Source organism: Stenotrophomonas sp. YJH_SMC_29, assembly GCF_059371235.1.
Map to the genome: position 1 here is coordinate 113,900 of NZ_JCAFUK010000001.1, position 448,139 is coordinate 562,038.

Annotated in this window: 423 protein-coding genes, 10 tRNA genes and 1 pseudogene (2 of these 434 running past the window's edge); 193 read left to right on the forward strand and 241 right to left on the reverse strand. The window is 67.5% G+C overall.

Going from position 1 to position 448,139, the window contains the following annotated elements; translation table 11 throughout:
• A protein-coding gene (locus tag AC5P9I_RS00525) for an NAD-glutamate dehydrogenase (protein ID WP_049465822.1) crosses the window boundary here: on the reverse strand, nt 1-2,410 show its 5' end (the start). The gene continues 2,567 nt to the left of window position 1, outside the view; 2,410 of the gene's 4,977 nt are visible here — the first part of the coding sequence; it begins with the start codon at nt 2,408-2,410; its stop codon lies off the left edge, out of view.
• Between the two features lie 250 nt (nt 2,411-2,660).
• Here AC5P9I_RS00525 and AC5P9I_RS00530 point away from each other — a divergent pair, with 250 nt between their 5' ends.
• From AC5P9I_RS00530 to AC5P9I_RS00540, 3 genes are read left to right on the forward strand one after another with little or no spacing between them, the layout of a single operon-like run.
• Entirely contained in the window at nt 2,661-3,317 is a 657-nt protein-coding gene (locus AC5P9I_RS00530; protein ID WP_049465820.1) for a TetR/AcrR family transcriptional regulator, read from the forward strand.
• The gene (locus AC5P9I_RS00535) at nt 3,317-4,591 is read left to right on the forward strand and encodes an efflux RND transporter periplasmic adaptor subunit (protein ID WP_049465818.1); all 1,275 of its coding nucleotides are present in this window, start codon (nt 3,317-3,319) and stop codon (nt 4,589-4,591) included. Before AC5P9I_RS00530 ends, AC5P9I_RS00535 begins: the two co-directional genes overlap by 1 nt.
• A gap of 15 nt (nt 4,592-4,606) precedes the next feature.
• Nucleotides 4,607-7,780, forward strand: coding sequence for a multidrug efflux RND transporter permease subunit (locus tag AC5P9I_RS00540; protein WP_053504758.1), 3,174 nt, complete (start codon nt 4,607-4,609; stop codon nt 7,778-7,780).
• A gap of 108 nt (nt 7,781-7,888) precedes the next feature.
• On the opposite strand, the gene AC5P9I_RS00545 is transcribed toward AC5P9I_RS00540, so the two are convergent.
• Both AC5P9I_RS00545 and AC5P9I_RS00550 read right to left on the reverse strand, forming a co-directional pair.
• Nucleotides 7,889-8,176 (reverse strand): hypothetical protein, encoded by a 288-nt coding sequence (locus AC5P9I_RS00545; RefSeq protein WP_049465816.1) that lies wholly within the window; start codon nt 8,174-8,176, stop codon nt 7,889-7,891.
• A gap of 130 nt (nt 8,177-8,306) precedes the next feature.
• The gene (locus AC5P9I_RS00550; RefSeq protein ID WP_049465813.1) at nt 8,307-9,455 is read right to left on the reverse strand and encodes an acyl-CoA dehydrogenase family protein; all 1,149 of its coding nucleotides are present in this window, start codon (nt 9,453-9,455) and stop codon (nt 8,307-8,309) included.
• 153 nt (nt 9,456-9,608) lie between these two features.
• Between AC5P9I_RS00550 and AC5P9I_RS00555 the strand changes: the two genes are divergently transcribed.
• From AC5P9I_RS00555 to AC5P9I_RS00570, 4 genes are all read left to right on the forward strand, one after another.
• On the forward strand, nt 9,609-10,538 hold the full coding sequence (locus tag AC5P9I_RS00555; RefSeq protein WP_049465810.1) for an ArsR/SmtB family transcription factor: 930 nt from the start codon (nt 9,609-9,611) through the stop codon (nt 10,536-10,538).
• Between the two features lie 13 nt (nt 10,539-10,551).
• Complete coding sequence (locus AC5P9I_RS00560; RefSeq protein WP_130767892.1) at nt 10,552-11,646, forward strand: homocysteine S-methyltransferase family protein; 1,095 nt, start codon at nt 10,552-10,554, stop codon at nt 11,644-11,646.
• On the forward strand, nt 11,643-14,327 hold the full coding sequence (metH, locus tag AC5P9I_RS00565) for a methionine synthase (RefSeq protein WP_130767891.1): 2,685 nt from the start codon (nt 11,643-11,645) through the stop codon (nt 14,325-14,327). The genes AC5P9I_RS00560 and metH overlap by 4 nt, the downstream gene beginning before the upstream one ends.
• A gap of 85 nt (nt 14,328-14,412) precedes the next feature.
• Nucleotides 14,413-15,597, forward strand: a complete 1,185-nt coding sequence (locus AC5P9I_RS00570) for an MFS transporter (protein ID WP_057495270.1) — start codon at nt 14,413-14,415, stop codon at nt 15,595-15,597.
• 12 nt (nt 15,598-15,609) lie between these two features.
• On the opposite strand, the gene AC5P9I_RS00575 is transcribed toward AC5P9I_RS00570, so the two are convergent.
• The 6 genes from AC5P9I_RS00575 to AC5P9I_RS00600 all read right to left on the reverse strand — a co-directional run bounded on the left by AC5P9I_RS00575 (nt 15,610) and on the right by AC5P9I_RS00600 (nt 21,685).
• Nucleotides 15,610-17,682 (reverse strand): acyltransferase family protein, encoded by a 2,073-nt coding sequence (locus tag AC5P9I_RS00575; protein WP_130767890.1) that lies wholly within the window; start codon nt 17,680-17,682, stop codon nt 15,610-15,612.
• A 48-nt stretch (nt 17,683-17,730) separates the two neighbouring features.
• The gene (locus AC5P9I_RS00580) at nt 17,731-18,405 is read right to left on the reverse strand and encodes a DUF2058 domain-containing protein (RefSeq protein ID WP_130767889.1); all 675 of its coding nucleotides are present in this window, start codon (nt 18,403-18,405) and stop codon (nt 17,731-17,733) included.
• Nucleotides 18,406-18,415: 10 nt separating this feature from the next.
• Nucleotides 18,416-18,658: a SlyX family protein gene (locus tag AC5P9I_RS00585; protein WP_005410256.1), complete on the reverse strand. Its 243-nt coding sequence runs from the start codon at nt 18,656-18,658 to the stop codon at nt 18,416-18,418.
• Nucleotides 18,651-20,000 carry a UDP-glucose dehydrogenase family protein gene (locus tag AC5P9I_RS00590; RefSeq protein ID WP_187756684.1) on the reverse strand — a complete coding sequence of 450 codons (1,350 nt, stop codon included), beginning with the start codon at nt 19,998-20,000 and terminating at the stop codon, nt 18,651-18,653. Before AC5P9I_RS00590 ends, AC5P9I_RS00585 begins: the two co-directional genes overlap by 8 nt.
• Nucleotides 20,001-20,023: 23 nt before the next feature.
• On the reverse strand, nt 20,024-21,001 hold the full coding sequence (locus tag AC5P9I_RS00595; protein WP_032962085.1) for an FKBP-type peptidyl-prolyl cis-trans isomerase: 978 nt from the start codon (nt 20,999-21,001) through the stop codon (nt 20,024-20,026).
• A gap of 96 nt (nt 21,002-21,097) precedes the next feature.
• Nucleotides 21,098-21,685 (reverse strand): glutathione peroxidase, encoded by a 588-nt coding sequence (locus AC5P9I_RS00600; protein WP_049464346.1) that lies wholly within the window; start codon nt 21,683-21,685, stop codon nt 21,098-21,100.
• 365 nt (nt 21,686-22,050) lie between these two features.
• Here AC5P9I_RS00600 and AC5P9I_RS00605 point away from each other — a divergent pair, with 365 nt between their 5' ends.
• The 7 genes from AC5P9I_RS00605 to AC5P9I_RS00635 all read left to right on the forward strand — a co-directional run bounded on the left by AC5P9I_RS00605 (nt 22,051) and on the right by AC5P9I_RS00635 (nt 26,628).
• Complete coding sequence (locus AC5P9I_RS00605) at nt 22,051-22,287, forward strand: hypothetical protein (RefSeq protein WP_074724860.1); 237 nt, start codon at nt 22,051-22,053, stop codon at nt 22,285-22,287.
• 2 nt (nt 22,288-22,289) lie between these two features.
• On the forward strand, nt 22,290-22,649 hold the full coding sequence (locus AC5P9I_RS00610) for a GntR family transcriptional regulator (protein ID WP_006453095.1): 360 nt from the start codon (nt 22,290-22,292) through the stop codon (nt 22,647-22,649).
• Nucleotides 22,649-23,524, forward strand: a complete 876-nt coding sequence (locus AC5P9I_RS00615) for an ABC transporter ATP-binding protein (RefSeq protein ID WP_064238853.1) — start codon at nt 22,649-22,651, stop codon at nt 23,522-23,524. Before AC5P9I_RS00610 ends, AC5P9I_RS00615 begins: the two co-directional genes overlap by 1 nt.
• Nucleotides 23,521-24,549, forward strand: a complete 1,029-nt coding sequence (locus AC5P9I_RS00620; RefSeq protein WP_057495303.1) for an ABC-2 transporter permease — start codon at nt 23,521-23,523, stop codon at nt 24,547-24,549. Before AC5P9I_RS00615 ends, AC5P9I_RS00620 begins: the two co-directional genes overlap by 4 nt.
• 24 nt (nt 24,550-24,573) lie before the next feature.
• Nucleotides 24,574-25,461, forward strand: a complete 888-nt coding sequence (locus tag AC5P9I_RS00625; RefSeq protein WP_130767887.1) for a DUF4097 family beta strand repeat-containing protein — start codon at nt 24,574-24,576, stop codon at nt 25,459-25,461.
• A gap of 29 nt (nt 25,462-25,490) precedes the next feature.
• Nucleotides 25,491-26,096 carry a YggN family protein gene (locus tag AC5P9I_RS00630; protein WP_130767886.1) on the forward strand — a complete coding sequence of 202 codons (606 nt, stop codon included), beginning with the start codon at nt 25,491-25,493 and terminating at the stop codon, nt 26,094-26,096.
• 106 nt (nt 26,097-26,202) lie between these two features.
• Nucleotides 26,203-26,628: a hypothetical protein gene (locus AC5P9I_RS00635; protein ID WP_032953534.1), complete on the forward strand. Its 426-nt coding sequence runs from the start codon at nt 26,203-26,205 to the stop codon at nt 26,626-26,628.
• Between the two features lie 71 nt (nt 26,629-26,699).
• Here AC5P9I_RS00635 and AC5P9I_RS00640 read toward each other — a convergent pair whose 3' ends face one another.
• Nucleotides 26,700-28,139, reverse strand: a complete 1,440-nt coding sequence (locus tag AC5P9I_RS00640) for a class II fumarate hydratase (protein ID WP_130767885.1) — start codon at nt 28,137-28,139, stop codon at nt 26,700-26,702.
• A 293-nt stretch (nt 28,140-28,432) separates the two neighbouring features.
• Between AC5P9I_RS00640 and purB the strand changes: the two genes are divergently transcribed.
• The 6 genes from purB (at nt 28,433) to lpdA (ending at nt 38,533) form a co-directional block, all read left to right on the forward strand.
• Nucleotides 28,433-29,800: an adenylosuccinate lyase gene (purB, locus tag AC5P9I_RS00645; protein ID WP_049464844.1), complete on the forward strand. Its 1,368-nt coding sequence runs from the start codon at nt 28,433-28,435 to the stop codon at nt 29,798-29,800.
• A 650-nt stretch (nt 29,801-30,450) separates the two neighbouring features.
• The gene (locus tag AC5P9I_RS00650) at nt 30,451-31,866 is read left to right on the forward strand and encodes a ribosomal protein uL16 3-hydroxylase (protein WP_049467630.1); all 1,416 of its coding nucleotides are present in this window, start codon (nt 30,451-30,453) and stop codon (nt 31,864-31,866) included.
• A 9-nt stretch (nt 31,867-31,875) separates the two neighbouring features.
• Nucleotides 31,876-32,772 carry a GNAT family N-acetyltransferase gene (locus tag AC5P9I_RS00655; protein WP_049467628.1) on the forward strand — a complete coding sequence of 299 codons (897 nt, stop codon included), beginning with the start codon at nt 31,876-31,878 and terminating at the stop codon, nt 32,770-32,772.
• Between the two features lie 186 nt (nt 32,773-32,958).
• Nucleotides 32,959-35,790 (forward strand): 2-oxoglutarate dehydrogenase E1 component, encoded by a 2,832-nt coding sequence (locus tag AC5P9I_RS00660; protein WP_049467626.1) that lies wholly within the window; start codon nt 32,959-32,961, stop codon nt 35,788-35,790.
• 40 nt (nt 35,791-35,830) lie between these two features.
• Nucleotides 35,831-37,033: a dihydrolipoyllysine-residue succinyltransferase gene (sucB, locus tag AC5P9I_RS00665; protein WP_049467624.1), complete on the forward strand. Its 1,203-nt coding sequence runs from the start codon at nt 35,831-35,833 to the stop codon at nt 37,031-37,033.
• A 63-nt stretch (nt 37,034-37,096) separates the two neighbouring features.
• Nucleotides 37,097-38,533 (forward strand): dihydrolipoyl dehydrogenase, encoded by a 1,437-nt coding sequence (gene lpdA / locus AC5P9I_RS00670; RefSeq protein ID WP_049467622.1) that lies wholly within the window; start codon nt 37,097-37,099, stop codon nt 38,531-38,533.
• A 109-nt stretch (nt 38,534-38,642) separates the two neighbouring features.
• Here the strand turns inward: lpdA and AC5P9I_RS00675 are convergent, their stop codons facing one another.
• The 11 genes from AC5P9I_RS00675 to AC5P9I_RS00725 form a co-directional block, all read right to left on the reverse strand.
• Nucleotides 38,643-38,900: a hypothetical protein gene (locus AC5P9I_RS00675; RefSeq protein WP_082591249.1), complete on the reverse strand. Its 258-nt coding sequence runs from the start codon at nt 38,898-38,900 to the stop codon at nt 38,643-38,645.
• Nucleotides 38,897-39,109 carry a hypothetical protein gene (locus AC5P9I_RS00680; protein WP_014647705.1) on the reverse strand — a complete coding sequence of 71 codons (213 nt, stop codon included), beginning with the start codon at nt 39,107-39,109 and terminating at the stop codon, nt 38,897-38,899. Before AC5P9I_RS00680 ends, AC5P9I_RS00675 begins: the two co-directional genes overlap by 4 nt.
• A 168-nt stretch (nt 39,110-39,277) precedes the next feature.
• Nucleotides 39,278-40,867 carry an alkaline phosphatase D family protein gene (locus tag AC5P9I_RS00685; RefSeq protein WP_049467621.1) on the reverse strand — a complete coding sequence of 530 codons (1,590 nt, stop codon included), beginning with the start codon at nt 40,865-40,867 and terminating at the stop codon, nt 39,278-39,280.
• The gene (locus tag AC5P9I_RS00690) at nt 40,867-43,110 is read right to left on the reverse strand and encodes a TonB-dependent receptor (RefSeq protein ID WP_130767884.1); all 2,244 of its coding nucleotides are present in this window, start codon (nt 43,108-43,110) and stop codon (nt 40,867-40,869) included. The genes AC5P9I_RS00685 and AC5P9I_RS00690 overlap by 1 nt, the downstream gene beginning before the upstream one ends.
• A 173-nt stretch (nt 43,111-43,283) precedes the next feature.
• Entirely contained in the window at nt 43,284-44,714 is a 1,431-nt protein-coding gene (locus AC5P9I_RS00695; RefSeq protein ID WP_014647708.1) for a replicative DNA helicase, read from the reverse strand.
• Between the two features lie 268 nt (nt 44,715-44,982).
• A complete protein-coding gene (locus tag AC5P9I_RS00700) occupies nt 44,983-45,543 on the reverse strand; it encodes an NADPH-dependent FMN reductase (protein ID WP_049467617.1) in 561 nt (186 codons plus the stop codon).
• Nucleotides 45,544-45,609: 66 nt separating this feature from the next.
• Entirely contained in the window at nt 45,610-47,553 is a 1,944-nt protein-coding gene (gene asnB / locus AC5P9I_RS00705) for an asparagine synthase (glutamine-hydrolyzing) (protein ID WP_088476394.1), read from the reverse strand.
• 3 nt (nt 47,554-47,556) lie between these two features.
• Entirely contained in the window at nt 47,557-49,836 is a 2,280-nt protein-coding gene (locus AC5P9I_RS00710; RefSeq protein ID WP_049467613.1) for a thiamine pyrophosphate-dependent enzyme, read from the reverse strand.
• Nucleotides 49,837-49,897: 61 nt separating this feature from the next.
• Nucleotides 49,898-50,554: a glutathione S-transferase family protein gene (locus AC5P9I_RS00715; RefSeq protein WP_049467611.1), complete on the reverse strand. Its 657-nt coding sequence runs from the start codon at nt 50,552-50,554 to the stop codon at nt 49,898-49,900.
• Nucleotides 50,555-50,768: 214 nt separating this feature from the next.
• Nucleotides 50,769-51,311 (reverse strand): GNAT family N-acetyltransferase, encoded by a 543-nt coding sequence (locus AC5P9I_RS00720; RefSeq protein ID WP_049466673.1) that lies wholly within the window; start codon nt 51,309-51,311, stop codon nt 50,769-50,771.
• Between the two features lie 124 nt (nt 51,312-51,435).
• Nucleotides 51,436-52,281, reverse strand: coding sequence for a glycine zipper 2TM domain-containing protein (locus AC5P9I_RS00725; protein ID WP_049466688.1), 846 nt, complete (start codon nt 52,279-52,281; stop codon nt 51,436-51,438).
• Between the two features lie 163 nt (nt 52,282-52,444).
• Between AC5P9I_RS00725 and AC5P9I_RS00730 the strand changes: the two genes are divergently transcribed.
• Nucleotides 52,445-52,660 carry a DUF6116 family protein gene (locus tag AC5P9I_RS00730; protein ID WP_049466674.1) on the forward strand — a complete coding sequence of 72 codons (216 nt, stop codon included), beginning with the start codon at nt 52,445-52,447 and terminating at the stop codon, nt 52,658-52,660.
• Complete coding sequence (locus tag AC5P9I_RS00735; RefSeq protein ID WP_049466676.1) at nt 52,657-53,430, forward strand: TatD family hydrolase; 774 nt, start codon at nt 52,657-52,659, stop codon at nt 53,428-53,430. The genes AC5P9I_RS00730 and AC5P9I_RS00735 overlap by 4 nt, the downstream gene beginning before the upstream one ends.
• A 77-nt stretch (nt 53,431-53,507) precedes the next feature.
• Here AC5P9I_RS00735 and AC5P9I_RS00740 read toward each other — a convergent pair whose 3' ends face one another.
• Entirely contained in the window at nt 53,508-54,335 is an 828-nt protein-coding gene (locus AC5P9I_RS00740; RefSeq protein WP_049466679.1) for a tRNA threonylcarbamoyladenosine dehydratase, read from the reverse strand.
• A gap of 78 nt (nt 54,336-54,413) precedes the next feature.
• Between AC5P9I_RS00740 and AC5P9I_RS00745 the strand changes: the two genes are divergently transcribed.
• Together AC5P9I_RS00745 and AC5P9I_RS00750 are read left to right on the forward strand one after the other, a co-directional pair.
• A complete protein-coding gene (locus tag AC5P9I_RS00745; protein ID WP_049466681.1) occupies nt 54,414-54,848 on the forward strand; it encodes a cytochrome c in 435 nt (144 codons plus the stop codon).
• A gap of 136 nt (nt 54,849-54,984) precedes the next feature.
• Nucleotides 54,985-55,479 (forward strand): glycine zipper 2TM domain-containing protein, encoded by a 495-nt coding sequence (locus AC5P9I_RS00750; protein WP_005417545.1) that lies wholly within the window; start codon nt 54,985-54,987, stop codon nt 55,477-55,479.
• A gap of 72 nt (nt 55,480-55,551) precedes the next feature.
• Here AC5P9I_RS00750 and AC5P9I_RS00755 read toward each other — a convergent pair whose 3' ends face one another.
• A complete protein-coding gene (locus AC5P9I_RS00755) occupies nt 55,552-55,761 on the reverse strand; it encodes a cold-shock protein (RefSeq protein ID WP_014647720.1) in 210 nt (69 codons plus the stop codon).
• A gap of 235 nt (nt 55,762-55,996) precedes the next feature.
• Between AC5P9I_RS00755 and AC5P9I_RS00760 the strand changes: the two genes are divergently transcribed.
• The 3 genes from AC5P9I_RS00760 (at nt 55,997) to arsC (ending at nt 58,096) form a co-directional block, all read left to right on the forward strand.
• Nucleotides 55,997-56,482, forward strand: coding sequence for a DUF456 domain-containing protein (locus AC5P9I_RS00760; RefSeq protein WP_049466682.1), 486 nt, complete (start codon nt 55,997-55,999; stop codon nt 56,480-56,482).
• A 118-nt stretch (nt 56,483-56,600) separates the two neighbouring features.
• On the forward strand, nt 56,601-57,755 hold the full coding sequence (locus AC5P9I_RS00765; RefSeq protein WP_049466684.1) for a phospholipase A: 1,155 nt from the start codon (nt 56,601-56,603) through the stop codon (nt 57,753-57,755).
• Nucleotides 57,755-58,096, forward strand: a complete 342-nt coding sequence (gene arsC / locus AC5P9I_RS00770) for an arsenate reductase (glutaredoxin) (protein ID WP_049466686.1) — start codon at nt 57,755-57,757, stop codon at nt 58,094-58,096. The genes AC5P9I_RS00765 and arsC overlap by 1 nt, the downstream gene beginning before the upstream one ends.
• Before the next feature lie 71 nt (nt 58,097-58,167).
• Here the strand turns inward: arsC and AC5P9I_RS00775 are convergent, their stop codons facing one another.
• The 3 genes from AC5P9I_RS00775 to AC5P9I_RS00785 all read right to left on the reverse strand — a co-directional run bounded on the left by AC5P9I_RS00775 (nt 58,168) and on the right by AC5P9I_RS00785 (nt 60,841).
• Nucleotides 58,168-58,803 (reverse strand): glutathione S-transferase family protein, encoded by a 636-nt coding sequence (locus AC5P9I_RS00775; RefSeq protein ID WP_049466795.1) that lies wholly within the window; start codon nt 58,801-58,803, stop codon nt 58,168-58,170.
• Between the two features lie 57 nt (nt 58,804-58,860).
• Nucleotides 58,861-59,199, reverse strand: a complete 339-nt coding sequence (locus tag AC5P9I_RS00780; RefSeq protein ID WP_049466798.1) for a hypothetical protein — start codon at nt 59,197-59,199, stop codon at nt 58,861-58,863.
• A gap of 124 nt (nt 59,200-59,323) precedes the next feature.
• Nucleotides 59,324-60,841 carry a fumarate hydratase gene (locus tag AC5P9I_RS00785; RefSeq protein ID WP_049466799.1) on the reverse strand — a complete coding sequence of 506 codons (1,518 nt, stop codon included), beginning with the start codon at nt 60,839-60,841 and terminating at the stop codon, nt 59,324-59,326.
• A 146-nt stretch (nt 60,842-60,987) separates the two neighbouring features.
• Between AC5P9I_RS00785 and AC5P9I_RS00790 the strand changes: the two genes are divergently transcribed.
• The 4 genes from AC5P9I_RS00790 (at nt 60,988) to AC5P9I_RS00805 (ending at nt 65,316) form a co-directional block, all read left to right on the forward strand.
• A complete protein-coding gene (locus tag AC5P9I_RS00790) occupies nt 60,988-61,887 on the forward strand; it encodes an RNA polymerase sigma-70 factor (protein WP_049466801.1) in 900 nt (299 codons plus the stop codon).
• A gap of 33 nt (nt 61,888-61,920) precedes the next feature.
• Nucleotides 61,921-62,370 carry a carboxymuconolactone decarboxylase family protein gene (locus tag AC5P9I_RS00795; RefSeq protein ID WP_049466804.1) on the forward strand — a complete coding sequence of 150 codons (450 nt, stop codon included), beginning with the start codon at nt 61,921-61,923 and terminating at the stop codon, nt 62,368-62,370.
• 215 nt (nt 62,371-62,585) lie between these two features.
• Entirely contained in the window at nt 62,586-64,457 is a 1,872-nt protein-coding gene (locus AC5P9I_RS00800) for an ABC transporter ATP-binding protein (RefSeq protein WP_130767883.1), read from the forward strand.
• Nucleotides 64,458-64,536: 79 nt separating this feature from the next.
• Nucleotides 64,537-65,316 carry a ferredoxin--NADP reductase gene (locus tag AC5P9I_RS00805; protein ID WP_049466808.1) on the forward strand — a complete coding sequence of 260 codons (780 nt, stop codon included), beginning with the start codon at nt 64,537-64,539 and terminating at the stop codon, nt 65,314-65,316.
• Between the two features lie 75 nt (nt 65,317-65,391).
• Here AC5P9I_RS00805 and AC5P9I_RS00810 read toward each other — a convergent pair whose 3' ends face one another.
• On the reverse strand, nt 65,392-65,871 hold the full coding sequence (locus tag AC5P9I_RS00810) for a glutathione peroxidase (RefSeq protein WP_049466810.1): 480 nt from the start codon (nt 65,869-65,871) through the stop codon (nt 65,392-65,394).
• Nucleotides 65,872-66,001: 130 nt separating this feature from the next.
• Here AC5P9I_RS00810 and AC5P9I_RS00815 point away from each other — a divergent pair, with 130 nt between their 5' ends.
• Entirely contained in the window at nt 66,002-68,170 is a 2,169-nt protein-coding gene (locus AC5P9I_RS00815) for a M3 family metallopeptidase (protein WP_049466812.1), read from the forward strand.
• Nucleotides 68,171-68,298: 128 nt separating this feature from the next.
• On the opposite strand, the gene cfa is transcribed toward AC5P9I_RS00815, so the two are convergent.
• Genes cfa through AC5P9I_RS00830 form a run of 3 tightly spaced genes read right to left on the reverse strand, consistent with a single transcriptional unit; the run spans nt 68,299 to nt 70,655 of the window.
• Nucleotides 68,299-69,414, reverse strand: a complete 1,116-nt coding sequence (gene cfa, locus AC5P9I_RS00820; protein WP_053460857.1) for a cyclopropane fatty acyl phospholipid synthase — start codon at nt 69,412-69,414, stop codon at nt 68,299-68,301.
• A 19-nt stretch (nt 69,415-69,433) separates the two neighbouring features.
• The gene (locus AC5P9I_RS00825) at nt 69,434-70,315 is read right to left on the reverse strand and encodes a DUF3298 and DUF4163 domain-containing protein (RefSeq protein ID WP_049466838.1); all 882 of its coding nucleotides are present in this window, start codon (nt 70,313-70,315) and stop codon (nt 69,434-69,436) included.
• 37 nt (nt 70,316-70,352) lie between these two features.
• Nucleotides 70,353-70,655 carry a GNAT family N-acetyltransferase gene (locus tag AC5P9I_RS00830; RefSeq protein WP_019660442.1) on the reverse strand — a complete coding sequence of 101 codons (303 nt, stop codon included), beginning with the start codon at nt 70,653-70,655 and terminating at the stop codon, nt 70,353-70,355.
• Between the two features lie 209 nt (nt 70,656-70,864).
• Between AC5P9I_RS00830 and AC5P9I_RS00835 the strand changes: the two genes are divergently transcribed.
• Nucleotides 70,865-71,026, forward strand: a complete 162-nt coding sequence (locus tag AC5P9I_RS00835) for a hypothetical protein (protein ID WP_164687841.1) — start codon at nt 70,865-70,867, stop codon at nt 71,024-71,026.
• Nucleotides 71,027-71,084: 58 nt separating this feature from the next.
• On the opposite strand, the gene AC5P9I_RS00840 is transcribed toward AC5P9I_RS00835, so the two are convergent.
• Together AC5P9I_RS00840 and AC5P9I_RS00845 are read right to left on the reverse strand one after the other, a co-directional pair.
• Nucleotides 71,085-71,711 carry a rhomboid family intramembrane serine protease gene (locus AC5P9I_RS00840; RefSeq protein WP_014037807.1) on the reverse strand — a complete coding sequence of 209 codons (627 nt, stop codon included), beginning with the start codon at nt 71,709-71,711 and terminating at the stop codon, nt 71,085-71,087.
• A gap of 7 nt (nt 71,712-71,718) precedes the next feature.
• Nucleotides 71,719-73,284, reverse strand: coding sequence for a POT-type proton-dependent oligopeptide transporter (locus AC5P9I_RS00845; RefSeq protein ID WP_049466817.1), 1,566 nt, complete (start codon nt 73,282-73,284; stop codon nt 71,719-71,721).
• A 162-nt stretch (nt 73,285-73,446) separates the two neighbouring features.
• On the opposite strand from AC5P9I_RS00845, the gene AC5P9I_RS00850 reads away from it, so the two are divergent.
• Nucleotides 73,447-74,295, forward strand: a complete 849-nt coding sequence (locus AC5P9I_RS00850) for an endonuclease/exonuclease/phosphatase family protein (RefSeq protein ID WP_049466818.1) — start codon at nt 73,447-73,449, stop codon at nt 74,293-74,295.
• Nucleotides 74,296-74,427: 132 nt separating this feature from the next.
• Here AC5P9I_RS00850 and AC5P9I_RS00855 read toward each other — a convergent pair whose 3' ends face one another.
• Complete coding sequence (locus AC5P9I_RS00855) at nt 74,428-75,039, reverse strand: superoxide dismutase (RefSeq protein WP_088476395.1); 612 nt, start codon at nt 75,037-75,039, stop codon at nt 74,428-74,430.
• 218 nt (nt 75,040-75,257) lie between these two features.
• Here AC5P9I_RS00855 and AC5P9I_RS00860 point away from each other — a divergent pair, with 218 nt between their 5' ends.
• Together AC5P9I_RS00860 and AC5P9I_RS00865 are read left to right on the forward strand one after the other, a co-directional pair.
• Nucleotides 75,258-75,710: a guanyl-specific ribonuclease gene (locus tag AC5P9I_RS00860; RefSeq protein ID WP_049466823.1), complete on the forward strand. Its 453-nt coding sequence runs from the start codon at nt 75,258-75,260 to the stop codon at nt 75,708-75,710.
• Nucleotides 75,710-76,123, forward strand: coding sequence for a barstar family protein (locus AC5P9I_RS00865; protein ID WP_049466827.1), 414 nt, complete (start codon nt 75,710-75,712; stop codon nt 76,121-76,123). Before AC5P9I_RS00860 ends, AC5P9I_RS00865 begins: the two co-directional genes overlap by 1 nt.
• Before the next feature lie 131 nt (nt 76,124-76,254).
• On the opposite strand, the gene AC5P9I_RS00870 is transcribed toward AC5P9I_RS00865, so the two are convergent.
• Nucleotides 76,255-78,015: a hypothetical protein gene (locus AC5P9I_RS00870; protein WP_049466829.1), complete on the reverse strand. Its 1,761-nt coding sequence runs from the start codon at nt 78,013-78,015 to the stop codon at nt 76,255-76,257.
• Nucleotides 78,016-78,025: 10 nt separating this feature from the next.
• Entirely contained in the window at nt 78,026-78,625 is a 600-nt protein-coding gene (locus AC5P9I_RS00875; protein WP_049466831.1) for an NfuA family Fe-S biogenesis protein, read from the reverse strand.
• Between the two features lie 90 nt (nt 78,626-78,715).
• On the opposite strand from AC5P9I_RS00875, the gene AC5P9I_RS00880 reads away from it, so the two are divergent.
• From AC5P9I_RS00880 to zupT, 3 genes are all read left to right on the forward strand, one after another.
• Entirely contained in the window at nt 78,716-79,066 is a 351-nt protein-coding gene (locus AC5P9I_RS00880) for a 4a-hydroxytetrahydrobiopterin dehydratase (RefSeq protein WP_049466833.1), read from the forward strand.
• Entirely contained in the window at nt 79,063-79,479 is a 417-nt protein-coding gene (locus AC5P9I_RS00885) for an energy transducer TonB (protein WP_049466835.1), read from the forward strand. Before AC5P9I_RS00880 ends, AC5P9I_RS00885 begins: the two co-directional genes overlap by 4 nt.
• A gap of 97 nt (nt 79,480-79,576) precedes the next feature.
• Complete coding sequence (gene zupT, locus AC5P9I_RS00890) at nt 79,577-80,386, forward strand: zinc transporter ZupT (RefSeq protein WP_049466837.1); 810 nt, start codon at nt 79,577-79,579, stop codon at nt 80,384-80,386.
• A gap of 87 nt (nt 80,387-80,473) precedes the next feature.
• Here the strand turns inward: zupT and AC5P9I_RS00895 are convergent, their stop codons facing one another.
• Complete coding sequence (locus tag AC5P9I_RS00895) at nt 80,474-81,448, reverse strand: RluA family pseudouridine synthase (protein WP_031269982.1); 975 nt, start codon at nt 81,446-81,448, stop codon at nt 80,474-80,476.
• A 407-nt stretch (nt 81,449-81,855) separates the two neighbouring features.
• Here AC5P9I_RS00895 and rne point away from each other — a divergent pair, with 407 nt between their 5' ends.
• Nucleotides 81,856-85,077 carry a ribonuclease E gene (rne, locus tag AC5P9I_RS00900; RefSeq protein ID WP_088476397.1) on the forward strand — a complete coding sequence of 1,074 codons (3,222 nt, stop codon included), beginning with the start codon at nt 81,856-81,858 and terminating at the stop codon, nt 85,075-85,077.
• Between the two features lie 116 nt (nt 85,078-85,193).
• On the opposite strand, the gene AC5P9I_RS00905 is transcribed toward rne, so the two are convergent.
• The 10 genes from AC5P9I_RS00905 to AC5P9I_RS00950 form a co-directional block, all read right to left on the reverse strand.
• Complete coding sequence (locus AC5P9I_RS00905) at nt 85,194-86,078, reverse strand: endonuclease/exonuclease/phosphatase family protein (protein WP_049465035.1); 885 nt, start codon at nt 86,076-86,078, stop codon at nt 85,194-85,196.
• Nucleotides 86,079-86,080: 2 nt separating this feature from the next.
• Nucleotides 86,081-89,248, reverse strand: a complete 3,168-nt coding sequence (locus AC5P9I_RS00910) for a discoidin domain-containing protein (RefSeq protein WP_049465033.1) — start codon at nt 89,246-89,248, stop codon at nt 86,081-86,083.
• Nucleotides 89,245-90,081 carry a carbohydrate ABC transporter permease gene (locus AC5P9I_RS00915; protein ID WP_049465031.1) on the reverse strand — a complete coding sequence of 279 codons (837 nt, stop codon included), beginning with the start codon at nt 90,079-90,081 and terminating at the stop codon, nt 89,245-89,247. The genes AC5P9I_RS00910 and AC5P9I_RS00915 overlap by 4 nt, the downstream gene beginning before the upstream one ends.
• Nucleotides 90,078-90,959 (reverse strand): carbohydrate ABC transporter permease, encoded by an 882-nt coding sequence (locus AC5P9I_RS00920; protein ID WP_005410323.1) that lies wholly within the window; start codon nt 90,957-90,959, stop codon nt 90,078-90,080. The genes AC5P9I_RS00915 and AC5P9I_RS00920 overlap by 4 nt, the downstream gene beginning before the upstream one ends.
• Entirely contained in the window at nt 90,956-92,296 is a 1,341-nt protein-coding gene (locus tag AC5P9I_RS00925) for a sugar ABC transporter substrate-binding protein (RefSeq protein ID WP_049465030.1), read from the reverse strand. The genes AC5P9I_RS00920 and AC5P9I_RS00925 overlap by 4 nt, the downstream gene beginning before the upstream one ends.
• 4 nt (nt 92,297-92,300) lie before the next feature.
• Nucleotides 92,301-93,905 carry a glucoamylase family protein gene (locus AC5P9I_RS00930; protein ID WP_049465028.1) on the reverse strand — a complete coding sequence of 535 codons (1,605 nt, stop codon included), beginning with the start codon at nt 93,903-93,905 and terminating at the stop codon, nt 92,301-92,303.
• Between the two features lie 251 nt (nt 93,906-94,156).
• Nucleotides 94,157-97,210, reverse strand: coding sequence for a TonB-dependent receptor domain-containing protein (locus tag AC5P9I_RS00935; protein WP_049465026.1), 3,054 nt, complete (start codon nt 97,208-97,210; stop codon nt 94,157-94,159).
• A gap of 78 nt (nt 97,211-97,288) precedes the next feature.
• A complete protein-coding gene (locus AC5P9I_RS00940) occupies nt 97,289-98,326 on the reverse strand; it encodes a LacI family DNA-binding transcriptional regulator (protein WP_049465024.1) in 1,038 nt (345 codons plus the stop codon).
• A 148-nt stretch (nt 98,327-98,474) separates the two neighbouring features.
• Nucleotides 98,475-98,750, reverse strand: coding sequence for a BolA family protein (locus AC5P9I_RS00945; RefSeq protein ID WP_049465022.1), 276 nt, complete (start codon nt 98,748-98,750; stop codon nt 98,475-98,477).
• Entirely contained in the window at nt 98,747-99,046 is a 300-nt protein-coding gene (locus tag AC5P9I_RS00950; RefSeq protein ID WP_014037825.1) for a YciI family protein, read from the reverse strand. Before AC5P9I_RS00950 ends, AC5P9I_RS00945 begins: the two co-directional genes overlap by 4 nt.
• Nucleotides 99,047-99,421: 375 nt before the next feature.
• Between AC5P9I_RS00950 and AC5P9I_RS00955 the strand changes: the two genes are divergently transcribed.
• The 4 genes from AC5P9I_RS00955 to AC5P9I_RS00970 all read left to right on the forward strand — a co-directional run bounded on the left by AC5P9I_RS00955 (nt 99,422) and on the right by AC5P9I_RS00970 (nt 103,296).
• Nucleotides 99,422-100,327: a segregation and condensation protein A gene (locus AC5P9I_RS00955; RefSeq protein ID WP_005417635.1), complete on the forward strand. Its 906-nt coding sequence runs from the start codon at nt 99,422-99,424 to the stop codon at nt 100,325-100,327.
• A 13-nt stretch (nt 100,328-100,340) separates the two neighbouring features.
• The gene (gene scpB / locus AC5P9I_RS00960) at nt 100,341-101,210 is read left to right on the forward strand and encodes an SMC-Scp complex subunit ScpB (RefSeq protein WP_049465020.1); all 870 of its coding nucleotides are present in this window, start codon (nt 100,341-100,343) and stop codon (nt 101,208-101,210) included.
• Nucleotides 101,203-102,837 (forward strand): pseudouridine synthase, encoded by a 1,635-nt coding sequence (locus AC5P9I_RS00965; protein ID WP_049465018.1) that lies wholly within the window; start codon nt 101,203-101,205, stop codon nt 102,835-102,837. Before scpB ends, AC5P9I_RS00965 begins: the two co-directional genes overlap by 8 nt.
• A gap of 213 nt (nt 102,838-103,050) precedes the next feature.
• Nucleotides 103,051-103,296 (forward strand): hypothetical protein, encoded by a 246-nt coding sequence (locus AC5P9I_RS00970; protein ID WP_053091662.1) that lies wholly within the window; start codon nt 103,051-103,053, stop codon nt 103,294-103,296.
• Nucleotides 103,297-103,394: 98 nt separating this feature from the next.
• Here the strand turns inward: AC5P9I_RS00970 and AC5P9I_RS00975 are convergent, their stop codons facing one another.
• From AC5P9I_RS00975 to AC5P9I_RS00985, 3 genes are all read right to left on the reverse strand, one after another.
• Nucleotides 103,395-103,829, reverse strand: a complete 435-nt coding sequence (locus AC5P9I_RS00975) for a hypothetical protein (protein WP_005417639.1) — start codon at nt 103,827-103,829, stop codon at nt 103,395-103,397.
• 110 nt (nt 103,830-103,939) lie between these two features.
• Nucleotides 103,940-104,746, reverse strand: coding sequence for an amidohydrolase (locus tag AC5P9I_RS00980; protein ID WP_049465016.1), 807 nt, complete (start codon nt 104,744-104,746; stop codon nt 103,940-103,942).
• Nucleotides 104,747-104,760: 14 nt separating this feature from the next.
• On the reverse strand, nt 104,761-105,909 hold the full coding sequence (locus AC5P9I_RS00985) for a pyridoxal phosphate-dependent aminotransferase (RefSeq protein ID WP_049465014.1): 1,149 nt from the start codon (nt 105,907-105,909) through the stop codon (nt 104,761-104,763).
• Nucleotides 105,910-106,147: 238 nt separating this feature from the next.
• Here AC5P9I_RS00985 and ccmA point away from each other — a divergent pair, with 238 nt between their 5' ends.
• The 11 genes from ccmA to AC5P9I_RS01040 all read left to right on the forward strand — a co-directional run bounded on the left by ccmA (nt 106,148) and on the right by AC5P9I_RS01040 (nt 114,452).
• A complete protein-coding gene (ccmA, locus tag AC5P9I_RS00990) occupies nt 106,148-106,717 on the forward strand; it encodes a heme ABC exporter ATP-binding protein CcmA (RefSeq protein WP_425513135.1) in 570 nt (189 codons plus the stop codon).
• Entirely contained in the window at nt 106,714-107,409 is a 696-nt protein-coding gene (ccmB, locus tag AC5P9I_RS00995) for a heme exporter protein CcmB (RefSeq protein ID WP_006456616.1), read from the forward strand. The genes ccmA and ccmB overlap by 4 nt, the downstream gene beginning before the upstream one ends.
• Before the next feature lie 43 nt (nt 107,410-107,452).
• Nucleotides 107,453-108,223, forward strand: a complete 771-nt coding sequence (gene ccmC / locus AC5P9I_RS01000) for a heme ABC transporter permease CcmC (protein WP_049465009.1) — start codon at nt 107,453-107,455, stop codon at nt 108,221-108,223.
• Entirely contained in the window at nt 108,220-108,408 is a 189-nt protein-coding gene (gene ccmD, locus AC5P9I_RS01005) for a heme exporter protein CcmD (protein WP_057493567.1), read from the forward strand. Before ccmC ends, ccmD begins: the two co-directional genes overlap by 4 nt.
• A complete protein-coding gene (ccmE, locus tag AC5P9I_RS01010) occupies nt 108,405-108,866 on the forward strand; it encodes a cytochrome c maturation protein CcmE (protein WP_014647764.1) in 462 nt (153 codons plus the stop codon). Before ccmD ends, ccmE begins: the two co-directional genes overlap by 4 nt.
• A complete protein-coding gene (locus tag AC5P9I_RS01015; protein ID WP_130767879.1) occupies nt 108,867-110,786 on the forward strand; it encodes a heme lyase CcmF/NrfE family subunit in 1,920 nt (639 codons plus the stop codon).
• An 8-nt stretch (nt 110,787-110,794) separates the two neighbouring features.
• Complete coding sequence (locus tag AC5P9I_RS01020; protein WP_049465004.1) at nt 110,795-111,412, forward strand: DsbE family thiol:disulfide interchange protein; 618 nt, start codon at nt 110,795-110,797, stop codon at nt 111,410-111,412.
• A gap of 4 nt (nt 111,413-111,416) precedes the next feature.
• Nucleotides 111,417-111,866, forward strand: coding sequence for a cytochrome c-type biogenesis protein (locus AC5P9I_RS01025; RefSeq protein WP_049465002.1), 450 nt, complete (start codon nt 111,417-111,419; stop codon nt 111,864-111,866).
• A complete protein-coding gene (locus tag AC5P9I_RS01030; protein ID WP_049465000.1) occupies nt 111,860-112,846 on the forward strand; it encodes a tetratricopeptide repeat protein in 987 nt (328 codons plus the stop codon). The genes AC5P9I_RS01025 and AC5P9I_RS01030 overlap by 7 nt, the downstream gene beginning before the upstream one ends.
• Nucleotides 112,847-112,994: 148 nt before the next feature.
• Nucleotides 112,995-114,107, forward strand: a complete 1,113-nt coding sequence (gene metX, locus AC5P9I_RS01035) for a homoserine O-acetyltransferase MetX (protein WP_049464998.1) — start codon at nt 112,995-112,997, stop codon at nt 114,105-114,107.
• Nucleotides 114,108-114,452 carry a DUF1294 domain-containing protein gene (locus AC5P9I_RS01040; RefSeq protein WP_049464997.1) on the forward strand — a complete coding sequence of 115 codons (345 nt, stop codon included), beginning with the start codon at nt 114,108-114,110 and terminating at the stop codon, nt 114,450-114,452. It begins immediately after the preceding gene.
• 91 nt (nt 114,453-114,543) lie between these two features.
• On the opposite strand, the gene cydC is transcribed toward AC5P9I_RS01040, so the two are convergent.
• Together cydC and cydD are read right to left on the reverse strand one after the other, a co-directional pair.
• Entirely contained in the window at nt 114,544-116,217 is a 1,674-nt protein-coding gene (gene cydC / locus AC5P9I_RS01045) for a thiol reductant ABC exporter subunit CydC (protein ID WP_049464994.1), read from the reverse strand.
• On the reverse strand, nt 116,214-117,959 hold the full coding sequence (cydD, locus tag AC5P9I_RS01050; protein WP_049464992.1) for a thiol reductant ABC exporter subunit CydD: 1,746 nt from the start codon (nt 117,957-117,959) through the stop codon (nt 116,214-116,216). Before cydD ends, cydC begins: the two co-directional genes overlap by 4 nt.
• A gap of 228 nt (nt 117,960-118,187) precedes the next feature.
• Here cydD and AC5P9I_RS01055 point away from each other — a divergent pair, with 228 nt between their 5' ends.
• The 10 genes from AC5P9I_RS01055 (at nt 118,188) to pgaD (ending at nt 128,874) form a co-directional block, all read left to right on the forward strand.
• Nucleotides 118,188-119,777: a cytochrome ubiquinol oxidase subunit I gene (locus AC5P9I_RS01055; protein WP_049464990.1), complete on the forward strand. Its 1,590-nt coding sequence runs from the start codon at nt 118,188-118,190 to the stop codon at nt 119,775-119,777.
• A gap of 15 nt (nt 119,778-119,792) precedes the next feature.
• A complete protein-coding gene (gene cydB / locus AC5P9I_RS01060) occupies nt 119,793-120,944 on the forward strand; it encodes a cytochrome d ubiquinol oxidase subunit II (protein ID WP_049464989.1) in 1,152 nt (383 codons plus the stop codon).
• Nucleotides 120,945-120,997: 53 nt separating this feature from the next.
• Nucleotides 120,998-121,114 (forward strand): cytochrome bd-I oxidase subunit CydX, encoded by a 117-nt coding sequence (gene cydX / locus AC5P9I_RS01065; RefSeq protein WP_005410354.1) that lies wholly within the window; start codon nt 120,998-121,000, stop codon nt 121,112-121,114.
• A gap of 55 nt (nt 121,115-121,169) precedes the next feature.
• Nucleotides 121,170-121,246 (forward strand) — tRNA-Pro (locus AC5P9I_RS01070).
• Between the two features lie 139 nt (nt 121,247-121,385).
• A tRNA-Pro gene (locus AC5P9I_RS01075) sits at nt 121,386-121,462 on the forward strand.
• Nucleotides 121,463-121,683: 221 nt separating this feature from the next.
• On the forward strand, nt 121,684-122,889 hold the full coding sequence (locus tag AC5P9I_RS01080) for a CynX/NimT family MFS transporter (protein ID WP_049468153.1): 1,206 nt from the start codon (nt 121,684-121,686) through the stop codon (nt 122,887-122,889).
• A 341-nt stretch (nt 122,890-123,230) separates the two neighbouring features.
• Nucleotides 123,231-125,261, forward strand: a complete 2,031-nt coding sequence (pgaA, locus tag AC5P9I_RS01085) for a poly-beta-1,6 N-acetyl-D-glucosamine export porin PgaA (RefSeq protein WP_049468151.1) — start codon at nt 123,231-123,233, stop codon at nt 125,259-125,261.
• 1 nt (nt 125,262) lies between these two features.
• Nucleotides 125,263-127,149, forward strand: coding sequence for a poly-beta-1,6-N-acetyl-D-glucosamine N-deacetylase PgaB (gene pgaB, locus AC5P9I_RS01090; protein WP_049468148.1), 1,887 nt, complete (start codon nt 125,263-125,265; stop codon nt 127,147-127,149).
• Nucleotides 127,150-127,156: 7 nt separating this feature from the next.
• On the forward strand, nt 127,157-128,407 hold the full coding sequence (pgaC, locus tag AC5P9I_RS01095; RefSeq protein WP_176422008.1) for a poly-beta-1,6-N-acetyl-D-glucosamine synthase: 1,251 nt from the start codon (nt 127,157-127,159) through the stop codon (nt 128,405-128,407).
• Complete coding sequence (gene pgaD, locus AC5P9I_RS01100; protein WP_049468144.1) at nt 128,404-128,874, forward strand: poly-beta-1,6-N-acetyl-D-glucosamine biosynthesis protein PgaD; 471 nt, start codon at nt 128,404-128,406, stop codon at nt 128,872-128,874. Before pgaC ends, pgaD begins: the two co-directional genes overlap by 4 nt.
• Nucleotides 128,875-128,985: 111 nt before the next feature.
• Here the strand turns inward: pgaD and AC5P9I_RS01105 are convergent, their stop codons facing one another.
• The 11 genes from AC5P9I_RS01105 to AC5P9I_RS01155 all read right to left on the reverse strand — a co-directional run bounded on the left by AC5P9I_RS01105 (nt 128,986) and on the right by AC5P9I_RS01155 (nt 140,411).
• Nucleotides 128,986-130,257 (reverse strand): glutamate-5-semialdehyde dehydrogenase, encoded by a 1,272-nt coding sequence (locus tag AC5P9I_RS01105; protein ID WP_130767877.1) that lies wholly within the window; start codon nt 130,255-130,257, stop codon nt 128,986-128,988.
• A complete protein-coding gene (proB, locus tag AC5P9I_RS01110) occupies nt 130,254-131,411 on the reverse strand; it encodes a glutamate 5-kinase (RefSeq protein WP_130767876.1) in 1,158 nt (385 codons plus the stop codon). Before proB ends, AC5P9I_RS01105 begins: the two co-directional genes overlap by 4 nt.
• Nucleotides 131,412-131,422: 11 nt before the next feature.
• Nucleotides 131,423-131,686, reverse strand: a complete 264-nt coding sequence (locus AC5P9I_RS01115; protein ID WP_130767875.1) for a YciI family protein — start codon at nt 131,684-131,686, stop codon at nt 131,423-131,425.
• Nucleotides 131,686-132,981, reverse strand: a complete 1,296-nt coding sequence (argH, locus tag AC5P9I_RS01120; protein ID WP_057493579.1) for an argininosuccinate lyase — start codon at nt 132,979-132,981, stop codon at nt 131,686-131,688. The genes AC5P9I_RS01115 and argH overlap by 1 nt, the downstream gene beginning before the upstream one ends.
• Before the next feature lie 20 nt (nt 132,982-133,001).
• Nucleotides 133,002-133,955 (reverse strand): N-acetyl-gamma-glutamyl-phosphate reductase, encoded by a 954-nt coding sequence (gene argC / locus AC5P9I_RS01125; protein WP_057493580.1) that lies wholly within the window; start codon nt 133,953-133,955, stop codon nt 133,002-133,004.
• Nucleotides 133,952-134,554: a GNAT family N-acetyltransferase gene (locus AC5P9I_RS01130; RefSeq protein ID WP_130767874.1), complete on the reverse strand. Its 603-nt coding sequence runs from the start codon at nt 134,552-134,554 to the stop codon at nt 133,952-133,954. The genes argC and AC5P9I_RS01130 overlap by 4 nt, the downstream gene beginning before the upstream one ends.
• Nucleotides 134,555-134,557: 3 nt before the next feature.
• A complete protein-coding gene (locus tag AC5P9I_RS01135; RefSeq protein ID WP_049468132.1) occupies nt 134,558-135,886 on the reverse strand; it encodes an acetylglutamate kinase in 1,329 nt (442 codons plus the stop codon).
• Nucleotides 135,887-135,961: 75 nt separating this feature from the next.
• Nucleotides 135,962-137,050, reverse strand: a complete 1,089-nt coding sequence (locus AC5P9I_RS01140; RefSeq protein WP_053460902.1) for an acetylornithine deacetylase — start codon at nt 137,048-137,050, stop codon at nt 135,962-135,964.
• Between the two features lie 151 nt (nt 137,051-137,201).
• Nucleotides 137,202-138,398, reverse strand: coding sequence for an argininosuccinate synthase (locus tag AC5P9I_RS01145; protein ID WP_049468128.1), 1,197 nt, complete (start codon nt 138,396-138,398; stop codon nt 137,202-137,204).
• Between the two features lie 119 nt (nt 138,399-138,517).
• A complete protein-coding gene (locus AC5P9I_RS01150) occupies nt 138,518-139,528 on the reverse strand; it encodes an N-acetylornithine carbamoyltransferase (protein WP_057493584.1) in 1,011 nt (336 codons plus the stop codon).
• Nucleotides 139,529-139,847: 319 nt separating this feature from the next.
• The gene (locus AC5P9I_RS01155; protein ID WP_053460905.1) at nt 139,848-140,411 is read right to left on the reverse strand and encodes a glycine zipper 2TM domain-containing protein; all 564 of its coding nucleotides are present in this window, start codon (nt 140,409-140,411) and stop codon (nt 139,848-139,850) included.
• A 187-nt stretch (nt 140,412-140,598) separates the two neighbouring features.
• Between AC5P9I_RS01155 and cysS the strand changes: the two genes are divergently transcribed.
• Genes cysS through AC5P9I_RS01170 form a run of 3 tightly spaced genes read left to right on the forward strand, consistent with a single transcriptional unit; the run spans nt 140,599 to nt 143,728 of the window.
• Nucleotides 140,599-141,975, forward strand: a complete 1,377-nt coding sequence (gene cysS, locus AC5P9I_RS01160) for a cysteine--tRNA ligase (protein WP_130767873.1) — start codon at nt 140,599-140,601, stop codon at nt 141,973-141,975.
• Nucleotides 141,976-142,031: 56 nt separating this feature from the next.
• Nucleotides 142,032-142,484, forward strand: a complete 453-nt coding sequence (locus tag AC5P9I_RS01165) for a SufE family protein (RefSeq protein ID WP_049468120.1) — start codon at nt 142,032-142,034, stop codon at nt 142,482-142,484.
• Nucleotides 142,481-143,728 carry an MFS transporter gene (locus AC5P9I_RS01170; RefSeq protein WP_053505941.1) on the forward strand — a complete coding sequence of 416 codons (1,248 nt, stop codon included), beginning with the start codon at nt 142,481-142,483 and terminating at the stop codon, nt 143,726-143,728. The genes AC5P9I_RS01165 and AC5P9I_RS01170 overlap by 4 nt, the downstream gene beginning before the upstream one ends.
• A 383-nt stretch (nt 143,729-144,111) precedes the next feature.
• Here AC5P9I_RS01170 and dksA read toward each other — a convergent pair whose 3' ends face one another.
• Nucleotides 144,112-145,341 carry an RNA polymerase-binding protein DksA gene (gene dksA / locus AC5P9I_RS01175; protein ID WP_088475973.1) on the reverse strand — a complete coding sequence of 410 codons (1,230 nt, stop codon included), beginning with the start codon at nt 145,339-145,341 and terminating at the stop codon, nt 144,112-144,114.
• Nucleotides 145,342-145,670: 329 nt separating this feature from the next.
• Between dksA and yidD the strand changes: the two genes are divergently transcribed.
• From yidD to AC5P9I_RS01190, 3 genes are read left to right on the forward strand one after another with little or no spacing between them, the layout of a single operon-like run.
• Entirely contained in the window at nt 145,671-145,868 is a 198-nt protein-coding gene (gene yidD, locus AC5P9I_RS01180) for a membrane protein insertion efficiency factor YidD (RefSeq protein WP_229302008.1), read from the forward strand.
• Nucleotide 145,869: 1 nt separating this feature from the next.
• Entirely contained in the window at nt 145,870-147,216 is a 1,347-nt protein-coding gene (locus AC5P9I_RS01185) for a dihydroorotase (RefSeq protein ID WP_130767871.1), read from the forward strand.
• Nucleotides 147,216-148,061, forward strand: coding sequence for a M23 family metallopeptidase (locus AC5P9I_RS01190; RefSeq protein WP_049468112.1), 846 nt, complete (start codon nt 147,216-147,218; stop codon nt 148,059-148,061). Before AC5P9I_RS01185 ends, AC5P9I_RS01190 begins: the two co-directional genes overlap by 1 nt.
• Before the next feature lie 89 nt (nt 148,062-148,150).
• On the opposite strand, the gene AC5P9I_RS01195 is transcribed toward AC5P9I_RS01190, so the two are convergent.
• The 5 genes from AC5P9I_RS01195 to efp form a co-directional block, all read right to left on the reverse strand.
• Nucleotides 148,151-148,855: an isoprenoid biosynthesis enzyme family protein gene (locus tag AC5P9I_RS01195; RefSeq protein ID WP_049468111.1), complete on the reverse strand. Its 705-nt coding sequence runs from the start codon at nt 148,853-148,855 to the stop codon at nt 148,151-148,153.
• Nucleotides 148,856-148,866: 11 nt separating this feature from the next.
• A complete protein-coding gene (locus AC5P9I_RS01200) occupies nt 148,867-149,562 on the reverse strand; it encodes a phosphoglycolate phosphatase (RefSeq protein WP_130767869.1) in 696 nt (231 codons plus the stop codon).
• Entirely contained in the window at nt 149,559-150,275 is a 717-nt protein-coding gene (ubiG, locus tag AC5P9I_RS01205; protein WP_032956138.1) for a bifunctional 2-polyprenyl-6-hydroxyphenol methylase/3-demethylubiquinol 3-O-methyltransferase UbiG, read from the reverse strand. Before ubiG ends, AC5P9I_RS01200 begins: the two co-directional genes overlap by 4 nt.
• A gap of 26 nt (nt 150,276-150,301) precedes the next feature.
• Nucleotides 150,302-151,645, reverse strand: coding sequence for a TRZ/ATZ family hydrolase (locus AC5P9I_RS01210; RefSeq protein WP_130767868.1), 1,344 nt, complete (start codon nt 151,643-151,645; stop codon nt 150,302-150,304).
• 205 nt (nt 151,646-151,850) lie between these two features.
• On the reverse strand, nt 151,851-152,417 hold the full coding sequence (efp, locus tag AC5P9I_RS01215; protein WP_005410381.1) for an elongation factor P: 567 nt from the start codon (nt 152,415-152,417) through the stop codon (nt 151,851-151,853).
• Between the two features lie 120 nt (nt 152,418-152,537).
• Between efp and epmB the strand changes: the two genes are divergently transcribed.
• Entirely contained in the window at nt 152,538-153,554 is a 1,017-nt protein-coding gene (gene epmB / locus AC5P9I_RS01220; protein ID WP_187756666.1) for an EF-P beta-lysylation protein EpmB, read from the forward strand.
• Nucleotides 153,555-153,620: 66 nt separating this feature from the next.
• Here epmB and AC5P9I_RS01225 read toward each other — a convergent pair whose 3' ends face one another.
• The 3 genes from AC5P9I_RS01225 to AC5P9I_RS01235 all read right to left on the reverse strand — a co-directional run bounded on the left by AC5P9I_RS01225 (nt 153,621) and on the right by AC5P9I_RS01235 (nt 157,493).
• Nucleotides 153,621-155,747 carry a putative bifunctional diguanylate cyclase/phosphodiesterase gene (locus tag AC5P9I_RS01225; protein WP_049468098.1) on the reverse strand — a complete coding sequence of 709 codons (2,127 nt, stop codon included), beginning with the start codon at nt 155,745-155,747 and terminating at the stop codon, nt 153,621-153,623.
• Nucleotides 155,744-156,619: a phosphate/phosphite/phosphonate ABC transporter substrate-binding protein gene (locus AC5P9I_RS01230; protein WP_049468096.1), complete on the reverse strand. Its 876-nt coding sequence runs from the start codon at nt 156,617-156,619 to the stop codon at nt 155,744-155,746. The genes AC5P9I_RS01225 and AC5P9I_RS01230 overlap by 4 nt, the downstream gene beginning before the upstream one ends.
• A gap of 103 nt (nt 156,620-156,722) precedes the next feature.
• The gene (locus AC5P9I_RS01235; RefSeq protein WP_049468094.1) at nt 156,723-157,493 is read right to left on the reverse strand and encodes an RNA methyltransferase; all 771 of its coding nucleotides are present in this window, start codon (nt 157,491-157,493) and stop codon (nt 156,723-156,725) included.
• 120 nt (nt 157,494-157,613) lie between these two features.
• On the opposite strand from AC5P9I_RS01235, the gene AC5P9I_RS01240 reads away from it, so the two are divergent.
• The gene (locus AC5P9I_RS01240) at nt 157,614-158,441 is read left to right on the forward strand and encodes an inositol monophosphatase family protein (RefSeq protein ID WP_049468091.1); all 828 of its coding nucleotides are present in this window, start codon (nt 157,614-157,616) and stop codon (nt 158,439-158,441) included.
• A 671-nt stretch (nt 158,442-159,112) separates the two neighbouring features.
• Here the strand turns inward: AC5P9I_RS01240 and htpX are convergent.
• Nucleotides 159,113-159,979, reverse strand: coding sequence for a protease HtpX (gene htpX / locus AC5P9I_RS01245; RefSeq protein WP_049466767.1), 867 nt, complete (start codon nt 159,977-159,979; stop codon nt 159,113-159,115).
• Nucleotides 159,980-160,072: 93 nt separating this feature from the next.
• Between htpX and gluQRS the strand changes: the two genes are divergently transcribed.
• The 3 genes from gluQRS (at nt 160,073) to phaR (ending at nt 162,478) form a co-directional block, all read left to right on the forward strand.
• Complete coding sequence (gluQRS, locus tag AC5P9I_RS01250; protein WP_049466765.1) at nt 160,073-161,008, forward strand: tRNA glutamyl-Q(34) synthetase GluQRS; 936 nt, start codon at nt 160,073-160,075, stop codon at nt 161,006-161,008.
• A 17-nt stretch (nt 161,009-161,025) separates the two neighbouring features.
• Nucleotides 161,026-161,766, forward strand: coding sequence for a beta-ketoacyl-ACP reductase (locus AC5P9I_RS01255; protein ID WP_049466763.1), 741 nt, complete (start codon nt 161,026-161,028; stop codon nt 161,764-161,766).
• A gap of 184 nt (nt 161,767-161,950) precedes the next feature.
• Nucleotides 161,951-162,478 carry a polyhydroxyalkanoate synthesis repressor PhaR gene (gene phaR, locus AC5P9I_RS01260; protein WP_049466761.1) on the forward strand — a complete coding sequence of 176 codons (528 nt, stop codon included), beginning with the start codon at nt 161,951-161,953 and terminating at the stop codon, nt 162,476-162,478.
• 74 nt (nt 162,479-162,552) lie between these two features.
• On the opposite strand, the gene AC5P9I_RS01265 is transcribed toward phaR, so the two are convergent.
• The 6 genes from AC5P9I_RS01265 to AC5P9I_RS01290 all read right to left on the reverse strand — a co-directional run bounded on the left by AC5P9I_RS01265 (nt 162,553) and on the right by AC5P9I_RS01290 (nt 170,153).
• Nucleotides 162,553-163,515, reverse strand: coding sequence for a TraB/GumN family protein (locus AC5P9I_RS01265; protein WP_049466760.1), 963 nt, complete (start codon nt 163,513-163,515; stop codon nt 162,553-162,555).
• Nucleotides 163,516-163,517: 2 nt separating this feature from the next.
• A complete protein-coding gene (locus AC5P9I_RS01270) occupies nt 163,518-164,447 on the reverse strand; it encodes a DUF1684 domain-containing protein (protein WP_049466758.1) in 930 nt (309 codons plus the stop codon).
• Nucleotides 164,448-164,458: 11 nt separating this feature from the next.
• On the reverse strand, nt 164,459-166,372 hold the full coding sequence (mutL, locus tag AC5P9I_RS01275) for a DNA mismatch repair endonuclease MutL (RefSeq protein ID WP_049466756.1): 1,914 nt from the start codon (nt 166,370-166,372) through the stop codon (nt 164,459-164,461).
• Nucleotides 166,373-166,523: 151 nt separating this feature from the next.
• Entirely contained in the window at nt 166,524-168,107 is a 1,584-nt protein-coding gene (locus AC5P9I_RS01280) for an N-acetylmuramoyl-L-alanine amidase (protein WP_049466754.1), read from the reverse strand.
• 82 nt (nt 168,108-168,189) lie between these two features.
• Nucleotides 168,190-168,672, reverse strand: a complete 483-nt coding sequence (tsaE, locus tag AC5P9I_RS01285; protein WP_049466752.1) for a tRNA (adenosine(37)-N6)-threonylcarbamoyltransferase complex ATPase subunit type 1 TsaE — start codon at nt 168,670-168,672, stop codon at nt 168,190-168,192.
• On the reverse strand, nt 168,669-170,153 hold the full coding sequence (locus AC5P9I_RS01290) for an NAD(P)H-hydrate dehydratase (protein ID WP_130767866.1): 1,485 nt from the start codon (nt 170,151-170,153) through the stop codon (nt 168,669-168,671). The genes tsaE and AC5P9I_RS01290 overlap by 4 nt, the downstream gene beginning before the upstream one ends.
• Before the next feature lie 23 nt (nt 170,154-170,176).
• Here AC5P9I_RS01290 and queG point away from each other — a divergent pair, with 23 nt between their 5' ends.
• Together queG and xseA are read left to right on the forward strand one after the other, a co-directional pair.
• Nucleotides 170,177-171,247, forward strand: coding sequence for a tRNA epoxyqueuosine(34) reductase QueG (queG, locus tag AC5P9I_RS01295; protein ID WP_049466748.1), 1,071 nt, complete (start codon nt 170,177-170,179; stop codon nt 171,245-171,247).
• 44 nt (nt 171,248-171,291) lie between these two features.
• Entirely contained in the window at nt 171,292-172,623 is a 1,332-nt protein-coding gene (xseA, locus tag AC5P9I_RS01300; protein WP_049466769.1) for an exodeoxyribonuclease VII large subunit, read from the forward strand.
• Between the two features lie 313 nt (nt 172,624-172,936).
• On the opposite strand, the gene AC5P9I_RS01305 is transcribed toward xseA, so the two are convergent.
• Complete coding sequence (locus AC5P9I_RS01305; protein ID WP_049466747.1) at nt 172,937-173,833, reverse strand: M48 family metallopeptidase; 897 nt, start codon at nt 173,831-173,833, stop codon at nt 172,937-172,939.
• Between the two features lie 88 nt (nt 173,834-173,921).
• Entirely contained in the window at nt 173,922-175,814 is a 1,893-nt protein-coding gene (locus AC5P9I_RS01310; protein WP_130767865.1) for a formylglycine-generating enzyme family protein, read from the reverse strand.
• Nucleotides 175,815-175,898: 84 nt separating this feature from the next.
• Between AC5P9I_RS01310 and rnd the strand changes: the two genes are divergently transcribed.
• Nucleotides 175,899-176,978 (forward strand): ribonuclease D, encoded by a 1,080-nt coding sequence (rnd, locus tag AC5P9I_RS01315; protein ID WP_049466743.1) that lies wholly within the window; start codon nt 175,899-175,901, stop codon nt 176,976-176,978.
• A gap of 131 nt (nt 176,979-177,109) precedes the next feature.
• Here rnd and AC5P9I_RS01320 read toward each other — a convergent pair whose 3' ends face one another.
• Nucleotides 177,110-179,440, reverse strand: a complete 2,331-nt coding sequence (locus AC5P9I_RS01320) for a TonB-dependent receptor (RefSeq protein WP_049466742.1) — start codon at nt 179,438-179,440, stop codon at nt 177,110-177,112.
• A 232-nt stretch (nt 179,441-179,672) separates the two neighbouring features.
• Between AC5P9I_RS01320 and AC5P9I_RS01325 the strand changes: the two genes are divergently transcribed.
• Nucleotides 179,673-179,748: transfer RNA gene (locus tag AC5P9I_RS01325), tRNA-Ala, on the forward strand.
• A gap of 60 nt (nt 179,749-179,808) precedes the next feature.
• Here the strand turns inward: AC5P9I_RS01325 and AC5P9I_RS01330 are convergent.
• On the reverse strand, nt 179,809-179,979 hold the full coding sequence (locus AC5P9I_RS01330) for a hypothetical protein (RefSeq protein ID WP_176422007.1): 171 nt from the start codon (nt 179,977-179,979) through the stop codon (nt 179,809-179,811).
• A gap of 158 nt (nt 179,980-180,137) precedes the next feature.
• Between AC5P9I_RS01330 and AC5P9I_RS01335 the strand changes: the two genes are divergently transcribed.
• Complete coding sequence (locus AC5P9I_RS01335) at nt 180,138-180,623, forward strand: hypothetical protein (protein ID WP_049466740.1); 486 nt, start codon at nt 180,138-180,140, stop codon at nt 180,621-180,623.
• A gap of 6 nt (nt 180,624-180,629) precedes the next feature.
• On the opposite strand, the gene AC5P9I_RS01340 is transcribed toward AC5P9I_RS01335, so the two are convergent.
• Nucleotides 180,630-181,391, reverse strand: coding sequence for an SDR family oxidoreductase (locus AC5P9I_RS01340; protein WP_049466738.1), 762 nt, complete (start codon nt 181,389-181,391; stop codon nt 180,630-180,632).
• 132 nt (nt 181,392-181,523) lie between these two features.
• On the opposite strand from AC5P9I_RS01340, the gene AC5P9I_RS01345 reads away from it, so the two are divergent.
• Nucleotides 181,524-182,366: a bifunctional transcriptional activator/DNA repair enzyme AdaA gene (locus tag AC5P9I_RS01345; protein ID WP_064238917.1), complete on the forward strand. Its 843-nt coding sequence runs from the start codon at nt 181,524-181,526 to the stop codon at nt 182,364-182,366.
• Nucleotides 182,367-182,411: 45 nt separating this feature from the next.
• Here the strand turns inward: AC5P9I_RS01345 and curA are convergent, their stop codons facing one another.
• Complete coding sequence (gene curA, locus AC5P9I_RS01350; RefSeq protein ID WP_049466733.1) at nt 182,412-183,437, reverse strand: NADPH-dependent curcumin/dihydrocurcumin reductase; 1,026 nt, start codon at nt 183,435-183,437, stop codon at nt 182,412-182,414.
• A gap of 367 nt (nt 183,438-183,804) precedes the next feature.
• Here curA and AC5P9I_RS01355 point away from each other — a divergent pair.
• From AC5P9I_RS01355 to dxs, 7 genes are all read left to right on the forward strand, one after another.
• Nucleotides 183,805-183,880 (forward strand) — tRNA-Phe (locus AC5P9I_RS01355).
• Between the two features lie 68 nt (nt 183,881-183,948).
• Nucleotides 183,949-184,024 (forward strand) — tRNA-Phe (locus tag AC5P9I_RS01360).
• Nucleotides 184,025-184,148: 124 nt separating this feature from the next.
• Complete coding sequence (locus tag AC5P9I_RS01365; RefSeq protein ID WP_187756664.1) at nt 184,149-184,700, forward strand: lipocalin family protein; 552 nt, start codon at nt 184,149-184,151, stop codon at nt 184,698-184,700.
• Nucleotides 184,701-184,864: 164 nt separating this feature from the next.
• Nucleotides 184,865-185,341, forward strand: a complete 477-nt coding sequence (locus tag AC5P9I_RS01370) for an LEA/WHy family protein (RefSeq protein ID WP_049466943.1) — start codon at nt 184,865-184,867, stop codon at nt 185,339-185,341.
• Between the two features lie 64 nt (nt 185,342-185,405).
• The gene (locus tag AC5P9I_RS01375) at nt 185,406-187,196 is read left to right on the forward strand and encodes an acyl-CoA dehydrogenase C-terminal domain-containing protein (RefSeq protein ID WP_049466945.1); all 1,791 of its coding nucleotides are present in this window, start codon (nt 185,406-185,408) and stop codon (nt 187,194-187,196) included.
• A gap of 333 nt (nt 187,197-187,529) precedes the next feature.
• A complete protein-coding gene (locus tag AC5P9I_RS01380; RefSeq protein WP_495217317.1) occupies nt 187,530-188,195 on the forward strand; it encodes an HNH endonuclease in 666 nt (221 codons plus the stop codon).
• Nucleotides 188,196-188,300: 105 nt separating this feature from the next.
• On the forward strand, nt 188,301-190,208 hold the full coding sequence (dxs, locus tag AC5P9I_RS01385; protein WP_130767982.1) for a 1-deoxy-D-xylulose-5-phosphate synthase: 1,908 nt from the start codon (nt 188,301-188,303) through the stop codon (nt 190,206-190,208).
• A 133-nt stretch (nt 190,209-190,341) separates the two neighbouring features.
• Here the strand turns inward: dxs and AC5P9I_RS01390 are convergent, their stop codons facing one another.
• From AC5P9I_RS01390 to AC5P9I_RS01400, 3 genes are all read right to left on the reverse strand, one after another.
• Nucleotides 190,342-190,545: a hypothetical protein gene (locus AC5P9I_RS01390; RefSeq protein WP_005417823.1), complete on the reverse strand. Its 204-nt coding sequence runs from the start codon at nt 190,543-190,545 to the stop codon at nt 190,342-190,344.
• A 185-nt stretch (nt 190,546-190,730) separates the two neighbouring features.
• Nucleotides 190,731-191,294, reverse strand: coding sequence for a DUF3011 domain-containing protein (locus tag AC5P9I_RS01395; RefSeq protein ID WP_049466947.1), 564 nt, complete (start codon nt 191,292-191,294; stop codon nt 190,731-190,733).
• A gap of 131 nt (nt 191,295-191,425) precedes the next feature.
• A complete protein-coding gene (locus AC5P9I_RS01400) occupies nt 191,426-191,632 on the reverse strand; it encodes a hypothetical protein (protein ID WP_049466948.1) in 207 nt (68 codons plus the stop codon).
• A gap of 402 nt (nt 191,633-192,034) precedes the next feature.
• On the opposite strand from AC5P9I_RS01400, the gene AC5P9I_RS01405 reads away from it, so the two are divergent.
• From AC5P9I_RS01405 to AC5P9I_RS01415, 3 genes are read left to right on the forward strand one after another with little or no spacing between them, the layout of a single operon-like run.
• A complete protein-coding gene (locus tag AC5P9I_RS01405; RefSeq protein WP_049466949.1) occupies nt 192,035-192,319 on the forward strand; it encodes a hypothetical protein in 285 nt (94 codons plus the stop codon).
• 12 nt (nt 192,320-192,331) lie between these two features.
• Nucleotides 192,332-192,565 (forward strand): DUF1653 domain-containing protein, encoded by a 234-nt coding sequence (locus AC5P9I_RS01410; protein WP_049466950.1) that lies wholly within the window; start codon nt 192,332-192,334, stop codon nt 192,563-192,565.
• A gap of 33 nt (nt 192,566-192,598) precedes the next feature.
• Complete coding sequence (locus AC5P9I_RS01415; RefSeq protein WP_057493607.1) at nt 192,599-192,931, forward strand: SMR family transporter; 333 nt, start codon at nt 192,599-192,601, stop codon at nt 192,929-192,931.
• Nucleotides 192,932-192,955: 24 nt separating this feature from the next.
• Here the strand turns inward: AC5P9I_RS01415 and AC5P9I_RS01420 are convergent, their stop codons facing one another.
• Both AC5P9I_RS01420 and AC5P9I_RS01425 read right to left on the reverse strand, forming a co-directional pair.
• Nucleotides 192,956-193,129, reverse strand: a complete 174-nt coding sequence (locus tag AC5P9I_RS01420) for a DUF1328 domain-containing protein (RefSeq protein ID WP_049466953.1) — start codon at nt 193,127-193,129, stop codon at nt 192,956-192,958.
• A gap of 94 nt (nt 193,130-193,223) precedes the next feature.
• Entirely contained in the window at nt 193,224-193,865 is a 642-nt protein-coding gene (locus AC5P9I_RS01425; RefSeq protein WP_049466973.1) for a LysE family translocator, read from the reverse strand.
• A 161-nt stretch (nt 193,866-194,026) separates the two neighbouring features.
• Between AC5P9I_RS01425 and AC5P9I_RS01430 the strand changes: the two genes are divergently transcribed.
• A complete protein-coding gene (locus tag AC5P9I_RS01430; protein ID WP_130767864.1) occupies nt 194,027-194,719 on the forward strand; it encodes an aspartate/glutamate racemase family protein in 693 nt (230 codons plus the stop codon).
• Nucleotides 194,720-194,728: 9 nt separating this feature from the next.
• Here the strand turns inward: AC5P9I_RS01430 and AC5P9I_RS01435 are convergent, their stop codons facing one another.
• Nucleotides 194,729-195,124, reverse strand: a complete 396-nt coding sequence (locus tag AC5P9I_RS01435) for a hypothetical protein (protein ID WP_053460937.1) — start codon at nt 195,122-195,124, stop codon at nt 194,729-194,731.
• Nucleotides 195,125-195,364: 240 nt separating this feature from the next.
• Here AC5P9I_RS01435 and AC5P9I_RS01440 point away from each other — a divergent pair, with 240 nt between their 5' ends.
• On the forward strand, nt 195,365-195,880 hold the full coding sequence (locus AC5P9I_RS01440) for a DUF3011 domain-containing protein (RefSeq protein WP_053460938.1): 516 nt from the start codon (nt 195,365-195,367) through the stop codon (nt 195,878-195,880).
• A 134-nt stretch (nt 195,881-196,014) separates the two neighbouring features.
• Entirely contained in the window at nt 196,015-196,416 is a 402-nt protein-coding gene (locus AC5P9I_RS01445) for a GNAT family N-acetyltransferase (RefSeq protein WP_130767981.1), read from the forward strand.
• Between the two features lie 243 nt (nt 196,417-196,659).
• On the opposite strand, the gene AC5P9I_RS01450 is transcribed toward AC5P9I_RS01445, so the two are convergent.
• The 31 genes from AC5P9I_RS01450 to AC5P9I_RS01600 all read right to left on the reverse strand — a co-directional run bounded on the left by AC5P9I_RS01450 (nt 196,660) and on the right by AC5P9I_RS01600 (nt 225,757).
• Nucleotides 196,660-197,163, reverse strand: a complete 504-nt coding sequence (locus AC5P9I_RS01450) for a hypothetical protein (RefSeq protein WP_414608203.1) — start codon at nt 197,161-197,163, stop codon at nt 196,660-196,662.
• A 96-nt stretch (nt 197,164-197,259) separates the two neighbouring features.
• Complete coding sequence (locus AC5P9I_RS01455; protein WP_414608576.1) at nt 197,260-198,666, reverse strand: SPRY domain-containing protein; 1,407 nt, start codon at nt 198,664-198,666, stop codon at nt 197,260-197,262.
• Nucleotides 198,666-200,195, reverse strand: a complete 1,530-nt coding sequence (locus tag AC5P9I_RS01460; RefSeq protein ID WP_414608577.1) for a hypothetical protein — start codon at nt 200,193-200,195, stop codon at nt 198,666-198,668. Before AC5P9I_RS01460 ends, AC5P9I_RS01455 begins: the two co-directional genes overlap by 1 nt.
• A gap of 168 nt (nt 200,196-200,363) precedes the next feature.
• Complete coding sequence (locus AC5P9I_RS01465) at nt 200,364-200,756, reverse strand: hypothetical protein (RefSeq protein WP_100450368.1); 393 nt, start codon at nt 200,754-200,756, stop codon at nt 200,364-200,366.
• Entirely contained in the window at nt 200,756-201,298 is a 543-nt protein-coding gene (locus AC5P9I_RS01470) for a lysozyme (RefSeq protein ID WP_414608578.1), read from the reverse strand. Before AC5P9I_RS01470 ends, AC5P9I_RS01465 begins: the two co-directional genes overlap by 1 nt.
• Nucleotides 201,291-201,539 carry a hypothetical protein gene (locus AC5P9I_RS01475; RefSeq protein ID WP_111188062.1) on the reverse strand — a complete coding sequence of 83 codons (249 nt, stop codon included), beginning with the start codon at nt 201,537-201,539 and terminating at the stop codon, nt 201,291-201,293. The genes AC5P9I_RS01470 and AC5P9I_RS01475 overlap by 8 nt, the downstream gene beginning before the upstream one ends.
• Before the next feature lie 23 nt (nt 201,540-201,562).
• The gene (gene terL / locus AC5P9I_RS01480) at nt 201,563-203,206 is read right to left on the reverse strand and encodes a phage terminase large subunit (protein ID WP_414608579.1); all 1,644 of its coding nucleotides are present in this window, start codon (nt 203,204-203,206) and stop codon (nt 201,563-201,565) included.
• Nucleotides 203,193-203,615: a hypothetical protein gene (locus AC5P9I_RS01485; protein ID WP_414608580.1), complete on the reverse strand. Its 423-nt coding sequence runs from the start codon at nt 203,613-203,615 to the stop codon at nt 203,193-203,195. Before AC5P9I_RS01485 ends, terL begins: the two co-directional genes overlap by 14 nt.
• 303 nt (nt 203,616-203,918) lie before the next feature.
• A complete protein-coding gene (locus AC5P9I_RS01490) occupies nt 203,919-206,369 on the reverse strand; it encodes a hypothetical protein (protein ID WP_414608581.1) in 2,451 nt (816 codons plus the stop codon).
• Nucleotides 206,369-209,257, reverse strand: coding sequence for a zeta toxin family protein (locus tag AC5P9I_RS01495; RefSeq protein WP_414608582.1), 2,889 nt, complete (start codon nt 209,255-209,257; stop codon nt 206,369-206,371). The genes AC5P9I_RS01490 and AC5P9I_RS01495 overlap by 1 nt, the downstream gene beginning before the upstream one ends.
• Nucleotides 209,254-211,332: a hypothetical protein gene (locus tag AC5P9I_RS01500; RefSeq protein ID WP_414608583.1), complete on the reverse strand. Its 2,079-nt coding sequence runs from the start codon at nt 211,330-211,332 to the stop codon at nt 209,254-209,256. The genes AC5P9I_RS01495 and AC5P9I_RS01500 overlap by 4 nt, the downstream gene beginning before the upstream one ends.
• A 1-nt stretch (nt 211,333) precedes the next feature.
• A complete protein-coding gene (locus tag AC5P9I_RS01505; protein WP_414608584.1) occupies nt 211,334-211,816 on the reverse strand; it encodes a hypothetical protein in 483 nt (160 codons plus the stop codon).
• A gap of 3 nt (nt 211,817-211,819) precedes the next feature.
• Entirely contained in the window at nt 211,820-212,266 is a 447-nt protein-coding gene (locus AC5P9I_RS01510) for a GNAT family N-acetyltransferase (protein ID WP_414608585.1), read from the reverse strand.
• Nucleotides 212,263-214,470, reverse strand: coding sequence for a phage tail protein (locus AC5P9I_RS01515; RefSeq protein ID WP_414608586.1), 2,208 nt, complete (start codon nt 214,468-214,470; stop codon nt 212,263-212,265). The genes AC5P9I_RS01510 and AC5P9I_RS01515 overlap by 4 nt, the downstream gene beginning before the upstream one ends.
• A gap of 2 nt (nt 214,471-214,472) precedes the next feature.
• Entirely contained in the window at nt 214,473-215,063 is a 591-nt protein-coding gene (locus tag AC5P9I_RS01520; RefSeq protein ID WP_032957636.1) for a phage connector family protein, read from the reverse strand.
• 80 nt (nt 215,064-215,143) lie between these two features.
• Nucleotides 215,144-215,662 (reverse strand): hypothetical protein, encoded by a 519-nt coding sequence (locus tag AC5P9I_RS01525; RefSeq protein ID WP_414608587.1) that lies wholly within the window; start codon nt 215,660-215,662, stop codon nt 215,144-215,146.
• A gap of 64 nt (nt 215,663-215,726) precedes the next feature.
• Nucleotides 215,727-216,590 (reverse strand): phage capsid protein, encoded by an 864-nt coding sequence (locus AC5P9I_RS01530; RefSeq protein ID WP_165710852.1) that lies wholly within the window; start codon nt 216,588-216,590, stop codon nt 215,727-215,729.
• A gap of 221 nt (nt 216,591-216,811) precedes the next feature.
• Nucleotides 216,812-217,693, reverse strand: a complete 882-nt coding sequence (locus AC5P9I_RS01535; RefSeq protein WP_414608588.1) for a hypothetical protein — start codon at nt 217,691-217,693, stop codon at nt 216,812-216,814.
• Entirely contained in the window at nt 217,677-217,925 is a 249-nt protein-coding gene (locus AC5P9I_RS01540) for a Bbp19 family protein (RefSeq protein WP_414608589.1), read from the reverse strand. The genes AC5P9I_RS01535 and AC5P9I_RS01540 overlap by 17 nt, the downstream gene beginning before the upstream one ends.
• Entirely contained in the window at nt 217,922-219,520 is a 1,599-nt protein-coding gene (locus AC5P9I_RS01545) for a portal protein (RefSeq protein WP_414608590.1), read from the reverse strand. Before AC5P9I_RS01545 ends, AC5P9I_RS01540 begins: the two co-directional genes overlap by 4 nt.
• Nucleotides 219,520-219,750: a hypothetical protein gene (locus AC5P9I_RS01550; protein ID WP_032962287.1), complete on the reverse strand. Its 231-nt coding sequence runs from the start codon at nt 219,748-219,750 to the stop codon at nt 219,520-219,522. The genes AC5P9I_RS01545 and AC5P9I_RS01550 overlap by 1 nt, the downstream gene beginning before the upstream one ends.
• Nucleotides 219,751-219,754: 4 nt before the next feature.
• On the reverse strand, nt 219,755-220,069 hold the full coding sequence (locus AC5P9I_RS01555) for a hypothetical protein (protein WP_032962289.1): 315 nt from the start codon (nt 220,067-220,069) through the stop codon (nt 219,755-219,757).
• 3 nt (nt 220,070-220,072) lie between these two features.
• Nucleotides 220,073-220,585, reverse strand: coding sequence for a hypothetical protein (locus AC5P9I_RS01560; protein ID WP_414608591.1), 513 nt, complete (start codon nt 220,583-220,585; stop codon nt 220,073-220,075).
• 72 nt (nt 220,586-220,657) lie between these two features.
• Entirely contained in the window at nt 220,658-220,894 is a 237-nt protein-coding gene (locus AC5P9I_RS01565) for a hypothetical protein (protein WP_414608592.1), read from the reverse strand.
• A 2-nt stretch (nt 220,895-220,896) separates the two neighbouring features.
• Nucleotides 220,897-221,469, reverse strand: a complete 573-nt coding sequence (locus tag AC5P9I_RS01570; RefSeq protein WP_414608593.1) for a RuvC family protein — start codon at nt 221,467-221,469, stop codon at nt 220,897-220,899.
• Nucleotides 221,466-221,894 carry a hypothetical protein gene (locus AC5P9I_RS01575; RefSeq protein WP_414608594.1) on the reverse strand — a complete coding sequence of 143 codons (429 nt, stop codon included), beginning with the start codon at nt 221,892-221,894 and terminating at the stop codon, nt 221,466-221,468. The genes AC5P9I_RS01570 and AC5P9I_RS01575 overlap by 4 nt, the downstream gene beginning before the upstream one ends.
• 70 nt (nt 221,895-221,964) lie before the next feature.
• Nucleotides 221,965-222,432, reverse strand: a complete 468-nt coding sequence (locus AC5P9I_RS01580; protein ID WP_180895305.1) for a recombination protein NinB — start codon at nt 222,430-222,432, stop codon at nt 221,965-221,967.
• 2 nt (nt 222,433-222,434) lie between these two features.
• On the reverse strand, nt 222,435-223,880 hold the full coding sequence (dnaB, locus tag AC5P9I_RS01585; RefSeq protein ID WP_414608595.1) for a replicative DNA helicase: 1,446 nt from the start codon (nt 223,878-223,880) through the stop codon (nt 222,435-222,437).
• Nucleotides 223,877-224,842, reverse strand: coding sequence for a hypothetical protein (locus tag AC5P9I_RS01590; protein WP_414608596.1), 966 nt, complete (start codon nt 224,840-224,842; stop codon nt 223,877-223,879). The genes dnaB and AC5P9I_RS01590 overlap by 4 nt, the downstream gene beginning before the upstream one ends.
• Nucleotides 224,843-224,924: 82 nt before the next feature.
• On the reverse strand, nt 224,925-225,287 hold the full coding sequence (locus AC5P9I_RS01595; RefSeq protein ID WP_100450392.1) for a helix-turn-helix domain-containing protein: 363 nt from the start codon (nt 225,285-225,287) through the stop codon (nt 224,925-224,927).
• 263 nt (nt 225,288-225,550) lie between these two features.
• Nucleotides 225,551-225,757 (reverse strand): hypothetical protein, encoded by a 207-nt coding sequence (locus tag AC5P9I_RS01600; RefSeq protein WP_197619462.1) that lies wholly within the window; start codon nt 225,755-225,757, stop codon nt 225,551-225,553.
• Nucleotides 225,758-225,828: 71 nt separating this feature from the next.
• Between AC5P9I_RS01600 and AC5P9I_RS01605 the strand changes: the two genes are divergently transcribed.
• The 21 genes from AC5P9I_RS01605 (at nt 225,829) to AC5P9I_RS01705 (ending at nt 234,153) form a co-directional block, all read left to right on the forward strand.
• The gene (locus AC5P9I_RS01605) at nt 225,829-226,317 is read left to right on the forward strand and encodes a helix-turn-helix domain-containing protein (protein WP_414608597.1); all 489 of its coding nucleotides are present in this window, start codon (nt 225,829-225,831) and stop codon (nt 226,315-226,317) included.
• A gap of 142 nt (nt 226,318-226,459) precedes the next feature.
• On the forward strand, nt 226,460-226,624 hold the full coding sequence (locus AC5P9I_RS01610) for a hypothetical protein (RefSeq protein WP_414607124.1): 165 nt from the start codon (nt 226,460-226,462) through the stop codon (nt 226,622-226,624).
• Between the two features lie 135 nt (nt 226,625-226,759).
• The gene (locus AC5P9I_RS01615; RefSeq protein ID WP_414608598.1) at nt 226,760-227,224 is read left to right on the forward strand and encodes a DnaJ-like cysteine-rich domain-containing protein; all 465 of its coding nucleotides are present in this window, start codon (nt 226,760-226,762) and stop codon (nt 227,222-227,224) included.
• The gene (locus AC5P9I_RS01620; RefSeq protein ID WP_414608599.1) at nt 227,221-227,487 is read left to right on the forward strand and encodes a hypothetical protein; all 267 of its coding nucleotides are present in this window, start codon (nt 227,221-227,223) and stop codon (nt 227,485-227,487) included. Before AC5P9I_RS01615 ends, AC5P9I_RS01620 begins: the two co-directional genes overlap by 4 nt.
• A 109-nt stretch (nt 227,488-227,596) precedes the next feature.
• Nucleotides 227,597-227,893, forward strand: a complete 297-nt coding sequence (locus AC5P9I_RS01625; RefSeq protein WP_414608600.1) for a hypothetical protein — start codon at nt 227,597-227,599, stop codon at nt 227,891-227,893.
• Nucleotides 227,883-228,113 (forward strand): hypothetical protein, encoded by a 231-nt coding sequence (locus AC5P9I_RS01630; RefSeq protein ID WP_414608601.1) that lies wholly within the window; start codon nt 227,883-227,885, stop codon nt 228,111-228,113. The genes AC5P9I_RS01625 and AC5P9I_RS01630 overlap by 11 nt, the downstream gene beginning before the upstream one ends.
• Complete coding sequence (locus tag AC5P9I_RS01635; protein WP_414608602.1) at nt 228,113-228,238, forward strand: hypothetical protein; 126 nt, start codon at nt 228,113-228,115, stop codon at nt 228,236-228,238. The genes AC5P9I_RS01630 and AC5P9I_RS01635 overlap by 1 nt, the downstream gene beginning before the upstream one ends.
• A gap of 41 nt (nt 228,239-228,279) precedes the next feature.
• A complete protein-coding gene (locus tag AC5P9I_RS01640) occupies nt 228,280-228,807 on the forward strand; it encodes a hypothetical protein (protein WP_495217409.1) in 528 nt (175 codons plus the stop codon).
• A 74-nt stretch (nt 228,808-228,881) separates the two neighbouring features.
• The gene (locus AC5P9I_RS01645; RefSeq protein WP_414608604.1) at nt 228,882-229,631 is read left to right on the forward strand and encodes an ERF family protein; all 750 of its coding nucleotides are present in this window, start codon (nt 228,882-228,884) and stop codon (nt 229,629-229,631) included.
• Between the two features lie 3 nt (nt 229,632-229,634).
• Nucleotides 229,635-230,252, forward strand: coding sequence for a lambda exonuclease family protein (locus AC5P9I_RS01650; protein WP_262093488.1), 618 nt, complete (start codon nt 229,635-229,637; stop codon nt 230,250-230,252).
• A complete protein-coding gene (locus tag AC5P9I_RS01655; RefSeq protein WP_065197419.1) occupies nt 230,249-230,464 on the forward strand; it encodes a hypothetical protein in 216 nt (71 codons plus the stop codon). The genes AC5P9I_RS01650 and AC5P9I_RS01655 overlap by 4 nt, the downstream gene beginning before the upstream one ends.
• A complete protein-coding gene (locus AC5P9I_RS01660; protein ID WP_032962321.1) occupies nt 230,461-230,682 on the forward strand; it encodes a hypothetical protein in 222 nt (73 codons plus the stop codon). The genes AC5P9I_RS01655 and AC5P9I_RS01660 overlap by 4 nt, the downstream gene beginning before the upstream one ends.
• Nucleotides 230,679-231,077: a hypothetical protein gene (locus AC5P9I_RS01665; RefSeq protein ID WP_235651358.1), complete on the forward strand. Its 399-nt coding sequence runs from the start codon at nt 230,679-230,681 to the stop codon at nt 231,075-231,077. Before AC5P9I_RS01660 ends, AC5P9I_RS01665 begins: the two co-directional genes overlap by 4 nt.
• Nucleotides 231,074-231,364 (forward strand): hypothetical protein, encoded by a 291-nt coding sequence (locus AC5P9I_RS01670; protein ID WP_165710893.1) that lies wholly within the window; start codon nt 231,074-231,076, stop codon nt 231,362-231,364. Before AC5P9I_RS01665 ends, AC5P9I_RS01670 begins: the two co-directional genes overlap by 4 nt.
• Nucleotides 231,361-231,957, forward strand: coding sequence for a hypothetical protein (locus AC5P9I_RS01675; protein ID WP_235651357.1), 597 nt, complete (start codon nt 231,361-231,363; stop codon nt 231,955-231,957). Before AC5P9I_RS01670 ends, AC5P9I_RS01675 begins: the two co-directional genes overlap by 4 nt.
• Nucleotides 231,950-232,228 (forward strand): hypothetical protein, encoded by a 279-nt coding sequence (locus AC5P9I_RS01680; RefSeq protein WP_235651356.1) that lies wholly within the window; start codon nt 231,950-231,952, stop codon nt 232,226-232,228. Before AC5P9I_RS01675 ends, AC5P9I_RS01680 begins: the two co-directional genes overlap by 8 nt.
• Nucleotides 232,221-232,373 carry a hypothetical protein gene (locus AC5P9I_RS01685; protein WP_167796789.1) on the forward strand — a complete coding sequence of 51 codons (153 nt, stop codon included), beginning with the start codon at nt 232,221-232,223 and terminating at the stop codon, nt 232,371-232,373. The genes AC5P9I_RS01680 and AC5P9I_RS01685 overlap by 8 nt, the downstream gene beginning before the upstream one ends.
• A 4-nt stretch (nt 232,374-232,377) precedes the next feature.
• Nucleotides 232,378-232,662, forward strand: coding sequence for a hypothetical protein (locus AC5P9I_RS01690; protein WP_235644477.1), 285 nt, complete (start codon nt 232,378-232,380; stop codon nt 232,660-232,662).
• Complete coding sequence (locus tag AC5P9I_RS01695; protein ID WP_235644479.1) at nt 232,655-232,837, forward strand: hypothetical protein; 183 nt, start codon at nt 232,655-232,657, stop codon at nt 232,835-232,837. Before AC5P9I_RS01690 ends, AC5P9I_RS01695 begins: the two co-directional genes overlap by 8 nt.
• 11 nt (nt 232,838-232,848) lie before the next feature.
• Nucleotides 232,849-233,049, forward strand: a complete 201-nt coding sequence (locus tag AC5P9I_RS01700) for a helix-turn-helix domain-containing protein (RefSeq protein ID WP_111172936.1) — start codon at nt 232,849-232,851, stop codon at nt 233,047-233,049.
• 6 nt (nt 233,050-233,055) lie between these two features.
• Nucleotides 233,056-234,153: a tyrosine-type recombinase/integrase gene (locus AC5P9I_RS01705; protein ID WP_235651355.1), complete on the forward strand. Its 1,098-nt coding sequence runs from the start codon at nt 233,056-233,058 to the stop codon at nt 234,151-234,153.
• A gap of 82 nt (nt 234,154-234,235) precedes the next feature.
• Here AC5P9I_RS01705 and AC5P9I_RS01710 read toward each other — a convergent pair.
• From AC5P9I_RS01710 to thrS, 9 genes are all read right to left on the reverse strand, one after another.
• A tRNA-Pro gene (locus AC5P9I_RS01710) sits at nt 234,236-234,312 on the reverse strand.
• Between the two features lie 68 nt (nt 234,313-234,380).
• Nucleotides 234,381-234,737 (reverse strand): MerR family transcriptional regulator, encoded by a 357-nt coding sequence (locus AC5P9I_RS01715; protein WP_005410431.1) that lies wholly within the window; start codon nt 234,735-234,737, stop codon nt 234,381-234,383.
• A complete protein-coding gene (locus AC5P9I_RS01720) occupies nt 234,718-235,017 on the reverse strand; it encodes an integration host factor subunit alpha (RefSeq protein WP_005410432.1) in 300 nt (99 codons plus the stop codon). Before AC5P9I_RS01720 ends, AC5P9I_RS01715 begins: the two co-directional genes overlap by 20 nt.
• A gap of 27 nt (nt 235,018-235,044) precedes the next feature.
• Entirely contained in the window at nt 235,045-237,441 is a 2,397-nt protein-coding gene (gene pheT, locus AC5P9I_RS01725; protein WP_197585530.1) for a phenylalanine--tRNA ligase subunit beta, read from the reverse strand.
• A 101-nt stretch (nt 237,442-237,542) separates the two neighbouring features.
• Nucleotides 237,543-238,538, reverse strand: a complete 996-nt coding sequence (locus AC5P9I_RS01730; RefSeq protein ID WP_049466965.1) for a phenylalanine--tRNA ligase subunit alpha — start codon at nt 238,536-238,538, stop codon at nt 237,543-237,545.
• Nucleotides 238,539-238,731: 193 nt separating this feature from the next.
• Nucleotides 238,732-239,091, reverse strand: coding sequence for a 50S ribosomal protein L20 (gene rplT / locus AC5P9I_RS01735; RefSeq protein ID WP_005410435.1), 360 nt, complete (start codon nt 239,089-239,091; stop codon nt 238,732-238,734).
• 11 nt (nt 239,092-239,102) lie between these two features.
• A complete protein-coding gene (gene rpmI, locus AC5P9I_RS01740; protein ID WP_005410436.1) occupies nt 239,103-239,300 on the reverse strand; it encodes a 50S ribosomal protein L35 in 198 nt (65 codons plus the stop codon).
• A 265-nt stretch (nt 239,301-239,565) separates the two neighbouring features.
• Nucleotides 239,566-240,108, reverse strand: coding sequence for a translation initiation factor IF-3 (gene infC / locus AC5P9I_RS01745; RefSeq protein WP_005410437.1), 543 nt, complete (start codon nt 240,106-240,108; stop codon nt 239,566-239,568).
• Nucleotides 240,109-240,156: 48 nt separating this feature from the next.
• Nucleotides 240,157-242,058 carry a threonine--tRNA ligase gene (gene thrS / locus AC5P9I_RS01750; protein WP_049466967.1) on the reverse strand — a complete coding sequence of 634 codons (1,902 nt, stop codon included), beginning with the start codon at nt 242,056-242,058 and terminating at the stop codon, nt 240,157-240,159.
• Between the two features lie 428 nt (nt 242,059-242,486).
• Between thrS and AC5P9I_RS01755 the strand changes: the two genes are divergently transcribed.
• From AC5P9I_RS01755 to AC5P9I_RS01765, 3 genes are read left to right on the forward strand one after another with little or no spacing between them, the layout of a single operon-like run.
• Entirely contained in the window at nt 242,487-242,783 is a 297-nt protein-coding gene (locus AC5P9I_RS01755; protein WP_088475979.1) for a hypothetical protein, read from the forward strand.
• Nucleotides 242,783-243,046 (forward strand): hypothetical protein, encoded by a 264-nt coding sequence (locus AC5P9I_RS01760; protein WP_049469462.1) that lies wholly within the window; start codon nt 242,783-242,785, stop codon nt 243,044-243,046. Before AC5P9I_RS01755 ends, AC5P9I_RS01760 begins: the two co-directional genes overlap by 1 nt.
• Before the next feature lie 10 nt (nt 243,047-243,056).
• On the forward strand, nt 243,057-244,616 hold the full coding sequence (locus tag AC5P9I_RS01765) for a PepSY-associated TM helix domain-containing protein (protein WP_049469459.1): 1,560 nt from the start codon (nt 243,057-243,059) through the stop codon (nt 244,614-244,616).
• Between the two features lie 24 nt (nt 244,617-244,640).
• On the opposite strand, the gene AC5P9I_RS01770 is transcribed toward AC5P9I_RS01765, so the two are convergent.
• The 29 genes from AC5P9I_RS01770 to AC5P9I_RS01910 all read right to left on the reverse strand — a co-directional run bounded on the left by AC5P9I_RS01770 (nt 244,641) and on the right by AC5P9I_RS01910 (nt 274,154).
• Nucleotides 244,641-245,045 carry a VOC family protein gene (locus tag AC5P9I_RS01770; protein ID WP_049469454.1) on the reverse strand — a complete coding sequence of 135 codons (405 nt, stop codon included), beginning with the start codon at nt 245,043-245,045 and terminating at the stop codon, nt 244,641-244,643.
• Nucleotides 245,046-245,139: 94 nt separating this feature from the next.
• Entirely contained in the window at nt 245,140-246,330 is a 1,191-nt protein-coding gene (locus AC5P9I_RS01775) for a glycoside hydrolase family 18 protein (RefSeq protein WP_049469450.1), read from the reverse strand.
• A 287-nt stretch (nt 246,331-246,617) separates the two neighbouring features.
• Entirely contained in the window at nt 246,618-248,726 is a 2,109-nt protein-coding gene (gene pnp, locus AC5P9I_RS01780) for a polyribonucleotide nucleotidyltransferase (RefSeq protein ID WP_049469447.1), read from the reverse strand.
• Nucleotides 248,727-248,877: 151 nt separating this feature from the next.
• Complete coding sequence (rpsO, locus tag AC5P9I_RS01785; RefSeq protein ID WP_005417886.1) at nt 248,878-249,138, reverse strand: 30S ribosomal protein S15; 261 nt, start codon at nt 249,136-249,138, stop codon at nt 248,878-248,880.
• Nucleotides 249,139-249,312: 174 nt separating this feature from the next.
• Nucleotides 249,313-250,221 carry a tRNA pseudouridine(55) synthase TruB gene (truB, locus tag AC5P9I_RS01790; protein WP_049469444.1) on the reverse strand — a complete coding sequence of 303 codons (909 nt, stop codon included), beginning with the start codon at nt 250,219-250,221 and terminating at the stop codon, nt 249,313-249,315.
• A gap of 91 nt (nt 250,222-250,312) precedes the next feature.
• Nucleotides 250,313-250,696, reverse strand: coding sequence for a 30S ribosome-binding factor RbfA (gene rbfA / locus AC5P9I_RS01795; protein WP_049469441.1), 384 nt, complete (start codon nt 250,694-250,696; stop codon nt 250,313-250,315).
• A 202-nt stretch (nt 250,697-250,898) separates the two neighbouring features.
• On the reverse strand, nt 250,899-253,544 hold the full coding sequence (infB, locus tag AC5P9I_RS01800) for a translation initiation factor IF-2 (RefSeq protein ID WP_049469438.1): 2,646 nt from the start codon (nt 253,542-253,544) through the stop codon (nt 250,899-250,901).
• Between the two features lie 92 nt (nt 253,545-253,636).
• Nucleotides 253,637-255,148: a transcription termination factor NusA gene (nusA, locus tag AC5P9I_RS01805; RefSeq protein WP_014647859.1), complete on the reverse strand. Its 1,512-nt coding sequence runs from the start codon at nt 255,146-255,148 to the stop codon at nt 253,637-253,639.
• Nucleotides 255,149-255,152: 4 nt separating this feature from the next.
• On the reverse strand, nt 255,153-255,743 hold the full coding sequence (rimP, locus tag AC5P9I_RS01810; protein ID WP_019660578.1) for a ribosome maturation factor RimP: 591 nt from the start codon (nt 255,741-255,743) through the stop codon (nt 255,153-255,155).
• A 367-nt stretch (nt 255,744-256,110) separates the two neighbouring features.
• Nucleotides 256,111-256,187 (reverse strand) — tRNA-Met (locus tag AC5P9I_RS01815).
• 82 nt (nt 256,188-256,269) lie between these two features.
• A tRNA-Met gene (locus tag AC5P9I_RS01820) sits at nt 256,270-256,346 on the reverse strand.
• A gap of 127 nt (nt 256,347-256,473) precedes the next feature.
• Nucleotides 256,474-257,934, reverse strand: a complete 1,461-nt coding sequence (gene nuoN, locus AC5P9I_RS01825) for an NADH-quinone oxidoreductase subunit NuoN (RefSeq protein ID WP_032957446.1) — start codon at nt 257,932-257,934, stop codon at nt 256,474-256,476.
• A 15-nt stretch (nt 257,935-257,949) separates the two neighbouring features.
• A complete protein-coding gene (locus AC5P9I_RS01830) occupies nt 257,950-259,458 on the reverse strand; it encodes an NADH-quinone oxidoreductase subunit M (protein ID WP_019660580.1) in 1,509 nt (502 codons plus the stop codon).
• Between the two features lie 23 nt (nt 259,459-259,481).
• Nucleotides 259,482-261,650, reverse strand: coding sequence for an NADH-quinone oxidoreductase subunit L (nuoL, locus tag AC5P9I_RS01835; RefSeq protein WP_032957444.1), 2,169 nt, complete (start codon nt 261,648-261,650; stop codon nt 259,482-259,484).
• 7 nt (nt 261,651-261,657) lie between these two features.
• Complete coding sequence (nuoK, locus tag AC5P9I_RS01840; protein ID WP_005417921.1) at nt 261,658-261,963, reverse strand: NADH-quinone oxidoreductase subunit NuoK; 306 nt, start codon at nt 261,961-261,963, stop codon at nt 261,658-261,660.
• Nucleotides 261,960-262,616, reverse strand: a complete 657-nt coding sequence (locus tag AC5P9I_RS01845) for an NADH-quinone oxidoreductase subunit J (protein ID WP_049470676.1) — start codon at nt 262,614-262,616, stop codon at nt 261,960-261,962. Before AC5P9I_RS01845 ends, nuoK begins: the two co-directional genes overlap by 4 nt.
• Before the next feature lie 9 nt (nt 262,617-262,625).
• Entirely contained in the window at nt 262,626-263,114 is a 489-nt protein-coding gene (gene nuoI, locus AC5P9I_RS01850) for an NADH-quinone oxidoreductase subunit NuoI (RefSeq protein WP_005417924.1), read from the reverse strand.
• Nucleotides 263,115-263,118: 4 nt separating this feature from the next.
• Nucleotides 263,119-264,213: an NADH-quinone oxidoreductase subunit NuoH gene (nuoH, locus tag AC5P9I_RS01855; RefSeq protein WP_014037948.1), complete on the reverse strand. Its 1,095-nt coding sequence runs from the start codon at nt 264,211-264,213 to the stop codon at nt 263,119-263,121.
• On the reverse strand, nt 264,210-266,444 hold the full coding sequence (nuoG, locus tag AC5P9I_RS01860) for an NADH-quinone oxidoreductase subunit NuoG (protein ID WP_187756787.1): 2,235 nt from the start codon (nt 266,442-266,444) through the stop codon (nt 264,210-264,212). The genes nuoH and nuoG overlap by 4 nt, the downstream gene beginning before the upstream one ends.
• Nucleotides 266,441-267,781 (reverse strand): NADH-quinone oxidoreductase subunit NuoF, encoded by a 1,341-nt coding sequence (nuoF, locus tag AC5P9I_RS01865; protein ID WP_005417934.1) that lies wholly within the window; start codon nt 267,779-267,781, stop codon nt 266,441-266,443. Before nuoF ends, nuoG begins: the two co-directional genes overlap by 4 nt.
• Nucleotides 267,782-267,785: 4 nt before the next feature.
• Entirely contained in the window at nt 267,786-268,313 is a 528-nt protein-coding gene (gene nuoE, locus AC5P9I_RS01870) for an NADH-quinone oxidoreductase subunit NuoE (RefSeq protein WP_014647867.1), read from the reverse strand.
• A gap of 97 nt (nt 268,314-268,410) precedes the next feature.
• Complete coding sequence (locus tag AC5P9I_RS01875) at nt 268,411-269,718, reverse strand: NADH-quinone oxidoreductase subunit D (RefSeq protein WP_049470672.1); 1,308 nt, start codon at nt 269,716-269,718, stop codon at nt 268,411-268,413.
• A complete protein-coding gene (locus AC5P9I_RS01880; protein WP_014647869.1) occupies nt 269,715-270,464 on the reverse strand; it encodes an NADH-quinone oxidoreductase subunit C in 750 nt (249 codons plus the stop codon). The genes AC5P9I_RS01875 and AC5P9I_RS01880 overlap by 4 nt, the downstream gene beginning before the upstream one ends.
• 33 nt (nt 270,465-270,497) lie before the next feature.
• Nucleotides 270,498-271,052, reverse strand: coding sequence for a NuoB/complex I 20 kDa subunit family protein (locus AC5P9I_RS01885; protein ID WP_005417936.1), 555 nt, complete (start codon nt 271,050-271,052; stop codon nt 270,498-270,500).
• A complete protein-coding gene (locus tag AC5P9I_RS01890) occupies nt 271,043-271,399 on the reverse strand; it encodes an NADH-quinone oxidoreductase subunit A (RefSeq protein ID WP_005417937.1) in 357 nt (118 codons plus the stop codon). Before AC5P9I_RS01890 ends, AC5P9I_RS01885 begins: the two co-directional genes overlap by 10 nt.
• Nucleotides 271,400-271,510: 111 nt before the next feature.
• A tRNA-Leu gene (locus AC5P9I_RS01895) sits at nt 271,511-271,595 on the reverse strand.
• Nucleotides 271,596-271,646: 51 nt separating this feature from the next.
• Nucleotides 271,647-272,084, reverse strand: a complete 438-nt coding sequence (gene secG, locus AC5P9I_RS01900; protein ID WP_014647871.1) for a preprotein translocase subunit SecG — start codon at nt 272,082-272,084, stop codon at nt 271,647-271,649.
• A gap of 31 nt (nt 272,085-272,115) precedes the next feature.
• Nucleotides 272,116-272,871: a triose-phosphate isomerase gene (tpiA, locus tag AC5P9I_RS01905; RefSeq protein ID WP_049470670.1), complete on the reverse strand. Its 756-nt coding sequence runs from the start codon at nt 272,869-272,871 to the stop codon at nt 272,116-272,118.
• Between the two features lie 305 nt (nt 272,872-273,176).
• Entirely contained in the window at nt 273,177-274,154 is a 978-nt protein-coding gene (locus tag AC5P9I_RS01910) for an isopenicillin N synthase family dioxygenase (RefSeq protein ID WP_049470666.1), read from the reverse strand.
• A 153-nt stretch (nt 274,155-274,307) separates the two neighbouring features.
• On the opposite strand from AC5P9I_RS01910, the gene AC5P9I_RS01915 reads away from it, so the two are divergent.
• Genes AC5P9I_RS01915 through AC5P9I_RS01925 form a run of 3 tightly spaced genes read left to right on the forward strand, consistent with a single transcriptional unit; the run spans nt 274,308 to nt 278,201 of the window.
• Nucleotides 274,308-276,185 carry a DUF3413 domain-containing protein gene (locus AC5P9I_RS01915; protein WP_049470663.1) on the forward strand — a complete coding sequence of 626 codons (1,878 nt, stop codon included), beginning with the start codon at nt 274,308-274,310 and terminating at the stop codon, nt 276,183-276,185.
• A gap of 20 nt (nt 276,186-276,205) precedes the next feature.
• On the forward strand, nt 276,206-277,351 hold the full coding sequence (locus AC5P9I_RS01920; RefSeq protein ID WP_049470661.1) for a glycosyltransferase family 4 protein: 1,146 nt from the start codon (nt 276,206-276,208) through the stop codon (nt 277,349-277,351).
• Nucleotides 277,344-278,201, forward strand: coding sequence for a polysaccharide deacetylase family protein (locus AC5P9I_RS01925; RefSeq protein WP_049470659.1), 858 nt, complete (start codon nt 277,344-277,346; stop codon nt 278,199-278,201). Before AC5P9I_RS01920 ends, AC5P9I_RS01925 begins: the two co-directional genes overlap by 8 nt.
• A gap of 80 nt (nt 278,202-278,281) precedes the next feature.
• Here the strand turns inward: AC5P9I_RS01925 and glmM are convergent, their stop codons facing one another.
• The 5 genes from glmM to trpB all read right to left on the reverse strand — a co-directional run bounded on the left by glmM (nt 278,282) and on the right by trpB (nt 283,484).
• The gene (glmM, locus tag AC5P9I_RS01930; RefSeq protein ID WP_049470657.1) at nt 278,282-279,643 is read right to left on the reverse strand and encodes a phosphoglucosamine mutase; all 1,362 of its coding nucleotides are present in this window, start codon (nt 279,641-279,643) and stop codon (nt 278,282-278,284) included.
• A complete protein-coding gene (accD, locus tag AC5P9I_RS01935; protein ID WP_005410473.1) occupies nt 279,643-280,518 on the reverse strand; it encodes an acetyl-CoA carboxylase, carboxyltransferase subunit beta in 876 nt (291 codons plus the stop codon). Before accD ends, glmM begins: the two co-directional genes overlap by 1 nt.
• A 260-nt stretch (nt 280,519-280,778) precedes the next feature.
• Nucleotides 280,779-281,588: a tryptophan synthase subunit alpha gene (gene trpA, locus AC5P9I_RS01940; protein WP_495217270.1), complete on the reverse strand. Its 810-nt coding sequence runs from the start codon at nt 281,586-281,588 to the stop codon at nt 280,779-280,781.
• A gap of 1 nt (nt 281,589) precedes the next feature.
• Nucleotides 281,590-282,270 carry a hypothetical protein gene (locus AC5P9I_RS01945; RefSeq protein ID WP_049470653.1) on the reverse strand — a complete coding sequence of 227 codons (681 nt, stop codon included), beginning with the start codon at nt 282,268-282,270 and terminating at the stop codon, nt 281,590-281,592.
• Nucleotides 282,267-283,484: a tryptophan synthase subunit beta gene (gene trpB / locus AC5P9I_RS01950; RefSeq protein WP_032957499.1), complete on the reverse strand. Its 1,218-nt coding sequence runs from the start codon at nt 283,482-283,484 to the stop codon at nt 282,267-282,269. The genes AC5P9I_RS01945 and trpB overlap by 4 nt, the downstream gene beginning before the upstream one ends.
• Before the next feature lie 97 nt (nt 283,485-283,581).
• Between trpB and AC5P9I_RS01955 the strand changes: the two genes are divergently transcribed.
• Nucleotides 283,582-284,469 carry a LysR family transcriptional regulator gene (locus tag AC5P9I_RS01955; RefSeq protein ID WP_049470650.1) on the forward strand — a complete coding sequence of 296 codons (888 nt, stop codon included), beginning with the start codon at nt 283,582-283,584 and terminating at the stop codon, nt 284,467-284,469.
• A 408-nt stretch (nt 284,470-284,877) separates the two neighbouring features.
• Here AC5P9I_RS01955 and AC5P9I_RS01960 read toward each other — a convergent pair whose 3' ends face one another.
• The 8 genes from AC5P9I_RS01960 to prmB form a co-directional block, all read right to left on the reverse strand.
• The gene (locus AC5P9I_RS01960; protein ID WP_049414718.1) at nt 284,878-285,534 is read right to left on the reverse strand and encodes a phosphoribosylanthranilate isomerase; all 657 of its coding nucleotides are present in this window, start codon (nt 285,532-285,534) and stop codon (nt 284,878-284,880) included.
• Entirely contained in the window at nt 285,531-286,301 is a 771-nt protein-coding gene (truA, locus tag AC5P9I_RS01965) for a tRNA pseudouridine(38-40) synthase TruA (protein WP_049470647.1), read from the reverse strand. The genes AC5P9I_RS01960 and truA overlap by 4 nt, the downstream gene beginning before the upstream one ends.
• A 32-nt stretch (nt 286,302-286,333) precedes the next feature.
• Entirely contained in the window at nt 286,334-286,696 is a 363-nt protein-coding gene (locus tag AC5P9I_RS01970; RefSeq protein WP_049470645.1) for a VOC family protein, read from the reverse strand.
• A 26-nt stretch (nt 286,697-286,722) separates the two neighbouring features.
• A complete protein-coding gene (locus AC5P9I_RS01975; protein ID WP_049470643.1) occupies nt 286,723-288,747 on the reverse strand; it encodes a FimV/HubP family polar landmark protein in 2,025 nt (674 codons plus the stop codon).
• 147 nt (nt 288,748-288,894) lie between these two features.
• Nucleotides 288,895-289,923, reverse strand: coding sequence for an aspartate-semialdehyde dehydrogenase (locus AC5P9I_RS01980; protein ID WP_049470641.1), 1,029 nt, complete (start codon nt 289,921-289,923; stop codon nt 288,895-288,897).
• A 90-nt stretch (nt 289,924-290,013) separates the two neighbouring features.
• Nucleotides 290,014-291,051, reverse strand: coding sequence for a 2-hydroxyacid dehydrogenase (locus AC5P9I_RS01985; protein ID WP_049470639.1), 1,038 nt, complete (start codon nt 291,049-291,051; stop codon nt 290,014-290,016).
• Entirely contained in the window at nt 291,044-292,147 is a 1,104-nt protein-coding gene (aroC, locus tag AC5P9I_RS01990; RefSeq protein ID WP_049470638.1) for a chorismate synthase, read from the reverse strand. Before aroC ends, AC5P9I_RS01985 begins: the two co-directional genes overlap by 8 nt.
• Nucleotides 292,144-293,073, reverse strand: coding sequence for a 50S ribosomal protein L3 N(5)-glutamine methyltransferase (gene prmB / locus AC5P9I_RS01995; protein ID WP_049470635.1), 930 nt, complete (start codon nt 293,071-293,073; stop codon nt 292,144-292,146). The genes aroC and prmB overlap by 4 nt, the downstream gene beginning before the upstream one ends.
• Nucleotides 293,074-293,195: 122 nt before the next feature.
• Between prmB and AC5P9I_RS02000 the strand changes: the two genes are divergently transcribed.
• Together AC5P9I_RS02000 and asd are read left to right on the forward strand one after the other, a co-directional pair.
• Nucleotides 293,196-293,846 (forward strand): SCO family protein, encoded by a 651-nt coding sequence (locus AC5P9I_RS02000; RefSeq protein ID WP_049470633.1) that lies wholly within the window; start codon nt 293,196-293,198, stop codon nt 293,844-293,846.
• Nucleotides 293,843-294,685 carry an archaetidylserine decarboxylase gene (gene asd / locus AC5P9I_RS02005; RefSeq protein WP_049470630.1) on the forward strand — a complete coding sequence of 281 codons (843 nt, stop codon included), beginning with the start codon at nt 293,843-293,845 and terminating at the stop codon, nt 294,683-294,685. Before AC5P9I_RS02000 ends, asd begins: the two co-directional genes overlap by 4 nt.
• A 91-nt stretch (nt 294,686-294,776) precedes the next feature.
• On the opposite strand, the gene AC5P9I_RS02010 is transcribed toward asd, so the two are convergent.
• On the reverse strand, nt 294,777-295,124 hold the full coding sequence (locus tag AC5P9I_RS02010; protein WP_049470627.1) for a ribonuclease E inhibitor RraB: 348 nt from the start codon (nt 295,122-295,124) through the stop codon (nt 294,777-294,779).
• Between the two features lie 23 nt (nt 295,125-295,147).
• Complete coding sequence (locus AC5P9I_RS02015) at nt 295,148-296,758, reverse strand: transglycosylase SLT domain-containing protein (protein ID WP_235644518.1); 1,611 nt, start codon at nt 296,756-296,758, stop codon at nt 295,148-295,150.
• Nucleotides 296,759-296,880: 122 nt separating this feature from the next.
• Between AC5P9I_RS02015 and AC5P9I_RS02020 the strand changes: the two genes are divergently transcribed.
• Both AC5P9I_RS02020 and greB read left to right on the forward strand, forming a co-directional pair.
• Entirely contained in the window at nt 296,881-298,386 is a 1,506-nt protein-coding gene (locus tag AC5P9I_RS02020; protein ID WP_235644521.1) for a helicase HerA-like domain-containing protein, read from the forward strand.
• An 88-nt stretch (nt 298,387-298,474) separates the two neighbouring features.
• On the forward strand, nt 298,475-298,981 hold the full coding sequence (greB, locus tag AC5P9I_RS02025) for a transcription elongation factor GreB (protein WP_049470619.1): 507 nt from the start codon (nt 298,475-298,477) through the stop codon (nt 298,979-298,981).
• Between the two features lie 157 nt (nt 298,982-299,138).
• On the opposite strand, the gene AC5P9I_RS02030 is transcribed toward greB, so the two are convergent.
• Both AC5P9I_RS02030 and rimO read right to left on the reverse strand, forming a co-directional pair.
• Complete coding sequence (locus AC5P9I_RS02030; RefSeq protein WP_049470616.1) at nt 299,139-299,975, reverse strand: DUF3025 domain-containing protein; 837 nt, start codon at nt 299,973-299,975, stop codon at nt 299,139-299,141.
• The gene (rimO, locus tag AC5P9I_RS02035; RefSeq protein WP_049470615.1) at nt 299,972-301,333 is read right to left on the reverse strand and encodes a 30S ribosomal protein S12 methylthiotransferase RimO; all 1,362 of its coding nucleotides are present in this window, start codon (nt 301,331-301,333) and stop codon (nt 299,972-299,974) included. The genes AC5P9I_RS02030 and rimO overlap by 4 nt, the downstream gene beginning before the upstream one ends.
• Before the next feature lie 204 nt (nt 301,334-301,537).
• On the opposite strand from rimO, the gene AC5P9I_RS02040 reads away from it, so the two are divergent.
• From AC5P9I_RS02040 to AC5P9I_RS02050, 3 genes are read left to right on the forward strand one after another with little or no spacing between them, the layout of a single operon-like run.
• Nucleotides 301,538-302,209: a dienelactone hydrolase family protein gene (locus AC5P9I_RS02040; RefSeq protein WP_130767860.1), complete on the forward strand. Its 672-nt coding sequence runs from the start codon at nt 301,538-301,540 to the stop codon at nt 302,207-302,209.
• Entirely contained in the window at nt 302,206-302,628 is a 423-nt protein-coding gene (locus AC5P9I_RS02045) for an HIT domain-containing protein (RefSeq protein ID WP_014037994.1), read from the forward strand. Before AC5P9I_RS02040 ends, AC5P9I_RS02045 begins: the two co-directional genes overlap by 4 nt.
• A 15-nt stretch (nt 302,629-302,643) precedes the next feature.
• A complete protein-coding gene (locus AC5P9I_RS02050; RefSeq protein WP_005418011.1) occupies nt 302,644-302,811 on the forward strand; it encodes a LiaI-LiaF-like domain-containing protein in 168 nt (55 codons plus the stop codon).
• A 68-nt stretch (nt 302,812-302,879) separates the two neighbouring features.
• Here AC5P9I_RS02050 and dcd read toward each other — a convergent pair whose 3' ends face one another.
• On the reverse strand, nt 302,880-303,452 hold the full coding sequence (gene dcd / locus AC5P9I_RS02055) for a dCTP deaminase (RefSeq protein ID WP_014037995.1): 573 nt from the start codon (nt 303,450-303,452) through the stop codon (nt 302,880-302,882).
• A gap of 78 nt (nt 303,453-303,530) precedes the next feature.
• Complete coding sequence (apbC, locus tag AC5P9I_RS02060) at nt 303,531-304,385, reverse strand: iron-sulfur cluster carrier protein ApbC (RefSeq protein WP_049470685.1); 855 nt, start codon at nt 304,383-304,385, stop codon at nt 303,531-303,533.
• Nucleotides 304,386-304,599: 214 nt separating this feature from the next.
• Between apbC and AC5P9I_RS02065 the strand changes: the two genes are divergently transcribed.
• The 8 genes from AC5P9I_RS02065 (at nt 304,600) to AC5P9I_RS02100 (ending at nt 320,591) form a co-directional block, all read left to right on the forward strand.
• Nucleotides 304,600-307,389: a TonB-dependent receptor plug domain-containing protein gene (locus AC5P9I_RS02065; protein WP_049470610.1), complete on the forward strand. Its 2,790-nt coding sequence runs from the start codon at nt 304,600-304,602 to the stop codon at nt 307,387-307,389.
• 401 nt (nt 307,390-307,790) lie between these two features.
• Nucleotides 307,791-310,697, forward strand: a complete 2,907-nt coding sequence (locus AC5P9I_RS02070) for a TonB-dependent receptor domain-containing protein (RefSeq protein ID WP_049470608.1) — start codon at nt 307,791-307,793, stop codon at nt 310,695-310,697.
• A 107-nt stretch (nt 310,698-310,804) separates the two neighbouring features.
• A complete protein-coding gene (locus AC5P9I_RS02075; RefSeq protein ID WP_064238945.1) occupies nt 310,805-312,799 on the forward strand; it encodes an alpha/beta hydrolase family protein in 1,995 nt (664 codons plus the stop codon).
• 129 nt (nt 312,800-312,928) lie between these two features.
• Nucleotides 312,929-313,756, forward strand: coding sequence for an SEL1-like repeat protein (locus tag AC5P9I_RS02080; RefSeq protein WP_130767859.1), 828 nt, complete (start codon nt 312,929-312,931; stop codon nt 313,754-313,756).
• 188 nt (nt 313,757-313,944) lie between these two features.
• Nucleotides 313,945-316,047 (forward strand): M13 family metallopeptidase, encoded by a 2,103-nt coding sequence (locus AC5P9I_RS02085; protein WP_049470601.1) that lies wholly within the window; start codon nt 313,945-313,947, stop codon nt 316,045-316,047.
• Nucleotides 316,048-316,302: 255 nt separating this feature from the next.
• Entirely contained in the window at nt 316,303-318,312 is a 2,010-nt protein-coding gene (locus tag AC5P9I_RS02090; RefSeq protein ID WP_049470597.1) for a M13 family metallopeptidase, read from the forward strand.
• 125 nt (nt 318,313-318,437) lie between these two features.
• A complete protein-coding gene (locus AC5P9I_RS02095; RefSeq protein ID WP_064238948.1) occupies nt 318,438-318,932 on the forward strand; it encodes a VOC family protein in 495 nt (164 codons plus the stop codon).
• Between the two features lie 75 nt (nt 318,933-319,007).
• Nucleotides 319,008-320,591 carry a phytoene desaturase family protein gene (locus tag AC5P9I_RS02100; RefSeq protein WP_049470679.1) on the forward strand — a complete coding sequence of 528 codons (1,584 nt, stop codon included), beginning with the start codon at nt 319,008-319,010 and terminating at the stop codon, nt 320,589-320,591.
• Between the two features lie 130 nt (nt 320,592-320,721).
• On the opposite strand, the gene AC5P9I_RS02105 is transcribed toward AC5P9I_RS02100, so the two are convergent.
• From AC5P9I_RS02105 to AC5P9I_RS02135, 7 genes and pseudogenes are all read right to left on the reverse strand, one after another.
• Nucleotides 320,722-321,393 (reverse strand): rhomboid family intramembrane serine protease, encoded by a 672-nt coding sequence (locus AC5P9I_RS02105; protein WP_049466863.1) that lies wholly within the window; start codon nt 321,391-321,393, stop codon nt 320,722-320,724.
• Between the two features lie 94 nt (nt 321,394-321,487).
• Complete coding sequence (locus AC5P9I_RS02110) at nt 321,488-321,916, reverse strand: MGMT family protein (RefSeq protein WP_223224825.1); 429 nt, start codon at nt 321,914-321,916, stop codon at nt 321,488-321,490.
• Nucleotides 321,823-322,743 carry a DMT family transporter gene (locus tag AC5P9I_RS02115; protein ID WP_019660628.1) on the reverse strand — a complete coding sequence of 307 codons (921 nt, stop codon included), beginning with the start codon at nt 322,741-322,743 and terminating at the stop codon, nt 321,823-321,825. Before AC5P9I_RS02115 ends, AC5P9I_RS02110 begins: the two co-directional genes overlap by 94 nt.
• A 100-nt stretch (nt 322,744-322,843) precedes the next feature.
• Nucleotides 322,844-324,202 (reverse strand): glutathione-disulfide reductase, encoded by a 1,359-nt coding sequence (gene gorA, locus AC5P9I_RS02120; protein WP_049466873.1) that lies wholly within the window; start codon nt 324,200-324,202, stop codon nt 322,844-322,846.
• A pseudogene (locus AC5P9I_RS02125) lies at nt 324,199-324,347 on the reverse strand (amino acid dehydrogenase); the annotation flags it as partial. The pseudogene AC5P9I_RS02125 and the gene gorA, both read right to left, overlap by 4 nt.
• A 38-nt stretch (nt 324,348-324,385) precedes the next feature.
• Complete coding sequence (locus AC5P9I_RS02130) at nt 324,386-325,630, reverse strand: DUF418 domain-containing protein (protein ID WP_049466868.1); 1,245 nt, start codon at nt 325,628-325,630, stop codon at nt 324,386-324,388.
• A gap of 99 nt (nt 325,631-325,729) precedes the next feature.
• The gene (locus AC5P9I_RS02135) at nt 325,730-326,212 is read right to left on the reverse strand and encodes an FKBP-type peptidyl-prolyl cis-trans isomerase (RefSeq protein WP_014647924.1); all 483 of its coding nucleotides are present in this window, start codon (nt 326,210-326,212) and stop codon (nt 325,730-325,732) included.
• 111 nt (nt 326,213-326,323) lie between these two features.
• On the opposite strand from AC5P9I_RS02135, the gene AC5P9I_RS02140 reads away from it, so the two are divergent.
• Entirely contained in the window at nt 326,324-326,863 is a 540-nt protein-coding gene (locus AC5P9I_RS02140) for a C40 family peptidase (RefSeq protein WP_014038010.1), read from the forward strand.
• A 131-nt stretch (nt 326,864-326,994) separates the two neighbouring features.
• The gene (locus AC5P9I_RS02145; protein WP_053091670.1) at nt 326,995-327,768 is read left to right on the forward strand and encodes a C40 family peptidase; all 774 of its coding nucleotides are present in this window, start codon (nt 326,995-326,997) and stop codon (nt 327,766-327,768) included.
• A 306-nt stretch (nt 327,769-328,074) separates the two neighbouring features.
• Here the strand turns inward: AC5P9I_RS02145 and AC5P9I_RS02150 are convergent, their stop codons facing one another.
• Entirely contained in the window at nt 328,075-329,409 is a 1,335-nt protein-coding gene (locus tag AC5P9I_RS02150; protein ID WP_005410518.1) for a dicarboxylate/amino acid:cation symporter, read from the reverse strand.
• 153 nt (nt 329,410-329,562) lie between these two features.
• On the opposite strand from AC5P9I_RS02150, the gene AC5P9I_RS02155 reads away from it, so the two are divergent.
• The 5 genes from AC5P9I_RS02155 to AC5P9I_RS02175 all read left to right on the forward strand — a co-directional run bounded on the left by AC5P9I_RS02155 (nt 329,563) and on the right by AC5P9I_RS02175 (nt 334,814).
• On the forward strand, nt 329,563-331,269 hold the full coding sequence (locus AC5P9I_RS02155; protein WP_049466870.1) for an alkaline phosphatase: 1,707 nt from the start codon (nt 329,563-329,565) through the stop codon (nt 331,267-331,269).
• Nucleotides 331,266-331,811, forward strand: a complete 546-nt coding sequence (locus tag AC5P9I_RS02160; protein WP_049466871.1) for a WG repeat-containing protein — start codon at nt 331,266-331,268, stop codon at nt 331,809-331,811. Before AC5P9I_RS02155 ends, AC5P9I_RS02160 begins: the two co-directional genes overlap by 4 nt.
• Nucleotides 331,812-332,362: 551 nt before the next feature.
• Nucleotides 332,363-333,649 carry a tRNA lysidine(34) synthetase TilS gene (gene tilS / locus AC5P9I_RS02165; protein WP_049467828.1) on the forward strand — a complete coding sequence of 429 codons (1,287 nt, stop codon included), beginning with the start codon at nt 332,363-332,365 and terminating at the stop codon, nt 333,647-333,649.
• 36 nt (nt 333,650-333,685) lie between these two features.
• On the forward strand, nt 333,686-333,946 hold the full coding sequence (locus tag AC5P9I_RS02170) for an exodeoxyribonuclease VII small subunit (protein WP_005410522.1): 261 nt from the start codon (nt 333,686-333,688) through the stop codon (nt 333,944-333,946).
• Entirely contained in the window at nt 333,936-334,814 is an 879-nt protein-coding gene (locus AC5P9I_RS02175; protein ID WP_088475947.1) for a polyprenyl synthetase family protein, read from the forward strand. The genes AC5P9I_RS02170 and AC5P9I_RS02175 overlap by 11 nt, the downstream gene beginning before the upstream one ends.
• A gap of 89 nt (nt 334,815-334,903) precedes the next feature.
• Here the strand turns inward: AC5P9I_RS02175 and AC5P9I_RS02180 are convergent, their stop codons facing one another.
• Complete coding sequence (locus AC5P9I_RS02180; protein WP_049467833.1) at nt 334,904-335,275, reverse strand: DUF4870 domain-containing protein; 372 nt, start codon at nt 335,273-335,275, stop codon at nt 334,904-334,906.
• An 87-nt stretch (nt 335,276-335,362) separates the two neighbouring features.
• Nucleotides 335,363-336,730, reverse strand: a complete 1,368-nt coding sequence (pmbA, locus tag AC5P9I_RS02185) for a metalloprotease PmbA (protein ID WP_049467836.1) — start codon at nt 336,728-336,730, stop codon at nt 335,363-335,365.
• A 68-nt stretch (nt 336,731-336,798) separates the two neighbouring features.
• On the opposite strand from pmbA, the gene yjgA reads away from it, so the two are divergent.
• Entirely contained in the window at nt 336,799-337,386 is a 588-nt protein-coding gene (gene yjgA, locus AC5P9I_RS02190; protein ID WP_049467839.1) for a ribosome biogenesis factor YjgA, read from the forward strand.
• Nucleotides 337,387-337,427: 41 nt separating this feature from the next.
• Here yjgA and tldD read toward each other — a convergent pair whose 3' ends face one another.
• Genes tldD through AC5P9I_RS02210 form a run of 4 tightly spaced genes read right to left on the reverse strand, consistent with a single transcriptional unit; the run spans nt 337,428 to nt 344,908 of the window.
• Nucleotides 337,428-338,873 carry a metalloprotease TldD gene (gene tldD / locus AC5P9I_RS02195; RefSeq protein WP_049467842.1) on the reverse strand — a complete coding sequence of 482 codons (1,446 nt, stop codon included), beginning with the start codon at nt 338,871-338,873 and terminating at the stop codon, nt 337,428-337,430.
• A gap of 58 nt (nt 338,874-338,931) precedes the next feature.
• The gene (locus AC5P9I_RS02200) at nt 338,932-342,789 is read right to left on the reverse strand and encodes a YhdP family protein (protein WP_088475948.1); all 3,858 of its coding nucleotides are present in this window, start codon (nt 342,787-342,789) and stop codon (nt 338,932-338,934) included.
• A 30-nt stretch (nt 342,790-342,819) separates the two neighbouring features.
• Complete coding sequence (rng, locus tag AC5P9I_RS02205; RefSeq protein ID WP_019662105.1) at nt 342,820-344,307, reverse strand: ribonuclease G; 1,488 nt, start codon at nt 344,305-344,307, stop codon at nt 342,820-342,822.
• Nucleotides 344,300-344,908, reverse strand: a complete 609-nt coding sequence (locus AC5P9I_RS02210) for a Maf family nucleotide pyrophosphatase (RefSeq protein WP_049467849.1) — start codon at nt 344,906-344,908, stop codon at nt 344,300-344,302. Before AC5P9I_RS02210 ends, rng begins: the two co-directional genes overlap by 8 nt.
• Nucleotides 344,909-345,038: 130 nt before the next feature.
• Between AC5P9I_RS02210 and AC5P9I_RS02215 the strand changes: the two genes are divergently transcribed.
• The 4 genes from AC5P9I_RS02215 to arcD all read left to right on the forward strand — a co-directional run bounded on the left by AC5P9I_RS02215 (nt 345,039) and on the right by arcD (nt 351,217).
• Nucleotides 345,039-345,776, forward strand: a complete 738-nt coding sequence (locus AC5P9I_RS02215; protein ID WP_049412455.1) for an SIMPL domain-containing protein — start codon at nt 345,039-345,041, stop codon at nt 345,774-345,776.
• 215 nt (nt 345,777-345,991) lie between these two features.
• Nucleotides 345,992-346,642: an energy transducer TonB gene (locus tag AC5P9I_RS02220; RefSeq protein ID WP_049467851.1), complete on the forward strand. Its 651-nt coding sequence runs from the start codon at nt 345,992-345,994 to the stop codon at nt 346,640-346,642.
• Between the two features lie 200 nt (nt 346,643-346,842).
• The gene (locus AC5P9I_RS02225; RefSeq protein ID WP_049467853.1) at nt 346,843-349,638 is read left to right on the forward strand and encodes a TonB-dependent receptor; all 2,796 of its coding nucleotides are present in this window, start codon (nt 346,843-346,845) and stop codon (nt 349,636-349,638) included.
• Nucleotides 349,639-349,795: 157 nt separating this feature from the next.
• Nucleotides 349,796-351,217: an arginine-ornithine antiporter gene (arcD, locus tag AC5P9I_RS02230; RefSeq protein WP_049467854.1), complete on the forward strand. Its 1,422-nt coding sequence runs from the start codon at nt 349,796-349,798 to the stop codon at nt 351,215-351,217.
• A gap of 49 nt (nt 351,218-351,266) precedes the next feature.
• On the opposite strand, the gene AC5P9I_RS02235 is transcribed toward arcD, so the two are convergent.
• The 9 genes from AC5P9I_RS02235 to AC5P9I_RS02275 all read right to left on the reverse strand — a co-directional run bounded on the left by AC5P9I_RS02235 (nt 351,267) and on the right by AC5P9I_RS02275 (nt 359,259).
• Nucleotides 351,267-352,193, reverse strand: coding sequence for an alpha/beta hydrolase (locus AC5P9I_RS02235; protein ID WP_407617847.1), 927 nt, complete (start codon nt 352,191-352,193; stop codon nt 351,267-351,269).
• A gap of 175 nt (nt 352,194-352,368) precedes the next feature.
• Nucleotides 352,369-352,445 (reverse strand) — tRNA-Asn (locus tag AC5P9I_RS02240).
• 22 nt (nt 352,446-352,467) lie between these two features.
• Nucleotides 352,468-352,938 carry a 23S rRNA (pseudouridine(1915)-N(3))-methyltransferase RlmH gene (rlmH, locus tag AC5P9I_RS02245; RefSeq protein WP_014647944.1) on the reverse strand — a complete coding sequence of 157 codons (471 nt, stop codon included), beginning with the start codon at nt 352,936-352,938 and terminating at the stop codon, nt 352,468-352,470.
• Between the two features lie 64 nt (nt 352,939-353,002).
• A complete protein-coding gene (rsfS, locus tag AC5P9I_RS02250; RefSeq protein ID WP_005410536.1) occupies nt 353,003-353,413 on the reverse strand; it encodes a ribosome silencing factor in 411 nt (136 codons plus the stop codon).
• 58 nt (nt 353,414-353,471) lie between these two features.
• Complete coding sequence (nadD, locus tag AC5P9I_RS02255) at nt 353,472-354,137, reverse strand: nicotinate-nucleotide adenylyltransferase (protein ID WP_049468604.1); 666 nt, start codon at nt 354,135-354,137, stop codon at nt 353,472-353,474.
• Nucleotides 354,138-354,140: 3 nt separating this feature from the next.
• On the reverse strand, nt 354,141-355,178 hold the full coding sequence (holA, locus tag AC5P9I_RS02260; protein ID WP_049468603.1) for a DNA polymerase III subunit delta: 1,038 nt from the start codon (nt 355,176-355,178) through the stop codon (nt 354,141-354,143).
• Nucleotides 355,179-355,190: 12 nt separating this feature from the next.
• Nucleotides 355,191-355,775 (reverse strand): LPS-assembly lipoprotein LptE, encoded by a 585-nt coding sequence (locus AC5P9I_RS02265; protein ID WP_053460994.1) that lies wholly within the window; start codon nt 355,773-355,775, stop codon nt 355,191-355,193.
• Nucleotides 355,776-355,911: 136 nt separating this feature from the next.
• Nucleotides 355,912-358,554: a leucine--tRNA ligase gene (gene leuS, locus AC5P9I_RS02270; protein ID WP_049468606.1), complete on the reverse strand. Its 2,643-nt coding sequence runs from the start codon at nt 358,552-358,554 to the stop codon at nt 355,912-355,914.
• A gap of 105 nt (nt 358,555-358,659) precedes the next feature.
• Complete coding sequence (locus AC5P9I_RS02275) at nt 358,660-359,259, reverse strand: DUF998 domain-containing protein (RefSeq protein WP_049468599.1); 600 nt, start codon at nt 359,257-359,259, stop codon at nt 358,660-358,662.
• A gap of 251 nt (nt 359,260-359,510) precedes the next feature.
• On the opposite strand from AC5P9I_RS02275, the gene trxA reads away from it, so the two are divergent.
• From trxA to AC5P9I_RS02300, 5 genes are all read left to right on the forward strand, one after another.
• Complete coding sequence (gene trxA / locus AC5P9I_RS02280; protein WP_130767858.1) at nt 359,511-360,368, forward strand: thioredoxin; 858 nt, start codon at nt 359,511-359,513, stop codon at nt 360,366-360,368.
• A 107-nt stretch (nt 360,369-360,475) separates the two neighbouring features.
• Nucleotides 360,476-362,176 (forward strand): FecR family protein, encoded by a 1,701-nt coding sequence (locus tag AC5P9I_RS02285; protein ID WP_049468596.1) that lies wholly within the window; start codon nt 360,476-360,478, stop codon nt 362,174-362,176.
• Entirely contained in the window at nt 362,173-363,798 is a 1,626-nt protein-coding gene (locus tag AC5P9I_RS02290) for a CHASE2 domain-containing protein (protein ID WP_049468592.1), read from the forward strand. Before AC5P9I_RS02285 ends, AC5P9I_RS02290 begins: the two co-directional genes overlap by 4 nt.
• A 74-nt stretch (nt 363,799-363,872) precedes the next feature.
• On the forward strand, nt 363,873-364,325 hold the full coding sequence (locus AC5P9I_RS02295; protein ID WP_049468590.1) for a DUF4442 domain-containing protein: 453 nt from the start codon (nt 363,873-363,875) through the stop codon (nt 364,323-364,325).
• Nucleotides 364,326-364,372: 47 nt separating this feature from the next.
• Nucleotides 364,373-365,089: a hypothetical protein gene (locus AC5P9I_RS02300; RefSeq protein WP_049468588.1), complete on the forward strand. Its 717-nt coding sequence runs from the start codon at nt 364,373-364,375 to the stop codon at nt 365,087-365,089.
• A gap of 8 nt (nt 365,090-365,097) precedes the next feature.
• Here AC5P9I_RS02300 and AC5P9I_RS02305 read toward each other — a convergent pair whose 3' ends face one another.
• The gene (locus AC5P9I_RS02305) at nt 365,098-366,414 is read right to left on the reverse strand and encodes a hypothetical protein (protein WP_049468586.1); all 1,317 of its coding nucleotides are present in this window, start codon (nt 366,412-366,414) and stop codon (nt 365,098-365,100) included.
• Between the two features lie 76 nt (nt 366,415-366,490).
• On the opposite strand from AC5P9I_RS02305, the gene AC5P9I_RS02310 reads away from it, so the two are divergent.
• From AC5P9I_RS02310 to rnfB, 9 genes are all read left to right on the forward strand, one after another.
• Nucleotides 366,491-367,174 carry a DUF502 domain-containing protein gene (locus AC5P9I_RS02310; RefSeq protein ID WP_049427719.1) on the forward strand — a complete coding sequence of 228 codons (684 nt, stop codon included), beginning with the start codon at nt 366,491-366,493 and terminating at the stop codon, nt 367,172-367,174.
• Complete coding sequence (locus tag AC5P9I_RS02315) at nt 367,171-367,956, forward strand: queuosine precursor transporter (protein WP_049468584.1); 786 nt, start codon at nt 367,171-367,173, stop codon at nt 367,954-367,956. Before AC5P9I_RS02310 ends, AC5P9I_RS02315 begins: the two co-directional genes overlap by 4 nt.
• A gap of 94 nt (nt 367,957-368,050) precedes the next feature.
• On the forward strand, nt 368,051-369,991 hold the full coding sequence (locus AC5P9I_RS02320) for a DUF885 domain-containing protein (protein WP_130767856.1): 1,941 nt from the start codon (nt 368,051-368,053) through the stop codon (nt 369,989-369,991).
• A 16-nt stretch (nt 369,992-370,007) separates the two neighbouring features.
• The gene (locus AC5P9I_RS02325) at nt 370,008-371,078 is read left to right on the forward strand and encodes a serine hydrolase domain-containing protein (protein ID WP_088476423.1); all 1,071 of its coding nucleotides are present in this window, start codon (nt 370,008-370,010) and stop codon (nt 371,076-371,078) included.
• Nucleotides 371,079-371,086: 8 nt separating this feature from the next.
• Complete coding sequence (gene gloA2, locus AC5P9I_RS02330) at nt 371,087-371,491, forward strand: SMU1112c/YaeR family gloxylase I-like metalloprotein (RefSeq protein WP_049466327.1); 405 nt, start codon at nt 371,087-371,089, stop codon at nt 371,489-371,491.
• 451 nt (nt 371,492-371,942) lie between these two features.
• Nucleotides 371,943-372,386 (forward strand): DUF2147 domain-containing protein, encoded by a 444-nt coding sequence (locus AC5P9I_RS02335; RefSeq protein WP_049465074.1) that lies wholly within the window; start codon nt 371,943-371,945, stop codon nt 372,384-372,386.
• 100 nt (nt 372,387-372,486) lie between these two features.
• Complete coding sequence (gene metG, locus AC5P9I_RS02340) at nt 372,487-374,568, forward strand: methionine--tRNA ligase (protein ID WP_049465075.1); 2,082 nt, start codon at nt 372,487-372,489, stop codon at nt 374,566-374,568.
• Nucleotides 374,569-374,646: 78 nt separating this feature from the next.
• On the forward strand, nt 374,647-375,237 hold the full coding sequence (locus tag AC5P9I_RS02345; RefSeq protein ID WP_049465076.1) for an HAD family hydrolase: 591 nt from the start codon (nt 374,647-374,649) through the stop codon (nt 375,235-375,237).
• 26 nt (nt 375,238-375,263) lie between these two features.
• Nucleotides 375,264-375,677 (forward strand): Rnf electron transport complex subunit RnfB, encoded by a 414-nt coding sequence (rnfB, locus tag AC5P9I_RS02350; protein WP_049465097.1) that lies wholly within the window; start codon nt 375,264-375,266, stop codon nt 375,675-375,677.
• A gap of 50 nt (nt 375,678-375,727) precedes the next feature.
• Here rnfB and AC5P9I_RS02355 read toward each other — a convergent pair whose 3' ends face one another.
• Nucleotides 375,728-376,075, reverse strand: coding sequence for a RidA family protein (locus tag AC5P9I_RS02355; protein ID WP_049465077.1), 348 nt, complete (start codon nt 376,073-376,075; stop codon nt 375,728-375,730).
• Between the two features lie 194 nt (nt 376,076-376,269).
• Here AC5P9I_RS02355 and mprF point away from each other — a divergent pair, with 194 nt between their 5' ends.
• On the forward strand, nt 376,270-378,834 hold the full coding sequence (mprF, locus tag AC5P9I_RS02360; RefSeq protein WP_049465078.1) for a bifunctional lysylphosphatidylglycerol flippase/synthetase MprF: 2,565 nt from the start codon (nt 376,270-376,272) through the stop codon (nt 378,832-378,834).
• Between the two features lie 96 nt (nt 378,835-378,930).
• Here mprF and AC5P9I_RS02365 read toward each other — a convergent pair whose 3' ends face one another.
• The 4 genes from AC5P9I_RS02365 to AC5P9I_RS02380 all read right to left on the reverse strand — a co-directional run bounded on the left by AC5P9I_RS02365 (nt 378,931) and on the right by AC5P9I_RS02380 (nt 381,793).
• Nucleotides 378,931-380,277 (reverse strand): virulence factor family protein, encoded by a 1,347-nt coding sequence (locus AC5P9I_RS02365; protein ID WP_276515155.1) that lies wholly within the window; start codon nt 380,275-380,277, stop codon nt 378,931-378,933.
• A gap of 78 nt (nt 380,278-380,355) precedes the next feature.
• Nucleotides 380,356-380,973, reverse strand: coding sequence for a DUF998 domain-containing protein (locus tag AC5P9I_RS02370; protein WP_049465081.1), 618 nt, complete (start codon nt 380,971-380,973; stop codon nt 380,356-380,358).
• A complete protein-coding gene (locus AC5P9I_RS02375; protein ID WP_074724965.1) occupies nt 380,970-381,143 on the reverse strand; it encodes an oxidoreductase-like domain-containing protein in 174 nt (57 codons plus the stop codon). The genes AC5P9I_RS02370 and AC5P9I_RS02375 overlap by 4 nt, the downstream gene beginning before the upstream one ends.
• Before the next feature lie 47 nt (nt 381,144-381,190).
• On the reverse strand, nt 381,191-381,793 hold the full coding sequence (locus AC5P9I_RS02380) for an HD domain-containing protein (RefSeq protein WP_049465083.1): 603 nt from the start codon (nt 381,791-381,793) through the stop codon (nt 381,191-381,193).
• 230 nt (nt 381,794-382,023) lie between these two features.
• Between AC5P9I_RS02380 and AC5P9I_RS02385 the strand changes: the two genes are divergently transcribed.
• The gene (locus tag AC5P9I_RS02385) at nt 382,024-383,175 is read left to right on the forward strand and encodes a transglutaminase-like domain-containing protein (protein ID WP_049465085.1); all 1,152 of its coding nucleotides are present in this window, start codon (nt 382,024-382,026) and stop codon (nt 383,173-383,175) included.
• Between the two features lie 7 nt (nt 383,176-383,182).
• On the opposite strand, the gene AC5P9I_RS02390 is transcribed toward AC5P9I_RS02385, so the two are convergent.
• Entirely contained in the window at nt 383,183-383,518 is a 336-nt protein-coding gene (locus tag AC5P9I_RS02390; protein WP_010482882.1) for a zinc ribbon domain-containing protein YjdM, read from the reverse strand.
• 174 nt (nt 383,519-383,692) lie between these two features.
• Here AC5P9I_RS02390 and AC5P9I_RS02395 point away from each other — a divergent pair, with 174 nt between their 5' ends.
• The 3 genes from AC5P9I_RS02395 to AC5P9I_RS02405 all read left to right on the forward strand — a co-directional run bounded on the left by AC5P9I_RS02395 (nt 383,693) and on the right by AC5P9I_RS02405 (nt 385,772).
• The gene (locus AC5P9I_RS02395; protein WP_235644533.1) at nt 383,693-385,054 is read left to right on the forward strand and encodes an Hsp70 family protein; all 1,362 of its coding nucleotides are present in this window, start codon (nt 383,693-383,695) and stop codon (nt 385,052-385,054) included.
• Nucleotides 385,055-385,284: 230 nt separating this feature from the next.
• Nucleotides 385,285-385,578, forward strand: a complete 294-nt coding sequence (locus AC5P9I_RS02400) for a YkgJ family cysteine cluster protein (protein WP_053462562.1) — start codon at nt 385,285-385,287, stop codon at nt 385,576-385,578.
• Between the two features lie 11 nt (nt 385,579-385,589).
• Nucleotides 385,590-385,772 (forward strand): hypothetical protein, encoded by a 183-nt coding sequence (locus AC5P9I_RS02405; protein WP_005410566.1) that lies wholly within the window; start codon nt 385,590-385,592, stop codon nt 385,770-385,772.
• Between the two features lie 49 nt (nt 385,773-385,821).
• Here AC5P9I_RS02405 and AC5P9I_RS02410 read toward each other — a convergent pair whose 3' ends face one another.
• Genes AC5P9I_RS02410 through AC5P9I_RS02420 form a run of 3 tightly spaced genes read right to left on the reverse strand, consistent with a single transcriptional unit; the run spans nt 385,822 to nt 387,822 of the window.
• Nucleotides 385,822-386,703, reverse strand: coding sequence for a DUF4097 family beta strand repeat-containing protein (locus AC5P9I_RS02410; RefSeq protein WP_049465089.1), 882 nt, complete (start codon nt 386,701-386,703; stop codon nt 385,822-385,824).
• A gap of 10 nt (nt 386,704-386,713) precedes the next feature.
• Entirely contained in the window at nt 386,714-387,247 is a 534-nt protein-coding gene (locus tag AC5P9I_RS02415) for a hypothetical protein (RefSeq protein ID WP_049465091.1), read from the reverse strand.
• Nucleotides 387,244-387,822 (reverse strand): RNA polymerase sigma factor, encoded by a 579-nt coding sequence (locus AC5P9I_RS02420; RefSeq protein WP_049465092.1) that lies wholly within the window; start codon nt 387,820-387,822, stop codon nt 387,244-387,246. The genes AC5P9I_RS02415 and AC5P9I_RS02420 overlap by 4 nt, the downstream gene beginning before the upstream one ends.
• Before the next feature lie 126 nt (nt 387,823-387,948).
• Between AC5P9I_RS02420 and AC5P9I_RS02425 the strand changes: the two genes are divergently transcribed.
• Complete coding sequence (locus tag AC5P9I_RS02425; RefSeq protein WP_049465095.1) at nt 387,949-388,128, forward strand: hypothetical protein; 180 nt, start codon at nt 387,949-387,951, stop codon at nt 388,126-388,128.
• A 34-nt stretch (nt 388,129-388,162) separates the two neighbouring features.
• Nucleotides 388,163-388,756, forward strand: coding sequence for a mechanosensitive ion channel family protein (locus tag AC5P9I_RS02430; RefSeq protein ID WP_187756695.1), 594 nt, complete (start codon nt 388,163-388,165; stop codon nt 388,754-388,756).
• A gap of 516 nt (nt 388,757-389,272) precedes the next feature.
• Here the strand turns inward: AC5P9I_RS02430 and AC5P9I_RS02435 are convergent.
• Together AC5P9I_RS02435 and AC5P9I_RS02440 are read right to left on the reverse strand one after the other, a co-directional pair.
• Complete coding sequence (locus AC5P9I_RS02435; protein WP_049467919.1) at nt 389,273-389,539, reverse strand: DksA/TraR family C4-type zinc finger protein; 267 nt, start codon at nt 389,537-389,539, stop codon at nt 389,273-389,275.
• A 169-nt stretch (nt 389,540-389,708) separates the two neighbouring features.
• The gene (locus tag AC5P9I_RS02440) at nt 389,709-390,266 is read right to left on the reverse strand and encodes a DUF2058 domain-containing protein (protein WP_130767853.1); all 558 of its coding nucleotides are present in this window, start codon (nt 390,264-390,266) and stop codon (nt 389,709-389,711) included.
• Between the two features lie 62 nt (nt 390,267-390,328).
• Between AC5P9I_RS02440 and AC5P9I_RS02445 the strand changes: the two genes are divergently transcribed.
• From AC5P9I_RS02445 to AC5P9I_RS02455, 3 genes are all read left to right on the forward strand, one after another.
• On the forward strand, nt 390,329-390,829 hold the full coding sequence (locus tag AC5P9I_RS02445; protein ID WP_495217240.1) for a M48 metallopeptidase family protein: 501 nt from the start codon (nt 390,329-390,331) through the stop codon (nt 390,827-390,829).
• A 47-nt stretch (nt 390,830-390,876) separates the two neighbouring features.
• Complete coding sequence (locus tag AC5P9I_RS02450; protein ID WP_049467915.1) at nt 390,877-391,575, forward strand: RNA pseudouridine synthase; 699 nt, start codon at nt 390,877-390,879, stop codon at nt 391,573-391,575.
• Nucleotides 391,576-391,727: 152 nt separating this feature from the next.
• Nucleotides 391,728-393,296, forward strand: coding sequence for a phospholipase D family protein (locus AC5P9I_RS02455; RefSeq protein ID WP_049467913.1), 1,569 nt, complete (start codon nt 391,728-391,730; stop codon nt 393,294-393,296).
• 3 nt (nt 393,297-393,299) lie between these two features.
• Here the strand turns inward: AC5P9I_RS02455 and AC5P9I_RS02460 are convergent, their stop codons facing one another.
• On the reverse strand, nt 393,300-394,376 hold the full coding sequence (locus AC5P9I_RS02460; protein ID WP_049467910.1) for an HDOD domain-containing protein: 1,077 nt from the start codon (nt 394,374-394,376) through the stop codon (nt 393,300-393,302).
• A 277-nt stretch (nt 394,377-394,653) separates the two neighbouring features.
• Here AC5P9I_RS02460 and AC5P9I_RS02465 point away from each other — a divergent pair, with 277 nt between their 5' ends.
• Nucleotides 394,654-395,751: a Glu/Leu/Phe/Val dehydrogenase dimerization domain-containing protein gene (locus AC5P9I_RS02465; protein ID WP_049467908.1), complete on the forward strand. Its 1,098-nt coding sequence runs from the start codon at nt 394,654-394,656 to the stop codon at nt 395,749-395,751.
• A gap of 47 nt (nt 395,752-395,798) precedes the next feature.
• Here the strand turns inward: AC5P9I_RS02465 and AC5P9I_RS02470 are convergent, their stop codons facing one another.
• On the reverse strand, nt 395,799-398,642 hold the full coding sequence (locus tag AC5P9I_RS02470; RefSeq protein ID WP_049467907.1) for an autotransporter serine protease: 2,844 nt from the start codon (nt 398,640-398,642) through the stop codon (nt 395,799-395,801).
• A gap of 182 nt (nt 398,643-398,824) precedes the next feature.
• On the opposite strand from AC5P9I_RS02470, the gene AC5P9I_RS02475 reads away from it, so the two are divergent.
• The 3 genes from AC5P9I_RS02475 (at nt 398,825) to AC5P9I_RS02485 (ending at nt 401,032) form a co-directional block, all read left to right on the forward strand.
• Complete coding sequence (locus AC5P9I_RS02475) at nt 398,825-400,000, forward strand: thiolase family protein (protein WP_049467905.1); 1,176 nt, start codon at nt 398,825-398,827, stop codon at nt 399,998-400,000.
• 122 nt (nt 400,001-400,122) lie between these two features.
• Nucleotides 400,123-400,464 carry a hypothetical protein gene (locus AC5P9I_RS02480; RefSeq protein ID WP_049467903.1) on the forward strand — a complete coding sequence of 114 codons (342 nt, stop codon included), beginning with the start codon at nt 400,123-400,125 and terminating at the stop codon, nt 400,462-400,464.
• Nucleotides 400,465-400,621: 157 nt separating this feature from the next.
• Complete coding sequence (locus AC5P9I_RS02485) at nt 400,622-401,032, forward strand: hypothetical protein (RefSeq protein WP_049467900.1); 411 nt, start codon at nt 400,622-400,624, stop codon at nt 401,030-401,032.
• Between the two features lie 168 nt (nt 401,033-401,200).
• Here AC5P9I_RS02485 and AC5P9I_RS02490 read toward each other — a convergent pair whose 3' ends face one another.
• On the reverse strand, nt 401,201-402,838 hold the full coding sequence (locus tag AC5P9I_RS02490; RefSeq protein ID WP_049467897.1) for an acyl-CoA dehydrogenase family protein: 1,638 nt from the start codon (nt 402,836-402,838) through the stop codon (nt 401,201-401,203).
• A gap of 113 nt (nt 402,839-402,951) precedes the next feature.
• Here AC5P9I_RS02490 and AC5P9I_RS02495 point away from each other — a divergent pair, with 113 nt between their 5' ends.
• Genes AC5P9I_RS02495 through pdeM form a run of 4 tightly spaced genes read left to right on the forward strand, consistent with a single transcriptional unit; the run spans nt 402,952 to nt 408,641 of the window.
• Nucleotides 402,952-403,950: a ligase-associated DNA damage response exonuclease gene (locus AC5P9I_RS02495; RefSeq protein ID WP_049467895.1), complete on the forward strand. Its 999-nt coding sequence runs from the start codon at nt 402,952-402,954 to the stop codon at nt 403,948-403,950.
• Nucleotides 403,947-405,554, forward strand: a complete 1,608-nt coding sequence (locus tag AC5P9I_RS02500; protein WP_049467893.1) for an ATP-dependent DNA ligase — start codon at nt 403,947-403,949, stop codon at nt 405,552-405,554. The genes AC5P9I_RS02495 and AC5P9I_RS02500 overlap by 4 nt, the downstream gene beginning before the upstream one ends.
• Nucleotides 405,551-408,010, forward strand: coding sequence for a ligase-associated DNA damage response DEXH box helicase (locus AC5P9I_RS02505; RefSeq protein WP_049467891.1), 2,460 nt, complete (start codon nt 405,551-405,553; stop codon nt 408,008-408,010). Before AC5P9I_RS02500 ends, AC5P9I_RS02505 begins: the two co-directional genes overlap by 4 nt.
• Nucleotides 408,000-408,641, forward strand: coding sequence for a ligase-associated DNA damage response endonuclease PdeM (pdeM, locus tag AC5P9I_RS02510; protein ID WP_049467890.1), 642 nt, complete (start codon nt 408,000-408,002; stop codon nt 408,639-408,641). Before AC5P9I_RS02505 ends, pdeM begins: the two co-directional genes overlap by 11 nt.
• Nucleotide 408,642: 1 nt before the next feature.
• Here the strand turns inward: pdeM and AC5P9I_RS02515 are convergent, their stop codons facing one another.
• From AC5P9I_RS02515 to rlmD, 9 genes are all read right to left on the reverse strand, one after another.
• A complete protein-coding gene (locus AC5P9I_RS02515; protein WP_049467888.1) occupies nt 408,643-408,912 on the reverse strand; it encodes a hypothetical protein in 270 nt (89 codons plus the stop codon).
• A gap of 180 nt (nt 408,913-409,092) precedes the next feature.
• The gene (locus AC5P9I_RS02520; RefSeq protein ID WP_074724977.1) at nt 409,093-410,361 is read right to left on the reverse strand and encodes an FAD-dependent oxidoreductase; all 1,269 of its coding nucleotides are present in this window, start codon (nt 410,359-410,361) and stop codon (nt 409,093-409,095) included.
• A 101-nt stretch (nt 410,362-410,462) separates the two neighbouring features.
• Entirely contained in the window at nt 410,463-410,669 is a 207-nt protein-coding gene (locus AC5P9I_RS02525) for a cold-shock protein (RefSeq protein ID WP_005410590.1), read from the reverse strand.
• An 88-nt stretch (nt 410,670-410,757) separates the two neighbouring features.
• A complete protein-coding gene (locus AC5P9I_RS02530) occupies nt 410,758-411,504 on the reverse strand; it encodes an S-methyl-5'-thioinosine phosphorylase (RefSeq protein WP_049467884.1) in 747 nt (248 codons plus the stop codon).
• Between the two features lie 82 nt (nt 411,505-411,586).
• Nucleotides 411,587-412,141: a hypoxanthine-guanine phosphoribosyltransferase gene (locus AC5P9I_RS02535; protein ID WP_005418223.1), complete on the reverse strand. Its 555-nt coding sequence runs from the start codon at nt 412,139-412,141 to the stop codon at nt 411,587-411,589.
• Complete coding sequence (gene nagZ, locus AC5P9I_RS02540) at nt 412,141-413,148, reverse strand: beta-N-acetylhexosaminidase (protein WP_049467882.1); 1,008 nt, start codon at nt 413,146-413,148, stop codon at nt 412,141-412,143. The genes AC5P9I_RS02535 and nagZ overlap by 1 nt, the downstream gene beginning before the upstream one ends.
• A gap of 164 nt (nt 413,149-413,312) precedes the next feature.
• Nucleotides 413,313-414,008, reverse strand: coding sequence for a DsbA family oxidoreductase (locus tag AC5P9I_RS02545; protein WP_049467880.1), 696 nt, complete (start codon nt 414,006-414,008; stop codon nt 413,313-413,315).
• Between the two features lie 113 nt (nt 414,009-414,121).
• Nucleotides 414,122-414,607 (reverse strand): CYTH domain-containing protein, encoded by a 486-nt coding sequence (locus tag AC5P9I_RS02550; protein ID WP_049467878.1) that lies wholly within the window; start codon nt 414,605-414,607, stop codon nt 414,122-414,124.
• Nucleotides 414,608-414,641: 34 nt separating this feature from the next.
• Nucleotides 414,642-415,976, reverse strand: a complete 1,335-nt coding sequence (gene rlmD, locus AC5P9I_RS02555) for a 23S rRNA (uracil(1939)-C(5))-methyltransferase RlmD (RefSeq protein ID WP_049467876.1) — start codon at nt 415,974-415,976, stop codon at nt 414,642-414,644.
• 127 nt (nt 415,977-416,103) lie between these two features.
• Here rlmD and AC5P9I_RS02560 point away from each other — a divergent pair, with 127 nt between their 5' ends.
• Nucleotides 416,104-416,832 (forward strand): response regulator, encoded by a 729-nt coding sequence (locus AC5P9I_RS02560; RefSeq protein WP_049467921.1) that lies wholly within the window; start codon nt 416,104-416,106, stop codon nt 416,830-416,832.
• 556 nt (nt 416,833-417,388) lie between these two features.
• On the opposite strand, the gene recO is transcribed toward AC5P9I_RS02560, so the two are convergent.
• The 9 genes from recO to rpoE all read right to left on the reverse strand — a co-directional run bounded on the left by recO (nt 417,389) and on the right by rpoE (nt 426,037).
• Nucleotides 417,389-418,108, reverse strand: a complete 720-nt coding sequence (gene recO / locus AC5P9I_RS02565) for a DNA repair protein RecO (protein WP_049464361.1) — start codon at nt 418,106-418,108, stop codon at nt 417,389-417,391.
• An 18-nt stretch (nt 418,109-418,126) separates the two neighbouring features.
• Nucleotides 418,127-419,023 carry a GTPase Era gene (gene era / locus AC5P9I_RS02570; RefSeq protein WP_005410599.1) on the reverse strand — a complete coding sequence of 299 codons (897 nt, stop codon included), beginning with the start codon at nt 419,021-419,023 and terminating at the stop codon, nt 418,127-418,129.
• A complete protein-coding gene (gene rnc, locus AC5P9I_RS02575) occupies nt 419,020-419,700 on the reverse strand; it encodes a ribonuclease III (protein ID WP_187756700.1) in 681 nt (226 codons plus the stop codon). Before rnc ends, era begins: the two co-directional genes overlap by 4 nt.
• A complete protein-coding gene (locus AC5P9I_RS02580) occupies nt 419,690-420,073 on the reverse strand; it encodes a DUF4845 domain-containing protein (protein ID WP_049464366.1) in 384 nt (127 codons plus the stop codon). Before AC5P9I_RS02580 ends, rnc begins: the two co-directional genes overlap by 11 nt.
• A gap of 37 nt (nt 420,074-420,110) precedes the next feature.
• Nucleotides 420,111-420,905 (reverse strand): signal peptidase I, encoded by a 795-nt coding sequence (gene lepB, locus AC5P9I_RS02585; RefSeq protein WP_049464368.1) that lies wholly within the window; start codon nt 420,903-420,905, stop codon nt 420,111-420,113.
• A 55-nt stretch (nt 420,906-420,960) separates the two neighbouring features.
• A complete protein-coding gene (gene lepA, locus AC5P9I_RS02590; protein ID WP_049435304.1) occupies nt 420,961-422,754 on the reverse strand; it encodes a translation elongation factor 4 in 1,794 nt (597 codons plus the stop codon).
• A 179-nt stretch (nt 422,755-422,933) separates the two neighbouring features.
• Nucleotides 422,934-424,466 (reverse strand): DegQ family serine endoprotease, encoded by a 1,533-nt coding sequence (locus AC5P9I_RS02595; RefSeq protein ID WP_088476006.1) that lies wholly within the window; start codon nt 424,464-424,466, stop codon nt 422,934-422,936.
• Nucleotides 424,467-424,538: 72 nt separating this feature from the next.
• Entirely contained in the window at nt 424,539-425,420 is an 882-nt protein-coding gene (locus AC5P9I_RS02600; protein WP_057493447.1) for a sigma-E factor negative regulatory protein, read from the reverse strand.
• Nucleotides 425,417-426,037, reverse strand: coding sequence for an RNA polymerase sigma factor RpoE (rpoE, locus tag AC5P9I_RS02605; RefSeq protein WP_014038091.1), 621 nt, complete (start codon nt 426,035-426,037; stop codon nt 425,417-425,419). Before rpoE ends, AC5P9I_RS02600 begins: the two co-directional genes overlap by 4 nt.
• A 235-nt stretch (nt 426,038-426,272) precedes the next feature.
• Here rpoE and AC5P9I_RS02610 point away from each other — a divergent pair, with 235 nt between their 5' ends.
• From AC5P9I_RS02610 to AC5P9I_RS02625, 4 genes are all read left to right on the forward strand, one after another.
• Complete coding sequence (locus AC5P9I_RS02610; protein ID WP_049466844.1) at nt 426,273-428,336, forward strand: 3-hydroxyacyl-CoA dehydrogenase NAD-binding domain-containing protein; 2,064 nt, start codon at nt 426,273-426,275, stop codon at nt 428,334-428,336.
• A gap of 648 nt (nt 428,337-428,984) precedes the next feature.
• Nucleotides 428,985-429,848 (forward strand): pirin family protein, encoded by an 864-nt coding sequence (locus tag AC5P9I_RS02615; protein ID WP_049427674.1) that lies wholly within the window; start codon nt 428,985-428,987, stop codon nt 429,846-429,848.
• A 121-nt stretch (nt 429,849-429,969) separates the two neighbouring features.
• Nucleotides 429,970-430,689 carry an aquaporin Z gene (gene aqpZ / locus AC5P9I_RS02620; protein WP_057493448.1) on the forward strand — a complete coding sequence of 240 codons (720 nt, stop codon included), beginning with the start codon at nt 429,970-429,972 and terminating at the stop codon, nt 430,687-430,689.
• A 196-nt stretch (nt 430,690-430,885) separates the two neighbouring features.
• On the forward strand, nt 430,886-431,344 hold the full coding sequence (locus tag AC5P9I_RS02625; RefSeq protein ID WP_049467474.1) for a hypothetical protein: 459 nt from the start codon (nt 430,886-430,888) through the stop codon (nt 431,342-431,344).
• Nucleotides 431,345-431,472: 128 nt separating this feature from the next.
• Here the strand turns inward: AC5P9I_RS02625 and AC5P9I_RS02630 are convergent, their stop codons facing one another.
• Nucleotides 431,473-432,324 (reverse strand): pirin family protein, encoded by an 852-nt coding sequence (locus AC5P9I_RS02630; protein WP_049467476.1) that lies wholly within the window; start codon nt 432,322-432,324, stop codon nt 431,473-431,475.
• A 215-nt stretch (nt 432,325-432,539) separates the two neighbouring features.
• Here AC5P9I_RS02630 and AC5P9I_RS02635 point away from each other — a divergent pair, with 215 nt between their 5' ends.
• Both AC5P9I_RS02635 and AC5P9I_RS02640 read left to right on the forward strand, forming a co-directional pair.
• Nucleotides 432,540-434,621, forward strand: coding sequence for a carbon starvation CstA family protein (locus tag AC5P9I_RS02635; RefSeq protein ID WP_053461042.1), 2,082 nt, complete (start codon nt 432,540-432,542; stop codon nt 434,619-434,621).
• On the forward strand, nt 434,621-434,845 hold the full coding sequence (locus tag AC5P9I_RS02640) for a YbdD/YjiX family protein (RefSeq protein ID WP_049467479.1): 225 nt from the start codon (nt 434,621-434,623) through the stop codon (nt 434,843-434,845). The genes AC5P9I_RS02635 and AC5P9I_RS02640 overlap by 1 nt, the downstream gene beginning before the upstream one ends.
• Nucleotides 434,846-435,048: 203 nt before the next feature.
• Here the strand turns inward: AC5P9I_RS02640 and AC5P9I_RS02645 are convergent, their stop codons facing one another.
• The 3 genes from AC5P9I_RS02645 to AC5P9I_RS02655 all read right to left on the reverse strand — a co-directional run bounded on the left by AC5P9I_RS02645 (nt 435,049) and on the right by AC5P9I_RS02655 (nt 438,404).
• Nucleotides 435,049-436,299, reverse strand: a complete 1,251-nt coding sequence (locus AC5P9I_RS02645) for a DUF819 family protein (protein WP_130767849.1) — start codon at nt 436,297-436,299, stop codon at nt 435,049-435,051.
• A 118-nt stretch (nt 436,300-436,417) separates the two neighbouring features.
• Complete coding sequence (locus AC5P9I_RS02650; RefSeq protein WP_049467484.1) at nt 436,418-437,704, reverse strand: sensor histidine kinase; 1,287 nt, start codon at nt 437,702-437,704, stop codon at nt 436,418-436,420.
• Nucleotides 437,691-438,404, reverse strand: a complete 714-nt coding sequence (locus tag AC5P9I_RS02655) for a response regulator transcription factor (protein ID WP_049467486.1) — start codon at nt 438,402-438,404, stop codon at nt 437,691-437,693. Before AC5P9I_RS02655 ends, AC5P9I_RS02650 begins: the two co-directional genes overlap by 14 nt.
• Before the next feature lie 131 nt (nt 438,405-438,535).
• Here AC5P9I_RS02655 and AC5P9I_RS02660 point away from each other — a divergent pair, with 131 nt between their 5' ends.
• From AC5P9I_RS02660 to AC5P9I_RS02675, 4 genes are all read left to right on the forward strand, one after another.
• Complete coding sequence (locus tag AC5P9I_RS02660) at nt 438,536-440,239, forward strand: glycosyltransferase family 39 protein (RefSeq protein WP_495229809.1); 1,704 nt, start codon at nt 438,536-438,538, stop codon at nt 440,237-440,239.
• A 111-nt stretch (nt 440,240-440,350) separates the two neighbouring features.
• A complete protein-coding gene (locus AC5P9I_RS02665) occupies nt 440,351-441,118 on the forward strand; it encodes a phosphatase PAP2 family protein (protein ID WP_049467489.1) in 768 nt (255 codons plus the stop codon).
• Nucleotides 441,115-442,764 carry a phosphoethanolamine transferase gene (locus AC5P9I_RS02670; RefSeq protein ID WP_235644546.1) on the forward strand — a complete coding sequence of 550 codons (1,650 nt, stop codon included), beginning with the start codon at nt 441,115-441,117 and terminating at the stop codon, nt 442,762-442,764. Before AC5P9I_RS02665 ends, AC5P9I_RS02670 begins: the two co-directional genes overlap by 4 nt.
• Nucleotides 442,765-443,452: 688 nt before the next feature.
• Nucleotides 443,453-445,417: a M2 family metallopeptidase gene (locus AC5P9I_RS02675; protein ID WP_049466912.1), complete on the forward strand. Its 1,965-nt coding sequence runs from the start codon at nt 443,453-443,455 to the stop codon at nt 445,415-445,417.
• A gap of 471 nt (nt 445,418-445,888) precedes the next feature.
• On the opposite strand, the gene AC5P9I_RS02680 is transcribed toward AC5P9I_RS02675, so the two are convergent.
• The 3 genes from AC5P9I_RS02680 to AC5P9I_RS02690 all read right to left on the reverse strand — a co-directional run.
• Nucleotides 445,889-446,281, reverse strand: a complete 393-nt coding sequence (locus tag AC5P9I_RS02680) for a hypothetical protein (protein ID WP_057493454.1) — start codon at nt 446,279-446,281, stop codon at nt 445,889-445,891.
• Nucleotides 446,282-446,363: 82 nt separating this feature from the next.
• Nucleotides 446,364-447,260, reverse strand: coding sequence for a siderophore-interacting protein (locus tag AC5P9I_RS02685; RefSeq protein ID WP_049468831.1), 897 nt, complete (start codon nt 447,258-447,260; stop codon nt 446,364-446,366).
• A 141-nt stretch (nt 447,261-447,401) separates the two neighbouring features.
• On the reverse strand, nt 447,402-448,139 hold the 3' portion of the coding sequence (locus AC5P9I_RS02690; protein WP_049468834.1) for a multidrug effflux MFS transporter. Its footprint extends 489 nt past the window's final position; 738 of the gene's 1,227 nt are visible here — the last part of the coding sequence; its start codon lies off the right edge, out of view; its stop codon occupies nt 447,402-447,404.

The window sequence follows — 448,139 nt, forward strand, 5'->3', positions numbered from 1 at the left end:
GCAGGGTCGCGTCGATCACGCCCATGAACGAGCGCAGGATGCGGTCCTCGTCCAGGCTGGACACGCGGTCCATCAGCTTCAGCAGCGCATCGCGCGCGGCCTGCATCTGCGCGTCGCGGTCACCCTTGCGGGCATCGACCACGCTCTTGAGCACCTTCAGCGTGGCGTCGTCGCCGGCGGCCAGCACATCGAAGTGGGCCTTCAGCTGGGCCTGGCCGGCGGCGATGTCATCCTTGCTCTCGTGGCCGGTGGCCGGATCGAAGCGGGCTTCGAACAGTTCCACCAGCAGGCGTGCCAGCAGCGGGTAGCGCGCGAAGGTGCCTTCCACGTACGCCTGCGAGAACGGCACGCCGGTCTGCAGCAGGTACTTGCAGTAGCCACGCAGCATGGCGACCTGGCGCCAGTGCAGGCCGGCAGCCAGCACCAGCCGGTTGAAACCGTCGTTCTCGGCGTCGCCATGCCAGACGCGGGCGAAGGTCTCGCCGAAAGCCTCGTCGACGCTGGCGGCATCGATCGCGCCGGCGGTCGACTCGACCTCGAAGTCCTGCACGTACACCGGGGCGTTGTCGACCGTCAGGCGGTACGGGCGCTCGGCGATCACGCGCAGGCCCATGTTCTCCATCATCGGCAGCGCGTCCGACAGCGGAATGTCGTCCAGCTGGCGGTACAGCTTCAGGCGCAGGCCATCGCCGCCTTCGCGCGGCACGGCCTGCAGGCTCAGGCGCAGGTCGTCCGGGCCGGTCAGCGCATCGAGCTGGCTGACATCGTTGGCGGCAACCGCGGTGCTGTTGTCTTCGATGTAGCCGGCCGGCAGTGCCTTGCCGATGCGGGCGGCGATGCGCAGGCCTTCGGTCTCGCCGTGGCGGGCCACCAGCGCTTCGCGCAGGTCGTCCTGCCAGTTGCGCAGCACCTGGGCCAGCTTCTGCTCCAGGTCGGCGGTATCGACGTCGAGCATCTCACCCGGCTTCGGGCGCACGATCAGGTGCACCTGCGCCAGCGGCGATTCGCCCAGCACCACCGAGCTGTCGACGTACTCACCGTGCAGTGCGTCCTTCAGCATCGCTTCGATGCGCAGGCGCACGTCGGTGTTGAAGCGCTCGCGCGGCAGGTAGACCAGCGCGGAGATGAAACGGCTGTACTTGTCGCGGCGCAGGAACAGGCGGCTGCGCACGCGCTCCTGCAGGCCCAGCACGCCCATCGCGGTGCGGAACAGTTCGTCCTCGCTGGACTGGAACAGCTCTTCGCGCGGCAGGGTTTCCAGGATATGGCGCAGGGCCTTGCCGCTGTGGCTGGCCGGGGCCAGGCCCGACTGCTTCATCACGTGCTCGTGGCGCTGGCGCACCAGCGGGATTTCCCACGGGCGGCGGTTGTAGGCGCTGGAGGTGAACAGGCCGAGGAAGCGCTGCTCGCCGATGATCTTGCCCTTGGCGTCGAATTCCAGCACGCCGATGTAGTCCATGTAACCGGCGCGATGCACGCGCGAACGGGCGTTGGTCTTGGTCAGGATCAGCGCGTCCTTCAACCCGGACGTGGTGTTCAGACCCTGCGCGGCCAGAGTCTTGACCGGACGGGCGGCGGACTTGTCCTTGCCGCGCATCAGGCCCAGGCCGGTGTCGTTCAGCGGCGCCAGCACCTCTTCCTTGCCCTGCTTCTCGACGCGGTACTCGCGGTAGCCGAAGAAGGTGAAGTGGTTGTCGGCAGCCCAGCGCAGGAACTCCTGCGCCTCCTTGCGCGACGCCGCGTCGACCGGCAGCTGGCGGCTGCCCAGGTCGTCGGCCAGCGCCAGCGCCTTGTCCTTCATCGGCTGCCAGTCGCGCACGATCGCACGTACTTCGTCCAGCGCCTTGTTGATGGCCTGTTCGATGGCGGCCATGGCGTCGGCCGGCTGGCGGTCGATCTCCAGCAGCATCACCGACTCGGCATCGCCCTCGCCGACCTTGACCAGCTTGCCGGCCTTGTCGCGGGTGAAGCGCAGCACCGGGTGGCCCAGCACGTGGACGCCCACGCCCTGCTCGGCCAGCGACATGGTGACCGTATCGACGAGGAACGGCATGTCATCGTTGACGATCTGCAGCACGGTGTGCGGCGATTCCCAACCGTTGGCCTTCGCGGTCGGATTGAACACGCGGACGTTGGCCTTGCCGGCCTTGCGGGCACGGGCGAATTCCAGCGTCTCAGCCGCGAGAGCGGCCCACTCTTCAGCGCTGTGGTGCGGGAACTCGTCCGACTCCATGCGCTTGTAGAAGTCAGTGGCAAAGGCCACTGCTTCGGCCTGTGCGGCCGCGGGGTAGCGCTTGCGCAAGGCCGTGTACACCGGCTCCAGGGAGAAACCAGCGGTCACTGCGACCTCCGACTCTGCTGGTTTCGTCTTGTTTTTCACGGTCTTGGCTGCGGTTTTTTGCGGTTTCATGGCAGAGCGATGCGCTTGCTCAGTTGGGAAAATGAAATTGTAGCCCTACGGCGCGAAAAGGCCTTGCTGCAGGACGGAATAAGCAGATTCGGGTTTGCTGCGGTTTAGACGCCTATTCAGTTCGCACCGGTATGGGCGTGGCGACCATTTCGGCACTGCCGGCAGGATCGGCAAAACGTGTTACCGGAAGACACACGCGGCGACGCGGATTGCATTCCACAATCCTGAACTGGACGGTATAGTCCACCGCGTGAACCCGGCCTACCTCCCCGTTGCCCTCGACGCGCGTGACCAGCGCGTGTTCGATGCCGTGCGCGACCTGCTCGCCCGGCAGGGCATGCAGATGAGCATGGAGGCGGTCGCCCAGCAGGCCGGCTGTTCCAAGCAGACCCTGTATTCGCGCTATGGCAGCAAGCAGGAACTGCTGCGCCGGGTGATGCAGCGCCATGTCGGCCACGCCACCGGGGCCATGCTTCGTGCACTCCGCGGTGACGACCTGCGTGCCAGCCTGCTCCAGTTCGCCACCGACTTCCTGGAGCATTTCAACCAACCGCACGTGGGCCAGGCCTGCCGGCTGATCGCCGCCGAGGCGTCCCAGTTTCCCGAAGAGGCGCGTACGCTTTACCGGCATGGTGCCGGCGCGCTGACGCTTCATCTTGCTGAATGGATTGAAACCGTTTGCATGCAAGGCCAGCTCCGGCATGACGACCCGCACTTCATGGCCGAACTGCTGCTGAGCATGATCGCCGGTCAGGATTTCGACAAACAGCGCTTCCATACGCCCCATCGTGATGACGCACTGCTGCGTCGGCGCTGGGCAGAGTTCTCCGTCGACAGCTTCCTGCGCGCGTTCGCGCCACAGCCGTCGCCGGCCCCGTCTACAAACCAACCCCGGAGTTCCTCCTGATGACCGCCCCACTCCGCACCCTTGCCTTGACGTGCGCCGTTGCTGTCGCGCTGGCTGCCTGCAAGAAGCCGGAACAGCAGACGCCCCCGCCGCCGGAGGTGGGCGTGATCGACGCCAAGCCGCAGACCCTGCCCCTGCAGCGTGAGCTGGTCGGCCGCCTGTCGCCGTTCCGCAGCGCCGACGTGCGCGCGCGCGTGCCGGGCGTGCTGCTCAAGCGCGTCTACCAGGAAGGCTCGCAGGTCAAGCAGGGCCAGACCCTGTTCCTGATCGACCCGGCGCCGCTGCGTGCTTCGCTCAACGCCTCCGAGGCCCAGCTGGCCTCGGCCCGCGCCACCTACGCCAACGCCAAGGTCGCCGCCGATCGCGCGCGCTCGCTGGCCCCGCAGCAGTTCGTCTCCAAGTCCGACCTGGACAACGCTGAATCGGCCGAGCGCACCGCCCTGGCCGCCGTCAAGCAGGCCGAAGCGGCGGTGACCTCCTCGCGGATCAACCTGGGCTACGCCGAAGTGACCGCGCCGATCAGTGGCGTGGCCAACAAGCAGCAGGTCACCGAGGGCGCGCTGGTCGGCCAGGGCGATGTGACCCTGCTGACCACCGTCGACCAGCTCGACCCGCTGTATGTGAACTTCTCGCTCAGCGTGGATGAGCTGACCCAGCTGCGTGCGCAGCAGGCCAAGGGCGCGCTGGCGCTGTCCGGCGACGGCAAGGCCACGGTGGCCGTGAAGCTGGCCGATGGCAGCACCTACAGCGAGCCGGGCACGCTGGACTTCTCTTCGACCACGGTCGATCCGGCCACCGGCGCGGTGTCGCTGCGTGCGCTGCTGCCGAACCCGCAGCAGATCCTGCTGCCGGGTGCCTTCGTCAGCTTCCAGGCCAACCTGGGCGAGCGCAACAACGCCTATCTGGTGCCGCAGCAGGCCCTGCTGCGTGATACCAACGGCGGCTACGTGATGGTGGTCGGCGCCGACGGCAAGGTCGTGCGCAAGAACGTGAAGACCGATGGCGCGCAGAACGGCAACTGGCTGGTCAGCGACGGCCTGGCCGCCGGTGACAAGGTGATCGTGGCCGGCGTGCAGAAGGTCAAGGAAGGTGCACCGGCCGTGGCCAAGCCGTGGACCCCGGGCCAGGACGCCAGCGGCAAGCCGGCCGCAGGCGGCGCTGCACCGGCCGCGGCTGCGGCAGCGCCGGCCGCGGGCCAGGCACCGGCCGACGCGGCCAAGCCCGAGCAGGCCGATGCGGCCAAGCCGGCCGCCACCGATTCGAACAAGCAGTAACGGGAACCTTCCGTCATGCCTAAATTTTTCATCGAGCATCCAGTCTTCGCCTGGGTGGTAGCGATCCTGATCTCGCTCAGCGGCGTGATCGCGATCCTCAACCTGGGCGTGGAGTCCTATCCCAACATCGCCCCGCCGCAGGTCACCGTCTCGGCGACCTACCCGGGCGCCAGCGCCGATACCACGGAAAAGTCGGTCACCCAGGTGATCGAGCAGCAGCTGACCGGCATCGATCATCTGCTGTACTTCAGTTCCTCGTCCGCCTCCAACGGACGTGCGCAGATCACCCTGACCTTCGAGACCGGTACCGATCCCGACATCGCCCAGGTGCAGGTGCAGAACAAGGTCTCGCTGGCCACGCCGCGCCTGCCTTCGGAAGTCACCCAGCAGGGCGTGGTGGTGGCCAAGGCCAACGCCGGCTTCCTGATGGTGGTGGCGCTGCAGTCCGATACCCCGACCATCAACCGTGACGCGCTGAACGACATCGTCGGCTCGCGCGTGCTCGACCAGGTCTCGCGTATCCCCGGCGTCGGCAGCACCCAGCAGTTCGGTTCCGAGTACGCCATGAACATCTGGCTGAACCCGGAGAAGATGCAGGGCTATGGCCTGTCGGCCAGCCAGGTACTGGCCGCGGTACGTGCGCAGAACGTGCAGTTCGCCGCCGGTGCGCTGGGTTCGGACCCGTCGCCGGAAGGCCAGCATTTCACCGCCACGGTCTCCGCCGAAGGCCGCTTCAGCTCGCCGCAGGAATTCGAGAACATCATCCTGCGCGCCAACGCTGACGGCTCGCGCGTGCTGTTGAAGGACATCGCCCGCGTCGCCTTCGGTGCCAACAACTACGGCTTCGACACCCAGTACAACGGCAAGCCGACCGGCGCCTTCGCCATCCAGCTGCTGCCGGGCGCCAACGCCCTGAACGTGGCCGAAGCGGTGCGCGCCAAGATGGACGAGCTGCAGCCCAGCTTCCCGTCCGGGGTGACCTGGTTCTCGCCGTACGACAGCACCACGTTCGTCAAGATCTCGATCCAGGAAGTGGTCAAGACCCTGTTTGAAGCGGTCTTGCTGGTGTTCCTGGTGATGCTGATCTTCCTGCAGAACTTCCGCGCCACCCTGATCCCGACCCTGGTCATCCCCGTCGCCCTGCTTGGTACCTTCCTGGGCATGTGGATGATCGGCTTCACGATCAACCAGCTGACCCTGTTCGCGATGGTGCTGGCGATCGGCATCGTGGTCGACGACGCGATCGTGGTGATCGAGAACGTCGAACGCATCATGAGCGAGGAAGGCCTGGCGCCGAAGCCGGCCACGCAGAAGGCGATGACCCAGATCACCGGCGCGGTGGTGGCAATCACCGTCGTGCTGGCCGCGGTGTTCATTCCGTCCGCCCTGCAGGGCGGTGCCGCCGGCGAGATCTACAAGCAGTTCGCGCTGACCATCGCCATCTCGATGGCGTTCTCGGCGTTCCTGGCGCTGGGCTTCACCCCGGCGCTGTGCGCGACCTTCCTCAAGCCGACGCACAACGACAACCCGAACATCGTCTACCGCACCTTCAACAAGTACTACGACAAGATCAGCCACACCTACGTGGGGCACATCACCTCGGCGGTGCGCCATGCCCCGCGCTGGATGATCCTGTTCGTGGTGCTGACCGCGCTGTGCGGCTTCCTGTTCACCCGCATGCCGGGCAGCTTCCTGCCGGAAGAAGACCAGGGCTATGCGCTGGCGATCGTGCAGCTGCCCCCGGGCTCGACCAAGGGCCAGACCAACGAAGTGTTCGCGCAGATGCGCGGCATCCTGGAAAAGCAGGATGGCTATGAAGGCATGCTGCAGGTGGCCGGCTTCAGCTTCGTCGGTTCCGGCGAGAACGTGGGCATGGGCTTCATCCGCCTGAAGCCGTGGGAGGAACGCAAGTTCACCGCGCCGGAGTTCATCCAGAACATGAACGGCGCGTTCTACGGCATCAAGGAAGCGCAGATCTTCGTGGTCAACCTGCCTACCGTGCAGGGCCTTGGCCAGTTCGGCGGCTTCGACATGTGGCTGCAGGACCGCAGCGGTGCCGGCTACGAGCAGCTGACCCAGGCGCGCAACATCCTGCTGGGCAAGGCCGCGCAGAAGCCTGAAGCCCTGGTCGGCGTGCGCCCGAACGGGCTGGAGAACGCCCCGCAGCTGCAGCTGCACGTGGACCGCGTGCAGGCGCAGTCGATGGGCATGTCGGTGTCGGACGTGTACAGCACCATCCAGCTGATGCTGGCTCCGGTGTACGTCAATGACTTCTTCTACGAAGGCCGCATCAAGCGCGTGACCATGCAGGCCGATGGCCCGTACCGCACCGGCCAGGAGTCGCTGAAGAGCTTCTACAGCCCCTCCACCCTGACCCAGAACGCCGATGGCACCAATGCGATGATCCCGCTCAACACGGTGGTCAAGTCCGAATGGGTGTCGGCACCGCCGTCGCTGAGCCGCTACAACGGCTACTCGGCGATCAACATCGTCGGCTCGCAGGCCCCGGGCACCAGCTCGGGCGAAGCGATGCAGACCATGGAGAGCATCGTCAACGACGACCTGCCGGCCGGCTTCGGCTACGACTGGTCCGGCATGTCCTACCAGGAAATCCTGGCCGGCAATGCCGCCACGCTGCTGCTGGTGCTGTCGATCGTGGTGGTGTTCCTGTGCCTGGCCGCCCTGTATGAAAGCTGGTCGATCCCGGTGGCGGTGCTGCTGGTCGTGCCGCTGGGCGTGCTGGGTGCCCTCGGCCTGTCGATGCTGCGCGGCCTGCCCAACGATCTGTTCTTCAAGATCGGCCTGATCACCGTGATCGGCCTGGCGGCAAAGAACGCGATCCTGATCGTGGAGTTCGCGGTGGAGCAGCGCGCAGCAGGCAAGAACCTGCGCGATGCCACCATCGAGGCGGCCCGCCTGCGTTTCCGCCCGATCCTGATGACCTCGTTCGCGTTCATCATGGGCGTGATCCCGATGGCGATCTCCACCGGCGCCGGCGCCAACTCCCGCCACGCCATCGGTACCGGCGTGATCGGCGGCATGCTGTTCGCCACCCTGCTCGGCCTGCTGATGATCCCGGTGTTCTTCGTGGTCGTGCGCCGCATGCTGGGCGACAAGCTGGATGAACCGTCGAAGGAGTTCATGGAACGCCAGCGCGACGCCGAGTCCGCCCACCGCCCGGATCGTTGATCCGGCGGTGCGCTGAAACGAAAAGGCCCCGGAGCGATCCGGGGCCTTTTTTGTTGCCGCTGCTCTCGAATGCATGCCAACCTTGGCCGGCGCGCTTCGGGCAACGCCTCAGCGCAGCAGCGCGACCATCGCGCACACCGCCACCAGAGCCAGCGCGGCCCACTGCATCGGTACGAAGAAGAAATGATGGGGCGCGACTTCACCCTTCTGCCGGGGGGCACGGTTGAGCCACAGGCCCAGCAGCACGTTCACCGCCGCGCCAATTCCGGCACCCAGCAACACCTGCGGGAGCGGGATGTTGCCCTTGGGGCCTGCGTGCGGGAAGAAATACGCCAGCAGCAGGATCGCTGCGATCGGCGTGACCAGTGTCAGGATTCCCCAACCACGATAGATCATCTGTGCAGACCGTATGGAAACGGCCTGCATTGGAACAGATCCGGCATCGTTCGGCCAAGAGCACGGCGCATCCACGCGTGGCGCTGATCTACTGGCCGCGCCGCCATTGCAGCGGCGCGGCCGTTGCGTCTCAGCGCAGCCCGGTTTCGTTGCGGGCGATGACCAGTCGCTGGATTTCCGAGGTGCCTTCGTAGATCTCGGTGATCTTGGCATCACGGAAGTAACGCTCCAGCGGCATCTCCTTCGAGTACCCCATGCCGCCGTGGATCTGCACCGCCTGGTGGGTGATCCACATCGCCGCTTCCGAGGCGGTCAGCTTGGCCACGGCCGCTTCCGTGCTGAAGCGCTTGCCCTGGCCCTTCACCCATGCCGCACGCAGGGTCAGCAGCAGCGCTGCATCCAGCTTGCACTTCATGTCGGCAATCTTGGCCTGGGTCATCTGGAAGGTACCGATCGGCGCCCCGAACGCCTTGCGCTCCTTCACGTAGTCCAGGGTCGCTTCATAGGCGGCACGGGCGATGCCGATGGCCTGCGAAGCGATACCGATGCGGCCGGCATCGAGCACGCCCATCGCGATCTTGAAGCCCTCGCCTTCCTGGCCCAGCACGTCTTCGGGCTGCGCCACGTAATCGTTGAACTCGATCTCGCAGGTGGCCGAGGCGCGGATGCCCAGCTTCGGCTCGGTCTTGCCGCGACCGAAACCGGCCTTGTCGGTATCGATGAGGAAGGCGGTGATGCCACGCGCTCCCTTGTCCGGCTCGCTCATCGCGAACAGCACGATGTACTTGGCCACCGGGCCGGAGGTGATCCAGCTCTTCTTGCCGTTGATGACGAAGGTGCCGTCGGCCTGCTTCACCGCGCGGCAGCGCATGGCGGTGGCATCGGAGCCGGACTGCGGCTCGGTCAGCGCGAACGCGCCGATGGCCGTGCCTTCGGCGATCGCACGCACATAGGTCTGCTTCTGCTGTTCGCTGCCATGGGTGAGGATGCCGTTGCAGAACAGCGAGTTGTTGACCGACATGATGGTCGAGTGGGCGGCGTCGGCGGCGGCGACCTCCACCATCGCCAGCACGTACGCAACCGGGTCCATGCCCGCACCGCCGTATTCGGTCGGCACTTCGATGCCCATCAGGCCGTTCTCGCCCAGCAGGCGGATGTTGTCCAGCGGGAACTCGCCGGTGCGGTCGTGATGCTCCGCGCTGGGGGCGATCTTCTCCTGCGCGATGCGCCGCGCCACGTCCTGCAGCATCAACTGCTCTTCGGTAAAGCTGAAATCCACAACACCCTCCCGGGTACATGAAGTTATGGGCCGCATACGGCGCGCCCAGGTGCCCCGATTGTACCGGGGCCCGGCAGTTTCCGTACGCTGGCGACTTGACCGCGGCAGGCCTTCTCGGCGAATATATCTCTATATCGCGATAGGTAGATATTTATGGATCTGGAAGACTGGTCGACCCGCCTGAAGGTGTTCGCCGATGCGACCCGCGTGCGCCTGCTGGCGCTGCTGGAGCAGGAGGAACTCACCGTGGCCGAACTGTCGGCGATCACCCGGCTCGCGCAGCCGCGCGTGTCCACCCACCTGGCGCGCCTGAAGGAAGCCGGCCTGGTCCGCGACCGCCGTGCCGGCGTGTCGGCCTACTACCGTTTCGACGAGGCCCAGCTGGACCCGGCGCAGCGCGCATTGTGGCATGCCCTGAGCAACGGAAGCGACGACCCGTTGCTGCGGCAGGACGCCGAGCGCGTTGCCGCCGTGCTGGCCCACCGCGCCTCGGACCAGAACTGGGCCGACAGCGTGGCCGGCGACATGGAGCGCCACTACTCGCCGGGCCGCACCTGGGAGGCCCTGGCGCGCACCGCGTTGCCGCTGCTGGAAACCGGCGACGTGCTGGACATCGCCTCCGGTGACGGCGTGCTGGCCGAACTGGTCGCCCCCCATGCCAAGCGCTACATCTGCATTGATACCAGCGCGCGCGTGGTCGCCGCCGCCAGCGAGCGCCTGCGCCGCCTGCCCAATGTGGAAGTGCGCGAAGGCGACATGCACGCGCTGCCGTTCAAGGACAGCAGCTTCGACCTGGTGGTGCTGATGCACGCGTTGACCTACGCCAGCAAGCCGGCGCAGGCGGTGACCGAAGCCGCGCGCGTGCTGCGCCCGGGTGGCCGCCTGCTGCTGTGCAGCCTGGCCCGCCACGAACACAAGGCCGCGGTGGAAGCCTACGGCCACGTCAACCTTGGCTTCAGCGACAAGGAACTGCGCAGGTTCGTCGACAAGGCCGGCCTGCAGGTGTCCAGCCTGGAGACGGTCACCCGCGAAAAGCGTCCGCCGCACTTCGAAGTGATTTCGCTGATCGCCAACAAGCCCTGAGCCCGAGACTGCCATGCCTGCCCTGCCCTGGTTGCATCCTGATCGTGCCAACGCCCTGCTCGACGCCCTGCGCGAGCGGATCCTGATCATCGACGGCGCGATGGGCACGATGATCCAGCGCCATGGCCTGCAGGAAGACGACTATCGGGGCGAGCGCTTCGCCGGTGGCTATGACCATGCACATGGCCCCGGCTGCGACCACGGCACCCCCGAGGGCCATGATCTGAAGGGCAACAATGATCTGCTGCTGCTGACCCGTCCGCAGATCATCGCCGACATCCACACCGCCTACCTGGAAGCAGGCGCGGATCTGGTCGAGACCAACACCTTCAACGCCACCTCGGTCAGCCAGGCCGACTACCACCTCGAGCACCTGGTGTACGAGTTGAACAAGGCCGGGGCGGCGGTTGCACGCGCCTGCTGCGATGCGGTGGCTGCAACCTCGCCCGGCAAGCCACGCTTCGTGATCGGCGTGATCGGCCCGACCAGCCGCACCGCCTCGATCAGTCCCGACGTGAATGATCCGGGCTTCCGCAACACCAGCTTCGACGAGCTGCGCGACACCTACCGGGAAGCCATCGAAGGGCTGATCGACGGGGGCGCCGACACCCTCATGGTCGAGACCATCTTCGACACGCTCAATGCCAAGGCGGCGCTGTATGCGCTGGAAGAAGCGTTCGACGCGCGCGGCGCACGCCTGCCGGTGATGATCTCCGGCACCATCACCGACGCCTCCGGGCGCACCCTGTCCGGGCAGACCGCCGAAGCGTTCCACGCCTCGCTGGCACACGCGCGGCCGCTGTCGATCGGCTTGAACTGCGCACTGGGTGCCGAGGCGATGCGACCACACGTGGAAACCCTTTCGCAGGTCGCCGACTGCCACGTCAGCGCCCACCCCAATGCGGGCCTGCCCAACGCCTTCGGCGAATATGACGAAACGCCGGAAGAGATGGCCGCCACCCTGCGCGGCTTCGCCGAGGATGGCCTGCTGAACCTGGTCGGCGGCTGCTGTGGCTCCACGCCCGCGCACATCCGCGCCATCGCCCAGGCCGTCGCCGGATTGCCGCCGCGCGCCCTGCCCGCAGCCCGGGAGCAGCAGGCCGCATGAGCACCCCGCCCTATACCCGCCTGTCCGGCCTGGAGCCGCTGGTCATCACACCGGACCTGCTGTTCATCAACGTCGGCGAGCGCACCAACGTCACCGGCAGCGCGCAGTTCCGCAAGCTCATCAAGGAAGGCCGCTACGAAGAGGCGGTGGACGTGGCCCGCCAGCAGGTGGCCAGCGGAGCGCAGATCCTCGACGTCAACATGGACGAGGGCCTGATCGATTCGGAAGCGGCAATGACCCGCTACCTCAACCTGATCATGTCCGAGCCGGACATCGCCCGCATCCCGGTGATGGTCGATTCCTCCAAGTGGAGCGTGATCGAGGCCGGGCTGAAGTGCCTGCAGGGCAAGAGCGTGGTCAATTCGATCTCGCTGAAGGAAGGAGAGGCGCTGTTCCGCGAACATGCACGCAAGGTGCTGCGCTACGGTGCCGCTGCGGTGGTGATGGCCTTCGACGAAAACGGCCAGGCCGACACTTGCGCGCGCAAGGTCGAGATCTGCACCCGCGCCTATCGCATCCTGGTCGACGAGATCGGCTTCCCGCCGCAGGACATCATCTTCGACCCGAACATCTTCGCCGTCGCCACCGGTATCGAAGAGCACGACAACTACGCGGTGGACTTCATCGAAGCCACCCGCATCATCAAGCAGACGCTGCCGCACTGCCATGTCTCCGGTGGCGTCTCCAACGTTTCGTTCTCCTTCCGCGGCAATGAAACGGTGCGCCAGGCGATCCACTCGGTGTTCCTGTACCACGCGATCGCGGCCGGGATGGACATGGGCATCGTCAACGCCGGTGCCATGCCGATCTATGACGAGCTGGAGCCGGAGCTGCGCGAACGCGTCGAGGACGTGATCCTCAACCGCCGCAGCGATGCCACCGAGCGCCTGCTGGAGATCGCCGAGCGTTACAAGGGCAGGAAGGGCGCAGCGAAGGCGGAGGACCTGGCCTGGCGCGAAAAGCCTGTCGCGCAGCGCCTGGCCCATGCCCTGGTGCACGGCCTGGACGCTTATGTCGAGGAAGACACCGAGCTGGCCCGGCAGGCCGCCAGCCGACCGCTGGACGTGATCGAAGGCCCGCTGATGGATGGCATGAACATCGTCGGCGACCTGTTCGGTGCGGGCAAGATGTTCCTGCCGCAGGTGGTCAAGTCCGCGCGCGTGATGAAGAAGGCGGTGGCCTACCTGCTGCCCTACATCGAGGCCGAGAAGGCGCGCAGCGGTGACACCGCCAAGAGCAACGGCAAGATCATCATGGCCACGGTGAAGGGCGACGTGCATGACATCGGCAAGAACATCGTCGGCGTGGTCCTGGCCTGCAACAACTTCGACGTGGTCGACCTGGGCGTGATGGTGCCGGCGCAGAAGATCCTGGATGCCGCCCGCGAGCACCATGCCGACCTGATCGGCCTGTCCGGACTGATCACGCCGTCGCTGGAGGAGATGAGCCACGTCGCCCGCGAGATGGAGCGCCAGGGTTTCGACCTGCCGCTGCTGATCGGCGGCGCCACCACCTCGCGCGCGCACACCGCGCTGAAGATCGACCCGCATTACAAGGCGCCGACGGTGTGGGTGAAGGACGCCTCGCGCGCGGTGGGCGTGGCCCAGTCGCTGATCTCGCGCGACCTGCGCGAGGCCTTCGTCGCCGCCAACGAGGCCGACTATGCCGAAATCCGCGCGCGCCATCGCAACCGTGGCGACGCCAAGCGCCTGGTCACGCTGGAGCATGCACGCGCGCAGAAGTTCCAGGGCGGCTGGGACAGTTACACGCCACCGGCACCGCACCAGCCCGGCCTGCATGTGTTCGACGACTACCCGTTGGCCGAACTGGTCGACTACATCGACTGGACGCCGTTCTTCCAGGCCTGGGAACTGGCCGGCAAGTTCCCGGCCATCCTCACCGACGAGATCGTCGGTACCCAGGCCAGCGATCTGTACAAGGATGCCCGCGCGATGCTCGACCGCATCGTCGAAGAGAAGTGGCTGACCGCCAAGGCCGTGTTCGGCCTGTGGCCGGCCAACAGCGTCGGCGACGACGTGCGCGTGCAGCACCCCCAGGGCGAGGCCACGTTGTACTTCCTGCGCCAGCAGGTCGACAAGCCGACCGAGCGGCCGGACTTCTGCCTGGCCGATTTCGTCGCTCCCGCCGACAGCGGCCGCCAGGACTGGATCGGTGCGTTCGCGGTCACCGCGGGCATCGGCATCGATGCCCACGTCGCGCGCTTCGAGGCGGACCATGACGACTACAACGCGATCCTGCTGAAGGCACTGGCCGACCGCGTCGCCGAAGCGCTGGCCGAGCGCCTGCACCAGCGCGTGCGCACTGAATTCTGGGGCTATGACCGTGCCGAGGCGCTGGACAACGATGCCCTGATCGACGAGCAGTATCGCGGCATCCGGCCGGCGCCCGGCTATCCCGCCTGCCCGGAGCACAGCGAGAAACGGCGCCTGTTCGACCTGCTGCAGGCCGAAGCAAATGCCGGCATGGAACTGACCGAGAGCTTCGCGATGCTGCCTACGGCCGCCGTTTCGGGCTACTACTTCAGCCACCCGCAGAGCCAGTACTTCGTGGTCGGCCGGCTCAGCCGCGAACAGGTCAGCGACTACGCCCGCCGCAAGGGCGTGGACCGCGCCCAGGCCGAACGCTGGCTCGCCTCCAACCTCGACTACGACCCCGAATGACACAAAAAGGGGACGGAGGGGATTAAGTCGTTTATGCATTCGCGACTTAATCCCCTCCGTCCCCTTTTTGCCTCATCATTCCGCAATGACCGTTCCCGTTGCCCGCCTCTCCAGCTTTTACCTGTTCTACTACGCGGCGCTGGGCGCGTTCACTCCGTACTGGAGCCTGTTCCTGACCGCGCGCGGCATGAGCGTGACCGCGATCAGCGTGATGATGGGCCTGTGGTACGCCACCCGCGTGATCGCACCCAGCACCTGGACTTCGCTGGCGGCGGCATCGCCACGGCCGATCCGGCTGCTGCGCGTCGGCTGCGTGTTGACCCTGCTCAGCTTCGCGGTGTTCCTGCTGCCGCTTCCGCAGCCCTGGATGTACCCGGCCATGGTTGTGTTCTGCTTCTTCTACAACGCGGTGATGCCGCAGTTCGAGTCGATCACCCTCACTCACCTGGGCAACGACAGCCATCGCTACGGGTTGATCCGGGTCTGGGGCTCACTCGGCTTCATCGCCGTGGTCACCCTGTTCGGCTGGCTGATCGAAGGCGATGGCGCCAGCAACCACGCCGGATTGCTGCCCTGGATGATGCTGCCGCTGTTCGCCTTGCTGGTGGCCTCGGCCTTCAGCAACCACTATGCGCGCGACATCGGCAGGACCCAGGGCGATGCCAGCGGCTTCTGGCAGATCGTGCGCCGCCCGCCGGTGCTGGCCTTCTTCCTGGCCGCGTTCATGGAGCAGCTGTCATTCGGCCCGTATTACACGTTCTTTTCGGTCTACATGGACCATCACGGTTACCGCACCTCCACGCTCGGCCTGCTGTGGACCATCGGCGTCGTCTTCGAAGTGGGCGTGTTCTTCACCATCGGCCGCTTCTTCCGCCGCTATGACGCCAGTTGGATGCTGTTGATCGCGCTGGTCAGTTCCTGCCTGCGCTGGGCGGTGACCGCCCTGTTCCCCGAAAACCTGCCGGTGATGCTGCTGGCGCAGACCGCGCATGCCCTGGGCTTTGCCGCTTTCTTCGCGGCTGCGATGCAGATGCTGGCCACCTACTTCCCGGGCCGGCTCAACGGTCACGGCCAGGGCCTGCTGTACGGCTTCTCGTCCGGCGTGGGCGGCGTGCTGGGCGCACTGATCGCCGGTCAGCTGTGGAAGATCGACGACGGCCGCACGGCCTTCCTCGCCGGCAGCGGCTTCGCCCTGGTCGGCGCCCTGCTCTGCTTCTTCGCGCTCAGCCTGCCGCTGATACGTGCGCGCCGGCCCCGCAACGCACACTGACAACGCTCCGGTTCAGCGCTGCAGCACCACCTGCTGCAGCGACGGCAGCAGCACGCGATTGCCGTGCGCACTGAGATGATCGCCATCGAAGAACAGCGGCCGTCCATCGCGCTGGGCTGGACATAACGCGTCGTCGCACAGCACCGGCATCGGGTCCCACAGCACGCCGCCCGGCAGTCCATTGACCACCTGCCGCAGGCTGCCCAGCATGGGTGCCCGCAACGTTTCCATCGCGACGCGCGTGCTGTCCAGGCCGTTGCGGCAGACCTCGTTGCGCGCATTGAAGCGGTCCGAGCAGCGATAGGGCGGCGCCGGCAGCACCGGTTTGGGCGCCTCCAGCACGATGCGTACGCCACGCTCGGCCAGGGGCCGCCACTGCGCGACCGCCTCGGCCACTTCGGCGTCGCGTCCTGCCGCGGCCTCTGCCGTCAGTTCGCCCGCCAACTGCGCGTCGGCGTCGAACAGCACGAATTGATCCGACAGGCGCGGCACCCGCAGCGATACCAGCACCACGGCGTCCCCCGGCTGCGCGCGCTGCGCGATGTCGGCGAACACCGCTGCGTCGAAATCGGCGCAACCGGCCCCGGCACCGCGCCACTTCTGCAGGCTCACCTGCGGGCATCCGCCGCGGCCATAGAGGGAGACCTCAGAGCCGGTTTCCAGCGCCAGCCGCTGCAGCAGCTCGATGTAGGCCATCGCATGCGAATCACCGGCAACAAACACGCGCTTCCGCGCACCGGCCGGCAGCGGGCGGTCGCAGATTCCACGAGCAAAGGTCCGCGCACTGCCGCCTTCGAATCGATGCTTCGCGACCACCAGAGCACAATCAGGATAATCACCCGCCACGCTCTTGCCATTGGGGTACCAATCGGCCGGATGCCGGCTGACGGTACTCAGCGACAGCTGCGGCGCCTGCAGGTAGAGCAATGACTGGATGCCGGCAGCACACAGCAGTACGACCGCGCCGCTCAGCACCCACCGGCCTGGACGCAGACGCTGCGACAACGGGCCGCGGAAGGGTTGCTCGACCCAGCGCCACGATACCCATGACAGCAGCAGCACCAGCGCCATCGCAGCGGTCATCTGCACCGGTGTCTGCAGGCCCACGGTCCAGCGCATCAGCACGAACACCGGCCAGTGCCACAGATACAGCGAGTACGACAGCAGGCCGATGCGGCGCATCGGAGCGCTGGCCAGCAGCCGCGCCACCCATGCCTGCGGATGATGATGCAGCGCCCACAGCAGGCCCGCGGTGGCGAAGGCCGGCAGCAGGCCGTCAGGCCACGGCGAACGCCCGGCACGCGCGGACCACAGCGCCCACCCCAGCAGGGCCAGCGCCATCAAAGCCAGCAGGGAGAACACCGGCGCAGCGCGCTTCAGCGCCTGCCCGGCTGCCGGGTCCAGTGATTCGCGCACGTGCAGCAGCTGGAACAGCAGCACGCCCACGCCCAGTTGCCAGAGACGGGTGCTGGTGGCATAGAACGCCCACGACGGCGGCGCCTCGCGCAGCCCCAGCACCGCAGCGTGCAGCAGCGATGCCGCGCTGACCAGGGCGAACAGACCCAGACTGATCCAACGCCCGCGTACGCCGCGTGCCCACGCCAGGAACAGCAACGGGAACAACAGGTAGAATTGCTCTTCCACACCCAGCGACCAGGTATGGGTGTAGGGATTGAACTCGGCCTTGGGCGCGAAGTAATCGTTGCCGATCGCCGCCAGCACCCAGTTGCTGAAGCCGAAGAACGCCATCAGCCCGGTCTTGTCGCTGGCTTCGCTGAGCCACGACTCGGGAATGAACAGCACGCTCGCCACGGCGGTCAGCAACAGGCAGGCCAGCAACGCCGGCGCGATGCGACGGATGCGGCGCGCATAGAAGCGCAGCATCGACTGCCCCAGCGACAGCGGCGGCAGCCGATGTACCGACGCACTGACCACGAAGCCGGAGATGACGAAGAACACGTCCACGCCGGTGAACCCACCCGGCAGCCAGGCCGGGTCCAGGTGGAACAGAATGACGGCCAGCACGGCGATCGCACGCAGGCCGTCAATGTGCGGCACATAGCCGCGGCTTGGATCAGCGGTCATCCCTTCCCCCACGGCCGCGACGGCAGCGCGCCCGCGGCGGTCACGCGTTTACCAGACCAGGTCGTCCGGTACCTGGTACTGCGGATCGGCGTATGGATCTTCTTCGGCCGGCGCATTCGGATCGACCTTCAGCGCCACCGATGCGGCAAACACCGCCTCGCACTCGGCCAGCACTTCGGCGGTCACCAGCAGGTAACGGCCATTGAGCTGGACCACGCCCATCTCACCGGCATTGAGCGCGGTCAGCTGTTCGGCGGTCACGTAGATGCGCTTGATCTTGCCGCCGTACGGGAAGTGGCGGGCAATGTCGGCCGCCTCGGCATTCAGGCTCTTGTCCTTCAGCAGTTCTTCCAGCTTGGCCTTCGCCTCGCGGCGGACGCGTGCTTCTTCCTGCTTCAGGCGCTCGGCTTCGATGCGCTCTTCCTTTTCCCGCTGCGCGCGAATGGCATAGGCCTTGGCCAGATCCATCTCTTCGGCGCTGCGCGGCTTGCGCGGGCCCTGGCTGCGGGCCTGCCCAGCAGGCTTGCCCGGGCCGCCACGGCCATGCCCACGACGCTCACCGGGCGTGTGCTCGCCCTTGCCAGCGCCCTGCGGCTTTCCATTGCCGTTGCCACCCTTGCCCTGCGGGCGGCCGTCACGACGGGGGGCATCATTCTTGCGCTCGGGCTTGGGCGCAGGCTTGAAGCCCAGGCCCAGCAGCTGGTCGCGGAGGGTATCGCTCATAGAGGTCGGATCAGTAGTGCGGCGGCGGCGGTTCGCTCGCCGGATCGGAAGAATTCAATGCGTTGCGGACCTTGCCCAGGTCTTCCAGCAGCACGCGCAGCACATCGGCGTTGCGCATGCCCTGCATGCGGGCATCGGCCAGCGCATCGCTCAGTTCGGCCAGCGCCTGCTCCTGGAAGGACACGCGCATCTCCAGCTCGACCAGGCGCGCTTCCAGCGCCTGCTCGCGTTCGGTTGGCAGCAGGTCAGACATGCAGCGAGCGCCCCCGGCCGATGCCGTAATACGCCAGGCCCGCCGCTTCGACATCCGCCGGCTCGTACAGGTTGCGCCCGTCGAACACCACCGCGTCCTTCAGCTGCTCGCGCAGCTTCTGGAAATCGGGGCTGCGGAACTGCTTCCACTCGGTCACCACGACCAGTGCATCCGCGCCCTGCAGCGCTTCTTCGGCATTGCTGCAGAACACCAGGTCATCGCGTTCGCCGAAGATGCGCTGCGATTCGTGCATCGCTTCCGGATCGTAGGCACGCACCGTTGCACCGCCTTCCCACAGCTGCGCCAGCAGCCGGCGGCTGGAGGCTTCGCGCATGTCATCGGTGTTCGGCTTGAAGGCCAGGCCCCACACGGCAAAGGTCTTGCCACGCACGCCCTCGTCCTCGCCCTTGTCGTAATGACGCTGGATCAGCGCGAACAGATGTCCCTTCTGCGCATCGTTGACCGCCTCGACGGCGTTCAGCAGCTTCGGCTCCAGGCCAGCCTGCTGCGCAGTGCGGGCCAGTGCCTGCACATCCTTGGGGAAACACGAGCCGCCATAACCGGCGCCCGGGTAGATGAAGTGCCAGCCGATGCGCGGATCCGAGCCGATGCCCTGGCGGACCTGTTCCACATCGGCGCCGACACGCTCGGCGATGTTGGCGATTTCGTTCATGAACGAAATCTTGGTCGCCAGCATCGCGTTGGCGGCGTACTTGGTCAGCTCGGCCGAGCGCACGTCCATTTCCACCACGCGGTCGTGGTTGCGGTTGAACGGTGCGTACAGGCGCCGCATCACCGCCACCGACTCGGCACTGGTCGCACCGATGATGATGCGGTCCGGGCGCATGCAGTCGGCAACGGCATCGCCTTCCTTCAGGAATTCCGGATTGGACACCACGTCGAAGGCGATGTCGGCCCCCCGTGCGGCGAGCTCGGCGGCAATGGCCGCGCGCACCTTGTCGGCGGTGCCCACCGGCACCGTCGACTTGTTGACCACCACCGTCGGCACGCTCATGTGCTGGCCGATGGTGCGGGCCACGGCCAGCACGTACTGCAGATCAGCGCTGCCATCCTCGTCCGGCGGCGTGCCGACGGCGATGAACACGACCTGGCCGTGGCCGATCGCGGCTGGGGCATCGGTGGTGAACGTCAGCCGCGACGCAGCGTGGTTGGCCTTCACCATCGGTTCCAGGCCCGGCTCATAGATCGGGATGATGCCCTGGTTGAGGCCATCGACCTTGGCCTGGTCGATATCGACGCAGACCACCTGGTGGCCGACATCGGCCAGGCAGGTACCGGTCACCAGCCCTACATAACCGGTACCGAAAATCGCAACGCGCATGTCCGTGCTGGCTCCGTGGTCGCTTACGGCAGGACGCCCAGCAGCTCGACGTCGAACGTCAGAGTCGCGTTCGGGCCGATCGGGCCACCCGGGGTGCCGTTCTCACCGTAGGCGAGCTCGCCCGGGATCCAGAAGCGGTACTTCGAACCGACCGGCATCAGCGCGACGCCTTCGGTCCAGCCCTTGATCACCTGGTCCAGGCCGAACTCGGCCGGCTGGCGACCATAGGAGCTGTCGAACACGGTGCCGTTGAGCAGCTTGCCTTCGTAGTTCACGCGCACCTTGCTGCTCGGCAGCGGGCGCTCGCCGCTGCCCGGGCGGATGACCTGGTACTGCAGGCCCGACGGGGTGGTCACCACGCCCGGCTGGGTCTTGTTCTTGGCCAGGAACGCGTTGCCTTCCTCGCGGTTGGTCTGCGCGGCGGCGGCGGCCTTGGCCTGCATTTCAGCCTGCTTGCTGCCCATGAACGCCTGGATGGTGGCAGTCGCGTCAGCTTCCGTCATCTTCGGCTGACCCTTGCTCAGGCCAGTGCTGATCGCGTCAAACAGCGAGGCGACGTCGATGTCGTCCTTCAGCTGTGCCAGCGACGGACCGACCGAGTAGGAACCGATCATCTGCGACACCTTGACGCGGTCGACCTTCGGCGGCTGCGAACCCGGCGCCATGCCCGGCACCTGCTGCCCGCTGCGGGCCATCACGACCTGGCGCAGTGCGGCATCGGTGGCCTTGGCCTGTTCCTGGGTGATCTGCGGCTGCAGGCCTTCGAACGAACGTTCCACGGCGGTGCGCAGCGCGGCCACATCGATCTCATCGGCGATCGGGGTGAACGACTTGGCGACGTCCAGGCCGATGGCGTAGCCCAGCTTCTGCTTGGGGGAATTCAAGGTTGCGGTCTCCTTGGCGGCTGCGGGGGCAGCCGGTTGTTGCGACAGAGCGACACCCGAAGTGCCCATCGCCAGAATCAGAACCGACGCCGCGGCGCCGCGCATTCCCATCTTCATTCGCTGCATTCCTGGAAGTGTCTGGGCGCCGACGTCGGCGCGAAAAGAAGCATTGTCGCACGCATGCCGTCGATGTCGAGGCATCCGTGCCGCATATCAATGCGTGGCGGCCGCGGCCAGCGCCTTGTCGATGGCGGCGGTCAGCTGCGGATCGTCCGGCGTCACCTTGCTGGCGAACTGGGCGATGACCTTGCCATCGCGGCCCACCAGGTACTTGTGGAAGTTCCAGCCCGGCGCCACGCCGGTGGCCGCGGTCAGCCGCTGGTACAGCGGCGTGGCCTCTGCGCCGACGACGTGCACCTTCTCGAACATCGGGAACTTGACGCCGTAGGTGAGCGTGCAGAAATCCTGGATCTGCTTCTCGTCACCCGGCTCCTGGCCCTTGAAATCGTTGGACGGGAAACCGAGCACGGCGAAGCCACGGCCGGCATAGCGCTTCTGCAGCGCCTCCAGGCCTTCGTACTGAGGGGTATAGCCGCACTTGCTGGCGGTATTGACCACCAGCAGCACCTGCCCGTGGTAGCGCTGCTGCAGGTTGACCTGCTGCTTGCTGGCCAGCGGGCGGTAGTCGAGGTCGAGAAGGTCGGCCGCCAGCACCTGGCTGGAGCTGGCCAGCCCGGCCACCAGCAGGGTCAGCAGGGACAGACCGCGCAGGCGGCGCGGGGTAACGGTCGGCAGGGTCATGGAGACAGTCCGCGGTAGCCATTCACAGGGCCGGCCGGTAGCGGCCGGGAATCGGCCGAACTATAGCACCGGGCCCCGGCGCCCCTTGCTGCGGTGGGCGCCGCTGGCTTTGCGCGGCGTGGCGTTTGCCCGTCCAGTGCGGCAGCAACCGCGCAGTGATGACATAGCATGTACAAGGCTGAATGGAAGGCAGCGCCGAATCAGCCCCTTCGGAGAATTTATTTCCCTTTCCAATCAAATGGATAGGGCGATGTTTCAGCGATTTGACCACCCCTGCCATCAGTTGGGCACGGCAAGGGGTTGCACGCAGGCGTGCCGGTGTTATAGTTGCATACAACACCAGTCACCTGAGACAGGGGGAAGCCATGAACACTCGGATCCGTCGCAACCTCACCGCACCTGCGGCCGCCGCTGTTTCGACCCTGATCGTGCTGGCCTGGCTGGCCGCGCCAACGCCCCCCGCCTCCCCCGACAGTCCGCAGGACGCGACCGTTTCACCGGCAGGGAATGCCGTTCCCTCCCCCCCTCCCCCGCGTCGGCTGCACAGCTCCCTGTCCATGCCGTATTTCTCGTTCGCCCAGCCGCTGACCCCACGGAGCTGAATATGAGCGACATCCAGTGGAGCGACGGCGCTCCCATCTACCGTCAGTTGAAGGAGCGCGTGATCGCCATGATGCTCGACGGAATCCTCAAGCCGGGCGATGCCCTGCCTTCGGTGCGCCAGGTGGCCGCCGACTATCAACTCAACCCCATCACCGTTTCGCGCGCCTACCAGGAACTGGCCGATGAGGGCCTGGTCGAGAAGCGCCGCGGCCTGGGCATGTTCATGACCGAACAGGCGGCCACGCAGCTGCGCAGCAGCGAGCGCGATCGCTTCCTCAATGAAGAATGGCCGGCGGTGCTGGAGCGCATCCAGCGCCTGGGCCTGAGCCTCGACGAATTGCTGCCCCAGGGGAAAGTCTGATGAATAGCACTGCAAGTGAAGCGGTCATCACCGCCCGAGGCCTGCGCAAGGCCTACAAGACCACGGTGGCGCTCGACAACGCCAGCTTCAGCATTCCAAGCGGGCGCATCGTCGGCCTGATCGGGCCCAACGGCGCCGGCAAGACCACCGCGCTGAAGGCCATTCTCGGCCTGACCTCGGTGGACGGTGAACTCAGCGTGCTCGGTCGCGACCCGCGCCTGCACCGCGACGAGCTGATGAACGACATCTGCTTCATCGCCGACGTCGCCGTGCTGCCACGCTGGCTGAAGGTGCGCGAAGCGATCGATTTCGTGGCCGGTGTGCACCCGCGTTTCGATCGCGCCCGCTGCGAACGCTTCCTGGCCAACACCAAGCTGCAGCCGAAGCAGCGCGTGCGCGAACTGTCCAAGGGCATGATCGTGCAGCTGCACCTGGCCCTGGTGATGGCCATCGACGCACGCATCCTGGTGCTGGACGAGCCCACCCTGGGCCTGGACATCCTGTACCGCAAGGAGTTCTACCAGCGCCTGCTGGAAGATTACTTCGACGAACAGAAGACCATCATCGTCACCACCCACCAGGTCGAGGAAATCGAGCACATCCTCAGCGATGTCATGTTCATCCGCGACGGCCGCATCGTGCTGGATGCGGAAATGGACGACGTCGGCCAGCGCTACACCGAACTGCTGGTCAATGCCGACCAGCTGGACACCGCGCGTGCGCTGAAGCCGATCGACGAGCGCAGCCTGGCGTTCGGCAAGACCGTGATGCTGTTCGACGGCGTGCCGCGCGCCCAGCTTTCCACGCTTGGCGAGACCCGCAGCCCGGGCCTGGCCGACCTGTTCGTCGCCATCATGAAGGGGACCTACGCATGAATGCCGTCAACCACCCCGTCAGCCCGATGGGCACCCTGCGCTGGCTGCTCAAGCGCGAATACTGGGAGAACCGTGGCGGTTTCCTGTACGCGCCGCTGATCGCCGGCCTGATTTCGCTGGTGATGAGCACCATCGGCATCGCCTTCGGCCTGTTCGCGCTGCACCGCGCCGCGCGTGATGGCAACCTGCACGTCGATGGCGAGAACGTGAACATCAACGGCCTGGACCTCGCGCTGCTGACCCGCGACATCAGCGCAAAAGACCTGGCCGACCTCGGCAACGGCCTCGACCTGACCCTGGTGCTCAGCTCGGCCTGGCCGTTCCTGGTGCTGGCCTTCGTGGTGTTCTTCTACTGCCTGGGCGCGCTGTACGACGACCGCCGCGACCGCAGCATCCTGTTCTGGAAATCGCTGCCGCTGTCGGACACCCAGACCGTCCTTTCCAAGGTGATCAGCGCACTGATCGTGGCCCCGCTGATCGCGGTGATCGCCGGCATCATCACCATGCTCGGCTTCCTGCTGGTGATCAGCGTCGTCGCGCTGATGCATGGCGGCAGCCCGATGACGCTGATCTGGGGCCCGTCCAGTCCGCTGACCCTGGCCGCCGGCCACCTGGCCTGGATTCCGGTCTACGCGCTGTGGGCCCTGCCCACCGCCGGCTGGCTGCTGCTGTGCTCGGCCTGGGCCCGCAGCAAGCCGTTCCTGTGGGCGGTGATGCTGCCGCTGTTCGCCGGGGTCATCGTCAGCACCACCAAGGTGATGCCGCTGATCGGGCTGACCACCGGCTGGTTCTGGCAGAACATCGTCGGCCGCCTGCTGCTGGGCGGCGTGCCGGGCATGGACCTGCTGTATCGCCTCAGCGCCGGTGAAGGCGCGCGCCGCGATCTCGAATCGGTGGTCAGCCTGATGTCGCCGGCCTCGCAGCTGAAGTCGCTGGCGATGCCGGAGCTGTGGATCGGTGCCGCTGTCGGTGCCGTGTTCATCATCCTTGCCATCCGCCTGCGCAAGCGCGCCGGCGAGATCTGATCCCATCCACCTGGAGGCATCACCATGCGTTCCCTGCTCGCCTGTTCTGCGTTGTTGCTGTTGCCGCTGTCGGTGCTGGCCGCCGATGCTCCGAACTGCAAGTTCACCGCTGCCCGTACGTTGAAGCTGGAGACATCCGGCGCCAAGGCGGTGGTGCTCGAGGTGAACCAGCATGACCTGAAGGTGGTCGCCAGCAAGGGCGGTGGCCAGCTGGATGGCCGCGCCTGCGCCTCCAGCCAGGAATGGTTGGACCAGCTGGTGCTGGACCAGCGGAAGGAAGGCGACAAGCTGGTGGTCAGCCTGCGCCGCGAAGGCCGCGACAGCGGCATCAGCCTGGGCAGCAGCTATGCCTGGCTGGACATCCGTGGCAGCGTGCCGGACAACCTGCCGCTGCAGCTGAAGGTCGGCTCCGGCGATGCCAGCGTGGACAACGCGCAGTCGCTGAGCGTGGATGTCGGCTCCGGTGATGCCATCATCCGTGGCACCCGTGGCAGCATCCACGCAGCGGTGGGCTCGGGTGACCTGGACATCGACGGCGGCAGCTCGCTGAACCTGCTGTCGCTGGGCTCTGGCGACGTCAAGGCACGCAACATCGGCGGCGATGCGGTCACCGGCACGGTGGGTTCGGGTGACCTGAAGCTCAGCGATGTCCGCGGCAACGCCCGGCTGGACACCGTCGGGTCCGGCGACGTCGGGTTCAAGCGCGTGCAGGGCAACGTCGAGGTCGGCGTGGTCGGCTCCGGCGATGTCGACCTGTCCGACATCGGCGGCAGCGTGCATGTGCGCAGCCACGGCTCGGGTGACATCCAGGTCGACGGCGTGCGCGGCAGCCTGACCGTCGACCACAGCGGCAGCGGCGACGTGGGCCACCGCAACGTCAGCGGCACCGTCACCCTGCCCCGCAAAAAGTAACCTCCACCGGACCGATCGAGGACACTGCCATGAATCTGCTGCGCGTGCTGCCTGCCACCCTGCTGTGCCTGCCGCTGATCGCCTGCGGCGGCACGTCCTCCACGCCCGATACCACCGTCGGCAAAAGCGTGGCCGAGGCGACCAGCGGGGTCGGCCAGACGGTCAAGGAGGCCATGGACGATGCCCGCAAGGACATCAGCCAGGGCAACATCAAGATTTCCGCCGACAAGCAGCCGCGTGCGGAGATCACGCCGGACGGGCGGCTGCTGATCGGCGGCAAGGACGTGCCGGCCGATGAGGCCCAGCGCCGGCAGCTGCTGGAATACCGCGGCCACGTCGTTGCCATTGCAATGGACGGCATGGATGTCGGCCTGGCCGGTGCCAAGCTCGGCGCCAGTGCTGCCGGAGAGGCCCTGAAGGGCATCTTCAGCGGCGACAGCGAGGGCATCGAGAAGCGGATCAATGCCGAGGCGGAGAAGATCGAAGCCCAGGCCAAGCGCATCTGCAACCGCATGCCGGCGATGCTGGCCAGCCAGCAGGCGCTGGCCGCATCGCTGCCCGCGTTCAAGCCGTACGCCACGATGGACCAGAGTGATGTCGACGACTGCGGCAAGGACACCGTGGTCCAGCGCTAAGCCTGTGACAGATCAGCGCACCCGGCCGGCAGCGGCGCCCCGCTGCCGGCCGTGACGTGCCGACCGGCTTACAATGTCGGCCCCGGACGCCCCCGAACCGAATGCCATGAAGAAGTTGTTCCTGCTGCTGGCCGCCCTTCTCTGCCTGGGCCTGGTCGGCTGTGACAAGGATTACCGCAACCACCGCGCCGAGCGCGGCAAGCCCAAGATTTCCGTCAGCGAAGGGATGGTGACCGTGCGTCGCCCGCCGGCACCGAACATCATCATCCTCGGCGATGGCACGATGAAGGTGGACGAGATCCAGATCCCGCTCGACGAAGGGCAGAAGCAGATGCTGCAGACGATGTTCGGCAGGCTGCAGGTGCTGCGCCAGAACACCCTGGTCGCCGCCCCGGCCGATCCCAACATGCAACCGGTGAAGATCCAGCCGCCGGAAGGCATGGAAGTGATCCCGGCCGACCTGGTCCAGCGCATCCCCGAGTTCAAGGACTACACCGACACCTTCGGCAACATCGTCGCCGACCGTCGCTGAAAAAACGCCGCCCCCGGGGCGGCGTTTCCTCTTGTAGAGCCGAGCATGGGCTCGGCCCTACGACCGGCGCATCAACCGCCGCCGCCACCGCCCCCCGCGTGGATGCCACCGGCAGTCAGCGCGGTGGGGTCCAGCAGGCGGCGCAGTTCCGCTTCCTGCAGGCCGCTGTCTTCCAGCGCTACGTCCAGCACCGGGCGCTGTTCCTTGTAGGCACGCTTGGCAATGGCCGCTGCCTTCTCGTAGCCGATGATCGGGTTCAGCGCCGTGACCAGGATGGGATTGCGCGACAGCGCCTCGGCAACACGGTCTTCGCGCACCTTCAGCCCGGCAATCGCGCTGTCGGCCAGCAGCCGCGACACATTGGCCAGCAGGCCGATGCCATCCAGCAGGTTCACCGCGATCAGCGGCAGCGTGACGTTGAGCTGGAAGTTGCCGGTCTGCCCGGCCACGGTGATCGCGGTGTGGTGGCCGATCACCTGCGCGCAGGCCATCACGGTTGCTTCCGGAATCACCGGGTTGACCTTGCCCGGCATGATCGAGCTGCCCGGCTGCAGTGCCGGCAGTTCGATCTCGCCCAGCCCGGCCAGCGGACCGGCGTTCATCCAGCGAAGATCATTGGCGATCTTGATCAACGCCACGGCCAGCGCATTGAGCTGGCCCGACAGTTCCACCGCATCGTCCTGCGCGGCCAGGCCTTCGAACTTGTTCTCGGCGCTGTCGAACTTGAACCCGGTCTGCTGCTTCAGTGCCTTGGCCACCTGCGCGCCGAAACGCGGGTCGGCGTTGATGCCGGTGCCGATGGCGGTGCCGCCCAGCGGCAGGCGACGCACGCGCTTGAGGCTGTCCTCAATGCGCTCCTGCGCCGAAGCCAGCTGTGCCGACCACGCGCCGAACTCCTGCTCGAAGGTCAGCGGCATCGCATCCATCAGGTGGGTACGGCCGGTCTTGACCACCTTGCGCAGGCTGCGGCCCTTCTTGTCCAGGATCTTGCGCAGGTGCACCAGCGCCGGCAGCAGCTGCTCGTGCGCGGCCAGCACCGCCGACACGCGCAGCGCGGTCGGAATGACGTCATTGGAGCTCTGCCCCTGGTTGACGTGGTCATTGGGATGCACTGTGGCCTTGCCGGCCTTGCCGGCACGGTTGGCCAGGGTGGCAATGACCTCGTTGGCATTCATGTTCGAGGATGTACCCGAACCGGTCTGGTAGACGTCGATCGGGAAGTGCGCGTCCCAGTCGCCGGCCGCCACCTCGGCGGCAGCGGCCTGGATGGCCTTGGCCACGGTCCTGGGCAGATGGCCCAGCTCGGCGTTGACGCCGGCAGCGGCGCCCTTGACCAGGCCCAGCGCACGGATGAAACCGCGCGGCATGCGCTGGCCCGACACCGGGAAATTCTGCACGGCACGCTGGGTCTGCGCGCCCCACAGGGCATCGGCAGGCACCTGCAGCTCACCCATGCTGTCATGTTCGATCCGGAATCCCGGGGTGGCACCCTTGCTTGCAGCTTTGCTCATTGCATCAACTCCGCACTACTTCAGTTGGGGAAAGGGAAGCGGCGGCTGGCAGGGTGTCGCTTCCCGGGCTGGCGGCTGCGCCAACAATACTCCGTTGCCCGTAGCGTGGGATGACGAGGACGGGCCAGAACGTTCCGTCTGCACGGCCGTTCTGCGTGCGCAAGGGTACTGCCGGCCGCTGGCCGGCAATCCATGCAGGGCGTGGCCGGGCGTGGTCGCCGGCCAGCGGCGGGCACTACCTCACCGGCACGTCGTAGAATATCGGCCCCGCCGCTCGCCCCAGCCCTGCCGACATGTCCGATTCCGCCCTGCTCGCCCTGTCCCCGCTCGATGGCCGCTATGCCGGCAAGGTCGACGCCCTGCGCCCGATCTTCTCCGAGTACGGCCTGATCAAGGCCCGCATCACGGTGGAAGTGGAGTGGCTGCTGGCCCTGGCCGCCGAGCCGGGCATCGTCGAGCTGGCGCCGTTCTCCGACGCTGCCATCGCCCGCCTGCGCGCGCTGGCCGCCCGCTTCAGCCCGGCCCAGGCCGCGCGCGTGAAGGAGATCGAGCGCACCACCAACCATGACGTCAAGGCGGTGGAGTACTTCATCAAGGAACAGCTGAAGGACGACGCCGAGCTGGCGCCGGCGCTGGAATTCGTGCATTTCGCCTGCACCAGCGAAGACATCAACAACCTCAGCTACGGCCTGATGCTGGAACAGGCGCGCCGCGAGGTGCTGCTGCCGACCCTGGACGGCATCGCCAGCACCCTGCGTACCCTGGCCCATGCCCAGGCCGGCCAGCCGATGCTGTCGCGCACCCACGGCCAGACCGCCTCGCCGACCACCCTGGGCAAGGAACTGGCCAACGTGGTCGCCCGCCTGGAGCGCCAGCGCCGGCAGATCGCTGCGGTCGAGCTGACCGGCAAGATCAACGGCGCGGTCGGCAACTACAACGCCCACGTGGCCAGCTACCCGGACGTGGACTGGCCGGCCTTCGCCGAGCGCTTCGTGACCGGCCTGGGCCTGGTGTTCAACCCGTACACCACGCAGATCGAACCGCACGACAACGTCGCCGAGATCGGCGATGCCGCACGCCGTGCCAACATCATCCTGATCGACCTGGCCCGTGACATCTGGGGCTACATCTCGCTGGGCTACTTCAAGCAGCGCCTGAAGGAAGGCGAAGTCGGTTCGTCGACGATGCCGCACAAGGTCAACCCGATCGATTTCGAGAATGCCGAAGGCAACTTCGGCATCGCCAACGCGCTGTTCGAGCACTTCAGCGCGAAGCTGCCGATCAGCCGCTGGCAGCGTGACCTGACCGATTCCACCGTGCTGCGTGCACTGGGCACCGCGTTCGGCCACAGCCAGGTGGCGCTGGATTCGCTGGCCAAGGGCCTGGGCAAGCTGGAAGTGAACCCGCAGCGCCTGGATGCCGATCTGGACGCAGCCTGGGAAGTGCTGGCCGAGGCCGTGCAGACGGTGATGCGCCGCCACGGCCTGCCGAACCCGTATGAGCAGCTGAAGGCGCTGACCCGCGGCCAGGGCATCACGGCCGAGTCGATGCGTGCGTTCGTGCAGGGGCTTGAGTTGCCGGCGGATGCGAAGCAGCGCCTGCTGGAGATGACCCCGGGCAGCTACACCGGCCTGGCCGAGTCGCTGGCGAAGAAGATCTAAGGGGTTTCCTTTGCGGCGGCGGCCGCGGGCGCTGCCTGCGGCAGGCAACTGCAACATCAACGTCAAGAGCGGCTCTGGGTTATTGCCTCGCTTGGCGGGGCGGGTTGGGTTCGCGGGGGACGCCGTGAACCCGTCCCTGGGGGCTTGGCCGCGGCATCCATGCCGCGGACACCCCCGCGAACCCAACCCGCCCCACCTCTGACAGATTCCCGGTGACGGATCGAAGAGCATTGGGTTGTCGGGACGGAATTTGAAAGAGGGACGCGGCTTCGCCGCGTCCCTCTTTTGTTTTGGCACGAGCAAGCGCAGCGCGCGACCCGCTGTTGCTTTTGCTTTTCTTCTTCCATTCCGTGGCGGGCCGCGCAGGAAACTGCCAGGGGCCGGGCGGGTGGGCTGCGCGGGGGTGTCCGCCGCATGGATGCGGCGGCCAAGCTTACAGGGACGTACTTGCAGCGTCCCCCGCGCAGCCCACCCGCCCGGCCAAGCGCGGCTTTTGCTTGTGAACCCACCCCGCCACGAGGGGCTCCGCCGTTGGCCGGACACCCCGCGACAAACCCGCGCACGTGCGCAATCCCGACGAACGGCGGACAATGGAACCCTTGGCGGCCCGCCACGCCGCCCCTCCCGCTTTCCGCTGCAAGGATTCCCCCATGGCCGCCCGCAAGTCCTCCGCCCCCCTGATCGAAGTCACCGCCCGTCCCGGCCAGCCGCTGGGCATGGCGCCGGCCACCTTCCTGCGCGACTTCTGGCAGAAGCGCCCGCTGCTGATCCGCAAGGCCTTCCCCGATTTCCAGACCCCGGTGCAGCCGGAAGACCTGGCCGGGCTGGCCTGCGAGGAAGGCGTGCTGGCGCGCCTGATCGAGCATGACAAGACCCAGGACGGCTGGCGCGTGCGCACCGGCCCGTTCCAGGAAGACGTGTTCCCCGCCCTGCCCGACCACGACTGGACCCTGCTGGTGCAGGACGTGGACAAGTGGGACCCCGACGTACGCGCCCTGATCGAGCATTTCAGCTTCCTGCCGCGCTGGCGCATGGATGACGTGATGATCAGCTTCGCCGCCACCGGCGGTTCGGTCGGCGCCCACGTCGACCAGTACGACGTGTTCCTGCTGCAGGCCCACGGCCATCGCCGCTGGCAGATCGATGCCAGCGAATCGATCAAGGGCAGGCAGCCGCCGCTGGGCTTCCGCCCGGACGTGGAGCTGAAGCTGCTGAAGGTGTTCAAGCCCACCCACGACTGGGTGCTGGCGCCGGGCGACATGCTGTACCTGCCGCCGAACGTGCCGCACCACGGCGTCGCCGAAGACCCCTGCCTGACCTTCTCGTTCGGCATGCGTGCACCGTCGTCGGCCGAGCTGATCAGCGACTACCTGGACACCCTGATCGCCGATGCCGACGAAAACATCCGCTACCAGGATGCCGATCTGAAGGTACCGGCCGACCCGAACGAAATCGACACGGTGGCGATGGCACGGGTGATCACTGCGCTCAACGCCATCCGCATGAACGACCCGGACAAGCTGGGCGACTGGTTCGGCCGCTTCATCACCACCTACCGCGCCGCTGGCGAAGTGATGGCCCACCAGGCCGCGCCGGCACCGGAGGAAGTGGTCCAGGCGCTGGCCTCGGGCCTACTGCTGCAGCGTCACCCGTGGGCACGCCTGGCCTGGCGCCGGGCCAAGCGCGGTGCCAGCCTGTACGTCAGCGGCCAGGACTTCGCGCTGCCGGTGAAGGACGCCCAGCGCCTGGCCGGCGCCGAACAGCTCGATGCCGCCGCCTATCGCGGCCTGTCCGACAAGGGCCGTGCCGTGCTCCAGCAGCTGCTGGTGGGCGGCGTGTTCCAGCTGATCGATCCCAGCGAAATGCATGACGCCGAAGACGAGGACGACGGCGAGGATGCCGTGGTGCTCGGCGAGGTCGTCGAAGGCCGTGACCGCGTGGATGCGATCGACGCCGACGCGGTGTCCGACGATGTCCACACCGTGACCGTGCACGACGACGGCATCGAAGTCATCGTCAACTTCGAGGATGACGAGGAAGACGACAGCGACACGGGCCGTGGCTGAGCCCTCGCCATGATCCGGATCCAGCAGGTCAGCCACGCCGATGCCCACGCCGCCATCCACGACGTGCGCCAGCGCGTGTTCGTGCAGGAACAGGGCATCGCAGCGGCGCTGGAACGCGATGCGCTGGACCCGGTCAGCGCCCATGTGCTGGCGCTGGACGCTGATGGCCAGCCGGTGGGCACCGGCCGGCTGGCCCCGGATGGACGCATCGGCCGCATGGCGGTATTGGCCAGTCATCGCAGCCAGGGGGTCGGCCAGGCCCTGCTGGAGGCCCTGGTTGAAGCCGGGCGCCGGCTCGGCCTGGCTGAGCTGCACCTGCACGCCCAGCTGCCGGCCCGCGATTTCTATGCCCGCCAGGGCTTCCTGCCGGAAGGCGAGGTGTTCGAAGAGGCCGGCATCGGCCACCAGCAGATGCGCCGCCGGCTGGGCGCGGCCAGCGCGATCGACAGCCGCGCCGAAGCAGTGGCCATCACCACCGCCATCGTCCACCGCGCCCGCCGCCAGCTGTGGCTGCACAGCCGCCAGCTGGACCCGGGGCTGCTCGACGCGCCGCCGGTGCAGGCCGCCCTGCGCCGCTTCGTCACCGCCCGTCACGACAAGCAGCTGCGGGTGATCGTGCATGACGCCGCCGCGATCGCCTCTGCGGGCGCGCCACTGCTGGCGCTGGCCCAGCGCCTGCCCAGCGTGATCCAGTTCCGCGAGGTCAGCGATCCGGTCGACCGCGCCCTGGCCTCGGCCTGCCTGCTCAACGATGCGGGCGACTTCTACTTTCGTCTGATCGGCCATCGCCTTGACGGCGAGGCCGGCATCGCGCTGCCGGCACGTTCGCAGCCGTTCGAGCAGCAATTGCAGCGTGTCTGGGACCGTTCGCGCGATTGCAGCGAACTGCGCGCGCTCGGCATCTGAGCCGGCGCTGCTGACCCAACCTGTCTGGAACCGGCACCGGCGGACGTGGGATGCCCGCGGTGGTGCCCCTTCGTGTCCCGTTGGGGGTACAATTTGGCTGTTTGAACGCGCCCGCGCAGGGCTATTCATCTTCCTGCCGGGTCCTTCTGAAGCCATACCCCACAAAGCGAATCAACACCCTCCATCGTGGACAATCAACTGAAGCAGTTTGCGCAATCTTCGCAACTCGCCGGCGGCAACGCCTCCTATGTCGAGGACCTGTACGAGCAGTACCTGGTCTCCCCGGATAGTGTCGATCCCAAATGGAAAACCTACTTTGACGGCTTCAAGGGCCGCGAAGCAGGTGACATTCCGCACTCGGCCGTCATCTCCCACATCGCGGACGCGGCCAAGGATGCGCTGAAAGCTGGCACCGGCACCGGTGCGGGCGACGAGCGCGAGCGCAATGTCGGTCGTCTGATCACCGCCTACCGCTCGCGCGGCCACCTGGACGCCCGCCTTGATCCGCTGGGCCTGGCCGCGCCGGTCAACACGCCCGACCTGGGCCTGGCGTTCCACAGCCTGTCCGATGCCGACCTCAACAGCGAGTTCAGCACCGGCGGCGTCGGCGGCCAGCCGCGCATGAAGCTGCGCGACCTGCTGGCACGCCTGAAGGCGACCTACACCGGCTCGATCGGTGCGGAGTTCATGCACATCTCCGAGGTCGAGCAGCGCCAGTGGATCTACAAGAAGCTGGAAGCCGCCGGTGGCAACTACCAGCTGGACGCTGACACCCAGCGCCGCACCCTGGAGCGCCTGACTGCGGCCGAAGGCCTGGAGCGCTACCTGCACACCAAGTACGTCGGCCAGAAGCGCTTCTCGCTGGAAGGCGGCGATTCGCTGATCCCGATGATGGACACCATCATCCGCAACGCCGGCAAGGATGGCGTCAAGGATGTGGTGATCGGCATGGCCCACCGTGGCCGCCTGAACGTGCTGGTCAACACCCTGGGCAAGAACCCGCGCAAGCTGTTCGACGAGTTCGAAGGCAAGTTCGAGCACGACGAGCACGCCTCGGCCGGCGACGTGAAGTACCACATGGGCTTCTCCGCCGACGTCGCCACCGATGGCGGCCCGGTGCACCTGGCGCTGGCGTTCAACCCGTCGCACCTGGAAATCGCCGACCCGGTCGTGGCCGGCTCCGTGCGTTCGCGCCAGGAGCGCCGCAAGGACACCGCGCGCAAGCAGGTCATGCCGATCCTGATCCACGGCGACGCGGCCTTCTCCGGCCAGGGCGTGGTCATGGAACTGTTCCAGATGTCGCAGGCCCGCGGCTTCGCCGTCGGCGGCACCGTGCACATCGTGGTCAACAACCAGGTCGGCTTCACCACCTCCAACCCGCTGGATACGCGTTCCACGCGCTATGCCACCGACGTGGCGAAGATGATTGCCGCCCCGGTGCTGCACGTGAACGGCGATGACCCGGAAGCGGTGGTGTTCGCCGCACAGCTGGCCTTCGAGTTCCGCCAGACGTTCGCCAAGGACGTGGTCATCGACCTGATGTGCTACCGCCGCTGGGGCCACAACGAGGCCGACGAACCGGCGATCACCCAGCCGTTGATGTACCAGGTGATCCGCAAGCACCCGACCACCCGCGAGATGTACGCCGAGCAGCTGGAAAAGGCGGGCGTGATCGCCGCCGGCGCCGGCAAGGCGATGGTCGATGCCTACCGCGAGAAGCTGGACGCCGGTGAAGTGACCACCGAGCTGGCCAAGGTCGAGAAGACCCCGCCGAGCAGCCCACTGTTCGTCGATTGGCCGAAGCTGCTGGAAGGCAAGCTGTCCGACCCGGTCTCGACCAAGGTCGAGAAGAACAAGCTGGTCGAGCTGGCCAAGCTGATCAACACCATTCCCGATGAAGTGCAGCTGCACTCGCGCGTGGCCAAGGTCTATGACGACCGCCGCAAGATGGCCGCCGGCGAGATCCCGGGCGACTGGGGCTTTGCCGAGAACCTGGCCTACGCCACCCTGCTCGACGAAGGCCATGCGCTGCGCCTGGTCGGCCAGGACGTCGGCCGCGGTACCTTCACGCACCGCCACGCGATCCTGCACGACCAGAAGACCGACAACTACTACATGCCGCTGCGGCAGCTGGTGGATTCGCCGGAGAAGGCCACCGTCATCGATTCGCTGCTGAGCGAAGAAGCGGTGATGGCCTACGAGTACGGCTTCTCCACCACCGATCCGAACACGCTGTGCATCTGGGAAGGCCAGTTCGGCGACTTCGCCAACGGTGCCCAGGTGGTGATCGACCAGTTCATCGCCGCCGGTGAAGCCAAGTGGGGCCGCATTTCCGGCCTGACCCTGCTGCTGCCGCATGGCTATGAAGGGCAAGGCCCGGAACACAGCTCGGCGCGCCTGGAGCGCTTCCTGCAGCTGTGCGCGCTGGAGAACATGCTGGTGGTGGTGCCGTCGACCCCGGCCCAGGCCTTCCACATGCTGCGTCGCCAGCTGCACATGACCACCCGCAAGCCGCTGGTGGTGATGTCGCCGAAGTCGCTGCTGCGCCACAAGCTGGCCGTGTCGACCCTGGACGAGCTGGCCAACGGCGAGTTCCAGCACCTGATCGGCGATGCCAACGCAGACGCCAAGAAGGTCAAGCGCGTGGTGCTGTGCTCGGGCAAGGTCTATTACGACCTGCTGGAGGACCAGATCAAGCGCGGCCAGGACGACGTGGCGATCATCCGCGTGGAGCAGCTGTATCCGTTCCCGCGTGCGCTGCTGGCGGCCGAACTGAAGAAGTACGGCAAGGCCACCGACGTGGTGTGGACGCAGGAAGAACCGCAGAACCAGGGCGCGTGGTACCAGATCCGCCACCACCTGCAGTTCTGCCTGGCCGATGGCCAGAACCTGCACTACGCCGGTCGCGCACGTTCGGCCTCGCCGGCTGCCGGTCACATGGCTGACCACGTCCGCGAGCAGCAGCAGCTGATCGCCGACGCACTGGTCAACCCGTTCAACGACCAGGTCGCTGAATAACTCTCCCCCCTATTTAGAAGACAAACCAGGAAGCTCCCGCATGGCCACCGAAGTCAAAGCCCCGGTACTGCCCGAATCCGTCGCCGACGGCACCATCGCCACCTGGCACAAGAAGGTGGGCGACGCCGTCAAGCGCGACGAAAACCTGCTTGACCTGGAAACCGACAAGGTCGTCCTGGAAGTGCCGTCGCCGGTCGACGGCGTGCTGAAGGAAATCAAGTTCGCCGAAGGCTCGACCGTGACCTCCAGCCAGGTCGTGGCGATCATCGAGGAAGGCGCCGTTGCGGCTGCTCCGGCCCCGGCCGCCGAGGCCGCTCCGGCCGCTGCTCCGGCCGCCGCTGCTCCGGCTCCGGCCGCTGCCGCTGCGCCGGCCCCGGCCGCCAAGTCGGCCGCCGATGCGCTGCCGCCGGGCGCCCGCTTCACCGCCATCACTGAAGGCGTGAACCCGGCCGATGTCGACGGCACCGGCCGTCGCGGCGCGGTCACCAAGGAAGACATCGTCAACTTCGCCCGCAACGGCGGCGCCGGCAAGGCCGGTGGCGCACGCCCGGAAGAGCGCGTGCCGATGACCCGCATCCGCAAGCGCATTGCCGAGCGCCTGATGGAGTCGAAGAATTCGACCGCCATGCTGACCACCTTCAACGAAGTCGACCTGTCGAAGGTGTCGGCGGCGCGCAAGGAACTGCAGGACGAGTTCGTCAAGGCCCACGGCATCAAGCTGGGCTTCATGAGCTTCTTCGTGAAGGCCGCCGCCAACGCGCTGCAGCGCTTCCCGCTGGTCAACGCCTCGATCGACGGCGACGACATCATCTATCACGGCTACTCGGACATCTCGATCGCCGTCTCGACCGAGAAGGGCCTGGTCACGCCGGTGCTGCGCAACGTCGAGCGCATGTCGTTCGCCGACATCGAGAAGACCATCGCCGACTACGCCAAGAAGGCCCGTGACGGCAAGCTGGGCCTGGAAGAACTGCAGGGCGGCACCTTCACCGTGACCAACGGCGGCACCTTCGGTTCGCTGCTGTCGACCCCGATCATCAACCCGCCGCAGAGCGCCATCCTGGGCATGCACGCCATCAAGGAGCGTCCGATCGCCCAGAACGGCCAGGTCGTGATCGCGCCGATGATGTACCTGGCGCTGTCCTACGACCACCGCATCATCGACGGCAAGGACTCGGTGCAGTTCCTGGTGGACATCAAGAACCAGCTGGAAAACCCGGGCCGCATGCTGTTCGGCCTGTAAGAAACCTCCCGCCCCTCCGCGCCTGCGCGGAGGGGTTCTGGTAATGCATCAAGGAATAATTCAATGGCTGAACAATTCGACGTCGTCGTCATCGGTGCTGGCCCGGCCGGTTACCACGCTGCCATCCGCGCGGCCCAGCTGGGCCTGAAGACCGCCTGCATCGACGCAGCGCTGGGCAAGGACGGCAAGCCGGCCCTCGGCGGCACCTGCCTGCGCGTGGGCTGCATCCCGTCCAAGGCGCTGCTGGATTCCTCGCGCCAGTACTGGAACATGGGCCACATCTTTGGCGACCACGGCATCAGCTTCAAGGATGCCAAGATCGACGTCGAGGCGATGGTTGGCCGCAAGGACAAGATCGTCAAGCAGTTCACCGGCGGCATCGCCATGCTGTTCAAGGCCAACAAGGTCGCCACCTACTACGGCTTCGGCCAGCTGCAGCCGGGCAACGTGGTCAAGGTGAAGCAGCACGACGGTTCGGAAGTCGAGCTGAAGGGCACCAACGTCATCATCGCCGCCGGCTCGGATTCGATCGAGCTGCCGTTCGCCAAGTTCGACGGCGAGACCATCGTCGACAACGTCGGCGGCCTGGACTTCACCGAAGTGCCGAACCGCCTGGCGGTGATCGGCGCCGGCGTGATCGGCCTGGAACTGGGCAGCGTGTGGAAGCGCCTGGGCGCTGAAGTCACCATCCTGGAAGCCATGCCGGAGTTCCTGGCGGCTGCCGATGCCGAAGTGGCCAAGGCGGCTGCCAAGGAATTCAAGAAGCAGGGCCTGGACATCAAGCTCAATGCCAAGGTCTCCAAGACCGAGATCACCGGCAAGGGCAAGAAGAAGGAAGTCATCGTCACCTACACCGACGCGGAAGGCGAAAAGACCCTGACCGTGGACAAGCTGCTGGTGGCCGTGGGCCGTCGCGCGGCGACCAAGGGCCTGCTGGCCGAAGGCACCGGCGTCAAGGTCAACGAGCGCGGCCAGATCGAAGTCGATGCGCACTGCCACACCGGCGTCAACGGCGTGTGGGCGGTCGGCGACTGCGTGCGCGGCCCGATGCTGGCACACAAGGGCTTCGAGGAAGGCATCGCGGTGGCTGAGCTGATCGCCGGCCTGCCGGGCCACGTCAACTTCGACACCATTCCGTGGGTCATCTACACCGAGCCGGAACTGGCCTGGGTCGGCAAGACCGAAGCCCAGCTGAAGGCCGAAGGCATTCCGTACAAGGCCGGCAGCTTCCCGTTCGCCGCCAACGGCCGTGCCGTGGCGATGATCGAACCGGCAGGCTTCGTGAAGATCCTGGCCCATGCCGAAACCGACCGCATCCTGGGCATGCACCTGGTCGGCGCCAACGTTTCCGAGCTGGTGCACGAAGGCGTGCTGACCATGGAGTTCAGCGGTTCGGCCGATGACCTGGCCCGCATCTGCCACGCCCACCCGTCGCTGTCGGAAGTGGTCCACGACGCGGCGATGGCGGTCAGCAAGCGCGCCATCCACAAGGCGAACTGATCTTCCGGCAGTGCCGGCCGCTGGCCGGCATCACCCGGATATGAAAAACCCCGCCTCGGCGGGGTTTTTTGTTGCCCGTTTCCCTGTAGCGCCGAGCACGGGCTCGGCGCTACACCTTTCCAGCAGGCTTCTTCGGTGGATCCTCACAGACCCTGTGCTGCACCACCGTATCGCCGGCCTTCCATTGCTTGACCACCCGGCAGCGCGCCTCGGCTTTCGGCGCAGGGGCCGCCGCGGCATTGGCTTCGTCAGCCGCAGCGCTCTGCTCGCGCTCCAGCCACGCCGACGGGGGTGCCGGGGGTGCCGGGGGCGCGGCCAGCACCGGGCCTGGCAACAGGACCAGACCGGCCAGCAGCGCCCTCCTCATGCGGGAACCGCCCGGCCACCGAGCAGACGCGCCGGCAGCATGAACAGCGCGCGCAGGAAGGCGAACAGCGCCGAGAAGGTGATGCCGACCAGGCGGAACGGCAGGCTCAGCAGCCACACGAACGGCCAGGCGATCAGGGCGAGGATCGCCAGCGGCCAGCACAGCACGAACAGCAGGCACCACACACCGAGCGCGAACAGGGTCTTCATCACGGTCTCCTTGGGGCGGCACCCTGCCGCCTGTGCACACCTTGGCGCCCTGCCTGCGCCGCCGGCAAACGGTTTGCGACGAAACCGGGCTGGCGGCGATGAAACCGGTGGTGGGGAAACCGGAGATTGATCAGGTTGCCGGCCAGCGGCCGGCACTACCGAACGGAGTCACACCGGGACTGCCCCCGGGCGGCCATGGGTCACCTGGAAGCGCGCCACGGTGCGCACCGCGGCATCCGGGCGCAGCACGCTGTCGGCGAAGCGCAGTTCGGCGTCCAGCGTCTGCCGGTTCAACTGCAGCTGCCACCAGCCGCGGCGGTCGCCGTCGAAGTAGCGGATGTGCGGGTTCTGCACTATCGACGGACCGTAGTACGGCCCATACGGCGTATCGTCACCGCCGCTGCTGATCGCCGGGGCGATGAATTCGGTGGCGACGACCGGCGCACCGGGGGCATCGAAATCCAGCTTGAGGTCGTTGACGAAGGTGGAGTGCCAGTCGCCGCCAAGCACGATGGCATTGCCCTGCCCGCCCGCCTGCATCGCCTGCAGCAGACGCCTGCGTGCGGCGGGATAGCCATCCCAGGCGTCGTTCCAGAAGCGCTCGCGCGGCGTGCCGCCGTCCAGCCGCAGCTGCGCCATCAGCAGCTGCTGCACCACCACGTTCCAGCGCGCGCCCTGTGCGGCGGCCATCGACTGCGTGAACCACGCTTCCTGGCCGATGCCGAGCATGCTCATGCGTGGATCGAGCGCCGCCTCGCAGCGTGGTGACTCGCCCACACCACAGGGATTGGCCGGGCGGAACTGGCGGCAGTCCAGCAACGTCAGCTGTGCCAGGTCGCCATAGCGCAGGCGCCGATGCACGCGCAGGCCGCCGTTGCCCGCAGGCGTGCTGCGCATCGGCAGGTGTTCGTAGAACGCACGGTAGGCCGCCGCGCGGCGCACGATGAAATCCTCCGTCGAGACGCCGGGCTTCTCCGGATGGATACCAGAGTAATCGTTCTGCACTTCGTGGTCGTCCCAGATCACCGCGAAGGCATGCGCGGCATGGGCCGCCTGAAGATCCGGATCGAGCTTGTACAGCGCGTACTGGTCACGGTAGCGCTGCAGGCTGATGGTTTCACCGCTGAAGCGCGCCGCATCCAGCGTTTCGCCGCGCGCATTCTGCAGCGGGCTGTACTCGTACAGGTAATCGCCCGCATGCAGCACCAGGTCGACATCGCTCTGCGCGATGTCCCGCAGTACCGGGTAATAGCCGCTGTTCCAGGCCTGGCAGGTGCACAACGCCAGCCGCAGCTGCTGCAGCTGGGTTTCCAGCAGCGGTGCGGTACGGAAGTGGCCAACCGGACTTTCCTCATCACCGTCGCAGGCGAAGCGGTAGTAGTAGTCGCGGCCCGGGCGCAGGCCGTTGACCTCCACATGCACCGAATGCGCGAGCTCGGGCACCGCCGCGGCAACACCACGCTGCACCAACCGTCGCATCCGGGCGTCTTCGGCCACGAACCAGCGCACCGGCACCGCCCGCGACGGCATGCCACCGCCGTTGAGCGGGTCCGGCGCCAGCCGCGTCCACAGCACTGCACCCTGTGGATCCGGATCGCCAGCGGCGACGCCGAGGGTGAACGGATCACGCCCCAGCCGCGGCCGTGGGCCCGCCGTGGCCAGCCCCGGCATCGCCGCCAGCGCGATCGCCGCCCCCGTGCCCTGCCACGCCATGCGCAGCAGGCGACGACGGCTTTCCGGATCCACCGGCCCGCGCATCAGAAGCGCACGGTGGCGGTGGCCATCACCTGCCGCGGCGCGCCGACCTGCATGGTCGCCAGGCTGCGGGTCGGGTCGGCGGCGTAGGTGCCGTTGGTGTTGATCGAAGACAGGTAGCGCTTGTCGGTCAGGTTGGTCAGGTTCAGCGCCACAGTCAGGTTCTGCGCCGGGCCCAGCGTGCCGAAGTCATAGGCGACCGACGCGTTGACCAGCCAGTAGCTTGGCACCGACGCGTCGTTGGTATAGGTCACGTAGCGCTTGCCGACGTGGTTGGCCGACAGGCGCATGTCCCACGGGCCCGGGGTCCAGGCCAGGGTGCTGGCGAACATCCATTCGGGGGTGTCGACGGTCTTCTTGCCGCGGGTCGGCACCACGCCGTTGTTCACATAGTCGTTGTCGTAGGTGCTGTCATTCCAGGACAGCACGTTGGACCAGGCCAGGTCCTGCATCGGCTTCAGCTGCAGGGTCGCCTCGGCGCCGCGGCTGGTCACCGAACCAACGTTGGAGAACAGCGCCGGGCAGCCGAGGATGCCCACGCACTGGGCGATCGCCAGCAGGCGGTTGTCGAACTTGACGTCGTACACCGCAACCGAGGCTTCATAGCCCTGGCCGTAGCCGCGCCAGCCCAGTTCCAGGGTGCGCGACTGTTCCGGCTTCAGGTTCTGCGCGCTGGCATCGAACGCGGCCTGTGGCACGTTGAACGGGCTGCCCACGCCCAGCGCATAGGCAGCGACGTTCTTTGCGAACGAACCGAAGATCTCGTTGCCTTCGTTGAGCTTGAAGTTGAAGCCGGCCTGCGGTAGGAAGCCCTTCTTCGAGGTCAGGCTGCTGTTGTTGGCATAGTTGCCCAGTGGCGTGCGCACGCGGGTACGGGTGTGCGGCGATTTCGCGCCGATGTCGAGGGTCAGGCGGTCGTCGAACAGGCGGAAGCGGTCCTGCACGTAGAACTGGCGGGTAATGGTGGTGTAGCGCTGGTGCCACACGCGCTGGTCCGGGTTGCGCAGGAAGAAGTCGTCGGTGACCGGGCCGTCGATGTAGTAGAAGTTGCGCTGAACGCTGTGCCCGTTGTCCTCGTACCACAGGCCGGCTTCCAGTTCGTGGCCACCGACGTTCCAGGTGAACGCCGAGGTCACGCCGGTACGGTCGATCGCGTACTCGGTGGTGCGGATCGAGATCGGGATCTCGCGGAGGGTACCCGGGTTGGACGGATTGGACGGGCTGAACCAGTGGCCCTGGCCACGGTTGCTGTGGTTGTAGACGTTGACCTTCAGCCGCATCGCCTCGTTCAGGCCGAAATCGCCGGCAATGCTGGACAGGTCATCGTTGCGCAGGCCGTGGCCGGAGTAGTACGCATCCCACGGGCTGTTGACGCCGCCGCTGAATTTGCCGCGCGCGGCAGCCACCGCGCGATCCCAGTCCGGCGCGTAGTTGTCCCAGTCCCAGCCGAGGCGATCGATCATCTCCAGCGACAGGTCCTGGTAATCGGCCTCGACGCGGCGCGAGGCGTTGAACAACGCGGTGATCCTGCTGTCCGTTCCGAAGTTGTAGGTGGCCTTGCCGTTGAACTGCTTCAGCTCCTGCGAGCCCTTGCCCTTCCACTTGTCACCTTCCGAATACACGCCGGACAGGTAGGCGGCAAAGCCCTGGTGCTCGCCGGTCTCCAGGCGCGCATAGCTGCGCCGCGCGTTGTCGCTGCCGAAGCCCTGCGCCAGCACCACGCCGTACTCGGTGGACGGATCGATCGAATAGAACTGGAACACACCACCGAGGTTGCTGGTGGACGGCGTGCCAAGCGCACCGATGCCGGTGGACACTTCGGCTCCGCCCAGGTTCTCGCTGATCACGGCACGGCTGATGTGCAGGCCGTTGCTGTTGCCATAGGCCATGTTGCCCAGCGGGATGCCATCGAGCGTGTAGCCCAGGCGGTTCTGGTTGAAGCCACGCAGGCTGATGGTGGTGGACCATTCGTAGGCGCCGGTGGCATCGGCCGACTCGAAGTGCACACCGGGCTTGCTGGCCAGCAGCTTCAGCGGGTTGGCGCCGGGCGGCAGGATCTTCATGTCCTCGGCGGTCACACGCTGCACCTGGCGGGCTTCGCCGCGGCCGATCACCGAGATTGAATCGAGGGTGGTGGCCGACGCTGCGTCGGCAGCAGGAGCAGTTTCAGCGGCAGCCAGCGACGGCAGCCAGGCACAGACCAGCAGGGCCAGCAGATTGCGGCGAAGCGGAGCGTGGGACGGCATGGGGGCGGATTCCTTGGGCACGCTGGACGCCGAAGGGCGGCGTCGAAGGGCAGCAGCGGCGGAATCGTAGAAGCGTCGCGTTACATGTCATTTACACGCCACAGACGGGCGCTCGGCCTTTCGAATGGTCTGCCGGCCGGCGGGTGGTTGCCGGCCAGCGCCCGGCACGACCGTTACTCAAACGAACCGACCGAATCGTGGGCCAGGTTGTCAAAACGGGTGTATTCGCCGAAGAACTTCAGCTTGCACGAACCGGTCGGGCCACCACGATGCTTGCCGATGATGATCTCGGCCAGGCCCTTGTCCGGCGAGTTTTCCTTGTTGTAGTAGTCGTCGCGGTAGATGAACACGATCATGTCCGCGTCCTGCTCGATTGCGCCCGACTCGCGAAGGTCGGCCATCACCGGGCGCTTGTCGGTACGCGTTTCCAGCGAGCGGTTGAGCTGTGACAGCGCGATCACCGGTACGTTCAGTTCCTTGGCCAGGCCCTTCAACGAACGCGAGATTTCCGAGATCTCGGTGGCGCGGTTTTCGCTGTTGCCCGGCACGCTCATCAGCTGCAGGTAGTCGATCACGATCAGGCCGAGATCATGCTCGCGCTTCAGCCGGCGGCACTTGGAGCGCAGCACTTCCGGCGACACGCCCGGCGTATCGTCGATGAAGATCTTGGTTTCCTTCAGCATCTTGATCGCGCTGGTGACGCGGCTCCAGTCCTCGTCTTCCAGCTGGCCGGTACGCAGGCGCTGCGCGTTGATGCGGCCGTTGGAGGAAATCAGGCGCATCGCCAGCTGCGATGCCGACATTTCCATCGAGAACACCGCCACGCCCTTCTTCGACTTGATCGCCGCGTACTCGGCGATGTTCAGTGCGAAAGTGGTCTTGCCCATGGCCGGGCGTGCCGCGAGGATGATCAGGTCGGTCGGCTGCAGGCCGGCGGTCATCGCATCGAAATCAGTGTAGCCGGTCGGCAGGCCGGTGATGTTGCCGCCGTTCTCGAAGCGGTTGCGCAGTTCCTCGAACGCATCCTTCAGCGCACCGGGCATGGCCACGAAATCGGTACGGCCACGCGCGCCCTGTTCGGCAATGGCAAACACGCTCTTTTCCGCCGAGGCCAGCAGCTCGCTGCTGTCGCGGCCTTCGGGCTGGAAGCCATCGTTGACGATATCGGTGCCGACCTGGATCAGCTGCCGCAGCACCGCCTTGTCACGCACGATCTCGGCATAGGCCACGATGTTGGCGGCCGACGGCGTGGTACTGGCCAGCTCGATCAGGTAGGCACCATCACCCACCAGTTCCATCTTGCCCTGCGACTCGAACCACTCGCCCAGCGTCACCGCATCGAACGGACGCTCGCGCTCGGACAGCTCGCGGATCGCGCGATAGATCATCTGGTGGTCGCGGCGGTAGAAATCGCCCTCGGTCAGCTGGTCATTGACCCGGTCGTAGGCCTCGGGCGCCAGCATCAGGCCGCCCAGCACCGCCTGCTCGGCTTCCACCGAATGCGGCGGTACCCGCAACTGGTCGATGCGCGACTCGTCGCGATCGCGATCGAAGCCATCACCGCGCTCTCTGCGGTTGGAACGGAAGCCGGGACGAGCGGACATGCTGCGGTGTTTCCTGCAAAAGTGGGCCAGACGAGTGTAGGCATGCGCCGACCCCGGCGACCATGGACAAGCCTGTGGATAAGCCGTGGAGAAACGGGGGATATCCGCCGGCGCCTGGCCAGACTGGCGTGGGGGCGTCGCACTGCCTGCGACGGGCGCCCTTGCGGCACCCGAGCGGGACATTATCGCAGATCAACGTCCCGGGGTCGGAGCCCGTCGCTGCGCGTCAGGATCCGCCCCCCAGGCGCGGCCGGGTCGTCCGCAGGCGTCAATCGCCCTTGGCGTGCACTGCGATCAGCGCCAGGAAGCGGTCAACATAGCCCTGCAGGAACTTCTGCGTGCCTTCGTTGTGGATCGTGCCGTCGGCATCGATCAGGCCGTCCTTGAAGTGGATGAAGGCCTCGGGCTGGCCAAGCACGTGCATGTCCAGGAAGGCCAGGCTGTTGCGCAGGTGCTGCTGGGCCACGGCGGTGCCGATCTGGCCGATGGATGCACCGATCACCGCCGCCGGCTTGCCGGCAAACGCGCTGTCGCCATAGGGGCGCGATCCGATATCGATGGCGTTCTTGAGCACGCCGGGCACCGACCGGTTGTACTCGGGCGTCACGAACAGCACCGCGTCGGCAGCGCGCACCTGGTCCTTGAGCCGGGTGCCCTGCGGCGGATAGTCGGCGTCGAAATCCTGGTCGTACAACGGCAGGTCGCCGATCTGCACGTACTGGAAGCGCGCGCGGTCACCGGCGAGCTTTTCCAGCGCATGGGCCAGCTTGCGGTTGCAGGAGTCCTTGCGCAGGCTGCCGACGAACACGGCGATGGTGGGGGTGGACATCGGGACATTCTCCTCACGGTGCGGAACGCCCAGCCTAGCCCCCGGGCACGTGCGGGCCGGTGAAGATCAGCGCCTCGCAATGCCTGCGCGCACGTCGCGCCAATGCGCCTGCCAGGCCTGGAACATCAGCACGTTCCACAGATGGGTATGCCACTTGCGCTGCCCCGCCAGGAACTGCTGCCACAGTGGCTGCACCGCCGCCGCCGACAACACGCCCTCGCGCTCCAGCCGCGACGGCTGCAGCAGGTCCTCGGCCCACGGGCGCAGGTCGCCCTTCAGCCAGTCGCTGACCGGTGCGCCGAAGCCACGCTTGGGGCGGTGCACCATCGAATGCGGCACATAGCGCCCCAGCACGCGCTTGAGCAGCACCTTGCTGGTGGTCTCGCTGCGCTTGAAGCCCAGTGGCAGCGACCAGGCGAACTCGGCCACGCGCCAGTCCAGCAGGGGCGCGCGCGCCTCCAGGCTGACCGCCATCGAGGTACGGTCGACCTTGCACAACAGGTCGTCCGGCAGGTAGGTCACGAAATCGGCCAGCATCATTGCATCGGCCGGGGTACCCGCGCCGTGCAGCGGATCGGCCAGGTCGTAGAAGCTGCCGGCCGCCTGCGCACCGGGTACCGCCGCCGCCGGGTCGCGCCAGCGCGAAATGCGGTTGCGGTAGACGTCGCCGATGCCACGCGCGCCGGTCTCGGCCAGCAGCGCGGCCAGGCCGCCGGTCCGCGAGGCCTCGCCCTGCTGCTGCGCGCGTGCCCCCATCCAGCGCCGCAGCGGCCCCGGCACGCGGCCGAGCATCTGCCAGTTGCGCAGCGCGCGTACATAGCGGGTGTAGCCGAAGAACAGCTCATCGCCACCGTCGCCGGACAGCGCCACGGTCACCCCCTGCCGCGCCAGCCGGGCGACCAGCGCGGTCGGCACCTGCGAAGCGTCGGCGAAAGGTTCATCGAACATCGATGGCAACTGCGGCACCACCGCCAGGGCGTCGGCGCCGCTGACATACAGCTCGGTGTGATCGCAGCCCAGGTGCGTGGCCAGTTCGCGGGCAAGCGGCGCTTCGTCGTGCCCCGAACCGGTGAAGCCGATGCTGAAGCTGTGCACCGGCTGCCCGCTCTGCGCCTGCATCAGCGCCGCCACCAGCGATGAGTCGGTGCCGCCGGACAGGAACACGCCGACCGGCACGTCGGCCACCATGCGCAGCGCCACCGCGTCGCGCAGCAATGCGTCCAGCTGTTCCTCGGCCTCCTCGATGCGGCCCTGGAACGGTGCGGCCAGCGCGGCCTGCATGCGCGCACGCGCGTCCCAGTACGGGCGCTGCGCCTGCTCCGGGCGATGTGCGGCGGCCCCTGCAGCGACAGCGGCCGCGTCCAGGCGCAGCACGCGGCCCGGCATCAGCTTGTAGCAGCGCTGATGGATGCTGTGCGGCGCCGGGATGTAGTCCAGCCGCAGCAGCAGGGTCAGTGCATCGCGATCGATGTCGTTGTCGAACGCCGGGTGCTGCCACAACGCCTTCAGTTCCGAGCCGAACACCAGCGTGTCGCCGGCCCAGCCGTAATACAGGGGCTTTTTGCCGACGCGGTCGCGAGCCAGCCACAGGCAATGCTGCTGGCGATCCCACAGCGCGATGGCGAACATGCCGTTGCAGCGCTGCAGCGTGTCTTCCACGCCCCACTGCAGGATCGCCGCCAGCAGCACTTCGGTATCGGAGTGGCCGCGGAAGGTGTGCCCCAGCGGCTCCAGCTGTTCACGCAGGGCGGCGAAGTTGTAGACCTCGCCGTTGTACGCCATCACGTAGCGGCCGTCGGCCGAGGCCATCGGCTGGTGGCCCAGCGGGGACAGGTCGAGGATGCTCAGCCGGCGATGCGCCAGCGCGATGCCGGCCTCGGCATCGACCCAGCTGCCGCCATCATCCGGCCCGCGGTGGTGCAGCGCCTGGCCCATGGCCAGGGCCTGCGTCTGCAGTGCCTCGGCCGACGCCAGCGGCGCCGGCAACAACATTCCCGCCAATCCACACATGCATCAGGGTTCCTGCGCCAGGTCGAGGGCGGCGCCAATCACCGCATTGTCGCTTGGAAGCCCGAACATTGCTGCCCCCGCCAGCGGCGTGTAGGTGTCGGCGCCACAGACCCGGCGCAGCGGCAGGTGACCCAAGCCGGCCTCGACCAGCGCCGTGACCACGCCCTCACCCACTCCGCCGCTGTGGCGGCCTTCGTCCAGCACCAGCACCCGCCGCGCGCTGGCGGCCTGGGCGGCGATGAAGCCGGCATCCAACGGTACCAGCCAGCGCAGGTCGACCACCCGCACCTGCCAGCCCAGCTGCTGCTCGATGGCCCGCGCCGCGCGCAACGCCATCGGCACGCCATTGCCATAGGTGTAGATCACCAGGTCTCCGGCCTCCGGTGCGTAGACCCGGCCCTCGCCCGGCACCAGCGCCTGGCCCTGTGCCGGGTAGTCGAACAGCCACTGGCCATCCCCCGCTTCGTGCAGGTCCTTGCTCATGTACAACGCGATCGGCTCCAGGAATACCGCCACGCGCCCATCCACCCGCGCCAGTGCGGCCAGCGTGCGCAGCATCATCACCGCGTCGTCGCCGCGCGAGGGGCAGCCCACCACCAGGCCGGGAATGTCGCGCAGCGCGGTGACCGAGTTGTCATTGTGGAAGTGGCCACCGAAGCCCTTCTGGTAGCCCAGCCCGGCCACCCGCACCAGCATCGGGTTGCGGAACTGGTCGTTGGAGAAGAACTGCAGCGAACACGCTTCGCCGCGCACCTGGTCGATGGCGTTGTGCAGATAGGCCAGGTACTGGATCTCCGGAATCGGCAGCATGCCCAGGTTGGCCAGGCCCTGCGCCATGCCCAGGATCATGGTCTCGTCCAGCAGGGTGTTGAACACCCGGCGTGGGCCGAAGCGGCGCAGCAGATCCTTGGTGACGGTGTACACACCGCCCTTCTGCGCGACGTCCTCACCGAACAGCAGGCTCTGCGGATACTTCGCCAGCAGCTCCTGCAGGCCGTGGTTGATCTGGACCGCGAGGTGGCGTGGCGGCTGCCGTTCGGGCAGGGCCTGCGCACCGCCATACAGCGCTTCGCGCGTCGCGGCGGGCACCTCGCGCCGCGCTTCGGCCTGCACCGCAGCCGGCGTGTACGGCGCAAGCGGCGCCATCACCGCCTGCAGCGACTGCAGCTTCGGCCGTCCTTCGGCCTCGGCGGCGGCGGCCATGCAGCGCGCACGCATCGTCTCGTAGGCGGTCTCGACGGCTGCCGCATCCATCCAGCCCGATTCCAGCGCGATCTGCGCCGAGCGCAGCAGCGGATCCTGCGCCTCGGCCGCGCACAGCTCCGGCAACGGGCGCCATTCCACTTCGAAGTCGGTGCCGGCGTGACCCATCAGGCGCGTGGTGCGCAGATGCAGGAAGGTCGGCCGCCGGGTGCGCCGGCAATGGTCCACCGCGGCCTGCACCTGGGCATGCCCCACGGCCAGGTCAAGGCCATCGGCGAAGAAGTAGTCCAGCCCCGGCTGCCGGCCGAAACGCTCGGCGATCCAGCCCTCCGGCGTCTTCACCGAGATGCCCAGGCCATTGTCCTCGCAGACGAACAGGACCGGTGCCGGCAGCTTCTGGTAAGCCGACCACATCGCGGTGTTGAATGCGGTCTGCGCGCTGGCATGGTTGGCCGAGGCATCCCCGAACGAGCACAGCACGATGCTGTCGCCCGGAATGGGAAGCGCCTGGCCCAGTCGCTTGCCACTCTCGATGGCCAGTGCGGTGCCCAGCGCCTTGGGCAGGTGCGAAGCGATGGTCGAGGTCTGCGGCAGCACCCACAGCGGCTTGCTGCCCCACACCTTGTGCCGGCCCCCGCTGGCCGGATCGTCGGCGCTGGCGGCGAACGAAAGCGCGGCATCGCGCAACGGGTCGATGCCCGGCACCTGGCGCGAACGCTCGGCCATGAAGGCACCGGAGCGATAGTGCAGGAACGCCGGGTCGGTATGCCGGCAGGCCCGCGCCAGCAGCGCGTTGCCTTCATGGCCGGACGAACCGATGGTGTAGAAGACCTTGTTCTGCACGCGCAGGACGCGGGCCATCAGGTCCAGCTGGCGGCTGGCCAGCTGCGAATCGAACAGTTCACCGAACGCCGCGGCGCTGAGCATGCTGCCCGGCAGGATCGGCGCGTCCGGCGCAGGGCGCGCGCGCGCGGCACCCCGCCAACCACGCACCGCCTCGAGGAAGTTGGCGTCGCACACCTCGGCGCGGTTGAGCACGCGCATGCGCGCGGGAATCGGATCCGGGACCACAGCAAACATCGAACACCCTCCGTGTCGTTGTTGCATTCCGCCGGGCGTACCCGGCGCTACGCTGCGGGCATCACGCGGCCTCGAATCGCGCGCGTACCTCGGCGGACACCGCCGGCATCGGCAGGAAGCGGGGTTGCCCACGCACCCGCTGCAGCCAGGCGCGCACCTCGGGGAACGGCTCCAGGCTGATGCCGCCCTCGCCTGCCACATCGGTGTAGGCGAACAGTGCGATATCGGCAATGCCGTAGCCGCTGCCGGTGAACCAGCGTGCCTGGCGCAGGTGCTGTTCCATCACCGCCAGCGCGCTGGCGGCACGTTCGTGCAACCGTGGCAGTTCGGCGCGGCGCGGTGAATCCGCCGGGGTCCAGCCTCGGATGAAACGCGCTACTGCGACGCACGGCTCGTGCGTGTACTGCTCGAAGAACATCCAGCTCAGCGCCTGCGCGCGCTCCCATCCATCGCTGGGCAGGTAGGGCGTGCCTTCGGCCAGCCAGAACAGGATCGCATTGGACTCGGTCAACACACGTCCATCGTCGCGGACGATCAGCGGCACCTTGGCATTGGGGTTCAGCGCAAGGAACTCGGGGGTATGGGTCTGGCCATGGGCGCTGTCCACCTCCACCCACCGGTAGCGGCTGCCGAGCTGCTCCAGCAGCAGGCGGACCTTGTGGCAATTGCCTGACACCGACATGCCGTGCACCGTCAACGGGACCCGCTCTTCCACCATTGCCTGCTCCCTCGTATCCGGCCGGCGGCCGGCTGCGTGCAGTCTGGCAAGCACGCCGATGAATGCCAAGCGCGGGTGCAGCATTGCAACGCGGCAACGCTGCCCGCTGGCCGGCAACCTCGATGCAGCTGGTAGTGCCGGCCGCTGGCCGGCATCCTCGATGCAGCTGGATCCAAGCGATTGCCGGCCAGCGGCCGGCACTACCAGGCCACGCTCAGCGCGCGCGTTGCCGCCACTGCTCGCGCGACTGGCCCCAGATCTGCATCGGCTTGTCGTTGTACGGCGCTGGCAGCTCCCCCATGCGCAGCATCGTGCTGCCGAGCTTGCGCGCGACCGCCCGCGAGTTGTCGTTGTTCTCGGCGATGGTGTGGATCACCTCATCCCACCCGAGCGTGTCGAACGCCCAGTCGATCGCCGCGACCGCCGCCTCCGGCGCGTAGCCCCTGCCCCAGCTGGCATGGCGGATGCCCCAGCCGACTTCGGTACCTGGCCAGTCCTGCGGCTGCCACGGTCCCATCCGCCCGATCCATTCGCCACTGGCTTTCTCGATCACGCTGAACATCGAGAAGCCGAACAGCTGCCAGGCACCGGCCAGGCTGCAGAAACCGCGCCAGGCCACCGAGGGGGGCTGCACGCCGCCCAGGGTACGCATCGTGGCCTCGTCGGCGCAGAACGCCAGATACGGTTCGTAGTCTTCGCGCAGCAGCGGGCGCAGGATCAGCCGCTCGGTTTCGATGCGCAGGTCGAAGATGCTCATGCCGACTCCATGTCGAAGGGAACGTCCATGATGGTGGATTGCCCCGCCGTGCGGATGAACACCACCGGCTGCAACAAAACGGGCCGGCATGTGCCGGCCCGTCGGGTACTGCGGTTGCCTGGGATTACTGGCGCGTCGCTGCGGCGGTGGCACCGGCTGCGGCAGTCTGCGTGACCAGCTGACCATCGACCACCGGCAGGCGATCGCTGGCCGGCTTGTTGTCCATGCGCACGGTCTTCTCAGCGCCGTCGTAGCGATAGGTCACGTTGTAGCCCTTCACCACATCATTGGTGCCCATGGCGATGCGGCTGCCCGGCTTGCTGGCCATGCGCATGGTGCCGGTGGTGCCGTCCTCGTTGCGATAGGTCACGTTGTAACCGGTGACGCGGCTCGACTCGGAGGTTGCGGTCTCGGTGTGGCACTGGCGCTCGGTACGATTGACCACGCGGCCGCCCACGTGGCGCTTGTCGATCTGGTTGCCGATGAAGCCACCGGCCACCGCACCGGCTGCGGTCGCGGCCTTCTTGCCGTTGCCGCCACCGACCTGGTTGCCGAGCAGGCCACCGACCACCGCGCCAACCACGGTGCCGCCGACGTTGCCATCACGTTCCGGCAGGCGTTCCTGCACCGTCACGTCCTGGCAGACCTCGTGCGGGGTCTGGGTGGTGGAGGTCTCGCGCACCGGATCGGTGCCGATCACGGTGGCATAGGCCTTCTGCTTTTCGGTGATCGGGTCGACCTTCAGCACGTCGGCGTACTCCAGCCCGCGTGGCGCGGACGGGGCCAGCGTGTCACCACGTGCGCCATCGTCGGTGGCGTTGCCATCGACCAGGCGCGACTCGCCATTGGGGGTTGCGGCGCTGATGGAATCGGGCGAGCGGTCGCCACTCTTCATGAAGGCGGCGGTGGCGATGCCACCGACCAGCAGCGCGCCCGCTGCGACCAGGACAGTTGTAGTTGTGCTTTTCATGACCTGCTCCTTGCGGACCATCCGCAACGTTCTCGAGGCAGATTGCAGCACGCGCTGCCTGAACGGAATCTCCACATTTCCTGCTCATTCCTGTAACCCATTCAGCATCGGGAAATGCTGGGCCCGTGGTAGCGTTTGCATATTCCCCACGAGGATTCCCGCCATGGCCAACCCGATGCTGCTGCCGGTACTGCAATGGGCGCGCCGGCTGCGCTACCCCACCCTGTTCAAGCTCACCGCCGGCCTGTTCGTGCTGACCTTGTTCATCCCGGACCCGATCCCGTTCGTCGATGAGCTGGTGCTCGGCTTCGGCACGCTGCTGCTGGCCAACTGGAAGAATCGCAACACGGCCACGCCGCCCCCGCTGGAGCAGCGTTGAACCTGCTGGTCGACAGCCACTGCCATCTCGATGCCGGCGAGTTCGACAGTGACCGCGTCGCCGTGATCGCGCGCGCGCAGGCCGCAGGCGTGCGCCTGCAGGTCGTGCCCGCGGTGACCGCTGCCAGCTGGCCGAAGCTGCGCGAGGTCTGCCGGCAGGCACCGGGACTGCACCCGGCCTATGGCCTGCACCCGATGTTCCTGGCCGAGCACCAGCCTGGGCACCTGCCGCTGCTGCGCGAGTGGATCGCGCGCGAACGCCCCTGCGCGATCGGCGAATGCGGCCTCGACTTCTTCGTCGAAGGACTGGATGCCGAGGCCCAACAGGCGTATTTCATCGGCCAGCTGGAACTGGCCCGTGAATTCGACCTGCCGGTGATCGTCCACGCGCGACGCGCGGTGGATGCGGTGATCGCCGCGATCCGCCGCATCGGCGGCCTGCGCGGCGTGGTGCACAGTTTTTCCGGCAGCCCCGAACAGGCCGCGCAACTGCACAAACAAGGCTTCCTGCTGGGTCTTGGCGGTCCGCTGACCTATGAGCGTGCCCAGCGCCTGCAGCGGCTGGTGCGCGACATGCCACTGGAACAGCTGCTGCTGGAAACCGACGCACCCGACCAGCCCGACGCGGGCATCCGTGGCCAGCGCAATGAACCGGCGCGCTTGGCAACCATCGCCCGTCACGTGGCTGCACTGCGCGGGATGGAGCTGGAGGCAGTGGCCCGGATCACCACGGAAAACGCACGGCGGCTGTTCGCGCTGCCGGCGCTCTAACGGTACTGCCGGCCCCCGGCCGGCACCAGCGCTGATTCGATCATTCCGGAGTTGCCGGCCAGCGGCCGGCACTACCATCACGCCTCGGCGTCATCCTCGACCACTTCAGCCTTCACCTTCTTCGGCTCCAGCAGCATTTCCAGCGCCTTGCCGACTGCGGCGAAGGCGAACGCACCGGTGATGTGGGTCGCCGCGCCCAGGCCAGCACCGCAATCCAGCTTCAACGCCGCATCGGCGCCCAGGTTCGGCCGGATGCCGCAGACACTGCCATCGGCCTGCGGATACTTCACGTTCTCCAGCGAATACACCGCCGGCACGCCGAAATAACGCTTGGCGTTCTTCGGGAAATTGAACTCGCTGCGCAGCTTCTTGCGGATCAGCGCCAGCATGGCATCGTGCTCGGTGCGCGACACATCGCGGATGCGCACCAGGGTCGGGTCGGTGCGCCCGCCAGCAGCGCCGACGGTCAGCAGCGGCAGCTTGCGGCGGCGGCACCAGGCAATCGTCTCGACCTTGACCCGGAAGCTGTCGCAGGCGTCGATCACCAGATCGAAACCACGGTCCAGCAGCTCAGCCATGTTGGACACGGTCAGGAACGCCTGCACCGCGTCGACCCCGATGTCCGGGTTGATCGCACGGCAGCGCTCGGCCATCGCCTCGGCCTTGTTGCGACCGTAGTTGCCTTCCATCGCCGGCAGCTGCCGGTTGGTGTTGGAGACGCAGATGTCATCGGCATCGATCAGGGTCAGGTGGCCGACCGCCGAACGGGCCAGCGCCTCCACCACCCACGAGCCGACGCCCCCCATGCCCACCACCGCCACGCGGCTGCCCTGCAGGCGCTCGAGTGCGCCGACGCCATACAGCCGTTCGATGCCGGCAAAGCGTTGTTTTACCTGTTCGTTCATCAAGCTATTTTAACGTGCAGGCGCCGGCGCCTGCGTGTGCCGGCATCGAACCCACCGTTGCATGTCCGGAGAGCCCGCATGAACGCCAGCCCGCCCCGCCGCCTGTCCGCCGCCCACCGCTACCTGTTCGTGCTCTGCCTGGGCCTGCTGATCGGCCTGATAGCCACGGTGATGGTGAGCCGGGCCCTGCAGGCCCGCCGCGATCCGTTCCCGGGCAGCCTGATGCAGGTCATGCAGCGGCAGACGCAGTTGCTGCAGCAGGCCCAGCAGCAGAACCGCTGCACCCTGGCCGACAGCGTGCCGCGGCTGCAGGCGCTGCGCCTGCTGTCCAACGACCTGGACCTGGCCTTTCCGGGGCTGAAGGACAGTGCGCAGTTCCAGCAGCACGCCAGCCAGCTGCGCGGCAACCTCAACACGGCCCTGGCCTCGCCGCCACGCGACTGCAAGGCGCTGGCCCAGGTGGTCGAAACCCTGCAGGCGGACTGCCGCGCCTGCCATCAGGATTTCCGCTGAGCCGCATTCATCCTGCAGCCGGGCAGCACGCGCACGGTTGGCGCGTTGTTCACGTTCGAAAGGAGAGGATTCGTCCACCCTGCTGCACGACGCAGTACCACCCAACCCACCCGCCTTCACGGCCAGGAGACGCCCCATGAAGATCCAGCTCATCGCCGCCAGCGCCATCGCTACCCTCGCGCTGGCTGGCTGTGCCACCTCGCCCGGTTACAGCGGCGGTGGTTACAACAACGGCTACAACAACGGCGGCTACGGCAACAATGGCGGTTACAACCAGGGCCGTTGCGCTGACTGTGGCATCGTCACCCGCATCAACACCGTGCCCTCGGGCCGCACCGCGCCCAGCGCCACTGGCGCGATTCTCGGCGGCATCGTCGGCGCCGTGGCCGGCCATGAAATCTCCGACCACACCGGTGGCAGCCGTGGCAACAAGAACATCGCCGCCGCCGCAGGCGCGGTCGGTGGCGCCCTGGCCGGCAACCAGATCCAGAAGAACGTCACCAGCGATACCTACGACATCAGCGTGCGCATGGATGATGGCCGCACCATCGTGGTCAACCAGCGCGATCTGGGTGGCATCCGCGAGAACACCTACGTGCGCGTGGTCAACGGCAAGGTCATCCTGCGCTGACCTGCTGCGGGCCACCGGCAACGAAAAAGGCCCGCTTGCGCGGGCCTTTTTCGTGCCGACGGGCGGCGGGTATTACACCGGCTGCACCTTGTCAGCCTGCAGGCCCTTCTGGCCCTGCACGACTTCAAAGCTCACAGTCTGGCCTTCCTTGAGGCTCTTGAAGCCCTGGGTCTCGATGGCGCGGAAGTGCACGAACACGTCCTCGCCATTCTGCCGGCTGATGAAGCCGAAGCCCTTCGCATCATTGAACCACTTTACGGTACCGGTCTCGCGCTCAGCCATCTCACTAACTCCCTTTGACTCTCTCTTGTTGTTGGAAACGCCTGGTGGGCGGCTGACAAGCAAGGGGGAAGCGAGGTGCATCGATGCAGCGGATCGGGAAGATCTTGCTTCATCAGGCCACGATCCACGGTGACCTTGCCAAGCTCAGCGACTGCAACTTAACCCGCCCAAAACGAAAAAGCAACTGGCAAAATCTTTCACTGTCAACCCCAAAACGACCACCATACGGGACAGCATGGGACTCTCATTCATCTTGTATCTGCTAGCGGTCATTTTTGTCCTGATCGGCATCGCTGGCATCGTCCTGCCGGCGCTCCCGGGCATCCCGCTGGTCTTCATCGGTCTGCTGCTGGCCGCGTGGGCCGACGGCTTTGCCCATGTCGGCTGGCCTACCCTGGTCGCGTTGGGCGTGCTGACCGTGTTTTCGCTGCTGGCCGATGTGCTGGCCACGGTGGTCGGCGCACAGCGCGTCGGCGCCAGTCGCAAGGCGCTCTGGGGAACCTTTGCCGGCAGCATCGTCGGCCTGTTCTTCATGCCGATCGGCCTGTTCGCCGGACCGCTGATCGGCGCCCTGCTCGGCGAGTACTGGCACACCCGCGAACTCGGCCGCTCGACCAAGGTCGGCCTGGCCACCTGGCTCGGCATCCTGCTGGGGCTGGCGCTGAAACTGGCGGTGGTGATCGCGATGCTGGGGCTGTTCGCATTCGCCTGGTTCTTCTGAGGCGGACCGCCTTCACGCCACACGCACGCGGTGACCGTGCATAAACCGTGGGGCTGGCCGTGCCCCGGTGCAGCCGCCACACTGTGCGATTCCCGAATTCACCGAAGGGCCTGCTGCAATGACCCTCCCCACGCTGCTTCCCCGTCTGGCGCCGCTGGCGCTTGCCCTGGCCAGTGCCCCGCTGGCTGCGCAGGAGTTCGCGCCCAGCACAGACACCTCGCCGGCCGCTTGCGCGGCGATCACCACCGATGCGGCCCGCCTGGCCTGCTATGACCGCCTGTTCGGGCGTACCCCGGAGGCCACCGCCGCCGCCGATGCCGCCGCCGAAGCGGCGGCGCAGGCACGCCGCGAAGAGCGGCAGACCGCCGCCGTGAGCCAGGGCGAGGAGAAGCTGCGCGAGCGGGTCAGCGACCTGTTCCGCCCGGCGACGCCGGACAGCGCACTGGCCAACGCCGGCCGCGGTTCGCTGCTGGACAGCCGCTGGGAACTGGCCGAGGACTCCAAGCTGGGGCCGTTCCAGCTGCGTGCCTACAAGCCGGTGTACCTGCTGCCCGCGTTCTGGACCAGTGACCGCAACACCATGCCGCACTCGCCGAACCCGGCCAACAGCGTGACCACGCCGCAGGTGCTCGACAGTGCCGAGCTGAAGTTCCAGATCAGCTTCAAGACCAAGATCGCCGAGAACCTGTTCGGCGACAACGGCGACATCTGGGCCGGCTACACCCAGAGTTCGCGCTGGCAGGCCTACAACAGCGAGGATTCGCGTCCGTTCCGCGAGACCAATTACGAGCCGGAAGTGATGATGGTGTTCCGCAACGGCTACTCGATCGGTGGCTGGCGCGGGCGGATGACCGGCATCAGCCTCAACCACCAGTCCAACGGACGGGCCGATCCGCTCTCGCGCAGCTGGAACCGGGTCATGCTCAACGTCGGCCTGGACCGCGAGAACTGGGCACTGGTGCTGCGCCCGTGGTACCGCATCCCCGAGACCCGCAGCGAAGACAACAATCCGGACATCGAGGATTACATGGGCCGTGGTGACGCGACCCTGACCTGGAACCGCAACGGGCATGAAGTCTCGCTCATGGCGCGTCATTCGCTGCGCACCGGCAACCGCTCGCACGGCGCGCTGCAGCTGGACTACGGCTTCCCGATCAGCAACCTGCTGCGTGGCCACGTGCAGATCTTCGATGGCTACGGCGAGAGCCTGATCGACTACAACCACAAGGCCACCTATGTGGGCGTGGGCGTATCGCTGCTGGAATGGTTCTGATGGCCGTGACGATCTGGCACAACGCCGCCTGCAGCAACTCGCGCGGGGCACTGAAGCTGATCCGCGACGCAGGCTTCGACCCGGTGGTGATCGACTACCTGGACAGTCCTCCCGACGTGGCCATGCTGCGCCAGGTACTGGCCGAATCCGGACTGGACGCGCAGGCGCTGGTGCGCAGCAAGGAAGCCCAGTTCGCCGAACTGGGCCTGGACGGTGCCGATGAAAACACCCTGCTGGCAGCGATGGCCGCACACCCGCGGCTGATCAACCGCCCGGTGGTGCGCACGCCCAAGGGCACCCGCCTGTGCCGCCCGCCGGAAACGGTGCTGGAGATCCTGTAACGGAAAAGGGGACGGAGGGGATTAAGTCGTTTGTGCACAAACGACTTAATCCCCTCCGTCCCCTTTTCTGGTTACCGCCAGTCGGTGATGCCTTCGCGGCGGTACACCTCGGCGAACGCCGGGCGCGCCTTCATCGCCGTGGCATGCGTCTTGAGCGCCGGCCAGGTGTCGCTGGGCCGGGGCATGTTGCGTGACCAGCGCATCAGCATCACCAGCATGTAGTCAGCCACGCAGGGCGCGGCGCCCAGCAGGTACGGGCCGTGCGCCTGCAGGTGCGTGGCCACGTGCTGCCATGCATGTTCCAGGCGCTGGCGCGCCATCTCGCGGCTGGCGTCGATGTTCGCTTCGCCGGCCACTTCGTGCGGATAGAACCAGGCCCGGTAGGCCGGCTGCAGCGTATTGGCGCACCAGAACATCCAGCGGTAGGCATCACCGCGCTCGGCTGTGCCCAGCGCCGGCAACAGGCCGGCCTCGGGATGACGGTCGGCCAGGTACAGCGCGATCGCCGCCGCTTCGGTCAGGACCTGGCCATCGATCAGCAGCGTCGGCACCACGCCAGCAGGGTTCAGTGCCAGGTACTCGGCCGACTTGTGCTCGCGTGCGTCGAAATCCAGCAGCACCAGTTCGTGCTCGATGCCGAGTTCGATCAGCAGCCAGTGCACCATCAGGGCGGCGGTGCTTGTCGAACCATACAGCGTGGTGCTCATGCGGCGGATCCTGTGCGGGTGGACCGGCCGATTATGCGCCTCGCCGATGAGCGCTGCTCAGCCGCAGCTGCTCATGCAGCTATCGCGGCGCTCGCCACAGGACATCATCGGCGCGCGCAGCGTGCAGTCATGCGTCTTCAGTTCGCAGGCGCGGCGCAGGTCCGGGTTGTCCACGTCCTTGCAGCGCTTGTCCGGCGCCGGCACCACCTGCTGCTCGCAATTGCTCTGGCGGCTGCCGAGGGAGTCATTCTGCGCCATGCAGCTGCGGTAGCTGGCCTGGCACTGCATACGGCATTGTGCCGATGCAGGGAAATCCGCGCCTTCGTACGACGCCGGGGTGCTGCAGCCGGCCAGGGCCAGCAGCACGCCGGCCACGATGAATCGATGCAGGGCCATGGACACGTCCTGTGCGAGGGTGTGCCGACCGTAGCAGAGCCCGGGCTACAGGCGCGTTAATCCTGCCTCCAGATGCAACAACGGCGCCACACGGGCGCCGTCGTCTGGATCGAAGCGGGCGGACTTACTCCACCACCACCGGAATCTTGCCGATGCGGGCCTGCCATTCGCGCGGGCCGGTCTTGTGGACCGATTCACCGGTGGAATCGACCGCCACGGTCACCGGCATGTCCTGCACGGTGAACTCGTAGATCGCTTCCATGCCCAGGTCGGCGAAGCCAACGACCTTGGCCGCCTTGATCGCCTTCGACACCAGGTAGGCCGAACCACCGACGGCCATCAGGTAGGCCGACTTGTGCTTCTTGATCGCCTCGATCGCGGCCGGGCCGCGCTCGGCCTTGCCGACCATGCCCAGCAGGCCGGTCTGTGCCAGCACCTGCTCGGTGAACTTGTCCATGCGGGTCGCGGTGGTCGGGCCGGCCGGGCCCACCACCTCGTCGCGCACCGGATCGACCGGGCCCACGTAGTAGATGAAACGCCCCTTCAGGTCGACCGGCAGTTCCTCGCCCTTGTTGAGCATGTCGACCATGCGCTTGTGCGCGGCGTCACGGCCGGTCAGCAGCTTGCCGTTGAGCAGCAGGGTCTGGCCCGGCTTCCAGCTGGCCACGTCCTCCGGGGTGATCGTGTCCAGGTCCACCCGGGTGCCCTTGGACGCGTCATAGGTCAGCTTCGGCCAGTCTTCCAGCGACGGCGGGTCCAGCATCACCGGGCCGCTGCCATCCAGGGTGAAGTGCGCATGGCGGGTGGCCGCGCAGTTCGGGATCATCGCCACCGGCAGGTTGGCCGCGTGGGTCGGGTAATCCTTGATCTTGATGTCGAGCACGGTGGTCAGGCCACCCAGGCCCTGCGCACCAATGCCCAGCGCGTTGACCTTCTCGTACAGCTCCAGGCGCAGCTCTTCGATGCGGTTGGACGCGCCACGGGCCTGCAGCTCGGTGATGTCGATCGGTTCCATCAGCGCTTCCTTGGCCAGCAGCATCGCCTTTTCGGCGGTGCCACCGATGCCGATGCCGAGCATGCCCGGCGGGCACCAGCCGGCGCCCATGGTCGGCACGGTCTTCAGCACCCAGTCGACGATGGAGTCGGACGGGTTGAGCATCGCGAACTTGGTCTTCGCTTCCGAACCACCGCCCTTGGCGGCGACGATCACGTCGACCGTGTTGCCCGGCACCACCTTGACGTTGACCACGCCCGGGGTGTTGTCCTTGGTGTTGATGCGCTTGCCGGCCGGATCGGCCAGCACCGAGGCGCGCAGCTTGTTGTCCGGGTGCATGTAGGCGCGGCGCACGCCTTCATTGGCCATGTCTTCCACGCCCATGGTGGCGTCATCCCAGCGCACGTCCATGCCGATTTCCAGGAACACGGTGACGATGCCGGTGTCCTGGCAGATCGGGCGGTGGCCTTCCGCGCACATCCGCGAATTGATCAGGATCTGCGCCATCGCTTCCTTCGCGGCCGGCGACTCCTCGCGCTCGTAGGCGGCGGCAAGGTTCTTGATGTAGTCGACCGGGTGGTAGTACGAGATGTACTGCAGCGCGTCGGCGATGGACTGGATGAGGTCTTCCTGCTTGATCGATGTCACGGCTTGCTCGCTTGCTCGAGGCTGGCGGGGGTAATCCGCCCATTTTACCCCCTCCCCCGGCCCCGGGGTGGTAGTGCCGGCCGCTGGCCGGCAAGATTCCCCCGACGCTCTGTCACGCCACGCGCCGCTGCGGCGTCCTTGCCCCCATGAACGCCGAAACCGCCTTCCAGACCCACCGCCCGCGCCTGATGGCCCTGGCCTACCGCCTGCTCGGCAGTCGCGCCGACGCCGAAGACGTGGTCCAGGATGCCTGGCTGCGCTGGTCCGGCGCCGATCCGGCCGGCGTCCGCGACGCCGAGGCGTGGCTGGTCACCACCACCACCCGGCTGGGCCTGGACCGGCTGCGCGCGGCCAGGCGCGAGCGCGTGCACTACGTCGGCCCGTGGCTGGCCGAGCCGCTGGCGGTCACCCTGGAGCCCGACCCGGCGCCCGGCCCGGCGCAGCTGCATGCGCTGGCCGACGACGTCTCGGTCGCCTTCCTGACCCTGCTCGAACAGCTCGGCCCCGAGGAACGCGCCGCGTTCCTGCTGAAGGAGGCCTTCGATCACGACTACCGCGAAATCGCCGACCTGATCGGCCACAGCGAAGCCAACTGCCGGCAGCTGGTACACCGTGCCCGGCAGCGCCTGCACGCCGGGCGGCCGCGCTTCAATGCCGACGCCAGCCAGCACCGGCAGCTGCTGGCGCGCTTCATGGATGCCTCGCAGCGCGGCGACAGCGAAGCGATCCAGGCCCTGCTGCACGCCAACGCGCTGCTGGTCTCCGACGGTGGCGGCGTGGTTACCGCCGCGATCCGCCCGCTGCGGGGCGCCGAGCGCATCGGCCGCCTGTTCTGGGCCATCGCCCGCCGCGGCGCGGCGCATCCGGCGCAGCTGGGCTACGTCAACGGCGAGCCTGCGATCCTGCGCTTCCACGGCGATCGCCTGCACTCGATCACCACCATCGAAGTGGTCGACGGCCGCATCGCCAATGTCTACAGCGTGCTGAATCCGGAAAAGCTGCCCACGTTTGTCACGCGCGATGGTGCTGCGGCGTCCTGGGAGTGAAAGGCGGCCATCGTGGCCGCCCTGGAGCCCACGATGTCCAACCACACCTCGCCCCGCGTTCCCTACATCCGCCTGGCCGCCGAGGCCTTCAAAGGCCTGCTGGCCACCAGCCAGGCCGTGCATGACAGCTCGATCGATCCGACCCTGATGGAACTGGTGTTCCTGCGCGTGTCGCAGCTCAACGGCTGCGGATACTGCATGGACATGCACGGCACGGCCCTGCGCAAGGGCGGCATCGAGCCGCGCAAGCTGGACACCCTGCCGGCCTGGCACGAAAGCCGCTTCTTCGATGCGCGAGAGCGCGCGGCACTGGGCTGGGCCGAGGCGCTGACCCGGCTGACCGACGGCGCACCGTCGCAGGCGGCGTTCGATGCACTGGCACCGCACTTCGATGAGAAGGGCATCAGTGACCTGAGCATGGGCATCGCGGTGATCAATGCCTGGAACCGCCTCGGTGCGGGGTTGCTGCCGCCGCTGCCGTAACGGGGGGCTGGCCGGGCTGCCGCCCGGCACCCGCAGAGGCAACACCCAGAGCAACATCAAAAGCCGGCGCTACTGTGGGTTGGCGGAGTGGATCCACGCCACGCGTGGATGCGGGAGGGTCAGAGCCCTTTGCGTGGCAAAGGGATCTGGCCCCGGTGCCGGCCACACGGCTGCACTGACCCCCTCTGCACGTAGCAGGCGCGCACAATACGCGCATGCCTGCTACCCCCACCGCTGGCGCCGCCGCCGCGAAAAAACCCAGCCTGCGCCAGCGCTTCAAGGCGATGCGCAACCTGCCGCCGTTCCTGCGCATGGTGTGGCAGACCAGCCCCGCGCTCACCCTGGCCAGCCTTGGCCTGCGGCTGATCCGGGCGCTGCTGCCGGTGGCGATGCTGTACGTCGGCAAGCTGATCATCGACAGCGCCCTGCACCTGAGCCAGCACGGTGCCGGCTTCCCGCCACTGGGCGAGGCGCTGTCCAGCGGACTGCTCAATCCACTGCTGGGCCTGCTGGCGCTGGAATTCGGCCTGGCCATCGCCTCGGACCTGCTCGGCCGGCTGGTCAGCTATGCCGATGCGCTGCTCTCGGAACTGTTCGCCAACGCCACCAGCATCCGCCTGATGGAACACGCCGCGACGCTGGATCTGGAGGACTTCGAGGACCCGGAGCTGCAGGACAAGCTGGACCGTGCACGGCGCCAGACCATGGGCCGGATGAACCTGATGAGCCAGCTGTTCGGCCAGGTGCAGGATGCGATCACCGTGGCCAGCCTCGCCATCGGCCTGCTGGTCTATGCGCCGTGGCTGATCCTGCTGCTGGCGCTGGCACTGGTGCCGGCCTTCATCGGCGAATCGCACTTCAATGCGGCCGGCTACAGCCTCAACTTCCAGTGGACGCCCGAGCGCCGCCAGCTCGACTACCTGCGCCAGCTCGGTGCCAGCGTGGAAACGGCCAAGGAAGTGAAGATCTACAACCTGCACCGCTTCCTGGTGGAGCGCTACCGGCGCCTGTCGGTGGCTCTGTTCCTGGCCAACCGCGCACTGGCCCGGCGCCGCGCGTTCTGGGGCACGCTGCTGGCCGCGCTCGGCACGCTGGGCTATTACACCGCCTACGCCTACATCGCCTGGCGCACGGTGCGCGGCGATTTCACGATCGGCGACCTGACCTTCCTCGCTGGCAGCTTCCTGCGCCTGCGCCAGCTGCTGGAGGGCCTGCTGATCGGATTCTCGCAGGTGGCCAGCCAGGCGCTGTACCTGGATGACCTGTTCTCGTTCTTCCAGATCCAGCCGGAGATCCACTCGCGCGAAGGGGCGGTGCGCGTGCCGCAGCCGATCCGCCAGGGCTTCGTGTTCGAGAACGTCGGCTTCCGCTATCCCGATGCCGAACAGTGGGCGGTGCGCCACCTGGATTTCCAGCTGCACGCCGGCGAAGTGCTGGCCCTGGTGGGAGAGAACGGCGCCGGCAAGACCACCCTGGTCAAGCTGCTGGCACGCCTGTACGAACCGGACGAGGGCCGCATCCTGCTCGATGGCCGCGACCTGCGCGACTACGATCTTGACGACCTGCGCGCCAACCTCGGGGTGATCTTCCAGGACTTCGTGCGCTACAACCTCAGCGCGGGCGAGAACATCGGCGTCGGCCAGGTCGAGGCGATGGACGACCAGGCGCGCATCGCCGACGCGGCACGGCGTGGCATGGCCGAGGAAGTGATCGACGATCTGCCCGGTGGCTACGCGCAGCAGATCGGACGGCGCTTCAAGCAGGGCGTGGACCTGTCCGGCGGCCAATGGCAGAAGATCGCCATTGCCCGCGCCTGGATGCGCAACGCGCAGGTGATGATCCTGGACGAGCCCACCGCCGCGCTGGATGCGCGCAGTGAGTTCGACGTGTTCCAGCGGTTCAGGGAACTGGCGGATAATCGCACCGCAGTGCTGATCTCCCACCGTTTTTCCTCGGTACGCATGGCCGACCGCATCCTGGTGCTGGCCGATGGCCGCATCGAGGCCAGCGGCACCCATGAGCAGCTGATGGCACAGGGCGGCCGCTACGCCGAACTGTTCGAACTGCAGGCGGCCGGTTACCGCTGAGAACGCCTCTCGTTCCGCCCAATGAGAACCTGTCTCATTTGAGATAGAATCACCCCGACGACTTTCGATAGATACGCCCATGTCCTCCGCTTTTGGCGCCGAAACGGTGCTTGAGGTCCGCCACTGGACCGACGCCTACTTCAGTTTCACCACCACCCGCGACAGCGGCTTCCGCTTCGAGAACGGCCAGTTCGTGATGATCGGCCTGGAAACCGAGGCGCGCCCGTTGCTGCGTGCGTACTCCATCGCCAGTGCCAACTGGGAAGAGCAGCTGGAATTCTTCAGCATCAAGGTGCAGGACGGCCCGCTGACCTCGCGCCTGCAGCACATCAAGCCGGGTGACAAGGTGCTGGTCGGCAAGAAGCCCACCGGCACCCTGCTGATCAGCGACCTGCACCCCGGCAGGAATCTGTACCTGCTGGGCACCGGCACCGGCCTGGCGCCGTGGCTGTCGGTGATCAAGGACCCGGAAACCTATGAGCGCTTCGAGAAGGTGATCCTCTGCCACGGCGTGCGCTACGAAAAGGACCTGGCCTATCGCGATTACTTCGAGAAGGAACTGCGGGAGCACGAGTTCCTCGGCGACATGATCGGCGACAAGCTGCTGTACTACCCGGCCGTCACCCGCGAGCCGTTCGCCAACCAGGGCCGCCTGACCTCGCTGATGGAAAGCGGCCAGATGCAGCGCACCCTCGGCCTGCCGGAACTGAGCCCGGAAAACGACCGCGCGATGATCTGCGGCAGCCCGCAGATGCTCGCCGACCTGCGTACCGTGCTCGACGCCCGGGGCTTCCAGGTTTCGCCGCGGATCGGCCAGCCGGGCCACTACGTGTTCGAGCGCGCGTTCGTCGAGAAATGATGCTGCAACGGGAGTGCCGGCCAGTGGCCGGCGCTTCCTGGCCCACGGGGTTGCCGGCCAGCGGCCGGCACTACCTCACAGCAGCGCTTCAATCTCGCCGCGCAGCTGCTCCGGCCGGGTGGTGGGCGCATGCCGCGACACCACCTGCCCCTGGCGGTCGACCAGGAACTTGCTGAAATTCCACTTGATGCGGGCACTGCCGAGCAGGCCGCGTTTCTCGCGTGACAGCCATGCCCACAGCGGATCGGCGCCTTCACCGTTGACCTCGATCTTCTCCGACAGCGGGAAGCTGACCGGATAGTCCAGCGAACAGAACTGGCGGATCTGCGCGGCGTCACCGGGCTCCTGCGCGCCGAACTGGTTGCACGGGAAGCCGATCACCACCAGGCCACGCTCGCGATACTCCTGCCACAGCTGCTCCAGCCCGGTGTATTGCGGGGTGAAGCCACAGCGGCTGGCGACGTTGACCAGCAGCAACGGATGGCCCTGGTAGCGGGCCAGGGCGTGCGGCTGGCCGTCGAGGTCGCGGAAGCTGAAATCGTAGGCAGTGGTCATGGCAGCAGGCCGTGGGCGGAGAATGCATGGTACCCGCGCCCGGCCCCGGCAACATGCCTTTTGACACAAGTGCGGGCGGCGCCGGCCGGGTTACCCTCGGGCCCTTGTTTGCCTTACCGGAGTTCCTGCCTTGACCACCCGCCTTGCCCTTGCCGTGGCCATGTCCCTCGGCCTTGCCCTGCCCGCCTTCTCGGCCGGCGCCGCCACCCCGGCTGCCAGCACCGCCGCCCAGCAGGCCAACCCGTTCTTCGCCGAAAGCCCGCTGCCGCTGCACTTCCCGCAGTTCGACAAGATCAAGGACAGCGACTTCGCCCCGGCCTTCGATGCCGGCATGGCACAGCAGCTGAAGGAAGTGGAGGCGATCGCCAACAACAAGGCCAAGCCGACCTTCGACAACACCATCATCGCCCTGGAAAAGAGCGGTGATGTGCTCGACCGCGCGACCACCGTGTTCTTCAGCCTGGTCGGCGCCGACACCAACGACACCCGCAAGAAGCTGCAGGCCGACTACTCGGCCAGGTTCGCTGCGCACAGCGATGCGATCGCGCTGAACGGCAAGCTGTTCGCCCGCATCCAGGCGCTGTACGACAGCCGCTCCACCCTGGGCCTGGACGCCGAAGGCGTGCGCCTGGTCGAGAAGTACTACGACAACTACGTGCGCGCCGGCGCCAAGCTGTCCGAGGCCGACAAGGCCAAGCTGAAGGACATGAATGCCGAACTGGCCAACCTGGGCACCAAGTTCAGCCAGAACGTGCAGTCGGAAGTGAACGCTTCGGCGATCACCGTCGACGACGTCAAGGAACTGGCCGGCCTGTCCAGGGAGCAGATCGCCGCCGCCGCCGAAGCCGCCAAGGCCCGTGGCCAGGACGGCAAGTACGTGATCACCCTGCTCAACACCACCGGCCAGCCGCCGCTGACCAACCTGGCCAACCGCGCCCTGCGCCAGAAGATCTATGAAGCCTCGGTCAGCCGTGGCAGCCGCGGTGGCGAGTTCGACAACACCGCGCTGGTCTCGCGCATCATGCAGCTGCGCGCGGACAAGGCCAAGCTGATGGGCTTCCCGAACTTCGCTGCCTACAACCTGACCAACCAGACCGCCAAGACCCCCGAAGCGGTCAACGCGATGCTGGGCAAGCTCGCCCCGGCCGCAGTGGCCAATGCCAAGCGTGAGGCCGCCGACCTGCAGGCGATGATCGACCAGGAACAGAAGGCGGCCGGCAAGCCGACGTTCAAGCTGGAACCGTGGGACTGGGCCTTCTACAGCGAGAAGGTGCGCCAGGCCAAGTACAACTTCGACGAGTCGCAGCTGAAGCCGTACTTCGAACTGAAGAACGTGCTGGAGAACGGCGTGTTCTACGCGGCCGGCCAGGAATTCGGCCTGACCTTCAAGCAGCGCACCGACCTGCCGGTCTACCACGACGACGTCACCGTCTACGATGTGTTCGACGCCGATGGCAGCCAGCTGGCGATCTTCATCTTCGACCCGTATGCACGTGCGTCCAAGCGTGGCGGTGCGTGGATGAACTCGTACGTCTCGCAGTCGAAGCTGACCGGCTTCAAGCCGGTGGTGGCCAACCACCTGAACATCCCGAAGCCGCCGGCCGGCCAGCCGACCCTGCTGACCTGGGATGAAGTGAGCACCACGTTCCATGAGTTCGGCCACGCACTGCATGGCATGTTCTCCAACGTGAAGTACCCCTACTTCTCCGGCACCTCGGTGCCGCGTGACTTCGTCGAGTTCCCCTCGCAGGTCAACGAAATGTGGGCGGACAACCCGGTCATCCTGAAGAACTATGCCAAGCACTACCAGAACGGCAGCGCGATGCCGCAGGCCCTGCTGGACAAGGTGATTGCCGCCTCGAAATTCAACCAGGGCTTTGCCACCACCGAATACCTGGGCGCGGCGATGCTGGACCAGAACTGGCACCAGATCGGCCCGGACCAGGTGCCGGCCGCCAAGGACGTGATGGCCTTCGAGCGCGCCGCGCTGGAGAAGGACGGCATCTACTACGCGCCGGTGCCGCCGCGCTACAAGACGCCGTACTTCAGCCACATCATGGGCGGCTACTCGGCCGGCTACTACGCCTACATCTGGTCGGAAGTGCTCGACGCCAACACCCAGAAGTGGTTCAAGGACAATGGCGGCCTGAGCCGCAAGAACGGCGACCACTTCCGCGCCACGCTGCTGTCCAAGGGCGGCAGCGTCGATGCGATGCAGCTGTTCCGCGATTTCGCCGGCCACGAGCCGCAGATCGAACCGCTGCTGGAAAAGCGTGGCCTGACCGGCGCCGGCAACTGATCGCCCGCGTACCGGCCTGAAACGGAAACCGCCCGGGAGACCGGGCGGTTTTTTTTGTTGTGATTGGGGTCAGAGCCCTTTTCTGCGAAAAGGGATCTGACCCCGGGGTCTCCGCCCCCGCGCTGGCTTCAGCGCGGCGCCACGTACCCACCCGGCACGCCTTCCGGCGACAGCACCAGCTGCCACAACTGCGCATGGCGGCAGCGGAAGGTGGCCATCGACCCGGCCAGGTAGAAACGCCACATGCGCCGGAAGTGCTCGTCGTAGCGCGCATCCAGCTGCGGCCACGCCGCTTCCACGTTACGCCGCCAGGCCTGCAGGGTCAGGTCGTAGTCGGTGCCGAAGTTGTGCCAGTCCTCCAGCACGAAACGGCCTTCGAACGCCCGGGTGATCTGCACCGCCGACGGCAGCATCGAATTGGGGAAGATGTAGCGCGCGATCCACGGATCGGTGCGATGCCGCGAGATGTTGGTGCCGATGGTATGCAGCAGCAGCAACCCGCGCGGCGACAGGCAGCGTTTGGCCACCTCGAAGAAGCTTGCGTAATTCTTGTCCCCGACGTGCTCGAACATGCCGATCGAGAAGATCGCATCGAACGGCTCATCCAGTTCACGGTAGTCCTGCAGGCGGATCTCGATCGGCAGGCCCGCGCACAACTGCCGCGCGAACTCGGCCTGCTCCTGCGAAATCGTCACGCCCACGCCGCTGACACCGTAGCGCTCGGCCGCGAACTTCAGGGCTTCGCCCCAACCGCAGCCGATGTCCAGCACGCGCTGGCCCGGGCGCAGCCCCAGCTTGCGGCAGACCAGATCAAGCTTTGCTTCCTGCGCGGCATCCAGGTCACCGGCATGGCGCCAGTAGCCGCAGCTGTAGACCAGCCGCTGGCCCAGCATGGCCTGGTAGAGATCGTTGCCGAGGTCGTAGTGGCGGCGACCGACCTCGTAGCTGCCCTGCCCGGCCTGCAGGTTGAACAGGCGCGCCTTCAGCGCATCGGCCACTTCGCGCCAGCCGTGCACCCGTTCGTCCAGGTGCGCCTGCATCAGGTGGACCAGGAATTCATCCAGGACGTTGGCATCCCACCAGCCGTCCATGTAGCTCTCGCCGAGGCCGAGCGAGCCCTGGCCCATGACCCGCGCGAAGAAGCGTGGGTCATGCACCTGGATGTCCTGTGGCTGGGTGCCGCCGATGCGGACCCCGGCTTCGTGGAGCAGGCCGGCGACCCGCTCCTGCAACCCTGTATCCACGCCACCTCCTCGACTGCGGTCAACCGCGTGCGAACAGCTCCACGTAGTCCTTGGCCACGTGCGGCAACAGCACCGCCGCCGGTACGTCGGCGGTCTGGGTGCCATCCGAGTATGGCCCCACCTGGTACGGCGGGAACACAAAGCGCAGCGCGGTGATCTGCCCCTTGTCGTTGGTCAACGGCTGGAACTGGCTGAAATTGTCGGCCTGCGGCCCGGTACCGTCGGCGATCATGCGTGACGCGTTGCGCAGCGATTCCTGCAGCTGGGCCGGATCCATGTCCTCGCCGCTGAGGCGGGTGGCCACGCGTTCGCGCAGCTGGTCGGCGACGAAATCGCTGATCGCCTTCCAGCCCTTGGCGTCGGCCACCAGCTTTTCGGCACTGAGCATCTGCTGCTGCTGCGGCAACCACACAAAGCGCGCCACCAGCGGCTCGCCATGGGCGCCACCGGTATAACGGCTGCCATCGGCACTGACCACCACCAGCTGCGGGGTTTCCAGCAGCTTCTCGAAACTCAGCGACAGTTCGTAGGGCATGGTCGGCTTGTCGTTGCCCAGCCCGTCCAGCGCCTGCTGCAGGTCACTGCGCGCACTGGTCGCATAGCTCTGCAGCGCGCGGGCCAGGCCCGGATAACGGTCGATGCCCGCCGGGTAACTGATACCCACCACTTCGCGCTCGTTGTTCTCGATCACGTCCCGCAGGTCCAGCGCTGCTTCCGTGGCCGGCGTTTCGCCCGCGGCCGTCGCCTCGGCGGCAGGTGCCGCCTCGGTCGCCGGTGCCGGCTCGCTTTCACGCTGGCAACCGGCCAGCAACAGCACGCCCACCACGCCGGCCAGCACGCTGCCGTGCAATGGCCGGTTGTTTCCAATCTTCATCGGGATCCCCTGTTCATGTTTGTACATCATCGCCTGCCCTGGCTGAAGCGTGACCCGCTGGCATTCAGCCAGCGAGCAGGTCGTGGTACTCCTCGTGCCGCTGCAGGAAGGCCTCGGCATAGGAACATGCCGGCACCACCTTGTACTTCTGCTCACGGGCGAAACGCAGTGCCACACGGGTCAGCTCACCGGCGATGCCACGGCCAGCGATCGGCTCGGGCACCTCGGTGTGGGTGATGACCATGCGCTTGCGCTTGATCTGGTAGTCCAGCACCGCCAGCTGTCCTCGCACACGGGCGGTGAAGCGGTGGTTGGCCAGGTCATGTTCGACCTCGTAGGCCAGACCGGGGGGCGTGACCGAAGCCATGGAACTGTCTCCTGCGGCGACTGCGTGGATGGTGCGCAGCCGGGCGCCATGATCGCGTGAAGCCTGAACAGGGGCAAGTCCAGTCCATTCACGTCAGTTTTCGACCCTCAAGCTGGAGGGCCGCCGGCCGCTATCGCCTGTGGAGGGGTACGGCCGGGCTGGCACGACCCTTGCGATCCTTGACCCTGCGCACCACCGTGGAGCTTCCCATGCACGCCAGCAATTCCCATACCGATACCGACCGCGCCCTGCTGGAGGGCCTGCTGCAACTGGCGGTGGAAGGGCAGACCGAGGACCAGGATTTCCAGCGTATCGGCGAGGAAGTGTTCGCCCGCCTGCTGGATACCTACGGCCAGCAGACGGCGGTCTGAGCCCGGGCGGGCTGCCGCCTTGCGCGGGGCCGGATCGATGGATCCGACCCCGGCCTCCTCAACCGCCGCCGAGGCGGAAGGTCGGGTTGGAGAGTTCGCGCAGGAAGTGGTTGAAGATGCTCGGCTGCATGGCCAGCATGAAGATCACGCCGAACGCCGCGCCCGCCAGGTGCGCGCTGTGGTTGATGCGGTCGCCGCCGCGCTTGTCCATCCAGATGCTGTAGCCGACATAGAACGCGGCATAGATGATCGCCGGTGCCGGGATGAAGAACACCAGGATGATCGACCACGGCTTGATCAGGATGAAGGCGAACAGCACCGCCGACACCGCCCCGGACGCTCCGAGGCTGAGGTAGTTCGGGTTCTTCTGGTTCTTCAGGTAGCTGGGCAGGATCGAGACCAGCAGCGCACCGATGTAGAACGCCGGGTAGGTCAGGTAGCTGCCGGTCAGCTGCACCATCACGCTCTCGATGAATCCCCCGAAGAAGAACAGGGTGATCATGTTGAAGATCAGGTGCGACCAGTCGGCGTGGATGAAGCCATAGGTCACCAGCCGGTCGTACTGGCGGTGACGGTCGATGGCGGGCGGCCACAGGATCAGGCGGTCGGCCAGCTTGCGGTTGTTGAACGCCATCCACGACAGGATGGCGGTGATGGCGATCAACAGCAGATTGACGGGGGTCATGTCAGGCTCAGGCGCTGCGGTAGTTGTCGACCATACGATAGCGTTTCGCGTACCAACCGAAGGCCAACGCCGCGACGAAGGCGAAGCCGGCGAAGAAGAACATCAGGAAGGCCGCCTCGCTCAGCCCTGTACCGGCGATCTGGTGGGTCACGGTATCGTTGCGCACGGCGGCGTTGGACAGCAGCACCCACAGGTTGCCGATGGTGGTGGTCAGGTTCCAGAAGCTCATCACCACGCCCTTCATGGCCTGCGGCGCCTGGCTGTAGGCGAATTCCAGGCCGGTGGCCGAGACCAGCACCTCACCGAAGGTCAGCAGCGCGTACGGCAGCATCTGCCAGAAGATCGACATGGCGTTGCCGCCGTCCATCACCACCTGGATGCCGCCGACCACGATCCAGGCCAGGCCGCTGAAGGCGATGCCGGCGGTCATGCGGCGCAGTGCGGTCGGTTCGAAGCCGAAGCGGCGCAGCGCCGGATACAGCACCAGGTTGTTGAACGGAATCAGGATCATCACCAGCAGCGGGTTCAGTGCCTGCATCTGCGAGGCGGTGAACCAGCTCGGCATCTGCATCTGCTGGCCCTGCAGCACCCAGGTCGAAGCCTTCTGGTCGAACAGCGAGAAGAACGGCGTGGTCAGCGCGAAGATCACCAGCACCCGCAACACCGAACGCACGCCCTCCACGGCTTCGGCCGGATGCTGGCCACGGGCGCGGTCCAGCTGCAGCCAGGTGCCGCCGCCGATGCCGGCGAGGATGGCCACCAGCGCCAGGCACAGGCAGATCACGATGCCCAGCGAGCCGACCAGGGCGAACGAGGCCGCCGCCAGCACCAGGCCAAGCACGGCGATCACCAGGCCCGGGCGGCCCTGGCCGGCCACGCGTGCGGTCAGCGCCGTGCGCACCACGTTGGCGAACGAATGCGGATCCTTCGGCGGCAGCGGCACCAGCACGTAACGCTTGCGGCCCAGCCAGAACACGAAGGTGGCGATGAACATCAGGATGCCGGGGATACCGAACGCCCACTGCGGGCCCCAGTTCTTCAGCACCAGCGGGATCAGCAGCGAGGCGAACAGCGAGCCGAAGTTGATGATCCAGTAGAAGGCGTCGAAGACGATCTTGGCCAGGTGCTTGTTGCTCTGGTCGAACTGGTCACCCATGAACGAAGCCACCAGCGGCTTGATGCCGCCGGCACCGAGCGCGATCAGGCCCAGGCCGAGGAAGAAGCCCTCGCGGCTGTTCTCGAACAGCGCCAGGCACAGGTGGCCGGCGCAGTAGACCAGGCTGAACCAGAGGATGGTGTGGTACTTGCCGAAGAACCGGTCGGCCAGCCAGCCACCGAGCAGCGGGAAGAAATACACGCCGATCATGAAGCTGTGCATGATGTCCTTGGCTTCACCGGCACGGCCTTCCGCAGTGATTTCCTGCAGCAGCAGCGAGGTGATCAGGAACTGCACCAGGATGTTGCGCATCCCGTAGAAACTGAACCGCTCGCAGGCCTCATTGCCGATGATGTACGGAATCTGGCGCGGCATCTTTCCTTGGCCGGCGATGGGGGCGACTGCGTCGTGGCTCATCCTGTAGGGCATTCCTGCAAAGCGAAAGGCGCAAGGTTACCGGAACCGGGGCGCGCCAGGCACGCTGCAGGGCTGCATGACAACGGTGCCAATCCGTGGCAGGCGATCCCGGCCCTGCCGGAAGTCACGGCACCTGCACGGCAAAAGCGTAAACTTATCGTTATGCGCCCCCTCGCCCACGCCCGCCTCCTGCTCAGCTGTTTCGCGCTGCTGCTGGCGTTGCAGGCACAGGCACGCCCGCAGGCAGCGGCCACCGCCGCCAGCGGCAACGGCGCACGGCAACTGACCGTGGCCGCACTGGAACTGCCCAGCCGTGACGATGCGCAGTGGAAGCAGCGCCGTGAGCAGGTCGCACAACTGCTGACCGAACTGCAGCCGGACGTGATCTCGGTGCAGCAGGTACTGCAGCAGCAGGGCCGCAATCCGGCCTGCTGGCTGGCCAGCCGGCTGCGCTACAGCTGCGACTTCGTCACCGCCGATCCGCCCAGCCAGCCGCTGCGGCATGGCAACGCAATGCTGACCCGGCTACCGGTCAGCGAAGACGGGGTGACCCTGCTGCATCCTCCTGGCACCTTCAGCGCGGCCGGCATGATGCGGCTCAAGCTGGGCGAGGCGCTGGTCAATGTCTATGTGGCGCGGCTGCGCCCGGAGCCGGACGAGGCCACCGCCCGCCAGCACCAGACCAGCGACCTGATGACCTGGATCGGCGCCACCGCCGAAGGCATGCCCAGCCTGATCGCCGGCGACTTCTCCGCAGCGACCGTGGAACTGGTGCGCAGCACCCCGGGATTCCAACCGGCCCGGCGCAATCCTGGCGGCCGGCCCGAGGCGGCCGCGGCCAATGGCGGGGGCAGCACCGGCCACGGACTGGATGTGCTGTTCCAGGTCAAGCATTTCGACGGGATCCGCCAGCAGCCGATCCTGCTGCCGGCCGACGGCGACCTGCCCGGGCTGCGCCTGGGCGTGATGGCGACCCTGCGCCTGCAGGGCGATACGGCCACCGCGGAATAGGTAGTGCCGGCCGCGGGCCGGCTCCCCCGGTACCGCACGGTTGCCGGCCAGCGGCCGGCACTACCGAACGACTGCTGCAACAGAAAAGGCCGGGGTCTCCCCCGGCCTTTTCCGTTCATCCCGTCACCGCGATCAGGCGATCGCTGCCTGGTAACGGCGCTCGACTTCGTTCCAGTCGATGACGTTGAAGAACGCGCCGATGTACTCCGGGCGGCGGTTCTGGTACTTCAGGTAGTACGCGTGTTCCCACACGTCCAGGCCGAGGATGGGGGTGTTGCCTTCCATCAGCGGGCTGTCCTGGTTGCCGGTGCTCTCGACCACGACCTTCTTGTCCGGGGTCACGCTCAGCCACGCCCAGCCGCTGCCGAAACGGGTCAGCGCGGCCTTGGTGAAGGCATCCTTGAACTTGTCGAAACCGCCCAGGTCCTTGTCGATGGCCTTGGCCACGTCGCCCACCGGGTTGCCGCCGGCATTGGGCGCCATCACGGTCCAGAACAGCGAGTGGTTGGCGTGGCCACCACCGTTGTTGCGCACCGGGCCCTGCAGGTTCTCCGGCAGCGACTTGAGCTTCTTCACCAGCTCTTCGACCGGCAGGTCAGCGTACTCGGTGCCTTCCAGCGCCGCGTTGACGTTGTTGATGTAGGTCTGGTGATGCTTGGTGTGATGGATTTCCATCGTCGCCGCGTCGATATGCGGCTCCAGCGCGTCGTAGGCGTAGGACAGCTTGGGCAGGGTGTAGGCCATGATGCATCTCCTGATTGCGAGGGCACCCGACGTTGTCGGGCGGTGCGCGGTGAATGATGGGGACAGACCGCAAGATTACCAAGGGGGATGTAAAGGAAATTGCGTCCTGCCAGTGAGTACGACGGCAATTGTTACGCAGCAGTGACGCGGCACCTCCTCATGCACCATGCAGCGCGCAGGCGCTACAGTGCATGCACCACCCTCGCCCGCCCCAGCCCATGCGCAACCCCCGGCTGCTGATCACCGCCATCGCCCTGCTGCTGCTCGGCCTGGTCGCCAACCATTTCCTGCAACGGCCACCGGCGCCGCAGTTCGCGCCCGACCTGCAGGGCACGCCCACCGCGCGCGCTACCGCGCCCGCCTCGACCAGCGGGGCCGGCGGCCTGCCCGCGTTCCTGCCTGCCGAAGCACGCGCGACCATCGCCCTGATCCAGCGTGGCGGCCCCTTCCCCCACCGCCAGGACGGCAGCACCTTCGGCAACCGCGAGCAGCAGTTGCCGCAGCGGGCACGCGGCTACTACCGCGAATACACCGTCGACACCCCCGGCGCACGCACCCGCGGCACGCGCCGCATCGTCACCGGCGGCGATCCGCCGGAAGCGTGGTACTACACCGACGACCATTACGCGTCATTCCGCAGCTTCACCGTACCGGCCCAGGGAGCGCAGTGATGAGCCATGATGATTTCGGCCTCGGCCTGCATGACATCAACAATGCCGGCGTGTATGCCATCGACAGCGACGACATCGGCGCACTGGCCGCCGCGATGCGCGATGCCGGCCTGAAGGTGATCCGCATCGATCTGGAAAACGTCGCCGACAAGCGCACGCTGCTCGCCCGGTTGGCGGCGCAGCTGGATTTCCCCGCCGGTTTCGGCGGCAACTGGGATGCACTGTCGGACAATCTGCGCGACCTGCAATGGCTGCCGGCCGCCGGCTATGCGCTGTTCCTGGCCGACGTGGATGCGCTGCGCGCCGGCGCAGCGAAGGACTTCGACACCCTGCTGGACGTGATGGACGAGACCAGCCGCGACTGGCTCGGCCGCGACGTGCCGTTCTGGGTGTTCCTGTCGCAGAGCGCGTAAGGGCAACGCCCTGATGGAGGCCGACCCTGGTCGGCATGGGCGTGCCCCCCATGGATCATCCACGCAGGGCGTGGATCCACCCGGCGCAGCTGGATGCACAGTAGATCCACGCCCTGCGTGGATGCGCCGTCCTAGCGGCTGCCGTTGTCTTCCTGCAGTTCCTTCTTGAACGGAATGTCCGGCGGCGGTCGTGCCACGGCCGGCTGGTCCTGCATGTTGGGGTTGGTCAGGCCACAGCCGCCACCGGCCTGCAGGATCGAAATGACGCAGGAGATCCTGGTGTTGGTGCCCGGCAATGGAATCTCCATTGCCTTGACCCCCTTGCGCACCCACTCGGCCAGCAATGATTCCTGCGGTACCCAGTACTTGTCGAACGAGGTCGGCGTGTAGTCGTACGGCGGGCGCTTCAGCCAGGTGCCGGACTGCGCGATGCGCTCCTTGCTCCAGCCATCGTTGGCACCACCGGGCGCGCCGCGCTCTGCATGGCCGTCGCCCTCCTGGCCGGGTACACGCACGCTGCCATCGGCATTGAACAGGCCATTGCCCCGGCCGGCGGCGCTTGCCTGGCGGGCACCGTCGCTGCTGCCCTCGCGGTTGCGGCTGGATGCTCCCCAGTCATCGCCCTTGGCAGGTGTCGCCCAGTTGCCGGGATCGGGGGCAGGACGCGCGCCTGCGCTTGCCGGCGTACTGCTGGAGGCCACCGGTCGCGTGCTGCGGCTCGCCTGCGCCGTGCTGCCCTCGGCCGCAGCGGCGGGTGTCGACGTGGCGCTGCCGCTGGAGACGGCGGGCGCCACGGCCGGTGCCGAGGGCACCTGACGTTCCCGTACCTGCACGTCGCGTCCGCTGGGCGCGCGTACGGCCGGCTCACGCCCGGCCACCGCCGCCATCCGCACCTGCGGATCGGCCACGGCCTGCACTTCGCGTTCGCGCACCTGCACGTCCCGCTGCGGCACGCGCACCTGCACTTCAGCGTTGCGCAGCGGTTGGGGCGCGACGGGCGCGTCAACCGTGCTGACTTCGCGTTCGCGCACCTGGATGTCACGCACCTGCGGTGCGCGCACGGCCAGCTCCGGGGTGCGCACTGCGGTCGGTGCCGGAGGCGCCTGCACCGGTTGAATGCTGCGCTCGCGCACGCTGGGCGTGCTGTCGCGCGGCACGACGCTGACCTCGGTGCGGGGCACGCTGACCGGCGGCACCACGAAATCCGTGCTGGCCTGCGCCACTTCGGTGGCCTGGATCGGAGAAGGCGGCGGCGCGGCAACCGGCGCCGGCTCGGCTTCTGCCGGCGGCGGCGGAACGCTCGCGGCAGGTGCCGACGCGGGGGACGCGCTGGCGGCTTCGGCCGCCAGCGGGCGCGGCGCAGGCGCCGTCGCAGCGCCCGCCTCCTGCCCCGCCGCAACCTGACCGGCCGGTGCGGCCTCGACGGCCTCGGCGCCCGGCTGATCGCCGCCGCCCTCCTGCGTGGCGCGGCCGACGAATTCCACCTGCACGCGCTCGCCTTCGGTGCCCTCGTCCTGCGGCGCGCTGGTGCGGATCACCGCCACCCACAGCAACAGCATGAAGAACAGCAGGTGCAGCAGCGCGCTGGCCACTGCCGAGAGCCAGCGCATCCAGCGCTGGTCGCGCGGCGCGGCGTCCCAGTCCTGCCAGAACAAGCGGCGCAGCGCCTGCCACGGCGACAGCTGCGGCGATTGACCGGGTGGCCCCGGCAACGGTCGGGGCAGCAATACCGCGATCACGTCGCGCGCGTGGTACGGCCGCGGCAGCGGCCCCAGCGAGCGCAGCCACAGCGCCCAGCCATACGGCAGGCGCGTGGTCTTCTCGAGGACGGCGCGGGGCTGCTGGCGCGCCAGCAGCAGATCGATGAGTTGCTCGGCCCGGGTCAGAGGCACGCGTCGGCGATCAGGCGACGTTGTCGCGCGGGATGTACGGCGCGTGGCCGCTGTCGTGGTCGGTCGCGTCGCGCACGGCGGTCACGCCGGGCACGCGGCCCATCAGCGTCTTTTCGATGCCCTGCTTCAGCGTCACATCGGCCATGCCACAGCCCTGGCAGCCACCGCCGAAGCGCAGCAGCACCACGCCATCGGCCGAGACTTCCTGCACGGCGACCTTGCCGCCATGCGAGGCCAGCTGCGGATTGACTTCGTTCTCCACCACCCAGTGCACGCGCTCGACCAGCGATGCCGCATCGCCGGGTGCTTCACCCTTGATGCGCGGCGCCTTGATGGTCAGCTGCTGGGTGCCGGCGGTGCCGGCGACGATGTCGATCTCGGCGCCATTAAGCCAGCCTACGCTGCCGGCATCGACATACAGGGTGAACCCATCGCAGTCCACCGCCCACTCGTCACCCAGCAGGTCGGTCGGTTCGGCGAATTCGAGCCGGGCGTCGGCGCGCGGCGTGCCGGGGTCGACCGCGCTCAGGCGCACGCCCATGCCGGGCACGCCCTCGCGTTCGATCAACTTGCGGAAGTGGGTCTGGGCAGTGTCGGAGATCTGGATCATCAGGCTATTCTAGCCAAGTAAGCGTCAGCCGCTCATTCGGTTTATACACCGTCCGGCGCATTGTTCAGTCAACACGAGGTGGAGATTCCCATGGCCGACCTGATTCCACTGGCCCAGGCCCGTTGCGTGCCGCGCAAAGGCAGCGACCACAAGCTCGGCGAAGCCCGCCTGGCCGAACTGCTGCCGCAGGTTCCCGGCTGGGAGCTGAGCGAGGGTGGCCAGGCCCTGTCGCGTACCTTCCGCTTCAAGGATTACTACGCCACCATGGCCTTCGTGAACGCGCTGGCCTGGATCGCCCACCGCGAGGACCACCACCCGGACCTGGGCGTGCACTACGACCGCGCGGTCGTGCGCTTCTCCACCCACGATGTGGGCGGGCTGAGCGAGAACGACTTCATCTGCGCGGCCAAGACTTCGGCCCTGACGGAGCAACTGCCATGAACGTACGTTTGCTGAGCCTGTCCCTGATCGCTGCGACCGGCCTGGCCGGCTGTGGCGCGTCCGAACCGCCGGCACCGCCACCGCCCGCGCCGACCGAAGTCGCAGCGGTGAAGACGCCGCCGCCGCAGTACCCGCTGGAACTGGCCTGCATGGGCGTGGGCGGCACCAGCACCTTCAAGGTGACCATCGGTACCGACGGCAAGCCGAGCGAGGTCGCCCTGCTCACCGGCGCCGGCAACCCGCAGCTGGACGAACTGGCCAGGACCGCGGTGCAGGGCTGGCAGTTCAAGGCCGCGACCCGCAACGGCCAGCCGGTACCGGCCACCATCCAGGTGCCGGTCAGCTTCAACCCGCCGCAGCCGAAGCCGGACCAGTGCTTCGCCATCGAAGAGCGCCTGCGCCGCGGCGGCTGATCGCGCGCACCCGACGAGGCCCGCCGACGCCCGCCTCGCCCCCGCCGCCCCGGCCCTGTCCGGGGCGGTTGTCTGTTGACCAGGACCGCGTCGGTAGATGCTGCAGATTCCCCCCGAAAACATCTGGATCGCACTGGCGGTCACGCTGGCCGCAGGCCTGGCCACCGCGATCGGCAGCCTGCTGGTGCTGTTCTCGCGCCGCCCCAGCCCGCGCCTGCTGGCGTTCGGCCTGGCCTTTGCCGGTGGCGCGATGGTCTATGTGTCGCTGTCGGAAATCCTCAACAAGTCCATTGCCTCGTTCGCCCAGGCCTATGGCGAGCGTACCGGCTTCACCTACGGCACCCTGGCCTTCCTGCTGGGCGTGATCGTGATCGTGCTGATCGACCACTTCATCCCCAACCCGCATGAGAGCCTGGACAAGCAGGATCCCGCGTTCCGCGAGAACAGCCGCGAGTACCTCAAGCGCGTTGCCCTGCTGACCTCGATCGCGATCACCGCGCACAATTTCCCCGAGGGCCTGGCGACGTTCTTCGCGACGCTGGAAAGCCCGTCTGTGGGCATGCCCCTGGCCTTCGCCATCGCCATCCACAACATTCCCGAGGGCATCGCGATCGCGGTGCCGGTGTATTTCGCCACCCAGAACAAGGCCTATGCGTTCACCGCCAGCCTGCTGTCGGGCCTGGCCGAGCCGATCGGCGCAGCGATCGGCTACCTGCTGCTGTCCGGATCGCTGTCGCACGCCACGTTCGGCTGGGTGTTCGGCCTGATCGCCGGCGTGATGGTGTTCCTGGCGCTGGACGAGCTGCTGCCGGCGGCCAAGCGCTATGCCAAGGGCCACGAAACCGTATACGGCCTGGTGGCGGGTATGGGCACGCTGGCGATCAGCCTGGTGCTGTTCAAGTGGTGAACGACCCAGAGGGGCGCATCCACGCATGGCGTGGATCTACCCAAACAAGGTAGCGGCCAGGCCTGCCCCGGCGCTACCCGGTCATTGTCAGCGCAGCCGATCCAGCGCCTCGACCAGCTCATCCGCCAGCGGCGCGTTCAGCACATACGGGCTCTTGCCGTCATCCAACGCGAACTCCAGCGATGCCGCGTGCAGGAACAGGCGCTTCAGCCCGATCTGCTCGCGAAGCCGCTTGTTGACTGCAGGATCGCCGTACTTGTCATCGCCGGCCACCGGATGCCCCAGATGCTGGGCATGCACGCGGATCTGGTGGGTCCGGCCGGTCTCGATGCGCACCTCGCAGTACGAATGGCCGCCGCGGCGCTCCAGCACCCGGAAGTGACTGATCGATTCCTTGCCGATGGCGTTGACCTGCACATGGCGTTCGCCGCCCTGGCGCAGGCCCACGTGCAGCGGCGCGTCGACCGTCATCACCCCGTCGGGCATGCGCCCGGCCAGCAGGGTCAGGTAGCGCTTGCGGATGCCGGCGCCGTGGTCTTCACGCAGCAGCGCCTGCAGTTCGCTCAGCGCCGAGCGCTTCTTGGCCACGATCAGCAGGCCCGAAGTGTCGCGATCCAGCCGGTGGACCAGTTCCAGGGTCTGCCCGGGACGCAACGCGCGCAGGGTCTCGATCGCGCCGAAGCTGATGCCACTGCCACCATGGCTGGCCACCCCCGAGGGCTTGTTCAGGGCCAGCAGGCGCGCGTCTTCGAACACGATGGCCTGCTCCAGGCGGCGCATGAACGCCTCGGGCGGACCGGCCTTGTCTCCTTCTTCACTGAGACGGACCGGCGGCACGCGCACCTCGTCACCGGCCTCCAGCTTGCGCTCGGCCTTGGCGCGGCCGCCGTTGACCCGCACCTGGCCGCTGCGCACCAGCTTGTACACCAGGCTGCGCGGGGCGCCCTTCAGCTGCCCGAGCAGGAAGTTGTCCAGGCGCTGGCCGGCGCGGTCGGCGGGAACGGTGATCATGCGCACGGAAGGCTTGTCGCCAGCGGGCTTGGTGGGGTCTTGGGCGGTCATCAGGCTGTTTATTCTGTTACACTCGGGGGGCGAGATAAGGGATTGATTTCGTTGGAAGTTACTCAGGGCCAGAAGCCCAGCTTCCGACGAATCCGGCACAGTGCGCGACCACCGCCCGCGGGGCGGCCATGTTAGCGGCTCACCGGCCTTCCCGGCCATCGCCGGATGCCTGACACGCAACCGTGCTGAACATGTCCCGCGTGGCGCTCCAGCCTGGCTGACAGCTGCCTGCGGCCCTGCAACACCCAAAAACCATAAGAGTGAAGCGCTCCCGCGGCCTGCCGTGGTGTCGTAGCGCTGGAAACCCAAGCCGCCCTCCCCGCGCTTGCGCGAATGGGCGGCGAGCCGTGTCCAGAGGCGAAACCCCATGGCGTTCCGCGCGGTAGCCGCTTGCGAGGAACGCAACAATGAAGCGAATGCTGATCAACGCCACGCAGGCTGAAGAGCTGCGTGTTGCCATCGTGGATGGCCAGTCGTTGTATGACATCGACATCGAACAGCCGTCGAAGGAACAGAAGAAGTCCAACATCTACAAGGGCCGGATCTTCCGCATCGAGCCCTCGCTGGAAGCGGCCTTCGTCGAGTACGGCGGTGGCCGCCATGGCTTCCTGCCGCTGAAGGAAATCTCCCGCGACTACTTCCAGGCCGGTGTCGACCACAACAAGGCCGGCATCCGCGAGCTGCTGAAGGAAGGCCAGGAGATCGTCGTCCAGGTCGACAAGGAAGAGCGTGGCAACAAGGGCGCCGCCCTGACCACGTTCATTTCGCTGGCCGGCCGCTACATGGTGCTGATGCCGAACTCGCCCAGCGCCGGCGGCGTGTCGCGCCGCATCGAGGGCGAAGACCGGGCCGCGCTGAAGGACGCCCTGGACAAGCTGAACATCCCTGACGACATGGGCGTGATCATCCGTACCGCCGGCGTCGGCCGCGATGCGGAAGAACTGCAGTGGGACCTGGACTACCTGCTCAATGTCTGGCGTGCCATCGCCGAAGCCGCACTGAGCAAGCCGGCCCCGTTCCTGATCTACCAGGAATCGCGCCTGATCGTGCGCGCCCTGCGTGACTACCTGCGCGCCGACATCGGCGAGATCCTGGTGGACACCGAGGAGATGTACGAGCACGCCCGCGAGTTCATGCAGCAGGTGATGCCGCAGACCCTGCGCAAGCTCAAGCACTACAAGGACGACATCCCGCTGTTCAACCGCTTCCAGATCGAATCGCAGATCGAAGGCGCCTACGAGCGCAACGTGCGCCTGCCGTCGGGCGGCTCGATCGTGGTCGACCAGACCGAAGCGCTGACCGCAGTCGACGTGAACTCCTCGCGCGCCACCAAGGGCAGCGACATCGAGGACACCGCCTTCCAGACCAACCTGGAGGCGGCCGAGGAAGTGGCCCGCCAGCTGCGCCTGCGCGACCTGGGCGGCCTGGTGGTGATCGACTTCATCGACATGGCCTCCAACAAGCACCAGCGCGAGGTCGAGAACCGCCTGGCCAACGCGCTGAAGTACGACCGGGCCCGCGTCCAGGTCGGCCGCATCTCGCGCTTCGGCCTGCTGGAAATGAGCCGCCAGCGCCTGCGCCCGAGCCTGGGTGAATCCAGCCAGATCGTCTGCCCGCGCTGCGACGGCCACGGCCGCATGCGCAGTGTCGAGTCGCTGTCGCTGTCGATCATCCGCGTCGCCGAAGAGCATGCGATGAAGGAGAACACCGGGCAGGTGCTGGTCCAGGCCCCGGTGGAGATCGCCAATTACCTGCTGAACGAGAAGCGCAGCGCGCTGCGCGAGATCGAGCAGCGCCACGAGGCGCCGATCGTGATCGTCGCCGACGAGCAGCTGCACACCCCGCACTACACCGTCACCCGCCTGCGCGAGAACGAGCTGGGTGAAGAGAGCAGCAAGCCCAGCTATCAGCGCGGCACCCCGCGCAAGCTGCCGGTGCACGCCCTGACCAAGGGCCAGCTGAACATCCCGCCGCCGGCGGTGACCCAGGTCAAGCACACCTCGCCCGCCCCGGTGCGCGAGGAGGTTGAACCGGCCAAGGCAGCTCCGGCTCCGGTCGTCGCCGCACCGGCGGCACCCGCCCCCAGCGGCGGCGTGATTGGTTGGCTCAAGCGCGTGTTCGGTGGCGAGCCGGCCCCGGCGCCGGCACCGGTGGCTCCGGCCGCCCGCCAGCAGCAGGACGGCGGCCGCAAGGACCGCCACAAGGATCGCAACAAGGACCGCAAGGACCGTCGCGACGACACGCGTGGCAATGGCGGCAACGGCAACGCGCAGCCGCAGAAGGACGGCGGCAACCGCAAGGACCGCGGCGAGCAGCGCAAGGACGGCCGTAACGGCAATGCCCAGCAGCCGCCGCAGCAGGGCAAGCAGAAGGAGCCGCAGCAGCAGAACAAGCCGCGCAACGACCAGCAGGGCCAGGGCCAGAACCAGAACCAGCAGCCGAAGCTGAAGCAGCCCAAGCAGCCGCGCCAGCAGCAGGAAGGTGACAAGCCGGCCGAGAAGCCGCAGCGCGGCGGCGTCGAGGCACCGGCGGAGAGCGTGACCGCGGCGGCAGCCGTGGCCGCGACGACCATCGCCACCAATGCGGTGACCGCGCAGGAAGCGACCGCGCCGGTGGCGCCGGTGGCTCCGGCAGCGGCCGCTCCGGCGGACGCCGCCGCATTGGCCGACACCGCTGCCAACGCCGGCAGCGAGGCCGAAGCCGTTGCGGTGACCGGTGACGAGGCGGTGGCTGACACCCATGGCGAACAGAACGGTGAAGGCGCGACCCGCCGCCGCCGCGGCCGTCGTGGTGGCCGTCGCCGTCGCCGTGGTGGTGCTGAGAACACGGCCGGCAGCGATAGCCTGGGCGATGACCAGGACGACGCTGACGACGGTGATGACGCCGAGGGTGCCGAACCGAACCTCGACAACGGTGCGGGTGCTGCTTCGGCCGCGTCTGCACAGCCGACCCGCTCGCAGCCGGAATTCGACTTCGATGACGACGTCGAGCCGACCGCCTCCGACGCCGGGAAGCCGGTCCGCGCCGCTGCCGCCGTTGCCGCTGCGCCGGTCGCGGTGGTGAGCAGCGCGGTGGTGGAAACCGCTGCACAGGCCGTGGCCGAGGTGCAGGCCCCGGTCGACAGCGCCGCCAAGGCCGAACCGGCATCGCCGGTGCAGACCAGCATGCTCGATGCCATCGACGCTGCGACTCCGGCCCAGCCGGTGGCCGCTGCGGCGCCGGTGATCGAAGCCAAGCCGGTCGTGGTTGAAGCCGCGCCAGTGGCTGAAGCCGCGCCGGTCATCGAAGCGACGCCGGCAGCGGTCGAGGCTGCGCCGGTCGTGGAATCGAAGCCGCAGATTGCTGAAGCCGCTCCTGCGGTCGAAGCGCAGCCGGTGGCCGTTGCGGCTGCGCCGGCGGTCGAGGCCAAGCCGGTTGTCGAGCCGGTCGTGGCCGCCGAACAGCCGGTGGCTCCGGTGGCAGTTGAAGCCGCGCCGGTGGACGCTGCGGCGCCGGTCGCCGATGCGGTGGTGACGCCGTCGGTCGATCCGGTCGCCGATGGTCACGCCGATGCCGCCGCCCAGGCGGCCGAGGCCAAGGCCGACGAAGAAGACGAAGAAGCCGCCAAGCGCACGCCGCCGGCGAACTGATCGCGGTTTGATCGCGTAAAACGAAACGGCGGGGATCGATGATCCCCGCCGTTTCCGTTTGTGACCCTGGTCGTATCGCATCCACCCGGGTTGGCAACGACCACAGCCCCCCTGCGTCAGGGCTTCGGCGCGAACTGCAGGCGCGTCCACACGCCGTAATGGTCCGAGGCCCAGCGCCCGCTGTCATCGGGCTGGTCGAACAGGAGCTTCGCTTCGCGCGCGACCATCCGGTCCTGCTGGAAGAAGATGTGGTCGATCCGCGACGGCGCCTGGTAATAGTGCCGGTTCAAGGTGCTGACCCCGGCCAGGTCGGTGTTGACGTGCACGCTGCCGTAGCTGTCGCCGTAGTGGCTGCGCAGCTCGCTCAGGTCGCCGGCATCCACCAGCGCGTTGAAGTCGCCTGCAATCACTACCGGTGCCCCGGCCGACGTGGCGGTGATGAAGCGCAGCAGGTCCTCGACCTGTGCGCGGCGGATGCGTTGGCCGCTTTCGTCATTGCGTTCGTTGAGATGGGTGGCATAGACGTTGACCGCCTTGCCGTCCACATCGATGCGCAGATGGGCAACGGTGCGGTAGTCTTCCCGCGGCTGCAGCAGGTGCTCGCCCTGGGCCAGGATCGGGCGCCGGCTCAGCAACGCATTGCCATAGCGCTTCGGTGCACCCACCGGATCGGTGGAGACGAAGATGTACCTGTAGCCGAGCTGGCTGGCCAGCCACTGCGCCTGGTTGCGCACGTTGCGGCGCTGGATCACCTCTTGCAGGGCGATGGCATCGGGCTGCAGGCGCTTGAGTTCGGCCAGGATCGTGCGGCGGCGGCTCGGCCAGTCCTCACGGTCATGATGCAGGTTGAAGGTCACCATGCTCATGCCGGGCGCGTTGGCGGCCTCGGCCGCCGTGGCCGCCTGCGGCCCGGCCGCCAGGACCAGTCCCGGCAGCGCCAATGCAACCGCCAGCCCCAGGGCGCGCATCGTCGTGCGCGCCCTTGCTCCCTGCTGCTTCATGATTACTGCCCCTTGCGCTCGGCGCGGCGCACCGCGCCCGGCACCTCGATCTCGACCCGCGCCGGCAGCTGGTGCACGTGCAGCTCGTTGTTGACCCACTCGGCCGTTTCGCCGTTGATGGTCGCCGCGCCCGGCTCACCGGCATACGGCCATGGCAGCACCACGCCGCCGACCGGTGGCACCAGGCCCGGCTGCACCTCCAGCACCAGCTGCTTGTCACTGCGTTGCAGGCGGTAGTTCAGCTGGCCCTGCGGCGTGCGCAGGCCCTGCACGGCAACACCGTCGCCCTGCAGCCAGGCGGTCGGGACGCCTGCGGCCAGTACCAGCGCATCATCCATGTCGCGGCTGTAGGCAAACATGTCCAGTGCCGAACGCACGAAGTCCGAGGCGACCCAGGCATGCGGCAGGTCACCGACGAAGAACGGCTTGCGCGGCGTGCGCGAAACCACTTCGGCCCACTGGTTCCAGGCTTGCGGCGCACGGTCCCTGAAGAAGAACTCGGTCGCCTGCCAGGCGCGATCGCGCCAGCCCAGGCGAACGAAGGCGGCCACGTTGCGCCACTCGTACGGCGTGTAGTCCTTCCACTCGCGCTTGCCATCGCGGCGGGCTACGAATTCCTTCCAGTAACGCTCGAAGGTCGCCTCCAACGCCTGCTGCGGCAGGCGGCCCTGCTCGCCGCCCGGCGCCAGCGCGATGGTGGTCGAGGTCGCGTCGAAATCGCCCAGCTCGGCCGAACCCGGCAGGTAGTCGATGTTGTGCTGCTGCATCGCCGACAGCAGTGACGCCTGCAGGTCATCACGGAACTGGTCACGCGACTCGGCGATCTGCATCGCTTCGACCTTGCCCAGCTGGGCCGCCAGCGTTGCCGCGTCCTTGTAGCCGCGCAGGGCCCAGAAGTTGTCCCAGTACGAATGCATCGGCTTGGCCGAATAGCCTTCGTGGCTGATCGAGGCGGGCATCATCCCGTAGAACGCCGGATTGCGCGCACGGTTCTCTTCGGTACGCTCGCTGGCACGCAGCTGCTCCATGTAGGTGTAGGCGCCCTGCACGTGCGGCCACATCAGCTCGGCGAAGGTGCTGTCGCCGGTATAGCGCCCATATTCGGCGATGCTGTAGATCAGCTCACCGTGGCTGTCATTCTCCGGCACCGGGTCGCTGCCGCGCGCATCGACACAGCACGGCACCTTGCCGTTCTCGAACTGGAACGGCGCATACCAGTTGATGTAGTCACGTACTGCGTCGCTGCGGCCCATGCGCAGCAGGCCTTCGGAAATCATCGCGCCGTCGCGGATCCAGCTGCGCGCGTACGAGCGCGTGCCCGGCTGCAGGCGCGGGCCAACCCGCGAGATCAGCATGTGCGCCACGGCGGTGCGCAGGGTGTCGACCAGGGCCTGGCCGGCCGCCGGCACCTGCAGCGAGACCACGCCCAGCTTCTGCCGCCACTGTTCGGCCACCTGCGCCTGGGCCTTGGCCACGTCCAGCGACTGCGGCGCCCAGCTCCCGGTCTGCGGCAGTACCACTGCCACTTCGCGGCTCTGGCCGGGTTCCAGCTTGATCGTATACAGCAGCGCACCGGACGCCATGCCGGTACTGTCCTTCACCGCCGTGCTGGCCGGGTATTTCCCGGAGGCCAGGTGCATCGCGTCGAGCTTGCCATCGAACGTGCTGGCGAAGCGGGCATCGGGCACCTGCAGTGGATAGATGCGCGGCTCGCCGTTGATGCGCACCAGCTGCTCGCCCACGTCCAGCGCATCGATGCGGCTGAAGCCGCCCACCGTGTTGAGGAACTGGGTCGGCGGGTTGACCTGCCAGGGGCGGATCGCCAGCGCGAGCGTGTATTCGTGGGCGACCTTGTCCGGATTGCTCAAGCGGTAGCGGCCGATCAACTGCGCGCGCTCCGGCGTGCCCTGCACGAAGCTGGTCACCGCCAGGCCGGCCTTCTCGTGCACCCAATCGACGTTGGCGATCGGAAGATAGTGGTCCTGCAGCGACTGGGTGATGGCAACCTTGGACCAGTCCAGCAGCTTGCCGTCGAGGCGGATGAACGGCTCGATGCTGAAGCTGCCCTTGGCCGGTTCCAAGGCACCGTCCTCGCTGATCAGCGCCTGTTCCTGTCCACCGTCCAGGCCCAGCAGGGTCCAGTACGGCTGTTCGCCCACGTAGGCGCGCGGCAACGAACCGCGTGGCAGGTCGGCCGCCACCGAGGACAGGAACGCGTTCGGCGTGGCGGCAAAGGCCAGCGGCTTGAGCGTGATGTCACGGATGCCGTAACGCCAGTTCGGGCCATCGAGCAGATCGAAGCGCACGTACCGCGCATTGGTGTCCGGCAATGCCAGCCAGTCGCGGCCACCGGCAGCGCCGGTCACCTCGCGCACGGTGCGCCAGTCGCGGCCATCCTCGGAGGTCCGCACGGTATAGCGGCTGGCTTCCAGATTCGGCAGCCAGTCGATCACTGCACCGCCGATCTCGCGGCTCTTGTGCAGGTCCAGGCTGATGGTCTGCTGCTTGACCCCGCCGCTGATCCAGAACGTATCGCTCTTGCCGTCGATCATGCGGTCCTGCAACGCGGTGGCAGTATCGGCGATCACCGACGGCGCCAGCGCCGAATCATCCTGCGCTGGCAGGCCCTGCAGGGTCAGCCTGTCGAAGCACACCGTGCCGCGCCCGCCGACCTTGCTGTAGATCGTGAACTCGACCGCAGCGCTGCGCGCCATCTCCTTTTCGGGCGAGGGCCCCCACGCCTTGTCGATCTGGCGACGGCGGTATTCGACTGGCGACCATGCCTTGGGGAAACGGTAGCCCGGGCGGTTGACCCACCAGACATTGTCGCCGCTGGCGTCGATCAGCTTGAACTGCAGGTCGTTGGCCGGCGAGTCACCGCGCAGCTGGAAGCCGAAGCGGTAGTTGACCGGGTACTCGATGTTCAGCGCACGGCGGATGCCGACGTAGCCGGACACGTTGTGGAAATCGTAGTCCAGGCACAGGGCACGGCCGCCACCGGCACCACTGACCGGCCGCAGCGATCCACTGACCTGGTCGGACAGCACCAGTTTCCAGGCGCCGATGTCGTCGAAGTCGTCCAGCACCTTCGGTGCCGGCAGCACCGGAGGTGCGGCGATCGCCAGGGAGGTCCACAACAGGCCCAGTCCAACGGCGATCACGCGCTTCATCCCTTGACGCTCCCCAGCAACAGACCTTGGATGTAGTACCGCTGCAGCACCAGGAACAGCGCCAGCACCGGAACCACGGTAACCACCGCGCCCGCCATCATCATTTCCACGTCCATGATGTGCTCGCGCGAGAGGGTGGCCAGCGCCACCGGCAAAGTGTAGTGCTCCTGGTCGGTCAACACGATCAGCGGCCACATGAAATCGTTCCATGCGCCCATGAAGGTGAAGATGGCCAGCGTCACCAGCACCGGCTTGAGCATCGGCAGCACGATCTGGAAGAAGATGCGCAGCTCCCCCGCCCCGTCGATGCGCGCCGCTTCAAGCAGCTCGTCCGGAATCGAACGCGCGTACTGGCGCACCAGGAAAATGCCGAACACGCTGGCCAGCGCCGGCACGATCACGCCGCCGAAGCTGTTGACCAGGCCGAGCTGCTTCATCAGCAGGAACAGCGGCAGCATCGCCACCTGCGCCGGAATCACCAGTGCCGCCATCAGCACCTGGAACAGGCGCTCGCGACCGACGAAGTTGAGCTTGGCGAAGGCATAGCCCGCCATGGTGTTGAGCAGCAGCGAACCCACGGTGATGCCCAGCGACACCAGCAGGCTGTTGGCGAAGTTGCCCCCCATGCCGGTGCGCGCGAACAGCTCATGGTAGTTGTGCGTGGTGCTGCTCGAAGGCAGCAGTGGCGGCGGGAAATGGCTGGCCTCGCCCTGCGGCATGAACGAGACCGAGACCATCCACAGCAGCGGTGCCAGGCTGACCAGGGCCAGCACCAGCAACGCACCATTGATCACCCACGGGTACCAGCGCGACTGGCCGATTTCACGACTCATACCAACTGCCTCTTGCGGCCGAAACGCAGCATCACGGTGGTCACCGCCAGGATGATCAGGAACAGCAGGAACGCCACCGCGGAGGCGCGTCCCAGGTTCCACCACTTGAAGCCTTCCTCGAACATGAAATACAGCACGCTGACGGTGCTCTGCAGCGGGTCGCCGCGGGTCATGACATACGGCTCGGCGAACAGCTGGAAGTAGCCCGACACGGTGATCACCCCGACCACCAGCAGCACCGGGCCGAGCATCGGCAGGGTGATGTGCAGGAACTGCTTCCAGCGCGAGGCGCCGTCGATGCGCGCGGCCTCGTACAGGTCATGCGGGATCGCCTGCAGGCCGGCCAGGAAGATCACCATGTTGTAGCCGAAGTTCTTCCACACCGCGAACAGCATGATGGTCGGCATGGCCCAGTTGGGATCACCCAGCCAGTCGATCGGACTGATGCCCAGGTGGCCCAGGCCGTAGTTCACCAGGCCGTAGCTGGTGTGGAACAGGTAGCGCCAGATCACCGCCACTGCCACCAGCGTGGTCACCACCGGCGCGAACAGGGCCGTGCGGAACAGGGCCTTGAAGCGGGCGGCCGGCGCATTGAGCAGCATCGCCGCGCCCAGCGACACGCCGATCGACAATGGCACCCCGATCAGCACGAAGTAGGTGGTGTTCCACAGCGACTTCCAGAACATCGGTGTCTGCAGCAGGTCGATGTAGTTGCCCAGGCCGACGAAGCGCAGGTTGCTGCTGTCGGCCAGCGCGTACAGGTCGAAGTCGGTCACGCTCAGCGCAAGCGCCGAGGCCACCGGCAGGCCGAAGAACACGCCCAGCACGATCAGCGAGGGGCCGGCGAAGATCCAGCCGGCCAGCGAAGTACGTTTCATTGCGGGCTCCCGGCGGCCACGGCGCTGCTCGAGTGCGGCGGCGGCGCGCGCTCCTGCAGGCGTTGTTGTTCATGCATCCAGCGGCGCTTGGCCAGCACCTTGTCCACGCGCTGGTCGAGTTCTTCGACGGCCTTGTCCTGCGGCAGGCCACCGCGCACTACCTTCTCGGTGACGATGCGCATTTCCTGCACGATGCGCTCCCATTCGAGCACCTTCGGGGTCGGCTTGACCCGCTCCAGCTGATCACGGAACGCGGCAGCCAGCGGATCGCTGGCCAGCGACGGCGCGTTCCAGGCACTGCGACGCGGCGGCAGGTCACCGATGATTGAATGGAAGCGCGCCTGGATCTGCGGGCGCGACAGGAATTCGATCAGCTTCCAGGACGCTTCCTTCTGCTGCGATTTGCGGAAGATCACCAGGCTGGTGCCGCCGGCGATGCCCGCGCCCGGACCGTCCGGCCCCGGCAGCGCGGCAGTGCCCCACTGCCCTTCCAGCTCCTTCGGCTGCAGCTTCTTGAACTCGCGGATGTTCCAGGGGCCGGAAATGTAGAACACGTTGAAGCCGCGGAAGAACTCATCCCAGACGTTGGAGATCTGCGTCTCGGACATCTTCGGCGCCCAGCCCTGCTCGAACATGTTGGCGTAGAAGGCCAGCGTGCGGCGGAATCCCGGGCTGGCGAAATTGCCGCGGGTATCGTCGTCGCGCAGCAGTGGATCCGGCTGCTGCAGGGCCAGCGACAGCTGCTGCTCGAACTCGTTGATCGGCATCAGCACCGCATAGCGGTTGGGCCCCTGCATGCGCTTGATCGCTGCCATCTGCTCCTCCCACTCCGCCCACGTGCGCGGCGGGTGGTCGTAGCCGGCCTTGGCCAGCAGGTCCTTGCGGTAGTAGATCAGGCGCGTATCGACATACCACGGCACGCCCACCAGCTCGCCGTGGATCACGTTGGTGTCCCAGATGCCCTGGAAGTAGTCCTTCGGGTCGACCACGGCCGAGTGCTGCACGAACGGCTGCAGCGGGGTCAGTGCATCCAGCTCGGCGAACTCCGGCACCCAGGTGTTGCCGAGCTGGCACACATCCGGCAGGCCATCGGCCGCGAATGCGGTCAGCAGTTTCTCGTGCGCGGCCGTCCATGGGATGTTCTGCACATCCACCTTGATGCCGGGGTTTTCAGCCTCGAATTCGTGGATCAGCTCGCTGACCACCTCCGCTTCGCGACCCATCGCCCAGAAGCGTACGGTGGTGGTGCCCGTCTCGGGACGGGCGCAGCCGGCCACCGCCAGCGCGGCCAGGGCAGGCAGCGCCCAGCGGCGCAGGCGGTCGGTCCAGTTCGGCATCAGGTTACTTGCCCTGGCCTGTGGTGCGGTTGGCATTGTTCTTCTGTTCCTGCGCGGCAGCCGCGCGTGATTCGGCGATACCCACCGCGCGTGCTGCCGCGGCCTTCTCATCCTTCTGCAGTTCCAGGGGCTGGAACGACCCTTCCGGCGCCAGCCAGCCGCCACTGAACCCGGCCCGCTCCAGGCCCTTGCGGATGTACGGGTTCTTCTTCATCACTTCCCACACGAAATCATCGCGGTAGTTGGCGATCATGGTCAGGATCGGGCCCTGGTCGATGGCGATGTAATCGCTGGCGACCCAGCCACGATCCGGGATGACGCGGCCGGTCTTGATCGGGATGTCGTAGTTGAAACTGGGGTTGAACGAATCCAGGAAGCCGTAGCTGGAATAGATGTAGTCGCCGTAGCGCTTGTGCATCTCCAGCGTCGCCGGAATCACCTGCTCGGGTGCGAACACCACCGATGCGATCGCGGCGGTGGGGGCGATGGTGCCGTCATCGAAGTTCTCGCGCAGGCCGGCGCCGCGCGAGGAGTAATGGCGGAACTGGCGCTGCTCGCCGCGGTACTCCTGCGTGGTGTTCTGCGGGCCATCACTGGCGGTCAGGCCCCAGACGTTCTCGCCATAATCCTTCCACTGCATCGGGTTGGCGATGGCGTATTCGCGCTGGGCCAGCGCGGCCGAGCGGCTGTTGAGGAAATAGGTGCTGCCGCGCTCGCGCATGTACGCGTCCTGGATGTCGCGGAAGTCGATCCAGACGTGGCTGTACTGGTGGCCGAACAGCGGGCCGAAGGACAGGTATTCCTGGCCCTGGTAGACACCCCAGTCGTTGTCGTAGGTGCGCGTCCACACCGTCCACGCGTCCGGGCTGACCGGATGCGTGGGCGAACCCAGGGCGAGGATGTAGACCATCATCGCCTCGTTGTAGCCCATCCAGTCGTGGTCGATGAAACCGCTCTCCGGGAACCAGCCCATCGAGATCAGCGGCGCACGCTGCTGCAGCCACGGCCAGTCGACCTTCTTGTACAAGGTATCGGCGATCTGGCGGATTTCCTTCTCGCGCGGATCGTCACCGTCGTAGTACGACTGCGCGAACAGCACGCCCATCATCAGCAGTGCGGTATCCACCGAGGACAGTTCGACCCAGCTGTCGTAGCGACGGCCTTCCTGCATGTCCAGGAAGTGGTAGTAGAAGCCCTTGTAGCCCGCCTTGCCGGTGCGCTGCGGGCCCATCGGCACGTCGCGGAAGAATTTCAGGGTGGTCAGCGTGCGGTCGATCGCCTGGTTGCGGCTGACCCAGCCGTTCTCGATGCCGATCGGATAGGCGGTCAGCGCGAAGCCGACCGAGGCGATGCTGGCGAACGGCCGCGATGGGTAGCGGTCCGGGGTCAGCCCATTGACCTCGTTGGTGGTGTCCCAGAAGAACTGGAAGGTGCGGCGCTCGATGTCATCGAACAGCGGCGGCAGCTCCGGCTTCATCGGCCGCGGCGGTGCGTCGGCCTCGATCAGGATCACCGGCGGGCGGGGCTTGGCAGGTTCCTGCTGGGCCGGCTGGCAGGCGGCCACGGCCAGGCTCAGCGCTGCGGCGGACAACAGATGGCGTGCCTGCATGGCGCGGTTCCTCCGGTGGTCTGATCGATGGGAAAGCATACCGTCCAATGATCTGAAATCGTTTACAAGGTGTGTGCTTAAAAAACCACGAAAAACGTGGCCTGACATCGCGATCATTGCCCACGCCGCTGCCCCCTGGCCGGCAGCGGCGTGGGCAATGGACCGGCACAAGGCCGGCCATTGCCGTAGTCCATGCAGGTGATGCCGCCGCCGGAGCGGCGGCATCGGAGACCTGCATCAGGCGGCACCGCTTAGAAGCGGAAGCCCACCTCCGCCTTGACCTGGCGCGGCGTACCGACGATGTCGCCGGTCTCGTTGTAGCTGGCGGTCAGCTTGCCGTTCTTGTAGTAGTTGTAGTTCGAGAAGTTGTCGAAGTTGAACACGTTGATGATGTCGATGCGTGCGTACAACTCGGTATCGCCCGGCATCTTGAACGTCTTGGTGGCCTGCAGGTCAACCGAACGGTAGCCGAAGATCTTGCCACCGATCAGGAACTTGCCGTTGCCGCCCGGGAACGCGGCGGCCGGCGTCGGCAGGGCGTAGCCATTGGCCTGCGGCACGCCGTACCAGTCATTCACCGCCGTCGGGGTGGCCAGCGTCAGCTTGCCGCCGAAGGTGATGCCCCAGAAGCCGTCGTAGGAGCCGGTGACCACCAGGCGGTGGCGCGGCGCACCGTTGGACTTGATGAACGGATACTCGCCGATGGTGCCGCGATCGAACGAGTAATGCTCATCGATGTTGCGGTTATGGCGGGCGGTGGTCCAGGTGTAGGCGATCGAGGTGCCCCAGCCGCTTTCCTTGGTGTACGGCTTCTGTGCCGACAGCAGGACCTGGGTGGTGCGGGTTTCAATGCCCTGCTGGCCGATGATCAGGCTGCCGAAGCCCGGCACGTTGCAGCTCCACGCCTGGCCCAGGCCCGGCTCGGTGCCACCGCACAGGCGCGGGTCGTCGAAGAACTGGCCGGTCGGGTAACGGTTGCCCAGGGTGAAGGCGAAGCCGTCATAGGTCAGCGTGCGCGCGATGGTGGCGTCGGTCAGCCAGTCGCCGATCTGGTTGCTCATGCCCAGGCTGAACTGATCGGCGTAAGGCACCTTCAGGTTGTTGTTGAGCAGGTCGACTTCCAGGCCGGCATTGCTGGTCGAACCGACCAGGCTCTGCAGATTGCCGATGCCGTTGAGCAGGTTCGGGTTCCAGTCGTAGCAGGCGGCGTTGCCCTGGAAGCACTGGCCGGTGGCCGGGTTGCGGAAGTAGATGGTCGGCTGCGGCAGGGCCAGCTTGGTCACTTCCAACTGCAGGTAGTCGAACAGGTCGCGGTCATAGGAACGGCCGGCGCCACCGTGGATCACGTGCTGCTCGTCGGCATTGATGTCATACGAGAAGCCCAGGCGCGGCTGCCAGGCGTCCTTGAACGCCTTGCGGTTGTGGCCGTTGCTGATGTAGTCGTTGATGTCCAGGCCGCTCAGTGCCAGCGTGTCGGCATAGGACTGCCCGGCCGGTGCGCGCGGATCCTGCGCGAACAGCGCATTGACCACTTCCGGCGGCGTGACGAAGTCCAGGTAGGACGGGTTCTTCTCGTAATCCCAACGCAGGCCAAGGTTCAGCTGCAGGTGGTCGTTGACCTGCCAGTCGTCCTGGATGAACAGGCCGATCTGCTTGGCCTTGGAACGTACCTCGCCGGACACGCCGGACACGCCGGTCACCGGCTTCACGAACTGGGCCTTGTACGGAATGCTGTCAGGGAAGGCCGCATTGCCCACGGTGTAGTAGAACTGCGGATTGATCTGCGCCGCGTCCGAGGCGTACAGATCGATCTCCTTGTACTTGGCACCCATCTTGATGGTGTGGTCGCCCGCCCACTGGATACCGTCCAGGGTCAGGTTGTCCTCGATCGACCAGCCCTTCTGGCCCTTCACCTGCGAGGCGAATGCCGATGCGCCGCCGATGGAGACGATGGCACGCTCATCGGTGCCGTCCGGGCCGGTGTAGTTGATGCCGTTGCCCAGGCTCAGCGGCTTGGGATTGTTGAACGAATCCTCGTGGGTGAGCATCAGTTCGTTGTAGTAGCGCTCACCGCTATGGTTCCAGCGCAGCGCGTAGCGGCGATCGGTGTTCTTCGTTTCCTTGCCGTGCATCGGCGCGGTCTGGTCGGCGAACTCCTGCTGGGTCTCGTCACGGTCCTGGAAGGTCAGCTCCAGGCGATCGTTGTCGGTCGGCTCGACGTCGATCTTGGCAAAGATCAGGTCCTGCTGGAACGGCTGGCTGGCCGGGCCGAGTCCGGCGCGGGCCTCGGCCGGCAACAGCCCGGCCAGGCCGGTTACCGAGCCCTGCGGAGCAATGGTCACCGGCAGGTCGAAGCGCTTGGCCTCATAGGTCACGAAGAAGTGGGCCTTGTCCTGCACGATCGGGCCGCCCAGCGCGAAGCCGTATTCCTTTTCGGCCGAGGCTTCCTTGCTGGCACCGGCCTGGCGCTCGGCCGGCGTGCGTGCGCGCATGTCTTCATCGGTGTAGCGGTAGAACGCCTCGCCCTTGAACTCATTGGTGCCGGACTTGGTTGCAGCCGTCACCGCGGCGCTCGACACCTGGCCGTACTCGGCCTTGTAGTTGCCGCTGATGACCTTGTATTCGCCGATGGCCAGCTGCGGGAACGGGTTGCCGGCGCTGCCGGACTGGCCGGCCACGCCGCCGCCCTTGACGTAGCTCTTCTGGCCCACGCCGTCGATGTACACGTTGGTGCCGTCGGCATTGGTGGCGCCGCCGCGCAGCGAGGTGTTGCCCTTGGCATCACGGGTGAAGATCATGCCCGGCACCGCGTCGGCGAACTCCAGGAAGTTGCGCGACACCTGCGGGGTGGTCTGGATCTGCTGCAGGCTGACGGTCTTGCCGACTTCGGAGGTGCGCACTTCCTGCAGCAGGGTCGGCGCGACGACGTTGACGGTGTCCAGGTTGGTGGCCGCGGTGGTGCCCGGGGTGCTGCTGGCGGCACCGGCGAAGTTCAGCGTCGCGGTCGAGGCCACGGTGACGGTGACCTTCTGCGACTGGCCGTTGGCGACCACGTCATAGGTACCCGGGTCCAGGCCCATCAGCGAGTAGCTGCCGTCGGCGCGGATGGTGCCACGGCGGACGGTACCGGTGGCCACGTTGGTGGCGGTCACTTCGGTGCCTGCCTGGGCGCCGGCAACCTGGCCGCGCAGGCTGGCGTTGGCCGACTGCGCCATGACGTTGGGGGCGGCAGCCAGCATCAGGCAGCTGACCAGTGCGGTGCTCAGCAGCCGGCGCGCCGGCATGCGGAAGGTGGTATGCATCATCAACTCAATCTCCGGGTGGCGGTAACCGCTTGCGCGGTCCCTGCGATCAGTCAAAAAAAAGAAGGAACGCCTCTGGCTTCAACGGCCGGATGGCGGAGTGGTGGAATCGCGAACTATCAAGCGGGGAACCAGGGTCTGCTTGTCCCCTGTCCCATCCGTGGAGGTGCCGTCCATCAACTGCATCAGACGCGTCATGGCCCGGTCGCCGAGCTCGGCGATGCTGACCTGCATGGTGGTCAGCGACGGGTGGACGAAACGCGCCAGTGGAATGTCATCGAAACCTGCCAGGGCAACATCGGCCGGCACACGGACCCCTGCCTGCGTGAACGCATACAGGCATCCCAGGGCCATCATGTCGTTGGCAGCGAACACGGCATCGGGCAGCGCTCCGGCTGCCAGCAACTCCTGACCGGCGCGATGGCCGGAAGCTTCGTCGAAATCACCGGGCAGCTCGATGCCCTCGGCGCCACTGCCGAATGCCACCAGCGCGTCACGGAAGCCGCGCAGGCGCTCGCGCGCGTCGAAGTTGAGGTCCGGACCAGAAATGAAGGCAATGCGGCGGTGGCCGGCATCCAGCAGGTGGCGGGTCATCGCCATGGCGCCAGCGTGGTCGTCGATGCTCAGCACCGGGTGGTCCTGCCCGGGCAGGTAGGTGTTGATCAGCACCGTGGGCAACGACTGCGGCAGGTTGTCGGTCAGGAAGCCCGGGCTCTCGGCATAGGGCGAGAGCACCAGCAGGCCGTCCACGCGGCCGCGCATGGCGCGCAGGGCAGCGCCCTGCTGTTCCTGGTCGCCGTGGTAGCTGGACACCAGCAGGTGCTGGCGGCGGTTGCGGGCCACGCCGTCGATGCCGCGCATCAGCTCGGAGAAGAATTCGCCGTACAGGTCCGGCAGCACCACGCCCACCGTATTGGTGCGGCGGCTGCTCAGGCTGCGGGCGGCGGCGTGCGGGGTGTAACGCAGCCGTGCGGCGACCTCCAGCACAAGCTGGCGGACCGGTTCGGCGACATTTTCATGCCCGTTCAGCGCGCGGGAAACCGTGGCCACGGAGACCCGGGCTTCGCGTGCGACGTCTTTGATTGTGATAGCTGCCTTGTTCACGAAGCCGCCCTCCACGGCTTGGACCTACCAGCATTGGCGCGGAATGTAAGCGTTTCCATCTGGGCTTGTAAACAGTCCGTTAGGCGAATGTCCCGAAATGGACATGAAAATCTGTCCGTGGCGCGGCCCGCAGGGACCGGCCATGACAGTGCGGGACAAGGGCTCAGCCCTGTTCTGACGGGGTCTGTGCGCGGATGGACAGTGCGTGGATATCGGTGTCCATCATCGACCCCAGCGCGGCATAGACCGCGCGATGCCGGGCCAGCGGCCCCAGTCCGGCGAACCGCTCACTCACCACATGGACGTTGAAATGGCCGCGCCCGTCGCGGGCACCGGCATGGCCGGCGTGGCGATGGCTGTCGTCCTCGATCTCAAGGACGCTCGGGGCCAGTGCCTGCTGCAGCGCGTCACGGATCCGCTCGATCCGTTCCGTGCTCACGGCAGGACCTTGCGGAACGGCCGCACCTGCACGCGGGTGTAGACGCCTGCGGCGACGTACGGATCGGCATCGGCCCAGGCCTGTGCCTGTGGCAGCGACTCGAACTGCGCAATCACCACCGAACCACTGAACCCGGCCGGGCCCGGGTCTTCACTGTCCACCGCCGGGCACGGCCCGGCCAGCAGCAGGCGTCCCTCGTCGCGCAGCGCGTGCAGCCGCGCCAGGTGTTCCGGCCGCGCCTGCAGCCGCTGCGCCAGCACATCCTGGCCGTCATACCCTTCGATCACATACCACACCGGCATTTCCTCGCGTGCGTTGTCGGTGCGCCGATTCTAGCCAATGCCGGCCCGCTCCCGGCCCCGGCTGGACACTGGCGCGGCAAAGGCTTACCCTAGTGTCCATTGCACGTGGCTGGATGCAGCAGCCCGTCGGTTTTTGCGGCCAACGCAGCCCCCGACGATCGTCCCGCTGCTTCAAACCGGACCACCCGGCCGGGCCACGTAGACGACCTCCCCGTAGTTCCGTCGCTGCCGTCTCCTGCGGCGCGTCCTGCTGTTTGATATGTGTGGAATCGCGCCGATCCCGGCGTGTCTGGTGCCCTGGGGCTCCGTGGCGTTGGCCCGGCGAACCCGGTGCCGCGACTGGTCCGTTGCAATCCTGATGTCCATTAGATGACTTCCGAACTCGCGCTCGACGCGAACCCGCCAACCCGGCCGCCCGCCCCCCAGCAGCAGGAAATGCCGCTGGCCGTGGTGCATGGGCAACCGGTCCTGCAGATCCCGCAGGACCTGTACATCCCGCCGGACGCGCTGGAAGTCATCCTGGACGCCTTCGAAGGCCCGCTGGACCTGCTGCTGTACCTGATCCGCCGCCAGAACCTGGATGTGCTGGACATTCCCGTCGCCGAAATCACCCGGCAGTACGTGGAATACATCACCGTGATGCGCGAGCTGCGCTTCGAGCTGGCTGCCGAGTACCTGGTGATGGCCGCGATCCTGGCCGAGGTGAAGTCGCGCATGCTGCTGCCGCGCCCGGTCAGCGAGGAAGGCGATGAAGCCGACCCGCGCGCCGAGCTGGTGCGCCGGCTGCAGGAGTACGAACGCTTCAAGCAGGCCGCCGAGGACATCGACGCCCTGCCCCGCCAGGACCGCGACACCACGGTGGCGCACGCCTTCATGCCCGAGCGCGCCACGGTGAAGCTGCCGCCGCCGGTGGACCTGAAGGAAATGCTGCTGGCCCTGCACGACGTGCTCAAGCGCGCCGAGCTGTTCAGCGGCCACGCCATCAAGCGCGAGGCACTGAGCGTGCGGCAACGCATGGGCGAGGTACTCGGCCGCCTGGAAGACGGCAAGTTCTATCGCTTTGAAGGGCTGTTCACGGCCGAAGAAGGCAAGCTGGGCGTGCTGGTCACGTTCCTGGCGGTGCTGGAGCTGGCCAAGGAACAGCTGCTGGACATCGTCCAGGAAGAACCGCTGGCGCCGATCTACGTCAAGTCGCTGGCGGCCGGCAACACCAACGCCCCGCTGCAGTTCAGCAGCGAGTTCGACGACAACGACGCCGCCAATGCCAATGAGTGAGCGCTGACTGCCGATGGATCAATCGCTGATCGACCGCATTGTCGAGGGTGCCCTGCTGGCTTCCAGCCAGCCGCTCACCCTGGCCCAGCTGAAGGACCTGTTCCCGGAGGAGGAGCCGGCGCCGCCGGGTAGCATCGAACGTGCGCTGGAACGGCTGCGCGAGGCCTGCGAAGGACGCGGCGTGGAACTGGTCGAGGTCGCTTCGGGCTTCCGCTACCAGGTCACCAGCGAAGTGCATGGCTGGATCAGCCGGCTGTGGACCGAACGCAAGACCCGCTACACCCGCGCCACCCTGGAAACCCTGGCGCTGATCGCCTACCGGCAGCCGATCACCCGCGGCGAGATCGAACAGGTGCGCGGCGTGGCGGTCAGCAGCAACATCATCCAGGCACTGGAAGAACGCGAATGGATCCGCGTGGTCGGCCACCGCGACGTGCCCGGCAAGCCGGCACTGTTCGGCACCACCAAGGGCTTCCTGGACTACTTCGGGCTGAAGCGGCTGGACGAACTGCCGCCGCTGTCGGAACTGAAGGACCTGGGCGAGCTGGAACCGCAACTGGCGCTGGACCGCGATGCTCCGGCCGTTGCCGGCGCCGACGGTCCGGACGTCTCGGCCGACGGCGCTGCCGCCAACGACGACGCCGGCCTGGCCGGCAGTGACACCCCCGATTCCGCCGATGCAGCGCCTGCGTCGGCCACCGATGAGCAAGCACCTTCGCCCCTCGATGATGGGCACCCCGATTCCGCGCCGGGCGAGCGCGCGGTGCCCCTGAACGAACGCGAAGACAACGCCGTCGCGATGACGACCGTGGCTGTTGACCAAGCCGATTCCGAACCAGAGGCCGACCTCGAAACCGTCGGCCGGAGCAAAACTGATGAGTGACACCCCCCGTAACAAGCTCTCGCTGAAGCGCGAAGCCACCTCCGAACAGTTCAAGCTGGAAGAGCGCCTGCACAAGGTGCTGGCCCAGGCCGGCCTTGGCTCGCGCCGCGCGCTGGAACAGCGCATCGCCGAAGGCCTGGTCAAGGTCAACGGTGAAGTCGCGCAGACCGGCATGTCGGTCAAGAGCGGCGACAGGATCGAACTGGACGGTCGCGGCTTCGTCGCCACCGCGCTGGCCGAACCGTCGCGCGTGCTGGTCTACAACAAGCCCGAAGGCGAAGTGACCACCCGCGAAGATCCAGAAGGTCGCCCGACCGTGTTCGAATCGCTGCCGCCGCTGAAGGGCGCGCGCTGGATCGCGATCGGCCGCCTGGACATCAACACCACCGGCCTGCTGCTGGCCACCACCGACGGTGAGCTAGCCAACGCCATGATGCACCCGTCGTTCGAGGTCGAGCGCGAGTACGTGGTGCGCGTGCGTGCACCGGAAGGCGAGGAAAAGGTCTCCGACGCCATCGTCGACCGCCTCAGCCGTGGCGTCGCGCTGGAGGACGGCCCGGCCAAGTTCGACGAGATCGAACGCATCGGCGGCACCGATTCGCACGACTGGTTCCGCGTCGTGGTGAAGGAAGGCCGCAACCGCGAAGTGCGCCGCCTGTGGGAATCGCAGGGCTGCCAGGTCAGCCGCCTGAAGCGCACCCGCTACGGCAAGGTCAGCCTGCCGCGCGAACTGGCCCGTGGCCATTCGGTGGAATTGAGCACCCCGCAGGTTGAAGCCCTGCGCGCGCAGCTGAAGCTGGAAGAAGGCGCACCGTCGGCGCTGACGCTGCAGCCGGTGATCGGCCAGCGCCGCGCCGCCAAGACCACCGTGCGCGTGCGCGAAGGGGGCCGCGGCAACGCCTACGTCAACGGCCACAACACCGCTGACGAAGGTCGCGAGCTGCGCCGTTTCGACAACGTCCGCGAAGATCGCGGTCGTGGCCGCGGTGGCAAGGGCGGTGGCTTCAAGGGTGGCCTGACGGTCAGCGGTGAAGCGGCGGCCAAGCAGTCGCAGAAGCCGTTCAAGCAGCGCGCCCCGAAGAACGATCGCTCGCTGCCGGAAGGCAACCCGGCCGCGTTCCGCACCTGGTACGTGCCGGATGGCGTGAGCACCGGCCCGAGCGGCCATCGCAACGCCGGTCCGGGCGCGCGTGGCCCGGGTGCCCGTGGTCCGGGTGCTGGCGGCCAGGGCCGTCCGTACGGCAAGCCGAAGGGCCCGGGTGCTGGCGCCGGTGGCGGCCAGGGCCGTGGCGGTTTCGGTGGCGAAGGCCGTGGTGGCGCAGGCGGCCAGGGCCGGCCGGCCGGTGCGGGCAACCGCTCGCAGGGCCAGGGCAACAAGCATCCGTATGGCCATCCGGGCAACGCTCCGAGCTTCCCGTCCGACCACGCCACGCCGGGCTTCAACCCGTACGTCAGCCCGAAGCCGGCGCAGGGCGCCCGTCCGGGCGGTCGTGGTCCGGGTGGTGGCAACCGTGGGCCGGGCGGCAATCGCGGCCCCGGCGGACCGGGTGGCAACCGTGGTCCGGGTGGCCCCGGTGGCAACCGCGGTCCCGGCGGCCCGCGCCGCAGCGGCCCGCGCGGCGGCTGATCGTTGGCCACGCTGACATGAAAAACCCCGGCTCCGGCCGGGGTTTTTCTTTACCTGGCAGGTCGCCCCCCCGGGTGGATCCACGCCATGGGCGGACGCAAAGCGAGAACTAGGAATTCTTTGAAAACGAGCTGTTTGTGTCACGCGTCGCTGCATGACGCGCGAGGCCTAACTATCGTGCCTGTGTCATCCATACTACACACAGGAGCCGCAATGGCTTGGCACACCTCCGAATCCGTCCTGGGGCTGGGCACTGCCACCAACCGGTGGTGGAACACCATTTATGGGCCTGCCGACAAGGTTGAGGTTTCAGGCATCTATCGATGCCTGGGCTGCAAGCGCGAGGTCACCTGCAACAGGAACGATCCCTTCCCGCCCCAACCCAAGCACGTGCATACCCCGCAACAAGGCCCGATCCGTTGGAAGCTCAACGTACGCACCAACACCGAAGGCACCTGACAGCACCTTCGGCAAGAAAAGGGGGACGGAGGGGATTAAGTCGCTTTCGCCCCTTTGAGGCAAAAGCGACTTAATCCCCTCCGTCCCCTTTTTTGTTGTCAGCGCCGGCTGATGGTGAAGGCGGCGCCGTCCACACCCAGGTCCCAGCCCTTGCCGGTGCCAGACAGGGCCAGCGAGATGTCGCCCTTGGTCATCACCTGCGCATTGCTGGATTTCACCGCGCCGGCATGCGCACCGACCGAGGCGTAGGTGCCCAGCAGCTCGTTGACGCTCACCGCGCCGGTGAAGCTGCCGCGGCCATTGGTGATCTTCGACTTGCCCACGGTCAGGCCGCCGCCCTTCACTTCAATGCGCACCGGCAGGCTGGCGCCGTTGCTGCAGCTGACGGTGCCGTTGCCCGACGCAGTCTTGTAGATCAACGACCAGCCGGACAGGTTGTAGCGCAGCTGGCAATCGAGGTTGCCGGCGGCGTGCGCGGCCGGGGCCAGCGTGGCAGCGGACAGGGCCAGCAGCAGGGCGAAGGGCTTGTTCATGGCGGGACTTCCAGTTCGATCGACTGCCGGCGAATCTAGCAGCGCGCACGTGCACGTTGGATGCAGGCGCGCGCGCTGCGTGGCAGGCATTCAGCCGCCGTCGTGCTGTATCAGGCCTGCTCGTCCAGGTGGAAGGCATCGGCATCGAGCATCGCCGGGAAACGCGCGCGGTGGGCGGCCAGCGCCTCGGCCGAGATGGTGGTGGTGACCACCTGTTCGCGCTCGCGGATCTCCACCTGCGGCTGGCCGAGGAAATCCAGCACTGCGCTGTCGCCGGCGTAGTGCAGCTGGTTGCCATCGACGCCGATGCGGTTCACCGCCGCCACGAAGCACAGGTTCTCGATTGCCCGCGCACGCAGCAGGGTCTTCCACGCATAGGCGCGCGCCGACGGCCAGTTGGCGACGAAGATCTGCAGGTCGAAATCCAGCTGCTGCGGGCGTTCGACGTTGTAGCGGTTGCGGCAGAACACCGGGAAACGCAGGTCGTAGCAGACCTGCGGATTGATCCGCCAACCCTTCCATTCCACGCTCAGGCGTTCGCGGCCAGCAGCATAGCGTTCGTGCTCGCCGCCGTAGCGGAACAGGTGGCGCTTGTCGTAGTACTGCAGCTCGCCCTCGGGCGTGGCAAACAGCAGGCGGTTGTACACGCCCGCGCCATCACGCAGCTGCACGCTGCCGATCACCGCCGCGTCCAGCGCCTTCGCTTGTTCGTGCACCCAGGCCACGGTCGGGCCATCCATGCCTTCGGCCTGGGCGATGGCGTCATTGGAGAAGCCACTGGTGAAGGTCTCCGGCAGGATCACCAGGTCGGTGGTGCCGGCCAGCGGTGCGAGCAGCGCGCCGTAGTAGGCGCGGTTGCCGGCCGGATCGTGCCAGCGGGTGTCACCCTGGACGAGGGAAATGCGCAGGTCATTCATGTCCACGCCTCCGCTCACAGCAGCCGCAGGCGTTCGATCGCCGCGTCCATGGTCGCTTCGTTCTTGGCAAAGCACAGGCGCACCAGGCGCTGGCCGGCCGGCGGAGTCTCGTAGAACGGCGACAGCGGAATGGCGGTGACGCCCTTCTCGATGGTCAACCACTTCACGAACTCATGGTCGGGCAGGTCGCTGATGGCCGAGTAGTCCACCAGTTGGAAGTAGCCACCCGGCACCGGCAGCGCCTTCAGGCGCGTACCGGCGAGCTGCTCGCGGAAACGGTCGCGCTTGGCCTGGTAGAACGCGCCCAGTTCCAGGTGGTGTTCGGGTTCGTCGCGGATCATCGCGGCGAAGCCGTACTGGGCCGGGCCAAAGCTGGTGAACGTGTTGTACTGGTGCACCTTGCGGAATTCAGCGGTCAGCAACGGCGGCGCCACGGCGTAGCCGATCTTCCAGCCAGTGCAGTGGTAGGTCTTGCCGAAGCTGGAGATGACGAAGGTGCGCTCGCGCAGTTCCGGATAGCGCAGCGCCGACTCATGGCGGCGACCGTCGTAGATGATGTGCTCGTACACCTCATCGGAGATCAGGTAGATCTGCGTGCCGCGCAGCAGCGCGGCCAGCGCCTGCATGTCAGCCTCGTCCAGCATCGCACCGGACGGGTTGTGCGGGGTATTGACCATCAGCATGCGGGTGCGCGGGGTGATCGCCGCGCGCACGCGGTCCCAGTCCACGGCGAAGGTCTGCGGGTCCAGCGGCACGTGCACGGCGGTGGCCCCGGCCAGCTCGATCGCCGGCTCGTAGCAGTCATAGGCCGGATCGAGCACGATGACTTCCTCACCGGCACGCACCACGGCGTGGATGGCATTGAAGATAGCCTCGGTGGCGCCGCTGGTGACGGTGATTTCGGTGTCCGGGTCGATGGTGGCGCCGTACAGGTCCAGCGACTTCTGCGCGATGGCCTGGCGCAGCGGCGCGACGCCGGTCATCGGCGGATACTGGTTGAGGCCGGCCGCCATCGCCTTGGCGGTCTCGTCGATCAGGCGCTGCGGCGCGGAAAAGTCCGGGAACCCCTGGCCCAGGTTGACCGCGCCGTGTTCGGCGGCGAGCTGGGACATCACGGTGAAGATCGTGGTACCGACCTTGGGCAGCTTGGTGGTGGGTTGCATCGGCCTGGACTGTGGGGGAACAAGGGATCCGAGTTTACGCAATCCGCGCGCCGGTAGTGCCGGCCGCTGGCCGGCAACCTCGGCTGGCAGGTGCGAAATTGCCGGCCAGCGGCCGGCACTACCATCGGCATTCACCGCTACAATTGCCGCCGCACTCCGGCATGAAGACCCCTGCCCCTTGAACACCCCTGCATTGCTGGCCGCCAGCGGCCTGAGCTTCTCCCGCAATGACGAGCCGGTGTTCGGCCCGCTGGAGTTCCATGTGGACGCCGGCGAGGCCCTGCTGGTGCAGGGCGGCAATGGCGCCGGCAAGACCACCCTGCTGCGCGTGCTGGCCGGCCTGGCCCGGCCCGGTGCCGGCCAGGTACGGATCGACGGCAAGCCGGCCAGCAATGCCGAGCGTGCGCGCTACGTGGCCTACCTCAGCCATCTGCCGGCGCTGAAGCCGGACCTCGGTACGCTGGAGAACCTGCACTTCCTGTGCGGCCTGCATGGCCGGCGTGCCCGGCAGATGCCCGGCAACGCACTGGCGATCGTCGGCCTGGCGGGCTACGAGGACACCCTGGTGCGGCACCTGTCGGCCGGGCAGAAGCGGCGGCTGGCACTGGCGCGCATCTGGCTGTCGCCAGCGCCGCTGTGGCTGCTCGACGAGCCCTATGCCAACCTCGACCTGGAGGGCATCACCCTGGTCAACCGGATGATTTCGGCGCACCTGCGCGCCGGTGGCGCTGCGCTGGTCACCACCCACGGCGCCTATGCCGCACCGCCGGTGCGCACCCGCCAGCTCGACCTCGGCGGTGCCGCATGATCGCGCCGGGCACCGAACCGGGCCTGTGGCAGACCGCAGGCGCCCTGCTCAAGCGCGACCTGCGCCTGCTCTGGCGCCGCCGCGGCGACGCGCTGCAACCGCTGCTGTTCGCGGTGCTGGTAGTGGTGCTGTTCGCCCTGGCCCAGGGCCGCGAACCACAGCTGCTGGCCGCCACCGCCGGTGCAGTGCTGTGGCTGGCCGTGTTGCTGGCCGGACAGCTGTCGCTGGATTCGCTGTTCCGTTCCGACGCCGAAGACGGCTCGCTGGAACAATGGCTGCTGGCGCCGGTGCCGCTGGCCTGGCTGGTGCTGGTGCGCGTGCTGCTGCATTGGGCCACCACCGCGCTGCCGCTGATCGTGGTCAGCCCGCTGCTGGCCGAAATGCTGCATCTGCCGCATGACCAGCTGCCGATGTTGCTGGCATCGTTGCTACTGGGAACGCCGTTGCTGAGCCTGATCGGGGGCGTGGTCGCCGCGCTGACCGTCGGCATCCGACGCTCTGGTATTCTCGTGGCGCTGCTGTCGTTGCCGTTGTACGTGCCGGTGCTGGTGTTCGGCGCGGGCAGCCTGGCGGCAGCCGGGCGCGGGCAGGATCCGGTCGGTGCGCTGCTGATGCTGGGCGCTGGCCTGCTGGTCGCGCTGGTGCTGGCGCCGCTGGCCACTGCCGCTGCAATACGCATTTCTCTGAGTTGACCGAGCTGAGAGCCAATCCACCCCTGCTGGATAGCCGCCACGCATGAATCCGATTGTCCGCTGGTTCCACCAACTCGGTTCGCCTCCCACGTTCGATCGTTTCGCTGCCCGCTGGTCGCGGGTGTTCTACCTGGTTGCGGTACCGGTGCTGCTGGTCGGCATGTGGCAGGCGCTGCTGGTGGTGCCACCGGAAGCCAAGCAGCTGGACAGCTTCCGCATCCTCTACATTCACGTGCCCAGCGCCTGGATGAGCCTGTTCGTGTTCGCGCTGATGGCGCTGTATGCGGCCATCGCGCTGATCTGGCGGATCAAGGTCTGCGAGATCCTGGCCATGGCCTGCGCGCCGATGGGCGCCGGCTTCACCCTGATCACCCTGTTGACCGGCAGCATCTGGGGCAAGGGCACCTGGGGCACCTGGTGGGACTGGGACCCGCGCATGACCAGCGAGCTGGTGCTGCTGTTCCTGTACCTGGGCGTGATCGGCCTGTACCACGCCATCGAGGACCGCCGCAGCGCCGCGCGCGCGGCCGGCCTGCTGGCCATCGTCGGTGTCAGCCTGCTGCCGGTGATCCGCTACTCGGTGGACTGGTGGGGCGGCCTGCACCAGCGCCAGTCGATCAGCGTGTTCGGTGAATCGGCCATCAGCAGCGCGATGATCGCGCCGCTGTGGTGGATGGTGATCGGCACCAAGTTCTGGTTCGCCGGTTCGGTGCTGGCCAAGGCCCGCGCCGACAATCTCGACCGCGAGGCCGGCAAGGCCTGGGTCGGTGGCCGCGTCGATGCCCAACGCCCGGCCGGGGAGGCACAGCCATGACCCACCTGCCCTATGTGATCGGCGCCTACGCCGTGTTCGTACTGGTGCTCGGCGCCGATGCCATCGGTTCGTGGCTGCGCCTGCGCGTTGCGCGCCGGCTGGCACTGGCCCGCCAGCAGCGCCAGCAGACCCGCGCCGGGAGGCCGGACGCAGCGACGCCGCTGTCGACGGAGCTGGAACGATGACCCCGGTACAGCGTCGCCGCCTGGTGTGGGTGCTGCTGGCCCTGCTCGCCTCCGGCCTGGCCACCGCACTGGTGGCGATGGCACTGGAGCGCAACATCGCCTACCTGTACACGCCTTCGGAAGTGCTGCGCGGCGATGTCGATGCACAGTCGCGCTTCCGCCTCGGTGGTATGGTGGTGAAAGGTTCCTTCAACCGACCGGTCGGCTCGCTGGAGGCACGCTTCGAGGTGACCGACGGCGACGCGCAGCTGGCAGTGACCACGTCGCGGATCCTGCCGGACATGTTCGCCGAAGGCACGGCGGTGGTCGCCAGCGGCCGCCTGCAGGATGGCACCTTCGTCGCCGACGAAGTGCTGGCCAAGCACGATGAGAAGTACGTGCCGAAGGAAGTGGCCGACAAGATGGGCGACGCCCATCGCAAGCACGACGTGCCGGTGACGGCACCCGAGGTGCGCTGAGTGCTGCCCGAACTGGGTCAGATCCTGCTGTTGTGCGCATTGCTGGCCTCGCTGCTGCAGGCCGGCCTGCCGCTGGCCGGTGCGCATCGCAACAATGCGGCCTGGATGGCGGCGGCACGGCCGGCCGCCGTCGCGCAGCTGCTGCTGCTCGCCGGCGCGTTCGCGGTACTGACCGCCGCGTTCGTGCAGCAGGATTTCTCGGTGCGCTACGTGGCCGAGAACTCCAATTCGCTGCTGCCGATGATGTACCGCTATTCGGCGGTCTGGGGCGCGCACGAAGGCTCGCTGCTGATGTGGGCGCTGGTGCTGGCGCTGTGGACCGGCGCGGTGGCGCTGTTCTCGCGCCAGCTACCCACGCCGGTGCTGGCGCGCGTGCTGGCGGTGATGGGCGTGGTCAGCGTCGGTTTCCTTGCCTTCCTGATCTTCACCTCCAATCCGTTCCTGCGCCTGAACCCGGCACCGCTGGAAGGCCGCGATCTCAACCCGCTGCTGCAGGACCCGGGGCTGATCATCCACCCGCCGATGCTGTACATCGGCTACGTGGGCTTCGCGGTGCCGTTTGCATTCGCGGTGGCGGCACTGCTGGAAGGCCGTGTCGACGCACGCTGGCTGCGGTGGACGCGGCCGTGGACGAACGTCGCGTGGGGCTTCCTGACCCTGGGCATCGCGCTGGGCAGCTGGTGGGCCTACTACGAGCTGGGCTGGGGCGGCTGGTGGTTCTGGGATCCGGTGGAAAATGCCAGCTTCATGCCGTGGCTGGTCGGTGCGGCACTGATCCACTCACAGGCCGTCACCGAAAAGCGCGGCACTTTCGGCAGCTGGACCCTGCTGCTGGCGATCGCCGCCTTCGCGCTGTCACTGCTGGGCACCTTCCTGGTGCGCTCGGGCGTGCTGACCAGCGTGCATTCGTTCGCCGCCGATCCGTCGCGCGGCCTGTTCATCCTGGTGTTCCTGTCGGTGCTGGTCGGCGGCAGCCTGCTGCTGTACACGCTGCGTGCCCGCCAGCTGAGCGTGGATGCCGATGACCCACGCCGCGGCTTCACCGCTGCCTCGCGCGAGACCCTGCTGCTGGCCAACAACCTGCTGCTGGCCACCGCCTGCGCGATGGTGCTGCTCGGCACGCTGTACCCGCTGCTGGCCGACGCGCTGTCGCTGGGCAAGATCTCGGTCGGCCCGCCCTACTTCGGCAGCCTGTTCCTGCTGCTGATGGCGCCGATGATCCTGCTGCTGCCGTTCGGCCCGCTGGTGAAATGGCAGCGTGACCAGCCCGCGCGCGCCTTCGCGCTGCTGGCACCGTGGCTGGGCCTGGCACTGCTGCTGGGCGCGCTGGCCTGGTGGCGGGCGCCACAGAACGGCTGGAAGGCCGGCATCGGCGTGGCTGCAGCGGCCTGGGTTGCACTCGGCACCGCACGCTTCGTCTGGCAGCGACTGCGCGGCAATGGCCGCTTCACCGCCGAAATGCTCGGCATGATCATCGCCCACGCCGGCATCGCCGTGTTCCTGGCTGGCGCGCTGCTGGTGGAGGCGCTGAACGTGCAGCGCGAAGTTGCATTGGCACCGGGCCAGCAGCTGGTGGTCGGCCGCCACGAAGTCCGCTTCGAAGGCGTGGACCATCGCGAAGGCCCGAACTTCATCGCCGACCGTGGCCATCTGCGCGTCTACCGCGACGGCCGCGAGCTGGCCCTGCTGCACCCGGAGAAGCGCCAGTACGCCAGCGGCGGCCAGGTGATGACCGAGGCCGGCATCGATGCACGCTTCGACGGCGATGTCTACGTGGCATTGGGCGAGCCGCTGGGCAACAATGCATGGGCGGTCCGGGTCCACATCAAGCCGTTCGTGCGCTGGATCTGGCTGGGCGCGCTGTTGATGGCCCTGGGCGGATTCATCACCGCCGCCGACCGCCGTTTCCGTCGTCCGTAGGAGTTTCCATGTCCGAGTCCCCCGCCCCTCGCCCCTCCCGCCCGCTGCCGCCGGTAGCCATCGTGATCGGCGTGCTGTTCTTCTTCGGCCTGCTCGGGCTGATGATCTATGGGGTGATGAAATCGGGCGACCCGCAGCGCGACATACTGCCGTCGCCGCTGATCGACAAGCCGGCACCGGCGTTCGCGCTGCCGGTGCTGCACGATCCGGAGATGATCGTGCACAGCGACGACCTGCGCGGTGCGCCGTACCTGCTGAATGTGTGGGGCAGCTGGTGCGCGGCCTGCCGCGAGGAACACCCGGTGCTGACCCGCTTTGCCGAGAGCAAGCGCGTGCGCGTGATCGGCTACAACTGGAAGGATGATCCGAAGGACGCGCTGCACTGGCTGGAACAGCTCGGCAACCCGTTCATGGTCGTGCTCAGCGACGTGGAAGGCCGCACCGCGATCGACTGGGGCGTGACCGCCGCACCGGAAACCTTCCTGGTCGACGGCAGCGGCATCGTGCGCTGGAAATACAGTGGTGCGATGACCCAGCGCGTGGTCGACGAGAAGCTGATCCCGGCACTGCAGAAGATCGAGAAAGCGCAGGGCAGTGCCGGCAACACCCTGCATACGGCGCCCTGAACCCATGCGCTGGCTGCTGGCGTTGCTGCTTCTGATGCTGCCGCTGGCCGCGCTGGCCCAGCAGCCACTGCACGACCCGCAGCCACTGCAGTTCCGCGACGGCGCCGAAGAACGCCGCTTCCACGACCTGGCCGCGCAGCTGCGCTGCGTGCAGTGCCAGAATCAGTCGCTGGCCGACTCCAACGCGCAGATCGCCCAGGACCTGCGCCGGGAGGTGCTGCAATTGATGCAGCAGGGCCACGACGACGCACAGATCAAGCAGTTCCTGGTCGCCCGCTATGGCGACTTCGTGCTCTATCAACCGCCCCTGCAGCCGGGTACCTGGCTGCTGTGGGGCGGCCCCTTGCTGGTGCTCGGCGCCGGCGCGCTGGTGGTGCTGCGCATCGTCCGCCGCCGTGGCCGGGACGTCACGGCCGCACCGGCCGGCAACACCGATGAAGGAGACGGATGGTGAGTGCCTGGCTACCGCTCGTGGCCGGTCTGGTGGCAGCGCTGACCGCCGCGCTGGTGCTGTGGCCACTGCGCGGCCAGGGTCGCCGTGGTTTCGCGCTGGGCGTACTCGCACTGGGCGTGGCCGGCGCCTGCCTGTACCTGCTGGTCGGTGACCCGCGTGCCGCGCAGGTGCCGTCGACGGCCTCGGTGGCGACGCTGCGCGATGGCGTGCAGGCCCTGCAGGATGCGCTGAAGGATGACCCGCAGCGGGCCGATGGCTGGGCCCTGCTGGGCCGTTCGCAGGCCGAACTCGGCAACGTGGCCGCCGCAGCGGATGCCTTCGCGCGCGCCGCCGCACTCGCCCCGGAAGATCCCGGCGTGCTGGTGGAAGCCGCACAGGCGCGCGCGCAGGCCGATGCCGGCAAGCAGTTCGATGACACCGCGATGGCCTGGCTGCAGCAGGCGCGTGCACAGGCACCCGATGCCGAACGTGCCAGCTGGCTGCTCGGCATCGCCCTGCGCCAGCGCGGAAAGAACGCCGAGGCCGCTGACGTGTGGAGCGACCTGCTGCCCCGGCTCGAACCGGGCGCCGCGCAGGCGCTGCAGGCGCAGATCGCCATCGCCCGCGAGGCCGCCGGCCAGGCGCCCGATACCGGCGCGGCGCCGCCGGCGCTGCTGCAGGTGCGCGTGCAGCTGCCTGCGCTGAAAAGCACTGAGTGGCCCGCCAGTACCCGGGTGTTCGTCATGGCCCGCGCCGTGGGTGGACCGCCGATGCCGGTGGCCGCACGCAAGCTGCCGCTGGCCGGTTTTCCGGACCCGGTCGGTCTGACTGATGCCGACAGTCCAATGCCGACCGCGCCGCTGTCGGCCCATCGCGAAGTGGAAGTGCTGGCGCGCATCTCGCGCTCCGGCAGCGCCAACCGCAGCGAGGGCGACCTGCAGAGCGTGCCGGTGAAGGTGAGCCTGCCGCATGAGGGCGTGGTGGAGCTGCGCTTCCCATAACGCGCCGCGGTAGTGCCGGCCGCTGGCCGGCAACCACGCAGGCGCATCAGGATTCATGAGGTTGCCGGCCAGCGGCCGGCACTACCTGCATCGCCGATGGAAACCAGCGTGTCGCCAGCTCCACATGCCGCCCCGCTAGAATGCCTGCATGACCGAATTCATCCCGCCCGGCACCCGCTTCCACGCCCTGCCCTCCCCCTTTCCGTTCAAGCGCGGCGGCGCCCTGCACGGCGCACGCGTGGCCTACGAAACCTGGGGCACCCTGGCGGCCGACGCCAGCAATGCGATCCTGATCGTGACCGGTCTGTCGCCGGACGCGCATGCGGCGGCCAACGAGGCCAACCCCGCACCCGGCTGGTGGGAAGCGATGGTAGGCCCCGGCAAACCGATCGACACCCATCGCTGGTTCGTGGTGTGCGTGAATTCGCTGGGCAGCTGCAAGGGCTCGACCGGCCCCGCCTCGCTCGATCCGGCCAGCGGTGAGCCCTATCGCCTGGACTTCCCCGAGCTGTCGATCGAAGACGGCGCGCGCGCCGCCATCGAGGTGGTGCGGGCACTGGGCATCACGCAACTGGCGTGCGTGATCGGCAATTCGATGGGCGGCATGACCGCGCTGGCCATCCTGATGCTGCATCCGGGCATCGCGCGCAGCCACATCAACATTTCCGGCAGTGCGCAGGCGCTGCCATTCTCGATCGCGATCCGTTCGCTGCAGCGCGAGGCGATCCGCCTGGATCCACGCTGGAACGGCGGCCACTACGACGATGCCGAGTACCCGGAGTCCGGCATGCGCATGGCGCGCAAGCTGGGCGTGATCACCTACCGCTCGGCGCTGGAGTGGGATGGCCGCTTCGGCCGCGTGCGGCTGGATTCGGACCAGACCGATGATGATCCGTTCGGCCTGGAGTTCCAGGTGGAAAGCTACCTGGAAGGCCATGCACGACGCTTCGTGCGTTTCTTCGACCCCAACTGCTACCTGTACCTGAGCCGCTCGATGGACTGGTTCGACCTGGCCGAGTATGCCGACGGCGACGTGCTGGCCGGGCTGGCGAAGATCCGTGTGGAGAAGGCGCTGGCGATCGGCGCCAACACCGACATCCTGTTCCCGGTACAGCAGCAGCAACAGGTTGCCGATGGCCTGCGGGCCGGCGGTGCCGATGCGCACTTCATCGGCCTGGAATCGCCGCAGGGCCACGACGCCTTCCTCGTCGACTTCGAACGTTTCGGCCCGGCCGTGCGCGGCTTCCTCGACGCGCTGTAAGTGGCCTGGCGGCGCAACCTCGCGCTGGCCGCGTTCGGCGCGCTGGCCGCATTGATGGTCAGCGGTGTGCTGCCGCTGTGGCTGGGTGGCTGGTGCCTGTTGGCCAGTGCGGTGTCGTTCGGCCTGTATGGCCACGACAAGCGCGCCGCGCAGCGCAAGCAGTGGCGGATTCCCGAGCGCACCCTGCAGCTGCTGGCCTTTGCCGGCGGTTGGCCGGGGGCGCTGCTTGGCCAGGCGCTGTTCCGCCACAAGCACCGCAAGGCTGCGTTCCAGTGGGTGTTCTGGCTGTGCGTGCTGGCCAACGTAGCCTCGATCGCGGTGATGCTGCGCGAGCTGTCGCGGTAACCACCCGCTGCGGTAGTGCCGGCCGCTGGCCGGCAATTCCGTATCCGTATCAAGTGCCACGAGGTTGCCGGCCAGCGGTCGGCACGACCGTTCACGCTTCGCGCACCAGGACCCCATCACGCAACCGGTACTGCGCGTCGACCACGCCTTCGGGCAGATCGTCGTGGGTGATCATCAGCAGGCTGCGCCCGTCCAGCAGGCCGGAAAGGTCCTGCAGCAGCGCGCGCGCCGTATCCACGTCGAGGCCCTCGGTCGGTTCGTCCAGCAGCAGGATCGGCGCAGCGCGCAGCAGCGCGCGCGCCAGCGCCAGCCGCCGTGCCTGGCCGGCCGACATCGTCGCGCCGTTCTCGCCCACCCACGCCTGCAGGCCACCGTTGCGCTCGGCCCATTCCCCCAGGCGCACGCGGCGCAGCACTGCCCACAATGCGGCGTCACTGGCCTCGGGATCACCCAGCCGCAGGTTCTCGGCCACGCTGCCGGCAAACACCGGCGCGTTCTGGGGCAGCCACGCAAGCTGTCGGTGCCACTCGGCCTGGGCCACGTCGCGCAGGTCGCGGCCACCATAGGTGATTCGCCCGTGCTGCGGATCCCACAGCCGCAGCAGCAGGCTGGACAGCGTGGTCTTGCCGCTGCCGCTGTCGCCGCGGATGGCGATGCGTTCCCCCGGTGCCAGGGTCAACTGCAGGCCGGATAACACCGGCCGCGCGGCACCCGGCCACTGGAAATGCACGTCATCCCAGTGCACGCGCGCCGCCTGCGGCACCGGCTGCGGTACCTGGGGATCCTCCACCGCCGGGGGCTGCCCGACGATGGCCTGCAGGCGATCAGCGGCGATGCGCCCGGACTGCAGCGACTGCCAGGCCAGGCCCATGCCGGCCCACAATTCAATCAGCGCCACCGTCAGGAACACGAGGCCCGCAGCCATCTCCGCTGCAATGCGCTGCTGTTCGGCTGCGTGCAGGGCCAGCGCCAGCATCGCCACCAGGCCCAGTCCGGCAACCAGGCCGTGCAGGGTCGAGGCCGCGATCAGGCGCCAGCGGCGGCGGCGATCACGCGAGGCCAGCTGCTTGGCCGCCACGCGCACCTTCAATTGCCACGCCGCGTCGGCGTGCAGCGCGGCCAGGTCGCCGGCGCCTTCCAGCCCTTCAAAGGCCGCGGTCCGCAATGCGGCGCGATGCGCGGCGCGGTCGGCCTCTTCATCGTCACGCCCCCGCACGCCCAGCCATGGCACGCCGAAGGCGATCAGCACCGCCAGCACCGCCAGCAGCAGCGCCGCCGACGGCAGGATCAGCGCCGCCGATGCCACCGCGACCAGCGACAGCGCGGCCAATGCCAGCAGTGGCCCGATCGCACGCACCAGCAGGCCGTCCACTTCGCCGATGTCGCCCAGCAGCCGGGCCAGCAGCTCGCCGGTGCGGGTAGCACCCAGCCGCGCCGGTGCCAGTGGCAGCGCGCGGCGGAAGAACCACACGCGCAGATCGCGGGCGATGCGCAGCGTGGCATCGTGGCCGATCAGCTTTTCGAAGTAGCGCGACACGATGCGCGCCATGGTCAGGCCGCGGATGCCCGCCGACGGCGAGAAGAAATTGAAGCCCTGGCCGAGGCCGGCCGCACCGGCCAGCGCGGCCGCAGTGAGGAACCCACCGGACAGGCCCAGCAGAGCGGTGCCGGCCAGCATCGTGGTCCACAGCAGCAGGACGGTCAGCAGCAGGCGCGGACGATGGCGCAGGAACACCGCGCGCAGCGTATCGGGTGAACGGCTCATGCGCGCACCGCCTGTGCCGGTTCCAGCAGACGCCCTTCCGGCAACAGCAGGCAGCGGTCGGCCCAGGCGATCACCGCCGGGCTGTGGGTAGCGACCACCACGCTGCGGCCACGCGCATAGGCCGCCAGGCTGCGCAGCAACGCGGCTTCGGTGTCGGCATCCAGGAACGCGGTGGGCTCGTCCAGCAGCAGCACCTGCGGGTCCCGCAGCAACAGCCGGGCCAGGCCGATACGGCGCGCCTCGCCACCGGACAGGCCGAAGCCGCGCTCGCCGATCACCGTGTCCAGCCCCTGCGGCAGGCGCTGGGCAAACTGCACCACCTGCGCGGCCTCGGCGACCGCGCGCAGGCGCGCCTCGCTGGCACCGGGATCGGCCAGGCGCAGGTTGTCGGCGATGCTGCCGTGGAACAGGTACGGCCGCTGGCTGGCATAGGCCACCTGTACGCCCGGCCGCACCTGCAGCTTGCCGGCACGGGGTGGCAACCACCCGGCCAGCGCCTCCAGCAACGTGCTCTTGCCGGAACCGCTGGGACCGACCAGCGCCAGGCGCTGGCCCGGTTCCAACAGCACGTCCAGATCCCGCAGCACATCCTGCGGCGCCCCCAGCGGGCGCAGTACCAGCCCTTGCGCCTGCAGCGGCGGCAACGCGGCCTCGGCCGGCTCCACCGCGAGCGGCACAGCCTCGCTTTCGATCAGGCCCTGCTCGTCCGGCAGCGACTGCAGCAGGCGTTCCACTTCGGCGGCGGCGGCCAGTGCATTGGCGCGGTCGTGGTAGTGCGCGGCCAGCCGGCGCAGCGGCGCGTAGAACTCCGGCGCCAGCAACAGGCAGAACAGGCCCGCGCCCAGTGTCGGCACCGCTGTGTGCAGCGACATCATGCCCAGGTAGCTCAGGCCCAGGTACAGCGCCACCATCGCCACGCTCACCGAGGCGAAGAACTCCAGCACCGTAGACGACAGGAAGGCGATGCGCAGCACCTTCAGGGTGCGCACGCGCACGCCTTCGGCGGCGGCCTCCACGCCGGCCAGTTCGGCGTCACCGCGACCATACAGGCGCAGCAGGCCCAGGCCTTTGATGCGATCGGCGAAATGGCCACTCATCCGCGCCAGCTCCCCCAACTGGGCGCGGCCAGCGGCTTCGGCGCCCCACCCCACCAGCATCATGAAGAACGGCACCAGCGGCGCGGTGAACAGCAGGATCAGCGCCACCACCCAGTCAACCCAGGCGACTGCGGCCAGGATCAGCAGCGGCACCACCACCACTTCGGTGCGCACCGGCAGGAACCCGCTGTAATAGCTCTCGATCGCATCACCGTGATGCAGCATCAGTTCGCCCAGTTCGCCGGTGCGGCGCTGGCGCAGCCACAGTGGTCCATGGCCGAGCAGGCGCGCGAACACGCGCTCACGCAGGGCCAGCCGCGCGGCATCGGCCACATCGCCGGCGGCCGCCTGGGTGGCGCTGCCCAGCAGCGTGCGCAGCACCAGGATCACCGCCAGCCCTGCCAGCACCGGCAGCCCCGGGGCCAGCGGCGCGCGCTCCACCAGCACCTGCTGCACCAGCCAGGCGATGGCAGCCGCCTGGCCGATCAACAGGGCGCCGGACAGGCTGATGCACATCGCCGCCAGGCGCTGGCGGCCGCGCGCGGGCCGTGCCAGATCGGCCAGCCATGCACTGCGGGCGCGCCGCTGGCGGGTCGTTTCGGCGTCCTGGGACAGGCCGTCAGGGGTCGGTTCGGCGGCGCTCAAGGGGTCTTCACGGCAAACAGGGGAGACACGGCATTGTAGGCGCAGGCAACCGCCCACCCCTGCGGCCGGCGGTCGCAGTCTTCATCAGGTTGGCATACGATCAACCGGGGCACCTGTTCATACATTGATCTGGATCAAGGCTGTTTGAAGTAGTCGGTCACATCATTCACGTCGTAGACCACCCTTCCCGCCACCTGCAACGGCACTATCCAACGAGGTAGCCAGGCCATGATTGATCAGACAGTCGTAGAACTGTCGCGGCTGCAATTCGCGCTGACCGCGATGTACCACTTCCTATTCGTACCGCTCACCCTCGGCCTGTCCTTCATGGTGGCCATCATGGAGAGCGTGTACGTGATGACCGGCAAGGAGATCTGGCGCAGGATGACCCTGTTCTGGGGCGTCCTGTTCGGCATCAACTTCGCCATGGGCGTCGCCACCGGCATCGTCATGGAATTCCAGTTCGGCATGAACTGGTCGTACTACAGCCACTACGTGGGTGACATCTTCGGTGCGCCGCTGGCCATCGAAGGCCTGATGGCCTTCTTCCTGGAAGCCACCTTCGTCGGCCTGTTCTTCTTCGGCTGGAACCGCCTGACCAAGGTCAAGCACCTGATGGTGACCTGGCTGATGGCGCTGGGTACCAACCTGTCGGCGATCTGGATCCTGGTCGCCAACGGCTGGATGCAGAACCCGACCGGTGCGGTGTTCAACCCGGAAACCATGCGCATGGAAGTGGTCGACTTCATGGCGGTGGTGTTCAACCCGGTGGCGCAGGCCAAGTTCGTGCACACCGTCAGCGCCGGCTACGTGACCGGTGCGGTGTTCGTGATGGCGATCAGCGCCCTGTTCCTGCTGCGCAACAAGCACAAGGACCTGGCCCGTCGTTCGTTCGCGGTGGCCGCAGCGTTCGGACTGCTGTCGTCGCTGTCGGTGGTGGTGCTGGGTGACGAGAGCGGCTACGCCGCCAGCGAACACCAGAAGATGAAGCTGGCCGCGATCGAAGCGATGTGGGAGACCGAGCGTGCGCCGGCCGACTTCACCGCCTTCGGCATTCCCAACCAGACCACCCACCAGAACGATTACGCGGTGAAGATCCCCTACCTGATGGGCCTGATCGCCACCCGTTCGTTGAACCAGCCGATCCCGGGCATCCTGGAGCTGGTCGAGCGCGCCGAACACCGCGTGCGTGGTGGCCAGCTGGCCTACGGTGCGCTGGAACGCCTGCGTGCCAACAAGAACGACCTCGAAGCGCGCGAGATGTTCGACCGCCACTGGCAGGACTTGGGCCACGGCCTGCTGCTCAAGCGCTACCGCGATGACATCCTCAACGCCACCCCGCAGGAGATCTCGCAGGCGGCGATGGACACCGTGCCGCGCGTGATGCCGCTGTTCTGGACCTTCCGCGTGATGGCCGGCCTGGGCTTCTACCTGATCGCCTTCTTCGCGCTGGCGTTCTACTACTCGTGCCGCAACAACTTCCAGGACAAGCGCTGGTTCCTCAAGCTGGCCCTGTGGACGCTGCCGGCACCGTGGATCGCGATCGAGTGCGGCTGGTTCGTCGCCGAATACGGCCGCCAGCCGTGGGCGGTCGATGGCGTGCTGCCGACCTTCTATGCGGCATCGGGCCTGGCCCTGCATGAAATCGTGCTGACCCTGGCCGGCTTCACCGCGATCTACACCGCACTGATCGTGGTCGAGATCAAGCTGATGCTCAAGGCGATCCGCAAGGGTCCGGACGAACTGCTGCCGTCGCTGCAGTCGCCCCAGCCGCATGCTTCCCACAATGCCTCGGCGCCCGCCGCCGGCCAGGCCTGAGGCAGGAGAACCAAGATGGACTTCATTCTTCTGGACTACACCACGCTGCGCGTGATCTGGTGGCTCCTGCTCGGCATCCTGCTGATCGGTTTTGCCGTGATGGACGGCTTCGACCTGGGCGTGGGCACCCTGCTGCCCTTCGTCGCCCGCAACGATGCCGAACGCCGCCGGGTGATCAACACCATCGGCCCGGTCTGGGAAGGCAACCAGGTGTGGCTGATCCTGGGCGGCGGTGCGATCTTCGCCGCCTGGCCGCCGCTGTATGCGGTCAGCTTCTCGGGCTTCTACCTGGCGATGTTCGTGATCCTGTTCGCGCTGATCCTGCGCCCGGTCGGCTTCAAGTTCCGCAGCAAGATGCCGAGCGAGCGCTGGCGCAACACCTGGGACTGGGCGCTGTTCATCGGCGGCTTCATCCCGGCGCTGATCATGGGCGTGGCGGTGGGCAACGTGGTGCTGGGCGTGCCGTTCCACTTCGATGACAGCATGCGCATCTTCTACACCGGCTCGTTCTTCGGCCTGTTGATGCCCTTCGCGCTGCTGGCCGGCCTGCTCAGCGTGTCGATGCTGGTCGCCCACGGTGCCGCCATGCTGGTGCTGAAGACCGATGGCCCGGTGGCCGAGCGTGCCGCCCGCTTCGGCAGCATCGCGGCGATCATCGCCTTCGTGCTGTTCGCGGTGGGCGGCGCCTGGGTGGCCTTCGGCCTGCCGGGTTACCAGATCACCTCGCAGGTGGTTACCGATGGCGCCACCAATCCGTTGCTGAAGACCGCCGAACTCGGCGCCGCCGGTGGCTGGATGCGCAACTACAGCGCGATGCCGGCCACGATCCTGGCCCCGCTGCTCGGCCTGGCCGGCCTGCTGGCCAGTGCGGCGCTGCTGCGGGCCCGTCGCGGCGGACTGGCGTTCATCGCTTCGGGTGCGGCCATCGCCGGCATTATCCTGACCGTCGGTTTCGCCATCTTCCCGTTCCTGCTGCCGTCCTCGAGCCAGCCCACCTCCAGCCTGACCGTGTGGGATGCCTCGTCCAGCCACCTGACCCTCTGGATCATGCTGCTGGCCACGGCGGTGTTCCTGCCGATCATCCTCGCCTACACCACCTGGGTGTACCGCGTGCTGAAGGGCAAGACCACCACCGAAGAGATGGGCAACAACCCGAACGCCTATTGATTGCCGGTGTGCCGGCCGACCGCCGGCACACCCTTGAACTAAGGAGATTGACCATGTGGTACTTCGCCTGGATTCTCGGTGCCGGTCTCGCCTCGACGGTGGCCATCCTCAACGGCATGTGGTTCGAAGCCCGCGAGCAGAACCGCATCGAGAAGGAAAATCGTCGCTGAGCTGTAAAAAAACCTTGCCGCCCTGGCCTTCACACGGTATCTTAGGCGGCTCCTTCGGGGTGTAGCTCAGTCTGGTAGAGCGCTACGTTCGGGACGTAGAGGTCGCAGGTTCGAATCCTGTCTCCCCGACCACTTCGGTGGTCGCATTGAAGCCTGGTGAAGTCATCCAGGCTTTTTTGTTCCCTGAAGTGACACCGCTTCGGCAGTGTGAAGGAACAGCATTTACCCCTTGCCGCCACCGGGGTGAATCGCTAGAATAGGCGGCTCCCTTCGGGGTGTAGCTCAGTCTGGTAGAGCGCTACGTTCGGGACGTAGAGGTCGCAGGTTCGAATCCTGTCTCCCCGACCACTTCGGTGGTCACCAAGAAGCCTGGAAGACGTCACTGTCCTCCGGGTTTTTTTGTATCAGCCGCCAGGCCGCCCGCATGACGGGACCTTGCCGGAGCGCGCACGTACAATGGCCGCGCTGCCGGCTTGCCTGCAGCCACTCCCCCACCTGCCGCTTCGGCGTAGACCGATGCCGGCGCTGCATGCCATTGCCCGGGCATGCGACACCTGCAAGGACCACCGATGAGTTCCTCCCCTTCCGATTCGCCGTCGCTGCTGCACGGGCGCGTGCTGGCTTTCGCCGCCATCCTGCTGGCCGCGATCAACCTGCGCACGGCAGTCACCTCGATCACGCCACTGCTGGACGTGCTCGGCCAGCAGTTCGGCTTCGGCACCACCATGACCGGCGTGCTGGGCATGCTGCCGACCGCCTCGTTCGCGCTGTTCGGCGTGGCCACGCCGGCGCTGGCGCGGCGCCTGGGCCTGGAACGCACCACGCTGCTGGCGATGGTGATGGCGATGGCCGGCCTGCTGCTGCGCTCCAGCGCCGGCAACGTCGGCACGCTGCTGCTCGGTTCGGTCGTGGCGCTGGCCGGCATGGGCATCGGCAACGTGGTGGTCCCGCCGCTGGTGAAGCGCTACTTCGCCAACAAGGTCGGCACCATGAGCACCCTGTACATCAGCGTGCTGCAGCTGGGCACGATGCTGCCGGCATTGCTGGCGGTGCCGGTGGCCAATGCGGCCGGCTGGCGGGTCTCGCTGGGCATGTGGGCGCTGCTGGCGCTCGCCGCTGCACTGCCATGGCTGCTGCTGGCCAGGCGCGCACCGGCGCCGCAGGCCGACGCCACCGATCCGGCCGCGCAGCCACACGGCAGGGTCTGGCGCACGTCACTGGGCTGGAGCATGACGCTGATGTTCGGCATGACCTCGCTGATGACCTATTCGATGTTCACCTGGCTGCCGCGCATCGTGGTCGAGGCCGGCGGCACGCCCGCGTTCGGTGGCGTGATGGTGGCGGTGTTCTCCGCGTTGGGGCTGCTGCCGTCGCTGGTCATCCCGTCGATGGCGGTGCGCATGCAGAACCCGTTCCCGCTGGTGCTGATCGGCTATTCCTCGTTCGTGATCGCGTTCGCCGGCCTGCTGCTGGCACCGATGAAGGCACCGCTGCTGTGGGCCTGCCTGCTCGGCGTGGGCCCGTCCACCTTCCCGCTGGCGCTGACCCTGATCAACCTGCGCACCCGCACCCCGACCGGTTCGGCCGCGCTGTCCGGCTTCATGCAGGGCGTGGGCTACAGCTTCAGCTGCCTGGGCCCGTTCCTGGTCGGCTGGCTGCACACCGTCAGCACGGGCTGGACCCTCCCGTTCAGCTTCCTGTTCGGCTGCGCCACGCTGATGCTGTGCGCCTCGTGGGTGGCCTGCAAGCCGCGCAAACTGGAAGATCTCTGGTAACCGGCCGGGGCCGCCAGACGGCCCCACCTACCGCTCGTCAGCCACCCGGGGAATTTTGACGCCGGGCTGACAATTCCGGGCGGATAGTGCCCACGAATGCCCATCCTTGCCGCGTGCCGGCATCGGGCATGGGGGCGGCACCGCCGCCCAGGCCACCACTCGGTGTGCGGGGGACTCTCGTTTCAGACAAGACATTGCAGGTCGCTGTCCGGGTTGTATCCGTCTTCGCTGGGCGGGAATGCACGAAGGGAGTGACGCGGGCCACGGCCACGCCAAACGCTGGCATGTGATGTGCGTCACATTTTTCAGGTTGTCTGGTTTGGAAGCCAAGGGGGTCCCCAATGGTTGTCCACCGTCGGCTGGCGCTCTGCGTCGGCCTTGCCTGTACCGCGCTGGCCTGGGCCAGCAGCGCTGCTCCACCGAGCGGCCGCGAGGCGGCCCTGGCCGAGATCGGCCACTACCGCGACCAGGCCCGCTGGCTGGATGCCTTGGGCGCGATCGAGCGCGCCAGCCAGCAACAGCCCGATGACGACCTGCTGTTCAAGCTGCGCGTATTGACGCTGGGCGACATCGGCAACGCCTGGCGCGCGTGGGAGCTGTACCAGCAGCGCCCGCAACTGTTCGATGCCGCCCAGAAGCAGCGCCTGGAAGGTGACTACCTGGCCAAGCTGGTGGTCTGGAGCCTGGCCTACAGCAGCAGCGAGGACAGCCGCCTGCAAGAGGCCGAATCGACCCTGGCCCGCATGCAGCGCTACCTCGGCGGCGAAGGCACCCCACCCTCGCAGGCACCACTACGCATCCGCATGGACCGGCTGATCCTGCTCAACCGGCTGGGCCGCCATGCGCAGGTGCGCGAGGAAGCACGGGCGCTGCAGGCCGAAGGCCACACCCTGCCCGACTACGTGCTGCCCGCCGTCGGCGATTCGCTGATGGGCACCCTGCATCCGGAGGAAGCCATTCCGGTACTGCAGGCGGCGGTGGCAGGCGACCCGACGCGCGATGCCTCGCATTCGGAGCTGGCCTATGCCTATCTGGAAAGCGAACAGCAGGAAAAGGCCATCGACCTGTTGCAGGCATGGCGCGACAAGGAACCGGCGTGGCGCTGGAGCAACGGCAAGGCACCGTACGCGAACTGGTCGCGCTACGAGGCCGATCTCAACCTGGCGATGGTGCGCGCCTACAGCGGTGACCTGCGCACCGCGCAGCACGACCTGGAATCGATGGTCGACATCGCACCGGGCAACGGCGGCCTGCAGAGTGCGCTGGGCAGCGTCTACATGATGCGCGGCTGGCCACGCCGGGCGCTGCAACGGCAGCAGATGGCACACGCGCTCGACCCGCGAGACATCGAACCGCGGCTGGGCATGGAAGAGGCCTATGTCGCCCTGCAGCGCGACGACCTGGCGCGGCCGCTGCACGATGACCTGGTCGCGCGCTACCCCACCCAACCGGCGGTCGAACGCATGGACCAGGCCTGGCGCGCGCATCGCGGCTGGCAACTGAAGGCCTGGACCGACATCGGCCGCAGCTCCGGGGGCGGTGGCACCTCGCCACTGGGCAACAACGACCGCCACTACGGCGTGGAAGTGGAGACACCGCTCCTTGATGACCGCTGGCGGTTGTTCGCCCTGGCCGACCGGCGCTCGACCGACTTCCAGGACCAGCGCATCGATCCGCTGTGGCTGGGTGCGGGCGTGCGTTACCGCTTCGGGCGGCTGGATGCGGAAGCGGCGGTGCTGCGCGCCAACGACCACATCGGCGACACCGGCCTGCGCTTCGGCGTCGGCTGGCAGTTCACCGATTCCTGGCACGCCGGCCTGGTGGTCGCACGCAATGACCCGGAGGCCTCGATGCAGGCGCGTGCGTCCGGCATCACCGCCGACAGCGTGAGCGCACAGGTGGACTACCGGCGCAGCGAGCTCACCCACTGGACGTTCGGCGCGAGCCGCTTCCGCTATGACGACGGCAACCATCGCGAGCTGTTCGGCACCAGTGTCCAACAGCGCCTGCTGACCCGCCCGCGCTGGCTGATCGATGGCCTGGCCAGCGCCTACACCAGTCGCGGCAGCCGCGACGATGCGCCCTACTTCAACCCGAAGCGCGACCGCATGGTCGAGATCGGGCTGCGCATCGACCAGCAGCTGTGGCGGCACTACGAGCGCCACTTCCGGCATCGCCTGACCGTCTCGCTGGGCGACTACTGGCAGGACGGTTTCGGCAGTGCACCGGTACCGACGGTGTCCTACATGCACGAGTGGCAGCTGGGTCCCGGCCGCGTGTTCGAGTATGGCGTGCGCTGGTCACGGCCGGTCTACGACGGCCACCGCGAGCGCCACATCGGCTTCGAAGCCGCATTGCGCTGGGGAGACTGACATGGCCCGCATCCTGCGACTGATCGTGCTCCTGCTGCTGGCCATTGCGCCATCGGCTCCGGCGCAGCAGGCCCTGGATCTCGATGCGATCGACAACGGCCTGCTGATCCTCAGCTACCACGACATCCGCGACCAGGTCGCCGCCAAGGGCGATGCCGACAGCTACGCGGTGAGCACGCAGAACTTCGCCGCGCACCTGGACTGGCTGGGCGCACACGGCTACCACCCCGTTTCGCTGTCGCAGCTGATCGAGGCCTCGCAGGGCCGCGCCACGCTGCCTCCCAAGCCGGTGCTGCTGACCTTCGACGATGGCCTGCGCAGCGTCTACGACAAGGCCTTCCCGCTGCTGCAGGCCTACCGCTACCCGGCGCTGGTGGCGGTGATCACCGACTATGTGGACATGGCACCGGGCCGCACCATCGACTACGGCTACCGCCGGTTCGGCCACGATGACTTCGTGACCTGGGCGCAGCTGAAGCAGATGCACGACAGTGGCCTGATCGAAGTGGCCAGCCACACCGATGACCTGCACCACGGCGTGCTTGCCAATCCGCAGGGAAACTCCACGCCCGCCGTGGTCACCCGCATCTACACCCCGGCCACGCGCAGCTACGAGAGCGAGACGCAGTATGAGCAGCGCCTGCGCACTGATCTTTCGCGCAGCGTGCAGCGCATCCAGCAGCACCTGGGCGTGCGCCCGCGCGCCATCGTCTGGCCATATGCCGCGTACAACCAGTTGAGCAACGACATTGCCGAGCAGCTGGGCATGCCGGTCTCGTTCGACCTGGAAGGCCGCAGCACGCCGGTGGCCAGCGACCTGCACGGGCTGGCACGGTTGCTGGTGAGCAACAACCCGACCGTGGAGGGCCTGGCCTACGAACTGCGCCGTGACGTCGCGCTCGACGGCATCCGCGCCCTGCAGATCGACCTGGATGATGTCTACGACGCGGATCCGGCGCAGCAGGCACGCAACCTCGACGCGCTGGTCGAGCGGGTCAAGCGCATCGCGCCCACCCACGTCTACCTGCAGGCCTTCGCCGACCCGGACGGCAACAACACGGCCGACGCACTGTACTTTCCCAACCGGCACATGCCGATGCGCGCGGACCTGTTCAGCCGTGTTGCCTGGCAGCTCAAATCGCGCGCGGGCGTGAAGGTCTACGCATGGCTGCCGGTGCTCGGCTTCGAACTGCCCGACCCGGCGCAGCGCAAGGCGCTGGCGATCCGCAACGGCGATGCCGACGGCATGTACCGGCTGGACTTCACCAACCCGAAGGCACGCCAGATCATGCTCGACATCTACGAAGATCTGGCGGTCAATTCCTATTTCGAGGGGCTGCTGTTCCATGACGATGGCTACCTGCGCGACACCGAGCTGCCCGCGCTGGCCGCCGGTGCCGACGGCAGCGCGCGTACCCAGGCCCTGATCGACTTCACCCTGGCCCTGCGCAACAGCGCGCAGCGCTGGCGGCCGAAACTGGCAACGGTGCGCAACCTGTATGCCGAGCCGGTACTTCGCCCGCAGAGCGAAGCCTGGTTCGCGCAGCGCCTGGACCTGTTCAACCGGGCCTACGACCAGACCGCGCTGATGGCGATGCCCTGGATGGAAGGCAGCAAGCAGCCGGAACGCTGGCTCGACCAGCTGCTGGCCGCAGTACGCGCGCACGACCCGCAGCTGCAGCACACGCTGTTCGAACTGCAGACCGTCGATTGGCGCAGCGGGCAGCCGATTCCCGCCGAACGCCTGCGTGCGCAGATCCGCCAGCTGCAGGCGCAGGGCGTGCACCACTTCGCCTGGTACCCGGACGACTTCATCGGTGACCAGCCTTCCACCCACGATGCCCGTGCGGCGATGTCCGCCGGCAACTTCCCGTACCCGGAGAAGTGACGTGGACATGCATCCGCTGCTGCAGGTTCTGTTCCAGTTCGCCTTCTACTACCCGATGGTGATGGCGTTCTTCTGGATGTCCGGCGGCCTGTACTACTACTTCCGGCGTGAACGCCACTCGCGCCCGCGCAACGATCCCCCGTTGATGATCGCTCCCCCCTTCGCCACCCTGCTGGTGCCCTGCCACAACGAAGCGGAGAACCTGGACGACACGCTTGCCGCGGCGCTGGCGCAGCGCTACCCCGCCGACTATGAGGTGATCGCCATCGACGATGGCAGCAGCGATGACACCGGCGCGCGGCTGGATGCCCTCGCAGCGAAGCACCCGCGGCTGCGCGTGCTGCACCTGGACCGCAACCTGGGCAAGGCCAATGCGCTGCGCATGGGCGCGCTGGCCGCGCGCTCGGAATACCTGGTCTGCATCGATGGCGATGCCATGCTGGAGGAACATGCGCTGCACTGGATGGTCTGGCATCTGGTCAGCGGCAACCGGGTCGGTGCAGTCACCGGCAACCCGCGCATCCGCAACCGCTCCACCCTGCTTGGCCGCCTGCAGGTCGCCGAGTTCTCCTCCATCATCGGCATGATCAAGCGCGCACAGCGCGTCTATGGCCGCATCTTCACCCTCTCCGGGGTGATCGCCGGCTTCCGCCGTACCGCCCTGCACCAGGTGGGCTGGTGGTCGGATGACATGGTGACCGAGGACATCGACATCAGCTGGCGCCTGCAGCGCGCACACTGGGACATCCGCTACGAGCCCAATGCGCTGTGCTTCATCCTGATGCCGGAAACACTCAAAGGCCTGTGGCGGCAGCGGCTGCGCTGGGCGCAGGGCGGCGTGGAGGTGATGCTGCGCCACGCCCGCTCGCTGCTGCACTGGAAAGAGCGGCGCATGTGGGGCGTGCTGCTGGAGTACGTGCTGAGCGTGATCTGGGCCTACACCATGCTGTTCATCGTGCTGCTGTGGGCGCTGGGCAAGTTCATCGAGCTGCCACCGCAGCTGCACATCGCCACCCTGCTGCCGGAGTGGCATGGCGTGATCCTGGCGATGGTCTGCCTGCTGCAGTTCGCCAGCAGCCTGATCATCGACCGGCGCTACGAGACACAGATTGGACGCAACTACTTCTGGGTCATCTGGTACCCGATGGCGTACTGGCTGATCAGCCTTTCCACCACCCTGGTGGCGCTGCCGAAGACGCTGCTGCGCCGTCGCAGCAGGCGCGCCACCTGGACCAGCCCTGACCGGGGGATCCGATGAACGCGCACCACCCGTCCAACCGCTTCGACTCGAGGATGATCCGCAAGCCGCATCGCCAGCCACGCTTCCAGCGCACGGCCTGGGGATTTGTCACCCTGGCGTTCTGGGGCTTCTACTTCTACCTGTGGGCGCCACTGGTGACTCTGCTGTCGTGGTTGATCGGCGGCCAGCTGGCCTGGCGGCAGCTGTACGAACGACAGGGCCAGTTCGACCCGTACGTACTGGTCGCGCTGCCATTGCTGCTGCTCTGCGCCAGCGTACTGCTGATCACCTGGGCCGAGTACAACCGCGCCCGCTTCCGTGGCCGCGAACGTCGCCAGCCAAGGCCATTGGCCAGCCTCAACGAAGTCGCGGCCGATCTGGGGGCCAGCGCAGGACTGGCCGAACGGCTGATGGGCTGCAAGGCCGCGACCCTGCACATGGATGACCACGCACGGCCGGTCGGCATCCGCCGCGAGGTGGTGTAGCCGAAGACCTGGTAGCTGCCGCCCTTGGTCGGCGCTTGGGCCTGGTGGGTGCCGACCTTGATCGGCACCGGGGTCTACCGCGAAGAGCATCCACGCAGGGCGTGGATCTGTTTATGTACGCGTCTGCCCCTCGCCGCGCACCACGAAACGTTCAACGGTGAGTGCCTCAAGACCCATCGGGCCATACGCATGCAGGCGCGTGGTGGAGATGCCGATCTCGCTGCCCAGGCCCAGCTGGCCACCATCGGAGAAGCGCGACGAAGCGTTGACCATCACCACCGCCGAGCGCAGCGCGTTGACGAAGCGCTCGGCATGGCTGGCGTCTTCGGTCGCGATCACTTCGGTGTGGTCGGAGGTATAGGTGCGGATGTGCGCGATGGCCGCTTCGAGATCATCGACCACGCGCACCGCCAGCACCAGATCGAGGAATTCGGCGGCATAGTCCTCTTCGGTGGCCGCCGTGCTGCCCGGCAGCAGCGGCTGTGCCTGCGCATCGGCGCGCAGCTGCACGCCGCGCTCGCCCAGCGCCTGCGCTACGCGCGGCAGGAACGTTCCGGCGACCTCGCGGTGCACCAGCAGCGTTTCCAGGGAATTGCACGCCGACGGACGGCTGCACTTGCCGTCCACCAGAAGGTCGATGGCTTTGCCGAGGTCGGCGCTGGCATCCACGAACAGGTGGCAGACACCCTTGTAGTGCTTGATCACCGGCACCCGCGCATGCTCGGCAACGAAGCGGATCAGGCCTTCGCCGCCGCGCGGGATCGCCAGATCGATCAACTCGTGCAACTGCAGCAGTTCCAGCATCGCTTCGCGGCGCAGGTCGGTCAGCACGGTCACTGCCGCCGCCGGCACACCGTTGGCGTTCAGGGCACCGGCCAGCGCCTGGGCGATGGCGGTGTTGGAATGGATCGCCTCGGAGCCCCCGCGCAGGATCACGCCGTTGCCCGCCTTCAGGCACAACGCCGCGGCTTCGGCGGTGACGTTCGGACGGGCCTCGTAGATCATCGCGATCACGCCCAGCGGCACGCGCACCTTCTGCACGCGGATGCCGTTGGGACGTACGTCATCACGGGTCACCTGGCCGACCGGGTCAGGCAGCGCGGCCACCTCGCGAACCGCCTCGGCCATCGCGAACAGCCGCGGCGGGTCCAGTGCGAGGCGGTCGAGCATGGCACTGCCAACGCCCTTGTCGCGCGCGGCGGCGAGGTCGCGTGCGTTGCCGGCCAGGATCAGTCCGGCATTCACTTCCAGGGCCTGCGCCATCGCCAGCAGCAGCGTGCGTCGCGCCGCACTGTCCAGGCCGGCAACGATCTGCGCTGCATCACGGCAGGCGCGCGCCTGGGCTTCGATTTCGCTCATCGGGGTGTCCTTCAAACCGGTCATGGCAGCACCAGGTCGTCACGATGGACGACGCTACCCCCGTAGTTGTAGCCGAGCACGGCCTGGATGTCGCGCGAATGATGGCCGGCGATGCGGCGCACGTCGTCGGCCGCGTACTGGCTGACCCCGCGGGCCACGCAGACGCGGCCCTGCGGCGCGTTCCAGCACACCTGCACCATGTCGCCGCGCCGGAATGCCCCCTCGGCAGCGGTGATGCCACCGGGCAGCAGCGAGGCCCCCTTCTCGCGCATCGCCTGTGCCGCACCGGCATCGACGACGATCGCGCCTTCAGCCAACGGCGCGTGCCGCAGCCAGTGCTTGCGGGCGGCCTCACGGCTGCGTGCGGCATGGATGCGGGTACCGAACAGGCGGTCCTGTGCCAGCGCGCGCACCACATCAGCGCTGCGGCCGTTGAACAGATAGGTCTCGATGCCGAGGCGGCCCGCCTTCGCCGCCGCCTCCAGCTTGGTGCGCATGCCGCCGGTGCCAGCTCGCGAACCGGCACCGCCGGCCATCGCCAGCACCGGGTCGCTCAGTTCCGGCACATCATGCAGCGGCCGCGCGTCGGGCACCGTGCGCGGATCGGCGCTGTACAGGCCATCGATGTCGGTGGCGATGAACAGCGCATCGGCATCGACCAGCGCCGCCACGGTGGCCGCCAGGTTGTCGTTGTCGCCGAGCTTGAGCTCGTCCACCGACACGGTGTCGTTCTCGTTGACCACCGGCAACGCCCCCAGCCGCAGCAGTTCGCTCAGCGTGGCGCGCGCATTGAGGTAGCGGCGGCGGTTGCGCAGGTCGTCGTGGGTCAGCAGCACCTGCGCCACGGGGCGCTCGAAGAAGCGCTGCCAGAGCCCGATCAGCTGGGCCTGGCCGAGCGCGGCCAAGGCCTGACGCGCCGCCATCGCCGCACCCGGTTCATCGGCCCGTGGCAGGATCGCGCGCCCTGCGGCGACCGCACCGGACGACACGATCACCACCTCGCGCCCGGCCGCTACATTGGCCGAGACGAACTGCGCCAGGCCCAGCGCATGGCGCGGCGACAGGCCGCCACCATCGGCCGCCAGCAGGCTGCTGCCGACCTTAAGCACCGCGCGCCGCCACGGCGGCAGCGCCTGTTGCGGGAACGGCGAAGCGACGTCGGCAGCGTGCAGGGTCATTGGTCAGGCTCTCAGCGGATGTTCCATTCGTGCACGGTCAGGTCGGAGGCCTGCATCGTCACCAGCGGGTCGGTGGCGACGATGGCCTGCGCGTGCGCCAGGCTCTCCACGTTGCACAGCACGTAGGCGCCGCCGCTGCCATCGGCGAAGCCGCCGGTCAGCTGCAGCTTGCCCTGTGCCTGCAACGCATCGAGGAAATCGCGGTGCGGTTGCACCGCCGCGGCATTGAAGTCCGGACGGCGCATCGCCAGCACCAGGTAGACGGTGCCCGCCATCAGGACAGCGCCTGCCAGCGTGCGTGCAGTTGCTCCAGGCGCAGGTCGGCCGCCGAGCCGGGCGACACGCGCGCAGCCAGGCTGCCTTCCGGCGTGCGCCCCTGCCCCGCACTGTCGGCACCTGCCGCTGCCGCCTTGTAGGCCTCGCGGAACGGCACACCGGCCACGGCCGCTTCCACCGCCACGTCGGTGGCGTACATGCCCGAGTCGATCGCTGCGCGCAGCCTGTCGTCGCGCCATTCCAGGTTGGCCAGCAATGCCGGCAGCAGCTCCAGCGCGGCCAGGCCGCGGCCGAAGCCATGGAAGATGGCGCCCTTGGACGATTGCAGGTCGCGGTGATAACCCGAGGGCAGCGACAGCAGCTGCTCGATCTCGGTGCGCGCGGCAGCGACGCTGGCGTGGGTGGCGCGCATCAGCTCGATCACGTCCGGATTGCGCTTGTTGGGCATGATCGAACTGCCGGTGGTGTACTGCGCCGGCAGCGCGACGAAGCCGAACTCGGCGCTGGTGAACAGCGACAGGTCCCAGGCGATACGGCGCAGGTCCAGCGTGGCGCCGCCGAGGGCTTCCAGCGCTGCCAGCTCGAACTTGCCGCGCGACAGCTGCGCATAGATCGGCGAGATCTGCATGCGCGCGAAGCCGAGCGCCGCCGTGGTGTGCTCGCGGTCCAGCGGCAGGTTCACGCCGTAGCCGGCAGCGGTACCCAACGGATTGGCGTCGACCAGCGCATGGGTGTCGCGGGCGCGGATGGCGTTGTCGATGAAGGCCTCGGCCCAGCCGGCCCACCACATGCCCGCCGAGGACACCACGGCGCGCTGGATGTGGGTGTAACCGGGAATCGGCAGGGCCTTCTCGGCCTGCGCACGGTCGAGCGCGACCTTGGCCACTTCCGCGCTGAGCTGCGCCACGCGCTGCAGCTTCTCCTTCAGCCACAGGCGGGTGGCCACCAGGATCTGGTCGTTGCGGCTGCGACCGGTGTGGATCTTGCGGCCGGCATCGCCGAGACGCTCGGTCAGCCGTGCTTCGATCGCCGAGTGGCCATCCTCATACTGGGTATCGAGCACGAAGCGGCCCTCACGGAAGTCCTGCGCCAGCACGTCCAGTTCGCGCAGCAGGCCGGCCAGCTCATCGGCGCTGAGGATGCCGATGTGCTGCAGGCCCTGCGCATGCGCGGCGCTGGCGGCAATGTCGTGCAGGAAGAACTCGCGGTCGAGGATCACGTCGTCGCCGGCGAGGAAGGTCTGGATCTGGGCGTCGACGGCGACGCCGGGCTTCTGCCAAAGAAGGTCTGCCATGGGGGCTCCGGAAGGCGGGTTCAGTGCGGGATCGACGTCAGTTCGTCGATGCCCAGCGCAAGGTTGAGGTTCTGCATGGCCTGGGTGGCCGCGCCCTTCAGCAGGTTGTCCAGCGTTGCCACCACCACCACCCGCTTGCCGCCCGGGGCCAGGGTGAAGCCACCGACCTGGGCACCGTGTCGGCCGGCGATACGGCTGACCCACGGCGCTTCATCCACCACGTCGATCAGGGGTTCGCCGGCATAGGCCTGCTGGAAGCGCTCGACGATCTGTTCACGGGTCTGCACGCGGTTCAGCCACAGGTTGGCGGTCAGCGTGATGCCCCGGAAATGCGGCGCGACATGTGGCATGAATTCAACAGCCACACCCAGCTGCACCGACACCTCGCGCTCGTGCACGTGGTTGGTCAGCGCGTAGGGCATCAGGTTGTCGGCCAGCAGTTCGACGTTGTTCTTGTCCGACGGCGTGGTACCGGCGCCGGAGTAGCCGGAGACACCGAAGCACTGCGGCGGGCCGGCCAGCAGGTCCAGCAGCGGATGCACCGCCAGCTGCATCGCCGTGGCATAGCAGCCCGGGTTGCTGATGTGCTTCTGGCCGGTGTAGCGGCCGCGGGTCAGCTCCGGCAGGCCGTAGTACCAGCCGTTGTCGAAACGATAGTCGGCCGAGAGATCGACGATGACGGTGTCCGGCTTCGCCGCTTCCAGCGCGGCCACGAACGGCGCGGCCAGGCCGTTGGGCAGGGCCAGGATCACCGCGTCCACGCCCTTGGCGGCCACCGCGTCGGCGTCCAGGTTCTCGTACTGCAGGTGCCCCTGGAATTCCGGATGGTGGTCGGACAGGCGCTGTCCGGCGCGCTCGCGCGAAGAGACGAAGGCCAGTTGCAGCCGCGGGTGGGCGGCCACCAGCTTGATCAGCTCGGCGCCGGTATGGCCGCGGGCACCGACAATGCCCAGGGTGAAGGTCGAATCGTTCATGCGTGGCTGTCCAGGCGGTACTGCAGGTGGCGCTTCACGCCCTGCCATTCCGCATCGATGATGGAGAAGATGACGGTGTCGCGCGGCGTGCCGTCGGCGTGCCGCTTGTGGTTGCGCAGCACGCCATCCTGCTTGGCGCCGAGGCGGGCGATGGCGGTGCGCGAGGTGAGATTGAACCAGCTGGTTTCCAGCACCACGCTGATGCAGCCCATCACCTCGAACGCATGCTGCAGCAGCAACAGCTTGGCTTCGGTGTTGGCACCGGTGCGCTGCACGCGCGGCGTGTACCACGTGTAGCCGAGGCTGAGCCTGGGCACGCTGGCGTCCATGTCGTAGAAGCGCGTGCTGCCGATGATGACGCCGGCCGCATCGCGGATCACGAACGGCAGCACCTTGCCTTCGCTCTGTGCCTGCAGCGCCGCCTGCACATAGGGCTCGACCTGCTGCGGCGACGGCACCTGGGTGTACCAGAGCTGGTCAAGGCCACTGCCTTCGAGCGCATCGCGCAGGCCCGGCACGTGTGCAGGCTGCAGCGGCTGCAGCGTCACGTGCTGGCCGCGCAGGGTGGGAACCGCGTTCCAGGCGTCAGGAGTGCTCATCGCTCACCCCAGCAGGCTCGGCGCGCGCTGGGCGCAGTGGTCGACATAGGTCTTGATGCAGTCGATGCCATCGGCACCGAACCAGAACACCTTCCAGTGATCCTGCTTGTAGCAGCCATCGGATTCGGCGTAGTAGAAATGATTGATCGGATTGCCATGGCGCGAACGCCAGAACAGCTGCGGGGTTTCCTCCAGCATCACGTTCCAGACCGCACGGCCCAGGCCTTCGCCCTGCGCATCGTCGAGCACGGCGAACTTGTCCAGGTACACGCCCTCGGCCTCGTCGGTGAGGATCACGGCGGTGCGGTAGTTCTCGCTGACATAGGCACGCAGCAGCCGGGTCTTCTCGAAGTAGTCCGGCACCAGGGTGCGGCCGAAGCTGGACTCGATCAGGCCCTTCAGGCGCGGCAGGTCCAGTTCGTCCCAGGCGGTGGCGCGCAGCACCTTCTCGCCCTTGCGCACCAGCGTGCCCGAGCCCTTGTGGGTGAACAGTTCCTTGGCCAGGTCGGCCGGCCGGGTGATCGATACCGACGATTCCAGCGGCAGGCGATCAAGCAGATCCTTGATCTGCTCGATCTTCACCTTCATGCCGCCGTGAATCCATGGCTGCGCGATCAGGTGGTCGTACTCGGTGGACAGGTTGATCGAGTCGATCACGTTGCCCTGCTCGTCCAGCAGGCCACCGGTGCCGGTCAGGAAGATGATCTTGTACGGCTGCAGTTCCTGCACCAGTTCATTGGCGGCGAAGTCGGCGTTGACGTTGAGGATCTGCCCGCCCGCGGTTTCGCCCAGGCTGGTGATGACCGGGATCGAGCCGGCGCGCAGGCTGGCCTCGATCGGGGCCAGGTTGACCTTCTTCACCTCGCCGACCAGGCCGTAGGTGTCCACGTCCAGGTACTCGGCCTCGAACACGCCACCGGTAATCGAGGTGGCACGCGCACCGTTCTGCTGCAGCGCTTCGACCAGGCGCAGGTTGGACTGCTGGAACACCCGGCGCACGATCGCCAGCGCTTCCGGCGAGGTCACGCGCAGGCCGTTGACGGTCTGCTTCTCGATGCCGGCGGCCGACAGCTCGGCGTCCAGCTGCGGACCGGCGCCGTGCAGCACGATCGGGGTCAGCCCGACTTCCTGCAGGAACGACAGCGAGGAGGTCAGCGCGTCGAGGTCGTCGCGCAGCACTGCGCCGCCGACCTTGACCACGGCGAAGCGCTTGGCATCCAGCTGCGAGAAGCGCTTGAGGTACTGGCTGATCTCCTTCGCGCTGGCCATGCTGGAGAGCAGGCGCACGATGGTCTGGCGGGTCTGGCGGTGAGGCTGGAGGGCAGGAGACATTTCGGTTTCGTCACAGGCGGCGGTCGCCGCGTTGCAGGTCCACCCGGCCGTGGCCGGGCGGCGTTGTAGGGTCGATCAGGCGCCGGCGGCAATGATCCGGTGCACGGCGTGGGTATAGCGCTGCAGCTGGTCCAGCGTCACGAATTCGTCGGCGGTGTGGGCCTGGGCGATGTCGCCCGGGCCGAACACCAGCGTGGTGTAGCCAGCGGCCGAGAACAGCGACGCCTCGGTCCAGAAATCAACGGCATTGCCGATCGGCAGCTCCAGCGCATCGGCCACGTCACGCGCCAGCAAGCGGCGGTTCTCGGCTTCGGCGATGTCACCGGCCGGCAGGCTCGGGCCGCGGAAGGTCTCGGTGAACACGGCAGCGTCCGGTTCGGCGAATCCGGCGAAGGTCGCCAGCAGGCCATCGATGTCCATCGACGGCAGCGGGCGGAACCCGAACCGCACTTCGGCAGCCGGCGCGATCATGTTGGCCTTGATCCCGCCTTCAACGCGTCCGATGTTGAAACGCAGGCCGGTCAGCCCACCGAAGCGGGCCGAGGCCAGCGATTCCACATGGTCCAGCGCGCGGTTGCCCCAGCGCATGGCCTGGTGCAGCGCGCTGGCGGCCGCATCCTGCTTGCCCGAGGCGTGCCCGGCACGGCCGGCGAACTGCATCAGCACCGAACTGATGCCACGGTGCGCGAGCACCGCTTCGCTCATCGTCGGTTCGGCCACCAGTACCGCTTCATACGGCAGGCCACGGGCCAGGAAGGCGGCGATGCAGCGCGGATCGTTGGCTTCCTCGTCGCTGGAGAACAGGAACGCGGCATCACCGTCGCTGGCATTGGCCGCGGCCACCAGCGCCGCGGCCGCGCCCTTGATGTCGCACACGCCGAGGCCGACCACGCGGTCATCCAGCCGGCGCATCACGTGCGGGTCGGCACTCCAGTGCGGCGAATCGGGCACGGTATCCAGATGCACGTTGAACAGGTACTTCGGCGTACCACGCACGGCGTACAGGCTGACCGCACCGGCGCCATGGTCGATCACCTCGACATTGAAGCCGGGCAGGTTCGCGCGCAGGTAATCGAAGATGCCACCGGTGGTGATCGCACGCGGCGGGTTGCGGGTGTCGAAGGACACCAGGGCCTGCAGGTGATCGAGCGTCTGGTCAAGCATGTGTCTGAATATCCGTAGGGTTCGAAATCGGTAGTGCCGGCCGCTGGCCGGCTCCGCAATGATCCAGCCGCGCCACGAGCCGGCCAGCGGCCGGCACTACCTTCCATTGACGTTGCGAGGCGCCGGCCAGCGGCCGGCCCCCCGTCACAGGTCAACCGCGATTGACCTGCGCATAGACAGTGGAGCTCATCCCGAACAGCTTGATGAAACCTTCGGCCTCCTCCACGCCCCAGTCGGCCGACTGCGCGTAGGTGGCGCCCTTGGTGTTGAGCAGGTGCGGCGACTTCACGGCCACCGCATCGACGCGGCCACCACGGGTTTCCAGCACCACTTCACCGTTGACCTTGGCCTGCGAGGACTTCAGGAAGGCTTCGATGTCGGTCTTCAGCGGGTCGTGGTAGAAGCCTTCGTACACCAGCTCCACCCACTTGCGCGCCACGTCCGGCTTGAAGCGGTTCTGCTGCTTGGTCAGCACCGCATCTTCCAGCGCGCGGTGTGCGGCCAGCAGCGAGACCAGGCCCGGGGCCTCGAACACGATGCGGCCCTTCAGGCCGATCACGGTGTCGCCGGTGTAGACGCCGCGACCCACGCCGTACGGAGCGAACAGCTTGTTGAGCTGGGCCAGGATCTGGTCGCCCGGCAGCGCCTTGCCATCCAGTTCGACGGCTTCGCCCTCAACGAACTTCAGGGTGACGGTCAGCGCCTGTTCCGGCCACTCGCTGCGCGGTGCGCACCAGCCGCGCGCGCCCTCGCCCGGGGCTTCCCACCGGTCGATCTCGCCGCCGGACATGGTCAGGCCCAGCAGGTTCTCGTTGATGGTGTAGGCCTGCTGCTTGGCGCGCACGCCGAAGCCACGCTCTTCCAGGTACTTCTGCTCGTAGGCGCGGGTCTGGGTGTGTTCCTTCTGGATCTCGCGGATCGGCGCGATGATCTGGTAATCGCCCAGTGCCTTCACGGCCAGGTCGAAGCGGACCTGGTCGTTGCCCATGCCGGTGCAGCCGTGGGCGATGATGTGGGTACCCAGTTCGGCGGCACGCTTCAGCGCGGCATCGACGATCAGGTAGCGGTCCGAGACCAACAGCGGGTACTGGCCCTGGTAGCCTTCGCCGGCCCACACGAACGGCTTGACGAAGCCTTCCCAGATGGCCGGGCCACCGTTGACGGTGACGTGGCTGGCCACGCCCAGTTCGGCGGCGCGCTTTTCGATGAAGTCGCGCTCCTCATCATCCACGCCGCCGGTGTCGGCGAACACAGTGTGCACGTTGTAGCCACGCTCCTGCAGGTACGGCACGCAGAAGCTGGTATCCAGGCCGCCGGAGAAGGCGAGAACGACGTCTTTGTTGCTCATGGGGGTCAGGTCCACTTGGGGGATGAGAATTCGGTAGAGCCGACCATTGGTCGGCCGAAATGTTGGATGCGCCGCTGCGGGAGCAGCCGACCAGCGGTCGGCCCTACCCCTTGTGCGATCTAGCGCCCGGCAACGGCCGCCATGATCGCCTTCTGCACGTGCAGGCGATTCTCGGCTTCGTTGATGGCGATGCACTGCGGCGAATCCATCACCGCGTCGGTGGCCTTCACGTTGCGGCGCAGCGGCAGGCAGTGGCTGAACACACCGTTGTTGGTCAGCGCCATCTTCCGTTCGTCGACGATGAAGTGCTTGAACTGGTCACGGATCGGCTTCTCCGGTTCCCAGTTGCCGAAGAACGGCAGCGCGCCCCAGCTCTTGGCGTAGACCACGTCGGCGCCGGCGTAGGCGCTGTCGATGTCATGGCTGATCTTCAGCGAACCGCCGCTCTCGGCCACGTTCTGCTCGGCCCAGCCCATGTAGCGCTCGTCGAGGATGTAGTCGGCCGTCGGGCACAGCAGGGTCACGTCCATGCCCATGCGGGTGGCGATGGTCAGCGCCGAGTTGGCCACGGCGGTGTTGAGCGGCTTGGGGTGGTAGGTCCAGGTCAGCACGTACTTCTTGCCACGCAGGTCCTGGGTGCCGAAGTGCTCCTGCAGCGCCATGATGTGGGCCAGCTCCTGGCACGGGTGGGTGATGGTCTCCATGTTGATGACCGGCACCGGCGAATACCTGGCGAAGCTGTTGAGGACGATGTCCTGGCGGTCGTACGCCCAGTCCTGGAATTTCGGGAACGCACGCACGGCGATGATGTCGCAGTAACGCCCCAGCACCTTGGCCACTTCCGCAATGTGCTCCTCGGTATCGCCGTCCATCACCGTGCCGAGGTTGAACTCGATCGGCCACGCATCCTTGCCCGGCTGCAGCACCACCGCATGGGCGCCGAGCTGGAACGCGCCCAGTTCGAAACTGGTGCGGGTGCGCATGGACGGGTTGAAGAACACCAGCGCGATCGACTTGCCCTTGAGCTGGTCGCCGAGCTTGTTGCGCTTGAACAGCGCCGCCTGGGTCAACAGCGCATCAAGATCGCTGCGGCTCCAGTCCTGGGTGTTCAGGAAGTGCTTGGGGGACATCATCTTTCCTTGCGTGGCGGCGCCGGGTTCGACGCGGTGGAAGGGAAAACAGGAAGCAAAGGTGGAGCGAAAAGGTTGCAGTTGCAGCTTTCAGAACGCGGAAACGAAAAAAACCCAGCCGGCGGGCTGGGTTTTTTTCGGACGAACAGCAAAAAGCTCCGGTTACCCAGCGAGAATGTGGGGTTCCGGTCGACGCGCACGCGAGGTCATGCCCGACGCCTGTCGGGCTGCGCTGCTGTCGTGCTGGAAGTCGGTGAGCTTCATGGCCGGCTATCTTTGCATGCGACCGGGGCCGGCGCAAGGGGCCCGGGTCGCAGAATCAGGGATTGCTGGCCGTGCCCTGCTCAGGGCCGACCCACGGGGTGATCGACACCCGGATCTTGAGCCGGTTGCCGGGGTCTTCCGGCAGCCGCGAGCGGTACTTGGTGCCCTTGTAGACGTAATCCACGTCATAGGCGATGGGGCGGCGGAACTCACGTCCCACCGGCACGATGCGGCAGTCGCGGGTCAGCATCGGCCCGTTGCTGGCCGGGGCCGGGGCGGGCGTCTCGGCAGCGGGGTCCTCGGAAACCTCGTCATCGCTGCGCTTGAACATCGAGCGCACCGAGTCCCAGAAGCGGCTGATCCGGCCCTTGTCCTCGACCGGTTCCTCGCCGGTCACGTTGACCGGGGCCAGAGTACGGGTCGACACCGGCTCGCAATGCTCCTCGGTGCGGGTCGCGCGCAGGGTCTGGAACACCGGCTCGACATTCAGCACCTGGGCGTAGTCGAACTTCACGTTCTCCACGATCACCACCCGGTTGCGGGGCTCGGCCTCCTGCGCCAGCACCACGGCGGGCAGCGCCGACAGGCAGGCCAGGGTCAGCAACGCGGTGGGTTTCATTGGCGACGGGAGCAAGGACACGGCAATAGTGTAGGCAGTGGCGAGCGCAAGGGGCTGAACATTACCCGTCCACGCCGCTCCTGCCCACCCCACCCTGGAACAACCGGCGTCCACCGGTGGCAACCGGTGCCCCCAAAGGGGCGCGACACGTTCTAAAATCACAGGCTTGTCCCCCAGCCACAGCCCCATGACCCTGCGCCTGCACAACAACCTGACTCGCCAGCTCGAACCGTTCACCCCGCTCGACCCGGCCTGTCCGACCCTGTATGTGTGCGGCCCGACGGTCTACAACTACGTGCACATCGGCAACGCCCGTGGCCCGGTGGTGTTCGGGGTGCTGGCCGACCTGCTGCGGCGCCGTTTCGGCGCACTGCGCTACGCCCGCAACATCACCGACGTGGACGACAAGATCAACACCGCCGCGCGCGAGCAGGGGGTGCCGATCAGCACCATCACCGACCGCTTCGCCGCCGCCTACCGTGAAGACATGGCCGCGCTGGGCGTGGTGCCGCCGGACATCGAGCCGGAAGTGACCGCGCACATGCCGCAGATCATTGCGATGATCGAGCAGCTGATCGCCAATGGGCATGCCTATGCCGCCGAGGGCCACGTGCTGTTCGCGGTGGCCAGCTTCGACGGCTACGGCAAGCTTTCGCGCCGCGACCCGGACGAAATGCTGGCCGGTGCCCGCGTCGACGTGGCACCGTACAAGCGTGACCCGGGCGATTTCGTGCTGTGGAAGCCGTCCAGCGACGACCTGCCCGGTTGGGAATCGCCGTGGGGCCGGGGCCGTCCGGGCTGGCATATCGAATGCTCGGCGATGGCCGCCGCCCACCTGGGCGAGACCATCGACATCCACGCCGGCGGCGTCGACCTGCAGTTCCCGCACCATGAGAACGAGATCGCGCAGAGCGAATGCGCCCACGGCGGCAGGATCTTCGCCCGCTTCTGGCTGCACAACGGCATGCTCAACTTCGGCGGCGCCAAGATGAGCAAGTCGCTGGGCAACATCGAGCGCGTGCACGACCTGGTGCGCCAGCATCCGCCGGAAGCGCTGCGCCTGGCCCTGCTGTCGGCCCACTACCGGCAGCCGCTGGACTGGTCCGATGCGCTGATCGAGCAGTCGGTACGCACCCTGGACCGCCTGTACGGCACCCTGCGCGAACTGGCATCGGTCGAGGCGGCCGTGGCGATCCCGGCCACGGTCGAGGCCACCCTGGATGATGACCTCAACACGCCGCAGGCGCTGGCCGAAGTGGCCCGCATCGCCGCCGATGCGCGCCGGGCCACCGACCCGGCCGAGCAGGCACGCCTGAAGGGTGAGCTGCTCGGTGCCGGCCTGGCGCTGGGACTGCTTCAGGCCGATCCGGCACAGTGGTTCGGCACCACCGCCAGCGATGACGGCGACGATGCCCGCATCCAGGGCCTGATCGATGCGCGTGCCGCCGCCAAGAAGGCGCGCGACTTCGCCCGTTCCGACGCCATCCGCGACCAGCTGGCCGCCGAAGGCATCGTGCTGGAAGACACCCCGCAGGGCGTGCGCTGGTCGCGCAAGCGCGGCTGACGACCCGCCCTGCCCCGTGGCCGGTCCGCCGGCCACGCCCCACCGTAGAGACTGTTGTGACCGACTCCCCGTTCCCGCTTGAACCCACCGCCGCCGAGGCCCAGGCCGCCATCGCCGAGGAATTCGGCTTCTTCGGCGACTGGTCCGAGCGCTACCAGTACCTGATCGACCTCGGCCGCAAGCTGCCGCCCTTCCCTGAAGACTGGAAGACCGAACAGCATCGCCTGCTCGGCTGCCAGTCGATGGTCTGGATCGTGCCCGAAGGCAACGCGCAGTCGCTGCGCTTCCATGCCATCAGTGATTCGGCGATTGTCTCCGGCCTGATCTTCCTGGCCCTGCGCGTGTACTCCGGGCGCTCGGCGCGGGAAATCCTGGACACCGAGCCGAGCTACATCCAGGACATCGGCCTGGCCCGCCACCTCTCGCCCACCCGCAGCAACGGCGTGGCGGCGATGCTGGCCTTCATCCGCGAGACCGCGCAGGCCCAGCTGCAGCGCGACCCGTCGTGAGCGAACCTGCCACGGCCGAAGACACCGCGCTGGGCCTGCTGTCCCGGCCCGGCTTCGCCAGGCTGCTGGCGTACCGCATCTTTGCGATGCTGTCCTACCAGGTGGTCGCGGTCACCGTTGGCTGGCACATCTACGAAGTCACCCGCAATCCGTTCTCGCTGGGCCTGATCGGCCTGGCCGAGGTCGTGCCGTTCTTCTGCGTGGCGCCGTTCGCCGGTTACCTGGTGGACCACCTGCCGCGGCGCCGGCTGGGCATGGTCGCCTGCTGCGGATTGATCGCCACCGCCCTGGTGCTGACCAGCGTGGCCATGGGCGGGCTGCCGATTGACGGCGTGTGGCCGATCTATGCGGCCATCGCACTGACCGGCATGGTCCGCGCCTTCCTGTCGCCGATCTACAACGCCTTGTTCGCGCGCGTTCTGGCCCGTGACCAGTTCGCCCGTGGCGCCGGCCTGGGCGCGGTGGTGTTCCAGGCCGGCATGATCGCCGGCCCGGCACTGGGCGGCGTGCTGGTCGGCTTCGGTGGCAAGGGCCTGTCCTACGCGGTAGCCACCGCCTTCGCGCTGGTGGCGATGGCCTGCCTGGCCACGCTGAAAGTGGAAGAACCGGTGCATGCCGGCCCGGCCGCCCCGATCTTCAAGAGCATCGCCGAAGGCGCGCGCTTCGTGGTCGGCAACCGGATCATGGTCGGCGCAATGGCGCTGGACATGTTCTCGGTGCTGCTGGGTGGGGTGGTGGCGATGCTGCCGGCGTTCCTGCACGAGATCCTGCACCACGGCCCGGAAGGCCTGGGCATCCTGCGCGCCATGCCGGCGCTGGGCTCGGTGTGCGTCGGCCTGTGGCTGGCGCGCCACCCGCTGCACCGCAACGCCGGCCGCGTGCTGTTGTTCGCGGTGGCCGGGTTCGGCCTGTGCGTGATCGGCTTCGGGCTGTCGCAGCACTTCTGGCTGTCGGCGCTGATCCTGCTGTTCTACGGCGCCTTCGATGGCGTTTCGGTGGTGATCCGCTCGACCATCCTGCAGCTGGCCACGCCGGAAGAGATGCGCGGTCGCGTATCGTCGATCAACGGCATCTTCATCAGTTCGTCCAACGAGCTGGGCGCGTTCTATGCCGGCACGATGGCAAAACTGCTCGGCCTGGTGCCGGCCGTGGTGCTGGGTGGGTTCGCCGTGCTGAGCGTGGCCGGGATCACCGCGTGGAAGAACCCGACGCTGCGGAAACTGAATCTTCGCGACCTGCAGTGACGCTGCGAACAGCGGATTCGGCGGCGCCGGGCGTTTGGCTGGGGCCGTTGCTCTCCGTCGATGATTGGGCTTGTCACCTTCTTTTCGCGAAAAGAAAGTAACCAAAGAAACGCGCCGCCATCCGCGAGCCGGTGCTGCGCACCGGTGTCCTGTGCTCCTCGGTGAATCAGGGGACGGCGCGGAGAGCCAGCCGACCAGCAGTCGGCTCTACAGGATAGAGCGGCCTCTTCGCCCCTGATTCCCCTGCGGTGCTCGGCTCGCTACAAGGCGGACCCAACAAGGTTCACCACTGCCCGTGCCAGCCACGATCGCGTACCAACGATCCGCCAACAAAAAACCCGGCCAAGGCCGGGTTTTCTGCATGACCAGACAACGATCAGGAATCAGTCGCCCTGCTGCTTCTGCAGGTGCTCCCAACGCTCCTGGGCGTCGATGGTGCGCTCGGCGGTCAGGCGCGCTTCCAGGCGCTCCAGGCCAATCTCTTCGCCGGTGTCGACGCAGTAACCGTAGTCGCCGGCTTCCAGGCGCTTCAGGGTGCTGTCGATCTTGCCGATCAGCTTGCGGTAGCGGTCGCGGGTACGCAGTTCCAGCGAGTTCTCGGTCTCGCGCGTCGCGCGCTCGGCTTCGTCACCGATGTCACGCACTTCCTCGCGCAGGTTCTCGATGGTCTGCTTGGACTCCTCCACCAGGTCCGCGCGCCAGTTCTGCAGGCGCTGGCGGAAGTATTCCTGCTGCAGCGGGCTCATGTATTCCTCTTCCGAGGACGGCTTGTAGCCAGCCGGGAGGATCGGGCGGCCGGTGGCCTCGTCGGTCTTGTATTCGACCACCTTGTACTTGCTGCGCGGGGCCGGTGCTGCCGAGCGGGCGGCGACGGCCACGGCAACCTTGCCGACAGGGCGCGACACGGTCTTCGGGGCGGAATCGGATTTCACGGCGGATTTGGCAGGCGATTTCGAAACGGGCACGGGATTCTTGGATTGCGGGGCCTTCGCAGCGGCAGGGGCGGCGGCCGGGGCCGGCTTGGAAGCCGGTTGGGCTGCTGCCACTGCCACGGTCTTGGCCGGGACAGGCTTGGCCGGAGCCGCCTTGGCGGCAGGCTTCGGTGCGGACTTCACTACAGGGGCCGGCGTCGGCTTTGCGGCCGGCGCGGCGACATTCTTGGCAACCTTCTTTGCAGCAGCGGGCGTGGCGACCGGCTTGGCCGCTGGCACCTTCTTCGCCGCCGGCTTGGCGACCGGCTTGGCTGCCGCCTTCTTCACCGTCGCCTTCGGCGCCGGCTTGGCGGCTGCTTTGCTGGCCACCGGCTTGGCGGCGGCCTTCTTTGCCGGCGCGGCCTTGCTGGTGGCCTTCTTCACCACTGGCGCCTTCTTGCCGGCAGCAGGCTTGGCCTTGGCGGGCGCGGTAGCGGCCTTCTTTGCCACCGGCTTGGTTGCCTTGGCCGGCGCTTTCTTTGCGGTGGCCTTCCTGGCCGCCGGTTGCGAGGACGCTGCCTTGCTGACCGGCTTGCTGGCCGGCTTCTTGGCAACGGGCTTTGCCGCCAACTTCTTCACAACAGGCTTGGCGGTTTTCTTGGCGGCCGTTGCGGCCTTCTTTGCAGTTTTTTTAGCAGCCACGAAACGCTCTTCCTTGGATTTCCCGGGGCCCGGGAAAGCGGGCCTTTATAGCCTACCCGACCCGCAGCAGCAACCTTGGCACCCTGCTCCATTCAGTCCTGGAGCCAAGGCGCCCTGGAGGGCAGTCCGACGAACACGGACCGCCTTGCGCGGTACGGAACCTGGCCAGCACCCGACGGTGCTGGTACCGGTCGCAGGCCATCGGCGACATGCGACCAACGACCCATCCTGCACAAATGCGGCCTTCATGCCAACTGGCATAAGATGACTGGGTGATCTCGCGCCTGCTCATCGCCCTGCTGCGCTTCTACAAGCGCTTCATCAGCCCCATGCTGGGGCCGCGCTGCCGTTTCGTGCCGAGCTGTTCTGAATACGCGATGGACGCCATCTCGCGGCACGGCCCGCTGCGCGGCAGTTGGCTGGCTGCGCGCCGGCTGGGCCGCTGCCATCCGTTCCATCCCGGCGGCTTCGATCCCGTGCCCGAGTCCCCCAACGCCCCCTCTTGCCGTTGCACAGGAAAACACTGACATGTCCTCCACCCTCATCACCAACGCCCGCATGGTCAACGAAGGCCGCACCTTCGATGGTGACCTGCGCATCGAGAACGGCCGCATCGCGCAGATCGGCAGCGGGCTCGCGCCGCGCGACGGCGAGCAGGTGGTGGACGCGGCCGGACGCTGGCTGCTGCCCGGCATGATCGATGACCAGGTGCACTTCCGCGAACCGGGCCTGACCCACAAGGGCGACATCGCCAGCGAGTCGGCGGCGGCCGTGGCCGGTGGCCTGACCAGCTTCATGGACATGCCCAACACCAACCCGCCGACGCTGGATTCGACCATCCTGGAAGCCAAGTACGAACTCGCGTGCGGCCGTGCCTGGGCCAACTATGGCTTCTACCACGGCGCCAGCAATGACAACCTGGAGGCGATCCGCGCCCTGGACCCGAAGAAGGCCCCGGGCGTCAAGGTGTTCATGGGCGCGTCCACCGGCAACATGCTGGTCGACAATCCGGAAACGCTGGACGCGATCTTCCGCGAATGCCCGACCCCGATCATCACGCACTGCGAAGACACGCCGATGATCGATGCCAACCTGAAGGCCTTCCAGGAGAAGTACGGCGACGCGCTCACCCCGGACATGCACCCGGACATCCGCTCGCGCGAGGCCTGCATCAAGTCGACCCGGCTGGCGATGTCGCTGGCACGCAAGCACGGCACCCGCCTGCACGTGCTGCACATTTCCACCGCCGACGAGCTGGCGCTGTTCGAGAAGGGCCCGCTGATCCGTGCCGACGGCAGCCGCAAGCAGATCACCGCCGAAACCTGCGTGCACTTCCTGCATTTCGCGCGCCCGGACTATGCGACCAAGGGCAACCTGATCAAGTGCAACCCGGCGATCAAGGAAGTGTCCGACCGCGAGGCGATCACCGCTGCGCTGGCCGACGACGTGCTGGACGTGCTGGCCACCGACCATGCGCCGCACACCTGGGAAGAGAAGCAGAAGCCCTACGCGCAGGCGCCCTCCGGCCTGCCGCTGGTGCAATATGCGCTGGTGGCCGCGCTGGAGCGCGTGCACGAAGGCAAGCTGACCCGCGAGCAGGTGGTGCAGAAGTTCGCGCATGCCCCGGCGCAGCTGTTCGATGTGGAGGAGCGCGGTTTCCTGCGCGAGGGCTACTTCGCCGACCTGGTGCTGGTCGAGGACGTGCCGTTCACGGTCAAGCGCGAGGACGTGCTGTCCAAGTGCGGCTGGTCGCCGTTTGAAGGCACCACCTTCGGTTCGCGCATCGCCTCCACCTGGGTCAACGGCCAGCTGGTGTGGGACGGCAGCAAAATGGTGGGCGAACCGGCCGGCCAGCGCATGACCTACGACCGCTGATGCGTTCGGCACTTCTGATCGGGGCGCTGCTGGCCACGCCCCTGTTTTCCGTACCCACGCTGCACGCGCAGGATGGCATCGGCCGCCTGATCGACAGCCGCGTGGTGTTCCCGGCCAGTGCGTCGCAGGGCGCGCTGGTGATCGGCAAGGTTCCCGCCGGCAGCCGCGTGCAGTACGCCGGCCGCCAGCTGCGGGTGAGCGGTTATGGCAGCGTGGTGTTCGGCATCGGCCGCGACGAGAAGGGTCCGCTGCGCGTGCAGGTGCAACGGCCCGACGGTGGCAGCGAGACCGCGACCATCGCGGTGACGCCGCGCGACTGGCCGACCGAGCGGGTCAACGGCGTACCACCGAAGACGGTCAATCCGCCGCCGGCGATCGCCGAGCGGATCAAGCGCGAACAGGCGCAGGTGACCGCCGCACGTGCGCGCGACGACGACCGCACCGACTTCACCCAGACCTTCATCTGGCCGGTACAGGGCCGCATCAGCGGCCGCTTCGGCAATGCGCGGGTGTACAACGGCCAGCCCGGCGCCGGTCACTCCGGCATGGACATCGCGGTGCCGACCGGCACCCCGGTGAAGGCGCCGGCTGCCGGCATCGTCACCTTCGCCGGCCCGGACCTGTACCTGACCGGTGGCACACTGCTGCTTGATCACGGCTTCGGGGTCAGTTCCAACTTCCTGCACCTGTCGCGCATCGACGTGAAGGTCGGCGACCGCGTGGAACAGGGCCAGGTGATCGCCGCGGTCGGCGCCACCGGACGCGCCACCGGGCCGCACCTGCACTGGGGCATGAACTGGTTCGATACCCGTATCGACCCGTTGCTGGTGCTGGAACGCAAATAGCGGTACTGCCGGCCGCTGGCCGGCAACCTCATCCTCTTCGGCGCCCTGCTGGATGCCGGCCAGCGGCCGGCATTACCCGTTACGTTGGATCAACCGCGCGCCGCCCACCACACGCGCAGCAGGGTGCGCACCGGGGTGGCTTCGATCGGCTTGCCCGCGGCCTGCGCCGCCAGGCGCGCACGCGCCAGGCTGGACCACACGCGGCGCGCGCGCGGGCCGGGCACGCGGGTGCCCCACCCCTTCAACAGGTGCTGCGCCCAGCGCTGCGCGGCCGTACTGGAATCTTCATCCAGCAGGCTGCGCGGCACACCGGCCACGCCGGCATCCTGCAGGCGCTGGGCCAGGGTCTGCAGCTGCACCGCACGACCGGCACCGGTGCGCGGCTTGTCAGCGAACAGCGCCACTTCCACCGCAGCCACGGCGTCAGCGTAATGGGCCAGCGCGCGCTCGGCACCGGCCACGTCCAATGCAACGGTGCGCGCCTCGACCAGGTCCGGCAGCGCCTCGGCCAGCTGCGCCCACGGCGCACGCACCGGCTCCAGCAGGCGGCCCAGCGGGTGGCGCGAACGGTGTGCCGCCCAGCTGCGCAGTTCCTCGCCCCACCACGCCAGCTTGGCGTCGGCCGGCAGCGGATCGCCGCTGGTGTTGAGCATGTCGTCGAACTCCTGCAGCAGCGCAAACCACGCCACTGCCAGCTCGCGTTGTGATTCGGCCACGAACGGGGCGGCCACCGACCATTCCGGCCAACGGCTGCGCCACTTGTCGAGGAAACTGTCCAGCGCGGTACTGCTCACTACGGGGTTCCTTACGGCTGGGCCGGGGCTGCCGGCCGGGTCGGCCAGAGACTGGCCAGTTGCAGAAGTTCGGCGTTCTCGACCAGCACGTCGGCCTGCCAGGCCAGCGGGTCGTCACTGTGCAGGCGGTAGCCCCACAGCGCCGCCACCGACGGCATCGCGGCCGCGCGTGCGGCGATGATGTCACGCTCGTCGTCCCCCACGTAGACGCAGTCCTCGGCGGCAACGGCAATCGCCTGCGCGGCGTGCAGCAGCGGCAGCGGATGCGGCTTGCGCTCGGACAGGCTGTCACCGCCCACCAGCACGGCGCAACGCTGCTGCCAGCCGTGCTGCGGCAGGATCAGGCGTGCCAGGTACTCGGGCTTGTTGGTGACGATGCCCCACACCGTGCCGGCGTCATCCAGCGCGGCGAGCATGCCGGCCACGCCATCGAACAGCACCGCGTGCTGGCCGATCAGCGCTTCGTAGCGCTGCAGGAATTCCGGGATCAGCGCATCGCGCGCGGCGGCATCCAGGTCCGGGAAGGCGGCCCCGACCATCGCACGCGAGCCCTTGGAGACCACCGGGCGCAGCACCGCCGGATCGACCGGTGCACGGCCGCGTTCGGCCAGCATCGCGTTGCAGGTGGCGACGAAATCCGGTGCGCTGTCCAGCAGGGTGCCGTCCAGGTCGAACAGCACCGCGCGCGGAAAGCCGGCGGCGGTCATGCCGGCTTGACCGCGTAGGCCAGGTAGTTGATGTCGGTGCGGCTGCTCAGGCGGGCATGGTTGCGCCACGGCTCGTAGGCCATGCCGCTGACGTCCACCAGCTGCAGGTCGGCTTCGCGCAGCCAGCGCGCCAGCTCGGCCGGCTTGATGAATTCCTGGTAGTGGTGGGTGCCCTTGGGCAGCAGCCGGGCCACGTACTCGGCGCCGACGATCGCCACCGCGAACGCGGCGGCGGTGCGGTTGATGGTCGACAGGAACAGATGCCCGCCCGGCTTCAGCAGGCGCTTGCAGGCCTCGATGATCGCGCCGGGATCGGGCACGTGCTCGAGCATTTCCATGCAGGTCACCACGTCGAAGCTGGCGGGCTGCTCGGCGGCCAGATCCTCGGCCGCCTGCACGCGGTAATCGACCTGGGCGCCGCTTTCCAGCGCATGCAGTCGCGCGACCTTGACCAGTTCCGGGGCCAGGTCGATGGCCGTGACGTCGGCACCGGCCTGGGCCAGCGCTTCACTCAGCAGGCCACCACCGCAGCCGATGTCGAGCACGCGCGCGCCACGCAGCGGCACGCGGTCGGCCACGTACTGCAGGCGCACCGGGTTCAACGCATGCAGCGGCTTCTGCGGGCCGTCGGCATCCCACCAGCGGTTGGCCAGTGCGGCGAACTTGTCCAGCTCGGCCTGATCGAAATTGGAGGAAGCGTGGGGGGCAGTCATGGGGGATGTCCTTGCGGCGCCAGGGATCAGGCGCGGATATGGCGGATGCGCTCGCGCCACTGGCGCGCGTTGGCGATGATGCCCGGCAGGTCCATGCCGACCAGTTCGCGCTGCACCAGCTTCGGCTTGCCGGCAATCCAGACGTCGCTGACCTGCTGGCGGCCGGTGGCGTACACCAGCTGCGACAGCACGTTGTGCAGCGGCTGGGTTTCCAGCGCAGACAGGTCGACGCAGACCAGGTCGGCCTGCTTGCCGACTTCGATCGAACCGATGCGGTCACCGAAGCCCAGCGCGCGGGCACCGCCCAGCGTGGACGCGCGCAGCGTGGTCGCCGCGTCCAGCGCGGTGGCGTCGTCGGCCACGGCCTTGGCCAGGATCGCCGCAGTGCGGTTCTCGCTGAACATGTCCAGGTCGTTGTTGCTGGCGCAGCCATCGGTGCCGATCGCCAGGTTCACGCCTGCGCGCTGCAGGGCACAGGCCGGGCAGAAACCGGACGCCAGCTTCAGGTTCGATTCCGGGCAATGCACCACGCTGACGCCACGCTCGGCGCACAGGTGGATTTCCGCATCGGTCAGCTGGGTCATGTGCACCGCGATCAGGCGGTCGTTGACCAGGCCGAGCCGATCCAGCCGCGCCAGCGGGCGCTGGCCGTGCAGCTTGATCGAATCGTTGATTTCCTGCACGGTCTCGTGGGTGTGCAGGTGCACCTGCATGTCGAGCTGGTCGGACAGCATCCGCACCCGCTCGAAGTTGGCATCGTTGACCGTGTACGGCGCATGCGGCGCGAACGCGGTGCCGATCAGCGGATCGGTGCGCCACTGATCGTGCAGTTCGCCGGCCTTGGCGAAGTACTCGTCGTCGGTCTTGGCCCAGGCGGTGGGGAAATCGATGATGACCGCACCGACCAGCGCGCGGAACCCGTGCTTCTTGTAGACCGCGGCCTGCACGTCGCCGAAGAAGTAGTTCTCGTTGGCGCAGGTGGTGCCACCGCGCAGCATCTCGGCGATGGCCAGGGTGGTGCCGTCGGCGACGAACTCAGGACCGATCACGGCCGCTTCCACCGGCCAGATGTGCTGCTGCAGCCAGGTCATCAGCGGCAGGTCGTCGGCGACGCCGCGCAGCAGGGTCATCGGGTTGTGCGTGTGCGCGTTGACCAGGCCCGGCATCAGCGCGGCCTCGGGGCGGCTGACCACCTGCGCAGCGCGGAAGCGTGCGCGTGCTTCCGCACGCGGCAGGATGGCGACGATCTCGCTGCCACGCACGGCAACGGCGTGGTCTTCCAGCACCACCGCATGCGGCTCGATCGGAACGACATAACCGGCTTCGATGAGCAGGTCGCAGGCTTCGGGGAGGTGCGGGCTATCGCTCATGCGGGCTCACTGGCTGGGGGGCGGCGAGGTACTTCTGGGGACACGCCCCTGAGTCAGGGGCTGCCGCGAAGCGGCGGGGTCTGGAGACTCGTGAAGCGGGGCCCATGATCTGCCGAAGCAGATCACGGGAGCGCCAGCGCGAATGCGCTGGCGCGTACCCGGCCAGCGGCCGGCACTACCGTAAGGTCGGCCCATGGCCGGAACCTTACTTGACGCGTGCGGAGTATTCGCCCGAACGGGTATCGACGCGGATCACTTCGTCCTGGTTGACGAACAGCGGCACGCGCACCACGGCGCCGGTTTCCAGGGTCGCCGGCTTGCCGCCGCCGCCCGAGGTGTCGCCACGGACGCCCGGATCGGTTTCGGTGATCTTCAGCTCGACGAAGTTCGGCGGCTGCACGAAGATCGGCTCGCCATTCCACAGGGTGACCACGCAGGACTCTTCGCCCTTCAGCCACTTCTCGGCGCCGCCCATGCCGGCCTTGGTGGCCTGGACCTGCTCGAAGGATTCCGGGTCCATGAAGTGCCAGTATTCGCCGTCGCTGTACATGAAGTTCATGTCGGTATCGACGACGTCGGCTGCATCCAGCGAGTCGGTCGACTTCATGGTGACTTCCTGGGTACGGCCGTCCTTGATCAGGCGGTACTTCACGCGGGTGAAGGCCTGGCCCTTGCCCGGCTTGACGTATTCGGTGTCGATGATGACGGCCGGTTGGTTGTTGACCAGGATCTTCATCCCGTTCTTGACGTCGTTCATGCCGTAGCTGGCCATGCGTAAACTCCTGTGTGGCAAAAACGCCGCGGGTGCGGCGAGCCGTTAGAATGGAAAGCCCACCGGATGCCGGTGGGCGACTGTTTTTCTGCCCCCATGATAACCGCAGGCCCCCTCTCCATGCAGCTTTCCGCCTTCCCCCGGCCCCAGTCGCCCGGTGCGCCCGCGCGCTGGCAGCAGCTCTGGCGCCAGGCGCTGCGCGACCCGCACGCCCTGCTGGCCCGGCTGCAGCTGGACCCGGCGGCACTGGGCGTCTCCGAAGCGGCCATGGCCCAGTTCGCGCTGCGCGTTCCGGAGGGCTTCGTGGCCCGCATGCGCCCCGGCGACGCGGCCGATCCGCTGCTGCGCCAGGTGCTGCCGATCGACGAGGAAATGCGTCCGGCGCCCGGGTTCAGCTTCGATGCGGTGGGCGATGGTGCAGCCAGGAAGGCCACCGGCGTCATCCAGAAGTACCGCGGCCGCGCCCTGCTGGTCGCCACCGGCAGCTGCGCCATCAACTGCCGCTACTGCTTCCGCCGCCATTTCGACTATGCCGCGGAGAACGCCGCCAAGGGCGGCTGGCAGGAAGCGGTGGCCGCCATCGCAGGCGATCCGGACATCGACGAGGTGATCCTGTCTGGCGGCGACCCGCTGTCGCTGGCCACGCACAAGCTGGTCGAGCTGACCGACGCCCTGCGCGCCATCCCGCATATCCGTCGCCTGCGCATCCACACCCGGCTGCCGATCGTGCTGCCGGAACGCGTGGACGATGAACTGGTCTCCTGGCTGGGCAGCCTGCCGTGGCCGCTGGCGATCGTGGTGCATGCCAACCACGCCAATGAGTTCGATGCCAGCGTGAACGCGGCGATGGCCCGCCTGCGCGGCCTGGGTGCCCAGCTGCTGAACCAGGCGGTGTTGCTGCGCGGGGTCAATGACAGCGTGCAGGCCCTGCACGACCTGAGCGAGCGCAGCTTCGCCGCCGGCGTGCTGCCGTACTACCTGCACCAGCTGGACCGGGTCGAAGGCGTGGCCCACTTCGAAGTGGACGATGCCCGGGCCAAGGCGCTGATTGCCGGCCTGACCGCACGCCTGTCCGGTTACCTGATTCCCAAGCTGGTGCGCGAACTGCCCGGCGATCCGAGCAAGCGCCCGGTGTAATTCCGCAGGGGGTCAGATCCCTTTTCCTGCGGAATAGGGATCTGACCCCGACACAACAACCGTCGGTCAGAGGCCCGATTCGATCATCCGCACCACTTCGGTGGCGGTCACCGGGTGGCTGAGCCAGTAGCCCTGGCCGAGGTCGCAACCGCGCTGCGCCAGCAGTTCGTACTGCGCCTGCTGCTCGATGCCCTCGGCCACCACGGTGATGCCCAGCGCGTGGGCCATGGCGATGATCGCCGTGGTCAGGGCCAGGTCGTCGGGATCGCGCTGCATGTCGGCCACGAAACTCTTGTCGATCTTCACGCCGTCAACGGGAACCTGGCGCAGGTGGCTGAGCCCGGAGAAGCCGGTGCCGAAATCGTCCAGCCAGACCTTCACGCCGGTGCGGTGCAGCTTGTCCAGCAGCTGCGCGGCGACCATCTCGTCACCGATCACCGCGGTTTCGGTCAGCTCCAGATGCAGGCGCGACGCCGGCAGCCCGGACTCATGCAGGCATTGCGCGACCAGTGCCGGCAGTTCACCGCCGCGCAGCTGGCGTGGCGACACGTTCACCGAGACGAACAGGTCGTCGCCGGCCGCGCCACGCGGCCACTGCGCGGCCTCCATGCACGCCGCGCGCAGCACCTTCGGGCCGATGATCTCGATCAACCCGCTCTGCTCGGCCACTTCGATGAACACCGACGGCGGAATCGTGCCCAGGGTCGGATGCTGCCAGCGCAGCAGCACCTCGACACCGACCATCCGCCGGTCGCGCATGCGGAAGATCGGCTGGTAGGCCAGGCGCAGCTCGCCGCGCTCCCAGGCCCCGCGCAGCTCCTGCTCCATGTGCACGCGGCGCTCGACCGCATGGTCCATCGCCCGGCTGTAGTAGCGATAGCAGTTCTTGCCGGCCATCTTCGCCTGGTACATGGCGATGTCGCCGTTCTTCAGCAGCGTGGTGGCATCGGCCGCGTCGTCCGGGAACAGGGTCACGCCGATCGAGGTCCCCAGGAACAGCTCCCTGCCCTGCACCACCAGCGGTTTGCCCAACTCGCGCACCAGCACCTCGGCCAGCAGGCGCGCGTTCGCGGCCACATCGCCCTCGCCGACCAGGATCACGAACTCGTCGCCGCCGAAGCGCGCCAGCAGTGCCTCGTCGCCACCGGCTTCGGTCACCGCGCGACCGATGCGCTGCGCGAACTGCAGCAGGGCTTCGTCACCGGCCTCATGGCCGAGGGTGTCATTGACGCGCTTGAAATCATCGATATCGGCAAACAGCAGGCCCAGCCGATGATTGGACGCGCGCGCCGCCATCAGGCGATGGTCCAGCGCCTCGCGAAACGCCAACCGGTTGGTCAGCCCGGTCAGCGCGTCGGTATAGGCCATGCGCCGCACCTCGCGGTCATGCCGGGCGATGGCGTCGCGCATGCGGGCAAAACCACGCACCAGCTCGCCGACCTCGTCATTGCGGGTGTTCTCGGCCAGCGGCGCCTGGTAGTCGCCCGCCTCGATGCGGCGCGCCGCCGCGGCCAGGTCCCGGATCGGCGCGACCAGGGTACGCTGCACGTACACGATCACCGCCACCCCGATCACCACCAGCAGGCCCAGCATCAGCAGCAGCCAGCCCAGGTGGCGGCTGCCGACCTGCTGCAGGCGTTCGCCGAGGGTGGCATTGGCCGCCTGCTCGCGCTGCTGCACCTCGTCCAGCGCCATGCCGACCCGCACGCCACCGATGCGCTGGTTGCCGACCATGATCGGCATGGTGTTGTCCAGCACCTTGGGCGACTCCTGCACCACCAGCGCCTGCGCCCCTGCGGCCTTCGGGGCCAGCGGGTCGGTCATCGGCTGGCCGAAGCCGGAGACTTCGATCGAGCCGTCATGCACCAGCCGCCCACGCTCGTCAAACACCAGCACATAGCGCACGACCGGCTGCCGTGCCGTGCCGCGCACCAGCGCACCGACCTGGTCCAGGTCGCGGTAGTACAGCGGATTGGCCAGTGCATCGGACAGCTCGCGCGCCATGGCCTCGCCACGGCTGCGCACGCTGCGGTCGAACAGTTCATGGATGACGCCGCCGCTGAGGTTGCGCACCTCGCCCTGCATCGCCGCCTGCCGCCCCAGCAGCACCGCCAGGATCGCCACCACCACGACCATCGCCCCGCCCATCGCGAGCAGGAACCGGGCCTGCATTCCCGAGCCGAGCCACTTCATTCCACTTCCATCCGCACGCGCGTCAATCCTTGTTTCAATTCATCCAGCCGCTGCTGCGCATGCGCATCGACGCGGTGGAAACCCGAAGTGCCGAAAAACCGATGCAACGCCCCCTGCGCCTGCGGGTCGCTGGCCGCCTGCAGCAGGACATCCCGCAGCCGCTCACGCACCGCCGGATCGAGGTCGGCGCGGACCATCTCCACCGCCCGCGGGTAGGGTTCGGTGCGCAGCAGCTCGCGGAAGTCGCGCCGGAATGCCGCTGGCACCCGTCGCTCGTCGTTCCAGTCCACGCTGCTCACCGCCCCTGCCTCGACCATGCCCTTGTGCACGAACGTGGCGATGTTCAACTCGCTCCGCGCGAACACGTACCCCACACTGTCCCGGCCCGGCACGTCCCACACGCCGGCCAGGATCTGCGGCGCCAGCCCCTGCTGCAGCAGCGTCATCACCGGCACCAGGTAGGCGCTGGTCGACGCTGTGTTCTGCAGCGCCAGGCGATGCCCGCGCAGCCCCTGGAGCTGCTGGATCGGACTGTCGCGGCGCACGAAGAACACCGTCTGGTACTGGCGCACGCCATTGCGCTCGGTCAGCAGCAGCGGCCGTGCGCCACTGCGCTGGCCCAGCGCCACTGCCGTGCCCGACGTTTCCGTGACCCAGTCGACCCGGCCCCGCCGCAGATAGCTGGCCATCTGCTGTGGATCGCGTGCCATCAGGATCCGTCCTTCGGTGATGCCGACGTCATGCATGCGTGCCACCACATAGTCCAGCAAGGGCTGCAGCTGCTCGTAATGCGCCTGCGGATCATCACTGATCCGGCCCAGCACCAGCACCGGATCCGGTGCTGCATGCACCGTCCCGGCCAGCAGGATCATCACCAGGCTCAGCAGTCCCCTCTGCACTGCCCTTCGCAGACCCGACACAGGCTTCATCCCCCCTGGGTATCCGGACAGACTACCCGAAAAAATGAGAACGTCGTCAGCTGTCCTTGTTGCCCGCCTGCGCCAGTCGCGCCATGCGCTGGGTGTCGGCGAGGATGCCGCGCAACAGGCGCACTTCCTGCTCGCTCGGCTCGCTGCGCAGGAACAGCCGGCGCAGCTTGCGCATCGCCGATTCCGGGGCCCGGCCCTTGTGGAAATCGATCTCGTCCAGCGTGTCGCCAAGCTGGGCGAAGAAGCTCTCCATCTGCTCGTGGCTGGCCGCCTGTTCGCGGAAGCCCGGTTCGGCCCCGGCCGCCGGCTGCGCGCCCAGCAGCTGCATGCGCGTTTCGTAGGCCAGCACCTGCACCGCGGCCGCCAGATTGAGCGAGCTGAACGCCGGGTCGGAGGGGATATGCACCGCCGCGTGGCAGAGCTGCAGCTCTTCGTTGGTCAGCCCGGTGCGCTCTCGGCCGAACACCAGCGCCACCTCGGCCCCCTCGCCCGCCTTGGTTACCGCCCGGGCGGCGGCATCGGCCGGCAGGTACTCCTCCAGCTGCACGCGGCGGGCACGGGCGGTACAGCCCAGCACCAGGCGGCAATCGGCCACGGCCTCGGCCAGGGTGGCCACCACCGGGGCGTCGCCGAGCACGTCCTCGGCACCGGCCGAGCGGCGGAAGGCCTCCTCGTCCAGCGGTTTTTCGGGGGCAACCAGGACCAGGCGGGCCAGGCCCATGGTCTTCAGCGCACGGGCGGCGGCGCCCATGTTGCCGGGGTGCTGGGTACCGACCAGGACGAATCGGAGGCGGGTGGCGGCGGGAAACTGGGACATGAACAGGGAAAAGGTCGAGCTGGACGATGACCAATGGTAAACTGTGCGGCCGGCCACTGCGCCGGACCCGCTCTTTTCCCCCGCCAGTCCATCTCTTCTGCCTTTCCGGGAGCCCACGCCATGCAGAAACCCGCCGTCACCGTCATGGTCAAGGCCGCCCGCCTCGCCGGCAACGTCCTGTTGCGCAACATCAACAAGCTCGAGGCACTGAACGTGGTGCAGAAGGGCCGGATGGACTACGCCAGCGAAGTGGATGCGGACGCGGAAAAGGTGATCGTCAAGGAACTCAAGCGCGCCTACCCGGACTACGGCATCTTCGGTGAGGAAGGTGGCGTGCAGGGCGAGCGCCGCCAGATGTGGGTCATCGACCCGCTGGACGGCACCAGCAACTACCTGCGCGGCGTGCCGCACTACTGCGTGTCGATCGCGCTGGTCGAGAACGGCGAGCCGACCGACGCGGTCATCTTCGACCCGCTGCGCAATGAACTTTTCACTGCCAGCCGCGGCGCCGGTGCCGTGCTCAACGACCGCCGCATCCGCGTGGCCGAGCGCAAGGACCTGGAAGGCACCATGATCCACACCGGCTTCGCCCCGCGCGAGCGCAGCCGCGCCAGTGCCCAGCTGAAGGCGGTCGACGCCCTGCTGGTGCACGGCGAGGACATCCGCCGCACCGGCTCGGCTGCGCTGGACCTGGCCTACGTGGCCTGCGGCCGCGCCGACGCCTACTTCGAAGCCGGCGTGAAGGCCTGGGACATCGCTGCCGGCCTGCTGCTGGTCCGCGAGGCGGGCGGCAAGGTCTGCGACTTCAAGGGCGCGACCCTGGGCCGCATGGACAACCGTGGTCCGGAGACCCACCAGATCGTGGCCGGCAACCTGAAGGTGGCCGAGTCGCTGCAGAAGGTGCTGGTGAACACTGGCTACGCGGCGGAGTTCGACGCGAAGTTCTGAGATTCCGTGTAAAGCGGTTCATGGAGACGGCACCTGCGAGGGTGCCGTTTTCGTTTGCGCGGACGGAGAGTCGTTTCCGCGACCGCGGAGGGGTGTCACTTTCTTTGCGCGCAAAGAAAGTAACCAAAGAAACGCTCCGCCAGCCGCGAGCCGTCGCTACGCGACGGTTCCCTGTGCTTCTCGGAGAATCAGGGGACGGCGCCGAACTCGCTGCGCTCAAACACCGGCGCCTCTTCGCCCCTGATTCCCCTGCGATGCTCGGCTCGCTCAAGGCGGACTGGAAGGTCAAGATCAACAGCAAGAGCATCCACGCATGGCGCGGATCTACTGGGGGCAGCTTTTGCCTTTGACGTTGGGTCCGCCTTGAGCGAGCCGAGCACCGCAGGTCCGGCGAGGGCGAAGAGGTGCGGGTGTCTGAGCGCAGCGAGTTCTCGCACCGTCCCTCGACGGACCGAGGAGCGCAGGATACCGGCGTGCGCAGCACGTCGGCTCGCGCCCCGGCGGCGTGTTTCTTTGGTTACTTTCTTTGCACGAGCAAAGAAAGTGACACCCCTCCGCGGTCGCGGAAATGACTCTCGCCGGGTCGTACCCGGCGCCACCCATGCGTGGGCGCGCAAACAAGAACGCCCGGCACGGAGCCGGGCGCCTCTCACTCCTCTGCAAGCCGAGGCTTACGCCACCGTCGACGCCCGCAGCGCGGCAATGCGCTCTTCCAGCGGCGGATGGCTCATGAACAGCTTCTTGGCCGTCGAACCGGAAATGCCGAAGGCGGCGATCTGGGTCGGCAGCGTGCTCTGGCCGTGGTTCAGCTGCAGGCGCTCCAGCGCGGCGATCATCTTCTGGCGGCCGGCCAGCGAGGCACCGCCAGCATCGGCGCGGAACTCGCGGTGGCGCGAGAACCACATCGAGATCATGGTGGCGAACAGACCGAACACCATCTCCAGCACGAACACGATGATGTAGTAGGCGAAGCCACGGCCGCCGCCTTCGCGGTTGCCCGACAGCGCGCTGTCGATGATGCCGCCGACCACGCGGGCCAGCACGATCACGAAGGTGTTCAACACGCCCTGCAGCAGCGCCATGGTGATCATGTCGCCGTTGGCGACGTGGGCGATCTCGTGGCCCAGGACCGCTTCGGCCTCGTCCTCGCTCATGTTGTGCAGCAGGCCGGTGGACACCGCCACCAGCGCGTTGTTGCGGTTGGCGCCGGTGGCGAAGGCGTTGATCTCCGGGCCGTCATAGACCGCCACTTCCGGCATGCCGATGCCGGCCGCCTTGGCTTGGCGCTCGACGGTGGCCAGCAGCCAGCGTTCGGTCGGGTTGCGCGGTTCGGTGATCACCACCGCGCCGGTGGAGCGCTTGGCCATCCACTTGGACAGCAGCAGCGAGATGAAGGAGCCACCGAAGCCGAAGATCGCGGCCATCACCAACAGGCCGCTCATCTGGCTTGGATTGACCCCGAGCAACGACATCACGATGCTGGCGAGAATCAGGACCGCGAAGTTGGTCGCCAGGAACAGGGCAATGCGGGTAAACATGGGAAAATCCGGCTCGGAAGGGGTCGATACCGATCAATTTGCGGCGTGGTCAGCTTGAATTCAAGCGCCAACCTGACCGACGATTCAGCCAGCATGACCTCCCCCATTCCCTGCGGTCGTTTCGCGCCCTCACCGACCGGCCTGCTCCACCCCGGATCCCTGCTCGCCGCCTTCGGCAGCTGGCTGCTCGCGCGCCATCATGGCGGCCTGTGGCGGCTGCGCATCGAAGACGTCGATCCGCCGCGCACCGTGCCCGGGGCCGCCGCGTCACAACTGCAGGCGCTGGCCGCGTTCGGCCTCGCCCACGACGGCCCGGTCCTGTGGCAGAGCGCGCGTGGCCAGGCCTACCAGGCTGCGCTGGACGTACTGCTGGCCAGCGATCTGGCCTTCATCTGCCACTGCAGCCGCAGCGAGCTGGCCGCCAACGGCGGCATCCATCACCGCTGCATTGCGCGGCAACCGCGACCGGACCCTGCCGTCCGCTTCCGCGTGCCCCCGGGCAGCGTCGTGCACTTCGATGATGGCCTGCGTGGCCCGCAGCGACAGGACGTGCATGCCGAAGTCGGCGATTTCGTGCTGCGCCGCGCCGACGGTTGCTGGGCCTACCAGTTGGCCGTGGTGGTCGATGACGCCGCGCAGGGCGTGAACGAAGTGGTGCGCGGCGCCGACCTGCTCGACTCCACAGCGCGGCAGATCCTGTTGCAGCAGGCATTGGGGCTGGCGGTGCCGCGCTACTGGCACCTGCCGCTGCTGCTCGATGCCACCGGCCACAAACTGTCCAAGTCGCTGGCATCGCTGCCGGTGGACAGCACACAGCCGGTGCCGGTACTGCGCGCGCTCTGGCAGCTGCTGGGCCAGGCACCGGAAGCACTGCAGCATGCGCACGACCTGGACACGCTGCTGGCCACGGCCCGGCGGCGTTTCGACCCGGCGCGGCTGCCGCGCACCGACATCCTGATGGGAACGGGCCTGCCGCCGGCCGGCGCACTTTCCGCGCCGATGTTGCAGAATCCCCCTTCCCCCACCTGATACCCGGACAGCACTCCATGACATCTCGCGTCGCACTGGTCACCGGCGGAACCGGCGGCATCGGTACCGCCATCTGCCAACGCCTGGCCGACCAGGGCCACCGGGTCGCCACCAACTACCGCGACGAGGCCAAGGCCCGCGCCTGGCAGCAGGCAATGACCGAGCGCGGCTACCACGTGGCGATCTTCCCGGGCGATGTCTCCGATCCGGACAGTGCCGAAGCACTGGTGCGCGCGGTCGAGGCCGAGCTGGGCCCGGTCGAGATCCTGGTCAACAACGCCGGCATCACCCGCGACACCACGTTCCACCGCATGCGCGCGGACCAGTGGCACGATGTGATCAACACCAACCTCAACTCGGTGTTCAACGTCACCCGCCCGGTCATCGAGGGCATGCGCCGCCGCGGCTGGGGCCGGGTCATCCAGATCAGCTCGATCAACGGCCTGAAGGGCCAGTACGGCCAGGCCAACTACGCGGCGGCCAAGGCCGGGATGCACGGCTTCACCATCTCGCTTGCCCGCGAGAACGCCGGCTTCGGCATCACCGTCAACACCATTTCGCCCGGCTACGTGGCCACCGACATGGTGATGGCGGTTCCGGAGGACGTGCGCGCCAAGATCATCGCCGACATCCCGACCGGGCGCCTCGGCAAGCCCGAGGAAATCGCCTATGGCGTGTCCTTCCTGGTGGCCGACGAAGCCTCGTGGATCACCGGCAGCAACCTGGACATCAACGGCGGCCACCACATGGGCTGGTAAGCCGCGCAGGGGGCCTGGCGGCCACTGCTGCCGGCCCCTGCCACAGGCCATGCTGCGCAGCACGCAAACCCTTGCTGCGCAACATGATCGAACCTGAAAGCCAAGCCTGGCGGGGGCTGGGGCGGTTGCAACGGCTGCTGCACTGCGCCATGCTGCGCACCTACTGTGACGAGTGACCGCTTCAATGGCTGCGACCCGCATCATCAAGAAGTATCCGAACCGCCGTCTCTACGACACCGAGATCTCCAGCTACATCACCATCGAGGACGTGCGCCAGCTGATCCTGGACGGCGAGGACTTCGAAGTCCGCGACGCCAAGAGCGGCGACGACCTCACCCGTTCGGTCCTGCTGCAGATCATCGCCGACCAGGAGCAGGACGGCGAACCGATGCTGTCCACCCAGCTGCTGAGCCAGCTGATCCGCTTCTATGGCGATTCCCTGCAGGGCTTCATGGGCAACTACCTGGAGCGCAGCATGCAGGTCTTCCTCGACCAGCAGCAGCAGTTCCGCCAGCAGATGGGCAACCTGCTGGGCCAGACCCCGTGGGCGATGATGAACCAGCTGACCGAGCGCAACCTGGAGCTGTGGCAGGAATTCCAGCGCAGCATGGGCAGCGGCTTCGGTGGCCCGCGCCCGGGCGGCACCGGAACCGGAACCGGCAACAAGCCCGGCGAACCGGGCACCGGCACCGGCGGCAAGACCCGCCGCTGAGCTGCAGCACCGGCGGGAACGAAAACGGCGCGCCCCTGGCGCGCCGTTTTGCTTGGAACCACGCCAACGATGCGTCAGCGTTTCGCCCTGCACGCGGTACACACCCGCTCGACCTTGTAGCCCTTCGCCTTCAGCTTCTCGACCACGCCATCACTGCCCAGCAGGTGCAGCGTGCCGACCACCACCAGCGTACCGCCCTGCCCGGCCTGCAGGTACGGCTGCAGCTTGGGTATCCAGGCATCATTGCGCCCGGTGTTGATGCGCTGGTACAGCTGCGGATACTGCTGGCGCATTTCGGCGGCCATCTTGGTCCACAGCAGGCGCTCGTCGCCGCGGCGCCATGCATCATGCAGCAGCCGCGCCTGCTCATCGGCCTTGCCGGCCTGGTCCAGCGCTTCGGCCAGCATCTGCCGCTGCTCCTGCACGGTCATCCCGTCGAGCATGCCGATCTGGGTATCGATGTCCTCCAGGCCCGCCGTCTTGCGGCCCGTCTTCTGCGCACGCTCCATGAAGTGGCGGTCCAGGCCCAGCGCCGGGTCCAGGCCCAGCTTCTGCATCTGCCCGACCGAAATGCTCAGGCCGACGAACCAGGGCTTCATGCCCTGCATCTGCGCCAGCGGCAACTGGTTCTGGGCAGCGAAGGCCTGCAGCTTCTGCCAGGTCGCCGCATCCAGATCACGCTTGAGCTCGCTGCCATCGGTGCGGGTCGCGGCCTGCACCATGCGGCTGGCCAGCTGTGGCGACTGCATGTCTTCCGGCGACAGCTCGAACACCACCCGCTGCGAGGCCTCGAACGCCTGTTCGACATCGGGCGACAGCGGGTAGTCCTGCGGTTTCAGCAGGTGGAACGACCCCAGCAGGTACACGCGCGCATCGCCCGGGCCGGTGACTTTCCACAACAGCGGCACGGGCGGCTTGGCCGCCGTTGCGGTCGCGGCCGCCGCGGGGGCGGCCTGGGCATCGCGGGCGGCGGCCAGGGGGGCGACCGCGCAGGCCGCCAGTAGCAGCGCGGCACGGAACAGGTGTTTGATCGGCATCGTCAGCCTTCTCCTTCAGGCAGGTGGTACGCCTTTTCGCCCGCTTCCACGCGCAGGTCCAGCCGGTTTTTCGGCGGTGCCAGCGGACAGGTGGCGTAGGCGGTGAACGCGCACGGCGGGTTGTAGGCATGGTTGAAATCGATGCGCAGCGTGCCGTCGGCGGCGGGTGCATCGGTATCCAGGTAGCGACCGGCCGGATAACTGCCGTGGCCGCTGGTGCGGTCGGCGAAGATCAGGAACAGCGGCTGCCCGGGCGCACCGATGGCTTCCAGGCGCCAGCTGCGACCGTCGCGCTCGAACTCGACCGCGCCAGCGTTGGGCATCTCGGTGGTCAAGCCGGTGATGTCGACGATGGGGATCGTCTTGCCCGGCGGATGCGCGATGAAGCGCGCCTGCACCTGCCAGTCCGCCCCGCCCGGCCAATACTGCAGGCCGGCAAAATCACGGCGCGCCGCCGCATCGGCGTGCTTGACCCGCAGCGCATCACGCGGCCCGCGACGGATGATGCTGAGCTGGCCCTTGCCGCCATCGAACGCCAGCAGTGTCGGCTGCGCGTCCTTGTCGGTGTCGACGCGGATGCGGCCGCGCACCGGCTGGCCCTCATGGCTGACGTCGACGCCGGTCTCTGGCGTGAACCACCACTGCGTGCCCTCGCGGCGCAGCAGGCCCAGCTTGTCCGGTCCGACCGCCAGGCGGATGCCATTGGTCGCGCCGCTGCCGACGAAGTGCGACGTGTTCTGCAGCCAGTGCAGGCCCACCAGCGCCGTCCAGCCATCGGGCCGGGTCAGGTCCTGGTAGCGCGCCACGCGCCATTGCTGCTGCGCGGCCGCGTAGGCCGGATCTTCAGTGACCGCTGGCGCCGGCGGCGGCGCCGGGCTGCAGGCGGCCAACATCCAGGCGGCCAGCAGGCCCGCCATTCCCCGATAACGCATCGATGCTCCCCTCAACGTCCGCGCAGGAACCAGCGGTCGATCTCCGCCAGCGAAAAACGGGCCCAGGTGGGCCGGCCGTGGTTGCACTGGCCGGACCGCTCGGTGATCTCCATGTCGCGCAGCAGCGCGTTCATTTCCGGCACGGTCAGGCGCCGGTTGGCGCGCACCGCGCCATGGCAGGCCATGGTCGACAGCAGTTCGTCGCGGGCACTGGCCACGCGGCGGCTCTGCCCATGCTCTCGCAGGTCGGTCAGCACGTCGCGCAGCAGCCCTTCCGGTTCGGCATGCGCCAGCAGCGCCGGAATGCTGCGCACATGCAGCGAACCGGGGCCGGCACGGGTCACCTCGAAGCCGAGCGCCGCCAGGGTTTCGGCTTCGCTTTCGGCGGTATCCGCCTCGCGCTCGCCCACCGCCAGGGTGATCGGCACCAGCAGCGGCTGCGACTGCAGGCCGATGCCATCGTGCGCGTTCTTCAGGCGCTCGTAGCCGATGCGTTCGTGGGCCGCATGCATGTCGACCACGATCAGGCCTTCGGCGTTCTCGGCCAGGATGTAGATGCCGTGCAGCTGCGCGATCGCATAGCCCAGCGGCGGCACGCCCGCGTCGGCGCTGGTCACCGGCAACCCGTTCTCGCTCGGCATCGGCGGCAGTGCCACTGCACGTTCGGCGCCTGCCGGCGTGGCATACAGCGCCGCATAGGCGGCCGGCGCGTCGGCCACCTGCAGGCCCAGCGGCTGCTGCGGTCGCCATCCGGAAAAGCCACCACCGCCTCCACCGGAGCCAGCCCCGGGTGCCGGGCCGCGCACCAGCCCGAAAGCGGAGGCGCCCGATGCGGAGGCGCCCGATGCGGTGGGCACGGCCGTGGCATCCACCGGCTGCGCAGCACCGGCACCGATCTCCTGCGCCGACATGCCAGCGCGGGTATCGGCCAGTGCATCCTTCAACGTGCGATAGACGAAGTCATGGACCAGCCGCGAATCGCGGAAGCGCACCTCGTGCTTGGCCGGATGCACGTTGACATCGACGCGGGTCGGGTCCAGCTCGAGGAACAGCACATAGGCCGGCTGGCGGCCGTGGTACAGCACGTCGCCGTAGGCCATCTTCACCGCGTGGGCCACGCTGCGGTCACGCACCGAACGGCCGTTGACATACAGGTACTGCTGGTCGGCGCTGGCGCGCGAATAGTGCGGCTGCGCGATCCAGCCGTGCAGGCGCAGGCCGGCGCCGCTGTGGTCCACGCGCACCGCCTGGTTGGCGAAATCCTCGCCCAGCGTTTCGGCAAGGCGCGCGTCGGAATACAGATCGCCCGGTTTGTAGCGGCGCGAGGCCTTGCCGTTGTGCGACACGCGCAGTTCGACATCCGGCCGCGCCAGCGCCAGCGAACGCAGCCACTCTTCGATATGGCCCAGTTCGGTGCGCTCGGCGCGCAGGAACTTGCGCCGCGCCGGCACGTTGTAGAACAGCTCGCGCACTTCCACGGTGGTGCCCGGCGCATGCGCGCGGGGCGTCACCTCGCCGATCTTGCCGCCTTCGATCTGCAACGCCGAGCCGTGCTCGTCGTGCGCGCGGCGCGAGCACAGGGTGAAGCGGCTGACCGACGCGATCGACGGCAGCGCTTCACCCCGGAAGCCGAGCGTGGCCACCGATTCGAGATCGTCCAGGTCGGCGATCTTGCTGGTGGCATGCCGCGACACCGCCAGCGGCAGTTGTTCTGGCGCGATGCCGCTGCCGTTGTCGCGGATGCGGATCAGGCGCACGCCGCCCTCTTCAAGATCGATATCAACGCGGCTGGCGCCCGCGTCGATCGCGTTCTCGACCAGCTCCTTGACCACCGACGCGGGCCGTTCGACCACTTCGCCAGCGGCGATCTGGTTGATCAGGATGTCCGGCAACGGCCGGATCGGACGCGGACCGGGCGCACTCATGGGTGGTGATGGGCAGCAGACTTCATGGGTCGATGATAGCGGAGGCTGCGCATGTAGAGTCGACTGCTCTTCGCCGGGCACCGCCCCCGCGCTGCGCGCGTCGTCGACTGACAGTCGACGCTACAGAAAGCAGTAACCCGCCTTCGGCGGGTTACTTGCTGCCGCCGGCCATGGTGCCGGCCGCGTCGATCTCGGCCTGGGCGCGGGCGGCATACAGCGTACCCGGCGGCGGCTGCCGGCTGAAGAAGGTGTGCACGCCATCCAGCACGGCGCCCGCGACCTTGCGCTGGTAGGCCGGGTCCATCAGGCGGCGCTCTTCATCCGGATTGGAGATGAACGCGGTTTCCACCAGCATCGCCGGCATGTCCGACGTGCGCAGCACGGCGAAGTTGGCGCGCTCGATGTTCGGCTTGTGGTTGTTGCCGATCCGCTTCAGGCCACCCAGCACATGACCGGCCGCGTCTTCCGACGCCTTCATGTAGCCGCTCTGCGCCAGATCCAGCAGCACGTTGGCCAGGGTGCCCTCGGTCTGCTGCAGGCGCACGCCGCCGACCAGGTCGGCCGCGTTTTCCTTGTCGGCCAGCCAGCGGGCGCGCTGCGAAGACGCACCCTTGGTCGACAGCACGTAGACCGACGAGCCGGTGGCGGATCGGTTCTCGGCCGCATCGGCGTGGATCGAGATGAAGATGTCGGCCTTGTTGGCGCGCGCCTTCTGCGCACGCATCGGCAGCGGAATGAACACGTCGCTGTCGCGCGTCAGGTAGGCCTTCAGGCCCGGCGTGGCGTTGACCTGCCGGGCCAGTTCGCGCGCCACCGCCAGGGTGACGTCTTTCTCACGCTTGCCGGTCGGGCCGATCGCGCCCGGGTCCTGGCCACCGTGACCGGGATCGATCGCCACCACCAGGTGGCGCATGCCCGGCTGCATGCGGATGCGCGAGGCATCGCTGGGCATGGCCGGACGCGGCGGCTCGACCGGCGTCGGCGCCGGTGCCGGAACCGTGGACGGCGGCGTGGTTACCACCGCAGCGGTGCGCTGGCCGGCGAGGATCGCCGCCGGGGACGACGAAGGGCTGCTGCTGGCCGTGACCCCGGCCGCAGCGACCTGGGCCGGCGCGGTGGACGGTGCCGGCGTCGGCGTGGCCGGTGCGGCGGCCGTGGCGCTGGCCTGCTGCTGGACCTGCGCGGTCAGCAGGGCGGTGGCACGCGCGGCATCGGTACGCGACGAAGCGTTGGCAACCGGGCTGGACGCGGCCGGAGCGGGTGCGGGCGCAGCCCCCGCAGCAGGCGCCTGCGAGTGCACGGCCGGCGTTGCCGCCGGGCGGCTGGCGGCCACGGACGGGCCATCACCCGGCCATTCGATCACCAGCTTGGATTCATTGCCCTCGCGCTGCATCTGCGGGCGGAACGGGGCCACCGATTCGGCGAGGTCGAAGACGACACGGAACGTCCCCGGAACCGGCTGTCCGGTACGCACCGCCGTGACCACGCCTTGCGCGGCCGGCATCTTCAGGTTGCGTATCGCGCTGGAGTCGGGGAAATCGACCACCAGGCGGTTCGGGCTGGCCAGCGACAGGGTCTTGTAGCCGCCACTGCCCACCAGCGAGATCTCCGCGCGGGTGCCGGTGGCGCCGGTATTCAGCAGCACCTGGCGGACTTCGCCCGCCCACGCACTGACGCTCGCCAGACCCAGTCCGACGGCGGCACAGATGGCGATGAGACGGTTCCCCGGGCGCATGGCTCAGGATTCAATCACCGCGCTGAACGGAATGCAACACCTTTTTCCTTAATAATCCGTAACCTGCCGATGTTTGTTCTCGTCAGCCGACAGAAATGGCCTGCAAGTCACCACCGCTGGGCAGCCGCGTGAGCCATTCACGACCCACGTCGCTGGCTCCAGTGAGATGGACGCGACGCCCCGTTCCTTCGATCTCCAGCGCCACCACCAGGTCGGTTGGCGGCAGCGCACCGGCGCCCCGCTCGGGCCATTCGACCAGCCACAGCACCGCGCTGCCTTCGTCCAGGCCGAGGAAATCCAGCTCACCGGCCTGGCCGATGCGGTACAGGTCCAGGTGCCAGGCCTCGCCACCGGTGGCCAGCGGATAGCGCTCAACCAGGGTGTAGGTGGGGCTGCGGATGGCGCCCTGCACGCCCAGCGCGCGCAGCAGCGCGCGGGCCGTGGTGGACTTGCCGGCCCCCAGGTCGCCGCGCAGTTCGACCAGCGCCTGCGGCGGGCGGGTCGCCGCCAGCCACTGCCCGAGCAGTTCGGTGGCATCGCTGTCGGCAAGGAAGAAATCGGTCATGGCGAGAGTTCCGGGTTGGCCAGTCGCCGCAGCGGCGCCAGCAGGTCAGTAGGAAGCAGGCCACGCGCACCGTCAGCGGCAGCCCTGTCGCCGGCCAGTGCGTGCAGCAAGGCACCCGCAGCCGCCGCATCGAACGCTGCCAGGCCCTGGGCGCGCAGGCTGGCGATGATGCCGGTGAGCAGGTCGCCCATGCCACCGACGGCCATGCCGGGGTTGCCGGCGGCAATCAACCGTGGCCTCTGGCCAGGCGCCGCCACGATGCTGCCGGCCCCCTTCAGCACGACCACCGCGTGGAAGCGCTCGGCGAGCGCCTGCGCTGCGGTATAGCGGTCGGACTGGACGTCGGCGGTGCTGCAACCGAGCAGCCGCGCGGCCTCCCCCGGGTGCGGCGTGAGAATGGCAGCGGGCAAGGCGCGCGGGTCCTGTGCCAGCAGGTTCAGGGCGTCGGCATCGAGCACCAGGGGGCGGGGGCTGGCCAGCACGCGCGCAAACAGGGCGCGTGCCCATTCGTCCTGGCCCAGCCCGGGTCCGATCGCCACCACCTTCGCCTTGTCCAGCAAGGCCGGCAGTGCATCGCTGTCTTCCAGCGCATGGGTCATCGCTTCGGGCAGCCGCGCCAGCAGCGGCCCCACGTGGTCGCGGCGGGTCCCCAGGCTCAACAGCCCCGCACCTGCGCGCAACGCGGCTTCGGCCGCCATCGCGATGGCGCCGCCGCTGCCATGGTTGCCGCCCACGCACAGCACGTGCCCGGATTCGCCCTTGTGGGTATTGGCACGGCGCGGCGGCAACAGGGCCGGCAGGCGCGCCTGCGTCCAGTGCTCTGCAGCGGGTGCCACGCCCTGCCAGGCGGCGGCAGGCACCTGCAACGGCGCCAGATGCTTCTGCCCGCAATGATCCAGCGCGTCACCGGTGTACAGCCCGCGATGCGCCACGATGAACTGCAGGGTCAGCGCCGCACGTACCGCCACGCCCGGCACCGCCCCCCGGTCGGCGTCGACGCCGCTGGGGACATCCAGCGCCAGCACCGGCGCCGCCTGCGTAGTGAGCGCGACAATCAGCGCTTGCGCCGAACCCTCTGGCGCGCGATCGAAGCCCAGCCCGAACAGGGCATCGACCCAGATATCGGCCTGCGGCAGCGCACCGTCGAAATCGATGACCGAGCCGCCTGAGGCGCTGAAGTCCGAGGCTGCACGCTGTGCCAGCGCAGTCGATGGCGGCCTGCCCGGCAGGGCGACCACCCTCACCTCGCGCCCGGCCTGCAGCGCGTGGCGAGCCAGCACAAGGCCGTCGCCGCCATTGTTGCCCGCACCGACCACCACGCCGATCCGCTGCGCCTGCGGCCAGTGCTGCAACAGGCACTGCCAGGCGACCTGGCCGGCCTGTGACATCAGGTCCCAGCCGCCTTCGGCGGCCAGCGCCGAGGCCTGCGCATCGAGCGCACGCGCGGCAGCGGAATCGAACAGATCGGCAAGGTTGGCCATGCAGGGATTTTATACTGGTGCACATGTCCCCCGCCCCCGCCCCCGTCGATCCGGCCCAGGCCGTGCAGCGCATCCGCGCACTGGCCCGCGCGCATGGTTTCCAGCGCTGCGGCATCGCCGGCATCGAGCTGGGCGAGGATGAAGCGCACCTGGCCGACTGGCTGGGCCAGGGCCTGTACGGCACGATGGACTGGATGGCGCGCCACGGCACCCTGCGCGCACGCCCCGCCGAACTGTTGCCCGGCACCGTGCGGGTGATCTCGGTGGGCATGGACTACAGCCACAAGGACGACACCGAGGCCTGGGCGACGCTGGCCGACCCGGGCCGCGCCTACGTGGCGCGTTACGCCCTTGGCCGCGACTACCACAAGCTGATGCGCAACCGCCTGCAGAAGCTGGCGACGCAGATCAACGACGAAGTGGCGCCACTGGGCTACCGTGTGTTCGTCGATTCGGCCCCCGTGCTGGAGCGCGCGCTGGCCCGCAACGCCGGTCTCGGCTGGATCGGCAAACACACCTGCCTGATCGACCGCCATGGCGGTTCCTGGTTCTTCATCGGCGAGATCTACATCGACATCCCGTTGCCGATCGACACGCCGGCCACCGCGCACTGCGGCACCTGCACGCGCTGCATCGATGTCTGCCCCACCCAGGCCATCACCGGCCCGCAGCGGCTGGACGCGCGGCGCTGCATTTCCTACCTGACCATCGAACACGACGGCGCCATCCCCGAAGACATGCGGCCGTTGATCGGCAACCGCATCTACGGCTGCGACGACTGCCAGCTGGTGTGCCCCTGGAACAAGTTCGCCAAGCGCACCGACGAAGCCGATTTCCGCGCGCGCAACAACCTCGATAGCGCGCGGCTGGACCAGCTGTTCGCCTGGGACGAAGGCGAGTTCCTGCGCCGCACCGAAGGCAGCCCGATCCGGCGCAGCGGCCATGAGCGCTGGCTGCGCAACATCGCCGTGGCGCTGGGCAATGCACCGTCCTCGGCCGAAGCGCTGGCCGCATTGCACACCCGCGTCGATGATCCCTCGCCGCTGGTGCGCGAACACGTGCAATGGGCGCTGGACCAGCACACGGTGCGCTGACGTGCGATCCTGAAGCCCCGTTCCACCTGCAGCACGCCGTTCCCATGCAGCCACGCAACAACGACATCTTCACCCCCAGCCAGCTCAACACCCTGGCGCGCGACCTGCTGGAAGGCAGCTTCCCGGCGATCTGGGTCGAGGCCGAACTGGGCAGCGTGGCGCGTCCTGCCTCCGGGCATCTGTATTTCACCCTGAAGGACGCGCGCGCGCAGCTGCGCGCGGCAATGTTCCGGATGAAGGCGCAGTACCTGAAGTTCGTGCCGCGCGAAGGCATGCGCGTGCTGGTGCGCGGCAAGGTGACCCTGTACGACGCGCGTGGCGAGTACCAGATGGTGCTGGACCACATGGAGGAAGCCGGCGAAGGTGCGCTGCGCCGCGCGTTCGAAGAGCTGAAGGCACGCCTGGAAGCCGAAGGCCTGTTCGACCCGGCACGCAAGCGCCCGCTGCCGGCGCACGTGCAGCGCCTGGCCGTGATCACCTCGCCCACCGGCGCCGCCGTGCGCGACGTGCTGAGCGTGCTCGGCCGCCGCTTCCCGATGTTGGAGGTCGACCTGCTGCCGACCCTGGTGCAGGGCAGCAGCGCCGCGGCGCAGATCACCCGGCTGTTGCAGGCTGCCGACGCCAGTGGCCGCTATGACGTGATCCTGTTGACCCGCGGCGGCGGTTCGCTGGAAGACCTGTGGGCGTTCAATGACGAAGCCCTGGCCCGTGCGATCGCCGCCAGCCGCACGCCGGTGGTATCGGCGGTGGGCCACGAGACCGACTTCAGCCTCAGCGACTTCGCCGCCGACCTGCGCGCACCGACGCCATCGGTGGCGGCCGAGCTGCTGGTCCCGGACCAGCGCGAACTGGCGCTGCGCCTGCGCCGCACGGCCGCGCGCATGGTGCAGCTGCAACGGCATGCGATGCAGCAGGCCATGCAGCGCACCGATCGCGCCCTGCTGCGCCTGAATGCCCAGAGCCCGCAGGCGCGGCTGGATCTGCTGCGCCGCCGCCAGCTGGATCTGGGCCGGCGCCTGCATGCCGCGTTCAACCAGCAGCAGGAGCGCCGTGCCGCGCGCCTGCGTCACGCGTCTGCGGTACTGCGTGGGCATCATCCGCAGCGCCAGCTGGACGCGATGCAGCGTCGCCTGGCCGCCCTGCGTGGGCGGCCGCAGGCAGCCCTGCAGCGGCGGCTGGAACGTGACGCGCTGCGCCTGCGCGGGCTGGCCCGCTCGCTGGAAGCGGTCAGCCCGCTGGCCACCGTGGCCCGCGGCTACAGCATCCTGACCCGCAGCGACGATGGCACGCTGGTACGCCAGGTCGATCAGGTGCGGCCCGGTGACGCGCTGCAGGCCCGCGTCGGCGACGGCGTGATCGACGTGCAGGTCAAGTAGAGGGGGGTTCGGCAGGGCCGCGCCCTGCACCCGCGGTGGTGCCGGCCGCTGGCCGGCAGCCTCAACAGCAACAGCCAAAGCGGCTCTGGATTGCTGATGGCTTGGCGGGACGGTCGGTAGATCCACGCCATGCGTGGATGAAATCTGTCAGATCGCGAATCAATTCGGGGTCAGAGCCGTTTTCCCAGGGAAAACGGCTCTGACCCCAGGAGCATTCCGGCAGACCGCAGCACACTGTCGAAACCCGCTTCTGCTGTTGCTGTTGCTGTTGCCGGCCAGCGGCCGGCACTACCTACCGCGGGGACAACACACCCTACTTTGCCTGCTCGCAGAACTTCTGCCGGTACTCGAGCGCCTTCGGCATCAGCGCCTGCAGGTTCTGGATGCGGGTGCCCGGATTGGGATGGGTGGAGGCGAACTCCGGCGGCGACTGGCCGCCACTGGCCTGGCCCATGCGCTGCCACAGCGGCACCGCCTCGCGGGGATCGAAGCACGCCGCTGCGGCCAGCATCAGCCCCACTTCGTCGGCCTGGGTCTCGTGGCTGCGCGCATAGGGCAGCAGGTAGCCGTAGCCCATCGCCGACATCATCATCTGTTGCTGCTGCGCATCCATGCCGCTGGCGGCGCCGGCCACCTGGCCGATCTGGGTCAGCTTCTGCTGCGCCATGCGCTGCGCACCGTGACGCAGCAGCGCGTGGGCGATCTCGTGGCCCATCACCACCGCCATCGCGTCGCGCGTGCGCGCCACCGGCACCAGCCCGGTATAGACCGCCATCTTGCCGCCGGGCAGGCAGAACGCATTGGCCTGTTCGGAGGGAATCACGTTGACCTCCCACTGGAAGTCACGTGCGAAATGCGCCGGCTCGACGCCGTGCTCCTGCGCCAGTGCGGTCTCCACCACATCGACCTTGGCAATCAGGCGCTGGGCGATGTCGCGCACATCGCGCGCGATCGGCGCATTGGGGTCCATCGGCGGCTCCTCCGAGAGGATCTGCTGGTACGCCTGCAAGCCCAGCGCAGTCTCCTGGCGGGCGTCCAGGCTGCTGTCGATCATCACCTTCTCGCCGGTGTAGGGATCGACCGTGCGGTTGGAGAACCAGTAGAACACCGCATAGCCGGCCGCCAGCAGCAGCACCCACCAGCGGATGTTGCCGAACAGGCCGCGACGCTGCGGGCCTTGGGGCGAGCGGGAAAAGGGATCATTGCGCATCAGGGGTCGTCCAGCAGGCCCCGCCGGCCGGCGGGCACGGCGCAATCTTAGTGCGCGGGCGCCAGCAGCGGGTGAAGCCCGGTGCCGCTCAGATGCCCCGCACCAGGCGGAAACCGATGCGCGCGCTGGTGGTGTCCGAATCCTGGGACTGCCGCCACGCCGCACGGGTCTGCTCGGGCGCGTTGGCCCAGTTGCCGCCCCGGATCACCCGCGACCGGCAGCCCGGGTTGAACCAGGCGACACCATCGGACGGTGCACGCCGGTAGCTGGCATGCCAGCAGTCGGCCACCCACTCGCTGAGATTGCCGGCCATGTCGTGCAGGCCGAAGGCATTGGCCTGGAAACTGGCCACCGGCGCGGGCCCCCACCAGCCGTCGCCATAGCCGACGAAGGCGTTGTGCCAGTGCCGCCCCGAGGGCGAGACATCCTTGCTGCCGGTGAAGTTGCCAGCGCCGGGCGGCGGCGTGCCGGCGTCGCCCCATGGATAGCGGCCACTGCTGCCGGCGCGCAGCGCATACTCGAATTCGGCTTCGCTGGGCAGCCGGTAGCTGCGGCCGGTCTGCTCGGACAGCCACGCCGCGTAGTTTTCGGCATCACGTACGCTCACATGCATCACAGGCGAGTTTCCCAATGCGCGGCCACCGTCATAGTCCGAACGCCAGTCCACCCCGCTGCGACGGATGAAGTTGCCGCTGCGTTCGTCATAGACCACCGAATGGCCGCGCCGGGTCGCGCGCGGGCGCGCATTGGACGCCTTCACGTAGCGCTCGAAATCACTGACCGTGATCTCGGTGATCGCCATCGCAAAGCCACGATCGAAGCGCACGTAATGCGAGGGCCGCTCGGCATCGCTCGCGCCCGGCTCGGTATCGCCCGCGCCCATCTGGAAGCCACCGTGCGGCACCACCACCATCTGCGGCCCGCGCCCGCCATCGCGCATGGCGTCGCTGAACACCTGCCTGGGGCGGAAGCTGCCGTAGTGGGTGGCCAGGTCGATGCGTTCGCGCAGCTGGGCCACCACCGCATCACCCGGCAGGGCGATGCGCAGGGCCTCGGCCAGCTTCTCGCGCGCCGGCTTCAGGCCCTGCGGCGTCGCCAGGTCGCGCAGGCCATCGTCGCGCAGTTGCAGCAGCGCCGCCGCGCGGATCTGTTCGATGCGCTCGAACGCGTCGGCGATGGTCGGTGACGAATCGCGGACCTTGCTGGCCTCGGCCAACCACGTCCCCGCGCTGGCGAAATCGCGCACGCGCGCCGCCTCCTCGGCACGGCGGATCAGGCCACTCTCGGCCGCCGCAAGGCCCTGCCGTGCCCGGCTGTTGTGTTCACCCAGCGCCAACGCCTCGCGGAAGTTGCCGATCGCACCGTCACCGTCCTCGCCGATGCGCCCCGAACGCAGGTCCTCCTCGCCGGCGCGGTTGTAGGCGACCACGCGCTGGGCGCGCTCAACCCGGGCCTGCAGCGCACGCACCTGCTCGTCCTTCGGCGCCAGGGTCAGCAGCACCAGCGCCTGGCGGCTGGCCTCGGCCAGCGCTTCACGCTGCTTCAGCGGCCGCACCAGCAGCGCATCGGCCTGTTTCTGCAGCCGCTGGCGGGCACGTTGCAGGCCCAGCCGGGCCTGGCGGTCGTCCGGATCTTCCTGCTGGACCGCCAGCCACAACGGAATGGCGGCATCGGCGTCCTCGTAAAGGTGGTCCTTGGCAAACGCCTGTTCGGCCGCACGCCGCAGCTGGGAAAGACTGCGGCCCTGCCGGTCCACCCGGGGAGGCGTCCACTGCTGCACATCCTCGGCGGCATCCTCACCGGCAATGGTGACGCTGCCCTGCCCGTTCCCCGGGGTCGCGTCCGCCTGCGGACCTTCCTGCTGCCGCGCGTCTTTGCCAGCCACCGGCCCCGGCTCCGGGGTCGCCGAGGGCGATGGCGTGCAGCCGGCCAGGACCACGGCCAGGGCGGTGCACAGCACGGACGACAGCGGAAAACGCAAGCAGGGTCTCCTTCGGCACGGATGCGCACCGACGTTAGGCTATTCTCCCCTGCCTGAGCAAACCCGAGTAGTAGGCCCTGACCCGTGGCAACCTGGATCACCACCCCCGCCGAGCTGGATGCGTATTTCCAGCAGCGCCCGGCCCGCATCGGCCTGGATACCGAATTCATCCGTGAACGCACCTTCTGGCCGCAGTTGGCACTGGTGCAGATGGCGGTCGGGCAGGACATCCTGCTGATCGACCCGCTGATTCCCGGCATGACCGAGGCGCTGGCGCCCTGGCTGGCCGATGAATCGATCGTCAAGGTGATGCACAGCGCCAGCGAAGACCTGGTCGCCTTCAAGTGGGCGTGCGGCGTGTTGCCGCGACCGTTGTTCGACACCCAGATCGGTGCCGCGCTGGCCGGCATCGGGGGCGGCATGGGCTACCAGAAGCTGGTGGCGGAAATCACCGGCGTGGCGTTGGCCAAGGGCGAAACCCGCTCGGACTGGATGCGCCGTCCGCTCTCGGAATCGCAGTTGCAGTACGCCGCCGACGATGTCGAGCACCTGTTCGCGCTGCACGACGCCATCGACGCCAAGCTGCAGGCGCTGGGCCGCCAGCAGTGGCTGTACGACGACGGCGAGCGCCTGCTGGCCAGCGTCGCCAACGACGAGGACCGCTGGCCACACCTGGCGATGCGCTCAGCGCAGTTCCTTGATGCCGCTGCGCAGCGCCGCCTGCTGCGTCTGCTGCGCTGGCGTGATGTGCAGGCACGCAGCAGCGACCGACCGCGCAGCTGGATCCTGGACAACGAACTGGCCGCCACGCTGGCACGCACGCCACCGGCCGATGCCGCTGCGCTGGCCGCGCTGTTCGAACAGTTCCCGAAAGCGCCGCGCAAGCTGGCGGGCGCCGTGTGGCAGGCGCTGGACACGCCGCTGGCCGATGAGGCCGAGGCTCCGCTGGCGCTGCCGGCCAACGACAGCAACAAGCAGGCATTGAAGAAGCTGCAGGACGCCGTTGCCGAGCGCAGCCGCGAGCTGGGCCTGCCGGATGGCGTGCTGGCCTCGCGCAAGCATCTGGAAAGCTACCTGGAGCGCCGCCAATGGCCGGCCGCGTTGGCCGGCTGGCGCCAGCAGGAGCTGGAAGCGCAGCTGCAGGCGCTGCTGCCGGCACGCTGAAGCAGCGGGCGCGGCGCCGGATTGCATTCCCGCCGCCGTCGAACGCAACAAAAAGGGCGGCCCGGATCACCGCGCCGCCCTGCGCACTCCAGCAGTGCGAGGGTGGGACCGCCCACCCTCGCGGCAACGCCTTACCAGTTCATGTTCAACGAGACACCGACGGTGCGCGGTTCGTTGTAGACCGCGGCCATGTAGTTCTCGATCACACCCTTGAGGTTCTTCTCATTGGTGATGTTGCGCGCGAACAGCGCCACTTCGTAGGCACCATAGTTGCCCGAATAGCCGATCTTCAGGCCACCCTCGAAGTCACCCTTGGAGTTGAACTCCTTGCTGTCGTACAGCACGAAGCTGGTGTAGCCCTGCTTGTTCCAGTCGGTGGACACGAACAGGGTGCCCGCGTCGCTGACCGGGACGTCATAGCGGGCGGCCAGGTTGACGTTGTACTTCGGCGCATTCGGCAGCGGGTTGCCGTCGATCTGCGCGAAGGTGTTGGCACCGACCTTGATGGTCGGGTCATTCACCGTGCACACCACCTGGCCGTTGAGGCCGCAGACCTGCGCGTAGACGCGCTTGTCCTTGATCTCGCTGTGCAGCAGGCTCAGGCCGGCGCTCAGGGTCAGGTTCGGGATCGGGCGCAGTTCCATGTCCGCTTCGAAACCGTAGGCCTTGGCCTTGTCGGCGTTGAACAGCACGCCATTGCCGTCCGAATCGTTGCCGTTGAGCTGGATGTCATTGACGGTGTAGGTGAACGCGGTCGCGTTCAGGCGCAGGCGGTTGTCCCACAGGCTGCTCTTCACGCCCGCTTCCCAGGACAGGATGGTCTCGGAATCGGCGGTGGTGAAATCGGCATTGAACACCGCCGAACGGCCCTGGATGGTCGGGCCACGGAAGCCGCGCGCGACCTTGGCGTAGACGCTCACATCCGGGGTGATCTGATACATCGCGCTCAGATCCCAGCTCGGGGTGGTGTCGGACATCCTGACGTCGGTGCGGCCCTTGTAGGTGACCACGCCGGCGGCAGTGTCAGCCGTCTTTAGCAGGCGGGTGTGCTTCTCGTCCCTGGTCTGGCGCAGGCCGGCGGTAACGGTGAACTTGTCGGTGAAGGCGTAACTCAGCTGGCCGAAACCGGCCCAGGAGGTGTTCTTGTTGCGCAGGCGCACCCAGTTGTTCGGATTGCGCGCGGCACCCTTCAGGAACCAGGCGCGCTGATAGAAGTCGGTAGTGTCGCTGCCGTTGAAGTAGAACGCACCGGCCTGCCACTGCAGCGCGCTGTCGTCATGGCTGGCCAGGCGGAATTCCTGGGTCCACTGGTCCAGGTCGCGGATGCGGCCCATCGACTGGCCGTAGCCGTTCGGCACGCCGTTGACCGGGAAGTTCACCGCAGCGCCGCCGTCGGTGTCGCCACGGCTGTAGCCGGAGGTGGTCTCATAGGCGGTGATCGAGGTGAAGTCGATCGCACCGAAGTCGTAGCGTGCCTTCACCGAACCGCCATAGGTCTTGTAGGCCTGCGGGTTGTTGTCGGCTTCGTCGTAGGCGACCTGGTCGCGCGGCACGTCGGTCTTGTTCGAGCCCTTGGTCAGCGCGCCGCGCAGGAACAGGGTCGAGGTGCCTTCGTAGTCACGGGCATGGGCCGAGGCCAGGATCGAGAACTGGTCGCTCGGGGTCAGCAGCAGCTGCGCACGCACGTTGCGGTCATCGAAGCCGCCCATGGCGTTCTTCTTCGGGCTGACCGTGCCGTCGGCGCTCGGGCCCTTGTAGGTGTTGTCGACGTAGTCGTCGCGGTGCTGGTACAGCGCCGACACGCGGAACGAGGCGATGTCGTTGATCGGGCCGCCGAAGCCGCCGTCGATCGACACGCTGTTGTAGGTCGCGTAGCTGGCGCTGACGCGGCCGGTGTAGTCCTGCGTCGGCTTCAGCGTGTCGAACTTGACGATGCCGGCGGTGGTGTTGCGGCCGAACAACGAACCCTGCGGGCCGCGCAGCACTTCCACCTGGTCCACGTCATAGACCGGGTTGGACTTCAGCACCACGTGCTCCAGCACCACATCGTCCTGGATGATCGACACCGGCTGCGAGGCACCCAGGTAGAAGTCGATGTTGCCCAGGCCACGGATGTAGAAGCGCGGGAAGATGCGGCCGGTGGTGGTTTCCGCATACAGGCTCGGCACGCGGCCGGACAGCGCCAGCAGGGTGTCGTCGCCGCCAGCGGTGAAGTCGCGCATGCGCTCGCCCTGCACCACGCCGACCGAAACCGGCACTTCCTGCAGGTTCTGCTCGCGGTGTTCGGCGGTGACGGTGATCGTGTCCAGGCCGGTCGGGGTCGGCGCGCTGTCCTGCGCGGCGGCACCGAAGCTGCCGACCAGGGCCAGGCCGGCACAGGCCAGGGCCAGCGGATGGCGGCGGAAGGAAACGAAGGAAGACGACAGACCCGACGGGCGGCGGGAATCGGAATGGGAGGGCATGGAATGCTCTGAGGAGGCGTCCGTGCGGCCTGCGCGAGCCGGGCGGCAAAGAGGAGGAAAACTGCGCAAGCGGCCATTATCCCCCAAATTGTTACGATTTCGTTGCGCGGCATCCGGGCCCGGCAAACCGGACGGTTTCGGCACAGTTGCGCGTGCTCACGCCACGTCGCCAGGCACATCCCGGGTCGGCTTGGCAAGGCGCAGCCAGTTGGCTACACTGAAGCCCTGCCGTGGGGCCATAGCTCAGCTGGGAGAGCGCGTCGTTCGCAATGACGAGGTCAGGAGTTCGATCCTCCTTGGCTCCACCACTCATAAGAAGACCCGCAGATCGTCTCGATCTGCGGGTTTTTTCTTTTCAGCGCTCCGGCTCAGGCCGGATCCTGGTCTCCATCCTTGCGTTGCGGGCCACGCGAGTGCGCGTCGCGCACCTGTTGATCGCGCTGCCCCGGCCGCTGCTTGGCCACATCGTCCTGCTTCCTGTCCTGGCGGCTTTCCTGGATGCCCTGCTTCGGGTCCTGATCCTTGCGTTGCTCGTTCATCGAAAATTCCCTCGCCGGCAGCAGGCCAACGTTGCCACCACGCTAGAGGTTGCCGGGTGAGCCGCAGGTCAGTCCCGTGCCAACATCGTGTGGAGGAGCGGCTTGCCGCCACCGCCCCGCGCAGCCAGAATCCGGGGCACCACGCTCATCGGTATGCCATGCCCTCCCCCGCCCAGCACGCAGCCCACGCGTTGCCGATGCGCCTTGATGCAACCGACGGCAGCATTCAGCTCGGCAATCTGCCGACGCTGATCGGCCCCATCCTGTCCCGCGATGAAGCGAGCGTCGCCTTCACCGCGCTGGTGCGAGGGGAGCGCGATGTCGGCACCGGTTATCACTGGCTGAGCCTGCACCGGCTCAGCCTGGGCGGTGCACCCGCTGGCATCAGCCTGTGCTTCCACGGGCAACAGCTCGACATGGTGGCGATCGGTGTCGATCTACCGGGTGCGACACGGGAAGACGGCTGGCCGACCCAGGCCGCGATCGATGCCGAAGTCGCTTTCATGCGCCGCACCTTGGCCACGGCACTGGGGCGCAAACTGGCAGGTGGCCGCGCCCGGTTCGACTGGGGCGAAGCCTGGGCCCGTTTCGATCCGAAGGGCTTCATGGCCAGCAGCGGAATCCGCTACGCGCCACGCTCGTGACGCCGCTCAGGTACGGGTGATCGACACCCCGCCCTCCACGCGCATCGCGGTACCGGTAACGAAACTGCTTTCATCGCTGGCCAGGAACAGCGCCGCGTTGGCGATCTCCTCCGGCTCGGCCATGCGCTTCAGTGCGTGCAGCGAGCGCACGAAGTCGCGGGCATCGCCGGTCGGTGCGGCCTGCCGGCCCATTTCGGTATCGGTACCGCCGGGCAGCAGCACGTTGCTGCGCACGCCCTGCGGCCCGTATTCGGCCGCGATCACCTGGCTCAGGCCGATCAGCCCGGCCTTGCTCGACGCATAGGCCGCCATGCCCGGGAAGCCCACGGTATGGCCAACAAAGGTGCCGACAAACACCAGCGAGCCGCCGCCACGTGCCAGCAATGCCGGCAACTGCGCGCGTGCCGCGTGGAAAGCGGCATCGAGATTGGTCGCCATCACGTCGCGCCAGGCCTCTACCGGGAACTCCGCCGCCGGTGCGCCGGGACCGAGCATGCCGGCGTTGTTGAGCGCGATGTCCAGGCCTCCGAATGACTGCCGGGCCAGATCGACCAGCGCCTGTGCCGTGCCCGGCTCGGCCACGTCGGCGGCATGCACCACGACCTCGCCGCCGGCGGCACGGATCTGCTCGGCCAGTTCCTGCAGCGGTTGCAGCCGCCGCGCGTTGAGCACCAGTTTCGCGCCTTCGGCAGCGAAGCGCAGCGCACTGGCGCGGCCAATGCCGGCGCTGGCACCGGTGATGAGGGCGATCTTGTTGTTCAGCCGCATGGTCGTGGTACCGGGTGTGAAGTGGCCACCACGATGCCGCGCCTGTGGCCGGCCAACACTCCGTTTCAGGGCCAGGCAGAGGGGTGCAGGAAACGGAGTTTCCGCGGAACCGGCACGTGCCAGAATCCGGCCATGGACAGTACCTCCACCCCCGCCCTGGATGCCCGTGTCGAACGGGTCTGCCGCCACCTGCAGGCCAGCCTTGACGAGCCCTCGCTGCAGGAACTGGCCGACATCGCCGGCTGCAGCCCGACCCGGCTGCATCGCCTGTTCAAGCAGGCCACCGGGTTGACCCCGAAGCAGTACGCCGCCGCGCTGCGCGCCGATCGCCTGCGCAGCGGGCTTGAGCAGCATGAACGCATCACCGATGCCTTCCACGATGCCGGCTTCGGTTCCAGCGGGCGCTTCTACGAAAACGCGCCGCGGCTGCTGGGCATGACACCGAAGCAATGGCGTGCCGGTGGTCGCGGCGAAGTCATCCACTTCGCGCTTGCCGAGAGTTCGCTGGGCAGCGTGCTGGTGGCCAGTAGTGCCACCGGCGTGGTCGCGATCCTGCTCGGCGACGATCCGGAGACGCTGCTGCAGTCGCTGCAGCAACGCTTCCGCCAGGCCGAACTGGTCGGCGCCGACCGGGGCTATGAGCAGCTGGTGGCACAGGTGGTAGGCCTGGTCGAGGATCCCTCGCGAGGCGCCACACTGCCGCTGGATATCCGCGGCACCGCCTTCCAGCAGCGGGTATGGCAGGCACTGCAGCAGATTCCGCGAGGACAGACCGCCTCGTATGCCGATATCGCAGCGCGCATCGGCGCGCCCCGCTCGAGCCGCGCCGTGGCCCGCGCATGCGCGAGCAATCCATTGGCGGTGGCGGTGCCCTGCCACCGCGTGGTCCGGCGCGACGGCGACCTGTCCGGCTACGCCTGGGGCGTGGCACGCAAGCGCGAACTGCTGCGCCGGGAAAACGCGGCACACGGCTGACACGACCCGGCCGCCCTCCCCTTGCTCGGCACAGCCGCAAGGCCCTCAGTCCAGCTTCACCACCAGCTTCCCGAAGTTGCGCCCCTGCAGCAGCCCGAAGAACGCCTCCGGCGCATTCTCCAGTCCGTCCACCACGTCCTCGCGGTACTGGATGCGGCCTTCGCGCAGCCACTGCAGCATCTCGCGTTCGAACTCCGGCCACAGATGGTTGAAGTCGTGCACGATGAAGCCGCGCACGGTCAGGCGCTGGCGCAGGATCTGGCTGAACAGCGCCGGCAGGCGGTCCGGGCCGGGCTGCGCGACGCCGCGCTCGTTGTAGGTGGCGATGGTGCCGCACACGGGAATGCGGGCGAAGTTGTTGAGCAGCGGCAGCACCGCATCCAGCACATGGCCGCCGACATTCTCGAAGTACACATCGATGCCCGCTGGCACGGCGTCACGCAGCTGCTGGGCGAAATCAGCGGCGCGATGATCCAGCGCTACATCCACGCCCAGCGTCTGCAGGTAGCTGCGCTTGGCCTCGCCACCCGCGATCGCCACCACCCGCGCGCCCTGCAGCTTGGCCAGCTGGGCCACGGTGGCACCCACCGGCCCGGTCGCGGCGGCCACCACCAGCGTCTCGCCCGGCTGCAGGCGGGCGATTTCATGCAGGCTGGAATACGCGGTGAAGCCCGGCATGCCGTACACGCCCAGGGCGGTGCTCAGCGGCAGGCCGGCCGGATCCAGCCGGCGCCCCAGTGCCGTGGCCGGCAACACTGCATGGGTCTGCCAGCCACCGGGCGCCAGCACCCGCTCGCCCACTGCCACGCCCTCGGCACGGGACTGCAGCACCTCGGACACCGTCTGCCCCTCCATCACCGCGCCCACCGCCACCGGCGCGGCATACGAGGGGCCCTCGTCCATGCGTCCGCGCATGTACGGGTCGAGCGACAGGTAGCGGTTGCGCAGCAGCACTTCACCCTCGGCCAGTGGCGGCAACGCGGCCTGCTCCAGGCGGAAGTTGGCCGCACGCGGTGCGCCCTGCGGACGCGAGGCCAGCACGATACGGGAGGTGGTCGATGAGTCGGACATGGCGAACGTCTCTGCTGTGGGCAGCATCGGGAAAGGAAAGCCGACACTACGCCGCAGCGTCGCTCCATGGCGGCCACGAAAACAGCGTTCCATCGGCCGGCGTGGCCATCGCCGCGTGCAGGCCTTGCCCGTGCAGCTTTGCCGATCAGCATGGCCCGCTGATTTCTGCCGCAGGTGACGATCACCACGCCCCTGCGCCGGGTGAATCGGCCTGCAGGGCCCTGCCCTCCGTGCCGCGACGGAGGATCAAGCACTTGCACCTGCGCAGACGGCAATGTGAAGGTTTTTTGCCAAAATGCTTGCCGTAGGCGGCCGACCTCCGTAATATGCGCGTCCTTGGCAGCGACCTCGCTGCAACGAAACACGTGGCCGAGTAGCTCAGTTGGTAGAGCAGGGGATTGAAAATCCCCGTGTCGGCGGTTCGATTCCGTCCTCGGCCACCATGTTTGAGGACCTGCAGAAATGCAGGTCTTTTTTTCCGGAAATCGCAATGGCGGTTGCCGCACAATTTGGCCGAGTAGCTCAGTTGGTAGAGCAGGGGATTGAAAATCCCCGTGTCGGCGGTTCGATTCCGTCTTCGGCCACCATCTTTCGAGACCTGCAGAAATGCGGGTCTTTTTTTTTGCCCGTGGCGTGCGCCCGGTTGACGGAACATTTACACCGGCCTACGCCGCGACACCTACGCTCAGGGCTCCCGCCTGGAGTCCATCGATGCTGACGCGCCCTGCCCTGCTCGCATTCCTGCTGCTGGCCACCTGCCCGGCCCTCGCCGCCGAACCGGTGCGCGCGGTCGACCATCTGGACATCGACCGCTATGCCGGCCAGTGGCACGAGATTGCCCACCTGCCGGTCTCGTTTCAGAAGCAGTGCGTCGGTGACATCACCGCCAATTACGGGCTGCGCGGCGACGGCCGCATCAGCGTCATCAATGCGTGCCGCAAGGGCGACGGCGAACGGGTGGTCGCCGAAGGGGTGGCTCGGCCGGTAGCCGGTCATCCCGGGCAACTGCAGGTCCGCTTCGTCCCGGACTGGCTGAGCTGGGTGCCGCTGGTCTGGGCGGACTACTGGGTGCTCGCGCTGGACCCGGACTGTCAGTGGGCACTGGTCGGCGAACCCGGCCGCAAGTACCTGTGGATCCTCTCGCGCCTGCCGGAAATGGAGCGCGGCCGGTTTGAACAGCTCAAAGCCACGGCCGAATCGATGGGGTACGACCTCGCGCCGTTGCGCCTGATGGCCCCGCTGCGCGATTCCGCGGCTGACTGAACCGCCCTGCATCAGGCGCGTCGCACGCAGCCGATCCGGCATTTCGCACGCCCGGCCGCCATCTTCACGCGCTACCCTCTGCGACGGGTCGCCTTGGGCGATCCACAAAACCATACGCCGTAGTATGCTTACCCCAACGCACCCCCTGCAGAGGACTTGCGCCCATGCTCCACCGTGTCCGTACCGTCTTGATCGTCCTGTTCACCCTCGCCCTTGCTGCCTGCAGCAACGGCATCGTCAAGCGTGTCTCGGAACCGGCGGCCAGCCTGCAGCAGTTGACCGTGCGCGCCGACGGCAGCTGGACCGTGGCCCTGCGCCTGCAGAACTACAGTTCGATGCCGATGACCTTCGATGACGTCGCACTGGCACTGACCGTGGGCGACAGCGCAGCCGGCACCCTGCAGGTCAAGCCCGGCATTTCCATCGGCGGCACCTCCGCCGACGTCATCAATGTCGACCTCGTGCCCAGTTCGGCCGCGCGCCTGGTGGTGGCCGACGCGCTGGCCGGCAACCGCACCCTGGCCTATGGCCTGAAGGGAACGGTGGCAGCCACCCCGCAGGAAAAGAAGCAGCGCAGCTTCGACATCAGCAGCCGCAGCACCCTCAACCAGGCCCCGGGCCTGCCGGGCGTGCTGCGCTGACGTTCGCCTTCCGTTGCGGCGCCCCGGCGCCGCGCCCCCGCCCTGATCCAATCGAGACGTACCGATGAGCAGCTACACCGCCCCGCTTTCCGACCTTCGTTTCGCCCTGCACGACGTGCTCAAGGTCGAACCCCTGTTCGCCCGGCTGGGCTTCACCGACGCCACCGCCGACGTGGTCGATGCCGTGCTGGAAGAAGCCGGCCGCTTCAGCGCCACCGTGCTGGCCCCGCTCAACAGCGTGGGCGACGAGATTGGCTGCGTGCTCGACCAGGCCACCGGTGAAGTGACCACCCCGCCCGGCTTCAAGCAGGCCTACGACCAGTTCGTCGATGGCGGCTGGACCGGCCTGACTGCTTCGCCGGAGCTGGGTGGCCAGGGCCTGCCGCACACCCTGGGCGTGCCGCTGAACGAAATGATCAATGCTGCCAATCTGGCGTGGGGCAACTTCCCGCTGCTGTCGCACGGCGCCATCGAAGCGCTGAAGCAGCACGGCGAAGCCTGGCAGCACGACGCGTTCCTCAAGCCGCTGATCGAGGGCCGCTGGACCGGCACCATGTGCCTGACCGAGCCGCACTGCGGCACCGACCTGGGCCTGCTCAAGACCAAGGCCGAGCCGAACGCCGATGGCAGCTATGCGATCACCGGCACCAAGATCTTCATCACCGCCGGCGAGCACGACCTGACCGACAACATCGTGCACCTGGTGCTGGCCAAGCTGCCTGACGCCCCTCCGGGCGCCAAGGGCATCTCGCTGTTCGTCACCCCCAAGTTCAAGGTCGACCGCGAAGGCAACGTCGGCGAGCGCAACGCACTGCGCTGCGGTTCGATCGAACACAAGATGGGCATCAAGGGGTCGGTCACCTGCGTAATGAACTTCGATGGGGCACAGGGCTACCTGGTCGGCCAGCCGCACAAGGGCCTGCAGGCAATGTTCACCATGATGAACACCGCGCGCCTGGGCGTCGGCCTCCAGGGCATCGGCCTGTCCGAGCGCGCCTACCAGAACGCGCTGAAGTACAGCCGTGAGCGCCTGCAGTCGCGCGCCCTGAGCGGGGCGAAGTTCCCGGACAAGGCAGCCGACCCGATCCTGGTCCACCCGGACGTGCGCCGCATGCTGCTGACCGTGAAGTCGCTGGTCGAAGGCAGCCGCCTGCTGGCCCTGCACGCGGCCACCCTGATCGACGTCGCCCACCACGCCGAGGATGCCGCCGAGCGCGAGCGCGCCGACACCCTGGTGAGCTTCCTGACCCCGATCTCCAAGGCCTGCCAGACCGAATGGGGCATCGAGAACACCTACAACGCCCTGCAGTGCTTCGGTGGCCATGGCTACATCCGCGAACACGGCATGGAACAGCTGGCCCGCGATGCCCGCATCACCACGCTGTATGAAGGCACCACCGGCATCCAGGCGCTGGACCTGATCGGCCGCAAGACCGCGTCCAGCCAGGGCGCCGGCCTGAAGCTGATGCTGGCCGAGATCGAAGCGTTCGCCAAGGAACACGAGGGCAACGAAGCGCTGGCCGAGTTCATCGGCCCGCTGCGCGCCAAGGCCGCCGAATGGGGCGCGCTGACCCGCGACGTGCTGCAGCGCGCGGCCGCCAACCCGGACGAACTGGGCGCCGCCAGCTACGACTACCTGTTCTATTCGGGCTACGTGGTGCTGGCCTACTGGTGGGCCCGCAGCGTGGCCGCCGCCGATGCCAGCGCACACGGCGCCGCGTTCGCCCAGGGCAAGCGCGAAACCGCCCGCTTCTACTTCGCCCGCGTGCTGCCGCGCACGCTTAGCCACGCCGCAGCGATCCAGGCTGGCGCCGCCCCGCTGATGGCGATGGACGACGAGCGCTTCGGCGCCTGAGCCGGGCTTCGCCAGGCACCGGTAGTGCCGGCCGCTGGCCGGCAACCGCAACAGCCGGCTTCCTGCGGGATGGCGAGGTGGGTCCAATTGCGGGGGACGGCGCACGCCACCGGACCCACCCCGCCTTCGACAGATTTCCGCTGCTGTAGATCCACGCCACGCGTGGATGAGAACCCCTGAAATCCTTCTGGAGAAGAGCCCCCTTTTGTTAAAGGGGGCGCGCCGAAAGGCGCGGGGAATAGGTGGAATGCGTGGACCTGAATGTTGACGATTTGCGTATCGCCGACAGGCGATACACAAATCGTCAACATTCAGGTATAAGCTGTTCTCCCGATGGAGACAGACACTACACGCTTGGGTCTGATCGAAGCCGGAGCTCCGTTTTCTGCTCCGGGCGCCGAAGCATCGCCCAACGCCACGACGCTGCATCGCCCCGGCTCGGTCCGGCTGCTCTCGCTGGATGCCCACGGACGCGTACTGGACTGGATCACCTGGCAGGATGCGGCCTGCCTTTACGCCCGCGAAGCGGTGGCCTGGACGCTCGGCGATCCCTGCCTGCACATCCACGGCGGCATCAACCGCTTCAGCGGCCTGCAGAGCGGCATGGACCTGCACCCGATCATCGCCGCCCGCGGCCACGCCCGCTCGCGCGCGATCGACCCGACGCCGAACCTGACCAACCAGGCCCTGTTCGCCCGCGACGCCCATCTGTGCATGTACTGCGGCCAGCAGTTCAGCCGCCCCACGCTCACCCGCGACCATGTCATGCCGCTGTCCAAGGGCGGCCTGGACTGCTGGGAAAACGTGGTCACCGCCTGCTTCCACTGCAACTCGCGCAAGAGCGACCGCACCCCGCAGCAGGCCGGCATGCCCCTGCTGGCGGTGCCCTACCGGCCCAGCTGGATCGAGCACCTGATCCTGTCCAACCGCAACATCCTGGCCGACCAGATGGCCTTCCTGAAGGCACAATTGCCCAAGCGGTCGAAACTGAGCACCTGAACGCCTGAAAATGCAACCCTCACCGTCCTGTCACGGGCGGCGGCGTTTGCTTGCCCCACCCCCGTTTGAGGGCGAAAATGGGCATTCAGAAAAAGTGCGAACATGATGATCGACTCTGCCCGCTATCCCCGCCTCGCGCGCATCCAGACACCGGATGACCTGCGCACGTTCGACGAATCCGAATTGAGGGCGGTCGCCGACGAACTGCGCGCCTACCTCATCGAATCGGTGGGCAAGAGCGGCGGCCACTTCGCCGCCGGCCTGGGCGTGATCGAACTGACCGTGGCCCTGCACTACCTGTACCAGACCCCGGTCGATCAACTGGTCTGGGACGTCGGTCACCAGACGTACCCGCACAAGATCCTGACCGGTCGTCGCGACGAGATCCACACCGTCAAGCAGAAAGACGGCATCGCGCCGTTCCCGAAGCGCGAGGAAAGCGAGTACGACACGTTCGGTGTCGGCCACTCCTCGACCTCGATCTCGGCCGCACTGGGCATGGCCATCGCACGCCAGTCCGAAGGCGACGACCGCAAGATCGTGGCGGTGATCGGTGACGGTGCGATGACCGCAGGCATGGCGTTCGAAGCACTGATGCATGCCGGCGGCATGGAGCCGGAACCGAACCTGCTGGTGATCCTCAACGACAACAACATGTCGATCTCCGAGGCGGTCGGTGGCCTGACCAAGATGCTGGGCCGCGCCACCGGCAGCCGCACCCTCAACGCACTGCGCGAAGGCGGCAAGAAGATCCTCGGTGACAAGAAGAACAACCCGGCGCGCTTCGTGAAGCGCTGGGAAGAACACTGGAAGGGCATGTTCGTCCCCTCCACGATGTTCGAGGAAATGGGCTTCCACTACACCGGCCCGATCGACGGCCATGACATGCCGGCCCTGCTGTCCACGCTGAAAACGCTGCGCGCCTCCAAGGGCCCGAAGCTGCTGCATGTCATGACCACCAAGGGCAAGGGCTACGAGCCGGCTGAAGGCGATCAGATCGGTTACCACGCCGTCGGCCCGTTCGACCCGGACAAGGGCCTGGTGGCCAAGGCCGGTGCCAAGAAGCCGACCTACACCGATGTATTCAGCGACTGGCTGTGCGATGCCGCCGCCGCCGAGCCGCGCCTGTACGGCATCACCCCGGCGATGCGCGAGGGCTCCGGCCTGGTGCGTTTCAGCAAGGAATACCCGCAGCGCTATTTCGACGTGGCGATCGCCGAGCAGCATGCGGTCACCCTGGCCGCCGGCATGGCCACCCAGGGGGGCAAGCCGGTGGTGGCGATCTACTCGACGTTCCTGCAGCGCGCGTACGACCAGCTGGTGCACGACGTGGCGATCCAGGACCTGGACGTGCTGTTCGCGATCGACCGCGCCGGCGTGGTCGGCCCGGACGGTGCAACGCATGCCGGCAACCTCGACCTGAGCTTCCTGCGCTGCGTGCCGAACCTGGTGGTGATGGCACCGTCCAACGAAGCCGAGTGCCGGCAGATGCTCAGTACCGGCCTGCAGCATCCCGGCCCGGCCGCCGTGCGCTATCCGCGTGGCACCGGCACCGGCGTCGCCGCTGGCAACGACCTGTCCACCCTGCCGATCGGCAAGGGTGAGCTGCGCCTGCAGGGCAGCCGCATCGCCCTGCTCGCCTTCGGCAGCACCGTGGCCGCCGCTGAGCAGGTCGGCCGCGAACTGGGCCTGAGCGTGGTCAACATGCGCTTCATCAAGCCATTGGATCGGGAGCTGGTGCTGTCCATCGCTGCCCAGCACGAGGGCCTGGTCACGATCGAGGACAACGTGGTGGCCGGCGGCGCCGGCTCCGGCGTAGGCGAACTGCTGAATGCCGAAGGCGTGCTGCGCCCGATCCTGCACCTGGGCCTGCCCGACAGTTACCAGCACCACGCCAGCCGCGAAGACCTGCTGGCCGAGGCCGGCATCGACGCGGCAGGCATTCGCGCCGCCGTGCTCAAGCGTTGGCCGCAGCTGGCCGTTGGCACGCCGCCGCTCAGCGCGGCAAGCTGAGGCCGATCAGGAACCCACGCATGACGGTGAAGGTGCGGCCGAGGGCCTGCACCTTCTACGGTGGAAGCAGGTAGTTCCACGCCACGCGTGGAAGGCGGCACTCCCCAGGCCTGCCTCGGCAGGCACCGCACGCTCAGCCGTAGCTGACCGCTTCGACGAATGCGCCGCTGGCTTCCACGCGCACGGCCGCACGCTGCCCGGTGTCGACGAAGTGCAGTCGGGCCAGGGTCTCGGCGAAGTCATAGGCACGGGCGCCATCGCGGAACTCGATCGGCTCCGGCCTATCCGGATGCAGCACGCGCCACTGGCGCTGTTCGCATTGCAGGCGGATCAACATGCAGCTCACTCCTTGAGGCAGCGTATCGATGGCGGCGATGCCCCTGCCGGTAACGGCGCGAGGCACGCAGGGAATCAGGGCATATGGGATGCCCTGATCGCGGACAATACGGCGTTCAAAATGTGAGCTGTATCAGATTATTCTGATTTTTACGGGCTGAATCCGTAAAGCTCAATTCACCTGGATCAGTTCACCTGGAACTGTGCCCGGCAACCGTCACTGACCCAGATGCCGCGGCGGTCCCAGCCCCAGGTCTGGCCTTCAATGCAGGCGCTGCGCGAATCCTGGCGGATCAGGCGCACACCGCGGCGGATACGCGCATCGCAATATTCCTGGCGATGGCCGTTGGAATGGCAGGTGACCACGTCACCACCGCCCCATCCGTTGCCATTGCCATTGCCCCAGCCGCCGCCATTGCCGCCCCAACCGCCACCGCGGCGGTACTCACCTACGAATTCCGCCCGGCAGCCCTGCGTGACCCACACGCCATTGCGCGACTGGCCCCAGGTCTCGCCTTCCACGCACGGTGAGCCGGACAACTGCCGGATCAACCGCGCGCGACCGTCCAGGCGGCACTCGTTGCTGCGGTTCTTGACCGACTCGCAGCGCACGATGCCGCTGCCGTCGCGGCCGCCGTAGCGGTCGTCGTCATAGCCGTAGCCGTAGCTCTGCGCCTGGGCGCCGCCGGCCGCCGCCAACATCGGCAACAGGGTGCAGGCCAGGGTGCGCCAGGTGAGTGCCTTGCCCATCGAAATCTCCAGATGAATACGATGGCGCAAGCATCGGGGATTCGCGGCCCGGCGCACAGTAGGGCCGGCGCCGGCAGTTTTTCCCCATTCAAACAACTCAACCGTGGCTGACTGCGCCACGGCCGCTGCTGTCACTCTCCGACGTGAAGCGCGTCCACCGTGTTGCCGAGCGCCTCGACCCGCACCGTGCTGCGCTGGCCGGTTCGGCGGTGATGTTCCAGGGCAAGCGCGGCGGCGGCGTCAAAGGCGTCGGCACCCCGGGCATAGGCGGTGGCATCGCGCAGCTGGGGATGCAGCACGGACCATCGCTGGGCCGAGCATTGGACGGTGATGACCATGGGGAAGCTCCTGTGGCTGGAAGGGGGCGTGGCAGGCCGATGGGGGGCCCGCCGGTACACCATCAGGCTAGCGATCGCCTCGGAGTCGGCCTATCAGATTTGTACGAAAATGCCGCGCCTTCGGGTCGTCCCTTCACACCCTCACATCCCTGAGCCCGTTTAGCCGGTTCATTCCGTGATCCTTGTCACGGAGTCAGCCTGGCTTCACACTACCGTCATCAACAGGGGCCCCTTCCACATGCGCACCTTCTTCTCGCACCAGCGTTCGACGTTGCTGAAGTTCTATTTCGTGGCCAGCTATCTCGTCCTGATCGAAGAGCTGATCCGCGCCGCCGTGCATTGAGCGCTTGCTGGCCCGGCAGCCGGCAAGCACACTGCGGTTTTAGGCACGGAGCCCGCCGGATGAAAGCGCTGTTTCTGATCCCCGCCCTGCTGGTCCTGGCCGCATGCGCCAGCCCGGACAAGGCACCTCCGCGTGCCGACGACGGTGCGGCATCGACCTCGATGCCGACCGTAGGCGGTGATCGCGACGCCCACGGCTGCATTGGTTCCGCGGGCTACCAGTGGTGCGAGCACACCCAGCGCTGCGAGCGCCCATGGGAGCTGGCACAGGCGCAAGGCCTGGCCAACACGGCCGAGGCGATCGACGCCTATTGCGCCACGCCGGCGACGCCGGCACGCAAGTGAGCACGATCGGTCATGGCTGAATTGAGTCCCCTGCCCGACCTCGCCCGCGGCCGCTACCGCCACTTCAAGGGCGGCGAATACGAGGTGATCGACATCGTGCGCGGCAGCGAGACGCTGCAGCCCATGGTGCTGTATCGCGCCCTGTACGGCGACGGTGGCCTGTGGGTACGCCCCTACACGATGTTCATCGAGCAGGTGGCCGGCGAACACGGTACGCAACCGCGCTTTGCCCGCATCGACGACTGATCCGGTGCAAGCCGCGGTGACCTGGAGTGCCCGATGAATCCCTATGTCTATCTTGCCGCTGCCATCGTGCTGGAAGTGATGGCCACGTCGCTGCTGAAAGCCTCCGACGGCATGAGCCGGCTGTGGCCAACCGTCGGCGCGCTGGCCGGCTATGGGCTGTGCTTCTACCTGCTGTCGGTCACCATGAAGTCGGTGCCGACCGGCGTTGCCTACGCGATCTGGTCCGGCGTCGGCATCGTGCTGATCTCGCTGATCGGACTCGTGGTGTTCAAGCAGCGCCTGGATGCACCGGCGCTGGCCGGCATCGCGCTGATCTGCGCCGGCGTGCTGGTGATCAACCTGTTCTCGCGCAGCAGCGCGCACTGAGTGCACGCTGCCGCGCAACACGCACTAGCTGACCTTCCTGGCCACGCTCATGCCGATCAGGAACAGCACCACGGCGATGATGATGCCGGCCCAGAACAGGAACTTGGCGATGCCGACAGCGGCACCGGCAATGCCGCCGAAGCCGAGCACGCCGGCGATGATGCCGATGACGGCGAAGATGATGGCCCACTTGATCATGTCAGTCCTTTCCCCACAGGGAATGCAAACGGTGTGATCAGGCTAGGCCGCAGCCGATGCGGCAGTCGTGAACAGGCCGCGTGCGCGGCGTGAATCAACGCGGGCGGAAGCGCAGCAATGCCACCGCAAAAGCCAGGAACACACTCCCCACCAGCCGCTCGAACCAGCGCCGCGCGAACGGGGTTGCGAGCCAGCGACGCAGGCCGTGCCCGCCGGCCGCGTACATCACGTACCAGAACAGTTCGCAGGCCGCGAAGGTCGCCACCAGCACGCTGTACTGCACGGCCTGGCCACGTGACGGGTCGACGAACTGCGGCAGGAACGCCGCGGCAAACAACAGCAGCTTGGGGTTGCTCAGGCCAACCCACAGGCCGCCACGGAACACCGTCCCCGCGCCATGCACCGGCGCCAGCGTGACCTCGGCATCGTCGGCCCCTGCGGGCGCCGGCCGGCCGCTATCACGCCACGCCTTGATGCCAAGCCAGGCCAGGTAGGCCACGCCGAGATAGCGCAGCACCTCGAACAACCTCGGTGAGGAGTGCAGCACCGCGCTCAGGCCTGCAGCGGAGGCGGCCAGCACCAGCAGCATCGCCAGCAGGCAGCCGGCCATGGCCGGCACGCTACCGCGGAAGCCCAGCCCGACGCTGCGTCCCAGGATGTGCAGCATGTTCGGCCCGGGCGTCCCGCACAGCACGAAGACCGTGACCAGGAACCACCACCAGGTATGCAGGGCCATGCCGGTTTCCACTTCAGAAGACGGTGCCAGCATACGGCGCTCGCCCGCGATGCGGCACATACAGCATTCGGCGGATATGGCGGTTACAGATACCGGCGCCCCTGCACGGCAACGCCACCGCCATCTGTGCTGCAATGGCCCCTTCCGGCATGGAGCAGTGCATGAAGACCCTCGGCCTGATCGGCGGCATGAGCTGGGAAAGCTCGGCACAGTACTACCGGCTCATCAACGAGGCGGTGCGTCATCGCCTCGGTGGCGCGCATTCGGCGCAACTGCTGCTGTGGTCGGTGGATTTCGCCGGCATCAAGCAGTTGCAGCACGACGGCCGCTGGGACGTGCTGGGCGACCACATGCTGGACGCCGCACGGCGGCTGCAGGCCGGTGGCGCCGAGCTGCTGGTGATCTGCACCAACACCATGCACACACTGGCGGCGCGGATCGAAGCGCAGTGCCCGTTGCCACTGCTGCACATCGCCGACCCCACTGCCGCTGCGATCCGCCAGGCAGGCCTCCGCAGGGTAGGCCTGCTGGGTACCGCGTTCACCATGGAGCAGGCCTTCTACCGCGACCGCCTGCAGGACCGCTTCGGCCTGCAGGTGCTGGTTCCGGAAGCCGATGACCGCCGCATCGTGCACGACATCATCTACCAGGAACTGATCGCCGGGGTGGTCAGCGCACACTCGCGGCAGGTCTACGCAGGCGTGATCGCGCGCCTGGTCGCGCGCGGTGCCGAAGCGATGATCCTCGGCTGTACCGAAATCATGTTGCTGGTCCGCGCCGAGGACAGCCCGGTGCCGCTGTTCGACACCACCACCCTGCACGCCCGGGCAGCGGTGGATGCGGCACTGGCCTGAGCCGCGCGCTCAGCCTTCGCCCTGCACTTCCAGCGCGGTGATGAGCCAGTCCACCACCGCCTGTGAATCACACAGGAAGAAAATGGCATCGCCCGACCGCGCTTCGGTCAGCAGCCGATAGACCGTGATCGCCACCGCCGACTGGTTGGCGATGAACACCTCCGGGCTGCGCGGCCCTTCGCTGTGCCCCGCGACGGCATGCAGTGCCTTGCGCGCAGCCACGGTTGCGGCCGGGTCTGCGCTGCGGGCCAGTTCCGGCCCGCGCAGGCCCCACGCAATGAACACGTGCTTGCCCTTGAACGTGGTGTCCAGGACACGCACCTGCCCGGCCTCTGCGCCAGCCGAGCGATGAATGACGGTACTGCTGATCAACGCAACCCCCTGTGGTCGTCGTGGTCCGCGCATCCTCCTCCACACGCCGGCCGCACGCCAGTGACGGCAGCCACAGGCTGTGCCGACACACGTGGGAAACATGTAAGAAGGTGTAAGCCGATGCGATCGGATGTGCAGCGATGATAAGGGATGTAAGGCCCTGAATGGGTTCGTGCGCACTACTAAATCCCTACTGAGCCGACGTCGGAACGATCCGTTCCGGAGGCCTCGGGCTGGTCCATCCTTGCGGCCCGTTCCCCCGCCGAGGCTCCCATGACCCATCGCCTGCTGCTCCCGATCACCACCGTCACGCTGGCCCTGCTGCTGGCCGCCACCACAGTGGCCGCCCAGGATGACGACAGCGATCACATCCCGCCGCTGCGCTGCGAGTCGCAGTTCAACAAGACCGAACAGTGCCCGATCGAGGGCCGCATGCGCCTGGCCAGGCAGCTGTCGGTCACCCGCTGCGTGGAGGACCAGAACTGGGGACAGAGCCGTCGCATGCTCTGGGTCACCGCTGGCTGCCGTGCCGAGTTCGTCGCCGATGGGCAGGGACGCGGGCGCTGGCCGGAGCGCGGCCGGGGCCGTGACCGGGATGACGATGGCGAGCGCCTGGTCTGCGAGTCCTACGAGCAGAAGGACAGGGAATGCCGCATCCGTGTGCGCCGCGAGGTGCGCCTGGTCAAGCAGAAGTCGGTGACACCGTGCGTCGAGGATCGCAACTGGGGCTGGGACCGCCGCGGCGTGTGGGTCAGCGACGGCTGCCGTGCCGAGTTCCGTGTGTATTGACGGCCGACCACACGCTGGCTGTGACGGATACGCAGATACGGCCGAAGTGATCGATAGACTGGGCGCACCCAGCCCAGGAGCCTTCGGTGGCACCACCCGATCCTTCCTCGACGACGCTGCATATCCGCGAAGCAATGCCCGCCGACGTTCCCGCGTTGATCGCGCTCGACAGCGTTGCGGCCCACGAGCCGCGGCGCGCACGGCAGATCAGCGACTGGCAGGCCAGCGGTGGCGTGCACGTGGCCGAACGGGCCGGCCAGCTGGCCGGTTATCTGGTCATCCACCATCACTTCTTCGGCGAAGCCTTCGTCGAGATGCTGATGGTGGCGCGCGAACAACGCAACCAGGGCGTCGGCGCCGCCCTGCTGCATCATGCCATCGCGCTGCAGGGGCAAGGCAAGCTGTTTACTTCGACGAATGCTTCCAATACCGGCATGCAACGCCTGCTCGCCGCCTCGGGTTTCATCGACAGCGGCATCGTGCATGGACTGGACGAGGGCGATCCGGAACTGATCTATCGATTCGCTGAGGACTGATCATCGCCATCGGCCGCACGCACAAAAAAGCCCACGCATCGCTGCGCGGGCTTCTTGATTCATCACAGTGGTCGGGACGGCCGGATTCGAACCGACGACCCTCTGCCCCCCAGGCATCGTTACAGATAGGCCCATCCCGTTGATCTATAAGGGTTTCAGCCCTTCGCACGGCATCCCAAAAGTGCAGATTGAGCCCCAATCCGATCAATCACTTACGCGCCAATAGGGTGCAGCCCGACCGGCCTACACGCCCCGCCGCAGCTGCTGCAGCCCTGCCCTCACCCACGCCTTGGTGCGGGCGTCCCTCGCTCGGGGTTTCGTCTCTGCCGGCGGCTTGCGCGGTTCGAGCGCCGCCTTGATCCGCTCGATTTCCTTCGCCCCGGCCTCGGCCAGACGCCGGGCCTGTTGCTGCTGCTCGCGGGTCGGCGGCAGGCCGGGCAGTGGCGGTGGCGGCTGGGTCGGGGTGCTGTCGGTCAGCCGGGCGACTGCCTGGCGCAGGGGCAGATCGGGATAGAGCCTGGCCGCACACCAGCGCTCAGCGTACCGCTTCGCCTGCCGGACGTTGGCCGCGCGGACTTCCTTGACCTGCCACATTTTCTGGCCTTCCATCCATAGCCGGACCCCGGGACCACCGTCGGGCGTGACGCTGGCCGTCTCGCGGCCGTTGTACCAGAGCGCCCAGCGCTCGCCGGTCTGGACCCAGCCAGAGGGGATAGGGGCGGTGCGGAAGCCGTTGGAAGAGCGCATGGCCGGAAGGATACGGCCGGCGGTCGCAGATCCTGCGAACGGGCCGGCCACCTCCCTGAACCGTTCGGACAGAACCGAGCCCGACTCGACTCTGCATCAGTCCGTCCAGTAGGCAAATCCTGCTGGGATGGTCGCTTGGGCGGCGTCAACAATGGTGAACTCGCCTTCCGGGCTTCCTCCCAAAGAGGACAGGGATACCGCAAAGTGCAGCCCTGGCTCCGCGATGTAGGAAGGGATGGTGTTGCTGGTAGGATCACCGCCGCCTCGCCAAGCGCCAACCCCAACTTTCCGAAGCCACAGCCGCCCTGTTCCAGCGTCGTAGGCAATGCCCCAGCGATCCGTGGGGGAGCCAATCGACAGGTCCACACTGCCGAAGTACAGGAAGTTGCCATTGAAGTAGCACTCGCCGTTCGCAGCCAGCATGCACCAGCTGTCAGAGCTGGCGCCAAGACCCGCGTCAGCGACCGTTGGTCCTTGCAGTGGATGGGTTGAGCGGGCAACGCCTGCGCGGAATGTCACGTTCCCGGCAGACCCAGCCGTGCACTGGATTTCCACGTACCACTTCCCCGCTGACTTTGCCGAGGTGGACAGTGCCGCCGTGCTGCTGAAGCCGAAGGTGTCGCCATTCGCCGCAGTCGCCACAAGCCCATCAGTTATGGTGAAGTTGTCGCCATGAGCAGTCGGGCTCCAGGTCGGTGCCTGGATCAGTTCGACCTTGACCATACCGCGCCAGAGGGCGCTCCGCCCAGCGGAATCGCGCACTCGTAGCGTCAGATCGTAGGTACGGGTGACGTTCACGCCCGTCAGCTGCTGGTGATCCCATACAAAGCTGTCGATGAACAACGCCTTGTTCTCGCGGGTGCGGATGCCGCGCGATGCCACGTTCACGAGCGCCGCGCCCGCCGGTGGGACGGCCACTACCGTCGATGGATAAACGCGGTTCTTCGACGCCGACATGACGGCGTTTCCTTCGGACGTGTCCAGCAGCGAACCGTCTGCGCGGCGCCACTGCAGTTGCACAGCCGCGCCGGCGTTGCCCTCTGCGCTTGCACCCTGGCGCACCTGGCAGGTCGCGGTGATGGGAAGGCCCGGGTTCACCGGGTAGCGGGCGGCGCTCTCGATCAGCGAGCTGCCCTGCGTCTCGCCGTAGCGGGCCGAGCGTGCGCCGGCGATGGGGTTCTCGGTGCCGATGCTCCACCCCTGCCCCTTCTCCCAGCCCGTGTCGCCGTCCTCATAGCCGGGGTTGGGGATTGCTGCGGCAGTCTCCGAGTAGTCCGGCCAGGCCAGCACAATCTCCGATCCGGCCATGTACAGGCTGGTGCCGTTGGGCAGCCGGTCGCCATCGATCTGGTCGACGGTCAGTCCACCTATGCCGTTATGCACCAGCAGGCGGCCTTCGTACGCCACGCCCGGCTTGGCGTTGCGGAATGCGCCGGTGATGTGGAGCGCAAGCTGGGCCGTCCGCTGGTCCAGGTCGGGCCGGTCGTAGATGCGGGCGTTCATCAGGTGGCCCTCTGGCCGACCAAGTACACCCGCAGGCCCCGGGCGCCGGCCGTGCCAACCTGGGTCACGTCGATGGTGATTTCATCACCCTTAGTCAGCACATCGCCACCGGCCACAAGCACCGGTGGGTTCGCCGCAGTAGTGGTACTTCGCTCGTTGCTGTCGAATGTCAGCTTCGTGGCCAGGATGCTGGTCCCGTTGCGCTTGACGTCTATGGTCAGCGGAAGGCCCGACGGCTGCGCGGTGGACAGGGTGGCGTATATCCCTCCATTGGCCACCGTGTCCAGTAGCAGGCCGTAGGGCAGGACCAGGCTGTCCTTTCCGTTGCCGGTGGCAATGTCGGTGGCAAGCAGCACCGTGCGGTCGATCAACTCGAAGCACTGCAGGTCCGGCACCGATGCGATCCGCAGCATGTCGCCGGCGGCCACCCAAGCATCGGCGTCCGGGGCGATGTTCGTGGCGCTGATGATGCTGCGCTGCGCGCGGGTCTTGGCCTCGAAGCTGCCCGGCACGTTCAGCTGCCCGCCGCCGCCCTCGATGACCAGGGTGACCTGTCCTGCCCCCACCTGCATGACGGAGAAGAACTGTCCGGCCTTCCAGTCGACGCTGCCACCGGTATTGACGCGGATGGTGAGGGTGATCGGCGTGGCCGAGTTGGCCAGAATCAGGGTGTTGTGCGATCCCCCATCCAGCGTGGTGTCCGTGGTCACGCTGACGATGCGAGGCGCCACCGTGTAGATCGGGGTCTGCCCGATCCACGGCCTGGCGTAGCCGCGCAATGTAGTGAAGCCGCGCACCTCGTCGCCGGGCGCCACAGAGAAGCGGATCACCGGGTCGGCTCCGTCGACACCTTCTAGAATCTGGAAGTCGCCCGGCTTGGACACCAGGTAATCGCCTACGCCGGCCGTACCTTCCAGTGCGGTGTCGTAGAACAGGGCGTCGAACACGTCGGCGCCGGGAAGCGGGAAGTCGGTCACTTCGCCGTCGCCTTCGAAGGTCCAGAACTGAGGTTTGATGCCAACGCTACCGCCGCCGTTCTGAACTTCCTCGAGCAGCCGCAGAACGGTCTGCAGGTTGGCCGCATCAGTGTTCCTGACGGCATCGCCCACCCGGATGATGCGCGATCCTTTTGCATCCCACACCATGTCGCCGCTGCCTTCGGGGTCTGGCACCAGCAGCATGGAGTCGGCCATAAGCTGCTGAATCATCATCACCGGCGCGTCTTGATCCTCGTTGAGGGTCTGCGCCAGCAGGTCGCCGAGGTTCTCGTAGTTGATGACTCGGACGATCGGCATTGCCCGGTGCAGCACCACCTTGGCATTGACTGCCGGCGGCGCCACGAACACGACATTGCCGCCGGCGGGATTGCCCACGCCTTCGACGGTGTAGTGCGTGCCGAGGGTTCGGACGAGGCCGTTGACCGTGACCCGAATGTGGGTCGCGTCGAGGATGCGGAAGCTGTAGGGGAACACCGTCGTGACGCCGTTGGCGATCGAGGTGTTGGGGCCGGTGTAGGCGGGGACGGTCATGGCGGCACCTGCGGGAGACTGCAGCAGATGGTCGGCCTGGCCCCGCTTCGGGTTCCCGACTATTTCCCCCGGTGTTCGTCCAGGCACTCGGCGGTGTAGGCGCGCTTGTTCTCGCTGTCCTCATAGGCGCCGACCGCGCCCACATAGGCCGCGGACCACTTCACCCAATCACGGTCTGTCGGCGGTGCCGGCGGCCGCAGGGCAATCGCTCGTTCGCTGCACCCGGCAGGCGGCGCGTATGGCGCGGTCGTGCGCCTCCCGAGCAATGCGCAGGACGTCAGCAGCAGCGGCAGGATCAGGATCGGAAGAAGTCGCATGGATGGCCTCCACCGCCTTGGCGGTGCGTTCGCGGGTTTCGTGGGCTTCCAGGTCGACGGCGGCGGCGGTGTCGCGGCTGATCTGGACGCTGGTGCTGGTGGCCCGGACCTGGGCCTGCAGTGCCTTGTTTTCGGCTGAGGTGGCGGCGTCCGTTCGCCCCTTCAGCCACACGCAGCCCCCGATCGATGCCAGCACCACCACCGTGGCGATCTGTAGGGACTGTTTCGGGGTGAGCACGATCATCAGAGCGTTCCTCTGCAGGTGGCCATTTCCCACTGCCGGCGGTCGATGATGCCGCCGCACTTCGAACGCCACTGCGGAAGTGAGCAGTCGCGTTTGGCGCCGTCGATGGTGACGAAGCGCCACTTCCAGATTTCATCGCAGGCGGCGGTGCGCTCGCCGGCGTTCAGGCGCTTGGCCGCGGTGCTGCTGCAGAACGCGTTGTTGCCCACGTTGTAGGCGAAATGGCCCCAGGCCTTCACCTCGTGGAACTCGAATTCCCCGCGAACGCAGCGGCCCATGTTGTGCAGCATGGCCTGCACATAGTCCTGCTCGAGCTTCCCGCACTCGGCTGGGGTGTAGCGCCGACCGGGCACAACGACCGGCCCGGTGATGCCGGCGCAGACGGTCCAGATGCCGCCCGAGTCCCGATAGGGCACGTACTTCCGCCCCTCGTGCGCGGAGTTGTCCTGGCCGAGCGCGGCGACCAGCGCCAGGATCAGCGCGGCCGGCGCGGCGGCAAACCCGAACTTGCGGCCCTTGCCGCTCGGTGCCTGGTCAGCCACGGCGGGCCACCTTGGCGAGTACCCGGCGGACGGTGGCCCATCGGGCCATCCACCATGCGCTCCAATCGCCCCAGTTCTTCACCACCACGGTGAACGTCTGCGCCAGGGTAAAGACGATGGTGCAGACCACCGCCACGTCGCTGAGCGTGTACCCGGGGTTGTACGTGCCGACCGTGACGCCGGCGGCCGGGGCAATCTTCGCCGCGGCCACGGCAAGGTCTTGGGTGATCTGCTCTTTCATCGAGGCTCCGAACGGGTGGACGTTCAGCGCTCGAACACGACCTCATGCTCCCCTGCGCTGTGGCGCCAATCGTCCCGCGCGGTGATGTTCGGATTCCCGACTATCTGCCCGACTCGTTCAGGTGTATCGGTCAGCGCGCCCGCGCCGGCGTCCAGGTAGTCGTCCTTCTGGTTCGGCGCGGTCGGGATCCATTCCTTCATCTGATCCCACAGCGGCCCACGTAGCACGCTCACGTGCGCCCACAGCTGGCCGCCCGATTCCAGCAGCGGCTCCCAGGCCTCGAGGATGCGGCGGCTCTTGTTGGCCACCGCCTGCTCCACCGCCACGCCGCAGCGCAGCCGGCGCTGCTTCAGCGCGGCCTTCAGCACGGCCGGCGCGAAGGCGCCGATGCCGTTGGTTTCCACCACCACGCGCGGGAGGTTCAGCGTCTCGATCAGGTCGCACAGCTGCCAGACCTGGCCGCCGGTGATGACCTTTCCGGTGTCGTCGAACTCCGCCACCTCGCCGGTCAACTGCTCCATGCGGTGCAGGTAGCGCCGGCCGATCAGGTCCTGCAGCACCACGGCGACGGCCGACACGTCGGAGTTGAGCTTGCCGCTGGCCGGATCCCAGCGCACCGACGCCATGGCGATCTGCACGCCGCCCAGGAACATGGCAGCCGTGCCGTTGGCCTTCCTGATGACCGCCTCGACGGCGTAGGGGGTGATCCGCTCCGGGTCCAGGCGGATCTCTTCGATGGGTTTGGCTTCGAGCATGTACTGGCTGTCCCATGCGTTGAGGGTGCGCGTCTCCTTCCGGCGCAGCTCGATCTCGTTCCGGTCGAACCGCTCCGGCCAGGCGCAGCCGCTGTAGATATCCAGCACAGCACCGGGCGGCTTTGCGAAAACCAGCTCTCCTGCCTCGACCCGATAGTCAACGGCTTCGACCAGCACCCGGGCGTGCTTGTGGATGCCGACCACCACATACAGCCCGTCGTCTGCCGGCGTGAACTTGATCGGGTACCGCGTCTTGCTGTCGGTCTGCTTGTACCGGGTGGCGTGCGCGAACAGCGGAATGATCAGCGTGGATGCGCCGGCAGCGATGCGCTCGGGATAGATGCTGTCGTGGGTGTGCGGCGTGCCGATGAACGTCTTCTGCGCGCCTGGCACTGCAATGTGGGTCGACTCGCTGATGCGCTGCCGCAGCTTCAGCCGGGCCTCGGGTGTTTCGATGTTGCCGGGCACCTCGATATCGTCGAAATCCACGTCATCCGCGCGGGCACCGGTTGCGTTCGAGGTAACCCCCACGGCGCGCATGCTGGCATTACGAGCGTCCTTCGCACCCAACACCCAGAAGCGCTTTGCGCCAGGCTTCTTCGGCAGCATGCCAATGCACAGCGGGTGGTTGCGCAGAATGTTGATCACGTCGGCGGTGAGCATGCCGGCCGTCTCGTTGTCGGCTGACCACACGAGCGATCGATGAGCGCGGTTCTTGTACAGCTTGTGCGCCTTGCGCACGGCGTACACGGTTGACTTGCCAGCCCCCCGGAACACCATCAGCACGCGCTCAGGGTCTTCGCAGGTTTCCAGCCAGTTGCAGAGCCGGACGTGGACCAGCGGCACGGTCCACCCCTGGACCTTGGCCCACATCATGAAGAACGTCAGGAACGAGACGTCACGGCTTGCCATGGATCTTCGCCACTTCGGCTGCGCGGCGCTGCTGCTTCATCACCTGGTCGAGCAGCCGCTTGCCTTCCTTCTCCGCCGCAGCTACTTCGGCTTCCAGTCCGCCGTCGCCGTCCTGATCGTCCGCAGCTCCCACCTCGCCGGCACCACCGTTGCCGCTGCTGTCGCGCTGGATCATCGACACCAGCGACCCGACGCGTAGCAGCAGCCCACCGGTGGCCGCCGCATTGCGCTTGCACCAGTAGCGGTCGCCGCGCTCGGCCTTGTCCATCGCGCTGGGCGCCTTGCCAGCGCCGGTCCACGTGGCCGGGTCGGCTTCCTCGATGAAGGCCTCGGCCAACTTCTCGCTCAGGGCCTGCAGCCGCAGGTACTGGTCTTCGCGCATGTCAGCCTCCGCTTGGCGGTCCAGCATCGCCGCTATTCTTCGGCGCGAGTAGCCGAATCGCAGCCACTGACGCAATGAGCGGAAGCAGCAATATCAGCACCATCGAAAGGTCGTCCCCATTCCCTCCGGATGCCGACCCAAGCCTGAGGATCAAGCAGGTCGTCGCGTATGCCGCGCCTCCAGCGATCAGAGCTACGAGAAATGCAGAAATCCCCCGAATGGCCCCGAAGCGACGCTTCCCCACCATCGCCAAGTAGCAGAGGGCGAACAACAGGAGCGTTGGAATTGTCACTTCGGCCATCATCCCCACAAACATCGCACCAGGTCCCATCATCGATCTCCTGTAGTTGCTTCGAAATCGGGAGCCCGATCAGGCATCGCCTCACCAGGCTCCCACCAGTACCTCTGATTCCAGTCCTTCTGTGCGCGCTTACGCATGCGCCGTAGGTATCCGGGGCTGAGTTGCTCCTGAATATCATGGAAGAACATGTGATCCAGCGCACCACGCAGGTACCACAGATTCACAAACGGCGCGTTGCCCTTAGCAAATCGGAACGCCTCGGCGCCAAATTCTCGCTGCAGCTCGTCGGGGTTCTCATCACCGAAGGCCCAGCCGGAGCCCTTGCGCAGCACATTGAAAGCGTCGAAGCCGGTGCCAAACACTGGTCCGGCCACCAACCCAGCCCAGTTCGCCTGGCCGCCTCGATTGTCGCCCCCCATGCCGGTGTAGAAGACGTCACCGAGAATGCCAGCGCCACCGCCCTGGACGAACGCCGCCTGCCAGAACTTTGCAGTCGTCATGTCCCGCGGGTCCTTGCCTTGCACCAGGTCTTTCAACTGCAGAGCGGCTGCGCCGAACAGTTGCAGGCTTGCCATCATTGAGACGCTATAGGCGATCTTTCCCTGAGTGGTCGGGATATCGCGGATGCGCCGCAGGGTCTTGTTGAAGATCGACGCTGGGAACATCTTGAATGCCAGCAAGGTTCGCAGCATTTCGCCACCGAACGTACCTGCGCGCGTACCCTGCTGCATCATCGAGCGCGTGATGAGGTCGGGAGCAGTAACCATGTTCTTCGATTCGGCATCCAGGTAGCCGAGGAAGCGTGCGGTTGCGCGGTTCAGATCCGCCTCGCTGGCGTCGACAGCGCGAATTCCGTCTTTGGTCAACATGCCGTCGCGAGCTTCGGCCTGCTGCCAGATAGCCCAATCCTCCGGCGTGATGCCTGCACTCTCCATGCGCCGCCGTCCCCACTCGTCGAGTTGTTCCCAAGGGGTGTGCCTCATCCGCTCCATTGCCCGCGAGAGCATCAACCCGGCTGAACGGCGCAGTCCATTGGTCCATGCCTCCACAAGGGTAAGCCTCATCGTGGTGTTGGCCAGCTTGTCGGCCCAATTCTGAGCGAACACCTCCGTGTGCCAGCGGGACATTTCACTGCCTATCTCGTCCATACCGATGGCAAGGTCTTCCGCGACCTTGCGCCCATGCTTGCCGAATCCCTTGAACATCGTCTTCAGGGCGTCGCCGAGCGGTACCCCCGACGCCCGCGCATTGATCAAAAGCGTCGGTACGTCGGTGATAGAGGAAAGCATCACGCCCTGCAGCTTCGACATGACGTTCAGGCTTCGAGCAGCTTGGAAGTTCTGCGCCATCTTGGCGCTGACCGGCTGCGCGGTCAGACCCGACAGCGTGTCCCATACATTCTCGAGCGTGGTCTGCTCGTGCCAGGACGAACGAGCGCCGGTCTTGTTGTCCAGCTGCTCGGCCGTCTCCCGCAGCATCCTGGCAGTAGCGCTCGGGTTGGGGCCGAGTTCTTCCATCATCGCGATGTTCTTACCCATCGAACTCACATGCCCGATGACGGCTTCCAGCATTGAGCCGCGACCAAAGTTATCCATGTACTCGACGTGGCTGTCGGCGTCCTTGAAGTGCAGCACGCGGTGAGCGTCGTCGAATCGGCTGGCCCTCGAGCCTCTTCCCTGTGTGCCAGGCACGCGCTTGCTGCGCCCCTCAGTGGAGATCGTGTCGAACGCGCTCCCGAGCAAGTCCCTCAGTTCGGCGTCCCCCATTGGGGAACCATCTTCACGCAGGAACGCTTCGCGCCTCAGCCGCGGAAAGACGAAGTCCACCCATGCCTGCTTGCCGGCCCGGGCTACTCTACCCACGTCATGTGGCTGCGGAAGATAGCCGTAGTCGATCTTCCCGATCGCCGTTCCCGCGTTGTTGGACCGTAGGCGCATCGCTTCCGCGACCGGCAACCAGATTTCGGCGGCCTTCTTCATAACAGGGTTCGAATCGTCACCGTCGATCACCGCACGTGCGAACGCTACGACGTTTTCGCGATTCTCGAACAGCCCGAAGAACCGTGGCTCAACGGCTCGCAGCGCGGGCATCAGCTGCCCCATGTATTCCTTGATGACGCCGGCCGAGGCTGAGTCCACCTGAAGGAATCGTTCGAACACGGCAGCATGCGCAGTGTTCTTTCTGCCTCGGCCGCTCAGCTGCGCAGCCCGATCGCGGATTCGTTCCGTCTCCCGTACTTGGGCCAGCAGGTTGTCTGCGCGCCGCTGGGCGGCCTTGGTTGCTTCCGCAAGCGCCTCAGCCTGCGCGGCTTCCGCAGCCAACTGCTCGCGCTGCTGGCGTGAAAGGGAGCGCCAATCGGGGTTTGTCCGAGCCAACTGCTGCATGTGGCGCTTCAGCCCCGCCTCGATGCTGGCAACTTCTGCTGCAGACGGCTGGCGGCCGATAGCGGCCGCGACTTCCTGGACGCATGCTGGTTGCATCACCCTCTCCTGTACGCACAGTTGATCGCTGCCTGGAAGGCAGCAGAGTCGGCAGTGGCTTGCGCCAGCTCTGCCTCGATATCCGCAATCTCGTCAGCCACAGAACGATGCACCGCACCGCCATCAGCGTCAGTGCCAACCATGATTGAGGCGTTGGGATCTTCGGCGGCGAGAATGCGCGCCGCATCTAGAGGTGTTTCGGAGGTGGGGCTTACTTCGCCGCGGTTGCCGGCTTCCCGGCCAGGCGAGCCTTGCGCTCGGCCTTGGCCTGGGCCGTTTCCAGCCCGATCTCCCGCCAGCGCTGCTGGTGCGCCGCTTCCTGGGCCGCGGAATCCTCGATAGAGGTCTTCTGCGAGTCCGCCGATGCGGGCTTGGTCGAGGGCGTCTTGGAGGCTGCCATGAAGACTATCTTCCTCTACACGGGGCAGGCTTGCAAGATCGACCACTTTCTGCTTGCCCTTCCCCTGGCTGTTGTCGATGGCGGTCACCGTCACGCGGGGGTCGTCCGCATAGCGAGCCGCGATCGCTTCGATGGTCGGCCGGACGCCGGCATGAGTCCTGGCATGCTCCCGCAGGGGCACGGTACGGCCGGAGCCGTAGCGCTCAGCCTGGCGCTGAGCGCGGGGGATAGCCCCGTTGACCAGGGCATCTACCGGATCCCGGTACACATAGACGATATCCACGTCACGGCCTGCGGCCAGGGCCTGCTCGATCTTGTCCACCGCTGAGGACAGGGTGTTCATGTTCGTGTCGTAGATGATTTCGGGCCGCCCGATCGAATCGCCCATGGCCTTCATGCCGCTGGTCTTTCCCGCCCCGGTGCCGCCGGCGGTGAACAACACCGTCGAATCGAAGCCCTCCGGGGTGGGCTGGGCCAGCTTCTGCTCGTACAGCAGCTTGATGGTGTCGCTGGCCGCCTCGTGCACGTCCGCGCTGCGGGTGCGGTCGGCCAGGTATTCCGGCGACAGCTCGCGCGCAGTGTCGGTGTTCAGCACCCGGCCGCCGTCGGAGTCTTCGAGCGCCGCATAGTCGCGCAGCAGTTTGTCCGGGTCCGTCACCAGGCGTTCGCGCAGGGCCTGCCCAGCGGGATCGGTGTCAACCGGGCCCCCATCCGGCAGCACGCCGGCGCGCTTGGCGCGCTGGTTCCAGTTGGCGACCACTTCATCCTTCGTCAGGCCCCGCAGGTAGGGATTGGCCTCGAGCTGGCCGCGGCTCAGGATCCGCTCCATCGGCGTAGCGCCGTCCGACCGGGCGAAGCGCCGGCCGCCGGCGAGGCCGAAGTGATGCGCGGCATACAGGGTGTAGGCATCAACCGGCAGGCCCTCAGCACGCAGCCCTGCGGCGTTCTCCGCGTCCAGCGCGGCAACCATTTCCGCCGAGCGCGCCGGATCGGCTCGCAGCGCCAGCAGCTGCGCGTCGTCCAGTCCCTGCGCCCATTCCGGCTTGGTCTTGGCCACCATTCGGCGCCAGGTGCCGGCGGTGAACTGGTCAATCCCCAGGGCGCTGGATTCCGGGTTCCGGGCATCGGCCCGGCCACCGGACTCGAGCGCGCGGCGGAATGCCTGATAGCCCTGCAGCGTGGTGTCGGTTCCCGGCGATCCGTCGACGATCGGTACCGCTCGCCTGGCGCCAGTGAATGCAGAGTCGAGCTCGATGTTCAGGGTGAAACCACGGTCTACGGTCTGTCCGTAGCCGTCTGGATCCAGCTGCGCGTTGACCCAATCCGTGGGCATGTCGACATACTGCAGCTCGCCCCCGTCGCGATAACTGGCTGCATAGCTTCGATCCGTGGAAAACCACGCCGGGCCGTCGTATCGCCCCTTTGTGGCGCTTCCGTGATAAAGCCTCGTCATGCCTACAGCGGCCGCAGGTTCCGCGTAACGTCCAACGATGGGACCGATGAAGTCCGACGGCCGGATGGTGTCGACCACATTCACCGGCTCGCCGCGTGCCAGCTGCTCGAGCGCGTCCTGCAGCGCGTCCTGGCCACGGATGGCCGCGCCTTCGTCGGCGACCAGCGGGTCGATGGCAGTGCGCTGGAAGCGATCAGCATTGCGCGCGGTCAGCAGCGCATCGCGCTGTTCCAGGGGCACGCGCGGCGCGGTGGCATGCGCCAGCGCACCGAAGGCGAGGCCGGTCAGCGCGTCAACTGCGCGGGCTTCCACGTCCAGCGGATCGAAGGCCTTGGCCTGCTCAGCGTTGCCACCAGCCTGCAGTGCGGCGTACTGCGCGCCCGAGACACCGGCACCCAGCAGCAGGTTGCCCGCGGCGCCGGTGGCCAGCCGTTGAGTGAGGGTGGATCCGAATGCGGCCGGCAGCTTGAACCCGGCCAGCGTACCGACGGAGCCGGCCAGGCCGACCGCCTGCGCAGTGCCAGCGCCAACACCCTGCTTGACCAGCGAGGCCGGCCGCTCAATGCCCTCAGTTGCTGCCAGCAGCGACGGATTGCCACCCGCCGCAGCCAGCGGCAGCACGATCTCAGCCAGACCACCAAGCACGCGCCCGGCGGTGCCAGTTTCCGCGGGGTCCGGCGTCCAGGCGTCGACCGCCCGCTGGCCGATCCCCTCCACCACGTCTGCGAAGTAGGCATCCTGCCCGGCGGTGGTGGTGCCGCGCGTCGGATTGGCCACACCCTGCGCCTGCAGGAAGTCCGCCACGTCGTCCGTCATAAATGACGAGAGGTAATCGTCACGCGCCGCAACCGGGACCACACCGGCGGTCAGTACGGCGGTACCGGCTCGCGCACCGCCCCGCATGGTGCCGCTGAAAATCGACGAGCCCAGGCCTTCGAAGAACCCGGGCTTCACCTTCGACAGGTCCAGCGGATGGGCCACTGCCTGCTCGTCGAGCTGCTTGCGGCCCTGCTCGTCCAGATCGAAAACGCTCATCGGCCGCTCCCGGTGATGGTGATGGTCAGGGGCTTCCCATCCTTGGTGGTCAGGAACTCACGCCCGCGGGTCACGTAGTAGGTGCGCTCGCTCTGCTGGCGCAGACCGTACTTGCTGAAGCTGCCCACCACGGTGTCGGGCAGGCCCGCCGCCCTTGCGGACTCGGTGAATGCCTGCTCCGCCTGATCCTCGAACGTGTCCGAGCCCATGCCCCATGGCGCCAGCACCTCACCCCGCCCGTTGACGTCGACCACCTCGCCCAGCGCCGCAGTGATCGCCTTCTTCATGCGGTCGCTGTTGACCTCGGACGAGTGGTCGCCGTCGGCAGCAGACTGGCCGGTGTAGTACGCACGCACCGCCTGCATGGCGACGTCCGCAGCACCTGGCCGGCCAGCGAACAGGGCGCCGGTGTCGCGGGTGAACTGGTCGCGGAACTCCTTTTCCGGTGGCAGCGGGAATTTGGAATCACCCTTTCCCTGCAGCAGCCGGTTGCCCTCGAGCATGGTGGCGGCGACGTCCCGGCCGCTGGCCGCCTCGTCATCCTTGAACCAGTGTTTCTGCAGCGTCACCTGTGCGCGCTCACGGGTGGCCAGCATGCCGGCGTAGGCGACCACCGGCTGCTCGGGCGCGAGCTGCTTCATGGCCGCGTTGAACACCTTGTCATCCATGGTCGCCGTGCGCAGCTGGGCCAGCATCTGCGCCTGCTGCGTGCTGGTGCCCTGCTTCAGCTGCTCGCTGAGCGCCTGCACTTCCTGCGGCAGCAGGACAGCCATCTGAACCTGCGAGCCATAGCGCTTGCGCATGCTGTCGATGGTGGCGGCGCGGTTCTGCAGCTGCGCACCCACCTCCCAGGCGTCGGCCGGGCTGGCCAGCGCGGCCAGGTTCAGCGGCTCAACCTCGCCACCTTCGCGCGATGCGTTGAACAGCAGCGGCGTCTCGTCCAGCTGCTTCTGCGCCGCCTCGATCGCCGAGCGCGTGCGCGCCAGGTTTTCCTTGCGCTGCACGGTGCCACCGGCAGTGGCCAGCTCTGCCTCGGCCTTCTGTAGGTAGGTCTGCTGCTGCGCTGTCGGCATGCGCAGCACCTTCTGGACTTCCTTTTCCTCGGCCACGCGCTGGTCGAACTCGGCGCGCACGTCCGGGCTGGCGCCCTTCATCGAATCGGCCCAAGCCGTCCACATTTCCGGCGTTGCCGGTACGGCGCTGGCGATCTGCCGGTCGATCTGGCCCAGCACGCGCTGCGCCTTCGCGTCGATGCGATCGGCCGCCCGTTCGGCTCGGTCCTGCAGGGTCTGCTGCCGGGTCATCACCTGCGACAGCAGCGCGTTGCGCTTCTCGGGGTCCAGCTTGTCGGCATAGAAGCCATCGCTACTGGACAGGTCGGTTTCCAGCGTCTTCAGCGCCGCGGGATCCTCGCGGGCGAAGATCGCCCGTTGGGTGGCCTGCGACGTCCAGGTGCGGTCGTAGAAGTCCTGCAGGGCCTTACCCACTGCTGCATCGCTCAGGCCGGCCTGCTTGGCCAGCGGCGCGAAGGCCTGCGCCCGCTGGTTGACCGCGGCGATATCGGCGCCAGGCATGCCGGCGATCTTGCCCAGCTTGTCCAGGGCAGCGTCGAACTGCCCGCGGAACTCGGCGCGTTTGGCCGTGCGCGCCACCCGATCGACGCCGAGCTGCCCGGCAGTAACAGTGCGCTGCAGCCCGCGATCGTAGGCCAGTTGCAAATCGGGAGTGAGGCCGGCAATGGCCGGTTTCTCGATCTTGCCAACGGCTTCCTGGTAGCGACTCGCCGCCTCGGCATACGGCACATTGCCGGTAGCCACGTCGTCCTCGAGCTTGCGCTGGACGTCGCCCACCTGCAGCTCGTAGTCGAGCTGGGCATTGGCCGCCTTCGCGCGCGCCAAGCCCTCAGCCTCCCGCGCTTCCTCGGCAGCCATTGAGTTGCCGATTTGCGTGGCCACATTGCCCAGCTGCCCGACCGCCTGCGCGACGTCCCCTACCCCCGCGCCGCTGACGCGGGAACGCACCAGAGGCGCGGTGCCGCCACCCTGCCCGAACTGGCCGATATCGATGCGTGCCATATCAGCGCCCCCCGCTCAGGCTGCTGGTGCGCTTCCAGCCGCGGCCGATGCTCGACCCGCTGCTCAGCAGCGACGATGCGGCGTTCACGTAGCCAGCCCGCTGCGCCTGCTTGCCCGCATAGCGCGCGCCGCTCGCCTCGGCATTGAGCCGCGCAGCTCGATCGCTGCCCCCGGTCAGCGTCAGGAATGCGTCTTCGGCCGCGCCGCGGGAGATCTCTTCATCGATCTTCAGGGCAGTGGAACTGTTCACGTCGACACCGGAAGCAGCCAGCGCCGCCACAGCCTCGCTGCGCTGGCGCTTGGAAGCCTTCAGGATGCGCTCGGCCTCGACCTGCGCAGCGCCACGCTCGGCACGCGAGTCTGCTTCTGCCTGGGCCGCGAGATAGTTGTTGTACTTCCTCGACTCTTCGCCCTGCTGGATCGCGGCGCCGGCACTGAGCGCCAGCGCGCCCCACTGGATAATTGGGATTGCTGCAGCACCCATGGTTCAGCCTCCTTCGTACTCGAAAACGATGCCGGTTCGACGGAAACCCAGCTTCTCGTACAGCCGGGCCGTGCGATCAGTGGTCACGCCAGTGGTAACACCTACCTGGATCAGGTCGGCGCCCTGCTCCTTCGACCATGCGCAGAAGGCACGCACCAGGCCTGCGGCCAGCGCCGCGCCCCGCGCCCCCGGCTCGACGAACACGCCGTATTCGCCTGCGACCTTGGCCGGGGTGAACCAGCTCTCTTCGCAGTAGCCAGCCATCACACCGACCACGCGGCCGGCCTGCTCGGCGACCAGCACCACCCCCTGCCCGTCCATCAGCGCCTGAAACAGTCGCGCCATCTTGTCGATGGCGAAGGGGAATCGGCGGTAGTCGGACTCGGCGTGCATCTGCTCGGCCAGCATCAGCATTGCGCCCATGTCATCGTCGGTCGCGTGGCGGATCATTTGTTCACCGTCATGGTTGTAATCACTGCCTGCAGGTGGAAGGGATACGGCTGGGGCTGGGTGATCTCCATGTGGAAGTCGCCCATCTCCCAGCCCAGCTGCTCGACTCGTTCATCGCCGGTCAGCAGCGGCGGCGGCTGGTCCAACACGCCGAGGCCGGTTTTCCGCGCGAACATCACCTGGCCGTTGACCACCAGGCCGGTGGAGTTGAGAACGCGCACCACGACCTCGGAAACGCGGATGTTGCTGCTCTGCGCAGATCCCGAATCGCTGTACATTTCCGGCCGCAGCAGCTTCACGCGCGGCGAGAAGCCCAGCCCGATCTCGATCTGCTTGGCTGCCCGCTCGATGGTGATCTGCCCGCCGGCGACGACACGGTCGTTCAGCACCACACCGTCTGCCTTGACCTTGACAGTCTTCCCCTCGAGGTGGCCGAGGCCCAGCCAGGTGGTGTCGCCTGCAACGCTGGTGGCGGTGACGCAGGCGTCGGTCATCACGTCGCGGTCGAAGCGCTCCACATAGCGCTGCTGCACCCCGTTCACCGTGCGGCTGACGATCGCCCAGGTTTGATCGCTGTCCGTGCGCGGCAGCGTGGCCACCGAGATAAACCGGCCGTCTGTCACCTGCCTGGACCAGCCGACCACCTCCTGGTCGCGATCGAGGGCGCAGGTTGCCAGCTGGCCGTCCGTGCGCACGCAATGCAGCAGCGAGTCGGGCTCGGCCTCGTAGGCGCTGCCGGTGATGCCGCCCGCTGTCATGTGGTCGGCCAGCACGGTCAGTTCCGGTGCCCCGTACTGCGCGGTGTCGATGCGGTCGGCAGACAGGGCGCGCAGCTTGCGGTTGGCACGCTGGGTAAACACCAACTCCCGGCCCACTCGCTCGGGTGAGACGTCGCCACAGCCAAAGCTGGATTGGTTGCGGATCTGCACGTTGGTGGGCGTGATCGGCTTGTCCAGGCTGCCCTGCAGGGTGAACTCGCCGCCGTTGGTCAGCGCCACGAGGGCGTTTACCTGGGTCAGGTGCCGGATGAGGTTCTGGCGATCGCTGGCCAGATCGAACGACACCGCATCGTCGTCGTTGGTGCCCAGCTCGAAGTTGAGGTATTCGCCGATGCGCGAACCCCACACGGTCTGCGGGAACGCGCGCGAGCCAGCCAGCCAAAGGCGCTGCTCGAAGAACGTCCCCGTTCCCGGGTAGCCGTTGCGGCCACCCCACACCGTGCCCTTCAGCACCCAGGCCAATGCAGGCACGGCCACCAACGCCGTGAGCGCGCGCCGGACAGTCGCCGTGGCCACCGTCGACGAGCTGACAGCATCGATCTGCACGAGCCCGGCGTTCAGTTCTACCCACTTGCCCACGTCCACCGAGCGCCAGCCAGGCGCGTCCAGGGTCAGCGTCACCGAAGCGCCAACCGGCGGCAGGTCGTTCGCCCCGCCGCCCGCGTAGGTGGGGGTCAGCACGGCCAACGGGCTGCCGGTGATCACCCACTGCCCAGCCGCGGTGGTCAGCGCAGGGAAAGGCGTCTGCGTGTCGACCGTCGCGGTGGTCGGGCTGGTAACCGCCGTGATGACCGCCAGGCCGCCCAGGGCCTCGATCTCGCGGCCTACGTCTGCCGCGAGGAACGCATCCCCGCTGGTGGTGATGGTTCGCCCAGGGCCGAGCGCCAGGCTGTCCAGCGTCATGGTCACCGGCGGGGCATAGCCCACCTCGCCGAAGGGCTCTTCCACCCACGGCACCGCCTCGAGGATCCACGAGGCATCACCGAAACGGCGAAGGCGGCGGGTCACGTAGTCCGGGTGGAACAGGAACATCGTGTCCCCGCTCTGCACGTAGTCGATCGCGGCCACGTCGGCCTCGGCATAGTCGGTGACGATCTCGAACGGGGCGAACACGCCCGGGCTCGACTCAACCAGCACCTGTGCGCCGTTCTCGAGGAACACCCGGATATAGGCATCGCCGACCTCGAGCATGTAGGCCTGCGATCGGCTGAAGACGTAGGGGACCAGCGCCGCGTACTTGTCTTGGTGCTTGGCGTGCGCGCAGTAGCGCAGGCCTGGCCGGCGCTGCACGCCACCCTGCACCATGATGATGACGTTCTCGAGGATCTCGGCCGCGTTGCGGTAGCGGTCGATATCGCTGCGCCCGTAGAGCTTCGGGCTGATCTCGCCGGCGGTGAAGTTGGTTTGAGCGGGGGTCAGGCGCATGGTCAGCCCCTCATCCGGCTCTGCAGCAGCGGGAAGTCGCCGAACGTCTCCGGCGGGTCGTCCTGGCCGTCGGTGGCCCTGGCTTCGCGCAGCAGATCGCGTAGCTCGATCTTCTTGGCTTCCTCCACGCTGGTGCTGGCGGTGATCGGGTACGCCAGGCGCGCAGCTACAGCGACAGTCATCACGTCCACCAGCAGGCTGTCCCACTGATCTTCGGGAACGTCGGCGCCGTAGAGCAGCGGCATGATCGGCTCGTCGCAGAGCAGGTAGCGCCCCTCGGTGCGGTAGTCGAGACGTCCGCGGGTGTTGCGATCGCCCACGCCCCAGGTGCGCAGCCAGTCGCCCGGCAGGCGGAATCGGTACGCATAGCCGAAGGCGGGCCTCACCTCATCCGGCGAGAGCTGCACGCGCCTGGCGCAAGTGTTCCAGTAGTGACCACGCAGGATGGCCAGCCGCAGGCCGGGGTACAGCGCGGCGCAGAGCTTGGCTCGATCGAGGTTCGAGCCCGCGCCTTCGGACTCGCTGAAGCTGGCGATCGGCTTGGCGCCGAGCATCATCAGCGCGTTGGAGCAGATCGTGATGGGGTCAGTCATGGTGCGCGGCCCTCAAAAAAAGCCGGGCGCACTCGGCGCCCGGATGGTGTCCCTGTTGCTATCCGGGTTGGAAACCTGGATCAGTTGCCGTCGATGAAGTGGCCCTTCAGGGCGATGCTGCCCGCGGCAGTCGCGCCTGCGGTCAGCGTGGCGGCCACGTCGTAATAGACGCCCGGGTCAGCGGCCAGACCCAACACGCGCCACAGGGGCCATTCCAGCTTGTCCGGGGTGACGGTGCCCGACTCGATCAGGACGTTCGTGCCGTTCTGCGCGGTGGCCAGGTCGGCGGCCGAGGCGAACAGATCGGCATCCACGACTGCGCCGGCATTGCGGGTCGGCAGGTCGTACAGGCCGATATCGGCGGCGGCGGCGGTGATCGCGGTGCAGGACAGCAGGAGCGCGCTCACGCGCCAGCTGGAATGCACCGAGAACAGGCGCAGCACGCTGGCCGCGCTGTCGCCATTGGCCACGGCGATCACGCCGATGGATTCCTTGACGCGGCCGGTGGCCAGCTTGGTCGGCGCGGCGTTGCTGTTGAGCTGGGAGGGGACGCCATCGCGCTGGGCGAGTGCGGCGGAGAGCTTGTTGACGACTGCCATGGTGGCTACCTCGTATGCGAATGGGTTGGGTGGAGCAGCGGCCGAAGCCGCTGCGCCGGATGGATCAGGCTTCCTGGCAGGCGATCTCGACGACCTTCACTTCCTCGGAGCGCACCGCACCGATGGCCTGCTTGCCGTACACGCGGGTGTTGAAGCCCTTGCCCGGGTCCTTGCCGACTTCGGTGGTGGTGTCCTTGCCGATGCCGAGGGTGATGCCGGACTTGGCCCACGCCAGGCCGTAGCGAGTGGTACCGACCTTGTCCAGGCGTTCGGTCGGGATCCAGTTGAAGCCCATCCACTTACCCTTCAGCGAGCCGTTCTGCAGCATCTGCACGGCCAGGAAGTCGGCAGACGTCAGGGTGGTGTCGCTCAGGACGTCCTGCAGCATCTGAGCGGTATAGGCCATGTACAGCTCTTCGCCGTTCTCTTCGTCCGCCTCGTTGCGGCGGAACATGCCCTTCGCCTGGATGATCTTGGCCTTGGTCAGGCCGGCGCCGCCTACTGCGATCTTCTGCGTGGCCGGCAGGATGATGTTGCCAGCGGTGGCGCGCGAGTTGCCGCGGGCAGCGGCAATGATCACGTCGTCCTTGGAGCGGTTGAAGGCCGACACCATGGCCTTGACGTAGTCGCTGGTCGGGTCGACCAGCATGCGGACCTTGTCCAGGTCGTCGATCATGTCGCCGTCTTCCCAGTCGTACAGGTCGACGAAACGGGTACCGTGCTGCTGGTCGTTGATCGGGGTGTCACCGTGACGCACCAGGCGGCGCTGTGCGGTGCGCTGGCCGAGGAAGTTGATGGACTTGGACATGCCGACGATGCCCGACTCGATGGTCACACAGGACTCGAGGCGGGACGGCATCTGCTGGGCCACGTGGCGGAAGTTGTCCGCGAACTGCTGCACGAAGGCTTCGGTAATCTGCTGGCTCATATAGGGCTCCGAAGGGTTTGAAGGGGGCTCGTGCCTGCCCGGGTGTCCCTTGCGGGGCCGTGCGGTTCGCGTGGCAACGTCGCGGGCTTTCGCGGGTATCCGGGTGCCACCCCGGGCCGATGGCTGGCAGGATGGCCGTGCGGCCCATTCGGAATCCCGACTATTTGCATGGGCACAAAAAAGCCCCGCGCTGGGCGGGGCTCTTGCGGGACGTGTTGCGATCAGCGAACGGCTGATGCGCCGAGCTGGCGCTGCTGGGTGCCGTAGCGCTTCTGATACATGTCGCTCACCTGACGCACGACGCTGGCGTGCTGCGGATGGCTCTTGTCCATGTAGGCCGGGTTGGCCTTCAGGGCATCCACCTGATCCTGCCAGTCAGCTGCCGCTACCGGGTCCGAACTGATCGGCTTGTCCTCGCCCATTTCCTTGCCGATGCTGGCCATCAGCGCCAGGAAGTCAGGGTCGTTGCCGAACTTCTGCATCACGTTGTCGTAGTTGCCGGGCTGGCCGGCAGGAGCTGCGAAGCCCTGGGCGGCACGGGCGGCGCTCGCCAAGCCCGCCTTCATGGCTGCGTCGTCCTTCCACACTGCCGACAGGGTCTGTCGGGCCTCGTCGGCGCCCAGCTGCAGGTTGGCCTCGAACAGCTGCGGTGCCATCTGCAGGTATTCGCCGACGAAGAAATTCATCTGCTCGTTGCTGATGCCGGCCGCGTGGGCCTTCGTGGCAAGGGCCTTGTACATGGGGTCGGCCATGAACTCCTGCAGGTCGACACCTTCGACCAGCGGCTTGCCCTCGGCGTCGGTCGGCACGGTCAGCTGGTAGCTGTCGGGGTTCTCCGGCACTGTGCCGGTGGCGCCGCTGCCCAGCTTCGCCTCGAGTGCCTTGTAACCCTCACCCAGCTTGCGGGCCGACGCCTGGAAGTCGATTTCGTCCTTGCCGTCGACCTTTACACGGTACTTCTCCGGCAGCCACGCGGCTTCCTCTCCCGCGCCTTGTTGGAGTAGCGAGGCAGCGTCTCCCGCGCCCGCCGCGCCGGCAGCTGCTGCTGCGGCATCGGTACCGCCTGCGCCTGCGGCCGAGGTGTCTTCATGGTTGCTGCTCATGTTCATCGGGTTCTGCTCCGTTCGCTCGGTTGATCTGATTGAGGATGAAGGTGGGGACCGACAGCGCCCCCGCGTTGAAATCCGTCTGCCGCTGGCCGTCCAGGCCGCCACGGACGTAGGGGTTACCGCCGAAGCGCCGCACCAGGTCCTCGAGGATCAGCGCCCCCTCGGCGTGGTTCTCGAACACCCGGGCGTACATTTCCGGCGTCACTCGTTCGCGCTGGTCGGTCATGCGGCGGCCTGCTGGCCAACGGCCTGCTGTGCTGCGCCCATGGCCACCTGTTCAACGGCCGCTGCCTGCCGCTGCTCATCCGCTGCCTGCTGCTTGGCCTGCTGGACTTGCAGCACCTCGTCCTGGCTGCGCAGCACGTCCGGTGGAACGCCCAACCCCTCGGCGGTGATGCGGATGGCCGCGGCGGTATCCAGCTGGTCGAACACGCTGGAATCGCCAGTGGCCTGTGCCAGCGCGCCCATGTTCAGCACCAGGCGCTCGATCGCGGTCACTTCCTCGAGGCGCTGCGCGCGGGCCAGCGGCGAGACGTACTTCACCGTGTACTCGCGGTCGGCCAAGGACTCCGGCGGTTGACCCAGCACGCCGGCGCGGGCGGCGATGCCGAAGCAGCGGGTAACCATGGGGCGCAGGTACTCGGCCTGCAGGCGGCCATAGATCGGGCCCAGCAGCTGGCGGATCAGCTCCACCCGCACGTGCACCTCGGTGGCCGTCATGGCCGGGCCGTCCTGCGGCTGCAGCTGATCGGCCATGAAGATTTTGCGGATCGCCGCCTGCAGGTGGGTCACCATGTACTCGGCCAGCTGGAAGTCGCTGCCGGTCTTCAGCTCCTTCATCGAGTCGACCGAGTTGGCCACGATGACCTTGCGCGGGCCGACCTTGACCGTGCGCGGGTTCAGGACACCGTCGTCCTCAGCGATCCACATGCCGGCGATGGCGATATCCGCCGCGGCCAGCTGCATGGCCTTCAGCTCATTGAGCATGCGCATGTCGGGCAGCGCGTCGAAGGCCGGGCCGACGCCATAGGCGCTGTTCGGCAGGCGCATCCAGCGCGGCACCACACAGGGGAACTCGTGGTAGCCCGACTCGCGCACCAGGTGCTTTGTGTTGGCCTCGACCACACAGGACGCGAAGGGCAGGTTCCTGGCCAGGCGCGCGCCGACCACGTGCATGGGCCGCGGCTCGATGCAGGTGATGAAGCTCACCAGTTCCAGCGGTTTGTCCTTGACCAGCTTCTGCAGCTGCTCGCTCAGGTTCTCGGCCCCGAACTGCGCGGCGGCAGCCTCAGCCGAAAGCCTGTGTTCCCGGTAGATGGTGTCGACCAGGCCATCGGCGCGGGTGCTGGCCACGTAGCAGGTGGCGATCGGCCACTGCTGGAAGCTGAAACCACCGTCCGGCGCCTCGTCGATGTAGAGGACGAACCAGCCCGCGGCGACCGCGTCCAGGCACCCCTCGTAGCCTTCGGCGTCGAAGTTGGATTGATGGATGTTGGTCCAGACAGTGTCGGCGGCCTCGCCGAGCCATTCCTTCTCGTCGTCGGTGGCCTGCTCCACGTCCAGCTCGAACCAACGCGAGTTGGCCGGGGTCAGGCCCGACATGATCCCCGAGGCCAGGATGCGGCAGCCGTCGGTGCCGGTGCTGTCCAGGATCTCGCCGCGTTTGCGCATGCCCTGCTGGGCGTCCAGCTGCTGGCCATCGAAGCCATCGGCGCGCAGCGGGTACGTCATTTCGAAGCAGTGGCGCCACGTGGGTTCGTGGATCTGCCGGCGAGACTTCAGCTCGCCGAGGCGCTTGTGGATGCGGGCACCGGCGCTCATCAGGCACCGCCCAGGGTCGACTTGCCAACAGCGCTGGCCAGCAGCGAGCGGCCACCGCTGCCACCGGCCAGGCCTTGCGCTCCCAGCGTCAGCAGCGACGACTCGCGGCGGCGGCGGCGGCGCGATGCCAGCTCGAGGTTGGATTGGGTGGTGGCCTGCGCCTCAGCGGCGCGCTGGTCGGCCACGGGGTCGCGTTCGACGACCTTGGGTGCCTTGGGTTTCCCACACATGGGGTCAGCCTCCTGCAGAGCCCAGCAGACTTACGGCGAAGGAACTGCGCCGCTTCAGTCGCTGGTTGAGGGTGGATTCCGTGGACTGCGCGGCCAGGCGCCGGGCATCGGCCAGGGCGTTCGGTAGGACGTTCTTGGCGTCCTCCTGGGCCTTGCGGTCGGCCGCCTCCTGGGCGGCGATGCGCTGGCGCTCCTTCCGAAGGTCGCCGGTGGGATCGCCAATGGCCGTCTTGGTGATGCCGAGCGGATCCGCGTACTTGGCGTTCTTGCCGGTGAGCAGGCCGGCCGGGTCCATGATCTTGGCCTTGTTGCCGCACATGGCTCAGGCCTTCGGCTGCGGCTCGGGGACGACCCAACCGGCGTCGGTCAGGTAGGCCTGGCCAGTGGTTGCGGTGCGCGGGTTGGTGATCGCCGGCTCCCGCTCTTCCACCGGGCGGCCCTCGTAGATCCAGTCCACGCCGAAGGCTTCGCCATAGAGGCGGTTGGCGTCATGGGCTTCCACGTAGTCCGGCACGATGATCGGCCCCCGCCCACGCTCTGCCTCGCTGGTGTCGGCGGTTGCCTGCGCCAGATCCTCGCGGCGCTTGTCCTCGGCCTCAATGGCTGCCAGGACGCCCTTGCGGTTGTCGCCCGCCACCTCGAGGTCGCGCAATGCGATCAGATCGCCAGCGGTCAGGCCGGGCAGCGCCTCGGAGATAACCGCGACGGTCTGCTTGGACAGGGTCAGGACGGCAGCCAGGCGCTCGTCCGGCGGCGCGGTGGTGGTGCCGGCGGCTGCGGCGCTGGTGTCGGCGGTTTCGCCGGGGACTTTCACGGTCAGTTCGGGCGCGGGCATGTGCTGCTCCTGTGGGCTGCATGGGTGGCGAACAGCCCGGAGTGTTCGCCACCCTCCCATGCGGATTCCCGACTATTTCCCCACGCGCGGCAGTTCCTCGACGGGCCGATCAGTGATGCCGGCCCACAGCGCCACCAGCTTCTCCCCGTCGGTGAACTTCGGTTCCGCGCCCTGCTTCCACCCCAGGATGGTCGACTGCGGCACGCCGATGGCTGACGACACGGCCAGCACCGGCACGCCCTTCCGGCTCAGGTCGGTGAGGACCTGGAACCAGTCGACGCGATCAGGGTCTGTCGCCAGCCGCCGCATGCTCAGGCCGCCGCTTCGTCGCAAACGCGCGCGCGCACGCGAGGCGCAGCAGGGGCAGTTTCCCCCTCCCCTCCCAGCAGATGGCTTCCGAGCTGGGTGTTCTCGTGCCACAGACCGATGAGCAGGGCATCGGCTCGGCCGTTGTCCTTCTTCCTGCTCATGGTCTTGGCTGCCGCGGGGAACCGGGCACAGGCCAGGAGGCGCCCAGCGTCCTTGGGCTGCTTCAGGAGGCCGAAGGTTCGCTTCCACACAGCCGGGATCGCCCGAGTGGTTGGAATGCCCAGCACCTCGAGGATGGCCTGCAGCTTCCCCGTGCCCTGGCCGAAGCGGAATGCGCTGGTGCCGCCGTCACCGGGGCGTGCCCCAACCTTCTCGATGCAGGCGGACACGTAGGCGCCGGGGTGGTTGGCGCGCTGTTCGCGGATGAACACCGTCACCGCGCGGGCGTCAATCTCGTCCCAGCCGTCCACGTCCATGGTGGGCATGTCCAGCACCGGGCCAGGCTCGCCGTCGATCAGGGTGGCGATCGCGCCGGACAGGCCCGGGTCAATGCCGAAGGTGAGGCGCATGGTCATCGAATCCCCCTTGTGCTGAGTAGCAGCAGTACGTTGCGAATGGTTTCGTTCAGGGCGCCTACTTCGTCGATCTTGTAGATGCGCCACATGGTGCGGCGGCCGTGCCAACCGTTCTCGCTGCCGCGGTGGCAGTCGGTGCACAGCGCCACCGTGGTGAAGTGGTCGCCCTGGTTGATGTGGTGGGCTTCAGACGGCGCAGCGCGGCCGCAGACGCTGCACGGGCACAGCTTCACCAGCTCAATGTGCGCGTCTTCGGCCTTGGTGAAGGCCTTGGCGTTCTTCGTTCTCACCGGATCCCCCGACGGTCCATGCAGTGTCTGCAGAAGACAGGCCCTCCGCCGCAGACTGAGCAAGGCGGTTCTTCGAAAACCCACTCCGTGCAGTCGCCGCAGAACCTGGACCAGCACCATTTCAGCCAGTGCCACTTGCCTTCCACACACCGCGGCAACAGCAGGAACCGTCGCTTCCAGCCCATGCTGGCACTGTCATTTCGCATCATGCGGCCCTCGCTTCGTTAGCCAACTTCTGGTCCCGGCGCGGCGCCACGTCGCGCAGCAGCACGTCGTTCTCCACGGCCCAGCTCTGCGCGAAGGTGATCAGGTCGGCCATGTCAGCCACCGTCATGCGCCGGGTCTGGATCGACAGGTTGACGATGCTGGCTCCATCCAGGGACGGGACAACGTCGCCCTGCTGCCGGTTGGACTCGCGCGCCCAGGCATCGACGAGCAGCCGCTTCCAGCCCTCGTCATCGATGTAGCGGCCGGCCCACTTCTTCCGCTTGGCGAGCTCGCCACAGATGGCGTGGAACATGGCGTTTTGCTCGAGGCTGCGGCTCGGCTTGTGTTCCTCGACCGTGACGCGGACAGCTCGCCCAACCTGCAGGTACTCGCAGGCGAACAGCCACGCGGCTTTCATCGCGTCCCGGGCGTTCTCGATCCGCAGGATGAAGGTGTTGTTCTTCACGCTCATTCCTCCTGTTGGCGGGCAGCGGCAACGCCGGCGAAGCCGCGTCTCTGCCTGGGTGCGGTGCCGGCGGCGGGTGCGCTGGCGCTGGTCTGCTTGGGCTGCCAGTACTCAGGCAGCGGCGAGAACCGGAAGTACTCGGGCTGGTACAGCTGCCGGACCACGCCGGGCGCACCGTTGCGCTGGATGGCCACGATCAGCTCGGCGGTGCCCGCCCAGCAGCTGCCAGGGTTATAGATCTCGTCGCGGTAAATGAAGATCACCGCGTCCGCGTCCTGTTCGATTGAGCCCGAATCGCGCAGATCGGCGACGATTGGCCGCTTGTCCGTCCGCTTTTCCAGCTCGCGGTTGAGCTGGCTCAGCAGTAGGAACGGCACCCCAAGCTCGCTGGCTGTGAGCTTCAGCGTCCGGGTGATATCGCCGATGCCGGCCGCGCGGTTGTCGCCCTTCACTTCCATGAGCTGCAGGTAGTCAATGACCACCAGGCCCAGCGGGTCGCGCGCGTGCATGCGGCGGATCTGCGCGCACACGTGTTCGACCCTGGCACGCTTCGGACGGCTCACGAAGATGGGAGCCTGCGACAGCCTGCGGGTTGCCTCGGATGCGTTCGCCCAGTCGACGTCGTCCAGCTTGCCGGTACGGATCCGGGTGCCGTTAATGCCCGCCTGGTTGGCCAGCATGCGGTCGCCCAGCTCTTCGGGCTGCATTTCGAAGGTGAACACCGCTACCGGCCTACGCAGGCGCAGCGCCACATGCTCGGCGACGTTGATTGCCTTGGTGGTCTTGCCCATCTTGGGGCGTGCAGCCAGGACGTACAGGCCACCGGGCTGCAGGCCTCCCAGCAGCTCGTCCAGGTCGTGGTCGCCGGTGGTCAGGCCACTGATGCCGCCCTCGTTGTTCGCCCTCTCGCCCAGCCGGTGGAACACACGCTCCATCACCGGCGCCACCGATTCCAGGTCGCAGGGCTCACTGTCCAGCAGGCCACCGATGCGGGTCTGCGCGGAGCCGATCAAGTCCAAGGCGCTGCGGCCCTCGGGATTGTAAGCCGCGTCGATCAGCTCCTGCCCGGCGTCGATGAGGGCGCGGCGCTTGGCCGTCTCGGCAACGATCTCGGCATAGCCACGGATGTTGGCCGTCGACGGCGTGGTGGCCGATAGCTCGATCAGGTAGGCGCCGTCGCCGACCAGTTCCAGCTTGCCGCGTGATTCGAACCATTCGCCGATGGTGACGGGGTCGGCCTCGCGGCCCTTCTTCAGCACGTCCTCGATCGCCTGCCAGATCAGCTGGTGATCGCGGCGGTAGAACTGCTGCGCGGTCAGCACGTCCTGCACGTCCATCCAGGCCTGCGGCCGCAGCATCAGGCCGCCCAGCACCGCCTGTTCGGCCTCGATGGCCTGCGGCAGCATGCGCAGCCCTTCCTCGCGGTAGAAGTCCGGCAGCGCGTTCACTGGGCCACCTCGGACAGCGCACGGTCGGCCAGCTTGGCGATCACCGTTTCACGCAGCAGGTACTCGAAATCGGGCTTCCAGTTCTCGTGCCCGGGGCCGCCCGGCTGCCGGCCAGCGTGGAAGTCATCATCGGCCGCAGTCTCGAAGTACAGGGCCCAGAACTTCGGGGTGACCTTCTCGCTGTCGAACAGCCGCAGGCACAGCTGGCGCACGGTGGGCAGTGCCTTCTCCACGGCCTTGATCCTTGGCTTGTTCAGCACCGTGCAGGCCGCGAGCAGCCCGTGGGGCTTGGCCATCGTGGCGTTGTACGCAGCCTGGGCGTCCTCGGCGATCTGGCGGATGCGCTCGGCCTTGGTCAGCTTTGCAGCCGCCGGCGGTGCTTGGTCGCCCGTCAGCGACAGCTGCGGCGACGAATCCGAGCAAAGCGAGGATTTAGATTCTGCTGTTGGAGACGGATTCGGAGACGGAGACGGATTCGGAGACGGGGCATTGCTCGATCCTGCTAGTTGCACACCCTCGCCTGCTACTGGCAGACCTTCGTCATGCTCGGGCTGTGCATTGAGCAGCTTTGCTGCATATTCGGGCATCAGCTGCGCAGCCTCTTGGCGACCATGCCGGCGACACAGCGCGGCCCACTTCGCTTTCTCCGACCGGGCCTCAGCACCTGCGGACCAGGGTTGATGCTCTGCCCAATCGTGCAGCCGGTACGATCCAGCATCGCCGTCGAGGAACCCGACCGACGCCAGCTCACGCACGAGCGCATCGTTGTCGCCGGCCCAATCCGAAGCCAGTTCAATGTCCTCGGCCGTCATGCCGCACAGGTCGCCATCTGGACGGTTTGCGCGTGCCCACAGGATCAGACACACCAGTGACCAACCAGCGGCTGGGCCGAGCCGGCGCACAAGCTTCTTCGTCTTCGGGTGGCCAGGTAGGCCGGTACTCAGCCGCGCGTCCGTACTCATGCGGCACCTTTCAGTAGCAACAGATAGCCGGCGGTGTGCCACAGCACGCGTACAGCCAGCAGCGCCTTTTCAGTGGCGTCCATCAGGCAGACCTCAGCATCCCCGCCAGGCGCGCAATCTCCGAGCGCGGGTCGGGCTGTTCCAGGGCCGCCTGCAGATCCATGTACTGGCGGATGAGATTCGAGCCGGTGGCAGCGCACAGCGACAGCACCAGGCGGGCCGGGATCGGCCGTTCACCAGTGCGCATGCGCGACACGTAGCTCTCCGACTTGCCAATGGCCGCGGCGATCGTCGCCAGCTTGTGGCCACCGGCCTGCATCGATACCGCCAGGGCCTGCGCGGCCGATTCGATCTGGCGGAGCAGCTTCTGCGGGGCATCCTTCGGCGCGCTGTGCACACCGAACACAAGGCGGAGGTTGTCCTGTTGCTTGCCAATGCTTTCCATGATTTGCCTTTATTTGCCAAGGGTTTGCGGGCGAAAAAGAAGGCCTCTCAGATGGAAGCCTTGAATGCCCAGGTCAGTTCGAAAGCCGCGATCCAACGTCGTGGATCTGAAATTCCAGTGGATCAGCGGGAAGTGCTTCGCCCTGATCCGTCAGGGTCGAAGGGTCGATGTGCGCCCATACCCCCGTAGGCGCCGTGAGCCACCGCTGCCCGGCACAGGCACCGTGGTGCCCTTCCCCGCCAAGGCGCGATGAGGTGGTCATGTCACGGGGCCTTACGGCGGTTCTTCTTTGGCGTCGGTGCGAACAGGTCAGGCCTTTTCTGAGCGGCCTTCCAGCACCAAGCGTCGGGGATCGGTTTGTCGTCTTCACGCCCGGTCATCGACTGCCGCGGCAGTCCAAGGAAACGGGCGAATTCGGCATTGGTCTCAATGCCCAAGGCGGCCTTTGCTTCAGTCAGAGTCGGGTTCATTCGGCTGGTCAACTATTGGTTACCGCGCACAGTCAACCATGGTTTCCCCGTTTCAGTCAATCATTCGTTACATGACTATCGGTGCCCGACTCGAAGAGCTGAGGAAGTCAGCGCAGCTGACCCAACAGCAGATGGCCGACATTGTCGGCACTACCAAGCAGTACGTCGGTCGATTGGAGAAGGGACAGAACACCACCCCAAATGGGGTGTTCCTTACGGAGTGGGCACGCCACTTCGCGGTGAACCCTCGCTGGTTGTCTACCGGTGAAGGCCCGCGATCGGCCACCGCCGCCTCGTCTCAGTCTGCGCGACCGGATTTCGAGAAGCTTGCCGCCGCGGTGAACGTGCTCCGGCACTATCTGGAAATCATGGGAGACCCGGCCGAATGGGTCGGCGACGCCCTGCTTCTGGAAACCGCGTTCGTGGTGGTCGAAGAGTTCGGCGGGGATACACCCGCAAGCAACATCATCGACCTTACCAAGGTTCTGGCAAGACGGATCAGAGGGACAGACGATGCAGGAAAGCAGGTTCGAGGAACTGGCACAGCGGCTGGCGGCTAGAGCGTCCGCATTGCGCGCCGAAGCGCCTCAGCGCCCCAATTTGCGCTTGGTGCAGAAGCAGCCCGAGCCCTTTATGGACGCTGTTCTGCGAGAGTCCCATTGTCGGATGATTCGCCACTACCGCAGGCGCTGGGGGCAAGCCATGCAGCTGCTCATCGACCAGGCCTGCTTCGGATACACGGGCATTGAAGCGCTTCCGGACGATGACTTGATACAACTACACCGCGACCTCGAACGGGCACAGGAGTGCATGAGGGACGGGGTAACGTTCGAGGATGCCGGGCTGATCCGCACGCGCTACGGCTGAAGCGAAAAGATGAACGGCGCAACGGTCGTTCATCTTTTTTTTGCCCCGAAAGTAACTTTTTGTTGACTGTCGCTAGTAACCGATGATTTACTGTTCCCCGTCGGCCCATCCGGGCCATCTGAAACGGGGTCCGAAATGTTCGAGAACCTGCCACGCAGCACCACCCGGCTTGGCTATGCCACCGTCCGCGACCACCAGCGCTGCTGCGAGCTGTCCCGCGAGGAACGGGGCCTTCCGCTGCACCCGGCCAACGACTTCATCACCTGCCCGGACTGTGACGGCACCGGCGAACACGTCCGCAACGACAGCGCCAGCGGCGATCCGCAGTGCGAGTACGGCGTGGCCTGCGGCCGCTGCGGCGGCGAAGGCGAGATTGCCGACGGCCTGATCGACCCGCTGCTGCTGGTGGCGAAGTACCGCAAGGGCCGCTTCGGCTGGGCGATGAGCGAGCGCCGGGCAGCTGACCGTCGGCACTCCTACAACCTTTACCGGATGCGCGCCATGCGCCCCTGCAGCGGTCTGGCTGCGGTCGACATGCTGGCCCGGGCGCAGATGTGCGCCAACGAGATGGCCCGCGCACTGCAGCAGGTGGCGGCGTGAGCGCCCTGCAGATTCCTCCATCCCTGGACCGAGGCGTGTTCGGCTGGGACGCCGTGAAGCTGGCAGACGTCTACCCGTCGGCGGCACTGGCAGCAGCGATCAGCGAGATCCACGCCGACCCCGCAGCAGCCAACCCTGAGCATGCAGCTGGTCGATCGATCCAGATCTACACGAAGGCAGCAAAGAAGCGCACTGAGGCACTGGCCTGGGCGATCTTCTACCAGAAGCAGGAAGCGTCGCGCGCAAAGGCTGGTGCCGCATGACCGCCGCAGAACGCGAGTACCGCCGCAGCGTGCTGGCTACCTGCGTGACCCACTTCCTGGCGCTGTGCCTGGGCGTGCTGGCCGCGGTGCTGGCGCAGGCGGTGCTGTCGTGAGCCGGGCCGACGCCGAGGTGGTGCTTTACACCCTTATCTCGTTCGCCGCACGGGAATTGCCAGCGGATGACCCGCGCCGCGACCTGATTGCGGCTGGTCACGAAGTGGTCGGCATTTTCGCCGCGCTTCGCACCGCCGCCCACGCATCCCTCGCAGCCCGCGACCTGGCCGACCAGATCGCCGCCGACGAGCGCCTGAGCGCAGCTCTGGCCGCGTGCGAACCCATCTACCCACACAACGAGCGCGAGGCCGTGGACGGCCTGTGCGTGGAGGAAAGTAGCGATGAGCAGTAATGCCTGGCCGAACTATCGGGAAATGACCGCCGAGCAGATGCTGGCGTGGGGCTTGGAGGAATCCGAAGCCCGACAGGCAGACCTGCGGCTTCGTACCGCTGAAGGGCTTGCGGCGGCGCAAGCGAATGCAGAAGCGCGGCGCAAGCTGATCGGAGCGAGCCGCAGCGCCGCTGCTTCGATGGTGATCGACGCGAATCGCCACGCGCGTAGGAGCCGCTGATGCGCTTCCTGACCTTCCTCGGCTGCCGCAGCTGGCGCGACTTCGCCGCCTGCCTCGCCTGCTACGCCATCACCGCCTTGCTCGCAGCCGCCATGTGCTGGCCGCTGTCGTGGTCCTGGTCCTGACTTCCCGCCGGCGCGGCCGGCCTTCCTGAGAGGCACCACCGATGTTCGAACTGATCGACGCGACCGCCAAGGTCGTCAACTACAACCCCCGCGCCGAGAAGCACGGCGACGAAAACAAGATGGCCGGCGACCTGAAGCTGCTGGCCACCACCGGTAGCGCGGTGCTGGACTTCTTCAACAAGGACCTGCGCAAGACGCTGTACCGCAAGCCCAGCCAGGGCGAGCACCAGGATCTGATCGAGGGCAGCGACGGCCTCACCGCCGTGAAGTTCCCCCGCCTCGGTGCGTTGTCGTGGGACGAGGAATACCCGGGCTATCAGCTGGTCATCGGCACCGGCCTTGGCCTGTCCGAACCGATGGTGCTGTCGGAGGTCACCCTGAAGCGCTTCCGCTTCGAGGCTCTGGACGGCGGCAGCGTGCAGGTCGGCGTCAGCGCCTTGTTCCACCCGACCACCGAGCAGGCCGGCGCCCTGTGCGCGCTGATCCAGGAAGACGTGCAGATCACCCTGATCCCGCCGACCAAGCAGGCCAAGGGCAGCAAGCCGCAGCAGGAAGACCTGGCCGCGTAACCGAACACCGGCCCGCCGCAATGGCGGGCCTTCGCCGGACCCCGGCACCTCCATTCATGCCCGGAAAAATCAACATGAACCAGATCACCACCATCGAAGCCAGCGAGCAGCAGGGCACCGGCCTTGCCGCGGCGCTGCAGCAGGCGCTGCTGCTCCCCGATCAGGGTGTCGAGCGCCTGGAACGCATGTGGGAAATGCACAAGGAAATGCAGGACCGTGATGCGGCTCGCGCCTACGCCGACGCCATGAAGGCCTGCCAAAAGGAAATGCCCGCGATTCAGAAGCGCGGCAAGAACAAGCAGACCAACAGCCGGTATGCGCTGCTCGAGGATATCAACCGGCTGATCACCCCGATCTACACCCGCCACGGCTTTTCCCTGTCGTTCGGCACCGACCGCTCGGAACTGGCCGACCACGTGGGGATCGTCTGCGACGTGATGCACGACGGCGGGTACTCGAAGACCTACACCTACGATGCCCCGATCGACAACGTCGGTATCAAGGGCGAGAAGAACAAGACCACCACGCACGGGCGCGGCTCGGCCATCAGCTACGGCCGGCGCTACCTGGTGATGATGATCTTCAACCTGACGATCGGCGACGACGACGACGGCAACGCCGCCGGCGAGAACGAGCAGCAGCGCATCGCGCGCGAGATTGCCCAGGAATGGGTGCAGGTGGCGGACGGCCTGAAGACCCACCAGGACTACACGAAGCGAAAGGCCGAGGTGCTGCAGGCCTACGGCGGCAAGCCGGCCAACCTGCCGCCGGAAGTGCGCGAGGCATTCAACCGCGCCGCCGCTGCGACCAAGCCGAAGGACTGACCCATGGCGCAGATCCTGACCTTCGAACAGCGATCGCCGGAATGGTACGCCGCCCGCCGCGGCGTGCCGACCGCCAGCGAGTTCGGCAGCATCATCACCCCCAAGAAGGGCGAGTATGCGGCTGCCGCTGACACCTACATCAACCAGCTGATCGACGAGGTTGTGCGCCCGGACGCCGGCCAGTCCTTCACCGGCAACCGGCACACCGAGCGCGGGGAATTCCTCGAGGACGACGCGCGCGAGCTGTACGCCTTCGAGCGCGAGGTGGTGCCGCAGCAGGTCGGGTTCATCCTCAACGACGCCGGCACGCTCGGCTGCAGCCCGGACAGCTTGATCCAGCTGGACGGCGGGCTGGAAATCAAATGCCCGGACGGCCCCACCCACGTGAAGTGGCTGCGCGCCGGCGGTGTGCCGGACGAACACAAACCCCAGGTGCACGGCAGCCTGATCATCACCGAGCGCGAGTGGTGGGATTTCATGTCCTACTGCCCCGGCTACGACGCCCTGATCGTGCGCGTGTACCGCGACGGCTTCACCGAGAAGCTGCAGGGCCACCTCGACCGCTTCCTGCGCGAGTACCACGCAGCGCGCCAGGCCTTCGGCCTGAAGGTGGCGGCATGAGGGGCCTCAACTACGACTATCCCCACGTCGGCACGAAGCGCGGCGGCAACAACCGCGCCCGCCAGTTCGACCACGTGATCGAGGGGAAGCGCGTCACGACCATGGAAGTGGCCGAAGCGCTGGGCCTGTCCAAGAAGATGGCCGCCGCCAGGCTGAAGCGTGGCCCGTTCCCGCTCACCTGGGAAGGCCTGCGCGGAGATCCGCCGGCATGAAGACCTGCACGAAGTGCGCGGCTCGGCTGCCGCTGCGGTTCTTCCCCCTCATCAACGGCAAGGCCACCGCTGCGTGCGCGCCCTGCCGGAACACCGAGCGCCGCCTGCACGACCCGCTGCGCCCCCTGCGCCGCGATCCGCTGCAGGTCCGCCTGAACAACCTCACCAACCTGTGGCACGGGCCAGTGCGCCGCGTGCCGCTTCGGAGCCACGCATGAGCAAGGAATCAATCGAACAGCGAGCGCGAGAAATGCTGGCAGAGTGCGCTCGGAAGATCGGCCAGCCGGAGTACGCCTATCACGTTGGGTGCGGCGGGGACTTGGATCTCGAAGATCAGGCGCTCATTGAGACCCTGATGATCGCACTGACGCCGCAGTGGCAGCCCATTGAGTCGGCGCCGAAGGGGCAGGAGGTGCTGGTGTGGCGTCCAGATCAGGGCGTCTTCATCGCAATGATTGCAACGCCCGACATGGTCATGTCCGAGAGCGACATTGAAGAATGTTGCCTGCCCGAGGACTTCAAAGAGTGGTACTGCGAGGCGTGGGGCTGGTTGGAGGACGATCTGCGGCCGACCCGATGGATGCCGAAGCCTGCCGAGCCGGAGGCCGTATGACCCACCACCGCTACGACCGCCGGCTGCCGAAGCGCACCGAGGGCTTCGCCTGGGGCCGCTCCATCGACAAGGTGCTGGGCGGCCACGTCCTCACCTACCGCCTGTTCCGCCGTGACCTGGCCGGAAAGCTGCACATCGAGACGCGGACGTTCCAGCTCAACGACCACCGCCGGCACATCGCGCTGCAGCTGCTGATCGCACGCCGCCAGCTGCGCGAACGCGTCGAAGCCATCGGCTATGCCCTGATCGAGGCCGAACAGGCCTCCCAACTGCAGGAGGTTGCATGAATACCAACGACAAGACCCTGGCGGACGTGCAGCCCGGTGGGAGGGTGAGGCTGGGGGATGGACTGCCGCCGTTGCCGAAGATGCAGCGGTTCACGAACCTCTATGGCGAAACCTACGCCTACACCGCCGAGCAAATGCGGGACTACGCACGTGCCGCCCTCTCCGCCCAGCCCTCCCCGGGTGGTCAGGATGCGCCTGAGCGCTGCGCCGAGTGCCGCCACACTACGTTCGAGGTGCACCCGGACGGCCACATCTGCGTTCACTGCAAGCTGATAGTCGCCGCCCGCCAGCCGGTGGGGGAGCCGGTGGCGTACACCAGCGAAGCCCAACTGAATGCGGTCCGGGTATCTGGCGACGGGATCATGAGCCAGCGAAACGCGAAGTGGCGCATCCCGCTCTACACCGCCCCACCCGCGCAGGCAGTGGACCTGGGGCAGTTCCGCACCAAGGTTGCCGAATTGCTGCGCAGCGAGTTCGACCTGGAAGTCGCGGATCCGGAAGACCACCGACATGACGATGGTTCGGGCGAAGCAGACCGGATCGCCGGAAAGATCGTTGCCCTCCTCGACAGCCAGGCGGTGGGCAATGGCTGATCCCAAGTACATCGCCAGTGGCGACCTACACGAAGCGAACGCAGCGCTCTGCGAGTTTGCCGGGCGCTGGAACATGGACGGCGACTACATCCGTTGCCGCGAGTGCGCCCGTGCCCAGCTGACCAACTACGCACACTTCCAGTTCCAGCACGCACGAGACTGCGCCGTCGCGTCAACGTCCGACCCGCATCCGTGGGTGACGTTCGTGCGCCTGGTAACGCCGATCATCGAAGCCGTCGAGAAGGCGGAGAAGGCGGTCCCCCATGGCTGACCAGCTGCTCACCGCTGCAATGGTCCATGTGTTCGCACTGGCCGGGTTTGCGGCCGGCATCGCCACCCTGTGGGCGATCAGCCGCGCATGCCGCGCCGCGCGCGCAGGGCTGCGCTGGTGCTGGCGGAGGTGCGCTCATGGCTAAGGCAATGACGCTGGTGGCCCACGGTGCAAAGGCGCGGCAAAACTTCGACGCTGACCCGCCGCGCTGCATGACCTGCGTGTACTTCCGCCGTGAGCCGCACACCTTGCACGAGCTGCGACAGGTGAAGAACCGCCGCGGCAAGGTTAAGACGATCAAAGTCCCGATGCGCAAGGACGCGCTGCTGAATCCGATCGTCGACCGATGCAGCTTCGGGAACTTCCTGACCAAGCCGCACAGCGTCTGTGATGAATGGCGCAGCCGAACCGGGGAGGTAATCCACAGTGAATGACCAGCTCTTCCCCCGCGAACCACGCCGCATGAAGCAGCCGGCCAAGGACGTGCTGCGCGAGCAGCTGGTGGTCGCGGCCGATGAAGTGATCCGCCTTCGCGCAGAGGTCCTGCGCCTGCGCGGCCAGATCTACCAGGCCACCGAGCAGCTGCGCGCTGCGCTGGCCGCGAACTGAAGGAGACCAGCATGCAACTGATGACCCCCGAGCGGTGGCTGGACCGCTACTTCGAGGAAGGCAGCCGCCCATCCATGCAGGTACTGCAGCGGCTGATGCGCGAGGGCAAGCTGCCCGGCCGCAAGGTCGGCGGCGCCTGGTACATCGACGAACACGAGTGGCTGGCCGGCGGTGACGACCTGATCGCGCGCGTCCTGGCCGGTGCGGCTTAACCTGCCATGATGGGACGTGTCCGCAAGCCCGGCCGCCGTGACTGGCCGCAGAACCTGTATGCCCACCGGGACGGTTTCAAGTACCGGCACCCGATCACGCGCAAAGAGCATTCGATGGGCAAGGACAAGGCCAAGGCCTTCGCCGCGGCCAAGAAGCTCAACGCCATGCTGATGCCCAGCAACGACCTGGTATCGAAGGTGCTGACGCCCGGCGAGACGGTTGCCGATGCGATCGTTGTGTTCCGCCGCGATGACGTGCCCGGCAGGAAATGGGCGCCGAAGACGGCCGAGGTCTACGAAAGCGTGATCCGCCGCATCGAGGCTGGGCTGGGCTCGAAGCCGGTAGCCGAGGTGACGGTGAAGGTGTGCGCCACCTTCATCCGCGAGGTGACCGAATCCGACCGTGCGCGGCAGCAGTTCCGGCTGGTGCTGGGCTGGATCCTGGCCTGCGCCGTGGAGGAAGGCTGGATAGATACCAACCCCGCGCTGGCGACTCGCCGGTTCCAGCACGAGCGGAAGCGCGTGCGCCTGACCTTGGACGTGTACCGGGCCATATGGGACCAGGCCGCGCCGTGGCTGCGCAACGCGATGGACCTGTCGTTGGTGACGCTGCTGCGCCGCGAGGACGTGGTGACGGTGAAGTTCGCCGACGTGCGCGACGGCCACCTGTGGGTGGTGCCTTCGAAAACCGAGGGCTCGACGAACGTTCGGCTACAGATCGCCACTGCCGGCCCGCTGGCGGACCTGCTCAAGCGGTGCAAGGATGACGTGGCTTCGCCGTTCGTGATTCACCGGCTGCCAGAGAAGGCCAGGCCCAGCGACAAGCGCGCCAAGACACGCAAGCACCACACGCAGGTGCTGCCCGAGCAGCTGTCACGCGCTTTCGCCGCCGCGCGCGATGCCGCCGGCATCACGGGGGATGCCCCGCCAACCTTCCACGAGATCCGCAGCCTGGGCGGCGCACTGCTGCGCGATGCTGGCTGGACCACAGAGCAGATTCAGGCGCTCATGGGACACGGAAACGCATCGATGACCGAGCATTACCTGGGTGGTCACGAAGCGCCGTGGCAGCCGGTTACCACGGGTATCGCGCTGCCGCGATAGTGGTGGAATAGTGGACGCGTAGTGACCACAACGAAAAAGGGCCTGCACCGTATGGCGCAAGCCCTTGTTCTATCGCTGCTTTTGGTCGGGACGGCCGGATTCGAACCGACGACCCTCTGCCCCCCAGGCAGATGCGCTACCAGGCTGCGCTACGCCCCGACTGATGCTGCGATGTGCCCGCCAGTGCGGCGGGCCGTGAAGTATAGCGGATTACGAGGAAAATAGGATCAGCGGCGCAGCAACTGCAGCACTTCTTCCAGCTCCATGCGCACCTGCTTGATGATCTGGTTGCTCAGCGCCGATTCCTCGCGGGCATCGGGGCCGTCCAGGCGCAGGCGGGCACCACCGATGGTGTAGCCCTGTTCGTACAGCAGGCTGCGGATCTGCCGCACCATCAGCACGTCATGGCGCTGGTAGTAGCGGCGGTTGCCTCGGCGCTTGGCCGGCTCAAGGCTGGGAAACTCGGTCTCCCAGTAGCGCAGGACGTGCGGCTTGACGTCGCACAGCTCGCTGACCTCACCAATGGTGAAGTAGCGCTTGGCCGGGATCGGCGGTAGTTCGCGGTTACTGCCCGGATCCAGCATAAGCTTCCACCCTCTCCTTGAGCTTCTGGCCCGGACGGAAGGTGACCACCGTACGGGCGGAAATCGGAATTTCCTCACCGGTCTTGGGGTTGCGACCCGGGCGCTGGTTCTTGCGCCGCAGATCGAAATTACCGAAGCCCGACAGCTTCACCTGACGTCCCTGTTCCAATGCTTCACGCAGCACATCGAAAAACGCGTCGACGAATTCCTTGGCTTCTCGCTTGTTCAGACCGACTTCGTCGAACAGCTTTTCCGCCATCTCCGCCTTGGTCAATGCCATTGCCTGCTACCCCCGAGTGCTGCCCGCTCAGCCGCGGATCCGGGCGTGGTGTTCACGCTCGATGGCAGTGACCGCCTCGGCCACCACCGCATCCACGTCGCGGTCCGTCAGAGTGCGCGACTTGTCCTGCAAAATCAAGCCCATAGCGAGACTCTTGAATCCCGGCTCGACGCCCTGGCCGACGTAACGGTCGAACAGGTTGAGGTCGCGCAGCAGCGGGCCGGCGGCCTGGCGGACGGTGGCCGCCAGGTCCGTCCACGCCACCTGTTCAGGCACCAGGAACGCCAGGTCGCGGCGCACCGCCGGGAAGCGCGACAGCTCGCCGGCACGCGGCAGGCGACGCGCAGCCAGCGGCTCCAGGTCGAGCTCGAAGGCATAGACATCGGCCTCGATGTCCATCGCCTTGGCCAGACGCGGGTGGATCTGGCCGATCCAGCCGATCGCCACGCCCTCGCGGAACACCTCGGCCGAACGCGCCGGATGGCCGTAGGCACGGTCCGACGGACGGAACTCCAGCTGCGCGCCACTGGCGGCCGCCAGCGATTCCAGGTCGCCCTTCAGGTCATGGAAATCGACCTTGCGGGTCGGCAGGCCCCACTGCACCGCCTGCGCCTCGCCGCAGACCGCAGCGGCCACGCGCAGGGTTTCCAGCGGTGCCGGCCGGCTTTCGCCAGTCGACGCCCCGCCAGCCTGCTGGGCGAACACCCGGCCGATCTCGAACAGGCGCACGCGACCGAGCTGCCGCGCTACATTGCGGCCCAGCGTGGCGACCAGGCCCGGCAGCAGCGACGGGCGCATCACCGCCAGTTCGGCCGACAGCGGGTTGGCCAGCGGCACCAGGCCGTCGCGCAGCTGCCACTGGGCCAGCAGGGCGTCGTCGACGAAGGCGAAATTGACGGTCTCCTGCTGGTCACGGGCGATCAGCTGGCGGCGCACGCTCAACGCGTCCAGCTGGGTTTCACTGGGCATCGCCACGCGCGAGGCACCGCCCGGCAGCGTGGTCGGGATCTGCTCGTAACCGTGGATGCGGGCCAGTTCCTCGATCAGGTCCTCTTCGATGGCGATATCGAAGCGACGGCTCGGCGCGGTGACCTGCCAGCCGTCGGCGCTGGCGACCACGTCCATGCCCAGCGCGCGCAGGATGCGTTCGACTTCGGCATCCTCGATGGTGATGCCGAGCACGCGGGTGATCCGCGCGCGGCGCAGCAGGATCGTCGCCGGCTGCGGCAGATCGCCCTCGCGCACCGCCTCGGTGACCGGTGCCGGAATGCCCCCGGCCAGGTCCAGCACCAGGCGGGTGGCGTACTCGATCGCGGTGCGCGGCAGTGCCGGATCGACGCCACGCTCGAAACGGTGACCCGCGTCGGTGTGCAGGCCGAGCTTGCGTCCACGGCCCATGATCGCGGCCGGGGCGAAGTGCGCGGCTTCCAGGAACACGGCCGTGGTGGCGTCGGTGACGCGCGTGTCGAAGCCGCCCATCAGGCCGGCCAGGCCAACCGCACGATCGGCGTCGGTGACCACCAGGAAGCTGTCGTCCAGCGCGGCATCGCGGCCATCGAGCAGCTTCAGGCTCTCGCCCGCGCGCGAACGGCGCACGGCGATGCTGCCCTGCAGGGTGCCCAGGTCGTAGGCATGCATCGGCTGGCCGAGTTCGAGCATCACGTACTGGGTGATGTCGACCAGCAGCGAGACCGGGCGCACGCCGCTGCGGCGCAGGCGTTCGGCCATCCACAACGGGGTCCTGGCCGCGGCGTTGACGCCTTCGATGACGCGCCCCAGGTAACGCGGCGCCTCGGCGCCCGCGTCGAGCTGGATGCTCAGCTCGCGGCTGCCGACCGCCGGAATGGCATCGGCGGCGAAGTCCAGCACTTCACTGCGGGTAGCGGCGGCGACATCGTAGGCAATGCCGCGCAGGCTGAAGCAGTCGGCGCGGTTCGGGGTCAGCTTGATCTCGATGCTGGCGTCCGGCAGGCCGAGGTAGGCGACCAGGGCCTGGCCGACCGGGGCGTCATCGGGCAGCTCCAGCAGGCCGGAGGCATCGTTGTCCAGGCCCAGTTCCTTGGCCGAGCACAGCATGCCGTTGGACTCGACGCCGCGCAGCTTGGCCGGCTTGATCTTCAACTCGCCGATCTGCGCACCGACCATCGCCAGTGGCGCGACCAGGCCCGGGCGGGCGTTCGGCGCACCACAGACGATCTGCAGCAGCTCGCCCTGCCCGGCATCGACCCTGCACACCTGCAGGCGGTCGGCTTCCGGATGGCGCACGGCCTCGACGATGCGTGCCACGACCACGTGATCGAGGCCTTCGCCCAGCGCGGTCACGTCTTCCACTTCCAGGCCGATGGCGGTCAGCACCGCACTCAGCTCATCACGCGAAGCGCGGGTCGGGACGTGGCTGCGCAGCCAGTTTTCGGAGAATTTCATGGTGTCATCCTGGTGGGCCCGGCGCATGCGCCTGGGCCTGCGAATTTGGGAGCAGTCGTTTCAGGAGCAGCCGGGCATGGCCCGGCTCTACAGGGTTGCGCTTACGCGAACTGTTTCAGGAACCGCACATCGTTCTCGAAGAACGCGCGCAGGTCGTTGACGCCATAGCGCAGCATTGCAAAGCGCTCCACGCCCATGCCGAAGGCGAAGCCGGTGTAGCGCTCCGGATCGATGCCAACGTTGCGCAGCACGTTCGGATGGACCATGCCGCAGCCCAGCACTTCCAGCCAGCGGGTGCTGCCATCGGGCTGCTGCCAGGCGATGTCCACTTCCGCGCCCGGTTCAACGAACGGGAAATAGCTGGGGCGGAAGCGCATCTCGAAATCGCGCTCGAAGAAGGCACGCACGAACTCGGCCAGCGTGCCCTTCAGGTCGGCGAAGGTCGAATGCTCGTCCACCAGCAGGCCTTCGACCTGGTGGAACATTGGCGAGTGGGTCTGGTCGCTGTCGCTGCGGTACACCTTGCCGGCGGCGATCATGCGCAGCGGCGGCGCGTGGTCACCCATGTAGCGCACCTGCACGCCCGAGGTGTGCGTGCGCAGCAGGCGGCCGTCGCCGAAGTAGAAGGTGTCGTGCATGGCGCGCGCCGGGTGATGCGGCGGGAAGTTCAGCGCCTCGAAGTTGTGCCAGTCGTCCTCGATCTCCGGCCCTTCCGACAGCTCGTAGCCCAGCCGGCCGAAGATGCCGGTGATGCGCTCCAGGGTGCGGGTGATCGGGTGCAGGCCGGCGCGCTCGCCGTTGCGGCCCGGCAGGGTGATGTCGATGGCTTCGGCCGCCAGGCGCGCATCCAGGGCCGCGTCTTCCAGCAGCGCCTTGCGCTCGCCCAGCGCGCGGGTCAGCGCGTCGCGGGCCTGGTTGATCGCTTCACCGGCGGCCTTGCGCTCGTCGGCCGGCAGGGCGCCGAGCTGCTTGAGCTGCGAGGTGATGCTGCCGCTCTTGCCAAGCAGGGCCACGCGCAGCTGTTCCAGCGCATCGGGGCTCTGTGCGGCGGCCACATCGGCCAGCGCCTGGGTGGTGAGGGATTGGATGTCGCTCATGGGGGGCCGGAACTCCAGTCGATCTGCCATCGCGATGCGCGAAGGGCCGACCCCTGTCGCCACCGCCGTCCCCGCGCTGCCGCTGTGGCCGCGCCGGGACCCAGAAAAGAATGGGGAAGGACTTGCGCCCTTCCCCATGCATTGCCTTGACCTGACACCGTTCCGAGTGAACGGTTACGGCATCGGGAAGGACTTATGCCGCCAGCGCGCCCTTGGCCTTTTCGGCCAGCGCGGCAAAACCGGCTGCGTCGTGCACGGCGATGTCAGCCAGGACCTTGCGATCCAGGGTGATGCCGGCCTTCAGCAGGCCGTTCATGAAGCGGCTGTAGCTCAGGCCGTTGATGCGGGCAGCCGCATTGATGCGGGTGATCCACAGCGAACGGAAGTTGCGCTTCTTCTGCTTACGGCCGATGTAGGCGTACTGCTGTGCCTTGATGACCGCCTGCTTGGCAACGCGGAAGACCTTGCGACGGGCGTTGTAATAGCCCTTGGCGAGATCCAGAATCTTCTTGTGGCGGCGACGCGCCTGTACGCCACGCTTAACTCGTGCCATTTTTCAGTTCCTCAGAGGTAAGGGAGCATGCGGTCCAGACGGCCTGCGTCTTCTGCACGGACATGGCCCGTCTGACGCAGATTACGCTTACGCTTGGTCGCTTTCTTCGTGAGGATGTGGCTACGGTTGGCGTGGCCGCACTTGTACTTGCCCGAGGCGGTCTTGCGGAAACGCTTGGCCGCTGCCCGGTTGGTCTTGATCTTGGGCATTGCAATGTCCTTGATGGGATTTGACCCTGGTTTCTGACTGATCTGGCGGCGGCCTGGGCCGCTCTTTCCGTCCTGCCATGATCGGCGTACGACCCGTCCTGGGTGGGTCGAGCCGGGCATGATACAGGCAAAACCGCCTTGCTGCCAGCCCCTGCCCCGCTTTCACCGGCAACCCGCGGCCTGCCGGAAAAGCAAAGGGACGCCAGCGGCGCCCCCTTACCCTGAACCATTCAGCCAGGCGCCCCGGAAGGCGGCCCGTCAGGCCTCAGGTCTTCTTCTTCGGCGCGATCATCATGACCATCTGACGCCCTTCCAGGCGCGGACGGGATTCAATGACGATGTCCTCGCCCAGATCGGTCTCGATCCGGTTGGCCATTTCACGGCCCAGTTCCTGGTGGCTCATTTCGCGGCCACGGAAGCGGATGTTGACCTTGATCTTGTCACCATCCTCGAGGAACCCACGCATCTTGCGCAGCTTGATCTGGTAGTCGCCCTCGTCCGTGACCGGACGGAACTTCACTTCCTTGATCTCGACCTGCTTGGTCTTCTTCTTGGCCTCGCTGGCCTTCTTCTGCGCTTCGAACTTGAACTTGCCGAAGTCCATGATCTTGCAGACCGGCGGATCGGCCTGCGGCTGGATCTCGACCAGGTCCAGGCCTTCATCTTCGGCCATGGACAGCGCTTCGTCGCGCGACAACACGCCGATCATTTCTCCGTCACTGCCGATCACGCGGACGCGCGGCACACGGATTTCCTGATTCTTGCGGTTCTGTTTGTTGTCAGGGGTGCTGATATTACGTTCTCCCAAGGGTATCGAACCGGCCCGGGTGCCTGTGCCCCCGGACCGGACCTTTGCTTACGCGCCCTCGGCGTGGAGCCGCTCGATGAAGGCCTGCAGGCTCATGCTGCCCAGGTCTTCGCCAGAACGCGTACGCACCGCCACAGCCCCATTCTCCTTCTCGCGGTCACCGATGACCAGCAGGTAGGGCACGCGCTGCAACGTATGCTCGCGGATTTTATAGCCGATCTTCTCGTTACGCAAATCCGAGCTGACGCGGAAGCCTTGCTCCGCAAGGGTTTTGGTCACGCCCGAGACGTAATCGGCCTGGGCGTCGGTGATGTTGGCCACCACCACCTGGGTCGGCGCCAGCCAGGTCGGGAACTGGCCGGCATGGTGCTCGATCAGGATGCCCAGGAAGCGCTCCATCGAGCCGACGATGGCGCGGTGCAGCATGACCGGATGCTTCTTCTGGCTGTTCTCGTCCACGTACTCGGCGCCGAGGCGGCCCGGCATCATGAAGTCGACCTGCATGGTGCCCAGCTGCCAGGTGCGGCCGATGGCGTCCTTCAGGTGGTACTCGATCTTCGGGCCGTAGAAGGCGCCCTCGCCCGGCAGCTCCTGCCATTCCACGCCACAGCTGGACAGCGCCGAGCGCAGGGCGCCTTCGGCCTTGTCCCAGGTGGCGTCATCGCCAAGGCGCGATTCCGGGCGCAGCGCGATCTTGATCTGGATCTCGTCAAAGCCGAAGTGCTTGTAGACCGCCAGCGCCTGCTGGTGGAACGCGGTCACTTCCGACTCGATCTGGCTCTCGGTGCAGAACACATGGCCGTCGTCCTGGGTGAAGCCGCGCACGCGCAGGATGCCGTGCAGCGCGCCGGACGGCTCGTTGCGGTGGCAGGAACCGAACTCGCCGTAACGGATCGGCAGGTCGCGGTAGCTGTGCAGGCCCTGGTTGAACACCTGCACATGGCCAGGGCAGTTCATCGGCTTGACCGCGTAGGTGCGCTTCTCCGACTCGGTGAAGAACATGTTGTCCTGGTAGTTGTCCCAGTGGCCGGACTTCTTCCACAGGCTCACGTCCAGGATCTGCGGGCAACGCACTTCGCCGTAGCCGCTGCTGCGGTAGACCTTGCGCATGTACTGCTCGACCACCTGCCACAGTGCCCAGCCCTTCGGGTGCCAGAACACCAGGCCCGGCGCCTCTTCCTGCAGGTGGAACAGGTCCTGCTGCTTGCCGATGCGGCGGTGGTCGCGCATCTCGGCTTCCTCGATGCGCTTGATGTACGCCTCGAGCTGCTTCTTGTCGGCCCAGGCAGTGCCGTAGATGCGCTGCAGCTGCTCGTTCTGCGCATCGCCGCGCCAGTAGGCACCGGAAATGCGGGTCAGCTTGAAGGCCTTCAGGAAGCGGGTATTCGGCACGTGCGGGCCGCGGCACATGTCCACGTATTCCTGGTGGTAGTACATGCCCATCGCCTGGATGTCATCGGACATGTCCTCGATCAGGCGCAGCTTGTAGTCCTCGCCACGGGCCTTGAAGATCTCGATCACTTCGGCGCGCGGGGTCATCTTCTTGATGACGTCGTAGTCCTGGGCGATCAGTTCACCCATGCGCTTCTCGATCGCGGCCATGTCGTCCGGGGTGAACGGGCGCTCGGAGTAGATGTCGTAGTAGAAGCCTTCGGCGATCACCGGGCCGATGACCATCTTCACATCCGGGTACAGCTGCTTGACGGCATGGCCGACCAGGTGGGCGCAGGAGTGGCGGATGATCTCCACGCCCTCCTCGTCCTTGGCGGTGATGATGCGCAGGCTGGCATCGTGATCGATGACGTCGCTGGCATCGACCAGCACGCCATCGACCGAACCGGCGATGGTGGCCTTGGCCAGGCCGGCGCCGATCGACTGGGCGACGTCCATGACGCTGACGGGGTTTTCGAACTCGCGGCGGCTGCCGTCGGGAAGGGTAATGTTGATCATCGCAGTGGCTTCGTGCGGGGCCCGCGCGGCGGGCTGGAAAGCGTTCCCGGGCCGTTGCCCGGGCAATAAAAAAGCGCCGCGAGGGCGCCTGCAACACAGGGCCTTCGGGGGCAGGTCAACAGTGGGCGGAGGTAGTGCTCATGTCGCACGCTCGGCCGGCGCTGGGCGCGGGCCACCTTGTTCCAGTCAGGGTTCTTCGGTGATCTTAAACCAGCGCACGGGAAAGCCCAAGGGCTGCCGTACGGTCCGCTGAATGGCGAGTGCTGGCGGCGTGAAAACGCAATGATTACCATGTCCGCGCAGCCCGCCCCGTGCCAGCCTGCCCGCTTTCCCCAGGACCTCGTGATGCGCCACCCGCTCCGACCGGCCCCCGCCGGCCCCGCCCGTGCCCCGCGTTCGCCGGCCCGCTGCCACGGCGGCCGCCAGCGATGATCACCGTCGGCCTCTCCACGCTGGGCTTCTGCAGCCTGGGCATGCTGGCGGCGATGTTCTCGGCACTGGCCTTCTATGCCGCCTCGCCGCACTGCCGCTGGCCCCGCCTGCGCCGCGCCGGCCGGCTCGGCCGCCAGATCGGCGTGGTCGCCGCTGCGGCCGCATTGTGGTTGTGGATGGCCGAGCTCGGCGTAGCCGCGGGCCTGGTGGCGATGCTGTGCACCTGGATGCTGGCCGCGATGCTGCTGCCGGCGCTGGCCGCCTGGCATCGCCCGGGCACGGGGTCACCCTGATGTGGCCGCGCGCCTTTGCCGGCATCATCGCCGGCTTCCTGCTCGCAGCCGCCGTCACCGGCCTGCTGGCCTGGCTGCCACCGGGCCCGTGGCAGCGTGCGCTGGTGCCGACCCTGATTGCCTTCATCCCGTTGTGGATGCTGGCCGCCCTGTGGGCGTTCAGCTTCCGCAGCGCACTGCGCGCCTGGCTGGTGCTGGGCGGCAGCGCCGCCGTTGGCTTCGCCGTGCTCGCGCTGCTGCGCCTGACCGGCGCGGTGCAATGAGATCCCTGCCATGAAGTTCAGTTCGCAGACCCTGCGCACGTTCACCACCCTGCACACCTGGGTCGGCCTGGTCGCCGGCTTCGGCCTGTTCGTGGCCTTCTACGCAGGTGCGCTGACCCTGTTCCATCACGACCTGCCGCTGTGGCAGACCCCGGGCGCAGCCACGGCGTTGCCGGCCGGACTGGATGACGCGCAGTACCTGCTGGAAGACGTGCTGGCGGCCCATCCGGAAGCGCGCCGCCACGTGGGCATGACGTTCCCCGGCGCCGAGCACCCGCAGCCACTGGCGTACTGGCAGGCCGACGACGGCAGCTGGCGCTATGCCTGGCCGGGCCAGATCGCCGGCAGCCCGGCCCCGCCGCAGACCGGACTGGCAGAACTGGTCAACGAACTGCACTACAGCCTCGGCCTGCCGGTGGCCGGCGTCTACGTGATGGGTATCGTCAGCCTGCTGTATGGCATGGCGCTGCTGAGCGGGCTGGTGATCCATCTGCCGAAGCTGTTCGGCGACCTGTTCGCGCTGCGGCCGGGCCGCAACCTGAAGCAGCTGTGGCAGGACGCGCACAATGTGATCGGCGTGCTCAGCCTGCCCTTCCACCTGATGTTCGCGGTCACGGGCGCCCTGCTCTGCCTGGTGTTCGTGCAGATGGCCCTGCTCAATCCGCTGATCTACGACGGCAAGGCACTGCAGGCGGTACCGACGGCGATGGACACCGCGCCGGTGCGCGAGGCCAGTGGCATTCCGGCGCCGCCGGGCAGCCTGCGCGTGCTGCATGCGCGCGCACTTGAAGTCGCCCGCGCACAGGGCGTGGCCAACTTCGAGCCGGCCTACCTGAAGCTGGCCAACGCCGGCGACGCCAACGCCACCATCGAGATCACCGGCGAGGCCAGTGGCACCCTCGGCCCGCTTGGCGCCGTGGCGTTGGATGTGGCCAGCGGCGACCTGCTGGCCTCCCAGCTGCCGGGCCAGCGCGATGCCAACCACGCCACCCTCAGTGCCGCCTATGCACTGCACTTCGGTGAGTTCGGCAACGGCGTGGTGGTCTGGCTGTACTTCCTGCTCGGCCTCGGCGGTGCGTTCCTGTTCTACTCCGGCAACCTGCTGTGGATCGAGTCGCGGCGCAAGCGTCGCCAGCCGCACCAGCCGCGTGCCGGTGTGAACATGGCGCGGGCCACGGTCGGCGTCTGCATCGGCCTGTGCGTGGCGATCTCGGTCGCGTTCGTCACCGCACTGGTGCTGGAGCGGCTGGCACCGTCGGCCGTCGACCACGGCATCCGCTGGGCCTGCTTCGGCAGCTGGGCGGCCTGTGCGCTGTGGGCCGCGCTGCGTCGCCCGGCGCAGGCCGCACGCGAACTGCTGTGGGCCGCGGCGATCAGCACCGCGCTGGTGCCGGTGCTGCACGGCGCGCTCAATGGAGATTGGCTGTGGCGCGCGGCCGCGCGGGGGCACTGGCCCCTGTTCTGGGTCGATGCCATCGCGCTGGCGATGGCCTTCGGCTTCGCCCGCCTGGCCGTGGCCAGCCAGCGGCGCGCCCGCAGCGGCGACCCCAACAGCGTCTGGGCCAACTAAGCTTTCGCCGGGCATGGCCCGGCGCTACCGCTGCGGGTGTTCTTCGCCCGGGTAACGACTTATTTCGATCAGGTTGCCATCCGGGTCGCGGACGTACACCGATTCGATCGGCCCCAGCGCACCGGTGCGTGCGACCGGCCCCTGCTCCACCGCCACGGCATGCGCCCGCAGGTGTGCCAGCACATCGGCCGTCGCTGTGCGCGTGACCAGGCACAGGTCGGCACTGCCCGGCGTCGGCCGCAGCGCGTGCGGTTGCAGCGGTGCGCTGGCCGGATGCAGGTTGATTTTCTGCTGGCCGAACTGCAGCGCGGTGCGACCGGCACCGAAGCGCACGATCTGCATGCCGAGCACGCGCTGGTAGAAATCACAGCTGCGTTCGATGTCGGCGACGGTGAGGACCAGGTGGTCCAGGCGTTCGAGATGGATCATGCGCAAAGCGTAGCGCCGCCGGCGTCGTCGCAGTGTGCGGTGTCGGGCCGGTGGCGTTGCCGCACGGCGCCGGGCGTGACCCGGCGCCGCCGACTCAATCGCCGATGCGCGCTTTCTGCCACGGGCCGAGCATGGCGTTGAGCAGGCTGGCCTGCCCGTCGTCGCCGGTCAGTTCCCACATGAACACCCCGGCCAGGCCCTGCTCGCGGGCGAACTGGGCACGCAGGCCGATCGAGCGCGGGTCTTCATAGCTGATGAAGATCTTCTGCCCGGCGTTGTACAGCCACGGGCTCTGCGCCTGCGGTTGCCAGTGCTTGGTCCAACCCGGCTGGTCGAGATAACGCGCTTTGATCACCCGCCAGTCGCCGGCATCGGCGGGTGCGCTGTAGGGCTGATACAGGCCATCCGGCGCATCACCGGTAACCTTGAAGCCGCGCCCGTAGAAAGGCACGCCCAGCACCAGCTTGTCGGCCGGCACGCCGTGCTCGCGGTAGTACTGCACCGCACCGGCCACGTTGTTCCAGCGCCGCAGTTCCGGCGCCAGCGGATCGGCCGGCACTTCATGCAAGGGCGCATTGAAGGTCGACACCGAAGAGAAGCCGGTGCCCATGTCGTAGCTCATCAGGTTGATGAAATCCAACACCTTGGCCAGCGCCGGCAGGTCGTAACTCGCGGCCGGATCGTAAGGACCGTCGGTCTGCAGGCGTCCAGCGGCCAGCGCGGCAGTCAGCAGCATCGGCTGTCCCGCCTTGCGGCCGCGCGCGTCGAGTGCCTGGCGGAACGCCTGCGCGAGCAGGGTCAGGTTGGCGCGATCCTGCGGGCGGTGCGCCAGCTCCTTCGGCCCGCCACTGACCGGAAATTCCCAGTCGATGTCGACGCCGTCGAAACTGCCCGCGTGGCGATCGAAGAACAGCGCCATGCACGAGTCGACCATGCGCCTGCGGCTGGCCTCGGTCAGTGCCGCATCGGAGAACCCGCCTGCGCCCCAGCCCCCAATCGAGATCAGCGTGCGCAGGTGCGGATGCGCCCTCTTGAGCTCGGCCAACGCGGCGAAGTTCTTCGGCGCTTCCGCGCCGACCGTGCAGCGCCCGTCCTCGAGGGTGGAGAACGCATAGAACAGGTGCGTCAGGCGCTCGGCCGGAATGTTCGAGACCGGATAGCGCTCGGCCGAACCGCCCGGGTAGTAAGCGCCGAAGATCGGCGGCTGTGCGGGCCGCGCATGCGCGGCGATGGGCAAGGCACCGGCAATCAGCACGGCAAGGACGGCCACGGTCTGGCGGAACATGGGATCTCCCGGTTCGAAGGCGCAGCCACGTTAGCAAACGGATGGGGCGTCGGGACGCATGTCGCGGCATGTCGTCCCATGGACAGGCGCGATCCGTACAACCATGACAGAACGATGGCCACGTCGCGGCTTCCATGCACTGCAGCAGGACATGCAGCGACCTGGACTAGCGGCACTTCATGACATCAAGGCAAAGAAAAAGCGGGCCGAAGCCCGCTTTTTCATTTCAGCAATTCCAGAAGCGTGTCAACCAAGGTTGACAGCTACCGTAATCGACCTGAGGTCGATTACTCGGCGCTGACGGCGTCGCCTTCTTCCACGGCCTTCATCGACAGGCGGATACGGCCCTGCTTGTCGACTTCCAGCACCTTGACCTTGACCACATCGCCTTCCTTCAGCACGTCGCCGACCTTCTCGACGCGATCGCTGGAGATCTGCGACACGTGGACCAGGCCGTCCTTGCCCGGCAGGATCGTGACGAACGCACCGAAGTCCATGATCTTGGCGACCTTGCCTTCGTAGATGCGGCCCGGCTCGACGTCCGAGGTGATCTGCTCGATGCGGGCCTTGGCGGCCTGGGCAGCGATGGCATTGACCGAAGCGATGACGATGGTGCCGTCATCCTGGATGTCGATCTGGGTGCCGGTTTCCTTGGTGATGGCCTGGATGGTCGAACCGCCCTTGCCGATCACTTCGCGGATCTTGTCCGGGTGGATCTTGATGGTCAGCAGGCGCGGCGCGTAGTCCGACAGCTCTTCACGCGGCGCGGTCAGGCCGTGGGCCATTTCGCCCAGGATGTGCAGGCGGCCAGCCTTGGCCTGCTGCAGGGCCTGCTTCATGATCTCTTCGGTGATGCCTTCGATCTTGATGTCCATCTGCAGGGCGGAGATGCCCTCAGCGGTACCGGCCACCTTGAAGTCCATGTCGCCCAGGTGATCTTCGTCACCCAGGATGTCGGACAGGACGACGAAGCGCTCGCCTTCCTTGACCAGGCCCATGGCGATACCGGCCACCGGCGCCTTCACCGGCACGCCGGCGTCCATCAGGGCCAGCGACGAGCCGCAGACCGACGCCATCGACGAAGAACCGTTCGACTCGGTGATTTCCGAGACGACGCGGATGGTGTACGGGAACGATTCCAGCGACGGCATGACAGCCAGCACGCCACGCTTGGCCAGGCGACCGTGGCCGATTTCGCGGCGCTTCGGGCCCATCATGCGGCCGCACTCACCCACCGAGAACGGAGGGAAGTTGTAGTGGAACAGGAAGTTTTCCTTGTACTCACCGGCAACGGCGTCGATGACCTGGCCGTCACGGGCGGTGCCCAGCGTGATGGTCACGATGGCCTGGGTTTCGCCACGGGTGAACAGCGAGGAGCCGTGGGTACGCGGCAGCACGCCGGTCTTCACGGTGATCGGGCGGACGGTGTCCAGCGCACGGCCGTCGATGCGGACCTTGGTGTCCAGCACCGAGTCACGCATGGTGCGGTATTCCAGTTCGCCGAATTCCTTCGACAGCTCGGCCGGGTTCCAGCCTTCGGCGGCCACGCGGCCGGCCAGGGCTTCGAACACGTCCTTCTTGATCGCCGAGATGGCGTCACGGCGCTGCAGCTTGTCACGCACCTGGAAGGCTTCGCCCAGGCGCGGGCCGATGGCTTCCTTCAGGGCGGAGATCAGCGCGTCGTTCTTGGCCGGGGCTTCCCAGGTCGACGGCTTGGTGCCGGCTTCGACGGTCAGTTCGTTGATCGCGTTGATGACCTTCTGCATTTCGCGGTGACCGAAGGTCACGGCGCCCAGCATCACTTCTTCGGACAGCAGCGCGGCTTCGGATTCGACCATCAGCACGGCGTTGGAGGTACCGGCGACGACCAGTTCCAGCTGCGAGTCAGCCAGTTCGCTGACGGTCGGGTTGAGGATGTACTCGCCGTTCTTGTAACCGACCTTGGCAGCGCCGATCGGACCCATGAACGGGGTGCCGGCCAGGGCCAGGGCAGCCGAGGCACCGATCAGGGCCGGAATGTCACCGTCCACGTCCGGGTTCAGCGACATCACCGTGGCGATGATCTGCACTTCGTTCTTGTAGTCTTCCGGGAACAGCGGGCGGATCGGACGGTCGATCAGACGCGAGATCAGGGTTTCCTTCTCGGTCGCACGGCCTTCACGCTTGAAGAAACCACCCGGGATACGGCCGCCGGCGTAGAACTTTTCCTGATAATCGACGGTCAGCGGGAAGAAGTCCTGGCCTTCGCGCGCGCTCTTGGCGGCGACGGCGGTGACCAGCAGTACGGTGTCGTCCATCTTGACGATGACGGCGCCGCTGGCCTGACGGGCGACTTCGCCGGTCTCAAGCGTGACGGTGTGCTTGCCGTACTGGAAGGTTTTGGTGATTTTTGCCACGGAGGGTGTCCTTGGGGATGCTGTCTGCGAATTTGGACCGTCGGCGACCCTTGCCGCCAGCGGGTGGCCGGATCGTTCCGGCCTGAATCGGGGATTGCGGTACTACAAAACAAAACCGCGGCGCATCGCTGCGCCGCGGGGGATTCGTTGCTTAGCGACGCAGGCCAAGCTTCTCGATCAGGGCCTTGTAGCGCTCGACGTCCTTCTTCTTCAGGTAGTCGAGCAGGCTGCGACGGCGGTTGACCATCTGCAGCAGGCCGCGGCGGCTGTGGTGGTCCTTCTTGTGGGTCTTGAAGTGGCCGGTCAGCAGTTCGATGCGGGCGGTCAGCAGGGCCACCTGGACTTCCGGGGAGCCGGTGTCAGCGGCGCTGCGCTTGTTGTCTTCAATGACCTTCTGGGTGTCGATCGACATTTTCTTTTTTCTCTGTGATGCGTGGCCGGCAGGAACGCGCTTCGCGCACCGCCAGGCTCGCCGTGGACTACAAGGATGAAACCTGCGCGGGGCAGGCTGCCGGAAAACGGCCGCGAAATTGTAACGGCCGGGGGCTTCCGGGACAAGGACCGGGGCTGAACCGGGAGGCCCGGGTCAGAGGTTGAAACGACGCTGCGGGGCCAGCAGGCCACTCTCATCGACCTGGCCCAGGCCCTGGACAGCATCGTCCGGTCCAAACACGGCCACCAGGCCACGGGGCCAGGACAGGTCGCGCTGGCGCTGGCCGACGCAGAACCGGTGGGCCTGCTCGGCATCGAGGTCGACCCGGGGGTATTCCGCCAGGCCGGCCGCCAGCGGCAGCAGCAGCGCGTCCATGCCCGCCTCGTCCCCGGCCTCGGCCATCGCCCGCAGCTGGTCCAGGGTGACCATGGCCGGCTCGCGGAACGGCTCGACCCACAGCCGGCGCAGCGCACTGATATGGGCGCCACAGCCCAGGCGTTCGCCGAGGTCGCGGGCCAGGCTGCGGATGTAGGTGCCGGAGCCACAGGTCACGCGCAGCCGCAGCCGTTCCGGCTGCTGCTCGAGTACGTCGATGGCGTGCACCTGCACCTCGCGTTCGGGCGCCTCGATGACATCACCGCGGCGTGCCTTCACATACAGCGGTTCACCGCCCTGCTTCAGCGCCGAATAGATCGGGGCACGCTGGCGGATGTTGCCGGTCAAAGGCGCCAGCGCCGCCTGCAGGGCTTCGGCGCTGATTGCCGGCACCGGGCGCTGCAGCAGCACCTGGCCTTCGGCATCGTCGGTATCGGTGGTCTGGCCGAGCACGATCTCGGCATCGTAGGCCTTGGCCGACCCCAGCAGCAGGCCAGCGATCTTGGTCGCCTCGCCGAAGCACAGCGGCAGCAGGCCGGTGGCGAGCGGGTCGAGGCTGCCGGTGTGGCCGCCCTTCTCGGCGCGGAACAGGCGGCGCGCCACCTGCAGGGCGGCGTTGGAGCTCATGCCGGTCGACTTGTCGAGCAGCAGGATGCCATCCAGGCGGCGGAACTGAATTCGGGTCATGACAGGATTGTGTAGCGCCGAGCCATGCTCGGCTTCCGCAGCGATGCGCGAGATCAAAAGCAGCCGAGCATGGCCCGGCGCTACAGGAACATTATTCGTCGTCGCTCTCGCGACGCTTCTCGGCGGCCAGCGTATCGGGCAGGTCGCGCAGGATGTTGTCGATGTGCTCACCACGGTCGACCGAGTCGTCGTAGTGGAAGTGCAGTTCCGGCACGTGGCGCAGCTTCATCGCACGCGCCAGGTCCATGCGCAGTCGGTAGCCCAGCTCCTTCAGGCCGGCCACGGCCTCGGCGGAGCGCTCGGGCATCAGCGCGGTGACGAACACCTTGGCATGGGCCATGTCACGGGTGATTTCCACGTCGGACACGCTCACCGAGGGCAACCCATGCTCGCGCACGGCGTTGTGCACCAGGGTGCCGAGTTCACGGCGCAGCTGGGCGGAGACACGGTCGGTTCGATGGAAAGTCTTGGGCACGAGGAGCTCTTGGTTCAGTTGTCGCCCGACCAACGGTCGGGCGCTACATCTACATGGTACCCGACCGTGGGTCGGGTTCTACAGCATGGCAGGGCCCGACCGGGCTCTACCCTGGCAGGGCCCCACCGGGCTCTTCCTTGGCAGGGCCCGTCCGGGCTCTACCAGGGCAGGGCCCGACCGCTGGTCGGGCCACCGTGCAGCATTACAGGGTGCGCGGCACTTCGATGCGCTCGAAGCACTCGATCTGGTCGCCCGGCTTGACGTCGTTGTAGGCCTTCACCGCGATACCGCATTCGGTACCGTTGCGGACTTCCTCGACGTTCTCCTTGAAGCGGCGCAGCGATTCCAGTTCGCCCTCGAAGATCACCACGCTGTCGCGCAGGACGCGGATCGGCTTGTTGCGCTTGACCACACCCTCGATGACCATGCAGCCGGCGACGGCACCCAGCTTCGAGCTGCGGAAGACGTCGCGGACCTCGGCGATACCGATGATCTCTTCGCGGATTTCCACGCCCAGCAGACCGGAAGCCACCTGCTTCACCTGGTCGATCACGTCATAGATGATCGAGAAGTAACGCAGGTCGACACCGTTGGATTCGATGATGCGACGCGCCGAAGCGTCCGCACGCACGTTGAAGCCGATGACGGTGGCCTTCGACGCGGCTGCCGAGTTGGCGTCCGACTCGGTGATGCCGCCCACACCGGAGTGGATCACGTTGATGCGGATGTCGTCGTTGGACAGCGCGACCAGTGCCTGGCTCAGGGCCTGCACCGAACCCTGCACGTCGGCCTTGATGACCAGGTTGAGGACCTGCTGGCCCTCGCCCTTGCCCAGGGTCGCCATGATGTCTTCCATGCGGCTGCCGGCAGTAGCGACCAGGCGCGATTCACGGCGCTTGGTCTCACGCTGCTGGGCCACGTCCTTGGCCAGGCGCTCGTCCTCGACCACCACGAAGTCGTCACCCGCTTCGGGCACGCCGGACAGGCCCAGGACCTGCACCGGAATGGACGGGCCGGCGAACTCCGGCTGCTTGCCGGTCTCGTCGAACAGCGCACGCACGCGGCCGTACTGGATGCCGCACACCAGGTAGTCGCCCTTCTTCAGGCGGCCCTGCTGCACCAGCACCGTCGCGACCGGGCCGCGGCCCTTGTCCAGCGACGATTCGATCACCACGCCGGAGGCGCGGCCTTCATCGACCGCCTTCAGTTCCAGCAGTTCGGCCTGGATCGAGATGGCGTCCAGCAGGTCGTCGATGCCCAGGCCGGTCTTGGCCGAGATCTCCACCATCTGGGTGTCACCACCGAAGTCTTCGGCCACGACCTGCTCGGACAGCAGTTCGTTCTTGACCCGCATCGGATCCGCGTCGGACTTGTCGATCTTGTTGATCGCCACGATCAGCGGCACACCCGCCGAACGGGCGTGCTGGATCGCTTCCTTGGTCTGCGGCATGACGCCGTCATCGGCGGCCACGACCAGCACCACGATGTCGGTCAGCTTGGCGCCGCGCGCACGCATCGAGGTGAAGGCGGCGTGGCCCGGGGTGTCCAGGAAGCTGATCACGCCCTTGGGCGTGTCCACGTGGTAGGCACCGATGTGCTGGGTGATGCCGCCCGCTTCGCCGGTGGCGACCTTGGTGCGGCGGATGTAATCCAGCAGCGAGGTCTTGCCGTGGTCGACGTGGCCCATGATGGTGACCACCGGCGGACGCTGGGTGGCCTCGCCCTGGTTTTCACCGGCGGAGGCCAGCAGTGCGTCTTCGGCGTCGTTGTCGTTGGCACGGATCGCCTTGTGGCCGAGTTCTTCGGTCACCAGTGCGGCGGTGTCGTGGTCGATGGACTGGGTGATGGTCGCCATCACGCCCATCTTGAACAGCGCCTTGACCACCTCGCCGCCCTTCAGCGCCAGCTTCTGCGCCAGGTCGGCCACGGTGATGGTGTCGCCGATCGCCACTTCACGCACCACCGGTGCGGTCGGACGCTCGAAGGCGTGCGGACCGGCATTGTTGCCACCGCGCGACATGTCGCGACGGCCACCGGCCTGGTTGCGGCCGCCCGGACGACCCCGGGTGCTGCTGTTGTTGCTGTTGCCACGACGCGCACGATCGGCGGCCGACAGGTGCATCTGGCCGGCGAAACGGTCACCCGGGCCACGCTCGTTGCGCGGCGCGCTGCGGTTGTTGCGGTCGTCGTTGCGCGGCGGCGGCGGTGCACCACGCGGCGCAGCCGGGGCTGCGGCCGGGGTACGCGGCGGGCGCGGCGCGGTTTCGTCGATCGGAGCACGCTTGGGCTTGCTGGCAGCCAGCGTCTCGGCCGCCTTGGCGGCAGCCGCAGCTTCCTCGGCGGCCTTCTTCTCGGCCTCGGCGCGTTCCTTGGCGGCGGCCTCTTCCTCACGGGCACGGACGATGGCTTCGTCGCGCAGACGATCCTTTTCGGCCAGGGCCTGCTGTTCGGCGAGGTTGCGCGCGCGCGACTCTTCCAGCTTGCGCAGGATGTCGGCGCGCTCTTCGTCCGGCGTCATGGCGCGAGCACCATCCTTGACGTAGGTCCGCTTCTGGCGCACCTCGACATTCACGGTCGTCTTGCTGCGACCGGAATTGACCGTCACTTCCTGCTGCTTCCGGCGGTTGAGCGTGATCTTCTTTGCAGACTGATCGGTCTCTTCCGGGGCCTGCTCGGGCTTGCCGTGCGAACGACGAAGGAAGCCCAGGAGCTTCACCTTCTCGGAGCTGGTCACGACCTGGTCGGGACCGCTGAACTTCATGCCGGCACCGGCCAGCTGTTCCAGCAGTTTTTCGACCGGCGTGTTGACCAGTTCGGCAAGCTTGCGGATGGTGGTTTGCTGCGACATTCGGATCCTATGATCTTGTGGGCGCCCCCCCGCATCTGGAGGTGGCGCGGATTCTACGCCCTGAGCGGCTCAGGGCCCTGTTCATTGCCGGCTCATTCGCCGCGTTCCAGTCGGGCGATCTCCTCGGCACGGGCGGCCAGGATCAGCGCAGCGGCGCGCGCCTGATCCAGTCCTTCGATGCCGAAGTCCATGACCTCGTCGGCGGCCAGGTCGGACAGATCCTCGCTGGTACGCACGCCGTGGCCGGCCAGCGCGTACGCGGTGGCTTCGTCCATGCCCTTCAGGGACAGCAGGTCCTGCGCCGGCTGGCCGTCTTCAAGGCCTTCTTCGACTGCCAGGGCCTCATTGAGCAGCGCATCGCGGGCACGAGCGCGCAGCTCTTCGACGATGTCCTCGTCGAAACCTTCCACGGCCAGCAGTTCGCCGACCGGGACATATGCGATTTCCTCGACGGTGCCGAAGCCTTCGCTGACCAGGATGCCGGCGATTTCCTCGTCCACTTCCAGCTTGTCCATGAACAGCTGGCGGGCGGCAGCCTGCTCGGCCTCCGACTTGGCGGTGACCTGGTCCTGGGTCATCACGTTGAGCTGCCAGCCGGTCAGGCGGCTGGCCAGGCGCACGTTCTGGCCGCCCTTGCCGATCGCCTGGGCCAGGCGGTCTTCGGCAACGGCCAGGTCCATCGAGTGCTTGTCTTCATCGACGATGATCGACTGCACTTCGGCCGGTGCCATCGCGTTGATGACGAAGTTGGCCGGGTTGTCGTTCCACAGCACGATGTCCACGCGCTCGCCATTGAGCTCGTTGGACACGGCCTGCACGCGCGAACCGCGCATGCCGATGCAGGCACCGATCGGATCGGTGCGCTGGTCGTGGGCCAGCACGGCGATCTTGGCGCGGTCGCCCGGGTCACGTGCACAGGCCTTGATTTCCACCAGGCCCTGGCCGACTTCCGGCACTTCCAGCTTGAACAGCTCGATCATGAATTCCGGCGCGGCGCGGCTGATGAACAGCTGCGGGCCACGCGGCTCGGAACGCACTTCGGCCAGGTAACCACGCACGCGGTCACCGGCGCGCAGCACGTCGCGCGGGATGCCCTTGTCCTTCGGAATGAAGCCTTCGGCGTTGCCACCCAGGTCGACATAGATGTTGCCGCGCTCGGCGCGCTTGACCACGCCGGTGATCAGTTCACCCACGCGATCCTTCCACGCATCCACGACCTGCTGGCGCTCGGCTTCGCGCACGCGCTGGACGATGACCTGCTTGGCCGCCTGGGCAGCGATGCGGCCGAAATCCGGGTTCTCGATCTGCTCTTCGATGTAGTCGCCGACCTCGACGCCCTCGGCTTCGTCGACGGCGTCCATCAGGCGGATCTGGCGGTCGGGCGATTCCATGACCACGTCATCGGCCACCACTTCCCAGCGGCGGAAGGTTTCGTAGCTGCCATCCTTGTGGTCGATGACCACGCGGGTCAGCACTTCCTCGTCGGGATAGCGCTTCTTCGCTGCCGAGGCCAGGGCGGCCTCGATGGCATCGAAGATCACTTCACGCGGCACGCCCTTCTCGTTGGCGACTGCGTCGACTACCAGCAACAGTTCCTTGCTCATTGGCTCACTCCGCGCGCGGCTTCTTTGCCGCCGGCTCGTTGGAAGAAGAATTCGTGTTCGGCTTCGGACGCTTCGGTGCCGGACCGGTCGGCTTGCTCGGGGCCAGCCCCAGCGCCACCCAGTCGGGCATGATCCGTGCCTTGTCGATGTTGTCGGCCGACACGACCACTTCGGCCTTGTCGACGATGAACGTGATGGTCCCCGCCGCCTCGTCGGTCGCTTCGATACGACCCTGCAGGCGACGACGGTTGTCCTGCGGCAGCTTCAGCGTGACCTTGGCCGATTCGCCCTGGTGGCGGGCAAACTGCTCCAGGTTGAACAGCGGCCGGTCCACGCCCGGCGAGGACACTTCCAGCGTGTAATTGCCGCTGATCGGGTCCTCGACGTCCAGCTGCGCCGACACTTCGCGGCTGACCCGCTCGCAGTCGTCGACATTGATGATGCGCTCGGGCTGTTCAGCCAGCGGCACGTCGATGTAAAGGCGCAGGGTCGCACCGCCGGGGGCCGGCAGATACTCAACGCCCAGCAGCTCCAGGCCCAGCGACACAACGGTCGGGGCGAGCAGATTCGCGATGTCGGTTGCCTTGTCGCTCACAGCCTGCCTTGATCTCTATGGTTGGGTGCCGGCCTTGGCCGGCGTGGAAACATGACGCCCCGGAAACGACAAAGGGCCCGCTGGGCCCCTTTTCCGGAAAGACTCCGGTGACTGGATTCCGGTTGCAACCCGCATGGCCTGCCGGTTGCGGCCCTCCTTCCGGATCTGGACTCCCGCCGGGAGACCGCCTTCAGGGGTACTGCTAGGCCGCTGATGATAGCGGCTGCACCGCGCTGGTGCAAGGTGCGGACCCGGGGTCAGATCCCTTTTGCCGTGGAAGAGGGATCTGACCCCGATCACGCGGAAACGACGCAGGCCCCAAAGAAAAACGCCTCCGAAGCAGGGCTTCGAAGGCGATTCCTTTACTTGGTAGCGGGGGCAGGATTTGAACCTGCGACCTTCGGGTTATGAGCCCGACGAGCTGCCAGACTGCTCCACCCCGCATCAGAAGCGGAATTATGAGCGATTGCTTCGAAACATGCAAGCGACCCCTCATTCATCAAACCGGTTGGCGCCGATCCGACGTTGGTAGCGGGGGCAGGATTTGAACCTGCGACCTTCGGGTTATGAGCCCGACGAGCTGCCAGACTGCTCCACCCCGCACCGGAAGTACTTGAACTGCTGCCCCGCCCTTTCGAGGGAGGCTGCCGCAACGATGTTCTGGCTGAACCGCTGCAGTGACAACTCAGGCTGCGCATATTACACGAATCGCGCAGCTTTGTGTCAACTTTTATGCAAGATGCGCAAATGCCTGCTGGCACCAGACCATGATCGGGTTCCAGGCCAGGCCCAGCGCGAGCAGAGCCAGGGCATTCACGCCCAGCACCACGCCCAGCACGCGGTCGTTGCTGCGCGGCATGGCCTCGCCCACCGGCTCATCGAAGTACATGACCTTGATGACGCGCAGGTAGTAGAAGCAGCCGACCACGGCGCAGAGCACGCCGAGGATGGCCAGCCACAGCAGGCCGCCGTTGACGGCCGCGCCCAGCACCGCCAGCTTGGTCCAGAAGCCCAGGAACGGCGGGATGCCGGCCAGCGACGCCATGATGCACAGCACCAGGCCGGCCATCCACGGGTTGCGGGCGTTCAGGCCCTTGAAGTCCTCGATGTTCTCGGCTTCAAAGCCGGCACGCGACAGCGCGATGATCGCGCCGAAGGCCGCGGTGGACATGATCGCGTAGGCCAGTGCGTAGAACAGCGCGGCGGCGTAGCCCTGCGAACCGCCACCGGCGATGCCCATCAGCAGGAAGCCGATGTGCGAGACGGTGGAGAACGCCAGCATGCGCTTGAGGTTGCTCTGCGCGATGGCCATCAGGTTGCCGATGACCAGCGATACCGCGGCCAGGCCGGCGATCAGCAGCTGCAGTTCGGTCGACAGCGGACCCACGCCCATTTCCAGCAGGCGGTAGGCCATGCCGAACGCGGCCAGCTTCGGCGCCGAGCTGATGAACAGTGCGATCGGTGCCGGGGCACCCTGGTACACGTCCGGCAGCCACATGTGGAACGGCGCGGCACCCAGCTTGAAGGCGACGCCGGCGATCATGAACACCGCACCGGTGATCAGCAGCACGCGCTCTTCCGAGTGCGGGATGGCCTCACGGATCACATCCAGGTGCAGGCTGCCGGTGGCGCCGTAGATCAGCGACATGCCGTACAGCAGCAGGCCCGAGGCCAGCGAACCCAGCACGATGTACTTCATCGCCGCTTCCGAGGCCAGGCCGCTTTCGCGGTTGCTGGCGACCAGGGCGTAGGAGCACAGCGCCAGCAGTTCCAGGCCCAGGTAGACCATCAGCAGGCTGCCGGCCGAGACCAGGATCATCATGCCGGCGGTGCCGAACAGGATCAGCACCGGGATCTCGCCCTGGAACAGGTCGCGGTCACGCAGGTAGCGCCAGCCGTAGACCAGGGTCAGGCCGCTGAGCAGCACGATCCCGGTCTTCATCACGTCCGCGGCGGTATCGCGCACGAACATGCCATGGAAGACCTCGCCCTGCCCGCCCACGCCGGTGGCCAGCATGAACAGCACCACGGCCAGCGCAGCGAGCGAGAACAGGTGGGTGACGATCTTGTTCCGGTTGCTGACGAACAGGTCGAGGATCATCAGGGCGAAGGCGCTGCCGATCAGCACCAGCTCGGGAGCGAGCGGTGGCAGGTCAGCGGCGGTCAATGGCAGCAGCGGCGAGGTGGTCATCATCAAATCCTGGAATTACAGCAGCTTGCTGGATGCGATCTGCATCGCCAGCTTCGCGATCGAGGGCTCCATCAGGTCGGTCAGCGGCTTGGGGTAGATGCCCAGGGCCAGCACGCCGATGGCGAACACGCCCAGCACCAGCCATTCGCGGCCGTTGATGTCCTTCAGTTCGGCAACATGGCTGTTGGCCACTTCACCGAAGAAGATGCGCTTGTACAGCCACAGGGTGTAGGCGGCGCCGATGATCAGGGTGGTGGCCGCGCCCAGGGCGATCCACGGATTACGCTGGAAGGCCGACAGGATGACCATGAACTCGCCAACGAAGCCGCTGGTACCCGGCAGGCCCGCGTTGGCCATGAAGAACAGCATCGCGAAGGTGGCGAACCACGGCATCACGTTGACCACGCCGCCGTAGTCGGCGATGCGGCGGCTGTGCATGCGGTCGTACAGCACGCCGACGCAGGAGAACATCGCGCCGGACACGAAGCCGTGCGAGATCATCTGCACCATGGCGCCCTGCAGGCCCAGGCGCGCGGCATCGGCGTTGCCGGCTTCACGCACCAGCCACAGCGCGATGAAGGTGCCCAGGGTGACAAAGCCCATGTGCGCGATCGACGAATAGGCGATCAGCTTCTTCATGTCGTCCTGCACCAGGGCGACCAGGCCGACGTAGATCACCGCGATCAGCGACAGTGCGATCACCAGCCAGGCCCATTCCTGCGACGCGTCCGGGACGATCGGCAGGTTGAAGCGCAGGAAGCCGTAGCCACCGATCTTCAGGGCGATCGCGGCCAGGATCACCGAACCGGCGGTCGGCGCTTCCACGTGGGCGTCCGGCAGCCAGGTGTGGACCGGGAACATCGGCACCTTGACCGCGAAGGCGATCAGGAAGGCGAAGAAGATCCAGGTCTGCTCCTTGGCCGACAGCGGCAGCGCGTACAGGTCGGCCAGCTGGAAGCTGCCGCCCTTCATGTACAGGTAGATCAGCGCCACCAGCATCAGCACCGAGCCGAGGAAGGTGTACAGGAAGAACTTCAGCGCGGCGTAGATGCGGCGCGGACCGCCCCAGACACCGATGATCAGGAACATCGGGATCAGCATCGCTTCGAAGAACACGTAGAACAGCATCGCGTCCGTCGCGGCGAAGATGCCGACGGTGACGCCTTCCAGGATCAGGAAGGCCGCCACGTACTGGTTGACGCGCTTGTCGATGGCGCTCCAGGCGCCGATCAGGGCAAGCACGCTGACCAGGGTGGTCAGCAGGATCAGCGCCACGGCAATGCCGTCCACGCCCAGGTTGTAGCCGATCTTGTACGCCGGGATCCAGGCATGGGTCTCGACGAACTGCAGACCATCGACGCCTGCGTTGTAGCCGCTCAGCAGCGAGAGGCTCGCCACGAACGTCAGCACCGCTACGCCCAGCGACGCCCAGCGGGCGGTCTGCGCATCACGGATCGCAAGGATCAGGGCACCACCGATGATCGGCAGCCAGATGAGGACACTGAGTAGAGGCCAGTTCGACACGTCTTCTTATTCCGTACAGGTCATCAACGCAGGTAATGCATCAGCACGCCCAGCAGGGCAATCAGGCCGATGATCATCGCGAAGGCGTAGTGATAGAGGAAACCGGATTGGGTACGACGCAGCACGCCGGCTGCGACGTCCACAACACGTGCCGAGAGATTGACCACGCCGTCGACGATGTTGCTGTCGATCCAGCGCGAGACCTTGCCCAGCTTGACGCTGCCACCGGCAAAGCCATCGATCCACAGCTTGTCGAAGCCGTACTTGTTTTCCAGTACCGACACCAGCGGAGCGAACGTCTTGCGGGCCTTGCCCGACAGGTCCGGCTTCCACAGGTAGAACAGTGCGGCCAGCAGGAAGCCCGCAACGGTCAGCATGAACGCCGGAGCCATCATGCCGTGCAGCGCGAAGGCGACCGGGCCATGGAACTCCTCGCCCAGGAAGCCGATGGTGTTCTTGGCCGGATCGTAGAAGTCGACGATGCCGGTGAAGAACGTGTGCGCCTGGCCCTTGATGGCATCGTGCGCGTGGTTGCCGGCCCAGTCGGTGCCGTACAGCATCGGGCCGATGCTGAAGAAACCGATGGCGATCGACGGGATGGCCAGCAGGATCAGCGGCAGGGTCACCACCCACGGGGTTTCGTGCGGCTCGTGCGGACCGTGGCCATGGCCGTGGTCGTCATGATGCGCATCGCCGTGGTGGGCGTCGGCGGCGTGGTGATCGTCATGGCCGTGGCCATGGGCGTGGTCATCATGCGCGTCGCGGAAACGCTCCTTGCCGTGGAAGGTCAGGAACAGCAGGCGGAAGCTGTAGAAGCTGGTGACGATCACGCCACCCAGCACCGCCCAGTAGCCATAGGTGGCCACCCAGCTGTTGGACAGGTGCGCGTGCAGCTCGGCGGCCTCGATGATGGTGTCCTTCGAGTAGAAGCCGGAGAAGAACGGCGTGCCGACCAGCGCCAGGGTACCGATCCACATGGTGATGAAGGTGATCGGCATGTACTTGCGCAGGCCGCCCATCTTGCGCATGTCCTGCTCGTGGTGCATCGCGATGATGACCGAGCCGGCGCCCAGGAACAGCAGGGCCTTGAAGAAGGCGTGGGTCATCAGGTGGAACACGGCGGCCGAATAGGCCGACACGCCCAGCGCAACCGTCATGTAGCCCAGCTGCGACAGGGTCGAGTACGCGACCACGCGCTTGATGTCGTTCTGCACGATGCCGATCAGGCCGGTGAAGAACGCGGTGGTGGCACCGATGAACAGCACGAAGTTCAGCGCGGTCTGCGACAGCTCGAACAGCGGCGACATGCGGGTGACCATGAAGATACCGGCGGTCACCATCGTCGCGGCGTGGATCAGTGCCGAGATCGGGGTCGGGCCTTCCATCGAGTCCGGCAGCCACACATGCAGCGGGACCTGGGCCGACTTGCCCATGGCACCGATGAACAGGCAGATGCAGATGACGGTGGCGATCGACCAGATCACCGGCTCGTTCAGCAGCTGCATGCCCAGGATCGTGCCGTCCCAGATCTGCAGCTGGGCGCGCGGGTCAGCCAGCATGCCGGCCTGCGAGAACACCTGCGAGTAGTCCAGGGTGCCGAACACCCACAGCACGCCGGCGATGCCCAGCAGGAAGCCGAAGTCACCGACGCGGTTGACCAGGAACGCCTTCATGTTGGCGAAGATCGCGGTCGGGCGCTTGAACCAGAAGCCGATCAGCAGGTACGACACCAGGCCCACCGCTTCCCAGCCGAAGAACAGCTGCAGGAAGTTGTTGCTCATCACCAGGGTGAGCATCGAGAAGGTGAACAGCGAGATGTAGCTGAAGAACCGCTGGTAGCCCGGATCGTCCTGCATGTAGCCGATCGTGTAGATGTGGACCAGCAGCGACACGAAGGTCACCACCACCATCATCATCGCGGTCAGCTTGTCGACCATGAAGCCGACGTGCGCCGAATACTGGCCCACTTCGAAGAACGTGTAGATGTTCTGGTTGAACGGCTGCGCACCGCCCCACAGCAGCTGGTAGAGCGTGTACATCGACAGGCCGCAGGCCACCGCGACGCCAAGGATGGTGATGGTCTGCGCGCCGAAGCGCTTGACCTGGCGACCGAACAGGCCGGCGATGATGCTGCCGAACAGCGGTGCGAGCACCACTGCGATCAACAGACTCTTGGAGAGAGTGATTTCCATCTGTGGATCAGCCCTTCAACGAATCGACTTCGCCGACATTGATCGTGCGGCGTGTACGGAACAGGGTCACCAGGATCGCCAGGCCGATGGCGGCTTCCGCGGCGGCGACGGTCAGGATGAAGAACACGAACAGCTGGCCGGACGGATCGCCCAGCTGACGCGAGAAGCCGACGAAATTGATGTTCACCGACAGCAGCATCAGTTCGATCGACATCAGCAGGACGATGACGTTCTTCCGGTTGAGGAAGATGCCGGCCAGGCTGATGGCGAACAGCACCGCGCCCAGCGCGAGGATATGGCCAAGGGTGATCACGGCTGGGTCTCCTCGCCGGCGACCGGCTTGCTGTTGCTGTGCACGACCGGTGCTTCGGCACCCATCTTGACCATGCGCAGGCGCTGGCCGGCCTTGACCATGGTCTGCTCGCCCGGGTTCTGGCTCTTCACGCCGGTACGGCGACGCAGGGTCAGCATCACGGCGGCAACCACGGCCACGGTCAGGATGACGGCGGCGAACTCGAACGGCAGCAGGTACTCGGTGAACAGCGTGCGTGCCAGCCAGGTGATGTTGGAGCTGTCGGCGGCGACCGCAGCGGCGTTGTCGGCCGGGAACGGCGTGACCGAACGCGCCTTGACCCCGATCAGGATCAGCATCTGCGCCAGCATCGCGACCGCGACAATCAGGCCGACCGGCAGGTAGCGCACCCAGCCCTCACGCAGCTTGGTGGGGTCGATGTCCAGCATCATCACCACGAACAGGAACAGCACCATCACCGCGCCGACGTAGACCAGCACCAGCGCCACACCGAGGAACTCGGCGCCCACCAGCAGCCACACGCAGGCGATGGAGAAGAAGGTCAGCACCAGGCAGAGCACGGCGTGAACCGGGTTGCGCACGCTGATCACCGCACCGGCCGAAACCGTTGCCGCGATGGCGAACACCCAGAAAGCGATATTTACCCAATCCATCTCTCGACCTCAGCGGTAAGCGGCATCGGCGGCGCGACGCTCGGCGATCTCGGATTCGAGACGGTCGCCCAGGGCCAGCAGCTGCGGCTTGGTAACGATGTTTTCGCCACGATTCTCGAAGTGGTACTCGAGGATGTGGGTTTCGACGATCGAGTCCACCGGGCAGCTTTCTTCACAGAAGCCACAGAAGATGCACTTGAACAGGTCGATGTCATAGCGCGTGGTGCGGCGGGTGCCGTCCTCGCGCTTGGCCGAGTCGATGGTGATGGCCAGCGCCGGGCACACCGCTTCGCACAGCTTGCAGGCGATGCAGCGCTCTTCGCCGTTGGGATAACGGCGCAGCGCGTGCAAGCCACGGAAGCGCGGCGACTGCGGGAACTTCTCCATCGGGTACATCATCGTGTACTTCGGCTTGAAGCTGTACTTCAGCGTCAGCCAGAGGCCCGCCAGCAGTTCGAGCAGCAGCAGGCTCTTGAAGTAATGGGTAATCCTGTTCATCACTTTAGACGCCCTTTTGAATCACGCCGAAGAACACCATGACGGCGGTAACCGCGATCCACAGAATGGCCAGCGGGATGAAGACCTTCCAGCCCAGGCGCATGATCTGGTCGTAGCGGAAGCGCGGGAAGCTGGCACGGAACCAGATGTAGGCACTGGCGAAGAAGAACACCTTGACGAACAGCCACGGCGCGCCCCCCTTCCAGATCCAGTCGACCAGCGGCGAGACATCGCCGAAGTTGACCCAGCCCTGGACCGGGCTCAGCCAGCCGCCGAGGAAGAAGATCGAGATCAGGAAGCTGATCAGGATCATGTTCGCGTATTCGGCCAGGAAGAACAGGGCGAAGGCACCGCCGGAGTACTCGACCATGTGGCCGGCGACGATTTCCGACTCGCCTTCCACCACGTCGAACGGCGCGCGGTTGGTTTCAGCCACGCCCGACACCCAGTAGATGACGAACAGCGGGAACAGCGGCAGCAGGAACCAGTCGAAGAAGCCGGAACTGCCGGCCTGCGCCATCACGATGTTGCTCAGGTTCAGGCTGCCCGAGGCGATCATCACGCCGACCAGGGCGAAGCCCATGGCGATTTCGTAGCTGATCATCTGCGCCGAGGCGCGCATCGCACCCAGGAACGCATACTTCGAGTTGGATGCCCAACCGGCCAGGATGATGCCGTAGATGCCCAGCGAGGTCATCGCCAGCAGGTACAGCAGGCCGGCGTTGGCGTTGGACAGCACGATCTGCGAATCGAAGGGCACCACCGACCAGGCCGCGAAGGCCGGGGCCAGGGTGATCAGCGGGGCCAGCAGATAGATCGCCTTGTTGGCGCTGCTCGGCTGGACCACTTCCTTGAACAGCAGCTTGAAGACGTCGGCGAAGGCCTGGAAGATGCCCATGCCCACGTACATCGGGCCGTGGCGGACGTGCATCCAGCCGATCAGCTTGCGTTCCCAGACCACGTAGAAGGCCACCGAGATGATCACCGGAACGGCGATCACCAGGATCTTCAGGATGATCCAGATCAGCGCGCCGATGTCACCGAGGCCCAGCAGCCACTGGTGCAGCGGGTCGACCGCGTTCAACAGCAATTCGTTCATGCAGCCACCACCGATACGCGAGCGGCACCCAGCGGCGCGGTCGCGCCGTGGCCCGATTCAATCCAGACCGAACCCGCAGCGACGCGGGCGTCGACCACCACCGGCAGGGTGGCCTTGCCGGCATCGGTGCCGACCTTGGCCATCTGCCCTTCCTGCAGCTGCAGGCGAGCGGCATCTTCAGCGTTCAGCACGATGCGCGGGGCGTTGTTGAGCGGATGCGACTGCAGCGCCGGGGCGCGACGGACCACCGCATCGGTGCGGTAGATCGCGGCGGTCGAAGCCACTTCCAGGCCTTCGCCGGCAACCACCGGCTGCGCCGAAGCGGCAACGGTGACCGACACCGGGGCCAGGCTGGCACGCAGGCCGGCCAGGTCGGTGAAGTCGAAACCGGCCAGCGCCATGTCGCCGCCCAGGGCACGCAGCACGCGCCAGCCCTCACGGGCCTCGCCCGGCAGCTTGCCGCCGGCACGGGCGGACTGCTCGCGACCATCAAGGTTGGTCAGGGTGGCGTCGATTTCCGGCAGCGCACCGATCGGCAGGATCACGTCGGCGACGTCGCGGGTCGAGGCACAGGCGAACTGGCTGAAGGCCACCACCTGGGCGCCGACCAGCGCCTTGCGCGCGGCAGGGGCATCGGCAAAGTCCAGGCCCGGCTCCAGGCCGTACACCACGTAGGCCTGGCGCGGCTGCGCCAGCATCGCGGCGACGTCCTTGCCGGCCGGCAGCACGCCGGCGCGGGTCAGGCCAACGGCGTTGGCGCCCTGCGGGATGCGGCACAGCTTGGCACCGGTGGCGGCGGCGAACTCACGCGCGGCAGCGCGGATCGCGGCAGCCTGCGGGTGGTTTTCGGCGATGCCACCGACGATCAGCACGGTGTTGTCGCCGCCCTGCACTGCCGAACGCAGCTCGGCGTTGGCCAGCGCGTCGACGAACTTCGACGGCGCAACGATCTGCTTGCCGGCGATGCTGAAGGCGAAGTCGAAGTCCACCGGGTTGACGACGTGGATCTTCGCGCCGTTGGTGGTCTGCGCCTTGCGCAGGCGGGCGTGCAGCAGCGGCAGTTCGTGGCGGATGTTGCTGCCCAGAACGACGATGCGGTCGGCGCCTTCGATCTCGGCCAGCGGCAGGCCGAACACTTCGGCCGTTGCGGCGTCGGAGAAATCGCGGTTGTTGATGCGGTGGTCGATGTTGCTCGAGCCCAGGCCCTTGGCCAGGCGGGCCAGCAGCGCACCCTCCTCGTTCGAGGTCGACGGATGCACCAGCACGCCCAGGTTGTCGCCCTGGTTTGCCTTGAGGATCTCGGCGGCTGCGGCCAGGCCTTCGGCCCAGCTCACTTCCTTCCACTCGCCATTGACCTTGCGCAGCGGCTTGACCGCACGGTCTTCGCTGTACAGGCCCTGGTGCGAGTAGCGGTCACGGTCGGACAACCAGCACTCGTTCACCGCTTCGTTGTCGCGCGGCACGGTGCGCAGCACTTCGCCGCGACGCACGTGCAGGAACAGGTTCGACCCCATCGCATCGTGGTAGCCCAGCGATTCGCGCGCAGTCAGTTCCCACGGGCGGGCGCGGAACTGGAACACCTTGTTGGTCAGCGCGCCGACCGGGCAGACGTCGACGACGTTGCCGGACAGCTCGGTGGTCAGCGGCTTGCCGTCGAAGGTACCGATCTGCAGGTTCTCGCCGCGGTACATGCCACCCAGTTCATAGGTACCGGCAACGTCGGCGGTGAAGCGGACGCAGCGGGTGCACTGGATGCAACGGGTCATCTCGGTGGCGACCAGCGGGCCCATGTCCTCGTCCGGCACCACGCGCTTGCGCTCGTTGAAGCGGCTGACCGAACGGCCATAGCCCAGCGAAACGTCCTGCAGCTCGCACTCGCCGCCCTGATCGCAGATCGGGCAGTCCAGCGGATGGTTGATGAGCAGGAACTCCATCACCGAGCGCTGGAACTTCAGTGCCTTCTCGCTGCGGGTGGCGACCTTCATGCCGTCCATCACCGGGGTGGCGCAGGCCGGCGCCGGCTTCGGCGACTTTTCCACGTCCACCAGGCACATGCGGCAGTTGGCGGCGATCGGCAGCTTCTCGTGGTAGCAGAAGCGCGGAATCGGAATGCCGGCCTTGTCGGCCGCCTGGATGATCATCGAACCCTTGGGCACGACCAGCGACTTGCCATCGATCTCGATGGTCACGTGATCCGGTGGCACGTTCGGGTTTACGGGTTGCGCGCTCATGCGGCGGCTGCCTCCACCTTCTTGCCGTCAACCATCGAATGACCGTTGACGATGTAGTACTCGAATTCGTCCCAGAACTGGCGCAGGAAGCCCTGGATGGGCCATGCAGCCGCTTCACCGAACGCACAGATGGTGTGGCCTTCGATCTGCCCGGCCACCGCCTTCAGCTGGTGCAGGTCCTCCATCGTGGCCTTGCCGGCGACGATGCGCTCCAGCACGCGGTGCATCCAGCCGGTGCCTTCACGGCACGGGGTGCACTGGCCACAGGATTCCTTGTGGAAGAACTGGCTGATGCGGCAGGCGAACTTGACGCAGCACACGCTGTCGTCGAGCACCACGATCGCACCCGAGCCCAGGCCGGAGCCCAGCGCACGGATGGTGTCGTAGTCCATCGGCAGGCCCTTCAGCTCGGCCGCGGTCAGCACCGGCATCGACACGCCGCCGGGGATCGCGCCCTTGAGCTTGCGGCCCGGACGCAGGCCACCGGCCATCTCCAGCAGGTCGTCGAAGGTGGTGCCCAGCGGTACTTCGAAGTTGCCGCCGTTCTGCACGCAGCCGGACACCGAGAAGCACTTCGGGCCGCCATTGGCGGTCAGGCTCAGGCCCTTGAACCACTCCGGACCGTTGCGGATGATCGCCGGCACCGAACCGTAGGTTTCGGTGTTGTTGATCGTCGACGGCTTGCCGTAGAGGCCGAAGTTCGCCGGGAACGGCGGCTTGTAGCGCGGCTGGCCCTTCTTGCCTTCCAGCGATTCCATCAGCGCGGTTTCTTCGCCGCAGATGTAGGCGCCGGCGCCCAGCGCGCCGTAGATGTCGATGTCCACGCCGCTGCCGAGGATGTTCTTGCCCAGCCAGCCGTTCGCATAGGCGTCGGCCAGGGCCTGCTCGAAGTGCTCGAACGGCTCGTGGTGGAATTCACCGCGCAGGTAGTTGTACCCCACGGTCGAACCGGTGGCGTAGCAGGCGATCGCCATGCCCTCCACCACCGAGTGCGGGTTGTAGCGCAGGATGTCGCGGTCCTTGCAGGTGCCCGGCTCGGATTCGTCCGAGTTGCAGAGGATGTACTTCTGCATGTTGCCCTTGGGCATGAAGGACCACTTCAGGCCGGTCGGGAAGCCTGCGCCACCGCGGCCGCGCAGGCCCGAGGCCTTGACCATCTCGATGACCTGCTCCGGCGGGATCTTCTCTTCGAGGATCTTGCGCAGGGCGGCGTAGCCACCGGTCTTCAGGTAGCTTTCGTACGACCACGGGGTGTCGTAATGCAGGGTGGTGTAGACCACCTGGTGCGGCAGCGGCGCCGGGCCGACCGGACCCTTGGATTCGTGGTGATGTGCCATGCCCTTACTCCAGCCCGTCCAGCAGCTCGTCGACCTTTTCCAGGGTCAGACGCTCATGGTAGTGACCGTTGATGACCATCATCGGTGCGCCGCCACAACCGGCCAGGCACTCTTCCTCGCGCTTGAGGTAGACGCGGCCGTCCGGGGTCGATTCACCGTGCTTGATGCCCAGCTTCTTCTCGCAATGGCGGACGATGTCCTCGGCGCCATTGAGCCAGCAGCTGATGTTGGTGCAGATGGCCACGTTGTTGCGGCCCACCTTCTCGGTCTCGAACATCGAGTAGAAGCTGGCGACCTCGTAGGCCCACACCGGCGGCAGGTCGAGGTACTTGGCGACGGCGGCGATCAGCTCGTCGGTCAGCCAGCCCTGGTTCTGCTCCTGGGCCGCATGCAGGCCCTGCAGCACGGCAGAGCGCTTGCGGTCCGGCGGGAACTTGGACAGCCAGTGATCGATGTGAGCGCGGGTCTTGTCGCTCAGCACCACCATCGGGTCGACGTCGCGCGCCGCCTCGAAATTACCTGTCGCCTTCATCGGCCGACCTCAGCGAAATGCATAACGTGAAATTCCAGAAACTGCGGCGCCGGCTTGCGCCGGCTGCCTGCAGCGGGCGTTGGCGTGGCGGACGGCATTACCGGTCAACCTCGCCGAACACCAGGTCGTAGGTACCGATCATCGCCACCACGTCGGCCAGCATGTGGCCGCGTACGATCGAATCGATCGAGGACAGGTGGGCGAAGCCCGGTGCGCGCAGGTGCACGCGGAACGGCTTGTTGGCGCCATCGGAGACCAGGTAGCAGCCGAATTCGCCCTTGGGCGCTTCCACGGCCGCATAGGTTTCACCCGCCGGTACGCAATAGCCTTCGCTGAACAGCTTGAAGTGGTGGATCAGCGCTTCCATGTCGTCCTTCATGTCCTCGCGCTTGGGCGGAGCGACCTTGAAGTTCTTGACCATGACCGGGCCGGGGTTGGCCTTCAGCCACGCCACGCACTGCTTGATGATGCGGTTGGATTCGCGCATTTCGGCGACGCGGACCAGGTAGCGGTCGTAGCAGTCGCCTTCCTTGCCCAGCGGGATGTCGAAATCGACGGCATCGTACTTGGCATACGGGCGCTTCTTGCGCAGGTCCCAGGCGATGCCCGAGCCGCGCAGCATCACGCCGGTCATGCCCCACTGGTGGGCCAGTTCCGGAGTGACCACGCCGATGCCGACGGTACGCTGCTTCCAGATGCGGTTGTCGGTCAGCAGGGTTTCGTATTCGTCGACGCGCTTGGGGAACTCGACGGTGAAGTTTTCCAGGAAGTCGAGCAGCGAGCCTTCGCGCGAAGCATTCAGCTGCTTCAGCGCCTTGCCCTTGTGCCAGCGTGATTCCTTGTACTTCGGCATGTGGTCCGGCAGGTCGCGGTAGACGCCGCCCGGACGGTAGTACGCCGCGTGCATGCGCGCGCCGGAGACCGCTTCATAGCAGTCCATCAGTTCTTCGCGCTCGCGGAAGGCATACAGCATCACCGCCATCGCACCCAGGTCGAGCGCGTTGGAGCCCAGCCACATCAGGTGGTTGAGGATGCGGGTGATTTCGTCGTACATGGTGCGGATGTACTGCGCACGCTCCGGCGCTTCGATGCCCATCAGGGTCTCGATCGCGCGCACGTAGGCGTGCTCGTTGCACATCATCGACACGTAGTCGAGGCGATCCATGTAGCCGATCGACTGGTTGAACGGCTTGGACTCGGCCAGCTTCTCGGTGCCACGGTGCAGCAGACCCACGTGCGGGTCGGCACGCATGATGGTTTCGCCGTCCATTTCCAGGATCAGGCGCAGCACACCGTGAGCGGCCGGGTGCTGCGGGCCGAAGTTCATGGTGTAGTTGCGGATTTCCTGCCGGCTTTCGGCGGCGTTGCTGGCGAACGCTTCGCCGGCCTGGTGTACGTGGCTCACTTCACTGCCTCCTGCGCGCGCTCACCGGCTGCGGTCTGCAGACGGGCGTCGTCACGGATCACGCGCGGCACGCCGACACGCGGCTCCACCGAGGTGACCGGTTCGTAGATCACGCGCTTCTTTTCTTCGTCGTAGCGGACTTCGACATTGCCGATCAGCGGGAAGTCCTTGCGGAACGGATGGCCGACGAAACCGTAGTCGGTCAGGATCCGGCGCAGGTCCGGGTGGCCTTCGAAGATCACGCCGTACAGGTCGAACGCTTCGCGCTCGAACCAGTTCAGGCCCGGCCACACGCTGGTCAGCGAGGACACCACCGGCAGCGCTTCGTCAGGGGCGAAGCAGCGCAGGTGCATCATCAGGTTGTGCTGGTACGAACGCAGCTGGGCGACCACGGCGAAACGCTGGGTCGGCATGTGCTGCGGGCGGGCACCGTCGGCACCGTTTTCCTCGGTGGGGAACTCGCCCCACGCGAAGCGGCCCTGGGCCTTGCCTTCGACGCCACGGCTGAAGCCCTGCGAGGACACGTCGGCGGTGTCCCATTCGTCGGAGCCATAACCAAGGTAGTCGACGCCGCACAGATCCACGGCCTGCTCGAAACCAAACTCGTCACGCAGCGCCAGGGCGGTGGCGTGCCACTCGGCGGCAGGCACTTCCAGCGTCACTTCGCCGCGGGGTTCGACCACGATGACCTTCGCACCAGCGAAACGTGCGGAGAGTCGGTCGATGAAGGATGCTTGCTCTGCCATGGGGGCTTGGCGCGCTCTTGTCAGGTGAAGGGGTCAGCGGGCGATGGTCTGTGTACGCCAGATCTTCTTCTGCAGCTGCAGGATCCCGTACACCAGCGCCTCGGCGGTCGGCGGGCAGCCCGGGACGTAGACGTCCACCGGCACCACGCGATCACAGCCGCGCACGACAGAATAGGAGTAGTGGTAGTAGCCACCGCCGTTGGCGCAGCTGCCCATCGAGATGACCCACTTCGGGTCCGGCATCTGGTCGTAGACCTTGCGCAGCGCCGGGGCCATCTTGTTGACCAGGGTACCGGCCACGATCATCACGTCGGACTGGCGCGGCGACGGGCGGAACACCACGCCGTAGCGGTCAAGGTCCAGGCGCGCGGCGCCGGCGTGCATCATCTCGACCGCGCAGCAGGCCAGGCCGAAGGTCATCGGCCACATCGAGCCGGTGCGCGCCCAGTTCAGCAGTGCGTCGACGCTGGTGGTGACAAAGCCCTTTTCCAGCAGCGGGTTGTCGCCTTCCGGCCGCAGGATGTCATCAACCCGGCCTTCCGGCGACGGGTTGTTCATCAGGCCATCGAGAGTCTGAATCACTCCCATTCCAGCGCTCCCTTCTTCCAGACGTAAATGAAACCGAGGAACAGCATGCCGACGAACAGGCCCATGGTGACCAGCGAACGGGCGCCCAGCTCCATGAAGACCTGGGTCCACGGCACGATGAAGATGATTTCCAGGTCGAAGACGATGAACTGGATCGCGATCAGGTAGTAGCGCACATCGAACTTCATGCGCGCGTCTTCGAAGGCCTCGAAGCCGCACTCGTACGGCGAGAGCTTTTCCAGATCGGGGCGGCGGGGACCGAGGAATCGACCAACCAGCATCAGCGTAACGCCGATACCGGTGGCAACGATCAGAAACAGCAGAGAAGGCAAATATTCGGCCAGCACAGCGATTCTCTCTTGCCTCTGCCGCCGCGCCTGCAGGCGCTTTGGCATGGGGGAGTGGACGGGAACCTGCCTGGCGCCTTGCGCGCCAGACGAACCCGCTTTACTTACAAATGGTGCCCAAGAGGGGACTCGAACCCCTACGACTTGCGTCGCTACCACCTCAAGGTAGTGCGTCTACCAATTCCGCCACCTGGGCAAACGATCACATCAGACTATCTTCCCGATGCGCCGCGTATTGTAACCGGCTTCAGTGTTTCTGGGAGCCTTCCGAAGGCTTTTCTTCACCAGAAACCGAAGATTCCGCCTGAGCCGGCACATTCGCCGCCGGAACCGGGGCGGCCGGGACCGGATCGGCCTTCGGAACGGCCGGCAGTTCGCCCGCCGGAGCCGCCGGCGCGCTGGCCGCCGGGGCGGACATCAGGCCCAGGTCCTGGTCGGCCGCCGGACGGGTGCCGTGACCGGCATACCAGGCCATGAAGAGACTGATGCCGAAGAACACGACTGCCAGCCACTTGGTCGACTTGGACAGGAAGTTCGAGGCGCCACGCGCACCGAACACCGTGCCCGAGGCGCCGGCACCAAAGCCCGAACCCGCCGCCGCACCCGAGCCACGCTGCATCAGGATCAGCGCGATCATGGCCACAGCGACCAGCACGTAGACGACATTGAGGATCAACATCAGCATTGGAAACCGCCCTCGGACAATACTTCTAGGATTAGTTCGCGGCCGCCGCCCGTGCGATGGCCAGGAAGTCCGCGGCCACCAGGGAGGCGCCGCCGACCAGCCCACCATCGACATCCGGCTGCGCGAACAGTTCCCCGGCATTGTCGGGCTTCACGCTACCGCCGTAAACAATGGGCAGTGAATCAGCAATTCTAGCATCGAAGCGCGCGACTTCGCCACGGATGAACGCGTGCACCTGCTGCGCCTGCTCCTTGCTGGCGGTACGCCCGGTACCGATGGCCCACACCGGCTCATAGGCGACCACGGCCTGGGCGAAGCCGGCCGCGCCGGTCAGTTCCAGCACCGGCGCCAGCTGGCTGGCGATGACCGCTTCGGTCTGCCCGGCCTCGCGCTGCTCAAGGGTTTCCCCCACGCACAGCACCGGCACCAGCCCAGCGTGCAGGGCCGCGGCGAACTTGCGCGCGACCAGCTCGCTGCTCTCATGATGGTACTGGCGGCGTTCGGAATGACCGACCAGGCCATAGCGGGCCCCCACCTCGACCAGCATGGCGGCGCAGACCTCACCGGTGTAGGCGCCCTTCTCGTTGCTGCTCACGTCCTGCGCGCCAAAGGCCAGGCTGGTCTGGCCGAAGTCCTCGACCAGCTCGCCCAGGTACGGCAGCGGCGGCAGGATCACCACATCCACCCCATCCACCGGCAGCCCGGCGGCCACCTGCCCCAGCAGTTCATTGGCGAATTGACGGCTGCCATGCAGCTTCCAGTTTCCGGCGACGATCTTGCGGCGCATGAGCGGGTGGCTCCTGTGTGAAGTCAGCCGGTCATGATACCCGTTACGGCAAAAATCCGTTTCCGTGTAAGCGGTTACATGGAGTTTCAGCCAACGGCGCAGCCCCTCGTGGCGGGGGTCTGGTTGGGTTGGTCGCGGAAAGCCCGGTTGGATGGGTGGGCTTGGCCGGGCGGGTGGCCATGGCGGGGGACGCCGTAACCCGTCCGTTCTGGCCGTGGACTTGCCGGCCAGCGGCCGACACTACCGCAGCTGCAGGGTGCAACCCTGCAAAGAAAAAGGCCGCCTTTCGGCGGCCTCGCTTCTCGTTACTTCAGTTTGATCTCGCGCAGGCGTTCCTCGAGGAAGCCGTGGGCGGTGATCGGCTCCGGATACCGGCTCGGGTTCTCCGGGGTGATGCACGAGGGCAGCACGTCGATCAGGAAGTCCGGGTTCGGGTGCAGGAAGAACGGCACCGAGTAGCGCGGCTGGCGCGCCAGTTCGCCCGGGGGGTTGACCACGCGGTGGATGGTCGACGGATACACGTGGTTGGTCAGGCGCTGCAGCATGTCGCCGATGTTGACCACGATGGTGTCCGCGTCCGAGGTGAACGGCACCCACTCGCCATCATGCGACTGCACCTCCAGGCCGGCGGCACTGGCGCCGACCAGCAGGGTGATGAAATTGATGTCGCCATGGGCGCCGGCGCGCACGTTCGGAATGTCGTCGGTGGTGATCGGCGGGTAGTGGATCGGGCGCAGGATCGAGTTGCCGAAGTTGGTCTTGTCGGCGAAGAAGTTCTCCGGCAGGCCAATGTGCAGGGCCAGCGCCGACAGCACGCGCGAACCCAGGTTGTCCAGCGCCTGGTACAGGCCGTAACCGCGCTCACGGAACCCCTCGACCTCGGTCGGCCACAGGTTCGGCGCCATCACGTCACGGTACTTGGAGTCGTCGGCGATCTCGCGACCGATGTGCCAGAACTCCTTCAGGTCGAAATGCTTGGAGCCCTTGGCGGTTTCCACGCCGAACGGGGTGTAGCCGCGGGCGCCACCGCTGCCAGCGACGTGGTACTTGCGCTTGACCTCTTCCGGCAGGGCGAAGAAGGCCTTGAAGGCATCGTAGGCCGCGTCGATGTCGGCCTGCGGAATGCCGTGGTTGCGGATGCCCGCGAATCCCCATTGGCGGTAGGCCGCGCCCAGCTCGGCCACGAAGGCCTCGCGGTCGCTGTCAAAACGGGTGATGTCGAGGGTGGGGATCTGGCTCACAGCGGTTCCTGGCTTGTCGTTGGGTCTGGGGGGCCAGCGCATTCATGGCCCGCCTGAACATTGTGACAGATCGCCCGGAGGACGCCACTCGATACGAAGAAACAAACCGATACAATGCGCGACCCGCGCGTGGCGCAACGCGGCCATCACGTTGCCGCCGCTCCCCGTTCCCGCGCTCCCCGAACCCGCCCCGCCATGCCCGCCGCTGTCTCCGCCGCCCCTGCCGTCGAAGGTCCCGCCCAGCGCTGGCGCCGGCTGGCCTGGTGGTCGCTGTTCATCGCCGGCAACGCCGTCCTGGCGGCGGCGATCGCGCTGGGCAACGTGCCACTGCGTGACAATCCGGGCGGTGCCACGGGCCTGGCCTATCTGGCGATCGCCCTGCCCGGCCACCTGCTCGCGTTCGGCGCGCTGGCCGGCCTGCTGCCACTGCTGCTGGGCCTGTGGCCGCGCCGGGCGCGCACGTTGAGCGTCAGCGCCGTACTGCTGCAGGGGCTGTGGCTGTGCCTGCTGCTGGTCGACGCCAAGGTCTTCACCCTGTACCGCTTCCACCTCAATGCCATGGTCGTGAACATGGTGTTCGGCGGCGCCCTGCAGGACCAGGTCGCCCTGTCCTGGAAGACCTGGCTGCAGGTCGCGCTGCTGGTCGCCGCGGTCTTCACCGCCGAAGGCCTGCTGGCCTGGGCATGCTGGAAGCTGCTGCCGGCGGCATCGCATCGGCGCCGGGTGCTGCAGGCCTGGGCGGCGGTCGCGCTGCTGATGGGCGGCGGCCAGCTGGCCACGGCCTACTACGACGCGCGCGGCGACCGCGATGTGATCGCACAGTGGAACTACCTGCCGTGGGCACAGCCGATCACGGCCAAGAGTTTCATGCGGCGCCTTGGCGTGGTCAGCCAGCAGCAGGCCGGCCTGCCCGACCCGCGCCACGCGCAGCTGCTGTACCCGCTGCATCCGCTGCGCTGCCAGAGCCCACATCGCCCGAACGTGCTGATGGTGGTCCTGGAATCGCTGCGCCACGATGCGCTGACACCACAGCTGATGCCCCATACGTCGGCGCTGGCGCAGGACGCGCGCGTGTTCGACCACCACTTCAGTACCGGCAATGCCACCCGCTACGGCCTGTTCGGGCTGCTCTACGGCCTGCCCGGCGGCTACTGGCCGAGCATGCTGGACGAGCAGCGTGGTTCGCAGCTGTTCCAGGTGCTGGGCCAGCAGGGCTACGACCTGCACCTGTACGGCAGCGCGCCGATGTACAGCCCCGAATTCGATCGCACCGTGTTTGCCGATGTGCGCGACCAGCTGCACCAGGGGCCATCGGCGCTGAAGTCCGACGGTCGCGACCGCGCGATCGTCGGCGCGCTGCAGCAGGACATCCGCGCCAGCCAGGCGGCAGACCACCCGTGGTTCGGGTTCGTGTTCCTCGACTCCACCCACGCGCCCTACCACATGCCCGAGGGCTATCCGCCGGTGGCCACACCGATGGCCGCCGACATCGCCTTCCTCAAGTTCGGCCCGGAGCATGACCCGACGCCGGAGCTCAACCGCTACCGCACCGCCGTGCACTATGCCGACAGCCTGATCGGATCGCTGCTGGACGACCTGCGCGCGCAGGGCCTGGCCGAGGACACCATCGTGCTGGTCACCGGTGACCATGCCGAAGAGTTCAACGACCTCGGGCTGAACTACTGGGGCCACAACGGCAACTTCTCCGACTACCAGCTGCAGGTGCCGTTCGTGCTGCATTGGCCGGGCAAGGCCGCTGGCCACGACGCACGCACCAGCTCGCACGAAGACTGGGTGCCAACACTGATGCGCCACGCGCTGGGCTGCGAGAACGCACTGGCCGACTACAGCACCGGACAGGACCTGCTGGCCGAGCCACAGGGCCAGCGTGCGCTGGTGGTCGAAAGCTGGTCGCAGCGCGCGGTACGCCATGGCGATGCGATCTATGTGTTCGACAAGTTCGGCAACGCCACCGCCCTGGACCTGCACTATCGCCCGCTGCCGCAGCAGGTGCCCGATGCCGCCGCCGTACGTACCGCATGGGAAGCGCTGACCCGCTTCCGCAATCGTTGACCTTCAAGGATCGATCCCGCATGAACCGTCCGTTGCGCATCCTGCACACCGAAGCCGCCAAGGGAATGGGCGGGCAGGAGATCTACATCTTCCGCCACATGCAGGTGATGCGCGCGCGCGGCCACGAGGTGGCCCTGCTGTGCCAGCCCGAAGCCCGCCTGGCCACGCTGGCCCGCGATGATGGCTTCACTGTCCACACCCTGCGCATGGGCGGCCTGCTGCGCCTGCTGCGTGGCATCTGGTCGGTCTCGCGGCTGGTGCGCCGCGAGCGCTACGACGTGGTCAACACCACCAGCCGTCGTGACGCGCTGATCGCTGCCGCCGGCGCCCGCCTGGGCGGCACGCCGCTGGTGGTGCGCTCGCGCCACCTGATGAGCCCGGTCAATTCACTGCTGACCTATACCGGCCTGCCGCACCGGGTGCTGACCGTCAGCAGCTTCGTCAAGCAGCTGCTGACCGAGCGCGGCATTCCGGCCGAGCGCATCGGTATCGTGCCGCCCATCGCCGTGCCGCCGCGCTGGAGCGAGATCCGCAAGGCCGATCCCTGGCAGTGCCTGCAGGAGGTGCGCGCGGACGTGCGTGCCGAACTCGGCTTCGGCGAACAGGACATCGTGGTCGGCTGCGTGGCGGTGCTGCGCGAGCCCAAGGGCCACGCCGACCTGCTGCAGGCGATGGTGCCGCTGTGCAGGACGCATCCGAACCTGCACCTGGTGGTGATCGGCGATGGCCAGCCGGTCATGGATCGGCTGCAGGCGATGCGCGACGAACACGGGCTGCAGCAACAGGTGCATCTGCTGGGCTACCGCGATGGCGCCTGCCGGCTGATGGCCGGTTTCGACATCTTCGCGCTGGCGTCGCACAAGGAAGCGGCCGGTACCGTGTTCCTGGAAGCGGCCTATGTCGGCGTGCCGATCGTGGCCACCCGCGTTGGAGGCGTGCCGGAGATGGTGGTCGATGGCAGCAATGCGATCCTCACCCGGCTGGGCGACAATGCAGCCCTGACCGGTGCCCTGCGCCTGTTGGTGGACGATCCGGAACGGCGCCGGCAGATGGGCCGCGCCGGGTGGGACTGGATGCGCAGCGCGCACCGCTTCACCCCCGACGGCCACGGCGAGACCACCGAACACTATTACCACCAGTGGCTGAAGGAGCTGGGACATGGCTGATGCCCGAACCGTACCGGTGCTGATGCACCACCACGTCAGCCCGTCGCCGGGCATGATCACCGTGTCGCCGGAGAATTTCGAAAGCCAGATCGCCTGGCTGGCCGGCAACGGCTGGACTTCGCTGACACTGGACCAGTACGCCGGTTTCCTGGCCGGCCGGCCGGTGCCGCGCAAGTCGATCGTGATCACCTTCGACGATGGCTACTTGGACAACTGGGTGTATGCGCACCCGATCCTGCAGAAGTACGGGATGCACGCGGTGGTGTTCGTGGTCACCGGCTGGATGGGCGAAGGCCCGCAGCGGCCGCATGCGGGGATGGCCGGCGCAACGCTGCCCGCCACGCCCGACCACCGCGGCTGCGAAGCGGCGATCTACGAGCAGAACCGCAGCGACGACGTGATGATGCGCTGGAGCGAAGCGCGCGCGGCCATTGCCGCTGGCACTTTCGAAGTGCATTGCCACACCCATACCCACACCCGCTGGCTGCGCCGCGACGACCTGGACCGCGCGCAGCGCCGTGCCGGCCTGAGCCGGGACCTGGCAGTCTCGCGCGAGGTCCTGAAGGAAAAGCTGGGCGAGGTGTCGGACACGCTGTGCTGGCCCTACGGCGATTTCGACCAGGATCACATCGAGGTGGCCCGCGAGCAGGGCTTCCGCTACCTGCACACCACCCACCCGTTCGGTCGCAACGTGGTGGGCGGCGACCCGGAACGCATCTACCGCTTCGCGATCCGCAACCGCCCGGCTAGCTGGCTGCGCAAGCGCATCGCGCAGAGCTACAACCCCCTGATCGCGCCGCTGTTCAATGGCTTCAAGGCACGCCAGAAGAAGATGGTGCCGGGCCCGTAAGCGTCACGCTGCCCTGTCGCTTGAACGAAAAACGCCCCGGCTTTGCGGGGCGTTTTCCGTTTGCTGAAGGTGCAGCCGCCTCAGGCAGCGGCTTCACGCACCGCTGCGGACAGGCGATCCAGCGTGTCCTGCATCAGCGCTGCGTCATCGGCCTCGACCGTGACCCGCACCACCGGCTCGGTGCCGGACGGGCGCAGGAACGCACGGCCGCGACCGGCCACCGACTGCTGCGCGACGGCCAGTGCGGCCTGCACGCTGTCGGCCTGCACCGTGGCCTTGGCCGAGACATTGCCCAGCCGCACGTTGACCGTCTTCTGCGGCACCCGCACCAGCCCCTTCAGCGCCTGGCGCAGGGTCTGGCCGCTGTTGCGCAGCGCCACCAGCACCTGCAGCGCGCTGACGATACCGTCACCGGTGGTGGCGCGGTCCAGGCACAGCAGGTGGCCGGAGGCCTCCCCGCCGAGCACGCCACCGCCTTCGATCAGCGCCTGGTGCACGTAGCGATCACCGACATTGCTGCGCACGAACGGAATCTGCAGGTCGGCGAACGCCTTCTCGATGCCATAGTTGCTCATCAGCGTGCCGACCACCGGGCCGCGCAGGCGGCCTTCGTCCTTCCAGGCACGGGCCAGGATGTACAGCAGGTCATCGCCGTCGACCGGATTGCCCTGGTCGTCGGCCATCAGCACGCGGTCGCCGTCGCCATCGAAGGCGATGCCGAGATCCGCGCGGGTCTCGCGAACCTTGGCCGCGAGGTTGTCGATATGGGTCGAGCCCACGCCGGCATTGATGTTGACGCCATTCGGCTCGGCACCAATGCCGATCACCTCGGCGCCCAGTTCGCGGAACAGCAGCGGTGCGATCTGGTAAGTGGCACCGTGCGCACAGTCCAGCACCAGACGCACGCCACGCAGGTCGAACGCGCGCGGTACGCTGGCCTTGCAGAACTCGATGTAGCGGCCGACCGCCTCGCGCGCGCGCGCGGCCTTGCCCAGCTTTTCCGATTCGGCGGTGGTGAACGGAACGTCCAGCGCCGCTTCCAGGGCCAGCTCGGTGGCATCGTCGAGCTTCTCGCCCTGGGCGGAGAAGAACTTGATGCCGTTGTCGTAATGCGGGTTGTGCGAGGCGCTGATGACGATGCCGGCATCCACGCCCAGCGTACGGGTCAGGAATGCCACCGCCGGGGTCGGCATCGGTCCCAGCAGCTGCACGTCGGCACCGGCGGCGACCAGGCCGGCTTCCAGCGCCGCCTCGAACATGTAACCGGAAATGCGGGTGTCCTTGCCGATCACCACGATCGGCCGCCGCCCATCCTGGCCGCGCTGGGCGACCAGGACGCGACCCAGGGCGTTGCCCAGGCGCAGCACGAAGTCGGCCGAGATCACGCCCTGGCCGACCCGGCCTCGGATGCCATCAGTACCGAAGTACTTGCGGCCTCCCATCAAGCCACCTCCGGCGCCGGCTGGCGACCCAGCATCGCCAGCAGGTCGGACAGGCGGTCGCGCATTTCGCGGCGGTCGCAGATCTGGTCGATGGCACCGTGCTCGAGCAGGAACTCCGAGCGCTGGAAGCCCTCCGGCAGCTTCTCGCGCACGGTCTGCTCGATCACGCGCGGGCCGGCGAAGCCGATCAGCGCCTGCGGCTCGGCGATGTTGATGTCGCCCAGCATCGCGAAGGAGGCCGAGACGCCACCGGTGGTCGGATGGGTCAGCACCGAAATGTACGGCAGGCCGGCTTCACGCAGCTTGCCCAGCGCGGCCGAGGTCTTGGCCATCTGCATCAGCGAGAACAGGCCTTCCTGCATGCGGGCGCCGCCGCTCTGCGAGAAGCACACGTAGGGCGCACCGATCTCGACTGCGGTTTCGGCAGCCAGTGCGAAGCGCTCGCCGACCACCGAGCCCATCGAGCCGCCCATGAAGGCGAAGTCGAAGGACGATGCCACCAGCGCACGGCCCTTGAGCAGGCCGCGCATGGCGATCAGCGCGTCGTACTCGCCGGTGTTCTTCTGCGCGATCTTGATGCGCTCGCTGTACTTCTTCTGGTCCTTGAACTTGAGCAGGTCGGTCGGCCCCAGGCGCGCACCGATCTCGGTGGTGCTGTCGGCGTCGAACAGGGCGGCCAGGCGCGCGCGCGCGCGGATCGCCATGTGATGGCCGCACTTCGGGCAGACTTCCAGGTTCTCTTCCAGTTCCGGACGGTACAACGCGCTGCCGCAGTTGCTGCACTTTTCCCACAGGCCCTCGGGGACGCTGCGCTTCTTGCTGGGGGTGTTGTCGGTGCGGATGCCGGACGGCATCAACTTGCTGAGCCAACTCATGCGGGAGGACACTTCCGTTCAGGGCGGCCCAAGGGCCGCAAAGGCGGACAGTCTAGCTCCGCTTTCCCCGCCCGTGCACCCCCTTGCCAGCGGCGGGGCAGCCGGAAAAAACCATGCTGGGACGTACGTTTAGGTGCTGGGCGGTACCCGCCGCTGGCCGGCAGCCCTTGCGTGCAGACCAATGGGTAGTGCCGGCCGCTGGCCGGCAGCCCTTGCACGCGCGCCCTCAGGAGGATGCCGGCCGGCGGCCGGCACGACCATTACGCGTCCAGCGCCTGCCGCAGCGGGGCCAGGAAAGCGCGGGCACGCTGCGCGGCCTCTTCAGCCGAGCCCGCTTCGGCCAGCGCCGCCACCAGCGCGCTGCCCACCACCACGCCGTCCGCCTGCCGGGCCATGGCTGCGCCACTGGCGGCATCCTTGATGCCGAAGCCCGCCACCACCGGCACCGACGCACGCGCGCGCAACGTCTGCAGGCGGGCACTGGCGGCATCACTGTCCAGGCGCTCGGACGCGCCGGTGACACCGGCAAAGCTGACGTAGTAGAGATAGCCACGGGCCAGCGCCAGCAGCTTGTCGGCTCGTGCCTCGCTGGTGGTCGGCGACGCCAGCAGGACCAGCGCAAGGCCGGCGGCGTCGAACGCCTGCTGGGCCTCGCCCGCCTCTTCCGGCGGCAGGTCGACCAGCAGCACGCCGTCCACGCCGGCGTCGACGGCGGCCTTGGCGAAGGCCTCGTAGCCGTGGATCTCCACCGGGTTCAGGTAGCCCATCAGCACCACCGGGGTCTGCGCATCGCGCTCGCGGAACTGCGCCACGGCCTGCAGTACGTAGCGGCTGCCTGCACCGCGGGCCAGCGCGCGCTCGGAGCTGCGCTGGATGGTCGGGCCGTCGGCCATCGGGTCGGAGAACGGCACGCCCAGTTCGATCACGTCGGCACCGGCCGCGACCAGCGCGTGCATGACCGGCACGGTGGCCTCCAGCGACGGATCACCGGCGGTGACGAAGGGGATCAGCGCCTTGCGCTGCTGATCGCGCAGACGCTGGAAACAGGCATCGAGTCGGGATACGGACATTTCAGGCACATCCTTCAATCAGTTCAATCGCATCGCTGGTTCCCCAGTACATCTGGGTGACCCGCCCTTCAAACAGTTCCACGCGGATACCCAGGTCCGAACCGGGGTCCTGCCAGGTGAGGTACTCGCCCTGGTCACCGTCGTAGGCGTGCGGGCTGGATACCGGCGGCTTCGGGAACTGGGCCATGGCCTGGGCGCGGGTCATGCCGACGCGCAGGCCGAACGGACCGGGCTGCGGCGTGGGCGCGCCGCTCTCCGGATCCCGTCCGAGGTCGAAACGGACGACGCGATCTTCATCGGTCATCATCGACACGCCAGGCGGCAGCCCCTTGCCGTCGTAGTACTCGCAACTGCCGCCCATGGCTTCGACGGCGCCCTGTGCCGTCCACGGCCCGAGGGCCTGCAGATCGCTCATGTGCTGGCCGATCAGCACCTCGCCGGCATGGTCCAGCGCCACTGAGGCCACCGCGGGCGCATCATCGCCGTCCGTGCCTTCCACCGGTGGCGGATCGACAATCGGCGTGCGTGCGATCGGGTCGAGGTCGTCGTTGGCGGCCGGCTGCTGTGCCGGCTGCGTGGTGGCCCTGGCGGCCGGCGCCAGCACCGGCGGTTCCGGCGGCTGGCACGCGGCCAACCCTAGCGCCAGCAGCAGCACGCCACTGTTGCGCAGCAACGCGCTCACAGCACCAGCCCTTCGCGCGCGGCGATGGTGTGCACGTCCTTGTCGCCACGGCCGGACAGATTGCACAGCACGATCTGGTCACGCGGACGCTCGCGCGCCAGCTTGATCGCCTGTGCCAGCGCATGGCTGGACTCCAGTGCCGGCAGGATGCCCTCGGTATGCGCCAGCAGGTGGAACGCCTGCAGCGCTTCGTCATCGGTGATGCCGAGATAGCGGGCGCGGCCGGTGTCGGCCAGGAACGCGTGCTCCGGGCCAACGCCCGGATAGTCCAGGCCGGCCGACACCGAATGGGTCTCGATGATCTGGCCGTCGTCGTCGCACAGCACATAGGTGCGGTTGCCATGCAGCACGCCAGGGCGACCGGCAGCGATCGATGCGGCGTGGCGCCCGGTGCTGATGCCGTCACCGGCGGCCTCGGCACCGACGATCTCGACCTGGCGGTCGTTGAGGAAGGCATGGAACAGGCCGATGGCATTGCTGCCGCCACCGACGCAGGCGGTGATCGCATCGGGCAGGCGGCCATACTCGGCCAGCATCTGCTCACGTGCCTCGCGGCCGACGATGGCATTGAAGTCGCGCACCATGCGCGGATAGGGATCCGGGCCGGCGACCGTACCGATGATGTAGAAGGTGTCCTGCACGTTGGTCACCCAGTCGCGCATCGCTTCGTTGAGCGCGTCCTTCAGGGTGGCCGAGCCGGAGGTGACCGGCACCACCGTCGCGCCGAGCAGCTTCATGCGGTAGACGTTGATCTTCTGCCGCTCGATGTCGGTGGCGCCCATGTACACCACGCACTCCAGGCCCAGCCGCGCGGCAACGGTGGCGCTGGCCACGCCGTGCTGGCCGGCACCGGTCTCGGCGATGATGCGCTTCTTGCCCATCCGCGCCGCCAGCAGCGCCTGGCCGATGGTGTTGTTGATCTTGTGCGCGCCGGTGTGGTTCAGGTCTTCGCGCTTGAGCAGGATCTGCGCACCGCCCACATGGTCGCTCAGGCGCTGGGCGTGGTAGATCGGGCTCGGCCGGCCCACGTAGTGGGCCAGGTCGCGGTCGTAGGCCGCCTGGAACGCCGGGTCCTGGCGGGCCTGGTCATAGGCCTGGGCCAGTTCCTGCAGCGGGCCGACCAGGGTTTCGGCGACGAAGCTGCCACCGTAGCGGCCGAAATGGCCCTGGGCATCCGGGAAGGCGTGGTAGTCGGCAATGGGGGAGGCAGACATGGAAGCGACCGCTGGTTCGAGACAGGTGGATACTCTAGCGCACGGTTCATGACCGGAAAATGGATATTATCTGGCGCATACCGTCAGGAAATCTCACATGAGCCGTTCCCTGCTGCCACCGCTCAATGCGCTGCGCGCGTTCGAGGCCACCGCCCGTCTCGGCGGCGTTGGCCGCGCCGCGCAGGACCTGCATGTCACCCACGGCGCGGTCAGCCGGCAGCTGAAACTGCTGGAAGACCACCTCGGCCTGGCACTGTTCCAGCGCGCCGGTCGTGGCCTGCGCCTGACCGCTGCGGGCACGCGCCTGCAGGCAGCGTGCAGCGATGCGTTCGGCGGCATCGAAGACTGCGTGCGGGAACTGCGGCGACCGGCGGCGGCCCCGGCGCTGGTGCTGGGCTGCAGTGGCAGCGTGCTGGCCCGCTGGATGATCCCGCGCCTGCCCGCGCTGCAGGCCGCCCTGCCCGGCGTGCGCCTGCAGTGGTCGGCACTGGATGGCAGCTTCACCGAGGCGCAGGCAGCGCTGGATGCGGTGCTGCTGCTGGCCCAGGGGCCGTGGCCGCGCGGTTGGCAGGTGCGTGAGCTGGCGCCGGAACGGGTTGGCGTGGTGGTGGCGCCATCGCATCCGGCCGCGCAGCGCCTGCGACATGTACCGCCCTCGGCACTGCTGCAGGAGACGCTGCTGCACACCAGCTCACGACCGCAGGCGTGGCCAGCGTGGGCGCAGGCACAGGGTCTGGACGTGTCGAAGCTGCAGCTGGGTACTGCCTTCGAGCACCTGTACTACCTTCTGGAGGCGGCCGTGGCCGGGCTGGGCCCGGCGATCGCGCCAGAGCCGCTGGTGGCCGAGGACCTCGCTGCGGGACGGCTGATCGCCCCGTGGGGATTTGCGGCCACCGGTGGCTTCTGGGTGCTGGCACGGCCGGATGGCCCTGCCGATGCGCGCGTGGACGCGGTGGCCGATTGGGTGGCCGCGCAACTGCGCTGAGAGGAGGCCCGCGCGGCATCACCGCCCGGAGCCCGCAGCCCGGGCCTGAGCGACCGCTTGTCGCAATCCGTTGCTCCTCCTCGCGCACCTGCTGCAGGCGCAACGGGTCTCCCAGCAGATGGGCACTGGCCTGCTCCAGCGACGGCGGGGCCTGGGCCAGGTCAGCCGAGTGCGGAAGCCCGGCGTCGTGCCCATCACGAAGGCCTTGCCATCATGCCGCCGCGTGGGACGCAGCCGGCTGGCCAGTGGCGGCAGGCCGGGACAGCGCAGATACACCCTTGCCATGCAGCGGCGCGGACCTGGAATTCGGAGTTCGGTGTCAGCGCAGCGACGATGCGGGTGCTTCCGCCATCCCGGCATCCGCCTGGACGGATGGTGACTTCCGCGCGCACGGTGCTTCGACGTGGGTCACTCCAGAACCGCGCAATCGGCCCGACGCACTTCTTCGACAAAGGTGCGCATCCTGTAGCCGTCCTTGATCCCCGGCTCCAGCTCGATGCCACTGGAGACATCCACGCCCCACGGCAGGGTGGCCAGCACCGCGTCGTAGACGTTTTCCGGGTTCAGGCCGCCGGCAAGCAGGAACGGCCGATGCAGGCCGGTCGGGATCCGTCCCCAGTCGAACGCCACGCCGGTACCGCCACCGCCACCCGGCGCGTGGCTGTCGAACAGGAAGCCCGCGGCGCTGGGGTAGCGCAGCTGCAGGGTGCGGGCGTTGATCTCTTCACGCCCGCCCATGGCGATCGCCTTCAGGTAGGGCATGTTGAAGCTGCGGCAGAAGCTCTCGTCTTCCTCGCCATGGAACTGCAGCAGGGTCGGGCGCACCGTGCGCAGCACCTCGCGCACCTCTTCCTTGCTGTTGTTGCGGAACAGCGCCACCACGTCGACCATCGGTGCGATCGCCTGGCGCATCGCGCGTGCCTCGGCCGGGGCGACCCGGCGGCTGCTTTCACGGGCGAAGATGAAACCCACCGCGTCCACACCCAGTTCGCCGGCCAGGCGGACGTCGCCGGCCCGGGTCATGCCACAGAACTTGATGCGCGTGCGGTAGTAGGAGCGGCTCATAGCGTGACCTCGGCGGGCAGATGCCAGTTGTCGGGGTACAGGGGCCCAAGGAACACCAGGCCCTGCGGCGGTGCGGTGGGACCGGCTACGGTGCGATCGCGCCCGGCCAGCAGTTCGGCGATCCAGTCCACCGGCTTCTCGCCACTGCCCACCAGGATCAGCGATCCGACGATATTGCGGACCATGTGATGAAGGAATGCATTGCCCTGCACGGCGACCTCGATCACCTCGCCCTGGCGGGTGACCTGCAGTGACTGCAGTTCGCGCCGCGCATGCAACGCCTGGCACTGCACCGAGCGGAACGCGCTGAAGTCGTTCTCGCCGAGCAGGGCCTGGCCGGCAGTGTGCATCAGCGTCTCGTCCAGCGCGCGGCGCTCCCAGCTGAGCGTCTGCCGCTGCAGCGCCGGCCGCACCTCGCGGTTGAGCAGGCGGTAGCGGTAGCGGCGCGCACGCGCCGAGAAACGGGCATGGAAGTCGTCGGCCACCGGCACGCACCAGCGCACCGCGACTGAGCGTGGCAGGCGGGTGGTGGTGCCCAGCATCCAGGCGCGCGGATCACGCGCCACGTCCGTATCGAAATGCACGACCTGGCACTGGCCGTGCACGCCGGCGTCGGTGCGGCCGGCACAGACCACCTGCAGCGGCGCGTCTGCGACCGACGACAGCGCCTGCTCAAGGCTGGCCTGCACGCTGGGGCCACCCTCGCCCAGGTTCTGCCAGCCCCTGAAATCGCTGCCGTCGTACTCGACGCCAAGCGCGTAACGCATGTGCTACCTCGATGTTGCGGGTGGGGCGGCGCTCAGGCCGGGTCGCGTTCGGACCAGACCGCCAGTTCGTTGCCACCAGGCTCGACGAACTGGAAACGGCTGCCCCCGGGGAAGGAAAACACCGGCCGCACGATCTCACCGCCGGCATCGCGCACCGCCGCTTCGATCGGCGCAAGCTGGTCGGCGTACAGCACCAGCAGCGGCGCACCGCTATCGCTGGCACGCTGTGGCTGGCCGCGGAAGAAGCCGCCCTGCAGGCGGCCGTCGTCGAAGGCGGTGTAGTCGCTGCCGTAGTCGACGAACGACCAGCCGAACGCCTTCTCGAAAAAGGCGCGACTGGCCGCAGGATCCGTCGAGGCGAATTCAACATAGTCGATGCGGCGCTCGCGGCTCATGGCAGGGTCCTTGTGGGCGGAATCGGTCACGGCAGCCGGGCCAGCAGTTCGCGGGCCTGGGCCTGGCAGTGCAGGTCGCCGCCGTCGGCGACTTCCTGCAGCAGCGTACGCGCGGTCTGGGCATCGCCCAGGTCGAGATAGGCGATGGCCAGTTCCAGGCGCTCCTGCCCGGCCCGCGGTGCCCAGCCGGCATCACCGGCCGATGCAGCAGTGCCTTCTTCATGCACCGGTGCGGCCGGCGCGTCCTCCGGCACCGCCGGCGCATCCTCGCTGCCAGGATGCTCGGCCGGCAGGTCGAACACGCCGCGGAACTGCGGCTGCTGCTCGGCGTGCAGCGCGTAGTCCGGCACGGCCACCTCGTCAGCGGCCGCGTGCGCGACCGGCTCATCCTGCACGGCGTCGGCCGGCACGGAGTCGTCCTGCGTGGCCGCCGGCTCATCCCAGCGCGGCAGCTCGGTCACTGCCTCGGGCAGCGCCACCACCTCGTCATCGCGCAGCGTCTGCGCCTGCCAGTCCGCCTGTGCATCCAGGTCGGCAGCGGAGGCGGCAGCCACTTCATCCTGCGCCGCGCGCTCGGTCGCCCAGGCCGGCATCGCCGGCTCCTGGCGGCCCCCCTCGGTCGCCACCGAGGACCATGAGGACTGCTCGGCCAGTGTATCCAGCGCGGCGCCCGCCGGAACCGCAGCGGCCAGGCCGGCGGCATCGTCTTCTTCGCGCAGTGGCGGCAGCGGCGACGGCTTGCGTCGACGCAGCAGCCAGGCCGCGCCGGCTGCCAGCAGCAGCACCGGCAGCCCCAGCCAGTACCACGGTGTTGCCGCATCGCGGGCACCCGGTGCCTGCGCCAGGCGCTGCTGCGCGGCGGCCAGGTCGTTGTCCTTCATCGCGATCAGCGACTGCTGCTGTTCCTTGAGTTTTTCCAGGTCGGCCACGCGCTGCTTGAGCTCGCCGATCTCGGCATCGCGGGTCGCGATGTCCTCGCGTGCCTGGCGCAGTTGTTCGTTGCCCAGCATGTCACCCTCGCTGCCGGCTGCAGTGCCGGTGGTTGTGCCCGCATGCGCGGCGTCGGAGGCCAGCGCCGGAGCGATTTCAAGTCGTGCCCCATTGGCCGCAGCCGGGGAAGAAGCGTTCGCGGTCGCCGCCGTGGCGGCCGGGGCGACGCTGCCCGCCGGTTGCGGCACGGTGCGCGCCTGCCGCCACTGTGCGGCATGCTCACGCACCAGCGCGGCGGCCTCGGCGGCATCGACGGCCGCCAGTGCATCGCTACCGGGCATGCGCAGCACGGCGCCCTGTCTGAGCAGGTTGACGTTGCCGCGGATGAAGGCTTCCGGGTTGGCCCGCAGCAGGGCGATCATCGCGCGGTCGCGGCTGACCTGGTTGCCGCGGGCCACCGCGCTGGCGATCTGCGACAGGGTCTGCCCGCGCTGGACGGTGACGCTGCCATCGGCCGCCGGCGCCGTGACCGGCGCAGCCGCTGCACGGGGGCGCGGTGCGGGCACCGGCGCAGCGGCGGTGGACGGTGCAGGCGCGCGGGCGTCGTCCGCAGGGGCAGGCGCCGCGGTCGGCTCGCGCGCGATGGTGTTGGACAGGCTGCCGGCCGGCGCGACGATTTCCGGTTCGGCCACCGCCAGTGCACTGGAGGGTGCATCGACCAGCGCCGAGTACTCGCGGACCAGCCGGCCCTGGCCCCAGTCGGCCTCGATCAGGAAGCTCAGCGACGGCGTCTCGACCGGCGTCTGCGAGGTCACCCGCACCACTGCCCTGCCCTGCGCGTTGCGGGTCAGCTCGAACTGCAGTTCGCTGACCAGCCCGGTCGGGCGCTGCAGGCCAACGCGTTCGAAGGTGACCGGAGAGGCCAGCGCGACACGCAGGTTCTCCAGCTCGGACGGATCGGCCGAGACCACCGGGATTTCGGCCAGCAGGGGCTGGCCCGGCTTGGACAGGACACGGATGTCGCCCAGGCCCAGGGCCAGCGCCGAACTGCTGGCCAGGGCCAGCAGCGCAGTGGATAGATAGAGGAGCGGGCGCTTTGCGCCCCTGGCCCGTTTATTCATGGGCGACACTATAAAGCGTGCGGACCGCGGTCCGCATCCATCGAGGGGGACCTTCGGTAGTGCCGGCCGCTGGCCGGCAGACAAGCACGCCCCCATCACGGCAATGCCGGCCAGCGACCGGCACTACCGGTGAGGCAACCGCTGTGATCAACGCTGCTCGGCGGCGACCAGCTCGGCCAGCTGCACGGCGTTCAGGGCAGCGCCCTTGCGCACGTTGTCCGACACGATCCAGAGGTTGAGGCCGCGCGGGTGCGACAGGTCCTCGCGGATGCGGCCGACGTACACCGCGTCGGTGCCCGAGGCATGGGTGACCGGGGTCGGGTAGCCACCGGCCTCGTGGCGATCCACCACTTCGACGCCCGGCGACTGCTCCAGCAGCGCGCGCGCTTCGGCCACGGTGACCTTGTCGCGGGTCTCGATCGCCACCGACTCGGAGTGGCCGTAGAACACCGGCACGCGCACTGCGGTCGGGTTCACCAGGATGCTGTCATCGCCGAGGATCTTGCGGGTCTCCCAGATCAGCTTCATTTCTTCCTTGGTGAAGCCGTTGTCCTGGAAGTCATCGATGTGCGGGATCAGGTTGAAGGCGATCTGCACCGGGAAGCGCTGCGGATCGATCTCCTGGAAGCTCAGCAGCTGGCCGGTCTGCTTGCCCAGTTCCTCGGTGGCCGAACGACCACCGCCGGACACCGACTGGTAGGTGGAGACGTTGATGCGCTCGATGCCGTACTTGCGGTGCAGCGGCGCCAGCGCCACCAGCATCTGCATGGTCGAGCAGTTCGGATTGGCGATGATGCCGCGCGGACGGTTGGCGACCTGCTCCGGATTGACCTCGGACACCACCAGCGGCACGTCATCGTCGTAACGGAAGGCCGAGGAATTGTCGATCACCACCGCGCCGGCGGCGGCGAACTTCGGTGCGTATTCCTTGGACACGCTGCCACCGGCCGAGAACAGCGCGATCTCGACGCCGGTCGGATCGAAGGTAGCCAGGTCCTGGACCTTGACCTTCTGGCCGTTGAACTCGATCTCGCCGCCGGCCGAACGCTCGGAGGCCAGGACGCTCAGGGTACTGACCGGGAAATCACGCTCGGCCAGGATCGACAACATGGTTTCGCCAACGGCGCCGGTGGCACCGACAACGGCGACGTGGAAACTGCGCTGTGCATTGCTCATGGGGGAACTCTCACGAAAACGGGAATGGGGAAAAACACGCACGACAGCTGGGTTCGGGGAACCTCCTCAAGCGGGGCGCGCGGAGGTTCCCTATCGTTTCCCGGTTTTTTTGCCCAGCGTCACGCGCGCGGCCATCGCCGCGTCAGCGTTGATCGCGCTCGGCATCCGCGTCGGGCCGCCGTCCAGGCCGAGCCCGGCAAGCAGATTATCCACGGCCAGCTGTACCATCGCCGTGCGCGTGGCCAGCGAGGCACTGCCGATGTGCGGGGTCAGCACCACGTTGCGCAGCGCCAGCAGTTCCGGGCGCACCTTCGGCTCGCCCTCGTACACGTCCAGGCCAGCGGCAGCCAGGCGTCCGTTGGCCAGCGCGTCGGCCAGCGCGATCTCATCGACCAGGCCACCGCGGGCGATGTTCACCAGCGTTGCCGACGGCTTCATCTTCGCCAGCGCGGCGGCATCGATCAGGTGGTGCGAGGCCGGGGTATACGGCAGCACCAGCAGCAGGTGGTCGGACTGTGCCAGCAGCGTGTCCAGGTCCACATAGGTCGCGCCCACTTCCGCTTCGGTCGCCGCCGGCAGCTGCGAACGATTGTGGTACAGCACCTTCATGCCGAAACCGTGCGCGCCGCGGCGGGCGATGCCCTGGCCGATGCGGCCCATGCCAAGGATGCCCAGCGTGCTGCCGTGGATATCGGCACCGAGCATGGTCTGGAACGACCACTGCTGCCACTGGCCGTCGCGCAGCCAGCGCTCGGATTCAGTGATGCGGCGCGCGGTGGCCATCAGCAGCGCGAAGCCGAGATCGGCGGTGGTTTCGGTCAGGACGTCCGGCGTGTTGCTGGCCAGGATGCCGGCCGCGCTGAGCGCGTCGACATCCAGGTTGTTGTAGCCGACGCCGACATTGGCGATCACCTGCAACTGCGCGGCGTCGGCCACCTGGGCCGCACCGATGCGCTCGTTGAGGGTGATGATCGCGCCGTCGGCGCGGGCCAGCTGTCCGGCGATCTGGTCCGGCGACCAGGCGGTGACGGTGTCGGTGACGCGCAGCTGCACGCGATCGCGCAGCGACGCGATGGCCGCGTCGATCAGCGGCTGGCTCACCCACACGGTCGGCCGCGTGTCAGCCATCGATCTGCCCGGGAATGCGCGGGGTGATCGTGCCGACATCGCCGCACTGCGCGCGGTGGCGCAATGCCTGGTCCATCAGCACCATCGCCACCATGGCCTCGGCGATCGGGGTGGCGCGGATGCCGACGCAGGGGTCGTGGCGGCCGGTAGTGACCACCTCGACCACGTTGCCAGACGTATCCAGCGACGGGCCCGGCAGGCGCAGGCTGGAGGTCGGCTTCAAGGCGATCGAGGCGACCACCGGCTGGCCGGTGGAGATGCCACCGAGGATGCCGCCGGCATGGTTGCTGGCGAAGCCCTGCGGGGTCAGCAGGTCGCGGTGTTCGGTGCCCTTCTGCGCGGCGCTGGCGAAACCGTCGCCGATCTCCACGCCCTTCACCGCGTTGATGCTCATCAGCGCGGCAGCCAGCTCACCGTCAAGCTTGCCGTAGATGGGTTCACCCCAGCCCGGCGGCACATTGTCGGCCACCACGTCCACGCGCGCACCGACCGAATCACCGGACTTGCGCAGCGCATCCATGTACGCCTCCAGCGCGGGCACCTGTTCGGCGTGCGGCCAGAAGAACGGATTGTCTTCCACGGCCGACCAGTCGAAAGCGGCCGGGGTGATGTCGCCCAGCTGTGACAGGTAGCCACGCACGGTGACGCCGAAGCGCTCGGCCAGCCACTTCTTGGCGATCACGCCGGCGGCCACGCGCATGGTGGTCTCGCGCGCCGAGGAACGGCCACCACCGCGCGGGTCGCGGATGCCGTACTTGTGCCAGTAGCTGTAGTCGGCATGGCCCGGCCGGAACTGCTGGCCGATGCTGGCGTAATCCTTGCTGCGCTGGTCGGTGTTGCGGATCAGCAGCGCGATCGGGGTGCCGGTGGTCAGGCCCTCGTACACGCCCGACAGGATCTCGACCTCGTCGGCCTCGCGCCGCGCCGAGGTGTGCCGGCTCTTGCCGGTGGCGCGGCGCTGCAGGTCGTGGGCGAATTCGGCCGCGTCCAGCGCCAGCCCCGGCGGGCAGCCATCGACCACGCAGCCGATGGCCGGCCCGTGCGACTCGCCGAACGTGGTGACGGTGAACAGCTTGCCGAACGAATTGGAGCTCACGGGCGCTGCGCCGCCAGTTCGGTGATGCGTGCGCTGTGGGCAATCAGCTCGCGGCATTCGACCGCGAAGATGCCCATCTGGCCGACCTTGAATTCGATCCAGGCGAAATCGACTTCCGGCAGCAGCTTGACCAGATGCTGTTCGGATTCGCCCACTTCGCAGATCAGCAGGCCGTCTTCGCTCAGGTGCAGCGGCGCGTCACGCAGGATCTTCAACACCAGGTCCAGGCCATCGTCGCCGGCACGCAGGCCCATTTCCGGCTCGTAGGAGTACTCCTGCGGCAGGGCATCGGTCTCGTCGTTGGTGACGTACGGCGGATTGGTGACGATCAGGTCGTAGTGGCGGCCGGTCAGGCCGTTGAACAGGTCCGACTTGATCAGGGTGACGTTGTGCGCCTGCAGGCGCTCCTTGTTTTCTTCGGCCAGCGACAGTGCATCGTCGCTCAGGTCGACGCCGTCCACTTCCCAGTTCGGGTAGTAGTGGCCCATGGCGATGGCGATGCAGCCCGAACCGGTGCACAGGTCCAGCGCACGGCTGACATCGCGGCCGGCCAGCCACGGCTCGAAGCCGCATTCGATCAGTTCGGCGATCGGCGAGCGCGGTACCAGGGCGCGCTTGTCGCTCTTGAAGCTCAATCCTGCAAACCAGGCCTCACCGGTCAGGTAGGCGGCCGGGATGCGTTCATCGATGCGGCGCTGGAACAGCTCAAGCACGCGCAGCTTTTCGGCCTGCAGCAGGCGCGCCTGGCCGTAGGCCGGGCCCAGATCGTGCGGCAGGTGCAGGCTGTGCAGCACCAGCTGGGTCGCCTCGTCCAGCGCGTTGTCATAGCTGTGCCCGAAGGTCAGCCCGGCTTCGTTGAAACGGCTGGTGCCGTAGCGGATCAGATCGATGATCGTGTGGAGTTCGGCGGCCGTTTCAGCGGTCATGGCGGTACTGCGGGCAAAGTGGCCCCCGATTATAGGGGCTGGCGCCGGCGGCGGCATCCGTTGCGGCGGAAACGATCCGGCCTCACCCGGTATGATGGAGCCCATTTCGCGCGGGAGCTCCCATGTTCAATCGCAACGCCGGCATCATCCTGCTGATCGCCCTGGCGGCGGGGCTGGGCCTGCTGGCCGCCCAACAGGTGTTCGCGCCGAAGCCGCCGGCCAACGCCCCGGCCACCGAAGCCATCACCCTGTACCCCACGCCGCGTGCGCTGCCCGACTTCAACCTGGCCCAGTCCGACGGCACCCGCCTGATCCCGGGCGAGCTGAAGGGCCACTGGACCCTGGTGTTCCTCGGCTTCACCTTCTGCCCCGACGTCTGCCCGACCACGCTGGCCGAGCTGGCCGGCGCGCAGAACCAGTGGGAAGCCCTGCCCGACAGCCTGCGCCCGCGCGTGCTGTTCATCTCGGTCGACCCGGACCGCGACAGCGCCACCCGCCTCGGCGAATACGTGCACGGCTTCCACAAGGACACCCTGGCCGCCACTGCTGACATCCCCTCGCTGGAGCGCTTCGCCACCTCGCTGGGCTTCGTGTTCCAGAAGGTGCCGGGCAAGCATTTCGACGAGAACCCCGAGGATTACACCGTCGAGCATTCGGCCAGCCTGGCCGTGCTCGACCCGCAGGGCCGCCTTGCCGGCCTGGTACGCCCCCCGTTCAACGCGCCGGCGATCGCCCGCGACCTGCAGAAGCTGACCGAGAAAACCGCCCCATGAGCCTCACCACCGCCCTGACGTACGCCCTGCCCCACCGCCTGCTGTCTTCGATGGCGCGTTCGCTGGCGTACTCGGACGATCCGCGCGTGTCGCGCTGGCTGATCGACACGGTCACCCGCAAGTTCAACGTGAACCTGGACGAAGCGGCCAACCCGGACCCGCGCAGCTATGCGACCTTCAACCAGTTCTTCACCCGCGCGTTGAAGCCGGGCGCCCGCGTGGCCGACGCCGATCCGCGCAGCCTGGTGATGCCGGCCGACGGCAGGATCAGCCAGCTCGGCAGGATCGAGGCCGGCCGCATCTTCCAGGCCAAGGGCCAGTCGTTTACTGCCGCCGAACTGCTGGGCAGCGCCGAGGATGCCAAGCCTTACAACGATGGCCTGTACGCCACCGTGTACCTGTCCCCGCGTGACTACCACCGGGTGCACATGCCGTGGACCGGCACCCTGCGCGAGACCGTGCACGTGCCGGGGCGCCTGTTCAGCGTCGGCCCGGCGGCGGTCAACGGCGTGCCTCGCCTGTTCGCACGCAACGAGCGCCTGGTCTGCCATTTCGACACCAGCTTCGGGCCGATGGCCAGTGTGATGGTGGGTGCGCTGCTGGTGTCCGGCGTGGAAACCGTCTGGAGCGGCGAGGAGATTCCGCACTACGGCGATCGCATCACCCGCAAGGACTACCGCGGCCAGGGCATCAGGCTGGAGCGTTTCGCCGAGATGGCGCGCTTCAACTACGGCTCGACCGTGATCGTGCTGCTGCCGCCGGGCGTGGCCGAGTTCGCCCCGCACCTGGACGCCGAAAGCCCGGTGCAGCTGGGCCAGGCGCTGGCGAAGCTGCGCTGAGGCTTCGGGAGTGCCGGCCACTGGCCGGCATCTCCGTTGATCCAACGCGGCGGGCATTGCCGGCCAGCGGCCGGCACTACCGGTGCGCGCGTTACTGCAGGGCCGGGGCCGGGCCGACGTCCATGCCGTCGTAGTCTTCCACGCCCTTTTCCTTGGCCAGCGCTGCGAATTCCTGGTTGCGGCGATCCAGCGACGCTTCGTCGTGGATCTCCACGCGCTCCACGTGCAGCACGTGGAACGGCGCGTCACCCTCTTCCGGCTCCTGCTCGAACAGTTCCACGAAGGTGTAGCCCTGCGCCTGCAGGTGCCCGGCCAGTGCCTGCAACGGCTCAGCGGTGGAGTGCACGAAGAAGTACCCCCACAGCAACGGGCCGTTGACGTCCCAGTCGGTGTTTTCGCGGAGGTTGGCGAACAGGTTGCGGGTGTCTTCGAGATCCATGTGGGTTCCAGGGGTCGGGGGGATTACTTGTCGCAGCCCTGCAGCTTCAGCGTCTGGCCATGGCGCAGGCTGTAGGCCGGGGCCTTCAGGCCGTTGGCGCGGGCCAGCGTCGGCACGTCGCACTGGAACTTCGCCGCGATGGCACCCAGGGTTTCACCGCGGCCCACCTTATGGCTGCGCACCGGCTTTGGCCGCGCAGCCGGTGCCGGGCGTGGCGTCGACACCGGCGCCACCGGCGCGGTCGGCACGCTGGTAGAGGCCGCCGCATCGGCCACCGGCACCACGCCGCCCACCGCTACGCTGCCGGTGTAGCTGGCCGCGGTCGGGCGCTTGATCGCAGCATTCAGATCGGCGGTGATCAGGGTGCGGGCCAGGTCGGCACGCGGGCCACTGATGCAGTTGCGCTGGTACAGGCCAGCGATGCGGGTGGTGGCGTTGATCAGGGTGCCGGCCGGGATCCAGCCATCGGCTTCATAGCGCGGGTTGAGGTTGCGCAGCGCGCGCATGTAGCCGTCGCGGGTGCCGTGGCTGCCCAGGCAGATGGTCAGTTCGTAGATGGTGGTGGACTTGGCCAGGCGCAGCGTGGCCGGCTGCGCGCTGATCTTCGGGAACTCCACGCCATACTGCTGCGGGTGCAGGAAGATCCAGGCCGCGGCAATCACCATCGGCACATAGTCCTTGGTTTCGCCCGGGAACTGGTTGTAGACGCTGTCGGTCCAGAAGCTCTGGCCGGCGCTCTGCTTGAACACGCGTGCGGCACGGCCTTCACCACCGTTGTAGGCGGCCACCGACATTTCCACGTTGTTGTTCAGTTCGCGCAGGCGTTCGTTGAGGTAGCTGGCGCTGGCTTCGGCGGCACTGCGTGCATCGAAGCGGGTGTCGAACCCGGTGCCGTCCGGGCCGAGGCCGAAGCGGCGGCCGGTGGCCGGCATGAACTGCATCAGGCCGGCGGCGCCGGCGCGCGAGGACGCATGCACGCGGCCGTTGGATTCCTTGGCGATGATGCCGAACAGCAGTGCTTCGGGCAGGCCACGCTTTTCCCACTCCGGCCACATCACCGCACGCAGGTTCTGGTAGTTCTCGTAGCTGGTCAGCAGCGCCGGGCGCATGTCGGTCAGCCAGCGGCGGATGCCGGCCTGCACCGCCGGGTTGTATTCGACCATGCTGTCGAAGGCGTGCCGCTTGTCGTTCAGCAGCGCGGCAGCGCGCGCGGCCTCGGGCACGTCCGCGGTGAGCGGGCCGATGTGGTCGGGGTCGGCTTCCAGGCGGTCACCGCCCTCGTCGGCCACCTCATCGCTGGCGGCCGCATCGGCGTCGTGCTTGAGCAGGCGCTTGTAGCTGGCCAGCAGGGTGCCCATCTGGCAGCCCTTCTGCTTCACGCAGTCGTTGAGGACATCTTCCATGTCCTCCAGCGCGGCATCGGCCTCGTTGCTGCCCTTGGGATCGGCGTTGGAGACCAGCAGCAGGGCGTCGCTGTAGCGCTTCTCGGCGGCGGTCATGCGCTGCTGCAGCGCATCCACCTTCACCTTGTCCCGGGCCGAAACCCGCTGTGCGTGGGCGTCGGGCGCCAGGGAAACCAGGCCGGCCAGGGCCAGCAGCGGCCAACCGCGGGAAATCAGGACAGGAACGGGCATTGATGGCACTGTGTGCGAAACAGGCAGGCAGAGTAGCGGCGCCGCCAAGGTCCGGGCAAGCCGACCTTCGGACCGTCACTGCCGGCGGTTAACATTGGGCTATTCATCACAAGGGCTGGACCATGGATCCGATTCTGCTCGGCAAAGGCATTACCGACGATATTGCCGTCACCCTGCTGCCGAAACTCGGCAACCGCCACGGCCTGGTGGCCGGCGCCACCGGCACCGGCAAGACGGTGACCCTGATGACGCTGGCCGAGGGGTTTTCGCGACTGGGCGTGCCGGTGTTCCTGGCCGATGTGAAGGGTGATGTGTCCGGCCTGGCGGTGCCCGGCAGCGGCGCCGAGAACCTGCTGCAGCGTGCCGCCGAGATCGGCGTGGCCGACTACGCGCCAGCCGCCAGCCCCGCCATCTTCTGGGACCTGTACGGCAAGCTCGGCCATCCGGTGCGCACCACGGTCAGCGAGATGGGCCCGACCCTGCTGGCGCGCATCCTCGAATTGAACGACACCCAGGCCGGCGTGCTCGATATCGTGTTCAAGCTGGCCGACGACCGCGGCCTGCTGCTGCTGGACATGGACGACCTGCGCGCCCTGCTCGGCCTGGTCGCCGAGGAGCGCAAGGACATCTCCACCGAGTACGGCCTGGTCAGCGCGCAGTCGATCGCCGCGATCCAGCGTTCGGTGCTGCGCCTGGCGCAGGACGGTGGCGAGAATTTCTTCGGCGAACCGGCGCTGGAGCTGGCCGACATCATGCGGGTCAACCACGACGGCCGCGGCGTGATCGGCATCCTTGCCGCCGACCAGCTGGTACTCAAGCCCAAGCTGTACTCCACCTTCCTGCTGTGGCTGCTGTCGGAGCTGTTCGAGCAGCTGCCGGAAGTAGGCGACCTGGACAAGCCGAAGCTGGTCTTCATCTTCGATGAGGCGCACCTGCTGTTCGATGATGCACCGCCGTCGCTGGTGCAGCGCATCGAGCAGGTGGTGCGGCTGATCCGTTCCAAGGGCGTGGGCGTGTACTTCTGCTCGCAGTTCCCCGACGACGTCCCGGGCAACATCCTTGGCCAGCTCGGCAACCGCGTGCAGCACGCGCTGCGTGCGTTCACCCCGCGTGACCAGAAGGCGGTGAAGACCGCGGCCGAGACGTTCGTGCCGAACCCGAAGCTGGACGTGGCCAAGGTGCTGAGCCAGCTCGGCACCGGTGAGGCACTGGTCTCCACGCTGCAGGACAAGGGCATCCCGATGCCGGTGCAGCAGACCCTGATCGCGCCGCCGCGCTGCAGGATGGGCCCGATCACCGAGGCCGAGCGCGCCCAGGTGCGTGCCGGCAGCCCGGTCGGCAGCCGCTACGACACCGCGGTCAACCGCGAATCGGCCGCCGAGCTGCTGGCCCAGCGCGCGCAGAAGAGCGTCGAGAAGGCACAGGCGCCGGCCGCGCGCAGCCGCGAGCAGGACGACGCACAGGAAGGCGGGTTCGGCCAGGCGATCAAGGACGCGATCTTCGGCACCAAGCGCCGCCAGGGCATGATCGAAACCATCGCCAAACAGACCACGCGCACCGTCGGTACCAAGCTGGGCAACCAGATCGTGCGCGGCATCCTCGGCGGCATCTTCGGCGGCAAGCGCTGATCTGCCACGGCCGGGGTCAGAGCCCTTTCCGCTGGAAAGGGATCTGACCCCGCTTCCCGTTCGTCATCCAGAAAAGAAGCCGTATTGCATGTCGCGTTGGCGTCCCCCCGCAGAAAAAAGCACGGCCCTGATCACCGCCTCCGGGCATGCGCGGCTGAAGGCCGAACTGGACGAGCTGTGGCGCGTGCGCCGTCCGGAGGTGGTGAAGGCACTGGCCGCCGCCGCCGCAGAAGGCGACCGTTCCGAGAACGCCGAATACACCTACCGCAAGAAACAGCTGGGCGAGATCGACCGCCGGGTTCGCTACCTGACCAAGCGGCTGGAATCGCTGCGCGTGGTCGATACCACGCCAACCGATCCACAGGCGGTGTTCTTCGGTGCGTGGGTGGAACTGGAGAACGTGGACAGCGGCGATACCAGCCGCTACCGCATCGTCGGGCCGGATGAAACCGATGCCGGCCTGGGCTGGATCAGCATCGATTCGCCCCTGGCCAGGGCACTGCTGAAGAAGCGGCTGGACGATGAGTTCTCGGTGGAGCTGCCCGGCGGCCAGTTCACCTTTGCGGTGATCGGGGTCGAGTACGCGCCGTTGTAGAGTCGACTGTCGGTCGACTAGCGCGCGAAGCGCGGCACAAACCTCCGCAGCCGGACGGCAAACGCACCGCGATCCTCATCGCCGCTGATGACTCGCCGGAGCCATCTGTCAGGCGTCCACGGCCTCGGAACGAAGCGCAGTCGACTGACAGTCGACTCTACATGGCCCCGTGCAATGGTGGCGGGTACGTGCGCCCCGCACGCAGCGGGCGGAAGTAGTCGGCATTGCGATAGAAGGCGGAATCCTGCACGTCGTGCCAACCCGGGATTCCAGCCAACGGCAGCGGACGCAGCTGCAGGGGATCGGTCACTGCCCGGCCCTCGGCGATGGCCGCGGTCACCGCGTCAACACAGGCCGCATCGGCATCGCTTTGCACCACCACGCACTTGCCCACCAGCAACCGCCCCGGCAGCAGTGCCTGCTCCATCAGCGCATGCCCGAACACCGCCACGATGGCGATGTCGCCGCTGTGCCAGCGCGTCGGCTCCAACACTGCAGGCCAGTCATGCCCATCCCATGCGCGCAGCATCGTGCCATCGCGCACACGCACGATCACGCCGGTCTCGTCGAACTGGGTCAGGGCGGCCTGCGCACGGTTGCGCAGGCCGGGTGGCATGGCCTCGATATGCCGGCACTGCTGCACGTTGAGCGCACGTTTCAGCTGCGGGTAGGCAGCCCACACCAGCGCATTGAACAGGTCGTGCCAGTTGTCGGCGCGGGTGGCGATGCGCCCCCGCGCGATGCGGGTTTCGTAGTGCAGCCCATCGGCCAGCAGCGCGGCATCCTGTTCGACCAGGCGCTTGCCCGGCACGGCCAGGCGTGCATCCAGCGCCGCGACGGATGGCCATGCAGTGGCGTCCAGCAGGTCACGGAAGCCCTGCAAGCCGGCGAACAGCGGATGCTCGAAACGCCGTGCAGCCACCGCCGCACGTGGCGGCGGGACGAAGCGCCGTGAACCGCCGCCGTCACCGGTGGCGGTCGGCGCGAGGGTCACAGCACCTTGAGGTCGAATGCCGGGCGGGTAGCGGCGGGCAGCGCGTCACCGTACAGGTCGTGCTCGTCGCTCTCGGTGATTTCCACGTCGACGAACTCGCCCACGCGCAGCGGCACCTGGTCGGCGTTCTGGATGTGCACCAGGCCATCGATCTCCGGCGCATCGGCCCTGGAACGGGCCACGGCGATATCGCCTTCAATGGCGTCGACCAGGCACTGCTGCACGGTGCCGATCCTGGCCTCCAGGCGTGCGGCGGAGATCTGCGCCTGCTTCTCCATGAAGCGGGCCAGACGCTCCTGCTTCACTTCCTCCGGCACCGCATCGGGCAGATCGTTGGCGGTGGCCCCCTCGACCGGCGAATAGGCGAACGCGCCGACGCGATCCAGCTGCGCTGCGTCGAGGAACGACAGCAGTTCTTCGAACTCGGCCTCGGTCTCGCCCGGGAAGCCGACGATGAAGGTCGAACGCACGGTGATGTCCGGCGCGATACGGCGCCAGTTCTGCACGCGCTCCAGGGTCTTCTCGACCGCGCCGGGGCGCTTCATCAGGCGCAGGATGCGCGGGCTGGCATGCTGGAACGGGATGTCCAGGTACGGCAGGATCCGGTTCTCGGCCATCAGCGGCACGATCTCGTCCACGTGCGGGTACGGGTAGACGTAGTGCATGCGCACCCATGCATCGAGTTCGGACAGGCCTTCGCACAGCGCCTTCAGGCGGGTCTGGTAGGCCTTGTTGCGCCACATCTTCTCGGCGTACTTCACGTCCACGCCGTAGGCCGAGGTGTCCTGCGACACCACCAGCAGCTCGCGCACCCCGCCACGCACCAGGCGCTCGGCTTCACGCAGGACCTCATCCACCGGGCGCGAGACCAGCTTGCCGCGCATCGACGGAATGATGCAGAAGCTGCACGTGTGGTTGCAGCCTTCGGAAATTTTCAGGTAGGCGTAATGGCGCGGGGTCAGCTTGATGCCGTAGTCGGGCACCAGGTCCACGAACGGGTCGTGCTTGGGCGGCAGTGCTTCATGCACCGCCTCCATCACGCTCTGGTAATCCTGCGGACCGGACACCGCCAGCACGTTCGGGTACGCCTCGCGGATCTGCTCCGGGCGCTTGCCCAGGCAACCGGTGACGATGACCTTGCCGTTCTGGTTCATCGCCTCGCCAATGGCATCCAGCGACTCGGTCACCGCCGAATCGATGAAGCCGCAGGTGTTGACCACCACCACGTCGGCCGAGTCGTAGGACGGGACGATGTCGTAACCTTCCGAGCGCAGCTGGGTGAGGATGCGCTCGGAATCGACGAGGGCCTTCGGGCAGCCAAGGCTGACGAAGCCGACTTTGGGGTTCAGCTGGGACATGGAATCGCGGGACTCTGGGGGCCTGGGCCCCTGCCGGCGTGGCAGGGGTTCCTGGGGGCCGGGGCCTGAAAGGGCGCCAGTATACCGGGGTTGGCGGCCATGCTCTGAACGGCCAGCCGCCCGATCACGCACAGCCGCTTACATCGTGCTAACCGGCACAGCACCGACAATGCAGCTCTGTTCCCAGCAACGAGGAAGATGACGATGGCCGAGTGGATCACCCTGGATACGCATCACGGCCCGGTACGGGCCTGGCAGGCCCTGCCGGACGGCACCGCGCGTGGCGGCTTGGTGGTGGTGCAGGAAATCTTCGGCGCCAATCCGCACATCCGCAGCGTGGCCGAGCGCTTCGCGGCCGAAGGCTATGCGGTGCTGGCGCCTGCGTTCTTCGACCTGCTGGACGGCACCGACGCCGATCCGGACGCCCTGCCCTACGACGCCGAGGGCGTGAAGCAGGGCCTGGAGCGGGTCAGCGCACTGGGCATGGAGCGGGCGCTGGAAGTGGTCCGGGCCGCCGCAACCCGGCTGGCCCCTCATGGCAAGGTCGGCACGGTCGGCTACTGCTGGGGCGGCACGGTGGCGTTGCTGTCGGCACTTCGCCTGGGGTTGCCGTCGGTCAGCTATTACGGTGGGCGCAACGTGCAGTTCCTCGACGAAGCGCCCAAGGCCCCGGTGATCTTCCACTTTGGTGCGCAGGACCGCAGCATCCCGCCGGAAGCGGTCCAGGCCCACCGTGAGAAACTGCCGCAGATGGCCACCTACGTCTATCCGGCCGACCACGCCTTCAACCGGGAGGTCGGACATGCGTATGATCCAGACAGCGCCGCCCTGGCGCTGCAACGCACCCTGGACTTCTTCTCGGAGCATCTTGGATGAGCGAATTCGAACTCGATTCACGCCTGGCCACCGATAGCGTACTGGTGGCGGAAGGACCGTTGTCGCAAGTGCGGCTGATGAACGACGAACGATTCCCCTGGCTGGTGCTGGTACCGCGCCTGGCCGGGGTGACCGAGTGGATCGAGCTGGATGGCGAGCAGCAGGACAAGCTGCGCACCGAGCTCAACCGCGCCTGCAAGGCCCTGAAAGGCTCCGACGGCGTGGAGAAGATCAACATCGGGGCGCTGGGCAACATCGTGCGCCAGCTGCACTTCCATGTGATCGGCCGCCATGACGGCGATCCGGCGTGGCCGGGCCCGGTCTGGGGCAGCGGCCCGGCGCATCGCTACGAGCCGGCGGCGCTGGACCAGCATGTCGCCTACTGGAAGGAACGGCTAGGATATCCGGCCCAGTCCTGAGCGTTTGCCGACCCGATGCGATTCAACCTCGTTGCCGCCGTCCTGCTGATCCTGATCGGCCTGTTCATGCTCGCCAGCAACCTCGGCTGGACGCACCTGAACCTGTCCAAGCTGCTGCTGACCTGGTGGCCGGTGGCACTGGTGGGCGTCGGCATCGCGATGCTGTTCGGTCGCGGCAAATAAGCAAAGGCGGCGCAAGCGCCGCCCTCTGCCCTGCCAGGAAGCCGAGCATGGCTCGGCTCCATAACCGATCAGGTCCGCGGCAGGGTCACGCCGGTCTGGCCCTGGTACTTGCCGCCACGATCGCGGTACGAGGTCTCGCAGACGTCATCGGCGGCCGCCTGGAAGAACAGCATCTGCGCCACGCCTTCATTGGCATAGATGCGCGCCGGCAGCGGCGTGGTGTTGCTGAATTCCAGGGTGACGTGGCCTTCCCATTCCGGTTCCAGCGGGGTCACGTTGACGATGATGCCGCAGCGCGCGTAGGTGCTTTTGCCCAGGCACACCACCAGGGTGTCGCGCGGGATGCGGAAGTACTCCACCGTGCGCGCCAGCGCGAAGCTGTTCGGCGGGATGATGCACTCGTCGGCGGTGATGTCGACGAAGCTGCCCGAGTCGAAATGCTTGGGGTCGACAATCGTCGAGTTGATGTTGGTGAACACCTTGAACTCGCGCGAGCAGCGCACGTCGTAGCCATAGCTGGACGTGCCATAGCTGACGATGCGCTGGCCGTTGGCCTGCTTGACCTGCCCGGCCTCGAACGGCTCGATCATGCCGTGCTGCTCGGACATGCGGCGGATCCAACGGTCACTCTTGATGCTCATGCTTTGTCCTGGGGGTACGAGGGGGCGCGAGGATTCTAGCAGGGGCCTGGCCTCGGCCGGCGGCCCCTGCCCCGGCGCTTACAGCAACGACGACAGGATCGGGATCGAGGCCCGCGGACGCTTGCCAACCTCCTCGATCAAGCGCTGCGCGGCGTGGCGATAGGCCTGGGCCGGCGCCGAATCCGGCTGGGCGACGGTGATCGGGGTGCCTGCGTCGCCCTGTTCGCGGATGCCGATCTGCAGCGGCAGCGACCCCAGCAGCGGCACGCCGTACTGCGCGGCCATGCGCTCGCCACCGCCTTCGCCGAACAGGTGCTCGATGTGCCCGCAGTTGCTGCAGGTGTGCACGGCCATGTTCTCGACGATGCCCAGCACCGGCACCTCGACCTTCTCGAACATCTTCAGCGCCTTCCTGGCGTCCAGCGTGGCGATGTCCTGCGGCGTGGTGACGATCACCGCACCGGCCAGCGGAATCTTCTGGGTCAGGGTCAGCTGGATGTCACCGGTGCCCGGCGGCAGGTCGATCAGCAGGAAATCCAGGTCATCCCACAGGGTGTCATTGAACAGCTGGGTCATCGCCGAGGTGGCCATTGGCCCACGCCAGATCATCGGCGTGTCCTCTTCGATCAGGTAGCCGATCGACATGGTGTCCACGCCGAACGCGCGCAGCGGCTCGATGCTCTTGTTGTCCGGGCTTTCCGGGCGACCGGACAGGCCCAGCATGGCCGGCACGCTGGGGCCGTAGATGTCTGCGTCGAGCACGCCCACGCGCGCGCCAAGCTGCTGCAGCGCCACGGCCAGGTTCACCGCGGTGGTGGACTTGCCGACGCCGCCCTTGCCCGAACCGACCGCGATGACGTTGCGGATGCGGGCATGCGGCGTAAGTCCCTTCTGGACCTGGCTGGCATGGGGACGGCGGGGGGAACTGTTCACAACGAGCACCGGCAGGGTCAAGGGGATAACCCAACATCATACAAGCTGGACGCAACCTGACTGAAATTCAGGATTGCGACGGATTCGTGCACAGATTGTTAAGTTCATGTTACGTTCGATGAGCACTGTTTTTGAGCTGCGGAGCCCGCTGTTCCGGCCCGCGCGATGGCGCATGCGCAGTGCCGTTTTTGTTTTTGCTCTCCATTGGAACTTCATGAAACACGTCAGCAATACCGCACGTCGCAACACGCTCGCCGTCGCCCTGATTTCCGCTCTGATGGCCGCCGCCCCGGCAATGGCCCAGGACAAGGCGACCAACCTGGACAAGATCACCGTCACCGGTTCGCTGATCCCGCAGACCCAGATCGAAACCCAGACCCCGGTGATGTCCATCACCGCCGAAGACATCCAGACCCGCGGCTTCAGCAGTGTTGCTGAAGTGCTGCAGCAGTCGTCGCTGACCACGGGCGGCCTGCAGGGCGGCCAGACCTCGGGTGCGTTCACCCAGGGCGCCGAGGCGGCCGGCATGTTCGGCCTGAACCCGGGCTACACCAAGTACCTGATCAACGGCCGCCCGATGCTTTCGTATCCGGCGCTGTACAACGGCAGCGAGTCGTTCAACAACATCAGCGGCATTCCGATCGACATCGTCGAGCGCATCGAAGTCCTGCCGGGCGGCCAGTCGTCGCTGTATGGCTCGGACGCGATCGCCGGCGTGGTCAACATCATCCTGAAGGAACGCATGGACGGCGGCACGATGTCGATCCGTGGCGGCACCTACACCGAAGGTGGTGGCAGCAACATCCGCTTCAGCGCCGCCAAGGGCTTCAACGCATTCGACGACCGCTTCCACGCGCTGGTCAACGTGCAGATCGAAAACGGCAGCCCGATCTGGGGCTACCAGCGTGACATCACCAAGCAGAACAACCCGGTCGGCTACACCGCGCAGCTGCCGTCGAACGACTTTGCCGTCATCGGCAACGCCGACAACAAGCTGTACATGATGGACCCGACCCGCTGCGGCAACGTCGCAGGCCTGTACGACGGCACCACCACCGTCGGCAAGCGTGCATCGGGCGAATCGTGCGGCTCGGTGTACAGCGCCGGCTACAAGACCCTGAAGAACGGCAAGAACAGCGGCCAGTTCTACTCGTCGATGACCTTCGACGTGAACGACAACTTCCAGCTGTTCGCCGATGTGCTGTACAGCAAGGAGAAGACCGAGTTCACCTCCGGCTCCAGCGCCCTGTGGTGGGGCACCAAGTCGGTGATGGGCGGCTTCTACGACCAGGGCCTGGGCAAGGTCGTGAACCTGCAGCGCGCCTTCGCGCCGGAAGAAATCGGCCCGGGCCACTACAACAACATCCTGAACTCCGATGAGAGCCGTTCCTACCAGGTCACCCTGGGCGGCAAGGGCATGGTCGGCGATTGGGACTACAGCGCCAGCTTCACCCGCGGCGAATACCGCCTGGACCAGAACCGCTTCGCACGCTGGAAGGACAAGATCGAAGGCTTCTTCGGCGACACCGTGCTGGGCCCGCGCCTGGGCACCACCGCTGATGGCTTCGGCATCTACAACCCGGACTACACCGCGTTCTACTCGCCGATCACCCCGGACCAGTTCGCCAGCTTCACCGGCTATGGCACCCATCGCAGCAAGACCTGGCAGAACCTGGGTCGCGTGCAGGTGACCAACGGTTCGCTGTTCTCCCTGCCGGGCGGCGACGCCGGCCTGGCCGTGGTGCTGGAAGGCGGCAGCGAAGGTTGGGACTACTCGCCCGACCAGGCCTTCGTCGATGGCAACGCCTGGGGCGCCACCGCCGTGGCCGGTGCCGGCCACCGCAGCAATTACGCGGTGACCAGCGAACTGCGCATGCCGGTGTTCGAATCGCTGACCATCAGCGCCTCGGGCCGCTACGACGCCTTCAAGATCGCCGACAAGACCGTCGACAAGGCCACCTACAGCATCGGCCTGGAATACCGCCCGGTTGAAAGCCTGCTGCTGCGCGGCAAGTACGGCACCGCGTTCCGCGCGCCGACCCTGTCCGATGCCTTCCAGGGCATGAGCGGCTCGTTCGCCTCCGGTCAGAACGACTACTACCGCTGCAGCCAGATGGGTTATGCGCTGCGTGACGAAGCCTGCTCGTTCTACAAGACCACCTCGGTGTACAGCGAAAAATCCGGCAACCCGGACCTGAAGCCGATCACCGCCGACGTGTGGAGCGCGGGCGTGGTGTGGGCCCCGGTGAGCAACTTCTCGCTGTCGGTCGACTACTACAACTGGAAGATCAAGAACGAGGTCAAGACGCTGAGCACCGACCAGCTGCTGCTGGCCGAGTACCAGTGCCGCAACGGCCTGCCGAACAACACCTCGGCCAGCTGCCAGAACGTGACCGACTGGGTGTCCCGCGACGCCGGTGGCAACCTGACCCGCGTGTACACCCCGAAGCTCAACGTGGCCAGCCAGAACCTGGAAGCGGTGACCGTCGGTGCCAAGTACCAGCAGGACCTGGGCCGCTTCGGTTCGCTGATGTTCTCGGGCAACTACACCAACATGCTGAAGCGTGAAGTGGTGCCGCTGCCGGGCGCGCAGAAGCTGGATCTGCTGAGCGATCCGTACAACATGTGGTACTACGACAACTTCGCCAAGGTGCGCGGCGATGTGTCGGTGGGCTGGGCCATCTCCAAGTTCACCACCACCGTGTACGCCAACTACGTCGGCAGCACCCCGAACTACCTGGCCTACACCGGCCGCAGCTATGACTACGTCCACGCCTCCGGCGCCAAGGCCGGCAAGTGGGGCTCGTACACCACCTACAACATGAGCCTGAACTACCAGGCGCAGGACGATCTGACCCTGTCGCTGATGGTCAACAACGTGTTCAACAAGCTGCCGGAAGGCCAGCGCTACAACTACCCGGGCAACGAATCGACCCCGTTCAACGACGGCTTCTACAGCGTCTACGGCCGTCAGATCTCGGCCCAGGTCAAGTACGACTTCTGATCCCGTCGTATTCCGGACTGCGTGTCTGGACCAGGCCCCGCTTCGGCGGGGCCTTTTTTTTGGCCGGTCGCGCGCGATGCAGCGGAGCACCGCCCGTCGCCGACCACTCCAGCCTGAATGCATGGCTAATGCACCTCACGGAGCGCCGGGGACGGGCCTCACCGCCCCATATGAGAAAAAAACATAAGAAATCAATGACATGGCAAAAGGCTGATACTCAACCCGGGTTTGCCGAATCCGCCATTATGACGAGAGCATGAATGGTTGACAGGCCAAGCTAAGTCTGTGTTAACGTTGGATCGTCGGCTTGTGAAGCCGGTGAAACGTGGGCAATGCCCACCAGGGACGGCGGCGGCTGCGACAGGCGCCGACCGAGGTTTGATTCATCAGGGGATCCACATATGACCATCCGCAAGGCACTCATCCGCCACCCGCTGAGCTTTGCGCTCACCACGGCCCTCCTGGCAACCGGCATCGCCCCCGCGTTCGCCCAGGAAGCCGGCAACGAGGCAGGCGGCAAGAACAGCAGTGCCACCAATCTTGATCGCGTCTCGGTCGTTGGCTCGCGCATCAAGCGCGCCGACGTCGAGGGCCCGGCACCGGTCACGGTGATCACCCGCACGGATATCGACCGTGAAGGTTTCCAGACCGTTGGCGACATGCTGCAGACGTTGACCCAGAACACCACCTCGTCCTTCACCGGCGACCTGGCGGTGACCGGCTTCACTCCGAACGCACAGGTGGTCAACCTCCGCAACCTGGGCCCCGGCTACACGCTGACCCTGGTGAACGGCCGTCGCCCGGCGCAGTACCCGCAGCCGTACAACCGCGACAACAATGTCGCCAACATCAACTCGATCCCGAGCAGCATCGTCGAGCGCGTGGAAGTCCTGACCGGCGGCGCCTCGGCCATTTACGGCTCTGACGCCGTGGCCGGCGTGGTCAACATCGTGCTGCGCGAGCATTACGACGGCAACCTGGTCCGCCTGACCACCGGCACCACCGCAGAAGGCGGCGGCGACACGGTCAACCTGGAACTGACCGGCGGCCGTACCGGCGATCGCTGGAGCGCGGTTTGGGCCCTGCAGTACAGCGATCGCGAGGCTGTCTACGCCAACCAGCGCAAGTTCCTGTCGGATCTGCGTGAGGGCCCGCTGGGTTCGACCGCAACCCCGGGCCTGTCGCTGATCGCGATCCGCGGCCTGGCCTCGGCCAATGGCCGGGTCAACCAGAACGCCTACTATCCGGGCCAGGCCAAGTGCGATGCACTGGGCTTCACCACGGTGACCACCGCCGCCCGTGGCACCTACTGCGGTTCGTACGACAGCAACGCGGCGCGCTCGATCTCCAACCAGCGCCAGTTCTACTCGGCCTACGGCTACGGCACCTTCGACTTCACCGACACCACCCAGGGCTGGGCCAGCGTCAACTATTACACCACCAGCGCCAAGGCCAGCGCCGGCACGGAGTTCTGGGGCACCTCGGGCGACAAGTTCAACATCCTGTCCAATGGCACCACCAGCGCGTACTACTACGATGCCGGCCTGCGCGACATCGTGCAGTTGCAGCGTGTCTTCACCGCCGCCGAACTGGGTGGCAATGAAGCGGCCAGCACCAAGTACGACGAATACACCTACGACTTCGCTGCCGGCGTGCGTGGCACCTTCGCCGACCGCTTCGACTGGGAAGCCACCGGTGGCTACGGCTACTACAACTACAAGATGGACCGCCCGCGCCTGCTCGCGAAGTCGGTGCATGACTACTTCCTGGGACCGGTGCTGGGCTACAGCAACGCCACCGGCACCGGTGCAGGTGTCTACCCGATCCACCGCCTGAACCTGGATCGCTGGTCCTCGCCGATCACCCCGGAGATCTACCAGTCCTTCGCGACCCGCGTGATCAACCGCTCCGAAACCAGCGTGGCGAATGCCGCCTTCAACGTCAGCGGCGACCTGTTCGAACTGCCGGCCGGCGCTGTTGGCTTCGCCAGCGTGCTGGAATGGAACCGCCAGAAGATGGACATGGTGAGCGACCCGCGCACCGACCAGCTGCGTCCGATCGACGGCCAGACCATCTACAACCTCACCAGCTCCGGTGAGACCCACGGCACCCGCGACCGCTACGCCGTCGGCGCCGAGTTCCGCGTGCCGATCTTCAGCAATCTGAGCGTCAACGCTGCGGCGCGCTATGACAAGTACGACGACATCTCGTCGGTTGATGCATCCACCACTTACAACCTCGGCCTGGAATTCCGCCCGTTCAGCAACCTGCTGCTCCGCGGCAGCTATGCCACCAGCTTCCGCGCGCCAGACATGCAGCTGATCTACGCCGGCGGTGCCGCGTCCTACACGACCGAACTGGACGAGTACTCCTGCCGCTCCGGTACCGGTCCGGGCGCTGCCCAGGGCCCGCGTACCCGCACCCAGTGCAACACGCCGACGAGTGACCCGACCAAGTACTCGGTGCAGACCCTGGTGGCCGGCAACCCGAACCTGACCGAGGAGAAGGGCAAGTCGTGGGGCGCAGGCTTTGTGTGGGACGTTACGGATGGCATGTCGCTGACGGTCGACTACTACCGCATCCGCCTGGAGGACGCCGCCGCCCAGCTGAGCAACGACTACCTGCTGCGCGCTGAGGCGGCCTGCCGCCTGGGCACCGCCAGCGACGGTCGCGCGGTCCCCAGTGCTTCGGTCTGCCAGAACGTGCTGGGCCTGATCACGCGCACCAACCTGCCCGGCTCGCCGGACGATGGCCGTATCCAGCGCATCAACAACGCCTACATCAACACCGCACTGCAGGACACCAGCGGTATCGATGCAACCTACAAGTACGCGCTGGACACCGACCGCTGGGGCCGTTTCAACGTCGACCTGGGTTACTCGCTGACGCTGACCAACAAGTACAAGCAGACCGCCGACGACGACCTGATCGATTACCGCGACCTGCCGCCGGAGTACTTCAATCCCGAGCGCAGCCGCGCCCGCGGCAGCCTGACCTGGACCAAGGGCGACTGGGCCACCACCGTGTTCGGCACCCGCTACGGCTCGGCCTTCAGCTATGCCGAAGCTGATGGCACCAACAGCGCGGGCGGTGCCTACTCGCGTCGCCTGGCGCCGTACTTCCTGTGGAACCTGAGTGTGGGCAAGAAGTTCGGCGAGAACGTGCTGGCCACCTTCCAGGTCGTCAATGTGTTCGACAACCAGTATCGCAAGGACAACAGCAACACTACGTACCCGTTCTACAACCCGTTCATCGGCGCAGACCCGCTGGGCCGTCGCTTCTACGTGAGCCTGCAGTACAAGTTCTGATCCTCGCTGCATGAGGTAGGAACGCATGGGAAAGCCCGGGTCTGAACCGGGCTTTCCTTTTTTGAACCGGCCGTAGCTACCGCTGGCCAGGACAAGGACCCCTGATCATGAAGAAGACCTCGCTGTTGACGCCGTTGGCCCTGGCGCTCGCCGCCGCCCTCCCCGCTGCCTTGCCGGCCGCCGCTGCGGGCGCGGCGACGCCCTATTCGATCGAAGACTTCGCCAGGCACGCCAGCTACAGCTCGGCCAGAATCTCACCGAGCGGCGCCTACCTGGCTATCAGTGTCGATCTGGGCGACCAGGACGTGCTGACCATCCTGCGCACCAGTGACCTGAAGGTACTCAAGGTCAACCAGCTGCCGGACAAGAAGAGCGTGGGCAGCTTCCACTGGATATCGCCGGAACGGCTGATGTTCAACGCGGTGAAAAAGCAGGGCGGCTACGCCCAGCCCTTCCCCACCGGGGAATGGTTCGCGGTCAACGCCGACGGCAGCCAGGCCCGCCCGGTGATCTTCTACGGCACCCGCGATGCCACCCAGCGCAGCAAGAGCGTGGGCAACGAATCCTATTCGTTGCTGGACACGCTGCGCGGCGATGACCAGAACGTGATCATGCAGGTCCGCTACCCGCGCTCTTCCGAAGGCGCAGGCACCCAGGTAGTGAGCGTGGACACCATCAGCGGCAGGCGCACGCCCTTGGCGCGCGCACCCAAAGAGAACTGCGACATCGCACTGGATGGCGCCAAGGAACCGCGCTTCGCGGTCTGCAGTTCCAGCCGCGATGAGAGCGGCGAATATGATGAGCGCAGCGAGCTGTACCGCCGCGACGGCACCACCTGGACGTTGATCAACGCCTCCAAGTCCGACGGCCAGCATCTGCGCGTGCTGCGCACCAGCGCCGACGGTACCGTCTACGCCGAACAGGATGATGGCAAGGTCCCATCGGCAATCGGCACGCTGGACACCGGCAGTGGCCAGTTCCAGAAGCTGTTCCAGGATCCTGTCAGCGAAGTCTCGCAGATGATGTGGAGCACTGATGACAAGCGCCTGATCGGCGTGGTCAACCAGGCCGGCAGCCCCAAGGTCACCCTGCTGGATGAGGACCACCCCGATGCCGCGCTGTACCAGTCGCTGGCCCAGGCATTTCCCGGGCAGATGGTGCAGTTCTCCAGTTCCACCGAAGATGGCAACCGCATCCTGGTGTCGGTTTACAGCGACACCAATCCAGGGGAGCTGTACCTGTTCGACCGCAAGACCGGCCAGGCCCGTTTCCTGCTGCAGGGCCGAGACTGGCTTGATCCCAAGCGCATGGCCAGCGTCACCCCGTTCACCGTCAAGGCACGGGACGGCCAGCTGCTGCATGGTTACCTGACCGTTCCGCAGGGGGCGCAAGGCAAGCGCCTGCCAATGATCGTCAACCCGCACGGCGGCCCGATCGGCCCGCGCGACAACTGGGGCTTCAATCCCGAGGCGCAGCTGCTGGCGAGCCGTGGCTATGCCGTCCTGCAGGTCAACTTCCGTGGCTCTGGTGGCTATGGCAAGGCCTTCGAGAACGCGGGTCACCGGCAATGGGCCGACGGCATCCAGAACGACATCCTCGATGCCACGCATTGGGCCATCGACCAGGGGGTGGCTGACAAGGACCGCCTGTGCATCTATGGCGGCAGCTTCGGTGGCTACTCTGCACTGATGGCGCCCATCCGCGAGCCAGGCCTGTTCAAGTGTGCTTTCGGCTACGTCGGGGTATACGACGTGGACATGCTGTTCAAGAAGGGCGATATCCCGCAGCGCGAGTCCGGTCAGCGCTATCTGCGCCGCACCCATGGCACCGACGTGGCCGAATGGAACAAGGTCTCGCCCGCCCGCCGGGCCGGTGAGGTCAGGATTCCGGTATTCCTGGCCGCAGGTGCCCGCGACATGCGCGCCGTGCCCGAACAGACCGAGCTGATGGCCAAGGCACTCACCGATGCCGGCAACCCTCCGGAAGGCGTGATCATCCAGTCCGGTGAAATGCATGGCTTCTACGACGTTCCGGCCCGGGTAAATCTGTACTCGAAGATGCTCGACTTCTTCGGCCGGCATATCGGCACGCCCGCACGCTGAACGAACCGGGGCAGCACGCCTGCCCCGTGTTTCCTTTGGCACAATGACCTACGCCGCATGTCCCGAAGCGCGCTCCGCCCGATGATTGGGGGCACGCGGTCCCCTTGCTGCCATCACGGATTGATGAACATGAAACTGCATTGGCTTTCGCCACTCCCTCTCCTGGTCGCGTTGGCCTCGCCGGCCATGCTGGCGGCGGCGCCTCCAGCGCCTTCCAGGGCCCCGCTGCCCAGCGATCCAACCGATGATCCGCTGATGATCAGCGCGGGCTTCCTGAACGGTCATCCCGACCTGCGCTTCCGCATGCTGGGCATGGAAAAACAGCGCGCCAACGACCTGCCCGCTGCATTTGCGTTCTTCCAGCGCGCCGGCTTCTACGGGGACAAGGTCTCGCAGGCAAGGGTCGCTGAAATGCTGTGGAACGGCACTGGCACGGAGGTCGACCGCCCGCTGGCCTACGTCTGGATGGACCTGGCTGCCGAGCGTGGCTACAAGGGCTTCGTCGAACTGCGCGAACGCTACTGGGCCGCGCTGGATGAACACCAACGCAACCAGGCCATCGGCCAGGGCGAAGCGGTGTATGCACGGTTTGGAGACGCTGCCGCCGAGCCACGCCTCGCATTGGCAATGCGGCGTGAACAGAAGCGCATGACCGGCAGCCGCACAGGCTTTGCGGGCAACGTCAAGATTCTCGTGCCGGGCCCGAATGGCACCACTGAACAGATTGATGGCAGCAAGTTCTACGACACCCGTTACTGGGACCCGCAGCTGTACCGGCAATGGCAGGACAGCATCTGGTCGACACCGCGGGTGGGACGCGTGGAAATTGGCAACGTGGCCCCGGTTTCCACCGAAAACCAGGCGCGTAGCCGAATCCCCGATGTTGCTCCACAGGTTGACGCCCCCGAGCCGGTGACCGGGGACGAACCGCCCCAGCCGACCCCTGGCCTGCGCTGAGGGCGCACCGCGCCCCCCAACGGACCATGCCGATCCTGCCTGCTGGCGACCGACCACCGCCAGGGCAGGCCGGCTTGCCATTGACCATGACCTTCGACACCCTTGCAGGTCTGGCCGGCGGCGTATCGTTCGGCCCACGGCCGCGCCTGCGGCCACTCCCTGACTCACTCGGCCCGGAGGCCATTCAAGTGACCCGTACTCCCAAGATCGTGCTGCTGACCCTGGCCGTTTCGGCCGCGCTGGTCGGCTGCGGCAAGACTGAAGCCCCGGCCAAGGACGCCGCCGCCTCCGCCCCGGCCACGGCCGAAGCCACCACCTATAAGCTGGACGAGAGCAAGCTGCCGGCCTACAACGCCTTCCAGCCGAGCGACCTGGACACCACCAAGGACGCCTGCACCGCCTTCGGCGACTACGTCAACAGCAAGTGGCTGGCCGCCAATGAAATCCCGGGCGACCGCACCAGCTGGGGCGCGTTCACCATCCTCGACGAGCGCTCGGTGGCCGTGCAGCACCAGCTGGCCGAACAGGTCGCGCAGGTCAAGAACCCGAACCACATCGAGAAGATCGTCGGCGACCTGTGGGCCACCGGCATGGACGAAGCCAAGATCAACGCACAGGGCATCGAGCCGCTGAAGGCCGACCTGACCGCGATCGACGGCCTGCAGGACAAGGCGGCCATCGCCGACTACCTGCGCACCAGTGCCGCCAAGGGCGACAACCTCCTGTTCGGCTTCGGTGCCGAAGCCGACTTCAAGAACTCGGCCGTGAACATGGCCTACGCCAGCCAGGGCGGCCTGGGCCTGCCGGATACCACCTATTACACCGACGCCAAGAACGCCGACAAGCTGAAGGCCTATCAGGCGCACGTGGCCAAGGTGCTGGAACTGTCCGGCGTCGCCGCTGCCGATGCCGCCAAGCAGGCGGAAGAGGTCGTCAAGTTCGAGACCCGCCTGGCCAAGGCCTCCAAGTCGCGCGTCGAGCTGTCGCGCAATGTCGAGCTGTACTACAACCCGGTCACCCTGGCCGACGCCGACAAGCTGACCCCGAACTTCAGCTGGACCGAATTCTTCAAGTCGCAGGGCGTGGCCGCACCGGAGAAGTTCTCGCTGGCCATGCCGGCCTTCCATGAGGAAGTGAGCAAGGCGCTGGGCGACACCGATCCGTCGGTGTGGCGCGCCTACCTGCGCTTCCACACCGTGGACAGCGCCTCGCCGTACCTGGCCGACGCGTTCGTGCAGGAGAACTACGAGTTCTACGGCAAGACCCTCAACGGCCAGAAGGAACAGAAGCCGCGCTGGAAGCGCGTGCTGGGCACCATCGAGAATGACGCCGGCGAAGCCTTCGGCCAGCTGTACGTGAAGGTGGCCTTCTCGCCGGAAGCCAAGGCGAAGATGGAAGAGCTGGTGAAGAACCTGGCTGCCTCGCTGAAGGACCGCATCCAGGGTCTGAGCTGGATGAGCGAGGAAACCAAGGCCAAGGCCATCGCCAAGTGGGAAACCTTCACCCCGAAGATCGGTTACCCGGACAAGTGGCGTGACTGGTCGGGCCTGCAGACCCAGCGCGACAGCTTCCTGGGCAACGTGCGCGCGGCCAACGAGTTCAACTACAAGTTCAACCTGTCCAAGATCGGCAAGCCGGTGGACAAGACCGAGTGGGGCATGACCCCGCAGACCGTCAACGCCTACTACAACCCGCTGCAGAACGAGATCGTGTTCCCGGCCGCCATCCTGCAGCCGCCGTTCTTCGACCCCAAGGCCGACGACGCGCTGAACTACGGCGGCATCGGTGCGGTGATCGGCCATGAGATGACCCACGGTTACGACGACCAGGGTGCGCGCTTCGGGCCGACCGGCAACATGGAAGACTGGTGGACCCCGGCCGACAAGAAGAACTTCGAAGGCCTGACCGGCAAGCTGGTCAAGCAGTTCGACCAGTACAAGGTCGACGGCCAGGCGGTGAACGGCCACCTGACCCTGGGCGAGAACATCGCCGACCTGGGCGGCCTGGCTACCGCCTACGACGCCCTGCAGAAGGCCACCGCCGGCAAGGAAGATGCCAAGGTCGACGGCTTCACCCGCGACCAGCGCTTCTTCTTCAACTGGGCCACCGTGTGGCGCACCAAGTACACCCCGGAAAACGCCAAGGTCCGCCTGGCTACCGACCCGCACGCCCCGGCGCAGTTCCGCGCCATGGGTGCGCCGTCGAACCTGCCGACCTTCGCTGCCGCGTTCCAGTGCAAGGCCGGTTCGCCGATGGCCCGCACCGGCGAGCAGCAGGTGGTGATCTGGTAAGCCACGGCTGACGCTGCGGCAGACCTGCAAGGGCCCGGGACTTCCCGGGCCTTTGCTTTTTTGCGATGCCCGCCGTCCACGCAAGGCGTGGCACCCCTGCCGACCACGCCGTGACGCGTGCATGTCGCGCGCCTCCCCGCGCCCGGTGGCAGCGCCGCGCGATGCCCGGCAGACGGCGCGTGATGTGTGCATGCCGCGCCCATGCCCGGCTTGCTATAGTGCGCGCGCCCTCAATCCATCACGGATTCGTTCCACATGCCCAATTTCCGTCCGCTTGCCATCGCCCTGGGCATCAGCCTGGCGACCCTGGTCCCGACCCACGATGCGTTCGCTGCCGCCAAGAAGAAGGCCGCTCGCGCCCCGGCCGTCAGCGCCCAGTGCAGCGACTTCTACGACGCCACCAATGCAGGCTGGCTGAAGGCCAACCCGGTGCCGCAGACCGGCGCCACCACCGCGCTCGGCCAGCTGGTCGAGCGCAGCCGCCAGCAGCAGCGTGAACTGCTCGACGCCGCGATGAAGTCGCCGCAGGGCAACGTGCAGAAGCTGCTGGGCGACTTCTGGGCCAGCGGCCTGGACGAGGCAGCAGTGGAAGCGGACGGCTCCAACCCGATCGCGCCGCTGCTGACCCGCATCAATGCCATCAAGAAGGCCAAGGATGTGCCGGCGTCGATCGCCGCGCTGCACCAGGTCGGCATCCCGGTGGCCTTCAACTTTGGCCCGGACGTCGATCTGAAGGCACTCGATCGTCACATCGGCTACTTCATGCAGGGTGGCATGGGCCTGCCGGATCCGGCGTTCTATACCCGCACCGACGCCGACACCGTGGCCCTGATGGGCCGCTACCGCACCTACGTGAAGCAGATCCTGGCACTGACCGGCACGCCGGCGGCCAAGCTCGATGCCGAGTCGCAGTCGGTGATCGCACTGGAGACCGAGCTGGCGCGCAACGCGCAGTCGCTGGCCGGGATCAACAACCCGTTCAACAACTACGCGCCGATCTCCACCAAGGAGCTCAACAGCCGCTACCGCAACCTGCAGCTGGACGCGTTCCTGAAGGCCCAGGGCGTGGACGACGACCTGGTTTCGCTGGCCGACCCGGGCCTGTTCAAGCAGCTCGATGGCATGGTCACCAAGCTCAAGCCGGACCAGTGGAAGGCCTACCTGCGCTGGCGCGTGGGCGACTCGATGGCGCCCTACCTGTCCAAGGCCTACCGCGACGCGGAGTTTGAGTTCCGTGGCCGCGTGCTGCGTGGCGAAACGCTGCCGCCGCAGCGTTGGGAAGATGTGCTGGAGGCGATCAACGTGGCCGCCGGTCCGATGCTCGGCCGCGAATACGCGGCCCGTTACCTGTCGGCCGAAGACCGTCGCCAGGCCGCATGGATCGTCGACAAGGTGCGCGAAGTGCAGATCGAGGCGGTCAAGAACAGCAGCTGGATGAGTGCCGAAGCCAAGACCGAAGCGCAGTCCAAGCTGGCCGCGCTGAAGATCGAGATCGGCACCCCGCTGCGTGATCTCGACTACAGCGTGCAGCCGATGGGCCGCGGTTCGTTCGGCGGCAACATGCTGATCGCGTCGACCTGGCGCCACCGCGAGGAAATGAAGCGCATCGGCAAGGGCAACGCCGACCGCCGCTGGGACGTGCTGCCGCAGCAGCCGTCGCTGGCCTACGATCTGGCGCAGAACCGCCTGATCGTCACCGCTGCGATCCTGCAGGGCCCGGTGTTCAACGCCAAGGCCGATGCCGCCGACAAGTTCGGCAGTTTCGGTGGCCTGGTCGGCCATGAGCTGACCCGTGCGATCGATGCCAAGGGCGCACTGGTCGATGCCAAGGGCGAACTGCGCAGCTGGTGGACGCCGGCCGACAAGACCGCCTGGACCCTGCTCGGCAACCGCGTCGCCGCGCAGTACAGCGCCTACGATTTCCCGGGCGTGAAGGGTGCCAAGGTCAACGGCACGCTCACCCAGGAAGAGAACCTGGCCGACATCGCCGGGCTGGAACTGGCCTGGGCCGCATACACCGCGCAGGAGCCGAAGGCCAAGCCGGCACAGCAGCAGGGCTTCTTCCGCGCCTGGTCGGCGTTGTGGGCGCAGCAGCTGTCGCCGAACGAGGCCGCGCGCCGCTTGACCGCCGACATCCGCGCGCCGGGCCTGTGGCGCAGCAATGGCACGCTGGCCAATCTGCCGGCGTTCGGCGCCACCTTCAGCTGCAAGGCCGGCCAGCCGATGCAGCGCAGCGAAGCCGAGCAGATCAAGGTCTGGCGCTGAGCCTTCAGCGGCCGTGGTAACGCAAAGGGCGCCTTCGGGCGCCCTTTTTTTTGCGGGTGCAGCACGATCCCGGGTTAACACCGGGCATGCTATCGCTGCGGCTTCGTCCATCGCGGAGCCCCGACATGGCACACAAGAACACGATCTGCCTCTGGTACGACAACGACGCGCTCGAGGCCGCCACCTTCTATGCCGGCAACCTGCCCGACAGCGCGGTGACGGCCGTGCATCATGCCCCGGGCGACTATCCGGACGGCAAGGAAGGCGACGTGCTGACCGTTGAATTCACGGTCTGCGGCATCCCCTGCGTCGGGCTCAACGGCGGACCTGCGTTCAAGCACAGCGAAGCGTTCTCGTTCCAGATCCAGACCGACGACCAGGCCGAGACCGACCGCCTCTGGGATGCGATCGTCGGCAATGGCGGACAGGAGAGCCAATGCGGATGGTGCAAGGACCGCTGGGGCATCTCGTGGCAGATCAGCCCACGCATCCTGATCGAAGCGGTGACCAGCCCGGACAAGGCGCTGGCCAAGCGCGCCTTCAACGCGATGATGCCGATGAAGAAGATCGACATCGCCACCCTCCAGGCCGCCATCCAAAAAGGGGACGGAGGGGATTAAGTCGTTTCTCCCCACCGCTGCTGACCCCGTGCGAATTGCGACTTAATCCCCTCCGTCCCCTTTTTCGAGGTGCTGATGTCCTGGGATGCGATCATCATCGGCGGTGGCCACAATGGCCTGGTCTGCGCGGCCTACCTGGCACGCGCCGGAAAGAAGGTGCGGGTGCTGGAGCGTCGTGGCGTTCTCGGCGGTGCTGCGGTCACCGAGGAGTTTCATCCAGGCTTCCGCAACTCGGTGGCGTCATACACCGTGTCGCTGCTGCAACCGAAGGTGATCGACGACCTGCAGTTGCATGCGCATGGGCTGCGCATCATCAATCGCCCGGCCAACAACTTCCTGCCGTTGCCCGACGACCGCTACCTGCTGTCGGCACCGGGCCGCACCCAGGCCGAAGTCGCCAGATTTTCCGAGCGGGATGCGCAGCGCCTGCCCGCCTACGAAGCGCGCCTGGAGATGTTCGCCGACGTGCTCCGCGCATGGGCCCTGCGTGCACCGCCGGATCTGGGCGTGGCCGGGGGTTGGCGTGCCCTGCCCGCACTGTGGCAGATGGGCCGCCTCGGCCGCGAGCTGGCGGTGCTGGATCCATCGCTGCGGCAGGAACTGCTGGACCTGTTCACGCTGTCGGCGGCCGAGTACCTGGACCGCTGGTTCGAGAGCGAGCCGATCAAGGCCCTGTTCGGCTTCGATGGCATTGTCGGCAACTATGCAAGCCCGTATACACCGGGCAGCGCTTACGTCCTGCTGCATCATGTGTTCGGCCAGTGCAATGGCGTGAAGGGTGCGTGGGGCCATGCGATCGGCGGCATGGGCGCAATCAGCCAGGCCATCGCCGCCGCTGCACGCGCGGCTGGCGCGGAACTGCAGGTGGACGCCGGCGTGCGACGCGTACTGGTTGAACACGGCAGTGCCGTGGGGGTGGAACTGGCCAACGGTGAAATCCTGCGTGCACGCGCGGTTATCGCCAACGTCAACCCGAAGCTGTTGTACGATCAGATGCTGGCCCCGGCACAGGTACCGGACGCGACCCGTGAACGCATGGCGAACTGGCGCTGCGGTTCCGGCACGTTCCGGATGAACGTGGCGCTGTCGCGGCTGCCGGACTTCCGCGCCCTGCCCGGCCCCGGCGATCACCTCAGCGCCGGCATCATCATGGCACCCAGCCTGGACTACATGGACCGCGCCTGGCTGGATGCGCGCCGCGACGGCTGGTCGCGCGAACCGATCGTGGAGATGCTGATTCCCAGCACGCTGGACGCTTCGCTGGCGCCGGTCGGCCGGCATGTGGCCAGTCTGTTCTGCCAGCACGTGGCACCGGTGCTGCCCGATGGACGTCACTGGGATGATCACCGTGACACGGTGGCCGATCTGATGATCGCGACCGTCGACCGGTATGCACCGGGCTTCGCCGACAGCGTGCTAGGCCGACAGGTGCTGTCGCCGCTGGACCTGGAACGCACCTTCGGCCTGGTCGGCGGTGACATCTTCCACGGCGCACTGAGCGCCAACCAGCTGTTCTCGGCACGGCCGATGGTCGGCCAGGCCGGCTATCGCGGCGCCCTGCCCGGGCTGTACCTGTGCGGTTCGGGCACACACCCCGGCGGTGGCGTCACCGGTGCGCCGGGGCACAACGCGGCGCAGGTGGTGCTGCAGGATCTGTAGAGGCGTGCCGACCAACGGTCGGCACCTACCGCGTGGGAGAAGGCGTGCCGACCAACGGTCGGCACCTACCGCGTGGGAGAAGGCGTGCCGACCAACGGTCGGCGCCTACAACGTCAAATGATCCTTCCGATCATTTGACGCTGCGCAGATGGTTGGGGCGCTTCGGTGGGCCGGGCGGGCGGCGCTTGAACGGCGGCTGCCCGCGCCAGTAGCGGATCAGCAACCAGCCGAACAGCATGCCGCCCAGGTGCGCGAAGTGGGCCACGCCCGGCTGCCAGCCGGTCATGCCCAGCACCAGTTCGCCCACGCCAAACAGGATCACGAAGGTGCGCGCCTTCATCGGGATCGGCGGGAACAGCAGCATCACCCGTTGGTCCGGGAACAGCATGCCGTAAGCGAGCAGCAGGCCGAACACGCCGCCGGAAGCGCCCAGCACCGTGGCAGGGTTTTCCAGCAGCGTACCCACCAGCAGCTGGCAGACACCGGCACCGGCCACGCAGACCAGGTAGTACAGCAGGAAGCGCTTCTCGCCCCAGGTCTGCTCCAGCGGCGCGCCGAACATGAAGACCGCCAGCATGTTGAAGAACAGGTGGCCGAAGCTGCCATGCAGGAAGCCATAGGTCAGCAGCTGCCACGGCTGGAAGTTGCCGCCGGGGGAGAACGCGTCGAAGCCCTGCTGCAGCGGTTGCAGCATGAACGGCTCGAAGGTCTGCATGCCGAGCAGGAACGGCTGCTGCAGCAGGAACAGGATCGCGTTGGCGATCAGCAGGGCCTTGGTGACGGTTGGCAGTCGCGGGAACATGGGAGCACCGGCATGGAACGGCCTCCATCATAGCCGCAGCACCGTGTGATGTTGGCGCGCCCCCCGGGATGCCCTGTTCAGTCGCCAGCGATGCTCAGCCGGGCCCCCACACAGCAGCATCCAGCGCCGCCGCCGGATCGGCCGCCGGCATCCGCACCCGGCCGTTTTCCACCTGCACGCCCTCGGCACGCAAGCGCTGCGACTGCTCGCGCCAGCCGGCCGACCCTTCCGCCATGGCGATGCGCCCATCCGAGCGCAGTACACGGTGCCAGGGCAGGTCGGGATCGTCGTTCTGGCCCAGGACGCGCGCGGCCAGGCGCGCACGCCCGGGCAGGCCAGCGCGCATCGCGACCTGGCCATAGCCCATCACCTGCCCCGCCGGGATCGCGCGGATCACCGCCAGGATGCGCGCACGCGCCTGCTCCGGGGTCAGCGCCGCAGCCGGGTCACCAGCAGCACGCCGATCAGCACCAGCACGGTGCCGGCGATCTGCGCCGGCCCCATCGGTTCGTCGAGCAGCCATAGGCTCATCACGATGGTGGAAACAGGGCCCAGCATACCGACCTGTGCGGCCAGCGACGAACCCACGCGCTGCACCGCCAGCATGATCGCCAGCACCGGCAGCACCGTGCACACCGTGGCGTTGACCAGCGACAGCCACTGTACCGGCGCCGGTGCCTGCCACAGCAACGGCAGCGGATGGGTCACTGCGAAATGCAGCAGCACCAGCACGCTGGCCACGCAGCTGGCATAGGCGGTCAGCCGCACCGCACCGATGCGCGCGACCACCTGCCCGCTGCCGAACAGGTACAGCGCATAGCTGAGCGCACTGCCCAGCACCAGCAGGCTGCCGACGATGATCTGGCCGCCCTCGCGCTGCAGGTCGTGCCCGAAGGCCAGCAGCACGCCGAGGTAACTCAGCACCAGCGCACCGATCTGCCAGCGGCCCGGCCGCTGGCGCGCCAGCAGCACGTTGATCAGCAGCACCAGGGTAGGGTTCAAGTACAGGATCAGCCGCTCAAGGGTCACGCTGATGTACTGCAGTCCCTGGAAGTCGAGCAGGCTGGACAGGTAGTAGCCGGTAAAGCCCAGCCACAGCACGCGGGCGCGATCAGCCCAGGACAGCGGCTCGGCCCGGCGCGCGGCCCACAGGGCCATCAGCACGAACAGCGGCAGCGCCATCAGCATGCGCAGCGCGAGCAGCGTGGTGGCATCGACGCCATGGCGCAGGCCGAGCTTGACGATGATCGCCTTGCCCGACGCGGCAATGGCGCCGATCGCGGCGAGGCCGATGCCGCCCAGCGCAATGCGCGGGGAAGCAGTGGCGATGCGGGAAGCGGGAGTGGACATCAGGACGACGGCGGGCCGCGCAGGGCGGCCCGGTAAGGCGTGGGGACGCCCATTGTCGCATGGGGGCGCCCGCTGCCCTGTAAAGCCACAACGGCCCGGCTCAGCGCATCAGCACCACTTCCTCGGCCGAGGTCGGGTGGATCGCCACGGTGTCGTCGAACTGGGCCTTGGTCGCGCCCATCTTCACCGCCACGGCAAAGCCCTGCAGGATCTCGTCGGCCGCTTCGCCCAGCAGGTGGATGCCCACCACGCGTTCTTCCGGGCCGGCACAGACCATCTTGAACAGGCTGCGCTGGGTGCCGTTGGCCAGCGCCTGCAGCATCGGGCGGAAGCGGCTGTGGTAGACGCTCACCTGGTCGAAACGCCGGCGCGCTTCTTCCTCGCTCATGCCCACCGCGCCCAGCGGCGGATGCGAGAACACCACGCTGGCCACGTTCTCGTAATCCATCTTCGACTGCGGGCGGCCCCCGAACAGCCGGTCCATCAACCGCCGCGACGCGGCCACCGCCACCGGGGTCAGGCCGACCTTGCCGGCGATGTCGCCGACCGCGTGCACGCTCGGCACACCGGTGGTCTGCCACTCGTCCACCTGCACCTGCTCATGCTCGCCAATGCCGATGCCGAGCGCTTCCAGACCCAGGCCCCGGCTGTTGCCGCGGCGGCCGGCAGCGAAGAACACCGCATCGAACACACTGTCCATCGGGCCGTCATGGCCGAACGCACGCACGCGCTCGCCATCGCGCTGCAGTTCGCGCAGGCGATAGCCGAAGTGGATCCGCACGCCCTGCTGTTTCAGGTTCTCGGCCAGCTGATCGGTCAGCTCGTAATCGAAGCGCTCCAGCAGGCGCTGCCCCCGTACCAGCAGGCTTACCCGGCTGCCCAGTGCCTGCAGCAGCCCGGCCAGTTCCACCGCGATATAACCGCCACCGATGATCGCGACCTCGGCCGGTGCCGCGCGCAGATCGAAGAAATCATCGGAGACCAGGCCCAGTTCCGCGCCGGGAATCTCCGGGCGCAGCGGGTGCGCGCCGGTGGCGATCAGGATGTGCTCGGCGCTGTAGCGCACGCCGTCGCTGCAGGCCACGGTATGCGCGTCGAGCAGATGGCCGCGCGCCGGAATCCGTACCACGCCGGTTTCATCCAGGCGCTTGTGGTAGCTGGTGTGGATGTTGCTGATGTAGGCATGCCGATGGATCACCAGTTCCTTCCACGACAGCGCCGGGCGTGCCTCGACATCGAAGCCCATCGCGTTGGCCAGGCCGATGCGCTCGTGCAGGTCGGCCGCCAGCCACATCGCCTTCTTCGGCACGCAGCCGACGTTGACGCAGGTGCCGCCCAGTTCACCCGGCTCCAGCAGCGCCACGCGCCGGCCATGCTGGGCCGCGCGGATCGCACCGGCCAGGCCGGCGGAGCCGCCGCCAAGGACGATCAGGTCGTAATCATAGGGTGCAGTGCTCATCGGAATCGCTCGCTCGGTAGGGGCAGGATCGATCACCAGCGCGCGGCCGCAGGACGTGATCGGCGATCCGCTGGCCACCACCGGTGCTCATGCTGATGCCGAGCATGCCATGCCCCGCCGCAAGCCAGGCGTGAGGACGCATGGGGCCGCGACCGATCAGCGCAGCGCATGCGCGCCCATCGCTCAGCCCTGCTCCGCACTGCGCCGCATCGGTGGCCACTGCCGGTAGGTCATCGCTCGCCACAGCCATTCCATCGGACCAAAGCGGAAGCGCGCCAGCCACGCGTGCGAAACAGCCACCTGCGCTGCGAACACCAGCAACGCGAACAGCAACTGCACGCTGCGCGGCATCCGCTCGAACCCACCCAGGCCATAGTGGTAGAACAGCCAGGTACACAGCAACGACTGGGCCAGGTAGTGGGTCAATGCCATGCGCCCGACCGGCGCCAGCCATCCCAGCCGCGCGCGCCAATGCACGATCCACGCCAGGTAACCCAGGCACATCGGCAGCCCGCCGATCGTCACCAGTGCCATCGCTGCGGTCACCGGCAGGTCGTAGGCGCCCGGTGCCAGATACGGCTTCCAGGCAACGCCGAGCAGCGTGACCGCCAGGCCCAGCGGCAGTGCCACCCAACGCAGCAGCGCGTACAGCCGTGGGAAGCGCTCGGGTGAAGCCAGTGCGCCGCTGGCGGTGAACCAGCTGCCGATCAGGAACATGCCCAGCACTTCCGGACCGGTGATCAGCAGCGCGCCCATCGACGATCCGAACTCGTGCAGGCGCTGCGCGGTGGCCTGCATCCAGCTGCCGTGGCCGTAGACCAGGCGCTGCTGCGCGATGGCCTGCTGTGCTTCGGCGAGCATCTTCTGCACATCCTCCGCCGAAGCCATCGACACCATCGCGCCCACCAGCAGCATCATCGCCACGCCGCCCAGGTAGACCGTCACGCCCATCCATGGCAGCCAGCTGCGCGGCGCCTCGCGGCAGGCCAGCAGCGGCAACGAGACCAACGCGTACATCACCAGGATGTCGCCGGACCAGACCAGCAGCGCGTGGCACAGGCCGATCAGCAGCAGGCCAGCGCTGCGGCGCAGGTAGAACGGCGTGAACGCGCGCCCGGCCACCTCGGCGCGCTGCGCCATCACTGCGAAGCCGGCGCCGAACAGCAGCGAGAACAGGGTGAAGAACTTGCCCTGTACGAACACGTAGACCAACGCATCGGCCCAGGAGTCGATGCCCTGCCAGTGCGTGTCGATGCCGGTGAAGGCCAGGTCCAGCGGGCCGCTGAAGGCCTCGATGTTCATCAGCAGGATGCCCAGCAGTGCCGCGCCGCGCAGTACGTCCAGCACCGCGATGCGTTCGCCGGAGGCCATCGGCTGCAGGGAAGGAGAAACAGCGTTCACGGGGCGTCCGTCGGGCAGGTCCGCCATTATGCCGCCGGCCCGCGCGGCATGGACGCCCGCGTCGTGGCCCGGAAACACAACGGCCCGCCGAAGCGGGCCGTCGCTGCCATCACGATCGCGCTGCGATCAGTGCTGGTGACCACCGTCGCCATGGACGTGGCCGTGGTCCAGCTCTTCCTTGCCGGCTTCGCGCACGTCGACGATTTCGACGTCGAAGTGCAGGTCCTTGCCGGCCATCGGGTGGTTCAGGTCGACGTCGACGACGCTCATGCCGACCTTCTGCACGGTCACCGCACGCGGGCCGAAGTTGGTCTGCAGCACCACCTGCTGGCCCGGCGCCAGCTTGGTGTTGCCGAAGTGCTTCTTCGGCACGCGCTGGGACAGGCCCTCACGGCGCTCGCCGTAGGCGTCGGCCGCCTTGACGTCGACGTTGAACGTCGCGCCGGCTTCCTTGTCCATCATGGCGTTTTCCAGGCCCGGGATGATGTTGCCGTGGCCGATCAGGATCGCCAGCGGCTCGCCGCGGTCCTTGGACGATTCGATCGGCTCCTGGCCGACTTCGGAAACGGTGTAGTGGAAGCGGACAACGCGGTCTTTTTCGATCTTCATGCGCAACTCTGTCTGGATCTGCCGGAGGCAGGCGGGTTGGGGCGGGTTGTCGCCCGACGGGGACGCCGCCATCATGACGGCCAATCCAAGGTGGCGCATTATCCGGAGATCATGCACATCACGCCAGTTTCGTCCGGCCCGCGCCGGTTCCTTGCCCCGGCCCTGCTGCTGGCGCTACCCCTGCTGATGACCGCCTGCGGCGGCGGCAAGGCCACCCGTCCGGCCCCGCCGCCGCCGACCGCGAACTGGCCAAAGACCGTGCCGGACAACCCCGAGGCCGCCAACTCGGTGCTGATGCGCGCCATCAGCCTGGTCGGCACGCCCTACCGCTATGGCGGCAATACCCCGGACTCGGGCTTCGACTGCAGCGGCCTGGTCGCCTATGTCTACCGCGAGATGCTGGACCTGCGGCTGCCGCGCACCTCGCGCGACCTCGCTGCGGTACAGGGCCCGAAGATCGATCCGCAGCGCCTGGCCACCGGCGACCTGGTGTTCTTCGGCAGTCGCGGCAGCGTCACCCACGTCGGCATCTATGTGGGTGAAGGACGCTTCGTGCACGCGCCGAGCACCGGCGGCACGGTGCGCCTGGACTCGCTCAGTGGACCTTACTGGAAGGACCACTACACAGGGGCGAAACGCGTCCTTCGCTAAAATGAACAGGCGATATGTTCAAAACTGTGACGACAATCACCATGCAACTAACGAATTACTAACGGAATTTTTAACTTATCCGCGCTTTTACAGGGCATGATGCCCCATCGTTTTTTTCCTGTGACCGACGCGTGACGACTGACGACCTGAAAAGCGAAGGCCAGACTTCCGTATCTTCACGTGGTGCCCGCCCGCTGCTGCTTGGCCTGGCACTGTGCCTGACCAGCCTTCCGGCCTGGTCGCAGACGGTTCCGAACCGTTCCGATGCACCCGCGGCCCCAGTGGCCGAGAGCACCGCCCGACCGGCCGCCAAGGCCGAGGCTGCCGCTCCCCAGCGCAGCCGCGTCGATGCCGCCGCCAGCGCCACGCTGGCCGCGCTGCTGCCGCACCTGGCCGCCAACGACACCATTCCGCTGATGGACCGCTCGGCCGTGGTGGCTGGTGACCTCAGCCGCCTGCTCGCCAATTACGACACCAGCAGCGCCGCCAATGGCAGCGTCGTCGGCACCGCCGCGGACAACGGCAAGGTGCAGTCGCTGCTGCGCCGCGCGATGACCCTGCTGGGTACCCCCTACCGGTGGGGTGGCAGCAATCCGGACAGCGGCTTCGACTGCAGCGGCCTGGTCGGCTACGTGTTCCGCTCGGCCCTGGGCATCGAGCTGCCGCGTGTCTCGCGCGAGATGGCGCACGATGACAACGCCGAGCTGATCAACGACCGCACCGCGCTGGCGGCCGGTGACCTGGTCTTCTTCGGCCGCAAGGGCCGCGTCGACCACGTCGGCATCTACGTGGGCGACGGCCGCTTCCTGCACGCACCGAGCTCGGGCAAGGACGTGCGCGTGGACACCCTGCTCAGTGGCTACTGGGGCAACAAGTTCATGCAGGCTCGCCGGGTCGACCTCTGACCGGCTGGCGCCACGGCGCCGCCTGATACGCAAAGCAAAGCCGCTGCCCTGCAGCGGCTTTTTTGTTGGGCCCGCGTAATGGTGGGTCGCTGCCGACCTGGGTCGGCACCGCCCTCATCCACGCATGGCGTGGATCTACTGACCTCTGGTGGGGGCTGACCTTTGGTGGGTGCCGGCCTTGGTCGGCACCGTCTCCATCCACGCATGGCGTGGATCTACCAGGCCCGGCTTGACCGCCACCGCGCCAGCCAGCTCCCAGACAAGAAGCCCGCCGGTTTACGGCGGGCCTTTCATCTCCACGCAACCTCAGCCGCGTGGTGGTGTCGGGTCGGGGTCGTCCACGCCCACGTTGCTGGACGGGTTGTCATACACCGCCTGGTCCAGCAGCCCGGTCTCCTTGGCCACGATCACCGGCACCAGCATCTGGCCCGTCACGTTCGTCATCGTGCGCATCATGTCCAGGATGCGGTCGATGGCGTACAGGTAGCCGATGGTCTCCAGCGGCAGGTTCGCTGCGCTCAGCACCACCGTGGCCATGATCACCGCGGTCCCCGGCACGCCGGCCGTACCGAAGCTGCCCAGCACCGAAGCGATCAGCACCACCACGTACTGTTCCGGGGTCAGCGGCACGCCGCTGTACTGCGCGATGAACACCGCGCACAGCGCCGGATAGATCGCGCCGCAGCCGTCCATCTTGATGCTGGCGCCCAGCGGCACCGCGAACGAGCCGTAGTCCTTGTTCACGCCCAGGTTGTGGGTGATCGAACGCAGTGCCACCGGCATCGCGGCGAAGCTGGACGAGCTGACGAAGGCCACCTGCATGCCCGGCGCCGCGCCGCGGAAGAACTTCAGTGGGTTCAGGCCGTGCGCCAGCAGCAGCGCGCTGTAGACCACCACGATGTGCAGGGCGCAGGCCACGTACAGGGCCAGCACGAAATGGCCCAGCGGCAGCAGCTTCTCGAAGCCATAGCTGCCGACCAGGCCGGCGATCAGGCCGAAGGTGCCGATCGGGGTGACTTCCAGCACGAAGCGGGTCACCTGGATCATGATGTCGCTCATCTGCCCGACCAGCTTGCGCGCCTCGGTCACCTTCTCGCCAAGCTTGACGATGGCAAAGCCGACCAGCCCGGCGAAGAAGATCACCGGCAGGATCGAGCCACGACCGGCCGCCAGCACGGTCTCCCCGGCCGCGTTGACCTTGGTGCCGATGCCGGACAGCGCGTAGAAGACATTGGCCGGCACCACGTCCAGCAGCACCTGCACCACGCTGGGCACTTCACGCGGCACGTAGTTGCTGGCCATTGTCAGCTGCAGGCCACCGGCGCCGGGCTGCAGCACGGTGCCCACGCCCAGCCCGACGCACACCGCCAATGCAGCGGTGATCACGAACCACAGGAAGGTACGGCCACTGAGCGCGGCCACCGACTTCTGCCCGTGCAGCGACGAGATCGCGTTGATGACCGCGAAGAACACCAGCGGCACGGCGATCATCTTGATCAGGGTGACGTACAGCTCGCCAAGTGGGCCGAACCACGTTTCCGCAGCGGGGCCGAGCGCCCAGCCAGCCAGCGCACCGAGCACGAAGCCACCGACCACGCGCTGCCAGAATGGAATCCGCAGCCAGGCAGAGACCAGCTTCATAGGCAATCCAGAGGGAAGGAAGGGATGCTGGCACGATAGCCCAACGCGGCCTGCGGAACGACCGCCCGACCGGCAAATCAGTGTGTCATCGGCGTGCCTTGCGAGGGCGGGCATAATGAATGTCCCGTTACAGTTTGTGAGATCCCAGCGTCCATGCGCCGTTCTGTCTCCCTGTTGGCCGCCTGCGCCACCACCCTGCTGCTCGGCGCCTGCGCCAGCACCTCCCCTGCCTCCGCCCCGGCCGGCCTGAAGATCGCCGTCGCCCCGGTCGCCCACCCGGCCGGCGAAACCCCGCAGTGGTGGTACCGCAGCGGCGCCGCCCAGGCCGCCGCCAACGGCGCGATGTCCGGCAAGGCCAGGAACGTCATCCTGTTCCTCGGCGACGGCATGAGCCTGACCACCGTGGCCGCCTCGCGCATCTACGAGGGCCAGCAGAAGGGCGGGTCGGGCGAAGAGAACCTGCTGTCGTGGGAGCGCTTCCCGGCCACGGCGTTCAGCAAGACCTACAACACCGATTCGCAGACCCCGGATTCGGCCGGCACCATGACCGCCATCACGACCGGCGTGAAGACCCACATGGGCGCGATCGGTGTCAGCGCCGGCAGCCGTACCGACTGCGCCGACAGCCTGTCCAAGGGCCTGCTGACCTGGCTGCAGCTGGCCGACAGCGCTGGCCTGGCTACCGGCGTGGTATCCACCGCGCGGCTGACCCATGCGACCCCGGCCGCCACCTACGCGCACTCGCCGGAGCGCAACTGGGAAAACGACACCGACCTGACCGAGGCAGCCAAGGCCGCGGGCTGCAAGGACATCGCCCAGCAGCTGCTGTCGACCTCGCGCTACGGCCGGGGCCCGCTGGTTGCCCTGGGGGGCGGCCGCGGTGAGTTCACCACCGTCGAAGAGCGCGATCCGGAGTACGACGACAAGGTCGGCCAGCGCCTGGATGGTCGCAGCCTGGTGCAGGAATGGCAGCAGGCGCACCCGCAGGGCGCCTACGTGTGGAACAGCAAGCAGCTGGCCGCTGCCGCCAATGCACCGGCCATCCTCGGCCTGTTCGAGCCGGACCACATGCGCTACGAATACGAGCGCCCGCAGGATCCGGGCGGCGAGCCGAGCCTGGCCGAACTGACGGCGGCAGCGATCAGGAATCTGTCGAAGCACCCGGAAGGCTACGTGCTGATGATCGAAGGCGCGCGCATCGACCACGCCAACCACAGCGGCAACGCCTATCGTGCACTGACCGAGACCGTGGCGCTGTCCGACGCGGTGCGCGTGGCCAACGAGCTGACCTCGGCCGACGACACCCTGATCATCGTTACCGCCGACCACTCGCACACGCTGAACTTCGTCGGCTACCCGGCGCGCGGCAACCCGATCCTGGGCAAGGTGAAGGACAAGGGCGGCGAAGATGGCGCCGGCAAGCTGGACTACGCGCTGGATGGCACCGGCCAGCCGTACACCACGCTGAGCTACGCCAATGGCCCGGGCCACACCGGCAGCAGCAACCAGCAGCCGGCCGGCCCGAAGCGCTACCCGCACAACCCGAGCAGCTTCGAACCGGCCAACGGCCGCCCGAACCTGCGCGAGGTCGACACCGAGCATCCGGACTACATGCAGGAGGCGCTGGTGCCGATGAAGTCCGAGTCGCACGGCGGCGAGGACGTCGGCATCTGGGCGCGCGGCCCGGGCAGCAAGGCGATCCGCGGCACGCTGGAACAGAACGCGATCTACCACATGATCGTGCAGGCCACCCCGGCCCTGCGCGAGCGCCTGTGCCAGGCCGGCACCTGCGATGACAAGGGCGTGCCGGTACAGCTGCCGGTGCCGACGGCATTCGAACGCAAGGCCGAGGCCAAGTGATCGTGCGGCAGGCCCGCCCTGCCCCTGCCAGCGGCCGCTTCGCGCGGTCGCTGGCCCTGCTTGGCGTGCTGGCCAGTACCAATGCAGCGGCACAGGCACCGGCATGCCAGCTGCTGACCGACGAACACGGGTTGTGGCCGCTGCCCGGCTGCGAGGTGGTCGATCATCGGCCGAAGATCAGCGCCGGCACGTTGAAAGACCTGAACTACGACGACCACGGCCTGGCCGTGGTGTACGCCGACCAGGGCTTCCACTACGTCGACCGCAAGGGCCGCAGCCTGCCGGTGCTGACCTGGGACAACGGCCCGGAAACACCGCAGGAAGGACTGCTGCGCGGCCGCATCGGCAAGCGCATCGGCTACTTCGACCTGACGTTCCGCCAGGTGGTACCCGGCACGTTCGATTTCGGTTGGCCGTTCCAGGATGGCGTGGCCGAGGTCTGCAACGGCTGCCGTCGTGGTACGCCCGATGCCGATGGCCACACGCCGATGGAAGGCGGAGAGTGGTTCCGCATCGACCGCGCGGGCCGCCGGGTGAAGTAGGGTTTCGGCAGGGCTGCGCCCTGCACCTGCCGATGCAACGGCAACGGCCGAAGCAACAGCAACAGCAACAGCGTGCGTTCCGTGGGATGGCGGGGCGGTGTGGGTGGGCAGGACACGCCGTAAACCCGTCCATGGGGGCTCGATGGCGCCATCCATGGCGCCAACGGTCCTGCCCACCCACACCGCCCCACCCCCGACAGATTTCCGGTGACGGTTGGACCATCCACGCTTTGCGTGGATCGAATCTGTCAGATATCGAATTGAATCCGGGGTCAGATCCGTTTTCCGCAGGAAAACGGATCTGACCCCATGAGCAACCCAACAGTTCGCAGGAAACTGTCGAAGGCGGGGTGGGTCCGGTTGCGGGAGTGTCCGCGGCATGGATGCCGCGGCCAAGCCCCCATGGATGGGTTTACGGCGTCTCCCGCAACCGGACCCACCCCGCCAACCTTCAGGAAACCAGCTTCTGCCGTTGCTGTTGCTGTTGCTCTGGCTCGTAGCGGGTGCAGGGCGCAGCCCTGCCAAGTAAACCCCACCCTATACTTGCCGCCGTGACTGCCTTCCCCGCCCCTGTTGTGCTGGATGTGCCGCTGCTGGTGGGCTACAGCGGCGGTGTCGACTCGACCGTGCTGCTGCACTGGCTGTGGCGCTGCGCACAGCTTTCCGGCACGGCACTGCGTGCGGTGCACGTGCACCATGGCCTGCAACCGGCCGCCGATGACTGGGTGCTGCATTGCCAGCAGCAATGCGCAGCACTGGGCATCGAACTGGCCGTGCATCGCGTGCAGATCGACAACCGCGCAGGCCTCGGCCTTGAGGGCGCAGCGCGGCAGGCCCGGCGTGCGGCGTTCGCGGCCGAGCTGCGCGACGGCGAAACGCTGGCACTGGCACAGCACCAGGACGACCAAGCCGAGACTTTCCTGCTGCGTGCGCTGCGGGGGTCCGGCGTCGATGGCCTGGCCGCGATGTCGGCACACAGCCACCTTGGCCAGCATCCGCTATGGCGGCCGCTGCTGGCGGTCCCGCGCAGTGCACTGCTCGACTACGCGCGCCAGCACGCGCTGCCGTGGATCGAAGACCCCAGCAATGGCGACGACCACGCCGATCGCAACTTCCTGCGCCTGCAAGTGCTGCCGCTGCTGCGCCAGCGCTGGCCGCATGCCGCTGCGGCGCTGGCGGGCAGCGCGGCGCACTGCGGGCAGACCCGCCAGCTGCTCGATGAGGAGGACGCCGAGCTGATCGCGCACCTGGAAGTGGCACCGCGCGTGCTGTCGCTGCCATTGCTGCGCCAGGTCTCGCCCGGGCGCGCCGCGCGGGTGCTGCGTGCCTGGGTGGTCGGCCACGGCGCCGCCCCACTGCCGGCGAAGGTGCTGCAGCAGGGACTGGACGAACTGCTGCCGGCCGGCAACGATCGCCAGGCCCGGCTGCGCTGGCGCGATCATGCCATCCGGCAATGGCGCGACCATGCCTATCTGCTGCCCGCGCAGCTGCCGGCGCTGCCCCGCCAGTGGCAGGCCGACTGGGATGGGCATGCCCCCCTGGCGTTGCCTGACGGCGGCCAACTGCGCCTGCAGGGCGCCGCCAGCTTCGAACGGCCACTGCAGGTCCGGGCACGCGTGGGCGGTGAGCGCATCCTGCTGCCCGGTCGCCCGCATTCGCATGCGCTGAAGGACTGCCTGCAACGCGAACACCTTGCCCCCTGGCGGCGCGCCCAGCTGCCGCTGCTCTTCGATGGACCACAGCTGCTGGCCGCCGCCGATGTGGTCATCGGCGCGCCGCTGCAGGCCTGGTTGCAGGCCCATGGCGCGCAGCTGCTGTGGCGTCCCGGCGGCTGGTGAATTGACCCCCGCGCGCGGCCCGTCCACACTTGCCGCATGGCCAAGAAGTCCCCCGAAAACGCCTCCCCGGTCGCCCAGTTCGAGCAGTCGCTCGAATCGCTGGAACAGCTGGTGGAGCAGATGGAAACCGGCGAGCTGAGCCTGGAAGCTTCGCTCAGTGCTTACGAACGCGGTGTCGGTCTGTACCGCCAGTGCCAGCAGGCGCTGGAACAGGCCGAACTGCGCGTGCGCCTGCTCAGCGATCCGGCGCAGCCGGAAGCATCCGAGCCTTTCGATCCGCCCAGCCATGACGGCTGAGGTTCTGTTCGCGCGCTGGCGCGACCGTATCGAAAGCCAGCTCGACGCCGCCCTGCCCTCGCCTGCCGAAGCACCGCAGCGCTTGCACCAGGCGATGCGCTATTCGGTGCTGGGCGGCGGCAAACGCATGCGCCCGCTGCTGGTGTACGCCAGTGGCCACCTGTTCGGCGCGCAACCGGAACACCTGGACGCGGCGGCGATGGCCGTCGAGCTCATCCACGCCTATTCCCTGGTGCATGACGACCTGCCGGCGATGGACGATGACGCGCTGCGCCGCGGCAAGCCGACCACCCACATCGCCTTCGACGAAGCCACCGCGATCCTCGCCGGTGACGCCCTGCAGACCCGTGCCTTTGGCCTGCTGGCCGATGCGCCGCTGCCGGCCACGCTGCGCGTGGCCTGCCTGCAGACCCTGGCCCACGCGTCCGGCGCCTCGGGCATGTGCGGCGGCCAGGCGCTGGACATCGATGCCACCGGCCAGCAACAGAGCCTGGCGGCACTGACCCGCATGCATGCACTGAAGACCGGCGCACTGATCCGCGCGGCGGTGCGCATGGGTGCGCTGTGCGGCCAAGCCCCCGAGCCCCGACTGGCCCAGCTCGACAGTTTCGCCGATGCACTCGGCCTGGCCTTCCAGGTCCGCGATGACATCCTCGATGTCGAAGCCAGTTCCGAACAGCTGGGCAAGACCGCCGGCAAGGACCAGGCGCAGGACAAGAGCACCTTCCCCGCGCTGCTCGGCATGGACGGTGCGAAGGCCCAGCTGCACGAGCTCGCAGCGCGCATGCAGGCGATCCTGGCCGGATACGGCGAAGAGGCCGATGCACTGCGTGCGCTGGCGACGCTGGCGGTCGAACGCGATCATTGATCGCTGCGCGCTCGCCGGCCCCCCGTCGCTCCCCGCACATGAAAACGCCCGGCAATGCCGGGCGTTTTCAGTTCCGCATGCAGCCGGTCTTACTTGATCAGGCGCAGGGTGAACGGGTAGCGATAGGCTTCGCCGTTGTTGGCCTTGACTGCGGCAATGATGCAGAAAACCAGGTTGACGAGGCCCACGATCGGCGCCAGGATGCCGCCGATGATCACCACCATCAGGATGATGCTGATGACCATCGCGATGGTCACGGTGATCTGGAAGTTCAGCGCTTCCTTGGCCTGGTCGGTCACGAAAGCCTTGCTGGCGTCATCCTTGTTGATCAGCCAGATGATCAGGGCGCCGATGAACCAGGTGAAGATGCCCAGCAGGTGCGCAGCCAGCGCCATGGTGCGCTGGTCGGCCGGGGCATCCGTGGTTGCCGGCGGCGGCGGGACGTTATCGAATTCGCTCACGACAAAACTCCTTTTCATTGGGTGGTCTTGACCCACCAGCACCAAGCTGGTTGCGTCAGGCGGGCATAGCTTACGCCATCAACGCCATCAATCATTACCAGCAATGGTCATCCGCCCCAGCAGGATCGAGCCGGTCCGGATGTGCGAGCGCGGGTCGACGTCGCTGCCGACCGCCTCGATGCTGCTGAACATCTCGCGCAGGTTGCCGGCAATGGTGACGCCGTCCACCGGGTACTGGATCTCGCCGTTCTCGACGCGGAAACCGCCGGCGCCCCGCGAGTAGTCGCCGGTCACCCCATTGACGCCCTGCCCCATCAGTTCGGTCACCAGCAGGCCATCGCCCATCTGCCGGGCGATCTCTTCCAGCGAGCCGGCATTGGCCGCCAGCTGCAGGTTGTGCACGCCGCCGGCATTGGCGGTGGTCTGCAGGCCCAGCTTGCGTGCCGAATAGCTGCCCAGCACGTAGCGCTGCAGGACGCCGTCGCGCACCAGTGCCGAGGCACGGGTCGCCACGCCATCGCCGTCGAAGGCGGCCGAACGCAGGCCACGCCGCAGGTGCGGCAGTTCGTCGATCTGCATCCATTCCGGGAACAGGCGCTGCCCCACGCTGTCCAGCAGGAAACTGGCCTGGCGGTACAGCGCGCCGCCGGACACCGCCGACAGCAGGTGGCCGACCAGGCTGCGCGCCACTTCCGGGGCGAACAGCACCGGCATGCTGCCGGTGGCCAACGAACGCGGCTGCAGGCGGGCGATGGTGCGCTCGGCGGCACGACGCCCGACCCGGCCCACCTCCTCCAGGTCCTCGCGGGCCAGTGCGCTGGTGTACCAGCCATCACGCTGCATGCCGTCGCCCTGCCCGGCAATCAGTGCACAACCGATCGAATGGTGGGTGCCGCGCTCGCGGCCGATGAAGCCATGCGAATTGGCGTAGACCGACAGGCTCTGCATGCTCGACACCGAAGCGCCATCGGAATTGCGGATCTGCGAATCGGCCTCGCGCCCCGCGTTCTCGCAGGCCAGCGCCAGGTCCACCGCCTCATCGGCCTGCAGCGCCCACGGGTGCCAGCCGTCCAGGTCGGGGAAGTCGGTGGCCATCAGCGCGGCCTCGGCCAGGCCGGCGGCTGGGTCGTCCTCGGTGTGCCGGGCGATCGCGCAGGCCTGCTCGACCGTGGCGGCCAGGCTGGCCTCGTTCAGGTCACCGGTGCTGGCGCTGCCCTTGCGCTGGCCGAAATAGACGGTCACCGCGATGCCACGGTCGCGGGTGGACTGCACGGTCTCCACTTCGCCAAGGCGGACATTGACCTCCAGGCCACGATCCTCGCTGCAGCTGACCTCGGCCTGGCTGGCGCCCAGCGCGCGGGCACGGTCGAGCAGCTGCTGGGAGAGGTCGGCCAGCCGTTCCAGCCGGGCCGGGCTGTCGTCGCCGACGGCCACTTCAGGGGCGATCACGTTCAATGCTTTATCCTGTACGGGTTGGGCCCGGCATCACGCCGGGCGACTTTTTTTGAGATCAGGTAGGGACGATGCGCGGACGCGACGAAGAAACCGGTGAATTCCACGACAAGAGCCGCAGCCAGAACCGGCGCGAAGCGCTCGACGTCCTGGCCCTGGGCGAGAAGCTGGTGTCGTTGACTCCGGCCCAGCTGGCGCGCCTGCCGATCCCGGAAGACCTGCTGCCGCATATCGCCGAGTGCAAGCGCATCACCGCCCACATCGCCCACAAGCGCCAGCTGGCGTTCCTGGCCAAGCACATGCGCCGCGAGGACGAGGCAACGCTGGACGCGATCCGCGATGCGCTGGACGCCAACAGTGAGACCGGCCGCCGCGAAGTGGCGATGATGCACCGCGTGGAGGACTGGCGCGACCGCCTGTTGGCCGACGGTGACAAGGCGCTGGCCGCCCTGCTTGACGACTACCCGCAGGCCGACCGCCAGCAGCTGCGCACCCTGGTACGCAACGCGCAGACCGAAAAGGCGAAGAACAAGCCGCCGCGCGCCTACCGCGAGATCTTCCAGGTGCTGCGCGCGCTGATGCTGCCAGCGGCGCTGGGCCTGAAGACGACGGGCGACGAACACGCCGGCGATCCGGTCGACGAGGCCGACGAGGACTGAGTCCGCGCCGGCCCGGGCGGTGGCCGCGGCCATCGCCACGCTCAGGCCTGCGTACCGCCGACGGTGATGCCCTCGATCAACAGCGAGGGCTGGCCGACACCCACGGGCACACTCTGCCCGTCCTTGCCGCAGATGCCCACGCCCTCATCCAGGGCCAGATCGTTGCCGACCATGCGCACCTTCTGCATGGTTTCCGGGCCGTTGCCGATCAGGGTCGCGCCCTTCACCGGGGTGGTGATGCGGCCATCCTCGATCAGGTAGGCCTCGGTGGCCGAGAACACGTACTTGCCGCTGGTGATGTCGACCTGGCCACCGCCGAAGTTGACCGCGTACAGGCCCTTCTTCACCGAACGGATCATCTCCTGCGGGTCGTGCTCGCCGGCGCGCATGTAGGTGTTGGTCATGCGTGGCATGGTCAGGTGCGCGAACGATTCGCGGCGCCCGTTGCCGGTCGGGGCCATGCCCATCAGCCGCGCGTTGAGGCTGTCCTGCATGTAGCCGACCAGGATGCCGTCCTCGATCAGCGGGGTGCACTGGCTCGGGTGGCCTTCGTCGTCGATGTTCAACGAACCGCGGCGACCGTCCAGGGTGCCATCGTCGACGATGGTCACCCCGGGCGCGGCGACGCGCTCGCCGATGCGGCCGGCGTAAACACTGGTGCCCTTGCGGTTGAAATCGCCTTCCAGTCCGTGGCCGACCGCCTCGTGCAGCAGCACGCCCGGCCAACCCGGGCCCAGCACCACCGGCATCATGCCGGCCGGCGCCGGCACCGCGTCCAGGTTCACCAGCGCCTGGCGCAGTGCTTCCTGGGCCAGGGCTTCGGGGCGACCGCTGGCAAACAGATCTTCATAGCCATAACGGCCACCGCCACCGGCGTAGCCGGACTCGCGACGGCCGTTGTGCTCGACGATGACCTGCACGTTCAGGCGTACCAGCGGACGCACATCGGCGGCCAGCACGCCGTCGCTGCGGGCGATCAGCACCGTATCGACGCCGCCGGACAGGCTCACCATCACCTGCTTCACGCGCGGGTCGGCGGCACGCAGGTAGCCATCCAGGCGCTTGAGCACCTCCACCTTGGCCTCGTTGCCGATGCCGTCGATCGGGTCCAGCGCCGGATACAACGCGCGCGCATTGCCGCGCAGCAGCGAACGTCCGGTCTGCGCACCGCCCTCGCGCGAGATCGCGCGCGCCGACTGCGCCGCCGCCAGCAGCGCATCGGCATGGATGTCATCGGAATAGGCGAAGCCGGTCTTCTCCCCGGAAATCGCCCGCACGCCCACGCCCTGTTCGATGGAATGGGCGCCGTCCTTGACGATGCCATCTTCCACGCTCCAGCTCTCGCGGCGGGCGTGCTGGAAGTAAAGGTCACCGAAGTCGACACCGGGGCCGAGCAACTGCCCGAAGGTGCGCTCCAGGCCGGCGGTATCCAGGCCGCCGGGGCGCAGCAGGCGGTCTTGGGCAAGCGTCAGGGCGATGTCAGTCATGGTCTCGATCTGGGGGTGCGGGGGCGCTCAGGCAAGCCCCGTGGACAGGAAGCCGCGCTCAGCGCGAACGCGGCAGGTCGGTGACGGTCGGCGGGATGGCTGGCGCCGGGCTGGGCGTGGGCGGCGGCGGGGTCTTGTCGCGGCTGCGCTCGATCACTTCCACCTTCGGTTCCTTCCACGGGCCGGTCACCTTGTAGGTACGGGCACCGATCTCGCCCAGCGGCTTGGACAACACCGCATTGGTGGCTGCACCCAGCGCGGCCCCCACCGGGCCACCGGCCACCGCACCGACCACGGTGAGCAGGTTGCCCGCGCGCGGGTTGACGTCGATGGTCTGGTCGAACTGCTGGTTGCGCAGGTCGGCCTGGCCACGGATGGTGATGTTGGCCGCCGGGCCTTCGATCAGCACCTTGTCGGTGCGCGCCATGCCCTGCCCGAACTGCATGCTGCCGTCGATCTGGTTGAATGCGAAGCCCTTGGAGAAGAAGTCGCGGAAATCGAACATCAGGCGCCGCGGCAGCTGCGCGACGCTGAGCAGGCCCAGCACGCGCCCGGCGCCCGGCTCCAGCTCCAGCAGCTGGCCATTGCGCGCATGCAGGTCGAGGCTGCCCTGCAGGTTGCCCAGCTGGAAGTCCGACGGTCCACCGCTCCAGGCCGCCTGCAGCTGCGCCTGGCCGGAACCGCCGCGCAGCTGGCCGCCGTAATCGAGGTTCTGCATCAGCCCGCCCAGGTCCTCGCTGCGCACCTGCGCGGTCAGTTCGGTACGGGCGCCGCCCGTGCGGCCGAGCCAGCGGCCGGTGATGTCGATTTCCTGGTCCGGCGCGCGGAAACGCAACGCGTCCACGTTCAGGCCGTTGGCCAGCGGCCGCGTGCGCAGCACCGCCTGGCCCAGCACCACCTTGCCGAACTTCAGGTCGGCGATGTCCAGCGCGAACGGCGGCAGCTTGGCCGGGTCCATGTCATTGGCGCCGGCCTGTACCCGCGCCGGCGCGGCCGCCGCACCCGGTGCCGCCGGCAGTGACTGCCAGTGCACGCGGTCAAGCTGGCCGCTGATGGTGCCACCGTCGGCGTTGGGCACGGTCAGGCGGCCGGCCAGCGACGGCCCGTCCAGGCGCACGTCCAGTGCCTGCGGCCCCGGGTGCAGCTGCAGCCGGGTCTGCTCGAACACTCCGCCGATCAGCTTGAGCTGGCCGACCTGCACGTCGACCGCGCGCAGCGGCATCGCGTCGTCGTCACTGCCACCGCGCGCCAGGCTGATCCACTCCAGCGCATCCAGGGTCGGGCTGCGGCCATTGACCGTCAGTCCGCTCGCCGGCGGCTCGCGGTCGACATGGTCGCTGCCCAGCGTGACCTGCACACCGGTCTGGTTGTTGTGGCTGCGCGCGGCCAGGGCCAGGCGCTGGCCGAAGGCCACGTCGATGCGGCCGGCGCCCATCGGCAGCTGCGCGGCCACCGTGGTCGCCAGCGGCTCGGAGGCCGGCTTGTCCAGCGGCGCCGGCAGGTCGAGCCGGGTGCCGACCAGGTCCGAGCTCAGTCGCAGCTCGCTCGGCGGCGCAGGGGCGCCTGGCGCCACCTTGGGCAGGTTGACGCCGATGGTCCAGGCCGAATTGCCGGTGATGTAAGGCTTGAGCCAGGCCATCTCGGGGGCACGGTCAATCAGCACGCCGGCATCGAGGCGGGCGCTCAGCTGTGACTCGAAGGCGCGCGTGCTGTCATGCACGTAACCGCCGGCACGCAGGCTCAGCCGTCCCTCCTGGCCGAGGTGGCGCACCGCCAGTTCTTCGGCGCCGAAACCGCCGTTGCTGTAGCGCGCCTGCCCGTGCATGTTGTCAAAGGTCAGCTGGAAGCGCTTGTCGACCAGCTTCACCCCGGCCAGATCGACCGTGCCCTGCAGGTGGCCCTCGCCTTCATCCTGATGCAGCGGCTGCAGCAGGTCGAAGGTCACATGGGCCGGACCGCTGGCGACCAGATTGTCCAGCGTATCGCCGTAGTCCTTGTGCAACGGGCTCTGGCGCAGCATCGCCAGCAGCTTGCCGGCCTCGCTCGGCGCATCGGCACGCACGTACAACGGCTGGTGCCCGAAGTCCGGAATGCCCGCTTCGAATTTCTGCACCGCCACGCCGGCAAGATCACCCCGTCCACGCATGTCGAAGCCAGGGCCGATGAAGGCGATGTCGGCGTCGACCTGGCTCATCAGCGGCCAGTCGTGCTGGAAGCGGATGTCGCCATTGGTGATGTGGCCGGTGGCCTCGAAGCGGCCATCATTGTTGTCGAACGGCCAGTCGTCCAGGTCGCCGGTGACCAGGCCGACGCCATTGCGCACCTGGCCACCGGCCAGCGCCATGTCCAGCCAGTCGGTGGCGCCCTTGCTCATCTTGGAATGGATCCAGAAGCGCTTGGCCGCCGTCATCGGCACGTCGTCCAGCTTCGCGGCCAGCTGCAGCCACGGCCGCGTGCCATCGCCCTGGAACCAGACCCCGCCGCGCACGTCGGCCGCGTAGTCGGTACCTTCCACACGCATCGCCGGCGTTCCGATCCGCCAACCACCGCCCTCGTCGCGCCAGCCCACGATCTGGCCGGCCAGGTGCAGGTCATGGCGCACGCCGAAGCCGGTCGGCCAATCGAACTGCAGCTGCCGTTGCGGTTGCAGCTGCAGGCTGAAGCCGTCGGCGTCGCCTTCAAAGCGCCCGCCCAGGCCGCGCAGGCCGGGCGAGTTGCCCACGCTGGCGAAACCCAGCGACTCCAGTTCCCCCTGCGCCCACAGGGGGCCATCGCGTTCGCCCGACAGCTGCAACGCGCGCACGTCCAGCTGCGGCCTGGACAGGAACAGCCAGCGGCGCAGGCCCACCTCAAGGCGATCACTCAGGGCCAGCGCACGCAGTGCGATGCCGGCCTGCACGTCGCCGGAACGGACCCGCAGCTGTTTGCCGACCTGCAGCTGCAGGCCATCGAGGCGCTGCTCGCCGTCTTCATTCTTCAGCCGCAGCCGCGGTACCTGCAGCGCCCAGCCCTCGGCCTGGCGCTGCCAGCGCAGGCGGGCCTGCAGTCGCTGCAGCTGCAGCTGCGGCGCCGCCATGCCGGGTATCGGTGCGCCATCGATGCGCACGTCGCGCAGGTCCGAATCCGTGGTCAGCGCCACCGGCGCGAAATCGCGCAGGGTCAACCACAGGTTCAACTCGCCCTTGCCCTCGCGCAGGCGCACGCCGCCAGCCGCCAGCAAGGGCGCCCAGGCGTGGAAATCGACCGGGTCGGCGCCCAGCCAGGCCTCGCCGTTGCCGCGCGCGCGGTCCACGTCCAGCACCGCGGTCAGCGGCAGCGCTTCGGGCTGCGCCCAGGCGCGCACGCCCACGCGCAGCCGATCCCCATTGACCCGCAGGCGCAGATCGATGCGCGGCAGCGTGCTGTCGATGCCCAGCGCCGGCGCGTGCACGCTCAGGCGGCCGCCGATCACCTGCAGCTCGCCCAGCCGGCGCAGCGCATCGAGGGGATCACCGCCGTTGTCGGACTGCGGCAGCCCGCGCACCGACCAGCGGCCGTGTTCATCCTGCTGCAGGTCCAGCGCCAGGCCGCGCAGGCGCAGCTCGGTCAACGAGTGCCCGGGCAGCAGCCCGCTGTACATCGACACCAGGACTTCGGCCTCGCCGATCGGCAGGCCCTGCCCGGCGCCGATGCGCAGGCCCTTCAGCTGCAGCAGCGGGCCACGCCGGGTCCAGGCGGTCTGCAGCTGGTCGAAACGCACCGGCTGGCCGGCACGCTCGCTCAGCCAGGCGGCAATCTTCTCCGGATGGCGCTCGGCCAGCGGCAGCAGCTGGCTGAGCGTGCCCACCAGCAGTGCAAGCCCGACCAGGCCCACCGCACAGGCGGCAATGAAATGACGGCGGATCCTTCGCAGTCGCAGGCGCGGCGGCGCGCTCATCGGCCACCGCCGGCCTGCGGCCGGCGACGATCAGAGCAGAACGACATCGAATTGCTCCTGCAGGTACTGCTCGTCCGCCTGGAAGCGGATGCTCTTGCCGAGGAATTCCTCCAGTTCGGCCACCGCCGCGGACTCCTCGTCGGTAATGCGCGCGACCACCTTGGTCGACGCGATCACCAGCAGGCGCGCGGCATCGAACTGTCGCACCGCGCGGGTGATCTCGCGGAAGATCTCGTAGGTCACCGTCTCGGTGGTCTTGATGCTGCCGCGGCCACTGCACTGCGGGCACGTTTCCGACAGCTGGCGCTCCAGGCTTTCCACCGTGCGCTTGCGGGTCATCTCCACCAGGCCCAGCGGCGAGAAATCATAGACCGTGGTCTTGGCGTGGTCGCGCGCCAGCGCCTTTTCCAGCGTGCGCAGCACCTGCCGGCGATGCTCGGCATCATCCATGTCGATGAAGTCGATGATGATGATGCCGCCCAGGTTGCGCAGCCGCAGCTGCCGCGCCACCGCCTGCGCAGCCTCCAGGTTGGTGCGGAACACCGTTTCTTCCAGGTTGCGCTGGCCGAGGAACGAACCGGTATTGACGTCGATGGTGGTCATCGCCTCGGTCTGGTCGATCACCAGGTAGCCACCGGATTTCAACGGCACCTGCTTGTCCAGCGCGCGGCCGATCTCGTCCTCCACCCCGAACATGTCGAAGATCGGGCGATCGCCGGAATACAGCTCCAGCTTCTCGGCCAGCACCGGCATGTACTTGGCGACGAAGGCCTGCAGCTGGCCGAAGGTCTCCTTCGAGTCCACCTTCACCTTGTCCACGTCCTTGCGGATCAGGTCGCGCACCGAACGCAGCGGCAGGCTCAGGTCTTCATAGATGATGCTGCACGAGGGCGCTTCGCGGCCACGGCGCTCGACCACGTTCCACACGCGCGACAGGTAGGCGATGTCCTCGGCGATGGCCTCGGCCGGCTGGCCTTCGGCGTTGGTGCGCACGATGTAGCCGTAGCCGCCGTGCTGCGCCGACAGCTCGGTCACCAGCGCCTTCAGGCGGGCGCGCTCGGCTTCGTCCTCGATGCGCGCCGACACGCCCACCACCTTGGACTGCGGCAGCAGCACCATGTAGCGCGAAGGAATGCTGATCTGCGTGGTCAGGCGGGCGCCCTTGGTGCCGATCGGGTCCTTCACCACCTGCACCACGATGTCCTGGCCGTCGCGCAGCAGCTCGACGATCGGCACGCTGGCCGGCGGCGGCAGCGTGGTGTTCTCGGTGTCGGCACTGGCCACCGGCGCCGGCCGCACCACGTCGTTGGCGTGCAGGAACGCGGCGCGCTCCAGCCCGACCTCGACGAAGGCGGCCTGCATGCCGGGCATGACCCGCTGCACCTTGCCCTTGTAGATGTTGCCGACCACGCCACGGCGCCAGCCGCGCTCGATGTGCAGTTCCTGCAGCATGCCGTTTTCGATCACCGCGACCCGGGTCTCGCGCGGGGTCACATTGACCAGGATTTCCTCAGACATCGGCAGCCTCCCTGGCGGCATCGGCAATGGGGGCTGGCACGCCACAACGCGCCAGCAGACGATCGGTGTGCAGCAGCGGCAACCCCATCACGCCGGAGTAGCTGCCGGAAAGATGTTCGATCCAGCGCTCGGCCCCACCCTGGATGGCGTAGGCGCCGGCCTTGTCCAGTGGCTCGCCGCTGGCGACATAAGCGGCAATGCTGGCGGCGTCGATCGGGGCGAAGGTCACCTCGGAAATGACCAGCTCACTGTCCAGGCCGCCGGCGCCGACCACCACCACCGCGGTCATCACCTGGTGGGTGCGCCCGGCCAGTCGCGCCAGCATCGCCCGCGCGTCGGCGGCATCGACCGGCTTGCCGAAGACCTCGCCGTCCAGCACCACCTCTGTATCCGAACCGAGCACCCGCGCCTGCGGGTCATCGGCCAGCACCTGGGCCAGCCCGGCGCGCGCCTTGTCGGCAGCGACCCGGCACACATACTGTTCGGCGCTTTCAGTGGCCGCGCGCTGCTCGACGACCTCCAGGTCAAGGGCCTGGAAGGGGCGTCCGAGTCGGGCCAGCAGCTGGTTGCGTCGGGGGGAGCGGGAAGCAAGATAGAGCATCGGCACAGCATAACCTGAGGCCACCGCCTGAATCGTCGGCAACCCGTTACGGAACCGCTGCAACCCCGATCAGGCTCACAGCGCGTTCATCGCTACGACACCACCCTCACCGCCACAACAAGGAGATCCCATGCGCCTGACCGCCACCCCGCTGCTGCTCGCCCTGTCCCTCGCCCTTGGAACCTCGATGACCGCCCATGCCGCTCCGCCGTCGCCGCCGATCGCCGCCCCGGCCGAAGGCACCCTGCTGAACATCTCGGCCAACGCCGAGGCCACCCGTGTACCGGACGTGGCCACGCTGTCCGCCGGCGTGGTCACCCAGGCCGCCGACGGCAACAGCGCCATGCGCCAGAACGCCCAGCAGATGGACAAGGTGCTGGCCGCGATCAAGGCCGCCGGCATTGCCGAGCGCGACGTGCAGACCAGCGGCGTCAGCCTCAATCCGCAGTACCGCTACGCCGACAACGAAGCGCCGAAGATCACCGGCTACCAGGCCAGCAACACGGTCAGCCTCAAGGTGCGCGACATCGCCAAGCTCGGCAAGGTGCTGGACGCGCTGGCCGCGCAGGGCGCCAACCAGATCAACGGGCCCAGCTTCGAGATCGACCAGCCCGAGCCGGTCTATGACGAAGCCCGCCTGGCCGCCCTGAAGAAGGCCCAGGCCCGCGCCCAGACCTACGCCAGGTCGCTGGGCCTGCAGGTGCGCCGCATCGTCAGCATCTCCGAGAACAGCAACGGCGGTTTCCGCCCGATGCCGATGATGCGCACCATGGCGGCCGGTGCGGCGATGGACAAGGCCACCCCGGTCGCGCCGGGTGAATCCACCGTCTCGGTCAACCTGGACGTGGTGTTCGAACTGGGCCGCTGACCGCGTCTGCCCTGGCCGACAGAGGCGGGTCCCGCTGGGGCCCGCCTTTTTCATGCGTTCCGACGGCGCTGGCTGAAGGCCAGCCCAACACCCCTGCCCCTGCCTCTATGCAGTGGCGGCCCGGCCGCGCTACTGATGCAGTGCCAGCCGCGTGCGGCAACCCCGCCACGGACCCTGGTGCGTTGAGGACTTCGTCACTGGCATGGAGGTGGATCATGGTTCGTACGTACCCCGTTGCATCCCTGCATTTCGACCCCGCCCGGGTGGCCGCCTGGAGCGCGGCGATCGCCCTGCACCTGCTGGCCTTCCTGTTGCTGCTCATCCCTGCGACCTACCAGGCCGTGCAGGTCCCGCGTGAAAAGACGCCGGTCCGGCTGATCGAGAAGATCCCGCCCCCGCCGACGCCGCCGGTGCCGGTCCCGCCCAAGGAGATCGTCCAGGTGGTGCCGAAACCGCGAACGCAGCCGGTGATACCGCCACTGCCCGCGCCCACCGCGACCGTGGAGGAGACCCAGGGCATCGCGCTGCCGGCCGCCGAACCGGCTCCGCCGCAGCTGGCGCCCAGCATCGACGCGTCCACCCCGTTGGCCGGCGCCCAGCTGCAGTATCGCAGCGCCCCTCCGCCGGCCTACCCGATCCAGTCCCTGCGCAACCACGAACAGGGCACGGTGCTGTTGCGGGTGGAAGTGGACAGCCATGGCCAACCGGTCGCGGTCAGCGTCGAGCGCAGCAGTGGCTCGCGCAACCTGGACCAGGCCGCCCGCCAGCAGGTGCTCCGGCACTGGCGCTTCGAGCCCGCCCAGCGTGACGGCATGGCCGTTCCGGCCATCGGCCTGGTACCGGTGCAGTTCTCGCTGCCCGACTGAGCCCCACCACCGGCCCGGCCTCGCGCCGGGCCGCCCTCCTCCGGGGCCTGCGCCCGGAATGCGGACGGGGCGGGACCAAGCGTTACTGATTAAGCAAAATTTCACGACTTCGTCACCTGCAGGAAACCTAGATTGGCGCGTCCCGGCATCGATCCGGCGACAGCCCTCAACGCTACGGTTTTCCAGTTAGGAGAGAAGCTGTGAAACACCCGATCCAACGGCCCGCCAGCCGCCGCCGCAGCACCCTGGCATCGTCCATCACCCACATCCTCACCGGCGGCGCCCTGCTGCTGGCCGGCGCCGTCGCTTCCTCCTCCGCCTTCGCGCAGGAAAAGGCCACCAACCTCGACCGCATCACGGTCACCGGCTCCAACATTCCGCGCACCAACACCGAGACACCGTCGCCGGTGCAGGTGGTGACCCGCCAGGAAATCGACCGCACCGGCAAGACCTCGCTGGCCGAGTACCTGCAGACCATCACCGCCGATGGCGCCGGCTCGATTCCCAAGACCTTCGGCAACGGTTTCGCCGGCGGTGGCGCCGGCATCTCGCTGCGTGGCCTGGGTGCCGGCTCGACGCTGGTGCTGTTGAACGGCCGCCGCATGGCCACCTATGGCCTGGCCGATGACGGCCAGAAGGTCTTCACCGACCTCAGCACCATTCCGCTCGATGCCGTCGAGCGCGTGGAAGTGCTGAAGGACGGCGCCTCGGCCATCTATGGCTCCGACGCCATCGCCGGCGTCGTCAACATCATCCTGCGCAGCGACTTCCAGGGTGCCATCCTGCGTGGCTCCTACGGCCTGTCCGGTGACAGCGATGGCGACGCGAAGAAGGCGACCCTGACCGCCGGTACCGGCGATCTGGCCACCGACGGCTGGAACGCATTCTTCAGCCTGGACGTCGGCAAGACCGACGCGATCAAGATCAGCGACCGCAAGAACCGCAAGTGGATCGGCACCGGCGACACGCGCCCGTGGGGCTATGACAAGACCGCCCAGTTCCTGGGCGGTGCATATACCCGTGGCGGCACCTCCGGCGGTTCCGGCCCGAACGGTTCCTACCTCGACGCCACCGGCCACCTGGTGCCGCTGCCGGGCTGTACCGGCCTGACCACCATCGGTGGACAGACCCCGGCCAGCATCGCCGCCGATGGCTGCCTGTGGGATCCGGCGCAGCAGTACCGCGACCTGATTCCGGAAGAGAAGTACGTCAACGTGTTCGGCCGCGCCAGCTTCGCCTTCGGTGAAGGCGGCGAGATCTACACCGAGATCGGCTACTCGAAGAAGGAAACCATCTTCAGCAACACCCCGTCCGGCGTGTCGGGCGGCTGGGGCTACCCGGGCGGCCCGGTCAACGCCAACAGCGGCGACGGCGCGACCGTGCTCGGCCCGAACCACCCGGACAACCCGACCCCCGGCACCGCGCGCCGCGTGCGCTACTCCGCCTGGGATGTCGGCCCGCGCGTCACCGACAACACCAATGAGTTCAACCGCTTCCTGGTCGGCGTCAAGGGCAACTGGGGTGACTGGACCTACGACACCGCCTACCTGCACTCGGGCACCGACCTGACCAACAAGCGCACCGGCTTCCTGCGCTACAGCGCCGTTCGCTGTGCGCTGGGCAATGCCAACTGCGCCGGTGGCGTGTGGCGCATCGGTGACGATGCCGGCAAGAACTCGCAGGCCCTGTACGACTACATCTCGCCCACGATCAGTGCCCGCGCCAAGTCCAGCCTGGACATGTTCGACTTCACCGTCTCGCGCAGCCTGGCGGACCTGAAGGGTGGCCCGCTGGGCCTGGCGATCGGTACCGAATGGCGCAAGACCAGCAACAGCCTGACCCCGCAGACCTACACCGACCAGGGCGACATCATCGGCCTGGGCTACTCGGCCTATGACGGTACCCAGAACGTGTATGCCGGCTACGTCGAACTGTCGGCACCGGTGCTGGAACAGCTGGAACTGTCCGGAGCTGTGCGCTATGACAAGTACGAAAGCGGTGAAGGCAAGGCCACGCCGAAGCTGGGCGTGAAGTGGACCCCGGCCGACTGGATCGCCCTGCGCGCCAGCTACGCCGAAGGTTTCCGCGCGCCGAACCCGGCCGAGAACGGTGACGGTGGCCTGGCCGCCTTCTCCACCGCGGTCGACCCGGTGCGTTGCCAGATCAGCGGTGGTGCGGCCAGCGAGTGTGGCGCCAATTCGGTGGCGATCATCACCAAGCCGAACAAGCTGCTGAAGCCGGAAGAGTCCAAGAGCTACTCGGTCGGCATCGTGCTGCAGCCGACCTCGACCACGTCGATGACCGTCGATGCCTGGCAGATCAAGCGCACCAACGAGATCGTGCAGGGCAGCACCTCGGCGGCGATCCTCGCCGGCAACGTGCTGCGCGACAGCAACAATCTCAATGGCGTGGCCAACAGCGGCACGATCCTGGCAGTCAACACCGGCTACGTGAATGCCAGCTCGTCGCGTGTCCGCGGTATCGATACCGACATCCGCCAGACCTTCGAGATCGGCCCGGGCCAGCTCGAGCTGGACCTGCAGTGGAGCCACATCCTGAAGTTCGAGCGCACCGAAGGCGGCGACACGGTTGATTACGTGGGTACCCACGGCAACTGCGACGTCACCAACTGCATCGGTACGCCGAAGGACAAGGTCAACTTCGGCACCACCTGGAAGCAGGGCCCGTGGAGCGTCAGCGGCATCGTCAACTACATCAGCAAGATGGACAACATCGACAGCCGCGGTGGCAGCTACCTGGCCTTCTACGCTGACGGCACGCCGGTGACGAAGATCTCCTCGTTCACCACGATGGACCTGTCCGGTCGCTGGAGCATCAACGACTCGTTCGAACTCAACGCCTCGGTGGCCAACGTGTTCGACCGCATCGCCCCGCTCGACCCGACCACCTACGGCGCAGTGAACTACAACCCGATGCACTTCTCCGGTGCGCTGGGCCGTTACTACACCGTCGGCTTCAAGTACACGTTCAAGTAAGTCCGGTTGCAGTGCCACCCTCGAAGGCCCGGGCCATTGCCCGGGCCTTCGTCGTTCCGGCACGGACGGGCGCCAGCGGGCCAGGCCTTTCTTGCAGGCCTGTTCACAGGTACACGGCTACCGTGTCCCTGCGGCATCGCCGCCGCAGGGGATCTCCATGGCCGCAACATCGCAACGGCTGGGCCTGCCCGCGCTGACCGCACTGGTGGTCGGCTCGATGGTCGGCGCCGGCATCTTTTCGCTGCCGCAGAACGTCGCGCGCAGTGCCGGTCCGGCCGCCGCGCTGATCGGCTGGGCCGTCAGTGGCGCCGGCATGCTGATGCTGGCCTTCGTGTTCCAGGCCCTGGCCAACCGTCGGCCGGATCTTGATACCGGCATCTACGCCTACGCGCGCGAAGGCTTCGGCAACTACATCGGCTTCTCCGCGGCGTGGGGCTACTGGGTGGCCTCGGTACTCGGCAATGCCAGCTTCTTCGTGCTGATCTTCAGTGGCCTGGGCCACTTCATGCCGGTGTTCGGTGAAGGCAACACCCCGGCCGCCGTGGCGGCATCGTCCGTGCTGCTGTGGACCGTGCACCTGCTGGTGCTGCGCGGCCTGCGCACGGCCGCCATCGTCAACGGCCTGGTGACGGTGGCCAAGCTGCTGCCCATCGCACTGTTCCTGGTCCTGGCCGCAGGCGCGTTCCGCATGGACGTGTTCCGGGCCGATTTCCTCGGCACGCCCGCCCTCGGCGATCTCGGCCAGCAACTGCGCGGCATGATGCTGGTCACCGTGTGGGTGTTCATCGGCATCGAAGGCGCCAGCATCTACTCGCGGCGCGCGGCTCGGCGCGCCGATGTCGGCCGTGCCACCGTGATCGGTTTCCTCGGGGTCTGGCTGCTGCTGGTGCTGGTCAGCCTGCTGTCGATGGGCGTGCTGTCGCAGGCGGAACTGGCCGGGCTGCCCAACCCATCGATGGCCTACGTGCTGCGCGCCATTGTCGGCGAATGGGGCGCGACGGTGATCATCATCGGTTCGATCATCTCCGTGCTCGGCGCATTGCTGGCCTGGGTGCTGCTGTGCGCCGAAGTGCTGTATGCCGCCGCCGGTGATGGCACCATGCCGGCCTTCCTCGGCCGCGAGAACGCGCGTGGCGTGCCGGCCAATGCCCTGTGGCTGAGCAATGGCCTGATCCAGTTGTTCCTGGTGCTGGTGCTGGTCAGCTCGGGCAGCTACACCGGGCTGGTGCTGCTCGCTGCGTCGATGAGCCTGGTACCCTACTTCCTGTCCACGGCATTCGGCGTGCAGCTGGCCTGGCGCGGGCAGGCCTACGCCGATGAGCCCGGTGTGCGCTGGCGTGATTTCGCGGTCGCATTGCTGGCCAGCGCCTACGCGCTGTGGCTGGTGTATGCCGGCGGCCTCGACAATCTGCTGTTGTCGGTGCTGCTGTACGTGCCCGGCGTGGTGCTGTTCGCACTGGCCCGGCGCCAGCGCGGCGAGCCGGTATTCACGCGTTGGGAATGGGTGCTGTTCGGCGCGATCCTGGCGGTGGCGATCGCCACGCTGGTCGCGTTCTGCAGGGGCCAGCTGGCACTGTAGAACCGAGCCCACGCTCGGCTTCGCACAGGCAGCCGAGCATGGCTTGGCTCTACAACCGGCGTTCCGCCAGCATGCCGATATCCTGCATCCAGCGCTCGGCCAGCTGCGTCCACGCCGCGACCGGTGCATCCTTCATGCGCAGCCCGAACGCGTGGCCGCCGCGTGCGAACAGGTGCATCTCCACCGGCACGCCCGCGTCCACCAGGGCACGGTAATAGGCCAGCGATTCGCGCACGTCATCGGTGCGATCGTCGGTGGCTTGCGCGATGAACGTCGGCGGCACGTTGTCATCCACGGTGATGTCGCTGACCAGCGACAATCCGCTCCCGTGCCCCGCCCACAGGTGCCCGGAATACATCACCATCGCGAAATCGGGACGGCTCGGCTGCTCATCCGCAGCATCCACCGGCGCGTAGCTGCGCAGCGCGTGCGTGCTCAGTCCAGCCACCACGTGACCACCGGCGGAAAAGCCGATCACCCCGATCCGCTTCGGATTGATTGACCAGCGCTCGGCCTGTGCGCGCAGCAGGCCCATTGCACGCTGTGCATCCTGCAGGGCCATCGGCACCTTCGGAATGTCGCGGCAGTTGCACTCCGGGTCCCAGTTCGGCCCGGATGCGGGCACCCGGTACTTCAGCAGTGCACAGGTGATGCCCTGTGCGGCCAGCCAGTCGCAGATCTCGCTGCCTTCCAGGTCCATCGCCAGCACCCGATAGCCTCCGCCAGGCACCACCATCACCGCGGTGCCGGTGGCCGGCCCCTTCGGTGGAAACACGGTGAGGGTCGGCGCAGCGACGTTCTGCAGCATCATCCAGTGTTCGCCACTGGTTTCAGAGGTCACTTCGCTGATCTGCTCGGGCCCCTTCAACTTCGGCGGCGCGCTCACCGTGCCCTGCGGCCACAACGGAAGCTCGGTGGTGCCCTGTGGCGGATGCCAGGTGGAAGGGGCGGCCTTCGTTGTGGCGAACGGCGCCATCGCCAGCAGCAGGAAGCTCGAGGACAGGAGCGCACGCATGATCGGCATCCATGGTTGCAGCAGAAGAGTGTAGCGCCCGGGCCCATGCTCGGCTTCGAGAAGGCAGTCGCGCGTGGACTCGGCGCTGCAACACGACAAAAAAAAACCTGCATCTCGCGATGCAGGTTTCTCAAGGTGGCGCCCGAAGTTGGACTCGAACCAACGACCCCCTGATTAACAGTCAAGTGCTCTAACCGGCTGAGCTATTCGGGCAGACGACTAGTATAACGCCTCTTCACGCGCGATGGTAGGGGTGATTGGCAATCATTGCGGCGGCGCGATAAAGCTGCTCGGCCACCACCAGGCGCACCAGCATGTGCGGCAGCGTCAGCGGCCCGATCGACCACTTCTCGTCGGCCAGCGCGGACACCTCCGGCGAATGCCCTTCCGGGCCACCGATCAGGAACGCCAGGTCCCTGCCCTGCCCGCGCCAGTGTTCCAGGCGCTGCGCCAGCTGTTCGGAGCTCAGTTGCCGCCCTGGCACATCCAGCGCCACCACATAGGCGTTCTTCGGCAGCGCGGCGATCACACGCTTGCCTTCCTCTTCGGTGGCGCGACGCGGATCACGCCCCTTGCCGCGCAGGCCGGGCTCGATCTCCACCAGCTCGAACGGCAGCCAGTGCGACAACCGCTTCTGGTATTCGGCGAAGCCCTGCGCGACCCAGCTGGGCGCGCGTTCACCGGTGGCGATCAGGCGGGCTTTCATCAACGGTCCTCCAAAACGTCGACGGCGCCATCGGCGCCGTCGAAGGGATGCATCAACGTGCGGCTCAGGCCACTTCGTCGTCGCTGGACGGCGGCTGGTCGCCGACGGTCCACAGGCGCTCGAGGGCGTAGAACTCACGCACGCGCGGCAGCATCACGTGGACGATCACGTCGCCCAGATCGACCAGCACCCATTCGGCTTCGCGCTCGCCTTCAACACCCAGCGGCATCACGTCAAGGTTCTTGGCGAAGCGCACGACTTCATCGGCGATCGACTTGACGTGGCGGGTCGAAGTACCCGAGACGACGATCATGTAATCGGCAACGCTGGACCGGCCGCGCACATCGATCTCGACCAGGTCCTTGGCCTTCAGGTCTTCGGTGGCTTGGCGGACGCTGGCCAGCAGTTCCGGCACGGACGGCGGCGGGCTGGGCAGATCGACCTTGATGGTCTGGGGCTGGGTCTGGTTGCTCAAAGTGGATCGACTCGGTAAACGTGGGGGCGATTATACGGGGATGGCGCGGCCGCGCCATTCACGCTGTGGCCGGGCGGTACAGGCCGTGTGCAGCGACATAGTCGGCCACGGCCGGCGGCAGCAGCGCGCGCCAGGGGCCACCGGCGGCGATCTGCGCACGCACGGTGCTGGCCGATTCTTCGCGCAGCGGGTGGTGCAGGCGCAGGATGCGCCCGGCCGGGCTGGCGAACAGGGCCTGCTCGTTGTCGGCCCAGCGCCCTTGCAGGGCACGCCCCAGCGCGCCGTCGACCGCCCCCTGCAGGGGGCTGCCCGGCCGTTCGGCCACGACGAAGTGGGCCAGCCCGAACAGGGCCTCCCACTCGTGCCAGGCCGACAGGCCCAGCAGGCTGTCGGCGCCGACCAGCCAGGCCAGCGGCCGGCTCGGGCCCAGCTCGGCACGCAGTTCGCGCAGGGTGTCGACGGTATAGGACGGGCGACCGGGAAAGCGGCTGGCACGGTCCAGCTCGCGATGGTCCAGCAGAAGGCCGGGTTCATCGCCGATGGCCAGAGAGAGCATGGCAAAGCGCTGTTCAGCGGTTGCGCCCGGCACCGCGCGATGCGGTGGATCGGCCGCCGGCAGCATGCGCACGGCCACCTGCAGTTCGTCGCGGGCGGCGCGCGCGATCGCCAGGTGCCCCAGGTGCACCGGATCGAAGGTGCCCCCGTAATAGATCCGCAGGCTCATCGCTCAGGCCCGTGCCAGCAGGCGCACGGCACGCGGCTCGGCCACCGCCACCAGCAGGCGCTCCAGCGCCAGCCAGGCATCGCCGTCGGCCCGCCCCTTGGCGATGCGATCGACCCGCCCGGCTTCGGCCACGAAGCGCTCCCAGCGCTTGCCTTCCGGGTGACGTTGCAGCGCGCGCTTGTAGGGCGCCTGCCGCGATTCCCAGATGCCACGCGATTTCATCTCGGCGGCCAGGTTGCCGCCACGCGCCTGCACGCGCGCGAGGCCGGCACCCGCCAGCAGTTCGCGGATCACGATCGGCATCAATGCAGCCACCGCCTCGCCTTCACCGCGCAGGCCGGCCAGCATGCGCAGCACGGCCGGTGGCTGGCCTGAGAACGTCGCCTCCACCAGCCGGAACACATCGTAGCGGGCGGCGTCAGCCACCAGCGACTCCATCCGTTCCACATCCAGCGGCTGGCCGTCGGCCAGCAGCGCCAGCTTGTCGATTTCCTGGGCCGCGGCCAGCAGGTTGCCTTCCACCCGCTCGGCCAGGCGCTGCACGGCGGCGGGATCGGCACGCAGGCCCTTGCCGCGCAGGCGGCGTTCGATCCAGTCCGGCAGTTCGTGCGGCTTGATCGCCCAGGCCACCGACAGCACGCCGATGCGGCTGACCGCCTCGGCCCACTTGCCCTGATGGGCCTTGCTCCATTCATTGGCAGTGATCATCAGCACCACGTCCGGCGCCGGGTTGGCGCAGAACTGGCTGATCACCTCGGCACCGTCCTTGCCCGGCTTGCCGCTGGGCAGGCGCACCTCGACCAGGCGGCGGGCACTGAACAGGCTGGGCGCGTTGAAGCTGGCGTCGAGCTGGTTCCAGTCGAAGTCACGGCCGTCGGCGTCGAACACCTCGCGTTCGCCGATGCCCGAGGCGCGCGCGCGCGCGCGGATGGCATCGGCCGCCTCCAGCACGCGCAGGGTCTCCGGGCCTGCGATCAGGTACACCGGCGCCAAGGGGGTGTCAGCGCCCTGGCTGGCCAGCTGCTCCGGACGCAGTTCCATCGTCGCTGCCGCTCAGTGCTTGGCGTCGGCGGCCGGCACGGCGGGTACCGCACCCTCGATCGGCTTCGGCTTCGGCGCGGACAGGCTGCCCCCCTTGTCGAGCTCGGCGCGGACCACGCTGTCGATGCGGCGGATGATCGAGGCGGACATTTCCCGGCGCAGCTCCGTGGCCAGAATTTCGCGTTCGGTGGTGGTACCGGTAGCGTCGGTCGGCGGCGACACGTAATCGCGCGACAGCTCAATCACCTGCTGCGGCACCAGCTCGCTGCCATCCTCGCGGCGGAAGATGAAGATCACCGCGTAGCGCAGGCTGTATTCCTGTGCGCGGCCCTGCGAGTCGATGGCGATCGGCAGGTCACCCCAGCGCTCGGACAGCACCTGCAGCTGGGCACTGGGCTCCTTGCTGTCTTCGTCGGCGAGCCTGGCGCCGGAGGCCAGCAGGCTGCGGTTGAGCAGCTTGACCAGTTCGCTGTACGGAGCGGTGGATACCACCTTCACCGGGGCGGTGTCGGTCGGCAACATCAGCTTGTTGCGCAGATGGAAGCCGCAGCCGGCAAGGCCGAGGACAAGAACGAGGGCAAGCAGGATTCGGGTCATGGAGACAGTCTGGCGGAGCCGGGCGATCACGGCAACACACAGCCTGCCCGAAGCCGCGTGAATGCAGGGCCATCAACCGCCTGGCCCTGCACCGGAAAGGCACCGTCCGCCACGCGGGCGGACGGTGCGGGGTACATCAGGCGGCGACGATGTTCACGATCTTGCCCGGCACGATGATGATCTTGCGCACCGTCAGGCCTTCCATGAACTTGGCCGCGTTGGGCTCGGCCAGGGCCAGTGCCTCCACCTGCTCGCGCGCGGCGTCGGCCGCGACCTCGATGGTGCCACGCAGCTTGCCGTTGACCTGCACCGCCAGGGTCAGCGCATCGCGCACCAGCGCGCTGCTGTCGGCCTGCGGGAACGGCTGGTCTTCCAGCAGCGTCTCGCCGTGGCCCAGTACCTGCCACAGGGCGTGGCTGGCATGCGGGGTGATCGGGTTCAGCAGCAGCACGATGGCCTGCAGCGCTTCCTGGCGCACCGCGCGGCCCTGCTCGCTGCCGTCCTCGAACTTGGCCAGTGCGTTCATCAGCTCCATCACCGCAGCGATCGCGGTGTTGAAGCTATGGCGGCGGCCGTAGTCGTCACCGACCTTGCCGATGGTTTCGTGGGTCTTGCGGCGCAGCGCCTTCTGGTTGGCGTCCAGCGCAGCAACGTCCAGCGCCGGGGCGGCGCCGTCGGCGGCATGCTTCTGCACCTGGGCCCAGAGGCGGCGCAGGAAGCGCGCCATGCCGTCCACGCCGGCCTCGTTCCACTCCAGCGACTGCTCCGGCGGCGCGGCGAACATCGAGAACAGGCGCACGGTGTCGGCGCCGTACTTGCCGACCATCGCCTGCGGGTCCACGCCGTTGTTCTTCGACTTGGACATCTTCTCGGTACCGCCCACCACCACCGGCTGGCCATCGGCGATCAGGGTGGCACCGGTGATGCGGCCGCGCTCGTCGCGCTGCACTTCCACATCGGCCGGGTTGATCCAGTCCTTCGAACCGTCCGGGTTCGGGCGGTAATAGGTTTCGGCGATCACCATGCCCTGGCACAGCAGGTTGCGTGCCGGTTCGTTGCTGTCCACCATCCGCGCGTCGCGCAGCAGCTTGTGGTAGAAGCGGAAATACATCAGGTGCAGGATCGCGTGCTCGATGCCGCCGATGTACTGGTCGACCGGCAGCCAGTAGTTGCCGCGCTTGTCGACCGCATCACGGGCACCCGGCGAGGTGTAGCGGGCGTAGTACCAGCTCGACTCCATGAAGGTATCGAAGGTATCGGTCTCGCGCTCGGCGGCGCCGCCGCAGTCCGGGCAGGTGGTCTTGCGCCATTCCGGGTCGGTCTTGATCGGCGAACCGGTGCCGGAGAACGCCACGTCCTCCGGCAGCACCACCGGCAGCTGTTCTTCCGGCACCGGCACTGCGCCGCACTTGGCGCAATAGATCACCGGAATCGGGCAGCCCCAGTAGCGCTGGCGGCTCACGCCCCAGTCGCGCAGGCGGTAGTTGACGCGGCGCTGGCCCTGGGCCTTGCGCTCGAAACGTTCGGCCAGCGCTTCGAAGGCGCCCTGGAAGTCCAGGCCGTCGAATTCGGCCGAGTTGACCAGTTCGAAGGCACGGCTCTTGTCGCTGTACCAGTCCTGCCAGCGGCTGCCGTCCCAGTTGCGCTCTTCTTCAGTGCGCGGGTCCTTCAGCGCGATGACCTGCTTGATCGGCAGGCCATACTTGTTGGCCACTTCATTGTCGCGCTGGTCATGGCCCGGCACCGCCATCACCGCGCCGGTGCCGTAGCCCATCAGCACGAAATTGGCGACCCACACCGGGACCGGCTCGCCGGTGACCGGGTGCAGCGCGCGCAGGCCGGTGTCCATGCCGCGCTTTTCCTGGGTCTCCAGCTCGGCCTCGGACACACCGCCCTGCTTCAGGTCGGCCAGCAGCGCGGCCAGTTCCGGATTGTTCTTCGCCGCGTGCAGCGCCAGCGGGTGTTCGGCGGCGATCGACACGAAGGTCACGCCCATCACCGTGTCCGGGCGGGTGGTGAACACGCGCAGCGGGTCCAGCGCGCTGCCGTCGACATCGCGCACGTCGAACTGGATTTCCAGGCCTTCGGAACGGCCGATCCAGTTGCGCTGCATGGTCTTGACCGATTCCGGCCAGCCGTCCAGCTCGTCCAGGCCATCCAGCAGCTCCTGGGCGTAGTCGGTGATGCGCAGGAACCACTGCGGGATCTCGCGCTTCTCGACCAGGGCGCCCGAGCGCCAGCCGCGGCCGTCGATGACCTGCTCGTTGGCCAGCACGGTCTGGTCGACCGGGTCCCAGTTCACCACGGCATTGCGACGATAGGCCAGGCCCTTGCGCATCAGGCGGGTGAACATGCGCTGCTCGTGGACGTAATAGTCCGGACGGCAGGTGGCGAACTCGCGCGACCAGTCGATGGCATAGCCCAGCGACTTCAGCTGGCTGCGCATGTGGTCGATGTTCTTGTAGGTCCACGCCGCCGGCGCGGTCTTGTTCTTGATCGCGGCGTTTTCCGCCGGCAGGCCGAACGCGTCCCAGCCCATCGGCTGCAGCACGTTGTGGCCGGTCATGCGCTTGTAGCGGCTGATCACGTCGCCAATCGTGTAATTGCGCACGTGGCCCATGTGCAGCGCACCGGACGGGTACGGAAGCATCGACAGGCAGTAGTACTTCGGCTTGTCCGAAGTCTCGTCGACCTCGAAGGCACGGGTGGCGTCCCAGTACTGCTGGGCGGCGGATTCAACCTGCTGCGGGTCGTAGGCGTTGGTTTCAGCGCTGGTCATGGAACACGCGGATGCGGCGGCAAAGCGGTACAGCGTACCGCAGTGCGGCAAACGTCTCCAATCCTGCCCGCCGGACAGCAGCGCCGCCGCGCTGCCGGGGCCGTCTCAGCGCAGGCGCGACAGCGGCAGGGCCGCGGCCAGCCAGACCGCCCAGCAGGCAAACGCCAGCCGTTGGGCCAGCGGCGCCGGCAGTACGCCCTGCAGGGCAAACGCCGCCAGCGCGGCCAGCACGCCGCAGCCCAGCGCCAGGACGCCCAGAGCGCGGCCATGCGCCTGGCGCAGACCGGACACGGCCAGCAGCACGCTGCCGGCGACGAAGCCCAGCACCCAGATCATCCAGGCACTGGCATGCAGCTGGCTGGCCGGCCCATGCAGGTCGTCCACGTCCAGCGGCAGCGCGCCCATCGCGGCAAACGCCAGGCCGGCCAGCAGCAGCATCTGGCTGCTGACCCGCGGCGCCCAGCCGGCCCCGGTCGGCAGGGTACGCCGCAGGCGTTCAGCCACCCCCGCCGCCAACAGCCCGGGCAGCACAAAGCCGACGAGATTGAAGGCCAACGCATGCGGCACCCCGTGCGCGCCCAGCAGCGCCACCGGGTGGCGGCCCTGGGCATAGCCGTCCAGGCCAGCACCAAAGCCGGCCACGGCAAGGACGAACGCGACTGCAGCAAGCAGCCCCAACCAACGATCAAGCCGGACCACAGACATCGCGCGCAAACACCCGGAACAGGAATGGACCGCCGCATTGTCGCGGCAGCGGCACGAAGCGCCAAGCGGTCGTGCGTTTCAGCATCGGCAGGTGGGTGAGCCACACGCGGTACTGCGTGCCGCGCCCCTGGGGCCGTCACAGCGGGCCTGTGGGCCCGCCGCGCGGGTGCGCGGGATGTGATGGCAGGGTTGAGACCGACATCGATCGTCACCATAGAATCGGTCTCCAGAGACCAAGCGATGCCTCCCCCATGACCGAGACGACCTACGTATTCGACGCCACCACTGCGACCTTCGAGGCCGAAGTCCTGCAGAAGTCGCTGCAGACGCCAGTGCTGGTCGACTTCTGGGCCACCTGGTGCGGGCCGTGCAAGACCCTGGGCCCGATGCTGGAAAAGCTGGCCGCCGAATACAACGGCGCCTTCGAGCTGGCCAAGGTCGACGTCGACAAGGAACAGCAGATCGCGGCGGCCTTCCAGATCCGGTCGGTGCCCACCGTGTTCCTGGTCAAGGGCGGCCAGCTGGTGGATGGATTCCCCGGCGCGATTCCGGAAGGCCAGCTGCGTGAGTTCCTGGCCCAGCATGGCGTCGTGCCGGCCGATCTCGGCGATGCCGCCCCCGAAGAGGACACGCCGCTGGACCCGCAGGCGCAGGTCGACGTGCTGCGCGCGCAGATCGCCGCCGAACCGGACAAGGATGAGCTGAAGCTCGACCTCGCCCTGGCCCTGCTGCAGATCGGCGGCGTCGACGAGGCTGGCACCCTGATCGACGGCCTGCCGGCCAATCTGGCCACCGACGACCGTGCCGCGCGCGCGCGCGCCCGTCTGGCCTTCGCCGCCGCGCTGAAGGACGCCCCGCCGGCCGAGGTGCTCGACGCGCGCATCGCCGCTGATGGCAAGGATCTCCAGGCCCGCCACCTGCGCGGCGTGCAGCTGCTGCTCGGCGGCCATGACGAGGCCGCGCTGGCCCAGTTCCTGGAAATGCTGCGGATCGACCGCGGATTCGAGGAAGGCCTGCCGCGCAAGGCCCTGATCGACGCCTTCAATGTGATCGCCGACGAGGACCTGGTTGGCCAGTACCGCCGCCGCATGGCGTCGCTGCTGTTCTGAACAGGAGCCCGCTCCGTTCAGAATCCCTGCACTGAACGCGGGCAATAATGCGCGCGCTGGCGGCCATGCGGCCGCCACGATCCGTTCGGGGGGATGAGGTCGGGGCCATGGGGTCTTGCAGCTGCACCCCCGCATTGCCGGGATTGCAAACTGTGACCGTCGTCCGCTCTCTGTCGTTCGCCAAGCGTTTCACGGGCGCCCTGCTGTGCGCCCTCTTCGCGCTGCCCGCCCTGGCCGGCGCCCAGGACTGGAACTACCGGGTCCGCCCCGGCGATACCCTGTGGGACCTGGGCGGGCTGTACCTGAAGCCTTCGGTACGCTGGCAGCAGCTGCAGCAGCACAACCGCATCGACAATCCCTACCAGTTGCCGCCGGGCCAGCTGCTGCGCTTCCCGATCAGCTGGCTGCGCACGGAGCCGGCGCCGGCACGGGTGCTGTCCGTGCGCGGCAAGGTCGAACTGTCCGGCGCCGATGGCAGCGCGACCCGCGCGCTCCGGGCCGGCGAGCAGCTGCACATCGGCGACACGGTGGAAACCGAAGGCGATTCCAGCATCACCCTGGAGTTCGCCGACGCCTCGCGCCTGCAGCTGCGCGAATACTCGCGGCTGCGGCTGGACCAGTTGAGCCGCTACGGCCACACCGGCATGGTCGATACCCGCCTGCGCCTGCAACAGGGGCGGGCCAGCAACCGGGTGACGCCGGCGCGCGGCCCCGCCTCGCGATACATCATCGATGCGCCCACCGCGACCAGCAGCGTGCGCGGCACGGTGTTCCGGGTCAGCGCCGGCGATGCCGGCCACGTCGGCGCCACCGAGGTGCTGCAGGGCAAGGTGCAGGTCGGCAACCTCCGTGGCCAGCGCCTGGTCCAGCCAGGCCAGGCCACCCGCAGCAGCAGTGTCGACGCGGCCCCCACCGCCGCCGTCGCCCTGCTGCCGGCACCGCAGCTGCGCACCGGCGAGCTGCGCCTGGCGCCACTGCCGACCCTGCTGGCCTGGGAGCCGGTCAGTGGCGCCGCGCACTACCGGGTGGAAGTGGTGCAGGCGGCAATGCCGGAGATCCTGCTGTTCGCTGCCACCACCGCCGACACCCGGCTGGCGATCGGCGACCTGCCACCGGGCCAGCTGCGCATCCTCCTGCGCGCGGTCGATGCGCAGGGCGTCGAAGGCCTGGACGCCAGCGCCGATTTCGAGCTCAACGACCAGCCACCGCCGCCGCTGACCGTGTCGCCGCTGCATGGGCAGACGATCAACAGCGACCGCCCGCGTTTCCGCTGGAGCCAGGCCCCCGGGGCGCGCAGCAGCGTGCTGCAGATCGCCGCCGACGCCAGCTTCGTGCAGCCCCTGCAGGAACAGACCAGCACCGGCACCGACCTGCGCCTGGCACAGCCGCTGCCACCGGGCCAGTACTACTGGCGGGTGGCCTCGCGCGATGCCAACGGCCACCAGGGTCGCTACGGCCAGGCGCTGCCACTGCACCTGAGCGATGAGCCAGTGGACCCGGCACTGCAACCGCCCGAAGCCGCGCATGGCGAACTGACCCTGCGCTGGCAACCGGGCAGCGCAGGCCAGCGCTATCGGGTGCAGGTGGCGCGCGGCGCGGACTTCAAGGCGCCGCTGGTCGACGAAACGGTGTCCGAGCCACAGGTCAGCTTCAAGCGCCCGTGGAGCGGCACCCTGCACGTGCGCGTGCAGTACATCGACGATGACGGTCACGCGGGCGCGTTATCCCCTGCCCAGCAGATCCCGCTGCCCTGCCGCGTCTGCTACGGTGCCGGCGGCGGTGCCCTGCTGCTCTGGTTGTTGTTGTGAGGCGTTCGCCGCTGCCGTGGTCGAAGCGGATCCTGCTGGCCCTGCTGGCCGGCGTGCTGACCCTCGTCGCCAGCCAGGGACAGTGGCTGTGGCGGCAGGACGAAGCCGCCTATGACACGCTGGTCGGCACCTGGGATTACCGCCCCGACCCCAGCGTGCTGATCGTGGCCATCGACGAAGGCAGCCTGCAGCGCATCGGCCAATGGCCCTGGCCGCGCTCGGTGCACGCGCGCCTGCTGGACCGGCTGACCGATGCCGGTGCCGAACGCGTCGCGCTGGACCTGATGCTGTCCGAACCGGACCGGCGCGACAGCCGCCAGGACGATGCGCTGGCGGCCGCGATCCGACGCAACGGCCGGGTGGTGCTGCCGGTGCTGGCCGCACCTGCGGCCGGCGACCGCATGGCCGAGGAGATGCTGCCGATTCCCCAGATCGCCGCCAGTGCCGCCGCCATCGGCCATACCGATGTCGAGGTGGATGGCGACGGCGTCGCCCGCGGCGTCTATCTGCGCGCCGGTATCGGACGGCCGCACTGGCCGGCGCTGGGCCTGGCACTGGCCGATCTGCCTGCCGGCGCGGTACGTGGCCTGCCCGATCCCGACCCGGACGTGGGCTCGCCCTACCAGTGGCGACGCGACGATTACGTGCGCGTGCGCTACGCCGGCCCGCCCGAGCGGCTGCCACAGGTGTCCTATGCGGACGTGCTCGATGGGCACGTGGACGCCGCGATGCTGCATGGCCGCCGCATCGTGGTCGGCATGACGGCCAGCGGCATCGCGCCTCGCCTGCTGACCCCGACCACCCGCGAGTTCTGGATGAGCGGCAGCGAATACCAGGCCAACATCGCCTCGATGCTGCTGCAGCACAAGCAGATCGACGTGCTGCCGCACGCCTGGCAGCACGCCATCAGCGGCGTGCTGGTGGCGCTGTGCGTGATGCTGCTCGGCCTGCGCCTGCCGTGGCTGGTCGCGCTGTGTTCGCTGCCGATGCCGCCCCTGCTGAGCTGGCTGCTGCTGCGCACCGGTGACCTGTGGTGGGCACCGGCCAGCGCGATGCTGGGCGTGGCGCTGGCACTGCTGGTCTGGGCGGTGTGGCGGATCTCGGCCTGGCACCGCCAGGCCAACCGCGATGCCCTCACCGGGCTGGGCAACCGCCTGCGCTTCGAGCAGTCGCTGCAGCAGGAATGCGATGCGGCGCGGCGCACTGGCAAGCCTCTGAGCCTGGCCCTGATCGACGTCGATCACTTCAAGCGTCACAACGACCGCCACGGCCACCAGGTGGGCGACCGCGTGCTGCGCGATGTCGCCCGCCTGATCGGCGCGCATGCGCGCCGCCCGCGCGACATGGCGGCGCGCTACGGGGGCGACGAGTTCGCGCTGGTGTTGCCGGATACGCCGGCCGAAGGCGCGCGCCAGGTGGTCGAGGACCTGATTGCCTGCGTGCGTGCCCTGCCGGCGCCGGGCGATGACGGCAACGACGCCGTGACGCTTACCATCGGCGTGTTCACCCGTATCCCCGATGGCGAACTGCAACCGCACCATTTCGTCGAAGGCGCCGACACCGCCCTGTACCAGGCCAAGGCCAACGGCCGCGACGGATACACGATCGACGGCGGGGCATGACATCCCGGCCCCGGGTGCAACATACGCCTGCGAATGGTTAGACTGGACGCCCCGCCCTGCGCTCCCGGATCTGCATGAACGCCCGCCTGTTCCGCGTCGGCATCAACCTCTGGCCACCGTTCCTGTTCACCGGCATCCACGTCACCCGGATCACACCCGACTACCGGCAGATCGACGTGGAACTCCGGCTGCGCCCTTGGAACCGCAATTACGTGGGGACGCATTTCGGCGGCAGCCTGTTTGCGATGACCGATCCGTTCTGGATGCTGGGCCTGCTGCACATCCTCGGCCGTGACTACTACGTGTGGGACCGGGCCGGTGCGATCGATTTCCTCAAGCCGGGCCGGGGCACGGTGCGCACCTCGTTCCGCATCGACGACGCACTGCTGGCGGAACTGCGCGCCGAAGCCGCTGGCGGCGAGAAGGTGCTGCGCTGGTTCAGCAATGACGTGGTGGATGAATCCGGTGAAGTGGTCGCCCAGGTACGCAAGCAGGTCTACCTGCGGTTGAAGCCACACGTACGCTGATCCAGAGCGCCGGCGCTATCCTCTGCCTCCCTGCCATGGAGGCTCCGATGCGCCCGTATGCGCTTGCCACACTGCTCACCCCCCTGTCCTTCACCGCCCACGCACTTGACCTGCCACCGGTGCAGTATCCGACGCTGCCGGCCCAGGCGGCCCATGCCGCTGGTTTCGTCCCCCAGGGCTGGACACTTGAATCGAGTGTCGAAGGCGATCTCGACCAGGATGGCCGCGCGGACCTGGTACTGGTGCTGCGCCAGCAGGAGCCGCGCAACATCATCGAGCACGATGGCTTCGGCCCCTCGCCGTACGACAGCAACCCGCGCATCCTCGCGGTGGCGTGGTCGCGCCCGTCCGGCTACGTGCTGGCGGTGCAGGACCACCAGCTGATACCCCGTCCCGACAATCCGGTGATGAGCGACCCGCTCGAAGACGGCGGCGTCAGCATCCAGCGCGGCACCCTGAAGGTCGCACTGTTTTCATTCGCCAGCGCGGGAAGCTGGTCAATGGGCACGACCGTTTTTACCTTCCGCTGGCAGGACGATGCCTTTGCGCTGATCGGCTACGACCAGAATTCGGTGATGCGCAATTCCGGGCAGACCGAATCGGTGAGCGTGAACTTCTCCACCCGCAGGGTAAAACGGAGCGAAGGCAGCATCGAGGACGACAAGGACAGCGTGCGCTGGGAGCCGCTGCGCAGCCGCCGCCACTGGACGCTGCAGACCGTCGGTGATGGCTGGGCGTTCGATCCGCTGGCGGGCAGCGACTGAGCCACTGGTCAGTCGCGCACAGCAGCGCCCGGGGCGTTCTCCATCACCAGCGGCACCGACAGCCACGGGCTCTCGTCGCTGCTGCGCGCCGGTGAACGCCGCGGCACCTGCAGGCGGCGGCCATCGGCCGACAGCTGCGGTGCCCGCACCGGTGAGCGGAACCGGTCCGGCAGGTGCTGCAACGCATCCACCGGGTCTTCGGCCTGCTGCCGCAACCAGCGCTGCGCGCCGATCAGCCGCACCATCGCCGCCGCATCCTGGGGCCGCGACGCGTACGCGGGATAGACCGGGCCGGCGATATCGGTCAGCACGCACCCCATGAGATTCGACAGGCAGCCGAAGTCGTGCTGCGGCGGCGCAGGCACCGGCAGCGGGCGGTCCGCTTCCAGCGCGGCCGTGGCCGCGGCTCCACAGGCCCAGCCCATGTTGCCGGCGGCGCGTGCCAGGGTGCTGTTGCGATCCAGTACCAGCACACCGCCGAATGCCTGCGCCGAGGTTTCGATCGCCGCCTGGGCCATCGCGTACTCGCCCTGCATCGCCCGGCACAGGCTCTGTTCGGGGGCCAGCATCGGCCGCATCGCCTGCTCGCATTCGGCCGGCAGCGGGTGGTCGGCCGGCAGTTCGACCAGCATGTCGGCCAGCAGCTGGGCATTGGCCTGCACCAGGCTGGCGCCGACGATGCTGTCCACCAGGTAGCTGCCGCCGGTCAGCAGCCGGCGCCCCAGCTGCAGGCCGCGGCAACTGCCGCGCAGGGCGCCGTCGGTATCACCCTGCACGAACGCCAGCGCGCGTGCGCTGGTGGCATCGATCATCAGGCCATAGGTCGGCAACGGCACCAGGATGGCCTCGCCCCGAGGCTGGAACGGCGATGCGAAGTGGTCCGCATCGGCCAGCTGGTCCAGGCGCGCATGCAGCTGCTGGTGGCCCGCGTGGGCGTCGGTGAAGCGCTGCGGATCGGCGCGCACCTGACGCAGGCAGTCGCTGGCGGTCGGTCCGCAGCTGGCCGCCGGCCGCGACTGCAGCGCGTGGTGATCCTCTGCCAGCCGCGGACGGGCGACGTTTTCGCCGCGCTCATCCGCCTCCCAGCGTCGCACATCCCCCGCCAGCGCCTGTTCGCGCTGGCGCGTGTCGAGATCATCGAACGCGAGCGTCCACAGCAGCGCGAAGCCGTTGTGGCCCGGGGTTGGCAGGCGCGCCTGCAGGCGCTGCTGGGCCTGCAGCCGCGATTCCGGCACCGGCCACATGCGCGAGGCGCCCCACACCACGATGGCCAGCACCAGCAGGCCGGCCACGGTCCAGCCCAGTCCGCGCAGAATCTTCAACACAGCTTCCCTTCCATGTGTCGTTGCCGCAGTCGATTCCCCAGCGTAATCGACCGGCCGTGGCCGCTACAATGCGCGCATGTCGCTCGAAGCCCCCGCCCTGGTCCCCCGCCCTTCCCTGCAGCGCCTGTTCCTGACCGGCCTGCTGACCCTGCTGCCGATCTGGCTGACCTGGGTCGTGGTCAAGTTCGTGTTCGTGCTGCTGTCAGGCATTTCCAGCCCGCTGGTGGTGCCGCTTTCCGAGCAGATCGCGACGAGCTTCCCGCATTACCTGGGCTGGGTGCGTGCCGAGTGGATCCAGGACACCATCGCCCTGCTGGCCACCCTGCTGGTGATCCTGGCGGTGGGCGTGGCCAGCCGCCGCGTGCTCGGCCAGCGCCTGCTGCGCTGGGTCGGTGCGGTCATCAAGCGCATTCCGCTGGCCAGCATCATCTACGACAGCGCCAAGAAGCTGCTGGACATGCTGCAGACCGAGCCGGGCAGTACCCAGCGCGTGGTGCTGATCGACTTTCCGCACCGCGACATGAAGTCGGTCGGGCTGGTCACCCGCGTGATCAAGGAACACGGCACCGACCGTGAGCTGGCCGCGGTATACGTGCCAACCACGCCGAACCCGACCTCGGGCTACCTGGAAATCGTGCCGGTGGAGCTGCTGACGCCAACCGACTGGACCGTCGACCAGGCCATGAGCTTCATCATTTCCGGCGGCGCGGTCGCGCCGTCCAGCGTACCGTTCACCCGCGCCGGCGAACGCGCCGAATGACCACCGCGCCGATCGAGCGCCCGCTGCAGGACCGTGCGGTGCTGCTGTTCATCGTGCTGGCCGCGTTCTTCTGCGGCAATGCGGTGCTGGCCGAGCTGATCGGGGTGAAGATCTTCGCGCTGGAAGACACGCTCGGCATCGCCCCGCTGAACTGGAACCTGTTCGGCCAGACCGGCTCGCTCAGTTTCACCGCCGGCACCCTGCTGTGGCCGGTGGTGTTCATCATGACCGACACCATCAACGAGTTTTTCGGCAAGCGCGGCGTGCGCTTCATCTCGTGGCTGGCCGTGGTCCTGATCGCCTACGGCTTCCTGTTCGCCTTCGCAGCGATCTCGCTGGCGCCGGCCAGCTGGTGGGTCACCTCGATGGACGGCCACGGCGTGCCGGATTACCAGGCCGCATTCGCGGCGGTGTTCGGCCAGGGCATGTGGACCATCGCCGGTTCACTGGTGGCCTTCCTGCTCGGCCAGCTGATCGACGTGGCGGTGTTCCATCGCATCCGCCAGGTCACGGGCGAGCGCCACGTGTGGCTGCGTGCGACCGGATCGACCGCGATCTCGCAGGTGGTGGACAGTTTCGTGGTGATCTGGATCGCCTTCGTGCTCGGCCCGCAGCACTGGCCAACCTCGCTGTTCCTGGCCGTCAGCAGCGTCAACTACATCTACAAGATGGGTTTTGCGATCGCGCTGATTCCGCTGCTGTACCTGATGCGGCGGGCGATCACCCGCTATCTGGGCGCCGACCGGGCCGCCGCGCTGCGCGCCGCGGCCGCGGCTGACTGAAGCCCCAGCGGCGAAAAGCTGACTGCGCCTTCACGCTGGCCGTACGCGGCCGGATCGTGCAAGCTCCACGGTCTGTGTTCCACGGAAGCTCCTGATGCCGCATCCCACCCGCGTCCTGGCCGCCGCCATCGCCGCGTTGTTCCTGTTCAGTGCCGTGCCGTCGGCCGAGGCAGCGAAGAAGAAGGCCAGCCGCCCTGCCGCCGCGCAGACCCGCCAGGCCGCCAAGCCCAAGGCCAGGCCCGCGCGCGCCACCGCGCCGGCCCGCGGCAGTTCGGCGCGCCGCGCCGCGCCGCGTCCGGTTGCACCGGCCCGTGCCGTGCCCAAGCAGGTGCAGCTGGAGCGCCTGTACGATGAATACTGGGATGCCTCGATGCGGTTGAACCCGCTGCAGGCCACGTTCCAGGGGGAATCGCGCTACAACGACCAGCTGCCCAACATCCTGTCCGCCGCCTGGCGCCAGCAATCGCACGACTTCACCACGCAGTGGCTGGGCAAGGTCGAAAAACTCGGCAGTGACGGCCTGCAGGGCCAGGACCTGCTCAGCTACGAGATCTTCGTGCGCGACGCGCGCGCCTCGCTGGCCGCCGAACGCTACCCGAGCTGGATGATGCCGATCAGCCAGTACTACAACATCGGCAGCATCATGGCGATCCTCGGTTCCGGTGCCGGCGCGCAGCCGTTCAACACCGTGCAGGACTACGACACATGGTCGCGCCGATCGCTCGGCATTCCCGAGCTGTTCGACCAGGCCATCGACAACATGCGCCAGGGCATGAAGGCCGGCGTGGTGCAGCCGCGCGACCTGATGGAAAAGGTGCTGCCGCAGCTGGATGCGGTGATCAAGCCGACCGCCGAAGAGAGCATCTTCTGGTCGCCGATCCGTACCATGCCGAACACCATCACGGCCGAGGACAAGGCGCGCATCAGCGCCGAGTACAAGCGCATGATCGAGCTGCGCATCATGCCGGCCTACCGCGCCCTGCGCGGCTTCATCGCCACCGAATACCTGCCCGCCACGCGCACCAGCAGCGGGCTGGGTGCACTGCCCGATGGCCAGGCCTGGTATGCCAACCTGATCGTGCAGACCACGGCCAGCGAACAGACCGCCACGCAGCTGCACGCGCTGGGCGAACAACGCGTGCAGGAGCTGCAGGCGCAGATCGCCACGGTGATGAAGGACGCCAGGCTGCGCGGCACACCGACCAAGCTGCTGCGCAGCATGCGCAACGACCGCCAGTTCCAGTACGGCGATGCCGACGCGCTGATCAACCGCTACCGCCAGGTGCAGCAGCAGGTCAACGCACGCCTGCCACAGGTGCTCGATACGCTGCCCAGGTCGACGCTGGACGTGCGCGCGGTGGAACCGGAGCGTGCGCTGACCGCCGCCGCGGCGGCCTATCAGCCGTCTGCGGCCGGGCAACCGGGCGTGCTGTACGTGAACACCCGCGACCTGCCCAGCCGCAAGCGCTGGAACGTGCCGGTGCAGTACCTGCACGAAGCGATTCCCGGCCACCACGTGCAACTGGGCCTGCAGCAGGAGCTGGCCAAGCTGCCGCGCTTCCGCCGCCTCGGTGGCGATCTCGCCTTCGTCGAAGGCTGGGGCCTGTACGCCGAAACGCTGGGCGAAGACCTGGGCATCTACACCGATCCCTACGACCGCATCGGCTACCTGTACTCGCGCCTGCTGCGTGCCGCCCGCGTGGTGGCCGATACCGGCGTGCACGCACAGGGCTGGAGCAAGCAGCAGGCCGTCAGCTACCTGCAGAAGACCGTGGACATGAGCAGTGACGACGCCAACGCCGAGGTGGAGCGGATCATGGCCCAGCCCGGCCAGGCGCTGTCCAACGTCGCCGGCCTGACCACCATCGTCGCCCTGCGCGACAAGGCCAGGGCACGGCAGGGTGCAGCCTTTGACCTGCGCCGCTTCCACGCCGAACTGCTGAAGGACGGCTCGATGCCGCTGGACGTGCTGGACCGCAAGATGGAACGCTGGATGGCACAGCCGGCCACCGCCACGCCCGCCCCTTCACCCTGACCGCTGCGGAGCCACCATGCGCCCTGCCGTCGCCCTGTTCGCCGCCGTGCTGGGACTGCTGCCTCTGGCCGGTACCGCCGCGCCGGTGCTGACCCCACCGGACGCCGGCGTCGACGGCCTGATGCAGGCCTACGATGGCCAGGTGCCCGGCGCCGCAGTCCTGGTGCTGCACGACGGGCAACCGGTGTTCCGCCGTGGCTACGGCCTGGCGGTGGTGGAGGACGGCACCGCCGTCACCCCCGCAAGCAACTTCCGGCTGGCCTCGGTCAGCAAGCAGTTCACCGCTGCGGCGGTGCTGCTGCTGGTGGAAGACGGTCGGCTCGGGCTGGATCAGCCGGTCCGGCGCTGGCTGCCCGAACTGCCGCCGGCTGCCGCCGCCATCACGATCCGCCAGCTGCTTTCGCACACCGGTGGCCTGCTCGACTACGAAGACCTGATGGATCCGGCTGACCCTCGGCAGGTGCATGACGCCGATGTACTGACCCTGCTGTCGCACCAGGACCGCCTGAATTTCGCGCCCGGCACGCAGTACCACTACAGCAACAGCGGCTATGCGCTGCTGGCACTGATCGTCGGCCGCGCCTCCGGCCAGGACTTCGCCGCCTTCCTGCAGCAGCGCATCTTCCGCCCGCTGGGCATGGCCCACACCGTGGCCCACCAGGACGGGGTCGATACCGTTGCCGCGCGGGCCTACGGCTACAGCTGGCTCGAGGGCCGCTGGCAGCGCACCGACCAGAGCACCACCAGCGCCGTGCTCGGTGATGGCGGCATCTATTCCTCGCTGGACGACCTGGCCCGCTGGGATGCGGCGCTGTACGACGACCGCCTGCTGTCGAAGGCCTCGCGCCGCGCGATGTTCAGCCCGGCCACGTCGACGCCCGAACCGGATGTGCCGCACTACGGCTTCGGCTGGCGCCTGAATGGCGCGGTGCAATGGCACAGCGGCGAGAGCATCGGCTTCCGCAACGTGATCGTGCGCCATCCGGAAAAGCACCTGACCGTGATCGTGCTGACCAACCGCAATTCCCCCGAGCCCTACCCGCTGGCGCAGAAGATCGCCCAGCGCTGGCTGGACGTGCTGCAATGACCGCTGCAATGGACATCGAATCCGACGCCCTGCTGGGCATCCACCACGCCGCACTGATCTGCAGCGACTACGCGCGCTCGAAGGACTTCTACGTGCGCATCCTCGGCCTGCGCGTGCTGGCCGAGAACCATCGCGCCGCGCGCGCTTCCTGGAAGCTGGACCTGGCCCTGCCCGACGGTGGCCAGCTGGAGCTGTTCTCCTTCCCCTCGCCGCCGCCCCGTCCCAGCCGCCCCGAAGCGCAGGGGCTACGCCACCTTGCGTTCCGGGTCGCGACGCTGGAGCCGTTCATCCAGCGCCTGTCAGCGCATGGCGTGGCGTGCGAACCGATCCGCGTGGACGAATACACCGGCCGCCGCTTCACCTTCTTCGCCGACCCCGACGGCCTGCCGCTGGAGCTGTACGAAGTGGGTTGAACGTGTGTTCCGGGGTCAGATCCCTTTTCCAAAGGAAAAGGGATCTGACCCCATCGACACCCACCCAGAGCAGGCCGTGCCGTTCCGACAGATTGCGGAGACCTTTCGAAGGCGGGGTGGGTCCGGTTGCGGGGGCGTGAGCCGCATGGGCCCGAGGCATGCCTCGGGCGGGTTGGGCAGGACGCCCAACCCCGGTCTTGCCGTGTGCGCAGGACAGCGCACACGAGCAAGCGGCGACCGAGCATGGACGTACTTGCAGCGGCCCCCGCAACCGGACCCACCCCGCCCTCCCACGGATAGCCGCCTTTGCTTTTGAGTTGCCGGCCAGCGGCCGGCACTACCGCAGGTGCAGGGCGCAGCCCTGCAAAGACCCTCTTCCCCATACCCCGCCGAATGGGTATACAGTCGACCCGTACCGGCACCGTGCCGGAATGAACCCTGGGAGGGGACCATGCGCAACACCTTCAAGACCCTGCTGCTGGCACTGCCGCTGTGCCTGGCCGCCCTGTCGGCGCAGGCCGCCGACGGCGCCGCCGGCCGCTGGAAGACCATCGACGACAAGACCGGCAAGGTGAAGTCGATCGTCGAGATCACCCAGGCCGCCAACGGCACGCTGAGCGGCAAGGTGGTCGACATCCTGCACTCGGACAAGGGCCCGAACCCGGTCTGTGACGGCTGTGAAGGCGCCAACAAGAACAAGCCGGTGAAGGGCATGACCATTCTCTGGAACCTGAAGCCCGACGGTGCCAACAAGTGGTCCGGCGGCACCATCCTCGACCCGGCCAACGGCAAGACCTACAAGTCGAAGATGGAACTGCAGCCTGGCGGCACCCGGCTGGACGTGTCCGGCTGCATCGCCTTCATCTGCCGCGCGCAGACCTGGCAGCGCGAGTAAGCACCCGCCCGCGCTTCATTCCCGTGACCCGGCCCCGGCCGGGTCACGCCGTTGCGGGCGTGCGATAATCTGCGGTTCCCCTTGGATCCACCCCGCGACCATGACCCGTACCGCGCTCGTCACCACCGCCCTGCCCTACGCCAACGGCCCGCTGCATCTGGGCCACCTGGTCGGCTACATCCAGGCCGACATCTGGGTGCGTGCGCGGCGAATGAGCGGCGGCAAGACCTGGTTCGTCTGCGCCGACGACACCCACGGCACGCCGATCATGCTGGCCGCGGAAAAGGCCGGGGTCACCCCGGAAACCTTCATCGCCAACATCCAGGCCAGCCACGAACGTGACTTCGCTGCCTTCGGCGTGGCCTTCGACCACTACGACTCGACCAACTCGGCGGCCAACAAGGCGCTGACCGAGCAGTTCTACCTGAAGCTGGAAGCGGCCGGCCACATCAGCCGCCGGTCGGTGGCGCAGTTCTATGACCCGGCCAAGGGCATGTTCCTGCCCGACCGCTACGTCAAGGGCATCTGCCCGAACTGCGGCAGCCCCGACCAGTACGGTGACAACTGCGAAGTGTGCGGCGCGACCTATGCGCCGACCGACCTGAAGGAGCCGCGTTCGGTCATTTCCGGCGCCACGCCGGAAATGCGCGATTCGGAGCACTTCTTCTTCGAGGTGGGTCACTTCGATGCGTTCCTGCGCGAATGGCTGGCCGGCGATGTCGCCCTGCCGGGGGTGAAGGCCAAGCTGGGCGAGTGGCTCAACGCCGAAGGTGGCCTGCGCGCGTGGGACATCTCGCGCGATGCGCCGTACTTCGGTTTCCAGATCCCCGGCCAGCCGGGCAAGTACTTCTACGTCTGGCTGGATGCGCCGATCGGCTACCTGTCCAGCTTCCAGACCCTGTGCGGCAAGCTCGGCGAGGACTTCGACGCGCACCTGCGCGCCGGCACCGCCACCGAGCTGCACCACTTCATCGGCAAGGACATCGTCAATTTCCACGGCCTGTTCTGGCCGGCGGTGCTGCACGGGACCGGCCATCGCGCGCCGACGCGCCTGCACGTGAACGGCTACCTGACCGTGGACGGCGCCAAGATGAGCAAGTCGCGCGGCACCTTCGTGATGGCCCGCACCTTCCTCGACGCCGGCCTGGAATCGGAGGCGCTGCGCTACTACTACGCCGCCAAGTCCGGCGGTGGCGTCGACGATCTTGACCTGAACCTGGGTGACTTCATTGCCCGCGTCAACGCCGACCTGGTCGGCAAGTTCGTCAACCTGGCCAGCCGCTGCGCCGGCTTCATCAGCAAGCGCTTCGACGGCCAGCTGGCCGCGCAGCTGCCCGACGCGGCGCAGTACCAGCGCTTCGTCGACGGCCTGGCGCCGATCCGTGAAGCCTACGAGCGCAACGACCCGGCCGCGGCGATCCGCCTGACCATGACCCTGGCCGACGAAGCCAACCGCTACATCGACGACGTCAAGCCGTGGGTCATCGCCAAGCAGGAAGGCGCCGACGCGCAGCTGCAGGCCGTGTGCAGCCAGGGGCTGAACCTGTTCCGCGTGCTGGTCACCGCACTGAAGCCGGTGCTGCCGGCCACCGCCGCGCAGGCCGAGGCCTTCCTGGCCGCGCCGGTCAATGACTGGACCGAACTGGCACAGCCGCTGCTGGGCCACCGCATCACCGACTACACCCCGCTGTTCACCCGTATCGACCCGAAGAAGATTGACGCCATGATCGACGCCTCCAAGGACACCCTGCAGCCGGCCGCCGCGGCCGCTCCCGCCGCCAGGACCGAAGCGGTCAAGCCGGCCGCACCGGCACCTGCCAAGGACGAAGCCAAGGGCGCCGACGCCCCGGCCTACATCGGCATCGACGATTTCGCCAAGCTCGACCTGCGCATCGGCAAGGTGCTGGTGTGCGAGTTCGTGGACGGTTCGGACAAGCTGCTGCGCTTCGAACTGGACGCCGGTGAACTGGGCAAGCGCCAGATCTTCTCCGGCATCCGTGGCAGCTACGGCGAGCCGGAAAAGCTGGTCGGCCGCAGCGTGGTGTTCATCGCCAACCTGGCCCCGCGCAAGATGCGCTTCGGCCTGAGCGAAGGCATGATCCTGTCGGCCGGTTTCGACGGTGGCGCGCTGGCGCTGCTGGACGCCGACAGCGGCGCGCAGCCGGGCATGCCGGTGCGTTGATGCCTGCAGCGGGCGTGGCCAGGGCCGCGCCCGCCGGTGCCCATGGCCAGCGGAGGCAACGTGATGGAAGGCGACGGAATGGAACTGGCGCTGTTCGACTTCGACCACACCGTGACCACCTGCGATACCTATGGCCGTTTCCTGCGCCGTGTGGCCACTGCCGAACAGCTGGCGCAGGCGTGGTGGAAGGTCGGTCCGTGGCTGGCGGCGTACAAGCTGAACCTGATCTCGGCCGAACGCATCCGCGCACGCGTCACCCGCCTGACCTTCAGCGACCGCCACAGCGATGACATCGCCACGCTCGCGACCGGCTTCTCGCGCGAGGTCCTGCCCGAGGTGGTGCGGCCGGAGATGCTCGAGCAGATCCGCTGGCACAAGGAACAGCAGCACACCGTGGTGATCGTGTCCGGCTCGCTGGACCTGTACCTGCGGCCGTGGTGCGAGCCGCTGGGCCTGCAGCTGATCTGCAACCGGCTGGAAAGCCAGGGGGGGCGCCTGACCGGCCGTTACGCCGGTGGCGACTGTGGCCCGCGCAAGGTCGAGCACATCCGACGCCAGTTCGATCTGTCGCGTTATGTGCGCATCCATGCCTACGGCGACAGTTCCGAAGACAAGCCGATGCTGGCGCTGGCGCATGAGCGCTGGTTCCGTGGCAAACCCCTGAAGTGACCCTGACGCGCAGCCTTTCGCCACGCATGAGCCTGATCCCGCCCCTCACCGAACGCCTCGACCGCCTGCTGCCGCAGACCCAATGCGGGCAATGCGGCTATGACGGCTGCCGCCCCTACGCGCAGGCGATGGCGCGCGGTGAAGCCGGCGTGGACCGCTGTCCGCCGGGCGGCGATGCCGGTGCACGCGCGCTGGCCCAGGTGCTGGGTGTCCCGGCACTGCCCTTCGACCGTTCGCGCGGCGAGCACAAGGCGCCGCAGGTGGCGTTGATCGTGGAAGCCGACTGCATCGGCTGCACCAAGTGCATCCAGGCCTGCCCGGTGGATGCCATCGTCGGCGGCGCCAAGTACATGCACACGGTGATTGCCGAGCTGTGCACGGGCTGCGAACTGTGCATTCCGCCGTGCCCGGTGGACTGCATCGAGTTACTGCCCCTATAACAGGGGTCAGATCCCTTTCCGCAGGAAAGGGATCTGACCCCATCCCGCAGTTACGGCACCGCTGCCGTCACCACGATCTCGACCTTCCATTCGGCGTGGGCCAGCTTGGCCTCGAAGGTTGCACGGGCGGGAGTCGCACCCTCGACCACCCACTCGTCCCACGCCTTGTTCATGCCCTCGAAATCGGCGATGTCGGCCAGGAACACTTCCGCGCGCAGCACGTGCTGGCGGTCGCTGGCGACCAACGCCAACAACTTGTCGATCTCTGCCAGCACCTGACGGGTCTGCCCGGTGATGTCCTGGCTGGTGTCTTCCGGGATCTGGCCGGAGAGGTAGGCGACCTTGTTGTACACGGTCATTTCGGACATGCGCGGTCCGACGTCGTAACGCTCCATCATGGGCGTGGCTCCTGCGGGTGATCAGGCCTGCATTGTCCTCCAAACCGGTCAACGATGGGTGCAGGGGCGAGCGGCCACGCAGCCGCACTACCGCGCTCCGACACAGCCGCTGGTCAAATGGCGGCAACAGGCGCAGGATGCGCCACGCCCCGCGTTGACACCGCACTCGCCCTCCCTGACGCACCCTTGCGCCGATGACCGCCCCCACCGAATCCACCGCTGCTCCTTCCACGCCCACCTGGAAGCGGGTCGCCACCATCGTCATCCCGTTGCTGATCCTCGCCCTGGCGCTGCACGGCCTGGCCAGCGAGTTCGATGAGAACGGCTACCGCGCCATCCGCCACGCCTTCCGCCAGCTCAGCGGCACCCAGATCGCACTGACCGTGGTGCTGGGGCTGGCCAGCTACGCCTGCCTGATCGGCTTCGATGCCATCGGCCTGCGCCGCAGCGGCATCCGCGTGCATCCGGCCCGCATCGGCATCACCGCTTTCCTGGCCCACACCCTTGGCCAGACCGTGGGCTTTGCCGCGCTGACCGGTGGCGCGGTGCGCCTGCGCGGCTATCGCACGGCCGGCCTCGATCTGGCGCAGATCGGCCAGGTGGTGCTGATGAGTACGCTCGGCTTCGTGTTCGGTGCGTGGCTGCTGATCAGTGTGGCGCTGTGCATGGAACCGGCGGCGGCGGCACTGGCATTGCCACTGGATCCCGATGCCGTGCGCATCGTCGGCATCGTCGCCCTGCTCGCCTATGCCGGCACGGTGCTGCTGGTCGGCCGCAATGGACGGCAGTTCAGTGTGTTCGGCCATGCATTGTGGCTGCCCGACCGCCGCACCATGCTCGGCGTCACCGTGCTCAGCGTGATCGAACTGGTGCTGGCCAGTGCCGCGTTCTACGTACTGCTGCCGGACTCCACGCCAACCGGCCTGCCCGGCTTCGTCGGCCTGTACCTGGTCGCGGTGCTGGCCGGCCTGGTCTCGACCGTGCCGGCCGGCCTGGGGGTGTTCGAGTGGAGCCTGCTGAAACTGTTGCCGCAGGTGGCGCCGGCGGCGGTCCTGGCGGCGGCGCTGATCTACCGCGTCACCTACTACGTGCTGCCGCTGGTGCTGGCCACGCTGCTGGCGCTCGCACCCGCGCTGCGGCAGCCGCTGCAGGCCAGTGCCGGCGCGACCCGTGCCGGCTGGAACGCACTGCGCCCGTGGCTGCCGCAGATCATCGCACTGGCGGTGTTCAGCATCGGCGCGGCGCTGGTCATCGACGGCACACTGCCGACGCCGCGCCGTCACCTGGTGAACGCCTCGCTGCCGATCCTGGAAACCTCGCACCTGATCGGCAGCCTCAGTGGCGTGGCGCTGCTGCTCATCGGCCAGGGCCTGGCCCGGCGCAGCCATGCGGCCTGGATGCTGGCGATGGCGGTGTGCGTGGTCACCCCGCTGCCGCTGTGGCTGCGCGGTGGCCAACCGCTGATCGCCGTCTCGGCCGTACTGGTGGCGATGGCGCTGTGGGCTGCACGGCGCGAGTTCTACCGCCAGGGGGCACTGCTGGATGAAGCCTGGTCATGGCCATGGCTGCGCAACCTCGGCCTGGTACTGGTGGCGGTCACCTGGCTGCTGTTCTTCACCTACAGCCATGTCGAATACCAGAACGAGCTGTGGTGGCAGTTCGCGCTGTCCGGCAACGCGCCGCGTGCGCTGCGTGCCTTGCTGGTGGTGGCCATCGCGCTGGTGATGTTCGGCCTGGCACGGCTGCTGCACAGCACGCGCAGCCCGCTGCCAGCCGCCGATGAAGCAACGCTGCAATCGCTGGCGCCGGTCCTGGCCGGTGCCACCGACACCCAGGCCTGCCTGGTGCTGACCGCTGACAAGGCGGTGCTGCGCGATGATGCCAGGCAGGGCTTCGTGATGATGCAACGCTACGGCGGCTCGCTGATCGCGATGGGCGATCCGGTCGGTCCCCCCGACGTGGCGCGCGCGCTGATCTGGCGCTTCCGCGAGGAAGCCGACCGGCTTGGCCTGCGCCCGGTGTTCTATCAGGTGGGCGAGACCTACTGGCAGACCTATCTCGACCTGGGCCTGGGCCTGGTCAAGCTGGGCGAAGAAGCGATGGTGCCGCTGCACGACTTCGGCCTGGAAGGCCGCGAACGCGCCGACCTGCGCCAGGCCTGGAACCGCGGCAAGCGCAGCGGCCTGTCGTTCCGCGTCGCGCCGGTGGAGGAAATCCCCAGTCTGCTGCCACGCCTGCACGCCATCTCCAACGCCTGGCTGGAAGACAAGGCCGGCGACGAAAAAGGCTTCTCGCTCGGCAGCTACGACCCGGATTACCTGGTGCGCTTCCCGGTGGCGCTGGTGGAGGCCGAAGGCCAGATCGTGGCATTCGCCAACCTGTGGCAGGCGCCGGCCGGTGCCGAGCTGTCGGTGGACCTGATGCGCCACGTCAACGAAGCACCGAAGGGCACGATGGACTTCCTGTTCATCGAGCTGTTCCTGTGGGGCCGGGCGCAGGGCTATGCGCGCTTCTCGCTGGGCATGGCGCCGCTGTCCGGGCTGGCACAGCATCGGCTGGCCGGCCGCTGGAACCGCCTGGCCGGCCTGCTGGCGCGGCATGGCGAACGCTTCTATGGGTTCAGTGGCCTGCGCCGCTTCAAGTCGAAGTTCGACCCGCAGTGGCGGCCACGCTATCTCGCGGCGCCCGGCGGCATGCACCTGCCGGCGGCGCTGCTGGACGCCACGCGCCTGATCTCGCTGGACCCGCGGCGCAACTGACGCTCCATACCGCCGGGCATGCCCGGCACCACCTGCCGCCCGGTAGGTGTCGACCTTGGTCGACACGTCGGCGACAGCCGCCGGCATGGCTTGACGCTACGTGCCGCCCTTGAGGATCACTTCGGCCAGGCGATCGTAGTCACCACCGAAATGGTGGTCACCCGGCAGCTTCACCTTCTTCACGCCGTCATTGGCCGGCAGGTCCGGGCACAGTGCGTCCTCATCCTTGTCGCCGTACACGCACAGCGTTTTTTCCGCCGGCAGCCTGGCCACTTCCGGCGCGATCGGCAGGCCATCGCCGCCGCCGCCCAGCCAGTTGCTGACATGGAACTCGAAGTCGGCCTTCTTGCCCACCGACAGCAGCACGATACGCTCCAGCGCTTCACGGGTGCCGGCGTCGAGCTGGTTGATGGTGGCCGGCAGCACGTCGGCGCCCTGCGAGAAACCGATCAACATGACCTTGTCGCGGTGCCACTGCTGGCGGTAGTGGTCGATGATCTTCTGCAGGTCGGCGGCAAAGCCCTTCGGCGTGCGCTCGCTCCAGAAGTAGCGCAGCGAGTCGATGCCGACCACGGCCACGCCGTGCTCGTTGAGCGACGACGCCACGTCCTTGTCCAACCCGGCCCAGCCGCCGTCGCCGGACACGAACACGGCCAGCGTGTCACCGTTGCCACTCGCCGGCACTTCCACTATCGGCAGGCCCTTCAGCACGGCCGGTGGCGGTGCCAGGCTGACACCCGCCTGCGCACCGATCACGCGGGCCGCGGCGACCAGGCCCGGCGATGCATCACCGCGCGCGGTGCGCTTGAATTCGCGCGCCATCGCCACCTGCTGCACGAACTGGCTGGCCTCGCCCACCTTGCAGCCGTGGTCACCGGCTGCACTCAGCCAGGGGAAGTTCAGTTCGGCCGGCTGCAGCCGGTTGTGCTTCACGCCATCGCCGCAGACCATGCGCTCGTGGGCGTGGTCCGGGCAGAAGCCGGTGGTCAGCAGGCCGGCGAACACCTGCGTATCGGCCTGCGCAGCCAGCGCATAGGCCATTTCAGCGCCTTCGCCATCGCCGCCAACCAGCGGCAGGTGGTACCCGGGCAGATGCAGCGAGGCCTGCAGCCAGCGCGAGAAATTCTCGACATCGCCGGAACCGAACGAACAGGTCGGGTTGCCTTCGCGCTTGAGCACGCCGCGCAGGTGCGCGATGTCCACGGCGGCGACCATCGCACCGTCGGCACGCAGGGCCTCGATCGGCAGACGGCTGGTATCGCCACCGGGAGTCGGTTCGTGGAACCAGATCACCACCCGCTGCGGGGTGCCGGCCGGCATGTGCACCGGAATCTGCTCGAACCGCCCATGGCTGAACTGCTGCACGGCCGCTGCCGCTGTTGCCGGCAGCGCCGCCAGCGCCAGCACCACACCCATTGCCCTGCCCAGCCCTGCACGCTTCATGTCGCATCCCCGATGGAATGCGCACACGATACGCTGCCTCCACGTGCACGGCACGTACCGGTGCAGGCCGTTGGGGTTTCAGCAGGCAGCGGTGCGCCGGCTGCGACGGTACAGGGCCAGCGCCAGGTACAGCAGCCAGCCCACGATCACCACGATCACGGCCTTCTGCCCCAGCCCACGGGGCGGACCCCCGCGCCACAGTACGTGCAGCCACAACAGCACGAAGGCCAGCCAGGCCCAGCCCCAGAGCAGGCCGGCGGCAGACTGCCAGCCCGGTTCGCGGCGCAGGTACCAGGCCTGCAGCAGCATGCCGACGCTGGCGCAGAGGAATGCGGTGTTGGCCGCCAGCCCATGGATGAACGGCGCCAGCAGTGGCGTGGCGTCGGGCAGCCAGCTGTCACCGATGGCGACCGTGGCCAGGCCCAGCGCCGAGACGGTGAACAGCAGCGGTGCCGCCGCGCTGCGCCGCGGGCCGATGCTGTCGCGATACAGGGCGATGCCGAGCAGGGCGATCGCCACTGCCAGCACGCAGTAGGCCGCGCGCAACGCCAGCCCCGAGGGCCCGTGCAGGTAGAGGCTCAGCGTGGCCCGCACCCAGTCCAGGTCGGTGCGGACGAACTGGGTCCACAGCGCGGTCGCCAGGAACAGCAGCAGCGCCGCCGTCGCCAGCAGCGCCGCCGGACGCGCGCGGTTCATGGGGACGCCTCCGGGTGCCGTGCCTGCCACTCGGCCAACGCCTTTCGATAACGCTGCAGCTCGTCGGCATACAGATCCAGCACGCACAGCGGGCAGCCGCTGCCGCAGCATTCGTTGGGACCGGGCTCTTCGGGTGGCTGCGGACGGGGATCGGGATCAGGGACGGACACGGTGGGAAGGCAATCGGTGGAAACGGGCGCCAGTGTAGCGGGCGGACTCAGCGATCCAGCTGGCGGCGCAGGTTGTCGCGGGCAGCCGCATCCAGGCGTTGATGGAAGAAATCACTGAGGAAGATGCGGGGTGCACGCAGCAGTCCCTGCAGGAAACGACGGCGGCCGGCGCGGTACAGGAAGTCTGGCACCACGCCCTTGTACTCCTCGGCCACGCCACGGTCATAGGCGGCGAACACCGGCTCGGGCGCTGCCAGGATCGCCATGTCGCAGTCCAGGAACAGCGCCGCCTCGGCATCGACATCATCCGGACCGAGCTCGCCATGGCGGGCGGTCAGCAGGATCAACTGTTCGACCCGGGCAGCATCGACGGTCGCCAGTTCCGGCGCCTGCGCGATCACCTGCAGCGCCAGTTGCGCCGAACGCGCCTCGTTGTCCTTGCGTCCCGCCACGTAGATCGCGTCGTGGTAGAGCACGGCCAGGTAGACCTCGGCCGGGTGCTGCCAACCGGGGCCGTCGGCGACCTCCTGGCAGTGCTGCAGCACCGCGCGCACGTGGCCGAAGTGATGGTAGGCGCGTGGTGGCGTTGCATAGCGGTCCTGCAGCGCCTGCCACTGTGCCGGAGCAAGCGTCAGCGGGGAAAAATCCATGCCCCGATCATCCCGCCTGCGTCGGCGGCGGGCAAGCGGGCGATTTTTTCACCAGCCGCTCACAATGCTTGCCCGGCCAGGCCTGGACGCGGTTGTCCACAGCTTTGTCGAGCACTGGTCCACACCGGTTGTGGATGAACATCCGGCCCGACCAGCGGTCGCCGCAGCGGTGCGTGCACAGGTCTACACTCGCCCTCAGGCGGAAGCGCCCGCCGCTGCCGGGAACCGTCATGTGCCGTCCTGCCGCCCGATCCGTACTGCTCGCCTTGGCCGCCTTGGCCGCATCCCCTGCAGTCGCGCAGGAGCGTGCGGCGACCGCAGCCCCCGTGGTCGCGGCCAGCCCTGTCGCGCCGACGATTCCGACGCCGCCGCAGGTGTTCGCGATCCCACCGGCGATGCACGACATGCTGCGCACGCAGGTGATCAATCGCAGCTACTCGCGCGAGCAACGCCTGCAGGCCCTGGTGGAGATGATCTTCGACCGCCATGGCCTGGACCTGCAGTACGACGCAGACGCGACCCTCACCGTCAGCGAAATCTGGCAGCAGCGACGCGCCAACTGCCTGGCGTTCACCCTGATGTTCGTCGCGCTGGCCCGCGAGGCCGGCATCCAGGCGCGCGTGCAGGAAGTCGGCCAGGTGGTGTCGTGGTACCAGGACCAGGCACAGGGGCTGGTCTACAGCGTGGGCCACGTCAATGCCGGGGTCGGCTTCGCCGACCGCTTCGCCACGGTCGACCTGGACCGCAACGTGCTGTACGACCGCCGTGGGCCGCTGCCGATCAGCCAGGCACGGGCCTTGGCTCACTTCTACAACAACCGTGGCGCCGAACGCATGGCCAGCGGCGATCTGACCGGCGCACGTGCCTTCTTCAACACGGCGCTGGCGCAGGACGCCGGCTTTGCCGCCACCTGGAACAACCTGGGCGTGCTGGAGAACCGGACCGGCAATACGGCCGCTGCGCGCCGGGCACTGGAAACGGCGCTGCGCCTGGACGGTCGCCAGGATGCGGCACTGACCAACGCCAGCGCGCTGTACCGCGGGCTGGGCATGAACGCGCAGGCGCAGGCGCTGGAGCAGCGGTTGCAGTCGGTGCAGCGCGAGGACCCGTTCGCGCAGTACATGCTGGGCGCCGAGGCCGAGCGAGCCGGCCAACTGGACCAGGCGATCCGCCATTACCGGCAGGCCGTGCGCCTGTACGACACCGCGCATCAGTTCCACTTCGGGCTGGCGCGGGCCTATTTCCTGGCCGGCCAGCTCAAGCGCGCCGATCGTGAGCTGCTGCGCGCGCAGGAACTGGGCGGGGCGCCGCAGCAGGCGCGCTACCAGGCCAAGCTGGACAGCCTGGCCCGCTGGCGCGCGCAGCAGCAGGCCAGGCGCTGACGGCCGGTCAGGCCTTCTTGAGGAAACAGGTCTTCAGGACCAGGCCCTTGATCTTGTCCGAGTTGCCTTCGATGTGCTCGGCATCGTCCTCGACCAGGCGGATGTTGCGGATCACGGTGCCCTGCTTGAGCGGAATCGAGGAGCCCTTCACCTTCAGGTCCTTGATCACGGTGACGGTGTCGCCGGCCTGCAGGGTGTTGCCGTTGCTGTCCCGCACGACCAGGGTGGAACCGGCGCTTTCCTCGGCGGTCCATTCGAAACCGCAGTCGGCGCAGATCCACAGCGCGCCATCGGCGTAGGTGTTTTCCAGCGTGCACTGCGGGCAGGCGGGGGCAGAAGACATCAGCAAGTACCTCAAAGTGAATCAACAGCCGCCATTGTAACCGCCCGGCTCCCCGGGCCTTTGCGCGCGGCGGCCGGCGGCCCTGCCTGCGCCGGCACCAGAGGCTGCGGAAACTTGCAGTCGGCGGCGAACTGCAGCAGAGTGCGCGGCCCCTGATCGCCCCCGGAACTCCCCATGCGCCTCGGCATCGACTTCGGTACCAGCAACTCCGCCGCCGCCATCGTGCATGAGGGGAAACTGCTGCCGATCCGCTTCGGCGACGCCGAGCAGTTCCGTACCAGCGTGTATTTCCCCGGCGTGGTACCCGACCCGGACGATTTCCAGCTCGATGACGGCCAGGAACACCAGCTGCAGCAGATGATCGACAGCGCCGCGCGCGCCGCCCGTGCCGCCGGCCAGCAACGCACGCCGCAGGCGCTGCGCCGCGAAGCCCTGCGCGCCCTGCGCCGCGAATGGATGGAAGCCCGCGCCGGCAAGGAACGCAGCGCCAGCGACCTGCTGCAGAACGCGGTCTATGGCGACGACGCGCTGGACGCCTATTTCGAGGAACACGAAGGCAACCTGGTGCAGAGCCCGAAATCGATGCTGGGCTACAACCTGCACCCGCGCGCGAAGCAGACCATCACCGGTATCGCCGCGCACATCCTCGAACACATCCGCCTGACCGCCAGCGCCCAGCTCGGCCAGCCGCTGCGCGCCGCCCTGCTCGGCCGTCCGGTGCAGTTCCGCAGTTCGATCGGCGCAGCCGGTAACGACCAGGCGCTGGACATCCTGCGCGACGCCGCCACCCAGGCCGGTTTCGACCAGATCGATTTCCTCGAGGAACCGGCTGCGGCCGCCATGCATTACCACGCCGAAAGCCGCGAGCGGCACCAGGCGGTGATCGTCGACATCGGTGGCGGTACCACCGACATTGCCCATGCCGAAGTCGGCGGCGATGACGCGCCGCGCATCCACCGCGCCTGGGGTATCGCCCGCGGCGGTACCGATATCGACCTGGCGCTGAGCCTGTCCAGCTACATGCCACTGTTCGGCCGCGGCGTCACCCGCGTGCCCGCCCACCACTATGTCGAAGCGGCCACCGTGCAGGACATGACCCGCCAGCGCGAGTTCCGCCTGCACAAGTACGATCACGTCGACGCCCCGTGGGGGGGGCGCCTGCAGGCCCTGCAGGACACCGGCAACACCGCCCGCCTGTACCGCGACGTCGAGCGCGCCAAGATCGCGCTCAGCACCGCCAGCGAGCACCGCAGCACGCTGGACTACATCGACCGCGACCTGCATGCCGACAGCAGCGCCGACGGCCTGGCCGCCGCCGCGCATGGCTACCTGGAGCAGATCCGCGAACTCCTCGCCCAGGTCCGCAGCGACATCGGCGGCGACCCGGACGCGGTGTTCCTGACCGGCGGCATGTCCCGCGCCGGGTACCTGCGCCAGGCGGTGGCGCAGGCCTTCCCGGGGGCCCGCGTGGTCCATGGGGAGCCCTCGTTGGGCGTGGTCCAGGGCCTTGCTCTGGCGGCAGCCAGCCGGGATTAACAAAACGTTACGGGGTCTAAGTTACCCTTGGTCGGCTAGAACCACCGCTGCACCTTCCACTGGCCACGCCGGTGTGTGTCCACAGTGCAGCCTGGCCCGTCCTGCGGGCCTAGCGGCCATGCCTTCCTGGCTCGTTCATGGTCCGCGTACTACCGGAGCCGCCATCGAGACCCGCTTTGGGCACCCGCAAGGCCCCCGTGGCCTTACAACCTGACGCAGCACCTGCACCCATCGACTGCCGCCGTTGTGACGCGGTCTGTTGCCGGTTGCCGGTACTGCTGCAGCCCGGCGACCACGTGCCCGGCCAGTTCCTGTCACGCGACACCCACGGCCGTGCCGTGATGGCGCGCAACGAGGAAGGCTGGTGCGCGGCGATCGATCCCTATCACCTGCGCTGCACGATCTATTCGCAGCGCCCGGCGATCTGCCGCCAGTTTTCGATGGGCGGCGATGACTGCCGCCGCGAGCGGCAGGACTACCTGCGCCAGGCCGACGCCTGGGCGCTTTCCTCCCCTTCCACCTGACAGGAGCAACCATGCCCCGCAAGGCAAAGACCCCCGCGAAGGCCAGCAACAGCATCCGCAGCGAACGCAAGGGCGCGGCCGCCAGCACCGTGGTCAGCAGCGATTCTATCGCTTCGGACCTGGCAGCGTTCCGCAAGGCCGGTGGCAAGATCGAAGTCCTCGGCACCACCTGGGCGCTGAAAAAAGCCAGCTGACCCCGCTCCGACCGCGGCGGCGCTGCCGCCGCGGCCTGCCGGACCGCGCTCAGCGATCCAGGCGCACCTGCACACTGCCCGAATGCGACTGGATGCGGATGTCACCATCGCCGCTGCCCAGGCGCGTGTCCAGATGGCTGCCCGGCCCGTAGCGCGGGCGCTCCACCTGGCCGGCGTCGCTGTTGATCGAGCCACTGAAGCTGTTCACCGACAGCTGCGCCGAGACCGTGCGTGGCAGCCGCAGGTTGACCGACGCACTCACCGATTCAACATTGATGCGACCGCCCGGCGCCAACCCGGCCGCCGACAGGTCGATGCTGCCCGATACGGTTTCCACCGCCAGCCGCTGCACCCGGCCGGCATCGACCTCGACCCGTCCGGACACGGTCTGTGCGCCGATATCGCCGGACACGCCGCCGCCTGCGTCGATACGGCCACTGACCGTGTTCACATCCAGCTTCGGCGTCTGCAGGCGGGCGCTCACGCTGCCGCTGACCGTGTTGAGCTTGCTGTCGCCACTGCGGCCCGCCGCGCTCAGGCTGCCGCTGACGGTGTCGGCCTGCAGCCGACGCACGTCGATGCCACTGATGTCCTGGCTGGCACTGACCGTGCTCAGCAGCAGCTCCACCGAGCGCGGCACGTTCAGCACCAGCGTCGCGCCGCCATTGTTGCTGCGGCGCGGATACTCGATCTCCCAGCGCACGCGGTTGGCACTCTTCTCCTGGCGCAGCTGCAGGCCGTCGCTGAGCGTGCCGGTGAGCTGCACGTCGTTGCGGTCCCAGCCACGCACGGTCACCTTGCCGGCCACGTTGCTCAGTTCGATGCGGCCGCCCGCAGCCAGGTTGTGACGCTCGTCGATCCGGGTGTCAGCCAGGGCCACTACGGGCACCAGCAACAGTGCCGCACAGCAGGTCATCAGGGTTCGGGTCATGGGGGTCTCCTCAGGTCGTCAGGCCGGACTCGGCGGCATAGGCCGCCTGCCGGGTCAGTTCCAGCCGCAGCGCGTAAGTGCGCCTGAGCTGTCCAAGCAGGTGGGGCGCTCGCGGGTCCTGCGCCAGCGCGGCACGGATCTGCGCCGCGCTTTCATCCAGTTCGTGCAACGCCGGCTGCCATTCCGGCGCGCGGCCATCGGGCAGCGAGGCGACGGCCTGCTGGTACTGCTCGGTCATGGCCGCCGCCTGCAGCTGCAGGGTGGATGGTACCGGCGCGTCTGGCTGCGCATGGCGCCAGGGTGCCACGGCGTAAACCGCCAGGCTGGCCGCCAGGGCAGCGCCGACCGGCAGCCACCCGCGTCGGCGCGAGCGACCTGGCAGGGCGACCACGTTGCCCGCCGGCGCAGGCATCGCCTGTGGTTCACGCGGCGGAAGCCGGGCCGACAGGCGTGCCCAGCCATCGGTGGGGACATCGCGCTCGCTGGGCAGCCCGCGCAGCCGGGCCAGCAGGTCGTGATCGGAATCGTGTTCGTGTGTACTCATGTCATGTCTCCCAGCCGTGCGCGCAACAGGCCGCGCGCACGATGCAACTGTGCCTTCGAACTGCCGACGGCCATCTGCAGCTGCTCGGCGATTTCATGGTGTTTCCAGCCCTCGATGTCGTGCAGTACCAGTACCGCACGGGCCCTCGGCGGCAACGTCGCGAGGGCGCGCTCCAGGTCGCGCTCGGTACCGGCACAACGGTCGTGCACCGCCAGCTCCTGCAGGCCGCCGTCGACTTCGTCCAGGCTGTCGTGGTCCTGCCCGGCAGCGCGCCCGCGCAGCTCCATCAGTGCGGCGTTGACGCCCAGACGGTGCAGCCAGGTCGACAGGCTGCTTTCGAACCGGAACCCCGGCAGCGCCTTCCATGCCTGCAGGAACGCTTCCTGCAGGGCATCTTCGGCACGTGCCTGCTGGCCGCCACACAGCCGCCACAGCACGGCGAACACGCGTGGTGCATGGCGCCGGTACAGATGTTCGTACGCTGCGGTATCGCCGGCGGCCGCCGCCCGCACCAGGGCGGGTTCGTCGATGGCGTCGTGGGCGGCAGGCGGTGCTGGCATGGTGGTGTCGAGCATATCGCTTGGATGCGGCGGCCCGGGAAAAGGTTTAGAGCCGATCGTCGCGGCGGGCGATGCAACCTTTTCGGCGGCGGCTGCATCCATGGAAGGTCCTTCGCGAAAACGTCGTCCGGGAGTCCTGCCATGTCCAGCCCTGCCTGCGCCGCCCTGCTGGTGATCGCCACCTGCGCCGTACTCCAGGCATTGGGGCTGTCAGTGCAGCTGCGCCCGGACCACGGCCGCGCCTGCCTGCAGCAGCATCGCCAGGCGCTGGTCTGCCTGGCCTGGACCCCGGCGGTCGAATCCCCTGCACGCGCCGGGTAACATCGGGGGCCGTTTCTCGCTCTGTCGTCGCCCCATGATGTTGTCGCTGAAGGATCACCTGCCCCCCTGGACCCACCCCTGGCTGCATGACGTGGGCATCGCCGTGAAGATCCTGCTGACCCTGCTCGCCGCGTGGCTGCTGCGGGTGCTGGCGCGGCGCCTGATCCGTCGTTTCGCCGAGCACTACACGCTGCCGCCCGAGATGGCGATGGGCGCCCGGCGGATCATCAGTTTCGTGGTCTATTTCAGCGCCCTTCTGTACATGCTCAGCCTGCTTGGCGCGTCGCCTTCGGTGCTGTGGACGGCGTTCACCGGCTTTGCCGCAGTCGGTGCCGTGGCCTTCTTCGCGGCGTGGAGCGTGCTGTCCAACATCTTCTGCACGCTGCTGATCTTCACCACCCGCCCGTTCCGCCTGCACGACTACATCGAGGTGCTGGAGAACGGCGAGAAGCCCGGCCTGAAGGGCCGGGTGATCGACGTGAACCTGATCTACACCACGCTGCAGGAAACCGGCGACGGCCACGAAGGCACGGTGCTGCAGTTGCCGAACAACCTGTTCTTCCAGCGCACGGTGCGCCGTTGGCGCGACCCGGCACAGGCGCCCGGCGGCATCCAGGGCGACGGCTGAGGGTGGCTTTGCAGGGCTGCGCCCTGCACCTGCCGAATCAACATCAACCGCCAGTGCAACAGCAAAAGCCAGCATTTCGTGGGCTGGCGGGGTGGGGCCGGTTGAGGGGGACGCTGCAAGTACGTCCATGTAAGCTCGGTCGCCGCATCCATGCGGCTCACGCCCCCTCAACCGGCCCCACCCCGCCTTCGACAGATTTCCGCGATCTGTCCGTTCTTCTGTAGAGCCCAGCCATGCTCGGCTCAAATCGTTCCGATATCGAAATTTTCGATTTCGATGGAGATTTATCCACGCACGGCGGGATCTCCCGATCGCGGAAATCTGTCAGAGGCGGGGCGGTGTCGGAGTGCGGGGTGTCTGCGGCATGGATGCCGCGGCCAAGCCCCCCATGGACGGGTTCACGGCGTCCCCGCACTCCGACACCGCCCTGCCAACCCACGGAATGCCAGCTGTTGCTGTTGCCGGCCAGCGGCCGGCACTACCGCGGGTGCAGGGCACAGCCCTGCCGAGCACCCCTTACCTCAACTGGCTGTCCTTGCTGCCGCGCCGGTTGTAGCCGGCATGCGCCTGCGCTTCGTCGTCATGCGCCTGCTGGCACGCCACGCACAGGCGAACCCCAGGGACGGCCTGGCGCCGCGCCAACGGGATCGGCGCGTCGCATTCCTCACAGTGTTCCAGACCGGGGCCGTCGCGCAGCTGGCGCCGCGCGCGGGCAATCGCATCATCGACAGTGGCGTCGATCTGGTCCTGGACCGCGCCATCTCCTGCCCAACCGGTGGCCATGGCTATCCTCCGCAGGTGTGTCGCCCGATATGGGGACGATACACCCCGGCAAAAGGAAGGCCTTCCTGTAAAGCCGAGCCGTGCTCGGCTGCGCTTCAGGATGCCAAACAGAACGCGGACGGATCCGATCAGGCCGATTGCGACTTAATCCCCTCCGTCCCCTTTTTGCTTACCAGACCAGGTCGTCGGGCACCTGGAACTGCGCGTAGTAGGCGTCGTCTTCGGCGTTGCCGGTGGAGATTTCGGCGGTCGAGCCCGGCTGGCCGTGGTCGACGATGATGGCTTCGGGTGCGCGTTCACGCACCTTTTCGGCGGCGGCGCGGGGCAGCAACGCATAGCCGTCGCCGTGGGCGACGATGACCAGCACGCCCACCGACAGCGCCTTGCGCAGCTTGGGATCGATCAGCAACGTACGGATTGCGGCGCCATCGCTGAAGCGGTACTCATCGTCGCCCTTGTACGGCACCGCGTGGGCCGTGATGATCTGCCGGGACTGGGCCTTCTGTTCCGCCTGCCTGGCCTGGGCGTTGCGCTCGGCGGCCAGCGCGCGGTCGCGCTCGACCTTTTCGGCACGGGCGCGTTCAGCCTCGCGCTGGACCTCGGCTGAGGTCGATTCGGCCTTGCCCTGGCGGGCCTTGGCCTGCTCGCGTGCGGCGGCGCTGGCCTGCGACTTCTTGGCCAGGCCGGCCTTGAGCAATTGTTCCTGCAGCGCGTTGGGCTTTGCCATGGTCGGTGCGTACCGCGTGTAATCTTGGATGCCCCATTCTACCGACGCCCCGCCGGCCCTGCATGGCAGTCCTGAAGTACCTCACCGGTTATCCCGAACCCCTGGTCGCCCAGGTCAGCGAGCTGCTGGCGCAGGGCAAGCTCGGCCCCTGGCTGCAGCAGCGCTATCCCGACCCGCACGAGGTGCGCAGCGATCGGCAGCTGTACGACTACACCCAGGAGCTGAAGGACCGTTACCTGCGCAAGTCGGTGCCGCTGAACAAGGTCTGCTACGACAACACGCTGGAAGTGATCAAGCACGCGCTGGGCACCCACACCGCCATCTCCCGCGTGCACGGTGGCCGCCTCAAGGCCAGCCGCGAGATCCGAATCGCCACCGTATTCCGCCAGGCACCCGCGGCGTTCCTGCGCATGATCGTGGTGCATGAGCTGGCCCACCTGAAGGAAGCCGACCACAACAAGGCGTTCTACCAGTTGTGCCAGCACATGAAGCCGGACTACCTGCAACTGGAGTTCGACACCCGCCTGTACCTGACCGAGCTGGCCAATCGCGGCCAGCGCTGACCGGCCGCAGCAGCTACACTGCGCGCCCCCTGCCCGACCTGCCTGTCATGGAACCGATCCGTCTCGACAAACGCCTGTCCGCCCTGCTCGGCATCCCGCGTGGCGAAGCCCGGCGCTACATCGAGGGCGGCTGGGTCACGGTCAATGGGGAGGTGGTGGAACAGCCGCAGCGGCCGGTCGACGACAGCGCGGTGATCGTGGTGGCCGAACAGGCCAGCGATGAAAAGGCCGAACGGGTCAGCATGCTGCTGCACAAGCCGGCCGGCGTCGCCGCCGAAACCCTGTGCAGCCTGGTCAGCAGTGACAGCCGCAGCGAACTCGACGCCAGCGACATCCGTCCGCTGCAGCGGCATTTCCATGGCCTGCAGCTGGGCGCTTCGCTTCCGGCCAGCGACAGCGGCCTGGTCGTGGTCAGCCAGGACCCGGCCACGCTGGCCCATCTGCAGCGCAACCTGGGGCGCACCGAACAGGAATACCTGATCGAGGTGGCCGACGGCGGCCCCGAGCGCGGCCCGTGGCTGCTGGCGCGGCTGCAGCAGGAATCCGGTGGCGCGAAGGTGAGCTGGCAGAGCGAACAGCGCCTGCGTTTCGCCGGCAAGGGGCTGACCGCCAAGGGCCTGCGCGTGGCGGTGACGGCTGCCGGCCTGCAGGTGACGGCGGTGCGCCGCCTGCGCATCGGCCGCGTGGCGCTGGGGCCGCTGCCGCCGGGGCAGTGGCGCTACCTGGGCAGCGACGAGCGGTTCTGAGGTATGCGGGTCAGGGCCCTTGCCTGTGGCAAGTGATCCGACCCATCGGTGACGCTCCCTCGGGTTGGGTCCCTTGCCGCAGGCAAGGGCCCTGACCCCCTATCGATCCTGCAGGCATTCCTTCACGCATGGCGTAGCTCTACCATCGGGGCATGAGCCTGCCCAAGCCGCTGTGGCGACGCCTGCTGCGTGTTGCTGCGATCATCCTCGCCGCGCTGGTGCTGCTGGTCCTGTCCGGACTGCTGCTGGCCGACCATCTCACGCCGCAGGCGCATGGCGCGCCTTCGCACGTGCTGCCGCTGCAGCCGGCACAGACCCGCATCGACCAGCAGATCGTGCCGCTGCAGGCGGCCCATCCCGGCCAGTCGGGCGTGGCCTTCCTCAGCGATGGCATGGATGCCTTCGCCGCGCGCGCGATGATCACCACCCAGGCCGGGCGCAGCCTGGACCTGCAGTACTACATCTGGCACGACGACCTCATCGGCCACCTGATGGCCAAGGCGCTGTATGACGCCGCCGAGCGCGGCGTGCGCGTGCGCATCCTGCTCGATGACATGAATGCCAAGGACAAGGACGCGCTGATGATGGCGCTCGATGCCCATCCGAACATCGAGATCCGCCTGTACAACCCGTTCCGCAACCGGACCGGCATCCTGCGCATGGTGGAGATGGTGCAGCGCTTCTTCAGCGTGAACCACCGCATGCACAACAAGAGCTGGATCGCCGATGGCCGCGTCGCGATCGTCGGTGGCCGCAACATCGGCGAGGAGTATTTCAGCGCGCGCACCGATGTGAACTTCCAGGATCTGGACCTGCTGGTCGCCGGCCCCGCGGTGGAGCAGGCCAACCGGATCTTCGACGACTACTGGAACAGCGAAACCGCCATTCCGGTATCCGCGCTTGCCTTCCATACCGACGCACAACTGCGCCTGCTGGTGCGCGAATCGGACCATGAGGCGCAGCGGGACGTGGCCCGCCCGTACCTTGCGCGCGTGGCCGAATCACGCCAGCGGCAGCGCCCGAGCCCCGAGCCGTTGCACTGGAGCGGTGCAGTGCGCATCGTGTCGGACCCGCCGATGAAGCACCGCAGGGATGATCGCGCCGCCTGGCTGGTGTCGACCCTGATCAGCGAGCTGCAGGCCGCCCGACACAAGGCCCTGTTGATCTCGCCCTACTTCGTGCCTGGCAACGAGGGCCTGGATGGCTTTTCGGCGATGGCCGGGCGGGGCGTGCAGGTGGGCGTGGTCACCAATTCGCTGGCCGCCAACGACGTCGCCGCCGTGCACGGGGGCTACATGGGCTACCGCGTGCCGCTGCTGGAAGCCGGCGTCCACCTGTACGAGCTGAAGGCACAGGGACAGTCCGGCGATGCCGGCGTGTTCGGCAGCAGCGGCGCGAGCCTGCACACCAAGGCATTCCTGATCGATGACCGCCGCGGCTTCGTCGGCTCCTTCAACCTGGACCCGCGCTCGGCCTACCTGAACACCGAAATGGGTGTGCTGTTCGACGATCCGGTGCTGGGTGCACAGCTGCGGGACGAATACCTTCGCCTGGCTGACCCCAGGCACAGCTGGTGGCTGGCGCTGGACGACCGCCGCCGGTTGCGCTGGCTGGAGCGCGAACCGCCGCCACACTGGGTCGAGGCCGAGCCAGGGGCAACAGCGCGCAAGCGCTGGTTGTCGCGCGTGATCAGCTGGCTGCCGGTCGAATCGCAGCTGTAGCGCTCAGCGCGCGGTGCCGGCCGGCGCGTGCCCGGCGTCATCCAGCGTCTCCACGCTGCGCCCATGCAGGCGTCGCCAGATCCAGCGCAAGGCGTGCGGCGGCGCGGTCGGTAGCTGTTCCAGCAGGGCCAGCATGCGGCTCTGGCTGGCATGCCCATGGCGGCACAACAGGCTGGCCGCTGCGGCGGCGCTGGCCAGGCGCAGGCTGTCGGCCAGCGGTCCCTGCGCATCCACCGCCAGGGCCTGGTGCACCGGCTCAGGCAATTCCCACGCAGCGGCGACGCGCTGCGCCAACGGCAACGACCACTGCTGCAGCAGCTGCAGGGCCAGCGCCGGCTCCACGGCCTCGCCGCGGGCCTGTGCCTCCTGCAGCAACTGGCGCATCACCAGGGCAGCGCCCAGCCCCTGTACCAGGCCCAGCCACTGCGCGGCGAAGGCATCGCCGAAGGTCACCGTGCGCGCATGGTCGGCCGCGGCGCGTGATGCCAGCAGCGCGTGCTCCCAGATGATCGTGCTGAACTGCGGGAACACCTCGCATTGCACCTGCATCACCGGCTGTACCAGCACCGCGCTGATGATCTGCCGCACGCCTTCGGTGCCGACCAGCGTCACCGCCCGCTGCAGGCTCTCGACCGGGCGCTCGTGGACCTTGTAGGCCGGGCTGTTGGCGATGCGCAGCAGATTGCCGGTCAGCACCGGGTCCTGGCCGATGATCGCGGCCATCACCCGTGCCGAGGCGGCATCGTCGTTGACGGTCTGGATCAGCTGCGGCAGCAGCTGCGGCCGGCGCGGCAGCTGCTTGGCCGCCCAGTCGCGGTCCTGCAGCGCGCGCGCCACCGCCTCGCCCAGGCCCGGGGCGTGCACCGGCGTCGGCTCGCCGGCCAGCCGCGGATACAGCGCAAGCGCATGCAGCCCGCGTTGCAGGTGGCCGGCGATTTCCGCCGATGGCAGCGGCTCGCCCTGCAGGCTGGCCGCTGCGGCAGCCACGGCCTGGCGGGACGCAGCGACCAGCCGCGACGGTGCCGTCCCGGTGGAACGCGACAACCAGCTGCGCAGCGACCGCCACCAGGCCCGTGTCATCGCCGCCCGACCTGTCGTTGTAGTGCCTTTGCCGTCACTGACCGCCTGCCTCTTCACGCCCGTCCGGCCACCCGCCGTCGTCGCAGCATCGGCCGCACTTTCATCTTCTTTAACCGAAAGCCCGCCAACCTCGACGGCATCGGCCGGGGGAATGGACTAGAATGGCGCCGCGCGACCCGTCCCCCTGCCATGACGACGTCGCTTTTTTTGTTTTGGGACCCTACCGTTCATTGGCCGTTCGCTGCAGTTCGCCGCTGTTCGCGCCATCGGAGACGCCATGCTATTCGAAACCCTCGCCACCACCGGCCACGAACAAGTGGTGTTCTGCCACAACCACGATGCCGGCCTGCGGGCGATCATCGCCATCCACAACACCACCCTGGGCCCGGCCCTGGGCGGCGTGCGCATGCGTCCCTACGCCAGCACCGACGAGGCGCTGGCCGATGTGCTGCGCCTGAGCCGGACGATGACCTACAAGAACGCGCTGGCCGGCCTCAACGTTGGTGGCGGCAAGGCGGTGATCATCGGCGACCCGAAAGTGGACAAGACCGAGGTCCTGTTCCGCGCGTTCGGCCGGTATGTCGACTCGCTGGGCGGGCGCTACATCACTGCCGAGGACGTCGGCACCGACGTCAACGACATGGAGAACATCTACCTGGAGAGCCAGTTCGTGACCGGCGTGCACCAGGTCCATGGCGGCTCCGGCGACCCGGCGCCGTTCACCGCCTATGGCGCACTGCAGGCGCTGATGGCGGCGATGCGCTTCAAGTTCGGTCATGAGGAAGTGGGCAAGACCAGCATCGCGGTGCAGGGCCTGGGCCACATCGGCATGGAACTGGTGAAGCTGCTGCGCGATCGCGGCGCCAAGCTGTATGTCACCGACCTGGACAGCGCGCTGGTTGACCGTGCAGTCAGCGATTTCGGCGCCGAAGCCGTCAAGCCGGACGAGATCCACGAAGTGAACGCCGATGTGTTCGCACCGTGCGCGCTGGAAAGCGCGATCAACGCCGACACCCTGCCGCGCATCAAGGCCAGGATCATCTGCGGTACCGCCAACAACCAGCTGTCGAGCCTGGAGATCGGCGATGAGCTGCACGCACGCGGCATCCTCTACGCGCCGGACTATGCGGTCAACGCCGGCGGCGTGATGAACGTGTCGCTGGAGATCGACGGCTACAACCGCGAACGCGCGATGCGCCTGATCCGCAGCATCTACCACAACCTCACCCGCATCTTCGAACTGTCGCAGCGCGAGAACATCGCGCCGCAGCGTGCGGCCGACCGCATCGCCGAAAGCCGCATCCTGTCGATCGGCAAGCTGAAGATGCCGCTCGGCCGCAGCACCCCGCGCCTGGGCAACCTGCGCGGCGGCTGAGCCTGCCGATGTCGCGCCGGGGCTTTCGACCCGGCGCGACCGCCCGTTCAGAACCCGGTGCTGTAGCGCAACGCCGCCTGGCGCGCGCCTTCACCGCCGACGCGCTGGTCGAAGCCCAGGCTCAGGCGGCCAGTGCGGCCCCACCACGACTCCAGCGCCACGCCGAACAGCGCACTGCCGCGCGGCGTGTTCCATCCCGCCAGCGGCGCCCAGGCATCGACTCCCACGAAGCTGGCCTGCCAGTCCGCATCGGCACCGTCGAGCCGCTGCTGCCACTCGGCGTGCCCGCGCAGGGTCCAGCGGCCCCAGCCCCGTTCTCCACGGATACCGGCCAGCATCTGGCTGCGCTGCACGCGGTTGGCCTCACCGCGCAGGCCAAAGCCGAAACCGCCCCGCTCGTTGAAGGCATCGGTGTCCACGCGCGTGGTGCTGGCGCCCAGGTACGGCGTCAACGACGCGCCCGCGTGGCCGAAGCGGTAGCCGCCTTCAACGCTGGCGCTGCTGAAGCGTCCGCCATAACGCGCGGAAACACCGTACGCGCCCGCGCCCAGCAGCAGCTGGCGATCCAGCGCACGGGTGAACTGGCCGCTGCCGACCTGGGCCAGCGCATAGCCCCGGCCCAGGTTCCAGCCGGCGTACAACTGCGCCTGCGCCTGGCGATCACGGCCACGATCACCGCCGAAGCTGTTGCCACCGTTGCTGCGGGTTTCGCCAAAAGCCACGCCCATCAGCCCAGTGCTGCCCAGCGGCAGGTCCTGGCCGGCCATCCAGCCACGGCTGTCGGCCGCGTTGCCGGCGAAACTGCCCTGCCCGGCCTCGCCGAGCGCACTCTGCCAGGCCCCGCGCAGGCGTGGCGCCGCCTGCACGCGATCGAAGCGCTCGGCGATCGCACGGCGTGACATGTCGATGCTGTCGAAGGTGGCAGACTCGGCGCGTGCATGGGCCTGCCCGGACAGGCTCTGCAGGCTGGCCGCCAGGCCTTCGCTGCCGCCGCCGGTCCACTGCAGCGCACCGGCCGCCGTGCCGAAGGCCGAGCCCTGCAGGGCGGGACTGCCATCGAGCGCGCCGAATGCGCTTTCCACGCGTTGCGCGGCGGACTGCGCCGAGGCCGTGAGCCCGGCCGCCGCTGCGGTGACGCTGACCTGGGTCAGGTTCAACCAGGCCGTGTTGCTGTCATAGCCGTAGCTGCTCTGCAGCAACGACAGGCCCTGCAGGCCGCTGGAGGTGGCCGGGCTGCTGAAGGTGCCGCTCAGGCCACCGGCGGCGTGGATCAGGTCCTGGCGGCTGCCGTTCTGCGGCACATAGCCGGAAACGAAGCCATGCACGCGCACGCCGCCATTGAGCGTGGCGTTGCCGGTGACCTGCAGCGCATTGGCACCGAGCGCGATCATCAGCTGTGCACCCGCCTGCTGGGTGTAGTTGCCCTCGATGGTGCCGGTGGTGTTGCCGGTGGTCAGGAACACGCTGCTGCCGTTGACCACGTTGCCGATCACGCGCGGCGTCCCCCCATTGAACTGCAGGCCGGTCGAATCCGGATCGGGCTGCGCCAGGATCGTTACGTTGGAACGGATCACGCTGCCGTTCTGCAGCGACAGGATGCCGCGCTCGATGCGGGTAGCGCCGGCGTAGCTGTTGTTGCCGCCGAGCACCAGGGTGCCCCCGCCCTGCTTGACCAGCCCGCCGCTGCCGACGATGTCGTTGCTCCACAGCGAGCCACTCGACGGCGCATCGACATTGGCCACCACATCGCCCCAGTCGAAGCGCCCCGGCCCCTTGATCGCCCGCGAGATGTCGAGCAGGCCGTAGCCGAACACCGCATCCACGCCGGGCGCACCGATGTCCTTGGCGGTCCCCAGCAGGGTCTGCCGGACCAGGTTGTTGTCGAAATACGGATAGCGCTGCCAGACCAGTGCGGCGGCGCCGGAAACCAGCGGCGCGGCGAAGGACGTACCGTAGTTCCAGTAATAGGTGCTGCCATTGGCGTCGGGATAGACCGCGCTGCCCGGCGCGGCCAGGCAGTAGCGCGCGGCCTGGCCGCACGCGTTGGCATAGCTGGCCAGCGTACCGGGCGTGTAGGGGTCGACCGCGGTCGCCACCAGCCAGCCGCGCTCCAGGTCGGCCGCCGGCAGCGAGCCGCCGACGCCCTGCTGGCTGGGCAGTGCGGCCAGGCTGCTCGGTTCGGCGCGCGCATCATTGCCGGCGGCGAACACCACCAGGCCGCCATGGTTGATGACGAACGGACGGTACTCGGCCGCCACCTGGGCCGTGGTCGGCAGGTCGGTCCAGTACAGGCCGCCCCAGGAGTTGTTCATCACCTTGACGTTGTAGCTGATCAGGTCCTGGTGGACCTGCGCCACACCCAGCGGACCGCTGAAGGAATTGCCCTTGCCGCTGCCGTCATCGACCGGCGGCTTGTCGGCGATGATCCGCGCCGACACGATCTGTGCGCCGGGGGCGAGGCCGCCCGGCCAGGAGCCCACCGCGGCACCGGCAGCCAGGCTGGCCACCGCCGTGCCATGCCCCACCACGTCGTCGACCTGCAGGTTGTTGCGGGCGGGATCGATGTAGTTGAGGTTGGCGACGACGCGCCCGTTCAGCGCCGCCGCGTTGCGCTGCACGCCCGAATCGACGATGCCGATGCGCACCCCCTGCCCGGTCAGCCCGGCGGCCTGCGCGGCCCGCGCGTTGGTCACCGACAGGTGCGCGTCGAACGCCGGCTCCTGCGGCTTGGCCGGCGGCGGTGTCGTCGGCGGAGGCGTGGTCGGGGGTGTCGGCGTGGTCGGAGGAGGATCAATGCGGACGTTGCCGCCGCCCCCGCCTCCCCCGCATGCCGTCAACGCCATCGCCATCGCCGTTGCCAGCGCGGATTTCACCCTCATCGTGCGTTCCATCGATTCCTTCCCATGAACGTTGGCCTGCCTACATCCCGGCAGGCGTGCGGCGCTGCCCAGCGGCAGCCCTTCCCGACCCTCTATACTTGGGCCGACCCCCACGCAGTCTGCCGGGAAACCGGGGCGCTTCCAACGTCCACGGTCTCCTTTCCGAACATTGCTTACGCATCAACGAGATTGCCATGTCCAACATCGTCATCGCCGCCGCCAAGCGCACTGCCATCGGCTCCTTCCTCGGCCAGTTCAACGGCGTGCCGACCCCCACCCTCGGCGCGGCCGCCATCGCTGCCGCCCTGGAACAGTCGGGTGTCCCGGCCAGCGACGTCTCCGAGGTCCTGATGGGCTGCGTGCTGCCGGCCAACCTCGGCCAGGCGCCCGCCCGCCAGGCCGCGATCGCCGCCGGCATTCCGCTGTCGACCGGCGCCACCACCCTCAACAAGGTGTGCGGCTCGGGCATGAAGACGATCATGCTCGGCCATGACCTGATCAAGGCCGGCTCGGCCAGCATCGTGGTCGCCGGCGGCATGGAATCGATGTCCAACGCCCCGCACCTGCTGCCGAACTCGCGCACCGGCAACCGCTTCGGCAACTTCCAGGCGGTCGACCACATGGCCCACGACGGCCTGGTCAATGCCTACGACGGCAAGGCCATGGGTGAATTCGCCGAGTGCGCCGTGGACAAGTACCAGTTCAGCCGCGAGGAGCAGGACGCCTACGCGATCGAATCGGTCAAGCGCGCGCAGGCCGCGCAGGCCAGCGGCGCGTTCGCCGACGAGATCGTCGCGGTCAAGGTCGCCACCCGCAAGGGTGACGTGGAGGTCGCCACCGACGAACAGCCGGGCCGCTCCGACATCGCCAAGATCCCGACCCTGCGCCCGGCCTTCAAGAAGGATGGCAGCGTGACTGCGGCCAGTTCCTCCAGCATCTCCGACGGCGCCGCTGCGGTGGTCCTGCTGACCGAGGAAGATGCTGCCGCGCGTGGTATCACGCCGCTGGCGCGCATCGTCGGCCACGCCACCCATTCGCAGGAACCGGAGTGGTTCACCACCGCCCCGATCGGCGCGATCCACGCGCTGCTGGCCAAGACCGGCTGGTCGCTGGACCAGGTCGACCTGTTCGAAATCAACGAAGCCTTTGCCGTGGTGGCGATGGCGCCGATGCGCGAACTGGGTATCCCGCATGACAAGCTCAACGTGAATGGCGGCGCCTGCGCACTCGGCCATCCCATCGGTGCCTCCGGTGCGCGCCTGGTGGTGACGCTGGTCAACGCCCTGCGCACGCGCGGTGGCAAGCGCGGCATTGCCACCCTGTGCATTGGTGGCGGCGAAGCAACGGCAATTGCCATCGAATTGATTTAAAACGATTTAACGATGATTTCGCAAAAATGAATGCGGGATCGCTTGACACCCAATCTTGGCTTGTCATCATGTTGTCGGCGCGCAGTTGCGCGTTGCCTAATCTAACGACGAGGATTCACACAATGAGCATCAACAAGCTGCTGGTCGCGATGTCCCTGGCTCTGGCCCTGGCCGCCTGCTCGAAGCAGGAAGCTGCCCAGGACGCCGCTGCTTCGGCCAACGAAGCCGCCACCGAAGCCCAGGCTGCTGCCGACCAGGCCGCCGCTGCCGGCGCCCAGACCGCCGCTGCTGCCCAGCAGGCCGCTGACACCGCCGCCACCGCTGCTGACGCTTCGGTCGACGCCGCTGCCCAGACCGCCGCTGCTGCCACCGACGCCGCTGCTGGCGAAGCCAAGGACGCCGCCAAGGCTGCCGAAGCTACCGCTGAAAAGGCCAAGGACGCTGCTGAAGAAGCCAAGAAGTAATAACTTCTTTCTTCACGCTGTTCTGGAAAAGCCGCTGGTTCGCCAGCGGCTTTTTCTTTGCCCCGATGCCGGCGACCGCGTCGCTGCATCGCGACCCCGTCTTCACAACGGCATGAATAGGCTGGCGTCCCCATCCATTGCAGCACCGGAGACCGCCATGAAGATTCGCCCGATCACCACGCCTCTGCTGGCTGCTTCCCTGCTGCTGGCGCTGGCTGCCTGCAAGGGCCCGGAAGCCGAACAGGCCAAGCAGGACGCGCAGCAGGCCGCCGACAGTGCCGGCGCTGCCGCCCGCGACGCCGTGGACAAGGCCGCCGCCGCGACCCGCGAAGCCGCCGACAAGACGGCCGCCGCCTCCGAGCAGGCCGCGGCCGACACCCAGCAGGCCCTGGACAAGGCCGCAGACGCCACCGCCAACGCCGCCGACAAGGCCAAGGACGCGGCGACCGATGCCGCTGCCCACGCCAGTGACGCAACTGCCGATGCCGCGCAGAAGGTCGCCGACAAGGCACGCGATGTCGCCAATGACGCGAAGGCGAACGCCGCCAAGGAAGAAGCCAAGCACTGAGGCGCTTAGCGACGTCGTATCAGCCGGGCATGGGCCCGGCGCTACAGGAAAGCCGCGGCGCCGCCGCGGCTTTTCTGCTTTTCGCTCTCTGCCCGCGGGCAGGTGGCGCAGGGGCGCAAGCGGCATGGATGGCGCGCCCGGGCCTGCACGGACGTATGCACGGCGCCCCTACGGCAGCGCACGCGCCAGCATTGCCGACAGATCCACGCCCGCCGGCAGCGTCCCGAATGCCAGGCCATGCTCCCCCTGCAGCCGACTGCGCACGAACGCCTCGGCCATCGGGCTGCGCGCACGCAGCAGCAGCGCCGCCTGCAGCAGCAGCGCAGTGCGCTCGCAGAACGTCCGTGCCTGCGACTCGTCGGGCGCCGGCGCCGCTGACCAACGCTGCAGCGCCGCCGCGTAGCGCGCATCACGATCGGCCACCGCCGCCAGCTCAGCGCGCAGCGCCGCCAGCGTCTCCGGTTCGCGTGCCAGCGCGCGCAGCACGTCCAGGCACTGGATGTTGCCGCTGCCTTCCCAGATCGAATTCAACGGTGCCTGCCGGTACAACCGCGGCAGCATTGATTCCTCCACATAGCCTGCTCCGCCCAGGCATTCCTGCGCTTCGTTGACGAAGGCCGGTGCGCGCTTGCACAGCCAGTACTTGCCCAGTGCCGTTCCCAGCCGCGCCAGCGCGGCCTCGCTGGCATCCACGGCGGCGCGGTCCACCGCACGTGCGATGCGCATCGACAGCACCGTGGCTGCTTCCGATTCCAGCGCCAGGTCGGCCAGCACGTTGGTCATCAACGGGTGCTCGACCAGCAGCTTGCCGAAGGTGCGGCGATGGCGTGCGTGGTGCAGCGCCTGGGCCAGCGCCATGCGCATTTCCGCTGCGGCGCCCAGCATGCAATCCAGGCGGGTCATCATCACCATGCCGATGATGGTGGCGACGCCGCGCCCTTCGTCGCCCACACGCCAGGCCTGCGCACCGCAGAATTCGACTTCGCTGGAGGCATTGGCCCAGTCGCCGAGCTTGTCCTTCAACCGCATCAACCGGAATGCGTTGCGGTCACCGTCGGCCAACCGGCGCGGCATCAACAGGCAGGTCAGCCCGCCCGGCGCCTGCGCCAGCACCAGGAAGCCATCGCACATCGGTGCGGAAAAGAACCACTTGTGGCCAACCAGGCGATAGCGCTCGCCATCGATCGGTTCGGCGCGCGTGCTGTTGGCGCGCACATCCGAGCCGCCCTGCTTCTCGGTCATGCCCATGCCCAGGGTGATGCCGCCCTTGTCGGCCACCGGCACGTCGCGCGGGTCATAGACCGGCGCCGCGGCCTTGCGTGCCCACTCGGCCAGGTGCGGCTGCGTGCACAGCACCGCCACTGCCGCGTGGGTCATCGTCAGCGGGCAGCTGGTGCCGGCCTCGGCCTGGTGATGCAGGTAGCTCAGCACCGCACGCGCGACGTGCGCGCCAGGCTGCGGCTCGTGCCAGGACAGTCCGGCCACGCCGTGCGATTTGGCCGTGCCCATCAACTGGTGATAGGCCGGATGGAACTCCACCGTGTCGATGCGATGGCCCTGCGCATCATGCGTACGCAGGCGCGGGCGATCGCGGTTGGCATCGAAGCCGAGCCGGTACAGCTCGTCACCGGCCAACCCGCCATAAACATCCAGTCGCGGTGCGAAGCTGCCAGCGCCCTCGCGCTGCACGGCTTCCATCAGCGCCACGTCGTCGGTCCACAACTGGCGCCCCGCGAACGGCGGTGGCTGGTTCAGCACCACATGCGTTTCAAACGGCGGGTTGCTGTCGAAGCGGGGTCCACTCATCCGGTCCATCCTGGCGCCAAGAAGTCTGCGGCCCGATTGTGCCGCATGATCCGCCAAGCCCGTGTTCAGGCCGGTTCTCACTGCGTGCACGAGGCGCAGGCCACAGTGGGCCCATGGCAGGCAATGACGATCTGGTGGTGCTGCGCCCGGAGGGGCTGTACTGCGCCGCCGGCGATTTCCATATCGATCCCTGGCGACCGGTGCCGCGTGCGGTGATCACCCACGGCCACGGCGATCACGCACGCCCCGGCATGGGCGAATACCACTGCAGCGAAGGCAGCCTGCCGATCCTGCGCTGGCGCCTGGGCGACGTGCAGGTGCAGGCGCATGCCGAAGGCGTGCCATTCGGCCTGGGCCGGGTGCAGGTATCGCTGCATCCGGCCGGACACGTGCTCGGCTCCTCGCAGGTGCGCATCGACGACGGCCGGCAGGTCTGGGTGGCCTCGGGCGACTACAAGCGCCAGCCCGACCCGACCTGCGCGCCGTTCGAGGTGGTGCCCTGCGATACCTTCATCACCGAAGCCACCTTCGCCCTGCCCATCTACCGCTGGCCGGACACGCCGGCGGTGGCGGCCGAGATCGTGGCGTGGCGCCGCGAATGCGAACAACGCGGCGAGGCTGCGATCCTGCTGTGCTACGCGCTCGGCAAGGCACAGCGCGTGCTTGCCGAGCTGCTGCCGCTGGACGACCGCCCGGCCTGGCTGCACGGTGCCATCGCCAACGGCGTGGCGGTCTACCGGCAGGCGGGCGTGCCCCTGCTGGAGACGCACACGGTCGCCGAACAGGGACGCCAGCCGGATGCGGCCGGCCAGCTGATCCTGGCGCCGCCGTCGGCGGCAGGCACGCCGTGGATGCGTCGTTTCGGCCGCCACCAGCTCGGCTTTGCCTCCGGCTGGATGCAGCTTCGCGGCAACCGGCGGCGTCGCAATGTCGATCGCGGCTTCGTCATTTCCGATCACGCCGACTGGCCGGCGCTGCTGCAGACCATTGAACAGACCGGCGCGCGCCGGGTGATCGCCACGCACGGCAACACCGATGCATTGATTCCCTTCCTGCGCGAGCGCGGCGTGGCCGCCGAAGCCTTCCGCACGGATTTCGGGAGCGAGGAATGAAGGCCTTCGCTGCGCTTTACCAACGGCTGGACCGCAGCACCGCCACGCTGGACAAGCGTGCGGCGCTGGTCGATTACTTCCGCCAGGCAGGGGCGCATGACGCGGCATGGGCGCTGTACCTGCTCAGCGGTGGCAAGGTAGGTGGCGCACGCCGCAAGATCGCCGCCAGCGGCGAACTGCGCGCCTGGATCGCCGACGCATCGGGGCTGCCCCCGTGGCTGGTGGAAGACAGCTATGCGCAGGTGGGCGACCTGGCCGAAACGCTGACCCTGCTGCTGGATGATCCGAAACAGCCGGCGCCCGACCGCCCCCTGGCCGAATGGATCGAACAGCACCTGCTGGCGGTGGCCAACCAGCCCGAACCGGTCCGCCGTGCGGCGGTCGTCGCAGGCTGGACGCAGCTCTGCAGCAGCGAACGCCTGGTGTTCAACAAGCTGCTGACCGGCGCCCTGCGCGTAGGCGTTTCGCAGCGACTGGTGCAGCAGGCGCTGGCCGAGTGGTCCGGCCTGGACATAGCACGCATCGCCCAGCGCATGCTCGGCGAGTGGGTGCCCTCGCCCGGACTGCTGGCTCAGTTGCTATCACCGGACGAGCTGCCGCTGGACCGGCAGCAGCCCTACCCGTTCTTCCTCGCCTCGCCACTGGAAAGCGAACCTGCGGAGCGCCTCGGGCCGATCGGCGATTGGCTGCTGGAATGGAAATGGGATGGCATCCGCCTGCAGCTGCTGCGCCGGCGTGGTGAGGTCGCGCTCTGGTCACGCGGTGAGGAGCGGCTGGATGGCCGCTTTCCCGAGATCGAGCAGGCGGCGATGGCGCTGCCCGACGGCTGCGTGCTGGACGGTGAGCTGCTGGCCTGGGACGAGGCCGCCAACCTGCCGCGCGCATTCACCGCACTGCAGACCCGCATCCAGCGTCGCAAGCCCGGTGCAGCGACCCTGCGCAACACGCCGGTGCGCGTGCTGGCCTATGACCTGCTGGAACAGGATGGCGTTGACCTGCGTGAGCTGCCCCTGCAGGAGCGGCGCACCCGGCTCGCCAGCGTCCTCGGTGCGCTGGCGGATGCGCGGATCCAGCTGTCGCCCGAGGTTGCCGCTGACGACTGGCCGCATGCCGCCGCACTGCGCGACGTCGCGCGCGAACGCGGGGTGGAAGGACTGATGCTGAAGCGGCGGCTGTCCGCTTACCAGGCCGGCCGCCGACGCGGCGACTGGTGGAAGTGGAAGGTCGATCCACTCACGATCGATGCGGTGCTGCTGTACGCCCAGGCCGGGCACGGGCGGCGCAGCACGCTGTATACCGACTACACCTTCGGCGTGTGGGACGGCGAGACGCTGGTGCCGGTGGCCAAGGCGTACTCGGGGCTGGACGACAAGGAGATTCTCGCGCTCGATCGCTGGATCCGCGCCAACACGCGCGAGCGCTTCGGACCGGTGCGAAGTGTGCGCGCCGAACAGGTGTTCGAACTGGGCTTCGAGGCAGTCAACCGCAGCAGCCGCCACAAGTCGGGCATCGCCGTGCGTTTTCCGCGCATCCTGCGCTGGCGCCAGGACAAGCCGGCCAGCGAGGCCGATCAGCTGGCCACGCTGCAGGCGCTGGCCCGATGAAGCGCAGCCAGGCGCTGCGCCGGCTGGAAGACTGGTTCGCGGCCCAAGGCTGGCGTTCGCTGCCGTTCCAGCGCGCAATGTGGCGGCACTACCTTGCCGGCGAATCCGGATTGCTGCATACGCCCACCGGCAGCGGCAAGACGCTGGCGATGTTCGGCGGCCCCCTGCTGCAGGCAATGATCGATCCACCGCCGCTGCCCCGGCGCGCAAGCGCGGTGCGCCCGCTGCAGGTGCTGTGGGTGACGCCCCTGCGCGCGTTGGCCAGTGACACCGCACGCGCGCTACAGGCGGTCGTCGACGGGCTGGGACTGGGATGGCGCGTGGGACTTCGCAGCGGTGACGCCAGCAACCGCGAGCGGCGGCAGGCACGCGAGGGCCGCATCGACGTCCTGGTGACCACGCCCGAATCGCTGGCGCTGCTGCTGAGCTATCCCGATACGCTCGCACGCATGCGCCAGCTGCGCTGCGTGGTGGTGGACGAGTGGCATGAACTGCTGGGCAACAAGCGGGGTGTGCTGCTGCAGCTGAACCTGGCGCTGCTGCGCGACACCGCCCCCGCGCTGCAGCTGTGGGGGCTTTCGGCCACGCTGGGCAATCTGGATGAAGCCCGTGACGTGCTGCTGCCCGGGCAACCCGATGCACCGATCGTGGAGGGTGTACGCCCGCGTGCGACCACGGTGCGCAGCCTGCTGCCCGAACCCGGTGAACGCTTTCCCTGGGCCGGGCACCTGGGCCTGGCCCAACTGCCGCGGGTGCTGGACGCATTGATGCAGGCACGCAGCAGCCTGCTGTTCACCAACACCCGTGCACAGGCAGAACTGTGGCATCAGGCGCTGGCGTCGGTCTGGCCCGAGCAACAGGACACGCTCGCGCTGCACCACGGTTCGCTGGATCCGGTGCTGCGCCAGCAGGTGGAGGACGGGCTGCGTGCAGGCACGCTGCGCTGCGTGGTCGCCACCTCCAGCCTCGACCTCGGCGTGGACTTTCCCGAGGTCGAACAGGTGCTGCAACTGGGCAGCCCGAAGGGCGTCGCCCGCCTGCGCCAGCGCGCCGGACGTGCGCGCCATCGTCCCGGTGCCAGCGGCGCGATCCTGTGCGTGCCGAGCCATGCGCTGGAACTGGCCGAGTACGCAGCCGTGCGTCGTGCACTGGCCGAAGGCGTGGTCGAAGCACGCAGGCCGCCGACGCTGTCGCTGGACGTCCTGGCCCAGCATGCGGTCAGCCGCGCCCTGGCCGGTGGCTTCCACGGTGATGCGCTGCTGGCTCAGGTCCGGCGCACCCATGCATTCGCATCCCTGGCCGAGGACCAGTGGCAGGCCGTGCTGACCTTCATCGTGCAGGGGGGCCAGGCCCTGGCCCAGTACCCTGACTTCCACAAGGTCGTGCAGGACGCCGATGGCCGTTACCGGATGCACGACCGGCGCCAGGCACTGCGCCACCGGCTGTCGATCGGCACCATCAGCAGCGATGGCAGCGTGCGCGTGCAGTTCCTGCGCGGGGCCAGCCTCGGCGCTGTGGAGGAACAGTTCGCCGGCCGCCTGCGCCGCGGAGACCGCTTCCAGTTCGCCGGGCGCCTGCTGGAACTGGTGCAGCTGCGCGACATGACCGCTTTCGTGCGATTGGCACGCGGGCGCGGTGACGGTGTCGTGCCCCGCTGGCAGGGAGGCCAGCTGCCGCTGTCGATGGCACTCGGCAGCGAACTGGAGTCGGTGCTGTCAGGCGCCGACGACAGTGCCGAAGCGCGCTGGCTGGCGCCGCTGCTGGCACTTCAGCAGCAGGTGTCGGCGCTTCCCGGCCCGGACCGCGTGCTGCTGGAAGACGTACGCCGCCGCGAAGGCCAGTTCCTGTTCGTCTATCCCTTTGCCGGACGCCACGTGCACGAGGCGCTGGCCGCCCTGTTGGCACTGCGGTGCACCCGCCAGCAGCGCAACAGCATCGGCTATGCCGTGAATGATCACGGCCTGGTGCTGGCACCGGCGCAGGCGATCGACCTGGACGCGGCGCAATGGCATGCGCTGTTCAGCCCCGATCAGCTGCTGGACGATCTGCGTGCGGCGGTGAACCTGGGCGAGCTGGCGCGGCGCCAGTTCCGTGGCATCGCGCGCGTCGCAGGCCTGCTGGTACCCAGCCTGCCCGGAGGCATGCCGCGATCGCTGCGCCAGCTGCAGGCCTCAGCGGGCCTGCTGTACGACGTACTGCGCGAGCATGACCCCGAGCACCTGCTGCTGGCGCTGGCCAAACGCGAAGTGCTGCATGACAGCCTTGACCTGCCGGGGCTACGCCAGGTGCTGGTCCGGATCGGCGCGCGACGCATGTCGATGCAGCGCCCTGCATCGCTCTCGCCCCTGGGCTTTCCACTGTGGGCCGAACGCCTGCGCGGGCAGTTCAGCAACGAAGACTGGCGCACCCGCGTGCAACGCGCGGCGCAGCAGCTCGAGCGCCGCCATGGCCGATGAACTACCGCTGCTGCTTGCCGGCGAACCGGTGACCCTGGCGGGCGCGCGCGCACTCTACTGGCCGGCGCGGCAGGCGCTGCTGATCGCGGATCTGCACCTGGGCAAGGCCGATGTGTTCCGCCGCGCCGGCATTGCGCTGCCCCGCGGCGGTACCGGCGAAGACCTGCAGCGACTGCAGTCACTCCTGGACAGGTACGCCTGCCGCGAACTCTGGATCCTCGGCGACATCCTGCATGGACCGGCCCATCGCGCAGCGTGGTACCAGCAATGGCTGGGCTGGCGCGAACGCAATGCCGCGCTGGAGGTGCATGTGCTGCGCGGCAACCACGACCGCCAGCTGCCGCATGCCCAGCTGCAGGTGCAGATCCACGAGGAGGTGCGGCTGGCACCGTTCCTGCTGCGCCATGAACCGTGCGCAGACCCGGCGTGGCACGTGATCGCCGGCCACCTGCATCCACAGGTCGCACTGCCCGCATTGCGCCGCCGCTTCCCGGCCTTCTGGCTGCGCGAACGAATGACGATCCTGCCGGCCTTTTCCGCGTTCACGGCAGGCATCGTGCCAGTGCCCGTCCGCGGCGAACAGATGATCGCCTGCGTGGACAACGGCGTGGTGACCTTGCCAGTGGCGTGAATCAGGCCGGGCGGATGTCCAGCTGCGGCATCACGCGGAACACGGGTGTGTCATCGCCGCGTCGCCGCGGCAGGGCCCGGATGGCTGCCAGCATCTCCTGGGCGCAGGCGCGGATGCGCGGGTGGTGTTCCGGCGATGCATGGCTGATCAGGCTGCCGACGTGGAACTCGAAGACATCCTCCAATACGTCGGGCTGGTCCTCGTGCAGCATCTGCAGCAGTCCGCGCAGCTTGCAGATTTCCGATTCCAGCTCCTCGACCGCGAACAACATGGCATCCTCCTCGTCAACATCAGCGGCGCATCCGGGCCGCAGCGGGCTGCAACGGCAGCGCCGCCCGGGGCCATGCGCGATGTTGATCACGGAAAGGAAAACGGGCGACGCGCAATCGCGTGCCACCCACTTCTCGCATATCCGCGGTGAGATAACCGTTAATTCACGTGACGGAGCAGTTCACGCATTGGCGGCGATCGCACTGATGGGAGGCGCGTCCGCTGCGGTGGCCAGTGCATCGATGAAGGCTGGATCCAGTGCGAGTGAACCGAACCAGCCGTGCTGTGTTCCGCTCAGCACGCGCAGCATGTGGCCGCGGCCGCCGGGCAGGCGCCCCATCGGGCCCAGCAGGACGTCGCGCGCCTTCGCCCACGCATCGCGATCGGACTGGAACAACGGCGTCAGCCAACGGCTCCAGCGCTGATAGACCGCCACGTGCGCCCGCCGTTGCGCCTGGTACGCCTGCAACGCTTCGCCCGCTGCGCCATGGGTGCGCACGGCATCGCGCAGCGCCACTGCATCGAGCAGCGCCATGTTCACGCCCTGCCCCAGCTGCGGGCTCATCGAATGGGCGGCATCGCCGGCCAGCACCATGCGGCCCTGGTGCCAGCGTGTCATCACTGCATCCCGGTAGACCGCCCGCGCCAGCTGGCTGGCATCCCGCAGATGAGCGAAGCGCGCACTGGCCTGTGGCCACAGCGCGTGCAGCTCGTCCAGCCAGGGCGCCATGCCATCGGCCTGCCAACGCTCGAAGTCGGCGCGCGGCAGGCTCCAGAAGAAGCTCAGGCGCGGCGTATCATCACCGGGCCGGGTGCCTACCGGCAGCAGCCCGATCATCTTGCGCGCGGCCACGTAGCGCTGCCGCAGTTCCTGCAGGTGCGGCCAGTCCTCGGCCGGCAGCAGGCACCACAACGCCCCCCACGGATACACGCGATCCAGGCCGGTACCGCCTTCGATCGTGCCGCGCAGCGTCGAGGCCGCGCCGTCGGCGGCCACCACCAGGTCGAACGGGCCGTGCACGCGCCCCTCGCTGTCGCGCAGGCGGCCCTGCCCGGCATCCACCGTGGCGATGGTGGTCCCGGCATGCAGCTGGCCCGCGCCCGCACGTGCTTCGTCCAGCAGCGAGAACAGCGCACCGCGCTGCATGCCGAGCCCGTGCAGGCGCGCGTCCAGGCCCTCATAGCGCATGTCCATCACGGCGCGTTCGCACGGCGTATCGCCATACAAGCGGTGCACCGGCGCGGCATGCGCACGCACCGCATCCAGCAGGCCCATCTGCCACAGCACCTGCAGGCCGCTCGGCTGCAGCAGGAAGCCGGCCCCGACCGGCCCGGGCGCGGGCACGCGTTCAAAGATCTCCACCTCGTGGCCGTCACGGGTGAGCAGGATGGACACAGCCTGTCCAGCGGTGCCGTAGCCGATCACGGCGATGCGCAGTCGTTCCTTCATGGCTGCATTGTGCCCGAGGCCGGTGGATCGCGAACGGACTGCGTGCACCCGGCAAAAAAAAACCCCGCCGGAGCGGGGTTTTCAACGCACTGTCGAGTGGGTCACTCGGCCGGCGTGATGTTCGAAGCCTGGGCGCCCTTCGGGCCCTGGGTCACGTCATAGGTGACACGCTGGCCTTCCTGCAGGCTGCGGAAGCCCTTGGAGTTGATGGCGGAGAAGTGCGCGAACACGTCGGCGCTGCCATCCTCCGGCGAGATGAAGCCAAATCCCTTGGCGTCGTTGAACCACTTGACGGTACCGTTCGGCATGGTGATGCGAGACCTTATGCAATGAATGGGTGGTGTACGCTGAACCCGCGCACAAGCTGAGTATGCAAAGCTTGCTCGGGGAAGACAATCACCCCCGTGCCAATTCGCCCACCAGTTCCGGAAGTCCGTTGCTGGCCGCCTGGACGTTGGCCAGCACTTCGGCCATCGTGATTTCCTCGCCATCACCGCAGCCGGCGGCCCAGTTGGCGACGATCGCCAGGCAGGCGTAATCCAGCCCCAGCTCACGTGCCAGCGCGGCCTCCGGCATGCCGGTCATGCCCACCAGGTCGCAGCCGTCGCGGCGCATGCGGGCGATCTCGGCGATGGTTTCCAGGCGCGGGCCCTGCGTCGCGCCATAGCAGCCACCGTCATGGACCGTGACGCCGGTCACTCTGGCCGCGGCCAGGATCTTGCTGCGCAGCATCGGCGTGTACGGATGGCCGAAATCGACGTGGACCACGTCGGTGCCCTCTTCTTCACAGATCGTGCTGATGCGGCCCCAGGTGTAATCGATGATCTGGTCCGGGCAGGCCAGCACGCGCGGACCAAAGTTCTCGGTGATGCCACCCACCGTGTTCAATGCCAGCACCCGCTGCGCGCCCAGCTGCTGCAGCGCGGCCAGATTGGCGCGGTAGTTGACCTTGTGCGGCGGCAGTGAATGGCCCTCGCCATGCCGCGCCAGGAACGCCACGCGATGGCCGAGCAGCGTGCCCACGCGCACCGGGCCGGACGGGCGGCCAAAGCGGGTGTCGACCTCGTGGGTCTGCACGTCGTCGAGCTTGGCCAGGTTGTAGACACCGGTACCGCCGATCACGGCCAGGGCGATCTGTTGCATTCAAAGCACTCCATGGAAAGACGAACGCCGGCACCCGAGGATGCCGGCGGTGGAATAAGACGCGTCGCAGGCAGCTGCGCCGTTACTCCTTCATTGCGTAGATCGCCGGCACGCAGCGCAGGGTCTCGTTGACGTCCATGCCGAAGCCGAAGACGTAACGGTCCGGCAGTTCGATGCCGGCGTAGTCGGCGGTCACGTCCGGCAGCGCGCGGTCGTGCTTCTTCACCGTCATCGCCGCGATGCGCACGTCGGTCGCGCCCTGTTCCAGGCACCAGGTGCGCACGCCCTGCAGGGTGTAGCCCTCGTCGAGGATGTCATCGACCAGCAGCACGCGGCGGCCGAACAGCGACGTGGCCGGCTTGTGCTTCCAGACCAGGTCGCCGCCGGTGGTTTCGCCGCGGTAACGGGTGGCATGCAGGTAATCGAACTGCACGTCCTGGCCACGCGCGCCCAGTTCCAGCGCCAGCTGGCCGGCGAACGGCAGCGCACCGTGCATGATCGACAGGAACAGCGGCACCTCGCCCTTGTAATCGCGCGCGATGGCGTCGGCGATCGCTGCGATGGCCTTGTCGATGGTGGGGCGGTCGACCAGCAGGTCAGCCTGGGCCAGGGCCTGGGAAATGGTGAGGTTGGGCATCAGACGGTTCTTCCAAGGGTTTCAAGCAGACGGGATTGGGTGTCGCCATGGCGGGCATCGGCCAGCAGGCCGTCCCAGCCGAGCGCGCCGCGGCCCAGCAGGCCCAGCAGCGCAGCAGTGTTCAGAGCGCGTCCCTGCACGGCGTGCAGGGCTTCGTCGACCAGTTCCGGGTGGCAGACCAGCACCACGTCGCAGCCCGCATCCAGATGCGCGTGCACGCGTGCCGGCACGCCACCGGCGCTGTGCGAGGCGGCCATGCCGATGTCATCGGAGAACACCACGCCACGGAAACCGAGCTGGCCACGCAGGATGTCCTGGATCCAGCGCGGTGAGTAGCCGGCGGGCTCCGGTGCCACCTGCGGATAGATCACGTGCGCCATCATCACCGCGTCGGCACCGGCGGCGATGCCGGCCTGGAACGGCACCAGGTCCTGGGCGCGCAGTTCGTCCAGCGCGCGCGGATCGATCGCGGTATCGACGTGGGTGTCTTCCAGCACGGTGCCGTGGCCGGGGAAATGCTTGAGCGTGGCGGCCATGCCGACCGCGTGCATGCCGCGCACATAGGCGGCGGTGAACGCGGCCACCACCTGCGGGTCTTCACTGAAGGCACGGTTGCCGATGGCGCGGTTGCCACGGCCCAGGTCGACCACCGGCGCGAAGCTCAGGTCCACGCCGCTGGCGCGCACTTCGCTGGCCATCAGCCAGGCGTGCTGCTCGGCCAGCGCCAGCGCCTGCTGCGGATCGGTGGCGTACAGCGCCCCGATGTCCTGCAGCGGCGGCAGCGCACTGTAGCCCTCGCGGAAACGCTGCACGCGGCCGCCTTCCTGGTCCACGCAGATCAGCTGCGGGCGCGGGGCAGCGGCACGGATCGCCGCACTCAGATCGGTCACCTGCTGGCGCGAGGCGAAGTTGCGCTTGAACAGCACCACTCCGGCCACGGCATCGTGCTGCAGCCAGTCACGTTCCTGGGCGGTCAGTTCGGTGCCGGCAACGCCGATCAGCAGCATGGTCGATCTCCACAACACGCGCCCGCATGGCGCAGTGCCGCATTGTCGCAGAACCGGCCGACAGGCGCAGGGGGCAGAACAAGGGGGAGCAGTGTGGGGTCAGAGCCCCTGCGGGCATCTGACCCCGGGGCCGGGATCCCCGCAGGGCGCTGCCCCCGATCTGCTCAGACCTTGCAGCCATCCGGGCCGCAGGCCTCGTCGCCGACAGCCGAGGAGGCCGCAGCCCCCTGCTCGGCGGCGATCTGGCGCAGCGCGTTGGCGAAGGCCTCGGGCGGCTGTGCCCCGGAAATGGCCCACTTTCCATCAATGACGAAGGTCGGCACCGAGGAAACGCCCAGCGCATGGGCCTGGCCGAGCTTGGCTTCGACCTCGGCCAGGCCGCGGTCGGAGGCCAGCATCTGCGCGATTTCGCCAGCGTCGAGGCCACCTGCCACGCCGGCCTTGATCAGCACCGAGGGGTCCGCCAGGTTCTGGCCATGTTCGAAGTGGGCGCGGAACAGCGCCTCGCCGACCGCGTCCTGCACGCCATGCTCGCCCGCCAACCACAGCAACCGGTGGGCCGGCAGCGTGGTCACCCGCACCTGGCCACGGCTGAAGTCCATCGGCAGGCCCTCGGCCCGCGCGGTGGTCTGGGTCTGGCCGAGGATCTGCTCGGTGCGCTCGACGCCACCGAACTTGCGCACGTATGCCTCGCGCAGCGGCACCGGGGTAGCGTCCGCATCCGGGTCCAGCTGGAACGGCTGCCAGTGGATATCGAGGTCAGGCGCGTTCTCGCCCAGCAACTGCACGCCCTGCTGGAAACGATGCTTGCCGATCCAGCACCAGGGGCAGACCACGTCGGAGTAGATGTCGATTCTCATCCCCACCACATGGGGCCCGTCGCCCTCGAAAAAAGGGGACGGAGGGGATTAAGTCGTTTCCCGCACAGGTGGGGTAAACACGACTTAATCCCCTCCGTCCCCTTTTTGGGGGTTCACCACTGTGAATAGGGGTGGCTGGCCAGCGCGACGTTGTAGTAGCGCGCATCGTCGGTGACTTCGGCGCCGACCCAGTCCGGCAGGTCGATCGCCTGGTCGGCGCTGTCCAGTTCGACCTCCGCCACCACCAGGCCAGCGTTGTCACCGAGGAACTCGTCCACTTCCCAGGTCAGGCCGGCGTGTTCGACCAGATGGCGGCGCTTGTCGATCAGGCCACCGACGCACAGCGCCAGCAGGGCGCGCGCATCCTCCACCGGAATCGGATAGTCGAACTCCTGGCGGGTATGGCCGATCGTGCGCGACTTCAGGTTCAGCGCGGCGTGGTCGCCTTCGATGCGCACGCGCACCGAGGCGTTCTGGGTGCCGCGGTCGAGCGCGCCCATGTCGTTGATGTAGCCCTGCGCCATCGGGATCACCCGATGCGCGGCGGTGCGCCAGCCCTCACTGCTGACGAGGAATTTGCGTTCGATTTCGATGCCCATGGCGCAATTATGCGCCACGGGTGATGACCGCCGCTCAGCGCTTCTCGAATACCGCGATGCTTTCCACGTGCGCGGTGTGCGGGAACATGTCCATCGCACCGGCACTGACCAGGGTGAAGCCCTGTTCGTTGACCAGATAGCCGGCATCGCGTGCCAGCGAGCCCGGGTGGCAGCTGACGTAGACGATGCGCTTGAACTGCTTCAGCGGCAGCTGCTGCAGCACTTCGATCGCCCCCGAGCGCGGCGGATCCAGCAGCAGCTTGTCGAAGCCCTGGCGCATCCACGGGGTGCTGCGCTGGTCCTGGGTCAGGTCGGCGCTGAAGAACTGTGCGTTGGCCAGGCCGTTGCGCTCGGCGTTCTCACGCGCACGCGCGACGAGGCCGGCATCGCCCTCCACGCCCACCACCTCGCGCACACGGCGGGCCAGCGGCAGGGTGAAGTTGCCCAGGCCACAGAACAGGTCCAGCACGCGCTCGTCCTCGCCCGGCTGCAGCAGGTCCAGGGCATGGGCGATCATCTTCTCGTTGAGCTTGGCATTGACCTGGATGAAATCCAGCGGGCGGAACGCCAGTTCAACGTCCCACGGCACCAGCCGGAACGACAGCGGCACGCCCTGCCCGTCCAGCGGCTGCACGGTGTCCACGCCGCCGGACTGCAGGTAGATCACGAACCCATGCTGCTGGCCGAAGGCCGCCCAGGCCGCGCGGTCCGCATCGCTGAGCGGTTGCAGGTGGCGCACGGTCAGCACCACCGCCTGGTCACCGGCGATGAACTCGATCTGCGGGATGTCGCGCTTGCCATCGAGCGATTCGATGAAGGTGGACAGCGCCTCGACCTTGGTGCCGATTTCCGGAATCACCGTCAGGCATTGGCTGAGGTCGGCGACAAAACGCGGATCCTGTTCACGGAAGCCGACCAGGGTCTTGTCCTTCTTCTCGACCCGGCGCACCGAGAAGCGGCCCTTGCGGCGGTAACCCCAGCTTTCGCCGACCAGCGGCGGCAGCACGGTGCCCGGCTTCACATGGCCGATCCGCTCCAGGTTGTCCATCAGCACGCGCTGCTTGGCGACGATCTGCTGGGCCTCGTCCAGATGCTGCAGCACGCAGCCGGCACAGGTGCCGAAATGGGGGCACTTCGGCGTCACCCGCTGCGGCGAGGCCTGCAGCACCTCCAGCGTGCGTGCCTCGTCGAAATGTCGGCTGCGGGCGGTCTGTTCAGCCTTCACCACCTCGCCGGGCAGGGCGCCGCTGACGAAGGTGACCTTGCCGCCCTCGCCTTCACGGCGGGCGACGCCGCGACCATCATGGCTGAGGTCGAGGATCTCGGTCTGGAACGGGGTACGGTCGGTGCGGGAGCGGGATCGGGCCACGTGGCAACAGGCTGCGGGCAAAAATGGGGGCGTATTGTCGCAGATCCTGACTGATGGGGTCCGGACCCGCTTGCGCCGGTGGCCGTCGTGCTTGATGATTGGGCCAGCAGACATGGAGGCAGCCCTGATGCAGATGACCCCGCGGGCCGCACGGCCCCGCTTCCTGCTTGTCGAGGACGACATCATCAGCCGCGGTTTTTTCAAGGCGGCGTTGGAAACGTTACCGGCGGATGTGGACACCGCAGATTCGCTGGCCAGTGCGCTGGCCAGTGCCGAACCCGGTGCGCATGATCTGTGGCTGATCGACGTCAACCTGCCGGACGGCAATGGCGCGCAGCTGCTGCGCGAGCTGCGCCGATCCCATCCGGACACGCCGGCGCTGGCGCATACCGCCGACGGCGATGCCGCCATCCACGCCCGCCTGCGCGAAGCCGGCTTCAGTGACACGCTGGTCAAGCCCCTCGGACGCGACCAGCTGCTGAAAGCGGTGCGCCGCGCCCTGGTCAACAGCCCGGCGGGAATTTTCGTGGCGCAGGCCCCGGCCGCCGTCGAACTGCAGGTGCAGGACTGGGACGAGACTGCGGCATTGGCCGCGCTCAATGGCCAGCGCAACCATCTGATCGCCCTGCGCGAGCTGTTCCTGGCCGAGTTGCCCGGTGTGCGCGACGCGGTCGAGCAGGCGGTGGACCAGCACGACGAGCGCCAGCTGCGCAGCCAGTTGCATCGGCTGCAGGCGAGCTGTGGCTTCGTGGGGGCGGCCCGGTTGGGCCGGGCCGTGCGCCAGCTGCATTACGCACCCGACTCCGGGCAGGCCCAGGCGGGGTTCCGCGACGCGGTAGCTGCCCTGCTGCATTGAGGGGTGTTCGGCAGGGCTGCGCCCTGCACCTGCAGAGGCTTCAAACCAAGGCAACAGCAACAGCAAAAGCAAAAGCTGGCATTCCGTGGGTTGGCGGGGCGATGTCGGAGTGCGGGGACGCCGTGAACCCATCCATGGGGGCTTGGCAGCCGCATCCATGCGGCTGACACCCCGCCCTCCGACACCGCCCCACCTCTGACAGTTTTCCGCGATCGGGTAGATCCACGCCATGCGTGGATGAATTTCTGTCAGATATCGAAATCAATCTGGGGTCGGATCCGTTTTCCTGCGGAAAACGGATCCGACCCCACCCCGTTCCGACAGCTCGCGGAACACTGTCGAAGGCGGGGTGGGTCCGGTTGCGGGAGTGTCCGCGGCATGGATGCCGCGGCCAAGCCCCCAGGGACGGGTTTACGGCGTCTCCCGCAACCGGACCCACCCCGCCTACCCACGGATAGCCAGCTTTTGCCGTTGACGTTGACGTTGATTCGGCTTCGGCTTCGGCTTCGGCTTCGGCTTCGGCAGGTGCAGGGCTGCAAGCCCTGCCGCACACCCCCTACCTGCGGGGCGCAAGCTGCTCGAGCATTTCCCAGGACTTCAGCCCGCGCGCGCCCAGGTGATGGGCCAGGACCCGCCGCATCGGCAGGCGCAGGCTGGCCAGATCGGCGGCATCCGGCTCTTCGTCGGCCGCCAGGGCCAGCAGCGCCGAGCCAGTGGCCGCCGCCCGGCGCTCCCCGCCACGCTCGCTCAGCAGGCGCTGCGCCCCCTCCTGCGGGTCCAGTTCGTAGCGCGCCGCCGGGTCGATGGGCTGGCCGTCGCTGGCACTGTCCAGCGCAAAGCCCAGGCCCAGCGCGGCCAGCAGCTCGCGTTCGTAGCGGCGCAGGGTCCAGGCCAGCCCGGCACCTACCGCCAGCCGTGCGCGTGCTTCGCCGTAAGCCAGGTACAGCTCCGGCAGCGGGTCCTGGCGCGGGGCCAGGCGCAGGGTCAGTTCACTCAGGTAGAAGCCGGCCAGCATCGCCTGGCCGACCAGGCGTGGCGCCGCATCCAGCGCTTCGGCACCCCGCAGCTGGGCCAGTTCGCCGCGCTGCTGGGCACGGAAGCGGATCCACTGCAACGGCTGCAGGGCCGCGCGCAGCACCTGGCCCTTGGCGGTGGACACGCCGCGCGCGAGCAGTCCGATACGGCCGTGCTGCGCGCTCAACACTTCGACCAGCAGGCTGGTCTCGCGGTAGGCCCGTGCGTGCAGCACGAAGCCGGTGTCGTCCTCGATCATCATCGAAGCGACCGCGACCGCTTACTCGTAACCGAAGGCCTTCAGTGCGGCCTCGTCGTCGGACCAGCCTTCACGCACGCGCACCCAGGTTTCCAGGAACACCTTGGCTCCGAACAGGCGTTCCATCTGCAGGCGCGACTTGGCGCCGATCTCCTTCAAGCGGGCGCCGCCCTTGCCGATCACGATGGCCTTCTGGCCCTCGCGCTCGACCCAGATCACCGCACCGATGCGCAGCAGATTGCCGTCTTCGGTGAAGCGCTCGATCTCGACCGTGGTGGCGTAAGGCAGTTCCTCGCCGAGCTGGCGCATCAGCTGCTCGCGCACCAGTTCACCGGCCAGGAAGCGCTGGCTGCGGTCGGTGATCTCGTCCTCGCCGAACATCGGCGGGGCTTCGGGCAGCAGCTTCAGCACGTCGCGCACCAGCGCTTCCAGGCCGTTGCGCTTCTGCGCCGAGATCGGGTGCACCGCGGCGAAGTCGCGGCCTTCGGTCACCTGCTGCAGGAACGGCAGCAGCGCGCCCTTTTCCTTCAGGCGATCGATCTTGTTGACCACCAGCACCACCGGGATGCCGGCGTCGCGCAGCACGTTGAAGGCCAGGCTGTCCTCTTCGTCCCAGCGGCCGGCTTCGATCACCAGCAGGCCGGCGTCGACGCCTTCCAGCGAGCCGCGCGCAGCGCGGTTCATCACCCGGTTCATCGCCCGCTTCTGCACCTTGTGCAGGCCGGGAGTATCGACCAGCACCAGCTGGCCTTCCGGATAGGTGGCGATGCCCAGCAGGCGATGGCGCGTGGTCTGCGGGCGGTTGGAGACGATGCTGACCTTGGCGCCGACCAGGGCATTGGTCAGGGTCGACTTGCCCACGTTCGGGCGGCCGATGACGGCCACGCTGCCGCAATGATGGGGAGTTTGTTCGCTCACTTGGAATCCAGTTGTTCTAGGACGGCCGCAGCCGCCTGTTGTTCGGCAAGCCGCCGCGAGGGGCCTTCGCCCTCGGTGCTGGCGGCCGGGTCAGCTACGTTGCAGCGTACCCGGAAATGTTTGGCGTGGTCGTCACCGGATTCTGACATCAGTTCGTACTGCGGCAACGCCTTCTGTCGGGCCTGCAGCCATTCCTGCAGGCGGGTCTTGGGGTCCTTCTCGGGCCGGCCGGAGGCCGGCAGTGCCTCGATCGAAGCGCTGAACCAGGGCAGTACCACCGCCCGGCAGACCTCGAAACCGGCATCCAGGTAGATCGCAGCCACCACGGCTTCCAGCGCATCGGCCAGGATCGAATCGCGGCGGTGGCCGCCGGACTTCATCTCGCCCGGCCCCAGCGTCAGGCGTTCGCCCAGCTGCAGCGTGCGGGCGATCAGCGCCAGCGCCCCCTCGCGCACCAGCTCGGCGCGGGCGCGGGTCAGCGCGCCCTCGTCGGTCTTGGGCCAGCGCTGGTACAGCGCTTCGGCCACCATCATGTTGACGATGCTGTCGCCCAGGAATTCCAGGCGCTCGTTATGTGGCGCGCCGGCACTGCGATGGGTCAGCGCCTGCGTGAGCAGCGCCGGGTCGCGGAAGGGATGACCGATCAGGTCGCCACGTTGGAAAGGTTTATTCGGCACCGCTTCGGGTCAGGTCCTGGGATGAATCGAATTTGCCAACCACATCCAGGTTGCCGACCAGCGGACGGCGCACTTCGTAGTTGACCTTGAGGGTCCAGCCATTGTCGCGACGGTCGAACTTCACGTTGGCCGGCTTCACGTTTTCCGAGTAGTTGATGTACAGGCGCTTGAAGAACAGATCCTGGATCCGGGCCGGCTCCATGCTGCCCACGCCCGGCTCGTTGGCCAGGCTCTTCATCGCCGAGCGCACCGCGTAATACTCTTGGTACATCGGGAACAGCTTCATGCCGATGTACAGGAAGAAACCGACCACGATCAGGACCGTCAGGAACGAGGTCAGGGTCATGCCACGCTGCGTGTTCATCGTCTTCATTGCGTTCTCCCCAGATACGCGTTGGATGTGAAGGTACTCAGTTGATGCCCGAGCCGATCCGCGACGGCTCGAAGCCATCCTTGCAGAACCAGCCCTGGCAGTTCAGCCAGATCAGGAAGGCCTTGCCGCGCAGGTTTTCTTCCGGCAGCAGCCCCCAGAAACGGCCATCATCGCTGTTGTCACGGTTGTCGCCCATCACCAGGTACTTGCCGGCCGGCACGGTCCACTGGCCCTGGCCACGCGGGTAGTCGGTCTCCAGCACGGTGTGGGTGCGGCCCGGCAGGTGCTCGACCAGCAGGTTGGCACCCTCGCCCTGGCCCTTGTGCCCGGCATAGATGCCCTTGTTGTCGTACTTCAGCGGCTCGCCGTTGAGGATCACGCCGTCGCCTTCGAAGACCACGGTGTCACCCGGCACGCCGATCACGCGCTTGATGAAGTTCTCGCCCTTGGCCGGATCGTTGTCGCTGTGGCCGGGGAAGTGGAACACCACCACGTCACCGCGCGACGGCTCGCCAAACGGCACGATCTTGGTGTTGCTGATCGGCAGGCGCAGGCCGTAGGAGAACTTGTTGACCAGGATGAAATCGCCGATCAGCAGGTTCGGCATCATCGAGCTGGACGGGATCTTGTACGGCTCGGCGATGAAACTGCGCACGATCAGCACGATCGCCAGCACCGGGAAGAACGCACGCGAGTAATCCACCAGCACCGGCTCGGAGTCGAGCAGGCCCGCGCGCTGGGCGCGACGCTTGGCGAGGTACAGCTTGTCCGCGAGCAGGATCAGGCCCGAGGCCAGGGTCAGCACGACCAGGAGGATCTCAAACAGTTTCATTCAGGGTCCTTTGCAACGTCACCAGACGACCGGCCCTGCAGGGCCGGTGCGGGCCTTACTTGTTGTCCATCTGCAGGACGGCCAGGAACGCTTCCTGCGGAATCTCCACGCGTCCGACCTGCTTCATGCGCTTCTTGCCTTCCTTCTGCTTTTCCAGAAGCTTCTTCTTGCGCGAAACGTCGCCACCATAGCACTTGGCCAGCACGTTCTTGCGCATGGCCTTGACCGTGGTGCGGGCGATGATCTGCGAGCCGACGGCAGCCTGGATGGCCACGTCGAACATCTGGCGCGGGATCAGGTCCTTCATCTTCTCGCACAGTTCGCGGCCACGGCGGTCGGCGTGGCTGCGGTGCACGATCAGCGACAGCGCATCGACCTTGTCACCGTTGATCAGCACGTCCACGCGCACGAACGGGCCTGCGTCGAAGCGCACGAAGTGGTAATCGAGCGAGGCATAGCCGCGGCTGACCGACTTCAGCTTGTCGAAGAAGTCCAGCACCACCTCGGCCATCGGCAGCTCGTAGCTGATCTGCACCTGGCTGCCCAGGTAGTTGATGCCGATCTGGCTGCCGCGCTTTTCTTCGCACAGCTTGATGATGTTGCCGATGTACTCCTCGGGGGTGAGCACGTTGGCGCGGATGATCGGCTCGCGGATCTCCTCGACCTGGTTCACCGGCGGCAGCTTGGCCGGGTTGTCCATGTTGATGATCGAGCCATCGGTCTTCAGGACCTCGTACACCACCGTCGGCGCGGTGCTGATCAGGTCCAGGTTGTATTCGCGTTCCAGGCGTTCCTGCACGATTTCCATGTGCAGCATGCCCAGGAAGCCGCAGCGGAAGCCGAAGCCCATCGCTTCGGAGCTTTCCGGCTCGAAGCGCAGCGCGGCATCGTTCAGGCGCAGCTTGTCCAGCGCTTCGCGCAGGTCCGGGTAGTCCTCGGCATCGACCGGGAACAGGCCGGCGAACACGCGCGGCTGCATTTCCTGGAAGCCCGGCAGCGGCTTGGGCGCCGGGTCGCCAGCCAGGGTGAGGGTGTCGCCGACCGGCGCACCATGCACGTCCTTGATGCTGGCGGTGACCCAACCCACTTCACCGGCACGCAGCGCCGGCAGCACTTTCCGCTTCGGCGTGAACACGCCGACGTTGTCGACCTGGTGGTTGCGGCCGGTCGACATCACCTGCAGCTTGTCACCGGCCTTGATCTCGCCCTGCATCACACGCACCAGCGACACCACGCCGAGGTAGTTGTCGAACCACGAGTCGATGATCAGCGCCTGCAGCTTGTCGGTGTCGCGCGGCGCTGGCGGCGGAATGCGGTGCACGATCGCTTCCAGCACGTCCTGCACGTTCAGGCCGGTCTTGGCACTGACCGGCACGGCGTCGGAGGCATCGATGCCGATCACGGCCTCGATCTCGGCCTTGGCGCGCTCGATGTCGGCGGTGGGCAGGTCGATCTTGTTGATCACCGGCACCACTTCCAGGCCCTGCTCCACGGCGGTGTAGCAGTTGGCCACCGACTGGGCTTCCACGCCCTGCGCCGCATCGACCACCAGCAGCGCGCCTTCGCAGGCGGCCAGCGAGCGGCTGACTTCATAGGAGAAGTCGACATGCCCGGGGGTGTCGATGAAGTTCAGGTGGTAGGTCTGCCCGTCCTTGGCCAGGTAGGGCAGCGACACCGACTGTGCCTTGATCGTGATGCCACGCTCGCGCTCGATCGGATTGGAGTCGAGCACCTGCGCTTCCATCTCGCGGGCCTGCAGGCCACCACAGAGCTGGATGATGCGGTCGGCCAGCGTGGACTTGCCGTGGTCGACATGGGCGATGATGGAGAAGTTGCGGATGTTCCGCATCGAATCAGAAGACATAGGTGGCGGCGGCGCGCGGCGTCGTCAGGGTAACGGTCGATTATCGCATGCCCGGCGCCCCGCCGCGAAAACGGCCGCATCGTGCCCGCCCTGGAACGGCCGAAGCCCCGCCGGGGCGGGGCTTCGGGGGGAGACGCAGGCCGCCGGAGCGGCCCCGGCGGGCCTTACTGGCCGGCCTTGACCGCCACGAAGGCGCTGTTGCCGTTGGCCGTGCGGACCAGCAGCATCACTACGTCGTCCTTCTTGAAGCTGGACAGCGCCCGGTTCAGGGCATCCACGCTGCCGACCGCGACCCGGCCAACCTGCAGGATCACCATGCCCGGCGACAGCCCGGCATCACGCGCGGCCTGGCCCTTGACCGCAGTGATACGCACGCCTTCGTTGCCGTTGAGCCCGAACTGCTTGCGCTGGGCCGCGCTCAGGTCGCTCACGTCCAGCCCCAGCAGGGCATTGACGCCGGTCTGCGGCGCCGCCTCGGCCCCGCCGGCCGCCGGCCCGCGGGCAGTGGCCTGGCCGTCTTCACTCAGTGCGGTCAGGGTCGCGCTGAGGTCATGCGGCTTGCCGTCGCGGTACACCACCAGGTTGACCTTGCTGCCCGGCGCCATCGCACCGATCAGCGGCGGCAGATCGGACCAGCTGTTGACCGGGCTGCCGTTGACCGAGCGGATGACATCGCCCACCTGCACGCCCGCCTTGGCGGCCGCACTGCCGGCCACGATCTGGTTGACCAGGGCGCCACGGCTGTCCGGCAGGCCCAGGCCCTGCGCCTTCAGCGAATCGATCGGCTCGACCACCGCGCCGAGCTGGCCCCGGGTGACCTTGCCGCTCTTCTTGATCTGTTCGACCGCACTCATCGCCAGATCGATCGGGATCGCGAAGCTGATGCCCATGTAGCCGCCGGAGGCGGAGAAGATCTGCGAGTTGATGCCAACCACCTCGCCGCGGGTATTCAGCAGCGGGCCACCGGAATTGCCCTGGTTGATCGCCACGTCGGTCTGGATGAACGGCACGTAGCGCTGGTCGGGGCCCCCCGTACTGCGGCCGACGGCGCTGACCACGCCCGCGGTAACGGAATGGTCGAGGCCGAACGGAGAGCCGATCGCGACGACCCATTGGCCCGGCTTCAGGGTGTTGGAATCCCCCACGCGCACGGTCGGCAGGTTCTTGCCATCGATCTTCAGCAGCGCGACGTCGTACTGCTGGTCGCTGCCCACCACCTTGGCGGTGAACTCACGGCTGTCGCCCAGCTTGACCTTCACGTCACTGGCGTCGGCCACCACGTGGTAGTTGGTCAGCACATAGCCATCGGGCGAGATGATGAAGCCCGAGCCCATGCCACGGCCCTTGATGCTGGGGCCACCGTCCGGCCCACCCGGCCCCTGCCCCGGCATCGGGAAGTCGGGACCAAAGAAGCGGCGGAAGAACTCCGGCATGTCATCGTCGCCCATCGGGCCGCGCGCGGCCTGGCGGTTGTTGCGGACGATGGTGGTATCGACGTTGACCACGCCCGGGCCGACCTGTTCGACCAGGTTGGTGAAGTCGGGCAGGCCACTGACCAGCGGCTGCGCCGGTGCCCGCGCGACCGCGGCTGGCGCGGGCTGGGTCTGCGCGACGGGCGCCGGCGCCTGCGCGCAGGCCGCCAGGGGAAGGGTCAGGGCCAGCAGGCCAATGGCCTGCGTGCGAAGTCGGGGAATCATCGGACGGCAACCTCCGGGTCGGATGGGAAGAGGAATACGGGCCCCGCCGACGGCGGGGCGTGAAGGCCCGGCTCAGTCGCGCGGGCGCGGCGGCACCGGCAGCTCGTCCTGCAGGCGCGGCTCGAACGGGTAGAACGCCGCGCCGCCGGCATGGGCCGGGAAGCTGGCATTGAGTGCGCCACCGGCAGCGGGCGCCAGGCTGGAGCGCGGCCACGGCCGGGCCTGCAATCCGCCCACCTCGCCGAACGGCAGGTTGCGGTTGGCGTTGGCCGGCACGGTCGGGGTCAACGGCGCCGGCGCTGCGGCGATGGCCCGTTGCGGGGCCTCATCGCGCTGCGCCGCACGCCCGGCCTGCTGGGTACGCGTGGCGCTGGCACGGCGGGCGTCCTGGCGGCGGCTGGAGGCGGCCATCGCCACGGCCGGCGCAGCAGCCACGGCCATCGCGGCCGTATCCACCGACGCCTCGGTCACCGCGGCCGGTGCGGTCGGCGCCGGCGCCAGTTCCGCCTGGCTGGCGATCACCTGCGGCGCCAGCGGTTCACCCGGCGTCGCCTCCTTCAGTTTCTCACCGCCGATGAACAGGGCGACGGCGGCCACCGACGCGGCCAGGGCGGCGCCGCCGCCCCAGGCCCGCCAGCCACCGCGGCGCACCTGGCGACGCGGCTCGGACGGTGGCACCGGCTCGGCGGCAATGGCAGCGGCCACGGCGGCGCTGAAGCCGGCCGGCGCCAGCGCCGGGGCCTGCCCGCGCATCACGTCGCCCAGCAGCTGCCAGCGCTCCTGGCAGCCGGCCAGTTCGGGGTCGTGCTCCATCCGGCGCAGCAGGAAGCGCGCTTCATCGGCACCGAGCTCGCCATCGACCAGCGCCGACAGCTGCTCGCGATGGCGCTGGTCCAGGCGCTGCCCGGCGGGCGATTGATGGTTCTGCGATTCGTTGAACGGGTTACTGGTCATACGCGGCTCTTCTCACGGGTGGCGCTGCCGATGTCCAACAGCGGCCGGAGTTCGGTGTCGATCGCCTCGCGCGCCCGGAAGATCCGTGAACGCACGGTGCCGATCGGGCACCCCATCTTCTGCGCGATATCCTCGTAGCTCAGGCCTTCCACCTCGCGCAGGGTGATCGCCGACCGGAGTTCTTCCGGCAGCGCGTTGACGGCCTTCATCACCGTCTGTTCCAGTTCCTGGCGCATCAACTCGCGTTCGGGCGTATCGGTGTCGCGCAGGCGGGTACCGCTGTCGAACTGTTCGGCATCGCCGATGTCGATGTCATCGGTCGGCGGCCGTCGATTGTGTGAAGCCAGGTAGTTTTTGGCGGTATTCACGGCGATTCGATGCAACCAGGTTGAGAACTGGGCATCGCCACGGAAACTCCCGATCGCGCGGTAGGCACGGATGAAAGTGTCCTGGGCGACGTCCTGACATTCGCTCCAGTCGGCGATGTAGCGACCGACCAGGGCCACGACCCGATGTTGGTACTTGCGCACCAGGACATCGAACGCGGCACTCTCGCCGTGCTGCACGCGCCGGACCAGCTCCAGATCCAGCTCCTGAGGTGTATCAACATCGGCCATGAGGGGCCGCACTCCTGTCAGCCCAACCGACGTCGGGCAATGAGACTGCCAATCCCGGGAAAAGTTCAGTCGCCGATCACCTGGCGCCGCACCAGCTTTTAACCACCGTTCCGTTAGCGTTCCGGTCCACGGCCATGGATCCGGGGACGCCACACCCCTGCTATTGGGATTTGACGCGGGGGAAACAACCTCTGGATCATAGCCGCTTCTCCATACACAACCGGATGGAACGTCCATGCTCTCAGGCTTCGATGGTCTCCGCTTCAGCCACTGGCACCCCGAGATCCGCGACGACGGCGTGGTGGTTCTCTCCCTGGATCGCCAGGACAGCAGCGTCAATGCGATGTCGCAGGACGTGCTGCTGGAACTGGGCGACCTGCTTGAGCGCATTGCCCTGGACCCGCCCAAGGGCGTGGTCATCCAGTCGTTGAAGAAGGCCGGCTTCATTGCCGGTGCCGACCTGAAGGAGTTCCAGGAATTCGATCGGCGCGGCACCGTCAACGACGCGATCCGTCGCGGCCAGGCCACGTACCAGAAGCTGGCCGAGCTGCCCTGCCCTACGGTGGCGGCCATCCACGGCCACTGCCTGGGCGGCGGCACCGAGCTGGCGCTGGCCTGCCGCTACCGTGTGGCGTCCAATGACAGCAGCACCCGCATCGGCCTGCCGGAAACCCAGCTGGGCATCTTCCCCGGCTGGGGCGGCAGCGCGCGCCTGCCGCAGCTGGTGGGCGCTCCCGCAGCGATGGACATGATGTTGACCGGCCGTACCCTGTCGGCCTCGGCCGCGCGTGGCATCGGCCTGGTCGACAAGGTGGTGGCACCGGCAGTGGTGCTCGACACCGCCGTGGCGCTGGCCCTGTCCGGCACCACCCGCCCGTTCAAGCAGCGCGCCACCGCGTGGGCCACCAATACCTGGCTGGCGCGCACGCTGCTGGCCCCGCAGATGGTCAAGCAGGTCGCGCGCAAGGCGAAGAAGGACCAGTATCCGGCGCCGTATGCGCTGATCAGCACCTGGCAGCGCAGCGGCGGCAAGCCGATCCAGGCCCGCCTGGACGCCGAACGCCGTGCGGTGGTGAAGCTGGCGAGCACGCCGACCGCGCGCAACCTGATCCGCATCTTCTTCCTGACCGAACGCCTGAAGGGCCTGGGCGGCGGTGATTCCGGCATCCGCCACGTGCACGTGGTCGGTGCCGGCGTGATGGGCGGTGACATCGCCGCATGGGCCGCCTACAAGGGCTTCGAGGTGACCCTGCAGGACCGCGAGCAGCGCTTCATCGACCCGGCCATGGAGCGCGCGCAGGCGCTGTTCGCCAAGAAGGTGCGCGATGAAAGCAAGCGCCCTGCCGTGGCCGCGCGCCTGCGCGCCGACCTGGAAGGCCACGGTGTGGCCGAGGCCGACCTGGTGATCGAAGCGATCATCGAGAACCCTGAGGCCAAGCGTGCGCTGTACCAGACGCTGGAACCGAAGATGAAGCTGGACGCGCTGCTGACCACCAACACTTCGTCGATTCCGTTGGTGGAACTGCGCGACCACATCCAGCGCCCGGCGCAGTTCGCTGGCCTGCACTACTTCAACCCGGTCGCGCAGATGCCGCTGGTGGAGATCATCCACCACGACGGCATGGCGCCGGAAACCGAGCGCCGCCTGGCCGCGTTCTGCAAGGCGCTGGGCAAGTTCCCGGTGCCGGTGGCCGGCAGCCCGGGCTTTCTGGTCAACCGCGTGCTGTTCCCGTACATGCTGGAAGCGGCCACCGCCTATGCCGAGGGCATTCCGGGCCCGGTGATCGACAGGGCTGCGGTGAAGTTCGGCATGCCGATGGGCCCGATCGAGCTGATCGACACGGTCGGCCTGGACGTGGCCGCCGGCGTCGGCCGCGAACTGGCGCCGTTCCTGGGCCTGCAGATCCCAGCCGCACTGCAGACGGTGGAACCGGACAAGCGCGGCAAGAAGGATGGCCAAGGCATCTACACCTGGGAGAACGGCAAGCCGAAGAAGCCGGACGTGGCCAGTGACTACCAGGCCCCGGCCGATCTGGAGGACCGCCTGATCCTGCCGCTGTTGAACGAAGCGGTGGCCTGCCTGCACGAGGGCGTGGTGGCCGACGCGGACCTGCTGGATGCCGGCGTGATCTTCGGTACTGGTTTCGCGCCGTTCCGCGGCGGTCCGATCCAGCACATCCGCGCGGTCGGTGCCGATGCGATCGTCGAGCGGCTGAAGGCGCTGCAGCAGCGCCACGGCGACCGCTTCGCCCCGCGCCCGGGCTGGGACAACCCCGCCCTGCGCGAACCGGTGGTCTGAGTTCATCGGCCGGGCCTGCGGCCCGGCCCCCGCAGAGGCAACGTCAAGTTCCACAGCAGAAGCCAGAGCCAAAGCGGCTCTGGCTTTTCTGTTTGTTGGGCGGGGCGGTGTCGGGTTGCGGGGACGCCGTAAACCCGTCCTTGGGGGCTTGGCCGCGGCATCCATGCCGCGGACACCCCGCAACCCGACACCGCCCCACCCCTGACAGTTTCCCGGTGACGGTGGGTGAACTGCGATGGCTGTAGGTGTCGACCTTGTTCGGCACGGATCATTACGAACTGGTGGGTGTCGACCTTGGTCGACACCAGGAGCGACGCGACCCGCGTTTGATTTTGATTTTCTTTTTTCTTCTCCGTGGCTGGACGCACACGGAAACTGTCAGAGGTCGGGCGGGTGGGTTGCGCAGGACCGTTGGCGCCATGGATGGCGCCATCGAGCCCCCATGCACGGGTTTACGGCGTGTCCTGCGCAACCCACCCGCCCGGCCAAGCGCGGCTTTTGATCTTGCTTCCGCCTTCAGCGACCACCCCCACAGCCACGAGGGGGTGCGCCGTTGGCTGGAACACCCTGTTACCCGCATGGGGCATGTACCCGTCACGACCACATGCCATGCTGGCACCCTTGATCCCTGCCAGCGAGAACGCCCGCATGACCACCATCATCGCCCCGCGCGTGCACGACATCGGCGGCCTGGAAGTCCGTCGCGCCGTCCCCACCCTGCAGGCGCGCAGCATCGGTTCGTTCGTGTTTGTCGACCAGATGGGTCCGGCACTGATGCACCCGGGCACCGCCATCGACGTGCGTCCGCACCCGCACATCGGCCTGGCCACCGTCACCTACCTGTGGTCGGGCGCGATCGGGCACCGCGACACGCTGGGCTCGGATCAGGTGATCCGCCCCGGTGACGTCAACTGGATGACCGCCGGCCGCGGCATCGCCCATTCCGAGCGGACGCCGCAACCGGACCGCGACCATGACAATCCGATCCACGGCATGCAGACCTGGGTCGCGCTGCCGAAGTCGCACGAGGAAATCGAGCCGGCGTTCTACCACCATGCCGCTGCCACCCTGCCCGAGCAGCGCCGCAACGGCGCCTGGCTGCGTGTGATCGCCGGCCGCGCCTACGGCGAGGAATCGCCGGTGAAGGTGTTCGCCGACACCCTCAACGTGGCCATCGATCTCGACCCGGATGCCGAAATCGACATCGACGACGGCCACCGCGAGCGCGCGCTGTACATCCTCGAAGGCGAGGCGCAGCTGGATGGCGTGGACATTCCTGCGCAGCACCTGGTGATTCCCGAGGCCGGCGCACGCGGCCGCCTGCGCGCGAAGACGCCGGTGAAGGCGATGCTGTTTGGCGGTGAGCCGCTGGATGGCCCACGCCACCTGTGGTGGAACTTCGTGTCCAGCTCGAAGGAGCGCATCGAGCAGGCCAAGCACGACTGGGAGGCCGGTCGCTTCGGCACCATCCCCGGCGACGACAAGGAATTCATCCCGCTGCCGCAGTACTGAACATCGCGTGTTGCACACATCCGAAGGTGTATCCCTGCACCCGGCGTTGACGCTACAGTCACCCGCTGATCACTGAAATGTGACATAAATCACACTTTAGACCGTCAAAGGAGTGCAACACATGAGCATGGGTAAACGCTTGTCCGCCGAATTCCTCGGCACGTTCTGGCTGGTTCTGGGGGGCTGTGGCAGTGCGGTGCTGGCCGCCAAGTTCGGTGGCGACGGCAATCCGCTGGGGATCGGCTTCCTGGGCGTGGCGCTGGCCTTCGGCCTGACCGTGGTGACCGGCGCCTATGCGTTCGGCCATATCTCCGGCGCGCACTTCAACCCGGCAGTCAGCGTCGGGCTGTGGGCCGGTGGTCGCTTCCCCACCAGGGATCTGGTGCCGTACATCATCGCCCAGGTTGCCGGCGGCCTGCTGGCCGGCTTCATCCTGCTGCAGATCGCCTCCGGCGCCAGTGGCTTCGCCATCGATGGCAGCCAGGCGGGTGCGTTCGCCAGCAATGGCTATGGCGCGCTGTCGCCCGGTGGATACAGCGTGGCAGCCGCCTTCCTGTGCGAAGTGGTGCTGACGGCGGTGTTCCTGATCGTGATCATGGGTTCCACCCACGGCAAGGCACCGGCCGGTTTCGCCCCGCTGGCCATCGGCCTGTCGCTGACCCTGATCCACCTGATCAGCATTCCGGTCACCAACACCTCGGTGAACCCGGCCCGCTCCACCGCCGTGGCCTTCTTTGCCGGCAGCGGCGCGGTCAGCCAGCTGTGGCTGTTCTGGGTCGCCCCCCTGCTGGGCGGCGCGATCGGCGGCCTGATCTACAAGTGGATCGGCAACGACCGCTGATCCATGAGGCACCCATTGCGGCCGCCCTGCGGCCGCAATGGTTACGTCTGTAACCGCGAATTGTGCGATTGCTCACGTTCCGTTAAGGTTGAGTTGACCATCCGTGCACATGCCGGAAGGGGCGGCATCCGGGGATGGGATGCCATGCCGCCGGGCCTGCTGGCGGAGCCAAACAACTCATCACCTTGGGGGATGCATGAAGTTCGTGCCTGTCATCTTGTCGAGCCTGTTGTTCGCCGCGGCCCAGGCCGCCGCGCAGGCACCGTCCGAATGTCCTTCGCTGCCGGCCAGCAGTGGCCTGCAGTGGCAGCAGCAGGTGCAGGCCGATTTCCTGGTCTGCCGCGCCAGCACCGCTGACGGTCGCGAAGTGCTGAGCCTGATGCTCAGCGCGCGTGATCCCGCCATTCCGTTGAACCGCTCGCTGCGCCAGGAAAAAGGCAGCTTCGGCGGTGAATCGCTGTACTGGTACCAGCCCGACCTGGGCGGCCAGCAACCGCCGGGTTACGCCGAACGGCGCATCAGCGTGGTCAAGATCGACAAAGGGCGTTACGCGCAGATTGCGCTGTATCCGGACAGCGCGCAGGAGCTGGGCTCACTGCAACAACTGGCGCAGGGCATGAGCCTGACGCCGTCGGCCGTGGCCGCCGGGCGCTGAAGGTGACGGGGATGACTGCCTGGCAGCATCCCCGCAATACACCTCGATCCGCAGGTAGTGCCGGCCGCTGGCCGGCAAACCCTTCGATCCTGATCAAAAGCAGTTGCCGGCCAGCGGCCGGCACTCCCTCAGAACCTGCCTTCCTGGAAATCGACGAAGGCCTGCATCAGTTCCTGCCGCGTGTTCATCACGAACGGGCCGTGCCGCATCACCGGCTCGCGCAACGGACGGCCGGCCACCAGGATCAGCCGCGCGCCTTCGCTGCCGGCCGACACGTGCAGCTGTTCGCCACCGCCCAGCACCGCCAGTTCCTGGCGCGCGACATCGCGGGCGGCATCCTGCTCGCCCACCGTCAGCGCACCTTCGAACACGTAGGCAAAAGCGTTGTGGCCCTCCGGCAGCGTGTAGGTCCAGGCGCGGTCGGGCGACAGCGTGATGTCGAGGTAGAGCGGCTCGGTGGCCGGCTGCACGATCGGGCCGCGGGTGCCATCGACCGTGCCGGCGATCACCTTCACTTCCACACCGGCGGCCGGCTGCACCACGGGAATGCGCTCGGGCGCGAACTCCTGGTACTTCGGCGCGGTCATCTTCTCCTTCGCCGGCAGGTTCACCCACAGCTGGAAGCCGCGCATCTGCCCGCTTTCCTGCTCAGGCATCTCCGAGTGCACCAGGCCGCGGCCGGCGGTCATCCACTGCACGCTGCCCGGGGTCAGCAGGCCTTCGTTGCCGTGGTTGTCGCGATGCCGCATGCGTCCATCGAGCATGTAGGTGACGGTCTCGAAACCGCGATGCGGGTGTTCCGGGAAGCCGGCGATGTAGTCCTCGGCCCGGTCGGTGCCGAATTCATCGAGCAGCAGGAACGGGTCCAGGTCCGGCAGCGTCGGGCCGCCGATGACGCGGGTCAGGCGCACGCCGGCACCGTCGGAGGTGGGCATGCCACGGATGGTCCGCAGCACGCGGACCGGTTCGGGAAGGCTCATGGCGACTCCTGTTGGATGGATGCCGGTCAAGATGGACGCCACGCGGCCTTACGCCAATGGATGGCACCGCAACCGATTGTTCCATCCCTGATGTTCGCTGCACGTCAGCACCACCGTCGTACGACCAAAGTACTACCGCCGATTCGTCCTGTGCCAATTGACCCTGTCGAGGGCACGCGGGACTCTTTGACTGTCTTTCCGGGAGAGAGCACCTCATGAAAGGGTTTTCCAAACTGGGCTGGGCGGTACTCGCCCTGCTCGGCGCATTCTGTCTGGGCACCGTGGCCCTGCGCCGCGGCGAGCACATCAACGCACTGTGGATCGTGGTGGCCGCGGTCTCGCTGTACCTGGTCGCCTACCGCTTCTACAGCCTGTTCATCGCCAACAAGGTGATGCAGCTGGACCCGACCCGGGCCACCCCGGCGGTGATCAACAACGATGGCCTGGACTACGTGCCGACCAACAAGCACGTCCTGTTCGGCCACCACTTCGCCGCCATTGCCGGTGCCGGCCCGCTGGTCGGCCCGGTGCTGGCCGCGCAGATGGGCTACCTGCCCGGCCTGCTGTGGCTGGTGGTGGGCGTGGTGCTGGCCGGCGCAGTGCAGGACTTCATGGTGCTGTTCCTGTCCAGCCGTCGCAACGGCCGTTCGCTGGGCGACCTGGTGCGCGAAGAGATGGGCCAGGTGCCCGGGACCATCGCGCTGTTCGGCGCGTTCCTGATCATGATCATCATCCTGGCGGTGCTGGCGATGGTGGTGGTCAAGGCGCTGGCCGAAAGCCCGTGGGGCATGTTCACGGTGATCGCGACGATGCCCATCGCGATCCTGATGGGCGTGTACATGCGCTACATCCGCCCCGGCAGGATCGGCGAGATCTCGGTGGTCGGCCTGATCCTGCTGCTGGCCGCGATCTGGTACGGCGGCAAGGTCGCCGCCGACCCGGTGTGGGGGCCGGCGTTCACCTTCACCGGCACCCAGATCACCTGGATGCTGATCGGCTACGGCTTCGTCGCTTCGGTGCTGCCGGTGTGGCTGCTGCTGGCCCCGCGTGATTACCTGTCGACCTTCCTCAAGATCGGCACCATCATCGCGCTGGCCATCGGCATCCTGGTGGTCATGCCGGAACTGAAGATGCCGGCGCTGACCCAGTTCGCCGCCAGCGGCGATGGCCCGGTGTGGAAGGGCGGCATGTTCCCGTTCCTGTTCATCACCATCGCCTGCGGCGCGGTATCCGGCTTCCATGCACTGATTTCCTCCGGCACAACACCGAAGCTGCTGGCCAATGAAGCGCACATGCGCTACATCGGCTACGGCGGCATGCTGATGGAATCGTTCGTGGCGGTGATGGCACTGGTGGCGGCCTCGATCATCGATCCGGGCATCTACTTCGCGATGAACAGCCCGGCGGCGGTGATCGGTGCCGATGCGGCCTCGGCGGCGCACTACATCACCAACACCTGGGGTTTCACCATCACGCCCGAGCAATTGACCGCGACCGCGGCGGCCATTGGTGAACCGACCATCCTGCATCGTGCAGGTGGTGCGCCGACCCTGGCGGTGGGCATCGCGCAGATCCTGCACGAAGCGATACCCAGTGGCAGCGACGCGATGATGGCGTTCTGGTACCACTTCGCGATCCTGTTCGAAGCGCTGTTCATCCTGACCGCAGTGGATGCCGGTACCCGTGCGGGCCGCTTCATGCTGCAGGACCTGCTGGGCAACTTCGTGCCGGCCCTGAAGAAGACCGAATCGTGGACCGCCAACATCATCGGTACCGCCGGCTGCGTGGCGCTGTGGGGCTACCTGCTCTACACCGGCGTGGTCGACCCGTTCGGCGGCATCCAGACCCTGTGGCCGCTGTTCGGCATCTCCAACCAGATGCTGGCCGGCATCGCGCTGATGCTGGGCACGGTGGTGCTGTTCAAGATGAAGCGTGACCGCTATGCCTGGGTCACTGCGGTACCGGCAGTGTGGCTGCTGATCTGCACCACCTACGCCGGCTTCATCAAGATCTTCGACAGCAACCCGGCGCAGGGCTTCCTGGCGCAGGCACACAAGTTCCAGGCGGCGCTCGCCAGCGACACCATCACGGCACCGGCCAAGTCGGTGGCGCAGATGAAGCAGATCGTGGTCAACGCCTACGTCAACACCGGCCTGACCGCGCTGTTCCTGCTGGTGGTGGGTGCGGTGCTGGTGTATTCGATCAAGACCATCCTGGCGGCACGCCGCAATCCGCAGCGCAGCGACCGCGAGACCCCTTACGTAGCACTGAAGCCGCATGAAATGGTGGACCTGTGATGAGCACGCAACTGGTTCCCGTGGGGCAGTACCAGGCGCACCGCCGCATCTGGCGGCGCCTGGTGCAGACCGCACGGCTGTGCTGTGGCATTCCCGATTACGACAACTACGTCCGGCACATGCTGGAAAAGCACCCGGACCAGGAGCCGATGGACTACAAGACGTTCTTCCGCGAGCGTCAGGAAGCGCGCTACGGCGGACGCAACGGTGGCCGCTGCTGTTGAGGAGTGAGGTGGGTGCCGGGCTCGCAGCCCGGCCCCCACCTTCGACAGATTTCCGGTGACGGCGAGAAGCATCAGGGGTCAGATCCGTTTCCTCCGGGAAACGGATCTGACCCCTTCTTTGTTCATGGGTCTCGATGAAGTGCATCCACGCATGGCGTGGATCGACCGCCGATCGCGGGAAAGCGCAGGCAGGGCACCCCCACTCAGCCGTTGGCCATCCACTTCAGGATCAGGCCGGTGACATACGCCAGCCCGGTACCGGTGGCATAGCCCACGGTACCCAGCAGCACGCCCACCGGCGCCAGCGTCGGGTGGAACGCCGCGGCCACCACCGGTGCCGACGCCGCCGCGCCGATGTTGCCCTGCGAACCGATCGCAAAGAAGAACAGCGGCGCGCGCAGCAGCTTGGCTACCCCCCACAGCACCAGCACGTGCGTGGACATCCAGATCGCGCCGAGCAGGAACAGCCACGGCCGATCCAGCAGCGACAGCAGGTTCATCTGCATGCCGATGCAGGCGATCAGGAAGTACAGGAACACCGTGCCCAGTCGCGAAGCGCCTGCTGCTTCCAGCCGGCGCGCACGGGTGAAGCTCAAGCCCAGGCCCATCGCCGTGGACAGCAGGATCACCCACACGAACTGGCTGTCCAGGCTGAACTGGCTGGCCCAGCTGACGTTGGCCTTGAACCAGCCCGACAGCGGTGCGGCGATGGCGTGGGCCAGGCCGACGCCCCCCAGTGCCACGCCGACGATCACCATCAGGTCGGTCATGCTGGGAATGCGCGCGTTCTGTGCCTCGTAGGCGCTGATCCGTGCCTTCATCTCGTCGATGGCGCGGGTATCGGCCCCGTTGCGGGTATCGATCTGCTGCGCGCGATTGGCCAGGAACAGCAGGATCGCCATCCACAGGCTGGCACAGGCCACGTCGACCACGGCGAACTGGCCGAAGGTGGTGGCGTCGGTGCCGAACACCTCGCGCATGGCCACCATGTTGGCGCCACCCCCGATCCAGCTGCCGGCCAGCGCGGCCATGCCGGCCCAGGTATCACCGGCCACGGTTTCCGGGTGGATCAGCTTCATCAGCTGGAACGAGACGATCGCACCGAGCATGATGCCGGCCGTACCGGCGCAGAACACGATCAGCAGTTTCGGGCCGAGCTTGGCGATGCCTTTCAGGTCGATCGACAGCGTCAGCAGGACCAGCGCGGCCGGCAGCAGCACGTCACGCGCGACCGGGTTGTACAGCGTGGTGTTGTGGCCATCGATGACACCGGCGGTGTTGTAGATGGCGGGGATGAAGTAGCACAGCAGCAGGGCCGGCACCCAGGCGAAGATCTTCTTGAGCAGCGGCGTCGGACCACTGGCGGCCCAGAAGATCAGGGCCAGGGTGGCGGCAATCAGGCCCAGTCCAACGATGTCGTTGCTGATCAGGGCAGGAGCGGGTTCGGTCGGCATGGGATCCTCTGTCGATCGAAAGAGCGGAAAAAAAAGCGCCGCATAAAGCGGCGCAGGTTGAGATTAACATTGTCTTCACGCCGGGTCATGCGGCAGTGCGCAGTGGGCGGGAGCCCGGTCAGGCGGGGCGCGAAGCGCCGAAGTCCAGGGTGACGCGGGTCCCGCGCGGTTCGCAGGGGTGCAGCTGCAGGGTCCAGCCCAGGTGTTCGCACAAGCGCGCAATCAGGTCCAGCCCGATACCGCCGCCACGATCGGCGCGCCCGCCACGGGCCATGCGCGCGTGGATGGCAGCGATCTCCTCCGGGCTCATGCCATGGCCCGGGTCCTGCAGGGTCAGCACCGCCGACGGACTCAGCTGCAGTTCGATATGGCCGCGACCGCTGTTCTCGATGGCATTGCGCAGCAGGTTGCCGATCGCCGCCTGCACCACCGCCATCGGCGCGACGATATCCACCGGCGCGGCCTGGATGCCGATGCTCAGGTCCTTGTCGCCGAGCAGGTGGCGATGGTCGTCGACGATTTCCGGCAGCAGCTGGTCCAGCGCGATACGCTCGGCACGCGCGGCCAGGCGCGCCGGGTCACGTGCCAGCACCAGCAGCAGCTCGATCAGCTGCTCCACGCTCTGCGCGGTGCGCAGCACCCGCTGCATCTGCTGGCGGGCACGCTCGGGCAGGCCCGGTTGCTCCAGTGCCAGTTCGGCGGCACCGGTCATCACCGCGATCGGCGTGCGCAGTTCGTGGCTGGCGGTGCTGATGAAGACCCGCTCGCGCTCGACGAACTGCTCGTTGCGGTCGAGGTAATCGTTCAACGCATCGGCGATGGTGTGCAGCTCGGAACTGCCGCGCGGGTCGACCTCGATACGCTGGCCCTGCACCCCTGGGCGCAGGGCGCCGATGTGCTGGGCCAGCAGGCTCAGCGGGCGCACCATGCGCTCCATGCCGAACGACGCCATCAACACGGTGACGAAGATCATGATCACCCCGGCCAGCATCACCCAGCGCGTGGCGAACTGCTCCAGGTCGTGGAAGTCGGAGATGTCCAGCGCCAGCGCCACCCGCCCCATCGAGCCGGTGTCGCGCACCATCACTGCGGTCTGCCGGTCCTTGATCGGCACGCCGTCGTGCAGCCCCGGGTGCAGCGTGCGCACGCTCTCGGGCATGTTGCCCTCGTCGAAGCGGAACAGGCTGAGCGTGTCCGAGTCCTGCCAGCGGTAATGGGGCTCGTGCTCGGTGTGGTCGACAATGCTGTCCAGTTCGGAATTGAGCAGTGCGCGCCAGGCCGCATGCTCGGCGTGCTCGTGCACGTAGTTGCCAACGCTGAACACGGCGATCGACAGCAGGGCCAGATAGCCCAGCAACCACCACACCACGCGCCGGTACAGCGGGCCCGGCTTACGCGCCTTCATCATCTTCCTTGCCTGCATCACTGGCGGCGGTCACCGCCAGGCGATAACCGACCCGCGGCAGGGTATGGATCAGCTTGTCGGCGAACGGGCCGTCGACGCTGCGCCGCAGCTCGTAGACATGTGAGCGCAGCAGATCGCCATCGGGTGGCTCGTCGCCCCACAGGGCGAACTCCAGCTGCTGGCGGGTCACCGCGCCCGGGCTGGCCCGCATCAGCACCTCCAGCAGCTTGCGGCAGGCCGGGTACAGATGCAGCACCTGGCCGCCACGCTGGGCCTCCAGGGTCGCCAGGTCCAGCACCAGGTCGCCGACCTGCAGGCGCTTGCGCGGATTGCGGCCCTGCGCACGCGTCAGCAGTGCCTCCAGCCGCACCTCCAGTTCGGGGAGGGCGAACGGCTTGGTGAGGTAATCGTCGGCCCCCGCGCGGAAGCCGGTGATCTTGTCCGGCAGCTCGTCGCGCGCGGTCAGCATGATCACCGGCACCTCCGAAGCGTGCTCGGCGCGCAGGCGGCGCAGCACCTCCGGCCCCTCCATGCGCGGCAGCATCCAGTCCAGGATCACCGCGTCGTAGGGGTGGCTGCCGGCCAGGTGCAGGCCGGTGATGCCGTCCGGGGCCACGTCGAGCACGTGCCCGCGCGACTCGAAGTAGTCGAACAGGTTGGCCACCAGCTGGCGGTTGTCCTCGATCACCAACAGACGCATGCACGAAAGATCCACGGAAGTTCGTACCATGGTAGCGCTGACCATGTCGGAATGCGGTCGCCGTGCGCCCGCTCCGACGCCTTTCCTACCCCTGCCACGTCAGAGTGGCCGTTTTGCTCCCGGAGCCTGCCGTGCCCGTAGCCCTGCCCCGCCATTGGCGCCTGCCCCTGTTGTGGCTGCTGATCATCGCTGCGTTGGCCGCCGGCATCGGCCTGCGCCAGCCGCAGCCGCCGGACGAGCCGCGCTTCGTGCTGGCGGCCCGCACCATGGTCGAAAGCGGGGAATGGCTGCTGCCGCACCGGGGCGTGGAGCTGTACGCGGAGAAGCCGCCGGTCTTCATGTGGCTGCAGGCGGCCGCCTACGAACTGGTCGGCAGCTGGCAGTGGTCGTTCCTGCTGCCGTCGCTGCTGGGCGCCCTGCTGAGCCTGTGGCTGGTTTCGGACCTGGCACGGCGGCTGTGGTCACCCCGGCATTCCCTGTATGCCCTGGCGGCGCTGTTCTGCACCCTGCAGTTTGGCCTGATGGCCAAGCGCGCGCAGATCGACATGGTGCTGGTGGGCATGACCACGGTGGCCCTGTGGGGCCTGATGCGCCACCTGTGCGAGCGCCGCAACCTGCCCGCACTGTGGCTGGCCGGCTTCGCGGCGGGCCTGGGCACAGTGACCAAGGGTGTGGGTTTCCTGCCGCTGCTGATGGTGCTGCCGTGGTTCGGCTGGTGGCTGTACCAGCGTCGCCGCGGCCACCGGGTGGACGGTCCGCACCCGGCAACGCTGCTGTGGCTGATCCCGGCCTTCCTGCTCGGCGTGGCGGTATGGCTCGCCCCGCTGGGCTGGGCCCTGCTGCATGAGCCCAGTGCGGCCCTGCAGTCGTATGCCCACGAACTGTTGTTCAAGCAGACCGGCACCCGCTATGCCAACGCCTGGCACCACCGCCAACCGGCCTGGTATTACCTGCAGGTGATCCTCACGCTGTGGCTGCCGGGCAGCCTGCTGCTGCCGATGCTGTTCAAGCCTTGGTGGCGCCGCATCCGCCGTGGCGACCGTCGCCAGTGGCTGCTGCTGGGCTGGGCCGTTCTGGTGCTGGTGTTCTTCAGCGCCAGCCCGGGCAAGCGCGAGGTCTATGTACTGCCGATGCTGCCGGCGATGGCGCTGGCGGAGGCCCCGTTGCTGCCGGGGCTGCTGCGCCGGTTGTGCGTGCGGCGCTACCTGTTCGGCTACAGCGTCGTGCTGATGCTGGCCACCGGCGTGCTCGGCGTGCTGCTGCTGACCGAACACCCCTGGGCCCTTGCGCAGCTTGAGCGCCGGGCAATGCCGGATACGCTGCTGCCGGTGCTCGGCGATGGCCTGCTGACCTTCGCCATCGCCCTGGCCACGCTGATCGTGTGGCTGCGGGTGCGCCGTGCGGCAACCCTGGTGCTGTTGGCCCACGGCATGCTGTGGATGCTCTACGGCCTGGTGCTGATCCCGGCGCTGGACCCGTACGCGTCGGCGTCCGCGGTGATGCGCCGGGTGGGCGCGAGGATCGGCCCCGATGCAGAGCTGGCGCTGGTCGCCTGGCGTGAACAGAACCTGCTGCAGGCCGACCGCCCGGTGCGCGAGTTCGGCTTCAAGCGGCCCTGGGCCGAGCAGTGGCACGATGCCGGCCCCTGGCTGGCCGAGGCGCCGGACAAGCGGTGGTTGCTGGTGCTGGACGAGGCAATGAGTCCCTGCGTGGACCCGGCCAAGGTGATCGATATCGGCATCGCCAACAGGAATCGTTGGCAACTGCTTCCCGGCTCCGCATGGAACCCGGAATGCCATGCCGAGCGGACAGGATCGACCGCAGACGAAGACTGAACGTTGACATGCACCGGGGAATCATTAACCCGGCGCGAACGAGCGTCCGACCCTTCTCCGACATCAAGGTGACGAGCATGACTGCGGATTCCCGAACCGCCTTCCCTCAGCATGCCCGTTCGTCCCATTGATGCGGTTGCACCGCCTGCGACATCGCCACTGGCGTCAAGATTCGCCGTAACTCACTTCTGGCTGCCTGTCGCAATCGGTCTGCCCGTGTTTACGGTGCTGATGGGTTTCGGCGGCGATCAATGGGTGGCCGATCACCTGTTCCGCCTTGAAGGTGGCCACTGGGCGTTGCAGGACGCCTGGGTCACCCGCGCGGTGGTGCACAAGGCCGGCAAATGGCTGAGCACGTCGGCGGCGCTGGTCGCGATCCTGTTGTGCGTGCACCACTGGCGCAAGGGAGGCGATCGCACCCTGCGATGGGCGCTGCTTTATGTCGTAATTGCCATGGCGCTGGGGACGGGCGTGATCTCCCTGCTGAAGGCCCTGGTGCCGATGGACTGTCCCTGGGACCTGCTGCGCTACGGTGGCCATCAGCCCTATATCGGCCTTTTCACGCAGCGCCCGGCCGGGATGGCCGCCCAGGCGTGCTTCCCTGCCGGCCACGCCAGCGCGGGCTATGCGTGGCTGTGCCTGTACTATTTCGCCCTGCTGTGGCGCCCGTCGTGGCGCTGGGCTGGGTTGTGGATCGGCCTCGGCACCGGCCTGGTGTTCGGCATCAGCCAGCAGCTCCGGGGGGCGCATTTCCTTTCGCATGACGTTGCCACTGCATTGATTTGTTGGCTGCTTTCGCTGGGCCTGTACCTGATCGTCAAACGCGTCCTGACACGCCGTCAGCTGGACCATCCCAACCGCCAGGAGGCAAACGCATGAGTGCATCGGTCCAACGCCCCGCCCGCCCGTCTGCGCTGGCGGGTCTTCGCCACTGGCGGCCACAGCTGTCCACCGAAGCACTGATCACGTTCACCAGCCTGTTCTTCGCGGTGGCCGGCAACGGCCTGTTCTGGCACAGCGCGATGGCCAGCCACCCGGGCAGCCTGCGCTACGCGCTGTCGCTGCTGCTGTTGCTGCTGGGTGCGCACGGCGTGCTGCTCGGCATCCTGGTCTGGCGCTGGAATGCCAAGGTGGTGATCAGCCTGCTGCTGCTGGTGACCGCGTTCGCCGCGCACTACATGGGCCGCTACCACATCTACCTGGATGCGGACATGCTGCGCAACGTGCTGGCGACCGACCCCAAGGAAAGCCGCGAGCTGATGACCGTGTCGCTGATATGGCCGGTACTGCTGCTGGCGGTGCTGCCGATGCTGGTGCTGTGGCGCGTGCAGCTGCGCCGGCGCAGCTGGGGCCGCAGCCTGCTGTGGCGGCTGGGCTTCCTTGCAGTAGCCGCAGTGACCGCCGTCGGCGGCGCGTTGATCTCGTTCCAGGATGTCTCGGCGCTGATGCGCAACCAGCGCGAAGTGCGTTACCTCGCCACGCCCGCCAATGTGCTGCTGGGCATGCCGCGTGCACTGCGTGGCGACAACCCGGTGCAGCGCGCACCGAAGTTGCCGATCGGAACCGATGCCAAGGCCACGCCGCGAGCGCCGGCCAGCAAGCCGCGCCTGCTGGTGATCGTCATGGGCGAAACCGTGCGCGCGCAGAACTGGGGACTCAATGGCGGCCGCAACACCACCCCGGAACTGGCGCAGGCCAGCGTGATCAATTTCCCGGACATGCATTCGTGTGGCACCAGCACCGAGGTTTCGCTGCCGTGCCTGTTCTCGCCGTGGGGGCGCCACGATTACGACGAGAAGAAGATCCGCGCACACCAGTCGCTGCTGCACGTGTTGAATCGCGCCGGCATCGCGCCGTTGTGGCGTGACAACCAGTCCGGCTGCAAGGGCGTGTGCGAGGGCCTGGACTTCCAGTCGCTGTCCGATGCCACCACGCCGGGCCTGTGCGCCGATGGGCGCTGCATGGACGAGATCCTGCTGCAGGACCTGGCCACCCAGGTACGGGCCAGGCCCGGCGACCGGGTGGTGGTGCTGCACCAGCTGGGCAACCACGGACCGGCCTACTTCGAGCGCTATCCGCCTGCATTCCGTCGCTTCACCCCGACCTGCGATACCCGTGACATCGGCCGCTGCTCGCGCGAAGAGATCACCAACAGCTACGACAATGCCGTGCTGTACACCGATCACTTCCTGACCAAGACCATCGGCACGCTGCAGGGCATGCAGGACTACGACACGGCGATGATCTACCTGTCCGACCATGGCGAGTCGCTGGGCGAGAAGGGCCTGTTCCTGCACGGCGTGCCCTACGCCATCGCCCCGGCCGAACAGACCCGGGTACCGATGACGATGTGGTTCTCCCCGGGTTTTGCCAGCAGCCGCGGGTTGGACCTGCAATGCGTGCGCAAGCGCTCGGCGGCCTATACCGACCACGACAACCTGTTCCCGTCGGTGCTGGGCCTGATGCAGGTGAAGACCTCGCTGTATGACCGCGACCGCGACGTGTTCGCCAGCTGCGAAGGTTGAGGGGTGTCCGGCAGGGCTTGCAGCCCTGCACCCGCGGTAGTGCCGGCCGCTGGCCGGCAGCCTCGACAGCAACAGCAGAAGCGGGTTTCCTGAGGGATGGCGGGGTGGGTCCGGTGGCGGGAGACGCCGTAAACCCATCCTTGGGGGCTTGGCCGCGGCATCCATGCCGCGGACACTCCCGCCACCGGACCCACCCCGCCTTCGACAGTTTTCCGCGATCTGTTGGACATGCCGATGGGGTCGGATCCGTTTTCCGTAGGAAAACGGATCCGACCCCATTTTGATTGTCGATATCTGACAGATGTGTCGATCAAGGTCGACACCTACCGACAGCACACGGAATCTGTCAGAGGCGGGGCGGTGTCGGAGTGCGGGGTGTCAGCCGCATGGGCCCGAGGCATGCCTCGGGCGGGTTGGGCAGGACGCCCAACCCCGGTCTTGCCGTGTGCGCAGGAAAGCGCACACGAGCAAGCGGCTGCCAAGCCTACACGGACGTACTTGCGGCGTCCCCGCACTCCGACACCGCCCCGCCAAACCAAGAATAGTCCGCTGTTGCTGTTGCTTCTGCCTTTGCCCTTGCCTGAAGGCCTCTGCGGGTGCCGGGCGCCGCCCGGCCGACTTCCGCCACTTGCGGTGGCAGCGGCTGCCCACTAGCCTTCGGCCGTCGTTCACCACCCAAGGATCGCCCGTGAAACACCGTCATCTCCTGCTGGCTTCGGCAATCGCCGTTGCCACGCTGGCCCTGGCTGCCTGCAAGAAGGAAGCTGCCCCAGGCACCGATACCGCCGGCAGCAGCGCCCCGGCCGGCGAAACCGCCGACCAGTTCGTGGCCCGCATCAATGCCGAGTTCAAGGCCGCCTACCCGGAGATGACCTCGGCGCAGTGGTTGTCCTCCACCTACATCAACAGTGATTCCGAGCGCATCGCGGCCAAGGCCAACGAGCGCTCGCTGACCCAGCTCAACAGCTGGATCGAACAGGCTGCGAAGTTCGACGGCCAGCCGATGAGCGAGGACAGCAAGCGCGCGATCCACCTGCTGAAGCTGATGTCCTCGATGCCGGCGCCGCGCGATCCGGCCAAGCTGGCCGAGCTGACCCAGATCGCCACCCGCATGGAAGGCAGCTACGGTGCGGGCAAGTACTGCACCGACGCCAACGATCCCAACTCCTGCCGCCAGCTGGGCGAGCTGGAGCAGGTGCTGGCGCGCAGCCGCGACTACGACAAGCAGCTCGACGCCTGGCAGGGCTGGCACAGCACCACCAAGGGCATGCGCGGCGACTACCAGAAGTTCGTCGGCCTGGTGAACGAAGGCGCCAAGGGCATGGGCTTCACCGATGCCGGCCAGATGTGGCGCAGTGGCTATGACATGCCGCCGGAGCAGATCGGCCCGGAAACCGATCGCCTGTGGGAACAGGTCAAGCCGATGTACGAGCAGCTGCACTGCTACGCGCGCGGCAAGCTGGACAAGACCTATGGCAAGGACAAGGCCGAAGTGGGCAACGGCCTGATCGCCGCGCACCTGCTGGGCAACATGTGGCAGCAGGACTGGTCGAACCTGTGGGACCAGCTGGAACCGTACCCCGGCGCCGGCAGCCTGGACATCACCGCGGCACTGGAAAAGCAGTACCAGACCAACCTGAGCGCGGCGCTGGCCAAGGCCGGCAAGGACGCCAACGTCGCCGCGCAGTACAAGGCGCAGCGCGAGGCCGAACTGCGTACCGCCAGGCAGATGACCGAACGCGCGCAGGACTTCTACGTGTCGCTGGGCATGCCGTCGCTGCCGCAGTCGTACTGGGAGCGCACCCAGTTCATCAAGCCCGATGACCGCGACGTGGTCTGCCACGCCAGCGCCTGGGACATGAACATGGAAGGCGACGTGCGCACCAAGATGTGCATCAAGCCGAACGAAGAGAACTTCACCACCATCTACCATGAGCTGGGCCACATCTATTACGACCTGGCCTACAACCCGCTGCCGCCGCTGTTCCAGGGCGGTGCCAACGATGGCTTCCACGAAGCGATCGGCGACACCATCGTGCTGGCGATGACGCCCAAGTACCTCAGCTCGATCGGCCTGGTCGATGCGCCGACCGAAAGCCGCGAAGCGGTCATCAACAACCAGATGCGCATGGCGCTGTCGGGCGTGTCGTTCCTGCCGTTCGGGCTGATGATCGACCGCTGGCGCTGGGGCGTGTTCGATGGCTCGATCACCGCCGACAACTACAACAAGGCGTGGTGGGACCTGAAGGCCAAGTACCAGGGCGTGGCCCCGGCCAGCACCCGTGGCGAAGAATTCTTCGACCCGGGCGCGAAGTACCACGTGCCGGGCAACACCCCCTACACCCGCTACTTCCTGGCGCGCATCCTGCAGTTCCAGTTCTACAAGGGCCTGTGCGATGCGGCCGGCTACAAGGGCCCGCTGCATGAGTGCACCTTCTACGGCAACAAGGAAGCCGGCCAGAAGTACTGGGCGATGCTGAGCAAGGGTGCCAGCCAGCCGTGGCAGGCCACGCTGAAGGAGCTGACCGGCACCGACAAGCTCGATGCCGGCCCGATGATCGAGTACTTCACCCCGGTCAACGAGTGGCTCAAGCAGCAGAACGAAGGCCAGATGTGCGGCTGGCAGGCCAACGCGGCCCCGGCGGCGAAATGAGAAAAGGGGCGGGTCCGCGAGGATCCGCCTCTTCCTGGTCGTGCCGGCCGCTGGCCGGCAATTACGCGATGAAGACCCCGCGGGCAGCCGGCCAGCGGCCGGCTCTACCGGAACAGCGATCAAGCAAAGGCCAGATGTGCGGCTGGCAGGCCAACGCGGCCCCGGCGGCGAAATGAGAAAAGGGGCGGGTCCGCGAGGATCCGCCCCTTCCTGGTAGTGCCGGCCGCTGGCCGGCAACTGCACGGTGGAAATCCGTCTGGCAGCCGGCCAGCGGCCGGCTCTACCGGAACAGCGATCAAGCAAAGGCTAGGTGTGCGGCTGGCAGGCCAGCGCGGCCCCGGCGGCGAAATGAGAAAAGGGGCGGGTCCGCGAGGATCCGTCCCATTCTGGTAGTGCCGGCCGCTGGCCGGCAACTGCACGGTGGAAATCCGTCTGGCAGCCGGCCAGCGGCCGGCGCTATCCCAACCGCGATCAGCTGTCCTTCTTCGCGGCCATCGCCGCAGCCAGCTCCGCCTTGAACTCCTCGAACGTCTGGCCCTTCTCCTTCGCTTCGGCCTGCGCGGCATCACGCAGTGCATCGGAGTACATCAGGCGCACCGGCGTGCCATTGCGTTCGTGCAGTTCACCGGCCTGCATGATCAGCGCCAGGACCTGCGCGGCGGAGTCACTGTGGCCGGCGATACGGCCATCCATGCCCAGCACCCATTCGCCGTCGCGGCGCACGACACCGGCCAGCAGGGTGCGCTGCGCGTCGCGCAGTTCGGCATGCGGCTCCACCGGCGACGCCTGGGCGGCGGCCTTGTTGGCGGCCTGCTTTTCCTGGCGACGGCGCTGGTCGCGGCGGATCTTGGAGGTGGTGGACATCGTGCGGTACCGCGGCGAGGGGGGCGCAAGGATAACCCACCCCGCCGGCCAGGCCGTTTCACGCGGCCCCGGTTCGACACGGTCAATCCAGCACCCTGCCCTGCCGCCAGTAGCCCATGAAGGTGATCGCGCGGCGATCCAGCCCGCACGCGCGCAGCAGGTGGCGCCGGATCGCCATCACCGCCCCCGCCTCGCCCGCCACCCAGGCATACAGCGGACCGGCCACGCGGGAATCGGCCTGTTCCCAGAGGATCTGCGTATCGACGTCGATCTCCTCCAGCGCCTCCCCCGCTACCCCGCCGGGAGCGGCGGCCAGGCGCGCCTGGACCGCCTGCAGCAGCGGCTGTCCGTAGCTGGCCCGCCCGCGCGGCAGCCAGACCAGCTCGGCCGTGGCCGGTGCCTTCAGGCGCACCGCGTCGCCGGCCTGGGCCACTTCCAGCAGCGCCAGCGTGCGCGGCGGATCCACCCTGGCCGCCAGTTCCTCGAGGATGCCGGCCACCGCCGGTAGCGCGGTTTCATCGGCCACCAGCAGCACCTGGCCGACGCCGACCGGCGGTTTCCATTCCCAGCCCTCGCTGCTGTCGGCGCAGTCGGCGTCCGGGGCCAGCAGCAGCACCCGGTCGCCCGGGCGTGCGTGGATCGCCCAGCGCGACGCTGGCCCGGTCTCGCCGTGGAGGACGAAATCGACGTCGACCTCGCCCTGCTCGGCGCGCAACTGGCGCAGTGTGTAGGTGCGCATCGGTGGGCGCTGATCATCCGGCAGCGCCCGGTAGCGCCGGTACCAGTCCGCACCGCTGGGGACCTGCGGCACCCGCTGGCCAGGCAAGGGGAAGAACACCTTGATGCGCTGGTCCGGGCCTTCGGTCTTCATCCGCGCCACGTCGGCACCGGTGAACACCATGCGATCCAGGGAAGGGGAAAGAACGCGGCGCTCCTTCAGCGCCACCTCGAACAGGCGGTAGGTCTGCTGCGCAGCCATCGGGAAACCTCATGCAACGGCATCGGATCGGCTGGCTGTGGTGCATCCGCGCACCGGCTGGCTGGAGTGCCCAGCCTAGCCCGGTGATTTCCCGTCGCAAGCGTTGCGGGCGCCACCGCCCGCCCTACCCCTGCGTGCTGCTCAATGGCCCGTGCAGGCCGCCTGCGCCGCGCGTTCGCGCTGGTGTTCCCAGTACCAGAACACGAAGCCGGCGCCGAAGAACCCGGCCTGGCCCAACGCCAGGTGCAGCGGGCTGGCACTCAGCAGCGGCGACACCACGCCGGCCACCACGGTGCTGATCATCAGCTGCACGAACGCCTGCAGCGACGAGGCCAGGCCGCGCTGGTGCGGGTACATGTCCAGCACCGCCAGCGCCAGGATCGGGAAGATCAGCGCCATGCCCATGCCACCGAGGAAGATCGGCAGCACTGCCCACGGCAGCACGAACTGCGGCGACAGCGCCACGTAGCCGACGTTCAGCAGCACCGACAGCGCGCACAGGCCGAAGCCGATGGACACCTGCCGGGTGGGCGTGGTGTGCCCGGCCATGCGCCCGGAAAGGAACGAGCCGGTGGTCATGCCGCCGATGGTGGGAATGAACAGCCAGGCGAAGCCGCCCTCGCCCAGGTGCAGGTGCTGCATCACGAACACCGGCGCCGAGGAGATGTAGAGGAAGATGCCGCCGAAGCCGATGCTGCCAGCCAGCGCCAGGCGCAGGAAGCGTGGGTTGAAGCCGATGCGCACGTAGTCGCGCAGCAGCACGCGCGGCGACAGCGGCACACGTGCTGCAAGCGGATGGGTCTCCGGCAGGTAGCGTGCGGTGGCGACCAGCAGGACCAGCGAGAACACCACCAGGAACCAGAAAATCAGCGGCCAGCC

What these genes read in the sequence shown, in the direction of transcription:
- AC5P9I_RS00535 (WP_049465818.1), top strand. Translation starts at nt 3,317, where the DNA reads ATGACCGCCCCACTCCGCACCCTTGCCTTGACGTGCGCCGTTGCTGTC.
- AC5P9I_RS00540 (WP_053504758.1), top strand. Translation starts at nt 4,607, where the DNA reads ATGCCTAAATTTTTCATCGAGCATCCAGTCTTCGCCTGGGTGGTAGCG.
- AC5P9I_RS00545 (WP_049465816.1), bottom strand. Translation starts at nt 8,176, where the DNA reads ATGATCTATCGTGGTTGGGGAATCCTGACACTGGTCACGCCGATCGCA.
- AC5P9I_RS00555 (WP_049465810.1), top strand. Translation starts at nt 9,609, where the DNA reads ATGGATCTGGAAGACTGGTCGACCCGCCTGAAGGTGTTCGCCGATGCG.
- AC5P9I_RS00560 (WP_130767892.1), top strand. Translation starts at nt 10,552, where the DNA reads ATGCCTGCCCTGCCCTGGTTGCATCCTGATCGTGCCAACGCCCTGCTC.
- metH (WP_130767891.1), top strand. Translation starts at nt 11,643, where the DNA reads ATGAGCACCCCGCCCTATACCCGCCTGTCCGGCCTGGAGCCGCTGGTC.
- AC5P9I_RS00570 (WP_057495270.1), top strand. Translation starts at nt 14,413, where the DNA reads ATGACCGTTCCCGTTGCCCGCCTCTCCAGCTTTTACCTGTTCTACTAC.
- AC5P9I_RS00575 (WP_130767890.1), bottom strand. Translation starts at nt 17,682, where the DNA reads ATGACCGCTGATCCAAGCCGCGGCTATGTGCCGCACATTGACGGCCTG.
- AC5P9I_RS00580 (WP_130767889.1), bottom strand. Translation starts at nt 18,405, where the DNA reads ATGAGCGATACCCTCCGCGACCAGCTGCTGGGCCTGGGCTTCAAGCCT.
- AC5P9I_RS00585 (WP_005410256.1), bottom strand. Translation starts at nt 18,658, where the DNA reads ATGTCTGACCTGCTGCCAACCGAACGCGAGCAGGCGCTGGAAGCGCGC.
- AC5P9I_RS00590 (WP_187756684.1), bottom strand. Translation starts at nt 20,000, where the DNA reads ATGCGCGTTGCGATTTTCGGTACCGGTTATGTAGGGCTGGTGACCGGT.
- AC5P9I_RS00595 (WP_032962085.1), bottom strand. Translation starts at nt 21,001, where the DNA reads ATGAAGATGGGAATGCGCGGCGCCGCGGCGTCGGTTCTGATTCTGGCG.
- AC5P9I_RS00600 (WP_049464346.1), bottom strand. Translation starts at nt 21,685, where the DNA reads ATGACCCTGCCGACCGTTACCCCGCGCCGCCTGCGCGGTCTGTCCCTG.
- AC5P9I_RS00605 (WP_074724860.1), top strand. Translation starts at nt 22,051, where the DNA reads ATGAACACTCGGATCCGTCGCAACCTCACCGCACCTGCGGCCGCCGCT.
- AC5P9I_RS00610 (WP_006453095.1), top strand. Translation starts at nt 22,290, where the DNA reads ATGAGCGACATCCAGTGGAGCGACGGCGCTCCCATCTACCGTCAGTTG.
- AC5P9I_RS00615 (WP_064238853.1), top strand. Translation starts at nt 22,649, where the DNA reads ATGAATAGCACTGCAAGTGAAGCGGTCATCACCGCCCGAGGCCTGCGC.
- AC5P9I_RS00620 (WP_057495303.1), top strand. Translation starts at nt 23,521, where the DNA reads ATGAATGCCGTCAACCACCCCGTCAGCCCGATGGGCACCCTGCGCTGG.
- AC5P9I_RS00625 (WP_130767887.1), top strand. Translation starts at nt 24,574, where the DNA reads ATGCGTTCCCTGCTCGCCTGTTCTGCGTTGTTGCTGTTGCCGCTGTCG.
- AC5P9I_RS00630 (WP_130767886.1), top strand. Translation starts at nt 25,491, where the DNA reads ATGAATCTGCTGCGCGTGCTGCCTGCCACCCTGCTGTGCCTGCCGCTG.
- AC5P9I_RS00635 (WP_032953534.1), top strand. Translation starts at nt 26,203, where the DNA reads ATGAAGAAGTTGTTCCTGCTGCTGGCCGCCCTTCTCTGCCTGGGCCTG.
- AC5P9I_RS00640 (WP_130767885.1), bottom strand. Translation starts at nt 28,139, where the DNA reads ATGAGCAAAGCTGCAAGCAAGGGTGCCACCCCGGGATTCCGGATCGAA.
- purB (WP_049464844.1), top strand. Translation starts at nt 28,433, where the DNA reads ATGTCCGATTCCGCCCTGCTCGCCCTGTCCCCGCTCGATGGCCGCTAT.
- AC5P9I_RS00650 (WP_049467630.1), top strand. Translation starts at nt 30,451, where the DNA reads ATGGCCGCCCGCAAGTCCTCCGCCCCCCTGATCGAAGTCACCGCCCGT.
- AC5P9I_RS00655 (WP_049467628.1), top strand. Translation starts at nt 31,876, where the DNA reads ATGATCCGGATCCAGCAGGTCAGCCACGCCGATGCCCACGCCGCCATC.
- sucB (WP_049467624.1), top strand. Translation starts at nt 35,831, where the DNA reads ATGGCCACCGAAGTCAAAGCCCCGGTACTGCCCGAATCCGTCGCCGAC.
- lpdA (WP_049467622.1), top strand. Translation starts at nt 37,097, where the DNA reads ATGGCTGAACAATTCGACGTCGTCGTCATCGGTGCTGGCCCGGCCGGT.
- AC5P9I_RS00675 (WP_082591249.1), bottom strand. Translation starts at nt 38,900, where the DNA reads ATGAGGAGGGCGCTGCTGGCCGGTCTGGTCCTGTTGCCAGGCCCGGTG.
- AC5P9I_RS00680 (WP_014647705.1), bottom strand. Translation starts at nt 39,109, where the DNA reads ATGAAGACCCTGTTCGCGCTCGGTGTGTGGTGCCTGCTGTTCGTGCTG.
- AC5P9I_RS00685 (WP_049467621.1), bottom strand. Translation starts at nt 40,867, where the DNA reads ATGCGCGGGCCGGTGGATCCGGAAAGCCGTCGTCGCCTGCTGCGCATG.
- AC5P9I_RS00690 (WP_130767884.1), bottom strand. Translation starts at nt 43,110, where the DNA reads ATGCCGTCCCACGCTCCGCTTCGCCGCAATCTGCTGGCCCTGCTGGTC.
- AC5P9I_RS00695 (WP_014647708.1), bottom strand. Translation starts at nt 44,714, where the DNA reads ATGTCCGCTCGTCCCGGCTTCCGTTCCAACCGCAGAGAGCGCGGTGAT.
- AC5P9I_RS00700 (WP_049467617.1), bottom strand. Translation starts at nt 45,543, where the DNA reads ATGTCCACCCCCACCATCGCCGTGTTCGTCGGCAGCCTGCGCAAGGAC.
- asnB (WP_088476394.1), bottom strand. Translation starts at nt 47,553, where the DNA reads ATGTGTGGATTGGCGGGAATGTTGTTGCCGGCGCCGCTGGCGTCGGCC.
- AC5P9I_RS00710 (WP_049467613.1), bottom strand. Translation starts at nt 49,836, where the DNA reads ATGTTTGCTGTGGTCCCGGATCCGATTCCCGCGCGCATGCGCGTGCTC.
- AC5P9I_RS00715 (WP_049467611.1), bottom strand. Translation starts at nt 50,554, where the DNA reads ATGGTGGAAGAGCGGGTCCCGTTGACGGTGCACGGCATGTCGGTGTCA.
- AC5P9I_RS00720 (WP_049466673.1), bottom strand. Translation starts at nt 51,311, where the DNA reads ATGAGCATCTTCGACCTGCGCATCGAAACCGAGCGGCTGATCCTGCGC.
- AC5P9I_RS00725 (WP_049466688.1), bottom strand. Translation starts at nt 52,281, where the DNA reads ATGAAAAGCACAACTACAACTGTCCTGGTCGCAGCGGGCGCGCTGCTG.
- AC5P9I_RS00730 (WP_049466674.1), top strand. Translation starts at nt 52,445, where the DNA reads ATGGCCAACCCGATGCTGCTGCCGGTACTGCAATGGGCGCGCCGGCTG.
- AC5P9I_RS00740 (WP_049466679.1), bottom strand. Translation starts at nt 54,335, where the DNA reads ATGAACGAACAGGTAAAACAACGCTTTGCCGGCATCGAACGGCTGTAT.
- AC5P9I_RS00745 (WP_049466681.1), top strand. Translation starts at nt 54,414, where the DNA reads ATGAACGCCAGCCCGCCCCGCCGCCTGTCCGCCGCCCACCGCTACCTG.
- AC5P9I_RS00750 (WP_005417545.1), top strand. Translation starts at nt 54,985, where the DNA reads ATGAAGATCCAGCTCATCGCCGCCAGCGCCATCGCTACCCTCGCGCTG.
- AC5P9I_RS00755 (WP_014647720.1), bottom strand. Translation starts at nt 55,761, where the DNA reads ATGGCTGAGCGCGAGACCGGTACCGTAAAGTGGTTCAATGATGCGAAG.
- AC5P9I_RS00760 (WP_049466682.1), top strand. Translation starts at nt 55,997, where the DNA reads ATGGGACTCTCATTCATCTTGTATCTGCTAGCGGTCATTTTTGTCCTG.
- AC5P9I_RS00765 (WP_049466684.1), top strand. Translation starts at nt 56,601, where the DNA reads ATGACCCTCCCCACGCTGCTTCCCCGTCTGGCGCCGCTGGCGCTTGCC.
- arsC (WP_049466686.1), top strand. Translation starts at nt 57,755, where the DNA reads ATGGCCGTGACGATCTGGCACAACGCCGCCTGCAGCAACTCGCGCGGG.
- AC5P9I_RS00775 (WP_049466795.1), bottom strand. Translation starts at nt 58,803, where the DNA reads ATGAGCACCACGCTGTATGGTTCGACAAGCACCGCCGCCCTGATGGTG.
- AC5P9I_RS00780 (WP_049466798.1), bottom strand. Translation starts at nt 59,199, where the DNA reads ATGGCCCTGCATCGATTCATCGTGGCCGGCGTGCTGCTGGCCCTGGCC.
- AC5P9I_RS00790 (WP_049466801.1), top strand. Translation starts at nt 60,988, where the DNA reads ATGAACGCCGAAACCGCCTTCCAGACCCACCGCCCGCGCCTGATGGCC.
- AC5P9I_RS00795 (WP_049466804.1), top strand. Translation starts at nt 61,921, where the DNA reads ATGTCCAACCACACCTCGCCCCGCGTTCCCTACATCCGCCTGGCCGCC.
- AC5P9I_RS00800 (WP_130767883.1), top strand. Translation starts at nt 62,586, where the DNA reads ATGCCTGCTACCCCCACCGCTGGCGCCGCCGCCGCGAAAAAACCCAGC.
- AC5P9I_RS00805 (WP_049466808.1), top strand. Translation starts at nt 64,537, where the DNA reads ATGTCCTCCGCTTTTGGCGCCGAAACGGTGCTTGAGGTCCGCCACTGG.
- AC5P9I_RS00810 (WP_049466810.1), bottom strand. Translation starts at nt 65,871, where the DNA reads ATGACCACTGCCTACGATTTCAGCTTCCGCGACCTCGACGGCCAGCCG.
- AC5P9I_RS00825 (WP_049466838.1), bottom strand. Translation starts at nt 70,315, where the DNA reads ATGTACAAACATGAACAGGGGATCCCGATGAAGATTGGAAACAACCGG.
- AC5P9I_RS00830 (WP_019660442.1), bottom strand. Translation starts at nt 70,655, where the DNA reads ATGGCTTCGGTCACGCCCCCCGGTCTGGCCTACGAGGTCGAACATGAC.
- AC5P9I_RS00835 (WP_164687841.1), top strand. Translation starts at nt 70,865, where the DNA reads ATGCACGCCAGCAATTCCCATACCGATACCGACCGCGCCCTGCTGGAG.
- AC5P9I_RS00840 (WP_014037807.1), bottom strand. Translation starts at nt 71,711, where the DNA reads ATGACCCCCGTCAATCTGCTGTTGATCGCCATCACCGCCATCCTGTCG.
- AC5P9I_RS00845 (WP_049466817.1), bottom strand. Translation starts at nt 73,284, where the DNA reads ATGAGCCACGACGCAGTCGCCCCCATCGCCGGCCAAGGAAAGATGCCG.
- AC5P9I_RS00850 (WP_049466818.1), top strand. Translation starts at nt 73,447, where the DNA reads ATGCGCCCCCTCGCCCACGCCCGCCTCCTGCTCAGCTGTTTCGCGCTG.
- AC5P9I_RS00855 (WP_088476395.1), bottom strand. Translation starts at nt 75,039, where the DNA reads ATGGCCTACACCCTGCCCAAGCTGTCCTACGCCTACGACGCGCTGGAG.
- AC5P9I_RS00860 (WP_049466823.1), top strand. Translation starts at nt 75,258, where the DNA reads ATGCGCAACCCCCGGCTGCTGATCACCGCCATCGCCCTGCTGCTGCTC.
- AC5P9I_RS00865 (WP_049466827.1), top strand. Translation starts at nt 75,710, where the DNA reads ATGAGCCATGATGATTTCGGCCTCGGCCTGCATGACATCAACAATGCC.
- AC5P9I_RS00875 (WP_049466831.1), bottom strand. Translation starts at nt 78,625, where the DNA reads ATGATCCAGATCTCCGACACTGCCCAGACCCACTTCCGCAAGTTGATC.
- AC5P9I_RS00880 (WP_049466833.1), top strand. Translation starts at nt 78,716, where the DNA reads ATGGCCGACCTGATTCCACTGGCCCAGGCCCGTTGCGTGCCGCGCAAA.
- AC5P9I_RS00885 (WP_049466835.1), top strand. Translation starts at nt 79,063, where the DNA reads ATGAACGTACGTTTGCTGAGCCTGTCCCTGATCGCTGCGACCGGCCTG.
- zupT (WP_049466837.1), top strand. Translation starts at nt 79,577, where the DNA reads ATGCTGCAGATTCCCCCCGAAAACATCTGGATCGCACTGGCGGTCACG.
- AC5P9I_RS00895 (WP_031269982.1), bottom strand. Translation starts at nt 81,448, where the DNA reads ATGACCGCCCAAGACCCCACCAAGCCCGCTGGCGACAAGCCTTCCGTG.
- rne (WP_088476397.1), top strand. Translation starts at nt 81,856, where the DNA reads ATGAAGCGAATGCTGATCAACGCCACGCAGGCTGAAGAGCTGCGTGTT.
- AC5P9I_RS00905 (WP_049465035.1), bottom strand. Translation starts at nt 86,078, where the DNA reads ATGAAGCAGCAGGGAGCAAGGGCGCGCACGACGATGCGCGCCCTGGGG.
- AC5P9I_RS00910 (WP_049465033.1), bottom strand. Translation starts at nt 89,248, where the DNA reads ATGAAGCGCGTGATCGCCGTTGGACTGGGCCTGTTGTGGACCTCCCTG.
- AC5P9I_RS00915 (WP_049465031.1), bottom strand. Translation starts at nt 90,081, where the DNA reads ATGAGTCGTGAAATCGGCCAGTCGCGCTGGTACCCGTGGGTGATCAAT.
- AC5P9I_RS00920 (WP_005410323.1), bottom strand. Translation starts at nt 90,959, where the DNA reads ATGAAACGTACTTCGCTGGCCGGCTGGATCTTCGCCGGCCCCTCGCTG.
- AC5P9I_RS00925 (WP_049465030.1), bottom strand. Translation starts at nt 92,296, where the DNA reads ATGCCGAACTGGACCGACCGCCTGCGCCGCTGGGCGCTGCCTGCCCTG.
- AC5P9I_RS00930 (WP_049465028.1), bottom strand. Translation starts at nt 93,905, where the DNA reads ATGCAGGCACGCCATCTGTTGTCCGCCGCAGCGCTGAGCCTGGCCGTG.
- AC5P9I_RS00935 (WP_049465026.1), bottom strand. Translation starts at nt 97,210, where the DNA reads ATGATGCATACCACCTTCCGCATGCCGGCGCGCCGGCTGCTGAGCACC.
- AC5P9I_RS00955 (WP_005417635.1), top strand. Translation starts at nt 99,422, where the DNA reads ATGACTTCCGAACTCGCGCTCGACGCGAACCCGCCAACCCGGCCGCCC.
- scpB (WP_049465020.1), top strand. Translation starts at nt 100,341, where the DNA reads ATGGATCAATCGCTGATCGACCGCATTGTCGAGGGTGCCCTGCTGGCT.
- AC5P9I_RS00965 (WP_049465018.1), top strand. Translation starts at nt 101,203, where the DNA reads ATGAGTGACACCCCCCGTAACAAGCTCTCGCTGAAGCGCGAAGCCACC.
- AC5P9I_RS00970 (WP_053091662.1), top strand. Translation starts at nt 103,051, where the DNA reads ATGGCTTGGCACACCTCCGAATCCGTCCTGGGGCTGGGCACTGCCACC.
- AC5P9I_RS00975 (WP_005417639.1), bottom strand. Translation starts at nt 103,829, where the DNA reads ATGAACAAGCCCTTCGCCCTGCTGCTGGCCCTGTCCGCTGCCACGCTG.
- AC5P9I_RS00980 (WP_049465016.1), bottom strand. Translation starts at nt 104,746, where the DNA reads ATGAATGACCTGCGCATTTCCCTCGTCCAGGGTGACACCCGCTGGCAC.
- AC5P9I_RS00985 (WP_049465014.1), bottom strand. Translation starts at nt 105,909, where the DNA reads ATGCAACCCACCACCAAGCTGCCCAAGGTCGGTACCACGATCTTCACC.
- ccmB (WP_006456616.1), top strand. Translation starts at nt 106,714, where the DNA reads ATGATCGCGCCGGGCACCGAACCGGGCCTGTGGCAGACCGCAGGCGCC.
- ccmC (WP_049465009.1), top strand. Translation starts at nt 107,453, where the DNA reads ATGAATCCGATTGTCCGCTGGTTCCACCAACTCGGTTCGCCTCCCACG.
- ccmD (WP_057493567.1), top strand. Translation starts at nt 108,220, where the DNA reads ATGACCCACCTGCCCTATGTGATCGGCGCCTACGCCGTGTTCGTACTG.
- ccmE (WP_014647764.1), top strand. Translation starts at nt 108,405, where the DNA reads ATGACCCCGGTACAGCGTCGCCGCCTGGTGTGGGTGCTGCTGGCCCTG.
- AC5P9I_RS01020 (WP_049465004.1), top strand. Translation starts at nt 110,795, where the DNA reads ATGTCCGAGTCCCCCGCCCCTCGCCCCTCCCGCCCGCTGCCGCCGGTA.
- AC5P9I_RS01025 (WP_049465002.1), top strand. Translation starts at nt 111,417, where the DNA reads ATGCGCTGGCTGCTGGCGTTGCTGCTTCTGATGCTGCCGCTGGCCGCG.
- AC5P9I_RS01030 (WP_049465000.1), top strand. Translation starts at nt 111,860, where the DNA reads ATGGTGAGTGCCTGGCTACCGCTCGTGGCCGGTCTGGTGGCAGCGCTG.
- metX (WP_049464998.1), top strand. Translation starts at nt 112,995, where the DNA reads ATGACCGAATTCATCCCGCCCGGCACCCGCTTCCACGCCCTGCCCTCC.
- cydC (WP_049464994.1), bottom strand. Translation starts at nt 116,217, where the DNA reads ATGAGCCGTTCACCCGATACGCTGCGCGCGGTGTTCCTGCGCCATCGT.
- AC5P9I_RS01055 (WP_049464990.1), top strand. Translation starts at nt 118,188, where the DNA reads ATGATTGATCAGACAGTCGTAGAACTGTCGCGGCTGCAATTCGCGCTG.
- cydB (WP_049464989.1), top strand. Translation starts at nt 119,793, where the DNA reads ATGGACTTCATTCTTCTGGACTACACCACGCTGCGCGTGATCTGGTGG.
- cydX (WP_005410354.1), top strand. Translation starts at nt 120,998, where the DNA reads ATGTGGTACTTCGCCTGGATTCTCGGTGCCGGTCTCGCCTCGACGGTG.
- AC5P9I_RS01080 (WP_049468153.1), top strand. Translation starts at nt 121,684, where the DNA reads ATGAGTTCCTCCCCTTCCGATTCGCCGTCGCTGCTGCACGGGCGCGTG.
- pgaA (WP_049468151.1), top strand. Translation starts at nt 123,231, where the DNA reads ATGGTTGTCCACCGTCGGCTGGCGCTCTGCGTCGGCCTTGCCTGTACC.
- pgaB (WP_049468148.1), top strand. Translation starts at nt 125,263, where the DNA reads ATGGCCCGCATCCTGCGACTGATCGTGCTCCTGCTGCTGGCCATTGCG.
- pgaC (WP_176422008.1), top strand. Translation starts at nt 127,157, where the DNA reads ATGCATCCGCTGCTGCAGGTTCTGTTCCAGTTCGCCTTCTACTACCCG.
- pgaD (WP_049468144.1), top strand. Translation starts at nt 128,404, where the DNA reads ATGAACGCGCACCACCCGTCCAACCGCTTCGACTCGAGGATGATCCGC.
- AC5P9I_RS01105 (WP_130767877.1), bottom strand. Translation starts at nt 130,257, where the DNA reads ATGACCGGTTTGAAGGACACCCCGATGAGCGAAATCGAAGCCCAGGCG.
- proB (WP_130767876.1), bottom strand. Translation starts at nt 131,411, where the DNA reads ATGACCCTGCACGCTGCCGACGTCGCTTCGCCGTTCCCGCAACAGGCG.
- AC5P9I_RS01115 (WP_130767875.1), bottom strand. Translation starts at nt 131,686, where the DNA reads ATGGCGGGCACCGTCTACCTGGTGCTGGCGATGCGCCGTCCGGACTTC.
- argH (WP_057493579.1), bottom strand. Translation starts at nt 132,981, where the DNA reads ATGGCAGACCTTCTTTGGCAGAAGCCCGGCGTCGCCGTCGACGCCCAG.
- argC (WP_057493580.1), bottom strand. Translation starts at nt 133,955, where the DNA reads ATGAACGATTCGACCTTCACCCTGGGCATTGTCGGTGCCCGCGGCCAT.
- AC5P9I_RS01130 (WP_130767874.1), bottom strand. Translation starts at nt 134,554, where the DNA reads ATGAGCACTCCTGACGCCTGGAACGCGGTTCCCACCCTGCGCGGCCAG.
- AC5P9I_RS01135 (WP_049468132.1), bottom strand. Translation starts at nt 135,886, where the DNA reads ATGTCTCCTGCCCTCCAGCCTCACCGCCAGACCCGCCAGACCATCGTG.
- AC5P9I_RS01140 (WP_053460902.1), bottom strand. Translation starts at nt 137,050, where the DNA reads ATGCTTGACCAGACGCTCGATCACCTGCAGGCCCTGGTGTCCTTCGAC.
- AC5P9I_RS01145 (WP_049468128.1), bottom strand. Translation starts at nt 138,398, where the DNA reads ATGAGCAACAAAGACGTCGTTCTCGCCTTCTCCGGCGGCCTGGATACC.
- AC5P9I_RS01150 (WP_057493584.1), bottom strand. Translation starts at nt 139,528, where the DNA reads ATGTCCCCCAAGCACTTCCTGAACACCCAGGACTGGAGCCGCAGCGAT.
- AC5P9I_RS01155 (WP_053460905.1), bottom strand. Translation starts at nt 140,411, where the DNA reads ATGAAACCCACCGCGTTGCTGACCCTGGCCTGCCTGTCGGCGCTGCCC.
- cysS (WP_130767873.1), top strand. Translation starts at nt 140,599, where the DNA reads ATGACCCTGCGCCTGCACAACAACCTGACTCGCCAGCTCGAACCGTTC.
- yidD (WP_229302008.1), top strand. Translation starts at nt 145,671, where the DNA reads ATGCTGGGGCCGCGCTGCCGTTTCGTGCCGAGCTGTTCTGAATACGCG.
- AC5P9I_RS01185 (WP_130767871.1), top strand. Translation starts at nt 145,870, where the DNA reads ATGTCCTCCACCCTCATCACCAACGCCCGCATGGTCAACGAAGGCCGC.
- AC5P9I_RS01190 (WP_049468112.1), top strand. Translation starts at nt 147,216, where the DNA reads ATGCGTTCGGCACTTCTGATCGGGGCGCTGCTGGCCACGCCCCTGTTT.
- AC5P9I_RS01200 (WP_130767869.1), bottom strand. Translation starts at nt 149,562, where the DNA reads ATGACCGCCGCCGGCTTTCCGCGCGCGGTGCTGTTCGACCTGGACGGC.
- ubiG (WP_032956138.1), bottom strand. Translation starts at nt 150,275, where the DNA reads ATGACTGCCCCCCACGCTTCCTCCAATTTCGATCAGGCCGAGCTGGAC.
- AC5P9I_RS01210 (WP_130767868.1), bottom strand. Translation starts at nt 151,645, where the DNA reads ATGAGCGATAGCCCGCACCTCCCCGAAGCCTGCGACCTGCTCATCGAA.
- efp (WP_005410381.1), bottom strand. Translation starts at nt 152,417, where the DNA reads ATGGCCAGCTACGGCATGAACGACGTCAAGAACGGGATGAAGATCCTG.
- epmB (WP_187756666.1), top strand. Translation starts at nt 152,538, where the DNA reads ATGCAGCTTTCCGCCTTCCCCCGGCCCCAGTCGCCCGGTGCGCCCGCG.
- AC5P9I_RS01225 (WP_049468098.1), bottom strand. Translation starts at nt 155,747, where the DNA reads ATGAAGTGGCTCGGCTCGGGAATGCAGGCCCGGTTCCTGCTCGCGATG.
- AC5P9I_RS01230 (WP_049468096.1), bottom strand. Translation starts at nt 156,619, where the DNA reads ATGATCCTGCTGGCCGGGACGGTGCATGCAGCACCGGATCCGGTGCTG.
- AC5P9I_RS01235 (WP_049468094.1), bottom strand. Translation starts at nt 157,493, where the DNA reads ATGTCCCAGTTTCCCGCCGCCACCCGCCTCCGATTCGTCCTGGTCGGT.
- AC5P9I_RS01240 (WP_049468091.1), top strand. Translation starts at nt 157,614, where the DNA reads ATGCAGAAACCCGCCGTCACCGTCATGGTCAAGGCCGCCCGCCTCGCC.
- htpX (WP_049466767.1), bottom strand. Translation starts at nt 159,979, where the DNA reads ATGTTTACCCGCATTGCCCTGTTCCTGGCGACCAACTTCGCGGTCCTG.
- gluQRS (WP_049466765.1), top strand. Translation starts at nt 160,073, where the DNA reads ATGACCTCCCCCATTCCCTGCGGTCGTTTCGCGCCCTCACCGACCGGC.
- AC5P9I_RS01255 (WP_049466763.1), top strand. Translation starts at nt 161,026, where the DNA reads ATGACATCTCGCGTCGCACTGGTCACCGGCGGAACCGGCGGCATCGGT.
- phaR (WP_049466761.1), top strand. Translation starts at nt 161,951, where the DNA reads ATGGCTGCGACCCGCATCATCAAGAAGTATCCGAACCGCCGTCTCTAC.
- AC5P9I_RS01265 (WP_049466760.1), bottom strand. Translation starts at nt 163,515, where the DNA reads ATGCCGATCAAACACCTGTTCCGTGCCGCGCTGCTACTGGCGGCCTGC.
- AC5P9I_RS01270 (WP_049466758.1), bottom strand. Translation starts at nt 164,447, where the DNA reads ATGCGTTATCGGGGAATGGCGGGCCTGCTGGCCGCCTGGATGTTGGCC.
- mutL (WP_049466756.1), bottom strand. Translation starts at nt 166,372, where the DNA reads ATGAGTGCGCCCGGTCCGCGTCCGATCCGGCCGTTGCCGGACATCCTG.
- AC5P9I_RS01280 (WP_049466754.1), bottom strand. Translation starts at nt 168,107, where the DNA reads ATGCGCCCGGGGAACCGTCTCATCGCCATCTGTGCCGCCGTCGGACTG.
- tsaE (WP_049466752.1), bottom strand. Translation starts at nt 168,672, where the DNA reads ATGACCGATTTCTTCCTTGCCGACAGCGATGCCACCGAACTGCTCGGG.
- AC5P9I_RS01290 (WP_130767866.1), bottom strand. Translation starts at nt 170,153, where the DNA reads ATGGCCAACCTTGCCGATCTGTTCGATTCCGCTGCCGCGCGTGCGCTC.
- queG (WP_049466748.1), top strand. Translation starts at nt 170,177, where the DNA reads ATGTCCCCCGCCCCCGCCCCCGTCGATCCGGCCCAGGCCGTGCAGCGC.
- xseA (WP_049466769.1), top strand. Translation starts at nt 171,292, where the DNA reads ATGCAGCCACGCAACAACGACATCTTCACCCCCAGCCAGCTCAACACC.
- AC5P9I_RS01305 (WP_049466747.1), bottom strand. Translation starts at nt 173,833, where the DNA reads ATGCGCAATGATCCCTTTTCCCGCTCGCCCCAAGGCCCGCAGCGTCGC.
- AC5P9I_RS01320 (WP_049466742.1), bottom strand. Translation starts at nt 179,440, where the DNA reads ATGCCCTCCCATTCCGATTCCCGCCGCCCGTCGGGTCTGTCGTCTTCC.
- AC5P9I_RS01330 (WP_176422007.1), bottom strand. Translation starts at nt 179,979, where the DNA reads ATGAACGAGCAACGCAAGGATCAGGACCCGAAGCAGGGCATCCAGGAA.
- AC5P9I_RS01335 (WP_049466740.1), top strand. Translation starts at nt 180,138, where the DNA reads ATGCCCTCCCCCGCCCAGCACGCAGCCCACGCGTTGCCGATGCGCCTT.
- AC5P9I_RS01340 (WP_049466738.1), bottom strand. Translation starts at nt 181,391, where the DNA reads ATGCGGCTGAACAACAAGATCGCCCTCATCACCGGTGCCAGCGCCGGC.
- AC5P9I_RS01345 (WP_064238917.1), top strand. Translation starts at nt 181,524, where the DNA reads ATGGACAGTACCTCCACCCCCGCCCTGGATGCCCGTGTCGAACGGGTC.
- curA (WP_049466733.1), bottom strand. Translation starts at nt 183,437, where the DNA reads ATGTCCGACTCATCGACCACCTCCCGTATCGTGCTGGCCTCGCGTCCG.
- AC5P9I_RS01365 (WP_187756664.1), top strand. Translation starts at nt 184,149, where the DNA reads ATGCTGACGCGCCCTGCCCTGCTCGCATTCCTGCTGCTGGCCACCTGC.
- AC5P9I_RS01370 (WP_049466943.1), top strand. Translation starts at nt 184,865, where the DNA reads ATGCTCCACCGTGTCCGTACCGTCTTGATCGTCCTGTTCACCCTCGCC.
- AC5P9I_RS01375 (WP_049466945.1), top strand. Translation starts at nt 185,406, where the DNA reads ATGAGCAGCTACACCGCCCCGCTTTCCGACCTTCGTTTCGCCCTGCAC.
- AC5P9I_RS01380 (WP_495217317.1), top strand. Translation starts at nt 187,530, where the DNA reads ATGGAGACAGACACTACACGCTTGGGTCTGATCGAAGCCGGAGCTCCG.
- dxs (WP_130767982.1), top strand. Translation starts at nt 188,301, where the DNA reads ATGATCGACTCTGCCCGCTATCCCCGCCTCGCGCGCATCCAGACACCG.
- AC5P9I_RS01390 (WP_005417823.1), bottom strand. Translation starts at nt 190,545, where the DNA reads ATGTTGATCCGCCTGCAATGCGAACAGCGCCAGTGGCGCGTGCTGCAT.
- AC5P9I_RS01395 (WP_049466947.1), bottom strand. Translation starts at nt 191,294, where the DNA reads ATGGGCAAGGCACTCACCTGGCGCACCCTGGCCTGCACCCTGTTGCCG.
- AC5P9I_RS01400 (WP_049466948.1), bottom strand. Translation starts at nt 191,632, where the DNA reads ATGGTCATCACCGTCCAATGCTCGGCCCAGCGATGGTCCGTGCTGCAT.
- AC5P9I_RS01405 (WP_049466949.1), top strand. Translation starts at nt 192,035, where the DNA reads ATGAAAGCGCTGTTTCTGATCCCCGCCCTGCTGGTCCTGGCCGCATGC.
- AC5P9I_RS01410 (WP_049466950.1), top strand. Translation starts at nt 192,332, where the DNA reads ATGGCTGAATTGAGTCCCCTGCCCGACCTCGCCCGCGGCCGCTACCGC.
- AC5P9I_RS01415 (WP_057493607.1), top strand. Translation starts at nt 192,599, where the DNA reads ATGAATCCCTATGTCTATCTTGCCGCTGCCATCGTGCTGGAAGTGATG.
- AC5P9I_RS01420 (WP_049466953.1), bottom strand. Translation starts at nt 193,129, where the DNA reads ATGATCAAGTGGGCCATCATCTTCGCCGTCATCGGCATCATCGCCGGC.
- AC5P9I_RS01425 (WP_049466973.1), bottom strand. Translation starts at nt 193,865, where the DNA reads ATGGCCCTGCATACCTGGTGGTGGTTCCTGGTCACGGTCTTCGTGCTG.
- AC5P9I_RS01430 (WP_130767864.1), top strand. Translation starts at nt 194,027, where the DNA reads ATGAAGACCCTCGGCCTGATCGGCGGCATGAGCTGGGAAAGCTCGGCA.
- AC5P9I_RS01435 (WP_053460937.1), bottom strand. Translation starts at nt 195,124, where the DNA reads ATGCGCGGACCACGACGACCACAGGGGGTTGCGTTGATCAGCAGTACC.
- AC5P9I_RS01440 (WP_053460938.1), top strand. Translation starts at nt 195,365, where the DNA reads ATGACCCATCGCCTGCTGCTCCCGATCACCACCGTCACGCTGGCCCTG.
- AC5P9I_RS01445 (WP_130767981.1), top strand. Translation starts at nt 196,015, where the DNA reads ATGCCCGCCGACGTTCCCGCGTTGATCGCGCTCGACAGCGTTGCGGCC.
- AC5P9I_RS01450 (WP_414608203.1), bottom strand. Translation starts at nt 197,163, where the DNA reads ATGCGCTCTTCCAACGGCTTCCGCACCGCCCCTATCCCCTCTGGCTGG.
- AC5P9I_RS01455 (WP_414608576.1), bottom strand. Translation starts at nt 198,666, where the DNA reads ATGAACGCCCGCATCTACGACCGGCCCGACCTGGACCAGCGGACGGCC.
- AC5P9I_RS01460 (WP_414608577.1), bottom strand. Translation starts at nt 200,195, where the DNA reads ATGACCGTCCCCGCCTACACCGGCCCCAACACCTCGATCGCCAACGGC.
- AC5P9I_RS01465 (WP_100450368.1), bottom strand. Translation starts at nt 200,756, where the DNA reads ATGATCGTGCTCACCCCGAAACAGTCCCTACAGATCGCCACGGTGGTG.
- AC5P9I_RS01475 (WP_111188062.1), bottom strand. Translation starts at nt 201,539, where the DNA reads ATGAAAGAGCAGATCACCCAAGACCTTGCCGTGGCCGCGGCGAAGATT.
- terL (WP_414608579.1), bottom strand. Translation starts at nt 203,206, where the DNA reads ATGGCAAGCCGTGACGTCTCGTTCCTGACGTTCTTCATGATGTGGGCC.
- AC5P9I_RS01485 (WP_414608580.1), bottom strand. Translation starts at nt 203,615, where the DNA reads ATGCTGGACCGCCAAGCGGAGGCTGACATGCGCGAAGACCAGTACCTG.
- AC5P9I_RS01490 (WP_414608581.1), bottom strand. Translation starts at nt 206,369, where the DNA reads ATGCAACCAGCATGCGTCCAGGAAGTCGCGGCCGCTATCGGCCGCCAG.
- AC5P9I_RS01495 (WP_414608582.1), bottom strand. Translation starts at nt 209,257, where the DNA reads ATGAGCGTTTTCGATCTGGACGAGCAGGGCCGCAAGCAGCTCGACGAG.
- AC5P9I_RS01500 (WP_414608583.1), bottom strand. Translation starts at nt 211,332, where the DNA reads ATGGCACGCATCGATATCGGCCAGTTCGGGCAGGGTGGCGGCACCGCG.
- AC5P9I_RS01505 (WP_414608584.1), bottom strand. Translation starts at nt 211,816, where the DNA reads ATGGGTGCTGCAGCAATCCCAATTATCCAGTGGGGCGCGCTGGCGCTC.
- AC5P9I_RS01510 (WP_414608585.1), bottom strand. Translation starts at nt 212,266, where the DNA reads ATGATCCGCCACGCGACCGACGATGACATGGGCGCAATGCTGATGCTG.
- AC5P9I_RS01515 (WP_414608586.1), bottom strand. Translation starts at nt 214,470, where the DNA reads ATGCGCCTGACCCCCGCTCAAACCAACTTCACCGCCGGCGAGATCAGC.
- AC5P9I_RS01520 (WP_032957636.1), bottom strand. Translation starts at nt 215,063, where the DNA reads ATGACTGACCCCATCACGATCTGCTCCAACGCGCTGATGATGCTCGGC.
- AC5P9I_RS01525 (WP_414608587.1), bottom strand. Translation starts at nt 215,662, where the DNA reads ATGGCAGTCGTCAACAAGCTCTCCGCCGCACTCGCCCAGCGCGATGGC.
- AC5P9I_RS01530 (WP_165710852.1), bottom strand. Translation starts at nt 216,590, where the DNA reads ATGAGCCAGCAGATTACCGAAGCCTTCGTGCAGCAGTTCGCGGACAAC.
- AC5P9I_RS01535 (WP_414608588.1), bottom strand. Translation starts at nt 217,693, where the DNA reads ATGAGCAGCAACCATGAAGACACCTCGGCCGCAGGCGCAGGCGGTACC.
- AC5P9I_RS01540 (WP_414608589.1), bottom strand. Translation starts at nt 217,925, where the DNA reads ATGACCGACCAGCGCGAACGAGTGACGCCGGAAATGTACGCCCGGGTG.
- AC5P9I_RS01545 (WP_414608590.1), bottom strand. Translation starts at nt 219,520, where the DNA reads ATGAGCGCCGGTGCCCGCATCCACAAGCGCCTCGGCGAGCTGAAGTCT.
- AC5P9I_RS01550 (WP_032962287.1), bottom strand. Translation starts at nt 219,750, where the DNA reads ATGTGTGGGAAACCCAAGGCACCCAAGGTCGTCGAACGCGACCCCGTG.
- AC5P9I_RS01555 (WP_032962289.1), bottom strand. Translation starts at nt 220,069, where the DNA reads ATGTGCGGCAACAAGGCCAAGATCATGGACCCGGCCGGCCTGCTCACC.
- AC5P9I_RS01560 (WP_414608591.1), bottom strand. Translation starts at nt 220,585, where the DNA reads ATGCCCGCGCCCGAACTGACCGTGAAAGTCCCCGGCGAAACCGCCGAC.
- AC5P9I_RS01565 (WP_414608592.1), bottom strand. Translation starts at nt 220,894, where the DNA reads ATGCGGCGGCTGGCGACAGACCCTGATCGCGTCGACTGGTTCCAGGTC.
- AC5P9I_RS01570 (WP_414608593.1), bottom strand. Translation starts at nt 221,469, where the DNA reads ATGACCATGCGCCTCACCTTCGGCATTGACCCGGGCCTGTCCGGCGCG.
- AC5P9I_RS01590 (WP_414608596.1), bottom strand. Translation starts at nt 224,842, where the DNA reads ATGAGTACGGACGCGCGGCTGAGTACCGGCCTACCTGGCCACCCGAAG.
- AC5P9I_RS01595 (WP_100450392.1), bottom strand. Translation starts at nt 225,287, where the DNA reads ATGGAAAGCATTGGCAAGCAACAGGACAACCTCCGCCTTGTGTTCGGT.
- AC5P9I_RS01600 (WP_197619462.1), bottom strand. Translation starts at nt 225,757, where the DNA reads ATGAACCCGACTCTGACTGAAGCAAAGGCCGCCTTGGGCATTGAGACC.
- AC5P9I_RS01605 (WP_414608597.1), top strand. Translation starts at nt 225,829, where the DNA reads ATGACTATCGGTGCCCGACTCGAAGAGCTGAGGAAGTCAGCGCAGCTG.
- AC5P9I_RS01610 (WP_414607124.1), top strand. Translation starts at nt 226,460, where the DNA reads ATGCAGCTGCTCATCGACCAGGCCTGCTTCGGATACACGGGCATTGAA.
- AC5P9I_RS01615 (WP_414608598.1), top strand. Translation starts at nt 226,760, where the DNA reads ATGTTCGAGAACCTGCCACGCAGCACCACCCGGCTTGGCTATGCCACC.
- AC5P9I_RS01630 (WP_414608601.1), top strand. Translation starts at nt 227,883, where the DNA reads ATGAGCAGTAATGCCTGGCCGAACTATCGGGAAATGACCGCCGAGCAG.
- AC5P9I_RS01635 (WP_414608602.1), top strand. Translation starts at nt 228,113, where the DNA reads ATGCGCTTCCTGACCTTCCTCGGCTGCCGCAGCTGGCGCGACTTCGCC.
- AC5P9I_RS01640 (WP_495217409.1), top strand. Translation starts at nt 228,280, where the DNA reads ATGTTCGAACTGATCGACGCGACCGCCAAGGTCGTCAACTACAACCCC.
- AC5P9I_RS01645 (WP_414608604.1), top strand. Translation starts at nt 228,882, where the DNA reads ATGAACCAGATCACCACCATCGAAGCCAGCGAGCAGCAGGGCACCGGC.
- AC5P9I_RS01650 (WP_262093488.1), top strand. Translation starts at nt 229,635, where the DNA reads ATGGCGCAGATCCTGACCTTCGAACAGCGATCGCCGGAATGGTACGCC.
- AC5P9I_RS01655 (WP_065197419.1), top strand. Translation starts at nt 230,249, where the DNA reads ATGAGGGGCCTCAACTACGACTATCCCCACGTCGGCACGAAGCGCGGC.
- AC5P9I_RS01660 (WP_032962321.1), top strand. Translation starts at nt 230,461, where the DNA reads ATGAAGACCTGCACGAAGTGCGCGGCTCGGCTGCCGCTGCGGTTCTTC.
- AC5P9I_RS01665 (WP_235651358.1), top strand. Translation starts at nt 230,679, where the DNA reads ATGAGCAAGGAATCAATCGAACAGCGAGCGCGAGAAATGCTGGCAGAG.
- AC5P9I_RS01670 (WP_165710893.1), top strand. Translation starts at nt 231,074, where the DNA reads ATGACCCACCACCGCTACGACCGCCGGCTGCCGAAGCGCACCGAGGGC.
- AC5P9I_RS01675 (WP_235651357.1), top strand. Translation starts at nt 231,361, where the DNA reads ATGAATACCAACGACAAGACCCTGGCGGACGTGCAGCCCGGTGGGAGG.
- AC5P9I_RS01680 (WP_235651356.1), top strand. Translation starts at nt 231,950, where the DNA reads ATGGCTGATCCCAAGTACATCGCCAGTGGCGACCTACACGAAGCGAAC.
- AC5P9I_RS01685 (WP_167796789.1), top strand. Translation starts at nt 232,221, where the DNA reads ATGGCTGACCAGCTGCTCACCGCTGCAATGGTCCATGTGTTCGCACTG.
- AC5P9I_RS01690 (WP_235644477.1), top strand. Translation starts at nt 232,378, where the DNA reads ATGACGCTGGTGGCCCACGGTGCAAAGGCGCGGCAAAACTTCGACGCT.
- AC5P9I_RS01700 (WP_111172936.1), top strand. Translation starts at nt 232,849, where the DNA reads ATGCAACTGATGACCCCCGAGCGGTGGCTGGACCGCTACTTCGAGGAA.
- AC5P9I_RS01705 (WP_235651355.1), top strand. Translation starts at nt 233,056, where the DNA reads ATGATGGGACGTGTCCGCAAGCCCGGCCGCCGTGACTGGCCGCAGAAC.
- AC5P9I_RS01715 (WP_005410431.1), bottom strand. Translation starts at nt 234,737, where the DNA reads ATGCTGGATCCGGGCAGTAACCGCGAACTACCGCCGATCCCGGCCAAG.
- AC5P9I_RS01720 (WP_005410432.1), bottom strand. Translation starts at nt 235,017, where the DNA reads ATGGCATTGACCAAGGCGGAGATGGCGGAAAAGCTGTTCGACGAAGTC.
- pheT (WP_197585530.1), bottom strand. Translation starts at nt 237,441, where the DNA reads ATGAAATTCTCCGAAAACTGGCTGCGCAGCCACGTCCCGACCCGCGCT.
- AC5P9I_RS01730 (WP_049466965.1), bottom strand. Translation starts at nt 238,538, where the DNA reads ATGAGCGACATCCAATCCCTCACCACCCAGGCGCTGGCCGATGTGGCC.
- rplT (WP_005410435.1), bottom strand. Translation starts at nt 239,091, where the DNA reads ATGGCACGAGTTAAGCGTGGCGTACAGGCGCGTCGCCGCCACAAGAAG.
- rpmI (WP_005410436.1), bottom strand. Translation starts at nt 239,300, where the DNA reads ATGCCCAAGATCAAGACCAACCGGGCAGCGGCCAAGCGTTTCCGCAAG.
- thrS (WP_049466967.1), bottom strand. Translation starts at nt 242,058, where the DNA reads ATGATCAACATTACCCTTCCCGACGGCAGCCGCCGCGAGTTCGAAAAC.
- AC5P9I_RS01755 (WP_088475979.1), top strand. Translation starts at nt 242,487, where the DNA reads ATGATCACCGTCGGCCTCTCCACGCTGGGCTTCTGCAGCCTGGGCATG.
- AC5P9I_RS01760 (WP_049469462.1), top strand. Translation starts at nt 242,783, where the DNA reads ATGTGGCCGCGCGCCTTTGCCGGCATCATCGCCGGCTTCCTGCTCGCA.
- AC5P9I_RS01765 (WP_049469459.1), top strand. Translation starts at nt 243,057, where the DNA reads ATGAAGTTCAGTTCGCAGACCCTGCGCACGTTCACCACCCTGCACACC.
- AC5P9I_RS01770 (WP_049469454.1), bottom strand. Translation starts at nt 245,045, where the DNA reads ATGATCCATCTCGAACGCCTGGACCACCTGGTCCTCACCGTCGCCGAC.
- AC5P9I_RS01775 (WP_049469450.1), bottom strand. Translation starts at nt 246,330, where the DNA reads ATGTTCCGCCAGACCGTGGCCGTCCTTGCCGTGCTGATTGCCGGTGCC.
- rpsO (WP_005417886.1), bottom strand. Translation starts at nt 249,138, where the DNA reads ATGTCGATCGACACCCAGAAGGTCATTGAAGACAACAAGCGCAGCGCC.
- truB (WP_049469444.1), bottom strand. Translation starts at nt 250,221, where the DNA reads ATGACCCGAATTCAGTTCCGCCGCCTGGATGGCATCCTGCTGCTCGAC.
- infB (WP_049469438.1), bottom strand. Translation starts at nt 253,544, where the DNA reads ATGTCGCAGCAAACCACCATCCGCAAGCTTGCCGAACTGGTCAACACG.
- nusA (WP_014647859.1), bottom strand. Translation starts at nt 255,148, where the DNA reads ATGAGCAAGGAACTGTTGCTGGTAGTCGACGCAGTCGCCAACGAGAAG.
- nuoN (WP_032957446.1), bottom strand. Translation starts at nt 257,934, where the DNA reads ATGACCACCTCGCCGCTGCTGCCATTGACCGCCGCTGACCTGCCACCG.
- nuoL (WP_032957444.1), bottom strand. Translation starts at nt 261,650, where the DNA reads ATGGAAATCACTCTCTCCAAGAGTCTGTTGATCGCAGTGGTGCTCGCA.
- AC5P9I_RS01845 (WP_049470676.1), bottom strand. Translation starts at nt 262,616, where the DNA reads ATGGATTGGGTAAATATCGCTTTCTGGGTGTTCGCCATCGCGGCAACG.
- nuoI (WP_005417924.1), bottom strand. Translation starts at nt 263,114, where the DNA reads ATGAACAGGATTACCCATTACTTCAAGAGCCTGCTGCTGCTCGAACTG.
- nuoH (WP_014037948.1), bottom strand. Translation starts at nt 264,213, where the DNA reads ATGAACGAATTGCTGTTGAACGCGGTCGACCCGCTGCACCAGTGGCTG.
- nuoG (WP_187756787.1), bottom strand. Translation starts at nt 266,444, where the DNA reads ATGAGCGCGCAACCCGTAAACCCGAACGTGCCACCGGATCACGTGACC.
- nuoF (WP_005417934.1), bottom strand. Translation starts at nt 267,781, where the DNA reads ATGGCACATCACCACGAATCCAAGGGTCCGGTCGGCCCGGCGCCGCTG.
- nuoE (WP_014647867.1), bottom strand. Translation starts at nt 268,313, where the DNA reads ATGAAGGCGACAGGTAATTTCGAGGCGGCGCGCGACGTCGACCCGATG.
- AC5P9I_RS01880 (WP_014647869.1), bottom strand. Translation starts at nt 270,464, where the DNA reads ATGGCAGAGCAAGCATCCTTCATCGACCGACTCTCCGCACGTTTCGCT.
- AC5P9I_RS01885 (WP_005417936.1), bottom strand. Translation starts at nt 271,052, where the DNA reads ATGGGAGTGATTCAGACTCTCGATGGCCTGATGAACAACCCGTCGCCG.
- secG (WP_014647871.1), bottom strand. Translation starts at nt 272,084, where the DNA reads ATGCTGATGTTGATCCTCAATGTCGTCTACGTGCTGGTCGCTGTGGCC.
- tpiA (WP_049470670.1), bottom strand. Translation starts at nt 272,871, where the DNA reads ATGCGCCGCAAGATCGTCGCCGGAAACTGGAAGCTGCATGGCAGCCGT.
- AC5P9I_RS01910 (WP_049470666.1), bottom strand. Translation starts at nt 274,154, where the DNA reads ATGCGCTGGCCCCCCAGACCCAACGACAAGCCAGGAACCGCTGTGAGC.
- AC5P9I_RS01915 (WP_049470663.1), top strand. Translation starts at nt 274,308, where the DNA reads ATGCCCGCCGCTGTCTCCGCCGCCCCTGCCGTCGAAGGTCCCGCCCAG.
- AC5P9I_RS01920 (WP_049470661.1), top strand. Translation starts at nt 276,206, where the DNA reads ATGAACCGTCCGTTGCGCATCCTGCACACCGAAGCCGCCAAGGGAATG.
- AC5P9I_RS01925 (WP_049470659.1), top strand. Translation starts at nt 277,344, where the DNA reads ATGGCTGATGCCCGAACCGTACCGGTGCTGATGCACCACCACGTCAGC.
- glmM (WP_049470657.1), bottom strand. Translation starts at nt 279,643, where the DNA reads ATGGGAGGCCGCAAGTACTTCGGTACTGATGGCATCCGAGGCCGGGTC.
- accD (WP_005410473.1), bottom strand. Translation starts at nt 280,518, where the DNA reads ATGAGTTGGCTCAGCAAGTTGATGCCGTCCGGCATCCGCACCGACAAC.
- trpA (WP_495217270.1), bottom strand. Translation starts at nt 281,588, where the DNA reads ATGTCCGTATCCCGACTCGATGCCTGTTTCCAGCGTCTGCGCGATCAG.
- trpB (WP_032957499.1), bottom strand. Translation starts at nt 283,484, where the DNA reads ATGTCTGCCTCCCCCATTGCCGACTACCACGCCTTCCCGGATGCCCAG.
- AC5P9I_RS01955 (WP_049470650.1), top strand. Translation starts at nt 283,582, where the DNA reads ATGAGCCGTTCCCTGCTGCCACCGCTCAATGCGCTGCGCGCGTTCGAG.
- AC5P9I_RS01960 (WP_049414718.1), bottom strand. Translation starts at nt 285,534, where the DNA reads ATGAGCCGCTCCTACTACCGCACGCGCATCAAGTTCTGTGGCATGACC.
- truA (WP_049470647.1), bottom strand. Translation starts at nt 286,301, where the DNA reads ATGCGTTACGCGCTTGGCGTCGAGTACGACGGCAGCGATTTCAGGGGC.
- AC5P9I_RS01970 (WP_049470645.1), bottom strand. Translation starts at nt 286,696, where the DNA reads ATGAGCCGCGAGCGCCGCATCGACTATGTTGAATTCGCCTCGACGGAT.
- AC5P9I_RS01975 (WP_049470643.1), bottom strand. Translation starts at nt 288,747, where the DNA reads ATGAATAAACGGGCCAGGGGCGCAAAGCGCCCGCTCCTCTATCTATCC.
- AC5P9I_RS01980 (WP_049470641.1), bottom strand. Translation starts at nt 289,923, where the DNA reads ATGAGCAATGCACAGCGCAGTTTCCACGTCGCCGTTGTCGGTGCCACC.
- AC5P9I_RS01985 (WP_049470639.1), bottom strand. Translation starts at nt 291,051, where the DNA reads ATGGCTGACACGCGGCCGACCGTGTGGGTGAGCCAGCCGCTGATCGAC.
- prmB (WP_049470635.1), bottom strand. Translation starts at nt 293,073, where the DNA reads ATGACCGCTGAAACGGCCGCCGAACTCCACACGATCATCGATCTGATC.
- AC5P9I_RS02000 (WP_049470633.1), top strand. Translation starts at nt 293,196, where the DNA reads ATGTTCAATCGCAACGCCGGCATCATCCTGCTGATCGCCCTGGCGGCG.
- asd (WP_049470630.1), top strand. Translation starts at nt 293,843, where the DNA reads ATGAGCCTCACCACCGCCCTGACGTACGCCCTGCCCCACCGCCTGCTG.
- AC5P9I_RS02010 (WP_049470627.1), bottom strand. Translation starts at nt 295,124, where the DNA reads ATGGATCTCGAAGACACCCGCAACCTGTTCGCCAACCTCCGCGAAAAC.
- AC5P9I_RS02015 (WP_235644518.1), bottom strand. Translation starts at nt 296,758, where the DNA reads ATGCCCGTTCCTGTCCTGATTTCCCGCGGTTGGCCGCTGCTGGCCCTG.
- AC5P9I_RS02020 (WP_235644521.1), top strand. Translation starts at nt 296,881, where the DNA reads ATGGATCCGATTCTGCTCGGCAAAGGCATTACCGACGATATTGCCGTC.
- greB (WP_049470619.1), top strand. Translation starts at nt 298,475, where the DNA reads ATGTCGCGTTGGCGTCCCCCCGCAGAAAAAAGCACGGCCCTGATCACC.
- rimO (WP_049470615.1), bottom strand. Translation starts at nt 301,333, where the DNA reads ATGTCCCAGCTGAACCCCAAAGTCGGCTTCGTCAGCCTTGGCTGCCCG.
- AC5P9I_RS02040 (WP_130767860.1), top strand. Translation starts at nt 301,538, where the DNA reads ATGGCCGAGTGGATCACCCTGGATACGCATCACGGCCCGGTACGGGCC.
- AC5P9I_RS02045 (WP_014037994.1), top strand. Translation starts at nt 302,206, where the DNA reads ATGAGCGAATTCGAACTCGATTCACGCCTGGCCACCGATAGCGTACTG.
- AC5P9I_RS02050 (WP_005418011.1), top strand. Translation starts at nt 302,644, where the DNA reads ATGCGATTCAACCTCGTTGCCGCCGTCCTGCTGATCCTGATCGGCCTG.
- dcd (WP_014037995.1), bottom strand. Translation starts at nt 303,452, where the DNA reads ATGAGCATCAAGAGTGACCGTTGGATCCGCCGCATGTCCGAGCAGCAC.
- AC5P9I_RS02065 (WP_049470610.1), top strand. Translation starts at nt 304,600, where the DNA reads ATGAAACACGTCAGCAATACCGCACGTCGCAACACGCTCGCCGTCGCC.
- AC5P9I_RS02070 (WP_049470608.1), top strand. Translation starts at nt 307,791, where the DNA reads ATGACCATCCGCAAGGCACTCATCCGCCACCCGCTGAGCTTTGCGCTC.
- AC5P9I_RS02075 (WP_064238945.1), top strand. Translation starts at nt 310,805, where the DNA reads ATGAAGAAGACCTCGCTGTTGACGCCGTTGGCCCTGGCGCTCGCCGCC.
- AC5P9I_RS02080 (WP_130767859.1), top strand. Translation starts at nt 312,929, where the DNA reads ATGAAACTGCATTGGCTTTCGCCACTCCCTCTCCTGGTCGCGTTGGCC.
- AC5P9I_RS02090 (WP_049470597.1), top strand. Translation starts at nt 316,303, where the DNA reads ATGCCCAATTTCCGTCCGCTTGCCATCGCCCTGGGCATCAGCCTGGCG.
- AC5P9I_RS02095 (WP_064238948.1), top strand. Translation starts at nt 318,438, where the DNA reads ATGGCACACAAGAACACGATCTGCCTCTGGTACGACAACGACGCGCTC.
- AC5P9I_RS02100 (WP_049470679.1), top strand. Translation starts at nt 319,008, where the DNA reads ATGTCCTGGGATGCGATCATCATCGGCGGTGGCCACAATGGCCTGGTC.
- AC5P9I_RS02105 (WP_049466863.1), bottom strand. Translation starts at nt 321,393, where the DNA reads ATGTTCCCGCGACTGCCAACCGTCACCAAGGCCCTGCTGATCGCCAAC.
- AC5P9I_RS02110 (WP_223224825.1), bottom strand. Translation starts at nt 321,916, where the DNA reads ATGGCTGCTCGACGAACCGATGGGGCCGGCGCAGATCGCCGGCACCGT.
- AC5P9I_RS02115 (WP_019660628.1), bottom strand. Translation starts at nt 322,743, where the DNA reads ATGTCCACTCCCGCTTCCCGCATCGCCACTGCTTCCCCGCGCATTGCG.
- gorA (WP_049466873.1), bottom strand. Translation starts at nt 324,202, where the DNA reads ATGAGCACTGCACCCTATGATTACGACCTGATCGTCCTTGGCGGCGGC.
- AC5P9I_RS02130 (WP_049466868.1), bottom strand. Translation starts at nt 325,630, where the DNA reads ATGGCGGACCTGCCCGACGGACGCCCCGTGAACGCTGTTTCTCCTTCC.
- AC5P9I_RS02135 (WP_014647924.1), bottom strand. Translation starts at nt 326,212, where the DNA reads ATGAAGATCGAAAAAGACCGCGTTGTCCGCTTCCACTACACCGTTTCC.
- AC5P9I_RS02140 (WP_014038010.1), top strand. Translation starts at nt 326,324, where the DNA reads ATGCACATCACGCCAGTTTCGTCCGGCCCGCGCCGGTTCCTTGCCCCG.
- AC5P9I_RS02150 (WP_005410518.1), bottom strand. Translation starts at nt 329,409, where the DNA reads ATGAAGCTGGTCTCTGCCTGGCTGCGGATTCCATTCTGGCAGCGCGTG.
- AC5P9I_RS02155 (WP_049466870.1), top strand. Translation starts at nt 329,563, where the DNA reads ATGCGCCGTTCTGTCTCCCTGTTGGCCGCCTGCGCCACCACCCTGCTG.
- AC5P9I_RS02170 (WP_005410522.1), top strand. Translation starts at nt 333,686, where the DNA reads ATGGCCAAGAAGTCCCCCGAAAACGCCTCCCCGGTCGCCCAGTTCGAG.
- AC5P9I_RS02175 (WP_088475947.1), top strand. Translation starts at nt 333,936, where the DNA reads ATGACGGCTGAGGTTCTGTTCGCGCGCTGGCGCGACCGTATCGAAAGC.
- yjgA (WP_049467839.1), top strand. Translation starts at nt 336,799, where the DNA reads ATGCGCGGACGCGACGAAGAAACCGGTGAATTCCACGACAAGAGCCGC.
- tldD (WP_049467842.1), bottom strand. Translation starts at nt 338,873, where the DNA reads ATGACTGACATCGCCCTGACGCTTGCCCAAGACCGCCTGCTGCGCCCC.
- AC5P9I_RS02200 (WP_088475948.1), bottom strand. Translation starts at nt 342,789, where the DNA reads ATGAGCGCGCCGCCGCGCCTGCGACTGCGAAGGATCCGCCGTCATTTC.
- rng (WP_019662105.1), bottom strand. Translation starts at nt 344,307, where the DNA reads ATGTCTGAGGAAATCCTGGTCAATGTGACCCCGCGCGAGACCCGGGTC.
- AC5P9I_RS02210 (WP_049467849.1), bottom strand. Translation starts at nt 344,908, where the DNA reads ATGCTCTATCTTGCTTCCCGCTCCCCCCGACGCAACCAGCTGCTGGCC.
- AC5P9I_RS02215 (WP_049412455.1), top strand. Translation starts at nt 345,039, where the DNA reads ATGCGCCTGACCGCCACCCCGCTGCTGCTCGCCCTGTCCCTCGCCCTT.
- AC5P9I_RS02220 (WP_049467851.1), top strand. Translation starts at nt 345,992, where the DNA reads ATGGTTCGTACGTACCCCGTTGCATCCCTGCATTTCGACCCCGCCCGG.
- arcD (WP_049467854.1), top strand. Translation starts at nt 349,796, where the DNA reads ATGGCCGCAACATCGCAACGGCTGGGCCTGCCCGCGCTGACCGCACTG.
- AC5P9I_RS02235 (WP_407617847.1), bottom strand. Translation starts at nt 352,193, where the DNA reads ATGGCGCCGTTCGCCACAACGAAGGCCGCCCCTTCCACCTGGCATCCG.
- rlmH (WP_014647944.1), bottom strand. Translation starts at nt 352,938, where the DNA reads ATGAAAGCCCGCCTGATCGCCACCGGTGAACGCGCGCCCAGCTGGGTC.
- nadD (WP_049468604.1), bottom strand. Translation starts at nt 354,137, where the DNA reads ATGAGCCTGCGGATCTATTACGGGGGCACCTTCGATCCGGTGCACCTG.
- holA (WP_049468603.1), bottom strand. Translation starts at nt 355,178, where the DNA reads ATGGAACTGCGTCCGGAGCAGCTGGCCAGCCAGGGCGCTGACACCCCC.
- AC5P9I_RS02265 (WP_053460994.1), bottom strand. Translation starts at nt 355,775, where the DNA reads ATGACCCGAATCCTGCTTGCCCTCGTTCTTGTCCTCGGCCTTGCCGGC.
- leuS (WP_049468606.1), bottom strand. Translation starts at nt 358,554, where the DNA reads ATGACCAGCGCTGAAACCAACGCCTACGACCCGCAGCAGGTTGAATCC.
- AC5P9I_RS02275 (WP_049468599.1), bottom strand. Translation starts at nt 359,259, where the DNA reads ATGTCTGTGGTCCGGCTTGATCGTTGGTTGGGGCTGCTTGCTGCAGTC.
- trxA (WP_130767858.1), top strand. Translation starts at nt 359,511, where the DNA reads ATGACCGAGACGACCTACGTATTCGACGCCACCACTGCGACCTTCGAG.
- AC5P9I_RS02285 (WP_049468596.1), top strand. Translation starts at nt 360,476, where the DNA reads ATGGGGTCTTGCAGCTGCACCCCCGCATTGCCGGGATTGCAAACTGTG.
- AC5P9I_RS02295 (WP_049468590.1), top strand. Translation starts at nt 363,873, where the DNA reads ATGAACGCCCGCCTGTTCCGCGTCGGCATCAACCTCTGGCCACCGTTC.
- AC5P9I_RS02300 (WP_049468588.1), top strand. Translation starts at nt 364,373, where the DNA reads ATGCGCCCGTATGCGCTTGCCACACTGCTCACCCCCCTGTCCTTCACC.
- AC5P9I_RS02310 (WP_049427719.1), top strand. Translation starts at nt 366,491, where the DNA reads ATGTCGCTCGAAGCCCCCGCCCTGGTCCCCCGCCCTTCCCTGCAGCGC.
- AC5P9I_RS02315 (WP_049468584.1), top strand. Translation starts at nt 367,171, where the DNA reads ATGACCACCGCGCCGATCGAGCGCCCGCTGCAGGACCGTGCGGTGCTG.
- AC5P9I_RS02320 (WP_130767856.1), top strand. Translation starts at nt 368,051, where the DNA reads ATGCCGCATCCCACCCGCGTCCTGGCCGCCGCCATCGCCGCGTTGTTC.
- AC5P9I_RS02325 (WP_088476423.1), top strand. Translation starts at nt 370,008, where the DNA reads ATGCGCCCTGCCGTCGCCCTGTTCGCCGCCGTGCTGGGACTGCTGCCT.
- gloA2 (WP_049466327.1), top strand. Translation starts at nt 371,087, where the DNA reads ATGGACATCGAATCCGACGCCCTGCTGGGCATCCACCACGCCGCACTG.
- AC5P9I_RS02335 (WP_049465074.1), top strand. Translation starts at nt 371,943, where the DNA reads ATGCGCAACACCTTCAAGACCCTGCTGCTGGCACTGCCGCTGTGCCTG.
- metG (WP_049465075.1), top strand. Translation starts at nt 372,487, where the DNA reads ATGACCCGTACCGCGCTCGTCACCACCGCCCTGCCCTACGCCAACGGC.
- AC5P9I_RS02345 (WP_049465076.1), top strand. Translation starts at nt 374,647, where the DNA reads ATGGAACTGGCGCTGTTCGACTTCGACCACACCGTGACCACCTGCGAT.
- rnfB (WP_049465097.1), top strand. Translation starts at nt 375,264, where the DNA reads ATGAGCCTGATCCCGCCCCTCACCGAACGCCTCGACCGCCTGCTGCCG.
- AC5P9I_RS02355 (WP_049465077.1), bottom strand. Translation starts at nt 376,075, where the DNA reads ATGATGGAGCGTTACGACGTCGGACCGCGCATGTCCGAAATGACCGTG.
- mprF (WP_049465078.1), top strand. Translation starts at nt 376,270, where the DNA reads ATGACCGCCCCCACCGAATCCACCGCTGCTCCTTCCACGCCCACCTGG.
- AC5P9I_RS02365 (WP_276515155.1), bottom strand. Translation starts at nt 380,277, where the DNA reads ATGAAGCGTGCAGGGCTGGGCAGGGCAATGGGTGTGGTGCTGGCGCTG.
- AC5P9I_RS02370 (WP_049465081.1), bottom strand. Translation starts at nt 380,973, where the DNA reads ATGAACCGCGCGCGTCCGGCGGCGCTGCTGGCGACGGCGGCGCTGCTG.
- AC5P9I_RS02380 (WP_049465083.1), bottom strand. Translation starts at nt 381,793, where the DNA reads ATGGATTTTTCCCCGCTGACGCTTGCTCCGGCACAGTGGCAGGCGCTG.
- AC5P9I_RS02385 (WP_049465085.1), top strand. Translation starts at nt 382,024, where the DNA reads ATGTGCCGTCCTGCCGCCCGATCCGTACTGCTCGCCTTGGCCGCCTTG.
- AC5P9I_RS02390 (WP_010482882.1), bottom strand. Translation starts at nt 383,518, where the DNA reads ATGTCTTCTGCCCCCGCCTGCCCGCAGTGCACGCTGGAAAACACCTAC.
- AC5P9I_RS02395 (WP_235644533.1), top strand. Translation starts at nt 383,693, where the DNA reads ATGCGCCTCGGCATCGACTTCGGTACCAGCAACTCCGCCGCCGCCATC.
- AC5P9I_RS02405 (WP_005410566.1), top strand. Translation starts at nt 385,590, where the DNA reads ATGCCCCGCAAGGCAAAGACCCCCGCGAAGGCCAGCAACAGCATCCGC.
- AC5P9I_RS02410 (WP_049465089.1), bottom strand. Translation starts at nt 386,703, where the DNA reads ATGACCCGAACCCTGATGACCTGCTGTGCGGCACTGTTGCTGGTGCCC.
- AC5P9I_RS02415 (WP_049465091.1), bottom strand. Translation starts at nt 387,247, where the DNA reads ATGAGTACACACGAACACGATTCCGATCACGACCTGCTGGCCCGGCTG.
- AC5P9I_RS02420 (WP_049465092.1), bottom strand. Translation starts at nt 387,822, where the DNA reads ATGCTCGACACCACCATGCCAGCACCGCCTGCCGCCCACGACGCCATC.
- AC5P9I_RS02425 (WP_049465095.1), top strand. Translation starts at nt 387,949, where the DNA reads ATGTCCAGCCCTGCCTGCGCCGCCCTGCTGGTGATCGCCACCTGCGCC.
- AC5P9I_RS02430 (WP_187756695.1), top strand. Translation starts at nt 388,163, where the DNA reads ATGATGTTGTCGCTGAAGGATCACCTGCCCCCCTGGACCCACCCCTGG.
- AC5P9I_RS02435 (WP_049467919.1), bottom strand. Translation starts at nt 389,539, where the DNA reads ATGGCCACCGGTTGGGCAGGAGATGGCGCGGTCCAGGACCAGATCGAC.
- AC5P9I_RS02440 (WP_130767853.1), bottom strand. Translation starts at nt 390,266, where the DNA reads ATGGCAAAGCCCAACGCGCTGCAGGAACAATTGCTCAAGGCCGGCCTG.
- AC5P9I_RS02445 (WP_495217240.1), top strand. Translation starts at nt 390,329, where the DNA reads ATGGCAGTCCTGAAGTACCTCACCGGTTATCCCGAACCCCTGGTCGCC.
- AC5P9I_RS02450 (WP_049467915.1), top strand. Translation starts at nt 390,877, where the DNA reads ATGGAACCGATCCGTCTCGACAAACGCCTGTCCGCCCTGCTCGGCATC.
- AC5P9I_RS02455 (WP_049467913.1), top strand. Translation starts at nt 391,728, where the DNA reads ATGAGCCTGCCCAAGCCGCTGTGGCGACGCCTGCTGCGTGTTGCTGCG.
- AC5P9I_RS02460 (WP_049467910.1), bottom strand. Translation starts at nt 394,376, where the DNA reads ATGACACGGGCCTGGTGGCGGTCGCTGCGCAGCTGGTTGTCGCGTTCC.
- AC5P9I_RS02465 (WP_049467908.1), top strand. Translation starts at nt 394,654, where the DNA reads ATGCTATTCGAAACCCTCGCCACCACCGGCCACGAACAAGTGGTGTTC.
- AC5P9I_RS02470 (WP_049467907.1), bottom strand. Translation starts at nt 398,642, where the DNA reads ATGGAACGCACGATGAGGGTGAAATCCGCGCTGGCAACGGCGATGGCG.
- AC5P9I_RS02475 (WP_049467905.1), top strand. Translation starts at nt 398,825, where the DNA reads ATGTCCAACATCGTCATCGCCGCCGCCAAGCGCACTGCCATCGGCTCC.
- AC5P9I_RS02480 (WP_049467903.1), top strand. Translation starts at nt 400,123, where the DNA reads ATGAGCATCAACAAGCTGCTGGTCGCGATGTCCCTGGCTCTGGCCCTG.
- AC5P9I_RS02485 (WP_049467900.1), top strand. Translation starts at nt 400,622, where the DNA reads ATGAAGATTCGCCCGATCACCACGCCTCTGCTGGCTGCTTCCCTGCTG.
- AC5P9I_RS02490 (WP_049467897.1), bottom strand. Translation starts at nt 402,838, where the DNA reads ATGAGTGGACCCCGCTTCGACAGCAACCCGCCGTTTGAAACGCATGTG.
- AC5P9I_RS02495 (WP_049467895.1), top strand. Translation starts at nt 402,952, where the DNA reads ATGGCAGGCAATGACGATCTGGTGGTGCTGCGCCCGGAGGGGCTGTAC.
- AC5P9I_RS02500 (WP_049467893.1), top strand. Translation starts at nt 403,947, where the DNA reads ATGAAGGCCTTCGCTGCGCTTTACCAACGGCTGGACCGCAGCACCGCC.
- AC5P9I_RS02505 (WP_049467891.1), top strand. Translation starts at nt 405,551, where the DNA reads ATGAAGCGCAGCCAGGCGCTGCGCCGGCTGGAAGACTGGTTCGCGGCC.
- pdeM (WP_049467890.1), top strand. Translation starts at nt 408,000, where the DNA reads ATGGCCGATGAACTACCGCTGCTGCTTGCCGGCGAACCGGTGACCCTG.
- AC5P9I_RS02515 (WP_049467888.1), bottom strand. Translation starts at nt 408,912, where the DNA reads ATGTTGTTCGCGGTCGAGGAGCTGGAATCGGAAATCTGCAAGCTGCGC.
- AC5P9I_RS02520 (WP_074724977.1), bottom strand. Translation starts at nt 410,361, where the DNA reads ATGAAGGAACGACTGCGCATCGCCGTGATCGGCTACGGCACCGCTGGA.
- AC5P9I_RS02525 (WP_005410590.1), bottom strand. Translation starts at nt 410,669, where the DNA reads ATGCCGAACGGTACCGTCAAGTGGTTCAACGACGCCAAGGGATTTGGC.
- AC5P9I_RS02530 (WP_049467884.1), bottom strand. Translation starts at nt 411,504, where the DNA reads ATGCAACAGATCGCCCTGGCCGTGATCGGCGGTACCGGTGTCTACAAC.
- AC5P9I_RS02535 (WP_005418223.1), bottom strand. Translation starts at nt 412,141, where the DNA reads ATGCCCAACCTCACCATTTCCCAGGCCCTGGCCCAGGCTGACCTGCTG.
- nagZ (WP_049467882.1), bottom strand. Translation starts at nt 413,148, where the DNA reads ATGCTGCTGATCGGCGTTGCCGGCACCGAACTGACCGCCCAGGAACGT.
- AC5P9I_RS02545 (WP_049467880.1), bottom strand. Translation starts at nt 414,008, where the DNA reads ATGAGAATCGACATCTACTCCGACGTGGTCTGCCCCTGGTGCTGGATC.
- AC5P9I_RS02550 (WP_049467878.1), bottom strand. Translation starts at nt 414,607, where the DNA reads ATGGGCATCGAAATCGAACGCAAATTCCTCGTCAGCAGTGAGGGCTGG.
- AC5P9I_RS02560 (WP_049467921.1), top strand. Translation starts at nt 416,104, where the DNA reads ATGCAGATGACCCCGCGGGCCGCACGGCCCCGCTTCCTGCTTGTCGAG.
- recO (WP_049464361.1), bottom strand. Translation starts at nt 418,108, where the DNA reads ATGATGATCGAGGACGACACCGGCTTCGTGCTGCACGCACGGGCCTAC.
- AC5P9I_RS02580 (WP_049464366.1), bottom strand. Translation starts at nt 420,073, where the DNA reads ATGAAGACGATGAACACGCAGCGTGGCATGACCCTGACCTCGTTCCTG.
- lepB (WP_049464368.1), bottom strand. Translation starts at nt 420,905, where the DNA reads ATGAAACTGTTTGAGATCCTCCTGGTCGTGCTGACCCTGGCCTCGGGC.
- lepA (WP_049435304.1), bottom strand. Translation starts at nt 422,754, where the DNA reads ATGCGGAACATCCGCAACTTCTCCATCATCGCCCATGTCGACCACGGC.
- AC5P9I_RS02595 (WP_088476006.1), bottom strand. Translation starts at nt 424,466, where the DNA reads ATGATTCCCCGACTTCGCACGCAGGCCATTGGCCTGCTGGCCCTGACC.
- AC5P9I_RS02600 (WP_057493447.1), bottom strand. Translation starts at nt 425,420, where the DNA reads ATGACCAGTAACCCGTTCAACGAATCGCAGAACCATCAATCGCCCGCC.
- rpoE (WP_014038091.1), bottom strand. Translation starts at nt 426,037, where the DNA reads ATGGCCGATGTTGATACACCTCAGGAGCTGGATCTGGAGCTGGTCCGG.
- AC5P9I_RS02610 (WP_049466844.1), top strand. Translation starts at nt 426,273, where the DNA reads ATGCTCTCAGGCTTCGATGGTCTCCGCTTCAGCCACTGGCACCCCGAG.
- AC5P9I_RS02615 (WP_049427674.1), top strand. Translation starts at nt 428,985, where the DNA reads ATGACCACCATCATCGCCCCGCGCGTGCACGACATCGGCGGCCTGGAA.
- aqpZ (WP_057493448.1), top strand. Translation starts at nt 429,970, where the DNA reads ATGAGCATGGGTAAACGCTTGTCCGCCGAATTCCTCGGCACGTTCTGG.
- AC5P9I_RS02625 (WP_049467474.1), top strand. Translation starts at nt 430,886, where the DNA reads ATGAAGTTCGTGCCTGTCATCTTGTCGAGCCTGTTGTTCGCCGCGGCC.
- AC5P9I_RS02630 (WP_049467476.1), bottom strand. Translation starts at nt 432,324, where the DNA reads ATGAGCCTTCCCGAACCGGTCCGCGTGCTGCGGACCATCCGTGGCATG.
- AC5P9I_RS02635 (WP_053461042.1), top strand. Translation starts at nt 432,540, where the DNA reads ATGAAAGGGTTTTCCAAACTGGGCTGGGCGGTACTCGCCCTGCTCGGC.
- AC5P9I_RS02640 (WP_049467479.1), top strand. Translation starts at nt 434,621, where the DNA reads ATGAGCACGCAACTGGTTCCCGTGGGGCAGTACCAGGCGCACCGCCGC.
- AC5P9I_RS02645 (WP_130767849.1), bottom strand. Translation starts at nt 436,299, where the DNA reads ATGCCGACCGAACCCGCTCCTGCCCTGATCAGCAACGACATCGTTGGA.
- AC5P9I_RS02650 (WP_049467484.1), bottom strand. Translation starts at nt 437,704, where the DNA reads ATGAAGGCGCGTAAGCCGGGCCCGCTGTACCGGCGCGTGGTGTGGTGG.
- AC5P9I_RS02655 (WP_049467486.1), bottom strand. Translation starts at nt 438,404, where the DNA reads ATGCGTCTGTTGGTGATCGAGGACAACCGCCAGCTGGTGGCCAACCTG.
- AC5P9I_RS02665 (WP_049467489.1), top strand. Translation starts at nt 440,351, where the DNA reads ATGCCCGTTCGTCCCATTGATGCGGTTGCACCGCCTGCGACATCGCCA.
- AC5P9I_RS02670 (WP_235644546.1), top strand. Translation starts at nt 441,115, where the DNA reads ATGAGTGCATCGGTCCAACGCCCCGCCCGCCCGTCTGCGCTGGCGGGT.
- AC5P9I_RS02680 (WP_057493454.1), bottom strand. Translation starts at nt 446,281, where the DNA reads ATGTCCACCACCTCCAAGATCCGCCGCGACCAGCGCCGTCGCCAGGAA.
- AC5P9I_RS02685 (WP_049468831.1), bottom strand. Translation starts at nt 447,260, where the DNA reads ATGGCTGCGCAGCAGACCTACCGCCTGTTCGAGGTGGCGCTGAAGGAG.